General features: G+C 73.3%; 421 protein-coding genes, 6 tRNA genes, 3 rRNA genes, 1 other RNA gene, 8 pseudogenes and 2 riboswitches (2 of these 441 only partly in view). Of the genes and pseudogenes, 171 read left to right on the top strand and 268 right to left on the bottom strand.

Annotated features, from left to right (window positions below):
- Both GA0074696_RS10850 and panB read left to right on the top strand, forming a co-directional pair.
- Positions 1 to 53, top strand: partial view of an NAD+ synthase gene (locus tag GA0074696_RS10850; RefSeq protein WP_088960981.1) — the final stretch only. It extends 1,708 nt beyond the left edge of the window; the window shows 53 of its 1,761 coding nt (coding positions 1,709-1,761); its start codon lies off the left edge, out of view; the stop codon is at positions 51 to 53.
- Between the two features lie 162 nt (positions 54 to 215).
- Positions 216 to 1,061, top strand: coding sequence for a 3-methyl-2-oxobutanoate hydroxymethyltransferase (gene panB / locus GA0074696_RS10845; protein ID WP_088960980.1), 846 nt, complete (start codon positions 216 to 218; stop codon positions 1,059 to 1,061).
- Between the two features lie 280 nt (positions 1,062 to 1,341).
- Here panB and npdG read toward each other — a convergent pair whose 3' ends face one another.
- The 4 genes from npdG to GA0074696_RS10825 form a co-directional block, all read right to left on the bottom strand.
- Positions 1,342 to 2,040, bottom strand: coding sequence for an NADPH-dependent F420 reductase (gene npdG / locus GA0074696_RS10840; RefSeq protein WP_088960979.1), 699 nt, complete (start codon positions 2,038 to 2,040; stop codon positions 1,342 to 1,344).
- 190 nt (positions 2,041 to 2,230) lie between these two features.
- The gene (locus GA0074696_RS10835; protein WP_088960978.1) at positions 2,231 to 3,664 is read right to left on the bottom strand and encodes an RNB domain-containing ribonuclease; all 1,434 of its coding nucleotides are present in this window, start codon (positions 3,662 to 3,664) and stop codon (positions 2,231 to 2,233) included.
- A gap of 66 nt (positions 3,665 to 3,730) precedes the next feature.
- Entirely contained in the window at positions 3,731 to 4,657 is a 927-nt protein-coding gene (locus tag GA0074696_RS30715; RefSeq protein WP_157745868.1) for a histone, read from the bottom strand.
- An 84-nt stretch (positions 4,658 to 4,741) separates the two neighbouring features.
- Positions 4,742 to 4,945, bottom strand: coding sequence for a hypothetical protein (locus GA0074696_RS10825; protein ID WP_088964487.1), 204 nt, complete (start codon positions 4,943 to 4,945; stop codon positions 4,742 to 4,744).
- A 166-nt stretch (positions 4,946 to 5,111) separates the two neighbouring features.
- Between GA0074696_RS10825 and GA0074696_RS10820 the strand changes: the two genes are divergently transcribed.
- The 3 genes from GA0074696_RS10820 to GA0074696_RS10810 all read left to right on the top strand — a co-directional run bounded on the left by GA0074696_RS10820 (position 5,112) and on the right by GA0074696_RS10810 (position 7,262).
- Positions 5,112 to 5,555, top strand: a complete 444-nt coding sequence (locus GA0074696_RS10820) for a hypothetical protein (protein ID WP_088960976.1) — start codon at positions 5,112 to 5,114, stop codon at positions 5,553 to 5,555.
- A gap of 190 nt (positions 5,556 to 5,745) precedes the next feature.
- A complete protein-coding gene (locus GA0074696_RS10815; protein ID WP_231925330.1) occupies positions 5,746 to 6,840 on the top strand; it encodes a M48 family metallopeptidase in 1,095 nt (364 codons plus the stop codon).
- The gene (locus GA0074696_RS10810; RefSeq protein WP_088960975.1) at positions 6,759 to 7,262 is read left to right on the top strand and encodes an NUDIX hydrolase; all 504 of its coding nucleotides are present in this window, start codon (positions 6,759 to 6,761) and stop codon (positions 7,260 to 7,262) included. The genes GA0074696_RS10815 and GA0074696_RS10810 overlap by 82 nt, the downstream gene beginning before the upstream one ends.
- A 146-nt stretch (positions 7,263 to 7,408) precedes the next feature.
- On the opposite strand, the gene GA0074696_RS10805 is transcribed toward GA0074696_RS10810, so the two are convergent.
- The 4 genes from GA0074696_RS10805 to GA0074696_RS10790 all read right to left on the bottom strand — a co-directional run bounded on the left by GA0074696_RS10805 (position 7,409) and on the right by GA0074696_RS10790 (position 10,662).
- Positions 7,409 to 8,182: a PH domain-containing protein gene (locus GA0074696_RS10805; RefSeq protein ID WP_088960974.1), complete on the bottom strand. Its 774-nt coding sequence runs from the start codon at positions 8,180 to 8,182 to the stop codon at positions 7,409 to 7,411.
- A 43-nt stretch (positions 8,183 to 8,225) separates the two neighbouring features.
- Positions 8,226 to 8,798 (bottom strand): GNAT family N-acetyltransferase, encoded by a 573-nt coding sequence (locus tag GA0074696_RS10800; RefSeq protein WP_231925329.1) that lies wholly within the window; start codon positions 8,796 to 8,798, stop codon positions 8,226 to 8,228.
- Positions 8,799 to 9,092: 294 nt separating this feature from the next.
- Positions 9,093 to 9,458 (bottom strand): hypothetical protein, encoded by a 366-nt coding sequence (locus GA0074696_RS10795; RefSeq protein ID WP_088960973.1) that lies wholly within the window; start codon positions 9,456 to 9,458, stop codon positions 9,093 to 9,095.
- Positions 9,459 to 9,573: 115 nt separating this feature from the next.
- Complete coding sequence (locus GA0074696_RS10790) at positions 9,574 to 10,662, bottom strand: cation diffusion facilitator family transporter (protein WP_088960972.1); 1,089 nt, start codon at positions 10,660 to 10,662, stop codon at positions 9,574 to 9,576.
- A 66-nt stretch (positions 10,663 to 10,728) separates the two neighbouring features.
- Between GA0074696_RS10790 and GA0074696_RS10785 the strand changes: the two genes are divergently transcribed.
- The gene (locus GA0074696_RS10785; RefSeq protein WP_088964484.1) at positions 10,729 to 11,085 is read left to right on the top strand and encodes an ArsR/SmtB family transcription factor; all 357 of its coding nucleotides are present in this window, start codon (positions 10,729 to 10,731) and stop codon (positions 11,083 to 11,085) included.
- Positions 11,086 to 11,093: 8 nt separating this feature from the next.
- On the opposite strand, the gene GA0074696_RS10780 is transcribed toward GA0074696_RS10785, so the two are convergent.
- Positions 11,094 to 12,152, bottom strand: coding sequence for a HupE/UreJ family protein (locus GA0074696_RS10780; RefSeq protein ID WP_172894250.1), 1,059 nt, complete (start codon positions 12,150 to 12,152; stop codon positions 11,094 to 11,096).
- A 190-nt stretch (positions 12,153 to 12,342) separates the two neighbouring features.
- Positions 12,343 to 12,549, bottom strand: coding sequence for a chromate transporter (locus GA0074696_RS31735; protein WP_231925328.1), 207 nt, complete (start codon positions 12,547 to 12,549; stop codon positions 12,343 to 12,345).
- Between the two features lie 393 nt (positions 12,550 to 12,942).
- Between GA0074696_RS31735 and GA0074696_RS10770 the strand changes: the two genes are divergently transcribed.
- Positions 12,943 to 13,779 (top strand): IS5 family transposase, encoded by an 837-nt coding sequence (locus tag GA0074696_RS10770; protein ID WP_157745867.1) that lies wholly within the window; start codon positions 12,943 to 12,945, stop codon positions 13,777 to 13,779.
- A gap of 88 nt (positions 13,780 to 13,867) precedes the next feature.
- Here GA0074696_RS10770 and GA0074696_RS10765 read toward each other — a convergent pair whose 3' ends face one another.
- On the bottom strand, positions 13,868 to 15,049 hold the full coding sequence (locus tag GA0074696_RS10765) for a low temperature requirement protein A (RefSeq protein WP_088960970.1): 1,182 nt from the start codon (positions 15,047 to 15,049) through the stop codon (positions 13,868 to 13,870).
- 542 nt (positions 15,050 to 15,591) lie between these two features.
- Here GA0074696_RS10765 and GA0074696_RS10760 point away from each other — a divergent pair.
- Positions 15,592 to 16,731 (top strand): low temperature requirement protein A, encoded by a 1,140-nt coding sequence (locus GA0074696_RS10760; RefSeq protein ID WP_231925327.1) that lies wholly within the window; start codon positions 15,592 to 15,594, stop codon positions 16,729 to 16,731.
- Positions 16,732 to 16,984: 253 nt separating this feature from the next.
- Here GA0074696_RS10760 and GA0074696_RS10755 read toward each other — a convergent pair whose 3' ends face one another.
- Both GA0074696_RS10755 and rnpB read right to left on the bottom strand, forming a co-directional pair.
- Positions 16,985 to 17,365, bottom strand: a complete 381-nt coding sequence (locus GA0074696_RS10755; RefSeq protein WP_157745866.1) for a VOC family protein — start codon at positions 17,363 to 17,365, stop codon at positions 16,985 to 16,987.
- 314 nt (positions 17,366 to 17,679) lie between these two features.
- Positions 17,680 to 18,095: RNase P RNA component class A (rnpB, locus tag GA0074696_RS10750), an RNA gene on the bottom strand.
- A gap of 217 nt (positions 18,096 to 18,312) precedes the next feature.
- On the opposite strand from rnpB, the gene GA0074696_RS10745 reads away from it, so the two are divergent.
- Positions 18,313 to 19,074: a sulfite exporter TauE/SafE family protein gene (locus tag GA0074696_RS10745; protein ID WP_088960967.1), complete on the top strand. Its 762-nt coding sequence runs from the start codon at positions 18,313 to 18,315 to the stop codon at positions 19,072 to 19,074.
- Here GA0074696_RS10745 and GA0074696_RS10740 read toward each other — a convergent pair whose 3' ends face one another.
- The gene (locus tag GA0074696_RS10740; protein ID WP_088960966.1) at positions 19,075 to 20,307 is read right to left on the bottom strand and encodes an MFS transporter; all 1,233 of its coding nucleotides are present in this window, start codon (positions 20,305 to 20,307) and stop codon (positions 19,075 to 19,077) included.
- A gap of 55 nt (positions 20,308 to 20,362) precedes the next feature.
- Between GA0074696_RS10740 and GA0074696_RS10735 the strand changes: the two genes are divergently transcribed.
- Positions 20,363 to 20,839, top strand: a complete 477-nt coding sequence (locus GA0074696_RS10735) for a MarR family winged helix-turn-helix transcriptional regulator (protein ID WP_088960965.1) — start codon at positions 20,363 to 20,365, stop codon at positions 20,837 to 20,839.
- Positions 20,840 to 21,044: 205 nt separating this feature from the next.
- Here the strand turns inward: GA0074696_RS10735 and mctP are convergent, their stop codons facing one another.
- The 7 genes from mctP to GA0074696_RS10700 form a co-directional block, all read right to left on the bottom strand.
- Complete coding sequence (gene mctP / locus GA0074696_RS10730; RefSeq protein ID WP_088960964.1) at positions 21,045 to 22,700, bottom strand: monocarboxylate uptake permease MctP; 1,656 nt, start codon at positions 22,698 to 22,700, stop codon at positions 21,045 to 21,047.
- Complete coding sequence (locus tag GA0074696_RS10725) at positions 22,700 to 22,966, bottom strand: DUF3311 domain-containing protein (RefSeq protein ID WP_088960963.1); 267 nt, start codon at positions 22,964 to 22,966, stop codon at positions 22,700 to 22,702. The genes mctP and GA0074696_RS10725 overlap by 1 nt, the downstream gene beginning before the upstream one ends.
- A 284-nt stretch (positions 22,967 to 23,250) precedes the next feature.
- The gene (locus tag GA0074696_RS10720; protein ID WP_088960962.1) at positions 23,251 to 24,453 is read right to left on the bottom strand and encodes a bifunctional RNase H/acid phosphatase; all 1,203 of its coding nucleotides are present in this window, start codon (positions 24,451 to 24,453) and stop codon (positions 23,251 to 23,253) included.
- A 3-nt stretch (positions 24,454 to 24,456) separates the two neighbouring features.
- Positions 24,457 to 25,194, bottom strand: a complete 738-nt coding sequence (locus tag GA0074696_RS10715; protein WP_088960961.1) for a zinc ribbon domain-containing protein — start codon at positions 25,192 to 25,194, stop codon at positions 24,457 to 24,459.
- Entirely contained in the window at positions 25,191 to 26,057 is an 867-nt protein-coding gene (locus GA0074696_RS10710; RefSeq protein ID WP_088960960.1) for a Nif3-like dinuclear metal center hexameric protein, read from the bottom strand. Before GA0074696_RS10710 ends, GA0074696_RS10715 begins: the two co-directional genes overlap by 4 nt.
- Positions 26,058 to 26,180: 123 nt before the next feature.
- Positions 26,181 to 26,759 carry a flavoprotein gene (locus tag GA0074696_RS10705; protein ID WP_088960959.1) on the bottom strand — a complete coding sequence of 193 codons (579 nt, stop codon included), beginning with the start codon at positions 26,757 to 26,759 and terminating at the stop codon, positions 26,181 to 26,183.
- Positions 26,760 to 26,775: 16 nt separating this feature from the next.
- On the bottom strand, positions 26,776 to 28,002 hold the full coding sequence (locus GA0074696_RS10700; RefSeq protein ID WP_088960958.1) for a helix-turn-helix domain-containing protein: 1,227 nt from the start codon (positions 28,000 to 28,002) through the stop codon (positions 26,776 to 26,778).
- A gap of 250 nt (positions 28,003 to 28,252) precedes the next feature.
- Between GA0074696_RS10700 and GA0074696_RS10695 the strand changes: the two genes are divergently transcribed.
- Complete coding sequence (locus GA0074696_RS10695) at positions 28,253 to 28,924, top strand: bifunctional DNA primase/polymerase (protein ID WP_088960957.1); 672 nt, start codon at positions 28,253 to 28,255, stop codon at positions 28,922 to 28,924.
- A gap of 325 nt (positions 28,925 to 29,249) precedes the next feature.
- Here the strand turns inward: GA0074696_RS10695 and GA0074696_RS10685 are convergent, their stop codons facing one another.
- From GA0074696_RS10685 to GA0074696_RS10665, 5 genes are read right to left on the bottom strand one after another with little or no spacing between them, the layout of a single operon-like run.
- Entirely contained in the window at positions 29,250 to 29,972 is a 723-nt protein-coding gene (locus tag GA0074696_RS10685; protein ID WP_088964483.1) for an FAD:protein FMN transferase, read from the bottom strand.
- Between the two features lie 49 nt (positions 29,973 to 30,021).
- Complete coding sequence (locus GA0074696_RS10680; protein ID WP_088960955.1) at positions 30,022 to 30,603, bottom strand: FMN-binding protein; 582 nt, start codon at positions 30,601 to 30,603, stop codon at positions 30,022 to 30,024.
- A gap of 13 nt (positions 30,604 to 30,616) precedes the next feature.
- The gene (locus GA0074696_RS10675) at positions 30,617 to 32,032 is read right to left on the bottom strand and encodes a ferredoxin reductase family protein (RefSeq protein ID WP_088960954.1); all 1,416 of its coding nucleotides are present in this window, start codon (positions 32,030 to 32,032) and stop codon (positions 30,617 to 30,619) included.
- Entirely contained in the window at positions 32,029 to 33,405 is a 1,377-nt protein-coding gene (locus GA0074696_RS10670; RefSeq protein ID WP_088960953.1) for a DUF1501 domain-containing protein, read from the bottom strand. Before GA0074696_RS10670 ends, GA0074696_RS10675 begins: the two co-directional genes overlap by 4 nt.
- Positions 33,406 to 33,413: 8 nt before the next feature.
- The gene (locus GA0074696_RS10665) at positions 33,414 to 35,471 is read right to left on the bottom strand and encodes a DUF1800 domain-containing protein (protein ID WP_088960952.1); all 2,058 of its coding nucleotides are present in this window, start codon (positions 35,469 to 35,471) and stop codon (positions 33,414 to 33,416) included.
- 452 nt (positions 35,472 to 35,923) lie between these two features.
- Here GA0074696_RS10665 and GA0074696_RS10660 point away from each other — a divergent pair, with 452 nt between their 5' ends.
- Positions 35,924 to 36,181 (top strand): DUF3040 domain-containing protein, encoded by a 258-nt coding sequence (locus GA0074696_RS10660; protein ID WP_088960951.1) that lies wholly within the window; start codon positions 35,924 to 35,926, stop codon positions 36,179 to 36,181.
- A 112-nt stretch (positions 36,182 to 36,293) separates the two neighbouring features.
- Here the strand turns inward: GA0074696_RS10660 and GA0074696_RS10655 are convergent, their stop codons facing one another.
- The gene (locus tag GA0074696_RS10655) at positions 36,294 to 37,304 is read right to left on the bottom strand and encodes an SWIM zinc finger family protein (RefSeq protein WP_088960950.1); all 1,011 of its coding nucleotides are present in this window, start codon (positions 37,302 to 37,304) and stop codon (positions 36,294 to 36,296) included.
- Entirely contained in the window at positions 37,301 to 40,402 is a 3,102-nt protein-coding gene (locus GA0074696_RS10650) for a DEAD/DEAH box helicase (protein ID WP_088960949.1), read from the bottom strand. The genes GA0074696_RS10655 and GA0074696_RS10650 overlap by 4 nt, the downstream gene beginning before the upstream one ends.
- A gap of 62 nt (positions 40,403 to 40,464) precedes the next feature.
- On the opposite strand from GA0074696_RS10650, the gene GA0074696_RS10645 reads away from it, so the two are divergent.
- Positions 40,465 to 41,340 (top strand): carbohydrate kinase family protein, encoded by an 876-nt coding sequence (locus GA0074696_RS10645; RefSeq protein ID WP_088960948.1) that lies wholly within the window; start codon positions 40,465 to 40,467, stop codon positions 41,338 to 41,340.
- A gap of 1 nt (position 41,341) precedes the next feature.
- Here GA0074696_RS10645 and GA0074696_RS10640 read toward each other — a convergent pair whose 3' ends face one another.
- Complete coding sequence (locus tag GA0074696_RS10640) at positions 41,342 to 41,863, bottom strand: DinB family protein (RefSeq protein ID WP_088960947.1); 522 nt, start codon at positions 41,861 to 41,863, stop codon at positions 41,342 to 41,344.
- 82 nt (positions 41,864 to 41,945) lie between these two features.
- On the opposite strand from GA0074696_RS10640, the gene GA0074696_RS10635 reads away from it, so the two are divergent.
- Positions 41,946 to 42,143, top strand: coding sequence for a hypothetical protein (locus GA0074696_RS10635; protein WP_088960946.1), 198 nt, complete (start codon positions 41,946 to 41,948; stop codon positions 42,141 to 42,143).
- Between the two features lie 27 nt (positions 42,144 to 42,170).
- Here GA0074696_RS10635 and GA0074696_RS10630 read toward each other — a convergent pair whose 3' ends face one another.
- Both GA0074696_RS10630 and GA0074696_RS10625 read right to left on the bottom strand, forming a co-directional pair.
- Complete coding sequence (locus GA0074696_RS10630; protein WP_088960945.1) at positions 42,171 to 43,319, bottom strand: polysaccharide pyruvyl transferase family protein; 1,149 nt, start codon at positions 43,317 to 43,319, stop codon at positions 42,171 to 42,173.
- An 86-nt stretch (positions 43,320 to 43,405) separates the two neighbouring features.
- Positions 43,406 to 43,543 (bottom strand): hypothetical protein, encoded by a 138-nt coding sequence (locus GA0074696_RS10625; RefSeq protein ID WP_231925326.1) that lies wholly within the window; start codon positions 43,541 to 43,543, stop codon positions 43,406 to 43,408.
- 97 nt (positions 43,544 to 43,640) lie between these two features.
- Between GA0074696_RS10625 and GA0074696_RS32545 the strand changes: the two are divergent.
- The 3 genes and pseudogenes from GA0074696_RS32545 to GA0074696_RS10615 all read left to right on the top strand — a co-directional run.
- Positions 43,641 to 43,820 (top strand): annotated as a pseudogene (locus GA0074696_RS32545) (hypothetical protein); the annotation flags it as partial.
- Positions 43,821 to 43,850: 30 nt separating this feature from the next.
- Complete coding sequence (locus GA0074696_RS10620) at positions 43,851 to 44,060, top strand: helix-hairpin-helix domain-containing protein (RefSeq protein WP_407940571.1); 210 nt, start codon at positions 43,851 to 43,853, stop codon at positions 44,058 to 44,060.
- A 64-nt stretch (positions 44,061 to 44,124) separates the two neighbouring features.
- On the top strand, positions 44,125 to 44,871 hold the full coding sequence (locus tag GA0074696_RS10615) for an SDR family NAD(P)-dependent oxidoreductase (protein WP_231925325.1): 747 nt from the start codon (positions 44,125 to 44,127) through the stop codon (positions 44,869 to 44,871).
- Positions 44,872 to 45,093: 222 nt separating this feature from the next.
- Here the strand turns inward: GA0074696_RS10615 and GA0074696_RS10610 are convergent, their stop codons facing one another.
- The 3 genes from GA0074696_RS10610 to GA0074696_RS31730 form a co-directional block, all read right to left on the bottom strand.
- Positions 45,094 to 45,891: an alpha/beta fold hydrolase gene (locus tag GA0074696_RS10610; RefSeq protein ID WP_088964482.1), complete on the bottom strand. Its 798-nt coding sequence runs from the start codon at positions 45,889 to 45,891 to the stop codon at positions 45,094 to 45,096.
- A 114-nt stretch (positions 45,892 to 46,005) separates the two neighbouring features.
- Positions 46,006 to 46,260 (bottom strand): hypothetical protein, encoded by a 255-nt coding sequence (locus GA0074696_RS10605; protein WP_088960942.1) that lies wholly within the window; start codon positions 46,258 to 46,260, stop codon positions 46,006 to 46,008.
- On the bottom strand, positions 46,257 to 46,637 hold the full coding sequence (locus GA0074696_RS31730; protein WP_231925324.1) for a hypothetical protein: 381 nt from the start codon (positions 46,635 to 46,637) through the stop codon (positions 46,257 to 46,259). Before GA0074696_RS31730 ends, GA0074696_RS10605 begins: the two co-directional genes overlap by 4 nt.
- A gap of 6 nt (positions 46,638 to 46,643) precedes the next feature.
- Here GA0074696_RS31730 and GA0074696_RS10600 point away from each other — a divergent pair, with 6 nt between their 5' ends.
- The gene (locus GA0074696_RS10600) at positions 46,644 to 47,582 is read left to right on the top strand and encodes a DNA glycosylase AlkZ-like family protein (protein ID WP_231925323.1); all 939 of its coding nucleotides are present in this window, start codon (positions 46,644 to 46,646) and stop codon (positions 47,580 to 47,582) included.
- 1 nt (position 47,583) lies between these two features.
- Here GA0074696_RS10600 and GA0074696_RS10595 read toward each other — a convergent pair.
- The 5 genes from GA0074696_RS10595 to GA0074696_RS10575 all read right to left on the bottom strand — a co-directional run bounded on the left by GA0074696_RS10595 (position 47,584) and on the right by GA0074696_RS10575 (position 51,961).
- Positions 47,584 to 47,658: transfer RNA gene (locus tag GA0074696_RS10595), tRNA-Val, on the bottom strand.
- An 84-nt stretch (positions 47,659 to 47,742) separates the two neighbouring features.
- Entirely contained in the window at positions 47,743 to 48,210 is a 468-nt protein-coding gene (locus tag GA0074696_RS10590; protein ID WP_088960941.1) for a peroxiredoxin, read from the bottom strand.
- Positions 48,211 to 48,292: 82 nt separating this feature from the next.
- Complete coding sequence (locus tag GA0074696_RS10585; RefSeq protein ID WP_088960940.1) at positions 48,293 to 48,733, bottom strand: DUF3052 domain-containing protein; 441 nt, start codon at positions 48,731 to 48,733, stop codon at positions 48,293 to 48,295.
- A gap of 111 nt (positions 48,734 to 48,844) precedes the next feature.
- Positions 48,845 to 51,430, bottom strand: a complete 2,586-nt coding sequence (locus GA0074696_RS10580) for a transketolase C-terminal domain-containing protein (protein WP_088960939.1) — start codon at positions 51,428 to 51,430, stop codon at positions 48,845 to 48,847.
- 51 nt (positions 51,431 to 51,481) lie between these two features.
- Positions 51,482 to 51,961, bottom strand: a complete 480-nt coding sequence (locus tag GA0074696_RS10575; RefSeq protein ID WP_088960938.1) for a MarR family winged helix-turn-helix transcriptional regulator — start codon at positions 51,959 to 51,961, stop codon at positions 51,482 to 51,484.
- Between the two features lie 81 nt (positions 51,962 to 52,042).
- Between GA0074696_RS10575 and GA0074696_RS10570 the strand changes: the two genes are divergently transcribed.
- Positions 52,043 to 52,630, top strand: coding sequence for an NADPH-dependent FMN reductase (locus GA0074696_RS10570; protein WP_088960937.1), 588 nt, complete (start codon positions 52,043 to 52,045; stop codon positions 52,628 to 52,630).
- 102 nt (positions 52,631 to 52,732) lie between these two features.
- Here GA0074696_RS10570 and GA0074696_RS10565 read toward each other — a convergent pair whose 3' ends face one another.
- Positions 52,733 to 53,137, bottom strand: a complete 405-nt coding sequence (locus GA0074696_RS10565; protein ID WP_172894248.1) for a YjbQ family protein — start codon at positions 53,135 to 53,137, stop codon at positions 52,733 to 52,735.
- Positions 53,138 to 53,160: 23 nt separating this feature from the next.
- A complete protein-coding gene (locus tag GA0074696_RS10560; RefSeq protein WP_157745865.1) occupies positions 53,161 to 53,613 on the bottom strand; it encodes a hypothetical protein in 453 nt (150 codons plus the stop codon).
- Between the two features lie 182 nt (positions 53,614 to 53,795).
- Between GA0074696_RS10560 and aceE the strand changes: the two genes are divergently transcribed.
- A complete protein-coding gene (gene aceE, locus GA0074696_RS10555; protein ID WP_088960934.1) occupies positions 53,796 to 56,540 on the top strand; it encodes a pyruvate dehydrogenase (acetyl-transferring), homodimeric type in 2,745 nt (914 codons plus the stop codon).
- A gap of 264 nt (positions 56,541 to 56,804) precedes the next feature.
- Here the strand turns inward: aceE and GA0074696_RS10550 are convergent, their stop codons facing one another.
- The gene (locus GA0074696_RS10550) at positions 56,805 to 57,251 is read right to left on the bottom strand and encodes an SRPBCC family protein (RefSeq protein ID WP_088960933.1); all 447 of its coding nucleotides are present in this window, start codon (positions 57,249 to 57,251) and stop codon (positions 56,805 to 56,807) included.
- Between the two features lie 201 nt (positions 57,252 to 57,452).
- Here GA0074696_RS10550 and GA0074696_RS10545 point away from each other — a divergent pair, with 201 nt between their 5' ends.
- From GA0074696_RS10545 to gltX, 3 genes are all read left to right on the top strand, one after another.
- The gene (locus tag GA0074696_RS10545) at positions 57,453 to 58,763 is read left to right on the top strand and encodes a GH1 family beta-glucosidase (RefSeq protein WP_088960932.1); all 1,311 of its coding nucleotides are present in this window, start codon (positions 57,453 to 57,455) and stop codon (positions 58,761 to 58,763) included.
- Positions 58,760 to 60,037, top strand: coding sequence for an MFS transporter (locus tag GA0074696_RS10540; RefSeq protein ID WP_088960931.1), 1,278 nt, complete (start codon positions 58,760 to 58,762; stop codon positions 60,035 to 60,037). The genes GA0074696_RS10545 and GA0074696_RS10540 overlap by 4 nt, the downstream gene beginning before the upstream one ends.
- A 164-nt stretch (positions 60,038 to 60,201) precedes the next feature.
- Complete coding sequence (gene gltX, locus GA0074696_RS10535) at positions 60,202 to 61,611, top strand: glutamate--tRNA ligase (protein WP_088960930.1); 1,410 nt, start codon at positions 60,202 to 60,204, stop codon at positions 61,609 to 61,611.
- Positions 61,612 to 61,714: 103 nt separating this feature from the next.
- Here gltX and GA0074696_RS10530 read toward each other — a convergent pair whose 3' ends face one another.
- Positions 61,715 to 62,278, bottom strand: a complete 564-nt coding sequence (locus tag GA0074696_RS10530) for a copper resistance CopC family protein (protein WP_231925322.1) — start codon at positions 62,276 to 62,278, stop codon at positions 61,715 to 61,717.
- Positions 62,279 to 62,555: 277 nt separating this feature from the next.
- Between GA0074696_RS10530 and GA0074696_RS10525 the strand changes: the two genes are divergently transcribed.
- A complete protein-coding gene (locus GA0074696_RS10525; protein ID WP_088960928.1) occupies positions 62,556 to 63,224 on the top strand; it encodes a hypothetical protein in 669 nt (222 codons plus the stop codon).
- Between the two features lie 35 nt (positions 63,225 to 63,259).
- Here GA0074696_RS10525 and GA0074696_RS10520 read toward each other — a convergent pair whose 3' ends face one another.
- Complete coding sequence (locus GA0074696_RS10520; RefSeq protein ID WP_088960927.1) at positions 63,260 to 64,186, bottom strand: NADP-dependent oxidoreductase; 927 nt, start codon at positions 64,184 to 64,186, stop codon at positions 63,260 to 63,262.
- 36 nt (positions 64,187 to 64,222) lie between these two features.
- Positions 64,223 to 64,630, bottom strand: a complete 408-nt coding sequence (locus tag GA0074696_RS10515; protein ID WP_088960926.1) for a hypothetical protein — start codon at positions 64,628 to 64,630, stop codon at positions 64,223 to 64,225.
- A 298-nt stretch (positions 64,631 to 64,928) separates the two neighbouring features.
- On the opposite strand from GA0074696_RS10515, the gene GA0074696_RS10510 reads away from it, so the two are divergent.
- From GA0074696_RS10510 to GA0074696_RS10475, 8 genes are all read left to right on the top strand, one after another.
- On the top strand, positions 64,929 to 66,167 hold the full coding sequence (locus tag GA0074696_RS10510) for a PucR family transcriptional regulator (RefSeq protein WP_231925424.1): 1,239 nt from the start codon (positions 64,929 to 64,931) through the stop codon (positions 66,165 to 66,167).
- A gap of 87 nt (positions 66,168 to 66,254) precedes the next feature.
- The gene (locus GA0074696_RS10505; protein ID WP_088960924.1) at positions 66,255 to 67,424 is read left to right on the top strand and encodes an acyltransferase domain-containing protein; all 1,170 of its coding nucleotides are present in this window, start codon (positions 66,255 to 66,257) and stop codon (positions 67,422 to 67,424) included.
- Positions 67,421 to 68,365: a beta-ketoacyl-ACP synthase III gene (locus GA0074696_RS10500; RefSeq protein WP_088960923.1), complete on the top strand. Its 945-nt coding sequence runs from the start codon at positions 67,421 to 67,423 to the stop codon at positions 68,363 to 68,365. The genes GA0074696_RS10505 and GA0074696_RS10500 overlap by 4 nt, the downstream gene beginning before the upstream one ends.
- A gap of 87 nt (positions 68,366 to 68,452) precedes the next feature.
- The gene (locus GA0074696_RS10495; protein WP_088960922.1) at positions 68,453 to 68,692 is read left to right on the top strand and encodes an acyl carrier protein; all 240 of its coding nucleotides are present in this window, start codon (positions 68,453 to 68,455) and stop codon (positions 68,690 to 68,692) included.
- Between the two features lie 2 nt (positions 68,693 to 68,694).
- Positions 68,695 to 69,921: a beta-ketoacyl-ACP synthase II gene (fabF, locus tag GA0074696_RS10490; RefSeq protein ID WP_088960921.1), complete on the top strand. Its 1,227-nt coding sequence runs from the start codon at positions 68,695 to 68,697 to the stop codon at positions 69,919 to 69,921.
- A gap of 22 nt (positions 69,922 to 69,943) precedes the next feature.
- Positions 69,944 to 71,368, top strand: a complete 1,425-nt coding sequence (locus GA0074696_RS10485; protein WP_088960920.1) for an acyl-CoA carboxylase subunit beta — start codon at positions 69,944 to 69,946, stop codon at positions 71,366 to 71,368.
- 186 nt (positions 71,369 to 71,554) lie between these two features.
- Positions 71,555 to 72,265: a class I SAM-dependent methyltransferase gene (locus GA0074696_RS10480; RefSeq protein ID WP_088960919.1), complete on the top strand. Its 711-nt coding sequence runs from the start codon at positions 71,555 to 71,557 to the stop codon at positions 72,263 to 72,265.
- An 87-nt stretch (positions 72,266 to 72,352) separates the two neighbouring features.
- Complete coding sequence (locus GA0074696_RS10475; protein ID WP_157745864.1) at positions 72,353 to 72,982, top strand: lipoprotein; 630 nt, start codon at positions 72,353 to 72,355, stop codon at positions 72,980 to 72,982.
- A 37-nt stretch (positions 72,983 to 73,019) separates the two neighbouring features.
- Here the strand turns inward: GA0074696_RS10475 and GA0074696_RS10470 are convergent, their stop codons facing one another.
- The 4 genes from GA0074696_RS10470 to GA0074696_RS10455 all read right to left on the bottom strand — a co-directional run bounded on the left by GA0074696_RS10470 (position 73,020) and on the right by GA0074696_RS10455 (position 78,727).
- On the bottom strand, positions 73,020 to 75,299 hold the full coding sequence (locus tag GA0074696_RS10470; protein ID WP_088960917.1) for a hypothetical protein: 2,280 nt from the start codon (positions 75,297 to 75,299) through the stop codon (positions 73,020 to 73,022).
- Positions 75,296 to 76,321, bottom strand: a complete 1,026-nt coding sequence (locus GA0074696_RS10465; protein ID WP_269458717.1) for a glycosyltransferase family 2 protein — start codon at positions 76,319 to 76,321, stop codon at positions 75,296 to 75,298. The genes GA0074696_RS10470 and GA0074696_RS10465 overlap by 4 nt, the downstream gene beginning before the upstream one ends.
- Before the next feature lie 90 nt (positions 76,322 to 76,411).
- Positions 76,412 to 78,139, bottom strand: a complete 1,728-nt coding sequence (locus tag GA0074696_RS10460) for a glycoside hydrolase family 3 protein (RefSeq protein WP_088960916.1) — start codon at positions 78,137 to 78,139, stop codon at positions 76,412 to 76,414.
- A gap of 96 nt (positions 78,140 to 78,235) precedes the next feature.
- Complete coding sequence (locus GA0074696_RS10455; RefSeq protein WP_088960915.1) at positions 78,236 to 78,727, bottom strand: DUF3145 domain-containing protein; 492 nt, start codon at positions 78,725 to 78,727, stop codon at positions 78,236 to 78,238.
- 317 nt (positions 78,728 to 79,044) lie between these two features.
- On the opposite strand from GA0074696_RS10455, the gene GA0074696_RS10450 reads away from it, so the two are divergent.
- Positions 79,045 to 79,374: a hypothetical protein gene (locus GA0074696_RS10450; protein WP_088960914.1), complete on the top strand. Its 330-nt coding sequence runs from the start codon at positions 79,045 to 79,047 to the stop codon at positions 79,372 to 79,374.
- A 95-nt stretch (positions 79,375 to 79,469) separates the two neighbouring features.
- Here GA0074696_RS10450 and GA0074696_RS10445 read toward each other — a convergent pair whose 3' ends face one another.
- Entirely contained in the window at positions 79,470 to 80,084 is a 615-nt protein-coding gene (locus GA0074696_RS10445) for a carbonic anhydrase (RefSeq protein ID WP_088960913.1), read from the bottom strand.
- Between the two features lie 146 nt (positions 80,085 to 80,230).
- Here GA0074696_RS10445 and GA0074696_RS10440 point away from each other — a divergent pair, with 146 nt between their 5' ends.
- From GA0074696_RS10440 to GA0074696_RS10420, 5 genes are all read left to right on the top strand, one after another.
- Positions 80,231 to 81,223: an alpha/beta fold hydrolase gene (locus GA0074696_RS10440; RefSeq protein WP_088960912.1), complete on the top strand. Its 993-nt coding sequence runs from the start codon at positions 80,231 to 80,233 to the stop codon at positions 81,221 to 81,223.
- A 132-nt stretch (positions 81,224 to 81,355) separates the two neighbouring features.
- Positions 81,356 to 83,473, top strand: coding sequence for a HelD family protein (locus GA0074696_RS10435; RefSeq protein ID WP_088960911.1), 2,118 nt, complete (start codon positions 81,356 to 81,358; stop codon positions 83,471 to 83,473).
- A 190-nt stretch (positions 83,474 to 83,663) separates the two neighbouring features.
- Positions 83,664 to 84,578 carry a cation diffusion facilitator family transporter gene (locus tag GA0074696_RS10430; protein WP_088964479.1) on the top strand — a complete coding sequence of 305 codons (915 nt, stop codon included), beginning with the start codon at positions 83,664 to 83,666 and terminating at the stop codon, positions 84,576 to 84,578.
- Positions 84,579 to 84,719: 141 nt separating this feature from the next.
- Positions 84,720 to 84,851, top strand: a riboswitch (cyclic di-AMP (ydaO/yuaA leader).
- Between the two features lie 4 nt (positions 84,852 to 84,855).
- Complete coding sequence (locus GA0074696_RS10425; RefSeq protein WP_088960910.1) at positions 84,856 to 85,914, top strand: coiled-coil domain-containing protein; 1,059 nt, start codon at positions 84,856 to 84,858, stop codon at positions 85,912 to 85,914.
- Positions 85,915 to 86,031: 117 nt separating this feature from the next.
- Complete coding sequence (locus tag GA0074696_RS10420; protein ID WP_088960909.1) at positions 86,032 to 86,538, top strand: hypothetical protein; 507 nt, start codon at positions 86,032 to 86,034, stop codon at positions 86,536 to 86,538.
- Positions 86,539 to 86,550: 12 nt separating this feature from the next.
- Here GA0074696_RS10420 and GA0074696_RS10415 read toward each other — a convergent pair whose 3' ends face one another.
- Positions 86,551 to 87,030 carry an SRPBCC family protein gene (locus GA0074696_RS10415; protein ID WP_231925321.1) on the bottom strand — a complete coding sequence of 160 codons (480 nt, stop codon included), beginning with the start codon at positions 87,028 to 87,030 and terminating at the stop codon, positions 86,551 to 86,553.
- A gap of 127 nt (positions 87,031 to 87,157) precedes the next feature.
- Here GA0074696_RS10415 and GA0074696_RS10410 point away from each other — a divergent pair, with 127 nt between their 5' ends.
- Together GA0074696_RS10410 and surE are read left to right on the top strand one after the other, a co-directional pair.
- Positions 87,158 to 88,135 carry a PfkB family carbohydrate kinase gene (locus GA0074696_RS10410; protein ID WP_172894245.1) on the top strand — a complete coding sequence of 326 codons (978 nt, stop codon included), beginning with the start codon at positions 87,158 to 87,160 and terminating at the stop codon, positions 88,133 to 88,135.
- Positions 88,132 to 88,956 carry a 5'/3'-nucleotidase SurE gene (gene surE / locus GA0074696_RS10405; protein WP_088960907.1) on the top strand — a complete coding sequence of 275 codons (825 nt, stop codon included), beginning with the start codon at positions 88,132 to 88,134 and terminating at the stop codon, positions 88,954 to 88,956. Before GA0074696_RS10410 ends, surE begins: the two co-directional genes overlap by 4 nt.
- Positions 88,957 to 88,988: 32 nt before the next feature.
- Here the strand turns inward: surE and GA0074696_RS10400 are convergent, their stop codons facing one another.
- A complete protein-coding gene (locus GA0074696_RS10400) occupies positions 88,989 to 89,357 on the bottom strand; it encodes an STAS domain-containing protein (protein WP_088960906.1) in 369 nt (122 codons plus the stop codon).
- 336 nt (positions 89,358 to 89,693) lie between these two features.
- Here GA0074696_RS10400 and GA0074696_RS30710 point away from each other — a divergent pair, with 336 nt between their 5' ends.
- Together GA0074696_RS30710 and GA0074696_RS10395 are read left to right on the top strand one after the other, a co-directional pair.
- Positions 89,694 to 89,834 (top strand): hypothetical protein, encoded by a 141-nt coding sequence (locus GA0074696_RS30710; RefSeq protein ID WP_157745863.1) that lies wholly within the window; start codon positions 89,694 to 89,696, stop codon positions 89,832 to 89,834.
- A 120-nt stretch (positions 89,835 to 89,954) separates the two neighbouring features.
- Positions 89,955 to 90,356, top strand: coding sequence for a hypothetical protein (locus GA0074696_RS10395; RefSeq protein WP_088960905.1), 402 nt, complete (start codon positions 89,955 to 89,957; stop codon positions 90,354 to 90,356).
- A gap of 146 nt (positions 90,357 to 90,502) precedes the next feature.
- Here the strand turns inward: GA0074696_RS10395 and GA0074696_RS10390 are convergent, their stop codons facing one another.
- Positions 90,503 to 92,236, bottom strand: a complete 1,734-nt coding sequence (locus GA0074696_RS10390; protein ID WP_197700826.1) for a hypothetical protein — start codon at positions 92,234 to 92,236, stop codon at positions 90,503 to 90,505.
- Positions 92,237 to 92,409: 173 nt separating this feature from the next.
- On the opposite strand from GA0074696_RS10390, the gene GA0074696_RS10385 reads away from it, so the two are divergent.
- Genes GA0074696_RS10385 through GA0074696_RS10375 form a run of 3 tightly spaced genes read left to right on the top strand, consistent with a single transcriptional unit; the run spans position 92,410 to position 94,188 of the window.
- The gene (locus GA0074696_RS10385) at positions 92,410 to 93,090 is read left to right on the top strand and encodes a BON domain-containing protein (RefSeq protein WP_088960904.1); all 681 of its coding nucleotides are present in this window, start codon (positions 92,410 to 92,412) and stop codon (positions 93,088 to 93,090) included.
- Positions 93,091 to 93,145: 55 nt separating this feature from the next.
- Complete coding sequence (locus tag GA0074696_RS10380; RefSeq protein ID WP_088960903.1) at positions 93,146 to 93,643, top strand: redoxin domain-containing protein; 498 nt, start codon at positions 93,146 to 93,148, stop codon at positions 93,641 to 93,643.
- Complete coding sequence (locus GA0074696_RS10375) at positions 93,640 to 94,188, top strand: DsbA family protein (protein ID WP_088960902.1); 549 nt, start codon at positions 93,640 to 93,642, stop codon at positions 94,186 to 94,188. Before GA0074696_RS10380 ends, GA0074696_RS10375 begins: the two co-directional genes overlap by 4 nt.
- Before the next feature lie 56 nt (positions 94,189 to 94,244).
- Here the strand turns inward: GA0074696_RS10375 and GA0074696_RS10370 are convergent, their stop codons facing one another.
- Positions 94,245 to 97,016: a LuxR C-terminal-related transcriptional regulator gene (locus tag GA0074696_RS10370; protein WP_407940570.1), complete on the bottom strand. Its 2,772-nt coding sequence runs from the start codon at positions 97,014 to 97,016 to the stop codon at positions 94,245 to 94,247.
- Positions 97,017 to 97,140: 124 nt separating this feature from the next.
- On the opposite strand from GA0074696_RS10370, the gene GA0074696_RS10365 reads away from it, so the two are divergent.
- From GA0074696_RS10365 to serS, 5 genes are all read left to right on the top strand, one after another.
- On the top strand, positions 97,141 to 97,584 hold the full coding sequence (locus GA0074696_RS10365) for a hypothetical protein (protein WP_088960900.1): 444 nt from the start codon (positions 97,141 to 97,143) through the stop codon (positions 97,582 to 97,584).
- Positions 97,581 to 98,753, top strand: a complete 1,173-nt coding sequence (locus tag GA0074696_RS10360; protein ID WP_088960899.1) for a zinc-dependent alcohol dehydrogenase — start codon at positions 97,581 to 97,583, stop codon at positions 98,751 to 98,753. Before GA0074696_RS10365 ends, GA0074696_RS10360 begins: the two co-directional genes overlap by 4 nt.
- Before the next feature lie 30 nt (positions 98,754 to 98,783).
- A complete protein-coding gene (locus GA0074696_RS10355; protein WP_088960898.1) occupies positions 98,784 to 99,965 on the top strand; it encodes a saccharopine dehydrogenase family protein in 1,182 nt (393 codons plus the stop codon).
- A 69-nt stretch (positions 99,966 to 100,034) separates the two neighbouring features.
- On the top strand, positions 100,035 to 101,117 hold the full coding sequence (locus tag GA0074696_RS10350) for a DNA polymerase III subunit beta family protein (protein ID WP_088964477.1): 1,083 nt from the start codon (positions 100,035 to 100,037) through the stop codon (positions 101,115 to 101,117).
- Between the two features lie 544 nt (positions 101,118 to 101,661).
- Positions 101,662 to 102,948 carry a serine--tRNA ligase gene (serS, locus tag GA0074696_RS10345; RefSeq protein WP_088960897.1) on the top strand — a complete coding sequence of 429 codons (1,287 nt, stop codon included), beginning with the start codon at positions 101,662 to 101,664 and terminating at the stop codon, positions 102,946 to 102,948.
- On the opposite strand, the gene GA0074696_RS10340 is transcribed toward serS, so the two are convergent.
- From GA0074696_RS10340 to GA0074696_RS10325, 4 genes are read right to left on the bottom strand one after another with little or no spacing between them, the layout of a single operon-like run.
- Positions 102,932 to 103,873, bottom strand: coding sequence for a cytochrome c biogenesis CcdA family protein (locus tag GA0074696_RS10340; protein ID WP_088960896.1), 942 nt, complete (start codon positions 103,871 to 103,873; stop codon positions 102,932 to 102,934). The genes serS and GA0074696_RS10340 overlap by 17 nt on opposite strands.
- Positions 103,873 to 104,490 carry a redoxin domain-containing protein gene (locus GA0074696_RS10335; RefSeq protein ID WP_088960895.1) on the bottom strand — a complete coding sequence of 206 codons (618 nt, stop codon included), beginning with the start codon at positions 104,488 to 104,490 and terminating at the stop codon, positions 103,873 to 103,875. Before GA0074696_RS10335 ends, GA0074696_RS10340 begins: the two co-directional genes overlap by 1 nt.
- A gap of 25 nt (positions 104,491 to 104,515) precedes the next feature.
- A complete protein-coding gene (locus GA0074696_RS10330) occupies positions 104,516 to 105,982 on the bottom strand; it encodes an NADH-quinone oxidoreductase subunit NuoF family protein (protein ID WP_088960894.1) in 1,467 nt (488 codons plus the stop codon).
- Positions 105,979 to 107,574: a hypothetical protein gene (locus tag GA0074696_RS10325; protein ID WP_231925320.1), complete on the bottom strand. Its 1,596-nt coding sequence runs from the start codon at positions 107,572 to 107,574 to the stop codon at positions 105,979 to 105,981. Before GA0074696_RS10325 ends, GA0074696_RS10330 begins: the two co-directional genes overlap by 4 nt.
- A gap of 381 nt (positions 107,575 to 107,955) precedes the next feature.
- Between GA0074696_RS10325 and GA0074696_RS10320 the strand changes: the two genes are divergently transcribed.
- Together GA0074696_RS10320 and GA0074696_RS10315 are read left to right on the top strand one after the other, a co-directional pair.
- Complete coding sequence (locus GA0074696_RS10320; protein WP_088960892.1) at positions 107,956 to 109,401, top strand: alpha-amylase; 1,446 nt, start codon at positions 107,956 to 107,958, stop codon at positions 109,399 to 109,401.
- An 80-nt stretch (positions 109,402 to 109,481) separates the two neighbouring features.
- Positions 109,482 to 110,405, top strand: coding sequence for a L,D-transpeptidase (locus tag GA0074696_RS10315; protein WP_088960891.1), 924 nt, complete (start codon positions 109,482 to 109,484; stop codon positions 110,403 to 110,405).
- 22 nt (positions 110,406 to 110,427) lie between these two features.
- Here the strand turns inward: GA0074696_RS10315 and GA0074696_RS10310 are convergent, their stop codons facing one another.
- The 4 genes from GA0074696_RS10310 to GA0074696_RS10295 are packed head-to-tail and all read right to left on the bottom strand — an operon-like array spanning position 110,428 to position 113,898.
- Positions 110,428 to 111,051 (bottom strand): response regulator transcription factor, encoded by a 624-nt coding sequence (locus GA0074696_RS10310; RefSeq protein WP_088960890.1) that lies wholly within the window; start codon positions 111,049 to 111,051, stop codon positions 110,428 to 110,430.
- Entirely contained in the window at positions 111,048 to 112,163 is a 1,116-nt protein-coding gene (locus GA0074696_RS10305) for a sensor histidine kinase (protein WP_157745862.1), read from the bottom strand. The genes GA0074696_RS10310 and GA0074696_RS10305 overlap by 4 nt, the downstream gene beginning before the upstream one ends.
- 30 nt (positions 112,164 to 112,193) lie before the next feature.
- On the bottom strand, positions 112,194 to 112,994 hold the full coding sequence (locus GA0074696_RS10300; RefSeq protein WP_088960888.1) for an ABC transporter permease: 801 nt from the start codon (positions 112,992 to 112,994) through the stop codon (positions 112,194 to 112,196).
- 1 nt (position 112,995) lies between these two features.
- A complete protein-coding gene (locus GA0074696_RS10295) occupies positions 112,996 to 113,898 on the bottom strand; it encodes an ABC transporter ATP-binding protein (protein WP_088960887.1) in 903 nt (300 codons plus the stop codon).
- A gap of 141 nt (positions 113,899 to 114,039) precedes the next feature.
- On the opposite strand from GA0074696_RS10295, the gene GA0074696_RS10290 reads away from it, so the two are divergent.
- Together GA0074696_RS10290 and GA0074696_RS10285 are read left to right on the top strand one after the other, a co-directional pair.
- On the top strand, positions 114,040 to 114,891 hold the full coding sequence (locus GA0074696_RS10290) for an alpha/beta hydrolase (protein ID WP_088960886.1): 852 nt from the start codon (positions 114,040 to 114,042) through the stop codon (positions 114,889 to 114,891).
- 46 nt (positions 114,892 to 114,937) lie between these two features.
- Positions 114,938 to 116,080: a site-2 protease family protein gene (locus GA0074696_RS10285; RefSeq protein ID WP_088960885.1), complete on the top strand. Its 1,143-nt coding sequence runs from the start codon at positions 114,938 to 114,940 to the stop codon at positions 116,078 to 116,080.
- On the opposite strand, the gene GA0074696_RS10280 is transcribed toward GA0074696_RS10285, so the two are convergent.
- The 3 genes from GA0074696_RS10280 to GA0074696_RS10270 all read right to left on the bottom strand — a co-directional run bounded on the left by GA0074696_RS10280 (position 116,077) and on the right by GA0074696_RS10270 (position 119,087).
- Positions 116,077 to 116,943 carry an AraC family transcriptional regulator gene (locus tag GA0074696_RS10280; protein WP_088960884.1) on the bottom strand — a complete coding sequence of 289 codons (867 nt, stop codon included), beginning with the start codon at positions 116,941 to 116,943 and terminating at the stop codon, positions 116,077 to 116,079. The genes GA0074696_RS10285 and GA0074696_RS10280 overlap by 4 nt on opposite strands.
- 156 nt (positions 116,944 to 117,099) lie before the next feature.
- Positions 117,100 to 118,344, bottom strand: coding sequence for an FAD-binding protein (locus tag GA0074696_RS10275; RefSeq protein WP_088960883.1), 1,245 nt, complete (start codon positions 118,342 to 118,344; stop codon positions 117,100 to 117,102).
- Positions 118,341 to 119,087: a hypothetical protein gene (locus tag GA0074696_RS10270; protein WP_088960882.1), complete on the bottom strand. Its 747-nt coding sequence runs from the start codon at positions 119,085 to 119,087 to the stop codon at positions 118,341 to 118,343. The genes GA0074696_RS10275 and GA0074696_RS10270 overlap by 4 nt, the downstream gene beginning before the upstream one ends.
- Positions 119,088 to 119,166: 79 nt before the next feature.
- Here GA0074696_RS10270 and GA0074696_RS10265 point away from each other — a divergent pair, with 79 nt between their 5' ends.
- Entirely contained in the window at positions 119,167 to 119,565 is a 399-nt protein-coding gene (locus tag GA0074696_RS10265; protein WP_088960881.1) for a hypothetical protein, read from the top strand.
- Positions 119,566 to 119,568: 3 nt separating this feature from the next.
- On the opposite strand, the gene GA0074696_RS10260 is transcribed toward GA0074696_RS10265, so the two are convergent.
- On the bottom strand, positions 119,569 to 120,498 hold the full coding sequence (locus GA0074696_RS10260) for an LLM class F420-dependent oxidoreductase (RefSeq protein ID WP_088960880.1): 930 nt from the start codon (positions 120,496 to 120,498) through the stop codon (positions 119,569 to 119,571).
- 96 nt (positions 120,499 to 120,594) lie between these two features.
- Between GA0074696_RS10260 and GA0074696_RS10255 the strand changes: the two genes are divergently transcribed.
- Both GA0074696_RS10255 and GA0074696_RS10250 read left to right on the top strand, forming a co-directional pair.
- Positions 120,595 to 120,900: an ArsR/SmtB family transcription factor gene (locus tag GA0074696_RS10255; RefSeq protein WP_088964476.1), complete on the top strand. Its 306-nt coding sequence runs from the start codon at positions 120,595 to 120,597 to the stop codon at positions 120,898 to 120,900.
- Positions 120,901 to 120,902: 2 nt separating this feature from the next.
- Complete coding sequence (locus GA0074696_RS10250; RefSeq protein WP_088960879.1) at positions 120,903 to 121,445, top strand: SRPBCC family protein; 543 nt, start codon at positions 120,903 to 120,905, stop codon at positions 121,443 to 121,445.
- A gap of 18 nt (positions 121,446 to 121,463) precedes the next feature.
- On the opposite strand, the gene GA0074696_RS10245 is transcribed toward GA0074696_RS10250, so the two are convergent.
- Positions 121,464 to 122,678: an FAD-dependent monooxygenase gene (locus GA0074696_RS10245; protein WP_088960878.1), complete on the bottom strand. Its 1,215-nt coding sequence runs from the start codon at positions 122,676 to 122,678 to the stop codon at positions 121,464 to 121,466.
- 71 nt (positions 122,679 to 122,749) lie between these two features.
- Here GA0074696_RS10245 and GA0074696_RS10240 point away from each other — a divergent pair, with 71 nt between their 5' ends.
- On the top strand, positions 122,750 to 123,328 hold the full coding sequence (locus GA0074696_RS10240) for a TetR/AcrR family transcriptional regulator (RefSeq protein ID WP_088960877.1): 579 nt from the start codon (positions 122,750 to 122,752) through the stop codon (positions 123,326 to 123,328).
- A gap of 298 nt (positions 123,329 to 123,626) precedes the next feature.
- Here GA0074696_RS10240 and GA0074696_RS10235 read toward each other — a convergent pair whose 3' ends face one another.
- The 3 genes from GA0074696_RS10235 to GA0074696_RS10225 all read right to left on the bottom strand — a co-directional run bounded on the left by GA0074696_RS10235 (position 123,627) and on the right by GA0074696_RS10225 (position 125,927).
- Positions 123,627 to 124,664 (bottom strand): hypothetical protein, encoded by a 1,038-nt coding sequence (locus tag GA0074696_RS10235; RefSeq protein ID WP_088960876.1) that lies wholly within the window; start codon positions 124,662 to 124,664, stop codon positions 123,627 to 123,629.
- Positions 124,664 to 124,933, bottom strand: coding sequence for a hypothetical protein (locus GA0074696_RS10230; RefSeq protein WP_088960875.1), 270 nt, complete (start codon positions 124,931 to 124,933; stop codon positions 124,664 to 124,666). The genes GA0074696_RS10235 and GA0074696_RS10230 overlap by 1 nt, the downstream gene beginning before the upstream one ends.
- Positions 124,934 to 125,372: 439 nt before the next feature.
- Positions 125,373 to 125,927 (bottom strand): Uma2 family endonuclease, encoded by a 555-nt coding sequence (locus tag GA0074696_RS10225; RefSeq protein WP_088960874.1) that lies wholly within the window; start codon positions 125,925 to 125,927, stop codon positions 125,373 to 125,375.
- A 177-nt stretch (positions 125,928 to 126,104) separates the two neighbouring features.
- Between GA0074696_RS10225 and GA0074696_RS10220 the strand changes: the two genes are divergently transcribed.
- The 3 genes from GA0074696_RS10220 to GA0074696_RS10210 are packed head-to-tail and all read left to right on the top strand — an operon-like array spanning position 126,105 to position 129,972.
- The gene (locus GA0074696_RS10220) at positions 126,105 to 126,839 is read left to right on the top strand and encodes an NUDIX hydrolase (RefSeq protein ID WP_088960873.1); all 735 of its coding nucleotides are present in this window, start codon (positions 126,105 to 126,107) and stop codon (positions 126,837 to 126,839) included.
- On the top strand, positions 126,836 to 127,990 hold the full coding sequence (locus tag GA0074696_RS10215) for a 5'-methylthioadenosine/S-adenosylhomocysteine nucleosidase family protein (RefSeq protein WP_088960872.1): 1,155 nt from the start codon (positions 126,836 to 126,838) through the stop codon (positions 127,988 to 127,990). Before GA0074696_RS10220 ends, GA0074696_RS10215 begins: the two co-directional genes overlap by 4 nt.
- The gene (locus GA0074696_RS10210; RefSeq protein WP_088960871.1) at positions 127,987 to 129,972 is read left to right on the top strand and encodes a hypothetical protein; all 1,986 of its coding nucleotides are present in this window, start codon (positions 127,987 to 127,989) and stop codon (positions 129,970 to 129,972) included. Before GA0074696_RS10215 ends, GA0074696_RS10210 begins: the two co-directional genes overlap by 4 nt.
- Positions 129,973 to 130,074: 102 nt before the next feature.
- On the opposite strand, the gene GA0074696_RS31725 is transcribed toward GA0074696_RS10210, so the two are convergent.
- From GA0074696_RS31725 to GA0074696_RS10195, 4 genes are all read right to left on the bottom strand, one after another.
- Complete coding sequence (locus GA0074696_RS31725; RefSeq protein WP_231925319.1) at positions 130,075 to 130,302, bottom strand: hypothetical protein; 228 nt, start codon at positions 130,300 to 130,302, stop codon at positions 130,075 to 130,077.
- A 76-nt stretch (positions 130,303 to 130,378) separates the two neighbouring features.
- On the bottom strand, positions 130,379 to 130,513 hold the full coding sequence (locus GA0074696_RS32240) for a hypothetical protein (RefSeq protein WP_269458716.1): 135 nt from the start codon (positions 130,511 to 130,513) through the stop codon (positions 130,379 to 130,381).
- The gene (locus GA0074696_RS10200) at positions 130,510 to 131,313 is read right to left on the bottom strand and encodes a class I SAM-dependent methyltransferase (RefSeq protein ID WP_088960870.1); all 804 of its coding nucleotides are present in this window, start codon (positions 131,311 to 131,313) and stop codon (positions 130,510 to 130,512) included. The genes GA0074696_RS32240 and GA0074696_RS10200 overlap by 4 nt, the downstream gene beginning before the upstream one ends.
- Before the next feature lie 150 nt (positions 131,314 to 131,463).
- A complete protein-coding gene (locus GA0074696_RS10195) occupies positions 131,464 to 131,979 on the bottom strand; it encodes a hypothetical protein (RefSeq protein ID WP_157745861.1) in 516 nt (171 codons plus the stop codon).
- A gap of 546 nt (positions 131,980 to 132,525) precedes the next feature.
- Between GA0074696_RS10195 and GA0074696_RS10190 the strand changes: the two genes are divergently transcribed.
- Positions 132,526 to 132,735 carry a hypothetical protein gene (locus GA0074696_RS10190; RefSeq protein WP_088960868.1) on the top strand — a complete coding sequence of 70 codons (210 nt, stop codon included), beginning with the start codon at positions 132,526 to 132,528 and terminating at the stop codon, positions 132,733 to 132,735.
- Positions 132,736 to 132,854: 119 nt separating this feature from the next.
- Here GA0074696_RS10190 and GA0074696_RS10185 read toward each other — a convergent pair whose 3' ends face one another.
- On the bottom strand, positions 132,855 to 133,151 hold the full coding sequence (locus tag GA0074696_RS10185) for a hypothetical protein (RefSeq protein WP_157745860.1): 297 nt from the start codon (positions 133,149 to 133,151) through the stop codon (positions 132,855 to 132,857).
- The gene (locus tag GA0074696_RS30705) at positions 133,099 to 133,575 is read right to left on the bottom strand and encodes a hypothetical protein (protein ID WP_157745859.1); all 477 of its coding nucleotides are present in this window, start codon (positions 133,573 to 133,575) and stop codon (positions 133,099 to 133,101) included. Before GA0074696_RS30705 ends, GA0074696_RS10185 begins: the two co-directional genes overlap by 53 nt.
- A gap of 190 nt (positions 133,576 to 133,765) precedes the next feature.
- Here GA0074696_RS30705 and GA0074696_RS10180 point away from each other — a divergent pair, with 190 nt between their 5' ends.
- The 5 genes from GA0074696_RS10180 (at position 133,766) to GA0074696_RS10155 (ending at position 142,787) form a co-directional block, all read left to right on the top strand.
- Positions 133,766 to 134,341 carry a TetR/AcrR family transcriptional regulator gene (locus tag GA0074696_RS10180; protein ID WP_172894243.1) on the top strand — a complete coding sequence of 192 codons (576 nt, stop codon included), beginning with the start codon at positions 133,766 to 133,768 and terminating at the stop codon, positions 134,339 to 134,341.
- A gap of 744 nt (positions 134,342 to 135,085) precedes the next feature.
- Positions 135,086 to 136,729, top strand: a complete 1,644-nt coding sequence (locus GA0074696_RS30700; RefSeq protein ID WP_157745858.1) for a hypothetical protein — start codon at positions 135,086 to 135,088, stop codon at positions 136,727 to 136,729.
- Between the two features lie 1,121 nt (positions 136,730 to 137,850).
- Positions 137,851 to 138,033, top strand: a complete 183-nt coding sequence (locus GA0074696_RS10165; RefSeq protein WP_088960863.1) for a hypothetical protein — start codon at positions 137,851 to 137,853, stop codon at positions 138,031 to 138,033.
- Positions 138,034 to 138,295: 262 nt separating this feature from the next.
- A complete protein-coding gene (locus tag GA0074696_RS10160; protein WP_088960862.1) occupies positions 138,296 to 142,321 on the top strand; it encodes a CHAT domain-containing protein in 4,026 nt (1,341 codons plus the stop codon).
- On the top strand, positions 142,314 to 142,787 hold the full coding sequence (locus tag GA0074696_RS10155; protein WP_088960861.1) for a hypothetical protein: 474 nt from the start codon (positions 142,314 to 142,316) through the stop codon (positions 142,785 to 142,787). The genes GA0074696_RS10160 and GA0074696_RS10155 overlap by 8 nt, the downstream gene beginning before the upstream one ends.
- Positions 142,788 to 143,317: 530 nt before the next feature.
- Here the strand turns inward: GA0074696_RS10155 and GA0074696_RS10150 are convergent.
- The 4 genes from GA0074696_RS10150 to GA0074696_RS10135 all read right to left on the bottom strand — a co-directional run bounded on the left by GA0074696_RS10150 (position 143,318) and on the right by GA0074696_RS10135 (position 147,242).
- Positions 143,318 to 143,394 (bottom strand) — tRNA-Ile (locus tag GA0074696_RS10150).
- Between the two features lie 129 nt (positions 143,395 to 143,523).
- On the bottom strand, positions 143,524 to 144,765 hold the full coding sequence (locus GA0074696_RS10145; protein WP_088960860.1) for an NAD(P)/FAD-dependent oxidoreductase: 1,242 nt from the start codon (positions 144,763 to 144,765) through the stop codon (positions 143,524 to 143,526).
- Positions 144,755 to 146,878, bottom strand: coding sequence for an MMPL family transporter (locus tag GA0074696_RS10140; protein WP_088964475.1), 2,124 nt, complete (start codon positions 146,876 to 146,878; stop codon positions 144,755 to 144,757). Before GA0074696_RS10140 ends, GA0074696_RS10145 begins: the two co-directional genes overlap by 11 nt.
- A 291-nt stretch (positions 146,879 to 147,169) precedes the next feature.
- A tRNA-Asn gene (locus GA0074696_RS10135) sits at positions 147,170 to 147,242 on the bottom strand.
- Positions 147,243 to 147,527: 285 nt separating this feature from the next.
- Between GA0074696_RS10135 and GA0074696_RS10130 the strand changes: the two genes are divergently transcribed.
- The 4 genes from GA0074696_RS10130 to GA0074696_RS10115 all read left to right on the top strand — a co-directional run bounded on the left by GA0074696_RS10130 (position 147,528) and on the right by GA0074696_RS10115 (position 153,977).
- Positions 147,528 to 147,920 carry a hypothetical protein gene (locus GA0074696_RS10130; protein ID WP_088960859.1) on the top strand — a complete coding sequence of 131 codons (393 nt, stop codon included), beginning with the start codon at positions 147,528 to 147,530 and terminating at the stop codon, positions 147,918 to 147,920.
- Between the two features lie 281 nt (positions 147,921 to 148,201).
- Positions 148,202 to 151,522 (top strand): ThuA domain-containing protein, encoded by a 3,321-nt coding sequence (locus tag GA0074696_RS10125; RefSeq protein ID WP_088960858.1) that lies wholly within the window; start codon positions 148,202 to 148,204, stop codon positions 151,520 to 151,522.
- Positions 151,523 to 151,608: 86 nt separating this feature from the next.
- On the top strand, positions 151,609 to 152,682 hold the full coding sequence (locus tag GA0074696_RS10120; RefSeq protein ID WP_231925318.1) for a sugar phosphate isomerase/epimerase family protein: 1,074 nt from the start codon (positions 151,609 to 151,611) through the stop codon (positions 152,680 to 152,682).
- 110 nt (positions 152,683 to 152,792) lie between these two features.
- The gene (locus GA0074696_RS10115; protein ID WP_088960856.1) at positions 152,793 to 153,977 is read left to right on the top strand and encodes an ROK family transcriptional regulator; all 1,185 of its coding nucleotides are present in this window, start codon (positions 152,793 to 152,795) and stop codon (positions 153,975 to 153,977) included.
- Positions 153,978 to 154,082: 105 nt separating this feature from the next.
- Here the strand turns inward: GA0074696_RS10115 and GA0074696_RS10110 are convergent, their stop codons facing one another.
- From GA0074696_RS10110 to GA0074696_RS10005, 22 genes are all read right to left on the bottom strand, one after another.
- On the bottom strand, positions 154,083 to 155,090 hold the full coding sequence (locus GA0074696_RS10110) for a sugar phosphate isomerase/epimerase family protein (protein ID WP_088960855.1): 1,008 nt from the start codon (positions 155,088 to 155,090) through the stop codon (positions 154,083 to 154,085).
- A gap of 218 nt (positions 155,091 to 155,308) precedes the next feature.
- Positions 155,309 to 156,256 (bottom strand): sensor histidine kinase, encoded by a 948-nt coding sequence (locus tag GA0074696_RS10105; RefSeq protein ID WP_088960854.1) that lies wholly within the window; start codon positions 156,254 to 156,256, stop codon positions 155,309 to 155,311.
- Between the two features lie 113 nt (positions 156,257 to 156,369).
- Positions 156,370 to 158,478 (bottom strand): ThuA domain-containing protein, encoded by a 2,109-nt coding sequence (locus GA0074696_RS10100; protein WP_088960853.1) that lies wholly within the window; start codon positions 158,476 to 158,478, stop codon positions 156,370 to 156,372.
- 74 nt (positions 158,479 to 158,552) lie between these two features.
- The gene (locus GA0074696_RS10095) at positions 158,553 to 161,420 is read right to left on the bottom strand and encodes a PQQ-dependent sugar dehydrogenase (RefSeq protein ID WP_088960852.1); all 2,868 of its coding nucleotides are present in this window, start codon (positions 161,418 to 161,420) and stop codon (positions 158,553 to 158,555) included.
- A 339-nt stretch (positions 161,421 to 161,759) separates the two neighbouring features.
- Positions 161,760 to 162,827 carry a polyprenyl synthetase family protein gene (locus tag GA0074696_RS10090; RefSeq protein ID WP_088960851.1) on the bottom strand — a complete coding sequence of 356 codons (1,068 nt, stop codon included), beginning with the start codon at positions 162,825 to 162,827 and terminating at the stop codon, positions 161,760 to 161,762.
- On the bottom strand, positions 162,824 to 164,311 hold the full coding sequence (locus GA0074696_RS10085) for an alkaline phosphatase family protein (RefSeq protein WP_088960850.1): 1,488 nt from the start codon (positions 164,309 to 164,311) through the stop codon (positions 162,824 to 162,826). The genes GA0074696_RS10090 and GA0074696_RS10085 overlap by 4 nt, the downstream gene beginning before the upstream one ends.
- Positions 164,312 to 164,348: 37 nt before the next feature.
- The gene (gene eboE, locus GA0074696_RS10080; RefSeq protein ID WP_088960849.1) at positions 164,349 to 165,557 is read right to left on the bottom strand and encodes a metabolite traffic protein EboE; all 1,209 of its coding nucleotides are present in this window, start codon (positions 165,555 to 165,557) and stop codon (positions 164,349 to 164,351) included.
- The gene (locus GA0074696_RS10075; protein ID WP_088960848.1) at positions 165,557 to 166,411 is read right to left on the bottom strand and encodes a TatD family hydrolase; all 855 of its coding nucleotides are present in this window, start codon (positions 166,409 to 166,411) and stop codon (positions 165,557 to 165,559) included. The genes eboE and GA0074696_RS10075 overlap by 1 nt, the downstream gene beginning before the upstream one ends.
- Positions 166,412 to 167,011, bottom strand: coding sequence for an EboA domain-containing protein (locus GA0074696_RS10070; RefSeq protein WP_088960847.1), 600 nt, complete (start codon positions 167,009 to 167,011; stop codon positions 166,412 to 166,414).
- A gap of 61 nt (positions 167,012 to 167,072) precedes the next feature.
- Positions 167,073 to 168,089: a sugar phosphate isomerase/epimerase family protein gene (locus GA0074696_RS10065; protein WP_088960846.1), complete on the bottom strand. Its 1,017-nt coding sequence runs from the start codon at positions 168,087 to 168,089 to the stop codon at positions 167,073 to 167,075.
- The gene (locus tag GA0074696_RS10060) at positions 168,086 to 168,952 is read right to left on the bottom strand and encodes an SCO3242 family prenyltransferase (RefSeq protein WP_088960845.1); all 867 of its coding nucleotides are present in this window, start codon (positions 168,950 to 168,952) and stop codon (positions 168,086 to 168,088) included. Before GA0074696_RS10060 ends, GA0074696_RS10065 begins: the two co-directional genes overlap by 4 nt.
- Positions 168,953 to 169,028: 76 nt before the next feature.
- Positions 169,029 to 170,177 carry an inositol-3-phosphate synthase gene (locus GA0074696_RS10055; RefSeq protein WP_088960844.1) on the bottom strand — a complete coding sequence of 383 codons (1,149 nt, stop codon included), beginning with the start codon at positions 170,175 to 170,177 and terminating at the stop codon, positions 169,029 to 169,031.
- Between the two features lie 511 nt (positions 170,178 to 170,688).
- Positions 170,689 to 171,864, bottom strand: a complete 1,176-nt coding sequence (locus GA0074696_RS10050) for a Gfo/Idh/MocA family protein (protein WP_172894597.1) — start codon at positions 171,862 to 171,864, stop codon at positions 170,689 to 170,691.
- Between the two features lie 53 nt (positions 171,865 to 171,917).
- Entirely contained in the window at positions 171,918 to 172,970 is a 1,053-nt protein-coding gene (locus tag GA0074696_RS10045; RefSeq protein WP_088960842.1) for a substrate-binding domain-containing protein, read from the bottom strand.
- A gap of 123 nt (positions 172,971 to 173,093) precedes the next feature.
- A complete protein-coding gene (locus tag GA0074696_RS10040; protein ID WP_088960841.1) occupies positions 173,094 to 174,206 on the bottom strand; it encodes an ABC transporter permease in 1,113 nt (370 codons plus the stop codon).
- A gap of 31 nt (positions 174,207 to 174,237) precedes the next feature.
- Positions 174,238 to 175,749 carry a sugar ABC transporter ATP-binding protein gene (locus tag GA0074696_RS10035; RefSeq protein ID WP_172894595.1) on the bottom strand — a complete coding sequence of 504 codons (1,512 nt, stop codon included), beginning with the start codon at positions 175,747 to 175,749 and terminating at the stop codon, positions 174,238 to 174,240.
- A gap of 361 nt (positions 175,750 to 176,110) precedes the next feature.
- Complete coding sequence (locus tag GA0074696_RS10030) at positions 176,111 to 177,289, bottom strand: ROK family protein (RefSeq protein WP_088964474.1); 1,179 nt, start codon at positions 177,287 to 177,289, stop codon at positions 176,111 to 176,113.
- Positions 177,290 to 177,497: 208 nt separating this feature from the next.
- On the bottom strand, positions 177,498 to 178,586 hold the full coding sequence (locus tag GA0074696_RS10025; protein WP_088960839.1) for a YihY/virulence factor BrkB family protein: 1,089 nt from the start codon (positions 178,584 to 178,586) through the stop codon (positions 177,498 to 177,500).
- 64 nt (positions 178,587 to 178,650) lie between these two features.
- Positions 178,651 to 179,460: an ABC transporter permease gene (locus tag GA0074696_RS10020; RefSeq protein WP_088960838.1), complete on the bottom strand. Its 810-nt coding sequence runs from the start codon at positions 179,458 to 179,460 to the stop codon at positions 178,651 to 178,653.
- 9 nt (positions 179,461 to 179,469) lie between these two features.
- Positions 179,470 to 180,258 carry an ABC transporter permease gene (locus tag GA0074696_RS10015; protein WP_088960837.1) on the bottom strand — a complete coding sequence of 263 codons (789 nt, stop codon included), beginning with the start codon at positions 180,256 to 180,258 and terminating at the stop codon, positions 179,470 to 179,472.
- A gap of 144 nt (positions 180,259 to 180,402) precedes the next feature.
- Positions 180,403 to 180,939 (bottom strand): hypothetical protein, encoded by a 537-nt coding sequence (locus GA0074696_RS10010; protein ID WP_088960836.1) that lies wholly within the window; start codon positions 180,937 to 180,939, stop codon positions 180,403 to 180,405.
- A 65-nt stretch (positions 180,940 to 181,004) separates the two neighbouring features.
- Complete coding sequence (locus tag GA0074696_RS10005; protein WP_088960835.1) at positions 181,005 to 181,937, bottom strand: ABC transporter ATP-binding protein; 933 nt, start codon at positions 181,935 to 181,937, stop codon at positions 181,005 to 181,007.
- 361 nt (positions 181,938 to 182,298) lie between these two features.
- Here GA0074696_RS10005 and GA0074696_RS10000 point away from each other — a divergent pair, with 361 nt between their 5' ends.
- From GA0074696_RS10000 to GA0074696_RS09980, 5 genes are all read left to right on the top strand, one after another.
- Entirely contained in the window at positions 182,299 to 184,632 is a 2,334-nt protein-coding gene (locus tag GA0074696_RS10000) for a TRAP transporter permease (protein WP_407940569.1), read from the top strand.
- Positions 184,526 to 185,512, top strand: coding sequence for a TAXI family TRAP transporter solute-binding subunit (locus GA0074696_RS09995; RefSeq protein WP_231925422.1), 987 nt, complete (start codon positions 184,526 to 184,528; stop codon positions 185,510 to 185,512). The genes GA0074696_RS10000 and GA0074696_RS09995 overlap by 107 nt, the downstream gene beginning before the upstream one ends.
- A 65-nt stretch (positions 185,513 to 185,577) precedes the next feature.
- Positions 185,578 to 188,007: a sensor histidine kinase gene (locus GA0074696_RS09990; RefSeq protein WP_088960833.1), complete on the top strand. Its 2,430-nt coding sequence runs from the start codon at positions 185,578 to 185,580 to the stop codon at positions 188,005 to 188,007.
- Positions 188,004 to 188,396 (top strand): roadblock/LC7 domain-containing protein, encoded by a 393-nt coding sequence (locus GA0074696_RS09985; RefSeq protein WP_088960832.1) that lies wholly within the window; start codon positions 188,004 to 188,006, stop codon positions 188,394 to 188,396. Before GA0074696_RS09990 ends, GA0074696_RS09985 begins: the two co-directional genes overlap by 4 nt.
- The gene (locus GA0074696_RS09980; RefSeq protein WP_088960831.1) at positions 188,393 to 189,361 is read left to right on the top strand and encodes a TAXI family TRAP transporter solute-binding subunit; all 969 of its coding nucleotides are present in this window, start codon (positions 188,393 to 188,395) and stop codon (positions 189,359 to 189,361) included. Before GA0074696_RS09985 ends, GA0074696_RS09980 begins: the two co-directional genes overlap by 4 nt.
- A 7-nt stretch (positions 189,362 to 189,368) precedes the next feature.
- On the opposite strand, the gene GA0074696_RS09975 is transcribed toward GA0074696_RS09980, so the two are convergent.
- From GA0074696_RS09975 to GA0074696_RS09955, 5 genes and pseudogenes are all read right to left on the bottom strand, one after another.
- Positions 189,369 to 189,905 carry a hypothetical protein gene (locus tag GA0074696_RS09975; protein ID WP_088960830.1) on the bottom strand — a complete coding sequence of 179 codons (537 nt, stop codon included), beginning with the start codon at positions 189,903 to 189,905 and terminating at the stop codon, positions 189,369 to 189,371.
- A pseudogene (gene dnaG / locus GA0074696_RS09970) lies at positions 189,905 to 191,801 on the bottom strand (DNA primase). Before dnaG ends, GA0074696_RS09975 begins: the two are co-directional and overlap by 1 nt.
- A gap of 96 nt (positions 191,802 to 191,897) precedes the next feature.
- Positions 191,898 to 192,731 (bottom strand): siderophore-interacting protein, encoded by an 834-nt coding sequence (locus GA0074696_RS09965; protein ID WP_088960828.1) that lies wholly within the window; start codon positions 192,729 to 192,731, stop codon positions 191,898 to 191,900.
- Between the two features lie 10 nt (positions 192,732 to 192,741).
- Positions 192,742 to 194,064, bottom strand: coding sequence for a deoxyguanosinetriphosphate triphosphohydrolase (locus tag GA0074696_RS09960; protein WP_088960827.1), 1,323 nt, complete (start codon positions 194,062 to 194,064; stop codon positions 192,742 to 192,744).
- A 3-nt stretch (positions 194,065 to 194,067) separates the two neighbouring features.
- A complete protein-coding gene (locus GA0074696_RS09955) occupies positions 194,068 to 194,418 on the bottom strand; it encodes a VOC family protein (protein WP_088960826.1) in 351 nt (116 codons plus the stop codon).
- Positions 194,419 to 194,652: 234 nt separating this feature from the next.
- Here GA0074696_RS09955 and GA0074696_RS09950 point away from each other — a divergent pair, with 234 nt between their 5' ends.
- On the top strand, positions 194,653 to 195,141 hold the full coding sequence (locus tag GA0074696_RS09950) for a roadblock/LC7 domain-containing protein (protein WP_172894241.1): 489 nt from the start codon (positions 194,653 to 194,655) through the stop codon (positions 195,139 to 195,141).
- Positions 195,142 to 195,223: 82 nt separating this feature from the next.
- Here GA0074696_RS09950 and ppdK read toward each other — a convergent pair whose 3' ends face one another.
- Positions 195,224 to 197,932, bottom strand: a complete 2,709-nt coding sequence (gene ppdK / locus GA0074696_RS09945; RefSeq protein WP_088960824.1) for a pyruvate, phosphate dikinase — start codon at positions 197,930 to 197,932, stop codon at positions 195,224 to 195,226.
- A 374-nt stretch (positions 197,933 to 198,306) separates the two neighbouring features.
- Here ppdK and GA0074696_RS09940 point away from each other — a divergent pair, with 374 nt between their 5' ends.
- Positions 198,307 to 200,076, top strand: coding sequence for a beta-N-acetylhexosaminidase (locus GA0074696_RS09940; RefSeq protein WP_231925421.1), 1,770 nt, complete (start codon positions 198,307 to 198,309; stop codon positions 200,074 to 200,076).
- Positions 200,077 to 200,738: 662 nt separating this feature from the next.
- A complete protein-coding gene (locus GA0074696_RS09935; protein ID WP_088960822.1) occupies positions 200,739 to 201,401 on the top strand; it encodes a C39 family peptidase in 663 nt (220 codons plus the stop codon).
- Positions 201,402 to 201,518: 117 nt separating this feature from the next.
- Here the strand turns inward: GA0074696_RS09935 and dusB are convergent, their stop codons facing one another.
- The 7 genes from dusB to GA0074696_RS09900 form a co-directional block, all read right to left on the bottom strand.
- A complete protein-coding gene (dusB, locus tag GA0074696_RS09930; RefSeq protein ID WP_088960821.1) occupies positions 201,519 to 202,694 on the bottom strand; it encodes a tRNA dihydrouridine synthase DusB in 1,176 nt (391 codons plus the stop codon).
- 103 nt (positions 202,695 to 202,797) lie between these two features.
- A complete protein-coding gene (locus tag GA0074696_RS09925) occupies positions 202,798 to 203,622 on the bottom strand; it encodes a hypothetical protein (RefSeq protein ID WP_088960820.1) in 825 nt (274 codons plus the stop codon).
- Positions 203,615 to 204,523, bottom strand: a complete 909-nt coding sequence (locus tag GA0074696_RS09920; protein WP_088960819.1) for a hypothetical protein — start codon at positions 204,521 to 204,523, stop codon at positions 203,615 to 203,617. Before GA0074696_RS09920 ends, GA0074696_RS09925 begins: the two co-directional genes overlap by 8 nt.
- Positions 204,524 to 204,598: 75 nt before the next feature.
- Positions 204,599 to 205,420: a hypothetical protein gene (locus GA0074696_RS09915; RefSeq protein ID WP_088960818.1), complete on the bottom strand. Its 822-nt coding sequence runs from the start codon at positions 205,418 to 205,420 to the stop codon at positions 204,599 to 204,601.
- 149 nt (positions 205,421 to 205,569) lie between these two features.
- Positions 205,570 to 206,949 carry a glycine--tRNA ligase gene (locus GA0074696_RS09910; protein ID WP_088960817.1) on the bottom strand — a complete coding sequence of 460 codons (1,380 nt, stop codon included), beginning with the start codon at positions 206,947 to 206,949 and terminating at the stop codon, positions 205,570 to 205,572.
- A gap of 114 nt (positions 206,950 to 207,063) precedes the next feature.
- Positions 207,064 to 207,537 carry a hypothetical protein gene (locus GA0074696_RS09905; RefSeq protein ID WP_088964473.1) on the bottom strand — a complete coding sequence of 158 codons (474 nt, stop codon included), beginning with the start codon at positions 207,535 to 207,537 and terminating at the stop codon, positions 207,064 to 207,066.
- A 105-nt stretch (positions 207,538 to 207,642) separates the two neighbouring features.
- Positions 207,643 to 207,984 carry an antibiotic biosynthesis monooxygenase family protein gene (locus GA0074696_RS09900; protein ID WP_088960816.1) on the bottom strand — a complete coding sequence of 114 codons (342 nt, stop codon included), beginning with the start codon at positions 207,982 to 207,984 and terminating at the stop codon, positions 207,643 to 207,645.
- Positions 207,985 to 208,011: 27 nt separating this feature from the next.
- Between GA0074696_RS09900 and GA0074696_RS09895 the strand changes: the two genes are divergently transcribed.
- From GA0074696_RS09895 to GA0074696_RS31155, 8 genes are read left to right on the top strand one after another with little or no spacing between them, the layout of a single operon-like run.
- Positions 208,012 to 208,269, top strand: coding sequence for a DUF6703 family protein (locus tag GA0074696_RS09895; protein ID WP_088960815.1), 258 nt, complete (start codon positions 208,012 to 208,014; stop codon positions 208,267 to 208,269).
- Positions 208,270 to 208,323: 54 nt separating this feature from the next.
- The gene (locus GA0074696_RS09890) at positions 208,324 to 209,268 is read left to right on the top strand and encodes a metal ABC transporter substrate-binding protein (protein ID WP_088960814.1); all 945 of its coding nucleotides are present in this window, start codon (positions 208,324 to 208,326) and stop codon (positions 209,266 to 209,268) included.
- Positions 209,265 to 210,026, top strand: a complete 762-nt coding sequence (locus tag GA0074696_RS09885; RefSeq protein WP_088960813.1) for a metal ABC transporter ATP-binding protein — start codon at positions 209,265 to 209,267, stop codon at positions 210,024 to 210,026. The genes GA0074696_RS09890 and GA0074696_RS09885 overlap by 4 nt, the downstream gene beginning before the upstream one ends.
- A 2-nt stretch (positions 210,027 to 210,028) precedes the next feature.
- On the top strand, positions 210,029 to 210,895 hold the full coding sequence (locus GA0074696_RS09880; protein ID WP_088964472.1) for a metal ABC transporter permease: 867 nt from the start codon (positions 210,029 to 210,031) through the stop codon (positions 210,893 to 210,895).
- Between the two features lie 43 nt (positions 210,896 to 210,938).
- A complete protein-coding gene (locus GA0074696_RS09875) occupies positions 210,939 to 211,238 on the top strand; it encodes an ArsR/SmtB family transcription factor (protein WP_088960812.1) in 300 nt (99 codons plus the stop codon).
- Complete coding sequence (locus GA0074696_RS09870) at positions 211,235 to 211,627, top strand: Fur family transcriptional regulator (protein WP_088960811.1); 393 nt, start codon at positions 211,235 to 211,237, stop codon at positions 211,625 to 211,627. The genes GA0074696_RS09875 and GA0074696_RS09870 overlap by 4 nt, the downstream gene beginning before the upstream one ends.
- A gap of 50 nt (positions 211,628 to 211,677) precedes the next feature.
- The gene (locus tag GA0074696_RS09865; protein ID WP_088964471.1) at positions 211,678 to 212,283 is read left to right on the top strand and encodes a hypothetical protein; all 606 of its coding nucleotides are present in this window, start codon (positions 211,678 to 211,680) and stop codon (positions 212,281 to 212,283) included.
- Between the two features lie 9 nt (positions 212,284 to 212,292).
- Positions 212,293 to 212,460 (top strand): hypothetical protein, encoded by a 168-nt coding sequence (locus GA0074696_RS31155; protein ID WP_170285442.1) that lies wholly within the window; start codon positions 212,293 to 212,295, stop codon positions 212,458 to 212,460.
- A 24-nt stretch (positions 212,461 to 212,484) separates the two neighbouring features.
- Here GA0074696_RS31155 and GA0074696_RS09860 read toward each other — a convergent pair whose 3' ends face one another.
- The 4 genes from GA0074696_RS09860 to GA0074696_RS09845 all read right to left on the bottom strand — a co-directional run bounded on the left by GA0074696_RS09860 (position 212,485) and on the right by GA0074696_RS09845 (position 216,802).
- Complete coding sequence (locus GA0074696_RS09860) at positions 212,485 to 214,458, bottom strand: acyl-CoA dehydrogenase family protein (protein ID WP_088960810.1); 1,974 nt, start codon at positions 214,456 to 214,458, stop codon at positions 212,485 to 212,487.
- Positions 214,459 to 214,576: 118 nt separating this feature from the next.
- A complete protein-coding gene (locus tag GA0074696_RS09855; protein WP_088960809.1) occupies positions 214,577 to 215,077 on the bottom strand; it encodes a DUF6328 family protein in 501 nt (166 codons plus the stop codon).
- Between the two features lie 90 nt (positions 215,078 to 215,167).
- Positions 215,168 to 215,917, bottom strand: coding sequence for a sugar isomerase domain-containing protein (locus GA0074696_RS09850; protein WP_088960808.1), 750 nt, complete (start codon positions 215,915 to 215,917; stop codon positions 215,168 to 215,170).
- Between the two features lie 54 nt (positions 215,918 to 215,971).
- Positions 215,972 to 216,802 carry an alpha/beta fold hydrolase gene (locus GA0074696_RS09845; protein ID WP_088960807.1) on the bottom strand — a complete coding sequence of 277 codons (831 nt, stop codon included), beginning with the start codon at positions 216,800 to 216,802 and terminating at the stop codon, positions 215,972 to 215,974.
- Between the two features lie 84 nt (positions 216,803 to 216,886).
- A riboswitch (TPP riboswitch) is annotated at positions 216,887 to 216,993 on the top strand.
- 75 nt (positions 216,994 to 217,068) lie between these two features.
- Between GA0074696_RS09845 and GA0074696_RS09840 the strand changes: the two genes are divergently transcribed.
- The 3 genes from GA0074696_RS09840 (at position 217,069) to GA0074696_RS09830 (ending at position 220,013) form a co-directional block, all read left to right on the top strand.
- Positions 217,069 to 217,653 carry an ECF transporter S component gene (locus tag GA0074696_RS09840; protein WP_088960806.1) on the top strand — a complete coding sequence of 195 codons (585 nt, stop codon included), beginning with the start codon at positions 217,069 to 217,071 and terminating at the stop codon, positions 217,651 to 217,653.
- A 111-nt stretch (positions 217,654 to 217,764) separates the two neighbouring features.
- A complete protein-coding gene (locus tag GA0074696_RS09835) occupies positions 217,765 to 219,216 on the top strand; it encodes an ABC transporter ATP-binding protein (protein WP_088964470.1) in 1,452 nt (483 codons plus the stop codon).
- Complete coding sequence (locus tag GA0074696_RS09830; RefSeq protein WP_088960805.1) at positions 219,213 to 220,013, top strand: energy-coupling factor transporter transmembrane component T family protein; 801 nt, start codon at positions 219,213 to 219,215, stop codon at positions 220,011 to 220,013. Before GA0074696_RS09835 ends, GA0074696_RS09830 begins: the two co-directional genes overlap by 4 nt.
- Before the next feature lie 334 nt (positions 220,014 to 220,347).
- Here the strand turns inward: GA0074696_RS09830 and GA0074696_RS09825 are convergent, their stop codons facing one another.
- Positions 220,348 to 220,596 (bottom strand): hypothetical protein, encoded by a 249-nt coding sequence (locus GA0074696_RS09825; protein ID WP_088960804.1) that lies wholly within the window; start codon positions 220,594 to 220,596, stop codon positions 220,348 to 220,350.
- 252 nt (positions 220,597 to 220,848) lie between these two features.
- On the opposite strand from GA0074696_RS09825, the gene GA0074696_RS09820 reads away from it, so the two are divergent.
- Positions 220,849 to 221,145, top strand: a complete 297-nt coding sequence (locus tag GA0074696_RS09820; RefSeq protein ID WP_088960803.1) for an MTH1187 family thiamine-binding protein — start codon at positions 220,849 to 220,851, stop codon at positions 221,143 to 221,145.
- Between the two features lie 190 nt (positions 221,146 to 221,335).
- A complete protein-coding gene (gndA, locus tag GA0074696_RS09815; RefSeq protein ID WP_088960802.1) occupies positions 221,336 to 222,778 on the top strand; it encodes an NADP-dependent phosphogluconate dehydrogenase in 1,443 nt (480 codons plus the stop codon).
- A 13-nt stretch (positions 222,779 to 222,791) separates the two neighbouring features.
- Here gndA and GA0074696_RS09810 read toward each other — a convergent pair whose 3' ends face one another.
- The 5 genes from GA0074696_RS09810 to recO all read right to left on the bottom strand — a co-directional run bounded on the left by GA0074696_RS09810 (position 222,792) and on the right by recO (position 225,921).
- Positions 222,792 to 223,559 (bottom strand): pirin family protein, encoded by a 768-nt coding sequence (locus tag GA0074696_RS09810; protein WP_088960801.1) that lies wholly within the window; start codon positions 223,557 to 223,559, stop codon positions 222,792 to 222,794.
- Positions 223,556 to 223,750 carry a thioredoxin reductase gene (locus tag GA0074696_RS09805; RefSeq protein WP_231925317.1) on the bottom strand — a complete coding sequence of 65 codons (195 nt, stop codon included), beginning with the start codon at positions 223,748 to 223,750 and terminating at the stop codon, positions 223,556 to 223,558. Before GA0074696_RS09805 ends, GA0074696_RS09810 begins: the two co-directional genes overlap by 4 nt.
- Before the next feature lie 220 nt (positions 223,751 to 223,970).
- The gene (locus tag GA0074696_RS09800) at positions 223,971 to 224,156 is read right to left on the bottom strand and encodes a hypothetical protein (RefSeq protein ID WP_088960799.1); all 186 of its coding nucleotides are present in this window, start codon (positions 224,154 to 224,156) and stop codon (positions 223,971 to 223,973) included.
- Between the two features lie 80 nt (positions 224,157 to 224,236).
- Positions 224,237 to 225,013 carry an isoprenyl transferase gene (locus GA0074696_RS09795; protein ID WP_172894590.1) on the bottom strand — a complete coding sequence of 259 codons (777 nt, stop codon included), beginning with the start codon at positions 225,011 to 225,013 and terminating at the stop codon, positions 224,237 to 224,239.
- 32 nt (positions 225,014 to 225,045) lie between these two features.
- Positions 225,046 to 225,921 (bottom strand): DNA repair protein RecO, encoded by an 876-nt coding sequence (gene recO / locus GA0074696_RS09790; protein WP_088960797.1) that lies wholly within the window; start codon positions 225,919 to 225,921, stop codon positions 225,046 to 225,048.
- Between the two features lie 102 nt (positions 225,922 to 226,023).
- Between recO and GA0074696_RS09785 the strand changes: the two genes are divergently transcribed.
- Positions 226,024 to 226,800: a DUF4097 family beta strand repeat-containing protein gene (locus tag GA0074696_RS09785; protein ID WP_088960796.1), complete on the top strand. Its 777-nt coding sequence runs from the start codon at positions 226,024 to 226,026 to the stop codon at positions 226,798 to 226,800.
- Here the strand turns inward: GA0074696_RS09785 and GA0074696_RS09780 are convergent.
- The 8 genes from GA0074696_RS09780 to GA0074696_RS09745 all read right to left on the bottom strand — a co-directional run bounded on the left by GA0074696_RS09780 (position 226,787) and on the right by GA0074696_RS09745 (position 234,452).
- Positions 226,787 to 228,148: an acyltransferase family protein gene (locus GA0074696_RS09780; protein WP_088960795.1), complete on the bottom strand. Its 1,362-nt coding sequence runs from the start codon at positions 228,146 to 228,148 to the stop codon at positions 226,787 to 226,789. The genes GA0074696_RS09785 and GA0074696_RS09780 overlap by 14 nt on opposite strands.
- Before the next feature lie 160 nt (positions 228,149 to 228,308).
- On the bottom strand, positions 228,309 to 229,205 hold the full coding sequence (gene era / locus GA0074696_RS09775) for a GTPase Era (RefSeq protein ID WP_088960794.1): 897 nt from the start codon (positions 229,203 to 229,205) through the stop codon (positions 228,309 to 228,311).
- Positions 229,202 to 229,588, bottom strand: a complete 387-nt coding sequence (locus tag GA0074696_RS09770; protein ID WP_088960793.1) for a cytidine deaminase — start codon at positions 229,586 to 229,588, stop codon at positions 229,202 to 229,204. The genes era and GA0074696_RS09770 overlap by 4 nt, the downstream gene beginning before the upstream one ends.
- On the bottom strand, positions 229,581 to 230,987 hold the full coding sequence (locus GA0074696_RS09765) for a hemolysin family protein (protein WP_172894588.1): 1,407 nt from the start codon (positions 230,985 to 230,987) through the stop codon (positions 229,581 to 229,583). The genes GA0074696_RS09770 and GA0074696_RS09765 overlap by 8 nt, the downstream gene beginning before the upstream one ends.
- Positions 230,963 to 231,436, bottom strand: a complete 474-nt coding sequence (ybeY, locus tag GA0074696_RS09760; protein WP_088960791.1) for an rRNA maturation RNase YbeY — start codon at positions 231,434 to 231,436, stop codon at positions 230,963 to 230,965. The genes GA0074696_RS09765 and ybeY overlap by 25 nt, the downstream gene beginning before the upstream one ends.
- A gap of 15 nt (positions 231,437 to 231,451) precedes the next feature.
- A complete protein-coding gene (locus tag GA0074696_RS09755; RefSeq protein WP_088960790.1) occupies positions 231,452 to 232,510 on the bottom strand; it encodes a PhoH family protein in 1,059 nt (352 codons plus the stop codon).
- Positions 232,511 to 232,716: 206 nt separating this feature from the next.
- Entirely contained in the window at positions 232,717 to 234,096 is a 1,380-nt protein-coding gene (locus GA0074696_RS09750) for a serine hydrolase domain-containing protein (protein WP_088960789.1), read from the bottom strand.
- Complete coding sequence (locus GA0074696_RS09745) at positions 234,093 to 234,452, bottom strand: histidine triad nucleotide-binding protein (RefSeq protein ID WP_088960788.1); 360 nt, start codon at positions 234,450 to 234,452, stop codon at positions 234,093 to 234,095. The genes GA0074696_RS09750 and GA0074696_RS09745 overlap by 4 nt, the downstream gene beginning before the upstream one ends.
- Positions 234,453 to 234,498: 46 nt before the next feature.
- On the opposite strand from GA0074696_RS09745, the gene GA0074696_RS09740 reads away from it, so the two are divergent.
- Positions 234,499 to 235,260: an SDR family NAD(P)-dependent oxidoreductase gene (locus tag GA0074696_RS09740; RefSeq protein WP_088960787.1), complete on the top strand. Its 762-nt coding sequence runs from the start codon at positions 234,499 to 234,501 to the stop codon at positions 235,258 to 235,260.
- A gap of 60 nt (positions 235,261 to 235,320) precedes the next feature.
- Here the strand turns inward: GA0074696_RS09740 and GA0074696_RS09735 are convergent, their stop codons facing one another.
- From GA0074696_RS09735 to hrcA, 3 genes are all read right to left on the bottom strand, one after another.
- Positions 235,321 to 236,055 (bottom strand): 16S rRNA (uracil(1498)-N(3))-methyltransferase, encoded by a 735-nt coding sequence (locus GA0074696_RS09735; RefSeq protein WP_088960786.1) that lies wholly within the window; start codon positions 236,053 to 236,055, stop codon positions 235,321 to 235,323.
- Position 236,056: 1 nt separating this feature from the next.
- A complete protein-coding gene (dnaJ, locus tag GA0074696_RS09730; RefSeq protein ID WP_172894581.1) occupies positions 236,057 to 237,199 on the bottom strand; it encodes a molecular chaperone DnaJ in 1,143 nt (380 codons plus the stop codon).
- Positions 237,200 to 237,275: 76 nt separating this feature from the next.
- Positions 237,276 to 238,298, bottom strand: coding sequence for a heat-inducible transcriptional repressor HrcA (gene hrcA, locus GA0074696_RS09725; RefSeq protein WP_088960784.1), 1,023 nt, complete (start codon positions 238,296 to 238,298; stop codon positions 237,276 to 237,278).
- A 233-nt stretch (positions 238,299 to 238,531) separates the two neighbouring features.
- On the opposite strand from hrcA, the gene GA0074696_RS32235 reads away from it, so the two are divergent.
- On the top strand, positions 238,532 to 239,230 hold the full coding sequence (locus GA0074696_RS32235; protein WP_088960783.1) for a DUF4870 domain-containing protein: 699 nt from the start codon (positions 238,532 to 238,534) through the stop codon (positions 239,228 to 239,230).
- Between the two features lie 43 nt (positions 239,231 to 239,273).
- Here GA0074696_RS32235 and hemW read toward each other — a convergent pair whose 3' ends face one another.
- On the bottom strand, positions 239,274 to 240,497 hold the full coding sequence (gene hemW, locus GA0074696_RS09715; RefSeq protein ID WP_172894579.1) for a radical SAM family heme chaperone HemW: 1,224 nt from the start codon (positions 240,495 to 240,497) through the stop codon (positions 239,274 to 239,276).
- Positions 240,498 to 240,516: 19 nt separating this feature from the next.
- Here hemW and GA0074696_RS09710 point away from each other — a divergent pair, with 19 nt between their 5' ends.
- Complete coding sequence (locus GA0074696_RS09710) at positions 240,517 to 241,326, top strand: enoyl-CoA hydratase-related protein (RefSeq protein WP_088960782.1); 810 nt, start codon at positions 240,517 to 240,519, stop codon at positions 241,324 to 241,326.
- A gap of 107 nt (positions 241,327 to 241,433) precedes the next feature.
- Positions 241,434 to 242,297, top strand: coding sequence for a hypothetical protein (locus GA0074696_RS09705; RefSeq protein ID WP_172894577.1), 864 nt, complete (start codon positions 241,434 to 241,436; stop codon positions 242,295 to 242,297).
- A 75-nt stretch (positions 242,298 to 242,372) separates the two neighbouring features.
- Here the strand turns inward: GA0074696_RS09705 and GA0074696_RS09700 are convergent, their stop codons facing one another.
- The 9 genes from GA0074696_RS09700 to GA0074696_RS09660 form a co-directional block, all read right to left on the bottom strand.
- Positions 242,373 to 243,017, bottom strand: a complete 645-nt coding sequence (locus tag GA0074696_RS09700) for an MOSC domain-containing protein (RefSeq protein ID WP_088960781.1) — start codon at positions 243,015 to 243,017, stop codon at positions 242,373 to 242,375.
- A gap of 96 nt (positions 243,018 to 243,113) precedes the next feature.
- Positions 243,114 to 243,947, bottom strand: a complete 834-nt coding sequence (locus GA0074696_RS09695) for a carbohydrate ABC transporter permease (RefSeq protein WP_088960780.1) — start codon at positions 243,945 to 243,947, stop codon at positions 243,114 to 243,116.
- An 11-nt stretch (positions 243,948 to 243,958) separates the two neighbouring features.
- Positions 243,959 to 244,945, bottom strand: coding sequence for a carbohydrate ABC transporter permease (locus tag GA0074696_RS09690; RefSeq protein WP_088960779.1), 987 nt, complete (start codon positions 244,943 to 244,945; stop codon positions 243,959 to 243,961).
- Positions 244,942 to 246,231 (bottom strand): sugar ABC transporter substrate-binding protein, encoded by a 1,290-nt coding sequence (locus tag GA0074696_RS09685; RefSeq protein WP_088960778.1) that lies wholly within the window; start codon positions 246,229 to 246,231, stop codon positions 244,942 to 244,944. Before GA0074696_RS09685 ends, GA0074696_RS09690 begins: the two co-directional genes overlap by 4 nt.
- Before the next feature lie 196 nt (positions 246,232 to 246,427).
- Entirely contained in the window at positions 246,428 to 246,715 is a 288-nt protein-coding gene (locus GA0074696_RS09680) for a GlsB/YeaQ/YmgE family stress response membrane protein (protein WP_088960777.1), read from the bottom strand.
- Between the two features lie 254 nt (positions 246,716 to 246,969).
- Positions 246,970 to 247,257, bottom strand: coding sequence for a GlsB/YeaQ/YmgE family stress response membrane protein (locus GA0074696_RS09675; protein ID WP_088960776.1), 288 nt, complete (start codon positions 247,255 to 247,257; stop codon positions 246,970 to 246,972).
- A 295-nt stretch (positions 247,258 to 247,552) separates the two neighbouring features.
- Positions 247,553 to 249,430 (bottom strand): translation elongation factor 4, encoded by a 1,878-nt coding sequence (lepA, locus tag GA0074696_RS09670; RefSeq protein WP_088960775.1) that lies wholly within the window; start codon positions 249,428 to 249,430, stop codon positions 247,553 to 247,555.
- A 283-nt stretch (positions 249,431 to 249,713) separates the two neighbouring features.
- Positions 249,714 to 250,250: a DUF4240 domain-containing protein gene (locus GA0074696_RS09665; RefSeq protein ID WP_088960774.1), complete on the bottom strand. Its 537-nt coding sequence runs from the start codon at positions 250,248 to 250,250 to the stop codon at positions 249,714 to 249,716.
- The gene (locus GA0074696_RS09660) at positions 250,247 to 250,852 is read right to left on the bottom strand and encodes a DUF4240 domain-containing protein (RefSeq protein WP_088964467.1); all 606 of its coding nucleotides are present in this window, start codon (positions 250,850 to 250,852) and stop codon (positions 250,247 to 250,249) included. Before GA0074696_RS09660 ends, GA0074696_RS09665 begins: the two co-directional genes overlap by 4 nt.
- Before the next feature lie 85 nt (positions 250,853 to 250,937).
- On the opposite strand from GA0074696_RS09660, the gene GA0074696_RS09655 reads away from it, so the two are divergent.
- A complete protein-coding gene (locus GA0074696_RS09655; protein WP_088960773.1) occupies positions 250,938 to 251,963 on the top strand; it encodes an aminoglycoside phosphotransferase family protein in 1,026 nt (341 codons plus the stop codon).
- Positions 251,964 to 252,076: 113 nt separating this feature from the next.
- Positions 252,077 to 252,343, top strand: coding sequence for a 30S ribosomal protein S20 (gene rpsT / locus GA0074696_RS09650; RefSeq protein WP_088960772.1), 267 nt, complete (start codon positions 252,077 to 252,079; stop codon positions 252,341 to 252,343).
- Between the two features lie 166 nt (positions 252,344 to 252,509).
- On the opposite strand, the gene GA0074696_RS09645 is transcribed toward rpsT, so the two are convergent.
- The 4 genes from GA0074696_RS09645 to GA0074696_RS09630 form a co-directional block, all read right to left on the bottom strand.
- Positions 252,510 to 252,989 carry a hypothetical protein gene (locus GA0074696_RS09645; protein ID WP_231925315.1) on the bottom strand — a complete coding sequence of 160 codons (480 nt, stop codon included), beginning with the start codon at positions 252,987 to 252,989 and terminating at the stop codon, positions 252,510 to 252,512.
- Positions 252,986 to 253,966: a DNA polymerase III subunit delta gene (holA, locus tag GA0074696_RS09640; RefSeq protein ID WP_088964466.1), complete on the bottom strand. Its 981-nt coding sequence runs from the start codon at positions 253,964 to 253,966 to the stop codon at positions 252,986 to 252,988. Before holA ends, GA0074696_RS09645 begins: the two co-directional genes overlap by 4 nt.
- A gap of 142 nt (positions 253,967 to 254,108) precedes the next feature.
- Positions 254,109 to 256,472 (bottom strand): ComEC/Rec2 family competence protein, encoded by a 2,364-nt coding sequence (locus tag GA0074696_RS09635; protein ID WP_088960771.1) that lies wholly within the window; start codon positions 256,470 to 256,472, stop codon positions 254,109 to 254,111.
- Between the two features lie 143 nt (positions 256,473 to 256,615).
- A complete protein-coding gene (locus GA0074696_RS09630) occupies positions 256,616 to 257,572 on the bottom strand; it encodes a helix-hairpin-helix domain-containing protein (RefSeq protein WP_231925314.1) in 957 nt (318 codons plus the stop codon).
- 588 nt (positions 257,573 to 258,160) lie between these two features.
- On the opposite strand from GA0074696_RS09630, the gene GA0074696_RS09625 reads away from it, so the two are divergent.
- Entirely contained in the window at positions 258,161 to 258,385 is a 225-nt protein-coding gene (locus GA0074696_RS09625; RefSeq protein ID WP_088960769.1) for a GntR family transcriptional regulator, read from the top strand.
- A gap of 33 nt (positions 258,386 to 258,418) precedes the next feature.
- Here GA0074696_RS09625 and GA0074696_RS09620 read toward each other — a convergent pair whose 3' ends face one another.
- The 6 genes from GA0074696_RS09620 to pepN (GA0074696_RS09595) form a co-directional block, all read right to left on the bottom strand.
- Positions 258,419 to 259,180: an SDR family NAD(P)-dependent oxidoreductase gene (locus GA0074696_RS09620; protein WP_088960768.1), complete on the bottom strand. Its 762-nt coding sequence runs from the start codon at positions 259,178 to 259,180 to the stop codon at positions 258,419 to 258,421.
- Between the two features lie 17 nt (positions 259,181 to 259,197).
- Positions 259,198 to 260,046, bottom strand: a complete 849-nt coding sequence (locus GA0074696_RS09615) for a DegV family protein (protein ID WP_088960767.1) — start codon at positions 260,044 to 260,046, stop codon at positions 259,198 to 259,200.
- A 48-nt stretch (positions 260,047 to 260,094) separates the two neighbouring features.
- A complete protein-coding gene (locus GA0074696_RS09610; protein WP_088960766.1) occupies positions 260,095 to 260,742 on the bottom strand; it encodes a histidine phosphatase family protein in 648 nt (215 codons plus the stop codon).
- On the bottom strand, positions 260,739 to 261,149 hold the full coding sequence (gene rsfS / locus GA0074696_RS09605; protein WP_088960765.1) for a ribosome silencing factor: 411 nt from the start codon (positions 261,147 to 261,149) through the stop codon (positions 260,739 to 260,741). The genes GA0074696_RS09610 and rsfS overlap by 4 nt, the downstream gene beginning before the upstream one ends.
- Before the next feature lie 110 nt (positions 261,150 to 261,259).
- A complete protein-coding gene (gene nadD, locus GA0074696_RS09600) occupies positions 261,260 to 261,856 on the bottom strand; it encodes a nicotinate-nucleotide adenylyltransferase (protein ID WP_088960764.1) in 597 nt (198 codons plus the stop codon).
- A gap of 71 nt (positions 261,857 to 261,927) precedes the next feature.
- Positions 261,928 to 264,444: an aminopeptidase N gene (pepN, locus tag GA0074696_RS09595; protein ID WP_088960763.1), complete on the bottom strand. Its 2,517-nt coding sequence runs from the start codon at positions 264,442 to 264,444 to the stop codon at positions 261,928 to 261,930.
- Between the two features lie 66 nt (positions 264,445 to 264,510).
- Between pepN (GA0074696_RS09595) and GA0074696_RS09590 the strand changes: the two genes are divergently transcribed.
- A complete protein-coding gene (locus GA0074696_RS09590; RefSeq protein WP_088960762.1) occupies positions 264,511 to 264,729 on the top strand; it encodes a DUF397 domain-containing protein in 219 nt (72 codons plus the stop codon).
- A 93-nt stretch (positions 264,730 to 264,822) separates the two neighbouring features.
- Here GA0074696_RS09590 and GA0074696_RS09585 read toward each other — a convergent pair whose 3' ends face one another.
- A complete protein-coding gene (locus GA0074696_RS09585) occupies positions 264,823 to 265,224 on the bottom strand; it encodes a hypothetical protein (RefSeq protein WP_172894237.1) in 402 nt (133 codons plus the stop codon).
- A gap of 220 nt (positions 265,225 to 265,444) precedes the next feature.
- Between GA0074696_RS09585 and GA0074696_RS09580 the strand changes: the two genes are divergently transcribed.
- Positions 265,445 to 266,692, top strand: coding sequence for a cytochrome P450 (locus tag GA0074696_RS09580; RefSeq protein ID WP_088960761.1), 1,248 nt, complete (start codon positions 265,445 to 265,447; stop codon positions 266,690 to 266,692).
- Positions 266,693 to 266,701: 9 nt separating this feature from the next.
- Here GA0074696_RS09580 and GA0074696_RS09575 read toward each other — a convergent pair whose 3' ends face one another.
- The 5 genes from GA0074696_RS09575 to GA0074696_RS09555 all read right to left on the bottom strand — a co-directional run bounded on the left by GA0074696_RS09575 (position 266,702) and on the right by GA0074696_RS09555 (position 272,009).
- Positions 266,702 to 267,160, bottom strand: a complete 459-nt coding sequence (locus GA0074696_RS09575) for a hypothetical protein (protein WP_088960760.1) — start codon at positions 267,158 to 267,160, stop codon at positions 266,702 to 266,704.
- Between the two features lies 1 nt (position 267,161).
- Positions 267,162 to 269,594, bottom strand: a complete 2,433-nt coding sequence (locus GA0074696_RS09570; RefSeq protein WP_088960759.1) for a molybdopterin oxidoreductase family protein — start codon at positions 269,592 to 269,594, stop codon at positions 267,162 to 267,164.
- Positions 269,595 to 269,597: 3 nt separating this feature from the next.
- On the bottom strand, positions 269,598 to 270,128 hold the full coding sequence (locus GA0074696_RS09565; RefSeq protein ID WP_088960758.1) for an HPP family protein: 531 nt from the start codon (positions 270,126 to 270,128) through the stop codon (positions 269,598 to 269,600).
- A gap of 64 nt (positions 270,129 to 270,192) precedes the next feature.
- Positions 270,193 to 271,371, bottom strand: a complete 1,179-nt coding sequence (locus GA0074696_RS09560) for a zinc-dependent alcohol dehydrogenase (protein WP_088960757.1) — start codon at positions 271,369 to 271,371, stop codon at positions 270,193 to 270,195.
- Positions 271,368 to 272,009 (bottom strand): SRPBCC family protein, encoded by a 642-nt coding sequence (locus GA0074696_RS09555; RefSeq protein WP_088960756.1) that lies wholly within the window; start codon positions 272,007 to 272,009, stop codon positions 271,368 to 271,370. Before GA0074696_RS09555 ends, GA0074696_RS09560 begins: the two co-directional genes overlap by 4 nt.
- A 134-nt stretch (positions 272,010 to 272,143) precedes the next feature.
- Between GA0074696_RS09555 and GA0074696_RS09550 the strand changes: the two genes are divergently transcribed.
- Both GA0074696_RS09550 and GA0074696_RS09545 read left to right on the top strand, forming a co-directional pair.
- Positions 272,144 to 272,884: a class I SAM-dependent DNA methyltransferase gene (locus tag GA0074696_RS09550; RefSeq protein WP_088960755.1), complete on the top strand. Its 741-nt coding sequence runs from the start codon at positions 272,144 to 272,146 to the stop codon at positions 272,882 to 272,884.
- Entirely contained in the window at positions 272,881 to 273,990 is a 1,110-nt protein-coding gene (locus GA0074696_RS09545; protein ID WP_231925313.1) for a glycosyltransferase, read from the top strand. Before GA0074696_RS09550 ends, GA0074696_RS09545 begins: the two co-directional genes overlap by 4 nt.
- Positions 273,991 to 274,107: 117 nt before the next feature.
- On the opposite strand, the gene GA0074696_RS09540 is transcribed toward GA0074696_RS09545, so the two are convergent.
- From GA0074696_RS09540 to GA0074696_RS09530, 3 genes are read right to left on the bottom strand one after another with little or no spacing between them, the layout of a single operon-like run.
- Complete coding sequence (locus tag GA0074696_RS09540) at positions 274,108 to 274,791, bottom strand: DUF3618 domain-containing protein (RefSeq protein WP_088960754.1); 684 nt, start codon at positions 274,789 to 274,791, stop codon at positions 274,108 to 274,110.
- Positions 274,788 to 275,252 carry a phage holin family protein gene (locus GA0074696_RS09535; RefSeq protein WP_088960753.1) on the bottom strand — a complete coding sequence of 155 codons (465 nt, stop codon included), beginning with the start codon at positions 275,250 to 275,252 and terminating at the stop codon, positions 274,788 to 274,790. The genes GA0074696_RS09540 and GA0074696_RS09535 overlap by 4 nt, the downstream gene beginning before the upstream one ends.
- Before the next feature lie 31 nt (positions 275,253 to 275,283).
- Positions 275,284 to 276,063, bottom strand: coding sequence for a hypothetical protein (locus tag GA0074696_RS09530; RefSeq protein ID WP_088960752.1), 780 nt, complete (start codon positions 276,061 to 276,063; stop codon positions 275,284 to 275,286).
- Between the two features lie 196 nt (positions 276,064 to 276,259).
- Between GA0074696_RS09530 and GA0074696_RS09525 the strand changes: the two genes are divergently transcribed.
- Complete coding sequence (locus tag GA0074696_RS09525; RefSeq protein WP_088960751.1) at positions 276,260 to 276,742, top strand: DUF4383 domain-containing protein; 483 nt, start codon at positions 276,260 to 276,262, stop codon at positions 276,740 to 276,742.
- A gap of 90 nt (positions 276,743 to 276,832) precedes the next feature.
- Positions 276,833 to 277,492 (top strand): DUF6766 family protein, encoded by a 660-nt coding sequence (locus tag GA0074696_RS09520; protein ID WP_088960750.1) that lies wholly within the window; start codon positions 276,833 to 276,835, stop codon positions 277,490 to 277,492.
- A 7-nt stretch (positions 277,493 to 277,499) separates the two neighbouring features.
- On the opposite strand, the gene GA0074696_RS09515 is transcribed toward GA0074696_RS09520, so the two are convergent.
- From GA0074696_RS09515 to GA0074696_RS09480, 8 genes are all read right to left on the bottom strand, one after another.
- Complete coding sequence (locus GA0074696_RS09515; protein WP_088960749.1) at positions 277,500 to 277,949, bottom strand: GNAT family N-acetyltransferase; 450 nt, start codon at positions 277,947 to 277,949, stop codon at positions 277,500 to 277,502.
- A gap of 70 nt (positions 277,950 to 278,019) precedes the next feature.
- Positions 278,020 to 279,504: a GTPase ObgE gene (gene obgE / locus GA0074696_RS09510; protein WP_088960748.1), complete on the bottom strand. Its 1,485-nt coding sequence runs from the start codon at positions 279,502 to 279,504 to the stop codon at positions 278,020 to 278,022.
- A gap of 90 nt (positions 279,505 to 279,594) precedes the next feature.
- Positions 279,595 to 279,849 (bottom strand): 50S ribosomal protein L27, encoded by a 255-nt coding sequence (gene rpmA, locus GA0074696_RS09505; RefSeq protein ID WP_088960747.1) that lies wholly within the window; start codon positions 279,847 to 279,849, stop codon positions 279,595 to 279,597.
- Positions 279,850 to 279,860: 11 nt separating this feature from the next.
- Positions 279,861 to 280,175: a 50S ribosomal protein L21 gene (gene rplU, locus GA0074696_RS09500; RefSeq protein ID WP_088960746.1), complete on the bottom strand. Its 315-nt coding sequence runs from the start codon at positions 280,173 to 280,175 to the stop codon at positions 279,861 to 279,863.
- Positions 280,176 to 280,342: 167 nt separating this feature from the next.
- Positions 280,343 to 280,843 carry a hypothetical protein gene (locus GA0074696_RS09495; RefSeq protein WP_088960745.1) on the bottom strand — a complete coding sequence of 167 codons (501 nt, stop codon included), beginning with the start codon at positions 280,841 to 280,843 and terminating at the stop codon, positions 280,343 to 280,345.
- A gap of 120 nt (positions 280,844 to 280,963) precedes the next feature.
- Positions 280,964 to 284,008 carry an Rne/Rng family ribonuclease gene (locus tag GA0074696_RS09490; protein WP_088960744.1) on the bottom strand — a complete coding sequence of 1,015 codons (3,045 nt, stop codon included), beginning with the start codon at positions 284,006 to 284,008 and terminating at the stop codon, positions 280,964 to 280,966.
- Positions 284,009 to 284,140: 132 nt separating this feature from the next.
- The gene (locus GA0074696_RS09485; RefSeq protein WP_088960743.1) at positions 284,141 to 284,860 is read right to left on the bottom strand and encodes a TIGR03936 family radical SAM-associated protein; all 720 of its coding nucleotides are present in this window, start codon (positions 284,858 to 284,860) and stop codon (positions 284,141 to 284,143) included.
- Between the two features lie 184 nt (positions 284,861 to 285,044).
- The gene (locus tag GA0074696_RS09480; protein WP_088964463.1) at positions 285,045 to 287,030 is read right to left on the bottom strand and encodes a TIGR03960 family B12-binding radical SAM protein; all 1,986 of its coding nucleotides are present in this window, start codon (positions 287,028 to 287,030) and stop codon (positions 285,045 to 285,047) included.
- Between the two features lie 352 nt (positions 287,031 to 287,382).
- Between GA0074696_RS09480 and GA0074696_RS31710 the strand changes: the two genes are divergently transcribed.
- On the top strand, positions 287,383 to 289,032 hold the full coding sequence (locus GA0074696_RS31710) for a hypothetical protein (protein ID WP_088960742.1): 1,650 nt from the start codon (positions 287,383 to 287,385) through the stop codon (positions 289,030 to 289,032).
- Between the two features lie 54 nt (positions 289,033 to 289,086).
- Here GA0074696_RS31710 and GA0074696_RS09470 read toward each other — a convergent pair whose 3' ends face one another.
- Together GA0074696_RS09470 and ileS are read right to left on the bottom strand one after the other, a co-directional pair.
- Positions 289,087 to 289,785, bottom strand: a complete 699-nt coding sequence (locus GA0074696_RS09470) for a lysophospholipid acyltransferase family protein (protein WP_088960741.1) — start codon at positions 289,783 to 289,785, stop codon at positions 289,087 to 289,089.
- Between the two features lie 171 nt (positions 289,786 to 289,956).
- Positions 289,957 to 293,103 (bottom strand): isoleucine--tRNA ligase, encoded by a 3,147-nt coding sequence (ileS, locus tag GA0074696_RS09465; protein ID WP_088960740.1) that lies wholly within the window; start codon positions 293,101 to 293,103, stop codon positions 289,957 to 289,959.
- Between the two features lie 393 nt (positions 293,104 to 293,496).
- Between ileS and GA0074696_RS09460 the strand changes: the two genes are divergently transcribed.
- The gene (locus tag GA0074696_RS09460; RefSeq protein ID WP_088964462.1) at positions 293,497 to 293,937 is read left to right on the top strand and encodes a carboxymuconolactone decarboxylase family protein; all 441 of its coding nucleotides are present in this window, start codon (positions 293,497 to 293,499) and stop codon (positions 293,935 to 293,937) included.
- Complete coding sequence (gene sigJ / locus GA0074696_RS09455; protein WP_231925312.1) at positions 293,934 to 294,815, top strand: RNA polymerase sigma factor SigJ; 882 nt, start codon at positions 293,934 to 293,936, stop codon at positions 294,813 to 294,815. The genes GA0074696_RS09460 and sigJ overlap by 4 nt, the downstream gene beginning before the upstream one ends.
- A 46-nt stretch (positions 294,816 to 294,861) precedes the next feature.
- Here sigJ and ndk read toward each other — a convergent pair whose 3' ends face one another.
- Positions 294,862 to 295,287 (bottom strand): nucleoside-diphosphate kinase, encoded by a 426-nt coding sequence (ndk, locus tag GA0074696_RS09450; protein WP_088960739.1) that lies wholly within the window; start codon positions 295,285 to 295,287, stop codon positions 294,862 to 294,864.
- 142 nt (positions 295,288 to 295,429) lie between these two features.
- Between ndk and GA0074696_RS09445 the strand changes: the two genes are divergently transcribed.
- Positions 295,430 to 296,701: a VOC family protein gene (locus GA0074696_RS09445; protein ID WP_088960738.1), complete on the top strand. Its 1,272-nt coding sequence runs from the start codon at positions 295,430 to 295,432 to the stop codon at positions 296,699 to 296,701.
- A gap of 8 nt (positions 296,702 to 296,709) precedes the next feature.
- Here the strand turns inward: GA0074696_RS09445 and GA0074696_RS09440 are convergent, their stop codons facing one another.
- The 3 genes from GA0074696_RS09440 to GA0074696_RS09430 all read right to left on the bottom strand — a co-directional run bounded on the left by GA0074696_RS09440 (position 296,710) and on the right by GA0074696_RS09430 (position 301,072).
- Positions 296,710 to 297,108 carry a DUF4233 domain-containing protein gene (locus GA0074696_RS09440; RefSeq protein ID WP_088960737.1) on the bottom strand — a complete coding sequence of 133 codons (399 nt, stop codon included), beginning with the start codon at positions 297,106 to 297,108 and terminating at the stop codon, positions 296,710 to 296,712.
- Positions 297,105 to 298,376: a bifunctional folylpolyglutamate synthase/dihydrofolate synthase gene (locus GA0074696_RS09435; RefSeq protein ID WP_231925417.1), complete on the bottom strand. Its 1,272-nt coding sequence runs from the start codon at positions 298,374 to 298,376 to the stop codon at positions 297,105 to 297,107. Before GA0074696_RS09435 ends, GA0074696_RS09440 begins: the two co-directional genes overlap by 4 nt.
- A 77-nt stretch (positions 298,377 to 298,453) precedes the next feature.
- Entirely contained in the window at positions 298,454 to 301,072 is a 2,619-nt protein-coding gene (locus GA0074696_RS09430) for a valine--tRNA ligase (RefSeq protein WP_088960735.1), read from the bottom strand.
- 69 nt (positions 301,073 to 301,141) lie between these two features.
- Here GA0074696_RS09430 and GA0074696_RS09425 point away from each other — a divergent pair, with 69 nt between their 5' ends.
- Positions 301,142 to 301,825 (top strand): hypothetical protein, encoded by a 684-nt coding sequence (locus tag GA0074696_RS09425; protein WP_088960734.1) that lies wholly within the window; start codon positions 301,142 to 301,144, stop codon positions 301,823 to 301,825.
- Positions 301,826 to 301,960: 135 nt separating this feature from the next.
- Here the strand turns inward: GA0074696_RS09425 and rrf are convergent.
- From rrf to GA0074696_RS09410, 3 genes are all read right to left on the bottom strand, one after another.
- Positions 301,961 to 302,077 (bottom strand): 5S ribosomal RNA (gene rrf, locus GA0074696_RS09420).
- An 88-nt stretch (positions 302,078 to 302,165) separates the two neighbouring features.
- A 23S ribosomal RNA gene (locus GA0074696_RS09415) occupies positions 302,166 to 305,276 on the bottom strand.
- 377 nt (positions 305,277 to 305,653) lie between these two features.
- Positions 305,654 to 307,170, bottom strand: a 16S ribosomal RNA gene (locus tag GA0074696_RS09410).
- The 16S, 23S and 5S rRNA genes sit together here, the layout of an rRNA operon.
- Before the next feature lie 651 nt (positions 307,171 to 307,821).
- On the opposite strand from GA0074696_RS09410, the gene GA0074696_RS09405 reads away from it, so the two are divergent.
- Entirely contained in the window at positions 307,822 to 308,049 is a 228-nt protein-coding gene (locus tag GA0074696_RS09405) for a hypothetical protein (RefSeq protein ID WP_088960733.1), read from the top strand.
- Between the two features lie 7 nt (positions 308,050 to 308,056).
- On the opposite strand, the gene GA0074696_RS09400 is transcribed toward GA0074696_RS09405, so the two are convergent.
- From GA0074696_RS09400 to GA0074696_RS09370, 7 genes are all read right to left on the bottom strand, one after another.
- Complete coding sequence (locus tag GA0074696_RS09400) at positions 308,057 to 308,854, bottom strand: carbon-nitrogen hydrolase family protein (RefSeq protein WP_088960732.1); 798 nt, start codon at positions 308,852 to 308,854, stop codon at positions 308,057 to 308,059.
- A 39-nt stretch (positions 308,855 to 308,893) separates the two neighbouring features.
- A complete protein-coding gene (locus tag GA0074696_RS09395; protein WP_088960731.1) occupies positions 308,894 to 309,727 on the bottom strand; it encodes a DMT family transporter in 834 nt (277 codons plus the stop codon).
- A gap of 109 nt (positions 309,728 to 309,836) precedes the next feature.
- Positions 309,837 to 311,132: an ATP-dependent Clp protease ATP-binding subunit ClpX gene (clpX, locus tag GA0074696_RS09390; RefSeq protein WP_088960730.1), complete on the bottom strand. Its 1,296-nt coding sequence runs from the start codon at positions 311,130 to 311,132 to the stop codon at positions 309,837 to 309,839.
- 211 nt (positions 311,133 to 311,343) lie between these two features.
- Complete coding sequence (locus GA0074696_RS09385) at positions 311,344 to 312,006, bottom strand: ATP-dependent Clp protease proteolytic subunit (RefSeq protein WP_088960729.1); 663 nt, start codon at positions 312,004 to 312,006, stop codon at positions 311,344 to 311,346.
- A gap of 10 nt (positions 312,007 to 312,016) precedes the next feature.
- Positions 312,017 to 312,658 carry an ATP-dependent Clp protease proteolytic subunit gene (locus GA0074696_RS09380; protein ID WP_088960728.1) on the bottom strand — a complete coding sequence of 214 codons (642 nt, stop codon included), beginning with the start codon at positions 312,656 to 312,658 and terminating at the stop codon, positions 312,017 to 312,019.
- A 171-nt stretch (positions 312,659 to 312,829) separates the two neighbouring features.
- Complete coding sequence (gene tig / locus GA0074696_RS09375) at positions 312,830 to 314,182, bottom strand: trigger factor (protein ID WP_088960727.1); 1,353 nt, start codon at positions 314,180 to 314,182, stop codon at positions 312,830 to 312,832.
- 148 nt (positions 314,183 to 314,330) lie between these two features.
- Positions 314,331 to 314,404, bottom strand: a tRNA-Pro gene (locus tag GA0074696_RS09370).
- Between the two features lie 284 nt (positions 314,405 to 314,688).
- On the opposite strand from GA0074696_RS09370, the gene GA0074696_RS09365 reads away from it, so the two are divergent.
- Positions 314,689 to 314,762: transfer RNA gene (locus tag GA0074696_RS09365), tRNA-Gly, on the top strand.
- Between the two features lie 336 nt (positions 314,763 to 315,098).
- Here the strand turns inward: GA0074696_RS09365 and GA0074696_RS09360 are convergent.
- On the bottom strand, positions 315,099 to 315,938 hold the full coding sequence (locus GA0074696_RS09360) for an alpha/beta fold hydrolase (protein WP_088960726.1): 840 nt from the start codon (positions 315,936 to 315,938) through the stop codon (positions 315,099 to 315,101).
- Between the two features lie 855 nt (positions 315,939 to 316,793).
- On the opposite strand from GA0074696_RS09360, the gene GA0074696_RS09355 reads away from it, so the two are divergent.
- Positions 316,794 to 317,438: a dihydrofolate reductase family protein gene (locus GA0074696_RS09355; RefSeq protein ID WP_088960725.1), complete on the top strand. Its 645-nt coding sequence runs from the start codon at positions 316,794 to 316,796 to the stop codon at positions 317,436 to 317,438.
- Between the two features lie 234 nt (positions 317,439 to 317,672).
- Here the strand turns inward: GA0074696_RS09355 and GA0074696_RS09350 are convergent, their stop codons facing one another.
- The gene (locus GA0074696_RS09350; RefSeq protein WP_088964460.1) at positions 317,673 to 318,311 is read right to left on the bottom strand and encodes an SAM-dependent methyltransferase; all 639 of its coding nucleotides are present in this window, start codon (positions 318,309 to 318,311) and stop codon (positions 317,673 to 317,675) included.
- Between the two features lie 284 nt (positions 318,312 to 318,595).
- Here GA0074696_RS09350 and GA0074696_RS09345 point away from each other — a divergent pair, with 284 nt between their 5' ends.
- From GA0074696_RS09345 to GA0074696_RS09335, 4 genes and pseudogenes are all read left to right on the top strand, one after another.
- The gene (locus GA0074696_RS09345; RefSeq protein WP_088960724.1) at positions 318,596 to 319,018 is read left to right on the top strand and encodes a hypothetical protein; all 423 of its coding nucleotides are present in this window, start codon (positions 318,596 to 318,598) and stop codon (positions 319,016 to 319,018) included.
- Positions 319,019 to 319,716: 698 nt separating this feature from the next.
- Positions 319,717 to 320,514 (top strand): annotated as a pseudogene (locus tag GA0074696_RS32540) (Hsp70 family protein); the annotation flags it as partial.
- Positions 320,503 to 322,443, top strand: a complete 1,941-nt coding sequence (locus GA0074696_RS09340) for an outer membrane protein assembly factor BamB family protein (protein ID WP_407940605.1) — start codon at positions 320,503 to 320,505, stop codon at positions 322,441 to 322,443. The pseudogene GA0074696_RS32540 and the gene GA0074696_RS09340, both read left to right, overlap by 12 nt.
- 82 nt (positions 322,444 to 322,525) lie before the next feature.
- Complete coding sequence (locus GA0074696_RS09335; protein ID WP_088960723.1) at positions 322,526 to 322,789, top strand: hypothetical protein; 264 nt, start codon at positions 322,526 to 322,528, stop codon at positions 322,787 to 322,789.
- A 137-nt stretch (positions 322,790 to 322,926) separates the two neighbouring features.
- Here GA0074696_RS09335 and GA0074696_RS09330 read toward each other — a convergent pair whose 3' ends face one another.
- Complete coding sequence (locus GA0074696_RS09330; RefSeq protein ID WP_088960722.1) at positions 322,927 to 323,466, bottom strand: hypothetical protein; 540 nt, start codon at positions 323,464 to 323,466, stop codon at positions 322,927 to 322,929.
- Positions 323,467 to 323,575: 109 nt separating this feature from the next.
- On the opposite strand from GA0074696_RS09330, the gene GA0074696_RS09325 reads away from it, so the two are divergent.
- Together GA0074696_RS09325 and GA0074696_RS09320 are read left to right on the top strand one after the other, a co-directional pair.
- Positions 323,576 to 324,811, top strand: a complete 1,236-nt coding sequence (locus GA0074696_RS09325; RefSeq protein WP_088960721.1) for a GNAT family N-acetyltransferase — start codon at positions 323,576 to 323,578, stop codon at positions 324,809 to 324,811.
- A 46-nt stretch (positions 324,812 to 324,857) separates the two neighbouring features.
- Complete coding sequence (locus GA0074696_RS09320) at positions 324,858 to 325,202, top strand: hypothetical protein (RefSeq protein ID WP_088960720.1); 345 nt, start codon at positions 324,858 to 324,860, stop codon at positions 325,200 to 325,202.
- Positions 325,203 to 325,273: 71 nt separating this feature from the next.
- Here the strand turns inward: GA0074696_RS09320 and GA0074696_RS09315 are convergent, their stop codons facing one another.
- The 4 genes from GA0074696_RS09315 to GA0074696_RS09300 form a co-directional block, all read right to left on the bottom strand.
- Positions 325,274 to 325,741, bottom strand: coding sequence for a ribose-5-phosphate isomerase (locus GA0074696_RS09315; RefSeq protein WP_088960719.1), 468 nt, complete (start codon positions 325,739 to 325,741; stop codon positions 325,274 to 325,276).
- A 71-nt stretch (positions 325,742 to 325,812) separates the two neighbouring features.
- The gene (locus GA0074696_RS09310) at positions 325,813 to 327,015 is read right to left on the bottom strand and encodes a DUF1015 family protein (protein WP_088960718.1); all 1,203 of its coding nucleotides are present in this window, start codon (positions 327,013 to 327,015) and stop codon (positions 325,813 to 325,815) included.
- Between the two features lie 71 nt (positions 327,016 to 327,086).
- On the bottom strand, positions 327,087 to 327,407 hold the full coding sequence (locus GA0074696_RS09305; RefSeq protein ID WP_088960717.1) for a hypothetical protein: 321 nt from the start codon (positions 327,405 to 327,407) through the stop codon (positions 327,087 to 327,089).
- Positions 327,408 to 327,709: 302 nt separating this feature from the next.
- Complete coding sequence (locus GA0074696_RS09300) at positions 327,710 to 328,309, bottom strand: mycothiol-dependent nitroreductase Rv2466c family protein (protein WP_407940604.1); 600 nt, start codon at positions 328,307 to 328,309, stop codon at positions 327,710 to 327,712.
- A 249-nt stretch (positions 328,310 to 328,558) separates the two neighbouring features.
- Here GA0074696_RS09300 and pepN (GA0074696_RS09295) point away from each other — a divergent pair, with 249 nt between their 5' ends.
- The gene (gene pepN / locus GA0074696_RS09295) at positions 328,559 to 331,105 is read left to right on the top strand and encodes an aminopeptidase N (RefSeq protein WP_088960715.1); all 2,547 of its coding nucleotides are present in this window, start codon (positions 328,559 to 328,561) and stop codon (positions 331,103 to 331,105) included.
- 120 nt (positions 331,106 to 331,225) lie between these two features.
- Here the strand turns inward: pepN (GA0074696_RS09295) and GA0074696_RS09290 are convergent, their stop codons facing one another.
- The 3 genes from GA0074696_RS09290 to GA0074696_RS09280 are packed head-to-tail and all read right to left on the bottom strand — an operon-like array spanning position 331,226 to position 333,441.
- Positions 331,226 to 331,633 carry a DUF5130 family protein gene (locus tag GA0074696_RS09290; RefSeq protein ID WP_088960714.1) on the bottom strand — a complete coding sequence of 136 codons (408 nt, stop codon included), beginning with the start codon at positions 331,631 to 331,633 and terminating at the stop codon, positions 331,226 to 331,228.
- Entirely contained in the window at positions 331,620 to 332,009 is a 390-nt protein-coding gene (gene ctaJ, locus GA0074696_RS09285) for an aa3-type cytochrome oxidase subunit CtaJ (protein WP_444547260.1), read from the bottom strand. Before ctaJ ends, GA0074696_RS09290 begins: the two co-directional genes overlap by 14 nt.
- On the bottom strand, positions 331,978 to 333,441 hold the full coding sequence (locus GA0074696_RS09280; protein WP_088960712.1) for an amidase: 1,464 nt from the start codon (positions 333,439 to 333,441) through the stop codon (positions 331,978 to 331,980). The genes ctaJ and GA0074696_RS09280 overlap by 32 nt, the downstream gene beginning before the upstream one ends.
- Positions 333,442 to 333,594: 153 nt before the next feature.
- Between GA0074696_RS09280 and GA0074696_RS09275 the strand changes: the two genes are divergently transcribed.
- On the top strand, positions 333,595 to 334,764 hold the full coding sequence (locus GA0074696_RS09275; RefSeq protein ID WP_157745857.1) for a low temperature requirement protein A: 1,170 nt from the start codon (positions 333,595 to 333,597) through the stop codon (positions 334,762 to 334,764).
- Between the two features lie 35 nt (positions 334,765 to 334,799).
- Here GA0074696_RS09275 and GA0074696_RS09270 read toward each other — a convergent pair whose 3' ends face one another.
- The 11 genes from GA0074696_RS09270 to GA0074696_RS09220 all read right to left on the bottom strand — a co-directional run bounded on the left by GA0074696_RS09270 (position 334,800) and on the right by GA0074696_RS09220 (position 345,612).
- Positions 334,800 to 335,801: an amidohydrolase family protein gene (locus tag GA0074696_RS09270; protein ID WP_088960710.1), complete on the bottom strand. Its 1,002-nt coding sequence runs from the start codon at positions 335,799 to 335,801 to the stop codon at positions 334,800 to 334,802.
- Positions 335,801 to 336,325 carry a 3-hydroxyanthranilate 3,4-dioxygenase gene (locus tag GA0074696_RS09265; RefSeq protein WP_088960709.1) on the bottom strand — a complete coding sequence of 175 codons (525 nt, stop codon included), beginning with the start codon at positions 336,323 to 336,325 and terminating at the stop codon, positions 335,801 to 335,803. The genes GA0074696_RS09270 and GA0074696_RS09265 overlap by 1 nt, the downstream gene beginning before the upstream one ends.
- Positions 336,322 to 336,744 (bottom strand): RidA family protein, encoded by a 423-nt coding sequence (locus GA0074696_RS09260; protein ID WP_088960708.1) that lies wholly within the window; start codon positions 336,742 to 336,744, stop codon positions 336,322 to 336,324. The genes GA0074696_RS09265 and GA0074696_RS09260 overlap by 4 nt, the downstream gene beginning before the upstream one ends.
- Positions 336,741 to 337,514, bottom strand: coding sequence for a 2-keto-4-pentenoate hydratase (locus GA0074696_RS09255; protein WP_088960707.1), 774 nt, complete (start codon positions 337,512 to 337,514; stop codon positions 336,741 to 336,743). Before GA0074696_RS09255 ends, GA0074696_RS09260 begins: the two co-directional genes overlap by 4 nt.
- The gene (gene dmpG / locus GA0074696_RS09250) at positions 337,511 to 338,584 is read right to left on the bottom strand and encodes a 4-hydroxy-2-oxovalerate aldolase (RefSeq protein ID WP_088960706.1); all 1,074 of its coding nucleotides are present in this window, start codon (positions 338,582 to 338,584) and stop codon (positions 337,511 to 337,513) included. The genes GA0074696_RS09255 and dmpG overlap by 4 nt, the downstream gene beginning before the upstream one ends.
- On the bottom strand, positions 338,581 to 339,519 hold the full coding sequence (locus tag GA0074696_RS09245) for an acetaldehyde dehydrogenase (acetylating) (RefSeq protein WP_088960705.1): 939 nt from the start codon (positions 339,517 to 339,519) through the stop codon (positions 338,581 to 338,583). The genes dmpG and GA0074696_RS09245 overlap by 4 nt, the downstream gene beginning before the upstream one ends.
- Positions 339,516 to 340,313: a 2-keto-4-pentenoate hydratase gene (locus GA0074696_RS09240; protein WP_088960704.1), complete on the bottom strand. Its 798-nt coding sequence runs from the start codon at positions 340,311 to 340,313 to the stop codon at positions 339,516 to 339,518. Before GA0074696_RS09240 ends, GA0074696_RS09245 begins: the two co-directional genes overlap by 4 nt.
- Positions 340,314 to 340,330: 17 nt before the next feature.
- Positions 340,331 to 341,812, bottom strand: coding sequence for a 2-hydroxymuconic semialdehyde dehydrogenase (locus GA0074696_RS09235; protein ID WP_088964459.1), 1,482 nt, complete (start codon positions 341,810 to 341,812; stop codon positions 340,331 to 340,333).
- Between the two features lie 20 nt (positions 341,813 to 341,832).
- Entirely contained in the window at positions 341,833 to 343,170 is a 1,338-nt protein-coding gene (locus GA0074696_RS09230) for an FAD-dependent oxidoreductase (RefSeq protein WP_088960703.1), read from the bottom strand.
- Between the two features lie 244 nt (positions 343,171 to 343,414).
- Entirely contained in the window at positions 343,415 to 344,695 is a 1,281-nt protein-coding gene (gene kynU, locus GA0074696_RS09225) for a kynureninase (RefSeq protein ID WP_088964458.1), read from the bottom strand.
- Between the two features lie 14 nt (positions 344,696 to 344,709).
- Positions 344,710 to 345,612: a tryptophan 2,3-dioxygenase gene (locus GA0074696_RS09220; protein WP_088960702.1), complete on the bottom strand. Its 903-nt coding sequence runs from the start codon at positions 345,610 to 345,612 to the stop codon at positions 344,710 to 344,712.
- 146 nt (positions 345,613 to 345,758) lie between these two features.
- Here GA0074696_RS09220 and GA0074696_RS09215 point away from each other — a divergent pair, with 146 nt between their 5' ends.
- The 3 genes from GA0074696_RS09215 (at position 345,759) to GA0074696_RS09205 (ending at position 347,677) form a co-directional block, all read left to right on the top strand.
- Complete coding sequence (locus GA0074696_RS09215; protein ID WP_088960701.1) at positions 345,759 to 346,232, top strand: Lrp/AsnC family transcriptional regulator; 474 nt, start codon at positions 345,759 to 345,761, stop codon at positions 346,230 to 346,232.
- Positions 346,233 to 346,369: 137 nt separating this feature from the next.
- Positions 346,370 to 346,846, top strand: a complete 477-nt coding sequence (locus GA0074696_RS09210; protein ID WP_088964457.1) for a hypothetical protein — start codon at positions 346,370 to 346,372, stop codon at positions 346,844 to 346,846.
- 12 nt (positions 346,847 to 346,858) lie between these two features.
- Positions 346,859 to 347,677 (top strand): class F sortase, encoded by an 819-nt coding sequence (locus GA0074696_RS09205; protein WP_088960700.1) that lies wholly within the window; start codon positions 346,859 to 346,861, stop codon positions 347,675 to 347,677.
- Positions 347,678 to 347,699: 22 nt separating this feature from the next.
- On the opposite strand, the gene GA0074696_RS09200 is transcribed toward GA0074696_RS09205, so the two are convergent.
- Entirely contained in the window at positions 347,700 to 348,233 is a 534-nt protein-coding gene (locus GA0074696_RS09200; RefSeq protein WP_088964456.1) for an HNH endonuclease, read from the bottom strand.
- Positions 348,234 to 348,491: 258 nt separating this feature from the next.
- On the opposite strand from GA0074696_RS09200, the gene GA0074696_RS09195 reads away from it, so the two are divergent.
- The 3 genes from GA0074696_RS09195 to GA0074696_RS09185 all read left to right on the top strand — a co-directional run bounded on the left by GA0074696_RS09195 (position 348,492) and on the right by GA0074696_RS09185 (position 351,712).
- Entirely contained in the window at positions 348,492 to 349,583 is a 1,092-nt protein-coding gene (locus GA0074696_RS09195) for a mechanosensitive ion channel family protein (protein ID WP_407940603.1), read from the top strand.
- A 248-nt stretch (positions 349,584 to 349,831) separates the two neighbouring features.
- Positions 349,832 to 351,220, top strand: a complete 1,389-nt coding sequence (locus GA0074696_RS09190; protein WP_088960699.1) for an MFS transporter — start codon at positions 349,832 to 349,834, stop codon at positions 351,218 to 351,220.
- Between the two features lie 63 nt (positions 351,221 to 351,283).
- A complete protein-coding gene (locus tag GA0074696_RS09185) occupies positions 351,284 to 351,712 on the top strand; it encodes a globin (RefSeq protein WP_231925309.1) in 429 nt (142 codons plus the stop codon).
- 47 nt (positions 351,713 to 351,759) lie between these two features.
- On the opposite strand, the gene GA0074696_RS09180 is transcribed toward GA0074696_RS09185, so the two are convergent.
- The 4 genes from GA0074696_RS09180 to ettA form a co-directional block, all read right to left on the bottom strand.
- Positions 351,760 to 352,347, bottom strand: a complete 588-nt coding sequence (locus tag GA0074696_RS09180) for a type III secretion system chaperone family protein (protein WP_088960697.1) — start codon at positions 352,345 to 352,347, stop codon at positions 351,760 to 351,762.
- Positions 352,348 to 352,478: 131 nt separating this feature from the next.
- Positions 352,479 to 353,168, bottom strand: coding sequence for a hypothetical protein (locus GA0074696_RS09175; protein WP_172894235.1), 690 nt, complete (start codon positions 353,166 to 353,168; stop codon positions 352,479 to 352,481).
- On the bottom strand, positions 353,165 to 353,611 hold the full coding sequence (locus GA0074696_RS09170; RefSeq protein WP_088960695.1) for an acyl-CoA thioesterase: 447 nt from the start codon (positions 353,609 to 353,611) through the stop codon (positions 353,165 to 353,167). Before GA0074696_RS09170 ends, GA0074696_RS09175 begins: the two co-directional genes overlap by 4 nt.
- Positions 353,612 to 353,625: 14 nt before the next feature.
- A complete protein-coding gene (ettA, locus tag GA0074696_RS09165) occupies positions 353,626 to 355,302 on the bottom strand; it encodes an energy-dependent translational throttle protein EttA (protein WP_088960694.1) in 1,677 nt (558 codons plus the stop codon).
- A 363-nt stretch (positions 355,303 to 355,665) separates the two neighbouring features.
- Between ettA and GA0074696_RS09160 the strand changes: the two genes are divergently transcribed.
- Together GA0074696_RS09160 and otsB are read left to right on the top strand one after the other, a co-directional pair.
- On the top strand, positions 355,666 to 357,066 hold the full coding sequence (locus GA0074696_RS09160) for an alpha,alpha-trehalose-phosphate synthase (UDP-forming) (RefSeq protein WP_088960693.1): 1,401 nt from the start codon (positions 355,666 to 355,668) through the stop codon (positions 357,064 to 357,066).
- A 38-nt stretch (positions 357,067 to 357,104) separates the two neighbouring features.
- Positions 357,105 to 359,666 (top strand): trehalose-phosphatase, encoded by a 2,562-nt coding sequence (gene otsB, locus GA0074696_RS09155; protein WP_407940602.1) that lies wholly within the window; start codon positions 357,105 to 357,107, stop codon positions 359,664 to 359,666.
- A gap of 127 nt (positions 359,667 to 359,793) precedes the next feature.
- On the opposite strand, the gene cobA is transcribed toward otsB, so the two are convergent.
- From cobA to cobC, 3 genes are read right to left on the bottom strand one after another with little or no spacing between them, the layout of a single operon-like run.
- A complete protein-coding gene (gene cobA / locus GA0074696_RS09150) occupies positions 359,794 to 361,020 on the bottom strand; it encodes a uroporphyrinogen-III C-methyltransferase (RefSeq protein ID WP_088960691.1) in 1,227 nt (408 codons plus the stop codon).
- Positions 361,017 to 362,096, bottom strand: a complete 1,080-nt coding sequence (cobT, locus tag GA0074696_RS09145) for a nicotinate-nucleotide--dimethylbenzimidazole phosphoribosyltransferase (RefSeq protein WP_088960690.1) — start codon at positions 362,094 to 362,096, stop codon at positions 361,017 to 361,019. Before cobT ends, cobA begins: the two co-directional genes overlap by 4 nt.
- Complete coding sequence (gene cobC / locus GA0074696_RS09140) at positions 362,096 to 363,181, bottom strand: Rv2231c family pyridoxal phosphate-dependent protein CobC (RefSeq protein ID WP_088960689.1); 1,086 nt, start codon at positions 363,179 to 363,181, stop codon at positions 362,096 to 362,098. The genes cobT and cobC overlap by 1 nt, the downstream gene beginning before the upstream one ends.
- 133 nt (positions 363,182 to 363,314) lie before the next feature.
- Here cobC and GA0074696_RS09135 point away from each other — a divergent pair, with 133 nt between their 5' ends.
- On the top strand, positions 363,315 to 365,447 hold the full coding sequence (locus GA0074696_RS09135; protein ID WP_088960688.1) for a transglycosylase domain-containing protein: 2,133 nt from the start codon (positions 363,315 to 363,317) through the stop codon (positions 365,445 to 365,447).
- 215 nt (positions 365,448 to 365,662) lie between these two features.
- Here the strand turns inward: GA0074696_RS09135 and GA0074696_RS09130 are convergent, their stop codons facing one another.
- Together GA0074696_RS09130 and GA0074696_RS09125 are read right to left on the bottom strand one after the other, a co-directional pair.
- Positions 365,663 to 366,232, bottom strand: a complete 570-nt coding sequence (locus GA0074696_RS09130; protein ID WP_088960687.1) for a GNAT family N-acetyltransferase — start codon at positions 366,230 to 366,232, stop codon at positions 365,663 to 365,665.
- Complete coding sequence (locus GA0074696_RS09125; protein ID WP_088964455.1) at positions 366,229 to 367,596, bottom strand: cobyrinate a,c-diamide synthase; 1,368 nt, start codon at positions 367,594 to 367,596, stop codon at positions 366,229 to 366,231. The genes GA0074696_RS09130 and GA0074696_RS09125 overlap by 4 nt, the downstream gene beginning before the upstream one ends.
- A gap of 172 nt (positions 367,597 to 367,768) precedes the next feature.
- Between GA0074696_RS09125 and GA0074696_RS09120 the strand changes: the two genes are divergently transcribed.
- Both GA0074696_RS09120 and GA0074696_RS09115 read left to right on the top strand, forming a co-directional pair.
- Positions 367,769 to 368,584 (top strand): SURF1 family cytochrome oxidase biogenesis protein, encoded by an 816-nt coding sequence (locus GA0074696_RS09120; protein WP_088960686.1) that lies wholly within the window; start codon positions 367,769 to 367,771, stop codon positions 368,582 to 368,584.
- 86 nt (positions 368,585 to 368,670) lie between these two features.
- Complete coding sequence (locus GA0074696_RS09115) at positions 368,671 to 369,513, top strand: hypothetical protein (protein WP_231925308.1); 843 nt, start codon at positions 368,671 to 368,673, stop codon at positions 369,511 to 369,513.
- A gap of 18 nt (positions 369,514 to 369,531) precedes the next feature.
- On the opposite strand, the gene GA0074696_RS09110 is transcribed toward GA0074696_RS09115, so the two are convergent.
- The 4 genes and pseudogenes from GA0074696_RS09110 to GA0074696_RS09095 all read right to left on the bottom strand — a co-directional run bounded on the left by GA0074696_RS09110 (position 369,532) and on the right by GA0074696_RS09095 (position 373,523).
- Positions 369,532 to 371,115, bottom strand: a complete 1,584-nt coding sequence (locus GA0074696_RS09110) for an ATP-dependent DNA ligase (RefSeq protein WP_088960685.1) — start codon at positions 371,113 to 371,115, stop codon at positions 369,532 to 369,534.
- Positions 371,116 to 371,193: 78 nt separating this feature from the next.
- Complete coding sequence (locus tag GA0074696_RS09105) at positions 371,194 to 371,400, bottom strand: hypothetical protein (RefSeq protein WP_088960684.1); 207 nt, start codon at positions 371,398 to 371,400, stop codon at positions 371,194 to 371,196.
- Positions 371,401 to 371,477: 77 nt separating this feature from the next.
- Positions 371,478 to 372,830, bottom strand: coding sequence for a dipeptidase (locus GA0074696_RS09100; RefSeq protein ID WP_172894571.1), 1,353 nt, complete (start codon positions 372,828 to 372,830; stop codon positions 371,478 to 371,480).
- A pseudogene (locus GA0074696_RS09095) lies at positions 372,793 to 373,523 on the bottom strand (uridine kinase family protein). The gene GA0074696_RS09100 and the pseudogene GA0074696_RS09095 overlap by 38 nt, the downstream one beginning before the upstream one ends.
- Positions 373,524 to 373,835: 312 nt before the next feature.
- Here GA0074696_RS09095 and GA0074696_RS09090 point away from each other — a divergent pair.
- Positions 373,836 to 374,237 (top strand): rhodanese-like domain-containing protein, encoded by a 402-nt coding sequence (locus GA0074696_RS09090; protein WP_088964451.1) that lies wholly within the window; start codon positions 373,836 to 373,838, stop codon positions 374,235 to 374,237.
- 86 nt (positions 374,238 to 374,323) lie between these two features.
- Here GA0074696_RS09090 and GA0074696_RS09085 read toward each other — a convergent pair whose 3' ends face one another.
- The 3 genes from GA0074696_RS09085 to ssb all read right to left on the bottom strand — a co-directional run bounded on the left by GA0074696_RS09085 (position 374,324) and on the right by ssb (position 377,753).
- A complete protein-coding gene (locus GA0074696_RS09085) occupies positions 374,324 to 375,868 on the bottom strand; it encodes a cobyric acid synthase (RefSeq protein ID WP_088960683.1) in 1,545 nt (514 codons plus the stop codon).
- Entirely contained in the window at positions 375,865 to 376,878 is a 1,014-nt protein-coding gene (locus GA0074696_RS09080) for a cobalamin biosynthesis protein (RefSeq protein WP_088960682.1), read from the bottom strand. Before GA0074696_RS09080 ends, GA0074696_RS09085 begins: the two co-directional genes overlap by 4 nt.
- A 134-nt stretch (positions 376,879 to 377,012) precedes the next feature.
- On the bottom strand, positions 377,013 to 377,753 hold the full coding sequence (gene ssb / locus GA0074696_RS09075) for a single-stranded DNA-binding protein (RefSeq protein WP_088960681.1): 741 nt from the start codon (positions 377,751 to 377,753) through the stop codon (positions 377,013 to 377,015).
- 353 nt (positions 377,754 to 378,106) lie between these two features.
- On the opposite strand from ssb, the gene GA0074696_RS09070 reads away from it, so the two are divergent.
- Both GA0074696_RS09070 and GA0074696_RS09065 read left to right on the top strand, forming a co-directional pair.
- Complete coding sequence (locus tag GA0074696_RS09070) at positions 378,107 to 378,529, top strand: HPF/RaiA family ribosome-associated protein (RefSeq protein WP_088960680.1); 423 nt, start codon at positions 378,107 to 378,109, stop codon at positions 378,527 to 378,529.
- Between the two features lie 95 nt (positions 378,530 to 378,624).
- Complete coding sequence (locus GA0074696_RS09065; protein ID WP_197700825.1) at positions 378,625 to 379,680, top strand: alpha/beta hydrolase; 1,056 nt, start codon at positions 378,625 to 378,627, stop codon at positions 379,678 to 379,680.
- Positions 379,681 to 379,687: 7 nt separating this feature from the next.
- On the opposite strand, the gene GA0074696_RS09060 is transcribed toward GA0074696_RS09065, so the two are convergent.
- Entirely contained in the window at positions 379,688 to 380,380 is a 693-nt protein-coding gene (locus GA0074696_RS09060) for a hypothetical protein (protein ID WP_088960679.1), read from the bottom strand.
- Between the two features lie 148 nt (positions 380,381 to 380,528).
- Here GA0074696_RS09060 and GA0074696_RS09055 point away from each other — a divergent pair.
- Together GA0074696_RS09055 and GA0074696_RS31345 are read left to right on the top strand one after the other, a co-directional pair.
- Positions 380,529 to 380,604 (top strand) — tRNA-Arg (locus GA0074696_RS09055).
- A gap of 358 nt (positions 380,605 to 380,962) precedes the next feature.
- A complete protein-coding gene (locus tag GA0074696_RS31345; RefSeq protein WP_197700824.1) occupies positions 380,963 to 381,118 on the top strand; it encodes a hypothetical protein in 156 nt (51 codons plus the stop codon).
- 34 nt (positions 381,119 to 381,152) lie between these two features.
- On the opposite strand, the gene GA0074696_RS09050 is transcribed toward GA0074696_RS31345, so the two are convergent.
- Entirely contained in the window at positions 381,153 to 381,443 is a 291-nt protein-coding gene (locus tag GA0074696_RS09050) for a hypothetical protein (protein ID WP_088960678.1), read from the bottom strand.
- Positions 381,444 to 381,747: 304 nt separating this feature from the next.
- Here GA0074696_RS09050 and GA0074696_RS09045 point away from each other — a divergent pair, with 304 nt between their 5' ends.
- A complete protein-coding gene (locus GA0074696_RS09045; RefSeq protein ID WP_088960677.1) occupies positions 381,748 to 382,104 on the top strand; it encodes a hypothetical protein in 357 nt (118 codons plus the stop codon).
- A gap of 58 nt (positions 382,105 to 382,162) precedes the next feature.
- Here GA0074696_RS09045 and GA0074696_RS09040 read toward each other — a convergent pair whose 3' ends face one another.
- Both GA0074696_RS09040 and GA0074696_RS09035 read right to left on the bottom strand, forming a co-directional pair.
- Positions 382,163 to 382,441 (bottom strand): hypothetical protein, encoded by a 279-nt coding sequence (locus GA0074696_RS09040; RefSeq protein WP_088960676.1) that lies wholly within the window; start codon positions 382,439 to 382,441, stop codon positions 382,163 to 382,165.
- A 54-nt stretch (positions 382,442 to 382,495) separates the two neighbouring features.
- Positions 382,496 to 383,065, bottom strand: a complete 570-nt coding sequence (locus tag GA0074696_RS09035; RefSeq protein WP_088960675.1) for a GNAT family N-acetyltransferase — start codon at positions 383,063 to 383,065, stop codon at positions 382,496 to 382,498.
- Positions 383,066 to 383,408: 343 nt separating this feature from the next.
- Here GA0074696_RS09035 and GA0074696_RS09030 point away from each other — a divergent pair, with 343 nt between their 5' ends.
- On the top strand, positions 383,409 to 384,353 hold the full coding sequence (locus tag GA0074696_RS09030; RefSeq protein ID WP_088960674.1) for an RNA polymerase sigma-70 factor: 945 nt from the start codon (positions 383,409 to 383,411) through the stop codon (positions 384,351 to 384,353).
- 81 nt (positions 384,354 to 384,434) lie between these two features.
- A complete protein-coding gene (locus GA0074696_RS09025) occupies positions 384,435 to 385,622 on the top strand; it encodes an NAD(P)/FAD-dependent oxidoreductase (RefSeq protein ID WP_088960673.1) in 1,188 nt (395 codons plus the stop codon).
- Positions 385,623 to 385,669: 47 nt separating this feature from the next.
- Here GA0074696_RS09025 and GA0074696_RS09020 read toward each other — a convergent pair whose 3' ends face one another.
- The 4 genes from GA0074696_RS09020 to GA0074696_RS09005 all read right to left on the bottom strand — a co-directional run bounded on the left by GA0074696_RS09020 (position 385,670) and on the right by GA0074696_RS09005 (position 388,710).
- A complete protein-coding gene (locus GA0074696_RS09020) occupies positions 385,670 to 386,362 on the bottom strand; it encodes an SMI1/KNR4 family protein (protein WP_088960672.1) in 693 nt (230 codons plus the stop codon).
- 133 nt (positions 386,363 to 386,495) lie between these two features.
- Positions 386,496 to 387,392, bottom strand: a complete 897-nt coding sequence (locus tag GA0074696_RS09015) for an aminoglycoside phosphotransferase family protein (RefSeq protein ID WP_088960671.1) — start codon at positions 387,390 to 387,392, stop codon at positions 386,496 to 386,498.
- 78 nt (positions 387,393 to 387,470) lie between these two features.
- Positions 387,471 to 388,016 carry a VOC family protein gene (locus GA0074696_RS09010; RefSeq protein WP_088964450.1) on the bottom strand — a complete coding sequence of 182 codons (546 nt, stop codon included), beginning with the start codon at positions 388,014 to 388,016 and terminating at the stop codon, positions 387,471 to 387,473.
- Between the two features lie 184 nt (positions 388,017 to 388,200).
- Positions 388,201 to 388,710: a hypothetical protein gene (locus GA0074696_RS09005; protein WP_088960670.1), complete on the bottom strand. Its 510-nt coding sequence runs from the start codon at positions 388,708 to 388,710 to the stop codon at positions 388,201 to 388,203.
- 209 nt (positions 388,711 to 388,919) lie between these two features.
- Here GA0074696_RS09005 and GA0074696_RS09000 point away from each other — a divergent pair, with 209 nt between their 5' ends.
- The 5 genes from GA0074696_RS09000 to GA0074696_RS08980 all read left to right on the top strand — a co-directional run bounded on the left by GA0074696_RS09000 (position 388,920) and on the right by GA0074696_RS08980 (position 393,722).
- The gene (locus tag GA0074696_RS09000) at positions 388,920 to 389,729 is read left to right on the top strand and encodes a class I SAM-dependent methyltransferase (protein ID WP_088960669.1); all 810 of its coding nucleotides are present in this window, start codon (positions 388,920 to 388,922) and stop codon (positions 389,727 to 389,729) included.
- Between the two features lie 119 nt (positions 389,730 to 389,848).
- The gene (locus tag GA0074696_RS08995; RefSeq protein WP_088960668.1) at positions 389,849 to 391,027 is read left to right on the top strand and encodes a sensor histidine kinase; all 1,179 of its coding nucleotides are present in this window, start codon (positions 389,849 to 389,851) and stop codon (positions 391,025 to 391,027) included.
- Entirely contained in the window at positions 391,017 to 392,207 is a 1,191-nt protein-coding gene (locus GA0074696_RS08990) for a hypothetical protein (protein ID WP_231925306.1), read from the top strand. Before GA0074696_RS08995 ends, GA0074696_RS08990 begins: the two co-directional genes overlap by 11 nt.
- Positions 392,177 to 392,893, top strand: coding sequence for a response regulator transcription factor (locus GA0074696_RS08985; RefSeq protein ID WP_088960667.1), 717 nt, complete (start codon positions 392,177 to 392,179; stop codon positions 392,891 to 392,893). The genes GA0074696_RS08990 and GA0074696_RS08985 overlap by 31 nt, the downstream gene beginning before the upstream one ends.
- Before the next feature lie 73 nt (positions 392,894 to 392,966).
- Positions 392,967 to 393,722, top strand: a complete 756-nt coding sequence (locus GA0074696_RS08980; RefSeq protein ID WP_088960666.1) for a hypothetical protein — start codon at positions 392,967 to 392,969, stop codon at positions 393,720 to 393,722.
- On the opposite strand, the gene GA0074696_RS08975 is transcribed toward GA0074696_RS08980, so the two are convergent.
- The 3 genes from GA0074696_RS08975 to GA0074696_RS08965 form a co-directional block, all read right to left on the bottom strand.
- A complete protein-coding gene (locus tag GA0074696_RS08975) occupies positions 393,677 to 394,624 on the bottom strand; it encodes a GlxA family transcriptional regulator (RefSeq protein ID WP_088960665.1) in 948 nt (315 codons plus the stop codon). The two genes, GA0074696_RS08980 and GA0074696_RS08975, sit on opposite strands and share 46 nt — an antisense overlap.
- Positions 394,625 to 394,628: 4 nt before the next feature.
- Entirely contained in the window at positions 394,629 to 395,237 is a 609-nt protein-coding gene (locus GA0074696_RS08970; protein ID WP_088960664.1) for a cysteine hydrolase family protein, read from the bottom strand.
- 120 nt (positions 395,238 to 395,357) lie between these two features.
- Positions 395,358 to 396,107, bottom strand: coding sequence for a lysophospholipid acyltransferase family protein (locus GA0074696_RS08965; protein ID WP_088960663.1), 750 nt, complete (start codon positions 396,105 to 396,107; stop codon positions 395,358 to 395,360).
- Positions 396,108 to 396,244: 137 nt separating this feature from the next.
- On the opposite strand from GA0074696_RS08965, the gene GA0074696_RS08960 reads away from it, so the two are divergent.
- Together GA0074696_RS08960 and GA0074696_RS08955 are read left to right on the top strand one after the other, a co-directional pair.
- Positions 396,245 to 396,892 carry an alpha/beta hydrolase gene (locus GA0074696_RS08960; RefSeq protein WP_088960662.1) on the top strand — a complete coding sequence of 216 codons (648 nt, stop codon included), beginning with the start codon at positions 396,245 to 396,247 and terminating at the stop codon, positions 396,890 to 396,892.
- A gap of 52 nt (positions 396,893 to 396,944) precedes the next feature.
- Entirely contained in the window at positions 396,945 to 397,307 is a 363-nt protein-coding gene (locus GA0074696_RS08955) for a VOC family protein (RefSeq protein ID WP_088960661.1), read from the top strand.
- A 31-nt stretch (positions 397,308 to 397,338) separates the two neighbouring features.
- Here the strand turns inward: GA0074696_RS08955 and GA0074696_RS08950 are convergent, their stop codons facing one another.
- Together GA0074696_RS08950 and GA0074696_RS08945 are read right to left on the bottom strand one after the other, a co-directional pair.
- Positions 397,339 to 399,399 carry an amylo-alpha-1,6-glucosidase gene (locus GA0074696_RS08950; protein WP_088960660.1) on the bottom strand — a complete coding sequence of 687 codons (2,061 nt, stop codon included), beginning with the start codon at positions 399,397 to 399,399 and terminating at the stop codon, positions 397,339 to 397,341.
- Entirely contained in the window at positions 399,399 to 399,770 is a 372-nt protein-coding gene (locus GA0074696_RS08945) for an SCP2 sterol-binding domain-containing protein (protein ID WP_088960659.1), read from the bottom strand. Before GA0074696_RS08945 ends, GA0074696_RS08950 begins: the two co-directional genes overlap by 1 nt.
- Before the next feature lie 148 nt (positions 399,771 to 399,918).
- On the opposite strand from GA0074696_RS08945, the gene GA0074696_RS08940 reads away from it, so the two are divergent.
- Positions 399,919 to 401,028, top strand: a complete 1,110-nt coding sequence (locus GA0074696_RS08940; RefSeq protein WP_088960658.1) for a DNA glycosylase AlkZ-like family protein — start codon at positions 399,919 to 399,921, stop codon at positions 401,026 to 401,028.
- A 70-nt stretch (positions 401,029 to 401,098) separates the two neighbouring features.
- On the opposite strand, the gene GA0074696_RS08935 is transcribed toward GA0074696_RS08940, so the two are convergent.
- The 6 genes from GA0074696_RS08935 to GA0074696_RS08910 form a co-directional block, all read right to left on the bottom strand.
- Complete coding sequence (locus GA0074696_RS08935; protein WP_088960657.1) at positions 401,099 to 401,515, bottom strand: CBS domain-containing protein; 417 nt, start codon at positions 401,513 to 401,515, stop codon at positions 401,099 to 401,101.
- Between the two features lie 64 nt (positions 401,516 to 401,579).
- Positions 401,580 to 402,269 carry a TMEM175 family protein gene (locus GA0074696_RS08930; protein WP_088960656.1) on the bottom strand — a complete coding sequence of 230 codons (690 nt, stop codon included), beginning with the start codon at positions 402,267 to 402,269 and terminating at the stop codon, positions 401,580 to 401,582.
- A 98-nt stretch (positions 402,270 to 402,367) separates the two neighbouring features.
- Complete coding sequence (locus tag GA0074696_RS08925; protein WP_088960655.1) at positions 402,368 to 402,808, bottom strand: PPOX class F420-dependent oxidoreductase; 441 nt, start codon at positions 402,806 to 402,808, stop codon at positions 402,368 to 402,370.
- Positions 402,809 to 403,015: 207 nt separating this feature from the next.
- On the bottom strand, positions 403,016 to 404,041 hold the full coding sequence (locus tag GA0074696_RS08920) for an aspartate-semialdehyde dehydrogenase (protein ID WP_088960654.1): 1,026 nt from the start codon (positions 404,039 to 404,041) through the stop codon (positions 403,016 to 403,018).
- Between the two features lie 72 nt (positions 404,042 to 404,113).
- Positions 404,114 to 405,460 carry a M16 family metallopeptidase gene (locus GA0074696_RS08915; protein WP_088960653.1) on the bottom strand — a complete coding sequence of 449 codons (1,347 nt, stop codon included), beginning with the start codon at positions 405,458 to 405,460 and terminating at the stop codon, positions 404,114 to 404,116.
- Positions 405,457 to 406,749 (bottom strand): M16 family metallopeptidase, encoded by a 1,293-nt coding sequence (locus GA0074696_RS08910; protein ID WP_088960652.1) that lies wholly within the window; start codon positions 406,747 to 406,749, stop codon positions 405,457 to 405,459. Before GA0074696_RS08910 ends, GA0074696_RS08915 begins: the two co-directional genes overlap by 4 nt.
- 108 nt (positions 406,750 to 406,857) lie before the next feature.
- Between GA0074696_RS08910 and GA0074696_RS08905 the strand changes: the two genes are divergently transcribed.
- Positions 406,858 to 407,601 (top strand): phosphodiesterase, encoded by a 744-nt coding sequence (locus GA0074696_RS08905; RefSeq protein WP_088964449.1) that lies wholly within the window; start codon positions 406,858 to 406,860, stop codon positions 407,599 to 407,601.
- Here GA0074696_RS08905 and GA0074696_RS08900 read toward each other — a convergent pair.
- Both GA0074696_RS08900 and GA0074696_RS08895 read right to left on the bottom strand, forming a co-directional pair.
- On the bottom strand, positions 407,568 to 407,783 hold the full coding sequence (locus GA0074696_RS08900) for a hypothetical protein (protein ID WP_172894233.1): 216 nt from the start codon (positions 407,781 to 407,783) through the stop codon (positions 407,568 to 407,570). The genes GA0074696_RS08905 and GA0074696_RS08900 overlap by 34 nt on opposite strands.
- A gap of 98 nt (positions 407,784 to 407,881) precedes the next feature.
- The gene (locus GA0074696_RS08895) at positions 407,882 to 409,036 is read right to left on the bottom strand and encodes an alkaline phosphatase PhoX (RefSeq protein WP_088960650.1); all 1,155 of its coding nucleotides are present in this window, start codon (positions 409,034 to 409,036) and stop codon (positions 407,882 to 407,884) included.
- A gap of 305 nt (positions 409,037 to 409,341) precedes the next feature.
- Between GA0074696_RS08895 and GA0074696_RS08890 the strand changes: the two genes are divergently transcribed.
- The 3 genes from GA0074696_RS08890 to GA0074696_RS08880 are packed head-to-tail and all read left to right on the top strand — an operon-like array spanning position 409,342 to position 410,951.
- A complete protein-coding gene (locus GA0074696_RS08890; RefSeq protein WP_088960649.1) occupies positions 409,342 to 410,436 on the top strand; it encodes a 3-deoxy-7-phosphoheptulonate synthase in 1,095 nt (364 codons plus the stop codon).
- 37 nt (positions 410,437 to 410,473) lie between these two features.
- On the top strand, positions 410,474 to 410,698 hold the full coding sequence (locus GA0074696_RS08885; protein ID WP_088960648.1) for a hypothetical protein: 225 nt from the start codon (positions 410,474 to 410,476) through the stop codon (positions 410,696 to 410,698).
- Between the two features lie 46 nt (positions 410,699 to 410,744).
- Positions 410,745 to 410,951, top strand: coding sequence for a hypothetical protein (locus GA0074696_RS08880; protein WP_088960647.1), 207 nt, complete (start codon positions 410,745 to 410,747; stop codon positions 410,949 to 410,951).
- A gap of 81 nt (positions 410,952 to 411,032) precedes the next feature.
- Here GA0074696_RS08880 and GA0074696_RS08875 read toward each other — a convergent pair whose 3' ends face one another.
- The 3 genes from GA0074696_RS08875 to GA0074696_RS08865 are packed head-to-tail and all read right to left on the bottom strand — an operon-like array spanning position 411,033 to position 412,250.
- The gene (locus GA0074696_RS08875; protein WP_088960646.1) at positions 411,033 to 411,575 is read right to left on the bottom strand and encodes a DUF1360 domain-containing protein; all 543 of its coding nucleotides are present in this window, start codon (positions 411,573 to 411,575) and stop codon (positions 411,033 to 411,035) included.
- 31 nt (positions 411,576 to 411,606) lie between these two features.
- The gene (locus tag GA0074696_RS08870) at positions 411,607 to 411,933 is read right to left on the bottom strand and encodes a hypothetical protein (protein ID WP_088960645.1); all 327 of its coding nucleotides are present in this window, start codon (positions 411,931 to 411,933) and stop codon (positions 411,607 to 411,609) included.
- Complete coding sequence (locus GA0074696_RS08865; protein ID WP_088960644.1) at positions 411,933 to 412,250, bottom strand: DUF6158 family protein; 318 nt, start codon at positions 412,248 to 412,250, stop codon at positions 411,933 to 411,935. Before GA0074696_RS08865 ends, GA0074696_RS08870 begins: the two co-directional genes overlap by 1 nt.
- Positions 412,251 to 412,367: 117 nt before the next feature.
- Between GA0074696_RS08865 and GA0074696_RS08860 the strand changes: the two genes are divergently transcribed.
- Together GA0074696_RS08860 and GA0074696_RS08855 are read left to right on the top strand one after the other, a co-directional pair.
- Positions 412,368 to 412,772: a hypothetical protein gene (locus GA0074696_RS08860; RefSeq protein ID WP_088960643.1), complete on the top strand. Its 405-nt coding sequence runs from the start codon at positions 412,368 to 412,370 to the stop codon at positions 412,770 to 412,772.
- Between the two features lie 25 nt (positions 412,773 to 412,797).
- Positions 412,798 to 413,127 (top strand): DUF3817 domain-containing protein, encoded by a 330-nt coding sequence (locus tag GA0074696_RS08855; RefSeq protein ID WP_088960642.1) that lies wholly within the window; start codon positions 412,798 to 412,800, stop codon positions 413,125 to 413,127.
- 39 nt (positions 413,128 to 413,166) lie between these two features.
- On the opposite strand, the gene GA0074696_RS08850 is transcribed toward GA0074696_RS08855, so the two are convergent.
- A complete protein-coding gene (locus GA0074696_RS08850; RefSeq protein WP_088960641.1) occupies positions 413,167 to 413,694 on the bottom strand; it encodes a DUF6232 family protein in 528 nt (175 codons plus the stop codon).
- Between the two features lie 492 nt (positions 413,695 to 414,186).
- Between GA0074696_RS08850 and GA0074696_RS08845 the strand changes: the two genes are divergently transcribed.
- Positions 414,187 to 415,164, top strand: coding sequence for a C40 family peptidase (locus tag GA0074696_RS08845; protein WP_088960640.1), 978 nt, complete (start codon positions 414,187 to 414,189; stop codon positions 415,162 to 415,164).
- A gap of 72 nt (positions 415,165 to 415,236) precedes the next feature.
- Here the strand turns inward: GA0074696_RS08845 and GA0074696_RS08840 are convergent, their stop codons facing one another.
- From GA0074696_RS08840 to GA0074696_RS08830, 3 genes are all read right to left on the bottom strand, one after another.
- A complete protein-coding gene (locus tag GA0074696_RS08840) occupies positions 415,237 to 416,226 on the bottom strand; it encodes a sigma-70 family RNA polymerase sigma factor (RefSeq protein ID WP_172894569.1) in 990 nt (329 codons plus the stop codon).
- A gap of 451 nt (positions 416,227 to 416,677) precedes the next feature.
- Positions 416,678 to 417,628, bottom strand: a complete 951-nt coding sequence (gene murQ, locus GA0074696_RS08835) for an N-acetylmuramic acid 6-phosphate etherase (RefSeq protein ID WP_088960638.1) — start codon at positions 417,626 to 417,628, stop codon at positions 416,678 to 416,680.
- The gene (locus tag GA0074696_RS08830; RefSeq protein ID WP_088960637.1) at positions 417,625 to 418,539 is read right to left on the bottom strand and encodes a MurR/RpiR family transcriptional regulator; all 915 of its coding nucleotides are present in this window, start codon (positions 418,537 to 418,539) and stop codon (positions 417,625 to 417,627) included. Before GA0074696_RS08830 ends, murQ begins: the two co-directional genes overlap by 4 nt.
- Positions 418,540 to 418,697: 158 nt before the next feature.
- On the opposite strand from GA0074696_RS08830, the gene GA0074696_RS08825 reads away from it, so the two are divergent.
- The gene (locus GA0074696_RS08825) at positions 418,698 to 419,390 is read left to right on the top strand and encodes an SDR family NAD(P)-dependent oxidoreductase (RefSeq protein ID WP_088960636.1); all 693 of its coding nucleotides are present in this window, start codon (positions 418,698 to 418,700) and stop codon (positions 419,388 to 419,390) included.
- Here the strand turns inward: GA0074696_RS08825 and GA0074696_RS08820 are convergent.
- Positions 419,375 to 420,100, bottom strand: a complete 726-nt coding sequence (locus GA0074696_RS08820; RefSeq protein WP_088960635.1) for a dTMP kinase — start codon at positions 420,098 to 420,100, stop codon at positions 419,375 to 419,377. The genes GA0074696_RS08825 and GA0074696_RS08820 overlap by 16 nt on opposite strands.
- An 87-nt stretch (positions 420,101 to 420,187) precedes the next feature.
- Between GA0074696_RS08820 and GA0074696_RS08815 the strand changes: the two genes are divergently transcribed.
- The 5 genes and pseudogenes from GA0074696_RS08815 to GA0074696_RS08800 all read left to right on the top strand — a co-directional run.
- Positions 420,188 to 420,868, top strand: a complete 681-nt coding sequence (locus tag GA0074696_RS08815; RefSeq protein WP_331716534.1) for a nucleotidyltransferase — start codon at positions 420,188 to 420,190, stop codon at positions 420,866 to 420,868.
- Entirely contained in the window at positions 420,865 to 421,131 is a 267-nt protein-coding gene (locus GA0074696_RS08810) for a hypothetical protein (protein WP_088960633.1), read from the top strand. Before GA0074696_RS08815 ends, GA0074696_RS08810 begins: the two co-directional genes overlap by 4 nt.
- A gap of 13 nt (positions 421,132 to 421,144) precedes the next feature.
- Positions 421,145 to 421,920, top strand: a pseudogene (locus GA0074696_RS08805) (metallophosphoesterase family protein).
- Positions 421,911 to 422,054 carry a GPGG-motif small membrane protein gene (locus GA0074696_RS31145; protein ID WP_165947907.1) on the top strand — a complete coding sequence of 48 codons (144 nt, stop codon included), beginning with the start codon at positions 421,911 to 421,913 and terminating at the stop codon, positions 422,052 to 422,054. The pseudogene GA0074696_RS08805 and the gene GA0074696_RS31145 overlap by 10 nt, the downstream one beginning before the upstream one ends.
- Before the next feature lie 192 nt (positions 422,055 to 422,246).
- Positions 422,247 to 422,564 (top strand): annotated as a pseudogene (locus GA0074696_RS08800) (TspO/MBR family protein); the annotation flags it as partial.
- 54 nt (positions 422,565 to 422,618) lie between these two features.
- Here GA0074696_RS08800 and GA0074696_RS08795 read toward each other — a convergent pair.
- Positions 422,619 to 423,395, bottom strand: coding sequence for a M23 family metallopeptidase (locus GA0074696_RS08795; RefSeq protein WP_088960630.1), 777 nt, complete (start codon positions 423,393 to 423,395; stop codon positions 422,619 to 422,621).
- Between the two features lie 262 nt (positions 423,396 to 423,657).
- Here GA0074696_RS08795 and GA0074696_RS08790 point away from each other — a divergent pair.
- The 5 genes and pseudogenes from GA0074696_RS08790 to GA0074696_RS08770 all read left to right on the top strand — a co-directional run bounded on the left by GA0074696_RS08790 (position 423,658) and on the right by GA0074696_RS08770 (position 429,935).
- Positions 423,658 to 424,998, top strand: a pseudogene (locus GA0074696_RS08790) (ABC transporter substrate-binding protein).
- Between the two features lie 71 nt (positions 424,999 to 425,069).
- The gene (locus GA0074696_RS08785) at positions 425,070 to 426,119 is read left to right on the top strand and encodes a carbohydrate ABC transporter permease (RefSeq protein ID WP_088960629.1); all 1,050 of its coding nucleotides are present in this window, start codon (positions 425,070 to 425,072) and stop codon (positions 426,117 to 426,119) included.
- Position 426,120: 1 nt separating this feature from the next.
- Complete coding sequence (locus GA0074696_RS08780; protein WP_088960628.1) at positions 426,121 to 427,083, top strand: carbohydrate ABC transporter permease; 963 nt, start codon at positions 426,121 to 426,123, stop codon at positions 427,081 to 427,083.
- A gap of 66 nt (positions 427,084 to 427,149) precedes the next feature.
- Positions 427,150 to 428,223: a LacI family DNA-binding transcriptional regulator gene (locus GA0074696_RS08775; RefSeq protein WP_088960627.1), complete on the top strand. Its 1,074-nt coding sequence runs from the start codon at positions 427,150 to 427,152 to the stop codon at positions 428,221 to 428,223.
- Between the two features lie 41 nt (positions 428,224 to 428,264).
- The gene (locus GA0074696_RS08770; protein ID WP_088960626.1) at positions 428,265 to 429,935 is read left to right on the top strand and encodes a glycoside hydrolase family 13 protein; all 1,671 of its coding nucleotides are present in this window, start codon (positions 428,265 to 428,267) and stop codon (positions 429,933 to 429,935) included.
- A gap of 405 nt (positions 429,936 to 430,340) precedes the next feature.
- Here GA0074696_RS08770 and GA0074696_RS08765 read toward each other — a convergent pair whose 3' ends face one another.
- From GA0074696_RS08765 to xylA, 3 genes are read right to left on the bottom strand one after another with little or no spacing between them, the layout of a single operon-like run.
- Positions 430,341 to 431,765 (bottom strand): MFS transporter, encoded by a 1,425-nt coding sequence (locus GA0074696_RS08765; protein WP_088960625.1) that lies wholly within the window; start codon positions 431,763 to 431,765, stop codon positions 430,341 to 430,343.
- Between the two features lie 53 nt (positions 431,766 to 431,818).
- A complete protein-coding gene (gene xylB, locus GA0074696_RS08760; RefSeq protein WP_088960624.1) occupies positions 431,819 to 433,312 on the bottom strand; it encodes a xylulokinase in 1,494 nt (497 codons plus the stop codon).
- 11 nt (positions 433,313 to 433,323) lie between these two features.
- Positions 433,324 to 434,511 carry a xylose isomerase gene (xylA, locus tag GA0074696_RS08755; RefSeq protein WP_088960623.1) on the bottom strand — a complete coding sequence of 396 codons (1,188 nt, stop codon included), beginning with the start codon at positions 434,509 to 434,511 and terminating at the stop codon, positions 433,324 to 433,326.
- 48 nt (positions 434,512 to 434,559) lie between these two features.
- Here xylA and GA0074696_RS08750 point away from each other — a divergent pair, with 48 nt between their 5' ends.
- Together GA0074696_RS08750 and GA0074696_RS31705 are read left to right on the top strand one after the other, a co-directional pair.
- Positions 434,560 to 435,819 (top strand): ROK family protein, encoded by a 1,260-nt coding sequence (locus GA0074696_RS08750; RefSeq protein WP_088960622.1) that lies wholly within the window; start codon positions 434,560 to 434,562, stop codon positions 435,817 to 435,819.
- Between the two features lie 937 nt (positions 435,820 to 436,756).
- Positions 436,757 to 437,575 (top strand): annotated as a pseudogene (locus GA0074696_RS31705) (PP2C family protein-serine/threonine phosphatase); the annotation flags it as partial.
- A gap of 125 nt (positions 437,576 to 437,700) precedes the next feature.
- Here GA0074696_RS31705 and GA0074696_RS08740 read toward each other — a convergent pair.
- Entirely contained in the window at positions 437,701 to 438,102 is a 402-nt protein-coding gene (locus tag GA0074696_RS08740; protein ID WP_231925416.1) for a MarR family winged helix-turn-helix transcriptional regulator, read from the bottom strand.
- Between the two features lie 202 nt (positions 438,103 to 438,304).
- Between GA0074696_RS08740 and GA0074696_RS08735 the strand changes: the two genes are divergently transcribed.
- On the top strand, positions 438,305 to 439,435 hold the full coding sequence (locus GA0074696_RS08735) for a PP2C family protein-serine/threonine phosphatase (RefSeq protein WP_088960620.1): 1,131 nt from the start codon (positions 438,305 to 438,307) through the stop codon (positions 439,433 to 439,435).
- Positions 439,436 to 439,439: 4 nt separating this feature from the next.
- Here the strand turns inward: GA0074696_RS08735 and GA0074696_RS08730 are convergent, their stop codons facing one another.
- From GA0074696_RS08730 to GA0074696_RS08700, 7 genes are all read right to left on the bottom strand, one after another.
- Entirely contained in the window at positions 439,440 to 440,924 is a 1,485-nt protein-coding gene (locus GA0074696_RS08730; protein WP_231925305.1) for a sugar transferase, read from the bottom strand.
- Between the two features lie 213 nt (positions 440,925 to 441,137).
- The gene (locus tag GA0074696_RS08725) at positions 441,138 to 442,877 is read right to left on the bottom strand and encodes a substrate-binding domain-containing protein (RefSeq protein WP_088960618.1); all 1,740 of its coding nucleotides are present in this window, start codon (positions 442,875 to 442,877) and stop codon (positions 441,138 to 441,140) included.
- A 164-nt stretch (positions 442,878 to 443,041) separates the two neighbouring features.
- Positions 443,042 to 444,073 carry a lactonase family protein gene (locus tag GA0074696_RS08720; RefSeq protein WP_088960617.1) on the bottom strand — a complete coding sequence of 344 codons (1,032 nt, stop codon included), beginning with the start codon at positions 444,071 to 444,073 and terminating at the stop codon, positions 443,042 to 443,044.
- A gap of 142 nt (positions 444,074 to 444,215) precedes the next feature.
- Complete coding sequence (locus tag GA0074696_RS08715; protein WP_088960616.1) at positions 444,216 to 444,818, bottom strand: GTP-binding protein; 603 nt, start codon at positions 444,816 to 444,818, stop codon at positions 444,216 to 444,218.
- On the bottom strand, positions 444,799 to 445,185 hold the full coding sequence (locus GA0074696_RS08710; protein WP_088960615.1) for a DUF742 domain-containing protein: 387 nt from the start codon (positions 445,183 to 445,185) through the stop codon (positions 444,799 to 444,801). Before GA0074696_RS08710 ends, GA0074696_RS08715 begins: the two co-directional genes overlap by 20 nt.
- Positions 445,175 to 445,597: a roadblock/LC7 domain-containing protein gene (locus GA0074696_RS08705; RefSeq protein WP_088960614.1), complete on the bottom strand. Its 423-nt coding sequence runs from the start codon at positions 445,595 to 445,597 to the stop codon at positions 445,175 to 445,177. The genes GA0074696_RS08710 and GA0074696_RS08705 overlap by 11 nt, the downstream gene beginning before the upstream one ends.
- Positions 445,597 to 447,951 carry a sensor histidine kinase gene (locus GA0074696_RS08700; protein WP_088960613.1) on the bottom strand — a complete coding sequence of 785 codons (2,355 nt, stop codon included), beginning with the start codon at positions 447,949 to 447,951 and terminating at the stop codon, positions 445,597 to 445,599. The genes GA0074696_RS08705 and GA0074696_RS08700 overlap by 1 nt, the downstream gene beginning before the upstream one ends.
- A 455-nt stretch (positions 447,952 to 448,406) precedes the next feature.
- Here GA0074696_RS08700 and GA0074696_RS08695 point away from each other — a divergent pair, with 455 nt between their 5' ends.
- Positions 448,407 to 448,719: the 5' portion of a hypothetical protein gene (locus GA0074696_RS08695; RefSeq protein WP_088960612.1), read on the top strand. 281 nt of this gene lie beyond the right edge of the window; 313 of the gene's 594 nt are visible here — the first part of the coding sequence; the start codon lies at positions 448,407 to 448,409; the stop codon falls past the right edge of the window.

The raw sequence follows: 448,719 nt of genomic DNA, 5'->3' as shown, positions 1-448,719 counted from the left end.
TCGGCCGGGACCGCCGGCTGCCGATCACCAACCGCTGGCGCGAGCAGGGCTGAGCGGGACTGTTCGCGGTGCGGCGGCGACCGGTCCCGGTCCCGCCGCGCCGGTTGCGCCGAGTGAAATCCTGCACTGTGCCCTGCCGTGAGGCGGTCGTCCGGTGCGACGATCGCGGCGGAACCCGGGGACCGCGACGGCGGCCTCGAGGAAAGGAGACAGTCATGGTGGAGTCCACCCCGACCGAGGTGACCGCCCTCTACGGCGGCCCGGCCACCCGGCGGGTACGCACCCGCGACCTGATCGCCGCCAAGGAGCGCGGCGACCGCTGGGCGATGCTCACCTCGTACGACCAGTACACCGCCTCGATCTTCGACGCCGCCGGCATCCCCGTGCTGCTGGTCGGCGACTCGGCGGCGAACAACGTGTTCGGCTACGAGACCACCCTGCCGGTGACCGCCGAGGAGCTGCTGCCGCTGGTCCGGGCCGTGGTCCGGGCGACCCGGCACTCGCTGATCGTCGGGGACCTGCCCTTCGGCTCGTACGAGGAGGGCCCGACCCAGGCGCTGCGTACGGCGGTGCGGTTCATGAAGGAGGGCGGCTGCCACGCGGTGAAGCTGGAGGGCGGCCGGCGCTGCGCCGACCAGATCGCCGCGATCGTCGGCGCCGGCATCCCGGTGATGGCGCACATCGGCTTCACCCCGCAGAGCGAGCACACCCTGGGCGGCTACCGGGTCCAGGGGCGCGGCGACACCGCCGACGAGGTGCTCGCCGACGCCCGGGCGGTGGCCGAGGCGGGGGCGTTCGCGGTGGTGCTGGAGATGGTGTCGGGCGAGGTGGCCAAGCGGATCACCGCGGAGCTGCCGATCCCGACGGTGGGCATCGGCGCCGGCCCGGACACCGACGCCCAGGTGCTGGTCTGGCAGGACATGGCCGGCCTGCGTACCGGTAAGGCGCCACGGTTCGTCAAGCGCTACGCGGACCTGGCCGGGACGCTGTCCGAGGCGACCCGGCGCTTCGCCGACGAGGTACGCGGCGGCGAGTTCCCCGCCGCCGAGCACACCTTCTAGGACGACGGAGCGGTGGGGGTCGTCCGCACGATTCCCCACCGCCCCGCTCGACCGGTCCACAGTCACCCGATGCGGGTCATGTCCGAGCCGGTCGTGCCTGTCCGGTCGCACCGTTCCCGGGCATGACACCACCGCGAGCGTGATACCCCAGAGGCATCAATATGACTCTGGGGTATCACGCTCGTTGGGTGACGGCCGGGCCGGCAAGACACGCGCGTGGCGGCGCGGGGCAGCACGCGGGGCGAGCCCCGGCCAGGACCGGGTGCCGAACGGCGCCGGGTCAGAGATCGGTGACCCGGATGCCGGCGTGCGCCTTGTACCGCTTGTTGATGGCGATCAGGTTGGCGGTGAACGCCTCGATCTGGTGGGCGTTGCGCAGCCGACCCGCGTAGATGCCCCGCATGCCGGGGATCCGGGCGGCCAGCGCGCCGACGATGTCGACCAGTTCCCGGTCCTCGGTGCAGATCAGCACGTCGAGGTCGATCCGATCGACCTCCGGGTCGGCCAGCAGCGGCGCGCTGACGTGGTTGAACGCCGCGCAGACCCGGGAGTCCGGCAGCAGGCCGGCGGCCTGCTGCACCGCGCTGCCCTCGGGGACCGGGAGGGCGTACGGGCCCTGCTTGTCGAAGCCGAGCGGGTTGACGCAGTCGACCACGATCTTGCCGGCGAGCGGCTCGGCGAGGGCGGCGACGATGGCGGCGTGCCCGTCCCACGGCACCGCGATGATCACCACGTCGCTGCGGCGGGCCACCTCGTCGTTGTCGGCCCCGGTCACGTCCACTCCGGCCGGTACGCCGGGCAGCGCCGCGATCTCGGCGGCGGCCGCCGCGGCCCGCTCGGCGGAACGGGAACCGATCAGCACGGTCTGCCCGGCCCGGGCGAGCCGGTAGGCGAGGCCCCGCCCCTGGTCGCCGGTGCCACCGATGATGCCGACGGTCAGCCCGGAGACGTCGGGCAGCGTGGTCGCGTCGTAAGCCATGCGGTCATCCTCGCAAACCGTCCCCGCCCCCAGCACCGCCCGCCGCTGTGACAATCCCCGCTACCCGCTCGCCCCCCCACCATTCGATGCCGCCACTTTCAGAGAAAGCGTGGCTATTCGGCGCGCGAAGGCCACTCTTTCTCTGAAAGTGCGGGGGGTTCGCGACGTGGGCGGGGGCGGGGGCGGGGGGTCAGGGGCGGTCGAAGACGACCTTGCGCTGGGTGGGGTCGGCGGTGACCAGGCGGACCTGGATCCGCTCGCCGAGCGGCAGCTCGCCGGTGCAGCGGGCGCGGACCGGTGGTGCGTCCAGCGCCACCGTGCCGCCGGGCGGGCGGCCGGGCTTGGACTGGCCGTTCGGCGGGGCGTCCACGTCCAGCACGGCGGCCTCGAAGACCTCCCCCACCCGGTGCTCCAGCAGCACCGCCTCGGCCAGCTCGACGGCGCCCCGGGTGGCCGCGCCCGCCGTCCGGTCGGTCGCCGCCATCACCTCGGGCAGCTTCGGCAGCGCCGCGCGGGCCCAGTCCGGCACCGGCCGCTCCTCGTGCAGGGCCAGGCAGACCTCCGTCGCGTACCGGTCGGCCAGCCGGCGCAGCGGGGCCGTGACATGGGCGTACGCGGCCGCGACCCCGCCGTGCTCCGGCTGCTCGGGCAGCTCGCCGTCGAACGCCGTGTACGCGGCGCCCCGCATCAGCTCCGCCGCCTGGTCGACGAAGGCGGCGGCCCGGGGCTGCGAGGCGTCCAACCCGGCGAGCACCTCGCCCACGCCGACGCCGTCGGGCCACGGCACGCCCAGCGGGGCGGCGGCGGCGCGCAGCCGGGCCACCGCCTCGGGCTTCGGCGGCGGCATGGTGCGCAGCAGCCCGATCCGGCCGGCCAGCATGATGTCGGCCGCGGCCATCCCGGTCAGCAGGGAGATCTGCGCGTTGTGGTCCTCCATCGCGACCGGCCCACGCAGCACCAGCCGCCAGCCGTCACCGTCCGGCTCGACGTCCTGCTCGGGCAGGGGCAGGTTGACCGCGCCCCGGCGCAGGCCCCGGGCGGTGAGCAGGGCGCCGATCTCGGGCAGCAGGGCGACCGGTTCGGGCAGCCGCCCGGCGTCGGCGGCGGCCTGCACCCCCTCGTAGTCGAGCTTCGCCCGGCTGCGGACCCGGGCGCGTTCCAGCGCGACGCCGGTGGTCGCGCCGTCGGCGTCGAGGTCGATGGTCCACACCACCGCCGCCCGGTCGACGTCCGGCAGCAGGCTGGCCGCGCCCTCGCTGAGGGTGTGCGGGTGCAGCGGCACGTTGCCGTCGGGCAGGTAGACGGTCTGCCCGCGGCGCCAGGTCTCCTCCTCCAGCGCGCCGCCGGGGCGTACGTGGGCGGCGACGTCGGCGATCGCGTACCGCACGCGGTAGCCGCCACCGGGACGGCGGGCGAGGTGCATCGCCTGGTCGAGGTCGCGCGACGCCGCCGGGTCGATCGTGACGAACGGGACGTCGGTACGGTCGACCCCGGTGGCCGGCGGTGCGGCGGCGGCCTGGTCCGCCTCGCGCTGCGCCGCGTCCGGGAAGCCTTCGGGCAGTCCCAGCTCGCGGCGCAGCGCGCCGAAGTCGATACGGGGCGCCAGTACGCGTCGGATGACCACGGGGTCAATCCTGGCAGCCCGGCGGGCGATCCGCCCTCCGGCGATGCGACGGCGGTCGCCGTACGGTCAGCCGGTGGCCTTGCGGGCGCGGGACCGGGCACTGGTGGGCGCGGTGGCCCGGGCGGCGGCCGGGCGGGCCGGCGCCTTGCGGGCGGTGACCTTCTTGGCGGCCGTGGTCTTCGTCGCCGGCGTCCTCTTCGCGGTCACCTTACGGGTGGTGGTCGACGAGGTGGTGGTCGTCTTTCGGGCCGGCGCCTTTTTGGCGGTGGTCTTCGACGCCGGCGCCGTCCTGGCGGTGGTCTTCTTCGCCGGTGCCTTCTTCGCCGCCGTGGTCTTCCTGGCCGCCGCGCCGGTGGTCTTCTTCGCCGCGCCGGTGGTCTTCTTGACCGCGGCCGTGGCCTTCTTACCCGTGGAGGTGACCTTGCGGGCGGCGGTCGAGGCCTTCGCGGCCGTGGTCTTCTTCGCGGCGGTGCTGGTCTTCTTCGCCGCGGGCGCGGTCTTCTTCGCGGCGGTGGTGGTGGTCTTCTTCGCCGCGGGCGCGGTCTTCTTCGCGGCGGTGGTGGTGGTCTTCTTCGCCGCGGTCGTGGTCTTCGCGGCGGCCTTGCCGGCGGGGGCCTTCGTCGCCGTCGCCTTCGACGCGGCGGTCTTCTTCGCCGTGGTCTTGACGGCGGGCGCCTTCTTGGCGGTGGTCTTGACGGCGGGCGCCTTCTTGGCGGTGGTCTTGGTGGCGGGCGCCTTCTTGGCGGTGGTCTTCGAGGCGGGGGCCCTCTTGGCCGCCGTCTTCTTCGCGGCGGTCGCCGTGGTGGTCGGGGTCCGTCCCGAACCGGCGCCCGCCGCGCTCGTCGCCGCCCGGCCGGCCGGCGCCTTCCGGGCCGCCGCGGTGGTCGTGGTGGGCCGGCGTGCCGCGGTGCTGCGGGTGGCGCCCGCCGTCCGCGTGGCCGCGGCGGACTTCTTGGCGGCCGGGCGGGTGGTGGCCTGTTGTGCTTCGGCCATCTTGGTTCCCTCCTTGGGGACATGCGCTCGCGCGCCCCCGGTGCGGAGGCACGGAGTTCCTCGACACGGGCCGTCCCGCGCCGTTTAGCTGCCCTCCCCGGCCCAGCGAGCGTCCTCGGCCTCCCACGCCTCGTTGCGCTCCCGCACCGTCTGCAGGGCGTTCTCGGCGTCGGCGGACGAGTCGTACGGTCCGAGAACGTGCTTCGCAGGGCACACGTCGGCATCGGTCTCGACCCGGTGGTGTCGGGTGCACCAGTAGTAGTGCCCACCACTTCCGCTGTCGTTCATGAGATCACTGTGCACCGGGAGCAGCCCGGCCGCCACCGGATCGCGCAAATAGTCGCGACGTCCTCCACAGTAGACGTGCTGGTGGGGGCCGCGCGGTCGAATGCGGGAAGCCGTACCCGGACGGACGGGGCAGCCGGAAGGGCGGTCGGTGGCGGAGAATCCCCCGGTGCGTTTCGGGGGCAGAACATCGGCACGGGTACGCCGCGGCCTGCTCGCCGCGGCCGTGGTCACGGTCTTCGCCGTGACGGCGGTGGCGGTGGCGGCGCCGCTGCTGCGGGACCGGTCGCAGCAGCGGCTGGAGCGGCGGGCCGAGCGGGAGGTGACCGCCATCGCGCAGCGGGCGCGGGGCGAACTGCTGGCCGATCCGGCGGCCGAAGAGGCGGACCTGCGCCGCGCCGCGGAGCGGGTCGACGGCGTCGAGGTGTTGGCCGTGGAGAGTGGCGGGCAGCGCCGGGAGGCCGGGGTGCGCCTGCTCTTCCGGGTACGCGTGGCGAAGACCGCGGCCAGCGTCTTCGGCTGGCAGCGGGCCGCCACCGAGCGGTGCTTCGCGCAGCTGGTGCGCCCGGGCACCGGTCCGGCCGCGCTGGAGCGGGTGCCCTGCCCGGCGTGACCGGGGTGGTGGCGTGACCGGCGGAACCGGGCCGGAGGCGTGCGCGACATGACCGGCTCGGCTGAACGGGCGGTACCGCCGGGCGGCCGGCACCGGCAGGATCGGCGCCCATGATCACGACGACGGCCGAGGCGGGGTCGTGCCCGCGGTGTGGCACGGCGACGGTGTCGGTACGCGAGGCCATGCCCTGGTGCGCCGACTGCGAGTGAACCTGGACGGCTACGACCGGGCCCGGCAGGCGCCGGAGTTCGGCTGGTCGTGGGTCGACCGGCGGACCCACCGGCTCGCCGCCCGGCTCACCCGGCAGCAGTACGCCGCACTCGTCGAGCGTCCGTTGGCCGCGACCGGTCTCGGGGTGGCCGGGACGGTGACGGTGGTCGCCTCGTTGCTGCTCGTCGCAGCGGTGCTGGCGATGGCGGTGCTCGGCGTCCGGCTGATGTTCGCGTACCCGTTCCCGAGCCTCGCCGTCGTGGTCGGGCTGGCGCTGGTCGGTCTGGCGGTGGCGCTACGACCGCGGTTCGGTCGGGTGGACCCGGAGCTGGAGGTGCTCTCCCGCGAGCAGGCACCTGAGTTGCACGCCCTGGTCGAGGAGGTGGCGGCGGCGATCGGCGCGCCGGTGCCGCACGTGGTCGGCGTCGACGGCAGCATCAACGCGTACGCGACGTCGGTGGGGCTGCGCCGACGGCGGGTGCTCTGCCTGGGGTTGCCGCTGTGGGGCTCGCTCGACGGGCAGACGCGGGTCGCCCTGCTCGGCCACGAGCTGGGCCACTTCGTCAACGGCGACGTGCGGCGGCTGCTGGTGACCGACCCGGCGCTGACCATGCTCGGCTCCGCCGCCGACCTGTTCCGGCCCGCCCAGGCCAGCCAGGGCGGTGGGCTGCTGGAGATGATCGGCGAGGCGATCGGCCGGATGCTGTCGTGGCTGCTGTCCCGGCTGCTCTTCGCCGGCCACCTGCTGCTGGTGGTGACGGCGCTGCGGGACAGCCAGCGGGCCGAGTACCTGGCCGACGAGATGTCCGCCCGGGCCGCCGGCACCGCCGGGGCGACCCGGCTGCTCGACGTCCTGCTCAGCGACGAATCGGTGGCGCTGGTCGTCGGGCAGGGGTCGCGCGGCGGGCACGGACCGGCGACGTGGCGGGCGGGCGTGGCGAGGTGCGCCCATCGGGTCGGCGCGGGCGGGGCCGTGCCGGTTAGGGTCGCCGGATGGGCGTACCGGACTACATCCTGCGGATGCGCGAACACGTCGGCCACGAGCTGCTCTGGCTGCCGAGCGTCAGCGCGGTGATCCGCAACGACGCCGGCGAGCTGCTGTTGGGGCAGCGCTCCGACGACGGTCGCTGGTCGGTGGTGAGCGGCTTCGTCGAGCCGGGCGAGCAGCCGGCCACCGCCGTGGTGCGCGAGGTCGAGGAGGAGACCGGCCTGCGCGTCGAGCCGGTACGCCTCAGCAGCGTCGTGTCGCACCCGCACACCTACCCGAACGGTGACCGTTGCGAGTACCTCAACCTCGGCTTCCACTGCCGACTCGTCTCCGGTACGGCCCGGGTCAACGACGACGAGTCGGTGGCGGTCGAGTGGTTCCCGCCCGACCGGCTGCCCGAACTGGACGCGCACGCCCGGCTGGTGATCGCGCGGGCGCTCGCCGACGACCCGGCCTCCTGGTACCTGCCGGCGGGCGCGACCTGGGACGAGTTCTCGGGCGCGCGCTGACCCGGAAGGCCGGGCTGCCGGTCGAAGGCGGGGGCCGCCGCGAGTCGATCAGCCGGGCCGTCCGTCCCGCAGGTCGTCCTCAGTCGGGTCGGGCCGGCTCGGTGAGCACGTCGCCGGCCAACCGGGATGCCGGTCACCGCCGCCGGTCAGGCGTCCGGCGCACCGCTGACGGTGGCGCCCAGGCTCGCCAGCTCCGGTGCGGTGCCGATGGCGGACCGCCGCTCCGGGTGCGCGACGTAGTGGCGGACGCTGCCGGCGAGGAAGGCTCCGTCCACGTGCGCCCGCCCGACCGCCAGCGACCGTGACACCGGCCGGCCCGCCGGCGTGCTCGGCTGCTCGGAGAGGACGAGCGTCCCGGCGGCCTTTCCGGCCGGCGCGGGCGGTCCGCCGGGAAGCAGCCGGTCCCACCGGACCGTCCTGCGCCGCACCAGGCCCCGCACCGTGATTCCGGTTTCGTCGAGCGTCAGGCGGGGCCGGGCGTCCAGCAGCACCAGCACCACGAACACCAGGACGGCCAGCACCGCGAGCACGTTCCAGACCAGGGCGTCGCCGGATTCGAAGAACCGCACCCGGTCCTCGCCCGGCACCCGTTCGGTGAGCAGGAGCCCACCCGCCAGCCAGCTCACGATGATCGACCACGGGCCGGCCCAGGCCGGTGCGGCCGGTGCGGTGAAGTGCCGCCCGGCGGGGTCGACCCGGAACGTGGCCGGCCGACGGCGGACCGCGCGGGTGAGCAGCAGGTAGCCGGCGGCCGGTGCCAGGATGCTGCCGGCGGTGCCGGCCGCCCAGACGAGCGAGCTGACGGCGCCGGATTCCAGGCGCCAGGCGAACGGCTTCAGCCAGAACTCGACGCCGATCCGCAGCAGGGTCGCGGCCAGGGCGAAGGGCAGGGCGAGCAGGCGCGCCGTCCGGGGGGTCACCGGCGGGAGTCTAGGCCGGCCGATCAAGGACAGCGGGCCGGTGTCAGGCGTCGGTGCGCAGGCGGGCGTGCAGGTGCATGTCGTGCCAGCCGTCGGCGTGCAGCCCCTCGCCGCGCTTCGTACCCTCGGCGGTGAAGCCGGCGCGCCGCGCCACCCGGCAGGACACCTCGTTCGCCGTGGAGTGGCACAGCTCGACCCGGTGCAGCCGGAGGGTGTCGAAGCACCAGGCGGACACCGCGGCGAGCGCCCGCGGGGCGACCCGGCGGCCCCGCGCGGCCGGCAGCACCCAGTACGACACCTCGGCCAGCCCGTCGGCGAGGACGAGCCGGCGCAGGCTGAGCTGCCCGACCACCACCCCGGCGTCGCACACCGCCCACCCGGCGCCGCTCTCCGCCCGCCACCGCCCCGGCCAGGCGGCGATCCAGTCGGCGGCCTCGTCGTCGGTCATCGACCGGCAGTGCCAACGCCGGATCGCGGCGTCGGCGTACGCGGCCACCACCACCTCACGGTCCGCCGCCAGCCACGGACGCAGGTGTACGCCCTCGGCGCGCAGTCCCGGCTGCGCCAGCGCGGCCATCGATCCGGGCGGTACGGCGGGCGCGGCGAGCATCGGCACGAGTGGACTGTAGGCGGTGCTGCTGCCCGAGGTGGGGGCCGCGGCGGGCGCCGGCACGCCGTGGGCTGCGCCCGCAAGGAGCGGGCGGCGAATCCCTCAGCCCTGGCCGGCTTGCCGAGCGCGTGCAGGCAGTGACCGAACTTGGCCCTTGGCCCTGCCCGATCCGCCAACGGGAGTTGCGTGCGGAGTTCGACGGCGCGCCGGTGTCCCTGGCCCTCTACGGCGGGATTGCGGCTATCAGTGCCGCCTCAACTCAACGCCACAGTCCAGAAACCGATTGCCACTACTGGCGATTCAGTAGAGGTAGACATCAACAACGAATGCAGCCAGGCCGGCGAGGGTGGCCAGGGCGGCGATGCGGCGGCCAGTGCCGGCGGCCAGTGGGCCGATGCCGAGTGCGAGTGCGGTCATGGCGATGGCGAAAACCCCACTGCCGGTGTCCTGCCACGAGGCGGGAAGAACGGCGACGGGGGCGTCCGTGAAGAACTGTCTGCCGTGCGCGGCGTGCAGGATCGCGTTCCAAGCGAGGGGGCCGGCCAGTGCTGCGAACGCAGTGGTTGCGATCACCGCCGGTCGTCGAGGCCCGGCGGCGGCGGCCAGAAGCGCGGCGAGCAGAGCGGAGAGGACAGCGCCGTAGAAGATCGTCGACCAGTTGAGCATGAGCCCTCCGAAGGCAGCTTGACCGGTTTGGGTGGCTCATTCTCCTCCCGAAGAGCAGTGCGCCCTAGCTGTCGTGCAGGTGTCGGATGCGCCGATGGACGGAGTCGAGCCGACCTCAAGAGCGAGTTTGGCGGCGTTGGTGGGACAGGTCGGTGTGGTGGTGGCCGCCGGGGTGGCTGTCGGGGTCGGTGTGCACGGTGGCGGTGGTCAGCCGAGGTACGGCGTGGGTGAGCTGGTGTTCGGCGTCGGCGGCGATCTCGTGTGCGGCGACGAGCGTGAGGTTGGCGTCCACGACGAGTTCGGCTTCGGCGTGCAGGCGGTGACCGATCCAGCGGAGTCGCACCGCGGCTACGTCCTGGACGCCGTCGACGCCTCGCAACGTGGTCTCGGCCTGGTCGACGATGGCGGGGTCGACGGCGTCCATCAGGCGTCGGTAGACCTCTCGGGCGGCGTCTTTGAGGACAAGGGCGATGGCGACGGCGATGGCCAGGCCGACGGCGGGGTCGGCCCAACGCCAGCCGAGGGCCACGCCGCCGGCGGCGGCGAGGACCGCGAGCGAGGTGTAGCCGTCGGTGCGGGCGTGCAGGCCGTCGGCGATCAGGGCGGCGGAGCCGATGCGGCGGCCGACGTGGATGCGGTAGCGGGCGACCAGCTCGTTGCCGATGAACCCGACGAGGCCGGCGGCGGCGACCCAGGGGAGGTGGGTCACCTCGGCGGGGCGTAGGAGCCGGTCGACGGCGGTCCAGGCGGCGGCGACGGCGGAGCCGGCGATGACGAGGACGATGAGGATGCCGGCGAGGTCCTCAGCGCGGCCGTAGCCGTAGGTGTAGGCGCGGGTGGCGGCGCGTCGGCCGAGCAGGAAGGCGATGCCGAGAGGTACGGCGGTCAGGGCGTCGGCGACGTTGTGCAGGGTGTCGCCGAGCAGGGCAACGGAGCCGGACAGCACGACGATGACGGCCTGAGCTAGCGCGGTGATCCCGAGACCGATCAGGGAGATCCACAGGGCGCGTAGCCCGTCACGGCTGGACTCCAGGGCCGGGTCGATCTTGGCTCGGGAGTCGTGGGAGTGCGGGACGACGGCGTGTGTCAGCCGGTGCCACCAGGCGGCGAGCCGGCCGCCGTGGTGCTGGCCGTGGCTGTGCTCGTGGTCGTGCTCGTGGTCGTCGTCGTGGTCGTGCGAGTGGTCGTGATGGTGGTCGTTCACCGCTCCCCCAGGTTGCCCGGTCGCACAGTCGGTCCGTACCCGTGACGGTGGCGATAATATGTGCTCATGTACGCACGCGACAACGTTGCAAATGCCAGTGACCTGCAACAACGCCTTCCTGGCGGGCAGGTCGAGGCGGCGACGGAGATGCTGCGGATGCTGGCCGACCCGACACGGCTGCGGTTGATGTGGCTGCTCAGCGACGGCGAGCACGACGTGACGGCGCTGGTGGCGGCGGTGGGGATGGCGCGGCCGGCGGTGTCGCAGCACCTGGGCAAGCTGCGATTGGCGGGGTTGGTGAGTGTGCGGCGGGAGGGCCGGCGAGCTCTCTACCGGGCCCGGGGTGGGCATGTGCGTCGGCTGGTGACCGAGGTGCTGCACGCGGCGTCGCACCGGGTGACCGGTGCGCCGGAGCACGACTGAGCCGCGGCCTATTCGGCGGGCTTGGAGCGGGGGTCGGCGAACCAGTCGCGGGTGAACTGGCGAACCGCGTCGATGTCGACGGCGTTGCAGGTGGCGGTGCGGTAGGCGTGCACGGCCTTGACCGCCGCTGTCTGGTCGGGGGCGGGGCCGCCGACGATACGGCCGGCGGTGGGGTCGGTGACGAAGGCGCGTACCTGGGCGAGCTGCTCGGCGGTGAGATCGGGTCGGTAGTTGACGATGACGTAGCCGTCGCCGATGACGTGCCCGAACGAGGTTGCCGGCACTGTCTCGCCCGGCTCGGAGAAGTCCTTCGCGGGATGGCCGCCACCGGCCGGGAAGGTCTCCGTGCGGTCCCGGACGGTGCAGGCGCCCACGGCAGGCTCGGCCTGGACCGGGCGCAGCGCCTGACCGCCGGAGGTGAAGGCGAGGATCGACGCGGCGACGACTCCTGCGGCGATGAGAGCGCCGTGGGACAGGCGGGGGTTGCGTAGCTTCGGCAGGTAGTGGCTGAGCACGTCACCGAGCATGAACATGGCGACCACGGCGATGAGCTGCCCGATCTCCACGCCGACGTTGAAGGCCAGCACCCGGGGGATCATCCCGTCCGAGGGCAGGCCGAGGTCTTGCAACCGGGTCGACAGCCCCAGGCCGTGGACCAGGCCGAAGGCGAGGACGGCGGCGGCGAACCACGTCCAGTCCTTCGGTCGGCCGCGTAGCCCGACCACGCCGACGAAGACCAGGCTGAGCGCGACCACGATGTCGACCAGGACGGGGTTGACGTGCCAGTCGGCGACCGTCGCGGTGAACAGGGTGACGCTGTGCCCGAGCGCGAACAACGAGATCAGCTTCGCCGCTCGCCGGATCTCCCCCGCCAGGAGCAGGATGCCACCGACGAACGCCAGGTGATCCCAGCCGGCGAGCATGTGCTTGGTGCCCAGCCACACGAACCCCCCGACCGTGTCGCTTGATCCGCCGACACCGTGAGCCCATGCCGCACCCGGTACGGCCAGCACCGTGGCCGCCACCACACCAGCAACCACCGCGCCCTGTCGCACCCCAGCGAGCATCGCCCCGCCCTCCCTCGCAGACGCCCGCAAGCCCTGAGCCTGCACGTCCTCTACTAGTCGCTTCGCCGTCCCGTTCGGTTCCCGCAGTGACCCAGGCAACCACAACCGGGTCCTCATGCGGTCCGATGGCTGGACCGGGGGGGTCGCCAACTACTCAGGTCGGGCAGCTCCAGGTGCAGGGGGCCGGTGGTCACGAGGCGCCGTCGGGCGAAGAGGGTGTGCGCGGCGAGTACGGGCCGCGGTTGGCGACGACCCCGACCACGGCGGCGGTGATCACCGTCAGCGCGGCGGGCAGCGTGTGGTTGCCGCGCAGGCGCTCGACGTAGGGCGCGCCGAGCAGAACGAACAGGAAACACGGCACGAACGTCACCCAGGTCGTCAGCAGCGAGCCGACCACACCGGCAACGCACGGGTTGAGGGTGCCCGGGTGGCGGCGCCCGGAACGCGACGAACTGCACCACCATGATCAGCGGATCCGGTGTGGTCTCCGTCAACGCCAGATCGCGAACCATGTCCCCGGCGGCGACCGGACGGTTTGGCCGCCGGCTGCCGGCGATATCGGGTCTCAGTGGGCGTTTTAATCTTGTCTGCATGTGATTGACGGCATTCGGCCCGCCGATGCCGAGGTTAGCAGCGCGGTCGACTCATGGCTATGGACACCATTTGCCCCGGCTGATGCCGCATCGATATGCCAGCTTCGTTCCGCAGAACGTGTCTGGTTCAGGAAAGCTCTCGTATCGTCGGACTCCAGGTGCGATCCACCGCGCCTCGTCCACAGTAGACCTACGGCATGGCCGAGCGACCCGCCTACCCCTCTGACCTGTCCGACGCCCGCTGGGCGCTGATCGCGCCACGGCTGACCGCCTGGCGCCAGGCCCGCACCGACGCCGGCGTCGGCGGACGTATCGCCACCCACGACCTGCGGGAAATCTTCAACGCCATCCTCTACGTCAACCGCACCGGCATCGCCTGGCGCTACCTGCCGCATGACTTCCCGCCCTGGCAGACCGTCTACGGCTACTTCACCGCCTGGACCGGCGACGGCATCTTCACCCAGCTCAACTACGACCTCACCGCACTGGCCCGCGCCAGGGCCGGACGCACCACGCAACCGTCGGCCTGCGTCATCGACACCCAGAGCGTGAAGACCTCCACCAACGCATCTGCCGCCACGCAGGGCATCGACGCCGGCAAGAAGATCGTCGGACGCAAACGCGGCATCGTCACCGACACCCTCGGCCTGCTCCTCGCCGTCATCGTCACCGCCGCCAGCGCCAGCGACAACACCATCGGTATCGACCTGCTGGAACAGGCCAAAGCCACCCACCCAGCCCTCACCAAAACCTGGGTCGACGCCGGCTTCAAGAACAAGGTCATCGAACACGGCGCCACCCTCGGCATCGACGTCGAGGTCGTCGCCAAAGACCCACACGTCAAAGGGTTCTCCGTGGTCAAACGCCGTTGGGTCGTCGAACGAACCCTGGGCTGGATCATGCTCCACCGGCGCTTGGCCCGCGACTACGAAGCCCTGCCCGGGAACTCCGCCAACATGATCCGCATCGCCATGATCGACAACCTCGCCAGACGACTCACCAATGAAACCACCCCAACCTGGCGAGACACCTAAAAGCGCATCACTCACAAATTACGTGAATCAGACGCCCTCTCAGGACCTGCGTGACATATCGGTCTCAAGACATCGGTGACACTTCCGGCTAGCCGGGTGGTGACGGCGGCTCGAGCGGGCGTCTGCGGGCGCGGGCTGCGTCGGATATGGCGATCCCGGTCAGAACGAAGGCAGCAGCGGCGGCGACCACGACTGGCGGCAGGGGGAGCATCGCCGGTGTCAGGGTGGCCAGCGCAAGGACGCCGATCGGTCGGGACCGGGACACGCGGCCGAATACCGCGTGCTCGAAGCGGGCGCGCCCGGCCAGGTACAGCGCGGGTCCGCCGAGGATGACGGCGATCCAGGCCGGTGGGGTGTGCCCGAGTGGATGGGCGATGACGAGTTCGTCGCCGACGGCGGCGACGACCACGCCGGCCACCATCACCAGGTGGGCGTATGACGCCGCTCGGGCGAGGCGGACCGGGTCGGCGGACACGGCAATCGCTTCCGCCAGGACTTGTCCAGCGCGGTATATGTAGATCCGCCACAGCAGCACAGTGGTCGCGATCGACACTGCGAACGCGGCGGCCCTGTCCGGCGCGAAGCCGCTGCTGCTCAGCGCCAGTCCGGTAACGAGGATCAGCTCGCCGAGCGCGATGATGAAGAACTGCCGGTAGCGCTCGGACAGGTGCTCGCCCGAGACCACAAGGTCTTGGCTGGGCGTACGGCCCGCCCCCGGGGTGGGGAAGCCGATTCTGCCTGCCGTGTGGTCAAGGACCACCGCGAGTGCCCACAACGCGCCACGCGCCGAGCCGTGCACGAGCGCCCCCGCGATCCACGGCAGCGCCGACAGGCCGTACCAGAACAGCCCTCGCACGACGTGGCGCTGCAGCTTGTTGCCACGCAGAACGGCCACGAGGACGAGCCCGCGGCCGAGCTGGACGGCGACGTAGGCGCCCGCGAAGATCAGGCCCGTGTCGCCGAATGCCTCGGGCACCGCGGCCGCCATCACCAGGCTGCCGACCATGGTCGCGATGACCAGCGCCTGGATTACCGGTCGGTGCGGGTCCGTCCGGTCGGTTAGCCACGCGGTGCTGGACCAGACCCACCACATGGCCCCCAACAGCACCAGCGTCCGGAAGGCACCGCTCCACGCGAGATCCTCGGCCAGGCCGCGCGAGAGCTGCGCGAGCGCGAGGACAAACACCAGGTCGAAGAAGAGTTCCAGGAACGTGGCCCGCTGCGGATCCCCGGCTTTCCGCATCAGCTCGGCCGCACTGCTCGTCGTCATCGGCTCGCCCGTTCTGCCAGCTCTGCTCCAGGTTTGGGGGCATTCTGACATGCGGCAGCGGCGGTGACCGCGGACGTGCTGCCGTGGACTGGATCGAGCGACCCGCGTGACACGGACGGGCGACGGTCGAGGCCGGTGAGTTCCGTCCATCCGTCGCCGCTGGATCGGATCAGCTCGTCGACCTTGGCCAAGCGTCGGGCCGGTGCTACAGAGGGCGGAGTGTCACCCAGGTCCTGATACCGATCTGTCAACGCAGGTCCGCCGCTGCGCAAATGCAACCGCCTGGACAGCATGAACGTAGGACGTCCTGGGTTCCCCACGATCATGAATTGGTTCGGGTCGTTCGGGTTGCGCGGGTCATGCCGGCGCTCGGTGCGGGTCGTCACTCGTTGCGAGAACCCCTGGGCATCGTCTTGTCGGCACCGGGAGGCGCGGCAGCGTGGTACCACTGCTTCAACGCTGCCACGAAGCCGACAGAAACGGGCGAGCCGATGACGACGAGCAGGGCGGGCGACCTGCTGCGCATGCCTGGGGATCCGCAGATGGCAACGTACCTGGAACTGTTCTTCGACCTGGCGTTTGTCTTCGCGCTCACCCAACTCTCGCACGCGCTGATCCAGGATCTCACCTGGAGCGGCGCCTTCAAGACGCTGTTGCTGCTGCTGACAATATGGCGGGTCTGGTTCAACACGGCGTGGATAACCGACAGGTTCGACCCGCAACAACTGGCGATACAGCTGCTGGTCATCGCGACTTTGGTGGGCAGCCTGGTGATGGCGATCGCGCTGCCCGACGCGTTCGGCGGGCAAGGCCTGGTCTTCGCAGGGGTATTCGTCGCCCTATTCATCGGCACCAACATCTTCCTTGTGATCGCCCTGCGGGGCCACGCACCGCGGCGCACCTCCGGGCGGATACTGTTCTGGTACAGCGTGGCCGCGGTGCCGTGGATCGCCGGGGCGCTCTCGCATGGGACGGCGCGTGTGGCGCTGTGGACACTCGCGGTGGCCCTGGACTACGCCGCATACGCGTTTAACTACCCCACGCCGGGGATCGGCCGCACGCCCCCGTCGGATTTGCCGACCGTGGCCGAACACCTGTCCGAGCGCTACCGGCAGTTCTACATCATCGCGCTCGGCGAGTTGATCCTGGTCACCGGACTGGCGCTTCGCGGCACCGCCTTCCCGCCCGACCGGACCGCTGCGTTCCTCGTGGCGACTGCCACCACCGTGCTGCTGTGGCGGATCTACATCTACCGCGCCGGGGAACTGGCGGCCGCAGCCATCAAAGCGGCCCCCGACCCGGCCCGCCTTGCCGGATCGACGTCATACGCCCACCTGGTCATGGTGGCCGGCATCGTCGTCACCGCCGTCGGCGGCGAACTCGTCATCACCCACCCGTTCGGACATACGCAACCGGCCTGGATCGCCGTCATCCTCGGCGGACCCGCGCTCTTCCTCGCCGGGCGTGCCGGCTTCGAGTACGCGGTCTTCGCCCGCGTATCCCGGGATCGGCCGATCGGCGTGATCGTGCTGGCCGCCCTGACACCGGCGATGCTCCTCCTGCCGCCGCTGCTGGTCGCCCTCGCCGCCACCGCAGTCCTCGCCGGGGTCGCCATCTCCGACGCCACTCGCGCTCGAGCACATCCAGCCGAACCACCGTCGCCACCAGGCGCACCATCGTGACAGGTCGCGGGCAGCTAACCCCCGGTCCGATCCACACAGAATCCCGGCCGGCCGCCGGCTGTCCGCCGGCATGTCGCGCTCCACATGATGCGTGACACATTGGTTCCACTTGACGCGTTACGGGTTTCCGGGCGATGGGCTGCCGTTGTTACATCGTTACTACTGAGCCGGGCGCCGGGCGGACTCGACGGCCCGTCAGAGGCGCGCGGTCAGCGGCAGATCCGGATGCCGGGGTGCGACACTGATCATGGCATCAAGCGACGCAGAACTCGTTGCCCTCGGGGTCATGCATGACGACGTGCCCGAGGACGTCGCCGTACCACTCCTCGCGGACCACCGCCGCGCCGGCGGCAACCAGCTCGGGCACTTTCCGCCGGATCAGTCGGGCGCGCTCGGCCATGTCCCAGGGGCCTGGACCGGCCACCCGGATATCGATATGCATACGGTTCTTGGCGGACTTGCCCTCGGGCACCTTGATGAAACCAATGGCAGGGCCCCGGCCGTCCGGGTCGACGATGGACGCGTTGTCGGGCTCGTCGAAGCCGGATTCCTTGACATAGCCGCCAGCGCCCAGAAAGCAGCGATCCGCTGGGGGATCGTAGGCATCGCATCCCAAGGTCCAGAAAGTCGCCACGGCGCCAACGTACGCGAGCCACGACACGCTGTCATCGGCCAGAAGCGGCTGCGCCAGGCTCTCCGGCCGTCCCGCGACAGCGGGTAGCCAACCCGGTTTTCTACTCTCGACGACTCGCGACAAAGGGCAGTCCCCGCCCCTCTCGGCATCAGGTCTGGCACAGACGCACCAAGATCAGGGAACTACCAGGGCGTCAGGGCGTCAGGGCGTCTACAGGGCGTCAAACAGCACCCAACGACGACCAGCAACACCCATGGACGCCAGGACGTATGGCGAGGTCGCAGCCTTGATCGAGGCTGCGACCTGGTGGGCGACGGACGAGTCGACCTGTACGCCGGATTCTGTGCGCGGCGCGTACCCCTCGCGGGGTACGTGCCGGCGGCGGCCATCCATCTCGGCCTGCCGTCGCCGACAGGCTCATGCGGCCTACCCGCAGACATCGGGCGGGCAACCCTCAAGCGTCTGCGCCGGGTCGTCATCTTGCGGTGACGGCCCTTTCTTGGCCTTGCTCCGGGTGGGGTTTACCGAGCCACCCCGGTCACCCGGGGTGCTGGTGGGCTCTTACCCCACCGTTTCACCCTTACCGACCCGATGGGCCGGCGGTCTGTTTTCTGTGGCACTGTCCCGCGGGTCACCCCGGGTTGCCGTTAGCAACCACCCTGCCCTGTGGAGTCCGGACGTTCCTCGGCGGCGGGCCGGAGCCCGCCGACGCGACCGCCCGGTCGACTCGTCCGTCGCACCCTCATCCTAACGACGCGGCGTCCCCGCCCATTTCCGCCCCGGACGGCCCGCCAGGGAGTCCCCGGTGCGCCGGTTTGCGGCGGGGCGTGGTGTCCGGGGCCGCGACACCCCGACACGCCGCAAACGGCACCCGCCGCGCAGCGCGCGCGGACGGAGGGCGCGGTGGCCGCGCGGGGCGGAGCGGGGCGTACTAGCCTCGGGGCACCATGGATCTTTCCGACGCCGCGCTCCTGCTCGCCGCCGGTCTCGCCGCGGGCACGGTCAACGCGGTGGCCGGGGGCGGTTCGCTGATCACTTTTCCGGCGCTGATCGCGGTGGGCCTGCCGCCGGTGCCGGCCAACGTCACCAACTCGATCTCGGTCTGCCCTGGCTACCTGGCCAGCGTGGCGGGCAGCCGGGCGGACCTGCCGGCGAGGCGTGCGCTGGCGACGCTGGTGCCCACCACGGTCGTCGGCACGATCATCGGTTGCCTGCTGCTGCTGGCCACCCCGGCCCGGACGTTCGAGGTGGTCGTACCGTTCCTGGTGCTCGGCGCGACGGCGGTGCTCGCCTTCCAGGATCCGCTGCGCGCGCTGGTCGGGCATCCGCGCGACCTGTCGCCGCGCCGCCGTACCGTGACGGTGCAGGCCATGGTCGGGCTCGGCGCGGTGTACGGCGGCTATTTCGGCGCGGCCCTCGGGGTGATGCTGGTCGCCGGCCTGGCCCTGGTGCTGGACGTGACGCTGGCCCGGGTCACCGCGATCAAGAACCTGCTCTCGGCGGTGGTCGGGCTGACCACGGTGGTGGTCTTCTCGCTCTTCGGGCCGGTGAACTGGGCGGCGGTCGCGGTGGTCGCGCCGGCCACGCTGGTCGGCGGGTACGCCGGGGCCCGGCTGGTCCGCCGGCTGCCGCCGGTGCTCCTCAAGATGCTGATCGTGGCCTTCGGCACGGTGATCGGCCTCTACCTGCTCTGGCGGGCGCTGCGCTGATCAGTACGCCTCGCCGACCGGCTCCTCGGTGGCGTGCTCGGCGCGGCGGGCGGCCCGGTTCCAGCGGGACCAGAGCAGCCGCTCGCCGTAGCCGGCGGCCATCAGGTGCGCGAACGCCAGGTAGACCAGCACGCCGACGGCGAGGACACCGAAGCCGACCCAGAACGGCAGGGCCGGTCCGTGCTCGGCGAGCTTGCCGGAGATGATCGGGGCGGGCGCGGCCGCTCCCCAGCGGACCAGGTTGAACGCGCCGGTGGCGACCCGCCGGTCGGCGGAGCCGAGGCCGAGCGCGAGGTCGGTGAGGTTGGCGTTGGCCAGGCCCATGCAGAGGCCGGCGAGGACCAGCACCACCAGCGACTCGGCGGTGCTGCCGGAGGTGGCGAAGCCGACCATGCAGAGCAGCAGGCCGGCGAGGGCGACGCCGACGGTCTGCACGGCGCCGATCCGGTGCGCGAGGCGGTGGCCGATCACCAGGATGCCGGCGGCCAGGCCGAGGCCCCAGCCGGTGAAGGCCAGCCCCAGCGGGACGACGTCCAGGCCGAGGAAGAGCGGCGTGTAGCCGAGCACCACGAAGAAGACGAAGTTGTAGGCGGCGGTGACCACGCAGAGCGTGACGAACGCCGGCCGGCGGTAGGTGGCGAAGATCTGACCCACGCGTACGGGCGCCTGCCGGTTGGTCGGCTCCCGGAGCCGGCGCGACGCCACGGCCAGCGCGAGCACCATGAACACGCCGCAGACGAAGAACGGCAGCCGCCAGCTGACCTGGCCGAGCAGGCCGCCGAGCAGCGGGCCGACGGCGAAGCCCAGGCCGAGCGCGGCCTCGAAGAGGCCGACCACCCATTCCCGGTCGTTGGCGAGGTTGACCAGCACCACCATGGCGGTGGCGAAGAACATCGCGTTGCCGAGTCCCCAGACGCCGCGCAGCACCGACAGTTGGACGATGTCGTTGCTGAACGAGGCGAGGATGGCGGCCAGGCCGACGACGGAGACGCCGGTGACGAGCACCGGTTTGAAGCCGAACCTCCCGCTGGCCAGGGTGGCCGGGATCATGCCGACGGCCATCACCGCGATGTACGCGGTGAAGAGCAGTTCGACCTGCCAGGCGGTGACCCCGATGGCCTCGCCGATGGCGGGGAGGATCGGGTCGACGACGGCGATGCCGGCGATGGCGAGGAAGGCCACCAGCGTGGTGGCGTAGATGGCACTGCGGTGGGGCTCGGTACGCCGGTCCACTCCGCCTCCCCAGATAGCTGTATCGTACAGGTAGTTTTGTTTGTATCATACAGCTATGAGCGACGAGCAGCGCACGGGAGCGGACGACCAGGCCACCCTCGGCCGGATCGAGACCGAGGTGGCCCTGCTGATGCGCCTGGGCGAGGCGACCCGCCGGGCCACCGGCACCGCCGAGCACCGGGTGCTGGACCGGGCGGCGTACGTGATCCTGCGGCACCTGGACGCGGCCGGTCCGCAGAACGTCTCCGCGCTCGCGGCGCAGCTCAACCTGGACGGCTCGACGGTCACCCGGCAGGTCTCGGCCCTACAACGCGACGGGCTGATCACCCGCGGCCCCGACCCGGCGGACGGGCGCGGCACGGTGGTCTCCCCCACCGCGGCCGGCCTGCAACGGATGGCGGCGGTGCGGGCGGCGCGCACCCGGCTCTACGGCGACATCCTCGGCGACTGGGACGCCGAGGACCGGGACACCCTGGCGCGGTTGCTGCACCGGCTCAACGAGGCCCTCAGCGCCCGCAACCGCCGCCGCTGAGCGCAGCCGCGCGGCGTCCCACCCGTCGCCTCGCACCGGCGAGGACGGGCGGCGGACAGTACGGAGCTGATGACGTGAACGACTCAGTGACCGGGCGTCGCCACCGATCCGTTCACGTCATCAGCTCGACAGCGTCTCGACACAGCGGCCGGCCGCGGGACCCCGGGTGCCCACCGCAGCGGGCACCCGGGGGCGGGCCGACCTTTTACGCCACCGGCTCGCGGGCCGAGTCGGCGTCGCGCTCCGTGCCCGGGGTGACCCGGGGGTCGCCCTCGTCCGCGAAGTAGTCGTCCGGCGTGGTGTGGTCCACCCCGTCGGTGACCTTCGCGGCCCGCAGGACCAGGGTCAGCAGCGCGGCCACCACCAGGTTGACCAGCACCGCCACGATGCCCACGTAGATCGTCTTCTTGGTGTCGAAGCCGAACTCGGAGAGCGGGAAGGCCGAGCCGGCGAAGTGCTTCTTCCCGGTCGTCGGGTTCGCGATCTGGTAGAGCATCCACATGCCCATGCCCATGCCGGCCGCCCAGCCGGCGATCAGGGCGGTGCGGTGGAACCAGCGGGTGTACAGGCCCAGCGCCACCGCCGGCAGCGTCTGGAGGATGATCACGCCGCCGATGAGCTGGAGGTCGATGGAGAACTGCGGGTCGAGGAAGATGATGAACGCCAGTGCGCCCACCTTGACCAGCAGCGAGGTCACCTTCGAGACCTGCGCCTCCTGCGCCGCGGAGGCGTCCCGCTTCAGGTACTCCTTGTAGATGTTGCGGGTGAACAGGTTCGCCGCCGCGATCGACATGATCGCCGCCGGTACCAGCGCGCCGATGCCGATGGCCGCGTACGCGACCCCGGCGAACCAGTTGGGGAACTGCTGGTCGAAGAGGACCGGCACCACCGTGTTGCTGTCCACGCTGCCCGCCGTCGCCCCGGGCAGCGGCTTCACCCCGGCCGCGATGGCCATGAAGCCGAGCAGCGCGATCAGACCGAGCAGCAGGCTGTACGCCGGCAGCGCGGACATGTTCCGCTTGATCACGTCCCGGTTCCGGCTGGCCAGCACGCCGGTGATGCTGTGCGGGTAGAGGAACAGCGCCAGCGCCGAGCCGAACGCCAGGGTGATGTACTGGAGCTGGTTGTTGGCGTTGAGCAGGATGCCGTCGCCCGGCGCCGGTGACGCCTTGAACTTCGCGTCCGCCGCGTCGAAGATCTCGCCCCAGCCGCCGAGCTTGTAGGGCAGGTACAGCACCGCCACCAGGATCACGATGTAGATCAGCGTGTCCTTGACGAACGCGATCAGCGCCGGCGCCCGCAGCCCGGACTGGTAGGTGTACGCGGCCAGGATGGCGAACGCGATGATGATCGGCAGGTGCCGGGCGACGGTGCTCTCCCCGGTCACCCCCATCGTCTTCAGCACCGCCTCGATGCCGACCAGCTGCAGCGCGATGTAGGGCATCGTGGCGACGATGCCGGTGATCGCGACCAGCAGCGCCAGCACCGGCGAGTCGAACCGGTTCCGGACGAAGTCGGCCGGGGTGACGAAGCCGTGCCGGTGCGAGACCGACCAGAGCCGGCAGAGCACCAGGAACACCAGCGGGTAGATGACGATGGTGTACGGCACGGCGAAGAAGCCCATCGCGCCTGCGCCGAACACCAGCGCCGGTACCGCGACGAAGGTGTAGGCGGTGTAGAGGTCACCGCCGACCAGGAACCAGGTGATCCAGCCGCCGAAGTTGCGACCGCCCAGCCCCCACTCGTCGAGGTGGGCCATGTCCCGCGGCGCCCGCCAGCGGGCCGCGACGAAGCCCATCGCGCTGACCAGCAGGAAGAGCACCGTGAATACGATGATCTCGGTCAGGTGGTCACGCCACATCACCGACCACCCCGCTTCTTCGTCATCTGGTAAACCAGGGTCGTGGTGGCCACGCCGAGCAGGATGTAGGCCAGTTGCAGCCAGTAGAAGCGCGGGAAGCCGAAGAGCCGGGGCGAGTCCGCGTTGAAGAAGGCCGGGATCAGCGGCACCAGGATCGGGATGAAGAGCAGCCAGTTCCAGGGATTGTGGTCCTTCGCCCTGGACGACGCCGTGCCCGCCGCGGGATCCGGTCCCGGCTCGGCCGGCGGTGTTCCGGGATCACTCATCTGCGTCTCCGAAGGGTCGTGGGTCGGTGCGATCGCGCGGAGGCTAACCACCCTGTGACTGCCGTCACGCCACTGGTCGTCGCGCGCTGCGCCGAGCGGCAAGAACGCTGCGCCGAATGACGTGCCGGGCCCCGACGGGGCAGCCGGCGAGGCCGCGCCGCCCGCCTGCCGCCTCGCGCACTGACGGGGTGGTGCAGGAGGTGTTGCGCCCGTGGCTGCCGTGCCGCTACCTCATGCGCCGGCTGCTGCGCTCCGGTCGCGGCTGACCTGCCGGCCCGCGCCGGTCAGCGCGCGGCGAGGTGGGCGGTGTCGTTGACGCTGCGTACCGCCACGCCGCCGTCGGGCCACATGTCGAGCACCGAGATGCCGGCCGCGTCGAGGTAGAGCCGGTGCAGGAAGGCGTCGCCGGCCGCGAGGGCGTCGCGCAACGCCAGCTTGATCGGCGAGACGTGCGAGACCACCACCACGGTCTCCCCCGGGTACGCCTCGCGCAGCGCCGCCACCGCCCGGTCGACCCGCTCGGCGACGGCGGTGAACGACTCCCCGCCGGGCGGCGCGATCCGGGTCGAGGCGAGCCAGGCGTCCAGCTCCCCCGGCCACTGGTCGCGTACCTCGGCGAAGGTCCTGCCGTCCCAGTCGCCGAAGTCGCACTCGACCCAGTCGTCCTGCCGGCGTACCGGGATGCCGCCGAGCGCCCCGGCGATCGCCTCGGCGGTCGCCGTACACCGGGACAGCGGTGAGCTGAGCACCGCCGCGACGGACGGGGCCAGCTCGGCCACCCGCGCGGCCGTGGCCCGGGCCTGGGCCCGGCCCTGGTCGGAGAGCGGGACGTCGGCGCGGCCGGCATAGCGGTGCTGCACGGTCCACTCGGTCTCGCCGTGGCGGACCAGGATCAGCCGGGTGGCGGTGAAGCTGGGCCGCGGTTCCCAGGAGGCCCGGGTGGTCGCCGGGTCGGTGCCGGCGGTACGGGTGGCGGCGCGGGCGGCCACCTCGCGGGCCTGCGCGCGGGCCGCCGAGTCGGCGGCCGCCACCTCGCGCGGCGCCTCGGCGGCGGCGGGGCGCTTCGGCGGCTTGCCGGCGGCGGCGTCCATCGCCGCGTTGGCCAGCGCGTCGGCGTGCCGGTTTCGCTCCCGGGGGATCCAGCTGAACCGGACCGACTCGAAGCGGTCGACCAGCGCGGCGGCCTGTGCGGCGAGCGGGCGCAGCCCCGGGTGCTTGATCTGCCAGCGGCCGCACATCTGCTCGACCACCAGCTTGGAGTCCATCCGCGCCTCGACCTCGGCCGCGCCCAGCTCGGCGGCGGCCTCCAGCCCGGCGATCAGCCCCCGGTACTCGGCGACGTTGTTGGTGGAGACCCCGATCGCCTCGGAACGCTCCAGCAGCACCTCACCGGAGTCCGGGTCCCGGACCACCGCGCCGTAGCCGGCCGGGCCCGGATTGCCCCGGGACCCGCCGTCGGCCTCGACGACGACCGCGCGCACCGCCACCGGCTACAGACCCGACTCGTTGGTCCGGACCATGATCCGTCGGCACTCCTCGCAGCGGACCACCTCGTCCGGGGCCGCCTTGCGGATCCGGGACAGGTCGGCGCCGGAGAGCTCCAGCCGGCAGCCGCCGCAGCGCCCGGCGGTGAGCAGCGCCGCGCCCAGGCCGGTGTCCTCGCGGACCTTGTCGTAGAGGGTGACCAGATCGGCCGGGAGGTCGCCGGCGAGCGGCTTGCGGGCCGCCTTCTTGAACTCCTCCTCCTTGGCGATCTCGGCCAGCGTGTCGTCCCGACGCTGCTCGGTCGCCACCCGGCGCTCGCGCGCCTCGGCCATCCGGGCCTCGATGCCGTCGAGCACGCCCTGCGCGGTCTCCCGCTGCTCCATCAGCTCCAGCTCGGCGTCCTCCAGATCGCCCTGCCGCCGGTTGAGCGAGACCAGCTCGTGCTGGAGCGCCTCCAGCTCGCGGGCCGGGCCGGAGCCGGCGGCCAGCCGCGCCTCGTCCTTGCTCTTGCGGGCGCGGACCTGGTCGATGTCCTTCTCCAGCCGGGCGATGTCCCGGTCCAGGTCGTCCACGGCGACCTGGGCGCGGACCCGCTCGTCCTCCAGCGCGGACAGCTCACGGGCCAGCCCCTCCAGCTCGGCCCGCTCGGGCAGGGTGCGGCGGCGGTGCGCCAGCTGGGCGAGGGAGGTGTCGATGGCCTGCAGATCGAGCAGGCGGCGCTGGACCTGGGGTTCAGCCTTCACGGTCGGGGCTCCTTGTCGTCCAGTACGGGCGCGGCGGCGTGCACGGTCCAGGGGTCGGTGTCCAGGTCGGACACCACGGTCTCGACGCCGAGGTCGTCCCGCAGTTGGGCGGCCAGGTCGTCCAACCAGGGTCGTTCGGTCGCCCAGTGGGCGGCGTCGAGCAGGGCGGGCCCACCCGCGGCGAGGTGCTCGCCCGCCGGGTGGTGCCGCAGGTCGGCGGTGAGGAAGGCGTCCACCCCGGCGGCGGTCGCGTCGGCCAGGAAGACGTCGCCGGCGCCGCCGCTGACGGCGAGGGTACGCACGATACGCCCGGGATCGCCCGCGGCGCGAACTCCCCAGGCGGTGGCGGGCAGCACGGCGGCGGCGTGCCGGGTCAGCTCGGCCAGGGTCAGCGGGGCGGGCAGCTCCCCGATCCGGCCGGTGCCCCGGCCCGGGCCGTCGGCCGGGGAGCCGGGCGACGGGCGGTGCAGCGGGCGCAGCCCGGTCAGCCCGAACCGGGCGGCCAGCGCGTCGGAGACGCCCGGGGCCGCCACGTCGGCGTTGGTGTGCGCGACGTACAGGGCGACGCCGGCCCGGATCAGGTCGTGCACGATCCGCCCCTTGTACGTCGTCGGGGCGACCGAGGAGACGCCGCGCAGCAGCAACGGATGGTGGGCGACGATCATGTCGGCCCCGGCGGCGCGCGCCTCGGCGACCGTCTCGGGCACCACGTCGACCACGCAGGCGACCCGGCGTACGGCGGCGGTGGGCTCACCGAGCACCAGGCCGACCCGGTCCCACTCCTCGGCCCAGGAGGTCGGATACCGGCGCTCCAGGACCGCCACCACGTCGGCGACGGTCGGTGGGGCTGCGGTTGTGCTCACGGGCGGTCAGCTTACCGGCGCGGACGGGCCGCCACGCCTTCGCCCGCCGCCCGTGTCCCCCGGCACAGCGCAGCAAACGGGGGGCGACGGATGCAGGGGCGATCAAGGCGAGGGCGGGGCGGCTCAGGCGGCCGAGATGACGCGCGAGCGGTCGCGCAGGGCGACGAGCCCGACCTCCCACGGGAAGGCCTGGAGGTGCCGCTCCCCCGTGCCCGGGGCGTGCAGGGGGAAGACGTGGTCGCCGAAGAGCACCGTGGTGCCCCACTCGCGCAGCCGGGCCAGGCCGGCCCGGAAGGCCGGGTGGGCGGCCATCGCCGCGTTGGTGAACGGCACCGCCACCACGGGCAGCCCCATGCCCTGCCCCTCCACCAGCAGGCCGAGGGCGAGGGTGTCGGTGATCCCCGCCGCCCACTTGTTGACCGTGTTGACCGTGGCCGGGCAGACGATCATGGCGTCGGCCGGGGGCAGCAGGTCGGGGTCGCCGGCGTTCTTGTAGTGGGTGCGAACCGGGTGGCCGGTCTGCCGGGCCAGCGCGGCCCGGTCGACGAACTTCGCCCCGTCGGGCGTGGTCACCAGGCAGACCTCCCAGCCGTCCTGCTGGGCCAGGTCGACCAGGCGACCGACGTGCCGGGCCAGCGGCGAACCACAGGCGATGACGTAGAGCACCTCGCGGCGCTCGCTGCTCGGGTGCGGGCCGCTCATCCGGCCGGCACCATGTTCATACTCCGACTCCCATGTGCTCAGCCAACTCCGCTATCGGCGGAGGCGGCGCACCACGTGTGCGACGCAGCACGTCCGACATCACCTCGTGGGCGATCGGCCGGCAGCGGATCTCCGAGGGCGCGAGCCGGTCGCCGCGCAGCAGCATCTCGCCGGCGTTGGCCACGTCGCCGATCTGGGCGAAGCCCCGGGCGATGTCGAGCAGGTGGTGCGCCCGGCGTTCGGGCAGCAGCGCGTTGAACGCGGGCTCCGGAAGGCGCTGGTGGATCTCCACCGCCCGGCCGCCGTCGCCCAGTTCGACCGCGGCGGCGGCGCGGTGCAGCTCCAGGTTGGTCGGGCCGAACGAGGTCCAGTAGTGGTTCTGGTCGCTGCCGAGCAGGGTGGCCGCCTCGTGGGCGCCGTTGAGCAGGTCGTCGACGGTGGCGGAGTCGCCGATCCGGGCGGCCGCCATCGCGCCCTGGAGCAGCAGCATGCCGTAGACGGAGAGCCGGTCCGGGGAGGCGTCGTTGCTCCCGCCCGGGGCGAGCCGGTTGGCGATGGTGACGTTCAGCTCCAGCGCGGGCCGGGCCCGGCCCATGGCGACAAGGGCGTTGCAGACCCGGGTGGTGGCGACGCCGGCCAGCAGCTGGTCGTCGGCCCGCTGGGAGACCGCCATCGACCGGTCGGCGGCCAGCCAGGCCAGCTCGCACTCGCCCAGCTTGCGCAGCACCGAGGAGGCGATCTGGTAGACCTGCCCGAGCAGGTGGGCCGCTTCGCACGCCTGGTCACCGCGGTAGCCCGCGTCGGCCGCCTGGGCGTCGCGCAGCAGCTTCGGCAGCGCCCGGGTCAGCATCCCGTAGCGGCCGTACTGGTAGGTGAGCCAGGCGTGGTTGACGGCCTTGCGCATGTCGGTCAGCGGCGGCGGGTACGGCGCGGCGTCGAAGTAGGCGCTCATCGAGTCGTACCGCTCCAGGGCGGCCCGGATCTCCTGAACCTCGATCTGGTCGATGCAGTTGAGCGCGTCGGTACGCCGCTCCGGGTCCTTGCCGAGCAGCAGCTGCACGTCGACCTGGAGGATGTCGGCGATCTCGTAGAGGACGGAGAACTTGTCGAGCCGGCGTACCCCGCGTTCGACCTTGTCGACCCAGCTCTTGGACTTGCCCAGCCGGTCGGCGAAGACCTGTTGCGACATCTTGCGCCGGCCTCGCCAGTAGGCAACCCGCCGGCCTATGGGCAGCTCGTCCATCCTCTTGCTCCTCCCCCTCGTCGCCCGTCCGGCGGATCTCCGGACGGCCCCCCGCGGGTGCGGCGCTCCATCCGTCTCAGGTTTTCGCTGGTCGCACAGGTTGTACGTCGGCCATACGGCCAGTCCTCGTAGCTTTCGTGCAAGTTGCACGGGGCCGTTCGACAGCTCAACGATCGTGGGTTACGGCAGTGACGGTGCTCGACACGTTGCCTGACGGGGTGTCCGGTCGGGCGAGGGGAGATCACGGATTATGTGGGGGAACGTCGGACCTCGGGTCGCCCAGCTGTCGCCGATCGAGCGGGTCCGGCTGCGCCGGATCGCCGTCCGGTACGCCATGCACGGCTGGGAGGTCACCCCGGGCGCCTGCCTGGCGCGCAGCCGCTTCGTCTGCGGTCGGGCCGGCTGCCCCACCGTCGGCTGCCACCCCGCCCTGGAGGACTGGGAGCACGCGGCCAGCGCCGACCCGGCCCGGGTGGCCACCTGGTGGCACAGCCGGCCGCACGCGGTGCTGCTGCCCACCGGGCGGGCCTTCGACGTGCTGGAGGTGCCGGCCCACCTCGGTCGGCGGGTACTCGACAAGCTCCCGACCCACCCGGCCGGCCCCGCGGTCCGGGGCCCGGTGCTGGTGACTCCGACCGGGCGCTGGATGTTCCTGGTCCGCCCCGGCGATCCACTGCGGCCGGAGCTGGAGCACTGCTTCCACGTGGTGCGCCACGGGCCCGGCTCGTGGATCGCCGCGCCGCCGACCCGGCTGCCGGAGGGTCCGGTGCGCTGGGCGGTCGCCCCGGAGCAGGCGCGCTGGCAGCTACCCGACTCGTACCTGCTGCAGAACAGCGTGGTCGACGCGCTGCGGGCCACCGGGGTGACGCTCCCTCCGGAGCTGCTCCCCGGCCAGCTCCCGCTCCCCCGACGGGGTCACTGACCCGCGAATCGGTGAACGGCAGCGTCCCCGCCGGTGCCGGGGTCGTTGAACCGGTGACGGCGCGGACGCGCCGGGAGCAGGGGTACGTGATGGCCAGGGACGACGCGACGGGGCCCGCCGGCGGCGCCGAGCCGCCGCCGCACCACCGGCGGCCGTACCGCCGGTCGGGCACGCGCCCGGGCGGCTCCCGGCCGGAACGCGCCCGCCCCGCCGGCTCCCATCCGGCCGGCAGCCGCCGCCCGGCCCGCTGAGCCGGCCCGCTGAGCCGGCCCGCTGAGCCGGCCCGCTGAGCCGGCCCGCCGCCCGGCCCGCTGAGCCGGGCCGGTCAGTCGGCCAGCGGGAGGCGGGTGGAGTGCAGCAGGCGGCCGTCGTCGGTGACGGCCGCGTGCAGGTGGTCGGGGAGGCGGTCCAGCCAGCCGACGCCGGCCTCGCCCATGGCCACCGCCGCGGTGGCGTACGCGTCGGCGACGCCCAGGTCCCCGCCGACCACGGTGACCGAGCGCAGGCCCCGGGCCGGCTCGCCCCGGCGCGGGTCCCGCACGTGCTGGCCCCGGTGCTGCACGCCCGAGGTGGCGACGGCCAGGTCGCTGCCGGCGAGGACCAGACAGGTGGCCATCGGGTTCCACGGGTGGGCGACGCCGATCCGCCACGGCTCCCGGGTCGGCGACAGTCCCCGGACCACCACGTCACCCCCGGCGTTCAGGCAGTGGTTGACCGCCCCGGCGGCGACCAGCCGGTCCGAGGCGACCTGCGCCGACCAGCCCTTGACGTACCCGGACGGGTCGAGCCGGCCGGTGGCGTACGCGTCGAAGTAGCCGTCGGTGGCGGCCCACAGGTCCGCGCAGCGCTCCAGCACCGCCCGCAGGTCCGCCGACGCGTCGGCCAGCCGCAGCTCGCCCCGGTCCAGCCGGCACACCTCGCTGTCGTCCCGGTAGGTGCTGAACCGGGCGTCGACCTCGCGCAGCCAGCCGAACGCCTCCTCGGCGAGGTCGTGCAGGGTCGCGGCGGGTAGGTCGTCGGCCAGGTCGAGGCTGATCGCCGTACCCATGACGTGCTCGACCCGGCGCAGACCGGGACGGACCGGCGAGACCGGCACCTCAGCCGGCCCGGTCGATCGCCGCCTGGAGCGACAGCTGGTACGCGTTGCTGGTGGCGGTGGCGTCGCTGACCGTGTTCAGGTCGGCGCTCTGCTGCTGCACCACCTCGCCGCTGGTGCCGCTGTAGGTGCGCTGCACGTCGTCGCTGCGCTGGCCCGACTGCCCGCTCTGCGGCAGGCCGATCCCGGTGGCGTTGACGATCCTGCTGCCGGAGAGGGTGATCTGCACCGACAGGGAACCGTACTCGTAGGTGACGGTCGGGCCGCTCACCGTGCGCGGCGTCGGCTTCGGCGCGGCGGTGGTGGTCTGCGGCGCGGCGGGGGCACCGGTGCCGGTGGTGGACCGCGGGGTGCGGGACGCGCCGGAGGTGGGGCGCGCCGCCGGGGCGCGTCCGGAGGCGGAGGGGCGCGGCGTCGGGCGGACCCCGCCGGCCGCGCCCGGGTCACCGGCCGCGGGGGCGACGGACGCCTGGTCGGCGGGGAGGTCCTGGGCGACCTGGCTGGCGCCCGGGGAGCCCTTGAGCACCACCAGCGCGCTGGTGCTGGCGGCCAGGCCGGTGATCGCGAGGATCGCGCGACGCATGTCGGGTGCCTCTCTACAGCTCGAACGTGGCGAGGTGGATCTGCCGGCGCGGCACGCCGGCGGCGCGCAGCACCCGCACCGACTCCTCGACCAGTCCGGACGGGCCGCAGAGGTAGACGTCGCGGCGGGCCACGTCGGGCACCAGCCGGCGCAGCCCCTCCGGGTTCATCACCTGCCGGGGGCCGGCGTCGTCGCGGGAGCCGATGACGTACCAGACGGAGACCTGGCGGGCCTGGGCGAGCCAGTCCAGCTCGTGGTGCAGCAGCACGTCGGCCGGGGTGCGGGCGCGGTAGATCAGCGCGGTGCCGGGCGGCAACTCCTCCAGCATCGCCCGCAGCGGGGCGATGCCGCTGCCGCCGGCGATCAGCAGGGCCCGCTCGCGGGTGCGGTGCGCGGCGGTGAAGGTACCGGACGGTCCCTCCGCCCAGACCCGGGTGCCCGGGTCGAGGTCGCGCAGGTCGGCGGTGTGCGCGCCGACCACCTTGACGGTCAGCCGCAGCCAGCGGCCGTTGGCCGCGGCGGAGAGCGAGAACGGGTGCGACTGCCACCAGCAGCCGCGGGTGAGGAACCGCCAGCGGAAGTACTGTCCGCCGAGCATGTCGATCTGGTTGAGCCGCGCGCCGGTGAGGTAGATCGAGATGGTGTCCGGGGTCTCGGCGACCACGTCGGCCACCTGGAGCCGGTGGCGCAGGTTGAAGCGCAGCGGGGCGACCAGCCGTCCCCAGACCAGGGCGGCGACCACCAGCAGGTAGGCGGCGATCCAGCCGGTGCGCACCGGCCCGGGCTCGAAGAGCTGAGCGCCGTTGCTGAACTGGTGGCCGAAGCCGAGCAGCAGGGCCGCGTAGCTGGTCAGGTGCAGGTGGTACCAGAGCTCGTAGGGCAGCAGGGTGCGGATCGCCCGGACGCCGGTGAGGCCGACCAGCACCATGATGCCGGCGGCGGCGAACGCGGAGAGCATGTCCTCGTAGTCGCGCAGCAGCACGCCCACCTCGCCCACCACCGACTGCTCGTCGGCCTCGGCGTAGGCCACCAGCAGCAGCGACATGTGGGCGAGCACCGCGACCAGCAGGGTGGCGCCGACGTCCCGGTGCTGCCGGGAGATCCGCTCGCCGCCGAGCCAGCGTTCCAGCACGCCGAGGCGGCTCATCATCAGCACCTGCACCAGCAGCAGGTAGCCGGCGACCAGGCCGGTGATCCGCCCGGCGGCGGTGAGCACGTCGCCGGTGTCGGCCAGCGCGCCGGCCGGGGTGTCCAGCCACCAGGGCAGCACGCTGGCCACCAGGCCGAGCCAGAACAGCGCGGACACCGCCCGTCGGCCGCCGGGCCCGCGCCGCGGCGGCGCCGGAGGTACGGGGGCGGCCGAACGGCCGCCGTGCCGGGACGAGCTCCCGGTACGGCGGCCGCCGGCGTACGTGTCCTGGTACGTCACGCGTACAGCTTCATGGGGGTGTATTTCTGCCTCGGGAAGATCTTGTCCACCTCGGCGTTGGTCAGGCCGAACCGCCCCTGCGCCACGCTTCCGTAGACGTTGAACATGTTGTTGTACTCGGGTACGTCGCCGCTGTCCAGATCGTTCAACCCGTTCCAGGTGCCCAGCAGCGAGCCGGCGAGCTTGCGCCCGGAGAGCAGGGTGACCACCCCGCCGTGGCCGTGGTCGGTGCCGCCGCTGTTGGAGGCGACCCGGCGGCCGAACTCACTGGACACCATGACGGTGACGTCGGCGGCCCGGTCACCGAGGTCGGTGAAGAACGCGGCCATCGCCGTGGCCAGCTCGTTGAGCCGCCGGTGCAGCTGGCCACCGTCGCGGGTGCCCTGGTTCTCGTGGGTGTCGTAGCCACCCATGCCGACGGTGGCCACCCGGACGTTCGCCCCGCCCTTGATCAGCTGGGCGAGCTGCTGGAACGCGGACCCGACGCCCTCGTATTTCACCCCGACCGCCGGCTGGTACGGCTTGGCCGCCAGCCGCTGCGCCGTGGCCAGCGCGCCCATGCCGTCGAGCACCGCCTCCTGGACGGGGTGGTTGATCCCGGTGAACAAACCCCGGATCGCCTTCTCGGTGGCCGCCCGGTACTTCTCGTCGCCGTTGAGCCGCAGCGAGCCGACATTGTTGATCGACAGCGCGCCGTTGGTGCCCACCAGCGACCGGGGCAGCGTGCTGCCGATGCCGACGCTGCGGAACGCGGTGCCCTTGCCCAGGGCGTCGACCAGGCTGTCCAGCCAGCCCCGGCCGCCGGTCTCGTTGGGCAGGCCGCCCAGGTTGCAGGCGTCCGCGGCCTGGAAGTGGCTGCGGGACAGCCGCTCGTCGGAGACCGCCGGGATGAAGCCGAGCTGGCCGGCCTTGAGCCACTGCTCCAGCGGCTGGAACGCGCTGGTCAGCTTGAAGCCGCGGCCCAGGGCCAGCGAGTCGTTGCCGAGCAGCAGGTCGGGCCGGGCCCTGGCCAGCACCGGGTCGTTGTCCGGCGCGACCAGGCTGAGCCCGTCCAGCCCGCCGTAGAGGAAGACGTGGATCAGGGTGCCGGTCCTGGTGGCCGCGAACGACGCCGAGGTGGTGACGAACTGCGCGGTGGCCAGCGCGGTGGCGGCGGCGGCACCGGCGACGAAGGTCCGCCGGGTCACCCCCCGCCCGTCCTGCTGGGCCTCCTCCAGGTCCTCCAGCCGGCGGTAGCGGTCGGCCTCGGCGGCGCTCTCGGCGGCGACGATGTCCGCCTCGGCGCGCAGCAGCGCCTCGGCCGGGTGGTCGGCCAGCCGCCGCACGTCGGGGCATTCGGGGTGCAGGGGGAACGAGTGCACAGTCTTCTCCATCGGGTGCCTCACCGGAGGTGGTGCTGGGGGGAAGCGAGGATCGCCCGCGCGACGGCGGTGACGGCCCCGTTGAACGTCGCGTCGACCTTGGCGCCGGCCGGCACGCCGGCGACACCGAGGATCAGCGCCTTCTCCTTGGCGCTCAGCTTCTGGTGCACCAGCCGCTGGGCGAGCGCGTCCACGTACGCCCCGGCGGTCGCCGGCGGCTTCGCCACCAGGTTCTCCGCGCCGGTGTAGGTGAACTCGGTGCGGTAGCCGTTGAGCAGGTCGGCGGCCTCGTTCCAGCCGTTGACCATGGTGCCGGCCGAGGTCCAGGCGACGTAGACGTCCGGGTAGCCGTCCGGCGTGGGCTGGCCCATCGGGTACTGGCCGAGCTCGCGCAGCTTGTCGTGGACCTGGCGCAGCCCGCGGGCGAACGCCGGGCGCCCGCCGTCGGACTTGAAGCCCCGCGACGCCTCCGGCCGGACGTTGAGGGTCCGGTAGGTGGCGATCAGGTACTCCATCGGCCGACGCACCTTCTGCCCCACCGCCGCCCAGAACTCCGAGGAGCTGAAGAGCGTCATCAGCAGCGGCTTCACCATGCCCTTGTTGACCGTGTACGTCTTGGCCAACCGGTCCACCAGGGACTTCGGCGGGGTGTCCGAGACGAACCGGGTGGCGAGGCTGCGCGCCACGTACTGGGCGGTCGACGGGTGCAGCGCGAGGTAGCGGAGGTACGAGTCGATGACCGCGTCGGCCTTCTTCGGGTCCGCCGAGGCGTTGGCGTGGCTGAAGCCGAGGATCTTGACCTTGCCGAGGTAGTGCTGGTCGGCGCGGAAGACGTACCTGCCGTCCTGGACGCCGCGGCCGGTCTGGAGCATGGCCGCCTGCCGCACGTCCTTCTCGGTGTAGCCGCCGTCGACGCCGACCGAGTACAGCTCGAGGTTCTCCCGGGCCAGGTTCTCGTTGATGGCGTCCTTGCGGGAGTCGTTCTGGCTCAGGTAGAGCAGCAGGGCGGGGTGCTTGTTCGCGGCGACCAGCATGTCCGGGTAGCTGCCCAGCGCGTTGGCCCGCACGACGTCCCGGTCGAACGAGTTGCGGTAGACCTCGCCGCCGTCGAAGTCGGCGGCGACGTGCAGGAAGTCGTTCCAGAAGTCGACCATCACCTCGAAGAGCTGCCGCTCGGACCAGATCTGGCGGGCGATGGTGGCGTCCACCATCTCCTTCTCCGGCTGCACACCCTTGTCGTTCAGCTGGTCGCGCTGCTCGCGCAGCTGCACCGGGCTCAGCTTGAGGCTGGGCAGCTCGGCCAGCTTCAGCTCGGCCGGGCTCGGCGCGATCTTCTCCGGGTCGAGCTGCCAGCGGATCCAGCCGTCGACGCCCATCCGGCGGATGTCGGCGAGCGTCTTGGGCGAGGCGCCGAAGGTGGCCCGGCTGGCGAGGTGCCGTACCGGGTCCTTGGCCAGCACCGTCTTCACCGTCACCGGGGTCTCCGCCGCGGCGGCGGCCGGGCCGGAGAAGGTCCGCCCGCCGGTGGGGGAGTTCTTCTTCAGCGCGGCCCCGGCCCGGGAGCCCATGTAGCTCTCGTTCTGCTCGGTGTAGGTGCGCACCGTGCTCGCCTGCTGCCCGCTGGGACGGGCGGCGGTGCCGTCGGTGACCGTGGTGCCGGTGGCGTCGCCCGCCACCCGGTCGTCGCCGCCGAAGAAGCCGCGCACCGACGAGTTCATCGCGAGGGCGGCGCCGCCGGCGACCACGGCGGCGGTGCCGCCGATCGCGGCCAGGGCGCGCCGCCGGCCGACCCGGCGGCCGGGCTCGTCGCCGTCGTCCAGTTGGGGCAGTCCGGTGCCGGCCGGCTGGTGGAACGACTGCCGGCCCAGGCCCTCCGGGCCGACCCACTGCGGGCCGCTGGGCGCCGGCTGGGTGGCGTACCCGGCGTGCGGCTGGCCGGGGTCGACCTGGCCCTGGTACTGCACGGCGTACGGCGTCGAGCGGTGGACGTGGCGGTATCCGTCCGGGGTGGGGTGTAGTCCAGGGGTCCAGCCGCGGTCTTCCCACGGTCCGCGCGGTGGCACATTCTGGTCGGCCATGCACCAATCCCGATTTCTTCAAGGCGCCGACACGCTGCGACCGGAGCGGGGCGGAGGTGCGGCGACTGTTGCCTGAGGGGGTTGCTACGGAAGGTAACCAAGGGGTCGGGGGCCTTCAAGGCGCTCACCAGCGGCTCCGGACGGCACTTAAGACACCGCTCAGCGGGCCCTCCGGCGGCCCGGTTTCCGCCCTGCCGGGCACCGATGTCCGGAGCAGGGGCGACTCGGTCCCCCAGAGCCCGGACGTAACGTTTTCGGCCCACGCGACGCTTTTAGCGGCGTTCACGGGCACAGCGAAACTTAAGGGAGGGATAAGCCCGCGCTGAGCCGTTCCTGACCCGCGTCCCCGCCACCCCGGCCGCGGCGCAAAGTGGCAGCAGCGGAAGGGCGTGAGCCGCCGCAACAGCGGGTAAGCCGCCGGACCGCTGAAGCCGTGAGGGGAAGGCATCGCCATGCTCAGCAAAGAGGATCAGCGCAGATTCGAACAGATCACCCGGCAGCTCCGGGAGAGCGACCCGAAGTTCTTCGCGAGACTCGACCATCGGGCGCGAGCCCGACGCGGGCGCTGGCTGATGATCCTGACGATCGTGCTCTGGGCGTCACTGCCGGCGATGACCGTACTGGCCGGACGCATGGCCGGGGCGATCTGCGCCGTCGTACTGACGGCCAACGCCGCCCTGATGTGGCGCTTCCGCCGCCGCTGGCTATGACCCGCCGGCCACCACGGCCCGGCACCGGCGCCACGTCGCCCGGATCGAGATCGTGGACGGTCGGCGTCCACAGCGGACGGCGACTGTCCACGATCCGCCGCGGGCAACGGGGTCAGGACCGGCCGAAGGTCCGGTACGCCCGGCGCAGCCGCTCCAGCAGACCCGGGCCGCCGATGGCGGGTGCGGGCGCGCCGAGCTGCCGCAGCAGCAGCTCGGGGCCGGTCGCCAGGGTGGGCGGCCGGTCCGGCAGCGGCACCGGCGGCAGCCAGAACCGGTCCACCGCCTCGTCCAGCGGGATCGCGGGCAGCCCGGCGAGCACCCGGGCCGCCCCGGCGGCCGGGACCGGTTCCGCCCCGGGAGTCGAGCCGGCGACGGGCGCGTCGGGCGCGCCGGTGTCCGGACCGGACGGTCCCGGCGTACCGGCGGGGTCTGTCTCGCCGGCGGGATCGGTGGCGCCGGCGGGGTCGGTCGTGCCGGCGCGCAGGGCACGCAGCCGGTCCAGCAGCTCGACCCGGCCACGGCCGCGCCAGTGCAGCAGCTGGAACGGGTCCGCGTCGAACGCCTCGGCGAGCAGGTAGAAAGTCGCCGCCAGGTGCTTGCACGGCACCGCGAAGTCCGGGCAGCTGCACCGCTGGGTCAGCTCCGCCACCCCGCTCGGGAAGAGCGGGGCGCCGGCGTCGGCGAACACCTCCTCCAGCTCCGCCGGAAGGTCACCGGCGAGCAGCCGGGCGCTGAAGAAGGCCTGCGCGGCGAGGTCCCGCTCGACCCGCTCCCAGAGCGCCGCCGGGAACACCGGCAGCTCGATGCGGACCCGGTACGGCTCGGCCCGGGAGCCCTGCACGGTGGCCTCGACCCGGCCGGGCGTCACGTCGAGCCGCAGCACCTGGCCCCGGCGGGCGTACGACCGGCCGCGGGTCAGCCGGGTGCCGAGGGCGAACGACTCCAGCACCTCCAGGAAGCGCAGCGACCACCAGGAGACGCCGATCGCGCCCCGGGTGCTGCGCGCCTTCAGCCCGCCGTCGACCCGCCGGGGCGGGCCGAAGTCGGCGAACCGGCCGGCCGCACCCGGATCGCCGTCGGGCGCCGGGTCGCCGGTCGGTGGTGTGCGGTCAGGGCCGGTCACTCGACCACCGCCCCGGCCTCCAGCGTGAACAGCTCGCGCAGCTGGGCGGTGGACAGCTCGGTGACCCACTGCTCGCCGCTGCCCACCACCGAGGCGGCCAGGCTGCGCTTGTCGGCGATCATCGCGGCCACCTTCTCCTCCACCGTGCCGGCGCAGACGAACTTGCGTACCTGGACCCGGCGACGCTGACCGATCCGGAACGCCCGGTCGGTGGCCTGGTCCTCCACCGCCGGGTTCCACCACCGGTCGACGTGGACGACGTGGTTGGCGGCGGTCAGGGTCAGCCCGGTGCCGCCGGCCTTGAGCGACAGCACGAAGATCGCCGGGCCGTCCGGCGACTGGAACCGGGTCACCATCGTGTCCCGGTCCGCCTTGCCGACCCCGCCGTGCAGGAAGAGCACCTCGCGGCCGAACCGGGCCGACAGGTGCCCGCGCAGCATTCCGCCGAACTCGGCGTACTGGGTGAAGAGCAGGGCCTTCTCCCCCGCCGCGAGCACCTCGTCGAGGATCTCCTCCAGCCGTTCCAGCTTGCCGGAGCGACCGGGCAGGGCCGAGCCGTCGCGCAGCAGCTGCGCCGGGTGGTTGCAGACCTGCTTGAGTCGGGTCATGGTGGCCAGCACCAGGCCACGCCGCTCCATCCCGTCGCTGGACTCGATCTTCGCCAGCATGTCGTCCACGATGGCCCGGTAGAGCGACGCCTGCTCCGCGGTGAGGTTGCAGAGCACCTCCATCTCCAGCTTCTCCGGCAGGTCGGAGATGATCGAGGAGTCGGTCTTGAGCCGGCGCAGCACGAACGGGCCGGTCATCCGGCGCAGCCGGGCGGCGACCTCGGCGTCGGAGTGCCGCTCGATCGGCACCGCGTACGCCTTCCTGAAGCTGGCGGCCGGGCCGAGCAGCCCCGGGTTGGCGAACTGCATGATCGACCAGAGGTCGGCCAGCCGGTTCTCCACGGGCGTACCGGTGACCGCGACCCGGTGCCGCGCGGGCAGCGACCGGACCGCCTCGGCCTGCCGGGTCGAGGCGTTCTTGATCGCCTGCGCCTCGTCCACCACCACCCGGTGCCAGCCGATGGAGGCGAGCGCGACGGCGTCCCGGGCCGCCACCGAGTAGGTGGTCACCACCAGGTCGGCGGCGTGCACCGCCTCGGTGAACTCCGCGCCGCGCGCCCGGTCCGCGCCGTGGTGCACGTGCACGCGCAGCCCGGGGGTGAACTTCGCCGCTTCCCGCTGCCAGTTACCGACCAGCGACATCGGGCAGACCAGCAGGGTCGGCCCGGCCGCCGGCGGGTCCCCGGCGAGCAGGGCCAGCAGCTGCACCGTCTTGCCCAGCCCCATGTCGTCGGCGAGCACCCCGCCGAGCCCGAGCGACTGGAGGAAGGCCAGCCAGGCCAGCCCCCGCCGCTGGTACGGACGCAGGGTGCCCTTGAAGCCCGGCGGCGGGTCGAGCGGGGTGAGCCGCCGTTCGGCCTCCCCGGCGAGCAGGTCGCCCAGCGGCCCGTCGGCGGTCACCTCCAGCACCGGCAGCGCCTCGGGCCGGTCGGCCCCGGACAGGCCGAGCCGGAGCAGGTCGGCGACGGTCAGCTCGCCGGAGGACCGCAGCAGCCGCAGCCCCGCGGCGAGCCGCTTCGGGTCCAGCTCCACCCACCGGCCGCGCAGCCGCACCAGCGGGGTCTTCAGCGCGGCCAGCGCGGCCAGCTCGTCGGCGTCCAGCGTCTCGTCGCCGAGCGCCACCTCCCACCGGTAGTCGACCAGGGCGTCCAGCCCGAGCCCGCCGGCGGCGCCGGCGACGGTGCCCGGGGCGGTACGGCTCCGGGCCTGCAACCGGGCGCCGAGTCGGGTCGACGGCCGCTGCCACCAGGAGGGCAGCAGCACCCCGAAGCCGGCGGCGTGCAGCACCGGTGCGCCGTCGCGCAGGAACCGGTGCGCGCCCTCGGCGTCCAGCTCCAGTTCCTCCGGGGCCGGGGTGCGCAGCGCGGCGTCCAGCGCGGGCCAGAGCCGGCCGGCCCGGCCCAGCTCGGCCAGGAGGGTCTCCTGCGGGTCGTCGCGGCGGCCGGCGAGCGCGGGTACGGTCTCCGGCGCGCGCCAGACCTGGGCGGCGTCGACGTGCAGGCTCGGCTCGTCGGCGGCCTGGAGGCCGAACTCGACCCGCCAACGGCCGGCGGGCCGGACCACCGTGGCCGGGTCGGCCGGCACCACCACCAGCGGTTCGACGATCTCGTCGGCCGGCGGCTCGACCAGCCGGAAGCTGGCTCGTACCGCCCCGCCGGCGGCGTCGCGCTGCCAGTCGTCCAGCTCGGCGCGGAGGGTGGCCACCGCGGCGGGGTCGGCGGTGAACTCCCGGTCCGGCCCGGACAGCGCGGTCAGCCAGCCGGCGACCACCCCGTCGCGGCGCCCGCCCCGGGCCAGGTCGGTCTCGGCCAGCGCGACCCGGGCGGCGGCATCGGTCAGCGCGTCCAGCGCGTCGGCGACCAGCGCGCCCGGCCCCGGATCGGCCGGCCCCGCACCGCCCGACGCGGCGGACCGGGCGGCCGGGGGCAGGGCCAGCGCGAGCGAGCGGGCCCAGCCGGCGTCGGTGCCGGTGAGCAGTGGCCGCCAGAGCGCCCGGGCCACCGCCACCGCGCCGCCCTCGTCCGGGGCGGGCTCGGCCAGCCCGGGCAGCAGCCGCCCGCGGGACACCAGGTCGACCGCGAACTCGGCCAGCTGGGCGAGGTGGCGCAGGGTGGCGCCCGGCACCGCGCCGGCGGCGTCGAGTGCGCCCAGCAGGGTCAGCGCCTCGTCCGGGGCGTACGTCAGGACGGGCACCCGCCACCGGGCCAGGGTGACCGGGCCGCGGACCGGTTCGGCGACGGCGGTCCGCACCAGCTCGGGCGAGTCCAGCGGGGAACCGCCCCGGGTGGGCAGGGTTAGCGGCAGCGAGCCGGCCCCGGCCGGGACGTCGCCCAGCGCGGCGGCGAGCGTGGCGTGGCCGGTGGCGAACGGGTGGGCGCGCTCGCGCGGGGCCCGGCCGGGCCGGCGCGGCGCCCGGGCCGGCGCGGCGCTGTCCTCCGCCCAGACGGCGAGACCGACGCCGACCAGCCACAACCCGTGGATGACCAGCACAGCTCCCCCTCGTCGACGCCCGGCCCAAGGATAGGCGGCGGCCACCGGCTAGCGTCGGCGCCATGTTCGACCTGCTCGTGGTCGGCGGCCTGGGGGTGGATCTGCGGGTACGCGTGCCCGCGATCCCGCCCCCCGCCGCCGACTCGCTCATCGTCCCGCCGATCGAGGCCCGGATCGGCAACACCGGCGCCGGGGTGGCGCTGGCCGCGCACGCGCTCGGGCTGCGGGTCGCCCTGGTGGACGTGCTCGGCACCGATCCCGCCGGCCAGGTGGCGCGCGCGGCGCTCGCCCGGACCTCGGTGCACACGGTGCTGGTCGACAACCCGGGCGGCACCCGGCAGTCGGTGAACCTGGTCGACCCGGCCGGGCGGCGGATGTCGCTGTACGACCCGTCCCCGTGGACCGGCGCGGCGGCGCCGTTCACCGACGACGAGCTGGCGAAGCTGGTGCGCGACGCCGCCCACGTGCACGTCTCGATCATGGACTGGGCCCGGGACCGGCTGCCGGTGCTGCGCGCCGCGCTGCCCGACGGGGTGCCGCTCTCCACCGACCTGCACGACTGGGACGGGCAGAACCCCTACCACCGTCCGTTCGCCGAGGCCGCCGACCTGGTCCTCGTCAGCGGCGTCCGGCTGGACGACCGGGCCCCGGCGGTGGCCGCCGGGCTGGCGCCGCGCACGGTGGTGGTGACCCGGGGCGCGGACGGTGCCGACCTGCACCCGGGTGGCGGCGCGCCGGTGCGGGTGCCGGCCACCGTGCCGGCCGCGCCGGTGGTGGACACCAACGGGGCCGGGGACGCCTTCGCCGCCGGGCTGGTCGCCGGCCGGCTGCGCGGCGCGGCGCTGCCCGACGCGGCGGCCTACGCGGCGGCGGTGGCCGCCGCGGCCTGCACCCACGACGGGATGGAGTATCCGCCGGGGCTGCTGCCGCGCGGCTGACTCAGAGCACGCCGGTCTCGCCGTCGGTCAGCTCGCGGAGGATGTCGGCGTGGCCGGCGTGCCGGGCCGTTTCCTCGATCATGTGCACCAGGATCCAGCGCAGCGACACCTCGCCGAGCTGGGGGTGCGGCACGACGTGTTCCAGCGGGAACCGGGCCGCCACCTCCCGGGACCGGGCGCACGCCCGCTCGTACGCCGAGACGAGCGCGTCGAGGGTCTCCCCCTCGTCCACGGCGAAGCTGGCCGCCGCGTCCTCCTCTCCGGTCGGGAAGACCTCCCCCGGGGCCGGGTCGAGCAGGATCGGAAACCAGTTCCGCTCGATCAGCGTCAGGTGTCTGAGCAGGCCGGCCAGGGTGGTCGCGGAGGGCACCAGCCGGCGGCGGGCGTCGGCGTCGGCCAGGCCGCGCACCTTGCGCAGCACGATGCCCCGGTGGAAGTCGAGGAACGCGGTCAGCACGGCCCGTTCGTCGCCGGTGCGGGCGAGGACCGGCGCGAGCGTGGGGTCGATCTCGATGTCCGCCATCCCTGGACCGTAACCCCGGTCCACCCGGGCCGCTGCCCGGACAAATCCTGCGGCGCGGCGAGCGCCGGGGCAGGATGGGCCCATGGCATCAACGGTGCGGATCCCGCTGGCGGACGGTCCGGCGGACGGCGAGTCGGTCGTCGTCGAGCTGGACAGCAACAACCGTCCGCCGCTGACCCATCACCACCTCGGCCCCGAGGGGCTGGCCGACGCGCAGATCTACGAGCTGGAGTCCGTCGGCGACGAGTACTGCTACCGGTGGCGCGGCCCGGCGGTCTGAGCGGTCCGGGGTGGCACCGGCCGGCGGTCAGGCTTCCATCCGGGCCAGCGCCCGGGACCGCAGGCTCTCCAGCACCGCCCGGGTGACCTGCGAGGTGCCCCGGGCCTGGTCGCAGACCTCGGCGACCAGGCGGGCGGTGGCCTCCGCCCGGGACTCGCGTTCGTCCCAGAGCCGGTCGACCTCCGCGAGCAGCGGGCCCTCCACCTCCCGCTCCACGCCCCGCAGCGCCGGCACTCCGAGCCGCTGGGCCAGGTCGAAGACCTTTCCCGCGTACGGCAGGGGAAGGAACGGCGTACCCACCATCGCGGCGAAGATCAGGAAGTGCAGCCGCATGCCGACCGCCAGGTCGAAGTGCTTCATCAGGCCGAGCACCTGTCGGGGCGAGTAGTCGCCGTGCAGGACCCGGCCCCGGTCGGCGGCGATCATGTGGGACATCACGCCGTGCGAGTGCCGGATGTCGTCCCGCTCCATCGGGACGAAGAGGACGTAGGCGTCGATCCGCTGCACCAGGAAGTCGCCGATCTGGGCGATCAGCCGGTGGTACCCGTCGACGTCGAGCCGCTCGGCGGCCCGGCCGGGCTCGCGGACGCTCAGGCCGACCAGGCGCTTGCCGGCGGGCACGCCCTCCTCACGCAGCAGCCGGGCGGGGAAGTCCTCGGGTTCCAGCAGGAACGCCGGGTCGGCGGTGACGGTGATCGGATTGAGCAGGCCCGCCTCCTCCAGCACCATGCGGGACTCCTGGTCCCGCACGGTCACCTCGATGGCGTCGGCCAGGGTCTCCCGGACCATGCCGGTGTCGACCCCGTCGCTGAGCGGTCCCACCCCCACCGCGTACGTCAGCAGCGGCAGGCCCCGCTCCTGGGCGACCCGGACGACGCGCAGGTAGCGGCGGGCCTCCCGGTCGTACAGGATGCCGCCGCCGCCGAGGATCAGCAGGTCGAGCTGGGCGAGCACCTCTGCGGAGTCGACCCGGCTGACCCCCTCCCAGGGCACCGCCTCCACGTCCGGATGGGCGAGCGCCGTGTGCGACGGGTTGCGGGAGAAGACGATGATCCGGGCGTTGGGTTCCTGTTCCCGCAGGTCAGCCAGGAGACCGGTCAGGATCGCCTCGTCGCCGAGGTTGCGTCCGCCGTACGAGCCGAGCACACCGATGGTCAGGCCGGCGCCGTCCCTCATCCGCCACTCCTCCCGGGGTACGTCGCAGGCGGTTTCCCGTTGCGGCCGGTGGCATACCTCGGGCCGCAGCGGGCGGCGGGGTGTGCTCAGGCGCGGGCGACCAGCCGGGACACCAGGGCGGAGACCACCTCGTCCGGGTCGAAACCGGCGTCGATCGAGGTGGTGAGGAGGTCGAGCAGGAGCCCGTCCAGCGCGTAGTGCAGCACCGCGCTGCTGCTGGTCAACGTCGAGCTGCACGGCGGGCACGACACCGAAGCGCTGCTGCGCCGGCTGCCGCTGACCGCCGCCGTCGACCCGGCCGCGCTGACCGGCGTCTACGCCGGCCTGGCCGGCTTCTTCACCGACGGCGCCCGGCAGCCGCCCCCGCCCGGCATCCCCACCGTCCGGGCGTTCCAGCAGGCCCAGGCGGACGCCCTGCTGCCCTGGGTACGCCGCCGGCTGCGTGACGTCGGCCCGCGGATCGCCGGCCGCCGCTTCGGAAACGCCGCCGTGGCGCCATGACGTCGTGCACTACCCGGGAGGTGGCGTCAGGTGAGCGACATGGACATCCCGCCGGCGGTCAGCGCGCCGGCCCGGCGGGCGCTGATCGGAGCGGGCTGGACCCGGCTGGACCACCTGACCGCGGTCACCGAGCGGGAACTGCGGGCCCTGCACGGCATGGGACCGAAGGCGATCGGCGTACTGCGGGCGGCGCTGCGCGATCGCGGCCTGAGCCTCGCCGGCGAGCGGGCCGACACCTGACCACCTGAACGAGGCGTCCGATCACCGCCAGACCGCCCGCCCGTACGCGCCGATGCTGAGCTGCATGACGACGACACTTCTGGACGACAAGGTGGCCCTGGTGACCGGCGGTGGGCGGGGCATCGGGGCGGCGACGGCGCTGCGTCTCGCCGCAGACGGCGCCGACGTGGCGGTGACCTGGCAGCGCGACGCCGAGCGGGCGGCGACGGTGGTGAAGCAGATCGAGGCGCTCGGCCGGCGGGCGATCGCCGTGCGGGCGGACAGCGCCGACCCGGCCGCGCTGCGGGAGGCGGTGGACCGGACGGCGGACGAGCTGGGCCGGCTGGACATCCTGGTGAACAACGCCGGGGCCTTCCTGGTCGGCGCGATCGACGAGTTCACCGCCGACGACCTGGAGCGCACCATCGCGGTCAACATCCGGGCGCCGTTCGTCGCCGCCCAGGCGGCCGTGCGGCACATGACCGCCGGGGGCCGGATCATCTCGATCGGCAGCAACGTCGGCGAGCGGGCGGTCTTCCCCGGCCTGGCCGCGTACGCGATGAGCAAGACCGCGCTCACCGGGCTGACCCGGGGCCTCGCCCGCGAGCTGGGGCCACGGGGCATCACGGTGAACCTGGTCGTCCCCGGGCCGACCGACACCGACGCCAACCCCGCCGACGGACCGAACGCCGCCTCCATCCGGGCGTTCACCGCCCTGGGCCGGTACGCCTCCCCCGCCGAGATCGCGGCGATGGTCGCCCACCTGGCCGGCGACGACACCGGCTACGTCACCGGTGCGGTGATCGCCGTGGACGGCGGCTTCACCAGCTGAGCCCGGCGGGCGGGTGGCGCGGCGCCGGGCCGAGCCGGTGCCGCGGCATCCACCACAGTGCTGGAGGCGGACGGACCCACGAGCGTGATACCTCAGCGGCATATTGATACCTCTGAGGTATCACCCGCTCGGCGGGTCATCCGCGCCCATCAGCTCGGGCTCGGTGGCCCGGGGCGATGATCGGTATCGGAGACGGGACCGGGCCGGAGCGGGCCGGGTCGCTCACTGCGGTGCGCGGACCTCGTGGGTGAGGAACGGCAGGACGGCGGCGGGCAGGGCCGGTGCGGTGACGATGTCGTAGTGGGTGAGGCCGGGCAGCACGGCCAGCCGGGACGCCGGCCGGTCGGCGCCGTCCCAGCCGGCGTCCCGGTGGCCGCCGCCGAGCAGCCCGAAGAACTCCGCCATGTGGGTGACCGGGATCGAGTCGGCGTCGGCGTAGACCAGCATGGTCGGCACGGTGAGGGCGGCGACCTCGGCCGACCAGTCGTACTCGCGGCGCAGCAGCTCACCGCCCTTGGCCCAGAGCCCCGGCCAGTCCTCGGGCCGGGGCGCGATCCGCACGTACAGCTCGTGCGGGGGCGTGCCACGCATCTGCTCGCCGGTCCGCTCGTCCTGGGCGGCCATCGCGGCGAGCACCTCGGGATACCAGCCCTGCCGCCGGCACGGGGTGGAGACCAGCACCAGCCGCCGGACCAGCCCGGGATGCTGGATCGCGGTACGCAGCGCCACCCCGCCGCCGAGGGAGTAGCCGAGCACGTCGACTCCGGACAGGTCGAGGTGCCGCAGCAGGGCGGCGACGTCCTCGGCCATCGACTCGTACCGCAGTGGACGATCGACGTCGGCGGTGCGCCCGTGTCCCTGGAGGTCGACGGCGATCACCTGCCGCCGCTGCGCCAAGGCGGGCAGGATCGGAGCGAACATCTCCGCCGCGCCGTACCCGCCGTGCAGCAGCACCAGCGGCCGGCCGCGGCCGTGCGTCTCGTACCAGAGGTGCAGACCGTTGACGTCCGCGTAGCTCACCGGCGGTGCCTCCCGTTCGTCCCCGTCCCCGTGCCGCCCCATCCTGACAACGCGGTAGGACACCGCGCGGGCACCGGCACGGGATCACTGCCGGGTAGGCGGAAGACGTCGGGCTCAGCGGGCGAACGGGGAGTCGGGCAGCGGGGGCAGCGGTGGGGCGTCGCTTCCCGCGTCCACCCGATCGGTCTGCCAGCGGACCAGGGTGGGCGCGGCCCACCGACCGGCGTGCCAGGCGAGCACACCCACCGCGACGACCAGCGCACCGACGACCACGACGGCCAGCAGCCGGCGCAGGGCCGCCCGGCCGTCGACCGGGTGGCGGGGTGGCGGGTCGTGCTCCAGCTCGAACAACCACTGTGGCCAGGTCATAGCGACGCCCACACCTCCCGTGCGACGGTGGTGGCGGCGGCGACGATGGCCGGGGCGGTGACGCCGCGCGCCTCGTACCGCACGTAGACCCCGTACGTCCCCAGGCAGGACGACAGGTGGACGACGTGGCCGTCGGGCTGGTCGCCCCGATCGAAGAAGTACGTCCCGACGTCGCCGATCGGGACCGGATGGTTGGTCCGGTTGACCGGCAGGGTCAGCGCTCCGGGTCGGTCGGCGCAGCGGGGCCCCTCGCCCTCCTCGTTGCGCCCGTAGCGGGTCAGGGCGACGAACAGGCTGGCGCCCTGGGCGTTCGGGGGGCCCTCGGCCCGACAAGAGGTGCCGGACCAGCTCGGCTGAGCCTCCTCCTCGGCGGTCAACGCGCCGTGACCGGGGACGAGGATGTCGAGGACCGCCGGCCGGACGAGTCCGCAGACCGAGGGGGGGTGCGCTCGGGTCGACCGCGGCGCTGCCGTACCCGAGCTGGAATCCGGCGCTGGCCGCGATCAGCCCGCAGACGGCGGAGACCGTCAGCCAGACGACCCGGCGCGTGCTCACGACGCCAGTGTGACGCGGGCCGGCAAGGAGGAGCCGACCGTCGGGGCCGTCTTCCCGGCGCGGCAGCGGCAATCACCTGGCTCGGCAGGTCCCCGGGAGATGGCGGGGAGCTGCGCGACTGGCAGGAGGCCAACCGGGACTGGGTACGGGCCCAGTTGCTGGAGTTCATGGTGCGGCGGGGCGAGGTCGCGGTCGCCGGGCGGAAGGGCCGGGACCGGCTGTGGGACCTGGCGACGCGGGTCTACCCGGATGATCCGGTGGTGCCCGTGGACGAGGCGCGTCGCCGCCGCGACCGTCGACGGCTGCACGCGCTGGGCATCGCCCGCGCCCGCGGACCGGAGTGCCCGGTCGAGCCGCTGGACGTGGGCGATGCCGGGGAGCCCGCGGTGGTCGAGGGTGTCGCCGGCCGGTGGCGGGTCGACCCCGCCCACCTGGCCCAGCCGTTCTCGGGTCGTACGGCGTTGTTGTCGCCCTTCGACCGGCTGATCCACGACCGCAAGCGCACGAACGAGCTCTTCGAGTTCGACTACCAGTTGGAGATGTACAAGCCGGCGAGCAAGCGCCGCTGGGGATACTTCGCGCTGCCGATCCTGCACGGCGATCGGCTGGTGGGAAAGGTCGACGCCACCGTCGCCCGCACGGCCGGAGCGCTCCGGGTGGACGCGATCCACGAGGACGTCGCCTTCGACCGGGCCGTGACCGCCGCCGTCCAGGGTGAGATCAGGGATCTGGCCGACTGGCTCGAACTGGATCTCGTACTGCGGTGAGTGGTGGGCGCGGCAGGTTTCGAACCTGCGACCCCCCGCTTGTAAGGCGGGTGCTCTCCCACTGAGCTACGCGCCCGGAACGCCCCGTACGGCGGGCCGGAGGGTGGCAAGCTTACCTGCCGGCCTCCGACCCGGTCGAACGGTGTGCCCGGTTCGGGCGTCAGGCGGCGACGGCGTCCGCGAGGGCCTTGCGCCAGCCCTGCTGGTCGCGCGCCTCGCCCGGCATGTTCATCTCGGCGAACCGGACGACGCCGGCCTTGTCGATGACGAAGGTGCCCCGGTTGGCGATGCCGGCGACGTCGTTGAAGACGCCGTACGCCTGGGCGACCGCCCCGTGCGGCCAGAAGTCGGCCAGCAGCGGGAACTGGTAGCCCTCCCGCTCGGCCCAGATCTTGTGGCTGTAGACCGAGTCGACGCTGACGGTGAGCACCTGGACGTCGTCGTTGACGTACTCGTTGAGGTTGTCCCGCACCTCGCACAGCTCGCCCTGGCAGATGCCGGTGAAGGCGAGCGGGTAGAAGACCAGCAGCACGGTGCGCGTGCCCCGGAAGTCCGAGAGCCGGACCTCCTGGTTGTTCTGGTCCTTGAGCACGAAGTCCGGCGCCTCGGCGCCAACCTCGATGGGCATGCGAGCTCCTTGGGTTGAGTCTGGAGGTGGCAACAGCCTGCCACACCCGGCGGCGACCGCCGCCGGGTCACCGGTGGCCGGGCTACTTCTTGCCGCCCTTGGAACCCCGCCGCAGCACCAGGCGGGCGCCGCTCCAGTCCCGGCCGGCGTTGATCGCCGAGGTCTGCTGGAGCCCGGCGGTCTGCGCCGACTCGGCGACCTCGCTCGGCTCGACGTGCCCGTCCCGGCCGGCCTTCGGGGTCAGCAGCCACACGACTCCGGCGTCGGCCAGCGGGCCGAGGGCGTCGACGAGGAGTTCGAAGAGGTCACCGTCGCCGTCGCGGTACCAGACCAGCACCGCGTCGACCACCTCGTCGGTGTCCTCGTCGACCAGATCTCCACAGCGGTCGGTCAGGGCGTCGCGGAGGTCCTGGTCGACGTCATCGTCGTACCCCATCTCCATGACGACCATCCCCGGCTCGATCCCGAACCGGTCCGCCAGGCTGCGTACCCCGTCGGCGGCCTGACCTGCGGTCGCGCTCACTGTCGCGTGCCTCCTCATCTCATCCCTGCTCGCGGCGTCGTGCGACGCCGTCAGGCAAAGTCCACACAGTTGCGGGCCCACGCGCAAGTGGCGCACCGGGTGGAACGGAATTTACCGTGCCAGCAGCGTACGGGCACCCTGGGTAATGGCTTCCTCGGAGACCAGAACCTGACGGGCGGCCGGACCTAATGGTACAAACGAGTCGACCCCGGCAACTCGTCGCGCGGCGCCTACATATCCGGCGTCGACCAGCGCCGCGATGATCCCCTCACCGACGCCGCCGGACCGGCGCGTCTCATCCACCACCAGCACCCGGCCGGTCGCCGACGCCTCGCGGATGATGTCCGCCACGGGCAGCGGGGCCAGCCACCGCAGGTCCACCACCCGGGTGCCGATCCCCTCGTCGGCGAGGACGGCGGCGGCCCGCAGCGACATCCGCACCCCGTTACCGAAGGTGAGGATGGTGACATCCTGGGCCGAGCCGACGCCGTAGACCCGGGCGCGACCGATCGGCACGTGCCCGGCCGCCCACCCGCCGGGCTCAATGTACTGGCCCAGCCACTCGCCGTCGCCGGGTTCGTACAGGTCACGGGTGTGGTAGAGCGCGATGGGCTCCAGGAAGACGCAGACGCTGCCGTCCACCGCCGCGGCGGCCAGGCAGGTGCGCAGCAGCGGCGCGGCGTCGTCCGGCCGCGCCGGCACCGCGATCACCAGGCCGGGCACATCCCGGAGTACGGCCACCGAGTTGTCGTTGTGGAAGTGCCCGCCGAACCCCTCCTGGTACGCCAGCCCCGGCACCCGTACCACCATCGGGTTGCGGAACGCCCCCTGCGAGAAGAACTGCATGGTGGCCGCCTCGCCGCGCAGCTGGTCCTCGGCGTTGTGCAGGTACGCCAGGTACTGGATCTCCGGCACCGGCAGCAGCCCGGCCAGCCCGGCTCCCAGGCCCAGCCCCAGCACGGAGGTCTCGTCGAGCAGCGTGTCGAAGACCCGTGCCGGGCCGAACTTCTCGCGCAGCCCCTTGGTCACCCCGTACACCCCGCCCTTGGCGGCGACGTCCTCGCCGAAGACCGCCAGCTGCGGATGGGCGAGCAGCCCGTCGGCCAGGGCGGCGTTGATGCTCTGCGCGAGGGTGAGCGGGCCGGCCAGCTCCGGCGGCTTCCCGCCGAACGCCTCGACGCGGGCGCCGGCTCCCGACCCGCCGGCCCGCGCCGCCACCTCCGCCACCGCCGCGGCGACCCGTGCCGGCCTGCGGGGCGCGAGCGGGGCCACCACCTCGGCCGCCGTGGCGAGCTTGGGCTCGTCGAGCACCTCCTCGGCGATCCGGCGGATCTGCCAGCCGCGCTCGTCGTAACGGGACAGCAGTTCCCCGCCGGTGGCCAGCCCCGCGTCGACCAGCAGCCGGGCGGTGGCGAGCACCGGGTCGCGCGCCTCGTCCGCGGCGATCTCGGCGGCGCTGCGGTAGGCGCTCTCCGCGTCCGCGCCGGCGTGCCCCAGCAGCCGTACGGTGCGCAGGTGCAGCACCGCCGGCCGCCGGTGCCGGCGCACCCAGGCCGCCGCCTCGGCAGCCACCTGGTACGTCTCGACCGGGTCCGCGCCGTCGGCGGCGAACCAGCGCAGTCCGGGCCGGGCCCGCAGGGTCCGCTCGACCCAGCCCTGCGGCGAGCGGACGCTGATGCCCAGCCCGTTGTCCTCGCAGACGAAGAGCACCGGGATCCGCAGCCCGGTGTGGTCGTACCAGCCGGCGGTGTTCAGCGCGGCGGTGGCGCTGGCGTGGTTGACCGAGGCGTCGCCGAAGGAGCAGACCACGATGGCGTCCCGGGGCCAGGGCGAGCGCGGCGGGGCGTCGGCGCCGTCCCGGCGGCCGGCGGTCTCCACCCGGCGCAGCCGCTCCAGGGCCAGGCCCAGGCCGACCGCCCGGGGCAGGTGCGAGGCGATGGTGGAGGTGGTGGGCACCACCGCGAGGTCGGCCCGGCCGAAGACCTTGTGCCGGCCCCCGGCGAGCGGCTCCCGCGCCGAGGCGACCATCCCGCGCAGCACGTCCCGCGCGGCGGCCGCGTACGCGTCCGGCTGGACCGCGCCGAACGCCGGGTCGCCCGAGGTCGCGCCGCCACCCGCAGCACCGACGTCGATGGGGTCCGCACCCGGGTCGGCGAATGCGGGGACCGGCTCGACAGTGCCGTCCGTGCCGACCTGGTAGTCAGCCGGACCCGTGGGTGCGCCACCGACCGGGGACAGGTCCGGCCGAGTCGCCGCCTCGTCACCCGCCACCGGCGACGTGGCGTCATCGCCGGCGGCCTCGGGGACGTCGGAGGTGGGCGTGGCCTCGTCGTCGGCAGCCGGGAACTCGCCGGCCGCCCGGGCGGCGCGGGCGCAGTAGAAGGCGCCGGAGCGGTAGTGCAGCAGGGCCGGATCGGTGGGGCGCAGCGCGGCGGCGACGGCGGCGTTGGCCTCGTGCCCGGCCGAGCCGATGGTGTAGAAGCCCTCGCCGAAGCTGCGCAGCCAGCGGCCGGCCAGGTCGAGCTGGCGGCTGGTGACCTGGGCGTCGAAGAGGGCGAGCAGCTGGTGCCCGGTCAGCGTGGCGCCGTCGCGGACCGGCTGCGCGGGGTCACGCCGCCGCTCGGGCTCGGGCAGCGCGCCCAGGCTCTCCCGGAACCGGTCGTCGAGATGCTGCGGGGTGGTCACGTCGATCAGCATTACCGACGGAGGCCAGGGTCGCCCACTCGGACACGATCCGCCCGGCCGGGCTCACTCCGGGCCGCACTGCTCCGGGCAGCCGCCGTCGGAGACCTTCCAGACCAGCTCGCGCAGGGTGGCCAGCTCGGCGGTGCTCAGGCCGGCGAGCAGTCGCGAGTCGCTCATCACCTGGTGCACCCGCTCGCGCATCCGGCGGCCGGCGTCCGTCACGACCAGCGTCTTCTGCCGCCGGTCGGCCGGGTCGATCCGGCGCTCGACTAGCCCGGCCTGCTCCAGCTTGTCGACCAGCGCGGTCACGTTGGACCGGTCGCAGCGCAACTGCTCGGCGAGGTCGCGGGCGGGCAGCGGCCGGTCGGGGTCCAGCTCGTGCAGCGCGCGGGCCGCCGCCGGGGTCAGCCCCAGCTCGCCGACCTCGACGTCCTGGTAGTGCCGGATGGCGGAGGCGATGTGCATGATCCGGCGCACCGCGTCCCCGGCCAGCCCGGAGCGGTCGCCCAGGTCGGATCCGGCGGGGACGGTGCTCTGCGTCATGTCTCACATCCTACTTGCGGGCAGATAGTTGAGCAGCTCTACTATTGGCAAGCTCACGCATCTGCGATCGAAAGGATCCACATGTCCGACCTCACCGTCCTCGCCATCTCCGGCAGCCTCCGCGAGGCGTCGTTCAACACAGCGCTGATCCGGGCCGCGCAGCGGCTCGCTCCGGCCGGCCTGACCATCGAGCAGTACACCGACCTCGGCGCGATCCCGCCCTTCAGCGAGGACGTCGAGCCCGAGCCACCGGCGGCCGTGACGGACCTACGGGAGCGGATCGCCGCGGCGGACGCCCTGCTCATCGCCACGCCGGAGTACAACTACGGCGTCCCGGGCGTGCTGAAGAACGCCCTCGACTGGGCGTCGCGCCCCAGCTTCCCGATCACCTCGTGGGTCTCCCCACTGGCGCACAAGCCGATCGCCATCGTCGGTGCCGCGCCGACCGGAATGGGCACGGTCCGCGCCCAGCTCCAGCTGCGCCAACTCTTCCTCTGGACCGACTCCGCGGTGGTCACCAAGCCCGAGATCATCGTCACCAACGCCCACGAGAAGCTCGCCGCCGACGGCACCGTCAAGGACGAGACCACCGAGACCCTCCTGCGTGCCCTCCTCGACGCCCTCGCCACCAAGACCCGCGTAACCCAGCTCGCCACCGCCACCGCCTGACGCGCGCCCGCACCTCTCCTGGGCGCACTTTCACGGAAAGAGTGGCCATTCCGCGCGGGATGGCCACTTTTTCCGTGAAAGAGGGTCCCGAGCCGCGGAGGGTCAGGCGGGGAGGAAGGATAGGCGGACCTGGCGGGTGGGGTTGTCGCCGTTGGTGTCGACCAGGGTGAGGGACTGCCAGGCGCCCAGCGCCAGGCGGCCGTCGAGCACCGGCAGGGTCGCGTACGGGGGCACGAACGCCGGCAGTACGTGGTCGCGCCCGTGCCCCGGCGAGCCGTGCCGGTGCTGCCACCGGTCGTCGGTGGGGAGCAGGTCGTCCAGCGCCCGCAGCAGGTCGTCGTCGGAGCCGGAGCCGGTCTCGATGATCGCCAGGCCGGCGGTGGCGTGCGGCACGAAGACGTGCAGCAGCCCGTCGCCCTGGCCGGCGACGAACTGCTCGGCCTCGGCGGTGATGTCCTGGACGGTCGGCCGGGACCCGGTCCGGACGGTGATCACCTCACTGCGCATACGGCGCATTCTGCCGTACCGGCTCAGTAGCTGCCGCCGCCTCCGCCGTCCGAGCCACCCCAGCTCGATCCGCCACCGTCCGAGCCGCCCCAGCTCAATCCGCCACCGTCCGAGCCGCTGTGGGAACCCGAGCCGCCGTCGTGCCCGCCCCAGAAGCCCGAACGGCCTCCATCGGAGCCACCGGCCCGATCGGAGTCCGATCCATCATCGGGGCCGCCGCAGCCAGGGTCCACGCCGACTCCCCCGTACGGCCCCGGCGAGTACCAGCCGGCCGCCGCGTGGCGGGCACGGGACCGGCGACGGGGACGGCGGGCGTCCCCGGCCAGACCGATGACGAGCAGCAGCGCGAACCCGCCGAGGACCAGAAAGCCCACCATCTCCGGTTTGCCCTTCATGAGGCCGGCGAGCCCCACCGCCATGCCGGCCACGCCGGCGACGGTCGTCACGAGCCCCAGGAACACCGGATGCCTTCGCATGCCCGAAGGGTAGGGACGGCGGACAAGCGCCCGGTCGCCTAGCGCATCGGGCGGTTGCGCAAAGTTACCGGCGGGTACCTGTGTTGAGCGTCGCGTCTGGGGGAGCTAGACGTGACGACGGGTGCCACCAGGGGGCAGGATGGCGCTAGAGACCTATCCCACACACAACCGAGGGAACGCCTGTGGCTACGGAACGCAAGCGCCCGGTGATCACCGCTGGTCTGCCGAGCCAGCTTCCGGACATCGACCCTGAAGAGACCAGCGAATGGGTCGAGTCGCTCGACGGTGTCATCGACGAGCGCGGGACAAAGCGCGCCCGCTACGTCATGCTGCGCCTGCTGGAGCGGGCCCGTGAGCGCCAGGTCGGGGTGCCGTCGCTGACCACCACCGACTACATCAACACCATCGCCCCCGAGCGGGAGCCGTGGTTCCCGGGTGACGAGCACGTCGAGCGGCGGATCCGGGCGTACGTCCGGTGGAACGCGGCGATGCTGGTGCACCGGGCGCAGCGCCCGGAGATCAGCGTCGGCGGGCACATCTCCACCTTCGCCAGCTCGGCCTCGCTCTACGAGGTGGGCTTCAACCACTTCTTCAGGGGCAAGAACCACCCCGGCGGCGGCGACCACATCTACTACCAGGGTCACGCCTCCCCCGGCATGTACGCCCGGGCGTTCCTGGAGGGACGGCTGAGCGAGGACCAGCTCGACGGGTTCCGTCAGGAGCTGTCCCACCCGGGTGGCGGGCTGCCGTCGTACCCGCACCCGCGGCTGATGCCGGACTTCTGGGAGTTCCCCACCGTCTCGATGGGCCTCGGCGGCCTGAACGCCATCTACCAGGCCCGGTTCAACCGGTACCTGCACCACCGGGGCATCAAGGACACCTCCCAGCAGCACGTCTGGGCGTTCCTCGGCGACGGCGAGATGGACGAGCCGGAGACCCTCGGCGCGATCGGCGTGGCCGCCCGTGAGGAGCTGGACAACCTCACCTTCGTGATCAACTGCAACCTGCAGCGGCTGGACGGCCCGGTCCGGGGCAACGGCAAGGTCATGCAGGAGCTGGAGGCCTTCTTCCGGGGCGCCGGCTGGAACGTGATCAAGGTGGTCTGGGGCCGGGAGTGGGACCCGCTGCTCGCCGCGGACACCGACGGCGCGCTGGTGAACCTCATGAACACCACGCCCGACGGCGACTACCAGACCTACAAGGCAGAGTCCGGGGCGTACGTCCGGGAGCACTTCTTCGGCCGCGACCCGCGGACCCGCAAGATGGTCGAGCACCTCTCCGACGACGAGATCTGGAACCTCAAGCGGGGTGGCCACGACTACCGCAAGCTCTACGCGGCGTACAAGGCGGCGACCGAGCACACCGGGCAGCCGACGGTCATCCTGGCCAAGACGATCAAGGGCTGGACGCTCGGCTCGCACTTCGAGGCCCGCAACGCCACCCACCAGATGAAGAAGCTGACGCTGGAGGATCTGAAGACCTTCCGCGACCGCCTCTACCTGGACATCCCGGACAAGGCGCTGGAGGACAACCCCTACCTGCCGCCGTACTACACCCCGGGCGAGAAGTCCGACGAGATCGCGTACCTCAAGGAGCGGCGCCAGCAGCTCGGCGGCTACCTGCCGTCCCGGCGGACCAGCAGCAAGCGGCTGACCATCCCGGGTCCGGAGCGGTTCGCCGATGTCAAGCGCGGCTCGGGCAAGCAGAAGGTGGCCACCACGATGGCCTTCGTCCGCCTGCTCAAGGACGTGATGAAGGACAAGGAGTTCGGCAAGCGATGGGTGCCGATCATCCCGGACGAGGCCCGCACCTTCGGGCTGGACTCGATCTTCCCGACCGCGAAGATCTACTCGCCGCACGGCCAGCGGTACACCTCGGTCGACCGGGAGCTGTTCCTGTCGTACAAGGAGTCGACCACCGGGCAGATCCTGCACGAGGGGATCAACGAGGCCGGCTCGGTCGCCTCGTTCACCGCGGCCGGCACGTCGTACGCCACCCACGACGAGCCGATGATCCCGATGTACATCTTCTACTCCATGTTCGGGTTCCAGCGCACCGGCGACGGGCTCTGGGCGGCGGCCGACCAGATGGCGCGGGGCTTCCTGCTCGGCGCCACCGCCGGCCGGACCACGCTCAACGGTGAGGGCCTCCAGCACGAGGACGGGCAGTCGCTGCTGCTCGCCGCCACCAACCCGGCGGTCGTCGCCTACGACGCGGCGTTCGCGTTCGAGCTCGCGCACATCATGGAGAACGGCCTGCACCGGATGTACGGGGACGCGCAGGAGAACGTCTTCTACTACCTCACGGTCTACAACGAGCCGATCCACCAGCCGGCCGAGCCCGAGGGCGTGGACGTCGAGGGCCTGCTCAAGGGCATCTACCGCTACTCCCCGGCACCGCAGATGGGCGCGGACGCCCCGAAGGCCAACATCCTGGCCTCCGGCACCGGCATGCAGTGGGCCCTCAAGGCGCAGCAGGTGCTCGCCCAGGACTGGGGGGTGGCCGCCGACGTCTGGTCGGTGACCTCCTGGACCGAGCTGCGCCGCGACGCGGTCGAGTGCGAGGAGCACAACCTGCTCAACCCGGGCAGTGAGCCGCGGGTGCCGTACATCCAGCAGAAGCTGGCCGACGCCGAGGGGCCGAAGGTCGCGGTCAGCGACTGGATGCGCGCGGTGCCGGACCTGATCTCGCGCTGGGTCCCCGGCGACTACACCTCGCTCGGCACCGACGGCTTCGGCATGTCGGACACCCGGCACGCGCTGCGCCGGCACTTCCACGTCGACGCCGAGTCGGTGGCGGTCGCGACGCTGCGGCAGCTCGCGCTGCGCGGCACGGTGCCGGCGAACGTGCCGGCCGAGGCGGCCAAGAAGTACGCCCTCGAGGACGTCACCGCCGCCCCGGTCGGCGAGACCGGCGGCGACAGCTAGTCCCCGCGTACGACCGACGGGCCCGGCGCACCACGCGCCGGGCCCGCTGTCGTTCCCGGCCCGCCGCCTGCCGATCGACTCCACCTCGGCGACGTGGCGGTGTCCCGGTGCCGACGATGCCGCCACCTCGCCGACCTGGCGTCGAAGTCCACTCGCCAGGCGGCGCGGGAGCGGGGCCGGTCACGGAAGCGGCGGTGGTCCGGAGCCCCTGGCGGGGACGCCGGGCCACCGCCGTCGCGGGTGACGCCCTAGGACGCGCCCTGCTCAGCCGACGGCGGCCAGGTCGGTGAGGCGGGCCAGCGAGTCCTCCAGGTCGGCGCCGACCCGACGCAGCCCGAGCCGGAGCAGGGCCGCCTTGACCGGACCGGCCGGCCACCGTACGACGATGAGCCGCACGATCGTCCCGCCCTCCTCCTCGTCGGGAGTGAGCTGGACGTAGATCTCGGTGCGCGCCTCGGCCCGGGCGCCGGCGCCCCGGGCCCGCTCCCGCCACCCGATCAGGGTCGGCTCCTGGTAGGCGATCACCTCGGCCTCATGCGCCGCGCCGCGCCCGGCCTGGACCAGCTGTCGCCGGCCGAAGCCCTCCCCCGAGAGAACCTCGGCCGCGCGGACGCCCGCCAGCCAGGCCGGCAACTGCTCGGCCCGCTGCACGACGTCCCAGACCGCTTCCATCGGCGCCATCACGTGCGCACTGCGTTCCACGAGGATCATTTCTGTCTTCCCCCACTGAGGACATCCGCGATATTCCGCACTGTATGCGCAAATTCGGACGTACCAGGACGGGTTCGGAAAAGACACGCCGAAAACCCTTGCGCCGGCACCGCTGCGGGCCTATGGCGCTTCAAGGGTCCGCGCCCTAGAGTCCCGAACACGTCTCACGTTTCTGGGAGGGCGACTGTGACGACCGCGCCGATGCCCGCGTTCCCCGCCGGCTTCCGCTGGGGGGTCTCCACCTCCGCGTACCAGATCGAGGGTGGCGCCGACGCCGACGGACGCGGGCCGTCCATCTGGGACACCTTCGCGCACACCCCCGGGCGGATCGTCGACGGCAGCACCGGCGACGTGGCCTGCGACCACTACCACCGGCACGGCGAGGACGTCGCGCTGATGGCCGGGTTGGGCATCTCGGCGTACCGGTTCTCGATCGCCTGGCCCCGGGTGCAGCCCGGCGGGACTGGGGCGGCCAACCCGGCCGGCCTCGACTTCTACGACCGGCTCGTCGACGACCTGCTCGCCGCCGGCATCGACCCGGTGGCCACCCTCTTCCACTGGGACCTGCCGCAGCCGCTGGAGGACGCCGGCGGCTGGCTGAACCGGGACACCGCGCACCGCTTCGCCGAGTACGCCGACCTGGTCGCCGCGCGCCTCGGCGACCGGGTGAAGCTCTGGATCACGCTGAACGAGCCGTTCATCCACATGAGCCTCGGCCACGGCACGGGGGTGCACGCGCCGGGCCGGTTCCTGCTCTTCGACGCCCTGCCGGTCGCCCACCACCAGCTGCTCGGGCACGGCCTCGCGGTCGCCGCGCTGCGCGCCCGCAGCACCAGTGGAGTCGCCATCGCCAACAACTACTCGCCGGTGCGGCTGCTCGGCGGCACCGACGCCGACCGGGCCGCCGGGGCGGCGTACGACACGCTGCACAACCGGCTCTTCACCGACCCGCTGCTCGGCCGGGGCTACCCGCCCGGCTTCGAGGGCGCCCCGGTGCGCGACGGGGACCTGGACATCATCGCCGCGCCGATCGACGTGCTCGGGGTGAACTACTACAACCCGACCGGGATCCGCGCGCCGGAGGAGGGCGCGCCGCTGCCGTTCGAGATGGTGCCGCTGGAGGGCTACCCGAGGACCGGCTTCGACTGGCCGGTGGTCCCGGAAGGGCTGCGCGAACTGCTCACCTGGCTGCACGACACCTACGGCGAGGCGCTGCCCCCGATCCAGATCACCGAGAGCGGCTGCGCCTACGACGACGTACCCGGCGCCGACGGCCGGGTGCACGACCCGGAGCGGATCGCGTACCTCGACGGGCACCTGCGGGCGGTCCGGGCGGCGATCGACGACGGCGTCGACGTGACCGGGTACTTCGTCTGGTCGCTGCTCGACAACTGGGAGTGGGCGGAGGGCTTCACCAAGCGCTTCGGCCTGGTGCACGTCGACTTCGACACCCAGGTCCGTACGCCCAAGTCCTCGTACGCCTGGTACCGGGACCAGGTCGGCCGGCGATGACCACGATCGACCCGACGCCGACCTCGCTGCCGGCGGCGCTCGCCGAGCCGATGGTGCCGGTCCGGCGGAGCTGGATCGCGCTGATCTTCGCGGCCAACCTCGGCGTCTGGATGGCCTTCTTCACCCCGATCCAGGTGCTGCTGCCGCAGCAGGTCGAGCGGATCGCTCCGCTCGACAAGGAGGCCATGCTGGCCGTCGTCACCGGGATCGGCGCGCTCGCGGCGGTGCTCGCCAACCCGCTCGCCGGGGCGTTGTCGGACCGTACCTGCCTGCGGATCGGCGGACGGGAGTTCGGCCGCCGGCACGTCTGGACGGCGGGCGGGGCGGTGCTCGGCGCGCTCGCCCTGGTGCTGCTGGCCCGGCAGGACACCATCGCCGGGGTGACGCTGGGCTGGGTGGCCGCGCAGGTGTGCTTCAACGCGATGCTGGCCAGCCTGACCGCGGCCATCCCGGACCGGGTGCCGGTCGCCCAGCGCGGCGGCGTCTCCGGCTGGGTGGGCATCCCGCAGGCCCTCGGCCTGGTGGTCGGCGCGGTGCTGGTCACCGCCGTGGTCAGTGGCACCACCGCCGGGTACGCGGCCATCGCGGTGGCTGTGCTGCTGCTCTCGCTGCCGTTCGCGCTGCTCACCGCCGACGACCCGCTGCCCCGGGCGCACCGGCCGGCGCTGCGCTGGCGGGCGCTGGCCGCCTCGATGTGGATCAGCCCGCGCCGGCACCCGGACTTCGCCTGGGCCTGGATCACCCGTTTCCTGGTCCAGATCGGCAACGCGCTCGGCACCCTCTACCTGCTGTACTTCCTCACCGACGGGGTGCGCCACCCCGACCCCGAGGGCGCGCTGCTGGTGCTGATCCTGCTCTACACCGTCGGGATGATGCTGACCGCGGTGGTCGCCGGCCGGCTCTCCGACCGCTCCGGCCGGCGCAAGGTCTTCGTGATCACCTCCGGGGTGATCATGGCGGTGGCGGCGCTGCTGCTCGCCGTCGCGCCGGTCTGGTCGATGGCGGTGGCCGCCGCGCTGCTGCTCGGGGCCGGCTACGGCGTCTACCTGTCGGTGGACGCGGCGCTGATCACCGAGGTGCTGCCCCGCGCCACCGACCGGGCCAAGGACCTCGGGGTGATCAACATCGCCAACTCCGCCCCGCAGGTGCTCGGTCCGGCCATCTCCGCCCCGATCGTGGTCCACCTCGGCGGCTACCCCACCCTCTACGCCGCGACGGCCGCCGTCACCCTCCTCGGCAGCGCCCTCGTCCTCAAAATCCGCTCCGTCCGCTGACCCCCACCCCACCCCACCCCACCGCCCGCGCTTTCCCGGAAAGAGTGCTCATTCGGCGCCGAATGGCCACGCTTTCCGTGCAGGCGCGTGGATGTTGGGGGGTGTGGGGGGCGGCGTGGGACCCCTGGGGGAATGGGGTCGCGGGCGGCCGTAGGCTGGAGGACGTGACGGTACGTGTGCGCTTCGCCCCTTCCCCGACCGGTATGTTCCACGTCGGCGGCGCCCGCTCGGCGCTGCAGAACTGGATCTACGCCAAGCAGCAGGGCGGGGTCTTCGTGCTGCGCATCGAGGACACCGACGCGGCGCGCAACAAGCCCGAGTGGACCGAGGGCATCCTGTCCGCGCTGGAGTGGATCGGCATCGCCCGGGGCAGCTACGAGGGCCCGTACTTCCAGTCGCAGTACGCCGCGGAGCACCGCGCCGCCGCCCAGCGGCTGCACGAGGCCGGCCGGGCGTACTACTGCGACTGCACCCGCGAGGACGTGCAGGCCCGCACCGGCTCGCAGTACCAGGGCTACGACGGCTTCTGCCGGGACCGGGGCCTGGAGCCCGGGCCGGGGCGCGCGCTGCGCTTCCGCACCCCGGACGAGGGCGAGACCGTGGTGGTCGACCTGATCCGCGGCGAGCCGACCTTCGAGAACAAGCTGATCGAGGACTTCGTCATCGCCCGCGGCGACGGCTCCCCGGTCTTCCTGCTGGCCAACGTGGTCGACGACATGACCATGGGGATCACCCACGTGGTCCGGGCCGAGGAGCACCTGCCCAACACTCCCAAGCAGCAGCTGCTCTGGGACGCCCTCGGGGTGAAGCCGCCGGTCTGGGCCCACGTCCCGGTGGTGGTCAACGAGAAGCGGCAGAAGCTCTCCAAGCGCCGGGACAAGGTCGCCCTGGAGGCGTACCGGGACGAGGGCTACCTCGCCGACGCCATGCGCAACTACCTGATGCTGCTCGGCTGGGCGCCGTCGGGCGACCGGGAGATCGTGCCCTGGTCGGTCATCGAGGAGGAGTTCCGGCTGGAGGAGGTCAACCCCTCCCCCGCCTTCTTCGACGAGAAGAAGCTGCGGGCGTTCAACGGCGAGTACATCCGCGCCCTGCCGGTCGACGAGTTCGTGGCCGCCTGCCAGCCCTGGCTGACCGGCACCGACACGATCGCCCCGCCGCCGTGGCAGCCGGCCGAGTTCGACGCCGAGGCCTTCGCGGCGGTGGCGCCGCTGGCCCAGACCCGGATCGCGGTGCTCAGCGAGATCGTGCCGAACGTCGACTTCCTCTTCCTGGCCGACCCGCTGATCGACGAGGCCGCCTGGGCCAAGGCGATGAAGGAGGGCGCGGCCGAGCTGCTGGACGCGGCGATCGCCGCGTACGACGCGTTGGAGTCGTGGGACGCCGAGTCGCTGAAGGCGACCCTGGAGGCGGTGGGCGCCGAGCGCGGCCTGAAGCTGGGCAAGGCGCAGGCGCCGGTCCGGGTCGCGGTCACCGGCCGCACCGTCGGGCTGCCGCTGTTCGAGTCGCTGGAGGTGCTCGGCCGGGAGCGCACCCTGGTCCGGCTGCGCGCCGCCCGGGTCCGCCTGGTCTGAGACGTACCCGAGTAGGGCCCGCCGGGAATCGGCGGGCCCTACGTCGTAGCTGGGTCGGACCCGGTGACCGACCCGTCCCCGGCCGGGGACCGCCCGGGACCGGTCAGGAGCGGGTGGCGCGGCGGCGGAGCAGGGCGGCGCCGAGCCCGGCCACCACCAGCCCGGCGACGACCAGCCAGGGCCAGACCGGCGTGCCGTCGTCGTCGGAGCGGGCAGCGGGGACGGCCGGCCCGGCCGTCGCGGCGCCCGTCGACGGCAACGCCGTCCCCACGGACGGCGACGGGGGCGCCGAGGACGGCGACGGCGACGGGGAGGCCGGATCGGCCGGCGTGCCGGTGGTGAGGGTGAAGCGCACCTCCCCCTTCACCGGATGGCCGTCGCTGGAGGAGAGCTGGTAGCCGACGATGTAGAGGCCGGCCTTTCCGGGCTTGAACGGCACGGCGACCCGGCTGCCGGCGAACCGCGGCGCGGCGCCGGCGGCCGGCACGTTGTCCGGCCCGACCACTGTGATCTTCGTCGTAGCCGGGTCGACCCGGGACAGGAAACGCAGCTCGATCCGGGCGGGCGCCGCGGCGACCCGTGCGCCGTCGGCCGGGTCGCTGCCGGTCAGCGAGTTGTGCGCGGCCGCCGGCGTCGCCGGCAGCAGCAACGACACACCGAGCGCCACGCCCGTAACCGCTAGCGAGGTACGCGCCGTACGTGCGACCCTGCCCCCCATGAACCCCTCCACAAAGGTACGATCCGCCCGCTGATCAACGGCTGACCATTAGTCGGGCCCGGATCGCAGATAGTTCCAGATAATGGTCCAGCAGCTGCAACCTAGCGCCGTTCTGCGGAGTCTTTGAGGTGGGGGATCCCGGGCCTGCGGGCGCGGTCACCCCCATCGACGACCAACGCGTGACCCTGCAGCACAGCCATCCATCGAACGGGGCGAGGAGGCGGCTATGGTCGGAAGGGTGAGGCGGCTGCTCGGCGTGGTGGTCGCGATGGCGGCAGCCGTGGTGCTCAGCGCCGGAATGGCCGCGCCCGCGCAGGCCACCGGCCCGCAACGGGCCGCCCCGAAGCCGCCCCCCGCCGGGGTGGACATCACCGGCGACGGGCTGACCGAGCCGCTGCGGCTGCGTGCCGACAGCCAGCCCGCCGAGGTGCTCGCGGTGATCGACCAGGTCAACTGGTTCGGCCGCAGCGGCACCGCCGCCGGTCCCAAGCCCGCCGAGCTCGGTCCGAAGTACACGATCGTGGTGCTCGCGGGGGACGTGCCGAAGCAGACCTTCGACCTCTACCCGCTGGCCAAGGGCGGGCCCCGGGCCTACCGGCCGGCCAAGCAGCCGGACTCCCGCAGGACCAGCGCCGGCTGGTTCCTCGGCCGGCTCAACATGTCGGAGACGCTGCGTACCGCCGGGGTGCCGCTGGAGCGGCAGTTCGACACGGTCAGCGGCGGTGTCGGCGGCGGCGAGCGGGTCATCCCGGAGGACGCCCTCGACCCGGGCCGGGACATCGACGCCGCGATCAGCGAGTTGCAGCGCCTGCTGCTGCTCAACGCCGGCGTGATGCTGGTGATCACTTCCGGGCTGGCCGGGATCGCGCTGCTGGTCCGCCGCCGTACCCGCTGAGCCGCCCACCCGGGCGGCTCAGACCTCCAGCAGACTCAGACCTCCAGCACCACCTTGCCGCGGACGTGCCCCGCCGCCACCAGGCGCTGCGCGTCCGCGGCCTGCGCCAGGGGGAACGTCCGTTCGACGTGCACGGTCAGCCGGCCGGCGTCGACCAGCCCGGCCAGCACGGTGAGGTCCTGGGTGGACGGTTTGACGAAGACGTAGCTGCCACCGAGCCGGGTCACGTGCTCCGGGTCGGCGGTGGAGATCAGCCGGGCCGGGCGGGCGAGCAGCTCGGCGGAGGCGTCCAGCGCCGCCCCGCCGAACAGGTCCAGCGCCACGTCGATCCCGTCGGGCGCGACCGCGCAGAGCCGGTCGGCCAGGCCGTCGCCGTAGCCGACCGGTTCGGCGCCGAGCGCGCGGACGAAGTCGTGGTTGGCCTCGCTCGCCGTGCCGATCACCCGGTCGGCGCCGAGCGCCCGGGCCACCTGCACGGCCAGATGACCGACCCCGCCCGAGGCCCCGTGCACCAGCACGGTGTCCCCCGCGCCGGTGCGCGCCGCCTGCAACGCCTGGTACGCGGTGAGCCCGGCCAGCGGCAGGCCGGCGGCCTCCGCCCAGGACGACTGCGACGGCTTGTCGGCCAGGCAGCGCTCGGGGGCCGGAACCAGTTCCGCGTACGTGCCGTACTGGAGGTCGTCGCGGCGGACGTACCCGATCACCTCGTCGCCCACCGCGAACCCAGCCACCGCCGGCCCCACCGCGACCACCTCGCCCGCGGCGTCCCAGCCGGGCACCAGCGGGAAGTGACCGGGGATCGCGGCGGCCAGGTGGCCCTCGCGGACCTTCCAGTCGACCGGGTTCACGCCCGCCGCGCGCACCCGCACCAGCACCGTGTCGGGGCCGACCGGCGGGTCCGGCAGATCTCGCAGGGCGAGCTGGTCGGCCGGGCCGTACGCGTCGATCGCGATCGCCTTCACCCTGCCCACGCTAGCGGCCGGGCGGCCGCCGGGTGGTCAGCACCAGCGGTGCGGGGGCCGCTCCCGGCGGTCGGGGCGGCGGCTGGGGCGGACCGGGCCGTGCCGGTGCGCGCCGGCCCAGCCGGCCAGGTCGCTGCGGCAGGCCCGGGGGGTGGTCGGGTCGGGCTCGCCCGACGCGGCCGGCTCGCCGGCCGGCGGGCGCGGGCCCGGCTCGACGCCGCGCGGCCGGGACGTCGCCGCCTCCGGCGTGGCCGGTTCGGCGGGCCGCTGCCGGGGCACCGCCACCTCGTCCTCGGCCCGCTCGGGCGCCCAGCCGGCCTGCTCGGTCGGGCAGGGCACCGCCGCGAGCCGGCGGTGGGGCCGCAGCGGCCCCTGCTGCTCGTGGTTGCCGAGCCGGCAGGGCTCGCCCTGGGCGCAGCCGTGTTCGGCCTCCCCGTGCGCCATCCCGGTCTCCTCACGCTCGCGTCGCGCGCCGGGAGGTCGCCCCGGCGCCCACGTCACCGTACTGGCCGGCACCGACGCCGTGTGCAGCGCGTACCCGGGTTTCCGGGCTTCGGGCGGCGCGGAAAGATCGTCTCCTGGACCGGCGGAAAGCACCACCAGGACCCAGGTGAGCCGGATCCTGACCAAACCGGAGCTGCGCAGCCGGGTGCGGGCGGGGGCTGATCGCGCCCACTGACCGCCCGGCGTGGATCGCCAGGTCAGCACATGTCAGGCTGGACCGGTGAGCGAGCCGGGCGGGATGGAGCTGTCGGCCACGCTCCGCCGGATCGAACGGGCGGCGGGGGCGTTGGCCACCGCCAGCGTGGCCCGGATGGACGAGAGCCTGCCCTGGTTCCGCGAGCTCCCGGCCGACCAGCGCTCCTGGGTCATGCTGGTGGCCCAGGCCGGGGCCCGGTCCCTGGTGCAGTGGCTGCGCTCGGGCGGCGGCAGCGCGGACAGCACCCAGGAGGTCTCCGACGAGGTCTTCGCCACCGCGCCGGAGGCCCTCGCGCGCTCGATCAGCCTCCAGCAGACGGTGGCGCTGATCAAGGTGACCATCGACGTGGTCGAGGAGCAGGTGTCGCACCTGGCCGCCCCGGGCGAGGAGCAGCAGCTGCGCGAGGCGGTGCTGCGGTTCTCCCGGGAGATCGCCTTCGCCGCCGCCCGGGTGTACGCCCGGGCCGCCGAGTCCCGCGGGTCGTGGGACGCCCGGCTCCAGGCGCTGCTGGTCGACGCGCTGCTGCGCGGCGACTCCCCCGACGTGCTGGCCAGCCGGGCGGCGGCACTGGGCTGGACGGACGCGCCGCCGGTGGCGGTGGCGGTGGGCCGCTCCCCCGGCGGGGAGGTGGCCGCCGTGCTGCACACCGTCTACCGGCAGGCCCGCCGGATCGGCGTGGAGGTGATCGGCGGCGTGCACGGCGACCGGCTGGTCATCGTGCTCGGCGGGGCGGCGGACCCGGTGGCCGCCACCGAGAAGCTGCTGCCCGCGTTCGGCGACGGGCCGGTGGTGGTCGGGCCGGCCGTACCCAGCCTGGACGAGGCGACGGAGTCGGCGCGGGCGGCGCTCGCCGGGTTCCGCGCCGCGCCGGCCTGGCCGACCGCGCCGCGCCCGGTGCCGGCGGCGGAGCTGCTGCCCGAGCGGGCCCTCGCCGGCGACGCCGAGGCCCGCCGGCGGCTGCGGCACGACGTGTACGCGGCGCTGGTGCGCGCCGGCGGCGAGCTGCTGGAGACCCTGGACGCCTTCTTCACCGCGGGCGGGACGCTGGAGAGCGCGGCCCGGTCGCTGTTCGTGCACCCGAACACGGTCCGCTACCGGCTGCGCCGGATCGCCGAGGTCACCGGCTTCTCGCCGCTGTCGCCCCGGGACGCGTTCGCCCTCCAGGTGGCGCTGACCGTCGGACGGCTCGACCCGGTCGTCCCGGCGGTCACTGCCGTCCCGACCCAGACAATGACCCCAGGCGTCAGGAAAACGTCACAGGCGGGTGATGACCGCCGTTGATTTTTGTAGGATCCCTCCAAAGGTTCTAGTGCGGTTTGGTCGGTGACGGCACAGCGCTACCCAGAGGTATCCAGGAGAGTCATAGACGTGCTCGCCGTACTCTCTCCCGGCCAGGGTTCCCAGAAACCCGGCTTCCTGACCCCCTGGCTCGACCTGCCCGGCACCGAGTCCCGCCTGCGGTGGTGGTCCGCGCTCGCCGGGGTCGACCTGGTGCACCTCGGCACCGAGGCCGACGCCGACGAGATCAAGGACACCGCCCGGACGCAGCCGCTGCTGGTCGCGGCGGCCCTGCTCGCCGCCGAGCACCTGCCGATGTACGACGTCGCGGTCACCGCCGGCCACAGCGTCGGCGAACTCGGCGCCGCCGCCCTCGCCGGGGTGCTGCCGGCCGAGGCGGCGATCACCCTCGCCGGGGTACGCGGCCGGGAGATGGCCGCCGCCTGCGCCCTGGAGCCCACCGGGATGGCCGCCGTGCTCGGCGGCGACCCGGACGAGGTGCTCGCCGCGATCACGGCGCACGGGCTGCACCCGGCCAACCGCAACGGCGCCGGCCAGATCGTCGCCGCCGGGGCACTCGACGCGCTGGACAAGCTCGCCGCCGAGCCGCCCGCGAAGGCCCGGATCACCCGACTCAAGGTCGCCGGCGCCTTCCACACCCCGTACATGGCCCCGGCCGAGGCCGCGCTGGCCGGCGTGGCCGCCGGGATCACCCCGGCCGAGCCGGCCCGGATCCTGCTGTCCAACCTCGACGGCTCGGCGGTCAACCACGGCCGGGAGATGGTGCAGCGGCTGGTCCGCCAGGTCACCGCGCCGGTCCGCTGGGACCTGTGCATGCGCACCCTGGCCGACCTCGGGGTCACCGGCGTGGTCGAGCTGCCCCCGGCCGGCACCCTGGCCGGGCTGGTCAAGCGGGAGCTGAAGGCCACCGGCGGGCCCGAGATCGTCACCCTCAACACTCCCGACGACCTGCCGGCCGCGCGCGACCTGATCGCCCGGCACAGCGGGCTGCGCGGCCACGAGCCGGTGGTCCAGTTCCGGGTGGTGGTCTCCCCCGCCGCCGGCACCTTCGAACCGACCGCCGACCTCGCCGAGGGCGCCGACCTGCGCACCGGCCAGGTGATCGGCCACATCGCGACCCGGCAGGGGCCGGTCGAGGTGACCGCGCACGACAGCGGCCTGCTCACCGAGTGGCTCGCCCACCACGACGACCCGGTCGCGCCGGGCCAACCCCTCGCCCGCATCGGAGGCCACGTATGACCGGCAGTCGGATCCTCGCGATGGGCCACTACCAGCCCTCGCGTGTCGTCACCAACGACGACATCGCCCAGCTGGTCGACACCAACGACGAGTGGATCCGGGACCGGGTCGGCATCGTCACCCGGCGGATCGCCGACGGGGAGACGGTGGCCGACATGGCGACCGCCGCCGCCGGCAAGGCGCTGGCCAACTCCGGCCTCACCGCCGCCGACATCGACCTGGTCGTCGTGGCCACCTGCACGTCGGTCGACCGCAGCCCGAACGTGGCCTGCCGGGTCGCCGCCAAGCTGGGCATCGGCGCCCCGGGCGCGTACGACATCAACACCGCCTGCTCCGGCTTCGCGTACGCCCTCGGCACGGTGGACCACGCGATCCGGGCCGGGGCGGCGCGCAACGCGATCGTCGTCGGCGCGGAGAAGCTCTCCGACTTCACCGACTGGACCGACCGCTCCACCTGCATCATCTTCGGCGACGGCGCCGGGGCCGCGGTGGTCACCGCCGCCGCCGAGGGCGAGCCCGCCGGGGTCGGCCCGGTGGTCTGGGGCTCGGTGCCGGAGAAGAGCGACGCGGTACGCATCGAGGGCTGGCGCCCGTACATCGCGCAGGAGGGTCAGGCGGTCTTCCGCTGGGCCACCACCGCGCTGGCGCCGCTCGCCCTGCAGGCCTGCGAGCGGGCCGGGGTCGACCCGTCGGAGCTGGCCGCGTTCGTGCCGCACCAGGCCAACGCGCGGATCATCGACGGCATCGCGAAGCGGTTGAACATCCCGCAGGCGATCATCGCCAAGGACATCGTCGAGTCCGGCAACACCTCGGCGGCGAGCGTGCCGCTGGCCCTGTCCAAGCTGATCGAGCGGCGCGAGGTGCCCTCGGGCGCCCCGGTGCTGCTGTTCGGCTTCGGCGGCGGCCTGACCTACGCCGGTCAGGTCGTCCGCTGCCCCTGAGACCCCCTCCGGCGCGCCAGCGCCGAGGAGTGGCGGTCGGCAGGTCGCCGGCCGCCGAGTAACCCCCGATGAGAGGAACCAACCGAAATGACCCGTGACGAGATCACCACCGGCCTCGCCGAGATCCTCGAAGAGGTTGCCGGGGTGAACCCGGACGACGTGGCCGAGGGGAAGTCCTTCACCGACGACCTCGACGTCGACTCGCTCTCCATGGTGGAGGTCGTGGTGGCGGCCGAGGAGAAGTTCGGCGTCAAGATCCCGGACAACGAGGTGCAGAACCTCAAGACCGTCGGCGACGCCGTCACCTACATCGAGGCGCAGTCCTGATCATGAGTCGCATCGACGTCGTCGTCACCGGGCTCGGCGCGACCACCCCGCTGGGCGGGGACGTCGCGTCGACCTGGGACGCCATGCTCGCCGGCCGCTCCGGGGTGAGTGCGCTCACCCAGGAGTGGGCCGGGCAGCTGCCGGTCCGGATCGCGGCCCAGCTGGCCGTCGACCCGGCCGGCCTGCTGGACCGGGTCAAGCTCCGCCGGCTCGACCGTTCCGAGGCGATCGCGATCATCGCGGCGCAGCAGGCCTGGGCGGACGCCGGCCTGGCCGACTCCGGGCCCGACCCGGACCGGCTGGGCGTCAGCGTCGGCTCCGGCATCGGCGGCGCGCTGACCCTGCTCGCCCAGGACGACATCCTGGAGGCGTCCGGCCCGCGCCGGGTCTCCCCGCACACCATCCCGATGCTGATGCCCAACGGCCCCGCCGCCTGGGTGGGGCTGGAGCTGGGCGCCCGGGCGGGCGTCCACTCGGTGGCCAGCGCCTGCGCGACCGGCGCGGAGGCCATCGCGCTCGGCATGGACATGATTCGTGCCGGCCGGGCCGACGTGGTGGTGGCCGGCGGCACCGAGGCGGTCATCCACCAGCTGCCGATCGCCGGCTTCAGCTCGATGCGCGCCATGTCGACCCGCAACGACGAGCCGGAGCGCGCCTCCCGCCCCTGGGACAAGGGCCGCGACGGGTTCGTGCTCGGCGAGGGCGCCGGCATCCTGGTGCTGGAGCGGGCCGAGCACGCGGCCGCCCGGGGCGCCCGGGTGTACGCGCGGCTGGCCGGTTCGGGCATCACCTCCGACGGCTACGACATCGTCCAGCCGCACCCGGACGGTGCCGGCGCGATCCGGGCCATCGCCAAGGCGATCGCCGACGCGGACGTGGCGAAGTCGGACATCGTGCACGTCAACGCGCACGCCACCTCGACCCCGGTCGGCGACATCGCCGAGATCAAGGCGCTGCACGAGGCGCTCGGCGACCACCCGGTGCTGACCGCCACCAAGTCCATGACCGGTCACCTGCTGGGCGCGGCGGGCGCGCTGGAGTCCATCGCCACGATCCTGGCGATTCGCGACGGTGTCGTACCCCCGACGATCAACCTCGACGACCCGGACGACGGCCTCACTCTGGAGGTGGCCGCCAACAAGGCGCGCCACCTGGACATCCCCGCCGCGCTGAACAACTCGTTCGGCTTCGGCGGACACAACGTGGCTCTCGTCTTCACGCGGGCCTGAGACCACAGCCTTGGAGGCTCCCGTGACCACCACCGCCGTTGGTGCGGACACATCCATCGTGGACTACCGGGATCCGGAGCTGCGCCTCCGGGCCCTGTTCGACGCCGGTTCGCTGCGCCTGCTGGCGCCGCGGGACACCTCCGGCGTCCTCTGGGCGCGGGGTGAGATCGACGGCACGCCGGCGATCGCGTACGCCACGGACGCCACGAAGATGGGCGGCGCGATGGGCACCGAGGGGTGCCGGCACGTCGTCGACGCGATCGACACCGCCGTCCGGGAGCGGGTGCCGGTGCTCGGCCTCTGGCACTCCGGCGGCGCCCGGCTGGCCGAGGGCGTGGTCGCGCTCGACGCCGTCGGGCAGGTCTTCGCCGCCATGGTGCGCGCCTCCGGCCGGGTGCCGCAGATCTCGGTGGTGCTCGGTCCGGCGGCCGGTGGTGCGGCGTACGGGCCGGCGCTGACCGACATCGTGGTGATGAGCGGCGCCGGGCGGATCTTCGTCACCGGCCCCGAGGTGGTCCGCAGCGTCACCGGCGAGCAGGTCGACATGGAGCGGCTCGGCGGCCCCGAGCCGCACGGCCGGCGCTCCGGCGTGGTGCACGTGACCTGCGCCGACGACGAGGCGGCGATGGTCGAGTCGCGCAAGCTCGCCGCGCTGCTCGGCCGCCAGGGCCGGCTCTCCCCCGACGACGTGGCGACCGGCGTCGAGGACGGCCACGACCTGATGGCGAAGATGCCGGCCGAGACCAACCGGGCGTACGACGTCAAGCCGGTGGTCAAGGCGCTGCTGGACGCCCCCGGCGTGGAGCTGCACGCCAAGTGGGCGCCGAACGTGGTCACCACGCTCGGCCGGTTCGCCGGCCGGACGGTCGGCGTGATCGCCAACAACCCGTTGCGGCTGGGTGGCTGCCTCGACGCGTCCAGCGCCGAGAAGGCGGCCCGCTTCGTGCGGATGTGCGACTCGCTCGGGGTGCCGCTGATCGTGCTGGTCGACGTGCCCGGTTATCTTCCCGGCCTGGGCCAGGAGTGGGACGGCGTGGTCCGGCGCGGGGCGAAGCTGCTGCACGCCTTCGCCGAGGCGGTGGTGCCGCGGGTGACGCTGGTGACCCGCAAGGCGTACGGCGGCGCGTACATCGCGATGAACTCCCGCTCGCTCGGCGCGACCGCGGTCTTCGCCTGGCCGAACGCGGAGGTCGCGGTGATGGGCGCCAGCGCGGCGGTCAACATCCTGCACCGCAAGAAGCTCGCCGCCGCCCCGTCGGAGGAGCGCGAGACGCTGCGCGCGCAGCTGATCGAGGAGCAGACCCGGGTCGCCGGCGGGGTGAACCGGGCGCTGGAGATCGGCGTGGTGGACGACGTGATCAAGCCGGAGGAGACCCGGCGCCGGATCGCCGAGGCGCTCGCCGGGGCGCCCGCCGCCCGGGGCGCGCACGGCAACATCCCGCTGTAGACACCGGTCGTACCAGTCAGGGTCCGCGCCTTTCCGGGCGCGGGCCCTGACCGCGTCTCAGCCCCGGTTGCGCGTGCTGCCGGGCGGTCCGCTCGTTGCCCCGGCGGTAGGTGCCGGTCCACTCCTGCCTGCGGTCACAAACCGGGCGGTTAGGGTGAGGGCCGCCGAACCCGCGAGGAGCAGGCCGTGGAAGCGACGGAGATCCGCAAGCTCGCCGCGCTCGAGGACACCCACTGGTGGTACCGCGAGCGGCGGGCCCTGCTGGCCCGGTCGCTGCGCCGGCTGGCCGCCGCCGGGGCACGTCCCGGGCGGGCGCTGGACGTCGGCGCGGCCGGCGGCGGCAACACCCGGGTGCTGCGGGCGCACGGGTGGCGCCCGGTGGCCCTGGAGTACAGCGTCGACGGCGCCGGGGTGGCCCGGGAACGCGGGCTCGACGTGATCCGGGCCGACGCCCGGCACCTGCCCGTCGGATCGGCGAGCCTCGGCCTGGTGGTCGCCTTCGACATCCTCGAACACTTCGACGAGGACCACCTGGCCGCCGCCGAGATCCGCCGCACGCTGCGCCCCGGCGGGACCGCCCTGATCGCGGTGCCCTGCGACATGGCGCTCTGGTCGGCCCACGACGTGGCGGTCGGGCACGTCCGCCGCTACGACCGGGAGTCGCTGCGGGCGGTGGTGGAGAAGGCCGGCCTGGTGGTCGACGAGCTGTGGAGCTGGAACGTGCTGCTCCGGCCGGTTGCCGCCTGGCGACGCCGCACCTCCACCGGCAGCGACCTGGACGACCTGCACCCGCTGGTCAACCTGGGGCTGCGCACAGTCGTCACCGCCGAGCGGTACCTGCCGGTGCGGTCGCTGCCCGGGGTCTCGCTGATGCTGCGCGCCCACCGTCCGGCCTGAGCCGCGGGCCCCCGCGGAAGCGTCCCGTCGACTAGCATCGGCCGGCCGTCGCGTCGACGGCACGAGATCCGACGGGGGACGTGACAGATGATTCGACGGGTGGCCGTACTGGCCGCGCTCACCCTGACCGTGGCCGGCTGCACCGAGGACGCGAAGGAAACCGCCGTGGCGCCGTCGCCGTCGCCGTCGGCCAGCCCGACCGCCTCGCCGATCGCGGCCGGTCCACCCTGGCACGACGAGGTCGCCCCGGCCGCCGCCGGCAGCACGGTCGGCCCGAAGGGCAGCACCTGCCCGCTGCCGATCACCTTCTCGGTGCCGGCGAAGTGGAAGGTCAAGGCCGTCATGTCCCCCAAGGACTTCCAGATCGGACCGGCGGTGCCGCTCTGCGAGATCGACGCCAAGCCGGCCGGGCACATCGGCTTCCTGCGGGTCTGGCGGATCGAGGGGGCGACGCCCCGGACGCCCCAGATCACCCTGGACAAGTTCATCGACGACTACGGCCCGGCCAGGGAGCGGCAGTACCGGCGCACCAAGGCCGGCCCGCTGGACTCGTTCGAGGCGACCTGGACCGGTGACGACGGACGGAAGCGGGCGATCCTGGTGTCCAGCCTCTACGGCAAGATCCTGATCACCCTCGGCGGGGCGGACTACGAGGAGCTCACCCCGATACTCCCGGCGTACCAGCTGGCCAAGTCGAGCACCAACCTGCCGAAGTGAGCGCCGGGCGCGCGGCCCGCCGGTGGTGGGCCGGGCGTCACCGCAGGCGGTAGACGGCCATCCGCCCGTTCTCGTGGCGCAGGTCGGCCAGCTCAGCCAGGTCCGGGGACTCCGCGTCGACCGTGCGGTCGACCACCAGCCAGCGCACGCCGTACCGGTCGCGCAGTTCGGCCAGGCCGGCGGCGGTGGGCGCGGTGAACGCGGCGTCGTTGGCGCGCAGCCGCTCGGCGTCCCAGAACGGGGCGTACGGGCCTTCGGGCCGGCCCACCATCCGGGGCGCGAACGCCCAGCCCTCCACCAGCACCGGCCGCTCGGCGTAGCCGCTGAGCCAGAACGAACGGGCGTCGCACCAGCCGCTCACCACCACCCGGCAGTGCACGTTGGTCGCCAGCACGTCCTCCGGCGCGCTGTGCGCGCGCACCCAGCGGGCCGCCTGCACCCGGGAGGCCGGCATCCGCTCCACCGCGTACGCCCCGCCGTTGGTGAAGTACCGGGCGGCCGCCGCGTCGAGCACCAGGCCCGGCGCGCCGGCCACCAGCACGGCGGTGAGCAGCACCAGCGGACCCCGGCCGGCCAGCCCGGGCCAGCGGTCGACCAGCCCCGGCCAGAGCAGGGCCACCAGGACGACCGCCAGCAGCAGGGCCGCCGCCCAGCAGAGCAGCGGCAGCACCGCGGCGTACGGCCGGTCGGGCGGCACGGTCGCCGGGAAGCGCAGCTGGTACGCGGTCAGTGCCAGCGCGAGGCTGGCCGCGCCAGCGCCGAGCAGCACCCGTCCCCGGGTCGTGAGTGCGGCCCGGTCCAGCAGCTCGACGAAGCCCCAGCCGGACAGCAGCACCCCGAAGGCGAAGCCGGTCCGGGTGAAGTACTGGTTGCTGCTGCCCGGGTGGGCGACCAGCAGGTAGACCGCCGGACCGGCCAGCGCCCCGCCGAGCAGGAAGACCTGCGCCGGCTCCAGCCGCCACCGGCGCAGCCTCAGCAGCGCCACCACGCCGGCGAGGCGGAGCTGGAGGTTGAGCAGGAAGGCGACCAGGACCCCGGCCCAGAGCAGCGCGGTCACCGGACCGGAGTGCCCCTCGCCGACGTACGGGCGCAGCCCGGAGAAGGGTTGCACGGTCACGCCGTGGCTCTCGAAGGCGAAGAGGACGGCGGTGGCGAACACCTGCGCCGCCAGGGCCAGCGCCGCCGCGACGAGCACCGGCCGGGACGGTCGCCGCCGCCCCACCAGCATCACCGCGACGGTGAACACCAGCGCGGCCAGCACCACCGGCACCGAGCTGGCCTTGGCCCCGGTGGAGGCGGCGAGCAGCAGGACCGCCAGCACCCAGGCGCCCCGGCCCACCGGCGGGACGGTGCTGCCCCGGGCCCGACCGACGATCTCGGCCAGCACGGCGATCAGCGGCAGCAGCAGCACCCAGCTGTACGTCATCGACGGGCTGCCCCAGACGATGAAGGTGACCTGGCTGCCGAAGAGCTGCCGCAGCCCGTTCTCGAAGCCGAACTCCCCGACGGTGAACATCAGCCCGGCGGCGACCACCCCGGCGTACGGCCGGCCGGTGACCCGCCAGCCGACCACCGCGACCAGCATGGCGGCGAGCGCGCAGAGCGCCGGCACGGCGAGCCGGAAGAAGACCGTGGGCAGGTCGACGCCGCTGACCAGGCTGGCCGCCGCGAGGTGGGCGAAGCCGAACCAGTGGTAGTGCAGCGCCTCGCCGGCCACCTGGGGGACCTCCGGGGGCACCTGGTGGGTGGCCGCGCCGGCCAGCGAGAGCTGGAACGCCAGGTCGATGTACTGGGCCTGCCCCTCGTCGGTGGGCAGCACCGGGTTGACCCGCAGGAACGACTCGCTGAGGTAGAGGGTGAACCCGGCGACCACCCCGGCGAGCGACCAGGCCCAGCCGGTCGGCACCGGGGTCGTCCCGCCGGCCCGCCAGTGCCGGCGCAGCCGGGGCACGGCGGCGTACGGCAGCAGCACCGCCACCGGCCAGAGCCGCAGCCAGCCCGGCAGGCCGGCGGCGGTGCAGGCGGCCCAGGCGATCAGCTCCAGCACCAGTCCGAGGGCGCTGCCCATCGCCACGTCCTCGACCAGGGTGTGCGGCCGGCGGCGCAGCGTGCGCCAGAGCAGCGTGCCGGGCAGCGCCACGGCGAGCGTGGCGTAGAGCGTGTAGCGGATCAGGTCCGCCGCGGGGGTGCCGGCGGCGAGCAGGGTGACCGCGACGAAGGCGTACCCGGACAGGGCCGGCGCGAAGCGGGCCGGGGCCGGCCGGCGGCGCGGCGCGGCGGCGGCGCGGGCGGCGTCGCCGGTGGCGAGGGCGGTCACCGCAGGCTGTCGGCCAGCTCGCCCGCGCCCGCCGGGCCGGCGGCGGCGTCCACTCCGGCCGCAGGGCTGTCGGCGCTGTCGGGACTGTCGGCGCTGTCGGCGGCGACGAAGTACGCCGGCCGACCCTGCACGGCGGTGTAGATCCGGGCCACGTACTCGCCGAGCAGGCCGAGGCAGAGCAGTTGCACGGCGCCGAGGAAGAGCACCGCCACGTAGAGCGAGGGCCAGCCGGAGACGGTGGATCCGGCCAGCCAGGCGAGGACGGCCACCACCACCAGCACCCCGCAGACCGCCACCCCGGCCAGGCCGAGCCAGGTGGCGAAGCGCAGCGGCGCGGCGGAGAAGCTGGTGACGCTCTCGGCGGCCAGCCCGGCCATCCGGGACAGCGGGTACTTCGTCCGGCCGGCGGCCCGCTCGTCGCGCTGGTAACTGACCTCGCCGCTGGGGAAGCCGAGCCAGGGCACCACCAGCCGCAGCACCGGGCTGCGCTCGGGCAGCTCCCGCAGCGCCTCGACGGCGGCGCGGCTGAGCAGCCGGAAGTCGCCGGCCTGAGCGGGCACCTGCTTGCCGACCAGGCGGCGCATCAGCCGGTAGTAGCCGGCCGCGGTCCACCGCTTGAACGCGCTGTCGGTGCGGCGGTCGGCCCGGACGCCGTAGACGATGTCGAGGTCGTCGGCGCGGGCGAGGCGGAGCATCTCGACGATCGTCTCGGGCGGGTCCTGGAGGTCAGCGTCGATGCTGACCACGTACCGGCCGCGGGCCCGGAGCACCCCGGCGACCAGGGCCGCCTGGTGGCCGCTGTTGCGGCGCAGCCGCAGCACCCGCAACTGGGGCCAGCCGGCGCGCAGCGCGGCCAGCCCGGCCCCGGTGCCGTCGGTGCTGCCGTCGTCGACGGCCACCACCTCGTACGCCTCGCCGAGGCCGTCGAGGACCGCGCGCAGCCGCCGGGCGAGCAGCGGCAGGACGCTCATCTCGTCGAACATCGGCACCACCACCGAGAGGGCCGGCTCCGGTCGCGTCACGGCGCTCGCCCCTCCCGCGCGTCTTTCCCCTGGTGGACCACCGCACGCTATCAGCCGGACGGGCACCGCCCGGGCCGGTCGTGGGAGACCTCAGGCCGGGCAGGTGGTGGCCGGCAGCCCCGGCACCCGCACCGGCGACCGGCCGCCCGGCCGCTGCCGGCCGGCGAGCACGTCGGCGAGGGCGGTCATCGAGGTACGGCTGGAGGAGTAGGTGGCCAGCAGGGTCGGCGACTTCGCCTTCTCCAGCACGTACGGGGTGTCCATGGCCACCGTCACCGCCGCGTCGGCGCTCAGGTCGTCCGCGCCGTCGCCGTAGCCGACCAGGTGCACCTTGGTGCCGCCGCTCGGCGCCACCGGCACCCCGGCCGCGGTGAGCGCCTCGGTCAGCGCGGCCCGGGTGCGGTCCCGGCCGGCGGAGGAGGTGACGGTCACCGGGCCGCGGACCGGGGCGCCGCAGGAGCCGCGCAGCACGGTCACCGCCGCCGCCGCGAGGGCCTGCGCCGCCCTGCGGTGCTCCGCGCTGTTCAGCGTGGACATCGCCGGGGCGGGCCGGTCGGCGAGCTGGAACTTCATGGTCAGCACCCGGGTGACCGCCTCGACCAGCCGGGGCCGGGGCAGCGACCCGTCGCGCAGCGCGGCGAGCAGCCCGTCGTACGCCCGACCGACGTGCGGCGTCATCAGGATCAGGTCGTTGCCGGCCAGCAGCGCCCGGACCGCGGCCTCGCCCGGCGACCAGCGCTTGGCCGGCGCCATGTTCATCCCGTCGGTGATCACCACGCCCCGGAAGCCGAGCTGCCCGCGCAGCACGTCGGTGAGGAGCTTGCGGGAGAAGGTGGCCGGGGTGCCCGGGTCGACCGCCTTGACGTCGAGGTGGGCCGACATCACCGCCATCGCCCCGGCGTCGATGCCGGCGGTGAACGGCGGGAACGCGGTGGCGTCGAGTTCCTTGCGCGGCTGGCCGATCACCGGCAGGTCCTTGTGCGAGTCGGCGGCGCTGAGCCCGTGGCCGGGGAAGTGCTTGACGCTGGCCGCGACGCCGGCGCTCTGCAGGCCCTTCACCGCGCCGGCGACCTGGGCGGACGCCCGCTTCGGGTCGGCGCCGAAGGAGCGGGAGCCGATCACCGTGCTGCGGGTGGCCAGCACGTCGGCGACCGGGGCGAAGTCCAGGTTGATCCCCATCGCGGCCAGTTCGGCGCCGGCAGCCCGCCAGGCGGCCTCGGTCAGCGCCGGGTCGTCGGCCGCCCCGGCGGCCAGCGCGCTGGGCAGCGTGGTCACCCCGTCGGTGATCCGGGTCACCACGCCGTACTCCTGGTCGGTGCCGATCAGGAAGGGTGCCGCCCCGGCGGGCAGCTTCGCCGCGGCGGCGCGCAGCCCGGTGGTGAGGTCGCGCACCTGGGCCGGGTTGTCGACGTTGGTGGTGGCCTGGTTGCCGGAGGTCGGGTCGTCGGCGCTGAAGCCGACCAGGATCACCCCGCCCAGGCGGTACTTCGCGACCATCTCGGCGGGGGTGTCGACCCCGGCGAGGGCGCGGTTGCCGGCGGCCGAGGCGGCGGTGACGTCGGTGGCGGAACTGCCGTACGCGTAGGGCATCAGCACCTGGCCGACCAGGTCCTCGTCGGCGAGCGTGCCGACCAGCGCGGCGGCCCGGGCGGCCGGGTCGGCCGCCGGGGTGGCGGTCGGGCCGGGCGTGGCGGAGGCCGACGGGCTCGGCGCCAGGCCCGGTTGTTCCGGCTCCGTCGCGCACCCGGAGACGAGCAGCGCGGTCAGGGCGGCGAGGGCGACGCCGGCACGTCGCGGAGAGGTCGGCACGCGGCCCATCAAACCCGCTGCCGACTCGTCGCGGCAACCGGAGCCGGGCGCCGGCCGGTGGGGTGTGCCGGTCCCCCACCGGGTGTCCGGGCGCGAAGCCCGGGCCTAGCCGACCCGGGTGAGCAGCGTCACCGGGGCACCGTCCCCGGCGTACCGGTAGGGCTCCAGCTCGGCGTCCCAGGCGGTGCCGAGCGCCTTGTCCAGGGCGTGCGCCAGCGCCTCCGGGGCGCGGGCGGTCGCCATGATGCTGCGCAGCCGGTCCTCGCCGAGCTGGATGTCGCCGGCCGCGCCGACGGTGGCGCGGAACAGACCACGGCCGGGGACGTACATGAAGCGCTCACCGTCGGCGCCCGGGCTGGGCTCCTCGGTGACCTCGAAACGGATCATGGGCCACTGCCGGAGGGCAGCAGCCAGTTCGGCGCCCGTCCCGGGGCGACCGGTCCACCCGCACTCGGCCCGGCGGGCGCCGGGATCGACGGGCTGGCCCGTCCACTGCAGGTTGACCGGCGCGGCGAGGACGCGCGCGATCGCCCACTCGACGTGCGAGCACACGGCGAGCGGGGTCGAGTGGACGTATACGACGCCACGCGTTGGCACGGTGACCTCCCGGAGACCGAGGTGCGTCTTCCCCTACGACCTCGACCACCCGAGTGGTTCCTGCAACACATGATGACTCTGTGACAGATGGTTCGCCAGGGAATCGGAAAATTCGCCGGGGGAAATACCCGGACCGGTGACCCGGTTGTGCTCTCCGGACAGGCACGGTGGCCGACCAGGCATCGTGTTCGTGTACAGTTCTCTGGGCGGTTCTGCGCCGTCGTACATCTTCGCGGGCCGAGGCTCATCGGGCGTCTCCCGCATACAGCCCCCGGACGTTTTTCCGTCCTCCCGTACGTCTTGCAAGGAGTACCTCCGTGGCGAGCAACACCTCTAAGACCGCGCGCGCGTCAGTCCGGGCCGGCCAGGCTGGCCAGGGTGGCGCCCTCAGCGTGCTGGGCGAGTTCAAGTACCTCATCCCGCTCAACGGCGGCAAGCACGCCTACGTGCGGAACCTGACCAACGGCAAGACCGCGCACCTGCGCACCGACTCGGACGCCTTCGTCGAGGAGATCCGGGTGCTGGCCGCCGCCGGCCACGCCGCCAAGATCCGCGCCGAGATCAACAACCTCGCCGCCACCCACCCGGGCGACGGCTGGGACAAGACCGAGAAGCGCCTCGTCGAGGCCGGCGTCTTCGAGGGCTGAGCCCTCCCCCCAAGCGCCACCTGGAACCGCCCGTCGGGTCACCCCGGCGGGCGGTTCCGTCTGTCCCGGGTACGCGTGGCCGGGGCCGGGACCGGTCAGCGGTCGAGCAGGGTGACCTCGCCGGTGGCCAGGTCGTAGACCGCGCCGACCACGTCCACCCGGCCCTCGGCGACCGGCCCGGTGAGCAGGTCGTCGGCGCGCAGGGCGGCGACCGTGCGCAGCACGTGCCGGCGGACCGCCATCGGGTGCGCCCGCGGGTCGTCCGCCCCCACCTCGGTCACCGCCGGGGCGATCTGGTCCACCAGGTACGCCAGCGAGCCGCCCGGCCGCTCCCCGGTGCGCAGGGTGTCCACCGCCGAGGCGACCGCCCCGCACCGCTCGTGGCCGAGCACCATCACCAGCGGCACCCCGAGCTGGCCCACCACGTACTCGATGGAGCCGCAGACCGCCCGGTCCAGCACGTGCGCGCCGGTGCGGATCACGCAGATCGACCCGAAGGTCTGGTCGAAGATCGCCTCCAGCGGCACCCGCGAGTCGATGCAGCCCAGCAGCACCGCGTACGGCTGCTGGTCGCCGGAGGCGACGGCCGCGGCGGCGGTGACGTCGTGGCCGTGCACCGGCTGCCCGCTGACGAAGCGGCGGTTGCCGGTCAGCAGCTCGGCCAGCGCGGCCCGGGGCGTCCGCGCCGCTCCCGCGCTCGAACCGGTCATGCCTCCAGCCTGGTCACGGATCCGGCCTGGCGGGGCGGGATGCGAATCTTCTCACCACCACGGTTGGCGTGGTGTCATGACGGGTAGCCGGTGTTACCGCCGGGTTAACCCGGTACGAGGGGACCGGACGGCCCGGGGAGGTCACGATGTCGGAGCAGCAGCAGGTACGGCTTCCCGACGACGTGCGCCTGCACGTGGAGGTGACCGGGCCGGCGGACGCCGAGGTCACCGTGATCATGCTGCACGGCTGGACGCTGGACGGGCGGGCCTGGCACCGGCAGCTCGCCGACCTGACGGCCCGCTTCGGCCGGCGGGTCCGGGTGGTGACCTACGACGCCCGCGGGCACGGCCGGTCCAGCTGCATGGCCCTGCGCACGGCGACCGTGGCCCAGCTCGGCGACGACCTCGCCGCGGTGCTCGACGCGGTGGCCCCGACGGGCAGGGTCGTGCTGGTCGGGCACTCGATGGGCGGGATGACCGTGATGGAGTACGCCCACCGCCACCCCGAGCACTTCGCCGCCCGTACCGCCGGGCTGGTCTTCGTCTCGACCACCGCCGAGGGGCACACGCACACGGTCTACGGGCTGTCGCCGCGCATCGCCCGGCTGATCCGGATCGCCGAGACCACCGGCGCCGGGGTGCTGGCCCGCTGCGGCTCCTGGCGCCCGCCACGGGCGCTGCTGCGCGCGCTGCGGCCCAGCATCCGCTGGATGCTCTTCGGCGACCGCTGCGACCCGTCCGACATCCGCCTGGTCACCTCGGCGGTGGCCCGCGCCTCGCTGCGCTCGATCGGCGGGTTCCGCGCCTCGATCGGCGCCCAGCACCGGTTGGAGACCCTGGCCGAGCTGGCCCACCTGCCGGCGGCGGCGCTGGTCGGCGACCGGGACCGGCTCACCCCGCCGCCCTGCGCGGAGTCGATCGCCGCCGCGCTGCCGGTGACCGAGCTGACCGTCTGCCCGGGCGCCGGGCACATGCTGATGATGGAGCGGCCGGACGAGGTGAACGCCGCGCTGGCCGGGGTGCTGGACCGGGTGCTGGCCGGCGCGCCGGAGGTCGGCCCGACCGAGACCGCCGCCACGGAGATCAGCCCGACCGAGCCGACGACGACGGGCGCGACGGAGCCGATCCCGGCCGGCTGAGCGGCCCGTGGAGGGTGGCGGACGTCGCGGGACGCGGTACGGCCCGGAAGGGGGGTGGCGGGCTGCCCGTACCCTCATTCCGCCTGGCGTGCGCCCGCGCCCGGCCGCCGCCGTCGCACAGGAGCCGTCACGTTGACCGACCAGACCACCCTGGAGCAGGAGATCGCCGCCGAGCAGCGGCATCTCGACCGGGTGTACACCCGCCTGGCCGAACTGCGCCGCTCGGCGGCGCAGGCCGAGAAGGAGGGCTACCGGCTGGCCCGGGTGGGCAACTTCGGCGCGCTGGTCGAGCGGGACGCGATGGTGTTCCACGCCGCCCAGCGGCGGTACGTGCTGGACGCCGAGCACGAGGGGCTGGTCTTCGGCCGGCTCGACCTGCGGACCGGCCAGGTGCTGCACGTCGGGCGGCTCGGCGTGCGGGGCGAGAACGCCGAGACGCTGGTGGTCGACTGGCGCGCCCCGGCCGCCGCGGCCTTCTACCAGGCGACCCCGGCCGAGCCCTTGGGCGTGGTGCGGCGGCGCACCATCCAGTCGTCGGCCGAGAAGGTCACCCGGATCGAGGACGACCTGCTCGACCCGGAGTCGGCGCCGGCCGAGCTGGCCGTGGTCGGTGACGGGGCCCTGCTGGCGACCCTGTCCCGGGCCACCGGCCGGGGGATGCGCGACATCGTGGCCACCATCCAGCGGGAGCAGGACGAGGCGATCCGCTCCCCCGGCTCCGGGGTCACCATCGTCTCCGGCGGCCCGGGCACCGGCAAGACGGCGGTCGCCCTGCACCGGGCGGCGTACCTGCTCTATTCCGACCGCAGCCGGTACGCCGGCGGCGGCATCCTGGTGGTCGGCCCGTCCTCGGTCTTCGTCGAGTACATCGCCTCGGTGCTGCCCTCGCTCGGCGAGGAGACCGGCACCCTGCACTCGCTGGGCTCGCTCTTCCCGGGCATGTCGGCGACCCGGACGGACCCGCCGGAGGTGGCGGCGGTGAAGGGCTCGCTGCGGATGCGGAAGGTCCTGGAGCGGGCGGTACGCGACGCGGTGCCGGACGGGCCGGGCGAGCTGCGCCTGCTCTACCGGGGTGAGCTGCTCCGGCTGGAGCGCCGCGAGCTGGACGGCGTCCGGGACCGGGCGCTGTCCCGGGGCGCGCGCCGCAACGAGGTTCGGCGGGTCGCCTTCGACGCGGTGCTCGCGGCGCTGTACGCCCAGGCCCGCCGGCTGGCCGTCACCCGGCTGCCGGAGCAGCGCGCCTTCGAGGACGAGATCATCGACCGGCCGGAGTTCCGCGAGTTCCTCAAGGCGTGGTGGCCCCGGCTGCACCCGCGGCACGTGCTGGGCTGGCTGGCCCGGCCGGAGCGGCTGCGCCGGTACGTCGGCGGCATCCTGTCCCGGGCGGAGACCACGCTGCTGGTGGAGGCGTACCGGACGCTGGACGCGCAGGGGCTGACGGTGGCCGACATCGCCCTGCTCGACGAGCTGGACGCGCTGCTGGGCAAGCCGGTGCGGCCGGCCCGGGCCAAGCGCGACCCGTACCAGCTGGCCGGCGGCGTGCGCGAGCTGAGCACGTTCGCCGACCGGCAGCGGGCCGCCCGGGCGGCGGCCCGGGAACGGCCGGAGGACTACCGCGACTACGCGCACGTGGTGGTGGACGAGTCGCAGGACGTCTCGCCGATGCAGTGGCGGATGGTCGGCCGGCGCGGCCGGCTCGCCTCCTGGACGGTGGTGGGCGACCCGGCGCAGACCGCCTGGACCGGTGACCCGCAGGAGCTGGACCGGGCCCGGGACCAGGCGCTCGGCCGACGCCGGCGGAACCGCTTCGCGCTGACCACGAACTACCGCAACTCGGCGGAGATCTTCGCGGTGGCGGCGGCGGAGATCCGCCGGCTCTACCCCGAACTGGAGCTGCCGACGGCGGTCCGCTCCACCGGCGTGGAGCCGGTCACGCTGACCGTCGCCGCCGACGGGCTGCCGGCGGCGACCGTGCAGGCCGTGGACGCGCTGCTCACCGAGGTGGAGGGCACGGTCGGCGTGATCACGCCGGTGCCGCGCCGCGACGAGGTGGCCGGCTGGCTGGCCGGGCGCGGCGGCTCCCGGCTCCAGGTGGTGACCAGCCTCCAGGCCAAGGGCATGGAGTACGACGGCGTCGTGCTGATCGCCCCGAGCGAGATCCGGGCCGACCCCGGCTCCGGCGTGCGCACCCTCTACGTCGCCCTCTCCCGCGCCACCCAGCGCCTCACCACCATCGACCCCACCCCCTGACCCTCACCCCCGCCCCCGCGCGTCGCGCCCTCGAGCCCGCACTTTCAGAGAAAGAGGGGCCTTCGCGCGCGGAACAGCCACGCTTTCTCTGAAAGTGCGGCCCGTGAAGGGTGCGTGCGGAGTTAGTTGCATACATAGCGATGTGAGCATAGATTGGGTTCGGGCCGCCGGTGCGACGGAGGGTGTGGGCGTGGGCGCAGGTCATGACCACCACGGGTCGGTCGCGAACGCGGCGCACCGCCACCGGGGGCGGCTCTGGGCGGCCTTCGCGCTGCTCGCCGCGCTGATGGTGGTCGAGGCGGTCACCGCGTTCGGCACCGGCTCGCTCGCCCTGCTCTCCGACGCCGGGCACATGTTCACCGACGTGCTCGGCATCGGCATGGCGCTGGCCGCCATCACCGCCACCCGGCACGGCGACCGGGACCCGCAGCGCACCTTCGGGCTCTACCGGCTGGAGGTGCTGGCCGCGCTCGCCAACGCCGTCCTGCTCAGCGGGGTGGCGATCTACGTGCTGATCGAGGCGGTCCGCCGGTTCGGCGACCCGCCGGCGGTGCGGACCGGGCCGATGCTGGCGGTGGCGGTGCTCGGCCTGCTGGCCAACCTGGTCGCGTTCGCGCTGCTGCGCGCGGGGGCGCGGGAGAGCATCAACCTGCGCGGCGCGTACCTGGAGGTGCTCGGCGACCTGCTCGGCTCGCTGGGCGTGATCGGGGCCGCGCTGCTCATCGCCGGCACCGGCTGGTGGTGGGCCGACCCGGCGGTGGCGGTCGCGATCGGCCTGTTCATCCTCCCCCGCACCTGGCGGCTCGGCCGGGCGGCGGTGCGCATCCTGGTCCAGGCCGCCCCGGAGCACCTCCAGGTGACCGCCGTGCACGACCGGCTGACCGCCGTCCCCGGCGTCGCCGAGGTGCACGACCTGCACGTCTGGACGCTCACCTCCGGCATGGAGGTCGCCTCCGCCCACCTCACCATGGTCCCCGGCGCCGAGGTCGGCACGGTGCTCGCCGCCGCCCGCACCGCCCTGCACGAGGACTTCCACATCGAGCACGCCACCCTCCAGATCGAGCCGGGGGCCGCCCCCGGCGCCTGCGGGCAGGTCGAGTGGTAACGAAACCGGACACCTATTGTCCCGTTGTGTCACCTACACCATGGTTCACTCCAGTACCCTCAGTCACGAAACGGGCGGGTGTCACATCCGTACCGGTAGGCTCGGTTCCGGCCTCCGCCAGGCGGCACCCTCCGGTGCCGGCGGTGGCCGCCGCCTAATCGCCTGCCAGGGCGAGCCGGGGAACCATGTTCGTGGGGTGCATCCGCGTCAGCGGTAGGGATCTTCCGTCCCGAACCCGTCAGCTAACCCGGTCGGCGGCTGACGGAAGGACATGTGCATGCACGTACGACGTACCACCGCACGGCTGGCGGCCGCGGTCGTCGCGACGCTCGCCCTCGGGGTGTCGTCCGCGCCGGTCCCGGCGACCGCCACTCCCCCCGCCACCCGGCTCGCCGCCGCTCCCGGCGACGACGACGAGGGCGGCACCCCGGCGCTGCGCGCCCAGCTCGACGCGGCCAGCAAGGGCTGGATCGACGCCAAGGCCGCGCTGGAACGCTCCACCAAGCGGCAGCAGGAGCTCGGCAACCAGCTCAAGACCATCGAGTCGGAGCTGACCGTCCGGCAGGGCAAGGTCGGCGAGATCGCCGGCGTGGCGTACCGGACCGGGCGGCTCGGGCCGGTGTCGGCGCTGCTGAACAGCTCCAGCCCCGAAGGCTTCCTGGACCGGGCGGCGGCGCTGGAGACGGTCGCCTCCAACGAGGACCGGGAGCTGCGCAACCTGATGCAGACCCGCGACGAGGCCACCCGCACCCGGGCCGCGCTCGACCAGGAGATCGTCGAGCAGCGCAAGCAGATCGCGGTGATGGCCAAGCGCAAGCAGCAGGCCGAGCGGGCGCTGGCGGTGGCCGCCGCCGACAAGCCCGCCACCGGCGACAGCGGCTCCACCCGGGGCACCTCCACCGCCACCGCCAGGTCGGCGCCGCGCAACCCCGACGGCTCCTGGCCCGCGGAGTCGTGCAGCGTCAACGACCCCACCCCGGCCAACGGCTGCATCACCCCGCGCATGCTCAACGCGCTCCAGCAGGCCCAGGCGGCCGGCTTCACCCGGTACGTCTCCTGCTACCGGCCCAGCGGGTCGGGTGAGCACCCCAAGGGCCGGGCCTGCGACTTCGCCGCGCAGCAGAGCGGCTTCGGCGGCGACGCGACCGGCGGCGACAAGACGTACGGCAACAACCTGGCCGCGTACTTCATCCGCAACTCCGACCGGCTCGCCGTGCTCTACGTGATCTGGTACCGGCAGATCTGGCTGCCCAGCAGCGGGTGGAAGTCGTACAGCGGGGCCGGCGGGGACCCGTCCAGCGACCACACCAACCACGTGCACCTGTCGGTCTACTGACCGACCCGTGGCGGGGCCCGTCCGAGGCGGACGGGCCCCGCCGTACGCGCGTCGACGTACCCGGGATGTCGTCGACCGGCCCACGACGCAGCGCGCCGGCCGGGCGAGCATCGAGGCATGACCCGACTCTCCCCCGACGGCCGCAAGACCCTGCTCACCCTGCACCTGGTGACCGCGCTGGGCTGGCTCGGCGCGGACCTCGTGCTGCTCACCCTCGGCATCGCCGGGCTGCGCGGCGCCGACCCGGGGGTGGTCTACCCGGCGGCGGCGCTGGTGGCGACCTGGCTCTTCGCGCCGCTGAGCGTGCTGGTCTGGGTGGTCGGCGTGACCAGCGCGCTGCTGACCCCCTGGGGGCTGCTGCGCTGGCGCTGGGTGGTGGTCAAGCTGGTGCTCACCACGGTGATGATCGGCCTGGTGCTGTTCGCGCTGACGCCGAACCTGCGCGCCGCCGCCGGACCCGACGCCACCGCACACCAGCGCATCGACGTGGTGGTCGCGCCGGCGGTCTCCACCGGCCTGCTGGTCACCATGACCGTGATCTCCACCTGGAAGCCGTGGGGCCGCAACCGCCGGGCCGTCCCACCGCCCCGCCGGACGGCGGCGACGCCGGCCGGCCGCCGCTGAGTGGACGGGGCGTCAGTTCGGGACCGGGCCGCCGTCGGCCTTCCGGTCCAGCACCGCGCCGAGCCGGCTGGCCAGGCCCAGGTGCGCGGCGCGGGCCTGACGGAACGCGTACCCGAACAGCGGTGCCGGCGCGGAGAGGGTGATCTCCACGTCGATCCGCAGCACGTCGCCCTCCTCCTGCAGCCGGGTGTGGTTGCGCACCGTCGTGCCGGGCTGCTGCCGGGCCACCGTGACGATCTCGTCGTCGGAGATCACCAGGACGTCGGCCTGGTAGGTGACCGGGAACCGCAGCGGCCCCAGCTCCAGCCGGTCGGTGATGGCGTAGCTGGCCCGCGCGCCCGGGCGGGTCGGCAGTTGGCGCACCCGGACGATCAGCGGATGCAGCTCCCCCTGCCGGGCCGGATCGCTCAACAGCGCCACCGCGTCCGCCCGTGAGCAGCGCGCCTGCACCGTGTAGCTGAACGACTCGCGCCGGACCACTCCATCCTCCACCCCTCGTCGGTCGCCCGATCGTCCCGTACGACGGCCGGGCTGGCAATCGCAGGCGGCATGACGGTGCCCGGGCGGGGAACCCGGCCGGCGACGGCCACGGGAGGCGGGGCATGGACAGGTACGACGGATGAGCGGGCACGTGATGGTCTTCGCGCCGACGCCACGGCTGACCGTGACCGTCGACCAGCCCAGCGAGCAGCCGGAACTGCACCTGCACCCGGGCGGGCAGGGCGTCTGGCAGGCCCGGATGATCATGTCGCTGGGGGTGCCGGTGGTGCTCTGCACGACCCTCGGCGGCGAGATCGGGCAGGTGCTGGAGCCGCTGCTGGCCACCGAGGGGGTGGACCTGCGGGTGGTGTGGCGCGACTCGTGCAGCGGCGGCTACGTGCACGACCGGCGCGACGGCACCCGGCAGGAGATCGTCGACGTGGTCGGCGCGCCGCTGAGCCGGCACGAGCTGGACGAGCTCTACAACCTGTCGCTCGGTGAGGGGCTGCGGGCCCCGGTGAGCGTGCTCAGCGGCCCCAACGAACCCTCGCTCGTCCCGGCCGACCTCTACCGCCGGTTCGCCGCCGACCTGGGCGCCAACGGCGGCCGGGTGGTGGTGGACCTCGCCGGCGAGCATCTGACCGCCGTGCTGGCCAGCGGCGTGTTCTTCCTCAAGGTCAGTCACGAGGAGCTGATCGCCGACGGGCGGTCCACCGGCGCGGAGGAGGACGAACTCACCCGGGCCATGTACGACCTGCACGCCTCCGGCGCCGAGAACGTGGTGGTCAGCCGGGCCGACCGGCCGGCGCTCGCCCTGGTGGACGGGGAGGTGTTCGAGGTGGAGATGCCCCGGCTGGAGGCGGCCGACCCGCGCGGGGCCGGCGACTCGATGACCGCCGGGGTGGCCGCCGTGGTCGCCGGCGGCGGCGACGTGCGTACCGCGATCCGCACCGGCGCGGCCGCCGGGGCGCTGAACGTCACCCGGCACGGGCTGGGCACCGGCCGGCTGGACACCATCGCCGGCCTGGTCGACCGGGTCCGCCTGGTGCCGGCCGGCAGCCGACCGCAGGAGCGGACCACCCCGGACGAGCTGGCCGACCGGGCGGTGGACCGGTGACGCTGCGGGTCCTGGTCACCAACGACGACGGGATCGCCGCGCCGGGCATCCTGGCGCTGGCCCGGGCGGCGGCCGAGCGTGGCCTGGACGTGGTGGTGGCCGCTCCGCTGGAGGAGGCGAGCGGCACGAGCGCCTCGATGACCGCGGTGGAGCGGGAGGGGCACGTGGTGGTGCGCGACCATCCGCTGCCGGAGCTGCCCGGGGTGCCCGCGTACGGGGTCGGCGGCTCGCCCGGCTTCATCGCGCTGATCGCCGTGCACGGGGCCTTCGGGCCGCCGCCGACGGTGGTGCTCTCCGGGATCAACCGGGGCGCCAACGCCGGCCGGGCGGTGCTGCACTCCGGCACGGTCGGCGCGGCCTTCACCGCCGCCGCCAACGGCTGCCGCGCCATGGCCGTCTCGCTGGACGTGCTCTCGGTCGGCGAGGCCACCGCCGTCAGCGGCGGCGCGGCGGTCTCCGCCGCCGCCCGGGTACGCGACGCGGAGCGGCACTGGGACACCGCCGCCCGGGTGGCGCTGGACCTGCTGCCCCGGCTGACCGCCGGTCCGGTGGAGAGCGTGCTCAACGTCAACGCCCCGGACCTGCCGCACGGGCGGCTGCGCGGCGTGCGGCGGGCCACCCTGGCCAGCTTCGGCCAGGTGCAGATGACGGTGGCCGAGGCGGGGCACGGCTTCGTGCGGACCTCGCTGGAGGAGCCGGGGCAGGCCGTGCAGCCCGGCACCGACCTGGCCCTGCTGGCCGCCGGGTACGCCTCCGTAACCGCCGTCCGGGCGGTCACCGAGGTCGCCGACGTGGACCTCTCCGGCCTGGGCGGCGACTGACCGTCCGCCACGTGGGGCCGGCGGTGCCGGCGTCAGGCGCCCGGGAGGACCTCGGGCGTGGGGGCCGCGTGCCCGGCGAAGTAGGGCTCCGGCGCGCCGAAGAGGCCGAGCAGGCCGGTGACCCAGAGCTGCCGGTGGACGAACCGGCTCGGCTCGGTGACCACCAGCTTGACGCCGCTGACCTCGGCCGTCTGGAACCCGGCGACCATCGCGCTGATGCCGACGGAGTCGATGAAGGTGACGAGTCGCATGTTCAGCTCGATCCGGGACGGACGGCCCTTCGCGAGCACCTCGGCGATCGCCTCACGCACCTCGTACGCGGTGTCGACGTCAATCTCCCCTCGCGGAGCGATCTCCATGACACCACCCGGCAGAACCGACTTCACGATCGACAGGCTCACGCGAGCACCTCCACTCGCCCGTCCACGGGCGCCTCATCAGTACGCGGGCCGCGACCGAGAGTATTCCTCTGACGGCCTCGGTCGCCACCCCCCGGGATGAGCAATTCGCGGATCCGGACGGACCGGACCGTTCTTTCCCGAGTTGTTCCTGGTCCCGTTCATTCCAACGAGCGACCGGGTCCGGCCGCTCCAACCGATCCAGGGTAGCGACCCCGGTCCAGTCGTTTCCGTACCCGGCCCGCCCGGCGAGCCCCGGTGCGCGCCAGATCCCCCGGTGTTGCCCCACCCGCCTAGGGTCGGCGGGCGAGGGTTCCACCACGACGGAAGGAACGATCGATGCTCAAGAAACTGCTCGGCCTGGCCGGTGTCGGCGCGCTGCTCGCTCTCGTACTGGCCTGCGGCTTCGGCGGCGGGGACGACGACGACGATGACGACGACGATTTCGCCCGGGGTGTCGCGGTGGTCACGGTCCGCTGAGGGTCCGACCCGGGTTTGCGGCACGTCCCGGCTGGGCACTGGCGGGACAGGCGACCGTGACGCGCCGCAGACGTCGACGTCCGAAGTGGCCGCAGACTTCGGCACCCCGAGGAGGTACCCATGTTCGGCAGCAACCTGCTGGAGCGCCGCAGCAAGCCGGAGCGGATCGCCGACCAGGCCTGGCAGCAGCTGGTCTCGGCGGTCGGTTCCGCCGGTGACAGCGTGCGGGACACGGCGCGGTCGGTCCGCGGCGGCACCCACCTTTCCGACGCCGGTGACCTGGTGGGCTCGGCGGCGGACGAGGCCCGGCGTCGGGCCACGCTCGCCTTCGACGCGCTCGCCGGGCGCCGTCCGGCCCTGCCGTGGACGCTGCTGATCAGCGCGGCGCTGGTCGGGGCCGCGATCGGTTGGGCCGCCGGGACCGCCGCGCGGGCCGCCGGCAGCCGGGAGGGTCGGGCGGTCGACGACATCGAGTTCGTCGACGTGGACCGGCCGAACTCACCGGTCGGCCTCGACGGCTGACCGACGGCAACGCCGGGCATCGCCCGGGTGGATCAGAACGACGTGGCGGTGTCCGGGACTCGGACACCGCCACGTCGCGTGGAACGGTCGGTTGCGCCGGCCGGGTCAGCGGCTGGTGCAGGTGACCACTGCGGAAGCGCTCCCAGTCAGCTCGCCCGATCGAGGTGGTAGACCACCGCGTCGCCGACCCGCTCGCGGTGGATCCCCAACCCGTCGACCGGACGGGCCGCCGCGCCCTGCCACGGCGTGCCGGTCGCGTATCTGGGCAGCAGCACCACCGTGCGCACCCCCGCCGCCCGCAGGTACGCCACCGACCCGGCGTCCGGGAAACCCGTGCCGCCCGCCCGGATCCGCTGCTGACTGTCCGGAGTGAACGAGGCCAGCCCGTTGACCGTGGACGGGAAGCCGTCGGTCGACCAGAGCATCACGTGGTAGTCGCGGATGCCGCCCAGCGGCAGCACCAGCACCGGGCCCGCGACCCCGCGCAACGCCACCGGCTGCGCCGGCACCGGCACGTGCGGGGTCCGGTTCACCCCCTCGGCCAGCACCAGCAGTGCCGGGAGCGCCAGCGCCACCCGCGCCCACCGACGCCAGTCCCCGCGACCGGCCCCGGCCGGCGGCGGCTCCCGGACCGTCAGCGCCCCGGCGGCCAGCACGCCCAGCAGCAGCGTCGTCCAGAGCACCAGCCGGCCCGGGGTGCGCAGGGCGTCCCAGCCCGGCAGGTGCCGCATCAGGGTCAGGTAGCCCGGGTCGCCGTCGCCGCCGAAGCTGGTCCCCGCCGCGAGGGCGAGGCTGACCAGCACCCCGGCGGCCAGCGCGACCCGCTGCCACACCCGCCAGGCGGAGAAGACCAGCCCGGCCACCGCCAGCGCGAGCAGCACCACGCCGGGCAGCAGGGTCATCTCCCCCGGGAAGCCGAGCGCCGCCCGCGCCGCGCCGTGCCGCTCGCCCCACAGCCACGACTCCGGCGGCGCGGTCAGGAAACCACGGGCCGGCGGGGAGAACATCGCCACCTGCGCGGAAGTCCGCCGGCCGGCCGGGTGCCGGGCCACCACCTCCAGGTACGGCGCCGCCATCAGCAGGCTCACCCCGGCGAACCCGGTGACCCCGGCCAGGTCGGCCAGGAGCAGGCCGGACGACACCGCCGGCCGGGACCGGCGCCGCCACCAGGTGACGCCGTACGCCGCGGCGACGGCGAGGCCGAGCAGACCCAGGACGTACGCGAACGGCAGGCCGATGCCGAAGCCCAGGGTGACCTGCCAGGCGGCGACCGCCCAGCCGGCTCCCGCCCAGCCCGGACGGACCCGGTCGGGCCGGTACCCGTGGCGCAGCGACCAGCCGTGGCCCCGGGCCAGCATGGCCAGCGCGAGGGCCACCCCGCCGATGCTGAGCACGTGCAGGTGCCCGGCCTGGGCCAGCTTCCACGGCGCGTACGCGAACGACGCCGCGGCCACCGCCGCCCCCGCCCGCCCGGCCCCCAACTGCCGCGACAGCGCGTACGCCCCGACGAAGGCGAGCGCGTGCACCAGCACGTAGAGCAGGTTGTAGCGGACGACGGCGGCCACCGGCCCCTCGCCGATGAGGGCAAACGGGGCGAAGCCCAGCAGCGTGTCGGAGTAGGCGTAGGTGTACGGCTCGGGGAAGAACGTGTTCGAGTGCCAGAGGTGGGCCGGGTCGGTGCGCAGCGCGTGCCCGCCCCAGGCGACCTGCCACGCCTGCAGGGTCGGGTCGCCGGTGTCCTGCGGGAGGGTGCCGGCCGGATCGCGCAGTGTCGGCCAGGTCAGCGCGGCGGCCAGCGGCAGTGACGCGAGCACCACGAGGATCCACTCGTGCCGGGCCAGCCGCCACAGCGCCCGCCCCGCCCGGCGCACCCCGTCCATCGCCCCCGCCAATCGCCGACCGCCCGATCGTGCCCGAGCCCGCCCCGGGTTGTCGATGCCCGGCAGCCGGTCACCCGGTGCGGGTGAGGGGCACTCATCCGGTCTGCCGGCAGGATCGCGGTTCGGCGGGCTGTGTGCCCGCCCCGTGTCCCGATTCCGGGAGGAGTGAGCGCATGGCCAGCGCGAGCATCGTGACGCGTACCGACCAGGACATCCAGACCGACGTGCTCGACGAGCTGACCTGGGAGCCCCGGGTGAGCCCGGCCGAGGTGGGGGTCACCGTCGCCGAGGGGGTGGTGACGCTGACCGGACGGGTGGACAGCTACGCCGCGAAGTGGGCCGCCGAGCGGGCCGCGCACCGGGTGGCCCGGGTCCGGGCCGTCGCCAACGACCTGGCCGTGCGGATCACCCCGTCGGCCGAGCGCACCGACACGGAGATCGCCGGGGCGGCCGAGCGGGCCCTGGAGTGGGACGCCTTCGTGCCGGTGGAGGACCTGGAGGTGACCGTCGCCGAGGCGTGGGTGACGCTGCGCGGCCGGGTGGAGTGGGAGTACCAGCGCCGGGCCGCCGAGCGGGTGGTCGGCCGGCTCACCGGCGTACGCGGGGTCAGCAACGGCATCACCGTGCGGCCGTCCACCCCGCCGACCGGCGACGAGCTGCCCGACCGGATCGTCGACGCGCTCGCCCGCAGCGGCGCCACCGAGCCGGACCGGATCAGCGTCCGGGTGTACGGCGACACGGTGGTCATCGACGGCCTGGTGCACTCCGTGCCCGAGCGCGACGAGGTGGAGCGGATCGTCTGGTCCGCCCCCGGCATCCGCGAGGTGCACAACCACGTCACGGTGGCCCGCTGAGACCACCCCGGCCGGGTGAACCGCCTTCACCCGGCCGGCGGGCAACGTGGGAGTCATGACTGATTCCGACGGGCTGATCACACCGGGGAGCCCGGCGCCCGACTTCACCCTGCCGGCCACCCCGGACGGGCGACGTACGGGCCCCGGGCAGTTCCGCGGCCGGCCGGTGGTGCTCGCCTTCTACCCCGCCGACTGGACCCCGGTCTGCGGTGACCAGATGGCGCTGTACCAGGCCGCGATGCCGGAGTTCGAGCGGTACGACGCGGTGCTGCTCGGCCTCTCCGTCGACAGCATCTGGTCGCACCAGGCCTTCGCCGAGGCCAGGGGCATCACCTTCCCGTTGCTGGCCGACTTCGAGCCCAAGGGCGAGGTGTCCCGCCGGTACGGCGCGTACAGCCCGCAGGGGGAGTCGGCGCGGGCGCTGGTGGTGCTCGACCCGGATCAGACGGTGGCCTGGAGCCACCTGTCGCCGCCGGAGGTGAATCCGGGCGCCGACGGCATCCTCGACACGCTGGAGCAACTCGTCTCGGATCGGCGGGTGGTGACCCGATGACGACCCCGCTCCAGGTCACCGCCCGGCTGCGCATGCCGGTGGACGGCACCGACCACGTCCGCGGGCCGGTGGACGCACCGGTCACCATCGTGGAGTACGGGGACTTCCAGTGCCGCTTCTGCGGCGCGGCGTACCCGAACCTGGCCGAGGTGCTGCGCCAGCGCACCGCCACCGTCCGGCTGGTCTACCGGCACTTCCCGATCGCCAACGTCCACCCGTACGCGGAGAGCGCGGCCGAGGTCGCCGAGGCGGCCGCCCGGCGCGGCCGGTTCTGGGAGATGCACGACTGGCTCTACGAGCACCAGGACCAGTTGGACCCGGTGCACCTGTCCCTCGGCGTCGAACAGCTCGGCCTGCCACCCGAGGAGGTGGGCGCCGAGGTCGCGCGGCAGGCGTACTCCGACCGGGTACGGCGGGACTTCGTCGGCGGAATCCGCAGCGGGGTCAACGGCACCCCGACGCTGTTCATCAACGAGGTCCGGCACGAGGGCGGGCACGACCTGCCGGACCTGCTCGCCGCCGTGGACGCGGCCGCCGGCGCCTGACCGCGCCGCGGACCACCGCCGGGATCGCACCGCCCGGCGGCGGTCGGCCCGCGTGGTCAGATCAGCCGCAGCTCGCGGGCCCGCCGCACGGCCTCGCGCCGGCGGGTCGCGTCGAGCTTGCGGTAGATGTTGCGCACGTGCGTCTTGACGGTGTTGACCGACACCGACAGCTCGCTGGCGATCTCCACGTTGGACAGGATGCTCTGCAGGTAGCGCAGGATGGTCAGCTCCCGCTCGGTCAGCGGCTCGTCCAGCGCCCGGCCCACGCCGGCCGGTCCCCGTTCGGCGGGCTCGTCGGCGCCCCGGACGAGGTCGCTCACCGTCGGCCAGTGCGCCGTGCCGGAGTCGAGGTGGGCGGCGAGGAGGTCGCGCACCGCCGGCTCCGCACGGGTGAACACCCGCCGGTGGCCCTCCGGGCCGGCCAGGTCGAGCACCCGCTCCAGCAGCCGACCGGCGCGCCGGTCGTCGCCGCCCCGACGGGCGAGCACCGCCTCCAGCACGCCCGAGCCGAGGCGTACCGGCAGCGGCCAGTCCGCGGCGGCCGGGGCGTCCCAGTCGGGCAGGGCGTAGCCGGCCGCCCGCACGTCACCGGCGCGCAGCTCCACCCGGGCCAGGGCCAGGGCCAGCACCGGCGCCGGTTCGGGCGCCCGCGCCCGGTCGGCGAGCAGCCCGCGCGCGGTGTCCACGTCGCCCTGCTCGCTGCGCAGGTCCGCCTCCTCAGCGAGCAGCCGGTCGGCGAGGTCCCCGGCGGCGGACCGGGACGCCAGCTCCTCCCGGGCCCGGGCGACCAGCTGGGTCGCCGCCGCCGGCTCCGCCGCGTCGCGCAGCAACGCGCCCCGGCACAGCGCCGCCGCGGCGGAGACGGTCGCGTCGCCGCCGGCCGCGCCGGTGAGCGCCAGGTGCGCGGTGGCCTCCTCGGGCTGGTCGCGGTGCAGCGCCACCAGAGCCAGCGCCAGGTGGGCGTGGGCGCACTCGGCCCGGCTCGACCACCCCTGGCAGGACGGCATCTCCAGCGCCGCCCGGGCGGTCCGCTCCGCCGCGCGCAGCTCCCCGGCCAGCGCGTGCAGCAGCGCACACCGCGCCGCACAGACCAGCTCGGTGCGCGGCCGGCCGGCCCGCCGGGCGGCGTCCAGCGCCGCGCCGAAGGTCGCCGAGGCCGCCCGCAGGTCGCCCTCGGCGAGGTCGACCAGGCCGAGCGCGGTGCCGGCCACCGCCCGCACGTCGGCGTCCTCGCCGGTCCGCGGGTCGTCGGTGTCCGGGCTCTTGACCTGCGCCGGGTCGCGGGTGGCGAGCAGCCGGGCGGCGGCGTCGCGTACCTCCCGGTGATCGCCGGCGAGCCGGGTCAGGGTGAGCTCCAGCGCGGTGGCCAGCCGGCGGAACCGGTCCCGGCGCGGCGCGGGCAGTGACCGGGCCGCCGCCACGGCCTCGCGCAGCCGGGCGGCGGCGGTCGCGCCGTCCCCCGCGTACGCCCGTTCGGCCGCGCCGGCCAGGGCCAGCTCCGGGTCCCGGCGCACCGCCTCGGCCGGCGGCGCCGGGGGCGGCGGGCCGGCGGCGGCCTCCCGGTTGTACGGGACCAGCTCCGGCCAGCCGGTGAGCAGCAGCTCACTGGCCCGGTCCCACTCCCCCGCGGCCAGCGCGTGCCGCAGCGCCTCGGCGGGCCGGTCGTGGCCGGCGTACCAGCCCGCGGCGCGCAGGTGCAGGTCGCGCCGCTCGTCGTCGCCCAGCCCGTCGAGTTCCTCGCGGAGCAGGTCGGCCAGCAGCGGGTGGGCCCGGTACCAGGGCGGGTCGCTGTCGTCGCGGTGCAGGAAACCCCCGTCCCGGGCCAGCCCGGCCAGCACCTGCCCACCGTCGCCCCGGCCGGTCAGCGCGTCGGCGAGGTCGGCGCGGACCGCCGGCGCGACCGCCGCCCGCAGCAGCAGGTCCCGCGCCGCCGGCGTCAGGCCGGAGAGCACCTCCGCCCGCAGGTACGCGGCGACGTCCGGCTGGTCGCCGCCGAACCGCTCGGCCCACCGTTGCGGGTCGGGACGGTCCCGGGCCGCCAGTGCGGCGAACCGCAGCCCGGCCGGCCAGCCGCCGGTCCGCTCCCGGAGCCGGGCGACCGCCGTCGCGGGCAGCGGCGCGCCGTGCGCGACCAGCAGGTCGGCGACCTCGTCGTCGGTGAAGGCCAGGTCCTCCGGGCCGAGCTCGGTCAGCTCGCCGGCCAGCCGCAGCCGGTGCAGGGCCAGCGGCAGCTCGGTGCGGGCCCCGGCGACCAGGCGCAGCCGCCCGTCGGTGTGCCGCAGCAGGAACTCCAACCCGGTCAGCGCGGCCGGGTCGGTGACCCGGTGCAGGTCGTCCAGGACCAGCAGCACCGGCCGGTCCCGGGCGGCCAGGGCGGCGGCGAGCAGCTCCAACTGGTCGGGGCGGGGCGGGGCCACCGGTACGGCCGGTTCCTCCTCCGCCTCCGCCACCCCGCGCAGCGCCGCCGCGAGGTACGCCCAGAGCCGCTCCCCGGTGTCCCCCTCCTCGACCTGGACCCACGCCGGCCCGGGCTCGGGCGCGCCGCGCGCCCAGGCGGCGAGCAGGGTGGTCTTGCCCCAGCCGGCCGGGGCGCGGACCAGGGTGACCGGTCCGGCGGTCCCGGCGTCCAGCCGGGCGGTCAGCCGGGGCCGCAGCAGCAGCGGCTCGGGCAGCGCGGGCGGGGTCAGCCGGGAGGCGAGCAGTGGCGGCGGGCCGGCGGACGCCTCGGCGATCGCGTTGCTGCTGACCTGCGGCTGCGGCATGCACCCACCCCCGTCGACGCGTTCCTCCCCCGGTCGGCGGCGCTTACCCGGCCGGGACGGGTTCACCCCTTCGGGGGGAGCACAGCTCACCCGGGCCGCGCCGACCATGGGCCTACGCGGGCGGCCGGCCGCGCGTGGCCGGTCGCCCGTACCGCAACCGGCCCGGAGACCGGAGGGACAGGTGGTACGGATGGGACGGCGGTTCCTCGGCGGGCTCACCCTCGCGGCGGTCGCCGGCGGGGCGCTGGCGCTGCGTGCGCTGGTCGTACCCCGGTGGGGGCACTGGCCCCGCGCGGCCGGCGCCGACCCGCGACCCGGCCGCTGGCAGGTGGTGACGGTGGACCGCCCGCCCGCGGCGGTGCTGCCGGACGGACGGTGGCCGGAGCCGCTGCGCCCGCTGGACGGCGCGGTGGAGCTGCGCCTGCGCCCGGCCCCCGGCGGGCGCGGCAGCGAGCTGGCCGCCCGGCCGCTCGGCGGGGTGGCCACCCTGCCCGGGATGGCGGCGCACCTGGTCGGAGACGACCCGGGCCTGTTCCTGCGGGACGTGCTGCGCCGGGTCAAGCAGCTCACCGAGACCGGCGAGGTGCTGCGCGCGGACCGCTCGGCGGTGGACCGGCCGGCGGTGCCGGGGTGAGGGCACTCTGCTGGGAGGGCGTCGACTCGCTGGCGGTACGCCAGGTGCCGGACCCGGAGCTGCGCAACGCGCACGACATGATCGTCCGGGTCCGGCGCAGCGCCACCTGCGGGGCGGACCTGCCGCTGCTCGGCGGCCGGCTGCCCTTCGTCGCCGCCGGGGACGTGCTGGGACACGAGTTCGTCGGCGAGGTGGCCGAGGTCGGCCCGGAGGTGCGCCGGCACCGGGTCGGCGACCGGGTGGTGGTCAGCGCGGCGGTGGCCTGCGGCAGCTGCTGGTACTGCCGGCAGGGGTCGCACTCCTGCTGCGACAACTCCGGCACCGCCCCGGCCGTCACCGAGTCGGCGTGGGGTCAGCCCACCGCCGGCTGCTACGGCCAGCCCGCAGCGATGGGCGGCTTCGCCGGCAGCCACGCCGAGTACGTCCGGGTGCCGTACGCCGACGTCGGCGCGTTCACCGTGCCCGACCCGGTCAGCGACGACCGGGCCGTCTTCGCCTCGGACGCGGCCCCGGCCGGCTGGATGGGCGCGGAGCTCGGCGAGGTGGGCCCCGGCGACGTCGTCGCGGTCTGGGGCGCGGGCGCGGTGGGCCAGTTGACCGCGCAGGCGGCGACGCTGCTCGGCGCGGACCGGGTGATCGTGATCGACCGGCATCCGGAGCGGCTGGCGATGGCCGAGCGGCACACCGGCGCGGAGACGCTCAACTACGAGCTGACCGACATCCCCGCGGAGCTGCGCGAACGCAGCGGCGGGCGCGGCCCGGACGTCTGCGTGGAGGCGGTCGGCGCGGCCGACGGCGGCGGGACGCCGGCGTCGCTGGCCGCCCGGCTCACCGGTCACCGGGGCGACGGCGAGGACCCGCTCGCGGTACGGGAGGCGGTGCACGCCTGCCGCAAGGGCGGCACCGTCTTCGTCTCCGGCACCTTCACCGGCTTCGTCCACACCTTCCCGCTCGGTGCGGTGATGAACAAGGGCCTCACCCTGCGCAGCGCCCGTCAGCACGGGCAGCGGTGGATTCCCATGCTGCTGGACCGGATGGCCCGCGACGAGCTGCGCACGGAACACCTGGCCACCCACCGGTTCCCGCTGGAGCAGGGCCCGGCCGGGTACGCGCTGTTCCGGGACCGGGCCGACGGCTGCGTCCGGACCGTCTTCGATCCGGAGGGGTGAAAAAGCGCTCATGGATGGCAGACTCGGCGGATGCGTGACGACCGCCCGTACGACCTCGTCCTGTTCGGTGCGACCGGCTTCACCGGTGGCCTGACCGCCGAGTACCTGGCCCGGCACGCCCCCGCCGGGCTGCGCTGGGCCCTCGCCGGCCGCAACCCGGCCAAGCTGGCGGCGGTCCGCGACCGGCTGGCCGACATCGACGCGGCGCTGGCGGAGCTGCCGCTGCTCACCGCCGACGTCACCGACGCCGCCTCGCTGCGGGCGGTCGCCGAGAACGCCCGGGTGGTGGCCAGCACCGTCGGGCCGTACATCCACCACGGGGAGCCGCTGGTGGCCGCCTGTGCCGCCGCCGGCACCGACTACCTGGACATCACCGGCGAGCCGGAGTTCGTCGACCTGATGTACGTGCGACACCATGCCGAGGCGGTGCGCACCGGGGCGCGGCTGGTGCACGCCTGCGGCTTCGACTCGATCCCGCACGACCTGGGCGCCTGGTACACCGTGAAGCAGCTCCCGTCGGACGCGCCGATCACGGTGGACGGCTTCGTCCGGGCGGGCGGGCGGTTCTCCGCCGGCACGTACCACTCGGCGCTGACCGCGTTCTCCCGCACCGGCGAGATGAGCCGGGCGGCGAAGGAGCGCAAGGCCGTCGAGCCCCGGCCCGAGGGTCGCCGGGTCCGCGCGGTGCCGGGCCGGGTGGGCCGGTCGAAGGAGATCGGCATGTGGGCGGTGCCGCTGCCCACCATCGACCCGCAGGTGGTCCGCCGGTCCGCGGCGGCCCGCCCGGAGTACGGCCCGGACTTCCGCTACCGGCACTTCGCCGCGGTGAAGCGACTGCCCACGGTGCTGGTCAGTGGGGTCGGGTTCGCCGGCCTGATCGGTCTGGTGAAGCTGCCGCCGACCCGGCGCTGGCTGCTCGGCCGGCTCGCCGCCGGGCAGGGGCCGACCGCCGAGCAGCGGGCGAAGTCCTGGTTCCGGGTGCGCTTCCTCGGCTCCGGCGGGGGCCGACGGGTGCTGACCGAGGTCTCCGGCGGCGATCCCGGGTACGACGAGACGGCGAAGATGCTCGCCGAGTCGGCGCTCTGCCTGGCCTGCGACGACCTGCCGGCCACCGCCGGGCAGGTCACCCCGGTGACCGCGATGGGCGACGCCCTGCTGGACCGGCTGGTCAAGGCCGGCATCACGTTCCGGGTGCTGGACGCGCCGCGGTGAGCGCCGGCCGCCCCGCCGCTTGACCCTCGACCTGGTTGAGGCGACAGGATCACCGTCGTGGAGAGCGAGCTGCGCAGCATCGGCGAGCTGGCCCGGGCCAGCGGCCTGACGGTCAGCGCCCTGCGGTTCTACGACCGCAGCGGGGTGCTGGCCCCGGCCCGGGTGGACCCGGTGACCGGCTACCGGTGGTACACCGACGAGCAGGTGGCCCCGGCCCGGCTGGTCGCCGGCCTGCGCCGGGTCGGCATGCCGTTGGCGGGCATCGCCGAGGCGCTGCGCCACCGGGCCGAGCCGGCGGTGGTCGGGCGGCTGCTCGACGCGCACCTGCGCCGGCTGGAGGACGGCCTCGCCGACGCCCGCAGGGAACTCTCCCGGATCCGCGTCCTGCTCGACCCCGAGGAGACCCCGATGACCACCCGTATCGTGCTGTCCCGCGTCGACCTGGCCGCCGCCGTCGACGCCGTCCGCTTCGCCGTCGGCGCCGACCCGGAGCTGCCGGTGCTCTCCGGCGTGCTGCTCGACGTGACGGCCGACGGCGTACGGCTGGTCGCCACCGACCGGCACCGCCTGGCGCTGGCGCGTACCTCGGGCAGGGTGGACGGCCCCGCCGTGCGCGCCCTGCTCCCGGTCGACGCGGTGGACGAGGTCCGCGCCCTGCTGGACACCGGCACCGGGGTGACCCCCGAGGCGCACCTGACCCTGGCCGGCCCCGACGTGACGGTCTCGGTGGCGGGCCGGGCGGTCACCGCGACCGCCCTGCCGTACGACTTCCCCGACTACCGCCGGCTGCTGCACCGGGCGGCCGGCGACGCCCCGGCCCGACGGATCCCGGTGGACGGGCCCGCCCTGCGCGCGGCGCTGCGCGACGGCGGCGCGCCCACCGTCACCCGCGACCACGACGGCGTGCCGCTGGCGGTGACCGTGCTCGGCCTCGACGATTCCGACGGGCTGCGCCTGCTCGGCCCGGACGACCTCACCGCGGACTCGGGGGAGCTGCGGGTCGGCGTGAACGGCGACTACCTGCTCGACGCGCTGGACGCCGCGGGCGGCCCGCAACTGGTGCTGGAGCTGGACGGCCCGATCGCCCCGCTGGCCGTCCGCCGCCTCGACGACGAGGACGCCTTCTCGATCCTGATGCCGATCCGACTCTGACGCCGACTCGACCCTGACCGGACTCCGGCCGCACCACCCGTCGGCGCGGTTGCGCCCGCCGACGCCGGCACGGCTGCGGCGACCTGGCGCTCACGCACGGTAGCCGCCGCCCTGGCCCCCACCCACCCTGCTCGCACGCTTTGCTCTGCTGCCCCGACGGCAACAGTCACACATCGTTTCTGTCGCCTCGGCGGCAGCAGAGCAAAGCGTCGGAAGGGGGTGCCCGGCCGGACGACCGTCGTGAAGGGTCGGCGCTGGTCAGACGGGTGCGGGCGAATCCCGGGGCGGGCAGTGCGTGCGCAGCGCCTCTACGGGCATCACGCACGGTCACGCCAGCGCCCCCGCCGGGTTGCCGTGACGGTGGGTGAGAAGGCACCCGGCCACCGTGCGGGGCGAGACGGGGCGCGGTGCAGACCGCGCCGGAAAGAGCGACGCCGGACAGGACGGCAGCGGCGGCTCGTCGGGCCGTACCGGGGGCGGGAAGGCGCGACGGTAGCATCTGGTGGTCTCACCTGACATCCCGGACGGAGGCGTACGGAGCAGCATGCTCGACATGGAGTTGATCCGGAAGGATCGCGAGGCGGTGGCGACCGCGCTGGCGAAGCGACTGGATCCCGCCGAGGTCAACCGGGTCCTGGACGAGATCCAGCGGCTCGACCAGGAACGCCGCGCGCTGATCAGCGAGATCGACGGCGACCGGCAGCGCCGCAAGGCGGAGGCGCGGGCGTACGCGGCGGCGAAGCGTGCCGGCGCCGAGCCCGAGGTCTCCGCGCCGGAGTCCGGCCGCAAGCAGCTCGCGGAGCTGGAGTCCGAGCTGGACGAGGTGCAGGCCCGGCTGCGCGGCACGATGAGCGAGCTGCCCAACCTGCCCGCCGACGACGTGCTGCCCGGCGGCAAGGAAGCCAACCGGGTGGTGAAGACCTACGGCGCGCCGCCAGCCATCGAGAAGGTCCGCGACCACGTCGAGCTGAGCCGGATGCTGGGCCTGGTCGACCACGAGCGCGGGGTCAAGCTCGGCGGTTCCGGCTTCTGGATGTACACCGGCATCGGCGCCCGGCTGGAGTGGGCGCTGATCAGCTGGTTCATCGACGAGCACGTCAAGGCCGGCTACGAGTTCCTGCTCCCGCCGCACCTGCTGCTGGACACCGCCGGCTTCGCCGCCGGCCAGTTCCCCAAGTTCTACGACGACGTCTACCACCTGGACCGGGAGTCGGCCCCGCGCGGGCAGTTCCTGCTGCCCACCTCGGAGACGGCGATCCTCGGGGCGTACCAGGACGAGATCCTGGACACCGGGAAGCTGCCGTTGAAGGCGTTCGCCTACACCCCGTGCTACCGGCGCGAGGCCGCCGGCTCGCACTCCGACGAGCGCGGCACGGTGCGGGGCCACCAGTTCAACAAGGTGGAGATCTTCCAGTTCTGCCTGCCGGAGCAGGCCGACACGGCGCTGGAGGAGATGCTCACCCACGCCGAGAGCCTGGTCGAGAAGCTCGGCCTGCACTACCAGCGCAGCCTGCTCTCGGCCGGCGACGCCAGCGCCGCGATGAAGAAGACCCTCGACATCGAGGTCTGGATGCCGAGCACCGGCAGGTACAAGGAGGTGTCGTCGGTCTCCTGGGCCGGCGACTACCAGGCCCGCCGGGCGGCCATCCGCTACCGCGAGCCGGGCGGCAAGCAGACCCGCTTCGTGCACACCCTGAACGGGTCGGCGCTGGCCACCAGCCGGCTCTTCCCGGCCATCCTGGAGCAGTTCCAGCAGCCCGACGGCTCGGTGCTGCTGCCCGAGGTGCTCCGCGACCGGCTCGGCACCGACCGGCTCACGCCGGTCCGCTGACCACCTGAGCGTCGGCGGGGATCGGGTCTCCCGGTCCCCGCCGTCCGTCTTCCGGCACCGGCGCGGCGGCGGGCACCGAGGACGCCACCTGCGGGCGGGCGCGGCGGCGGGCCAGCACCGCCGCCGCCAGCAGGCCCACCAGCAGCGCCGCGAGCACCGCCGGGCCGACCGCGTCCAGCGCGCTGACCAGCGCCCGCTGGACCCGCGCCGCGGCCACCACCACCGGGTCACCGAACGCGTCGCGCCGGCCCTGCGCCAGCCGGACCTCGTACCAGCCGTACCAGGCGACGTAGCTTCCGGCGAGGAGCAGCACCAGCCCGCTGAGCCGGGGCACCCAGGCGCCGGCGGCGCGCAGCCGGGCCACCACCGCGCCGCGCAGCAGCGCAACGCCGAGCGCGGCCACCGTGGCCACCAGCCCCATCCCGATCGCGTACGCGACGAAGAGCGCCAGCCCGTGCAGCGTGGAGCCGGCCTGGAGGCTGGTCACCACGATCGCCAGGAACGGGGCGATGGTGCAGGTCAGCGAGGCCAGCGCGTACGCCATCCCGAACAGCGCCATGGACGCCCAGGAACGGGTGAGCCGGGGCGCCCGGCCGACGCCCGCGCCCGGGGCGGGCAGCCGGCGGCCGGCGAGCAGCCAGCAGCCGAGGGCCAGCAGTCCCAGCCCGAGGGTCACCGTGAGCCAGGGCAGCCGGGGGCGCAGCCAGCCGGCCAACGGCGCCACGGCCAGCCCGAAGGCGCCGAACACCACGACGTACCCGCAGGTCAGGCCGGTGGCGGCGGTGAGCGCCCGGCGGACCGGACCGCGCCCGTCGCCCGCGCCGGCGACCAGCAGCGACAGGTACGCCGGCAGGATCGCGAAGCCGCACGGGTTGACCGCCCCGAGCATGCCGGCGGTCAGCGCGAGCAGCAGCGGCGTCTCCATCAGCCGGCCAGCGCGGCGACCCGGCGGCTCAGGTCCGCACCATCCAGGAAGCCCTGGTGCACGATCTTCCCGTCCCGGTCGATCACCAGGAAGGTGCTCTGCTCGACCACCTCGAAGCGGCGCCACAGCTCCCCGGCCCGGTCGTCGAGCTGGGGCGTGCCGGCCAGGTCGAACTCGCTGACGAAGTCCTTCATGGCCCGCTGCTCGCCCAGGCCGGCCACCCCGACGATCGGCACGGTGTCCCGGTACTTCGGGGCGATCTCGGCGACCGTCCACGCCTGGCTGGCGCAGGTGGCGCACCAGGGCGCCCAGAACCAGAGCACCACCGGCCGGCCGGCCAGCTCGGCCGCCGAGAACGCCGTACCGTCGAGGGTCTTCGCGGTGAAGCGCAGCGTGTCGGGCACGCGGGCCGGGGCCGACGGGCTCGCCGGGCCGGCGGGCAGCGGAGACGCGGTGGCCGCCGGCACGGCGACCTCGGCGGGCGGTCCCGCCGGGTCCGGGCCGACCGCGCAGCCGCCGGCGGCGAGCAGCGCGCCGACCAGCACGACGCCGACGGCGGCGAGCCGGCCCGCGGCGGGCGGTCGTCCACCCGGTCCGCTCCTGGGGTACGACCGCATGGCGCGTCTCCTCTCGGTGGTGCTGCTATTCGGCCCTGGCCAGTCGCAGCGCGAGCTGGGGGCAGACCTTGACCGCCTTCAGCGCGCCCTCCCGGAGCCAGGTAGGCACGGGGGTGGACGGGAAGGCGGGGTATCCGTTGGCGTCCAGCCGGATGAAGTCGGGCACGACGTGCGCGCAGAGCCCGTGCCCGTCGCAGCGGGACCAGTCGAGGGTGAGCTTCTGCGGGTTGGCGTCGGGCGCGCCGGGCAGCCCCAGCACGCCCTTGACCCGCCGGCCGCAGCCGTCCCCCGTGGTGTGCAGGCGCAGGTCCTCGGCGAAGACCTCCATCGCCGAGAGCGCGAACCGGGCCGTACCGTCGGGGTGGCTGCACGCGCCGCGGCCCTTGACGTCGCCGGCGGCGGCCCGGACGACCTCCACCGGCGCGCTGCCGGACACCGCCAGGTCGACGGCGCGGGCCAGGTCGGGCAGCCCCATCTTGCACGGTCCGCACTGGCCGGCGGACTCGCCGGCGAGGTAGCGGACCACCTGAGCGGCCTCGCCGAGCGGGCAGGTGTCGGTGCCCAGCGGCACGACGATGCCGGCGCCGAGGGTGCCGCCGACCTTGGTGAGCCCCCGGCGGGACACCTCCGCCCGGTCCGCGGCCTCCTGGGTGATCCACTTGCCGTGGTAGCCGCCCATCAGGACGCCCGGCGAGTCCGGCGCCTCGCACAGGTCGAGGATCTCCCGCAGCGGGGTGCCGGCGGCGCACTCCACCACGGCCGGGCGCTTCGCCGCGCCGGTCACGGTGAGCAGCACCGTGCCCGGCTCGTCGTCGGTGCCCAGCGCCGCGTACTCGTACGGGCCGAGCCGGGCGGCGACCGCGAGCTGCGCATACGTCTCGGCGTTGGAGAGCAGGGTGGGCAGGTTGTTCACCCCGGAGTCGCTGGCGCGCTTCTTGGTGCCGGGCGGGATGTGTGGCAGCCCGTTGATCCCGTTGACCAGCGCGCCGCCCTCGCCGGAGATGAACCGGTGCGGCACGGTGACGATGCTGGTCGGCACCGGCATCCGGCGCTCCTGGAGGGCCTGGGTGATCGAGTCCCGACCCACCCCGTCGTCGGCCACCCCGATCACGATCTCCTCGGCGTCCAGCGCGTACGCGGCCAGCGCGGCCCCGTCGAGGATCAGGTGCGGCGCCCGGGTGAGCAGGACCTTGTCCTTCCAGCTCGCCGGCTCGCCCTCGGTGGCGTTGACCACCACCACGGCGGGCAGGTCCTGCCGCTCACAGGACTCCAGCACCGCCGTGAGCTTGCGGGCGAACGGGAAGCCCGCGCCACCCTTGCCCTTGAGCTGCATGCTCTCGGCCAGCCGGAGCAGGTTCGCCGGCTCCATCGGGCCGATCGGGCCGTGCACCTCCTCGTGGGCGACCAGGTCGAGCCGGCCGAACTCGGCGAACCCGGCGGTGAGCCGCGGCTCGCCGACGCACGCCACCGGCGGCACCTTGGTCCGCATCACTTCGCCTCACCCCGCAGCCCGGCCCAGTACGCCCCGTCCACCGCGTCCGCGTCGGCCCGCCGGCGGCGCCGGCGGCTCTCGCCGGTGGCCTTCAGGGCGCGCCGGGAGGCCAGGTCGACCAGGGTGGGGGTGTCGTCGACGGGCACCTCGTCGGGGACGTACCGGGCCGGCGGCCGCCAGTAGTCCGGCTCCTCCGGCACCTCGTCGTCGACGCTGTGCCGGCCGGCGCCGCTGCGTGGCATGGCGGAGACGGGCTCGGCCGACACCGGCAGCGAGTTCTCCCAGCGGCGCGGGCTGTCCCACGGCTCCTCGGGCTGCTCGCGGCGCCGGGGCGGGGCGGAGTAGCTGGCGGCCAGGTCCTCGTCGTCGCGGCGGGCCCGCCGGCCGGTGGAGACCGGCGCGACGTCCTCGTCGTCCCGGCGGGCCCGCCGCCCGGCCGAGACCGGGGCGACGTCCTCGTCCCGTCGCGCCCGCCGGCCGCCGGAAACCGGCGCGACGTCCTCGTCGTAGCGGGCGCGGCGACCGCCCGAGACCGGGGCGGTCTCCTCGTCGTACCGGGCGCGGCGGCCCCCGGAGACCGGGGCGACGTCCTCGTCGCGGCGGCGCGGGCGGTCGGCGTCCCGGCGGCGGGCGGCGGGCTCGGCGTCCCGGCGGCGGGCGGGCGGCTCCAGGTCACGCTCCCGGCGCGGGGTCGGCACGTCCTCGACGTCGCGGCGGGACCGGCCGCCCCGCACGGGCTCGCGCAGCGTGCCGGGCTCGGGCACCACCGGCACGGTGAACCGCTCGGGATCCCGGCGCCGGGCGGTGCCGGTGGGCGCGGTCCACGACGCGGCGACGGTGGTCTCGGCCCAGCCGCCCCGGACGTCCCTCTCCTCGGCCCCGGCCTTGCGGCGGGCGAGCCCGGCGAGCAGCGTCCGGCCCTTGCCCTCGTCGGTCGCCCGGCCGGCCATCGCCTTGTTGATCGCGGCGGCCTGGGACTGCTCCCGGCTGCGCTTGCCGAGGTGGACGGAGAGCCGCACCAGCAGCGCCACCACCACCAGCAGCACGCAGGCGAGGTAGCTCAGCGTCACCCAGGACTTCGCCGCGCGGCCGGCGTTGAGGCCGTGCAGCAGCGCGAACGGCCAGGCGACGTAGGCCATGGAGTGCAGCGCGCGCCAGAACCACTTCGGACCGACGCCGGCGAAGCGGACCCGGATGATGCCGGTCCAGAGCACGCTCACCATCAGGAACGCGGCGACCGTGCCGAGCCCGACGTAGAGGCCCCGCCCGCCCACGAACGGCACCACGGCGTCGGTCGGCCCGGCCCGGCCGATGGCGACCTTGGTGATGACGTGGAAGACCAGTCCGGCCACGCCGAGCACGCCGGTGGCCCGGTGCGCGGACTGCAGCAGCACCCGGTGCGGGATCTTCAGCACCAGCCGGTCCGTGGCGAGCAGCCCCATCATCACGGTGAGGCTCAGCGCGACCAGGGCGACCACCCCGGCGAAGAACTCGGTGAAGAAGAAGCCGTACGAGTACATCGGCCCGCCGGCGCCGCTGAGCTCCACACCGGCCCACATCAGGGCGAGCGCGGATCCGATCAGCAGTGCCATCGCGGGTTTCGACGTGGTCCGGACACCACGGCTGCTGGTGGTGGTCCGGACGGTCGTCACCTTCTGGTTCTGCTTTGCCCGGCCCATCTGCTCCTCGATCGCGACTCACGGCGGCACCACCACCGGCCGACCTGCTCCGTCATCCAGTACGGACGTCCGGCCCGTACGGATCAGTGCGGGTGGCGAATTTCTCGGGCGATCCGTCGAACCGTCCCGGCCCGGGGCGCGTGTAGCGCCCAGCGCAACGACGCATGTGCATCCATTGACAGCTGTTGCAACACGCTTGTAACCTTTCCGAAAATTTTCAGCCTGGCTGCAAGAAGCCGTCAGGCGAACCCCCTCCCCCGCGTCGCCACCACCCCCGACCCCCAGGGAGTACCGATGCATCGACGTCGATGCCGCTCGGCGATCCTCGCCCTCGGCGTGCTCGCCAGCCTGCTCGTCCCCACCACCGTGGCGGCTCCCCCGGCCGCCGCCGCGCCCGCCGGCGCCAGGAACGTCATCGTCCAGCTCTTCGAGTGGAACTGGCCGTCGGTGGCCAGCGAGTGCACGAACGTGCTGGGCCCCAAGGGCTACGGGTACGTCCAGGTCTCACCGCCCCAGGAACACGTCCGGGGCAACCAGTGGTGGCTTGCGTACCAGCCGGTCAGCTACCGGATCGAGTCGCGCAAGGGCACCCGGGCGCAGTTCCAGTCGATGGTGAACACCTGCCACGCCGCGGGCGTGAAGGTCATCGTCGACGCGGTGATCAACCACATGTCCGGCCAGGACACCCCCGGCACCGGCTGGGCCGGCTCGTCCTACAGCCACTACGACTACCCGGGCAGCTACCAGACGCAGGACTTCCACCACTGCGGCCGCAACGGCGGCGACGACATCGTCAACTACAACGACCGGTACGAGGTGCAGAACTGCGAGCTGGTCAACCTCTCCGACCTGAAGACCGAGTCCGACTACGTCCGGTCGAAGATCGCGGGGTACCTGAACGACCTGCTCGCCCTCGGGGTGGACGGCTTCCGGCTGGACGCCAGCAAGCACATGCCGGCCGCCGACATCGCCGCCATCAAGGGCAGGCTGTCCCGCTCGGCGTACGTCGTGCAGGAGGTCATCTACGGCGCCGGCGAGCCGATCGGCCCGGGTGAGTACACCGGCAACGGCGACGTGCACGAGTTCCGGTACGGCAAGGACCTGGCCCGGATGTTCAACAGCGAGCGGCTGGCGTACCTGCGCAACTTCGGCGAGGCGTGGGGCTACCTGCCCAGCGGCTCGGCCGAGGTGTTCGTCGACAACCACGACACCCAACGCGACGGCAACGTGCTGACCTACCGCAACGGGGCCGCCTACGCCCTGGCCAACGCGTTCATGCTGGCCTGGCCGTACGGGGCGCCGACCGTGATGTCCAGCTACACCTTCAGCTCCCGCGACCAGGACCCACCCTCGGACGCCAACAACAAGACCTTGAACACCACCTGCTACTCCGGCTGGGAGTGCGAGCACCGCTGGCGGGTCGTCGCCAACATGGTCGGCTTCCACAACGCCACCCAGGGCGCCGCGGTCGCCAACTGGTACGACAACGGCTACCAGCACATCGCCTTCAGCCGGGCCGGCAAGGGCTACCTGACCATCAACGACGAGGGCTCGGCGATCACCGGCCGGTCCTACTACGCCGGGCTGCCCGCCGGCCGGTACTGCGACGTGATCCACGGTGACTACGCCAACGGCTCCTGCTCCGGGCCGTTGATCACGGTGGACGCCAACGGCTGGTTCGCCGCGACCATCCCGGCCCACGACGGGGTCGCCATCCACGTCGGCGCCCGGCTGTCCTGAGCCGTTCCGGCAGGGCTCCCGTCCGGCACAGTTCCGCCGGGCGGGGGCCCTGTGCGCTTTCTGTCGCTTAGAGTGGTTTGGTGTTCTTTGAGCGATTGACGTCCCGCTTCGGCCTCGCTTGGCTGACCGCCGCGTTCGGCGTACCGGTGGTGCTCGCACTCGCGCTGCTGGTCAGCTCGGCGCTGCGCCACGACCAGACGTCCGCGCCGCCGGCCCGGGTCGCACCGGCCACCCCGACCGCCGAGCCGACCGCCGAACCGACGGTCGAGCCGACCCCCGAGGAGTCGGTGCCGGCCGCGGCGCCCGCCCCGGACGGTCTGCCGGTGGTCGACTACGACCCGGCGCCCACCGGCTTCCCCGCCGACCCGCGCCCGCAGGACACCACCCCGCTGACCGAGGGGCTGACGCCGACCCGGCGGATCGCCGCGTACGACGCCCCGGGGGGACGCCCGCTGGCCCTGCTCGCCCCGACCATCAGCGGGGTCGAGGTCACGATGCCGGTGGTGGAGCACCGTACGGGCTGGACGGCGGTGCTGCTGCCGTCGGCGAACCGGCGGATCGCCTGGCTGCCCGCCGGCGGCTGGAGCACCGTCGGGCTGCGCGACCAGCTCGTGGTGGAGCGTCAGTCGCACCGGCTGACCTGGTACCGGGACGGCCGGGCCACCCACTCCTGGCCGGTCAGCCTCGGGATGCCGGGCCAGTCCACCCCGCTCGGTCGGACCTTCGTCCTCGGCCGCACCCCACCGCCCCAGGAGGTCTACGGCGGCGTCGACATCTTCGCCCTCGGCGCGATACCCGACGACCCGGAGGCGGTGCCGACCGGCCTGCGGGGCGCGCACATCGGCCTGCACAGCTGGCACAACGACGACACGCTCGGCAAGAACTCCACCAACGGCTGCATCCGGCTGACCCGCAGCGCCCAGCGGCAACTGCTCGCCGAGCTGCCCCCCGGGACACCGCTGGTGGTGATCGAGCGACTGGCCACCCCACCGCCCACCGGCTGACCCCGTCCGTAGCAGGCCCAGGTCATCCGCCGAGCAGCCAGCCGTTCTGTTCGGCGATGCGCACCGCGTCGGCGCGGTTGCGGGCGCCGGTCTTGCCGATCGCCGCGGAGAGGTGGTTGCGCACCGTCCCCTCCGACAGGTGCAGCGCCGCCGCCAGCTCGGCGACCGTGCCGCCGTCCCGGGCCGCGCGCAGCAGCTCGGTCTCCCGCCCGGTCAACGGGCTGGCGCCGGTGGCCAGGGTCTCCGCCGCCAGGGTGGGGTCGACCACCCGCAGGCCGGCGTGCACCCGCCGGACGGCGTCGGCGAGCTGCCGGGCCGGGGTGTCCTTGACCACGAAGCCGTTCGCCCCGGCCTCCATCGCCCGACGCAGGTAGCCGGGCCGGCCGAAGGTGGTCACCACCAGCACCCGGCAGCCGGGCACCGCCGCCCGCAGCGCGGCGGTGGCGGAGATGCCGTCCAGCCCGGGCATCTCCACGTCCAGCAGGGCCACGTCCGGGCCGGTGCGGCGGGCCTCGTCGACCACCTCGTCGCCCCGGCCCACCTCGGCCACCACGGTCAGATCCGGCTCCAGCGAGAGCAGCGCGGCCAGCGCACCCCGGACCAGCGCCTGGTCGTCGGCGAGCAGCAGCCGGATCGGCGCGCTCACGCGCCGACCCGCAACAGGAAGCCGGGGCCGTCGGCCGGCCGGCCGACGGTGACCGTGGCATCCAGCCGGCGCGCCCGCTCCCGCAGCCCGGTCAGGCCGTGCCCCGGGCCGTCCGGGTCGGCCGGCCCGCGCCCGTCGTCGGCGATCTCCACCCGGTCCGGCCGGACCTGGATGACGCACCGCCGCGCCCCGCTGTGCCGCACCACGTTGGTCACTCCCTCCCGCACCGCCCACCCGAACAGCTCGTCCCGCTCCGCCGGCAGCTCCGGCACGTCGTCCGGCAGCTCCGCGACGATGCCCGCGGCGGCCAGCGCCGTCCGGGCGCCGGCCAGTTCGCCGGCCAGACTGATCTCCCGGTACGCCCCGACGGTGCGCCGCACGTCGGCGAGCGCCTGCCGGGCCAGCCGCTCGACGTCGGCGATCTCGGTGGCCGCCCGGGCCGTGTCCAGCTCCAGCAGCCGACCGGCCAGTTCCGCCTTGACCGCCACCACGGTCAGCGAGTGGCCGAGGATGTCGTGCAGGTCCCGGGCGGTGCGGGCCCGCTCCTCGGCGACCGCGAGCCGGCGGATCTCGGCCTGGGCCGCCTGGAGTTCGGCGTTGCGCTGGGCCAGCCGGCTCACCCCGAACATGGCGAACGAGGCGAGCAGCACCGCGAAGACGACGCTGCTCTCCGCCGTCCAGCCGGGCACCAGCCGGGCGACCACCGGCGGGGTGAACGCGGCGAGCGCCACCACCACCAGCGCCTCGACGCCGGGCAGCAGGAACACCGCCGCCGTGGCGACGAAGACCAGGGTGGTCAGCCAGTCCCCGCCGGTGCCGGGGATGCCGGCCAGCCCGAGCCCCAGCAGCAGCGCGACGAGGGCCCGGGCCCGGCCGACCGGCACCGGCCGGTGCGCCTGCCGGCGGGCCCGCGCCCACTGGAACACCACCACGTAGACCAGGCCGAAGGCGACCAGTGTGGTCACTCCCACCGCCCGCCGCCACAGCTGCGCCTGGTGCAGGGCGGTGGCCAGCGGGATGTTGAGGAAGAAGAGCCAGACCACGGCGAGCAGCCAGCCGGTGAACCGCCAGTGGCGGCTCACCGGCGCGGGCCGGCCCGGTGCACGCTCCATCGGGTACACGCTAGCCACCGCCGTCGCGGCTCAGACCCGGGCGGTGTCCCGGCGGAACAGCCGGGACGCGCCGTAGCCGAACAGTGCCGTCCAGCCGAGCACGTTGGCCAGCTCCGCCGGCCCCACCCCGGTGTCGGTCAGCGGTGCCCGGGCCAGCTGGCCGACCCCGTAGACCGGGGTGAAGCGGGCGAGCTCCTGCAGCGCGTGCGGCAGCACGTCGAGCGGGACGAACAGGCCGCCGAGCATGGCCAGCACCGCCAGCACCGGGCCCAGGTACTGCATGACGTTCTCGGCCGGGGCGAGGTAGCCGACGAGGAGCCCGAGGGCGGCGAAGACCAGCGAGCCGAGCCAGGCGGCCAGGCCGGCGAGCAGCCAGACGGACACCGGCAGGCGTACCCCGGCGGCCGCGCCGACGCCGAACTCGACGACGACCGCGGCGAGGCCGAGCGCCATCGCGGTGACCACCTTGGTCGCCACGTACGCGGCCGGCCGCAGCGGGGTGAGCCGCAGTTGCCGGGTCCAGCCGAGCGCCCGTTCGGTGGCGACCGCCGCGCCGGCGCTGGTGGTGGCGACCATCGCGGCGTACACGGCGAGGCTGATCATGATCCAGGCGGTGACCGGCCGGCCGTTGGGCAGCTCCTGCCCGCGCTGCGGCAGGCCGAACAGCAGGAAGAAGACCGCCGGCATGACCAGGGTGAAGCCCAGCGTGCGGCGGTTGCGCAGCAGCCGGCGCAGCTCGATGGCGAGCACCGCCGGGGAGAAGCCGCCGAGCGCCGGCGGGCGCCGGGCCGGGCGGGCGGCGGCGACGGGTGCGGGCGAGGTCAGCGTCATCTCAGGCTCCGGGGTTCTCGGCGGCGGTCAGGGCGAGGAAGGCGTCTTCCAGGTTGCGCGAGGTGATCTCGACGTCCCGCGCGGCGGTGCGGGTCAACAGGTGCCGGGCGACGGCGTCCGAGTCGTCGCAGCGCACCAGCACGCCGTCGCCGCGTACCTCGACCGTCACCACCCCGGGCAGGGCGGCGAGGGCGGCCTGGTCGGCGCCGGGGAGGGTGGCCCGGACCAGCCGCCCGGCGGCCAGGTTCTTGATCTCGGCGGTGGTGCCGTCGGCGACCACCCGCCCCTGCCGGACCAGCACGATCCGGTCCGCGTACGCGTCGGCCTCGTCCAGGTAGTGGGTGGCGAAGACCACGGTCCGGCCGGCGCGGGCGTCGGCCCGGATGGCCCGCCAGAAGTCCCGCCGCCCCTCGACGTCCATCCCGGTGGTCGGCTCGTCGAGGATCATCAGGTCCGGGTCGGGCAGCAGCGCCAGGGCGAAGCGCAGCCGCTGCTGCTGACCACCCGAGCACTTGCCGACCGGGCGGTCCGCCGCCTCGGTGAGCCCGGCCCGCGCCAGCACCTCGGCCACCGGGCGGGTACGGCCGTGAAAGTGCGCGGTCATCCGTACCGTCTCGGCGACGGTGAGGTCCTTGAGCAGGCCGCCGGTCTGCATGACGGCGCTGACCCGGCCGTGCCGGACGGCGTCGCCCGGGTCGCCGCCGAAGAGCCGGACGGTGCCGGCGTCCGGGCGGGCCAGGCCGAGCAGCATGTCGATCGTGGTGGTCTTGCCGGCGCCGTTGGGGCCGAGGAAGGCGACCACCTCGCCGGGGGCGATGCGCAGGTCGAGTGAGTCGACGGCGGTCACCGGTCCGAAGCTCTTGCGGAGGCCGGCCAGCTCGACGGCCGGATGCGTACTGGTCATGACATCGATCCTGGGCCGCACCGGGGCCGCGTCCCCGGCCCCGGCGTCACGACCCGACCATGACAAATGTCAGCCCCCGCCGGTTCCGGTGCCGTCCGGTGGGTATGCCGCCGGGTCCGCGCACACCGGGGAGGTACGCCAATGGGCACCGCGCCGACCGGACGGGTCGACACGATCGTGCTGATCCACGGCCTGTGGATGACGTCACGCAGTTGGGAGCACTGGGCGCGGCGCTACCGGGCCCTCGGCTTCCAGGTGCACACCCCCGCCTGGCCAGGGATGGAGGCGGAGGTCCAGGCGCTGCGCGACGATCCCGCCCCGATCGCCGGGCTGACCCTGGGGCAGATCGTCGACCACTACGCGGCGCTCGTCCGGGAACTGCCGAACCCACCGCTGATCATGGGCCACTCCTTCGGCGGACTGGTCGCCCAGGTGCTGCTCGACCGGGGGCTCGGCGCGGCCACGGTGGCCATCGCCCCGGCGGCGCCCCGGGGCGTGGTCCGGCTGCCGGTGAGCACCCTGCGGTCGGTGTACCCGGTGCTGCGCAGCCCCGGCAACCGGCACCGGGCCGTACCGATCACGCACGACGAGTTCCGGTACGCCTTCGGCAACACCCTCCCCCGCGAGGAGTCCGACCGGGCCTGGCAGCGGTACGCCGTGCCGGCGGCCGGGCACGTGGTCTTCGAGGGGGCGTTCGCCAACCTCGACGCCCGCTCGGCGGCGACGGTGGACAACGGGCGCGACGACCGCGCGCCGCTGCTGCTGATCGCCGGGGGCGAAGACCACGTGTCGCCGCCGGCCCTGGTCAAGTCCAACGCCAACCTGTACCGCAAGTCCCGGGCGGTCACCGACTACCAGGAGTTCCCCGGGCGCTCGCACTTCACGGTGGGCGAGCGGGGCTGGGAGAAGGTGGCCGACCGCGCGCTGGACTGGGCGGTGGAGATGGCGTGCACCCGTTCGCCGGCGATCGTCGGCGAGGCGCCCCGGTGGTGACGCCCGCCGCTGGCATGGGACGGCGTCGGCCGGGTATGACCGACTCATGAGGGCGAGCTTCCGGCTTGGCCGGATCGCGGGGGTACCCGTCGGGGTCAACTGGAGCGTCCTGGTCATCTTCCTGCTGATCGCCTGGGGGCTGGCGGCCAACCAGTTCCCCCGGGCGTACCCGGGCCGCTCCACGGCCGCGTACGTGCTGGCCGGCCTGGCCGCCGCGGTCGTCTTCTTCCTCGGCCTGCTCGCCCACGAGATCTCGCACGCGGTCGTCGCCAAGCGCAACGGCCTGCAGGTCGAGGGGATCACGCTGTGGCTCTTCGGCGGCGTGGCGGAGCTGCGCGGCGAGGCGAAGAACCCGGGCGCGGAGCTGCGCATCGCCGGGGTCGGGCCGCTGGTGAGCCTGCTGCTCGGGCTCTTCTTCGGCGGCATCGCCGTGGTGCTCGCGCTGGCTGGGCAGCGCGGCCTGCTGCTCGGCTCGCTGGCCTGGCTGGCCGGCATCAACGTGCTGCTGGCGATCTTCAACGTGCTGCCGGCCGCGCCGCTGGACGGCGGCCGGCTGCTGCGTGCGGCGGTGTGGAAGGCCACCGGCGACCGGACGAAGGCCTCCGTGGTGGCCGCCCGGGCCGGCTGGGTCCTCGGCGCGCTGCTGATCGGTCTGGGGCTGGTGCAGTTCCTGACCGGCTTCGGCGTGGGCGGGCTCTGGCTGGCGCTGATCGGCTGGTTCCTGATCGGCGCGGCCGGCGCGGAGGAACGCCAGGCCCGGATGGGCAGCGCCCTGCAGGGGGTACGGGTCAGCGACGTGATGACCCCGCAGCCGCAGACCGCGTCGGCGGAGATGACGGTGGCCGACTTCGTCGACCACTACCTGTTCGCGTACCGGCACTCGGCGCTGCCGCTGACCGAGGAAGGCCGGCCGGTCGGCCTGGTCACCCTCGACCGGGTACGCGGCATCCCCGCCGATCGCCGGGGCAGCACCACCCTGGCCGAGGTCTCCTGCCGGGCCGAGGACCTGGTGCTCGCCCGGCCGGAGGAGCAGCTCAACGACCTGCTCCCCCGGCTCAGCGAGTGCGCCGACGGCCGGGCGCTGGTGGTCACCGACCAGCGGCTGGTCGGCATCGTCTCGCCCAGCGACATCAGCCGGGCGGTGCAGCGCGGCAGCCTGCGCGACCAGTTGGCCGGCAGCCGGCACTAGGCCGCGGCCCGCTCCACCGGGATCCACAGCTCGGCGTCCACGTGCGTGCCGTCCGCCGAGAGCCGGTTGCGGGAGATCTCCGGCCCGGGGCGGCTGCGGTAGGCGTTCGACGGGAACCACTGGGTGAACACGTCCCGCCACAACTCCTGCACGGCGGCCGGGAACTCGCCGGAGGTCTCGAAGACCGCCCACGTCCCCGCCGGCACGGTCGCCGCGTCCAGGTCGGCCGGGGCCTCTGCGGCGGTGACCACCCCGTGCCAGTAGTCCAGCTCGCTGCCCTCGGCCCGATCTTCGGCCACCTTGTCGCTGACATTGACGATCCCGGCCGGCTCCAGGTCCGACAGGGCCGCGATCCGCGCGACGGTCTCCTTCGGGATGCCCCGGATGAACTCCACGATCGCCGGGTTCATCCCCTGCTGCACCAGGGGCACCCGGGCCCGCCGGCCCACCAGCCGGAACTCCGGCTTCTCCACCACGCGATAGCGCATGCTGCCACTCCCTTCGACGACGAGGCGGAAGGACAACCGCTGCTGGGAGCGGAGCGCCGCACCGGTCCGCCGGGCCTCGCCGGGCCCGACCCCGTGCAGCGCGCGGAACGCCCGGGTGAACGCCTCGGTCGAGCCGTACCCGTGGCGGACCGCGATGTCGAGCAGCGTCCGCTCGCCGGCCGTCACCTCGGCCGCCGCCACCGTGAGCCGGCGGCGGCGGACGTACTCGGACAGCGGCATCCCGGCCAGCGCGGAGAACATCCGCCGGAAGTGGTACTCCGACGTCAGCGCGATCCGCGCCAGGTCGGCGACCTCGATCCGCTGGTCGAGGTGCCGCTCGATGTGGGCCATCGCCTCGTTCAGCCGCTCCAGCACCTGGTCTCCTTCCCGTGTGCCTCGACGCTAGGCCGACCGGTGAGCGCCCGACCCGACATCCGGTGCCCGCTCCGGTCGGGTCCGCTCGACCTCGGGCGTCCCGGCGGGGCAGCGCGGCACCCTGCGCACCGGCTCGGCGCCGGTCGCCTCGCCAGGTCAGCGCGGGAAGTAGCGGTCGAGCAGGTCGGTGCGGAACTTCCCGGTCGGGTCCAGCTCGGCCAGCAGGGCGGCGAAGTCGGCGTACCGGCCGAAGGCGGCGGCCACCGACGGCTGGTCGAGCGTGAAGACCTTGCCCCAGTGCGGGCGGGGCGCGAAGGGGGCCAGCCGCTGTTCCACCTCGGCCAGCACCGGCAGCACCGCCACCGGGTCGTCGATCCAGGTGAAGTGGATTGCCAGGCTGTCGCGCCCCTGGTTGGGGCTGAGCCAGAGATCGTCGGCGGCGATCGTGCGCAGTTCGGAGACCTGGAGCACGGCGGCGATCCGGTCCCGCATGCCGCCCAGCGCGGCAAGTGCGCCGGCCGCCGCCGCGCGGGGCAGGTGGTACTCGGACTGGAGTTCGTCGCCGCTGCTCGGGGTGAAGCCGAGCCGGAAGTGCGGCAGCCGCTCGTGCCACGGGCCGGGCTCGCCCAGTTGGGCCGTGCAGTGCACCGGGTCCAGGCCGGGCACCGGGTGCAGCGGGGCCTCGGCGGCGGTGGTGCCGAGCCAGTCCGCCGGGGGCGGCGGCTGGTCGGCGAGCTGCTTGCGCCAGACCTGGTCGATGGTCGACGACCGCCAGGTGGTGAACCCGCTGACGCTGTACGTCGAGGCGAACGCCGCGTCGAGCCGTTCGGCGGGCAGGTCGCGGCGGACGTACTGGCGGACCGCGAAGGTCGGCACCACGTCCAGGGTGACCCGGGTGACGACGCCGAGCGCGCCGAGCGACACCACCATGCCGGCGAACCGGTCGTCGTCGGCCCGGCTCACGGTGAGCAGGTCACCGTCGGCGGTGACCAGTTCCAGCGCGGTCACGGCGGCGGCCAGGTTGCGGTTCCCGTCACCGGAGCCGTGGGTGCCGGTCGCCACCGACCCGGCCACCGAGATGTGCGGCAGGGAGGCGAGATTCGCCACGGCCAGCCCCTCGGCGTGCAGCCGGCTCGCCAGGTCCCCGTACCGCAGGGCGGCGGCGACGGTGACCGTGCCGCGTTCCCGGTCCACCTCGACGGTGGGCGGCAGCCCGGCGAGGGAGACCAGGTCGCCGGTGGTGTCACCCAGGCGGTTGAAGGAGTGCCCGGTGCCGACCGCGCGGATCCGGTCGCTGCCGGCCACCAGCCGACGCAGTTCGTCCAAGCTGGACGGCCGGTGGAAGCTACGGGCGGCGTACGCGACGTTGCCGGCCCAGTTGTGGCGGGCGACGTCGGTCACGAGGGCTCCCGTTCGGCGGGCTCGTCGGCCAGCGCCGCGCCGAGGGCGTCCAGCGCCTCGTCCACCTGCAGGGTGCTGTAGCCGCGCAGGTCGACCGGCAGGCCGGCCCGCCGGGCCCGGTCGATCTCGGTCCGCGCCGCGCGGCGCCGGGTCGGGTCGCCCGAGGCGAGCGCCTCCTGGCCACCGCGGATCAGCGCGTCGACCATGTCGACCCGGTAGCCGCGCAGGCCGACGGCGAAGTCGGGGTCGGCGAAGGCGGCCCGGCGCAGCGCGCGGGCGTCGAGGAAGCGCTCGCCGGCGTACCGGGCCAGCCCCGCCGCGATCTCCGCCGGCGACTCCCGGATCCCGGCGAGGTCGAGCAGCTCGACCGCCGGACGCTCGTCGAGCGGGTGCCGGGCGTCCAGCGGGCCGATTCCGGTGCCGGTGGCCGGCACGGCGAGCAGGCGCGGCGCGGCCGGTACGCCGGAGCGGGGCGCCGGCTGGTCGAGCACCACCGCGGCCAGCTCCGGCCAGCGGATCGTCCGGCGCAGGCCCGGCCGCCGGACGGTCAGGCCGTCGGCGTCGACGACGAACCGGAACGGCCGCAGCGCGCCGACGAGCACCACCACGCCGAGCGCGATCCCGCCGAGGGCCACCAGGGTCCGCAGCAGCCCGCCGCCGTCACCGAGCGTCAGCAGGACGATCCCGGCCAGGATGCAGATCGCCGGCAGCAGCAGCCGGCCCGGCCTGCGGTGCAGTTCCACGTCGTACCCCCGTCCGCGATCGTGTCGGAGTGCATCATCCGGCACGCTTGTCGACGGCGTCCATGGGAACAATGGGTGGATGAGCAGCTACCGCGACCCCACCCTGCACGGCGACGTCTACCCGTCCGAGGAGGAGATCGACCCGACCGGCATGGGCCTGGAGCCGACGAGCGCGCCGCCGGCGGCGTACCCGGATCGGACCGAACCGGCGCCGCCGCCCACGCCCGAACCGGAGCCCACCCCGCCGACCCCCGGCCCGCCGCCGCGCGCGGCCGGGCCGGGTTCGGTCTCGATCGTCACCCACCACGTTGACGGGTCGACCCAGGTGGTCACCGACCTGGACGGCGACGGGATCGCCGACGTGGTCCAGTTCGATCTGGACGGCGACGGCGTCCCGGACATCACCTATCTGGACAGCGACCGGGACGGCCGGCTGGACACCGTGCTGCGCGAGCCGGGCGGCCTGCGGGCGCGCTGACCCTCAGAGCTGCGGCATCACCTCGGCGGCGACCAGCTCCAGGTGGTCCAGGTCGGTGAGGTCCAGCAGCTGGAGATAGATCCGCTCGCTGCCGGCCTCGGCGTACCGGCCGATCTTGTCGACCAGTTCGGCCGGGGTGCCGGCGAGGCCGTTCTCGCGCAGCTCGGCGGGCTCCCGGCCGATCGCCTCGGCCCGGCGGGCGACCTCGGCCTCGTCGCGTCCGCAGCAGAGCACCAGGGCGTTGGACCAGCGCATGGTGGCCGGGTCACGGCCGATCTCGGCGCACGCCGCGCGGACCCGGGCGATCTGCGCGACGGTGTCCTCGATCGAGGCGAAGGGCAGGTTGAACTCGTCGGCGTAGCGGGCGGCGAGGCGCGGGGTGCGCTTCGGACCCATCCCGCCGAGCAGGATCGGCGGGCGCGGCTGCTGCACCGGCTTGGGCAGCGCCGGCGAGTCGGTGACCGGGTAGTACGTCCCGGGGTGGTCGAAGGTCTTGCCGACCGGTGTCTCCCAGAGCCCGGTGATCACCGCCAGCTGCTCCTCCAGCCGCGCGAACCGCTCCCCGAGCGTCGGGAACGGGATGCCGTACGCGGTGTGCTCCTCGGCGTACCAGCCGGTGCCGATGCCCAGCTCGACCCGGCCGCCGCTCATCTGGTCGACCTGCGCCACGGTGATGGCGAGCGGGCCGGGCAGCCGGAAGGTGGCCGCGGTCATCAGCGTGCCGAGCCGGATGCGGGAGGTGTCGCGGGCCAGGCCGGCCAGGGTGGTCCAGGCGTCGGTCGGCCCGGGTTCCCCGCTCACCGAGCCCATCCTCAGGTAGTGGTCCGAGCGGAAGAAGGCGCCGTAACCGGCGTCCTCGACGGCGCGGGCCACGGCGAGCAGCTGGTCGTAGCTGGCGCCCTGCTGGGGTTCGGTGAAGATCCGGAGTTCCATGTGCCGAGCATATGGAGGCGGCGGCGCCGTCGCCTCCGGTCCTGGACAAGGCTTCATTCCTTGACAGGCATATGAGCGGTGCGGCATATTGTGGCGGTGCCCGTCGACGCCTTCGCCGTGCTGGCCGAGCCCACCCGACGCCGGATCCTCGACGCGCTGCGCCGCTCGGAGTGCAGCGTCGGCGAGCTGGTCGACGTGCTGGGCATGAGCCAGCCGGCCGTCTCCAAGCACCTCAAGGTGCTGCGCGAGGCCGGCTTCGTCTCCTGCCGCACGGCGGCACAGCAGCGCATCTACCGCATCGACGTACGCCCGTTCCGCGCCGTGGACGGCTGGCTCGCGCCGTACCGCGAGATGTGGACCGCACACCTGGACGCCCTGGAGCGCCACCTCGACAAGGAGTGACCATGGACCGCGACTCGTTCCGCCCCGGCCCGCCGGCCGAGATCGACGCCGAGCCCGCCGGCGACCGGTGGACGCTGCTGTTCGTCCGCGAGCTGCGGCACGCGCCGGAGAAGGTGTGGGCGGCGCTGACCGACCCGGCCCGGCTGCGCGAGTGGGCGCCGTTCCTGGCCGACCGCGACCTCGGCGCCCCGGGCGCCGCGACGCTCACCCTGGTCGACGGCGACACGGCCGTGCCGCAACCCGCGACGGTACGCCGGGCCGAGCCGCCCCACCTGCTCGAATACACCTGGGGCGACGACCTGCTCCGCTGGGAGCTGACCCCGTCCGGCACCGGCACCCGGTTGCTGCTGCGGCACACCCTCGCCGAGCGGGGGATGCTGCCGATGGTGGCCGCCGGCTGGCACCTCTGCCTCGACGTCGCCGACCACCTGCTGGCCGGCGACCCGGTCGGCCCGATCCGGGGCGCGGAGGCGAAGGACTTCGGCTGGGCGGAGCTGCGCGACACCTACGCCGACCGGCTCGGCGGGCAACCGCCTCGCCCCTGATCCGCCGTACCCCCGGCCTCAGGCGCCGGGCGGCGCCGGCGCGGGATCGGGCAGGGTGATCGCGTTCGCGGCCCGGCGGATCGGCTCGGCGACCCGCGCGATCATGCGGTCCCGCCCGGGCAGGTGCGGCATCAGCCGGAGCATCAGCAGCTGGAACCGGATCTGCGCCGTCGAGCCGAGCACCATCCCCCGCAGGTTGCGGTCGGCGAGACGCTGGTTCGCCTCGACGAAGGGACGCATCCGCCGCTCGTAGTCGGCGAAGCCGACGGCCGGGTCGCCGCCCGCGTCGGCCAGGGCGGTGGCCAGCACGTACGCCCCGACCAGGCCGAGGCTGGTGCCCTGTCCGGAAGCGGGCGACGGCGCGTACGCCGCGTCGCCGACCAGCGCGACCCGACCGGCGGACCAGCGCCGCATCCGTACCTGGCTGATCGAGTCGAGGTAGAAGTCCGGTGCGCCGCGCATCGCCTCCAGCAGCCCGGGCACCTGCCAGCCCTGGCCCGCGAACGCCTCGGCCAGCAGCGACTGCTGCGCGGCGACGTCGCGGTCCCCGTCGCCGCCGGTCGGGGACCGGAACAGGAACAGCGCCCGGGCGTCGGGCGCGCCGGCCGTGCGGTAGACGCCGACGCTGCACCCCGGCGTGACGTGCATCAGCTCGGTGCGGTCGAGGCCGAACCGCCCCGGCACCGAGAAGATCGCGATGTGGTGCCCGAGCGAACGCATCTGGGGCTCCTCCGGCCCGAAGGCCAGCCGGCGGACCGTCGAGTGCAGCCCGTCGGCGCCGATCACCAGGTCGAACCTGCGGCGCGGGGAGCGGGCGAAGTCGACCTCCACCCCGCTGTCGGTGGGGGTCAGCCCGGCGACGGAGTCGTCGAAGACGTACTCGACGCCGTCGGCGGTGGCCGAGGCCAGGACGCGGGCCAGGTCGCCGCGCATGATCTCGACGTCGTCGCCCACGCGTCCGCCGAAGAGCTGGGCGTCCATGGTGGCGAGCCGGTTGCCGTCGGCGTCGACGAAGTGGGCCAGCCGCATGCCGGTGTCGTGCCGCCGGACCTGCTCGCGCAGCCCCATCCGGTCGATCACCGCCAGCGCCGCGCCCCGGATGTCCACCTTGTAGCCGCCGTCGCGTGGCGCGCGAGCCCGCTCGACCACGGTCGGACGGAAGCCGTAGCGGCGGAGCCACCAGGCCAGTGCGGGGCCGGCGACGCCGGCGCCGGAGATGAGAACGTCGGTCATGGCGGCGACTGTACAAACGTTTTAGACAGTTGTGCAAGACGTTTGTTCTGCAGATCCGCTAGGCTGGCGCCATGGGAAACCGGGAAGACCTCCTCGCCGGCGCCAAGCGCTGCCTGATCGAGAAGGGGTACGCCGCCACCACCGCCCGCGACGTCGCCGCCGCCGCCGGCACCAGCCTCGCCGCCATCGGCTACCACTTCCGGACCACCCGAGCGCTGCTCGACCAGGCCCTGTTCGAGGCGATGGCGGAGTGGGGCGAGGAGCTGCAACGCACCCTCGCGGTGGAGGTCGGGCCGGACGCCGGCCCCGAGGAGCGGTTCGAGGCCGCCTGGACCCGGATCATCGAGTCCTTCGCCCGGCTCCGGCCGCTGTGGGCCGTCCAGTTCGAGCTGATCGGCCAGATGGACCGGTCGCCGGAGCTGCGGGAGGCGTTCGCCACCGCCAACCACCAGGCCCGGCTCGGGCTGGCCGAGGTCTTCCACCGCCTCGACCCGGTCGCCGACGAGTCGCAGGCCCTCGCCCTCGGCGCCTTCTACCAGGCGCTGCTCGGCGGGCTGGCGGCCCAGTGGCTGGTCGACCCCGACCGGGCCCCCTCCGCCGCCGACCTGACCCGGGCGCTGCGCACCGTCACCGCGGAGTTCGCCAGCTGAGCCGGCGCCGAGTTCAGGGCTGGCCCGGTCCCGCCTCCAGTTCCTGGGCGACGAGGTCCGGCGCCTTCCGCTCCCCGTCGGTCAGCTCCGGGAACGGCGCCGCCGCTGCCCGGTCCCGCCGGTGGGCCGACGGAGACCGCCCTCGGGCCAGGGCGCCGGCTCCGGCCCGAGGCCACGGTCAGCGCAACCGCGGCAGCACCTCGCGGGCAGGCCAGGAGCCCGCCCGGCACGGCCGCCTGCGCCCGCCGGACGAGCGGGTCACACCGGCGGCGCCGGGTGCCGGCGACGCCGGCTTCCCTCAGACGTACGGCCTGGTCGCGTACGCCGCCCGCAGCGCCGCGAGCCCGTCGGTGCGGGGCGCCAGGGTGCCCCAGCTGGAGTTGAAGTAGTTCGTCCGGACGATGCGCGGGCCGCGCTCGCTGTTGAGCCGGGCGATGGCCGCGGGCACGGTGGCGATCCAGGCCGCCTGGTCGGGGATCTCGGCGGCCCGCACCCCCCACTCGGCGATGATCACGGGACGGGAGAGCGCCACCGGCCCGAGGTCGGCAACCGCCCAGTCCTTCGCCCGGCGGAACCGGGCGAGCGCGGTGTGGCTCGGGTCGGTGGCGTAGGCGTTCCACTGGAGGAAGTCCAGCTTGCCCATCAGCGACTCCGGGTGGGTGCGCTGGAAGCAGGCCCGGTCGAAGCCGCCCGAGCCGATGGAGAAGGTGGTGCCGGCCGGCAGCGCGCGGGCCCGGAACCAGTTCACGATGTAGGTCATCGCCTGCACCGCGCGGGCGTCCGACTCCGCCCAGCCGTACGACACCCCGGACTCGGTGGTGCCGAACTCGTGGTCGGTGTCCAGCTCGGAGGCGAGCTGGATGTTCACCCCGAAGCCCATCGTCCGGTACTGCGACAGCGCCCGGGCGAAGAGGCCGTCGCAGAGCCCGGCGAGCACCTGGCCGTACCCGTACGCCTTCGGCCAGGTCGTCCCGGGACGCTGCTGGATGGTCATCGCCGGCGCCGGGACGGTGTAGCTGACGCCGTCCACGGCGAAGGTCTGCGCCGCCGCGGTGGCCACGCCGTAGTGCTTCAGCTCCAGCACCATGTTGATAGCGAACCCGCTGCGACCCAGGCTGAGCAGCCAGGGCTTGTTGTAGCCCGGGAACGTGTAGCCGTCGGCGAAGCTGCGGTACTGGGTCAGCGAGCGGAAGTTGCCGCCGGCCATGTCGGCCGTCGGGTCGGCGTTGCCCGCCAGGTAGTAGCCGCCGAGGACCGGTGGGGCGAGGGTGTAGTCGGCGGTCGCGGTGGCGGTGCGCCCGCCGTTGTCGCGGACGGTCACGGTGACCCGGGGCATCACGCCACCGCCCGGTAGACGGCCACCGACCCGTTGTCCGACGCCCGGGTCCAGGTACGCCCGGAGTCGTCGGTGACGGTGAGGGTGAGCGGGTCGATGACGGCGGTGACCTTGACCGGGGCGCTGCTGTTGCCCTGGGCGTCGGTCACCACGACGGTGACGGTGAGGGGCCTGGTGTCCGGGTCGCCGTAGGTGACCGTGAGGGTCATCTGGTCGCCGGGGGAATAGGTCGCGGCGTTCAGGCTCGCGGAGACGGTGGGAGCGGCCATGTCCGCCCCCTCCTTTCCTTGCTCGTACGCCCGGCTTGCGCCGGTGCGCCCGGTCGAGGCGCGGGACTGCCGCCGGTCAGGGCGGAGCGCACGCGCGACGGCGTCGACCGGAGGTGATGACGTCCTTGTCCTGGTGGAAGCTGACCCCGGCCCTGGCGCCCGGGACGGGGTCCACCGGGACGCGACGTGGCCGTGGGCGCGGTCGGACCGGCGTGGCCGTGTCCGCCGGGACGGCCGGGCCGGGCCCGGCGATGGCGGCGTCCGACGGCGACCGTGCTGTCGCCGTCGGGGTGAGGGATGGGATGTGGCCCGCCATCCGCAGCCTCTCCACCTGCATAAACAATGCGTCGGAAGGGGGTACGGCGTCCTGTCGGCTATCCGTCGCCGGGGTTGTCCGGGTGGCCGATTGCGACCCCGGCGACGGCGTGCGGGTACCGGCTCAGTCGAGGTGGTCGGCGGGCGACGTCTGCAGCAGCCAGGCCAGCGGCATTCTCGCCCGCTCCTCGTACCCGCCCTGCCCGGTGAGCCGGTGCAGCGTGACGGTCTGTCCGCCGTCCCGGTCCACCACCCAGTACTGGGGGATGCCCGCCGTGGCGTACTCCCGGACCTTCGTCACGGAATCCATGGCCTCCGAACCGGGCGAGACGATCTCGATCACCAGGGCGACGTCGGCCACCGCAGACCAGACTCCGCGAGGTGGGGGCTTCCGCCACACGGTCAGGTCGGGGATCCGGCCGCCGTCGCCGTCCGGCCCGGGTATGCGCACGCCGGCCGCCTGGAGCACCTGCTCGGCGGGCCACCCAGTCATGATCAGCCAGGCGAAGAGGCGACTGGCGATCATCGCGTGTTCCGAGTCGGGCGGCGGCATGACCGACAGGACCCCCTCGGGGCTCGTCTCGTAGCGATGACCGTTGGGGTCGGCGGCGTTCATCGCCGCGACGTCGTCGAGCGTGACGACAGCGGGCATGTGCATCCCGACGGCCTCAGCGCTCATGAGTCCCATCCTAGGCGACGAGCGACGCCGACCCGGTCAGCGCGACACCGGCCGGGCGAACCGTGGTGCGGCGCGCCTCCGCCGACCGGGCATCGCCCCGCCGAGCGCTCGGTCCTGCCGAAAGCCGACAGCCGGGACGACTTCCTGTCGGGCTGACAATAAGCCTAGTGTGCATCCATGTCCGGCGATCGTTGGGTTCCTCCCACCGCGCTGCTCGCGGTGGACCTGGTCATCCTCACCCTGCGCCAATCCCGCCTCCAGGTGCTGCTCGTAAAGCGTGGAATCGAGCCGCACCGGGGCGCGCTGGCCCTTCCCGGCGGCTTCCTCAACCACGCCGAGGAGGACCTGCTCGCGGCGGCTCACCGGGAGTTGTCCGAGGAGGCCGGTCTCGACGCCGACCACCTGCACCTCGAACAGCTTGGCGTTTACGGCACGCCGGGGCGCGACCCTCGGGGACGGGTCGTCTCGGTGGCCTACCTGGCGATCGCGCCCCGGCTGCCCGAGCCGGTCGCCGGCACGGACGCCTCCGACGCGTGCTGGACGCCTACCGACCGCGCGCTCTCCGCTGACGTCCGACTCGCCTTCGACCACCGACGGATCATCGCGGACGGCGTGGAGCGGGCCCGCACCAAGTTGGAGCACTCGGCGCTGGCGACCGCGTTCTGCGGCCCGACATTCACAATCTCCGAGTTGCAGGAGGTCTACGAGGCGGTCTGGGGCGTCCGCCTCGATCCCCGCAACTTCTACCGCAAGGTCCAGAGCGTCAACGGCTTCATCGTCCCCGCCGGTCCTACCAGGAAGACGGACACCGGTCGTCCCGCACGGCTGTTCCGCCCCGGCCCGCGCACGGCACTTCACCCCCCGATGACCCGACCTACCGGTTCGACAGACAAGGAGGCGGCAGAAGCATGAACAGCACTCTCGTCGTGATCCTCACGGCCCTGAACCTCGAGTACGAGGCGGTCCGGGAGAAGTTGACCGACCTTCGAGTCCACCGGCATCCGGCCGGGACCCGGTTCGAGGTCGGCCGGCTCGGCAGAACCGGATGTCGAGTGGCGCTGGGCCTGGTGGGCAAGGGCAACCACCCGGCGGCGGTGCTGGCCGAACGCGCCATCGCCGAGTTCACCCCCGCGGCCGTGCTCTTCGTCGGCGTGGCCGGCGGCCTGTGGCCCAGCATTCGCCTCGGCGACGTGGTGGTGGCGACCAAGATCTACGCCTATCACGGCGGCACGAGCGAGGACGACGGCCTGAAGGCCCGGCCGAAGGCGTGGGAGATCCCGCATGGCCCGAGCCAGATCGCCCACCACCTGGCGCGGCGCGGTGACTGGGCGGTTGGCCTTTCCGCCGGCACCCCGCCGGCCGTTCACTTCGGACCGATCGCCGCCGGCGAGATCGTGCAGGACTCCGCGGTCTCCGAGCAGGCCCGGTGGGTGCGCGAGCACTACAACGACGCGGTGGCGATCGAGATGGAGGCCGCTGGTGTCGCCCAGGCCGGCCACCTCAACCATGCCCTGCCCGTGGTCGTGGTCCGCGGCATCAGCGACCGCGCCGACGGGAGCAAGACGGTCACCGACGGCGAGAACTGGCAGCCACGGGCGGTGGCGCACGCCGCCGCGTTCGCGACGGCACTGGCACAGGAGCTGATCGCCGAAGGCGCGGCCGACCGGCCGTCGTCGATCGGCAAGGGCGGGAGTGAGCCGATGAGCATTACCAACCGGAACATCGCGACGGGCAACGCCCGGGTAGGAGTTCAGGCCGGGCAGATCTACGGCAACGTCACGGTCGGCCCCGACCGGGATCGGCCAGTCGACCTGACGGCCGGCATCGCCGAGCTGCGGGACCGGATGAGGAAGGCACACCGGGACGGTCAGCTCGACGAGGAGACGTACGCGGCAGCGGAGTCGGAGCTGGACGTCGCGAGTGACTGCCTCAAGGAGAACACCGTCCGCAGCCGAGGCACCCTGGTGGTGACGCTCAAGAGACTGCGCGGCCTGGTGGTCGATGTGGCCGAGCTGGCCGCGAAGCTGGCCGCACTGATAGTCGTGGCAAAGGGGTTGTCATGACTGCCCCGATCACGACCAACATCGCCCAGGACGGCGCGCAGGTCGGGGTGCAGGCCCAGGCGATCCACGGCGACGTCTACTACCAGCTGCCCCCGAATGCCTCTCCGGAACACAAGTTCCGGGTAGGGGTCAGGTATCTCGACGCCCGGGTGCGGGACCGTGCGCGGCAGCTCATCGAGGAGGCCGCTGCCGAGGGGTACGTGACCGACGAGGTCCAGTTCCACCGCCTGCTCGCCCTGCTGAGCGGCCGCACCCTGCGCCAGTTGGGCGAGGACTTCGACCATCTGTCCGCCATCTGCGACAGCTTCCCGCACCTAGACGGGGGCGACGAGTGGAGGGCGGGCCTACGGGCCGTCCTGCGGCTGCTCAATTCCCTGAACACCGCGGAGACCGAGCTGGTGATCAAGGAACTCGACGAGCTGGAGCGCACTCAGCGCGACAAAATCGTTGATCACCTCGGGGTGCTGCTCGACGGTCCGATGGAGGACCAGATGTGGCAACGCTCGGCCAAGCGGGCCAGCGCCGGTCGTCTGGCGGGTGACAGGGCGGGACGAATCTGGAAGTTCTTCCACCCCTCACCCGTGCCGCCCCGGGTCCTGCCCGTCGAGCCGGCGTCGACTCCCCTGGGCGTGTGGGTGCGTGCCGTCGTGGGAGCAGCCGCGTTCGTGCTCGCCGCCGGCAAGATCGCCGCGTTGCTGCTGCACCGCGGTGAGCTGCCCTCGATCCTCGGCTACCTCGCCTGTGTGGCCGGTCTCGCCGCGTTCGCAGTGGGCGGTGTCGACCGGCACTTCCGGCAGGCACGCCGCAGAGCCATGGAATCGACGTTCACGCCACCCCGCCAGCGGCGGGCTGAGGCGCCGGCGGGCGGTTTCGCCCGCAAGGTGGACCGGTACTTCGATGACTACTTCAGGCGGTACGTGCCCAGGGACACCGACCGCTCCCACTGGCTGACCCAGACCGCCGGCATCCGCAGGCACCTTCGCGACGAGGTCGTCGAGCTCTATCGCGAAGATCGGGTCGGCGCCGAGCGGATCGCCTGGCTGATCCGTCATCTGGTCAGTGACGTGCGACAGCGGTGGGAGCAGGACACGCTGATGGCGCACCGGGTCGAACTCCGTGTCCCGTTCACCACGACAGTCCTGCACCTGGGCGGGCTGGCGGTCCTTGCCGCAGGAGCTTTCTGGATGGTGCCGGCCGCCGTGCTGACGGCGCCGTTGGCCGGAACGGCGTGGGTGCTGCTCGCCGCGGCTGCCGCAGTGATAGAGGCACGGGCCTGCTTCCGCATTGTCGCGGAGCGGCGGCGGGTGGCGGCGGACGAGGTGGAACGTGCCCGCCAGTTGGCGGCACGGCGGGGGGCGTTCGACCGCTGGCAGCAGAGGCTGTCGGACAAGCCGTCGGACGCGGAGATGGCGTCCTGGCTGGAGTGTGACCGCAAGATTCTGGTGAATGCGGCCATGCGGCACTACCGGCTCCGGCCGAGCCAGGTGATCGCGCAAGCCTTCATCGAGGCGCCCGCTCGGTCGTACCAGCGGGCCCGGGTCCCCCACGGTCCGTGGCGCTACTCGCGGTACCGGCTCCTGCTGTTCCTTTTGACTGACGACGGCGTCCGCCAGGTGAACATCGACCTCGACTTCAAGGATGGCGGTTACCGGACGATGCAGCGGCTGAACTACCGCTTCGACGCCGTCGCCGCCGTTCGGATCGACGGCCCGGAGACCCAGCAGCAGACGTTTGAGCTGACCCTGTTCAACGGCGAACCAATCTCGGTCCGGGTGACCGAATCCATCACCGACGGCGTCCAGCCGGACGAGGACGCCTTGATGCTGGCCAAGGTCTCGCTGGACGCATCCGGGCTCGTCCACACCCTCAACGTCCTCGAGGGGATCGCCGCCGAGGGGAAGGAGTGGGTAAGGCACCAGCGCCAGCGCGCTGACGATCGGCTGGCCGGCCTCACGGCGACCATTAAAGACTTGATCGATTGAGCCGGGATGCACACCGGCGATCACGAGGTGCTGGTGGACTGTTGGAGCACCCGCACCTCGTGGTCCAGCCGTCGCCCCCGGGTAGCTGACGGTTGCCGGTCCTCAGCCCCGCCGGCGCCGCAGCAGGTGGGCGACGCCGCTCACCACCGTCGTCCCGAGCGCCGTGCCGACCAGCACCAGCGCCGCCCCCACCGCCCAGAGTCCGCTGTCGTCGGTCGAGGCGGCGTGCACCGTCCAGGCGGCGGTGAAGGCGACCGTCAGCACCGGGGCGACCAGCCACGGCCGGAGCCGCCAGCCGGCGACGGCCGCGACCAGGGCGAGGGTGAGCATGCAGCCGGCCACCTGCCACGGCTGGTAGGGCCCGCTGACGGCGCCCGTCTCGGGGTCGATGGTGTAGCCGGTGTCCTCACCCCAGCCAGGCCCACCAGGTGGCGACCGCCGCCACGGCGAGGACGAGAGCGGCGAGGAGGGCGCGCGTCATGCTGTTCACGCCCCGATCCTCGCGGTACGGACCGCGTCGCGGATGAGGATTCGTACTCACGATCGGGGTGTCGGTGCGGTCCCCCGGACCGCCCAGGCGCGGGCGGTGAGTCGGATGGCGCCGTCCGGTCCGGTCGGCACCCGGGCGCGCAGCAGCTCCCGCAGCTCGGCCCGGTCCGGCTCGGCGAGCGAGCTGACGTAGCCGGGCGCAGATCCCTGCCCACCGAGGAACGGCGTCCAGTAGTCGGCGAAGTCGACGAAGACGGTGGGCACCTCGACGGGCCGAACGGTCACGTCGCGCAGCCCCGCGCCGGTCCAGAGCGCGCGGAGCGGCTCCGGTCGGCACATCGAGTAGCGGCGACCCTCGTCCAGCTCCGCCGCCGCCGGGTCGCGCGCCGCCGCGGCGTCCCAGAAGTGGCGCATCATCACCATGCCCTCGGCGTAATCCCAGACGTAGGCGGCGGCCACGCCGCCCGAGGCGAGGACGCGGGCGAACTCCGCCACGGCGCGCGCCGGGTCGGGCACGAAGTTCAGCGCCAGGCCGCTGACGACGACGTCGACGGCGGCATCGGGCAGCGGCAGCGAGCGGGCGTCGCCGACGTGGAAGACCACGCGCGGGTCGTCGACCCGGGTACGGGCGTGCGCCACGAAGCCTTCGGAGGGGTCTACGCCGTCCACCCGGGCCGGCTCGGTGCGGGCCAGCACCGTCGAGGTCAGGGCGCCGGTGCCGCAGCCCACGTCCAGCCAGCGCAGGCCGGGCGGCAGCTCCAGCCCGGCCAGGAAGTCCGCCGCCACGAGGCGACTCCACCGGCCCACGTACGCCTCGTACGCCGCACCGTCGGCCCATACCTCGCGCGCCATGCGGACACCATACGGGCGGTACGCCCCGGCCGGCAGGCTCCCAACGGCGCCCCCGGATGTCCACCCTAGACCTTCGTCCACAAGCGGAGGTGAGCCGCGAACTTCCGCAGGGTGTATTCGCCGGGTCAGCGCTCGTCGCCCGCGTCGTACTCAGACCCAGTGGATCAGGTCGTACACCGCCGCGCAGTAGTCGTCCTCGTCGTTGATCTGCGGTTGGCGGAACAGGTCCTTCTCACGGATGAGCGGCGTCAGCTCCTGGGGCAGGCTGGTGTAACTGGAGAGCGGCCATCCATCGGTGTCGCGCAGTGGGATGTCCAGCCCGTAGACGGCTCCGGTCCCGGTGACCCGGACGTAGCAGCGGCAGGAGACATCGCCGGTCAGCATCAACCCGGCGAACGTGTAGACGTCCTCGAACCAGGGGAACCCGCCGCCGTGCACCAACAGGCTGAACAGGGCGAACAGGTTCAGGTCCGTCGCCGACTCCCGGCGTAGGGCACGGAAGCCGACGGACTCGGCGTCGACGACGGCATTGCGGTGGTTGTCGTACCGGGGCTGGTGTCCGACGGCTCGGCCCAGATCCTCCACGTGCACGGTGCGGAGGAAGTCGACGACCGCCTCCGCGGGCAGCGGCTCCTCGCCCTCGGTGAGAGGGAATTCGATCGCCACACCGGAAGTGGTCGAGGGATCGACGGTGAGGGCCACCCGGACACGGTCGTCACCGACCCGGACCAGACCACGCAATCGAGGGCGGTTGCGCGGCAACGGACCCGGCGGTATGACCACCAGCGGGATCAGGTTTCGGGCCAGATAGCTGAAAGCCGCGTCCGTCGCCACCGTCGACTCCACGGCTGACCAGGGTATCCGCAGTCGGTCCTGACGATCAGTCCGCTTCGATGCCGCCGGCCCGCAGGATCTGCCGAACCCGTTCGCGGGAGTAGCCCGTTCGCTTGACCAGATCCACCTGCCGCATGCCGGCTCGATACTCCGCCACCATCGCGCGGTGCAGCTCGGCCCGGGCCTGTTCAACCCGGGCGCGGGCGTCGGCCTTGATCTGCCGGGCGGCCTGCGCGGCGCGTTCCTCCGCCTGCGTAGCGCCTTTTCGGCGACCCTCAGTGCTCGCATAGCTCGGTCGAGATCCACTTGGCCACCTCTGCTGGCATCGAGATAGGCCAACGTATCGGGGTTGCCGATTGGCCAATAGCCCGGTCGCGGGTGACTGATGTCGACACCAACCGGCCCGAGGCGTCGATCCTCACCGTGGGGCTGGTGCAGACGACCCACCCGGCGGCCGAACCGGTCGTGGCGTTGACGGCGACAGTGCCCACCACCGCTCACCGGGTGGTGTTGTCGATCGGGCAAGCCCGGGTGCTGCGCTACCGGTTGAGCGCGTTGACCGACGCCACCAGGTACCGGCGGCGCTGATCTCCTAGCCGAATGCGACGAGCGCTCGGCCTCGCACTGCCCTCCGACGGGCGCGTCGAACCCGGTGTCCCCCCTGACCGAGAACGCGCGCAGGGGGGGACATCAGCGGCTGTCTGGCGTCAGGCGAACACGACATCATCGATGTCGATGGTGACCAGCTCGATGTCGCGCACCACTGTTCCGTCTTCAGCCAGTGGGTAGACGCGCCGCCGGGTCGGGACCATGATGCCGCCGAACTCCTTGTGGTCAGAGCAGTAGTGCGCGGCCGGTCCGGCATTCAGGACCTCGGCCGTGTAGTCGTGCCTGCGCAGCAGCCCGTCCTGGCCGAAGTAGAACGTCTGCTGCCGGGAGTGGGTGGCGATGTCATCGGGGAACGTGACCTTGAGACGGTTCCAGGTCTCCCCCTCCTCCGTCACCGGAGACAGCTCGTCGGTACGGAAGTCGGGCCTCGCGAAGGTGAACGGGGACGTCAGGTACGTCCACATGGCGTAGCCGGCGAAAGTAGGCGACGTCCAGGTCGTCCCAGGGGGTTTCGAGGACGTGGCCGGCGAAGGAGGCGCGGGGGTTGAGGCGCTCGGCCTTCACCTCGCCGGTGTCGCTCTCCACGGCCACTCGCTGAGCAGTGAACGAGGTGTGCAGATCAGGCGCCTTGAAGGGGTAGTGACTGGCGTGCTCTCGGCGCAGGTCGACCCGTACGGCAGCCGGGTTGAAAATCCCCTCGTGGCCCTTGATGGCCCACAGCGCGCCGCCCGAGCGGAAGTGGGCCGTGGCCGAGCTGAACTGCTGATAGCGGTCGAGGCCGCCGTGGGCCTCGATGATGGCGTTCACAAGGTCGCGCACGATCAACTTCTCCTCGGTGAGGTGGATGCGTCGTCCCGGGGTAGACACCGGTTGACCAGGGGCTGCTTACCCGGCTACCGGTTGAATATGACCGGTCGTCTTAGAAGTGGCAACGAGCGCTGGATCACAGCAACGTGCACTTGATCCCGCCAAGACGACCGGTCATATTTGCACCGGGAGGTGGTCCGACTTGGCCAGGAAGAGCACGCGCGAAGAGATCGTCACGGCCGCGCTCGACCGGTTCCACGCCCGCGGGTACAACGCCGCCGGCGTCAACGACATCACTCAGGCGGCCGGCGTACCGAAGGGGTCGTTCTACAACCACTTCGACAGCAAGGAAGCACTCGCCATCGTCGCGCTCGATCGGTACGGCGACGGACGCCGGCTTGAGGACCTCACCGACAGCTCGGTCCCGCCGGTGCAGCGGCTCCGGTCACACTTCGAGTTCCTGCGCGACGAGGTCGTCCGGTACGAGTACCACCGCGGCTGCCTGTACGGGAACTTCGGCACCGAGATCGTCGATCACCGGGACGCCATCCGGGACGCCGTCCGGCACAGCCTCGACAAGTGGGCCGGCCTCATCGCGACAACCCTGGTCGAGGCGCAGCGTGCCGGTACGGTCCGCACCGACGTCGACCCCGAGGTCACCGCCGGCTTCCTCGTCAACGCCTGGGAAGGCACGCTCATCCGGGCGCGCACCGACCGCTCCCCCGCCGCCTTCGACGCCTTCTTCTCGGTATTCGACACCTTGCTCGCGCCGGTGTGAACGCGTGCCGGTGTGGTGGCCGCTGAAGGCATGCACGCGGCCGCAGCGGGCGCACCAGGCCCGCCAGTTGCACCGCGCCTGTGAGAAACAGGCCGGAAACGAATCAACGGCCCAGCTGATGATCACTCGGGCCGCTTACTGCTGACCAGTATGGAGCGCATGTGGCACAACCCGAACCCCATACCCGCAGCTCAGGGGCCCTCGTAGTGGTTCCCGCCGTCCGCAGACGGATGACCTGACACCGCCGCACGCACGGGTGTCGACGCCATCCCCGTGACAACACTCACCGGTGGAACGGCCCGGCCTTCCCGCCGAGGCTGGGCCCGGAGACCCGGTAGCCCACATCACAGCGGCCGAACACGCATGGCTTAATGCACCCGATCCAACGCCCGCAAGCTGATGCGATATGCACCTGATTGACAGGTGCTGTCCCCGCGCTGGTGGCAAACGTGTCGCTTGCCTGGCGCGCCCTTCGTCAGGGCGGACCGTCGGCGAACGTGTGCCGCGAGAGGCACTTCGAGTTGGAGATACGGGCTCTGTCGCATACCGGACACACCCAAGCCGTAACCGATTCGCGCCGGGGCTCTCAGCAGCACGGACCGGGCTTGGAGGGGGGGTAGGGGGCGATTGCGTGCCCGAGATTGCACGCTCTTCCGGCTTAGAATCTCTGGTCTGGGCAGATTCGTAAATGTCGGCCCATCAACGTCTTGTCGGCTGGATGCCGCACGGTGCTAGGTGGGACGAGTGCAACTTCTGTTCAGTGAACGTGAAGGGCGCGAGCGTGCACCGATCGGCGGCCTACCCGACGGAGTCATCGCGGTCACGGTGCCTGTTCGCCGCGAGGGGCAGGGACGTGTCCCCCGCAACCGACGCGGTCAGCTCAACATCGAGGTCGTCGATCTCATTGCGGAAGGCCCCACAAACGCTTACAAGCCACCAGCCACGCTAGACTCGCGGGAGTTGATATTCGCGCTCGAAGCTGGACCACGATCGTCGACTACTTCGGCCTATCCAGGGCGCGGGAGGCAGCGATCGCCCTGGTTCGCAGCGGTGGCGAACGCGACACGCGCGCAGGCTGCCGAAAAATGCGCATCGCTGACGCGACAGCAGGAAGAACTCCAACAGCACCTGACCACCCACCGGCAAAAAATCATGCCACCGCTGTCTAAGGCCGTTGACGACGCAGACGCCGACCAGCGCGCGGTCGAGACGGCATTGGCACAACGAACTCAACTGCTCAACGAGGCCAACGCAAAACTGGTGGCCGTGGAGGCAGAGCTTCGCTCGCTGACGGCGGAGATTGACAGACACAAAGCCGCCAGCCGGCCGGAGGACGCCATTCTTTCCGCATGGGCACGCGGCGTTGGCGCCGCGCTGCGGCAACTGGGGTGGCCAGCGCTCAACATCGACGACGACTACGACCAACTCGTCGACGAGGCCAACGCTCCGATGGCGAGCCACGAAAACCCGAACGTCGAGCGCCGCACCTACGCAGCGCTCCAACAAGGCGCTCACGATAAACTCGTCGAAGCCATCGCAAACTTTAAAGTCTATCCAGACAGCAGCGCGCCTCCACCGTCCGATGTTGCTGAAGCCGCGAGCAATTACGCCGCAAGCCGCGAGAGTTTAGGCTCCGCCTCCGCCGAGCAGTTCGCGTCCACACTTGCCAGCATCATGGAGTGGCTCGACGACTCAGCAGAGCGCGACTCTTCTGCCCACGAAGAGGTAAACCACGCCCGCAAAACACGGCGGGAGACCACCGAGTTCGTCAGCGAAAAATGCCGCGAACTCGAACAAGCACTCATTATGACGCAAGAGGCGATTAAACAGCGCGCCTCCTCCGCCCTGGATCGGATCAGCAACGCGCTCAATGATCTCAATCGCAACTCCGGCGGTCTCGGCGCAAAGCTCGATTACACGCTCCTCCCGCCCGACACGCCCGATAAGAAATGGGTGTGCCAGGTCGTACCGCGATGGCGACGGAACCCAGAGGGCCCTATGCTGGCCTACGACAACGTCACCAATACAGCGCAGGAGAAACTCTTTTCGATCCACCTCGTTCTGGCTGCGCTGCTCGCGGCACCAAGTCCCGAGGGTCGGGTACTGATACTCGACGAGCTTGCTGACTCGCTGGGCGCCGAACATCGTCGTGAAGTGCTCGATGCCATCGCCGAGGTGGCTCGTGAGCACCGGATAACGATCCTGGCCACCTGCCAGGATGCGATCATGTCCGAGGCAAGCCCGCACTGCGGACAAGTCCTCTACTTCCACTACCCGTCCAAGTCCGAGGCACTGAACCGCCCCACAAGAATGTTCGGAGTGGATCGGCTGGGCAGCCGGGTAGAGCTGACCGCAGAAGCTCTACTGGAGGGCAGAGAGCTGATGTAGAGATCGCGAATCCGACCGAGAGGCCGGACTTCGCCGCCCTCGCCTACATGCAGATCCTCACCCAGCTCGCGGACCTGGCCCGTGCCGCCGCCCACCCTGCCATGTCGCGCAGTCCGCCACCGTCCGTGCACGCCGCCGGCGATGTGCTGCTGACCGTCACCCTCTCATGGTCCGTGATCAAGCCGCGTGGGCTCACCGCCGGGGGACGACCAGACCGTACCGACGCTCATCAAGACCAGCGGCACCACGGCGCGGGACCTGCCGACGCGGGCAGCCCGGCGGGCCCTGTCATGGTTAAGCCGGTATGAGACTCAGGGTGCACCGATCCTGTCGGCAAGGCATCCCCTCGTGCGTCCGAATCGGACGCCCGTTCTCCGCCGGCACAGGCACCAGCCGACCGGCGACCGCCGACCGCCGACCGCCGACCGCAAGATTCCACGCGTCCAGCTCGGGGCCATGCGGTTCGCGCACTGCCAACTCTTGACTACCGCGGACCGCTTACCCGAACCGCAATTTTGCAGGTCAGACGCTAGATCAAATCTCGTGTTGGGGCAGGCGGGACTCGAACCCGCGACCGAGGGATCAGCCTCGTGACACAGGGCTGCCGCTCACAGCATCCAGCACCTGCCGGTCGCCGAGCGGCTCGTAAAGCCTCACCCGCACCCAGCGCACCTCCGCGTAATCGCCACCCGACCAGGACAATGTCGGCTGCCGCGCGACTACGTGCAAGATCACACGATCAGCCTGGTGATCAGCGTCCGTGCGCACGATCTCAAAGTCGGGATGCATCTCGACGCGAGCCACGAACGACCAGCGGTCGTCGTCCTCGATCCCGCACAGCAGCTTCGCGGCCAGGCGGGCCGACTCCGGCAGAAGGTCGAGGGTGGTGGCGGTCCACTGCGCCAGGATGGCGAAGAACCCATCCGGGTCCCTTGGAGGCTAGAAAGATCGTGTGCGATGGAGCTGCGGGGATTGTCGCCGTCGTAGTGCTCGTCTGGGTACTCAACAGCAACGACCTGAGTCAGGAGACCGCCCAGCGGGAAATGCCACACTGCCCTTGAACGGGAAGCAAACCTGCGCTCGGATACCGCGGGCAGCACCAGGGACACGTCCTAATGCCAGTGGCCGGGGTCGAGCTGCAGGAGACGTGGGAGATCGAGAACCGTTACGCGGTGAACGGCACCGTCAACTACACGATGACGACGCCGCTGCTGGGCCAAACGCCCTATGCATTGAGCCTGACGTGCGAGGCGACCGCGACGGACGCCGGCACCGCGAAGACCACGGTGAAGAACCGCCTGTAACCGCATCCAGCCGGACAGGGAGCGCCGCGCCCGCCCCTAAGGGTGGGCGGGGCCGCTTCATACTCCCCGTATCGAAACCGCCCCGATATCAAGGACCACGCCCCTTGTGGGATCGCTCGGTAGAAGTCGCCGGGTGGTCGTCATTGATCGGCGCCTGTGAGGTCCATCCCGCGGCGCTGATGTTGGACTGTCGGATTTCCTACCCCTCGCGGCCTGCCCAGGCTTGATCGGCCATCCTCTACTGACGGTGGGGAGGTTCACGATGGGTCTGCTGCTTGAGGCCGTGGATGTGCTGGATCGGTGGCGGTGGCGGTGGCTGCTCACCGATGAGGCCACAGGGGCAGTACTGGCCGACCATACGGTGGTGTTGCGGCCGGATTCGGTGGAGGTCGAGGCGTTTGACGACCTGTACCGGCATTTGCGGTGGAACGCCGAGCTGGATCGGCGGGTGGCCTCGGAGGCGGAGCTGGTCGAGCAGCTCGGGGCGTGGATTGGCCGGGTGGTGCTGGGCGAGGCCATCGGCCGGGCCATCGTGGACGCCTCACCAGTGACGGTGCGGGTCGTGGTGCCGGATCGGTTGGGGTTCTTGGCGGTGCGGCCGTTGGAACTGGCGCATGTCGACGGGGTCGCGTTGGCCCGGCGGGGGGATGTGAGCCTTGTCTTCGACATCGGCCCCGGCAGCGCGGGCAAGGCTCCGGTGGGTGGTCGGTTACGGATGTTGGCGGTGTTTAGCCTGCCATCGCAGACAACGGCGTTGGCGTTGCGGCGGGAACGCTACGGGTTGACCCGGTTGGTGCGGACGCTCGCTGCCCGGCGGGGCCGGGCGGTGGAGTTGGAGGTGTTGCAGTACGGGGTGACCCGACAGGTGCTGGCGCAGCGGATGACCGCCGCGGGTGGTCCCGACGTGCTGCACCTGTCCGGCCACGGCGGCGCTGGAGTCATCGCCTTGGAGCACCGGGACGGATCGGAGGACCAGGTCAACACCGAGGAGCTCTTGGGTTTGCTGCGCCCGGGACGGGGTCGGGTGAAGCTGGCGGTGATGTCGGCGTGCCAGTCAGCCGCAGCGACGACCGCGGAGACGCTGCGGTGGCTGCGCTTGGACGAGGCCGCCGAGGCGGCGCAGGAGCAGGCCGACGCCGAGTCGACAGCGATCGCGGGGCTGCGCCCGGTGATGGGGGTGGCGCGGCAGGTGGCCCAGCAACTGGGGTGCGCGGTGATCGCGATGCGCTATCCGGTGGTCGACGACTTCGCAGTGGCGTTGGCCGACGAGCTGTACCGGGGCCTGTTCGAATGGGACCTGCCGGTCGACGCCGCGGTGCGCCGAGCAGTGCCCGCCGCCGCTGGTGAACAGGCTTCGCTGGCGCGGCCGGCGGTGTCGATCGCCACCCCGGTGCTGCTGGGGGCGTCCGCCGCGGGGATGTTGCTGACTCCGCCGGCCGGGCCGGTCGTGGCCGACCCCGCCCGCACCCTGATGGCCGGATTTCCGAGCGAGCCGGTCCGGTTCGTGGGGCGGGTCGGGGCGATGGCCCGGGGCAGCGGGGCACTGGCCCCCGACGGCGGGCGCAGCGCAGTGTTGTTCCACGGCATGGCCGGGGCGGGCAAGACCGCCTGCGCGTTGGAGTTGGCCTACCGGCATCAGAACGCGTTCAGCGGGTTGGCGTTCTGGAAGGCCCCGGAACGCTCCGATGAGTTCCCGACCGCGCTAACCAGCCTGGCGTGGTCCCTGGAGGCCCAGCTGGAGCACCTCGACTTCACGATGCTGGACGCGGTCGCAGCGCCGGAGGCGTTCGACCGGTTCCTGCCCCGGCTCACCGAGGTGCTGGAACAGACCGGTCTGTTGCTGGTGTTCGACAACCTGGAGACCCTGCTGACCGAGGCCGGGGGCTGGCGCGACCCGCGGTGGGGACGGCTGGTCGCTGCGATGAGCGCTCATGACGGTCTATCCAGGGTGGTGCTGACCAGCCGCATCGTCCCGAACGGCCTGGACACCCGAGTGCTTGTCGAACCCGTGCACGCCCTGTCCCGCGACGAGACGGTGCTGCTGGCCCGGGAACTGCCCCACCTGCGGGCACTCCTGCACGCCGACCCCAGCCCGACCCGGCAACCCGACACCGTCATCGCCGCTGACCGGGACCAAGTCCGGGCCGTGCTCAACCTGGTCCAGGGCCACCCGAAACTGCTGGAGCTCGCCGATGCCGCCGCCGCCGACCCGCAAGCGTTGGCCCGGCACCTGCACACCACGGGCACGAGCGACGCCGGGCTGACCGCCTTCTTCACCGCCGGGTACAGCAGCCTGGACCCGGATGGATTCCTCGCCACCCTGGCGCAGTGGACCGCCACCACCCTCGACCTTCTGCCGGAGCCGGCCCGGCTGGCCGCGCAACTGCTGTGCGGGGTAGAGGACGACGACCGATGGTCGTTCGTGGCCGAGGGCAATTGGGCCGACCTGTGGCGAGCCCTGAACCGTCCCGACCCCGCCCCCGAATGGCATGCCGCTCTGACCCCATTGGTCGACGCCGCCCTAATGGAGGTCGACCGAGACCGCGTCGGCCAAGGCAGCGACGAGGACACGCCATCCCGAAGCCGCGACCGGACGGTCCGCTACCGCATCCATCCCGGCGTCGCCGAAACCATCCGCATCGCCACCCCCGCCGACATCCGCACCGCCATCGACACAGAACTCGCCGCATTCTGGAACACCCTGGCAGGCCAGGCACTGCATGCCGACCGCGGAGAAAACAGCGCCTTAGTGATACGGGCCGGGCTGTCCGCCACCCCGTACCTGATCCGTCTAAAGGAATGGGACCTGGCCGCTTCCCTCCTCGAGCAGGCCATCTACAGGGACGAGTCGCCGGGTACAAGGTTGGCGGCGATCGCCCACCTACGGCGCATCACCGAGGCCGTCGCCGACCCTAGTCACATTGCGATCCTAGCCGGCGCGGTGGCAGAGATCGACCGAGGCGAGGGCGAACGTCTACTCCGCGCCGCCCTCAACGAAGCGGAGACCAGCGGCGACCACGCACTCGCCTCGTCGGTTGCGGGGGACCTGGTGAACCTGCTCAAAGGCACCGGCCGCTCGTCGGAGGCCCTCGCCGCCATCGACGATATGGCGGAGCACACCCGTCGGGCTGGGCTCGGCCGTTGGACTCAGCTCGCCGACGAAGGCTGGCGGGCTCAAATTACGTACAAAATGGGCAAGCTTGAGCAAGCCTTGGGGGACGTGCAACGGCTGCGGACCGCGATGCAGCACCTCCCCGACGAGCGAGCCTCTAACGACACCGTCGAACCGTTTAACGTACGCGAAACGATCCTCAACCTTGGTGTCGTCGCTGCAGGTGAGCTGGGTCGGCATCAGGACGCTCTCGACCTAAACGCTGAGGTAGTCGCCAGCCAACGGGGACGCGGCGCCGGCCTCTACGAGATCACCAATAGTCGGTTCAACGACTACGCCTCGCTGATCGGGCTGGGTCGCCTCGACCAGGCCGAGGACCTGCTGCTGTCATGCCAACAGATATTCGAGGGCCACAACGACGTCGGCGGACTCCAGAAGGTGCTGGCCGCGCGGGGCAACCTGGCCTACCGCCAGCGTCTTTACGAGCGGTCGGTTGTCCTCCAACAGGCCGCGCTTCGTTACGGCTACCTGCGACCCGACCCACACGAGATCGCTGCCGGGCACCACAACCTCGCTGTCGCGCTAGCCGCAACCGACGGTGAGCCGGCGCAGCAGCTCGCCCATTTTCTCGCCAGCGCCGTCCTCTCGCACGTGATCGGTGAAACCCACCGCCTAGCCAACGCGGTGGTCGAGCTGGCCAAATACATGCACCATCCGGGCAACCCCACCCTGCCAACCACCGTCGCGCAGCTAGCCCACCGAATCGACCAAACCAAGGGCGCTCGATTCAGTGAGCTGATCGCCGCTCTGGCGCCCGACCCTCACGCCGCCGACCATGCCCTGACCGCCGTCCTCGAGGCTGCCCGCGCCGTGTCCGCCGACCAGGTGTTTGACATCATCGAGTACCACCTTGACAGGTGGGAACCCGTCCTGGCCACTCTGGTCGCCGCCGTCACGGGTGACCAGAAGGCCGCCGCCGCCCTCACCCGGCACCTCGACCAGGCCGCCGGCATTACCGATTGGGCCGACGTCGCGGCGGCCCTGCGTCGGATCCTGGCCGGCGAACGCGACCCCGATCAACTCCTGACCGATCTCGACCCGGTCGACACCGCCATCACCCAACGAGCCCTCGACGCCCTCACCGCCGCCGTACAAGAAAGCCCCACCCATGACTGAACGCACCCGCACACAAATCAAGGCCCTCACCGACAAGGACGCGATCCGCATCCTGGCCCTCCTTGTGGACAGCACCGGCCACCTGCCCGATCCCACCCACCTGCGCCACACCGAAACCCAGCTCGACCACGCTGCCGCCAACCCCGACCCCACCGACGGCATCGACCCCAACGCGGCTCCTGCCACCCCCGGTGACCTCGCCCGCGCCACCCTCACCTACCTCGCACCCACCCACTCCGACACCATCAGCCGCGCTATCGCACTGCCAACCGACACCACCCGCTTTGACCCCACCACCCTCGCCGTCGGCGCCCTGATCCTCATCGCGCTCCAAACCGAAGTCGACATCACCCGCACCGACAACGGCCACTGGAAACTTCGCATCCACAAACACCGCATGCGCGACTCCACCCTCGGCAACCTCCTGGGCAAACTCATCGCCACATACCGTCCGCCCGGGCAGTAGGACCGGTGGCAACGAGACCACACGGGCGCACGCGTTGACCTTGCTCTACGTAACAGATGGCAATAGGCAATTCCATCGACTACGAGCGCCTCGGGCAGCCTGTACGCCACGTTGCCAGGTAGAAAGGTAGGACCTGCGTGAAGAGCCCCGCTCACCTTCGGATCGGCGGGGCTCTTCGTTGTGTCCGGGGCCAGCTCCCTACGCGGTTACAGGCGGTTCTTCACGGTGGTCTTCACCGAGCCGTCGTCTGTCGCGGTCGCTTCGCAGGTAAGGCTTAATGCGTAGGGAGTCCGGCCCAGCAGCGGCGTCGACATCGTGTAGTTGACGGTGCCATTCACCGCACCGCAGGTGGCTGTCGATGGTGGCCTCGGTGCGGTTCTTGGCCCGCAGGTGCCGCCGCCAGTGCGGCAGAAGGGTGCGAATGTCATCGATGGCGGTGGCGGTGGCGGTCTCCAATAAGGTCGCACAATACCTCGCTCGACGAGCGTTGTGCAGTGTTGCGAAACCGGGTCGATCTCCGTTTTCGCAGGTGGTGGGGCGGGCGGGACTCGAACCCGCGACCGAGGGATTATGAGTCCCCTGCTCTAACCGGCTGAGCTACCGCCCCGATACCGCGCCGGATCGTAACCCGCTCGGCGGATCACCGGCCACCACCGAACCGGCACAACCGACACCCGTGCCAGCACGATGGGCTACGCGAGGATAACAGTCAGCAGCCGCCGGAGCGGGCCCGGAATCACCCCACCGCGCGCAGCTCCGTCAGCACCGCCCCGGCCGTCCGCCAGCCGCTGGCCAGCGCCCCCTGGATCGATGGGCTGTCCCGGTGGTCGCCGGCCACGAACAGCCCGTCGCCGAGCGCCACCGGCTTGCGCAGTCGCCCCTGCGGCGGCGGCGCGGCGGGCAGCGCGGCGGGGACCTCGACGGTCGTCAGGTGGGTCCAGTCCGCGGTGGAGCGTCCGTAGAGCCGGTCCAGCTCGCGCCGGATCGCCGGCTCGGGCGGGGCGCTCGGGCCGACCACCGAGGTGGCCACCAGGTGCCGCCCGGCCGGCGCGTACGTCGGGGCGGCGTTGCTGACCACGACGGTGTTGGCGACCATTTCCCGCCGGTCCCCGTCGACCAGCAGGATCGGCTCGTCGAGCGGCGCCTCCGGCGTGCTGTGGTAGTAGGTCGTGTAGCTGTGCATGCGTACCCGGGCCAGGGTGGGCAGCAGCATTCCCGCCGCGGGCGGGTCCACGGCGACCACGACGGCGCGGCAGCCGATGTCGCCGGCCTGGGTGCGGACCCGGCCGGGCGCGACCTCGGCGACCGGGGTGTCCAGCTCGATCAGGTCGGCGGGCAGCGGTTCGGCGACGGCCCGGGGCAGCGCGGCCATCCCCCGGGCGGGGAGGCCGATCCGGCCGCGCGCGAAGGAGCGCAGGATCATCGCCAGCACGTGGCTGGAGGTCTCCAGCTCCCGGTCGATGAGGACGCCGGAGAGGAACGGCCGCAGCAGTTCCTCGATGATCGTGTCGGAGAGCCCGGCCCGGCGCAGCGCGGCTTCGGTGGTGGTCTCCGGAGCGGTGAGCAGCCGGCTCTTCGGCAGGGTGGCGCAGCCGGTGGCGAGGGCGGCGAACCGGATCCGGTCGAGCAGCGAGCCGATGCCGGCCAGGGCCGTGCCGGGCGCGCCGCCGGGCTCGCGCAGCGGGTTGACCAGCCGATCGAGCCGGTCGCCGCGGCGCACCAGCACCCCGGAGGTGAACCAGCCCAGCTCCAGGCTGTCGACGTCGAGCAGGGTGCCCAGCCTCGGGTAGGCGGTGTTCAACACCTGGAAGCCGCGGTCCAGCAGGTAGCCGTCGACCGTGTCGGTGGCGACTCGGCCGCCGAGCCGGCCACCGGCCTCCAGCAGCCGCCAGGGCACGCCGGCGCGGTGCAGCCGCCGGGCGGCGGCCAGCCCGGCGAGGCCGCCGCCGACGATGACGACGTCCGTCTCAGCCAGCATGCCCGGCCTCCGTCCCGGTCCGGGCCGTCCGGGCCAGCCGGCTCGGCCACCAGATTTTCGGCCCGATGTCGTACGACAGCGCGGGCACCAGCAGCGAGCGGACCACGATGGTGTCCAGCAGTACGCCCACCGCCACCGCCACGCCGAGTTCCACCAGCACCACCAGCGGCAGGACGGCCAGGGCGGAGAAGGTCGCGGCGAGCACGACGCCGGCGGAGGTGATCACCCCGCCGGTCACGGCGAGGCCGGCCAGCACCCCGGCCCGGGTGCCCCGCTTGACCGACTCCTCGCGGACCCGGCTCATCAGGAAGATGTTGTAGTCGATGCCGAGGGCGACCAGGAAGACGAACGCGAAGAGCGGGAAGGACGCGTCGACCCCGGGGAAGTCGAAGACGTACCGGAAGATCAGCGCGCAGAGGCCGAGGGTGGCCAGGAACGACAGCACCACGGTGGCGATCAGCAGCACCGGGGCGAGCAGGGCGCGCAGCAGCAGGGCCAGGATCACCGCGATGACCAGCAGCACCACCGGGATGATCACGTTGCGGTCCCGGGTGGAGGCGGCGGAGGTGTCCACGTTGATCGCGGTGAACCCGCCGACCACGGCGTCGGCGCCGGCGACCCGGTGCACCGCCACCCGCAGGTCGCGGATGGCCCGTTCCGCCCCGTCGCTGTCCGGCGGGTCGGACAGCGTCGCCTCCAGCTGCACCTTGCCGTCGACCACCTTGGGGGGCGCGTTCTCCTGGGGTGGGCCGGCCCGCTCACCGGTCACCGGCCGTACGGCGGCGACGCCGGGGACGCCCTGGGCCACCCGGGCGACCTCCTGGGCGGCCTGCTGGTTGGTGAAGATGGTCGCCGGGCTGCCGGTGCCGGCCGGGTAGTGCCGGGCGATGACCTCCTGGCCGGCGACCGAGTCGGTCCGGTTGGTGAACAGGTCGGACTGGCCGAGTGTGGTGACGCCGAGCTGGGTCAGGCCGAGGGTGAGCAGGGCCAGCGCCGCGGCGGTCACCAACCAGACCGGGCGGGCGCGCCGGGCGACGAAGCCGGCGATCCGGCTCCAGATGCCGTTTTCGGTCCGCGGGTCGGCCTGGTCGGCGCGGGGGCGGCGGGGCCAGAACGCCCACCGGCCGCCGAGCACCAGCAGCGCCGGCAGGAAGGTGAGCATCACGACCAGCGTGGCGGCGATGCCGACGGCGGCGACCGGACCCAGCGCCCGGTTGGAGTTGAGGCTGGACAGCAGCAGGCAGAGCAGGCTGACGATCACGGTGGCTCCGGAGGCGATGATCGCCGGGGCGGCGCCCCGCCAGGCGGTCTTCATCGCGTCCCAGGGCCGCTCGTGCCGGTGCAGTTCCTCCCGGTAGCGGCCGATCAGCAGCAACGCGTAGTCGGTGCCGGCGCCGAAGACCAGCACGGTCAGGATGCCCTGCGCCTGCCCGTTCAGTTTGATCACGTCGTTCTTCGCCAGGTAGTAGACGAACACCGACGCCAGCGCGTACGACATCCCCGCCGCGAGCAACGGAAAGAGCCAGAGCACCGGGCTGCGGTAGACGATCAGCAGGATCACCAGCACCACGACCAGGGTGACCAGCAGCAGCGGCCCGTCGATGGCGCCGAACACCTCGATCAGGTCGGCCAGCAGCCCGGCCGGTCCGGCGACGTCGACGGTGAGCCCGTCCCGGTCGCCGCCGACGATCCCGCGCAGCTCCTCGACCACCCGGCCGATCGCCTCGCCCTCAGCCTCGTCGATCGGCACGACGACCTGGAGCGCCTGACCGTCCTGGCTGGGGATCGGCGGCGGCAGCGGCCCGAGCACGCCGGGAACCTGGCCGAACCGCGCGGTGTCGGCGGCAGCCCGCTGCTTGTCGGCGTCGGTGATGCCGGAGCCGCGCTCGTAGACCACCAGCGCCGGGGTGCTCTCCCGCTCCACGAAGCCGCCGGCGAGTTCCTGGGCCCGGGTCGCCTCGGCTTCGGCGGGCAGGAACGAGGCGTTGTCGTTGGTGGCGACCTCGCCCAGCTTCCCGGAGTACGGTCCGGCGATCCCGCCGACCACCAGCCAGCCGAGCACCACCAGCACCGCGATCAGCATCGCCGCGCCAGGTCCCCGTCTTCCGGCCATCTCCACCCGTCCCTTGAATCGACGCACCAATCGACGCAGCGGGAGTCTAAGTCGACATCGCCCATCCTGCCGCCCGAGCACGCCCCAGCGGGCCGAAACCGGACGCCCGCCCGCCACGGTCCGCCTCCGTCGATGACCAAGAGGTTTGCGTCTACGGACGGCCCGTCGGTGACGCGAACTTCTTGATCACCGGGAGGGTCTCGGCCGGACGGGTAGCCGAGGTGGTGGGCGGCGGGGGGGTGGGAAACGAGAAACGCCCGTCGGCGGGGCCGACGGGCGCGGGTGCGTGAGCTCCCCCGTTTGGACTCGAACCAAAAACCTGCCGGTTAACAGCCGGCTGCTCTGCCAATTGAGCTACGGGGGACTGCTTGTCACCGCGCTCCGGATCTCCCCGGCGCTCGGCGACGGCACAAGAGTACAGGATTCCCGGGGGGTCTGGTCCAGGGGGTTATCGCCACGAGCCCTCGCAGTGGAGGGGTGCGACACGGCAGGAATAAAACCGGACAAATCGTCATCACGGCACAACCAGGCATGAGCGCGGAGCAGGATGGGTAGTTAGCTGCCGACAGAGGACTAGGGCGCGACATGGTCGGTCCCGACCGGATCTCCGGGCGGGAACGGCGGAGCGTCAGGTACGAAAGGAGCCGCCATGCGCGGAAAGATCATGTTCCTTGGCGGGCTGGCTGCGGGCTTCGTCCTGGGCGCCCGTGCCGGCCGGGAGAAGTACGAGGAGCTGGTCGTCCGGGGCCGTAAGGTGCTCGACCACCCGACCGTCCAGGAGGCGGCGGGTGTCGCACAGGCCCAGGCGACCCGGCTCTACAGCGAGGGCAAGGACAAGCTCGGCCAGTCCAAGCTCGGCGAGAAGCTGGGCACCGGCAACGGCAACAAGCAGGAGCTGACCGCGGCGGACGACGCGTTCGCGGGCACGCCGGCCACCATCGGCGCGAAGTCGGGCAGCTCGTCGAGCTCCCCCAGCTCGTCGTCGTCCACCACCTCGCGGCCCAAGCCGTCGGGCCCGGGCACCAACGCCAGCACCCTCTAACCGCACCTTCCAGCGGGCCGGTCGTCATCGACGACCGGCCCGCTGGCGTGTGGGCGGAAACAGCGGCAGCTCAGGCGCTGTCCACTCCCGCCGGTGCCACTTTCGCCGGTTTGAAGCAAAAGTTCGCACGAAACATCGAAAACTTCTGCCGTCAACCCCTTCTCTTTGGTCCGCTGCGCAAATATCGTCCTGCGTAGAACCTGGCCAGGCTCTTGGTACTCGTAGCGACCCTCCTCAGCGACGGCGCTGAGGCGGACCCGCCCCGACCAGAGCGAGGTTCGATGCGCAGACCCACCGGCCGAAGGGCCACCGCCTACCTCAGCCTTCTCACCCTCGTCGGCGCGACACTCGTCGCGACCGCGCCACCGCAGCCCACGCCGGCGCTCGCCGCGCCGGTGCCCGCCAGCAACGGCATGGATTACAAGGTCCTCGTGTTCACCCGGTCCGCCGGAGGCAGCCACGCCGCCACCACCGCCGGAGTGGACGCGATCCGGCAGCTCGGCACCGACCGGCGGTTCACCGTCGAGGTGACCGACGACGCCCGCAAGTTCGACGAGCCGCATCTCAAGCAGTTCCGCGCCGTGGTGTTCCTGAACACCTCCGGCGACATCCTCACCGACGGCCAGCAGGCCGCGTTCGAGCAGTACTACCGCGACGGCGGCGGCTTCGTCGGCGTCCACTCGGCCATCGAGGCCGAACCCGGCTGGTCCTTCCTGGACAAGGTCCTTGGCACCCGGGCGACCGGCGCCGCCACGTCGGCGAGCCCGGCCACCGTCACCGTGGCCGACCGGGTGCACCCGGCCTCGGAGCGGCTGCCGGAACGGTGGGCGCACACCGACCGCTGGTACAACTTCGCCGACAACGTCCGGGGCGTGTCGCACGTGCTGGCCACCGTGGACGAGAAGACGTACGCCGGCGGGTCGATGGGCTTCGACCACCCGGTCACCTGGTGCAAGGACTACCAGGGCGGCCGCTCCTTCTACACCGGACTCGGCGCGACGCCGGAGAGCTACGGCAGCACCGATCTGCGCGCCCACCTCGGGGGGGCGATCCAGTGGGCGGCCGGCGTGACCGACGGCGACTGCGGCGCGACCGTGCTGGCCAACTACCAGATGACGGTGATCGGGGCCCAGCCGAACGTCAACGAGCCGATCGGCTTCGACACGCTCCCCGACGGGCGGGTGATCCAGACCGACCGCCGCGGCGGCGTACGCCTGCACGACCCGGAGAGCAACGAGAGCACGGTGCTGGCCCAGATCCCGGTCTACACCCACAGCGAGGACGGGATGTACGGCCCGGCGATCGACCGGGACTTCGCCACCAACAAGTGGGTCTACCTGTACTACGCGCCCCCGCTGGACACTCCGACCGGGAGCGCGCCGACCACCAGCACCGACCCCACGACCTGGGACCGGTGGAAGGGCTACTTCCAGCTCTCCCGCTACAAGTTCGTCGACGGCGAGACCCCGTCGCTGGACCTGAGCACGGAGCAGAAGATCCTCCAGGTGCCGGTGGACCGGGGCGCCTGCTGCCACGTGGCCGGCGACATCGCGTTCGACTCCAAGAACAACCTCTGGCTGGTCACCGGGGACGACACCCCGGCCGGTGGCGGCGGCTCCGGCGGCTTCTCGCCGCACAACGACTCGGTCAGCGCCACCGGCGTCTACCAGGCGCCCTTCGTGGACGCCCGGCGCAGCTCCGCCAACACCAACGATCTGCGGGGCAAGGTGCTGCGCGTCGCGGTGGGGGCGGACGGCTCGTACACCGTCCCGGCGGGCAACCTCTTCCCGGCCGGCACCGAGAAGGCCCGGCCGGAGATCTACGCGATGGGGCTGCGCAACCCGTTCCGGATCACCCTGGACAAGAACGACGTCGCGTACGTCACCGACTACTCCCCCGACTCCTCGACGGCCGCGGTCGGCCGGGGGCCGGCGGGCACCGGCCGGATGATGGTGATCGACAAGCCGGCGAACTACGGCTGGCCGATGTGCGTGCAGCCGAACCTGCCGTACATCGAGATGAACTGGACCACCAGCCCGATCTCCCCGGTCGCGCCCTTCGACTGCGCGACGCCGAAGAACACCTCGCGGCACAACACCGGCCTGACCGACCTGCCGACGGTCGAGAAGTCCGAACTCTGGTACTCCTTCCAGGCGCCCACCCCGTGCCCGGAGTCCTACCTGTCGACGCCGACGCAGACCTGCCCGGTGCTCTTCCCGGAACTCGGCACCGGCGGCGTCGGGCCGCACGGCGCCGCCCGCTACGACTTCGACCCGGAGCTGAGGTCGGAGACGAAGTTCCCCGAGTACTACGACGGCGCGGTCTTCTTCGGCGAGTTCACCCGGGACACCCTCAAGGAGGTCCGGCTCGACGCCAAGGGCGACATCCTGAAGATCAACAATGTGCTGAACTGCGGCCAGGCGCCCACCACAGCAACCAAGCCGTTCCTCTGCGACAACCCGATGGACATGAAGTGGGGCGCGGACGGCAACTTCTACCTGCTGACGTACGGCGACGGGTTCTTCAACGTCAACCCGGACGCGGCGATGCTGAAGTTCAGCTACGTCAAGGGGCTGCGGGCGCCGAGCGCCGTGCTCACCGCGACGCCCACCAACGGCATCGCGCCGCTGACCGTCGCCTTCTCAAGCGAGGGCTCCAAGGACCCCGACCCGGCGGACTCGATCTCGTTCGCCTGGGACTTCGACGGCAACGGCACCACCGACTCGGTCGACCCGAACCCGTCGCACACCTACACCGCCAACGGGGTCTACACCGCTCGGCTGACGGTGACCGACTCCAGCGGCAAGAGCGCGTCGGCGAACACCACCATCACCGTCGGCAACACCGCGCCGACCGTCACGGTCAACACCCCGCTCGAAGGCGGCTTCTTCAGCTGGGGCGACGACATCCCCTGGTCGGTGACGGTCGCCGACCCGGAGGACGGGCCGGTCGACTGCGCCAAGGTGGAGGTGACCTTCGTCCTGGGCCACGACCAGCACGGCCACGGCGAGGCCAACCAGTTCGGCTGCTCCGGGGTGCTGCCCACCGACCCGGACGACGCGTCCCACGGCGGCTACATCCACGGCGTGGTCAGCGCGTCCTACACCGACGGCGGCGCGAACGGCCAACCGGCGCTGACCACCGTCGACCAGCAGATCGTCCAGGCGAAGCGGCAGGAGGTCGAGTTCGCCACCGACGAGTCGGGGACCACCGTCGGGACCAGCGCCGACACCGGCGGCGGGCAGCAGCGCGGCAGCCTCGACCCGGGCGACTGGATCGCGGTCAACAACACCGTCAACCTGCACGACATGCAGTCGGTGACGCTGCGTACCTCGGGCGGCAGCGCGGCCACCGCCGGGCAGCCCCGGTTCGGCGTCGAGTTCCGGCTCGACTCCCCCACCGGGCCCCTGCTGGCCGCCGCCACGGTCGCCGCGACCACCGGAAACAACGCCTTCACCAGCACAGGCGTGCCGATCACCGACCCGGGCGGCACGCACCGGCTCTACCTCGTGTTCCGCACCGTTCCCGGCGGCCCGACCAGCGGCCTCGGCAACCTCAACTGGGTCGAGTTCACCGGCCAGGGCATCGGCGTCGCTCCGTAGCGCCGCCGTGGTCGCGGGCCGCCGCCCGGGCGGTCCGCGGCCCTGGGCACCATCACCCGTCATCGCAGCGAGAGAGGCAGCAGCAGATGAACGACAGACAGCACGGAATGAGCCGTCGCCGGATCCTCGGCGCCTTCGCCGGCGTCGCCGGCGCGGCCGCCGTCGGGGCCGCCGGCTGGGCGCCCGCCGCCGGAGCCGACGGCAACGGACTGCTCGTGCCGACCGGCAAGCGCGGCATCATCCTCTACAGCGTCCGGGACCGGATCGGCGCCGCACCGGACGCCACCGGAGTGCCGTACGGCTTCGAGCGGGTGCTCGCCCGGCTCGCCGAGATCGGCTACAAGGAGGTCGAGTTCGCCGGCTACAACCAGCACGTCTCCATCCTGGGCCGGCAGATCACCGCCGCCGAGATCCGCAAGATCCTCGACGACAACGGGCTGCGCGCCAACGGCTCGCACGCCTCCATCCCGAGCACCATCAACCCCACCACCCTCGCCGCGTTCGAGCAGCAGCTCGACATCGCCGAGACGCTGGGGATGACCCACATCGGCACCGGCAACGACCCGACCGGCAGCAACTACAAGGCCGACTGGGACGCGGCGGCCGACCGGTGGAACACCCTCGGCCAGTTGGCCGCCGCCCGTGGGCTCAAGCTCTACACGCACAACCACGACGCGGCGTACAACTTCCTGCTCGACAGCGGGCCGCTGGACGAGCTGGGCCGGCCCACCCGGTCCTCCGGCGTCCGGAAGCTGGAGTACTTCATCGGGCTCACCGACCCGGAGTACGTCTGGTTCGAGATGGACATCTACTGGGCGCACGTGGCCCAGCACCGGTTCCGCAGCTACACCGACCCGGACGGGGTGACGCAGACCGACGTCTTCGACCCGCTGGCCACGGTGGCGGCCCAGCCGATCCGGTTCCCGCTGTTCCACGCCAAGGACGGCGCGTTCAACCCGGACACCACCAGCGGGTACGAGATGGTGCCGCTCGGCCAGGGCGACATCGACTACGGCACCTTCTTCGGCAACATGGGTGCGAAGGGCTACCACAACCCGATGTGGGAGCAGGACAACGCGCCGGGCGGCAGCGCCGACCCGGGCCGCTCGCTGCGCTACGCCGAGGTGAGCTACCAGCACATGTCGGGTCTGCGGGGCTGACGGACCCGACCGTCGATCGAGTGGCCGCACCCGGGCGGCGTACCGGGTGCGGCCACTCGCGCCATCAGACGTAACACCGCCGTGGAAGACTCCGGCCGGAGGTGGTGGCGATGGTTCCCGTCCGACCGGAGAACGCGTACCAGGCACGACTGCTGCGAATGCTGCGCGACGACGGCCCGCGGTCGCGGGTGGAGCTGGGCGACGCGGTGGGCCTGTCCCGGTCGAGGCTGATCGCGGAGGTGGACCGCCTCGTGGAGCTGGGCCTGGTCGAGACCGCCGGGCCGGCGGCCTCCCGCGGCGGCCGGCGGTCGTCGCTGCTCCGCCTCGCCGGTACGGTCCGCTTCGCCGGCGTCGTGATCGGCACGCACCGACTCACCGTCGCCGTCACCGACGGCGAGCTGAACGTGCTGGCCGAGCTCCGCGAGCCGGCAGACGTCCGGTCCGGTCCGGGGCCGGTGGTCGCCCGGGCCGCGGAACTCGTCGGCAAGCTCCGGGCCGAACTGGGCCTGGCCCAGCTCACCGGCGTCGGCGTCGGCCTGCCGGGGCCGGTCGCCTTCCGGGAGGGCACCCCGATCGCACCCGGTGCCCTGCCCGGCTGGCACGGGTTTCCGGTGCGCGACACCCTCGGTGCCGAGCTGGGCTGTCCGACGCTGGTCGACAACGACGCCAACGTGATGGCGCTCGGCGAGCAGCACGCCGGGATCGGCCGTACCTTCGACGACTTCCTGTACGTCAAGCTCGGCACCGCGATCGGCTGCGGCCTGGTGCTGCGGGGCGCGCCGCACCGGGGCGCGACGAGCGGCGCCGGCGACATCGCCCACCTGCGACTCGCTGACGACGGCCCGGGCTGCGCCTGCGGCGAGGCGGGGTGCCTGGAGGCGTACTGCGGCGAGGCCGGGCTGGTCGCCGCGGCGCTCGACGCGGCGCGGTCGGGCCGCTCCCCCGCCCTGGCCGACCGGCTGGCCACCACCGGCACCCTGACCATGGCGGACGTCGCCGGGGCGGCGGCCGGAGGCGACCCGGTGGTGCAGGCCGTCGTGCGCGACGCCGCCCGCCGGCTGGGCCGGGTGCTGGTCGGGCTGGTGAGCTTCGTCAACCCGGGCATCGTGATCATCGGCGGCGCCCCGGACGGCCTCGGGCACACCCTGCTGGCCGAGATCCGGGCCGTGGTCTACCGCCGGTCGGCGCCGCTGACCACCGGCACGATGCCGATCGTCCTGTCCGACCTCGGCGAGCGGGCCGGCGTGGTGGGCGCGGCCCGGCTGATCAGCGAGCGGGCCTTCGCCGCCGAGTGACCGGCCCGGCCCCGGCGCCACGAACGCGGCCCGGCGGCCTGACCGACCCCAGGGACTTCCCGCCTCACGGGGAGGTCGGGCAGGGGTCGGTCGGGCCGAGGCGCGTCAGTCCTTGCTGCTGAACGCGGCGTCGAACGCCGCCGCGGGGGCGTCGAAGGCGAGCCGGCGGACGAACTGCAACGCCTCCGGCGCGCCGACCAGCCGGTCCATTCCGGCGTCCTCCCACTCGATGGAGATCGGCCCGTCGTAGCCGATCGCGTTGAGCGCCCGGAAGCAGTCCTCCCACGGCACGTCGCCGTGGCCGGTGGAGACGAAGTCCCAGCCCCGGCGCAGGTCGGCCCAGGGCAGGTGGGACGAGAGCCGGCCACGCCGCCCGTCGCCGGTGCGTACCTTCGCGTCCTTGCAGTCCACGTGGTAGATCCGGTCGGCGAACTCGAGGATGAAGTTCACCGGGTCCAGCTCCTGCCAGACGAAGTGCGACGGGTCCCAGTTGAGCCCGAACGCCGGCCGGTGGCCGATCGCCGCGAGCGCCCGCCGGGTCGTCCAGTAGTCGTAGGCGATCTCGCTGGGGTGCACCTCGTGGGCGAAACGGACCCCGACGGAGTCGAAGACGTCGAGGATGGGGTTCCACCGGTCGGCGAAGTCCCGGTAGCCGCGCTCGATCATCTCCGGCGGCACCGGCGGGAACATCGCCAGGGTGTGCCAGATGGACGAGCCGGTGAACCCGACCACCGTCTTCACCCCGAGCTTCGCCGCCGCGCGGGCGGTGTCCTTCATCTCCTCGGCGGCGCGCCGGCGTACCCCCTCGGGTTCGCCGTCGCCCCAGATCCGGGCCGGCAGGATGCCCTGGTGCCGCTCGTCGATCGGGTGGTCGCAGACCGCCTGCCCGACGAGGTGGTTGGAGATGGCGTGGACGCTGAGGTGGTGCTTGGCGAGGGTCTCCCGCTTGCGCTCGACGTACGAGTCGTCGGCGAGGGCCTTGTCGACCTCGAAGTGGTCGCCCCAGCAGGCGATCTCCAGCCCGTCGTAGCCCCACTCGGCGGCGAGCCGGCAGACCTCGTCGAACGGAAGATCGGCCCACTGGCCGGTGAAGAGCGTGATCGGTCGCGCCATCGTCGTTGTCTCCCCTGTCGTGAGGGGGATTCCTGAGCGTGGGCGGGGCGAGGGGCCACCGGTACGGAAGCGGTCACGGGTCGCCGGTGGGTGCGGCACGCACCTGGGCCCCGACGGGTTGCGCCTCCCGCCGGGTCACCGGCCACCTCGCGGTCGCCGCCCTCACTCTAGGACCGCCGGGACCGACTGGGAAGGGCCCGCCACGGACCGGGGGAAGGTCACTCGGCCTGCTCCTCGGCGGCGGGCAGCTCGGCGCGCACCGACCAGCCGCCGTCCGGGCGGGGGCCGGCGGTGAAGGTGCCGCCGACCGCCTCGACCCGCTCGCGCATGCCGAGCAGGCCGAGCCCGGCGCTCGGTCCGGGCGACGGTGACGTCTCGGCGCCGACGTCGCGTACCTCGATGGCGACGCCGTCGGGGTCGTAGCGCAGCCGGACCGCCACCGCCGCGCCCGGCGCGTGCCGGTGCGCGTTGGTCAGCGACTCCTGGATGATCCGGTACGCCGCGACGTCCACCTCGGTGGGCAGCGGGCGGGGCTGGCCGGCCACCGTCCAGCGCACCGGCTGGCCGGTGCTGAACCCCTCGACCAGCGCGTCCAGCCGGTTCAGGCTGGGCGCCGGGTCGGTGGGTGCGCCGGTCTCCTCCGGCCGCACGGTCTGCTCGGCGCGCCGGGCCCGCTCCGCCAGCACCGCCACGTACGCCCGCCGGCTGCGCACCGCGTCGCCGAAGGCCACCGCGACGCCGAACCAGAGCAGCAGCACCACCACCGCCGGGTCCAGCCCGGACACGCCGAGCGTGGCGATCGCCGCCGCGCCGACGGCGAGGGCGCCGACCAGACCGGCCACGGCGGCGGTCCGCCTTTCGGCGCGGCTGGCGACGGTGTACGCGGCGATCGCCACGGTGAGCACCATGGGCCCCCGGGCGACCCCGGCGAGCTGCGCGAGCACCACGCTGACGGTGGTCAGGGCGAGCACCGGCAGCGGATGGCGGCGGCGCACCGCGAGCGCCCCGGAGCCGATGGCGGCGAGCAGCACGGCGGCGAGGCTGAGCGGCGCCCCGGGCGGGTTCACCGGCAGCAGGCTGGCCACGAAGAGCCCGGCGGCCAGCAGCGCGTCGGTGACCGCCGGGTGCGCCCGCGCGATCCGGCGCCACTCCGCGAGCCGTCCCATGCGGTCAAGGTACGGCAGCCGCCCGGCCCCGGACGCGGCACCGCCGGGGTGCGTGGCACCCCGGCGGTGTCGGTGTCGAACGGGCCGGCGCGGTGGCCGGCGCGGTCAGTGGGTCAGGGCAGGGTCCACTTCTGGTTGGCGGCGCCGTTGCAGGTCCAGAGCTGGACCGGGGTGCTGTCGGCGGAGTTGTTGCCCGAGACGTCCAGGCACTTGCCGGACTGCGGGTTGCGCAGCGACCCGTCGGCCTGGGCCGACCAGTTCTGGGCGCCGCTGCCGTTGCAGGTCCAGAGCTGGATCTTGGTCCCGTCGGCGGAGCCGCCACCGGAGACGTCCAGGCACTTGCCCAGCGCCCTGATCGTCGAGTTCGGCGCCACCGTCCAGGTCTGCGCCGCGGTGCCGTTGCAGGTGTAGAGCTGGATCTGCGTGCCGTCGGCGGTGCCGCTGCTGCGGACGTCCAGGCACTTGCCGGCGAGGCCCTTGATCGGTCCGGTGCCGCCGGTGGCGCCGCCCCGGACCAGGGTGAAGTCGTCGACGTCGAAGAGCCCGGTGCCGGTGCCGGTGTAGGTCAGGTACAGGTTCTGGGTGCCGGACGGCACCCCGGTCAGGGCGGTGGTGACGTCGGCGTACGTCGTCCAGCTCCCGGTGTTGGGCACCGCGACCGAGCCGAGGACGGTACCGGTGGTGGAGCCGGTACGCACTCCGATGGTGCCGCCGGGACCGCCGGAGACGACCCGCGCCTTGAAGGACGTCACCCCGGTCAGGTCCACCCCGTTGTACGCCGACCAGTCACCCGGGTCGATGTAGCCGAGGGTCTGCCCGCCGTTCGCGCCGGCCTTGGTGAACGGGGTGACCCCGCTGGCCGAGCTGAACGCCTCGGCCTGGATGGTGGTGTTGCCGCCCGGTGGGGTGGAGCCGAGTTCCTTGATCCGGACGTTGCGGAACGACGCGTCGTCGCCGGTGCCGTGGTTCTGCAGGCCGATGTGCCCGGCGAGCGAACGGACCGGGTTGGTGTTGGTGAAGTCGTTGATCTTCACGCCGTTGAGGAAGACCTGGAGCCGCTCGCCCTCGACCAGCAGCTCGTAGGTGTTCCACTCGCCCGGCGGGTTCAGCGCCGCGTCCCGGGCGGCGATGTCGGCGGACTTGAAGGTGTAGACCGCGCCGGTGGTGCGGTCGACCGCGTCGGTGGCGTCGATCTGGATCTCGTAGCCGTTGTTGACCGCGGACCAGGGGTCGGTCGACGGCGGGAAGCCGATGAAGACCCCGGAGTTGTCGTCGCCGGCGAGCCGCCAGTCCAGCTTGAGCGAGTAGTTGGTGAACTGCTTCGCGCTGTACCAGTAGAGGCCCATCCCGCCGACCGAGGTGAGCGTGGCGTCGGCATTGGTGAAGCTGCCCGGTCCGGCCTGCGACCAGCCGGTGGTGGAACCGTTGTAGAGGGTGGTGTAGCCGGTCTCCGGCCGGCAGTCGGCCTTGGCGCGGCCGGCCGCGTAGCGGATGCCGCCGAGCAGGTGGGCCCGGAACGCCGGTTCGGCGTACGACGCCTGGGTGTGCCCACCGCCGGTGTAGAAGGACCGGCCGCCGCTGTAGGTCTTGCACCAGGAGTGCGGATGATCCGCGCCCATCCCGCCACCGGAGTACGACGACTCGTCCAGGGTGGCCAGCACCCGGGCGGTGGAGCGGGCGTTGGTCTGGTAGTTGTACCACTCGTCGGTGCGGGTCCAGGTCTGCGGCAGGTGCGCGCTGGCCGGGTGCGCCCGGTTCTCCACCTTGACGTTGGCCTGCTGGATGGCCGGGTGCGAGGCGAAGTACGCCCCGACCAGGTTGCCGTAGAACGACCAGCCGTACTCGGTGTCGGCGGCGGCGTGCACGCCGACGTACCCGCCGCCGGAGCCGATGTACGACTCGAAGGCGGTCTGCTGGCTGGCGTTGAGCACGTCGCCGGTGGTGTTGAGGAAGACCACCGCCTCGTACTGGGCCAGGTTGCCGGTGGTGAACGCGGCGGCGTCCTCGGTGGCGGTGACGGTGAAGCTGTTGGCCGCGCCCAGGTCGCGGATGGCCTGGGTGCCGACGGCGATGGAGTCGTGCCGGAACCCGGCGGTCTTGGAGAAGACCAGCACGTCGTACGGGGCGTCGGCGGCGGACGCCGGGGTGGCGGGGGCGGTGCAGGCGATGACGGCGAGGACGGCGGTGGCCGCGCCGAGGACGGGACGCAGGAGTCTGCGCATGTCGCTCTCCTATCGGTGGGCGGGGACCCCGGGCGGGCCGGCGGGCCGGGCGGGGCCCCCGCGCGTTCACTCGGTTACGGCAGGGTCCACTTCTGGTTGGCGGCGCCGGTGCAGGTCCACAGGTGCACCGGGGTGCTGTCGGCGGAGTTGTTGCCCGAGACGTCGAGGCACTTGCCGGACTGCGGGTTGCGCACCGTGCCGTCGGCCTGGGCGGACCAGTTCTGCGCGCCGCTGCCGTTGCAGGTCCAGAGCTGGATCTTGGTCCCGTCGGCGGAGCCGCCACCGGAGACGTCCAGGCACTTGCCCAGCGCCTTGATCGTCGAGTTCGGCGTCACCGTCCAGGTCTGCGCCGCGGTGCCGTTGCAGGTGTAGAGCTGGATCTGGGTGCCGTCGGCGGTGGCGGCGTTGCGGACGTCCAGGCACTTGCCGGCGAGCCCGACCACCGGCCCGGTGCGCACCGTCGCGCCCGTGGTGAAGGTGAACGAGTCGACGTCGTAGAGCGCCCCGGTGCCCGACCCGGCAAAGGTCAGGTAGAGCGTCGTGGTGCCCGCCGGCGCCCCGGAGATCGCGCCGGTGACCGTGGTGAAGGAGTCCCAGGCGCCGGTGACCGGCACCGTGGCGGAGCCGAGCACCGTGCCGGTGGCCGACCCGGCCCGGACCTGGAGGGTGCCGCCCGTCCCGGCCGAGGAGACCCGGGCGCTGAACGAGGTGACGTCGCCAAGCTGGTACGGCTGGAAGGCGATCCAGTCCCCGTTGTTGATGTCGCCGACGGTCTTGCCGCCCTCGGCGGTCGCCTTGTCGAAGGTGTTGATGCCGGACGAGGTCTTGAAGTGCTCGGCCTGCCGGTGGCGGGGCTGGAGGGTGTGCTGGGTGTGCGTGGTCAGCCCGCCCGCGTCGGTGTACTCGGCGTCGAAGATGGCGAAGATGTTCGCCGCGTCGTCGTGCTCACCGTCGACCGGGATGGCGATCGAGCCGGAGCAGCCGGTCTTCGAGGTGATCTGGTGGCCGTGCTGGTCGTGGCCGAGCACGTAGGTCATCTTGACCTTGGTGCAGTCGATCGTGCCGTCCTCGGGGTCGGTGACGGTGATGCTGAAGGGCACGGTGTCGCCGTAGGAGAAGAGCTTGCCGTTGCCGGGGCTGTTGATCGTCACGGTCGGGGCGGTGTTGCCGACGCTGATCACCACGCTGGCGCTGCCGGTGGCGTTCTGCGGGTCCTTCACCGTCAGCGTGGCGGTGTACGTCCCGTTGGCGGTGTAGGTCTTCGCCGGGTTGGCGGCGGTGGAGGTGGTGCCGTCGCCGAAGTTCCACGCGTACGCCAGCGCCCCGCCCTCCGGGTCCGACGACCCGGCCGAGGAGAAGTTGACGGCCAACGGGGCGGCGCCGGAGGTCTTGTCCGCGGTCGCCCTCGCCGTCGGCGCCCGGTTGCCGCCGCCGATGTGGTCGAAGCGGTAGAGCGCCGAGTTGGCGTCGCCGTTGAAGTAGCCGGTGCCGTAGTCGAGCACGTAGTACGCGCCGTCCGGGCCGAAGGCGGAGTCCATCACCTGCTTGCCGGTCCACGGGAAGCTGTCGATGGTGCCGCGCGAGCCGTCGGCGTTGACGTGGATCGGCTTGATCCAGCCGCGGCCGAACTCGGTGGCGAAGAACTGCCCGTCGAAGGACTGCGGGAACTTGGTGGTCGAGGTCGACGACGCGTTGTAGCGGTAGACCGGGCCGCCCATCGGGGACTCGGAGCCGCCGCCGAACTCGGGCGGGCTGCCGGCGTCGCCGCCGTACCGGATCCAGGCCGGCCTGGCCGCGGGCAGCGTGCTCTGGCCGGTGTTGCGGAACGAGTTGTTGGTGGGGCCGCCGGTGCAGTTGTACTTGGCGCCGCCGGTGCCGGTGGCGAAGTCCCACTCGTTGTAGGTCTCGGTGCTGGTGTTGGTGCCGGTGCAGTACGGCCAGCCGTAGTTGCCGGGCGAGGTGACCCGGTTGAACTCGACCTGGCCGGAGGGGCCCCGGGTGGCCGAGGTGGTGCCGGCGTCGGGGCCGTAGTCGCCGACGTAGACGATGCCGGTGGCCTTGTCGACGCTCATCCGGAACGGGTTGCGGAAGCCCATCGCGTAGATCTCGGGCCGGGTCCTCGCGGTGCCGACCGGGAAGAGGTTGCCGGACGGGATCGAGTACGTCCCGTTGGCGTTCACCTTGATCCGCAGGATCTTGCCGCGCAGGTCGTTGGTGTTGCCGGCGCTGCGCTGCGCGTCGTACCCGGGGTTGCGGTTGGTCCGCTCGTCGAGCGGGGCGTAGCCGGCGGAGTCGAACGGGTTGGTGTCGTCGCCGGTGGACAGGTAGAGGTTGCCGGCGGCGTCGAAGTCGATGTCGCCGCCGACGTGGCAGCACAGCCCCCGGTCGGCGGGTACGTCCAGCACGTCGACCTTGCTGGCCTGGTTGACGGTGAAGTCGGCGTTGAGGGTGAACCGGGACAGCCGGTTGACGCCCTGCCAGGCGGAGAAGTCGCTGCCGGTGGCCGGCGCGTCGCCGGCGGGGGTGGACAGCGGCGGGGCGTAGTAGAGGTAGATGTGCCGGTTGGTGGCGAAGTTCGGGTCGACGCCGACGCCCTGCAACCCCTCCTCGTCGTGGGTGTAGACCGACAGCGTGCCGATCACCGAGGTGGTGCCGTTGGCGTCGGTGCGCCGCAGGGTGCCGTTACGGGCGGTGTGCAGGACCGAGCGGTCCGGCAGCACGGCCAGGGACATCGGCTCGCCCGTCTCGGCGACGCCGCGGGCCAGCTCGACCTGCTGGAAGTCGGTGGCGATGATGACGTGGGCGGCGGCCGGGGCGGGGCCGCCGAGGGCGGTCGGGCCGGCCGTGATGCCGACGGTGCCGACGGCCGCCACCAGGAGCAGGGCGGACGCGGCGGAGGACCATCGTGGGGAGCGGTGGGTGGGTGCGTCCTTCATGGACATTCTGTGCTGTCCCTTCCTGACGAGTGACTGCCAGGGTGGGGCGCGCGCCGTCGCGCCGGTGCCGGGTACGGGGATGCGGCAGGGCGGTCCGGGCGGCGCCGGACCGGCCGTGACCACCGGTCGGGGCGGGGGACCGCGCGCCCGGAGGCCACCAGTCGATGGGTTACCGCGCCGCCGGTTCACCTCGACGAAACATGTTCGTGATGCCACGAACATTAAGGGTTGTGAATTTGTCTGTCCATACCTTCTGCCCCGTGGAAGCGAACTTTCGTCCGATTGGCTGAAAGCTCGCGGGCATGGCGAGGAAAGGCCCCGGCGGGCCGTGGCGGCGCACCGGTGTCAGCGCCGGCGGTGCACCGCCTGGTCGGCCAGCGCGGCCAGCGCCGCCAAGGCCGGCTCCGCCAGCGGCAGCCGGTCCAGCGCCGCCCGGGCGGCGTCCGCGCGCAGCAGGATCAGCCGCTCGATCTGCTCCCGGGCCCCGGTCGCCTCGATGATCGCGCGCAGCTCGGCCGCGCCGTCGGCGTCCAGGTCGGGATTGCCGAACAGGTCCCGCAGCCGGGCGCTCTGCGCCCGGTCGGCGGCGTCGCGGGCCAGCGCCATCATCACCGTCGGCTTGCCCTCACGCAGGTCGTCCAGGACGGACTTGCCGGTCACCGCCGGGTCACCGAAGACGCCGAGCACGTCGTCGCGGAGCTGGAACGCGTCACCGAGCGGGTCGCCGAAGTCGGTGAGCGCGGTGACCAGCTCCGGCTCGGCGCCGGCCAGCGCCGCGCCGATCTGCAACGGGCGGGTGACCGTGTACCGGGCGGCCTTCATCCGGATCACGGTGAGCGCGCTGGCCACCGAGCCGTCCCCGACACCGGAGACCAGGTCCAGGTACTCCCCCGCGATCACCTCGGTCCGCATCCGGGCGAAGACCGCGTACCCCCGGCAGACCTGCGCGGTGCTCAACCCGCACTCGTGGAACATCTGGTCCGACCAGGCCGCGCAGAGGTCCCCGCAGAGCAGCGCGGTGTTGCGCCCGTACGCCTCCGGGTCGCCGCGCCAGGCGGACCGGGTGTGCAGGTCGGCGAAGAGCCGGTGCACCGACGGCGCGCCCCGGCGGCGGTCGCTGCCGTCGAGGATGTCGTCGTGGATCAGGGCGAACGCGTGGAACAGCTCCAGCGCCGCCGCGGCGACCACGATCGGTCGGTCGTCACCGCCGCCGGCGCCGCGCCAGCCCCAGTAGCAGAACAGCGGGCGCAACCGCTTGCCGCCGGCCAGCACGAAGCGGTGCAGGGCGGCGAAGATGCCGCGCGGCGCCCCGTCCGGCCAGTCCGGCCCCTGCCGGTCCAGGAAGGCCACCAGTTCGGCGTCGAAGCGCGCCCGCAGCCCGCTGGTGTCGGTCGGGGGCGCGGTGACGGTCACCGCCGCTCCCCCGGTCCCGGAGTCGGTCCGGCAGGACCGGGCGGTCGCCCGCCCGACGACGCCACGGCGGCCGGGGACGGCACCGCACCGGCGGGGGACGCCGGCGGGGCCAGCCCGGCCAGCTCCAGCAGCAGCGCCTTCACCTCGGTGGCCGCGAGCCGGTCCCGGGCGGCGGCCGGGTCGGAGCAGAGCAGCACCGGGGCGTCCGCCGGGTCGGCGGGCAGCCGGCCGTGCGAGCCCCGGACCGCCCGCGCCCCGGCGTCGAGGCCGACCACGCTCATCAGGTACCGCATGCCCAGCTTCTTGCGGGCCAGCGCGACCGCCGCCCGGCGCTTCGCCGCCCCCGGCGCGGCCGGGTCGAAGAAGAGTTCCGCCGGGTCGTACCCGGGTTTGCGGTGGATCTCGACGAGCCGGGCGAAGTCCGGGGCGCGGGCGTCGTCGAGCCAGTAGTAGTACGTGAACCAGGCGTCCGGCTCGGCCACCAGCACCAGCTCACCGGCGCGCGGATGGTCCAGCCCGGCCGCCGCCTTGCCGTCGGCGTCGAGCACCTCCGCCACCCCGGGCAGGCCGGCGCAGAGCTTCGCCACCGCCGCCACGTCGGCCGGGTCGCGGACGTAGACGTGGGCCACCTGGTGGTCGGCCACGGCGAAGGCCCGCGACGTCCACGGGTCCAGGTACTCCATCCCGGCCTGGGTGTAGACCCGCAGCAGCCCCTCGGCGCGCAGCAGCCGGTTGACGTCCACCGGGCGGGAGACGTCGGTGATGCCGTACTCCGACAGCGCCACCACGGTCGCGTCCCGCGCGCGGGCGGCGTCCAGCAGCGGGCCCAGCACCGCGTCCAGCTCCGCCGCCGCCGCGGCGGCCCGGGGCGAGGACGGGCCGAAGCGTTGCAGGTCGTAATCGAGGTGCGGGACGTAGACCAGGGTGAGGTCCGGGGCGTGGTCGGCGAGGATCCGCTCGGCGGCCCGGCAGATCCACGCCGAGGAGGGCAGCCCGGCGCCGGGCCCCCAGTAGGTGAAGAGCGGGAAGGTGCCCAGGTCGGTGAGCGTGTCGTGCAACTCCGGCGGGTCCGTCCAGCAGTCCGGCTCCTTGCGCCCGTCGGCGTGGTAGACCGGGCGGGGGGTGACCGTCCAGTTCACGTCCGCGCCCATCGCGTACCACCAGCAGACGTTGGCCACCGTGTAACCCGGTTCGGCCCGGCGGGCGGCCTGCCAGAGCTTCTCCCCACCGACCAGCGCGTGGTGCTGCCGCCACAGCAGCACCTCGCCGAGGTCGCGGAAGTACCAGCCGTTGCCCACGATCCCGTGCCCGGCCGGCAGCTCCCCGGTGAGCAGGGTCGCCTGCGCCGAGCAGGTCACCGCGGGCAGCACCGTGCCCAGGCCGGCAACGAACCCCTCGTCGGCGACCGCGCGCAGCCGGGGCATGTGCGCCAGCAGCCGAGGGGTCAATCCGACCACGTCCAGCACCACCAGTCGACGGCTCATGCCGGCACCTCGCCGTGTCGATGGTCCACTCGCTCGCTCATCGTCGTACCCCTCCGGTCGTCGGGACGGGACTCCCCGCCGGTGTCAGGCCGAGCGCGACCAGCTCGTCGCGGGCGAAGGCCAGCTCGGCGGCGATGCCGGCGGCCAGCTCCGCGTCGGTGCGCGGCCGGCGCGCCGCCGGCAGCACCCCCCACGTGTACGTCTCGACGTCGAGGTGGTCGCAGCCGGCGGCGGGACCGGCGAACAGCTCGGCCAGCGCGGTACGCAGCACCGGCACGGTCGAGGTCAGCGGTGGTTCGGGCGGGGCGTGCAACGGCACGTGGTAGTGCACCCGCCACGGCCCCGGCGGCCGCCCGGCCAGCGCGCCGTCCAGGTCGTCGGCGGCGTACGCCGGGTCGGCCGGGTCGGCGGCGTGGGCGGTGCCGGCGGCCCGGGTCTGGTGCAGGAAGCGAGGCTCCACCCAGCGGGCCAGCGCGTCGGCGGCGGTCGGCGGGTGCGCGGCCTCCAGGGCGGCGGAGACCTGCACCTTGACCACCGGGATCCCGGCGGCGCGCAGCCGGGCCAGCGCCTCGGCCGGCTCCTCCCAGGCGCAGGCGAGGTGTGCCAGGTCCAGGCAGACGCCGAGCCGGTCGGTGTCCACGCCGGCCAGTGCGGTGACCGCCTGGCCGGTGCGCTCGACCACGCAGCCCGGCTCCGGCTCGAAGCCGACCCGCACCGGGCGCCCGGTGTCCCGTTCGATCGCGGCGAGCCCGGCCGCGAGGTCGTCCAGCCGGCGGCGGGCGGCGTCGGCGCGGGCGGTGTCCCAGGGCTGCCGCCAGGCCAGCGGCAGGGTGGAGACCGAGCCCCGGGCGGCGTCGTCGGGGAGCAGGTCGGCCAGGATCAGGGCCAGGTCGAGGGTGTAGCGCAGCCGGGCGTCGGTGGTCCAGTCCGGCCGGTAGACCGCGCCCTTGACCACGGGCGCCTGGAAGGCCGCGTACGGGAAGCCGTTGAGGGTGACCACCTCCAGCCCCCGACGGGTCAGCTCGGCGCGCAGCCGGCGCCGGGCGGCCGGGTCGGCGGCCAGCTCGGCGGCGACCGGCGCGGCCAGCCAGAGGCCGAGCCCGAGCAGGTCGGCGCCGAGCGCCTCGCGCACCGGCTCGGCGTGGGTCTGCAGTTGGGCGAGGATGCCGACGGCGTCCTCGGCGGGGTGCACATTGGTGCAGTAGCCGAGGTGGACGGTGCTGCCGTCGGCGTGCCGCAGCCGCATCAGTCGCCGCCGCGCAGGATCGAGTTGCCGGCGAAGGTTCCGGCCGAGACGGCGTCCAGGTCGGTCAGGTCGAGCCGGCCGGACTGCCCGTAGAACTCCACCGGGTTGCGCCAGAGCACCCGGTCGACGTCGTCGTCGGTGAACCCGGCCAGCAGCATCGCCTCGCCGGTGGCCCGGGTCAGCAGCGGGTCCGAGCGCCCCCAGTCGGCGGCGGAGTTGACCAGCACCCGGTCCGGGCCGTACGCCCGCAGCAGCTCCACCATCCGGGGCGGGGACATCTTGGTGTCCGGGTAGATGGAGAAGCCCAGCCAGCAGCCGGTGTCCCGGACCAGCTTGACGGTGACCTCGTTGAGGTGGTCCAGCACCACCCGGCCGGGGTCGATGCCGGACTCGGCGACCACCGCGAGGCTGCGCTCGACGCCCCGGGCCTTGTCCCGGTGCGGGGTGTGCACCAGCGCCGGCAGGTCGTGCGCCACGGCCAGGGCCAGCTGGGCGGCGAACGCCTCGTCCTCCTGCGGGGTCATCGAGTCGTAGCCGATCTCGCCGACCGCCACCACGGTGTCCTTCTCCAGGTAGCGCGGAAGCAGGTCGAGCACCGGCCGGCAGCGCGAGTCGTTGGCCTCCTTCGGGTTGAGCGCGACGGTGGCGTGGTGCCGGACGCCGAACTGCCCGGCCCGGAACGGCTCCCAGCCGATCAGCGAGTCGAAGTAGTCGGCGAAGGAGGCGGGGCTGGTGCGGGGCTGCCCCAGCCAGAACGCCGGCTCCACCACCGCGCGGACCCCGGCGGCGGCCATCCGCTCGTAGTCGTCGGTGGTCCGCGACGTCATGTGGATGTGCGGGTCGAAGATGCGCATTCACGCCTCCCTGATGGTGAGCCGGTCGAGCAGGTCGGTGGCGTCGGCGGGCAGCTCCCGGCCGGCGGCGTGGCGCTCCGCGGCGAGTGCGGCGAGCATCGCGGCCAGCTCGCCGTCGGCGCGGCGCTCCAGGTCTGCCACGCCGGCCAGCGGCACGCCGGCGAAGACACACTTGAGCACCGCCTGCCGCCAGGACGCCGGGTCCAGGTGCCGGGCGTACGGGCCGAGGGCGGCGGCCACCAGCCGGGTGTCGTTGGTGCGGATCGCGTCGTGCAGCAGCGGCACCCCGGCCGCGCCGACGGGCAGCAGCGGCAGGGCCTTGAGCACGGCCCGCTTCTCGGCGGCGTCGCCGTGCCGGTACAGCGCCTCGGCGTGCGTGGCGTGGTCGGCGGGCAGCGCGGTGAGCAGCAGCGCGCGGGCCGCCTCGTCGGCGGTCCAGCCGGGCGCGCCGGCCAGGTCACTCCGGCCGCAGTGCCGGCCGGCGGCCGGGAAGAACCGCGCGATCGTCGCGGGTTCGGCCGCGACGCGGCGCAGCGCCGCCGCCAGCCAGTCGGGATCGGGTACGCCCTCGAGCGCGGCCCGCAGTCGATCCGGTGTCATCCGTCTCTCCTCCCTCGTGCTGCTGCTCTCTGGCCGCCCGTCGTGCCACCGGGCGGGTGCCTCACCCCGTCCTTTGCTCTGCTTCACCCCCGGCAACGGCCGGTGTCCGGATATCGGACGTCCGGCGTTGCGTCCGCGGCAGCAGAGCAAAGGGCGCGTCCGGGTGGTCCGTGCTCGGTCCGGCGGCGCGTAGAAAGTCCAGCGACCGGGCTGCGACGGTGGGTGCGGCGTGCGAGTGCCGGGGCAGCTCCACCGCCACCAGCCCCCGGTAGCCGGCATCGGCGAGGGCGCGCAGCACCGGCGGGAAGTCGATCTCACCGGCGCCGAACTCCAGGTGTTCGTGCACGCCCCGACGCATGTCGTCGATCTGCACGTTGACCAGGTGCGCGGCCACCTCGTGGACGCACTCGGGCACCGGGCGCGGCTCCAGGCAGCGGCAGTGTCCGATGTCGAGGGTGATGCCGAAGCGGGCCGGGTCGCCGAGGGCCTGCCGGAGCCGCCGCCAGCCGGCGATGTCCTCGACGAGCATCCCGGGTTCCGGCTCGAAGCCGAGGGCCACCCCGGCGCGGTCCGCGGCGTCGAGCACGGCCGCGCAGCCCGCGACCAGCCGGTCCCAGGCGACGGCCGGCGGTACGGCGTCCGGGCGTACGCCGGCCCAGCAGGAGACCGCCTCCGCGCCGAGGTCGGCGCCGATCCGGACCGCCCGCGTCAGGAAGTCGATCCGGCGGGCCGGTTCGTCGTGCAGCAGCGTCGGCGCGTGCTTGTGCCAGGGGTCGAGCAGGTAGCGGGCCCCGGTCTCGACGACCACGGCGAGGCCGAGCGAGTCCAGTCGGCGGGCCACCTCGTCGACCCGGCGGGCCAGCCCGGGCGCGAACGGGTCCAGGTGGCCGTGGTCGAGGGTGAGCGCGACGCCCTGGTAGCCCAGCTCGGCGATGACCGCGAGGGCGTCCTCCAACCGGTGGTTGGCGAAGCCGTTGGTCCCGTAGCCGAACCGCGGCCCCGCCCCGGCCGGGTGCTCCCGGCCGACCGGGTCAGGGGTCGGCCGCGGGGCCGGCGGGTGGGGTCGCGGGGTGGTCATGTCGGCGAGACCTTGCGGGCCAGCCGGCGGCCCAGCGGCGCGGCGGCCGCCACCGCCAGGCCGAGCAGGCCGGCACCGGCCCGGGCGGTGAGCGCGCCCTGCAACGCCGGCAGCCCGGTGATCCCGGCGCCGACCGCGGCGCGCACCCGGCCGGCGGACGGGTCGGCCGCCACCCGGGCCTGCGCCCCGCCGTACCGGGCGGCGTACCAGCCGGCCAGCGCGACGGGCAGCGCGGCGGCAGGGCGGGCGGCGGGGGCCGTGGACGGGCGGGCGGCGACGATCGCGACCAGGGCGGTGCCGGCGAGGGTACGCAGCGGCAGCGAGGTGTCCGCGCCGGCCACCTCGCGCCGGGAGAGCACGGTGACGGTGACGGTGTGCGCGGCGACGGTGAGCGCCGCCGGCAGCGCCCGGACCGGCCGCCCACCCGTCGCGCCGAGCAGCACGTCCAACCCCCGGCAGGCGGCCATCACGGCCGGGCCGGCGGCGGTGTTCTTCGCCGCCAGGTCGTACCCCCAGATCGTCGCGGCGAGCGGGATCGCGACGGCGGCGGCCCGGCGGCCGCCCGTGACGGCGGCCAGGCCTAAACCGGCGGCGGTGAGGCCGGCGGCGAGACCGAACGCGGTCGCGGGCGAGACCCGGCCGCTGGGGATCGGCCGCTCGGGGCGTTCGACGGCGTCCAGCCGGCGGTCGGCCCAGTCGTTGGCGGCCATCCCGGCCCAGTACAGCAGCACCGACGCGCCGGCCAGCCCGGCGGTACGCGGACCGAGCGCCCCGGCCGCGGCGGCGCCGGCGACCACGTCGCCCGGTACGGAGAGCGCGGCCGGCGCCCGGACCAGCTCGGCCAGGTCGCCCAGCGCGCTCACGCCGTCGCCTCCCTTCGGTCGGCGACGCCATGAGGCTCCACCGCGCTGCGCTGAATGATTCGCTCGCTGCGCTCGCTCATGCCGCGGCCCCGGCGTGCAGCCGCCCGGTGAACTCGACCAGCCGCTGCCACTGCTCGCCCAGCGAATGGGTGGGTGAGCCGAGCGGGTCCTTGAAGAAGAACGCCAGGTCGGTCAGCGGGCCGACCCGGCCGGCGGCGTGCGCGGCGGCGGTGAGCCGGGCCAGGTCGAGCACGAGCGGGGCGGCGAGCGCGGAGTCACAGCCGTGCCAGCTGAACTCCATCCGCATGCCGGTGCCGAGGAAGCCGGTGAAGGTGATCAGGTCCCAGGCGGTCTTGAAGTCGCCCAGCTCCTCGACGTACTCGATGCGGGTGCCGCCCTGTGGCAGGTAGCCGAGGGTCTCGCCGAGGACGCGCTGCTTGCTGCTCACCTTGGCGGCGTTGGCGGCCGGGTCGGCGAGGGTGGCGCCGTCGCCACCGCCGAGCAGGTTGACCCCGGACCAGGAGCGCACGGCCAGGTGCCGCATCGCGAACATCGGCGCGAGCACCGACTTGACCAGGGTCTCCCCGGTCTTGCCGTCGTGCCCGGCGTACGGCAGGCCGCGCGCGACGGCCAACTCGGCCAGCGCCGGCAGCCGCAGCCCGGTGGACGGGGTGAAGGACACGTACGGGCAGCCGGCCTCGACGGCGGCGTACGCGTAGAGCGAGCTGGGCGGCAGCACCTCGTCGGGGCCGGCGAGCGCGGCCCGCAGGGCGGCCGGGTCGGCGTGCCCGGGGTGCGGCCGGGCGGCCGGTTCGGTGGCGGAGACGTCGACCACCACCACCCGGTCCAGTCGGTGCCGCCGGCGGAACGCGGTGAGGTCGGCGACGACGGCGGCGGCCCGGTCGGCCTGGGTGCCGCCGGTGGGGGCCGGTCGCAGGTCCTCCTCGACGGCGGTCAGCTCGGCGGCGAGGGTGGCCGCCAGCCGGCCGGGCAGCACGCCCGCGTCGGCCAGCGTCTCGGCCCGCTTGGTCAGCGGGGTGGTGGCCAGGTCGTGGCCGCCGAAGAACAGGTCGGCGAAGGTGGGCAGGGCCGGCCCGCGCAGCGCGGGCAGTTCGGTGACGCAACCGGTCGGCGCGGTGAGTCCGGCCCGCAGGGCGAGACCGCCGACGATGCTGGTGGTCGCGACCGAGCCGCGCGCCCCCACCAGCCAGACACCCGTACGCATGGTGCTCCTTCCGTCCGGAGGAACCGCCCCTTGCATCTAGCTACATCAATATCAAATGGTTCGCGGGAAAGATACCGGTCCGCCGGGGCCCCGTCCGCCCGGACGTCCGGGGCGGGACCGGGCTGCGGCGGCGACGTCGGCGGCGCGACGCCGGACCCGGTACCCCGCACGGCGTGCGGACGGGGCTGGCAGGCAGGGTCGGTCGGCGTCTCGGCCCTGCCTCCCCGGATCCGGTCGACGGGCGACGGCGCGCCCCGCGACCGGACGTGTGGTGGTGGCGGCCCGGGCCCGGCCGGTGGTGGCCGGGCGTGCTGCGGGTCGCCGGGACGATGGTGGCGGTCCTCCGGTGCGGCCGGGGAATCCCGGTCCGGCCGCACCGGACGACCGTCGTACGCGTGCGCCACCGGCCGTGGTGGCCGGGGCGGCACGCCCTCCGGTGCCGATCCCCTCTCCCGTCCGCGGGGCGCAACCGCGGTCGGGTCCTCGCCGGTCGGCGCCGGAGGTGGCCTGGTCAGACGGCGAGCGCGGCGAGCGCGGGCTCCACCTCCGTCCACCGGGAGCCCAGCTCCGCCGACCGGGTCACCGCGTCCAGCACCAGCTGGACCTGCAACGCGTCGGCGAAGGAGGGCGTCGGGTCGACGCCGGTCGCGACCGCCTCGACGAAGTCGCGCATCTGGTGGGTGAAGGAGTGCTCGTAGCCGATGATGTGCCCCGGCGGCCACCAGGCCGACAGGTACGGATGCTCCGCCTCGGTCACCAGGATGCGGGTGAAGCCCTGCTCGGCCGTGGGCCGGGTGGCGTCGTAGAACTCCAGCTCGTTGAGGCGTTCCAGGTCGAAGGCGACGGTCCCGAGCGACCCGTTGATCTCCACCCGGAGGGCGTTCTTGCGACCGGTGGCGAACCGGCTCGCCTCGTACGTGGCCAGCGCCCCGTCGTCCAGCCGGGCGACGAAGACCGCCGCGTCGTCGACGGTGACCGCGCCGGTGGCCCGGCCGTTGCCGTCGGCCTGCGCGGCCAGGCCGCTCGACCCGCCCGGCAACGGCCGTTCCTTGACGAACGTCTCGGTCACCGCGCTGACCCCGGTGATCCGCTGGCCCGTGACGTACTGGGTCAGGTCGATGATGTGCGCGCCGATGTCACCGAGCGCGCCGGAGCCCGCCCTGTCCTTCTGCAACCGCCACACCAGCGGGAACTGCGGGTCGACGATCCAGTCCTGCAGGTACGCCGCCCGGACGTGCCGCAGCACCCCGAGCCGGCCCTCGGCGACGAGCTGCCGCATCAGGGCGACCGCGGGCACCCGGCGGTAGTTGAACCCGCACATCGACCGTACCCCCGCGGCCCGGGCGGTGGCCGCCGCGGCGGTCATCTCCCGGGCCTCGGCCACCGTGTTGGCCAGCGGCTTCTCGCAGATGACGTGCTTGCCGGCGGCGAGCGCGGCGAGCGCGATCTCGGCGTGGCTGTCCCCGGGCGTGCAGATGTCGACCACGTCGATGTCGTCCGAGGCGACCAGCTCACGCCAGTCGGTGCTGTACGCGTCCCAGCCGAGCCGGTCGGCCGCGGCGGCGACCTTCCCCGCGTCCCGGCCGCAGATCCTCGCCATCCGGACCCGCGCCGGCAGCTCGAACACCCGGTTCACGGTGCGCCACGCCTGCGAGTGCGCGGCGCCCATGAACTCGTAGCCGACCATGCCGACCCGCAGTTCACTGTGCTGTGTGGACAAGGTGGGTCTCCCCCCGTGTGTCAGAACCCGAGCTTGAGGTAGTTGCTCGCGTTCTCCTTGGTGATCGTCTCGGAGGCGAGCACGATCTCCTTGGGCACCTGGAGTTCCACCAGGTCGGACATGCCCTTGCCCTGGCCGATCAGGCGGGCCAGGGAGATGGCCGAGGAGGCCATCGAGGGGCTGTAGGTGACGGTGGCCTTGAGCACCGTGTTGTCGGCCTGGATGTCCTCCATCGCCTTCTTCGAGCCGGCGCCGCCGACCATGAAGAACTCCTTGCGGTTGGCCTGGTTGACCGCCGCGAGAACGCCGATGCCCTGGTCGTCGTCGTGGTTCCAGAGCGCGTCGAGCTTCGGCAGCGCCTGGAACAGGCCGGTGGCGGCCTGCTGACCGGAGTCGGCGGTGAACTCCGCCGGACGCCGGTTGGCCACCCTCAGCCCGTTCGCGGCGAGCGTGTCGGCGAAGCCCTTCGAGCGCTCCTGGGTCAGCTCCAGCGAGTCGATGCCGGGGATCTCGCCGATGACCGGGTTGCTCACGCCCTTGGCCTTGAGCTGCTCGACGATGTAGGTGGCCGCGGCCACCCCCATGCCGTAGTTGTCGCCCTTGATCTGCAGCCGGTAGGCGCGCGCGTCGGGGAAGGCCCGGTCCAGGTTGACCACCGGGATGCCGGCCTTCATCGCCTCCAGGCCGAAGGCGTTGAGTTCCTTGCCGTCGTGCGGCAGCAGCACGATGACGTCGGGCTTCTGCGAGATCAGGGTGGACAGCGCCGCCCGCTGCGCCGCCGCGTCCGCGCCGGCCTCGACGGACTTGAACTCGACGTCCGAGTACGCCTGGGCCTGCGCCTTGGCGTTGTTGGTGATGGCGGCGATCCAGCCGTGGTCGGCGGCCGGGGCGGAGAAGCCGACGACCACCTTCTTGCCCGGGTCGGCGTTGCCGCCGGCCGCGGCGGCCTTGGTCTGCGCGGCGGTGGGCTCGGACTCGTTGCTGGTGCAACCGGCCAGGAGCACGCCGGCGCCGACGGCGGCCCCGCCGAACAGCAACCGGCGGCGGGACAGGTCACGACTGTGCTGGGTCATGACGACCTCCAAAGTGACGTGGTGGAGCGAAAGAGGGTGTGCGGATCCCGGCCACCGTCGTCAGGTGGCCGCCGAGATGCGGTGTGTCGTGGACAGGGCGGCGCGTCACCGCGCCGCGGACGGTCAGGAGGTGGTGGCCCGGTTGCGGCCGAGGAACTGCGTCAGACTGCGGAACTGCACCTGCTGGACCAGGACGGCGCCGACGATGATGCCGCCCTTGACCATGTTCTGGGCCTCGGTGGAGAGGCCGTTGATGGCGAAGAGGTTGGTGATGGTGGAAAAGATCAGCACCCCGAGCAGGGAGCCGACGATGGTGCCCCGGCCACCGCTGAGCAGCGTCCCGCCGATGATGGCGGCGGCGATCGCGTCCAGCTCGTACAGGTTGGCCATGGCGGCCTGGGCGGAGTTGGCCTGCGCGGTCAGCATGATCGCGGCGATGCCGCAGCAGAGGCCGGAGAGCGCGTAGAGCAGCACGGTGTGCCGGCGGACGTTGATGCCGGCCAGTCGGGCCGCCTCCGGGTTGCCGCCGACGGCGACCGTGCGCCGGCCGAAGGTGGTGCGGTTGAGCAGCACCCAGCCCGCCGCGACCACGGCGGCCAGGATGTAGACCAGCAACGGGATGCCGAGCAGTTTGGTGCTGGCGATGTCGTTGATGAAGGTGTTGTTGGAGACCTGGGTCTGCTTGTCGGAGATCTCCGCGGCCAGGCCGCGGGCGGCGACCATCATGGCCAGCGTGGCGATGAACGGCACCAGCCGCCCGTACGAGATCAGCAGGCCGTTGACCAGCCCGACCGCCACGCCCACGGTGAGCGCGCTGAAGATCATGCCGCCGGCGCCGTAGCTCTGGGTGGCGACCGTGGTGGACCAGACCCCGGCCAGCGCGACGATCGCGCCGACGGAGAGGTCGATGCCCCCGCCGATGATGACGAAGGTCATCCCGACGGTCACCACGCCGACCACCGAGGCCAGCTTGAGGATGGTCAGGGTGTTGTTCCACACCCAGTCCGGGTCGGAGTAGAGGTCCGAGCGGGTGGCGGCGCCGATGACGACCAGCACCACCAGCACCGCGATCAGGCCGAGGTTGCGCTTCGCGCCCTCGCCGCCGTCGCCGTGCCACCAGGACAGCCGGCCCGGCCCGGCGGACTTCCCGCCGGCCGCCGCCGTCTCGGCCGGATCGACGGGCGGGGACTGCGCCGGCAGCTCGGCCCGGCTCTCCGGCGTCGCGGTCTCGCTCATGCCGCCACCTCGCTCCGCTGTGTGCGCTCGTTCACGCTGGCGCGCCTTCCATCAGAGACCCCGCCATGACGAGGTCGAGCACGGTGTTCTCGTCCAGTTCGCCGGCCAGCGCCTCGCGCACCATCCGGCCCTCGCGCATGACCAGCACCCGGTCGGCCAGGCCGAGCACCTCGGGCACCTCGCTGGAGACCAGCAGCACCCCGACGCCCTGCGCGGCCAGGTCGCGGATCACCCGGTAGAGCTCGGCCCGGGCGCCCACGTCCACCCCGCGGGTGGGTTCGTCCAGCAGCAGCAGCCGGGTGTCGCCGAGCAGCCAGCGCCCGACCACCACCTTCTGCTGGTTGCCGCCGGAGAGCGTGCGCACCGGGCGGCGCACGTCCCGGGGCCGCAGCTGGAGGCTGTCCGCGATCCGTTCCGCCTCGTCGCGCTCGCGGCCGGCGTCGGTGAACCCGAGTCGGGCGTACCGGCTGAAGGTGGCGAGGGTGACGTTGCGGTGGATCGGCTCGCCGAGCAGCAGCGCCTGGCTCTTGCGCTCCTCGGGCGCCATTCCCAGGCCGGCCCGCACGGCCGCGCCGACGCTGCCCGGGCGCAGCGCCCGACCGTCCACCCGGACCGTGCCGGTGTCGGCGCGGCGGGCGCCGAAGATGGTCTCCAGCAGCTCGGACCGGCCGGAGCCGACCAGGCCGGCGATGCCGACGATCTCGCCGGCCCGCACGGTGAGGGAGACGTCGGCGAACTCCCCGGCCCGGCCGAGCCCGTCGACCCGCAGCAGCTCCGCGCCGGCCTTCGTCGCGACCGGACGGTCCGGGAAGACGTACTCGATGGTGCGGCCGGTCATCTTCGCGACCAGGTCGCGGGTCGGAGTCTCGCGGGCGGGCAGGTTCGCCGCCGTGGTCCGGCCGTCCTTGAGTACGGTGACCCGGTCGCCGATCTCGCGGATCTCCTCCAACCGGTGCGAGATGTAGATGACCGCGATGCCCTGCGCGGTGAGTTCCCGGATGATCCGGAACAGGTTGCCCACCTCGTCGTGGGCCAGCACCGCGCTCGGCTCGTCCATGATGATCAGCCGCGCCTCGTGGGAGAGCGCCCGGGCCATGCTGACCACCTGCTTGCCGGCGGCCGGCAGGGCGCGGACCATCCGGCCCGGCGGGATCTCGCCGTGGCCGAGCCGGCCCAGGATCTCCCGGGTCCGGCGGGCCATCTGCCCGCGCCGGACGAAGCCGAGCCGGCGCGGCTCGTGGCCGAGGAAGGCGTTCTCCGCCACCGAGAGGTCCTCGACCAGGTCGAGTTCCTGGTAGATGGTGGCGATCCCGGCGCGCATGGCGGCCTGCGGGTCGGCGAAGGCGGCGGGCTGGCCGCGCCACTCGACATGTCCCGAGTCCGGCCGGTGCACCCCGGCGAGCACCTTGATCAGGGTGGACTTGCCGGCGCCGTTCTGCCCCAGCAGGCAGTGCACCTCGCCGGCCCGCACCTCCAGCTGCACCCCGTCCAGCGCCCGTACGCCGGGGAAGGTCTTCACCACGTCGGTGAGGCGCAGGACCACCTCGCCCGCGACCGTGTCGGCGGGCGGAGTCACCAGCGGAGCGGTCCCGCCCTCGGGCGCGCTCACCGGGCCACCTCCGTTCGCGACTGCGGGGCTCGCAGACCCGGCTCACTCCTCGCGCTCACCGGAGCGCCTTCCGTTCGCGACTGCGGGGCTCGCAGACCCGGCTCACTCCTCGCGCTCACCGGAGCGCCTTCCGTTCGCGACTGCGGGGCTCGCAGACCCGGCTCACTCCTCGCGCTCACCGGAGCGCCTTCCGTTCGCGACTGCGGGGCTCGCAGACCCGGCTCACTCCTCGCGCTCACCGGAGCGCCTTCCGTTCGCGACTGCGGGGCTCGCAGGCCCGGCTCACTCCTCGCGCTCACGATGCCTCCCCGAAGGCGACGTCGCTCGCCAGCACCGCGGCGCCGGCGACGCCGGCGCGGGGGCCCAGCTCGGACAGGACGACCGGCAGGTTGCCGGTGGCCAGCGGCAGCGACCGGCGGTAGACGACGCTGCGGATCTCGGCGAGCAGGATGTGGCCGAGCTGGGCCAGTCCGCCGCCGATCACGATCATCGAGGGATTGGTGAAGCTGACCAGGCCGGCCAGCACCTGGCCGACCCGTCGGCCGCCGTCGCGGATGAGCTGGATGCAGGTGACGTCGCCCTCGACCGCACCTTCGGCGACGTCCCGGGCGGTGACCACGCCCCGGGCGGCGAGCCGTTCGGCGAGCGCCGGGGAGGTGCCGGCCCGGGCGGCGACGACCGCCTCGCGGGCTAGGGCGGCCCCGCTGAAGACCGCCTCCAGGCAGCCGACGTTGCCGCAGGAGCAGACCGCGCCGTGCGCGTCGACCTGGATGTGGCCGATGTCGCCGGCACAGCCGTCGGTGCCCCGGTAGACCTCGCCGCTGAGGTAGATCCCGCACCCTATGCCGGTGCCGATCTTGACGAACAGGAAGTCGTCGATCGAGTGGGCGACCCCGCCGTGGCGTTCCCCGATCGCCATGATGTTCACGTCGTTGTCCACCACCGCCGGACAGCCGTGTTCGCGGGTGAGCAGCTCACGCACGGGGAACCGGTCCCAGCCGGGCATGATGGGCGGCGAGACGGGCACCCCGTCGCGGAAGCTCACCGGCCCGGGAACGCCCACGCCGACGCCGTCCAGCTTCTCGTACGCGCCGTCCGCCCGGGCCTTGTGCAGCAGCTCATTGACCCGGTGCAGGATCACCTTCGGGCCGGAGCGGATGTCGGCCGGCTCGGCGTACGCGGCAACCGGCTCCAGCCGGCCGTTGACCACCTCGACGTCGATCGAGCTGGCGCCGAGGTCGACGGCGGCGAAGCGCAACCGGGGGTCCAGCTCGACCAGGGTCGAGCGGCGCCCGCCCCGGGAGGCGGCCAGTCCCGCCTCGGCCACCAGCCCGAGCCCGACCAGCCGCTCCAGCTCGGCCAGCAGCCGGGGCCGGGGCATCTGGAGGCGGTCGCCCAGCTCGGCCCGGGAGGCCGGCCCCGCGTCGCGGAGCAGCCGCAACAGCCGTAGGTGCAGGGGTTCTACCGTCCGCACGGGATCCACCTCCGCGTCGGGGTTCACACCGATGTGACGTCGATGTGTTGTGTCCGACACAGTAGGAGCCTTCCGTGCCTCCTGTCCATAGCTTCGGTCAATCCGCCGCCAACTTTTGTCCGTTAGGACAAAAGCTATAAGTGGATCAAGAAAAGGTCGACCCCGTCGCGGGACGCGACGGGGTCGGCCTCGGGCCTCTCGGAGAGGGCTAGCGCTCCCCGGCGGCGTTGCGCTTCTTCTTGAGCTTGCGGTCGTCGCGCAGCTGGACGTAGGGCTCCTCCTCCGGCGAGTGACCGGCCGAGATGGCCCGGCCGCGCTCCAGCTCGGCGTCGAACTCGGCGCCGAGCAGGATGGCGATGTTGCTCAGCCACAGCCAGACCAGGAAGATGATCACGCTGGCCAGCGCGCCGTAGGTCTTGTTGTAGGACGCGAAGTTGCTGACGTACAGGGCGAAGAGGCCGGAGATCACCAGCCAGATCACCACGGCCAGCACGCCGCCCGGGCTGACCCAGCGGAAGCCGCCGTGCCGGGCGTTCGGCGAGGCCCAGTAGAGGATCGCGAACATCAGGCTGACCAGGAGCAGCAGCACCGGCCACTTGGCGATGTTCCACACCGTCACCGCGGTGGAGCCCAACCCGATCGCGCTGCCGACCTGCTCGGCGAGGCCGCCGGTGAAGACCACGATCACCGCGCAGGCCAGCAGCATCACGCCGATCACCGCGGTCACCCCGAGCCGGATCGGCAGGGTCTTCCAGATCGGCCGCCCCTCGGGCACGTCGTAGATGGTGTTCGAGGCGCGCATGAAGGCGGCGATGTAGCCGGAGGCGGACCAGAAGGCCGCGAGCAAACCGACGATCGCGGCGATGCTGGCCAGCCCGCCCGAGGCCCCCGCCTGGTCGATGGCGCCCTCGATGATCTTCCGGATGTTCTCCTCCGGCACCGCCTGGTTGACGGTGTCCTTGACCCCCTCGGTGGCCCGGTCGCCGAGCAGGCCGAGCAGCGAGATCAGCACCAGCAGCCCGGGGAAGATGGAGAGCACCCCGTAGTAGGTCAGCGCGGCCGCCCAGTCGGTGAGGCTGTCGTCCTGGAACTCCTTGACGGTGCGTTTCAACGCCGCCTTCCAGCCGGCGCCGGGCAGCTCCGTCGGGCTCTCCGGCCCAGCGTCGGGACCGACCGGGCGGCTGCTGCGGGTGTCGCGGTCCCCCCGGTCGCCCGGCCGGGCACGGCCGGCCCGGGCGGCGGTGCCCTGGTCGTCGCGGGCGCGCCCGCTGCGGGCGGACGTCTCGTCGGAGGCCATCGGCCCCTCCTCATGGTCGGCGTGTGCCCCCTGACATGCCCCGGGGAAGCCGCCCCTTAACCCGTCACTTGTACAGCAGACCCACCATCCGCCGGGACGCCACGGCCAGCCCGAGCGCGGTCAGCGCCAGCAGGTAGAGCAGGTCCAGCAGCCACAGCCAACCGGACCCGCCGACACAAATGTCCCGGATCAGGTGCACCGAGCGGTAGAGCGGGGTCACCTCCACCAGCCAGCGCAGCACCGCCGGGTAGTCCTCGGCCGGCACGAAGGTGCCCGAGAAGAGGAAGAGGGTGAACTGCGCCGAGCCCATCAGGTCGAAGTCCTGCCAGCTGCGCATGAAGGTGGCCAGCGCCATGCCGATCGCGCCGAAGGCGAAGCCGACCAGCACCGCCGCCGGGAACGCCAGCAGCGCCCGCCCCACGGAGGTCAGCTCCATCGCCACCATCACCGCGAGGAAGGCCGCCGAGTAGGCCGAGCCGCGTACCATAGCCCACCCCAGCTCCCCGAGCGCGATCTCGAAGGGCCGCACCGGGGTGGCGATGATGCCGTCGTAGAGCTTGAGGTACTTCATCTTGCCGAAGAAGTTGAAGGTGGTCTCGGCCAGCGCCCCGGTCATCGCCGAGGAGGCGAGCATGGCCGGGGCGACGAACGCGGCGTACTCGACCACCCGGCCGTCGGCCAGGGTGAGCCCGTCGATCAGCTGGCCCACCCCGACCCCGATGGAGAACAGGTAGAGCACCGGCTCGACGAACCCGGAGAGCAGCAGCAGCCAGTAGACCGACTTGAGCGCCGCCACGTTGCGCTCGACCACCGAGGCCGACCGGCGCGACGTGCCGGAGACGTCGAGCAGCCGGGGCAGAACGAGAGTGACCACGCGAGCCTCCTAGACCACGAGCCGGCGACGGAAGAGCCGGGCGGCCAGCAGCCAGCCGCCCAGCGCCCAGGCCGCGAGGTAGAGCAGGTGGCCGGCGACCGACCACTGCGGGGCCACGCCGAGCGTCGCCGCCCGGCACAGGTCGACGGCGTGCCAGAGCGGCGTCGCGTAGGCCAGCCAGCGCAGCACGCCGGGCAGCGACTCGACCGGGAAGAAGATCCCGGCGAAGAGCGTCATCGGGATCACCGCGAACCGGAACAGCATGGCCAGCCAGCTGTCGCTGTCCACCACCGCCGCGTACGCGAAGGTCGGCGCGGCGACCGCCAGGCAGAGCAGCGCCACCACCGGCAGGGTGGCCACCGCCCAGCCCGAATGCAGCGCCCCGAACAGCGCCGTCACCAGTAGGAACGCGACGCTGGCGGTGAGCGCCCGGAACAGCACGAAGGCCAGGTGGCCGGCGAGGATGTCGGGGATCCGCAGCGGCGCCGCGGTCTGCGCGGAGTAGGTCTTGATCCACTGGAAGTTGCTGAACACCGGCCAGGTCGATTCGCCGATGGTCACCTGGAGCGCGGTCGAGGCGAGCAGCCCGGGCACGATCCAGTCGAGGTACCGCACCCCGTCGACGCCCTGGTCGACGTACGCGCCCACGCCCAGGCCGAAGCCGACCACGGTCAGCGTCGGCAGCAGGAAGGACGAGAAGACCCCGGCCCGCCAGGTGCGGCGGTAGCCGGTCAGGTAGTGCGCCAGCACCGCCAACGCCGGCACCCTCGGCAACGGGGGCCGTTGCGCCACGCTCACCCGGACCTCCTCTCACCCGCCGTCCACCACAGCCTTCCTACCTCGGGGGTACGACAGGCCGCGGCAACCCTATGGCCGGCCGCCCCGCCTGTCGCGCCCTTTACCCGGCCCGCTCGCGGAACCCGGGCCGCCGTGGGGGGCCGGTCAGGCGGTGCGGGTCGTGGTGAACAACGCGCGCGCGGCGTAGCCCCAGAGCAGCAGCCCGGCGCCGGTGCCGACGACCAGGCCGGCCCGGACCGACGAGGTGACCGCGACGGCCAGCCCGGCCAGCGCCACCAGGCACAGCGCGACGCCGAGCGGCACCAGCAGCCGGTCGCGCAGCACCGGGGACAGCGGCACGAAGTGCAGCCCGACCACCGCGCAGACCAGGACCGGAACGAACTCCGCCCAGCCGAGCCCGGCCAGGACGAGGGCGCCGAGCACGGCCATGGCGAACTCGACGGCGACGATGACGCCGTACCGCCGGTCGGCGGCCCGGTCCCGGGGCAGGGCGGCGGCCGCGCGCCCGGTGCGGACCACGACGACCGCGCCGAGCAGCGCGGTGAGCAGGGCCAGGCCGCTGGCCACCACGAGCGCGGCGCGCAGCGGCGGGTCGGCCGCCGGCAGGCTGAACCAGATCGTGGCGAACACGCCCAGGTAGAGCGCGGTCAGCCCGGCCTGGCGTCTCGCTCCAGCATCCATCGTGGACTCCTCCCCCGTCGACGGCCGATGCTACCCAGCGGCCGGGAGTGCCCCGGCCACGGCCGTCAGTCGACCAGGGTGCGGCCGGTGAGGTGCAGGAAGACGTCCTCCAGGCTGCTGCGCCGGACCAGGACGCTGGCCGGCGTCAGGCCGCGCGCCTCCACCTGGCCGACCGCGGCGTCCCCGTCGGTGACGTAGAGCAGGATCCGGTCGGGCAGCACCTCGACCCGCTCCCCCAGCCCGTCGAGCTTGCCGGCGAACGCCTCCTGCGACTCGGCCGCGAAGCGCAGCTCCACCACCTCGCGGGTGGAGTGCCGCTCGATCAGCGCCCGGGGCGAGCCCTCGGCGACGATCCGCCCGCCGTCCATCACCACGAGGCGGTCGCAGAGCTGCTCGGCCTCGTCCATGTAGTGGGTGGTCAGCACCAGCGTCACCCCCTGCTGCTTGAGCCGGAACAGCCGCTCCCAGACCAGGTGCCGGGCCTGCGGGTCGAGCCCGGTGGTCGGCTCGTCGAGCAGCACGATCTCGGGCTCGTTGACCAGCGCGCGGGCGATGGTCAGCCGGCGCTTCATGCCGCCGGAGAGCGGCTCGACCTTGCTGTCGGCCCGCTCGGTGAGCTGCACGAAGTCGAGCAGCTCGGCGGCGCGCGCCCGGGCCACCGCGCGGGGCACGCCGAAGTAGCGGGCGTAGGTGGTGAGGTTCTCCCGAACGGTCAGCTCGGGGTCGAGATTGTCGAGCTGCGGGCAGACGCCGAGCCGCGCCCGGATGGCGGGGCCGTCGCGCACCGGGTCCATGCCGAGGATGCGCAGCTCGCCCCCGCTGGGCGGGGAGATGCAGCCGATCATCCGCATGGTGGAGGACTTGCCGGCGCCGTTCGGCCCGAGGAAGCCGAACGCCTCGCCGGGGCGCACCTCGACGTCGATGCCGTCGACGGCGGTGAAGTCGCCGAACCGCTTCACCAGCCCCCGAGCCTGGATGAGTGGTTGAGCAGTGGTCACCGGCCGACCCTACCGGCGACGTCCGACACCCTCGACGGGTTTCCGGCCCCACCACAGCGGGCTCAGAGCCGGCAACGCAGAGTAGTTGACACTACGGACAGTTATCGATCGGTACGCTCTCGTGCACCTGACCGTCGGGCTGTCGATCCGGCGCATCAACGGGGCGATGCGGGCCAAACTGGACAGGTCCCTTTCGGACGCACCCCGACCACCGGCACCTGTCAACAGTTCAGCCCCCTCAATTTGTTAAATCCTTCTTTATTCAGATTCCTCTGCGTGATGGAAATAGATCGCCATTACCGACCGCAATGATAATCGGCAATGTTCCATGCCGTAGATAATTGGCGTATCGTGCCCCCTCGTGTCGTCCGTACGCTTCACCGACGGTCCCGCCCCGCAAGCGCCGCACACCGGCTCCAGGGGGGCGGGAGCCGCCCTCAAGGACCCTCCGGCGCCCCTGGAGCCGCAGGTCACGGCGGGCGCACCACCCCGCGCCGCCGTGCCGGACACCCGCGAACTCGCCGCGCAATTCGAGGACGAGAAACCGGGGCGCTCGCTGACCGGCCCGGTCCGTCATCTGGTCACCGGCACGACGGTGGGGATCGCGCTGCTGGCACTTGTCCAGGTCTTTCAACCACTTCCGCAGGGCAGCAAGTACTACCTGATCGTTTTCCTGGCCGGCGTGCTGCCGACAGTGTTCCTGGCGTACCCGGCGGGCCTTTCGATCCCCTGGCGGCCGGGCCGCACACCCGCCGACGGGCCGGACCGGGCCGGGCCGACCCGGTCGGACTGGCTGCTGGCCGCCGCGGCCCTGGTCGCCTGCCTCTACCCGGTGCTGCCGTTCACCGTCGGCGGCGGGGGCGGCGGATACGACGCCTTCCTCGACCGGCAGGGCCTGCTCGTCGGGCTGGACGTCGCGATGGGCACCGTGCTGCTGCTCCTGCTGCTGGAGGCCTGCCGGCGCACCACCGGCTGGATCCTGCCCGCCGTCTGCCTGCTGTTCCTGACCTACGGCTACTACGGCGGGCTGCTGCCGCAGTCCTGGCCGGTGGCGCACGCCGGGCTCGACTTCGGCCAGCTCGTCGACGCGTTCTACAACTCCGACAGCGGGTTCTACGGCACCCCGCTCGACGTGGCGGCCTCGTACATCGTGCTGTTCACCATCTACGGCGCGGTGCTGGACCTCTCCGGGGCCGGGCGGTTCTTCGTGGAACTCTCCGCCGCCGCCTTCCGGCGCTCCCGGACGGCCGCCGGGCGCACGGCGGTCGCCTCCGGCTTCCTGCTCGGCACGGTCTCCGGATCGGGCGCGGCGACGACGGTCAGCATCGGCGCGGTGACCTGGCCGGTGCTGCGCCGGGCCGGCTACCCGGCCGAACGCGCCGGCGGGATGCTCGCCGCCGCCGGCGTCGGGGCGATCCTGTCCCCGCCCACCCTCGGCGCGGCCGCCTTCATCATCGCCGAGTACCTGGACGTGTCGTACCTGCAGGTGCTGGGCTGGGCGACCATCCCGACGGTGCTGTACTACCTCGGCATCCTGCTCGCGGTCGAGATCGACGCCCGGCGCTCGGGCGTGCGACCGGTGGTCGTCCAGGCCGACTCGCCCTGGCGGCTGCTGGGCCGCTTCGGCTACCACTTCCTGTCCCTGCTGGTGATCACCGGCCTGCTCGCCCTGGGCGCCTCGGCGACGAAGGCGGTGGTGGGGGCGACGGTGCTGGCCGCCGCGCTGTCCTTCCTGGACCGCCGGCACCGGCTCACCCCGGCCCGGCTGGTCGAGGCGCTGGGCACCGGCGCGCGCGGGGTGCTCGCGGTGAGCGCGGTCTGCGCCGCGGCCGGCATCATCACGGCGACCACCACGAAGACCGGCCTCGGCCCGCAGGCGGCGGCACTGCTGGTCTCCGGCGCGCAGGCGGTCGCCTCCGACCCGGCCGTGGTGCTGGCGCTCACCGCCGTGCTGGCCGCCGTCGCGCTCAGCCTGCTGGGGCTCGCCGTGCCGGTCACCGCCTCGTTCGTGATCGGCTGGGTGATCATCGGCCCGGCCCTGCTGGACCTGGGCGTCGCCGCGCCCGCCGCGGCGATGTTCGTCTTCTACTTCGCGGTCCTGTCCGAGGTCTCCCCGCCGACCGCGCTCGCCGCGGTGGCCGCCGCCGCGGTCACCGGCGGCCGGCTGGTGCCGACCATGTGGCAGACCCTGCGGTACGCCCTGCCGGCCTACCTGATCCCGATCGCCTTCGTGATCACTCCGGCCGGTCTGGGGCTGCTCGGGATCGGCGGGCCGCAGCGGGTGGCCGTGGCCGCGGTGGTCTCCGCGCTCAGCGTCGCCGTGCTGGCCGTGGCGGCGGGCGGCTGGCTGCCCGGCGTCGGCCCGGCCGGCGTACCGGAGCGGATCCTCGGCGCGCTCGCCGGGCTGACGCTGCTCTGGCTCGAACCCGTACCCGTCACGGTCGGCGCGGTCCTGGCCGCCGCCGTGGTGGCGGGTGTCCTCGTACGACGCGGCTCCGCCAACCGGACCGGCGAGCCGTCGGCAACACCACCGGTGAACCATGGGGAGGAAAACAGTGAGACGGATCAACGTGCGGCTGGCCGCGGGAGTGGGGGCGCTCGCCCTCGTCGCGAGCGGCGCCGCCGGCTGCGGGGGCAAACAGGACGGCGCGACGAAGGACGACGCCGCCAGCGAGATCACCTGCAAGGTCACTGACAGCACCCGCGTCGGCATCGCCACCGGCAACGCCACCGGCGTCTACTACGTGGTCGGCAACGCCCTCGCCGGCCAGCTCTCCACGACGACCGACGGCAAACTGACCGGCACCGCCGCCGAGACCGGCGCCTCGGTACAGAACATCGAGCAGCTCGTCGGCGGCCAGTACGACGTCGCCTTCTCGCTCTTCGACACCGCCGTCAACGCGGTGCAGGGCAAGGGCAGCTTCACCTCGCCGCAGCCGGTGCAGGCGCTGGGCCGGATCTATGACAACTACACCCAGGTGGTCGTGCGGGCCGACGCCGGCATCGGCTCGGTCGCCGACATGAAGGGCAAGAAGATCTCCACCGGCTCCCCCAAGTCCGGCACCGAGGTCATCGCCAACCGCCTGCTCACCGCCGCCGGTCTCGACCCGGCCAAGGACGTCCAGGCGCAGCGGCTCGACCTGGCCAAGACCGTCGAGGGGGTCAAGGACGGCAGCATCGACGGCTTCTTCTGGTCCGGCGGGGTGCCGACCGGCGGGGTCACCGACCTGTTCACCACGGCCGGCGACAAGGTGAAGTTCCTCGACATCGCCCCGCTGCTGCCCAAGATGACCGAGCTGAACCCCGCGTACCAGGCCGGGACGATCCGCGCGGACGTCTACAAGACGGCGACGGACACCCCGACCATCGTGGTGCCCAACGTGCTGCTGGTCCGCAAGGACCTCAACGCCAACGTCGCCTGCGCCGTCGCGCGGACCGTCTTCGAGAAGAGGGACGCGCTGGCCCAGGCCAACCCGGCCGCCAAGGGCATCAACCTGGACAACGCCCGCAAGACCGACCCCGTACCGCTGCACCGCGGGGCGGCCAAGGCCCTGCAGGACCTCGGCGCGAGCTGACCGACGGCGCCGGGTCCGGGCCGCCGCCCGGACCCGGCGTCCCCGACCATTCCCGGGAGACCCGCGTGCCGCTCCCCCGCCCCGCCCGCGTACGCCGGCACAACCGGCCGGCGGACCACACCGACCGGCTCTGGTCGGTCCGCACCCAACTGCTCGCACCGATCCTGGTCGCCACCGTCGGCCTGGTCGTGCTGGGCGCCACCCAGACCAGCACCGCGCTGGACGCCTCCGCCGACGCCGACCGGGCCCGGGTCCTCGCCGGCACCGCCACCGCCACCGTGCGCCTGGTGCACGAGCTGGAGCGGGAACTCGCGGAGACGGCCGCCCTGCGCCAGCGGGGCGGCTCCACCGGCCGGCCGCTGGTGGACGCCCAGCGGCGGCGGGTGGACACCGCCGTCGACCGGTTCCGCACCGCCAGCCGGGACGCCCGCCGGGCCGCACCGGACCTCGGGCGGGTCCTCGACACCGCCGACGACCAGCTCTACCAGCTCGATCCCGCCCGCCGGTCGGCGCCCACCTCGGAGGGGGCCGACCCCACCTACGTGGCACTGGTCGAGTCGCTGCTCACCGTCGCCGACGCGCTGCCCGCGCAGCTGCGCGACACCGAGCTGGCCAACGCCGCCCGGGAGGTGGCGGCGGTCGCCAGCCAGGAACACCTGGCCGCGCTGGAACGCGACCTGCTCCGGACGGTCTTCGTCCGCGGCGAGCTGGCCCAGGGCGAACTGGTCCGGCTCGGCCAGCTGCGGGGCGCGCGGGAGCAGCGTCAGGCCGAGTTCTCCCGGATCGCCGACTCCGACGCCGAGGCCGCGTACGCCCGGCTGGTCGCCGGCAGCGACGTGGCGACCGCCCAGCGGATGCGGGACACCGCCGTCAGGGGCGAGACCCTGGCCGCCGCGCTGAAGGTCGACGGCGACGCCTGGTACGTGGCCCAGAGCGGCACGATCCGGCGCTACAACCTCCTCGGCCGGGAGCTCTCCGAGGACCTGGACCAGCAGGCCGCCAGCCTGGCCCGGGACGCCCGCCGGCGGGCCCTGGTCACCGGTGGGGCCACCACCGCCGTCGCGGCGGCCTCGCTGCTGGCCGCCGCGCTGCTGGCCGTACGCACCAGCCGCCGGCTGCGCCGGCTGCGGGTGGCGGCGCTCACCGTGGCCAACTCGGAGCTGCCCGAGCGGATCACCGCGATCGCGGCCGGCGAGGGCGCGCCGGCCGAGGGCGAGGCGACCCGGCTGACCGAGGACATCCGGCAGGGGCGGGACGAGGTCGCGCAGGTGGCCGAGGCGTTCGACACGGTCAACCGGGCGGCGCTGCGGCTCGCCGGCGAGCAGGCCGAGCTGCGGCTGGACGTGACCCGGATGGCCGAGGCGCTGGCCCGCCGGATCCGGACCCTGATCACCCGGCAGCTGCGCCTGCTCGACGACTTCGAACGCGACGAGACCGATCCGGACGCGCTGGCCCGGCTCTTCGCGCTGGACCATCTCGCCGCCCGGATGCGCCGCAACGGGGAGAACCTGCTGGTCCTCGCCGGCGGCGAGCCGGGGCGGGCGTACGAGGGGGACCACCTGCTTGCCGACGTGGTGCGCGCGGCCTCCTCGGAGATCGAGGACTACACCCGGGTGGAGATCGACGTGCCGGCGGCCGCGGTGCACGGGTCGGCGGTGGGGTACCTGGTCCACCTCCTCGCCGAGCTGCTGGAGAACGCCACCAACTACTCGCCGCCGCACACCCCGGTGCAGGTCGACGGCCGGCGGACGATCGACGGGCTCACGCTGCGCGTGCACGACCAGGGCATCGGCATCAGCGAGGGGCGGCTCGCCGCGATCAACAAACGGCTGCTCGCCCCGGCGGTGCTCTCCAGCGCCGCGGCCGGCAGCATGGGCCTGCACGTGGTGGCCCACCTGGCCGCCCGGTACGGGATCCGGGTCCAGCTGCACAACACCGGCACCGGCACGGTGGCCCACGTCGAGGTGCCCGAGTCGGCGCTCGTCCGGGTGGAGACGGTGTCCCGGCGTCCCGTTCCGGTCCGCCAGCCCGCCTCGACGGCGGCCTGGTTCCGGGCCGGGGCCGGTGCGCCGGCCCTGGCGACGACCGTGCCGAACCCGACGCCCGCGCCCCGGCTGACGCCGGCGTACGGCGGCAGCCTGTTCCGGCCGGACCCGACCGACCCCCACCACGCGCCGACGGTGACCTTGCCGGTGGTCACCCCCGGTACCCGGGTCGCGGCCCCGCCCCGGCCGCCGTTGCTCCGGGCCGCGGTGGCGCCCCCGCCCGGCCCCGCTGACCCGTCGACCGGGCCGGCGGCGGCCTCCGGCACCGGCCTGCCCCGCCGGACCCGCGGCGGTCAGCTCCCGACGCTGCCGGACACCCCGCCCGCCCGGCCCGGGGAGGACCTGCTCGACCCGGAGGTGGTGCGGGCCCGACTGTCGGCCCTCGCCGAGGGGGTGGCCAGCGCGATGCGACGTAACCAGCAGACGAGACCAAACGGGAGACACCGATGACCACACCCGTGAGCGCCGGCCTGGACTGGCTCCTGACGAACTTCGCCGAGCAGGTGCCGGACGTGTCGCACGCCGTAGCCGTCTCCGAGGACGGACTGCGCCTGGCCTCCTCACCGCACCTCTCCCCGGACCAGGTGGACCAGCTCGCCGCCGTGATCAGCGGCCTGGCCAGCCTGACCGTCGGCGCCGCGCGGCTGATGTCCGCCGGCCACGTACGCCAGCAGATCGTCGACATGGACGGCGGGGTGATGCTGGTGATGGCGGTCGGCCGGCGGGCCCTGCTCGGGGTGCTCGCCGCGCCGGGCTGCGACCTGGGTCAGATCGGCTTCGAGACCGCGACCCTGGTGCAGCGGGTGGCGGAGGCGCTGGAACCGGCGGTCCGGGCGTGACCCGCCGGCCACCGCCCTGGCTGGCCGCCCTGCTGGTGACGCTGCTCGTGGCGGGCTGCGGGCAGTCGGCGGCGCCGTCGCAGGCCTGGCACGGCGGCCGGATCTTCCTCGCCACCGGCAACACCACCGGCGTGTACTACCAGCTCGGCGGCGGCTACGCCGACGTGATCAGCCGCCACCTGCCCGGGTACGAGGCGCGGGCCGAGCCGACCGGCGCCTCGGTGGAGAACGTCAGCCGGCTGGCCAGCGGCGACATGGAGATCGCCTTCAGCCTCGCCGACACCGCGGCCGACGCGGTCAACGGCCAGGGCGCCTTCGTCGGGCAGCCGCAGCCGGTCCGGGCGCTGGCCCGGGTCTACAGCAACTACACCCACGTGATCGTGCGGGCCGACGCCAAGGTGAAGGACTTCGCCGGGCTGCGCGGGAAGCGGGTCTCCACGGGTTCGCCGAAGTCCGGCACGGACATCATCGCCGGGCGGCTGCTGACCGCCGCCGGGATGGACCCGGACCGGGACGTGGACCGGTTCACCCTGTCCCTGCCGGAGACGGTCAAGCGGATGCGGGCCGGCACGCTGGACGCGATGTTCTTCTCCGGCGGCCTGCCCACCCCGGGCATCGCCGACCTGCTCTCCAGCGCGCCGGGCAGGTTCACGCTGCTACCGATCGCCGACCTGATCGAGCCGCTCAACGCCCGGTACGGCTCGGTGTACACCACCGCCGAGCTGCCGAAGGAGGCCTACCGCACGCCGGCGGGCACGCCGACGATCACCGTGTCGAACATGATCCTGGTCAACGCCGACATGCCGGACGAGCTGGCGTACGACCTGACCCGGCTGCTCTTCGCCTACCAGGGCGACCTGATCGGGGTGCACCCGGAGGCGGGCAACTTCACCCGGCAGAGCGCGTCCGGCACCGACCCGATCCCGCTGCATCCGGGCGCGGCGCGGTTCTACCAGGGCGGGTGAGCGGAGTTCAGGCGTCGGCGGGGGCGGTCGCGGCACGGGCGGCCGCCACCAGCCGGTCGGCCTCCGCCAGCACGGCCTCGTCGTCTGCGGGGGTGCCCGGCTCGAAGCGCACCGTCCAGCTCAGCCCGTCCACCCCCGCCACCCGCCGGGCCGCGACCCGCCCGGCGCCGCCGGGCACCGGGTGGTGCTCCGTGTACGCCACCGACCGGGTGACCCGGGCCCGCACCTGGTGCGGCAGCTCGCCCGGGTCGACCAGCAGGTAGGTCTCGGCCGGGCAGTCCGCCACCACCTGGTAGCCGTCGCGCTCGGTGACCCGCTCGGCCGGGGTGACGGTCAGCTCGCGGCCGGACCACACCGCCTTGAGGATCTCGTGCCAGCCCAGCCGGTGCGGGCGGCCGGGCAGCCAGAGCCCGAGGTTGCTGGCCACCACCACGCCGTCGCCCTCGCCGTTGCCGGCGGCCGCCCAGGCGAGCACCCGTTCGTCGTCGGCGAGCGGGGGCCGGGCGGCGGGCGGCAGCTTCGGCTTGCGGCTGAACAGTCCCATCACAGTCCTCCCGCGGCCTGCTCGCGCAGCGCCCGCGCGTGCTGCTCCAGCGAGAGCAGTTCCCCGAAGAGGGCGAAGTACTCGTCCTTGTTGTTCACCGGGTTGACCCGTTGGATCTTGGATTTGAGGTCCCGGATCCGGGCGGTGACCGAGCCCCACTGCAACCGGGCCACGGTTATCGAGACGTACCGGGGGTCGGGTTCGCCGTCGATGCGCAGCGGCTCGACGGCCAGTTCGCCGACGAGCGCCCGGGCGGCCAGGTCCTCGCAGGCGTCGCGGACCGACTCGATCCAGACCGCGCCGGCGGTGGCCGCCGCGGCCCCGCCCGCCGCGGCGATCGCCGCGCGGACCGCCGCGTGCACCGGGTGCCGGTACTCCGGGGCGTCGACCGCGTCGAACATCGGCCCGGCCAGCACCGGCTCCTGGAGGGCCAGCTTCAACGCCTCTCGCTCGACCATCGACTGCGGGCTGTCCACCGCCGGCACGGGCGCCGCCGTCGACCGGTTCGAGGCGGGCGAGCGCCGCTCGGCGGTCGGGGTGGCGTCGGCGGCGAGCACCGCGCGCTGCACCGGCTCGATCTCCATGCCGAGGTCGCCGGCGAGCTTGCGGACGTACTCGGGGCGCTTCTCCCGGTCCTTGATCTTGGCGACCAGCGGCGCGGCCCGGCGCATCGCCTCCACCCGGCCGTCGACGGTGTCCAGGTCGTACCGGTTGATCACGTGGCGCAGCGCGAAGTCGACCAGCGGCTCGCGGCGGGCGACCAGGTCCCGCACGGCCAGGTCGCCCTTGGCCAGGCGCAGCTCGCACGGGTCCATGTTGTCCGGGCTGACCGCGATGAAGGTACGCCCGACGAAGCGCTGGTCGTCCTCGAAGGCGCGCAGCGCGGCCTTCTGGCCGGCGGCGTCCCCGTCGAAGGTGAAGATGATCTCGCCGGCCACCGCGTCGGTGTCCAGCAGGAGCCGGCGCAGCACCGCGATGTGGTCGCCGCCGAACGCCGTGCCGCAGGTCGCCACGGCCGTCGGTACGTCGGCGAGGTGACAGGCCATCACGTCGGTGTAGCCCTCGACGACGACCACCTTGCCCTGCTTGGCGATCTCCCGCTTGGCCTGGTCGATGCCGTAGAGGACGTGCGACTTCTTGTAGATCGGCGTCTCAGGGGTGTTGAGGTATTTCGGGCCGTCGTCGTCGTCGAAGAGCTTGCGGGCGCCGAAGCCGATCACGTCGCCGGTGATGTCCCGGATCGGCCACATCAGCCGGCGGCGGAACCGGTCGATCAGCGTCCCGGAGCGCGACGGCCGGGACAGCCCGCCGGTGACCAGCTCGTCGTGGCTGAAGCCCTGCTGGCGCAGGTGCTTGGTGAGCAGGTCCCAGGCGTCCGGGGCGAAGCCGCAGCCGTACCGCTGGGCGGCGGCCCGGTCGAAGCCCCGCTGCGCCAGGAACTCCCGGGCCGGCCGGGCGGCGGCCGTGGTGAGCCGGGCCTGGTAGAACTCGACGGCGGCGGCGTGCGCGGCCACCAGCCGCTGCTTCTGCCCCTGCTGGGGACGGGGGCGCGGGGCGGCGTTGTCGCCCTCGACGTAGCGCAGCTGGATGCCGGCGCGGGCGGCGAGCCGCTCGACGGACTCGATGAAGCTGAGGTGCTCGGCGTCCATCAGGAACTTGATGGCGTCGCCGCCGGCCCCGCAGCCGAAGCAGTACCAGACATTGCGGGCGGGCGAGACGTTGAACGACGGGCTCTTCTCGTCGTGGAACGGGCAGAGGCCCTTGAGGTTGCCGCCGCCGGCGGACTTGAGGGTCACCGTGTCGGAGATGACCTCGGCGATCGAGGTGCGTTCCCGGACCAGCGCGATGTCCTCGTCCCGGATCCGCCCAGCCATTCGCCACCCCCTCGGCGTACATCCTGCCCTGCCGGACCGACGATCCGCCGCCGGGGGCACGGGCGTGTGGCGAACGACGCCGGCGCCCGGAACCCGACCCGGGAGCCCGGGCGGCGGGTCAGCCGACCGGGGCGACCTCGTCGGCCTCGACCTGGCGGTTCCAGTCCGCCTTGGTGGACCGCCAGCCCTCGTCGTCCATGCCCCGACGCCAGTAGCCGGAGATGGAGAGCGCCTCGCGGGGCACCCCGCGCTCGACGCGCAGCAGGCGGCGCAGCTCCTTGACGAAGGTGGCCTCGCCGTGGACGAACGCCTGCACCCGGCCGGGCGGGAACTCCAGCGCCCGGACCGCCTCGACCAGCGCCTCGCCGACCGGCCGGTCGCCGCGGTGCAGCCAGGTCAGCGCCACCGCGCCGGGGCTGAGCAGCCGCTGCTCGTCGGCCGGCCCGTCGACCTCGACGAAGACGGCGGCCGGGGCGCCGAGCGGCAGCCGCTCCAGCGCCGCGCCGATCGCCGGCAGCGCGCTCTCGTCGCCGACCAGCAGGTGCCAGTCCGCCGCCGGGTCCGGCGCGTACGCCCCACCGGGGCCGACGAAGAGCACCTCGTCGCCGGGGCGCAGCCGGGCCGCCCAGGGCCCGGCCAGCCCCTCGTCGCCATGGTGCACCACGTCCACGGTGAGTTCACCGGCCAGCGGGTCCCAGGCGCGCACGGTGTAGGCGCGCAGCCGGGGCCACTGCTCGCGGGGCAGGTCACGACGGATCGCGGCCAGGTCCAGCGGCCGGGGGTGGTCGACCCCCGGCGCCGGGAAGACGATCTTGATGTAGTGGTCGGTGTACTCCCCGACCGGCAGCCCGGCCAGCTCCTGGCCACCCAGGACCAGGCGGATCAGGTGCGGGGTGGGCCGCTCGGTCCGCAGGACCCGGGCGGACGTGACCTTCTTGGGGCGCTCCGTCATGTCACTTAGGCTAGCCTAAGTCGTCGCGGGGCCGCGGGTCGGGAGCACGACCCGCACCCCGGACGAGCCGGTCGTGCCAGGCCACCGCCGCCGGGTCGGTGAGCGACGCCACCTGGTCGACCACCACCCGCAGCCGGGCGGTGTCGTCCGGAGCGGCCCGCCACAGCGGGGCGAAGACCGGGTCCAGCGCGTCCGGCGCCCGGTCGCCCAGCACGCCGACCAGCTCGGCCAGGACCTCCCGCTGCCGGTCGTACCGGGCGCCGGCGCCCGGGCGGTTCATCACGTAGCGCCAGGCGATCCCCTTCAGCAGCGCGCACTGGGCCCGGACCCGGCGCGGCACCACCAGGTCGGCGGCGTACCGGCGGTGCGGGCCCGGGCCGAACCGCTCCCGGGTGGCGGTCACCACGGCGGAGACGAACCGGCCGGTCAGCACGCTGGCGGTGGCCTTCAGCGCGACCTGCGCGCGGTGGCTGCCGTCGTACCCGGCGAGCGCGGCGAGCTCCGGCTCGTCGAGCAGGTCGACCAGCACCTCGCCGAGGTCGGCCGGGGACTCGCCGGAGTAGACGGCGGCCACGTCGACGCAGAGGGCGGCCCGCTCGTCCGGGTCGTCGAGCAGGGGCCGCAGCGAGAGGTACCCGCCGTGGATGCCGTCCTCCACGTCGTGCACCGAGTAGGCGACGTCGTCGGCCCAGTCCATCACCTGGGCCTCCAGGCAGCGCCGCGCGCCGCCGGGCGGGCCGCCGCCGTCCCCCGCGGGTACGCCCTCGCGCAGCCAGTCGAAGACCGGCCGGTCGTCGTCGTACACCCCGAACTTGCGCAGTCCCGGCTGCCGGGGCCACGGGTACTTGCCGACCGCGTCGAGCGAGGCCCGGGTGAGGTTGAGCCCGGCGGGTACGCCGTCCGGGCCGACCACCTTGGCCTCCAGCCGGGTCAGCACGCGCAGCGTCTGGGCGTTGCCCTCGAACCCGCCGCAGGGCGCGGCGAGCCGGTCGAGGGCGTCCTCGCCGTTGTGCCCGAAGGGCGGGTGGCCGAGGTCGTGCGCGAGCCCGGCGGTGTCCACCACGTCCGGGTCGCAGCCCAGCCGGGCGCCCATCTCGCGGGCGATCTGGGCCACCTCCAGCGAGTGCGTCAGCCGGGTACGCAGGAAGTCGTCGGTGCCGGCGACGTGCACCTGGGTCTTGGCGGCCAGCCGCCGGAAGGCCGCCGAGTGCAGCACCCGGGCCCGGTCCCGCTCGTACGGCGACCGGCCGTAGCCGGTGTCCTTCGGCGCCTCGTCGACCCGACGCCGCGCGTCGGCCGCGTCCCACGGCCCGGCCGGGTCGGCGTCACGCACTCCTCAGCCCTGCTGTCGCAGCACGCAGAACTCGTTGCCCTCCGGGTCGGCGAGCACCGTCCAGGAGGCGTCGCCCTGGCCGACGTCGACGTGCCGGGCCCCCATGTCGACCAGCCGCTCGACCTCGGCCTCCTGGTCGGCCGGGCGCAGGTCGAGGTGGAGCCGGTTCTTGGTCTCCTTGCCGTCGGCGACCGGGACGAAGACGATGCCGGGCAGCCGGTCGCGCGACTGGCGGATCTCCACCTCGTCCGGCTTCTCCGCGACCACCTGGTAGCCCAACGCCTCGGCCCACCAGTGGGCCAGCCGGGACGGGTCCCGGGCGTCGACGGTCAAGCTCTCCCAGACGCTGGTCATGCGGCCACCCTTCGCCGGTCGTACGCAACTGCTCGCGGGAGCCCAGGTTACGCCCGGGTGGCCCGCGCGGCGCGCCGGTGAGCGTCGCTTGGCGGGTCCGCAACCGCCGATCAGACGACAGTTGTCGACCGATTGCCGACCGTCACGGGATCGCGGGCGCGGCGTGGCCTTCGGTAACGTGCCGGGAGCGGTACGTGACACCGACGACCGGAACGCGACGAACGGGGGACGCTCGTGCACGTTGACACGGTGATGGACGCGGAGCTGCGGAGGTTGCGCCGACGCCGCCCCGAGGTGGCCGGCACGGTGCTGGGCGGGCGGGACGGGATGCTCATCGCCAGCGACCTGCCGACCACCGACGCGACCCACCTGGCCGCCCTCGCCGCGGTGAGTTTCGGGGTGGGGCACCAGGTCGCCCACACGGTGCGCGGCGGCGGCTTCCGGGAGTCGGTGGTGCACACCGCCACCGGCTCCGTGGTCACCTATCCGGCCGGGCGGCACGCGCTGCTCACCCTGGTCACCGGCGCGGGTGCCGACCTGGAGGCGCTGCACGCCGAGGCGCGGGCGGTGGCCGAGCGGGCCGGCTCGGCGTTCGACTCGCAGCGGGTGGCGGTGGGCGCGACGCCCGTGCCGCAGGTGCACGGCGCGCTCGCCGTGCGTACCCCGCTGCCGGCGCTGGCGCGGCGGCGGCCCGGATCGACCTGGCGGCGCCCGCCGCTGTAGGGCCGGGCCCGCCGCGACGCACCACACCCACCGACGACGACGGCGGCTCCGGGAGCACCCGGAGCCGCCGTCGGTCGTGCGGTCAGCGGCTGTCGGAACCGCCGGTCTCGACGGCCGCGCGGCCGGCCTCCAGGCGGGCCACCGGCACCCGGAACGGGGAGCAGGAGACGTAGTCCAGGCCCACCTCGTGGAAGAAGTGCACCGAGTCCGGGTCGCCGCCGTGCTCGCCGCAGACGCCGAGCTTCAGCCCCGGCCGGGCCGCCCGGCCCTCCTTCGCGGCGATCCGGACCAGCCGGCCCACCCCGTCCCGGTCGATGGACTCGAACGGGGAGATGCCGAAGATGCCCAGCTCCAGGTAGCGCCAGAAGAACGCGCCCTCGACGTCGTCGCGGGAGAAGCCCCAGGCCATCTGGGTCAGGTCGTTGGTCCCGAAGGAGAAGAACTGCGCCGCCTCGGCGATCTGCCCGGCGGTCAGCGCCGCCCGGGGTACCTCGATCATGGTGCCGATCAGCACCTCGACGCCGCTGTCCCCGACCACCTCGGCGATGATCTTCTCGGCCTCGGCCCGTACCGTCTCCAGCTCCTGCACCGCGCCGACCAGCGGCACCATGATCTCGGGCTTGGCGACCGCGCCGGCGCGGGTGACCGCGACGGCGGCCTCCGCGATGGCCCGGACCTGCATCGCGAACAGGCCCGGGATGACCAGGCCGAGGCGCACGCCGCGCAGGCCCAGCATCGGGTTCTCCTCGTGCATCCGCCGGACGGCGGCGAGCAGCGCCTCCTCCTTGGCGACGTCCTCGCCGCGCTCCTGGGCGACGGCGACGTTGACCGCGAGCTGCTCCAGCGGGGGCAGGAACTCGTGCAGCGGCGGGTCGATCAGCCGCACGGTGACCGGCAGGCCGTCCATCTCGCGGAAGATCTCCACGAAGTCGTCGCGCTGCAACGGCAGCAGCGCGGCGAGCGCCGACTCCCGCTCGTCGTCGGTGCGGGCCAGGATCAGCCGCTCGACCAGCTCCCGCCGGTCGCCGAGGAACATGTGCTCGGTGCGGCACAGGCCGATGCCCTGGGCGCCGAAGCGCCGCGCCCGGGCCGCGTCCGCCCCGGTGTCGGCGTTCGTCCGGACCGCCAGCCGCCGCTTGGCGTCGGCGTGGCTCATGATCCGGTGTACGGCCCGGACCAGCGGGTTGTCGACGTGCTCCGGTTCGAGGCTGCCCTCGAAGTACTGCACCACCTCGGACGGCATGACCGGCACCTCGCCGAGGTAGACCTTGCCGGTGGTGCCGTCGATGGAGACGATGTCGCCCTCGGTGACGGTCTGCCCGGCCACGGTGAAGCGCTTGGCCGGTACGTTCACGTCGATCTCGTCGGCGCCGGAGACGCAGGTCTTGCCCATGCCCCGGGCCACCACGGCGGCGTGGCTGGTCTTGCCGCCCCGCGAGGTGAGGATGCCCTGGGCGGCGATCATGCCGTTCAGGTCGTCCGGGTTGGTCTCCCGGCGGACCAGGATCACCGCCTCCCCCTCGGCGGCCAGCTCGACCGCCCGCGCCGAGGTGAAGACCACCTTGCCGGAGGCGGCGCCCGGTGAGGCGCCGATGCCCTTGGCGACCGGCTGGAACTCGTGGTCGAGGCGGAACCGGGGGAACATCAGCTGCGCCAGCTGCGCGCCGTTGACCCGGTGCAGCGCCTCGTCCAGGTCGATCAGGCCCTCGTCGACGAGCTGCCCGGCGATGACGAACGCGGCGGCGGCGGTGCGCTTGCCGACCCGGGTCTGGAGCATCCAGAGCTTGCCGCGCTCGATGGTGAACTCGATGTCGCAGAGGTCCTTGTAGTGCCCCTCCAGCCGGGCCATGAACGCGAGCAGCTCGTCGTAGGACTTCTTGTCGAGCTGCTCCAGCTCCTGCAGGGGCACGGTGTTACGGATGCCGGCGACGACGTCCTCGCCCTGGGCGTTGGCCAGGTAGTCGCCGTAGATGCCCTGCGCGCCGCTGCCCGGGTCGCGGGTGAAGGCGACGCCGGTGCCGGAGTCGGGGCCGAGGTTGCCGAAGACCATGGAGACCACGTTGACCGCGGTGCCGAGGTCGGCCGGGATGCGCTCCTGGCGGCGGTAGACCACGGCCCGCTCGGCGTTCCACGACTCGAAGACCGCACGGATGGCCAGGTCGAGCTGCTCGCGCGGCTCCTGCGGGAACTCCCGGCCGGTGTGCTTGACGAAGATCTTCTTGTACGCGTCGACCAGCCCGCGCAGGTCGTCGGCGTCGAGGTCGAGGTCGTTGGTGGTGCCCTTGGCGCGCTTGGCCTCGTCCAGGGCGTGCTCGAACTCCTCGCCCGGCACCTCGCAGACGGTCTTGCCGAACATCTGGATCAGCCGGCGGTACGAGTCCCAGGCGAACCGGTCGTTGCCGCCGGCCTGGGCGGAAAGCCCGACCACGCTGCGGTCGTTGAGGCCCACGTTGAGGACGGTCTCCATCATGCCGGGCATGGAGAACTTCGCGCCGGAGCGTACGGACACCAGCAGCGGGTCGTCCGGGTCGCCGAGGCGGCGGCCCATCTCGCGTTCCAGGGCCTCCAGGTGGGTGGCGATCTGACCGGCCAGCCCGGCGGGTTCCTCGCCGGTGGCCAGGTACGCCTTGCACGCCTCGGTGGTGATGATGAACCCGGGCGGGACCGGCAGCCCGAGATTGGTCATCTCGGCGAGGTTGGCCCCCTTGCCACCGAGCAGGTCCTTGAGGTCCTTGTTGCCCTCGGCGAAGTCGTAGACGTACTTGTGATCGACCGTCTCTTGCGCTGCCACCAGAGCCTCCCACGCGCGCCGGATTGACACTTAACGAAGGTTCAGCTGCCTCATACCCCGGAGCGGGCCACCGGTAATCCCGGTGCCAGCGCCGCTCGGTGGGCGAAGGTTAAGCGAACATCGGGTGGCCTGGGACCGTTCGGTGACAATAGGCACAGCCATCACGACTATCCGCGTTCGCGGGGGTTTCTGGGAACGCTTCCACGCGCACGATCACGCAATTTCGGGTCTCCTCGTATTCTTGACGGCACCGGTTCTGCTGAACCTGACCTTTGCCATATCCGCCGCAAATACACCCCGGAGCCGCCGCCGTGCCGCCCATTTCCTCGACCAGCCCGGAGAACGGCTCCACCGCCGGGGCCGACCGGGAACCGCTGGGTCAGGTCGACCTGTCCACCCACCGGCCGGCCGCCGCCGAACTGGCCCGGGCCGCCGAGCTGACCGCCGGGGAGCTGCTGGCCCCGCCCGCGCCGGTCCGGCTGGGCGACGTGGTGCCGGCCCCGGAGCAGGTCCGGCCCGACCCGACGGCCGACTTCACCCTCCCCGCCGACGCGGCCGTCCGGGTGGGCCCCGATCCGGACGCCCGGGACGTGGCCGAACAGCTCGCCGAGCTGCTGCGACCGGCCACCGGATACCCGCTGCCGGTGGTCGTCGAGGCCGCCGCGACCGACGGCCCGCTGGTGCTCACCCTGGCCACCGCGATGCCGCCCGCCGGCGTACCCCGCCCCCGGGCCGCGGCCGAGGACGCGGTGAGCGCCGCCGGCGTGGGCGACCTCGGCGGCACCGCCGGCGTGGGCGACCTCGGCGGCACCGCCGGCGCGGCCGAGCTGGGCGCCGAGGGTTACCGCCTGGCCGTCACCCCCACCGGAGTGCGGATCAGCGCCGACACGGCCACGGGCCTGTTCCACGGGGTGCAGACGCTGCGGCAGCTCCTGCCCGCGGCGGTCGAGAGCCCGTCCCCGGTCGCTGCCCGCTGGGTGGTGCCGGGTGGCGTGATCGTCGACCGGCCACGCTTTCCGTACCGGGGCGCGATGCTCGACGTCTCCCGGCACTTCTTCGGCGTCGCCGACGTGCTGCGGGTGATCGACCACCTGGCCCGGTACAAGCTCAACCACCTGCACCTGCACCTCACCGACGACCAGGGCTGGCGGATCGCCGTCGACTCGTGGCCCGCGCTGACCACCGTCGGCGGGGCCACCGAGGTCGGCGGCGGCCCGGGCGGTTTCTACACCGGCGCGGACTACCGGCGGATCGTCCGGTACGCCGCCCGCCGCCACGTCACCGTCGTCCCCGAGATCGACCTGCCCGGCCACACCAGCGCGGCGCTGACCGCGTACCCGGAGCTGGCGCCGGACCGGGTCGCGCCGCCGCCGTACACCGGCACCGAGGTCGGCTTCAGCTACGTCGACCCGGCCAGCGAGCGGACGTACGACTTCGTCGCCGACGTGCTCGGCGAGGTGGCCGCCCGCACCCCCGGCCCGTGGCTGCACATCGGCGGCGACGAGGCGTTCAAGGTCAAGGGCGCGGCGTACACCGGCTTCGTCGAGCGCACCCAGCGGATCGTCGCCGGCACCGGCAAGACGGTCATCGGATGGCACCAGATCGCCCCGGCCGGGCACACCGAGGGGCGGGTGCTCCAGTGGTGGGGCACCGACGGCATGGATCCGGTGGTCGCCGAGGCGGTACGCCGGGGCGCCCGGCTGATCCTCTCCCCCGGCAACCACGCCTACCTGGACATGAAGTACGCCCCGGACACCCCGATCGGGCACGACTGGGCCGGGCTGATCGACGTGCGGCGCGCGTACGACTGGGATCCGGGCACGCACGTGGCCGGCGTACCGGCCGACGCGGTGCTCGGCGTGGAGGCGCCGCTCTGGACCGAGTCGGTGACCACGCTGGCGGAGGTCGAGTTCATGTTCCTTCCCCGGCTGCCCGCCATCGCGGAGCTGGGCTGGTCGCCCCGCTCGGCGCACGACTGGGCCCGGTTCCGCGAGCGCCTCGCCGGCCACGGCCCGCGCTGGGCGACCGCCGGCATCGCCTTCCACCGCGCCCCGGAGATCCCCTGGCCGGCCGAGCGGGACGTGGCCGCCACCCCGACCACCGCGATCCCCGTCCCACCCGCCACGCCGACCCCCACGGGCTGAGCCGCCCGCCCCCGCCCCGGATCTGGCGCCGGCACCCACCCGACCCGCCGGCGATACGCCACCTCCAGGCACGCCGCCATCGCCAGCGGGCCGGAGCGATTCGCCGCCCCAGCAACACCGACGCTCAGCCCCATTCCGGACAAACCGGCCCATCCCCCACCCCACACCCCGCGAATCTTGGACAGTTTCCGGTCGGCGGAACGGAAACTGTCCAAGATCTCCGCGTCGACCTCCAACCAACGCCCGCCCGCGCCGTTGATCAAGAGGTTTGCGTCCGTCGGGCGGCGTGTCTCCGACGCGAACTTCTTGATCAACGCGGCGTAGGGGGTCGGGCCGCCGACTCGGTGCCGGATGTCCGGTTCGGGTGGGCGGTACCCGCCCGGCGCATGCCGTCTGACCTGCGGTGTCTTGTGGGCGGGGCCGCCCCGGGGCGGAATGGCCGATGGGGCGAGGCCGTTGTACATGGCGTACCTCCGGCGCTCCCCCGGCCGGACGGATCCCAGGGATCGGCCCGATGGAATGCGCGGCCGCCCGGGCCGGTTGCATCCCCCGGACACCCGAGCAGGTCCCGCCGATCGCCCGGGTCGATCCCCTTCTGACTTCTCCCGCGGCACCGCGCCCCTGTTGCGTGTGCCGCGCACCCCCGAACAGAGAGGCCGATCATGCGTACCGATCTGATCCGCAAGACCGCCCTGACCGCTGCCGGCCTCGCCTTCACCGGCGCCGTCGCCGGCCCGCTCACCACCGCCAGCACGGACTCGCCCGCCACCAGCAAGGGCGCCGCGTCGGTGCAGAACGACCGCAAGTCGCACGGCGAGCGTGAGCTGACCATGTCCTACGAGGCCCAGCCGAACTTCTACTACTGCGGCCCCGCCGCCACCCGCAACGCCCTGTCGGTGCAGGGCAAGAACATCGACGTGGACGCCATGGCCAAGGAGATGGGCACCACCGAGGCGGGCACCAACAGCATCAACGACATCACCCCGGTGCTGAACAAGGAGACCGGCAAGAAGGTCTACCGCAGCGTCGAGATCCGCGACAACAGTGCCGACCGCAAGCAGACCGAGAAGCTGCGCGCCGACGTCGTCCGCACCATCGACGACGGCCGGGCGGTGGTCGCGAACATCGCCGGCACCGCCACCGACACCGACGGCACCACCCACTCCTTCGAAGGCGGGCACTACATCAGCGTCATCGGCTACCGCGACGGCGGCAACGTCGTCACGATCGCCGACTCGGCGAACGCCGACCAGATGTCCTACCGGATGAGCGTGGACAACCTGGCCGACTGGATCGCCACCCGCGGCTACTCCGCCGCCGCCTGATCCACCGCAACACCGACAAGGGCCGGCCCCCACCCGGGGGCCGGCCCATCGTCGTGTGCGCATCCGGGCGGCTTTCGTCGCGTGCGCCTCCGGGCGGCTCGGCCGGACCAGCGACGCTCAGCCGCCGGAGTCGGCCAGTTCGGCGCCCTCGGGCACGGTGTCGTCGTCCCGGCTGGCCAGCCAGCCGTCGGGCAGGAAGACCTTGCCCGGGGAGTTGGTGCGACCGCGCGGCTGACCGAGGGTGGCCACCGGGAAGGGCTCCGTCGGGTCCAGCTTGCCGAGCAGGTCGTCGAGCTGCGCCAGGCTCTCGATCATCGCCAGCTCGCGGCGCAGCTCGCTGCCGACGGGGAAGCCCTTGAGGTACCAGGCGACGTGCTTGCGGAAGTCGGTGCAGCCGTCCCGCTCGCCCCGGGCCGGGCTACGGCTGCCGGCAGTGAACTGGTCGACCAGCAGCTCGGCGTGGCGGCGCATGGTCTGCGCGACCTCGCCGAGGGTGGGCAGCCGCCGCTCGGGGCGGCCGTCGAACGCGGCCTCCAGGTCGGCGAAGAGCCACGGCCGGCCCAGGCAGCCCCGGCCGATCACCACCCCGTCCACGCCGGTGTGCGCCACCATCCGCAGCGCGTCGTCGGCCTCCCAGATGTCGCCGTTGCCGAGCACCGGCACGTCGAGGGCCTGCTTCAAGGTGGCGATGGCGTCCCAGTCGGCGGTGCCCGAGTAGCGCTGCGCGGCCGTGCGCCCGTGCAGGGCCACCGCCGCCACCCCGGCGTCCTGCGCGGCCAGCCCGGCCTCCACGTACGTCAGGTGGTCGTCGTCGATGCCCTTGCGCATCTTCACGGTGACCGGCACCCCGGCGGGTGCGGCGGCGTCCACCGCGGCCCGGACCAGGCGGGCGAAGAGCCGCCGCCGCCACGGCAGCGCGGAGCCGCCGCCCTTGCGGGTCACCTTGGGCACCGGGCAGCCGAAGTTGAGGTCGATGTGGTCGGCGAGGTCCTTCTCCACCACGATCCGCACCGCGGCGGCGGTGATCTCCGGATCGGTGCCGTAGAGCTGGAGGCTGCGCGGCCGCTCGTCGGCGCCGAAGGCGATCATGCGCAGCGTCTTCGGGTTCCGCTCGACCAGCGCGATCGTGGTGATCATCTCGCAGACGTAGATGCCGCCGCCCTGCTCCCGGCAGAGCTGCCGGAAGCCGACATTGGTGATGCCGGCCATCGGGGCGAGCACCACCGGCGGCCACACCTGGTGCGGCCCGAGGGTGAGCGGGCGGAGCGCTACGGAGGAGGCGGGACTGGTCACGTACCCAAGAATCCCACGCCGGCCGCGGCCCGCCGGGGCCCGGTGGCCGGTCGCCGCCGCGATGGTGAGCGAACTCGCACCGCGACGGCGACCGGCGTACGGGTCAGTAGGACCTGCCGGGCGCGGACAGGATCAGGCCCGAGACGTCCACGATGACGGACGTGGCCGCGTTGACGTGGAGCGCGAACGACAGGCCGTTGCCGTTGTAGCTGCCGAGCTGCACCTCCACCAGGTTGGAGAGGATCTGGTTCGGTCCCCACCAGTTCAGCGACGAGGTCCCCGGCTTGGCGATCGACGAGCTGTACGCGGTCAGCACCCCGGCGGAGACGGTGCCCGCCACGGTGATGTTGACGTACGCGGCCGTCGCCTTCTCCGCCACCGCCGGTGGAACGTTCTTCACCGTCAGGTGGATGACCTTGCCGGCGTTGAGCTTGCCCGAGGTCACGCCGGCGCTCCCGGCCAGGATGTTCGCGCTGTAGGTGGAGATCGCGCGGGTGTCCAGGATCCGCTGCGGCGGGACGGCCATCGTCCGGTTCGCCCACCGCGAGGTGTTGACGTACGCCTTGGCGCCACCCTTGCCACCGATCACCAGGTCGGCAGCCTCGTTGACCGCGAGCGAGCCGGTCGGCAGCTCCTGCGGGATGTTCGCGTCCGGAGTGGGCACCAGGCGGAACGCCGGGTCGTCCCCGCCCAGCAGCAGGGTCGGGTTCGCCGAGGAGCCGCCGACCAGCACCGTCTCCGCCGTGCCGGCGTCGTTGGTGGCCCCGACGAGCACCGGCTGCCCCGGGTCGGCCGCGGCCGGGGTGGCGACGACCGCCGCCGCGCCGACGCCGGCGCCCGCGGCGACACCGGCCTTGATGATCCGGCGGCGGGTGGTCGACGACGTCTCGTCGGTGGTCATGCTGGTGGTCTCCTCGGTCTCACGCACTGGGCTGCACCTCCCGGTCAGCGCGCTCGGCGCTGGCCTTGATCACGTCGGCGCGGACGCCGCTCGTGCCGGAGCCGGCGGTCAGGCCCTTCGGGTTGTTGATGACGGCGGACTCCGGGTGGAACACCAGCAGGCCGGTCACGTCGAGGATGACGGCGGTGGCGCTCTTCTGCACCCAGATGGCCACGGTGTCCGGGTAGTATTCGCCGTCGGCGGTCGACCAGGCGCTCACCTGGGTGATCACGCCGTTGGAGAGCAGCTGGCCGGCGCCCCACCAGTTGATGGTGGACGCGCCCGGGGCGTCGCCCCGACCGTAGACGGTGGCGAAGCCGCCCTTCTCGGTCTTGGCCACGGTCACGTTGCCGATCAGGCCGTCGCCGTACTCGACGATGCCGGCCAGGTGGACCAGCAGCCAGGCGCCCGCGACCGCACGGCCCTGCGAGTCGATCTGCCCGGCGCCCTCCAGCAACCGGGCCCGGCCGGCGGCGGTGCGGGTGTCGAGCACCCGGGTCGGCGGGATCGGCACCAGCATGGTGGCGTTCGCCGTGGTGAACGAGGTGTAGCCGCCGTTGCCGTTGGAGACGTTCAGCCCGTTCGCGTACGCGGTGAGGGAGCCAGCGGGCGGGGTCAACGAGTGGGAGTCGGCCATCTTCAGCTCGAGCGTCACGCCGGTGGCGTTCTTTAGGGCGAGGGTGGCCGCTCCACCCGGGGCGGCGCTGGTCACCGTGGTCGTCCCGCCCGCGTTGGGCTGGCCGATCAGGACCGGGTCGCCGACAGCGGCGGAGGCGGGAGCGGCGTTCACGGCGGTCGCCGCGGTGGCCGCGACCGCGGCGCCGCCGGTGACGGCGGCCCGCCGCAGCAGGGTGCGCCGTGAGGCGGCGCGGTCGGACTCGGACGTCATGCTGATTCCCCCGTGGGCTGGATCGACGGGCGGCGGCCGGCGGCGGCCGCCGCGGAGCGGGCGGGACCGGGCCGGCTACGCACGGCCGACGAGCACCTGGCTCGGGTGGCCGACCAGCAGGCTGGTCAGGTCCACGATCACGTGGGTCGGTGACGCGGTGGCCTGGAGCGTCAGCACGCTCCGGTACGCCCCGACGGCGCCGAGCTCGGTGAAGAGGAAATTGGACAGGATCTGCCCCTGGGTCCACCAGTTCACCGTGGACGCGGTCGGCTTGGTGCCGCTGCCCCAGACGGTGAGCACACCCGAGCCGGTCATCCCGACCACCGTCACGTTGCCCTTGATCGCGTAGCCGTCCCGGACGTACCCGTCCAGGCTGAGCACGATCGGCACGCCGGGCTGGAGCCGGCCCAGCGAGTCCAGGGTGCCGGAGACGATGTTGCGGCGCAGGTCGACGGAACGGGTGTCCAGCACCCGGGTCGGCTGCACCGCGACGGAGGTGGTGGCCCACTCGGTGGTCCAGGCCCAGCCGTTGGTCGGGCTGGTCGGCACGCCGGCGCGGACGAACAGGTCGCCCTGGTCGTCGACCGCCATGCTGCCGACGGGCGCTTCGAGCACCTGCGGATAGATCGAGTCGCCGGGCACCAGCCGCAGCGGCGCGCCGGCGGTGTTCTTCAGCGTCAGGGCCGGTGCGCCGTTCAGCGTGGTGGTGGCTGGGCCGGCGTCGTTCGTCGTAGCCATGATCAGGTTGTCACCCGGGGCGGCCTGGGCTGTGCCGGGCATCGCCACGGCCGCGGCGACACCGGCGCCGGCCGTGGTGGCGGCGACCGTGGCGGCGCGGCGCAGCAGGCGCCGCCGCTTCGGGTCGTGGTCGTTGTCCTGTTGCGACGCGCGCGTCATGCACACACCCCCGTGATGAGATTCAACGCCGGGAATGCTCGCACGAGATCAGGCCCGGCTCAACCACCGGGTGGGCGCAACCGCCGGCCGATGGGCCACCGACGACGACGGCCCCGCCCCTGCTGGGGGCGGGGCCGTGGGGTGCCGGTTCAGCAGCCGGGCAGGCGCTCGATCAGGTAGCGCTCGACCTGGTCCAGGGCGATCCGCTCCTGGGCCATGGTGTCCCGGTTCCGCACGGTCACCGCGTCGTCGTCGAGGGTGTCGAAGTCGACGGTCACGCAGAACGGGGTGCCGATCTCGTCCTGACGGCGGTAGCGGCGGCCGATGGCCTGCGAGTCGTCGAACTCCACCACCCAGCGCTTGCGCAGCTGCGCGGCGAGGCCCTTGGCCTTCGGGGAGAGCGCCTCGTTGCGAGACAGCGGCAGCACCGCCACCTTGACCGGGGCCAGCCGCGGGTCGAAGCGCATCACGGTGCGCTTGTCCACGCCGCCCTTGGTGTTCGGGGCCTCGTCCTCGTCGTACGCCTCGAGCAGGAACGCCAGCACCGCGCGGGTGAGACCGGCGGCCGGCTCGATGACGTACGGCATCCACCGCTCCTGCTTCGTCTGGTCGAAGTAGGACAGGTCGACGCCGGAGTGCTTGCTGTGCGTGGAGAGGTCGAAGTCGGTCCGGTTGGCGATGCCCTCCAGCTCGGCGAACTCGCTGCCGCCGAACTGGAACCGGTACTCGATGTCGACGGTGCGCTTCGAGTAGTGGGAGAGCTTCTCCTTGGGGTGCTCGTAGAAGCGCAGGTTCTCCGCCGACAGACCCAGGTCGAGGTACCAGTTCCAGCGCTCCTGGAGCCAGTACTCGTGCCACTCCTCGTCCGTGCCCGGCTCGACGAAGAACTCCATCTCCATCTGCTCGAACTCCCGGGTACGGAAGATGAAATTGCCCGGGGTGATCTCGTTGCGGAACGACTTGCCGGTCTGCGCGATGCCGAACGGCGGCTTCTTGCGGGCGACCGTCTCCACGTTCTTGTAGTTGACGAAGATGCCCTGGGCGGTCTCCGGGCGCAGGTAGTGCATGCCCTCGTCGCTCTCCACCGGGCCGAGGTAGGTCTTCATCAGGCCGTTGAACATCTTCGGCTCGGTGAAGGTGCCCTTGTTGCCACAGTTCGGGCAGTTCAGCTCGGACAGCGAGGTCAGCGGCTTGCCGTGCTTCTCGGCGTACGCCTCCTCCAGGTGGTCGGCGCGGAACCGCTTGTGGCAGGACTGGCACTCGGTGAGCGGGTCGACGAACTCGGCGATGTGGCCGGAGGCCTCCCACACCTTGCGCGCCAGGATGACCGCGGAGTCCAGGCCGACGACGTCGTCGCGCTGCTGGACCATGGTCTTCCACCACTGCCGGCGGACGTTCTCCTTGAGCTCCACGCCGAGCGGACCGTAGTCCCACGCCGACCGGGTGCCTCCGTAGATCTCGCTGGAGGGGAAGACGAAGCCTCGGCGCTTGGCGAGGCTGACGACGGCGTCGATACGGTCGGCTGGCATGTTTCCTCCTACGCCGGCTGGCGGTCGGCGGGGACGTGATGTGGACGGAACGAACAGTTCGGGACAACGGTACGACCAGCGGCGTCCCGAGCCCAGCAGAATACTCCGGCCGGCTCAGTTGACCCCGCAGACCTCCATGCCGGCGGTCTGCTGGTCCGGCGCGAGGGTGACCTGCTGGGTGTCCTGGAAGCCGCCGCTGAAGGTGACGTCCACCGGCACGGTGAGCGCGTTCGGGTCGACCTCGCCCACCCGGTAGGCGGCGACCGCCGGCTCGTCGGCCACCCGCTGGGCGAACTCCGCCCGGGACTCGCGCCGCTGCTCTTCGTCGCAGAGCTTGTCGTAGGCCGCGCCGTACTCCTTGCGCACCAGCGCGCGGTAGTAGGCGTCGGTGACCGCGTGCCCCTGCTCCTCGATCGCCTGGGCGTTGCTGATGGTCAGGCCGATCAGGGCCGCCCCGCCCCCGCCGCAGCAGATCAGCAGGGCGAGCGCCCCGACGCCGAGGCCCAGCCAGAGCCGCTTGCGGCCGCCCTCGGTGGGCGGCGCGGCGAACGGTGGGGCCACTCCCGGGCCGGGCGGCGGGGCCGGCACCCCCGGGTCGGCCGGCGGGGCGCCGTCCCCGCCGGGCGTCGCGGGGTACGGCGGTGGGGCTGCCGGGCCGGGTGCGGTCATGAGTGCAGGGTAGTGCCCGCCGGCTCAGCGGTGCGGACTCGCGGCCCGATCACTGGTGGCCACCACGACCCCGCCGTCCGGGGCGGCGCTGGCCAGCGTCTCGTACGCGGACGGCTCGTCGAGCGACTCGGCGAGCAGCGGCACCGCGGCGATCTTGACGTCGAACCCGCCCAGCGCCCGCCGGTACGCCCCGACCGACTCCCACTCGCTGAGCAGGCACCAGTGGGCCGGGTCGTCGAGCGCCCGCAGCAGTTCGCCGCGCAGGTAGCCGGGGCGGGCGGCGAGCGCGGCGAGGGCGGCGTGCGCCCGGGCGACGAAGTCGTCGGCGACATCGACCTCGACCACGAACCGGTTGGTGACCAGCACCGGCGTCCTCCTCGTAGAGTCTGTGGGATGCAGCGTACGCAGAGCCCCCTGCTGGTCCGGCTCTCCCGGGCCAACCCGACGTCGGTGTTCCTCGCCACCCTGGTGGTGGTGCTGGTGGCGTTCTTCGCACCCGGTGCGGTGGGCGGCGTGCTGCTGCTCGCGCTCGCCGCCGGGCTGATCTGGCTGCTGGCGACCACCTGGCCGGTGCAGGCGCCGCAGACCCGGATGATCCGGCTGGTGATGCTGACCCTGCTGGTCGTGGTCGCGCTGGCCAAGCTGCTGTGACATGCACTCATGCGTTTTTGACAATCATTTCCGTTGTCACGGACAGTTGATGTCATGAACATCCGCTCCGCTCCGCGCGCCCTGGCCGCCGCCACCGCCCTGCTCGCCCTGGGCGGCGTCGCCTCCTGCTCGCCCGACGGGGCGGGCGCCGATCCGCAGCGGGTCGACGTGGTGGCCGCGTTCTACCCGTTGCAGTTCCTCGCCGAGCGGATCGGCGGCGACGCGGTCGCCGTCAGCAACCTGGCCAAGCCGGGGGCCGAGCCGCACGACCTGGAGCTCAACCCGCGCCAGGTCGGGCAGGTCAGCGAGGCGGAGCTGGTCGTCTACCTCAAGGGCTTCCAGCCGAACGTGGACGAGGCGGTGGACCAGAACGCCGCCGACCGCGCCTTCGACGTGGCGACCGTGCAGCCCCTGCTGACCGCCGCGGCCGGCGGCCACGAGCACGAGGGTGAGGCCGGTCACGCCGAGGAGCCCGGCGGCAACCTCGACCCGCACCTCTGGCTGGACCCGACCCGGCTGGCCACCGTCGGCGACCAGCTCGCCGAGCGGCTCGGCCGGGCCGACCCGGAGCGGGCCGCCGACTACACCGCCCGGGCCAGGACCCTCCGCGGCGAGCTGGAGAAGCTCGACGCCGAGTTCGCCGCCGGGCTGAAGAGCTGCCAGCGCCGGGAGATCGTGGTCAGCCACACCGCCTTCGGCTACCTGACCGAGCGCTACCAGCTGGAACAGGTCGGCATCACCGGCCTCACCCCCGACACCGAGCCCTCCCCGCAGCGCCTCGCCGAGGTCGCCGCGGAGGCCCGCGAGCACCGGGCCACCACGATCTTCTTCGAGACCCTGGTCAGCCCGAAGGTCGCCGAGACCATCGCGGCGGAGGTCGGCGCGAAGACCGCGGTGCTGGACCCGATCGAAGGGCTGTCGACCGACTCCGGCGGGGACTACCTTTCGGTGATGCGCACCAACCTGCAGACCCTGCGGACGGCGTTGAGCTGCTCGTGACCGCACCCGTCATCACCGTCACGCACGGGGCGGTCGGCTACGACGGCCGGCCCGTGCTGCGGGACGTCTCGCTCACCGTCACCGCCGGCGAGGTGGTCGCCGTCCTGGGGGCCAACGGCTCCGGCAAGTCCACCCTGATCCGCGCCGTGCTCGGGCTGGTCCCGCTGGCCGCCGGCTCCGTCGAGCTCTTCGGCACCCCGCTGCGCCGGTTCCGGCAGTGGCGGCGCATCGGGTACGTCCCGCAGCGGCTCGAGGCCGGCGGCGGCGTACCGGCGACGGTGCGCGAGGTGGTCGCCTCCGGCCGGCTGGCCCGCCGGGGCGTGCTCCGCCCGCCGGGGCGGGCCGACCGGGAGGCGGTCGACGCGGCGCTGCGCGCCGTCGGGCTCGCCGACCGGGCCGCCGATCCGGTCGCCACCCTCTCCGGCGGCCAGCAGCAGCGCACCCTGATCGCCCGGGCTCTCGCCGGCCGGCCGGAGCTGCTGGTGCTCGACGAGCCGACGGCCGGGGTCGACGCGGCCAGCCAGGAGGCGTTCGCCACCGCGCTGCGGGACTTCGTCGCCGACGGCGGCACCGTGCTGCTCGTCGCCCACGAGCTGGGCCCGCTGCGACCGCTGATCAGCCGGGCGGTGGTGGTGCACCAGGGTGGGATCTGCCACGACGGCGTGGTGCCCGAGCCCGCCGGCCACCACGCGGAGCCCGACCACGACCACGTGCACCCGCACGGTCCCGACGAGCCCGCCGGGCTGTGGAGCAGCTGACCATGGAACTCTTCCAGTACCCCTACATGCAGCGCGCGCTGATCGGCGCCCTGGTCATCGGCCTGGCCGCCCCGACGCTCGGCATCTACCTGGTGCAGCGGCGGCTGACCCTGATCGGTGACGGCATCGGCCACGTGGCGCTGACCGGTGTCGGCGCCGGGCTGCTGCTCAACCGCTCCCCGGTGCTGGTGGCGGTGGTCGTGGCGACCCTCGGCGCGATCACCATCGAGCTGGTCCGGGCGCGCGGACGCACCTCCGGCGACCTCGCGCTGGCACTGCTCTTCTACGGCGGCATCGCCGGCGGGGTGATGCTCGTCGGGCTCTCCGACGCCACCAGCGCGAACCTCAACGCGTACCTGTTCGGCTCGCTGACCACCATCTCGCCGCAGGATCTGATCACCATCGCGGTGCTCGGCGCGGCCATCCTGGTCACCATGCTGGCGCTGCGCCCAGCGCTCTTCGCGGTCTGCCACGACGAGGAGTACGCCCGGGTCGCCGGGCTGCCGGTCCGAACGTTGAACCTGCTGCTGGCGGTGGCCACCGCGGTCACCGTCACCATCGCCATGCGGGCGGTGGGGGTGCTGCTGATCAGCGCCCTGATGGTGGTGCCGGTGGCCACCGCGCAGCAGGTCACCCGGGGCTTCCGCAGCACCATGACGGCGGCCATGGCGCTCGGCCTCTTCGCGGCCGGGGCCGGGGTCTGGGTGGCGGCCACCGCCGACACCGCCCCGGGCGCCTCGGTGGTGCTGCTGGCGATCGCCTCGTTCCTGATGGTCGCGCTCGCCGCCGCCGGCTGGCGGGCGCTGCGCCGGCGGTCCACCCCGGCCGGTACGCCGGCGCCCGAGCCGCACGAGGTCGTGCTCCGGTGACGCCGCCCCGGCACCTGTCGGTGGTATTGGTTACCGTTGCAGGGTGACCGGCACGAACGGCTACGAGGCCTACGAGGGCGCGGGTGAGCTGCTCCGCGCCCTGTCCGCCCCGATCCGGCTGGCGATCGTCAGCGAGCTGGCGCAGGGTGAACGGTGTGTGCACGAGCTGGTGGAGAAGCTCGGCGCCCCCCAGCCGCTGGTCTCCCAGCACCTGCGGGTGCTGCGCGGGGCGGGGGTGGTCCGCGGCTCGCGGCGCGGCCGCGAGATCGCGTACGCGCTGGTCGACGAGCACGTGGCGCACATCGTGGCGGACGCGGTGAGCCACGCCGGGGAGGGATCATGAGCGAGGGGGCGCTGCGGAACACGCGGCAGCGCACGGCGGTGAGCTCCCTGCTCGCCGAGGTGGAGGGCTTCCACAGCGCGCAGGAGCTGCACGCGATGCTCCGTGACCGGGGCGAGCGGGTCGGGCTGACCACCGTCTACCGCACCTTGCAGGGCCTCGCCGACGCCGGCGAGATCGACGTGATGCGCCCGCCCGGTGGGGAGCACCTCTACCGCCGGTGCAGCGAGGGGCACCACCACCACCTGGTCTGCCGGGCCTGCGGCCGCACCGTCGAGGTGGCCGGGCCGGCGGTGGAGACCTGGGCCGAGCGGGTCGCCGCCCAACACGGGTACGCCGACGTCAGCCACACCCTGGAGATCTTCGGCACCTGCCCGAAGTGCGCCGCCTGACGGCGATTCAGGGGGTGCCGGCCGCGCCGCGTCGTGGCACGCTGTCCGGCGTGAAGATCTACGCCGATCGCTTCCCCGTCGCCCTCCGCCAGCTCCTCACCGACCTGCTCGTCGTCGTCTGGGTGTACGCGGCGATCCGCTTCGCCCTGTGGGTGCACGACCTGGTGCAGAAACTCGCCGTACCTGGACAGAAGCTGGAGGGGGCCGGCGGCGGTCTCGCCGACAACCTCGCCGAGGCCGGCGGCAAGGTCGGCCGGGTGCCGCTGGTCGGCGACGAGCTGACCGCCCCCTTCGAGCGGGCGGCCGAGGCGGCCCGCGCGGTCGCCGACGCCGGCCGGGACCAGCAGGAGCTGGTCGGCCAGCTCGCCCTGGCGCTCGCCATCGCCGTGCTGGTCTTCCCGCTCGCCCTGGTGCTCTTCGGCTGGCTGCCGCTGCGGGTGCGCTGGATGCGCCGGGCCGCCTCGGCGAAGGCGCTCGCCGGCGCCCCGGCCGGGCGGGACCTGCTGGCGCTGCGTGCCCTCGCCGGGCAGCCGCTGCGCAAGCTGACCAGGATCGATCCGGATGTGGCGGAGGCATGGCGGCGCGGCGACGACGCCACCGTCGACGCGCTCGCCGCACTGGAGCTGCGCCGACTCGGCCTGCGGGGCGGCCGCTAGGGTGTGGCGGTGCTGTACTTCCTGATCGTCGTCGCCGTGCTGCTGCTCGGGTACGCCGCCGTCCTGGTGAGCTTCGTCCGCAAGGGTCGCAAGATCCCGCCGCAGGCGTACCTGGTGCTCGCTGTGCTCAACGGGCTGATCCTCGCGGCGGTGCTGGCCTGGGCCGTCGCCCGCTGACTTCAGCGACGGCCCAGCCCCTGCTCAGCCGCCCTGGCGGGGGATCCGGCGGCGGACGTCCGGCGTGGTCGACGGGCCGGGTGACCAGCGCGCCACCCACGGGGTGTCGGCCGGCGGGGTGAGCACGCCGGATTCCAGGGCGGCGTACCGGCCGGCGAGGATCCGCTTCGCCGCCGCGACGTCGACGGAGTCGGTGTTCTCCCACAGCGCGGTGAACAGCTGCTCCACCCGGACCCGCGCCTGCCGGCAGAACAGGTCGGCCAGCTCGACGTTCTCCGGGCGGGTGTCCCGCTCCGCGTACGCCCGCACGCAGACCGCGGACATCGCGAACAGCTCCGCGCCGATGTCCACCACCCGGCCGAGGAACGCCTGCTTGCGTTCCATCTTTCCCTGCCAGCGGGACATCGCGTAGAAGGTCGAGCGGGCCAGCTTGCGGGAGTGCCGCTCGACCTGCCGCAGGTGCCCGGCGAGCGGGCCGAACTCGCCGTACGCGGTGGGGGTCTGTCCCCTGCCGACGGCGAGGGTGGGCAGCCACCTGGCGTAGAAGGCCCCGGCCCGCGCCCCCGCCCTGGCCTTGCGGCCGAGCCCGGCGTCCGGGTCGATGATGTCGCCGGCGACCGAGAGGTGCGCGTCGACCGCCTCCCGGGCGATGAGCAGGTGCATGATCTCGGTGGAGCCCTCGAAGATCCGGTTGATCCGCAGGTCCCGCAGCATCTGCTCGACCGCGGCCGGGCGTTCGCCCCGGGCGGCGAGCGAGTCGGCCGTCTCGTAGCCGCGCCCGCCCCGGATCTGGATCAGCTCGTCGGCGATCTTCCAGGCCATCTCGCTGGCATAGAGCTTGACCAGGGCCGCCTCGATCCGGATGTCGTTGCGGTCGTCGTCGGCGAGCAGGCAGCAGAGGTCGAGCATGGTCTCCATGCCGTACGTGGTGGCGGCGATGAAGGAGAGCTTCTGGGCGACCGCCTCGTGCTCGCCGACCGGCCGGCCCCACTGCACCCGGTCGGCGGCCCACTCCCGGGCCACGTTCAGCGACCACTTGCCCGCGCCGACGCACATCGCCGGCAGCGACAGCCGCCCGGTGTTCAGCGTGGTCAGGGCGATCTTCAGCCCCTTGCCCTCGCCGCCGATGACGTTCTCCCGGGGCACGAAGACGTCGTGGAACCGGGTGAGGCTGTTCTCCAGGCCGCGCAGGCCGACGAAGGCGTTGCGCCGCTCGACGGTGATGCCCTCGCTGTCGCCGTCGACCACGAACGCGGTGATGCCGCCGCGCCGCCCCTCGCCGGCCGGCACCCGGGCCATCACCACCAGCAGGGTGGCCACGGTGCCGTTGGTGGCCCAGAGCTTCACCCCGTTGAGCCGGTAGCCCGTGCCGTCGGCGGTCGGCTCGGCGGTGGTGGCCAGGCGGGCCGGGTCGGAGCCGACGTCCGGCTCGGTGAGCAGGAACGCGGAGACCTCCCCGGCGGCCAGCCGGGGCAGGAAGAGCTGCTTCTGCTCGTCGGTGCCGAACATCTTCAGCGGCTGCGGCACGCCGATCGACTGGTGGGCGGAGAGCAGCGCGCCGATCGCCGGGCTGACCGAGCCGGCCAGCATCAGCGCGCGGCAGTAGTGCAGGTTGCTCAGGCCGAGGCCGCCGTACTTCCGGTCGATCTTCATGCCGAACGCGCCGAGCCGGGCCAGCGCCTGGAACACCTCGTCCGGGATGGACGCGTCGCGCTCGATGGCCGCGCCGTCCACCTCGGAGCGCAGGTACGCGCCGAACTCGGTGAGGAACCGCTCGGCCCGCGCGTCGTCCTCCGGGTCGGAGCGAGGCCAGGGGTGGATCAGATCGAGCCGGAACCGGCCGAGGAAGAGCTCCTTGCCGAAGCTGGGCCGGTCCCAGGCGGTTTCCCGGGCCGCCTCGGCGACCTGTCGGGCCTCCTTCTCGGAGACCTGGCCCGCCTCGGCCGGCAGCGGCCCGGCGCCGTCCTCGGTGGGTCGGCTGTTGTGCGTCGTGGTCACGGCTGCCCCCTCGAACCTCGGTCCGGATGCGTCAACGTGCTCGACAAGAGCAACGCTACCCCCGGGTGTTACTCAGGGGTAGCGTCGCGCACGTCGGATTTTCCGGCCGGCGTCCGGGTCAGTCGCCGGTCAGCACCTGCGGCTCGTCATCGTCGTCGTCGACGTCCTCACCCCAGTTGCGCCGGGCCATCGGCAGGAAGACCCAGAAGGTCAGGAACCACAGCGCGGTGAGCGCGCTGAGCACCAGGGCCACGCCGCGGTGCAGCACGAAGTCGGTGATCAGCAGCACCGCGCTGACCATCGAGATCAGCATGAAGCCGAGGCCGCCGCTGGCCATCCGGTGGGCGAAGCGCACCAGCTCCGGCTTGCGGCCCTGACGGAACAGCGCGCGATGGAAGGCGACCGGCGAGATGATCATCGCGGTGGCGGCCGCCGCCGACAGCAGCGAGACGATGTAGACGTCCTTCTGGAAGCCGCTGGTCCGGGTGAAGCCGTTGCTGAACGGCAGGGTCAGCAGGAAGGCGAAGAGGATCTGCACGCCGGTCTGGGCGACGCGCAACTCCTGGAGCAGATCGGCGAAGTTGCGCTGCCAGCGCTGCTTCTCGGATTCCTTCGACACGCGCTACCTCCGGAAGAGACGGTACTGCCGACGGGGCTCACCCCGCCGGCAGCAACGCCAATGCCCCACCCGGAGTGGCGCGAAACCGGCTCAGGAACCTCGGCGGATGCGGCCGGCGTACCGGGCCTCCAGCGCGGCGTTGTGCTCGTCGCCGCCGGTGATGTTCGCCGACAGGTAGACCGGGGGCCGCTCCCCCGCCGCGATCAACCGGGTCACCGTCTCGGCCACGATCTGCTGGGCCAGCAGGGCCGCGGTGATCGAGGAGACCGCGCCGACCGCGCCGCCGTCGGGCAGCGGCAGGGTCGCGTCACCGTACGGGGCGCCGTTGTCCAGCACCACGTCGGCGAAGTCGGCGAGCTTGCGCCCGGACGGGTGGCGCGAGGCCATCCGGCCCGAGTGCTGTGCCGAGGTGATCGCCACCAGCCGGTGCCCGCGCTCGACGACCAGCGACGCGAACTCCACCATCGCGCCGTTGACGCCGGAGTTGGAGGCCAGCACGAAGATGTCCGACGGGCGGACCGGGGCCAGCTCGTAGAGCCGGTGCGCCACGGCCGGATCGCGCTCCAGGTGCGGCCCGAGGATGCTCGCCGGCTGGCCGCCCAGCAGCACCAGGTCGCGCAGCGCGATCCGGTTGGTCGGCACCAGCCCACCGGCCCGGCCGGCGATCTCCATCGCCAGCGCCTCGGAGTGGCCGGTGCCGAAGGCGTGCACCACCCCGTCGGCGCGCAGCGCCGCGGCGATCAGGTCGGCCGCCCGACCCACCGCCTCCCGCTGGCTCGCGGCCACCCGGCCGATCGTCTCGGTCACCACCGCCAGGTATGCCTCGGCGCTCACCGTCATGGCGTTCCTCCGTCCGCTCGTCGGTCCTGCTCGTCCGGTCGGCCCACGGCGGGCTCAGGCCAGGTTGCGTACCCGAGCCAGGATCGCCTCGGCCAGCGGGGCCGGCGCCTCGTCAGGAATCCAGTGGGTGACGCCGGGGAGCGCGACGAACCGGTACGGCCCGGTCACCTGGGCGGCGCAGGCCTCGGCGGCGGTCCGGCCGATCGCGACGTCCCGGTCGCTCCAGACGAAGGTGGTGGGCACCGCGACCGGCCCGGTCCGCGCCAGGTCGGCCCTGGACATGGCCCGATACCAGTTCAGCGCCCCGGTCAGCGCTCCCGGCTCCCGCATCGGCTCGGCGTACCGGGCCACCCGCCCGGCGTCGCCCACCGCGGAGAGCAGCCGGCGCAGGGCGGCCGCCCGCACGGCCAGCAGCACCTTCTCGGCCTTGCCCGGCTGGCGGAACAGCAGCACGTACGACGAGCGCGCCTTCTGCCGCGGATCGTTCGCCAGCGCGTGCTCCATCGCGGCGGGATGCGGCACGGAGACGGCGGTCAGGGTGCGGACCCGCTCGGGGTGCCCCGCGGCGAGGCCCCAGGCCACGACCGCGCCCCAGTCGTGCCCCACCACGTGGGCCGCCTCGACGCCCAGCGCGTCGAGCAGCGCCACCGCGTCCTCGACCAGCTCCGGCAGCCGGTAGGCGGCCACCTCGGCCGGGCGGGCGCCCGGCGAGTAGCCCCGCTGGTCCGGCGCGTACGTGCGCAGGCCGGCGGCGTGCAGCGCCGGCACCACGTCGTCCCACTCGCCGCCGTGCTGCGGGAAGCCGTGCAGCAGGAGGACGGGTTCGCCGCCCTCCGGGCCGCCGGTGCGTACCTCGAACGTCAGCCCTCGCGCCTCGACCCGCATGATCGGCAGCCTACCCAGCCCAACGGTCGTCCACCCGGGCCGACCGTGGCGGGGTCGGAGCTGTTAGCGTCGACGAGACAACTTCACATCCGACAGGGGAGCGCACAGCGCTGAGAGTGCGGGCATTCGCCCGCAGACCCTCGAACCTGATCTGGGTAATGCCAGCGCAGGGAGTTCGGTCGACCTCCAGCCGCGCCGCCGTCCGGTCCCATACCGGGCGCGGCGTGCGTCTTCTCCTGGTTCGATCATTTGGACTGGGAGCACACATGACCAACACCGACAGCAACCGGTGGCGCACCATCGACATCGTCATCGCGGCGGTGCTCGGGGTGGCCTTCGGCATCATCTTCTGGGCCTGGGGCCTGCTCTGGAACGGCCCCGCCGACGCGATCCCGCTGCCCGGGCGGGCGGCCATCTACGGCGTCTGGCTGGTCCCCGCCGTCCTGGGCGGTCTGATCATCCGCAAGCCGGGCGCCGCCTTCTTCACGCTCACCGTCGCCGCGCTGGTCTCGGTGGCGCTGGGCAGCAGCTGGGGCTGGACGCTGGTCATCCAGGGTCCGCTGGAGGCCGCCGCGGCGGAACTCGCCTTCGCGGCCTTCGGCTACCGCGTCTTCCGGCTGCCCGTCGCCCTGCTGGCCGCCACGCTGGCCGGCCTGGCGGCGTCGCTCTACGACGTCTTCGTCTGGTACCCGGACACCGCCTGGGGCAGCTTCCGCCTGCCCTACATCCTGATCACCGCGGTGAGCTCCCTGGTGATCGCCGGCCTGGGCAGTGTCGCGCTCACCCGGGCCCTCGCCCGCACCGGCGTCCTCGACCGGTTCCCCGCCGGCCGCGAACGCGCCGCAATCTGACCCCCCCGCTTCGTTGATCAAGAGGTTTGCGTCAACGGGAGCCACCGTCGTGACGCAAACCTCTTGATCACCGGCCGGGAGCCGGACGGGCCTGGGTAGGGAGGGGTGCCGGTGGGCGCGGTGTTGATGCGCGGGTTCGGGTGGCGGCACGCCGGGCGGAAGGCGTGGGCCGTGCGCGGGGTGGACCTGCGGATCGAGGCCGGGGAACGGGTCCTGCTGCTCGGGCCCTCCGGGGCGGGCAAGAGCACCCTGCTGGCGGCGCTGGCCGGGCTGCTGCCCGAGGACTCCGGCGATCAGGAGGGCACCGTCGAGATCGACGGGCTGGACCCGCGCAAGGACCGGGAACGGGTCGGCATCGTCTTCCAGGACCCGGAGACCCAGCTGGTGATGGCCCGCAGCGGCGACGACGTCGCGTTCGGGCTGGAGAACCGGGGGGTGCCGGCCGGGGAGATCTGGCCGCGGGTGGACGAGGCGTTGCGCCGGGTCGGCTTCCCGTACCACCGGGACCGGCCCACCGCGGCGCTCTCCGGCGGCGAGCAGCAGCGCCTGGCCCTGGCCGGCGCGCTCGCCCTGCGCCCCGGCCTGCTGCTGCTCGACGAGCCGACCGCCAACCTGGACCCGGCCGGCGCCGACCTGGTCCGCCGGGCGGTCGCCGGCGCGCTGTCCGCCGACACCACCCTGATCCTGGTCGAACACCGGGTTGCCGAGGCGCTGCCGCTGGTCGACCGGGTGGTGGTGCTGGAGCCGGGCGGCGGGGTCCGCGCGGACGGCCCGCCGGAGGCGGTCTTCGCCGCGCACGGCGAGGCACTGGCCGCCGAGGGCGTCTGGGTGCCCGGCCGGACCATCCCGCCCCGGCACGCCACCACACCGCCCGGCGAGGAGTTGCTCACCGCCGACCGGCTCGGCCTGCCGCCCCGGCTGGCCCCCACCGACCTGCGGGTACACGCCGGCGAAGCGCTCGCCGTGCTCGGGCCCAACGGCGTCGGCAAGTCCACCCTGGCCCTGCTCCTCGGCGGGCTGCTCCGCCCCGGCGTCGGCCGGGTCACCGCCACGGCCGCACTGGCCGGGGCGGACGACCGCACTCCCCCGCACCGCTGGCGGGCGCCCGCGCTGGCCCGCCGGATCGGCTCGGTCTTCCAGGACCCGGAGCACCAGTTCGTCACCGCCACCGTCTTCGACGAGCTGGCGCTCGGCCCCCGCCGGACCGGCCAGTCCGAGCCGGCGGTACGCGCCACCGTGGACGCCCTGCTGGACCGGCTGCGGCTGACCCGGCTGGCCGGGGCGAACCCGTACACCCTCTCCGGCGGGGAGGCGCGACGGCTGAGTGTGGCGACCGCGCTGGCCACCGCGCCCCGCCTGCTGATCTGCGACGAGCCGACCTTCGGCCAGGACCGGCGCACCTGGCGGGAGCTGGTCGACCTCTTCGCCGACCTGCGCGACGCCGGGCACGCCGTCGTCACCGTCACCCACGACGCGGACTTCGTCGCCGCGCTCGCCGACCGCACCGTCACCCTGCACCGGCGGCCCGACCCGGCCGGCGGCGACTCGGGGCGGCGCCCGTGATCAGCCTGGAACCGGTCGCGGCGCCCGGTGCGCCGCTGGCCCGGCGTAACCCGGTGGCGAAGCTGGCCGCCGCGTTGGTCTTCTCGGCCGTCCTGGTGGCCACCCTGGACCCGGTCGCCCCGGCCATCGCGATCGCCGTGGAGCTGGCCGTGCTGCCGCTGTTCGGGATCCGGTACCGGGTACTGGCCCGGCGGGCCCTGCCGCTGCTGGCCGGCGCGGCCGGCATCGTGGTCACGCTGGTGCTCTTCGCCGCCGACCGGTCCGGCCGGGTGCTGCTGGACGCCGGGCCGCTGCTGGTCACCTCCGGGGTGCTGCTGACGGCGCTCGGGCTGGCGCTGCGGATGTTCGCGGTGGCGCTGCCGGGCGTGATCGTCTTCGCCACCACCGACCCGACCGACCTGGCCGACGCGCTGGTGCAGAACGCGAAGGCGCCGGCCCGCTTCGCCATCGGGACGCTGGCCGCGTTCCGGCTGGTCCCGCTGCTCGGGCAGGAGTGGCAGATGATCGAGATGGCCCGCCGGGCACGCGGCGTGGACGCCGGGCGCAACCCGGTGGCGAAGCTACGGCTGTTCGTGTCGACCGCGTTCGCCCTGCTGGTCGGGGCGATCCGGCGCGGCACCCGGCTGGCGGTGGCGATGGACGCCCGGGGCTTCGACGCCGGCACCCCGCGCACCGTCGCCCGCCGGCAGCGGTTCGGCGTGGCCGACGGGCTGCTCGTGGCCGGGGCGGCGGTGCTGGGCGCTGCGGCGATCGCGGTCAGCGTCGCGCTCGGCACCTTCCGCCCGTTGATCGGCTGACCAGGGGCGACCGGGTCCGCACCGGCGGCCCAGTGGTCGGGTGCGGCCGTGGTGACGAGCGGCGCCGGCGCCCCTCCGGCCGGCCATTCTGGAGGGAAGGTGTCCAGTGAGCGTGATACCTCTGAGGCATCAAAATGCCTCAGAGGTATCAGGCTCGTCGCGGTCATACTTCCGCGCCGCGACACGCCGAACCGGCTCGTCGGGCCGCTCGGGACACAGTCCCGGTGCGGCTGCCGACGGGTCGCCGCACCGGGAGCCGCTCCCGGCGCTCACCGACGTCATCGGCCGCCGGATCAGGTGCGCGGCCGACCGGCATCCGTACCAGCAGCGCGGATCAGCTGCGGCGGAACGCGTATCGGCGGGTCTGGCCACGGGCGGCGGTGGAGCCGCCGCGCACCGACGGGCCGGTCCACGGCGGCGTCGCCGGGGCGGGTCGGGTGGCGGCGGGCGCGGAGCCCGTCTCCTCCGGCAGGGTGACCGGGGCGGCGGGCGCCACGGTGAGCGCGTCGAGATCCGGCGGGCTCACCGCCACCTCGGCCGGCGCCGGCGGGCGGGACTTCTTCGGACTGCGCTTGGCGGGCATACGCTGCCTCCTTCGGATGCGGGGACCGCGCCGCGAGGCGGGCGGTCGGCGGGCAGGGAACGGCCCGGGCGACCCGACCACGGAGACACCACCCGTACGGGAAAGGTGGGGAATGCGGACGCCCGGCGCGGCCGGACCCCCGACGACGGCGGCGGGCCCGGCTGGCTGAAGGTGCGGCGTCAGATACGCATGCCGACAGGCTAACCCGCCTATTGCGGCGGCCGCAGCCGATTTGCTGGCACCATCGGCGGCATGCTGATCGCGTTCTCGATTACCCCGCTGGGCGTCGGCGAGTCCGTCGGCGACCTGGTCTCCGAGGCGGTCCGGGTGGTCCGCGCCTCCGGCCTGCCGAACCGCACCGACGCCATGTTCACCACCGTCGAGGGTGAGTGGGACGAGGTGATGGCGGTGGTCAAGCGGGCGGTCGACGTGGTGGCCGAAAAGGCGCCCCGGGTCAGCGTGGTGCTCAAGGCCGACGTGCGACCCGGCGTCACCGACGCGCTCACCGGCAAGGTGGCCCACGTCGAGGCCCGCCTGGCCGAGGGCTGACACCGGCCGGTGCCGTCACTGGAGGGCCCGGGTGAGCACCTGGTCGCCGCCGGCCAACCCGGCTGGTCCCGCAGCCCGGTGCCGCGACGGCCCGCACCGTGCCGCTCACCGGGCGTCGATGTCCGGACCCCGGCGGCCGGTGGCCGCGATACGGTCGCAGGACGGCAGGCCGACGAGAGGTGGCGGACGGATGGCTCAGCAGGCGACGGCGCAGATCGGGGTCACGGGGCTGGCGGTGATGGGCCGCAACCTGGCCCGGAACCTGGCCCGCAACGGCTTCACGGTGGCCGTGCACAACCGCTCCCCCGAGCGCACCCGCAGCCTCGTCGCCGAGCACGGCGGCGAGGGCAGCTTCGTCGCGTCCGACTCCCTCGCGGACTTCGTCGCCACTCTGGAGCGGCCCCGCGCCGTGATCGTCATGGTGAAGGCCGGCGGCCCCACCGACGCGGTGATCGACGAGCTGGTCCCGCTGCTGGAGGAGGGCGACATCGTCGTCGACTGCGGCAACGCGCACTTCGCGGACACCCGCCGCCGGGAGGAGGCGCTGCGCGGGCACGGGCTGCACTTCGTCGGCACCGGCGTCTCCGGCGGGGAGGAGGGCGCGCTGCGCGGCCCGAGCATCATGCCCGGCGGCTCCGCCGAGTCGTACGCGAAGCTCGGGCCGATCTTCGAGAAGATCGCCGCGCAGGTGGACGGCACCCCGTGCTGCCGGCACATCGGCCCGGACGGCGCCGGCCACTTCGTCAAGATGGTGCACAACGGCATCGAGTACGCCGACATGCAGCTCATCGCCGAGGCGTACGACCTGCTGCGGGCGGGGCTGTCGGCGAGCCCGGCGGAGATCGCCGACATCTTCCGGGAGTGGAACACCGGCGAGCTGGAGTCCTTCCTGATCGAGATCACCGCCGACGTGCTGGCACACACCGACGCGGCGACCGGCCGGGCGTTCGTCGACGTGGTGCTCGACCAGGCCGAGCAGAAGGGCACCGGCCGGTGGACCGTGCAGAGCGCGCTCGACCTGGGCATCCCGATCACCGGCATCGCCGAGGCGACCTTCGCCCGGTCGCTCTCCGGCCACGCCGACCAGCGCGCCGCCGCCCGCCGCGCATTCGCCGACGCCGGCGAGAAGTGGCAGGTCGAGGAGCGGGAGACCTTCGTCGAGGACGTCCGGCGCGCGCTGCTGGCCAGCAAGATCGTCGCGTACGCGCAGGGCTTCGACCACATCCGCGCCGGCAGCCGCGAGTACGACTGGGACATCGACCTCGGCGGCACCGCCACCATCTGGCGCGGCGGCTGCATCATCCGGGCCCGCTTCCTCGACCGCATCCGCGAGGCGTACGACGCCCAGCCGGACCTGCCGACGCTGCTGGTGGCGCCCTACTTCGCCGAGGCGGTCGGCGCCGGGGTGCCGAGCTGGCGGCGGGTGGTCGCCGACGCCGCCCGGGCCGGCGTGCCCACCCCGGCGTTCTCCTCGTCGCTGGCCTACTTCGACGCGCTGCGCGCGGAGCGGCTGCCGGCGGCGCTGATCCAGGGGCTGCGGGACAACTTCGGCGCGCACACCTACCACCGGGTCGACCGGGAGGGCTCGTTCCACACCGTCTGGGCCGGCGACCGCTCCGAGCTGGCGGGCTGAGGCGCGGATGGGCTCAGGCGAGGGTGGCGTGCATCTCCCAGACCAGGATCTCGGCGGCCTCGGTGGCGCTGACCCGGTGGCCGCCGGTCATCGTGATCCGGGCGGCGTCGCCCGCGCCGAGCCGGCCGGCGCCCTCCAGCGTCACCGCGCCGCTGGGCACATAGAGGTGCAGGTAGGGCGCGTCGGGCAGGGTCACCTCGTCGCCGGCGGCGAGCCGGGCGGCGTGCAGGGTGGCGTACCGGTTGCGGATCCGGATGGCGGAGGCGCCGTCGTACCGGTCCATACCGGAGGCGACCGGCACCAGGCCGCCGCGCAGCAGCTCGTCGCCGATCTCCAGCTGCTCGTAGCCGGGGTCGACGCCGTCGGTGTCGGGCACCACCCACATCTGCACGAAGTGGACCGGGTCGCCGTGCGGCTCCCGGCCGTCCAGCCGCCAGGAGTCGTTCTTCTCCGAGTGCAGGATGCCGGTGCCGGCACTCATCCGCTGGGCCAGCCCGGGATAGATGACGCCGGAGTGCCCGGTGGAGTCCTGGTGCACCAGCGAGCCGCGCAGCACCCAGGTCACGATCTCCATGTCCTCGTGCGGGTGGGTCTCGAACCCGGTGCCCGGGTGGACGATGTCGTCGTTGTTGACCAGCAGCAGCCCGTGGTGGGTGTTGGCCGGGTCGTAGTGCCGGGAGAACGAGAAGGAGTGCTTCGAGTCGAGCCAGGACAGTCGGGTCTTGAACCGGTCCTCGGCCCGGCGGACGTCCACCGCCGGGCTCGGCGCCAGCGCGGTCACCAGGCCCGCTGCCCGGTCTCGTTCGGCGCCCAGGTCAGCGCCGGTTCACCGGTGGCCAGCTCGGCGATCTCCCCGGAGCGCACGCTGGGGGCGTGCCCCAGTTCGGCGCAGTGCTGCTCGGCGATCTCCGCGCAGATCCCGGCCACCTGTTCGCAGATCGGGCTGCCCAGGTCCGCGGCGTTCAGTGCCATGATCATCTTGTACCGGAGATCCGGCATCCCCACCCCCGTGGCGGACGCGCCCGGGCGGCGCGCCCTGCGCCGATCGTACGCGCGCGGGCCGCGCCGACCGGCCGGAACGCGTCAGCGCCGCCCCCGAGGGAGCGGCGCCGACGGCGTGGTGCGGGTCGCTGGTGAGCGCGAGGAACGCAGCGCAGCGGAGTCCCGCAGTCGTGAACGAAAGGCAGGCCGGTCACCAGAACCGGCGACGCTTGGCCTTCTGCGGACGCAGCATGTCCGCGCCCTTGCTGAGCAGTCGGCTCACGCCGGTCGGGCCCCGGCGGGCCTCCAGCGTGTGGCTGAGCCGGCGCGCACCGGCCGCGGCCAGCGGCACGGCGACCGCCATGACCGCCCACTGGGCAATCCGCTTCTGAATCATGTGGGTTCACCTCCGCGTCTTGGCTGCTACCCCAAGAGGTACCCCACCCGACGCTCGGATAAGCGCGAGCGCCTCGACGTCTACACCTTGGGGGCGACCGGGTTGGGCAGCGCGCCCCCGAACCGACGGTCCCGCTGCGCGTACAGCTCGCAGGCGTACCAGAGGTGCCGGCGGTCGAATTCGGGCCAGAGGGTGTCGAGGAACACCAGCTCCGCGTAGGCCGTCTGCCAGAGCAGGAAGTTGGAGATCCGCTCCTCACCGGAGGGACGCAGGAACAGGTCCACCTCCGGGATCTCCGGGTGGTAGAGGTACTTCGCCACGGTCTTCTCGTTGACCTTCGCCGGGTCGAGCCGACCGGCAGCCACGTCGCGGGCGATCGCGGCGGCGGCGTCGGCGATCTCCGCCTGGCCGCCGTAGTTCACGCAGAACTGCAGGGTCAGCGTCGAGTTGGCCCGGGACATCTCCTCGGCGGTCTGCAACTCCGAGATGACGCTCTTCCACAGCCGCCCCGCCCGGCCCGACCAGACCACCCGCACGCCGAGGTCGACGAGCTGGTCGCGGCGGCGGCGGATGACGTCCCGGTTGAAGCCCATCAGGAACCGGACCTCGTCCGGCGAGCGCCGCCAGTTCTCGGTGGAGAACGCGTACGCCGACAGGTAGGGAATGCCCAGCTCGATCGCGCCCTCGATGGTGTCGAAGAGGCTGAACTCCCCCGCCTCGTGACCCTTGGTGCGGGGCAGCCCGCGCTCCTTGGCCCACCGGCCGTTGCCGTCCATCACCACCGCGACGTGCTTCGGCACCGCCTCGGCGGGCAGCGCCGGCGGCCGGGCACCCGACGGGTGCGGTGTCGGCGGCACCGGCGCGCGCCGGCCGGCCCTCAACGATCGGATCACTCGGTCATCTCCCTGTCCACGCCGTCCACGCCGGCCCCGACGCCGGGCGGCGGCGGAACCGGACCGGCCACGCCACCGCCGGGTGACGGGACCGCGCCGGCCGCCGGGGCACCCCGGTCGACCAGCGGCAGCGAGCGTAGCGCGCGCTCCAGGTGCCACTGCAGGTGCGCCGCGACCAGGCCGCTGCACTCCCGGCGTACGCCGGTCTCGGTGGCGTCGGCGACCCGCCAGTCGCCACTGGTCAGCGCGGACATCAGGTCGATGGTGGCCGGCGCGGGGTGGGCCGCGCCGGGCGGCCGGCAGTCCGGGCAGACCGCGCCGCCGGCCGGTACGGAGAAGGCCCGGTGCCGCCCCGGCGTGCCGCAGACCGCGCAGGCGATCAGCGCCGGCGCCCAGCCCGCCAGGGCCATCCCGCGCAGCAGGTACGCGTCGAGGACCAGCGTGGTGGCGTGCTCCCCCAGGGCCAGCGCCTTCAGCGCGCCGAGGGTGAGCTGGAACAGCCGCAGCGAGGGTTCCCGCTCGACCGGGGTGAGCCGCTCCGCGGTCTCGGCGATCGCGCTGGCCGCGGTGTAGCGGGGATAGTCGCCGAGGAACCGCTTGCCGTAGAGGTCGATCCCCTCGACCTGGCTGACCGTGTGCAGCGAGCTGCCGTGATTGCCCTTCGGGTCGCCGGCGAGCTGCACGTCGACGTGGCCGAACGGCTCCAGCCGGGCGCCGAACTTGCTGGTGGTGCGCCGGATGCCCCGGGCCACGGCGCGCAGCCGGCCGTGCCGGCGGGTCAGCAGGGTGATGATCCGGTCGGACTCGCCCAGCTTCTGCACACGCAGGACCACCGCGTCGTCGCGGTAGAGCTGGCGGCGGTACCCGGGCATCGGACCATTCTCCCTCGGGGTGGGAAATCAGGGTCGGTTCGGGGTGGCCCGGCGTCGCGTCCCCGATGTGCCGCGGGCGGGACCGGTCGTAGGTTGCTGACCATGGCTCTTCCCCGCACCGCCGTCGCCCTGGGCGCGGCCGCCACCGTCATCCTCGCCGCCGGGTGCGACACGCTCTCCTTCCGGCGGCTGGACTTCGACCACACCGAGGCGGTGCGGATCACCACTGTCACCGTACGGCCGGGCGCGGGCGACGTGGTGGTCCGGGCCACCGGGCCGGCCACCGAGGTACGCATCAAGCGGGTGCTGCGCTACCAGGGCGACCAGCCGCGCACCACGTACGAGGTGCGGGGCGACGAGCTGGTGCTGGACGCGGAGTGCGGCCCGCGCTGCTCGGTGTCGTACGAGGTGACCGCCCCGGAGGGGGTCCGGGTGCGGGGCGAGACCGGCTCCGGCGACGTCGAGCTGAGCCGGGTCGGCGCGGTGGAGCTGGCCCTCGGCTCGGGCAACATCCGGGTGGCCGGCGCCACCGGCCCGGTACGCGCCGCGACCGGCTCCGGAAACATCGAGGTGGAGGACGTGGCCGCCCCGGTCGAGCTGCGCGCCTCGTCGGGCGACATCACCGGGCTGCGGCTGCGGGGCCAGGTGAACGCCGAGGCCGAGTCCGGCAACGTGACGATCGAGCTGGACGAGCCGGCCTCGGCGCGGGCCCACGCCTCCAGCGGCGACGTCGAGCTGCTGGTGCCCGCCGGCCGGTACCGGGTGCGGTCCAGCACCGGGTCGGGCGACAGCGACCTGGGTGTGCCGAACGATCCGGGGGCGTCGCTGGTGCTCGACCTGAGCACCGGCAGCGGGAACGTGCGGGTCAGCCAGCGTTGATCTCGACGGTGGCCAGCTCGGCCACCCGGGGGGCGGGGACCACGGCCCGGCCGGCGGCGCCGACGCTCGACCGCTCGCGTCGCTTGCCGCCGGGCCCGGCCGCCGGCCGCCCGGCCGTACCCGCCGGGCCGGCCGGCACGCCGAGCGTCCGGACCGGGCGGGCCGACGTCCGGGGGCCTGCGGGCGCGGGGCTCACCGGCACGGCGGGTACGCCCCGGCGGGTGGCCACCGGCACGGGTGCAACTGGGTCGGCGGCCACCGGCGCGGGGCGCACCGGCCCGGCCGGCTCCTGGCGCGGTGGTAGGGCACGGGCTGTCGGCTCGACGGTGTGGGCCGGCCGGGGCGCGCGCCGCCCGCCCGGCACCAGCTCGGGCCGCCGCCGGGCGGCCACGTCCTCCACCCAGCCGACCAGCAGGGTCACCACCCCGACCAGGGCGAAGACCAGCACCACCCGGATGGCCAGGCCGACCGGGTCCTGGTGCGACCAGCCGACCACGTCGACCAGCGGGGTGAGCAGCACCACGAACGACATGTGCCAGAGGTAGACGGTCAGCGCCCGGCGGTTGAGTACGGTGACCGCGCGGCTGAACAGCGGGCTGCGCTCGATCCAGCGCGCCGTGGCCGGGGCCCGGCCCAGCAGGACCAGGATGAACGCGGCGGACCAGAGCGCGTTGCCCAGGTCGATGTCGTTGAGGTCGAAGCCGCGCGGCCCGGGATGGGTGACGATCCAGGCGGCCCCGGCGCCCGCCAGGGCCAGCGCGGTCGGCAGCAGCACCCGGTTGGCGAGCCGGCGCAGCAGGCCGTCGTGGTGGGCGAAGCCCAGCAGCCAGGCGCCGAAGTAGACGCCGAACTCGCGCAGCGGGACCGGCGCGGCGGGCAGCAGGCCCAGCTCGATCACCAGCAGCAGCGCGTACGGCAGGGCCAGGGTGGCGACCGGCGCCCGGCGGAACAGCCACAGGGCGACCGGTGAGGCGAGCAGGAACCAGAGGTAGTCGCGCAGGTACCAGATGGGGCTCAACGCCAGCGCGCCCCAGTAGTTGGCCGGCGGGTCGGCGATCGGGAAGAGCCAGAGCAGCACCTTCGGGCCCGGCGGCAGGCCGGTCATCAGCATGGCGGGCACGAGGACGACCGCGACCACCCAGAGCGAGGGCAGCAGGCGGCGCAGCCGGCGCAGCAACGCGGCCGGGCCGGAGCGGTCCAGCGAGGCCGCCATCAGCGACCCGGCCAGGGCGAACATCACCGCCATCGCCGGGAAGACGAGGGTCAGCGACGCCCAGCCGGTGACGTGGTAGACCACGACCCGGATGACGGCCAGGAAGCGGAGCAGGTCCAGGTATCGGTTGCGCATCAGCCTGCATCTATGTCGGGGGCGGCGGAGCAGAATCGCTCCCTACCCTCCGACTTCACCCCGCCAAACGGCCCGCACCCCCGGCCGGACGTGAACCTTCCCATACCGCCGCCGGGCCGGTGACCGACCGGACATCGCCGGTCACCGCCCCGCTTTGCGGTCAGAAACCGAGCTTGCGCAGCTGCTTCGGGTCCCGCTGCCAGTCCTTCGCCACCCGTACGTGCAGGTCCAGGTAGACCCGGCTGCCCAGCAGCTCCTCGATCTGCTTGCGGGCGGCGGTGCCGACCGCCTTCAGCCGGCTGCCCCGGTGACCGATCACGATCGCCTTCTGGCTGGGCCGCTCGACGTAGAGGTCGGCGAAGATCTTCATGACCTGGCCCTCGGGCATCATCTCCTCGACGACGACCGCGATGGAGTGCGGCAGCTCGTCGCGGACCCCCTCCAGGGCCGCCTCCCGGATCAGCTCGGCGACCATCACCTGCTCCGGGTCCTCGGTGAGCATGTCGTCCGGGTAGAGCTGCGGCGACGGCGGCAGGTACTTGGTCATCACGTCGACCAGGGTGTCCACCTGGTGCCCGGAGACCGCGCTGACCGGCACCACCTCGGCGAACTCGCCCAGCTGGCTGACCGCCAGCAACTGCTCGGCCAGGCGCTTCTTGTCGACCAGGTCGGTCTTGGTCACCACGGCCAGCACGGTGGCCTTCAGCTCGGCCAGCTCACCGGTGATGAACCGGTCGCCCCGGCCGACCGGCTCGTCCGCCGGGATGCAGAGGCCGATCACGTCGACCTCGCTCCAGGTCGAGCGGACCAGGTCGTTGAGGCGCTCGCCGAGCAGCGTCCGGGGGCGGTGCAGGCCGGGGGTGTCGACCAGCACGAGCTGCGAGTCCGGGCGGTGCAGCACGGCCCGGATGATGTGCCGGGTGGTCTGCGGCTTGTTGGAGGTGATCGCGATCTTCTGGCCGACGATCGCGTTGGTCAGCGTCGACTTGCCCGCGTTGGGTCGCCCGACGAAACAGGCGAACCCGGCGCGGTAGGGACGCTCCTCGGTGCCGGTCACTCGACCACCGTGCCGAGGACCGTGCCGTCCGGCGCCGCGACGTGGATCGGCGCGTCGGCGGAGAGGTCGCGCACGGCGGCGTGCCCCGCCCCGTCCAGCGTCGACGCCTCGGTCACCACCACCGCCGCCTCCAGCCGGCTCGCGCCCGCCGCCACGGCGGAGGCCACAGCGAGCTGGAGCGCGGTGATGGTCAGCGAGGGCAGCGACACGCTCGCCGCGGCGTACGTCCGACCGTCCTGGTCACGCACCGCCGCGCCCTCCACGGCCGCGACCCGGCCACGGGCGCCCCGCGCCAGGACGACCAGCTTGCCGTCCTCGGCGCTCAGTTCGGCCGGGTCGGACGGGGTGGGCCGGGCGGCCGGTACGGCGGGTGACTCAGGCATCGGCGGGTTGCCTCTCCTCGGTTCTGGTCTGGTTGTTGCGGGTCTCGGCCTGCTCGCCGCGCCCCGCCCCGTCCGGCGCGTCACTCGGCTCGACCCGGCTGACCAGCACGGTGTCTATCCGGTTGCGCCGCCCGGTGGTGCCCTCGGCGATCAGCCGCAGGCCGGCCACCTCGGCGCGGGCGCCGGGGATCGGCACCCGGCCCAGGGACTGGGCCAGCAGGCCGCCGACGGTCTCCACCTCGTCGGTGGGGAGTTCGGTGTCGAACAGCTCGCCCAGGTTCTCCACCGGGAGCCGGGCGGTGACCCGCACCGCACCGTCCTCCAGGTGTTCCACCGGCGGGCGTTCGACATCGTACTCGTCGGTGATCTCGCCGACGATCTCCTCCAGGATGTCCTCGATCGTCACCAGGCCGCCGGTGCCGCCGTACTCGTCCACGACGATGACCAGGTGGTTGCGGGCGGCCTGCATCTCCGAGAGCAGGTCGTCGACCGGCTTGGACTCGGGCACGAAGGTCGCCGGGCGCATCAGCTCGGAGACCGGGCTCTGGTGGGCCCGCAGGTCGCCGCCCCGGGTGCGCCGGATGAGGTCCTTGAGGTAGAGCACGCCGAGCACGTCGTCGACGCTCTCGCCGATGACCGGGATGCGGGAGAAGCCGGAGCGCAGGAAGAGCGCCAGCGCCTGGGAGAGCGTCTTGCCCTCCTCTATCCAGACCATCTCCGTGCGGGGCACCATCACCTCGCGGGCGATGGTGTCGCCGAGCGCGAAGACCGAGTGGATCATCTGCCGCTCGCCGTGCTCCACGACGCCACGCTGCTCGGCCAGGTCGACCAGCTCGCGCAGCTCCACCTGGCTGGCGAACGGCCCCTCCCGGAAGCCGCGCCCCGGGGTGACCGCGTTGCCGATCAGGATCAGCAGCGAGGCGAGCGGGTTCAGCGCCCGCCCCAGCCAGCGGACCAGCGGCGCCACCGCCCGGCCCACCGCGTACGCGTGCTGCCGGCCGATGGTGCGCGGGGCCACCCCGACCACGACGAAGCTGACCACGGTCATCGCGCCGGCGGTGACCAGCGCCGCCCGCCAGCCCGCGCCGAAGGTGTCCACCGCGACGAGGGCCACCAGCGTGGTGGCGGTCAGCTCGGCCAGCAGCCGGAGCAGCAGCAGCAGGTTGAGGTGGCGGACCACGTCGCCGGCGACGGCCTGGAGGGTACGCGCGCCGCGCGCCCCGTCCCGGGCCAGCTCGGCGGCCCGGGCCGGGGAGACGGCGGCGAGCGCCGCCTCGGTCATCGCGATCAGACCGGCGAGCACCACCAGCCCCGCCGCGAAGAAGATCAGCTGGAGGTCGGGTAGGCCGGCGGCGGCCGCCGCCTGGGTGGTCATCACCGGGTCCGGGTCGACCGCCAGCTGGCCAGCAGTCGGGCCTGGAGCGTGAACATCTCCCGCTCCTCCTCCGGCTCGGCGTGGTCGTAGCCGAGCAGGTGCAGCACGCCGTGCACGGTGAGCAGGTGCAGCTCGTCGGCGGTGGTGTGGTCGGCGGTGACGGCCTGCTTGGCCGCCACCTCCGGGCAGAGCACGATGTCGCCGAGCAGGGCCGGCTCACCGCCGGCCGGGGCGCTCTCCCCCGGACCGTGGTCGACGCTGCCCTCGTCCATCGGGAAGGCGAGCACGTCGGTCGGCCCGTCCCCACCCATCCAGCGGTGGTTCAGCTCGGTCATGTACTCGATGTCGACCAGCAGCACGGAGAGCTCGGCGAGGGGGTTGACCCCCATCTCGTCGAGGGCGTGCCGCGCGACGGCGAGCACGGCGTCGGTGTCGACGTCGACACCGGACTCGTTGGCGATCTCGATGGACAACTGTCTTCCTCTGGGTTAGCGGCGCCGGCCGGCCCGGCCGCCCTGGGCGGTCCGCCCCGGCACGGCGTGCACGCTCTGCGTCTGCTGGTTCTCCCGCTCGGCGTCCCAGCGGGCGTACGCGTCGACGATCTCGCCGACCAGCTTGTGCCGGACCACGTCCGAGCTGGAGAGCTGGGCGAAGTGCACGTCCTCGACGTTTTCCAGGATCTCCCGGACCACCCGCAGTCCGCTGGTCGTACCGCCGGGAAGGTCGACCTGGGTGACGTCACCGGTCACGACGATCTTGGAGTTGAAGCCGAGTCGGGTGAGGAACATCTTCATCTGCTCGGGCGTGGTGTTCTGCGCCTCGTCCAGGATGATGAACGCGTCGTTGAGGGTCCGGCCGCGCATGTACGCCAGCGGCGCGACCTCGATCGTGCCGGCGGCCATCAGCTTGGGGATGGTCTCCGGGTCGAGCATGTCGTGCAGCGCGTCGTAGAGCGGCCGCAGGTACGGGTCGATCTTCTCGTTGAGGGTGCCGGGCAGGAAGCCCAGCCGCTCCCCCGCCTCGACCGCCGGCCGGGTCAGGATGATCCGGTTGACCTGCTTGGCCTGCAGCGCCTGGACGGCCTTCGCCATGGCGAGGTAGGTCTTTCCGGTGCCGGCGGGACCGATGCCGAAGACGATGGTGTGCGAGTCGATCGCGTCGACGTAGCGCTTCTGCCCGAGCGTCTTGGGGCGGATGGTGCGCCCGCGCCGGGAGAGGATGTTGAGGGTGAGGACCTCGGCGGGCCGCTCCGCGCTGCCCTGCTCGAGCATGCCGACGGTACGCCGGACGGCATCAGTGGTCAGGGTCTCGCCTTTCTCGATCAGTTCGAGCAGCTCGCTGAAGAGGCGCTCGGCGAGGGCGTTGTCGGCGGGGGCACCGGTGATGGTGATCTCGTTGCCGCGCACGTGCACGTCACTGTCGACCGAGCGTTCGACGAGGCGCAGGATCTCGTCGCCCGCGCCGAGGAGGTTGACCATGATCTTGGAATCGGGAACCGTGATCCTGGTCTGCACCCGGGGCGGGCCGGGAGGTGGGGTGCCGGTCATAAATCGGGCCGTCGGGCCCTGCGCCACCTGCTTCCGATCTCGGGCGCCGGCCCTGCTGGCGCGGCGTGCGGACGTTACACCCATCGTATCCGCTCAACAGCCGCGGCACCGCGTCCATTTCCGCCGCCCCCGGGGGCGGGCGCAGGGTGGGCAATACCTCTCGGCGACACCCACACCACGCACCCGCGCCCAGGGCGGGGGTCGGGTCAGCCGGCGCGGAAGTCGTACCGGTCGAAGGCCTCCTGACGGCGGGTGAAGCGGTAGGTCGCCCAGTGCATCCGGACCACCGTGCCGTGCTCGTCCCGGGTCAGCCGCAGCAGCTCGCCGACCTCCCGACCGGTGACCGTCCGGAAGACGTCCGGAGCGTCCGGCACCGGCGCGAAGACCGCCGGGGGCTTCCCCGCCGGGTCGTCGGCGCCCCGGGCGCGCAGCGCGCCGTCGTGCCAGCTGAAGACGTACTCGAAGCCCTCGCCCCACCAGCGGCCCAGCATGCCGCGCAGCGACCCGGGGGCGGGCTCGCCCGGCCGCCACGGCGGGACGTCGGCCGGGTCGTGCTCGGCGGACGCGGCGAGCAGCCGGTGCGGCAGGTCGAAGACCTCCGCCGCGGTGCCGGAGGAGCCGAGCACCGCGCAGCCCATCGCGCCGGCCGTGCCGTCGCCGCCGCGCCGGCCGTAGACCGCGGCGAGGAAGCCCGGCATGGCGCCGTCGTGCCCCACGTGCACCACCCGGTCCGGGTACGGCACCAGGATCAGGCCGAGCCCGAAACCGGCCGCCCAGAGCGTCTCGTCGGTGGTGGTCAGCGGCCAACGCATCTCGTCCAACGAGGCCGGGGCGAGCACCGCCCCGGCCGGGTCCAACGCCACCGGGTCGGCCAGGAAGGCCGCCCACCGGGCCATGTCGGTCGCGGTGCTCCAGAGCTGGGCGGCCGGGGCGATCGCGCCGAAGTCGGTCGGCGGCTCCGGGTGCGCCTCGTCGGAGTAGGCGTCGACCAGGAACCCGGTGGCCGCCCCCGGCCCCGGCGTGACCGAGGTGGCGGCCAGGCCCAGCGGGGTCAGCACCCGCTCGGTGAGCACCTCGGCCCAGGAGCCGCCGCGCAGCTCGCCGACCAGCCGGCCGAGCAGCGCCATGCCCAGGTTGGAGTAGTGGTAACGGCGACCGGACGGCAGCACCCGCTCGGCCCGGGCCAGCTCGGCGACCAGCTCGTCCGCGCCGGGGGCGCGCAGCGTGTCCCAGACGTCGCCGTACGGCTCGCGTTGCAGGCCGGCGGTGTGCGACAGCAGTCGGCGTACGGTCAGCTCGCCGTGCGCGGGCAGCGCCAGGTGGCGGCCGATCGGGTCGTCCAGGCCGAGCAGGCCGTCGTCGCGGCACTGCATCACCAGCACCGAGGTGAAGGTCTTGGTCACCGAGCCGATCCGGAACCGGGTGCCCGCGCCGAGGTCGACGTCGGTGCCGGTGCCGGTGCCGCCGACCTCGCAGGTCCACAGCGGCCGGTCGGCGCGGTGCAGGGCCGCCGCCAGGGCCGGCACCCGGGCCTGCGCCTGCACCCGGCGCACCATCCGGGCCAGCCGGTCGTGCTCAGCCGTCACGCGACGTTCCGGGCCAGCATCGGGCCGAGCGGCGCGCCGCCGAGCAGGTGCGCGTGCACGTGGAAGACCTCCTGGCCGCCGTACGCGCCGGTGTTGAACATCAGCCGGAAGCCGTCCCCGAGCAGCCCCTCGTCCTCGGCCACCGCCGCCGCCGTGGCGAGCAGCTCCCCGGCGAGCTTCGGGTCGCCCTGCCCCAGCGTGGCCACGTCGGCGTAGTGCTCCTTCGGGATGACCAGCACGCGCACCGGCGCCTTCGGGTCGAGGTCGCGGAAGGCGAGGGTGGTGTCGGTTTCCCGGACGATGGTGGCCGGGATCTCCCCGGCGGCGATGCGGCAGAACAGGCAGTCGGATCCCATCGGGGCATGGTAAGGCGTGCCGAGCGCCTCGGGCATGATGTGCCGCGTGACTTCACGAGCGGTACTGGTGACGGGGGCCTCGCGCGGCATCGGCCGCGCGGTGGCGCAGGCGTTCGCGGCGGACGGGGACCGGGTGGCGATCCACCATCGGGACTCGGCCGAGCTGGCCGAGGCGCTCCGCGCCGAACTGCCCGGGGACGGCCACGTGGTGGTCCGCGCGGACCTCACCGACCCGGCGGCGGTACGGGCCATGGTGGACGACGCCGCCGCCCGGCTCGGCGGGCTCGACGTGCTGGTCAACAACGCCGGCGTGTACGGCGACCGGGACGCCCCGCACCCGGTCTTCGGCGCCTCGTACGAGCAGTGGCAGCGGCAGTGGCGGCGGGTGCTGGAGACCAACCTGACCGGGGCGGGCAACGTCACCTGGTGCGCCGCCCAGCACATGCGGGAACGCGGTGGCCGGGTGGTGAACGTGTCGTCGCGGGGCGCGTTCCGGGGTGAGCCGGACCAGCCCGCGTACGGCGCCAGCAAGGCCGGCCTGAACGCGCTGGGGCAGTCCCTCGCCGTCGCGCTCGCCCCGTACGGCATCGCGGTCGCCACGGTCGCCCCGGGCTTCGTGGCGACCGACATGACCACGGAGCACCTGACCGGCGAGCAGGGCGACGCGATCCGGGCGCAGAGCCCGTTCGGCCGGGTGGCCCGGCCCGAGGAGATCGCCGCCGCCGTGCACTGGCTGGCCAGCCCCGAGGCGCAGTGGGCCTCCGGCACCATCGTCGACCTCAACGGCGCCTCCTACCTGCGTACCTGACGCCGGCCCGGGCGACGCCCGACGATCAGCGGAGGAGGAGCCGGTCTTCCCCCGCCCCGGCTACCAGCGACCGAGGCGGGTGGCCAGCACGCTCAGCGCGGCCACCCCGGCCGTGGAGGTGCGCAGCACCGACGGACCGAGCCGCACCGGGCGGGCGCCGGCGTCGGCGAAGGCGGTCAGCTCGACCGGGGCGATGCCACCCTCCGGGCCGACCACCAGCACGATCTCGCCGGTGCGGGGCAGCTCGGCGGTGGTCAGCCGCTCGTCGGCCTCCTCGTGCAGCACGAAGGCGGCACCGGCTCCGGCGATCCGCCGGACCACGGTCCCGGTGGACTCGTCCGGGGCGCCGGCCACCACCGGCAGCCAGGGCCGGCGGGCCTGCTTGGCCGCCTCCCGGGCGGTCGCCACCCACTTGTCCCGGGCCCGTACGCCCCGGTCGCCGCGCCACTGGGTCACCGAGCGGGACGCCGCCCAGGGCACGATCTCGTCCACCCCGACCTCGGTCATCGCCTGCACGGCCAGCTCGCCCCGGTCCCCCTTGGCGATGCCCTGCACCACCACGATCCGGGGGACCGGCGCGTCGGCGTACCCCCGGGAGGTGACCCGCACGTCGAGGGTGCCCCGGCCGACGGTGGTGACCACGGCGGCGGCCGTGCCGCCCCGGCCGTCGGCCAGCAGCAGTTCCTCGCCGACGCGCAGCCGCTGCACGGTGGCCGCGTGGTGGCCCTCCGGCCCGTCCAGGGTCAGCGTGTCGCCGGTGGGCAGCGCCTCGACCAGGAACAGCGGCGCGGACACCTCAGGCGTGCCCGTTGAAGGCGTCGCGCATCCGGGAGAAGAAGCCGCCCTGCTTGGTCAGCTCGGCGACCTCCTCGCCCCGGGTCTTGGCGAAGTCGCGCAGCATCTTCTCCTGGTCGGCGTCGAGCTTCGTCGGGGTCCGCACGTCGAGGTGGACGTAGAGGTCGCCCCGGCCGGTGCCGCGCAGGTGCGGTACGCCCCGGGCGCGCAGCCGCAGCGTGCTGCCCGGCTGGGTGCCGGCCTTGACGTCGACCGTCTCCTCGCTGTCCAGCGTCTTGATGGTCAGCCGGGTGCCGAGCGCGGCGGCGGTCATCGGCACGGTGACCCGGCAGTGCAGGTCGTCGCCCTTGCGGGAGTACACGTCGTGGGGCCGCTCGTGGATCTCCACGTAGAGGTCGCCGGCGGTGCCGCCACCCGGGCCCACCTCGCCCTGCTGGGCGAGCCGGATCCGCATGCCGTCCTCGACCCCGGCGGGGATCTTGACGGTCAGCGAGCGGCGGGTGCGCACCCGGCCGTCGCCGGCGCAGGTCGGGCAGGGGTGCGGGATGGTGGTGCCGTACCCCTGGCAGACGGTGCAGGGGCGGGCGGAGACCACCTGGCCGAGGAAGGTGCGCTGCACCGACTGCACCTCGCCCCGGCCGCCGCACGCCTCGCAGGTGGCCAGGTGGGTGCCGGCGGCGGTGCCGGCGCCGGAGCAGGTGGTGCAGAGCACCGCGGTGTCGACCGTGATCGGCGCCTCGACGCCGAACGCGGTCTCGTGCAGGTCCAGCTCCAGCCGCAGGATCGCGTCGGCGCCCGGCCGGGTACGCGGCCGCGGCCCCCGGGCGCCGCCCGCGGCGCCGCCGAAGAACGCGTCCATGATGTCCTGGAAACCGACGAACGGGCCCGCGCCGCCGGGACCGCCCGGCCCCGCGCCGCCGCCACCCGGGGCGAGCGGGTCGCCACCCAGGTCGACGATCTGCCGTTTGCGGTCGTCCGAGAGGACCTCGTACGCGGCGTTGATGTCCTTGAACTTCTCCTGAGCCTCCGGGTCCGGATTGACGTCCGGGTGGAACTGCCGCGCCAGCTTGCGGTAGGCGCGCTTGATCTCGTCGTCGGAGGCTTCCCGGCTCACGCCGAGAATGCCGTAGTAGTCCCTGGCCACTGCGTTCGGTGTCCTCATGTTCGTCTCGCGTTGCGCCGGTCGTCGGCCGGAGCCGGGTGCCGGCCCCTGCCCTGGATCAGTTCTGGGCCAGCAGCTCGCCCACGTAGCGTGCCACGGCCCTCACCGTGGCGATGGTGCCGGGGTAGTCCATCCGGGTGGGGCCCAACACGCCCAGCCCGCCGAGCGCGGTCGCCCCCGGCCCGTAGCCGGTGCTGACCACGGAGGCGGCCCGGAGGTTGTCGATCTCGTTCTCGTCGCCGATCAGCACCCGGGTGGTGGTCGACTCGGCCTCGCCGATCAGCTTGAGCATCACCACCTCCTCCTCCAGCGCCTCCAGGATGGGCCGCAGCGAGCCCTGGAAGTCGAGCAGGCCACCCCGGGTGAGGTTCGCGGTGCCGGCGAGCGCGATGCGCTCCTCGTGCCGTTCGACCAGCGTCTCCAGCAGCACGGTGGAGAGCGTGGTCATCGCCCCGCGCAGGTACGGGGCGGACTCGTCGACCAGCGCCTGGACCAGCGGCGGGGTCTCCGACAGCCGGCTGCCGACCAGCTTCTCGTTGACCAGCCGGCGCAGGTCGGTGACGTGGTCGGCGGGGATCGGCGCGGGCAGCTCCACCAGTCGCTGTTCGACCCGGCCGGTGTCGGCGATCATGACCAGCATCAGCCGGGTGGTGGAGATCGGCACCAGCTCCAGGTGGCGCACCGAGGAGCGGGCCAGCGACGGGTACTGCACCACGGCGACCTGCCGGGTCAGCTGGGCCAGCAGCCGTACGGTGCGGTGCACCACGTCGTCCAGGTCGACCGCGCCGACCAGGAAGCGCTCGATCGCCCGGCGCTCGGCCGGGCTGAGCGGCTTGACCCGGGACAGCCGGTCGACGAAGAGGCGGTAGCCACGGTCGGTGGGCACCCGGCCGGCACTGGTGTGCGGCTGCCGGATGTAGCCCTCCTCCTCCAGCACGGCCATGTCGTTGCGCACCGTGGCCGGCGAGACGCCGAGCTGGTGCCGCTCCACCAGGGCCTTGCTGCCGACCGGCTCCTGCGTGGCGACGTAGTCCTCGACGATCGCGCGCAGCACGGCGAGCTTGCGGTCGTCGAGACCCATCTCCCCACCTCCTGACGCACGTCGGCCCGGAGCGACTGAGGCGCCCGGGCGAGCGCACTGGCACTCGACTGTAGCGAGTGCCAGTCTACGTCGGCGTCCCCGCTGACGCGATGATCAGCGACGGACCACGGGTGCGCCCCGCCACCCGGACGGCGCGCCAGGGCCGATCATCCGGACATCCGGGGCGGTGTCGCTCTGGTGAGGGCTTGCCGGCAACCCCTACCGTGACGTCCATGACTGAACCACCTCGCCCTCCCGGAGCGGGGGACCCCGGCGACCGCCCGGACCCGACCGCCCCCTCCGGCTCGTCGTACGAGCCGCCCACCGCACCACTGTCCGGGGCACCCGGGGCGGGCGGCTATCCCCCGCCCGGTGGCTATCCACCACCCACCGGTGACCAACCGCCGTCGGGCGGCTACCCACCGCCGGGCGGCTACTCCGCGCCGGGCGTCGGCTATCCGACCGCCGGCGGGTACGGCGCTCCCGGCGGCGGGTACGGCGCTCCCGGCGGCGGGTACGGCGCTCCCGGCGGCGGGTACGGCGCTCCCGGCGGCGGGTACGGCGCCCCGGGCGCCGGCTACGCCACCGACGACGACAAGACCTGGTCGCTGGTCGCGCACTTCGGCGGCCCGGTCGGCGTGATCGTCGGCGGCAGCCTGCTCGGCTGGGTGGCGCCGCTGATCGCGCTCTCCGCCAAGGGCCAGCAGTCGCCCACCGTGCGGGCGCACGCCACGGCCTCGCTGAACTTCCAGATCACCTGGGCGATCGCCAACGTCATCGGCTTCGTCCTGGCCATCGTCACCTGTGGGGTGCTCTTCTTCATCCCGATCCTGACCGCCCTGGTGCCGATCATCTTCGGCATCATCGGCGGGGTGAAGGCCACCGAGGGTGTGGTCTACCGCTACCCGGCGAGCTACGCCTTCAAGAAGTGACCGGTCCCGGCCGGCCCAGCCGGGCCGGCCGGGCCGCGCGGGATCAGGGCAGCAGGTCGCGGACCACGGCGTCGGCCAGCAGCCGCCCGCGCAGGGTGAGCACCGCCCGCCCCGCCGCGTGCCCCGCCGGGTCCAGCAGGCCGTCGGCCAGCGCCCGCTCGGCACCCGCCCGACCCGCCGGGTCGAGGGCATCCAGCGGCAGGCCGGAGGCGAGCCGCAGCCGGAGCATGACGTCCTCCATGTGCGCCTCGCCGGCGGTCAGCACCTCCCGGGCCAGGCCGGGCGACTCCCCGGCGGCCAGGCGCTTCGCGTACGCCGTGGGGTGCTTGACGTTCCACCAGCGCACCCCGCCGACGTGGCTGTGCGCCCCCGGGCCGAGGCCCCACCAGTCCGCGCCGGTCCAGTAGAGCAGGTTGTGCCGGCACCGGGCCGCCTCGGAGCGGGCCCAGTTGGAGACCTCGTACCAGGAGAAGCCGGCCGCGTCGAGGACGGCCTCCGCGGCCAGGTACCGGTCCGCCGCCACGTCGTCCGACGGGTACGGCAGCTCGCCGCGCCGCATCCGGGCGGCGAGTCGGGTGCCGTCCTCCACGATCAGGGCGTACGCGCTGACGTGGTCCACCCCGGCGGCGACCACCTGGTCGAGGCTGGCGGCGAAGTCCGCCGTGCTCTCCCCCGGCGTGCCGTAGATCAGGTCCAGGTTGACGTGGTCGAACCCGGCGTCGCGGGCCTCCAGCGCGGCGGCGACCGCCCGGCCGGCGCTGTGCCGGCGATCGAGGATCGCCAGCACCCCGGGCGCGGCGGACTGCATGCCCAGGGAGATCCGGGTGTAGCCGGCCGCGCGCAGGGTGCGCAGCGACTGCGGGGTGACCGACTCGGGGTTGGCCTCGGTGGTCACCTCGGCGTCGGCGGCCAGCCCCCAGGTGCGGTCGATGCCGTCCAGGATGCGGGCCAGGTCGTCGGCGGGGAGCAGGGTCGGCGTGCCACCGCCGACGAAGACGGTGTCCACCCGGGGCGGCGGGGTGTCGCCGAGGACCCGGGCCGCCAGCGCCAGCTCGGCCAGCACGGTGTCGGCGTACGACTCCCGGTCGGCGCCGCCGCCGAGTTCGGCGGCCGTGTAGGTGTTGAAGTCGCAGTAGCCACAGCGGCTGGCACAGAACGGCACGTGGACGTACACGCCGAAGCCGCGCGCGCCGACCGCGCTCAGGGCGGTGGCGGGCAGCGACCCATCGACGGGGACGGTCTCGCCTTCTGGAAGGACGCCGGGCATGGCCACTAGTGTGCCCGGCATGACCTCTCCCGACCGCCTCGTGCGGGTCGCCACGGCCCGCGGGGTGACCACCCTCACCCTGGACAGCCCGCACAACCGCAACGCGCTCTCCACGCCCCTGATGACGGAGCTGCTGGCCGGGATCGCCGCGGCGGTCGCCGACGACGCCGTACGGGTGATCGTGCTGGACCACACCGGGCCGGTCTTCTGCTCCGGCGCGGACCTGAAGGAGACGGCCGCCGCGTACGCCAGCGGGAGCGTGCCGGCCGGGATGCTCGGCGACGTGCTGGCGGCGGTCTGGGAGTGCCCGAAGCCGGTGCTGGCGAAGGTGGCCGGGCCGGCGCGGGCCGGCGGGTTGGGCCTGATCGCGGCGGCCGACCTGGCGGTCTGCGCCGAGGAGGCGACGTTCGCCTTCACCGAGGTGCGGATCGGGGTGATCCCGGCGGTCATCTCCGCCACGGTGCTGCCCCGGCTGCACCCGCGCGCGGCGGCCGAGCTGTACCTGACCGGGGACACCTTCGACGGCCGGCGGGCCGCCGAGATCGGCCTGGTGACCGCGGCGGTGCCGGCGGACGGGCTGGACGCGGCGGTGGAGCGCTACTGCGCCTCGCTGGTGCGCGGCGCGCCGGGGGCACTGGCCGGGGCGAAGGGGCTGCTGCGCCGCCCGGCCCCCACCGACCTGCGCGGCGAGATCGCCGAGCTGTCCGCCCTCTCCACCGGCTACTTCCTCTCCGACGAGGGCCGCGAGGGCGTGCTCGCCTTCCGCGAGAAGCGATCGGCTCGATGGGTGGCCGCTCTGGACGGTGGTCCGGCAGACGGGGCGCGGTAGCACCGGTTCGAGGTGCTTCGTTCCTTTGCTCCCGAAAATGTGAACCGGTCGGCCGACCCGGCTCGCCTTTTCGGGCACGTACGCTGGGGATGACCGTGAAACAGGAGGTGCGGGTGCGAACTCGGGCAATTGCCGCAGTCGGTGTCGTGTTCGCGGTCGTCGCTCTTCTCGGGGTCTGGGTCGTCGTCCGTCAGCTCGGCGGCGAGCTCCGGCTCCCCGTCGCCAGCCGCACCTGCACCGTCCAGGCCGACGGCACGGTGCTCCTCGACGCCGACCAGATGGCGAACGCGGCGACGATCGCGGCGATCGGTATCCAGCGGCAGATGCCCGAGCGGGCGGTGGTGGTCGCGCTGGCCACCGCGTACCAGGAGTCGGGCCTGCGCAACCTCTCCGGCGGCGACCGGGACTCGATCGGCCTGTTCCAGCAGCGGCCGAGCCAGGGCTGGGGCACCCCGCAGCAGATCCGCGACCAGCGGTACGCGGCCAACCGCTTCTACGCCGCGCTGAAGAAGGTGCGCGGCTGGGAGGAGATGCGGGTCACCGACGCGGCCCAGGCGGTCCAGCGGTCGGCCTTCCCGACGGCGTACCAGAAGTGGGCGGACGAGTCCGAGGTGCTGACCCGCGCCCTGCTCGGCGAGGCGACCGGCGCGGTGGCCTGCACGGTGAGCCGGACGCCGGTCATGCGGGGTGAGGCGGCCGCGGCGGCGCTGACCCGCGGCCTGACCCTGGACTGGGGGCTGCCGGGCACCGGCACGGTGGCCGCGCTGACCGGGCTCACCGTGCCCGCGGCCGACGGTCGCGACGGCTGGCGGTACGCCCACTGGCTGGTGTCCCACGCACCCGACCACGGGGTGAAGCGGGTCCGCTTCGCCGGCCTGGAGTGGACCGCCGAGGCCGGCACCTGGGCCAAGGTCTCCGACGGCCGCCCGGCCGACGGCCAGGTGCTGGCGGAGGTCTTCGCCGAGGGGTGACCCCGGTCGCCGGCACCCTGCGGCCCGACGCGGGCGCCGGCCTACCGGCGTCGCGCGACCCGAAGTCCCGCCGGGTCAGGCGCGGCTGCCGGCCACCCGGCGACGGACCTTCTCCATGACCGGCGCCGGCAGCTCGGCGGCGTCCAGCAGCCGGGGCAGCAGCTCCGGTTCGAGGTTCATCGCCCGGAACACCTCACCGATGGTGACCCCGTGCGCCGGCCGGTCCACCACCTCGACCGGGTCGCCCGCGCCGACCTCGCCCTCGCGCAGCACCCGCAGGTACGCCCCGGGCGCCGCCCGCACCGTGAACCGCTTGATCAGGTCGGGTACGTCCCAGAACCCGGCGAAGGTGGTGCAGGGGGTACGCGGCTTGGTCACCTGGAGCACCGCCGAGCCGATCGCCCACAGCTCGCCGATGACCGCCCCGGTCACGTCCACCGCCGAGGTGGTCAGGTTCTCGCCGAACCCGCCGGGCGGGAGGGTGCGCCCCAGCTCAGCCGACCACCACTCGGCGTCCTCCCCCGCGTACGCGTAGACCGCCTGGTCGGGGCCGCCGTGGTGGGCCCGCTCGCCGATGAAGTCCCCGGCCACCCCGTCGGCGCGCAGCAGCACCGGACCGTCGACCGGTCGTTTGTCGATGCCGGTGCGGCCGCTCGCGTCGCCCGCCCACTCCGCCTCGGTCACCATGCCGAGGTTCACCGCCGCCAGCCTGCCCGTCATGGCGCAGAGCCTAGCCGTGGGCGCCGGGTCCGGGGCACCCGCCGATCCGCCGTCGGCTCAGCCCTCGACGGCGCGGCTCAGCCCTCGACGGGCGGCTCAGCCCTTGACGGCGCCGGCGACCAGTCCGGAGACCATCCGGCGCTGCACCAGCAGGAAGAAGACGACCACCGGCAGGGTGAACAGCGTCGAGGCGGCCATCACCGACCCCCACGCGGTGTCGTCCCGGCCGAAGAAGAAGGTCATCGCCACCGGCAGGGTGTACCGGTCCTGGTCGTTGACGAAGGTCAACGCGAAGATCAGCTCGTTCCAGGCGGTGATGAAGGAGAAGATGCTGGTGGCGACCAGGCCCGGCGCCACCAGCGGGAAGAGGATCCGACGGAAGATCTGGGCTCGGCTGGCCCCGTCGATCGCCGCGGCCTCCTCCAGTTCCTTGGGCACCGCGGCAACGAAGCCGCGCAGCATCCAGACCGCGAACGGCAGCGAGAAGCCGAGGTAGGTCAGGATCAGGCTGGGCAGGGTGTTGTAGAGCCCGAGCCGCTGGATCATCAGGAACAGCGGGATGACCAGCGCCTCCAGCGGGATCATCTGCACCACCAGCAGCATGATCAGGAAGCTGGTCCGGAGGGTGAACCGGAACCGGGCCACCGCGGTGGCCGCGAGCAGCGCGACCAGGCCGCTGAGCAGCACCGTGCTCACCGCCACCAGGGCGCTGTTGAGGAAGAAGTCGGCGAACGTCACGCCCGGGATCAGGTTGCCGGTGAGGATCTCCCGGTAGTGGTCCAGGGTCGGTTCGGCCGGCACCGGCCGGGGCGTCGACGAGAAGATCTCCCGGTTCGGCTTCAGTGACGTGGCGACCATCCAGTAGACGGGGAAGGCCGCGAAGAGCGCCACCAGCAGGCCCGCGCCGTTGAGGGCGACCCGCTTCACCACCGCGCCGCGCCTCACGCGTCCTCCCCCTGCTTGAGCACCATGCGGACGTAGAGACCGGTCACCACCAGCAGGATCAGGGTGAGGATGACCGCGATCGCGGAGCCCACGCCGTACTTGGGCGGCGGCGAGAAGGCCTCGGCGTACGAGTAGATGGAGAGCATGAACGTCGGCCGGTCCTGGGTGCCGCCGGCCAGCACGAACTGCTGGGTGAAGACCTTGAAGTCCCAGATGGTGCTGAGCACGATCAGGATCCCGAAGACCGGCCGCAGCAACGGGAAGGTGATCTTCCAGAACACCTTCCACGGCCCGGCCCCGTCGACCCGGGCCGCCTCGTGCAGCTCGCTCGGCACGCTCTTGAGCCCGGCGAGCACGCTCACCGCGATGAACGGGAAGGAGTGCCAGACCACCACCAGGGTGAGGATGGCGAAGAAGAGCAGCGGGGAGTTGAACCAGCCGTACCCGGTCCAGTCGCTGCGGCCGAAGAGCGTGGTCGACAGCCCGTCGGGCAGCTTGTTGAACAGCCAGGTGACCAGCCCGCTGGTGTCGTCGAAGATCCACTTCCAGACGATCGTGCCGGTCAGCGCCGGGGTGGCCCAGGCGAGCATGACGCAGCTCGCCACGAAGGTGGCCATCCGCCGGCCGAGCCGGTTGAGCAGCAGCCCGACCAGGGTGCCGAGGATCATCGTCAGCACCACGTTCGCGGCGGCGAAGAGCACCGTGTTGCGCAGCACCGTACGGAAGAACGGGTCGCCGAGGATCTGGGTGTAGTTGCCCAGCCCCACCCACGGCCACTCGCGGTCGCCGCGCAGCTGCCGGACGCTGTCCAGCTTGTAGAACGACATCGCCACCACCTGGCCGAGCGGCCAGAGCAGCAGCACCCCGATGACCACCAGGCAGGGCAGCAGGAGCAGGTACGGCAGGTGGTCCACGCGGGGCCGCCGTCGTGCGGAGGTCTTCCGCACGGTGGCAGTCCCGGTGGACTTGGTCAGGGTGCTCACTTCGCGTTGAGAATGCTTTCCATTTCGGCGGCGGCGTCGGCGGTGGCCTGCTCGACCGTCTTCTGACCCTTCATCACCGAGCTGTTCATCGCCTGGGTCACCGTCTTGGTGCGGCTGACCTCCACCCACTTCGGGGTCAGCGGGGTGACCTTGGTGTTCTGCATGGTGGTGGCGAACGCGGCCATGATCTTGTCGTTGGCGTACTCACCGCCGCTGACCTGGTCGGAGTAGACCGGGAAGAAGTTCAGGCTGCTGGCGAAGGCCTTCGCGTTCTTCTTGTTCAACAGGACGGTGAGGTAGTCCCACGCCAGGTCCTGCTTCTTGCTGTCCTTCCAGAGGGCGATGTCGGAGCCGCCGGCGAACGCCGGGGCCGGCTTGCCGTCCGGGCCGGGGATCGGGAAGGTGCCCCAGACCTTCTCGATGTCGGGGTTGTCCTTCTTGATGGCGCCGCCCTGCCAGCTACCGCCGAAGGCCATCGCCGCCTTGCCGGTGGCGAACTGGGTGCGGGCGTCGATCTCGTTCCAGCCGGCGGCGGCCGGCGGGGCGACCTTGTGCACGGTGACCAGGTCGGTCCAGAACTTGACCGCCTTCTGCGCCTCCGGCGTGGTGTAGCCGGACTTCCAGCTGCCGCCCTGGTTGGTGGCGATCTCGCCGCCGGCGCCCCAGAGGAACGAGTAGAAGGGCAGCTCGGAGTTGCCCGGCAGCGCGATGCCGTAGGTGCCCGGCTTCTTGGCCTGCACGGCCTTGGCGGCGGCGACCAGCTCGTCCCAGTTCGTCGGCGTCTTCACGCCGGCCTCGGCGAACCAGTCGGTGCGGTAGTAGATGGCGCGGACGCCGGCGTACCACGGGACGCCGTACTGCTTGCCGTCGAGCTGGGCGTTCTTCACCAGGTCCGGCAGGATGTCCTTGCTCTCCGCCCAGCCGGACATCTTCCCGGTGACGTCGGCGAGCGCCTCCTGGGCCGCCCAGCCCTGGGTCTCGGTGTTGCCCAGCTCGGTGACGTCCGGCCCCTCACCGCCGGCGAGCGCCGCCTGGAACTTCTTCGGCGCCTCCAGCCAGGGGATGTACTGGACGACCACGTCGGTGTCGGGGTGCTTCTGCCGGAACTCGGTCTCGACGCCGTCGAGGAACTTCGTCTGGGCGTCGCTGCCCTCGCCCATCATCCAGACCGTGAGCTTGCTCTTGTCGGCCGCTTCGTCGTCGCCGGAGCCCCCGCAACCGGCGAGCACCATCGCGGCCGAGGCCACGACGGCGGTGACCGGAGCCAGCCGCTTCCACCTGTTCACGCCACTTCTCCCTCGCGCCGTCTGGCAGTAACCTTCTCTGCCGCACCCTAGTAGGAAAAATTCCTTTACGACAGGGGCGGGTTCCGGGCGAGGCGACGGTACCGCAGCCGGCGGGTCGGGGAGCAGACCCGTTCCGGGTACGCGGACGGGCGCCCGACCTCTCGGTCGGGCGCCCGTCGACGAGCGTTGTCGCTGCTTACCGGTGGGTGACGCTGCGGCGACGACCCACGCCGGCCACCAGGGCCACGGCGATGGCGGCCAGCACGACCTGAACCAGCAGTTCCATCCAGTCGATGCCGGAGGTCTCGGTCGCGATGCCCATGGCACGCGCCAGCACGGTGCCCAGCAGGGCCGCGCCGATACCGATCAGCATGTGCAGCCAGATCGGCATGTTCTGCCGGCCCGGCACGACCAGGCGGCCCAGCGCGCCGACGATGAGACCGACGACGATGGCGGTGATGATGCCCCAGACGGTGAGCTCCACGACCGTCCTCCTTCTGTAGGTATGACACACGAGTGTGTGGTTCTTGGCGTGATCGATAAGGTTCCCGATCCCGCAATTTTCCAAACCGACTCCGGGAACGATCTGGTCGAGATTCGCCGTGACCTGTACTTTCGTCGCAGCCGTCGCAGCCGTCGCACGGAGGTCAGCGGGTGGGCCGGGGTTCCGGGGGCAGACGCGAGCGGGCGCCCGCCCCCGAGGGGAACGGGCGCCCGCTGAGCGTGCGGTGCGCTGGATTACCGGTGGGTGATGCTGCGGCGACGACCCACGCCGGCCACCAGGGCCACGGCGATGGCGGCCAGCACGACCTGCACCAGCAGTTCCATCCAGTCGATGCCGGAGGTCTCGGTCGCGATGCCGATGGCCCGCGCCAGCACGGTGCCCAGCAGGGCCGCGCCGATACCGATCAGCATGTGCAGCCAGATCGGCATGTTCTGACGGCCCGGCACGACCAGGCGGCCAAGAGCGCCGACGATGAGACCAACAACGATCGCGGTGATGATGCCCCAAACGGTGAGCTCCACGGTCGCCCTCCTTCTGAAGATTGGGTCACACGGGGTGTGTGGTTCCTGTCGTGACCGCTAGATTCCCGACCGTCCGAAAATCCAAACCGACTCAGCGAAACGGCTGACGCCCCCTGTCGATACGCGACCCCCGCGTCGATTGCCGCGCAGCACGGCAAACCCGCAGCTCAGGCCGCATGGGCCGACACCGGGCAGGGCCGCGGCGGCCACCGGAAAATTCCCGGGTACGGCCCGGCGGCGGGCACGCGAAACGGCCGGCACCCCCGCGGGAGGATGCCGGCCGTCAGCCGTCGCGCTACTTTTTGCCGGGCGCCTTGGCGTCGCCGGAGTCGGAGGAGAGGGCGGCGATGAAGGCCTCCTGGGGGACCTCCACCCGGCCGACCATCTTCATCCGCTTCTTGCCTTCCTTCTGCTTCTCCAGCAGCTTGCGCTTACGGCTGATGTCACCGCCGTAGCACTTGGCGAGCACGTCCTTGCGGATCGCCCGGATGGTCTCCCGCGCGATCACCCGGCTGCCGATGGCCGCCTGGATCGGCACCTCGAACTGCTGGCGCGGGATCAGGCTGCGCAGCTTGGCCGCGATGCTGACCCCGTAGTTGTACGCCTTGTCCTTGTGCACGATCGCGCTGAACGCGTCCACCGGCTCGCCGTGCAGCAGGATGTCGACCTTGACCAGGTCGGACGCCTGCTCGCCGGAGGGCTCGTAGTCCAACGAGGCGTAGCCCTTGGTGCGGCTCTTCAACTGGTCGAAGAAGTCGAAGATGATCTCCGCGAGGGGCAGCGTGTAGCGCAGCTCCACCCGGTCGGCGGAGAGGTAGTCCATGCCGAGCAGGCTGCCCCGGCGGCCCTGGCACAGCTCCATCACCGCGCCCACGTAGTCGTTCGGGGTCAGCACGGTGGCGCGCACGACCGGCTCGTACACCTCGGCGATCTTGCCGGTGGGGTACTCGCTCGGGTTGGTCACCACGATCTCCTCGCCGTCCTCGGTGAGGGCCCGGTAGACCACGTTCGGCGCGGTGGAGATCAGGTCGAGGTTGTACTCCCGCTCCAGCCGCTCCCGGATGATCTCCAGGTGCAGCAGGCCGAGGAAGCCACAGCGGAAGCCGAAGCCGAGCGCGCCGGAGGTCTCCGGCTCGTAGTCCAGCGCGGCGTCGTTGAGCTTGAGCTTGTCCAGCGCCTCGCGCAGGTTGGGGTAGTCCGAGCCGTCGATCGGGTAGAGGCCGGAGTAGACCATCGGCTTCGGGTCCTTGTAGCCGCCGAGGGCCTGGCTCGCCGGGCGGGAGTTGATGGTGACCGTGTCACCGACCCGGGACTGGCGGACGTCCTTCACGCCGGTGATCAGGTAGCCGACCTCGCCGACGCCGAGCGCCTCGGCCTTCACCATCTCGGGCGAGATGACGCCGATCTCCAGCAGCTCGTGCACGGCACCCGTGGACATCATCTTGATCCGGTCGCGGGCGCTGATCCGCCCGTCGATCACCCGGACGTAGGTGACCACGCCCCGGTAGACGTCGTAGACCGAGTCGAAGATCATCGCCCGGGCGGGCGCGTCGGCGTCGCCGACGGGCGGCCGGAACTGCCGGACGATCTCGTCGAGCAGGTACGGCACCCCCTCGCCGGTCTTGCCGGAGACCTTGATGCAGTCTGCCGGGTCGCCGCCGATCAGGTGCGCCAGCTCCTCGGCGTACTTCTCCGGCTGGGCGGCCGGCAGGTCGATCTTGTTGAGCACCGGGATGATGCGCAGGTCGTTCTCGAGCGCGAGGTAGAGGTTCGCCAGCGTCTGCGCCTCGATGCCCTGAGCGGCGTCGACCAGCAGCACGGCACCCTCGCAGGCGGCCAGCGAGCGGGACACCTCGTAGGTGAAGTCGACGTGGCCCGGGGTGTCGATCATGTTGAGCACGGCCTGCTCGCCGGCCCGGTCGCCCTCCCGGATGGTCCACGGCATCCGGACGGCCTGGCTCTTGATGGTGATGCCGCGCTCGCGCTCGATGTCCATCCGGTCGAGGTACTGCGCCCGCATCTGCCGGGGGTCGACCACGCCGGTGAGCTGCAACATCCGGTCGGCCAGGGTCGACTTCCCGTGGTCGATGTGGGCGATGATGCCGAAGTTCCGGATGCGGCCGGGGTCGGTGGCACCAGGAGCGTTCGCGCCGGGATCGAGCTTCGGTGGCACAGCTGTCCGTTCTGGTCGGCTGACGTGAGCGGGCCGGCGCGCCGCCGGCCCCCTCTATGCTCCCACGTCGCTCCGGACGCGGTCCGATCACACCTGGGTGCCGCGGCTCACCGCCGGGCGGCCCACCCCCGGCCTTCCCCGGCCGAGCCGGGTCACTCCTCCGACGGCCCGCCCGGCCCGTGCCGGCACTCGGCCCGGCCGCCTCCTCCAGCCCAGCCGGGTCACTCCTCCGGCGGCCGCCCACCGGTCGCTGGGCCCGGCGGCCTCCCCCGGCCCGGTCGGGTCACTCCTCCGGCGGCTCCACGAAGAGCGCCGCCAGCCGGGGCAGCCGGCGCCGGGCCTCGTCCTCGTCGTCGAAGTCCCAGAAGTCGTTGAGGTCGGGCACCGCGACCGGGTCCCGCTCCGCCGGCAGTTCGGTCGCGGTCGCCTTCCGGTACGCCTCCCACGGCACTGCGAGCATGTCCTCGCACTCGAACTCCTCGCCGCTGAGCGCGGCGGCCCGCACCCGGGGCAGCTCCGCCAGGGAGTCCGGGTCGGCCACCGCCCGGGCGAACACCGCCCTGCCCTGGGTCATCAGCCAGCCCCGGAAGTACTCGAAACCGTCGTCCGAGGCGCCCCCGTTGATCAGGTAGGCCGCGCCCCAGAGGTCGACCCGGTAGGAGGCGGACAGGACCCGCTGCTGGTGGCGCGCGTACCCGACGATGTCCTCCGGGTCCCGCTCGGCCAGCAGGGCGACCGCGCGGGCGGCGACCGCGTCGCCCTCTCCCCCGGCGCCGGCCCGCGCCTCGTCGATCAGCTGCCAGAAGTCGTCGGTCCTCATGGCCTGGCAGTCTCCCAGACCCGCTCCCGGGCGCGATCCGGCAGCGGGAACATGGCGGCGAGTCGCGGGTACCGGCGGGCCAGTTCGGCCGGGTCGCCGAGATCCCACCGCTCGTCGGCGGGGTCGGGTGAGGAACTCAGCTCCCGCCTCCGGGCCTCGACGGCCTCGTCCAGGCCCTCCTCCTCGCCGGTGACCCGCTCGTACGCCTCGTCCGCGACGTAGTCCAGGCCCTCCCACTCCGGCCACTCGTCCTCCGCCCACTCGCGCGGATGCCGCCCGGCCAGGCAACGCACCTGCGGCACGTCGGCGAGCGCGTCCGGGTCGTCGGCGACCCGTTCGAAGGCCGCCCGGCCGAGCCCGACCAGCCAGGCCTGGAAGTAGTGGAAGCCGTCGTCGGAGCAGAGGCCGCCACAGATCAGCAGCGCCGCGCCCCAGTGCCGCCAGGTGTCGACCCGGCCCCGCAGCTCGTCGAGGCGGACGGCGAAGTCCACCGCCACGGCGGCGGGCCGCTCGGCCAGGCGGTCGGTGAGCCAGGCCAGCCGCTCGTCGGGGCGGGCGGTGACGGCGGCGGACCGCTCGATCAACGCCCAGAACTCGTCCATGCGCACGGGGCGGATGCTGCCAGCGCGGTACGACAGGAAGCCGGGACGGCCGCGCGGCTGGGCGGGGGCGCACCGGCAGGGCAGCATGGTGGGCGTGCCCGCGCTCCCGCCGCCCCCGGTGCCGTACCACGCCACCGCCGTCCGGCCGGACTGGTCGACGCTGCCGGCCGGGCTGCGCGCCGCGGTGGCCGCCCGGCTCGGCGCGCCGGTGGTGTCGGCGCGGACCGCGACAGCGGGCTTCACCGGCGGGTTCGCCGCCCTGCTGACCGGCGCGGACGGCGGCCGGATCTTCGTCAAGGCCGCCGACCTGACCCACCAGCGGCACCTGGCCGACTGGTACGGCCGGGAGGCGGCGGTCCTCGCCCGGCTCCCGGCCGGCCTGCCGGTCCCCCGCCCACGCTGGGCGTTGACCGCGTCCGGCTGGTACGCGCTCGCCTTGGACGCCGTCGACGGCCGCACGCCCCGGCTGCCCTGGGACCGGACCGAGCTGGACGCCGTCCTCGCCGGGTACGCCGAGCTGGCCGCCGCGTTGGCCGACCCGCCCGCCGAGCTGGTCGCCCTCGGCCTGCCCCACCTGGCGGACCTGGCCCGCGACGACATCCTGTGGTGGGGCGAGGTGGCCGCCGGGCGCGAACCGGTGCCACCGATGCCGGCCGCCGCGCACGGCCGCCTGACCGAACTGGTCGCGCTGGAGTCCCGGCTGCCCGGGTACGCCGCCGCCGGCCGCGGCCTGGTCCACGGCGACCTACGGGTGGACAACGTGCTGCTCGACGCCGGCGGCCGGGCCTGGTTCTGCGACTGGAACTGGATCTGCCACGGCCCCGCCTGGTTCGACCTGGCCGGCCTGCTGATCACCGGGTACGCCGACGGGCTGCCCGTGGATGCGATCTTCGCCGGCCATCCGGCCGCGGCCGGCGCCCCGCCGGACGCCCTCGACGTGACGCTGGCCGCACTGGCCGGCTACTACCTCACCTCCGCCGCCGCCGGCCCACCACCGGCCCCACCCGCCCCGCGCCCCGCGCCGGCGGTCTCGCCCCACCTGGGGGCGCACCAGCGGTTCAGCGGGGAACAGGCGCTGCACTGGCTGGCCGTTCGGCAGGGCTGGAGCTGAGTCGTTTTGGCTCGTCCCGGCCGACCTGGTAACCTGGCTCTTCGCGCAGCGATGACGCCTGCTTGTCGCGCGCAGAAGCAGACCAAACCGAGCTATCAAGACGAGGCTGTCGCGTGGCGAACATCAAGTCCCAGATCAAGCGCAACCGGCAGAACGAGAAGCGCCGGCTGCGTAACAAGTCGGTCAAGTCGTCGCTGAAGACCGCCATCCGGAAGTTCAACGAGGCTGCGGAGGCCGGTGACGCCGAGAAGGCCACCGTTCTCATGCGTGACGCGGCCCGCAAGCTGGACCAGGCCGCCAGCAAGGGCGTCATCCACGCCAACCAGGCGGCTAACCGGAAGTCGGCGATCGCGAAGCGCGTCGGCTCGCTCTCGGTCTGACCGAGCGACCCCAGACCTGACCTGAAGCCCCGGGCGTAGCCCGGGGCTTCAGGCTGTCCGCGTTCCTGAGCCCCGTCGGCCCATGATCGACCCCATTTGCGGTGTGTTGGGCGGTCCCCGACATAACAAACGGGGATTGATCACGGTCTCGAACGACCGGGGCGGGTCAGGACCGGGCGGCGGAATCCCCGTCCGGGCCGGTGGACCAGCGCGCCCCCGGCCGCCACTCCGGCGTGCCCTGCTGCCGCTCCCATGGCGGCGCGGGCGCCGGCTCGGTGGCGACCACCATGCCGGGCAGGGTGCGGGGCACCCGCGCCCGCCCGACGACCGGCTCCATCTGCCGCCGGAACCGGTCCCGTTCCTGCTCCGGCACGAGCGCCGCCGAGCGGACGACCCGCTCGGCCACCATGTCGTTGAGCTTGACCATCAGCGCCACGGCGGCGGGCAGCACCACCACCGCCCACCAACTCACCAGCTCGGCCAGGGCCAGCAGCACGGCGAGCGCCACCGCGCCTTCGAAGAAGAGGAAGCAGAGCACCCCACCCGGGTTGACGACGCGCAGCCCGAGCGCCCTGGCGTAGAGCGGGCGGTACCGCTCGTCCGCGCCGGGCACGGTGCTCCACGCCGTCCGGGTGGGGCCGGTCACCGGGCGCCGCCCCGCCGGGCGGCCGCGACGGAGAAGACCGCCTTCTCCAACGCGTACGCCCGGTCGTCCGCGCCGCCCTTGACCGCCGCGTTGCACTCGGCGGCCGCCCGCATCGCCTCGACCAGGCCTTCGGGGGTCCAGCCCCGGGCCCGTTGCTGCGCGTTCTTGATCTTCCAGGCGGGCATGCCGAGGGTGCTGGCGAGCTGGTACGGGTCGCCCCGGCCGGCGGCGGCGACCCGGGCCACGGTGCGCACTCCGTCGGCGAGGGCGTCGGCGATCGGCACCGGGTCGACCCCGACGTGCAGGGCCCAGCGCAGCGCCTCCAGCGCCCCCGGGACGTCGCCGATCATGGTCGCGTCGGCGACCGTGAAGCCGGTCACCTCGACCCGGCCCCGGTAGTACCGGGCCACGGTGTCGGCGCCGATCCGCCCGTCGGTGTCGGCGATCAGCTGCGAGCAGGCGGCGGCCAGGTCCCGCAGGTCCCCGCCGACGGCGGCGATCAGCGCCTCGGCGGCGTCCTCGGTGCACTTCCCGCCGCTCCGGCGGATCTCTTCCCGGACGAACGCCACCCGCTCCCGGTGGCCCTTGAGTTTCATCGCGGGCACCACGGTGGCGCCGGCCGCCTTCAGCCCGTCGGCGAACGCCTTGCCCTTCGCCCCGCCCACGTGCAGCACCACCAGCTGGACGTCCGGGTCGGGGTTCTTCGCGTACGCGAGCAGCGCGGTCGCGAGATCCTTCCGGGCGTCCTGGCCGGCCCGGAGCACCAGCACCCGCCGCCCGCCGAAGAGCGAGGGGCTGAGCATCTCGGCGATCTCACCGACCGTCAGCGCCCCGGCCTGGTACTCCCGGACGTCCACGTCTGGGTCGACGCTGCGGACTTTCGCCACCGCTTCCGTCACCGCGCGCGTGGCGAGCAGCTCCTCGTCGCCGAGGACGAGCAGAATGGGAGGAAGGCTGGCGGCGGTCACGCCGCCCATCTTGGCACGCTCCACCGGGGGATCGTGCCTGGTCAGCGGCGGCTGTGACGGCGGACCCCGCACTCAGCGCGAATCCAGACATTTACGTTAATGCGGGCCCACCCCCACAATGCGGCTCGCCCTGGCGACCCTCTCGACCAGATCACCGGCGTCCCGGCGCAACGCCCCGCGTCACCACCGCCAAGCCGTGCCGGCCGGTCACCACCGCCACGTCCCCGTCGGTGTCGGTACGCAGCACCCGCACGCCGCCCCGGACCAGCCGGGCCAGCACCGACGCGCTGGGATGTCCGTAGTCGTTGTCGACGCCAACCTCAACCAGCGCCACGGCAGGCCGGACCGCGTCGAGGAACGCCGGATCCTGGTACGCGCTGCCGTGGTGGGCGACCTTGAGCACCTCGGCCCGCAGCCCGTCAGGCGGCACCCGGTCCAGCAGGGCGCGCTGCTCCTCGGTCTCGGCGTCCCCGGCGAGCAGGATGCGCACCCCGGCCACGGTGGCGCGCAGCACCAGGGAGTTGTTGTTCGGATCGGACCGGGTGCCGTGCAGCGGGTACGGCGGACCGAGCGCCACCAGCTCCACCCCGCCCACCCGGTACGACCAGCCGGCCCCGGCGGCCCGGAGGACGACGGCGCCGGCCGCCGCGCCGGCGACGTGGGCACGCCCGGCCGCCGGCTCGGCCAGCCCCGGGGTGCGCACCTCGACCACCCGCCGCCCCCGGAAGACCCCGGCGACCCCGCCCACATGGTCGGCGTGGAAGTGGCTCACCACCAGCAGCGACACCTCCCGTACGCCGAGCCGGCGCAGGCAGCCGTCCACGGCGGACGGTTCCGGGCCGGCGTCGACCACCACGGCCCGACCGGCCGCGACCGGCAGCACCAGGGCGTCGCCCTGGCCCACCGCGCAGCCGACGATCACCCAGCCGGCCGGCGGCCACCCGCTGGCGAGGATCCGGACGGGCAGGGTCCCGAGCACCACTGCGGCGGTGCCGACCGCCACCAGCCGGCGCACCACCGGCCGCCGGATGGTGAGCAGCAGCGCCACGGTCAGCCCGGCCAGCAGCAGCGCACCCGGCACCCCGCCGGGCCAGGGCAGCGTGCCCGCCGGCAGCCGCGCGCCGACCCGGGCGACCGTCACCAGCCACCAGGCCGGCCAGCTCGCCAGCCAGGCGGCAAACTCCGCGCCGGCCGGCCAGACCGGTGAGACGGCGGCGGCCAGCACCCCGAGCACCGTGGCGGGCGCGATGGCGGGCACCACCAGCAGGTTCGCCGGCACCGCGACCAGGCTGACCGTGCCGGAGATGCCGGCCACCACCGGCCCGCAGGCGAGCTGCGCCGCCGCCGGGACGGCCAGCGCCTCGGCCAGCCCCGCCGGTACGCCCCGCCGCCGCAGCGCGTCCCGCCACCTCGGCGCCAGCAGCAGCAGTCCTCCGGTGGCCAGCACGGAGAGCGCGAAGCCGGCGTCCCCGGCCAGGTCCGGGTCCATCAGCACCAGCACAGCCACCGCGGCGCTCAGCGCGGGCAGCGCCGCCCGGGGCCGCCCGGCGGCCAGCGCCGCCAGCCCGATCGCCCCCATGGTCGCGGCCCGTACCACGCTCGGCGAGGGGCGGACCAGGATCACGAAGCCGACCAGGGCCAGCCCGCAGAGCACCGCCGCCACGCCCGGGCCGGCCCGCGCCCAGCGGACCAGGAGCAGTACCGCGCCCACCACGATCGCCACGTTGGAGCCGGAGACGGCGTTGAGGTGCGTCATCCCGGCGGCCCGGAAGTCCTCCTCCACCGTGGCCGGCAGCCGGCTGGTGTCCCCCACCACCAGCCCCGGAAGCAGCCCGCCCCGGTCGTCCGGGAGCGGGGCGCAGGCCCGTTGCAGGCCGGCGCGGAGCGTCCCGGCGGCCCGCTGGAGCCACGGCGGTGGACCGTGCGACATCGGCGGCCCCGGCACGATCAGCACGGCGGCGGTCAGGTCTCCACCGCGCGGCGCGGTCAGCCGCCCCTCGGCGGTGAGCCGCTGCCCCGGCAGCCGCCCGCGCCAGGCCGGGTCGGTGGCCAGCACCAGCACCCGCACCGGGGCGCTCACCCGCCGGCCGTCGGACTCGGTGAGGCGGGTCAGCTCGGCGGCCACCAGCAGCGTCGCCGGCCGGCCGGGAGCGCCGCGGATCGGACGGGGATCGTCGCGGAGCACCAGCTCGGCGGTGACCCGGGCCCGCTCGTCGACCAGCGTGCGCAGCGGGGCGGCGTCGCGGACGTGCAGGCGGGCGGCAGTGGCGCTGGCGCCGCAGACCACCCCGATCAGCACCGCGACGGCGATCCAGCCGTACCGGCGGACGGGCCCGGCCGGACGGCCGAGCGCGCCGAGCAGGTGGGCAGCGCCGAGGGCGGCGAGAACGGCGGCGGTGGCGGCGAGCAGCGCCGCCGACGGCGCGGCGAGGTGCAGGCAGGCCAAGGCGGCCAGCCACGCCGCCACCGCCAGGCCGGCGAGCCGCAGGTCGGGCGGCTCACCGCTTGGTTCCATCCCGAGGGCCGACCCACTGGCACGATCCGATCGGCCGCCGGCCGCGGCGGACACCGCCCCACCGGCACGGACCGGCCCAGCCGCAGGCACCTTCCCGTGCGCAGGTCCACGAACCCGCTTCGGCCCGCCTTCCGCCGCCGGCCTCACACCGTCACCAGGTCCTTGAGCTGCTCGTAGCGCGCGTCGCCGATGCCCTCTACCTGGCGGAGGTCGCCGACCGAGCGGAACCCGCCGTGTTGGTCGCGGTGGGTCAGGATGCGCTGGGCGAGCACCGGACCGACCCCGGGCAGCCCGTCGAGCTGGGCCAGCGTCGCGGTGTTGAGGTTGACCAGGCCGCCCGGTGCGGACGGGTCACCGGCGGCCGGGGGCGCGGCGGCGCCGGGCTGGCCGGGCGGCGCGGCGACTCCGACCAGGATCAGCTCCCCGTCGGCCACCTTGCGGGCCGGGTTGAGCAGGGTCACGTCCACGCCGGGGAGGGCACCGCCGGCCGCCTGCACCGCATCGGCGACCCGCGCGCCTGCCGGCACCCGCACCAGGCCCGGGCGACGTACCTTGCCGGCGACCGCGACGACCAGCTCGCCGGAGCCGGTCGCGGTCGCCTCGGAGGCGGTGGACACCTCGGGTGCGGACACGGACGCCACCGGGCGGACCGGTTCGGCCTGCGGCCGGGACCGCCAGGCCCAGAAGCCGGCCCCGAGCACTACAACCAGCGCGGCGGCGGCCAGCGCCCGCACGCCGCGTCGACCCGGATCGAAGGCGCCGGGGCCGGGCAGCCGGGAGGCCGAGGCGACGGACGCGTTGGCCTCGTCGGGTACCGGCATCCCGTCGTCGGCCTCCACGTCCGACGCCCGAGCGGTGGATGCCAGCGGAGCGGAATGTCGCGGGGGCCCGGGCTGGGACGGCGGCGCGGCCGAATCGGCGAAGCGCCCGGGCCGGGATGCATGAGGCGGCTCATTGAATGGCCCCGACCGAGGCGCTGGCGCCGGCTCGGTGTCTCCTGGCGTGGTACGCCGGGGGCGCGAGCTTTCCCCCTCCGACGACGTTGCCCCGACCAGGCGGAACAGCCGCTGCCGCACCATTGTCTCCTCGTCGTGTGACACGAGGCGAGGCTAGGCAGGGAAGGGCAGGTGCCAGCGGCCGACGATCGGTGCCTGTGGACGAGGCGTTGCTATGTGGACAATCACCTGATCATGCGACCGTTGTGCTACGTCACCCGGCGGCAGGGGTGAACTCCTACTTCTGGAACATGACGGAAGCAACATCGCCATAACGCCTAAAGCCCAATCAAGCTGACGACAATTGTCCCGATCCCGGCACTCGAGGCATCCCCCTGCTCGCCAAGGCTGGTCAAGTGCCCGGCTCCAGTGAGCGTCGATGATCCTCATCATCGCGAACAGCTCATCCGCGGAAGTGATCTCGCCGTCATCCATCGGCACGCCGGGCACCTTCCGTCACGTCGCGATGAAGGCCCGCCCTGGGGGCAGAGCCCGTCCGTCGTGCTCCCCAGGGCGGGATGGTCCGGATACCTCGGATTGCTGAAGCCCAGGAGCATCCGGACGCTGTCTCACTGTATCCACTGTCTCACTGTAGTCAAGTTTTCACTGTGCTCACTCTGCCGGGTTGTCCGCTTGTCCTGATCATCTTCAGGCTGGAAACATGATCTCCGCTGAAGCCCGGGAGAGCCGATCATGCCAACCAGACCACCGCACTATCGGCGGGTCGCCGATGACATCGAGGCCAAGATTCGCTCTGGCGAGTACGGGCCTGGGCAACAACTACCGTCGGTTTCCGAGATCGGCGAGATCTACAACGTCGCACGGTCGACCGCGTACCGGGCCGTCAAGGAACTACACGAGCGGAACCTGATTTACGGGCAACAGGGTCAAGGCGTCTTCGTCGCCGAACCTGACTAGGTTGACGCGCTCAGCTGTAACCCGACCCGGCGGTCAGTGGGCCTCCGGGTCCAGCCCCAGGACCGCCCGTCCCCCGTCGACCGGCAGGGTCACCCCGTTCACAAAGGTCGCCGAGAGCAGGTACGCCACGGCTTCCGCCACCTCGTCCACCCGACCGGCCCGGCCGACCGGGTGCAGCCGGGCCAGCTCCGCCTCGATCCACTCCGCCTCAGCGGGCTCCCGCTCAGCCAGGAACGCCGCATGCCGCTCGGTGTGGATCGAGCCGAGCGCGACCGCATTGGTGCGTACTCCCCGGGGCCCGTACTCCACGGCCAGCGCCCGGGTCAGCCCCTCGACGGCCGCCTTGGCGGTGGCGTACGGCAGGCAGCCCGGCACCGGCCGGCGGGCCTGGTGGGACGAGACGTTGACGATCGCGCCGCCGGTGCCGGCGGCGAGGAACCGGCGTACCGCCGTCGTCGCGCCGACCAGGGCCGGGCGCACGTTGAGTCCAATGAGGTCCCACACCTGCGCCGGCGGCGCGGAGTGCACCGAGGCGTCCCGGAACACCGCCGCGTTGTTGACCCAGCCGGCCAGCGGCGCGGCCCCCTCGGCCAGGTCGGCGGCGTGCCCGGCGACTGCTTCGTCCGCCGCGTCGCCGACCACCGGCACCAGCCGGTCAGCGGCGGGGTGCGCAGGCAGCCACGCCAGCGCGTCCGGGTCCCGCTCGACGACCACCACCGTGCCACCAGTGTCGAGCAGCCGTTCGGTCACGGCGCGGCCGACACCGCGGCCACCGCCGGTCACCACGTACGACATCGTCCACACCTTCGAGATCAGGGCCGGCGGTGCACGACCACGCTGGCCAGGCCCGGCCCGGCGTGGGCGGCGACCACCGCGCCGGCCTCGGAGACGTACGTGTCGTGTAGCCGGTCGCCGAGCCGCTCGGTGAGCGCATCGAGGAGCTGTTCGGCTCGCTGCGGCGCGGCGAGGTGGTGCACACCGAGGTCCACGTCGGCGTCGCCGGCCGCCTCGACGGCCAGGTCGACCAGGCGGGCCACGCCTCGGCTGGCGGTGCGCACCTTGTCCCGGACCACGATCGCGCCGTCCGGCATGTGCATGATCGGCTTGACCGAGAGGGCGGTGCCGAGCAGCGCCTCGGCCGCGTTGATCCGACCGCCGCGGCGGAGGAACTCCAGCGTGTCGACGTAGAAGTAGATGGTGGTGCGGTCGACGGTGTCCAGGGCGGCCTGCCGTACCCCGGGAAGGTCGGCACCGGCCGCGGCGGCCGTGGCGGCGGCGAGCACCGGGAAGCCCAGGCCCATGCCGGTGGAGCGGCTGTCGACCACCTCGACCCGGTCGCCCAGCTCAGCGGCGGCCAGCCGGGCCGCCTCGACGGTGCCGGAGAGTTCCGCCGACAGGTGCACCGACAGCACGGCGTCCGCGCCGCCGTCGAGCAGTTCCCGGTACGTCCGCGCGAACTGCTCCGGGGCCGGGCGGGAAGTGCTGACCGAGACCCGCCGGCCGCCGAGCACCCGGGTGGCGTCGGCGGGGAAGGTCTCGATCCCCTCCAGCCCCTCCGCGCCGTTGAGCACGACGGTCAGGGGCACCACGGTGAGCCGGTGCGCCCGCACCAGCTCGGGCGGGAGGTAGGCGGTGGAGTCGGTGACGACCGCGACGGGCATGCCCGGCACGCTAGCCGATGTCGCGGCCGCGTGCCCGGGCCGGAGGACTCAGACCGGCTCGCCGGGCGCCGGCCGGGTGATCAGACCGACATTGTGGGCCCGCAGGTGCCAGCCCGGGACCGTACGCCGCTTCACGCCGTCGTCGTACCGCAGCTCGGTCCAGTGGCAGTTCTGCAGGGAGCCCACGGTCCGCAGGACCGCGTGGTCCCAGCCGAGCAGGTAGCCACAGCCCTGCCGGGCCCCGCCCCCGTGGGTGGCGACCACGACGGTGCCACCGGGGACGAGATCGGCGGCGTCCTGGAAGGCTGCACCGACCCGCTTGCCCAGGTCGTCGAGGGTCTCGATCTCCGCGCCCGGGTCCGGGTCGCCGGCCCGCCAGCGGGCGTACTCGTCGGGGAACCGCTCGGCGACCTCGGTCAGCGCCAGCCCCTGCCAGCGGCCGAAGTACCGCTCGCGCAGCCGGACGTCGGTGCGTACCGGAAGGCCGGTGACCGCCGCGAGGGCGGCGGCGGTGTCCGCGGCCCGGCTGAGGTCGGAGGCGACGATGGCGTCCGGACGCAGGGCCGCGAGCAGCGGCGCCGCCGTGCGGGCCTGCTCGCGGCCCAGGTCGTTCAGCGCCACGTCGGTCTGCCCCTGGACCCGGCTGGCGGCGTTCCAGTCGGTGTTGCCGTGCCGCCAGATGATCAGGCGGGTCATTCCGCGGTGGAGGTGCCGGCGGAGGCGTCCGCCTCGACCAGGTCCCGATCCACGAACGGGATCTGGGGGCAGTCCTTCCAGAGCCGGTCGAGGGCGTAGAACTCGCGCTCCTCGGTGTGCTGCACGTGCACGACGATGTCGACGTAGTCGAGCAGCACCCAGCGGCCGCCCCGCTCGCCCTCGCGGCGCACCGGCTTGGCCTTCTCCGGCAGCTCGAGCAGCCGCTCCTCGATGGCGTCGACGATGGCCAGCACCTGACGCTCGTTGGGGGCCGCGGCGAGGACGAACGCGTCGGTGATGGCGAGTTGGTCGCCCACGTCGATGATGACGATGTCCTGCGCCTTCTTGTCGGCCGCGGCCTGGGCGGCGGCCATCGCCAGCTCGTGAGCGCGTTCGGAAACTGTCACCGTTCTCCTTCGATCAACCGTACGACCCTCCAAGCGTCTCATACCCGGGGGCACGACGACTTGTCAGTTCTGGTCGATTATCCGGACAGAACCTCACATACCAGATGCAGTCACCGCTGGTAGAGCCGGCGTTTCGCGATGTACTGCACCACACCGTCGGGCAGCAGGTACCAGACCGGCTCCCCCCGGGCCACCCGCTCGCGGCAGTCGGTGGAGGAGATCGCCATCGCCGGGACCTGCACCAGGCTCACCGTGTCGGCGGGCAGGTGCTTGTCGGTGAGCTCGAACCCGGGGCGGGTCACACCGATGAAGTGGGCCAGCTCGAAGATCTCGTCCAGGTCCTTCCAGGAGAGGATCTTGTCCAGCGCGTCCGCGCCGGTGATGAAGTAGAGCTGCACCTTCGGGCCGTACTCGGCGTGCAGGTCGCGCAGGGTGTCGACGGTGTAGGTGGGGCCACTGCGGTCGATGTCCACCCGGCTGACCTGGAAGCGGGGGTTGGAGGCGGTGGCGATCACCGTCATCAGGTAGCGGTCCTCGGCGGGGCTGACCGGCTCGTCCGCCTTCTGCCACGGCTGACCGGTCGGGACGAAGACCACCTCGTCCAGGCCGAACCGGTCGGCCACCTCGCTCGCCGCCACCAGGTGCCCGTGGTGGATCGGGTCGAAGGTGCCGCCCATGATCCCGATCCGCCGGATGTCTTCCTCCACCCGACGATCGTAGGCCGGGGACGTCCGGCGGCCCGTCGGGGCCGCCGGACCGTCCCAACGTCCGGCCCGCCTCAGGCCGACGCGGCGGCCACCGCCGTCCGCGCCACCAGCGCGCGGCGCAGGTCGTCGTCCAGGTCGGTGACCCAGCGGCGCAGGCCCGGCGTCAGGTCGTCGCGGGCCAGCAGCGCCGCGGCCAGCTCCCGGGTGGGCTGCGCCACGGCGTACCGGGGGAACGCCAGGGTGGTCACCCGGTCGGCCGTCCAGGCGGTACGCAGCCGCGCGGCCGCCGGCATGTCGGCGAAGTACCGCTCGACGTACGGCGCGGTCAGCTCAACCTGCTCGGGCTGCCAGAAGCCCTCGGCGGTCGCCTCGACCAGCCGGTTGGACAGTTCGGTGCTGCTGATCACGATCTCCCAGGCGACCCGCTTGGCCTCGGCGTCCGGCAGCGCCGCCCGGCAGCACGCGGCCCGTTCCGCCCCGGTGGCGCTGCGGTCGGCGGCCGCCTGCGCGGCGATCTCCGGCTCGCCCGCCGCACCCAGCACCACCAGCCGCAGCAGCAGCGCCCAGCGCAGGTCGGTGTCCACCGCCAACCCTTCCGGCACCCCGTCCCCGGCCAGCCAGCCGGCGAGCAGCCCGGCGTCGGTGCTGGCGGCGATCAGGCCCCGCGCGGCGGCGAGCTGCAACGAGCCGCCGGCCGGCGCCCCGGCGAGCAGCGCGGCGCACGCCCCGGCGACCCGCAGCAGCGCGGCGTCCCGGGCCAGCGGGTCGAGGTAGCGGTCGATCAGGCCACGGCTCAGCGTGAGCACGTCCTCGGCGATGATCACCTCGGTCTCGGCGGGCAGCGCCGCCGCGATCAGCGCGACCACGGCGGCGACCGGGCGCTCGCCGTCCCGGGCGGCGTCCAGCGCCTCACCCCAGAGCAGCGCCCGGGCCAGCGGGTCGGCCAGCCCCGGCAGCACCATCGGCACCGCGTCGGCGGAGGCGGCGTCGAGGCGGATCTTGGCGAAGGTCAGGTCGCCGTCGTTGGGCAGCAGCAGGCCGGTGGCCGGCTCGCCGATCAGCGCGGTCAGCTCGGTGCGGCCCTTGTCGGTGTCCGGGTCGAGGTCCACCTCGAGGCGGCGCACCGTGCCGTCGGGGGCGTACCGGCCCACGCCGACCCGGTGCGGGCGCAGCACGGGGTGGGCGTCCGGGGCGGTCTGCACCAGGGCGGCGTCGACCCAGCGGCCGTCGGCGTCCACCGCCGTGTCCATCCGCAGCGTGTTGACCTGGGGGCGGCGCAGCCAGCGCTCCGCCCAGTCGGTGAGGTCCCGGCCGCTGGCCGAGCTGAGGCTGGCCAGCAGGTCGGCCAGGGTGGCGTTGCCGAACCGGTGCGCGGCGAAGTGGGCGTTCAGGCCGGCCAGGAAGGCCTCGTCGCCCAGCCAGGCGACCAGCTGCCGCAGCACGCTGGCGCCCTTGGCGTACGAGATGCCGTCGAAGTTGAGCAGGCCCTGGGCGGCGTCGCGGACCTCCTCCGGAGCCACCGGGTGGGTGGAGGGACGCTGGTCGGCGGTGTATCCCCAGGCCTTGCGGCGCATCGCGAAGGTCGTCCAGGCCTGGTCGAAGCGGGTCGCCTCGGCGGTCACCCGGGTGCCCAGGTACTCCGCGAACGACTCGTTCAGCCACAGGTCGTCCCACCACCGCATGGTCACCAGGTCGCCGAACCACATGTGCGCCATCTCGTGCGCGATGGTGGTGGCCCGCAGCTCGCGCTGGGTGTCGGTGACCGCCGACCGGAAGACGTAGTCGTCCCGGAGGGTGACCAGACCCGGGTTCTCCATCGCGCCGGCGTTGAACTCCGGCACGAACGCCTGGTCGTACTTGGCGAACGGGTAGCGCTCGGCGAAGAGCTGGTGGAAGCGGTCGAAGCACTGCCGGGTGACGGTCAGGATCTCGTCGATGTCGGCGTCCAGGTGCTCGGCCAGGGAGCGCCGGCAGTAGACACCGAGGGGGATGCCGTCGTGCTCGGCCCGGCGCACGTGCCAGGGGCCGGCGATCAGCGAGACGAAGTACGTGGCCAGCGGCGCGGTCGGCGCGAACTCCCAACGCCCCGGCCGGGGGTTGGCGGCGAGCTGCCCGTTGGCGGCGACCGTCCACTCCGGCGGCGCGGTGACCGACAGGGTCACCGGCGCCTTCAGGTCGGGCTGGTCGAAGGCGGCGAAGAGCCGCTGCACGTCGTCCAGGAAGGACATCGCGTAGAGGTAGGTCTCGCCGTCGGCCGGGTCGACGAAGCGGTGCATCCCCTCGCCGGTGTTCGAGTACGCCATCTCGGCGGTGACCGTCAGCGTGTTCTCCCCGGTCAGCCCGGTCAGCGGCAGCCGGTTGTCGGCCAGCGCGTCCGGGTCGAGGTCGCGGTCGTTGAGGCGCGCCCCGAGCAGTCGGGCGGGTTTGACCTCGACGAAGGTGTCGGCCCCGGGGGTGGCCCGGAACCGGATGGTGGCGGTGGAGCGGAACCGCTCGCCGCCGCCGGTCAGGTCGAGGTCCACCTCGTAGGACTCGACGGTGATCAGCGCGCGACGCGCGGTGGCCTCTACACGGGTCAGGCTCGGCATCCGCTTATCCTGCCCGACGGGGAACCGGACGGGCTCCCCATGACGTGTGGTGATGGAGGACGAACAATGGGTCAGCACCCCAAGGGCGATTTCGACCTGTCCCGGGCGGTCTGGCAGCGAGCCGAGGCCGACACCTCCGACAGCGCGGTCGAGGTGGCCTTCGTCGACGACCTGATCGGCATGCGCAACTCCGCCGAGCCGGACGGACCGGTGCTGGTCTTCACCCAGGCCGAGTGGGACGCCTTCGTCGCGGGCGCGCAGGACGGCGAGTTCGACCTGGACTGAGCGGCGCACACCGCGGGACCGGGACGCGCCTGGTCGGCGGCCCGGCGGTGTCGTCCGCCAGCGGGACACCGCCGGTCGCCGGGCCGCCGCGCCTCATCCGTCGCCCTCGCCCCAGCCGAGGCCACCGGGGCCGGCGGCGTGGTGGAAGCCGGGATGGCCGGCCACGTCGGCGCAGCGCTCGCCGTCGGGCCCCGGCGCGCCGCAGAAGAGCCGCTCGGCCCGGTGCCAGGCGTCGGCCGGTGAGAGGGCCGCCGCGCCGAGCACCAGCTCCGGGCGGAGCAGGCTCAACGCCTCGGCGTACGCGACGGCGAGGTCGCGGGCCTGCTCCGGCCCGTCCGCCTCGAAGCCGAGGTGGGCGGTGAAGCGCCGGGGCGGCCGGGGCGCCCGCCGGGCGGCGGTGATCAGCGGTGAACCGTCGGCTCCGCCGGACCGGCCGCTCCCGAACGCCTCGACCACCCGCCGCTGCCGCCAGTACGGCGGCCTGTTGTCCCGCATCGGCCCTCCCCGTCGTCACGCCGGCCGTACGCCCGTTGGCCGGCCCGGTGACGAGGAAACCAGGTTTCCGGCGCCCTGGGAGGGGCCAGCGGACGGCTCGTCAACTGGCCCACACCCCGGAGGTGCCCCGGTCCGGGTGGGATTCAGTGGCCCCGACCTGGGTAACGCCATTCGGTCGACCAGTGCGGCCGGCCGCCGTCACCCGCGTCAGGAGAGTCCGATGGTCACCACTCCCGTCGACCGCAGCCCGGAGGGCACCCTGGCGTTCCTGCGCGAGGGATACCGGTACATCGGCTCCCGCTGCGACCGCTACGGCAGCGACATCTTCCAGACCCGACTGCTGCTGGAACCGACGATCTGCCTGCGCGGCCGGCCGGCGGCGGTGCTCTTCTACGACTCGGAGCGGTTCCAGCGCCAGGGCGCGATGCCCCTGCGGGGCCAGCGGACGCTGACCGGCCGGGGTGGCGTGCAGGGGCTGGACGGGCCAACGCACACCGACCGCAAGGGCATGTTTCTGTCGATCATGACACCGAACGCGGTGCGGCAGCTCGGGCAGCTCTTCGCCGACGAGTGGACCACCCGCATCCCGGTCTGGGAGCGGTCCGGCCCGGTGGTCCTCTACGACGAGGTCGGCCGGATGCTGACCCGGGCGATCTGCGCCTGGGCGGGTGTCCCGCTGGCCAGCAGCGAGGTGGTCCGGCGCACCGACCAGCTGCACGCGATGATCGACGGGCCGGCGGCGCTCGGCCCCCGGCACTGGCGCGGGCTGCTCGGCCGCCGCCGGGGCGAACGGTGGGCCGGCGACGTGGTGGATCGGGCCCGGGTCGGCACGCTGCCCGCGCCCGAGGGCAGCGCGCTGCGGGCGATCGCCGAGCACCGGGACGCCCAGGGCCGGCTGCTGCCCCGCCGGATCGCCGCGGTGGAGCTGCTCAACGTGCTGCGCCCCACCGTCGCCATCGACCGCTACGTGGTCTTCGCCGCCCTGGCCCTGCACGACCACCCGGCCTGGCGGGAGCGGGTCCGGGCCGGCGACGAGGCCACCGAGTGCTTCGTGCAGGAGGTCCGCCGCTACTACCCGTTCTTCCCAATTGCCGCCGCCCGGGTCCGGCGCTCCTTCGACTGGCAGGGGCACCACTTCCCGCGCGGCCGGCGGGTGCTGCTCGACCTGTACGGCACCAACCACCACCCCGACCTCTGGCCGGAGCCGGAACGGTTCCGGCCAGAGCGCTTCGCCGGCTGGCGTGACGACCCGTACGGCTTCGTGCCGCAGGGCGGCGGCGAGCACCTGGGCGGGCACCGCTGCGCCGGCGAGTGGGTCACCATCGAGCTGATGAAGCGCGCGGTCACCCAGCTGACCACCGCCATGCGGTACGAGGTGCCACCGCAGAACCTGGCGCTGAACCTGGGCCGGATGCCGACCCTGCCGCCCAGCGGCTTCGTCATCGACGACGTGCGCCGCACCGACTGAGCCGGGCGGTCAGTCGGCGACCACCAGGGCCTGCGGAGCGGCCTGCTTCATCCGGGTCCGCAGCCACTTGAGCTGGTTCGCGGTTTCCCCCTCGCAGGCGCGCACCACCGCCAGCAGCTCCTCGTCCCGGGCCCCGTACGCGGCCTGGCCGACCACGGTCCAGCTGATGTCGCACTCCGCGGCCATCAGGTAGAGGTCCTGGAGGTCGCGCAGCAGCCCGATGCCGCCGGTGCGGGTGCCGGTGAAGAGCTCGGAGTGCAGTCGGTCCGGTTCGGCGGGGGCGTCCTCGGCGTACCGGCGGGCGAACGGCACCAGCCGCTCCGCGTGCCCGCGGCACTGGGTGGCCAGCTTCTGACAGCTGTGGAAGACGTCCGGCTCATCGCGGTGTGCCGCGCCGACCTCCTCGAAGGCGTCGCCGAGCCGGCACTGGGCCTTGTGCAGCAGGCCGAGATAGTGCGCCAGATGCATCTCACGCCACCTCCGAGTGTGCTTCGGCCGCCGGTCCGCCGACCGTGGCCGGGACGTCGGCGCCCGCCACCGGGGCCGGGCCACCGACCGTGGGCGCGGGTGAGGGCCGGCCGCCGGAGTCCGCCTCGCGGACCACCCGCACGGCGGCCACCTTGAAGATCGGCTGCTTGGAGACCGGATCCCAGGCGGTGATCGTCAGCTCGTTCGCCGCCCGGGTGTGGCCGTCGGCGTCCGGCGCGTCCCAGTAGCCGTAGTGGAAGGGGACGAAGACCACGCCGGGGCGTACCCCGCAGATCCGGGCCCGGCCCCGGACGGCCCCGCGCGGCGACTCGACCCGGACCAGGTCGCCCTCGGCCACGCCGAGCCGGTCCGCGTCGGCCGCGCTCAGCTCGACCCAGGTCTCCGGCGCGGCGTGCACCAGCTGCGGCGCCCGGCCGGTCTTGGTACGGGTGTGGAACTGGTAGACGGTCCGGCCGGTGGTGAGCAGCAGCGGGTACTCGTCGCTGGGCACCTCGGGCGACGGCTGGTACGGCACCGCGTGCAGGAACGCCCGCCCGCCGGGCTGCTTGGCGCGGTACTCGTCCGGCAGCAGCTCCGCCCCGGTGACCAGGTCGTGGCCGTACGTCTCGCAGTAGTCCGGGTCGGTGTTGAACACCCCGTCGGTGTAGAGCCGTTCGGTGCCGTCCGGGTGCTCGTCCGTGCACGGCCACTGGATGCCGCCGGCGCGCAGCCGCTCGTAGGTGATCGCGGTGTAGTCGCAGGGCCGGCCGCGCGAGCACTCCTTCCACGCCTCGAACACCTCCTCCGGCCCGGTCCAGGGGATCAGCGGGTCGCCAGCCGAGTTCCGGAAATCCATCCGCCGGGCGTAGTCGAGGAAGATGTCCAGGTCGGCGCGGGCCTCGCCGGGCGGTTCGACCGCCTTCTCGGAGATGTGCACGGTCCGGTCCACGCTGGTGAAGGTGCCGGTCTTCTCACCCCAGGTGGCGGCGGGAAGCACCACGTCGGCCAGCTCGGCGGTCTCGGTGCGGAAGAGGTCCTGGACCACCAGGAACAGCTCCGGCTTCGCCAGGATCCGGCGGATCCGGGCCAGGTCGGGCAGGCTGACCGCCGGGTTGGTGGCCGAGACCCAGAGCAGCTTGATCGAGCCCTGCTCGGCGTACCGGAAGATCTGCATGGCGTGCGTCGGCGGCGCCCAGTGCGGGATGGTGTCGACCTCGACGTTCCACAGCCGGGCCAGCTCGGCCACGTGCTCCTCGTTCGCCCAGTTGCGCAGGCCGGGCAGGTCGCCGTCGGCGCCGCACTCCCGGTTGTTCTGCGCGGTCGGCTGGCCGTTCATCTGGTAGAGCCCCGCCCCCGGCCGGCCGATCATGCCCCGGATCAGGTGCAGGTTGTTCACCTGACAGGCCGCCGCGGTGGCCTGGTTGGACTGGTAGAAACCCTGGAGCACGGTGGAGAGCAGCCGGGACGAGTGCCCGAGCAGCTCGGCGGCCCGCTCGATGTCGCGCGCCGGCAGGTCGCAGATCTCGGCGACCGTCGGCACCGGGTAGTCCTCGACCACCCGGCACAGCTCCTCGAAGCCGATCGTGTGCGCCCGGACGTACTCCTCGTCGTACCAGCCCCGATGGATCAGCTCGCGGAGCAGGCCGTTGAGCAGCGCCATGTTGGTGCCGTTGCGCAACGCCAGGTGCACGTCGGCCTCCCGGGCCACCGGGGTGGCGCGCGGGTCGACCGCGAGCATCGCCGGCGGGTTCGGCCCGCGCCGGCGGTCCAGCATCCGCATCCACAGCACCGTCTGGGTCTCCGCGACGTTGTGCCCCCAGAGCGCGATCGCGTCACAGTGGTCCACGTCCGTGTACGAGCCGGGCTGCCCGTCGGTGCCGAAGCTCGCCTTCATCGCGGCGGCGGCGGTGGCGGTGCAGAGCCGGGTGTTGCCGTCCATGTGCGGGGTGCCGATGCCGGCCTTCCCGATCACCCCGAGCGTGTAGTACTCCTCCAGGAAGAGCTGCCCGCTGGTGTAGAAGCCGAAGTGGCCCCAGCCGCCCGGCCCGTCCAGCAGCTCCTTCGAGCGGGCCACGATCCGCCCCATCGCCGTGTCCCAGTCGGTTTCGACCAGCCGGTCACCCTCGCGGACCAGGGGACGGCGCAGCCGGTCCGGACTGTGGTTGGCCTGCCAGCCGTACAGGTCCTTGGGATCGAGCCGGCCGTGGTTGATCCGGTCCCCGGCCCGGCCCCGGACCCCGACGATCCGGCCATCATGCACGGCGATGTCCATCGCGTCGCCGTTGGAGTGCAGGATGGACGCCGTCGGCACCCAGCGCTGCACGTCCGCCTCGGTGTGCCCGTCGCTCAGGAAGCTGTCGACCCGCACCGGCCACGGCTGTCCCGGCCCGTACGGCGTGCGCGGCCCCCACGGGTCGGCGATCCGGTCCACCATCGCTCATCCCTCCTTCGGTGCGGACCACAGCGGCATCTGCCGGCCGGTGGACCGGTTGAACAGCAGGTCCACCACGGTGACCAGGACCACGGCGGCGAATGCGATGACCAGCTGGGTCGGGGTGCGCAGCAGGCCCAGGCTCACGATCAGGGTGGTGGCGCCCGCCGGCGGATGCGCCGCCCGCAACAGCACCAGCACCCCGGCGGTGAGGGCGAGCGAGCCGGCGGCGGCGACGATCCGCGCCCCGGACACCCCCTCCTGCAGCGCCGGCGGGTGGTCGGTCAGGCCGGTGACCACGAGCATGACGTACCCGGCGAGCAGGGCCACGAGGTGCCCGATCAGGGTGTTGCGGGGCGACGACTCGGGCTTGCGGGGCTGCTCGACGTGCAGCATGATCGCCGGCCAGAGGCTCGGGAAGAGCCACGGCTGCCGGGTCAGCAGCGCGACCGTACCGGCCACCACCAGGGCGACCGCGCTACCGACGAAGGCTCGCGCGGCGGGCCGGGACGGCGTCTCATCGATCTCGGCAGGCATGTGGGCACCTGTACCCTGCCGCGGACATTCGAATCGATGCACGCCCCGGTGAACCGAAACCGACTCAGACCGCCGCCGGGTGCAGGACGCTGCGCAGGCAGGCGTCCTGCTTCTTCTGGAAGATCTCGTAGCCGCGCACGCCCTCCTCCAGCGACATCGGGTGGGTGGCCAGGTAGCCGGGGTCGATCTCGCCGGCGGCGAGGCGGTCCAGCAGCATCGGGATGTAGCGCTGGGCGTGCATCTGCCCCATCCGCAGCACGAGGGCCTTGTTCATCGCCGCGCCGAGGGGGAACTTGTCGACCAGCCCGCCGTAGACGCCGACGATGCTCACCGTGCCGCCCTTGCGGCAGGCCATGATCGCCTGGCGGACGGAGGTGGGCCGGTCGGTGCTCAGCCGGGCGCTCTGCTTGGCCTTGTCGTAGGCGTACGCCGGGCCGACGTCGTGCGCCTCCATGCCGACCGCCTCGATGCAGGCGTCCGGGCCCCGGCCGGCGGTCATCTCCCGCAGCGCCTCCAGCACGTCGGTCTCGGCGTAGTTGATCGTCTCCACCCCGAGCCGGTCGGCGGCCGTGGCGAGCCGCTCCGGCAGCCGGTCGATGACGATGACCCGCCCGGCGCCGAGCAACTGGGCGGCGCGGGCGGCCATCTGGCCCACCCCGCCGGCGCCCCAGACCGCCACCACCTCGCCGCCGGCGAGATTGCAGAAGTCGGCCGCCATCCAGCCGGTGGGCAGGGCGTCGGAGGCGAAGACCACGGCGTCGTCGGGCACCCCGTCGGGGACCTTGAACGCGCCGATGTCACCGAACGGCACCCGGATGTACTCGGCGTGGCTGCCGGCGTAGCCGCCGGCGGCGTGCGAGTAGCCGAGGATGCCGGCCGGCGAGTGGCCCCACAGCTTCTCCGGCACCACCGGCTGCGGGTTGGAGTTGTCGCAGAGCGAGAACTGCTCGGTGCGGCAGTACCAGCAGCCGCCGCAGGCCACCACCGAGCCGACCACCACCCGGTCGCCGACGCGCAGCCGGCGCACGCCCGGCCCGGTCTCCACCACCTCGCCCATGAACTCGTGGCCGAGGATGTCGCCCTCCCGCATGGCCGGCAGGAAGCCGTTGATCAGGTGCAGGTCGGAGCCGCAGACGCTGCTGGCCCGGACCTTGACGATGATGTCCCCCTCGGCGCGGACGCGTGGCTCGGGCACGTCCCGGACCGCCAGCTTGCCGACCCCTTCCCAGCACAGCGCCCTCACGCCCGTCCTCCCGTCGTCAGCCGCTCGCGGACCTGGTCGGTCGCCGCCTCCTGCGCGGCGCTGCGCCCGGAGGGGTCGTGCCGGGTGTCGATCACCTGGCCGGCCTCGATCAGCGACTTGATCCGCCGCAGCGCGTCGCGCAGCGCCAGGTCGGGTTCGTCGCCCCGGGCCAGGCCCAGCAGCCGGCCCAGCGGGCCGCCGGCGCGGTAGCGCAGCTCGGCCCGAATCTCGGTGCCCCGGTCCTGCGGCGCGGGGGTCAGGTCCACGTGACCCTGCTGCGGCACCGGGCCGTCGGTGACCCGCCAGCTGAGCCGGCCCGGACCGTCGACGGCGATCTCGGCCCGCCACTCGGTGCCACCACCGGCGGGGTCGCGGGCGACGCAGTGCCACCGGTTCTCGTCGAGCTGTTCGAGGGTGGCCCACTCGGCCAGGGCCCGGTCCAGCCGTTCCCGGTCGGTCCAGAAGCCGATGACGGCGTCCATCGGCCGGTCCACGGTGATCCCCCGGCGCACCACGTACCAGCCGCCCTGCCGGTCCGGCTGGTGCCGGCGGCGCCGCCGGGCCACCAGCCGGCCGACCCCGACGGCGGTCGCCGTGGTGGCCCCGAGCAGCGCCCACCTCGTTCCGTTGCTGGTCATCACGTCTCCTCCGCCCGAGCGCCCGGTGGCGCCCGCATCCCGGTGCGCTACCCGACCTGAACGCGTCGAAACGCCCCGTTTGATCCGTCGGGTTCCGGGCATGCCGTCCGGAACACCTTTTCCGGGAGGCAGCGTTGCCCTTCGACGCGAGCGAGTACGGCCGGCACATTCCCGCGGACGTCTACGACCTGGCGTTCGCCCACCTCTGTCCCGACGCGGCCGTGGACCGCCTGGCGGCGCTCGCCGACGGCGGCCCGGTCTGCGAGTTCGGCATCGGCACCGGCCGGCTGGCCCTGCCGCTGCGCGACCGGGGGCTCACCGTCGCCGGCATCGAGGGGTCGGCGGAGATGGCGGCCCGGCTGCGGGCCAAGCCGGGCGGCGAGCGGATCGAGGTGTCCATCGGCGACTTCACCCGTACCCGGGTTCCCGGCCAGTTCGCCCTGGTGCTGCTCGCGTTCAACACGATCTTCGCGCTGCCCGACCAGGACGCCCAGGTCGCCTGCTTCCGCAACGCCGCCGCGCACCTGCGGCCCGGCGGCCGGTTCGTGGTGGAGGCGTGGGTGCCCGACCCGGGCGCGTTCCGGGGCGGCACGGCGCTGCGCCCGGTGCACGTCGCGCAGGACGCGGTGCTGCTGGAGGCGGCCCGGTTGCACCCGGCCGAGCAGCGGATGATCACCACCAAGATCCGACTCGGCAACGACGGGGTGCGGCTGTTGCCCGCCAACCACCGCTACGCCTGGCCGGCCGAGCTCGACCTGATGGCCCGACTGGCGGGGATGAGCCGGGAACACCGGTGGGTCGACTGGTCCGGCGGCCCGTTCACCGACGACAGCCGGGAGCACGTGTCCGTGTACCGGTGCCCGGAGTCGGCGTGAGGGCCCCGGTCCGGCGCCGGCCGGTCCCCAGCGCGACGGTGGCCGCCGCCGAGCCGTCGGCCGGTGCCGCCGGTCCGGTCCCGCCCCACCCGGCGGACCCGCCGGCGGTCCGCGCGCCGCAGCGCGGCGTCCGCCCCGATCGGCTCCCCGTCGAGTACGTCCTGCCGCTGCGCTGGTCCGACGACGCCGGCCTGGCCGAGCTGACCGGGTACCTGCGGTCGATCGCCGCACTGGTCGACGTGACCGTGGTGGACGGCTCCCCGCCGGAGGTCTTCGCCCGGCACGCCGCCGCGTGGCGCGGCATCCTCCGGCACGTCACCCCCGACCCGGCGGTACGCGGAGTCAACGGCAAGGTCCGCGGCGTGCTCACCGGCGTCGCGATGGCCCGGCACGAGCACGTGGTGATCGCCGACGACGACGTCCGGTACGACGAGCCGGGGCTGCGCGCCGTGCACCGGCTGCTCGACACCGCCGACCTGGTCCGGCCGCAGAACTACTTCGACCCGCTGCCCTGGCACGCCTGGTGGGACTCCGGTCGGACCCTGCTCAACCGGGCGCTCGGCGCCGACTACCCGGGCACCCTGGCGGTGCGCCGGAGCACCTTCCACGCCATGGGGGGCTACGACCCGGACGTGCTCTTCGAGAACCTGGAGCTGATCCGCACGGTGCGGGCGTACGGCGGGACCGAGGCGGCGCCGGCCGGGCTCTACGTACGCCGGCTGCCACCGACCGCGGCGCACTTCCGGGGCCAGCGGGTCCGCCAGGCGTACGACGACCTGGCCCAGCCGGTGCGGCTGCTGACCTCGCTGGCGGTGCTGCCCGGCGTGCTGGTCGCGCTGGCCGCTCGACGGCCCGGTGCGCTGCTCGTGGCGGGCGCCGCGACGGTCGCCCTGGCCGAGCGGGGCCGACGGCGGGCCGGTGGCGCCGCGGTCTTCCCGCCGAGCACCGCGCTGGCCGCCCCGCTGTGGCTGCTGGAACGCGGCACCTGTGCCTGGCTCGCCCTGGCCCGGCGGGTCCTGCGCGGCGGCGTCCGCTACGCCGATGGCCGGGTACGCCGCGCCGCCCACTTCGAACACACCCTCCGCCGCCGCCTCACCGCGCGCTGATCCCCGGCGCCCGCGCGGACACGCGGAGCGGGTTCGGACGTCACAAAGCTCGCGGCCACGCCCCGGCGGAAGCCGGGAGTGGCCGCGAGCTGCGGTGTACGACGTAGGTGCCCCGGGTCAGTACCGCACCTGTTCGCGGGACTGCTGCGCCTGGTCCTTGACGTCCTGGGCGGCCGACCTGCTGTCGTCCTTGACGGCGTGGACGGCGTCCTGGGCGGTGGACTTCACCGACTCGGTGGCCCGCTGCGCGGGCTCGCGCAGTTCCTCCTTGACCTCGCTGGCGACCTCGCCCAGCTTCTCCTTCACCACCCCGCTGTGCTCGGTGGCCTTCTCCTTGACCTGGGCGGCCAGCTCCTGCTCCCGGCGGGTGGCCGGGATCAGCGAGGACACCAGCATGCCGACGCCGAAGGCGATCAGGCCGGCGGCCACCGGGTTGCCCTCGGACTTCTGCCGGATCACCTGCGGCGCCCGCTGCGCGGCGTCACCGACCGTCGAGGCGGCCGAGTGGGCCTTGTCGCCGACGGTCGAGGCGGCGGAGTGGGCCTTGTCGCTGACGGTGGAGGCCGCCGAGGAGGTACGGTCGCCGACCGAGTGGGCGGCGTGGCCGGTGCTGTGGCCGAGGTCGGATGCGCTACCCATAACCTTTTCCCTCACATTCTGCAGCGCGCTGCGTACCCGCTGCTTACGGTCGTCGACGATGCGGCCCGGGCTGACCTTGTACGCCAGCGCGTCCACGTCGGAGCTCAGGCTGCTGCGGGTCGCCTCGATCTCCCGGCGGATCTGGTCGGGATCGGTGCTCATCGGGTGACTCCCTCCGGGTGGGGCTTCAGCGCGTCGGGGATGCGCTGCACGCTGTCGTTGGTCTGCTTGAGGCCGCGAACACGCTCGGCGTTCTTCTTTGCCATGGAGTAGAGGACGGCGGCGATGACCGCCCAGATCGCGGCGACGATCAGCGCGGCCAGGCCCGAATCCATCACGTTGTCCAGGGCCTGCCACAGCGCGATGGAGAGGAACAGCGCCACCATGTAGCCGCCGAAGCCGGCGCCGCCGAAGAGACCGGCGGCCTTGCCCGCCTTCTTCCCCTCCTGGCGGATCTCGGCCTTGGCCAGCTCCACCTCCTGCCGCATCAGGGTGGACAGGTCGGTGGTGACCTGACGCATCAGCTCACCGAGGGAGCTGCCCCTGACCTCGTCCGCGGTGTGCGGCGCACCCGCGGGGTGGTAATCGGAGTCCAGTCCGGACCCCTGCGTCGGCATGCTCATGCCGCCGCCTCCCTTCGGATGACTCGTACGCTCACGGACGCGGGGTGCCGGTGCCGCTGGACGGCACGCCCGGCAGCGGGTCGGTCTGGGTCACCGGGGGCAGCGGCTGACCGGTGCCGCCCGCCGGGTCGGCGTAGCTGGTGGTGCCGCCGTTGTCCGGGTAGGCCGTGCCGGAGTAGCCCGGGGTCGGGTCGAGGTAGCCGCCGTTCGGCACCGCGCGCTGCACGGGCGGCGTCGGGATGACCGCGGTACGGTCCGGGTCGGCGTAGCCGCCGCCGTACAGGCCGTGGCTGCCGGTCTGGTCGTCGCCGGCGGAGGTGATGCCCTTGGTCAGCCGGCCGGCGAGCACGCCCAGCAGGGCCGCCCCGACCAGGAAGGTGCCCGGGTTGCGGCGGGCGTAGGTCTTGACCTCGTTGAGCAGGTCGCCGGGCTCGCGCTCCTCCAGCCAGCCGGCCACGCCGTGCACCCGGTCGGCCGCCTGGTGGGCCAGCTCGGTCACCGGGCCGCCCGCGCCGCCGTTCTGCGCCATCGAGCGCATCTCGTCGGCCAGCGAACGGAGCCCGCCGGCCGCCAGGCGCTGCTGCGCGCCGGTCTGGCTGGCGAGCTGGTTGCGGGCCTCGCCGTAGAGGTTGCGGGCCTGCCGCCTGGTCTCGTCGACCACCTCGCGACCCTGCTCCTTGGCGGTCTGCGCGACCGCGCCACCCGCGTTGGCGGCCTCGGCGCCGACCTGGCGGGCCTGGTCGCGGACGCCACCGCCGTTGCTCTGCTCGCTCTGGTAGGTGGAGGACGAGGATGAGAGATCGTAAGTCATGGTTTTCCTTCCGCTCGGCACTCGTGCGGCTCTGCGCTCGGGGGATCGCCGACCGTCACATCGGCGCAAACTTTGACTACCCCCGGTCGTCGGGTCCATGCCTGATTCGCCATTTCTCTACGGTCCGTGTCCTGGTGGTCACAGAATGGAGGATCGTCCGGCTGCGACCGGCAGCTGCTGCGTGGAGGTGACATCGATGGCACGAGACGTGCGCGGGCGTGGCACGGCCGGGCCGAAACCCCGGGTCCAGCTGGTCGCGCTCGTGGTGGCCGTGGTCTTCCTGCTGCTCGGGGTGCTGGGCTTCGTCCCGGGCGTCACCACCGGGTACGACGACCTGACCTTCGCCGGGCATCACTCGCTCGCGAAGCTGCTCGGTCTGTTCCAGGTGTCGATCCTGCACAACCTGCTGCACCTGCTCTTCGGGCTGGCCGGGCTGGTGCTGGCCCGCCGGGTCGGCGGCGCCCGGCTGTTCCTGGTCGGCGGGGGTGCCGCCTACCTGGGCCTCTGGATGTACGGCTTCCTGCTCGACCGGGACGCCGCCGCCAACTTCCTCCCGCTCAACGGCGCCGACAACTGGCTGCACCTGGGGCTCGGCTTCGGCATGCTCGTCCTCGGGCTGCTGCTCTCCAACGACGCGGGCACGGGCGGGCGGCTGGACAAGCCGATCGACCGCCCCTGAGGCACGCCGCCCGGAGCGCCCGGCGTGTCCGAGTTTGATCCTTGCCGGAACCGGGCACCGAAGCGTCAGGCACAGGACGAGGAGGTCACGATGCCGCGGTGGATCAGGAACAACGCGCTGAGCATCACCATGCTGGGCGCCTTCTTCGTCTTCCTGTCGCTGCAGAGCGTCTTCGGGTGGCAGACCCACAACGAGGAGCTGGCCGAGTACGGGGCCCAGCCGATCAGCTGGCTGGCGTACCTGGGCACGGGGCACTTCGCCGAGTCCGTTTTCGAGAACTGGGAGTCGGAGTTCCTCCAGATGGGCGGCTACGTGCTGCTCACCGCGTACCTGGTGCAGCGGGGGTCGGCCGAGTCGAAGCCGGAGGGCCAGACCGACCGCCCGGAGGACGACGAGCGCCGGGCCGGGCCGGACTCACCCTGGCCCGCCCGGGTCGGCGGCCTGCCGCTGTTGATCTACCGCAACAGCCTCTCGCTGGCCCTGCTGCTGATCTTCGCCGGCTCGTTCGTCGGCCACCTGCTCGGCGGCGTGGCCCAGTACAACGAGGAGCAGGCACTGCAGAGCGGTGCCGCCCCGATCAGCGCCTGGCAGTTCCTCGGCACCAGCGACTTCTGGTTCCAGTCCATGCAGAACTGGCAGAGCGAGTTCCTGGCCGTCGGCGCGCTGATCCTGCTCAGCATCGTCCTGCGCCAGCACGCGTCGCCGGAGTCGAAGCCGGTCACCGTGGAGCACGCCCAGACCGGCGCCTGACCCACCCTCAGGCGGCGACCGGCAGGCGCTTGGCGAAGCAGACGCTGTACGGGTTGTCGACGTACTCGCCGTAGACCGGGATCGGCTCGTACTCGCACGAGGTGTAGAGCCCGATCGCGGCCGGCAGGTACACCCCGGTCTCCAGGCAGACCACCGAGTGACCGCGCTGGAAGGCCAACTCCTCCAGCGCGGTCAGCAGCTGCCGGGCGATACCCCCGCCCCGGTACGCGGGACGGACGTACATCCGCTTGAGTTCCCCGGTGGTGGCGTCCAGCGACTGGATCCCGCCGCAGGCCACCGCCCGGCCGTCGACGACCACCGCGAGGTAGCGGATGTCGTCGTGCGTGACGGTGGCCTGCCCGTCCAGTCCGCCGTCGGCCTCGCGCAGCTCACGCTGCTGGGCGACGACGAGGGCGTCGATCTCCGGGTCGGTGGAAGGACGGGACTCGATCAGCATCCGACCACGCTATGCCGGGTCGATTTCACCGAGGTTTCCGGCGAACGACCCGGACCCGGACATGACCGAGCTAGTCGAGGTCGTCGTCGTCCAGGTCGTCCAGGTCGTCGGAGAGGTCCGCGTCCAGTCCGCCGGCCGCCAGCTCGTCGGCGGGGCGCTGCCGGCGCGCCTTACGGGCGGCCAGCCGCTCCGCGGCCGAGGCCCGGGTCGACTTCTCCTCCAGCCGCACGTCCGTGCCCCGGTTGCCGGGCACGAAGTCGACGCCGGCGTAGAGGGTGGGCTGCCAGTCGAACTCCCGCTCGCCGATGCGCACCAGGTCGCCCGGCTTGGCGCCGACCTTGGCGAGCTTCTCCTCGACGCCGAGGCGGGCGAGCCGGTCGGCGAGGAAGCCGATCGCCTCGTCGTTGTCGAAGTTCGTCTGCCGGACCCAGCGTTCGGGCCGGACACCGCGCACCGTGAAGGAGCCGTCCTCCTCCACGTCGATGGTGAAGCCGGCGTCGTCGACCGCCTTCGGGCGGATGACGATGCGGGTCGGCTCGGCCGGCGGAGCCGCCTGGCGGCTCTGCTCGACCACCTCGGCCATCGCGAACATCAGCTCCTTGAGCCCCTCGCGGGTGGCCGTGGAGACCTCGAACACCCGGAAGCCGCGCGCCTCCAGGTCCGGCCGGACGATCTCGGCGAGATCCCGCCCGTCCGGTACGTCGATCTTGTTGAGGGCGACCAGCCGCGGCCGGTCGGTGAGGCCGCCGTACTGGGTGAGCTCGGCCTCGATGGCGTCGATGTCGGCCAGCGGGTCGCGGCCCGGCTCCAGCGTCGCGGTGTCGACCACGTGCACCAGCACGGCGCAGCGCTCGACGTGGCGGAGGAACTCCAGCCCCAGCCCCCGGCCGGTGGCCGCGCCCGGGATCAGGCCCGGCACGTCGGCGACGGTGAAGGTGTGGTTGTCGACCCGGACCACGCCCAGGTTGGGCACCAGCGTGGTGAACGGGTAGTCGGCGATCTTCGGCTTGGCGGCGGAGATCACCGCGATCAGCGACGACTTGCCGGCGGACGGGAAGCCCACCAGGCCGACGTCGGCGACGCTCTTGAGCTCCAGCACCACGTCGAGCCGGTCGCCCGGCTCGCCCAGCTCGGCGAAGCCGGGAGCCTTGCGCCGGGCGTTGGCCAGCGACGCGTTGCCGCGACCGCCGCGACCGCCCCGCGCCGCCTCGAAGGTGGTGCCCACGCCGACCAGGTCGGCCAGCACCTCGCCGTCGAGGGTCTGCACCACGGTGCCGTTCGGCACCTTGATCACCAGGTCGTGGCCGTTGGCGCCGTCGCGGTTCGATCCGGCCCCGCCCTTGCCGTTCTCGGCCTTCAGGTGCGGGCGGAAGTGGAAGTCGAGCAGCGTGGTCACCTGCGGGTCGACCACCAGCGACACGCTGCCGCCGTGCCCGCCGTTGCCCCCGTCCGGGCCGCCGAACGGCTTGAACTTCTCCCGGTGGATCGAGGCACAGCCGTGCCCGCCGTCGCCGGCCTGCATGTGCAGGACGACCCGGTCAACGAACGTCGTCACGACGCCAATCCTTCCAGCGGGGTACGCCCCCGCGTGCGAAAAGACGAAGCGGGCCGGGACCCGAGGTCCACGGCCCGCAACGCCTGCGTATTACTGCTGCGGCACGATGCTGACGGTCTTGCGACCACGCTTGGTGCCGAACTGGACCGCACCGGCGGACAGCGCGAAGAGCGTGTCGTCTCCGCCGCGGCCGACCAGGTCACCGGGGTGGAACTTGGTGCCACGCTGACGGATGAGGATCTCACCCGCGCTGACAACCTGACCACCGAAGCGCTTCACGCCGAGTCGCTGGGCCGCGGAGTCACGACCGTTACGCGAGCTGGACGCACCCTTTTTGTGAGCCATTGGAGGACGACCTACTTCCCGCTGGAGATGCCGGTCACCTTGACCTGGGTCAGCGGCTGGCGGTGACCCTGGCGCTTGTGGTAGCCGGTCTTGTTCTTGAACTTGTGGATCCGGATCTTCGGGCCCTTGGTGTGCGCGGCGATCTCGCCGGACACTGCGACCGAGGCAAGCTTCGCCGCGTCGGTCACCAGGTCGTCACCGTCGACGAGGAGCACCGCGGTGAGCTTCACCGCGTCGCCGGGGGCACCGGCGAGCTTCTCGACCTCGATCACGTCGCCCTCGGCGACCTTGTACTGCTTGCCGCCGGTCTTGACGATCGCGTACATCGGAGGCGGACTCCCTGTCGTTGAGGCTGCTGGCTGGTCGTTCCCACGGCGACTCGCCGGGTAGCAGTGACACCGGCGGCGCGGGCACGCGGGAACTCGGCACACCAAAGTGCGCCGCAGGCAAGCGTACGCCATGGACCGGGTGACACCCAAACCGGGCCCGCCGGTCAGCGCCCGCAGAGCTGGTCGAGGCGCTGCTGGAGGCGGTCGAGCTCGGTCTCGTCGATCGACTCGACGTCGGCGCCGAGCGTGCCGATCTCGGTGGCCAGGTCGGTGAGCAGGGTCTTCAACTGCGGGTCGGTGGCCCGGGCGGACTGCTCCTGCAGCGCCGACCGCCAGCTGGTCAGCGCCGACTCCGCCCGCTTCCGGGCGGTCTCCGCCCCGGTGCTGTCGTTCGCGCCGACCGCGGCGATCATCTTGCCCAGTTCCTCGACGTACGTCCGCACGGCCGCGGAGGAGGCCTGCTCGGCGGCGGCGCAGACCTGGGGCCCGTTGCCTCCCGCCGGGGCGACGCTGACCGGGGCGGACGGCAGCACGGTCGAGCTGGTCGAGGGGCCGGCGGACGGGCCGGTGGTGGCCGGGGCGGCCTCGTCGGACCGGTCGCCGGAGCAGCCGGAGCCGGTCAGCAGGACGGCGGTCACCAGGGTGGCGGCGAGCAGGCGGCGCATTGTCTTCTCCTAGCCGGGGGTGACCGATCGTAGCCGGGGCCGGAGTACGCGACAGGGCCCCTCCCGCCGGCACTGTCGCCGCCGAGAGGGGCCCCGCGAAACGTCGGGCTGGTCAGCCCGTCACGGCCGGGTCCGCCGACGGGGACCGCCGCGGCGGGACCGGCGCCGGCCGGTGCCGCCCTCGCCGCTCTCCTCCTCGGTGTCGCCCAGCGCGTCCGGGTCGTCCGCCCCGGCCAGCCGGGCCGACACGCCCTCCAGGCTGTCGGCGACCGCCGGCGCGGCCGCCGTCTCCGCCTCGTACCGGGACAGGTCGTAGCCCATCGTGTCGTGGTACTCGGCCTCCGCCTCGGCCACCCGGTCCACGTCGGCGGCCTCGGTGGTCTCCACCACGGTGCGCTCCGGCGCGGCGGCGGCCTTGCGCGAGCGCCGCCGCGACGACCCGCCGGTCGGCTCCGTGTCCGGGGCGGCGGCCACCGAGGAGGCGACCGCCTTGACCTTCTCCCCCGCGCCGGCGCCGGCACGCGGCTTCTCCGGCACCGGCTCGGTGTGGATGATCAGGCCGCGGCCCTTGCAGCACTCGCAGGTCTCGCTGAACGCCTCCAGCAGGCCCGCGCCGATCCGCTTGCGGGTCATCTGCACCAGGCCGAGCGAGGTGATCTCGGTGACCTGGTGCTTGGTCCGGTCCCGGCCCAGGCACTCGGTCAGCCGGCGCAGCACCAGCTCGCGGTTCGACTCCAGCACCATGTCGATGAAGTCGATCACCACGATGCCGCCGATGTCGCGCAGCCGGAGCTGGCGCACGATCTCCTCGGCCGCCTCCAGGTTGTTGCGGGTGACCGTCTCCTCCAGGTTGCCCCCGGAGCCGGTGTACTTGCCGGTGTTGACGTCGATGACGGTCATCGCCTCGGTGCGGTCGATGACCAGCGACCCGCCGGAGGGGAGGAAGACCTTCCGGTCCAGCCCCTTGATGATCTGCTCGTCGATCCGGTACTCGGCGAAGATGTCGGTGGTGCCGACGTGCCGGCGCAGCCGGGCGACCAGGTCGGGCGAGACGTGCGACAGGTACGACTCGACCATCTCGTACGACTGCTCGCCCTCGATGACCAGGTCGCGGAAGTCCTCGTTGAACAGGTCCCGGACGACCCGGATGACCAGGTCCGGCTCCTCGTAGAGCAGCACCGGGGCGCCACCCTCGGCAGCCTTGGCCTGGATGTCCTCCCACTGGGCCTGGAGCCGCTTGACGTCGCGGGCCAGCTCGTCCTCGCTCGCCCCCTCGGCGGCGGTCCGGACGATCACGCCGGCGCCGTCCGGCACCAGCTTCTTGAGCACGTCCCGCAGCCGCTTGCGCTCGGTGTCCGGCAGCTTGCGGCTGATGCCGGAGGCGTTGCCGTTCGGCACGTAGACCAGGTGCCGGCCGGAGAGCGCGATGTGGCTGGTCAGCCGGGCGCCCTTGTGCCCCATCGGATCCTTGGTCACCTGCACCAGCACCGAGTCGCCGGAGCGCAGCGCCTGCTCGATCGAGCGGGCCCGCCCCTCCAGGCCGGTGGTGTCCCAGTTGACCTCGCCGGCGTACAGCACGGCGTTGCGGCCGCGCCCGATGTCGACGAACGCCGCCTCCATGCTGGGCAGGACGTTCTGCACCTTGCCGAGGTAGACGTTGCCGGCCATGGTGCCGGAGGAGTTGCGGGTGACGTAGTGCTCGACCAGCACGCCGTCCTCCAGGACCGCGATCTGGGTGCGGTCGCCGCGCTGGCGTACCGCCATCACCCGGTCGACCGCCTCCCGGCGGGCCAGGAACTCCGACTCGCTGAGGATCGGCGGCCGGGTCCGGCGCTGCTCGCGGCCGTCCCGACGGCGCTGGCGCTTGGCCTCCAGCCGGGTCGAGCCGGAGACGCCCTGCACCTCGTCGACGGCCTTGCGCGGCTCACGGATCTTGACCACGGTGGGCACGCCGTCCTCGGCGACCCCCTCGACGTCCCCGGCGCCCCGGCGGCGACGACGGCGCCGGCGGCGGGTCAGCCCGTCGCCCTCGCCTTCCTCTTCCTCGGGCTCCTCGGCCTCGCCGCCCTCGGCCTCGGCCTCGGCCTCGGCGGCCTCCTCGGCCTCCTCCTCGTCGCTGTCCTCGGCGCCGCCCTTGCCGCGACCGCGGCCCCGGCGACCACGACGACGGCGCCGGCGGGCCGCCGCGCTCTCGTCCTCGTCCTCGTCCTCGGTCTCGACGGCCTCCTCGGCCTCGCCGGTGGGCTCCTCCTCGACCTCGAGCACCTCGACCGGCTCGACCTCGCGGCGACCGCGGCGACGCCGGCGACCGGTCTCGGCCGGCTCCTCGACGGCCTCCTCGGCCGCCGCCGGGCCGGGCTCGACCACGCGGACGGCCGGCAGCTCCTCGGGCAGCGGGGCCATGAACAGCACGGTGGGCGCGGATAGCGCGGCCCGCCGACGACGGGTACGCGGCTCCCGCGCGGCCTCCGCCGGCTCGCCGCCGGGCACCGCGACACCGGGCGGGACCTCGCCGGCCCGACTCTCGGCGCCGGAGACGGCGACGGCCGGCTCGGGGGCACCCGGCCGGGCCTCCTCGGTGGCGGCCTCGGCGGCCTCGGCCTCGTCGACCGCGGTGGGCTCGGTGGGCGCCGCCGCCTCGACGGCGGGCTCCTCCTCCTCGACCGGCTCGACCACCGGCGCGGCGGCCTCCACGGCCGGCGCGGCGGGGATCTCGGCGGCCGGCTCGGCGGCCGCCGGGGCGGCGGCCTTCTTGCGCCGGGTACGGGTGACCTTCACCGGCGGGACGACCTCCGCCGCGTGCTCTTCGGCGCCGGTGGCCACCTCCGGCTCCTCGGCGGCCTTGGCGGGCGTCGCCTTGCGCCGGCGACGGGTGGTCTTGGGCGGGGTGTCCAGTTCACCGGCGATCGGGGCCAGCACCTCGCCCTGGTGCGCCTCGTCGGTGGCGGAGGCGGCGGCCGCCGACGCCTCGGCGGGCGCCTCGACCTGCTCCGGCTGGTTCAGCGGGGCCGCCTTGCGCCGGGTGGTGCGCCGGCGCTTCGGCGCGCCCTCGGCGGCGCTGTCGGTGGCGGCACCCTCGGCGCTGGTGCTGTCGGTGGCGTCGGCGGTCTGCCCGGCCGGCTGTGCGCCGGTCCGTTCGCCGCCCTCGGGCTCGTTCTCGAGCATGGACGTTCTCCAGTTCTGGCCGCCCCGGGCGCGGGTGAGCGCTGCCACGCAGGGTTGCCGCAAAAGTGTTTCCGCCGGGCGCGCGAGGTGCGCGACCGCCGAAGTCTGCCTGCCTAGAGCACCGACCGTCGGTCAGTGCTCACCGATGGTTGCCCCGTCGCGGTCCGCGTCCAACGGATCCACGATCGCACCCTGCGCGGTCAGCGTGCCCTGCGCCAGCCGGATCACCCTCGGCGATACCGGCGGCACCAGGTCGGCCACCACGCGGAGGCCGGAAAGGACGTCATCGGGCCGTACGGACGGGGTGACCTGCCGCACGACCAGTTCGAGTATCGCACACGAGGAGTCCGGTACCCCGGAAGGCGTCTCCGCGGGCGGCACCACATCGATACGCATGACGGCGGCCCGGGCGTCGAAGGTGCGCCGGCCCTGCTTGGTCATCCGCTCGACCTGGATCTCGTCGGCGGCGGTGAAGGCGGCGACGGCCGCCTCCAGTACGGCCGGCTCGACCTCGGGCAGCTCGATGCGCCAGTGCGAGGCCTCGATCCGGTCGGCCAGGCTGCCGCTCGCGGCGATCACCGCGTCGAGCACGTCCAGCCCCGGCGAGAGCGCGGCGTCCAGCGCGGCGCGCAGCTGCTCCGGGTCGACCGGCTCACGCAGGCCGATCTCGAGGTACTCCGCCTCGCTGGCGACACCGGTGGGGGCCGCGCTGGCGTAGGAGATCTTGGGGTGCGGGGTGAAGCCCTGGGAGAAGGCGATCGGGACGCCGGCCCGGCGCAGTGCGCGCTCGAAGGCCCGGGCGAAGTCCCGGTGCGAGGTGAACCGGAGCGGGCCGCGCTTGGCGTACCGGATCCGGATGCGCTGGACGACCGGCGCCTGCCCGCCCTCCGGCTGTGGTTTCCTACTGATCGTCGTGCTCCTCGTGTCAGGACCGGCCGGTCATGAAGGTGCCACGGATGCCGGTGACAATAACTTCATGATCGCCGGGGCGGGGCGGGTGGCGCGCCCACGCGCCGCGCACCCGCCCCGAGAACGGTCACTGCTGGGCGCCGGTGGGGACCTTCAGGCCGTTGACCGGGGTGAGCGGGAGCAGCTTGCGGCCGGTGGGGCCGATCTGGATCTCGGTGTCCATCGACGGGCAGACGCCGCAGTCGAAGCACGGGGTCCAGCGGCAGTCGTCCTGCTCGTACTCGGACAGCGAGTCCTGCCAGTCCTGCCAGAGCCAGTCCTTGTCCAGGCCCGAGTCGAGGTGGTCCCAGGGCAGGACCTCCAGCTCGTCGCGCTCCCGGGTGGTGTACCAGTCGAGATCCACGCCGAAGGCCGGCAGCGCCTCGGCGGCGGCGTCCACCCAACGCTGGTACGAGAAGTGCTCGCTCCAGCCGTCGAACCGGCCGCCGTTCTCCCAGACCTTGCGGATCACCGCGCCGACCCGGCGGTCACCGCGGCTGAGCAGGCCCTCGATCAGCGACGGCTCGCCGTCGTGGTAGCGGTAGCCGATCGCCCGGCCCAGCGAGCGATCCGAGTTGATCGCCTGCTTGAGGATCTTGAGTCGGTGGTCGATGACCTCCGGGCGCTCCATCGGGGCCCACTGGAACGGGGTGTGCGGCTTCGGCACGAAGCCGCCGATGGAGACGGTGCAGCGGATGTCCTTGGAACCGGTGGCGGCCCGGCCGGCCTTGATGACCTCGTGCGCCATGTCGGCGATCTCAAGGACGTCGTCGTCGGTCTCGGTGGGCAGGCCGCACATGAAGTACAGCTTCACCTGCCGCCAGCCGTTGGTGTACGCGGTGACGACGGTGCGGATCAGGTCTTCCTTCGACACCATCTTGTTGATGACCTTGCGGATCCGCTCCGACCCGCCCTCCGGGGCGAAGGTCAGGCCCGTACGCCGGCCGTTGCGGGACAGCTCCTGGGCCAGGTCGATGTTGAACGCGTCCACCCGGGTCGACGGCAGCGACAGGGACACGTTGGTGCCCTCGTACTGCTGGGCGAGGCCGGAGCACATGTCGCCGATCTCGGAGTGGTCGGCGGAGGAGAGCGACAGCAGGCCCACCTCGTGGAAGCCGGAGAACTCCAGGCCGTCGCGGACCATCTGGCCGACGGTGGTGATCGAGCGCTCCCGCACCGGGCGGGTGATCATGCCGGCCTGGCAGAACCGGCAGCCCCGGGTGCAACCCCGGAAGATCTCCACCGCGTACCGCTCGTGCACGGTCTCGGCGAGCGGCACGAGGGGCTTCTTCGGGTACGGCCAGGCGTCCAGGTCCATCGTCGTACGCTTGTGCACCCGGAACGGCACGTCCGCCCGGTTCGGCACGACCCGCTGGATCCGGCCGTCGGGCAGGTAGTCCACGTCGTAGAAGCGCGGCACGTAGACGCTCTCGGTGCGGGCCAGCCGCAGCAGCAGCTCGTCGCGGCCGCCCGGGGAGCCCTCGGCCTTCCACTGCCGGACGATCGTGGTGATCTCCAGGACCGCTTCCTCGCCGTCGCCCAGCACGGCGGCGTCGACGAAGTCGGCGATCGGCTCCGGGTTGAACGCGGCGTGCCCGCCGGCCAGGATCACCGGGTCGGCGTCGGTGCGGTCGGCGGCGAGCAGCGGGATGCCGGCCAGGTCGATCGCGGTGAGCAGGTTGGTGTAGCCCAGCTCGGTGGAGAACGAGACGCCGAACACGTCGAAGTCGCGCACCGAGCGGTGCGCGTCGACCGTGAACTGCGGCACGCCGTGGGCGCGCATCAGCTTCTCCAGGTCCGGCCAGACCGCGTAGGTGCGCTCGGCGAGCACGTCGGGCAGCTCGTTGAGCACCTCGTAGAGGATCTGCACGCCCTGGTTGGGCAGGCCGACCTCGTACGCGTCGGGATACATCAGCGCCCAGCGCACGGTGGCCGCGTCCCAGTCCTTGACCACCGCGCCCAACTCGCCACCGACGTACTGGATGGGCTTGGTCACCTGGGGCAGCAGCGGCTCCAGCTGGGGCCAGACGGAATTGGCCGCGGCGGGGCGCGGCGTCGTGGACGGGGCACTCATGATGCCCAAGGGTACGCGCCCGTCGGCCGCCCACCGCGCCGCACCGTCCACCACCCCCACAAAAGCGCACTCCCCACCCCGCCCACTCGAACACCCCCCGCCATCCCGTCCGCCACCACGGCCCGATCCCCATGATCCAGTCGCATTCTCCGAGATGACACGCCGCCCCGAGACTCGGAAAATGCGACCCGATCTTGAAGCCCGCCGCTACCCCGCCGGAGCGCCCGGCTCGATTTGACCCGTTACGGCACCCTCACCCGGCGTCGCCCGAGGGCGACCGACGGTGGACGAGTTCGTCGCTGGTGGCATGCCGGTACTAACCTCGCAACCGGCGCGAGAGGAGATTGCCGCGATGCCGCAGCCGCAGCCGGGGGCGGACCGGCCGGCCGACGGGAGCCCCCCGGTCACCGACGTCGGCCGGGAGCCGGCCGTCGCCGAGGAGCCGACCCCCTCGCCCGTACCCGCCGACGCCGGGCCCCGCACGGGCCCGGAGGGCACCCGCGAGCTGCCCGCCGACCCGGCCACCGCCCCGGGCGACCCGGAGCGGACGGCGGCCGAGCCGGCCACCACGTCCCCGGACGACCCGGAGCGGACGGCGGCCGAGCCGGCCACCACGTCCCCGGACGAGCCCACCGCGCCGACCTCACCCGCCCCACCCGCCGAGGGCCGGGCGACCGACGGGGCGGACTCGGCCCCGGTCGAGGCCGCCCCGACAGACGATGCACCTCCATCCACCCGGATCGACACCGCAGCGCCCGCCGGGGTCGACGCCCGCGCGCCCGGCGCAGCGGAGCCCACCCGGGTCGACACCGGCGCGCCCGAGGCCCCGCACCCCACCCGAGCCGACGCCGGTCAGCCGACCGCCACCCCGCACCCCACCCGGGTCGACACTCGCGCTCCCGCCACCCCGGAGCCCACCCGGGTCGACACCACTGCGCCCGCCACCCCCGAGCCGACCCGGGTCGAGCCGGAGCCGCCCGCGCCGCGCTGGACCGGTTCCGCGGCGGTCCCGCCCCCGCCGCCGCGCCGCCGCGGCTGGGGCGAGTCGGCGGAGCCCACGCCCGTCCCGCCCACCCCGGTCGAGCTGCCCGAACACCGCACCCCGGTGGACCCGTGGGCGGGCGCGGACACCGGCTCCTGGGAGCTGGAGCACCACCACCTCCCCGTGCTCCCGCCGACCCTGCCCTACCCCGCGCCGCCGGTCACCCGGCCCTACGAGGCAGCGCCCCCGGCCACCCGGCCCTACGAGGCCGCGCCGCCGCCGTCCCACCCGTATCCGCCGCCCGCCGCGCACCCGGTGTCGCCGCCGCCGGTCGCCCCGCCCCGGCCGGCACCGCCGCCCCCTCCCGCGCCGCCGAAGCAGCGCCGGGGTCGCCGGCCGAAGGCGGTCACCCCGCCACCGGGGTGGGAGGCGCCCCGCGGGTACGTCCCGGTGCCGGTCCGGCGTCGCCGGCGCTGGCCCTGGGTGCTGCTGCTGAGCCTGGTCTGCTGCTGCGGCTGCCCGGCCTGGTTCGGCAAGCCGATGTGGGAGCAGTACCCGGCCGACGCCGCGCTCCCCGGCCAGGTGGCCGACCTGACGCTGCGGCAGGACGCCGGCAGCCAGGCCACCGCCAAGCGGCTCAAGGCCGAGGTACGCGCGGCGAACCTGCTCTCCGAGGATGTCTTCGCCGGGGTCTACGGCACCGGCGACGGCAAGCGGATCACCGTGTTCGGCGGCACCGGCTTCCGGTTCAACCCGGAGTCCGACGCGGACGACGAGATGACCCGGCTCGCCGAGACCTACCGGCTCGACGCCCCGCAGGCGGTCGAGACCGGTGTGCGCGGCCGGTACGAGCGGTGCGCCACCGGCCGGTCGGACGGCACCGACGTGGTGGTCTGCACCTCGGCCGACTACGGCAGCATCACCACCGCGGTCTTCACCCGGCTCTCCGTCGACGACAGCGCCCGCCTGCTGGACACCCTGCGGGAACAGATCGTCACGCCGGCGCCGGCGCAGCCCTGAGATTCGCCGAGGAACTGGCACCAGCCGAGCAGCGCCCGCGCAGGCGCCTCGGCGTCAGACGGCGCCGGGCTCCCCCGCCAGCGGCGGGTGGGCGCGCGGCGGGGCGTAGCGCGGCACGTACTCCTGGCCGGTGAGCTTCTGGATCTCGGCCATCAGCTCGTCGGTCATCGCCCGCAGCGAGGTCCGGTCGTCGGACCGGCCGGTGAAGTCCAGCGGCTTGCCGAACCGTACGGTGATCTTCGCGCGGCCGGGCCGGGGCACCCGGGCGCCGATCGGCTGGGCCTTGTCCGTGCCGATCATGCCGACCGGGATGATCGGCACGCCGGCCGCCACCGCCAGCCGGACCGTGCCGGTACGCCCCCGGTAGAGCCGCCCGTCGGGGGAGCGGGTCCCCTCCGGATAGACCGCGACCAGGTCGCCACCCTGCAAGGCGGGGATGGCGGCGTCGAACGCCGTCAGCGCCGCCCGGCCGCCGGCCCGCTCGACCGGGATGGCGCCCAGGCCGGTGAGCACGAACTTGGAGAAGGCGCCCTTGGGCCCGGTGCCCTTGAAGTACTCCGACTTGGCCCAGAAGGCCAGGTGCCGCGGGACCACGGTGCCGAGGAAGAGCTCGTCGGCGACCGAGAGGTGGTTGCCCGCGAAGATCGCACCACCGGTTTCCGGGATGTGCTCCAACCCCTCCACGGTCGGACGGAAGGCCAGCCGGAGCGCGGGCGCCACGGTGAGCTTGCCGATGGTGTAGAGCAGGGGCACTGGTCCTCCGGCGGTCGTACGTGAACAGGCGGTGTCACGGTAGCGGACGGGTCCACGGGATCCCACCCGGGTGGCGGGCCGGCCGGCTGGTGAGCGGGCGTGTCGGGGCTCGGACGGAGCCGGTGGCGGCGGCCCGGCGGAACACCGCCGGACCGCCGCCGCCGCACTACCTCATACCCGGCGGACGGCCACCGTCACCCGCTCGCCCTCGCCGACCTCGCCGGCGAAGCCGTCGACGCCCTCGGCGAAGTCGACCGTGTCGGCCAGCACCTCCCGGGCCACGAAGTCGGTGTACGCCGACACCGCCGCGCGCACCTCCTCGGAGGCCGACACCGACACCACGATCCGGTCCGAGACGTCCAGGTCGGCGTCCCGGCGGGCCTGCTGCACGACCCGGACCACGTCCCGGGCCAGGCCCTCGGCGGCCAACTCCGGGGTGACCTCGGTGTCCAGCACGACCACGCCCTCGCCGCCGGGCAGCGGCGCGGAATGCTCGGCGTCGGCGGCGACCAGCCGCAGCTCGTACTCGCCCTCGGCCAGGGTGACGCCGGCGGCGACCGGGGAGCCGTCGACCAGCTCCCACTCCCCCGCCTTGACCGCCTTGATCACCTGCTGCACCGCCTTGCCGACCCGGGGGCCGAGCGCGCGCGGCACCACCGTCAGCACCTGCTGGCAGTATGCGGACACCTCGTCGGAGAAGACGACCTCCTTCACGTTGACCTCGTCGGCGACCAGGTCGGCGAAGGGCCGCAGCTGCTCCGCGACCGGGGAGGCCACGGTCAGCTTCGACAGCGGCAGCCGCACCCGCAGGCCCTTGGCCTTGCGCAGCGACAGCGCCGCCGAGGCGACCGCGCGCACGTTGTCCATCGCGGACACCAGCTCGTGGTCGGTCGGGAACTCCTGCGCCGACGGCCAGTCGGTCAGGTGCACCGACCGCTCGCCGGTGAGGCCGCGCCAGATCTCCTCGGCGGTCAGCGGCGCCAGCGGCGCCACCACCCGGCAGAGCGTCTCCAGCACCGTCCACAGGGTGTCGAACGCGTCGGCGTCGCCCGACCAGAACCGGTCCCGGGAACGACGCACGTACCAGTTGGTCAGCGCGTCGAGGTAGGACCGGACGGTGGCGCAGGCGCCGGAGATGTCGTACGCCTCCATCTGTCCCTGGACCGTCTCGACCAGCTCGTTCGTCTTCGCCAGCACGTACCGGTCGAGCAGGTGGGTGGAATCCACCCGCCGCTTCGCCGTGTAGCCGTCGGCGTTGGCGTAGAGCGAGAAGAAGTACCAGACGTTCCACAGCGGCAGCAGCACCTGCCGGACGGCGTCCCGGATGCCCGCCTCGGTGACCGCCATGTCACCGCCGCGCAGCACCGGCGAGGACATCAGCATCCAGCGCATCGCGTCCGAGCCGTACGCGTCGAAGACGTGGTAGACGTCCGGGTAGTTGCGCAGGCTCTTGGACATCTTGCGCCCGTCCGAGCCGAGCAGGATGCCGTGGCTGAGGCAGTTGCGGAACGCCGGCCGGTCGAACAGCGCGGTGGCCAGCACGTGCATGGTGTAGAACCAGCCGCGGGTCTGCCCGATGTACTCGACGATGAAGTCGCCCGGGTAGTGGTGCTCGAACCAGTCCGCGTTCTCGAACGGGTAGTGCACCTGGGCGAACGGCATCGAGCCGGACTCGAACCAGCAGTCCAGCACCTCCGGCACCCGGCGCATCATGGACTTGCCGGTCGGGTCGTCCGGGTTCGGGCGGACCAGCTCGTCCACCGCCGGCCGGTGCAGGTCGGTCAGGCGTACGCCGAAGTCCCGCTCGATGTCGGCCAGCGAGCCGTACACGTCCAACCGCGGGTAGTTCGGGTCGTCGGACTTCCACGCCGGGATCGGCGAGCCCCAGAACCGGTTCCGGCTGATCGACCAGTCGCGGGCGTTGGCCAGCCATTTGCCGAACGAGCCGTCCTTGATGTGCCCCGGCGTCCAGTTGATCTGCTGGTTGAGCTCGACCATCCGGTCCTTGAACGTGGTCACCGCGACGAACCACGACGACACCGCCTTGTAGACCAGCGGGGTGTCGCAGCGCCAGCAGTGCGGGTACGAGTGGGTGTAGGTGTCCTGCTTGAGCACCACCCCCCGCTCCTTGAGTTCGCGGATCACCGGCTTGTTGACGTCGAAGACCTGCTCACCCTGGTACGGCGGCACCAGCGCGGTGAACCGGGTGTGGTCGTCCACGGTGACGACGGTCGGGATGCCGGCGGCGTTGCAGACGTTCTGGTCGTCCTCACCGAAGGCGGGGGCCAGGTGGACGATCCCGGTGCCGTCCTCGGTGGTGACGAAGTCCGCCCCGAGCACCTGGTACGCGTTCTCCCCGGCCTGCTCGACCAGGAAGTCGTAGAGCGGGACGTACCGGCGCCCGACCAGGTCCCGGCCGTGGACCGTGCCGACCTGCTGGTAGCCCTCCAGCTCCTTGGCGTACGCGGCCAGCCGCGCGGCGCCCACGACGTAGCGGTCCCCGTCGCGCTCCAGCACCGCGTACTCGATGTCCGGGCCGACGGCGAGCGCCAGGTTGGACGGCAGGGTCCACGGCGTGGTTGTCCAGACACCGAGCCGGACCGGCCCACGCACCAGCTCGGGGGCCGACTCGTCCGGGGTCAGCCCGAACCAGACCGAGAGGGTCGGGTCGTGCCGGTCCCGGTAGACGTCGTCCATCCGGGTCTCGGTGTTCGACAGCGGCGTCTCGCAGCGCCAGCAGTACGCCAGCACCCGGAAACCCTCGTAGACCAGACCCTTGTCGTGCAGGGTCTTGAAGGCCCACATGACGCTTTCCATGTAGTCCAGGTCGAGGGTCTTGTAGTCGTTGGCGAAGTCGACCCAGCGGGCCTGCCGGGTGACGTACCGCTCCCAGTCCTGGGTGAACTCCAGCACCGAGGTACGGCAGGCCTCGTTGAACCGGGCCACGCCGAGGTCGAGGATCTCCGCCTTGCTGGTGATGCCGAGCTGCTTCTCGGCCACCACCTCGGCGGGCAGGCCGTGGCAGTCCCAGCCGAAGCGCCGCTCGACGTGCCGGCCGCGCATGGTCTGGTAGCGCGGCACCACGTCCTTGACGTACCCGGTGAACAGGTGGCCGTAGTGCGGCAGGCCGTTGGCGAACGGCGGGCCGTCGTAGAAGACGTACTCGTTCTTGCCGTCGGTACCGGCCGGGCGGGCCTCGACGGACGCCTCGAAGGTCTTGTCGGCCGTCCAGTGCTCCAGGACCCGGCGCTCGACCGCGGGCAGGTCCGGGCTCGCCGGGACACCGGCGGCGGTCGGGTCGTGCATCGGATAGGCCATCGGGGGTCGCTCTCCTCGCGCAGCTCACTCATCTGTGGTCTGCGAGGACGAGCCTTCCGGGTACGCCTCGACGGCGTGCCCGAGCAGCCCGCGGTACCACCCCGCTTGGCGGTCGAGGTGCGACCGCCCGCTCGTTGGCCGGCTGTGACGGGCCGGACCCGTCCGGTTCTACTGGGCCGGTCACCCGGCTGTTCTTCCGGAGGCTCGCCGGTGATGGCCGGGTCATCGCCTTACGGTCGCCAAGCCTACTCGATCGGCGTCGAAGATCGCCCCCGAGTAATCCCACCCGTCCCGGCCCGCGGCGACATGACCACGGTCACAGCGCAGGCCGTCACATCGCCGCCGCCGGGTTCCGTCGTACGGGTGAATTCGTACCTGCTGAGGGAGGCCGAGATGACTCGGATCGACATGGCAAAGGTGGCGCCGGAGGCGTACCGGGCGGTGTTCGCGATGGAGAAGTACGCCCAGGCGAACGTCGACCACACCGTGCTGGAGCTGGTGAAGCTGCGGGCGTCGATGCTCAACGGCTGCTCGTTCTGCGTGGACATGCACAGCCGGGACGCGCTCGCCGCGGGCGAGGACAGCCGCCGGCTCTTCGCCGTCGCCGCCTGGCGGGAGGCGCCGTTCTTCGACGAGCGGGAGCGGACCGCGCTGGCGCTGACCGACGCGGTCACCCAGCTCGGCCAGCACGGCGTGCCGGACGAGGTGTGGGACGCCGCCGCCAAGGTGTGGTCGGAGAAGGAGCTGGCCGACCTGATCATCGCGATTGCGACAATCAACGTGTGGAACCGGATCAGCGTGACCAGCCGGACCCAGCCGCCGCTCGAGGTGTGACCACCAGCGGAGCGGCGCAGGCGGCCGGTGCGCTCACCGCGCACCGGCCGATGCTGCTCGGGCTGGCGTACCGGCTGCTGGGCAGCCTGCACGACGCGGAGGACGTGCTCCAGGAGGCGTACCTGCGCTGGCTCGACGTGGACCGGGAGTCGGTGGCCGAGCCGCGCCGGTACCTGTCCCGGGTGGTGACCCGGCTGGCCCTGGACCGGCTGCGCGCCCGCCAGGCCGCCCGGGAGACGTACGTCGGGCCGTGGCTGCCCGAGCCGGTGCCGACCGAGCCGTCCCCGTTCGGCCCGCTGGACAGCGCCGAGCTGCGGGACTCCGTGTCGATGGCGCTGCTGCACCTGCTGGAACGGCTCACCCCGCCGGAGCGCGCGGTCTACGTGCTGCACACCGCGTTCGCCGTGCCGTACGCCGAGATCGGCGACATCCTGGACCGGTCGGCGGCCGACTGCCGGCAGTTGCACCATCGGGCGGTCGCCCGGCTGGCCGAGGGCCGTCGGCGGTTCAACGCCGACCGGGCCGAGCAGCGGCGGCTGCTGGAGGCCTTCCTGGCCGCCGCCCGCGACGGCGACCTGCGCCGGCTCACTGAGCTGGTGGCGACCGACGCGGTGGCCTGGACCGACGGCGGCGGCGCGGCTCGGGCGGCGCGCAACCCGGTGCGCGGCGCGGACCGCATCGCCCGATTCTTCGCCGGCATCTACGCCCGGCCGCGCGCCGTGACGGCGACGCCCGCCGAGCTGAACGGCCAGCCGGCGCTGCTGATCCGCTGGTCCGACGGGGCCCGCTACACGCTGACCGTGGCCACGGCCGACGGGCGGATCACCGGGTTCTACCTGGTTGGCAACCCGACGAAGCTGTCCCGGCTCCCGGCCTGAGACAGCGGACGGCCCCGACCCGGTCCGGGTTCGGAGCCGGCGGCGTTCAGCCCAGCTCGGGGAACCAGAGGCCGATCTCGCGCTTGGCGCTGTCGGTGGAGTCCGAGGCGTGCACCAGGTTCTCCCGGTTGGACAGGGAGAGGTCGCCGCGGATGGTGCCGGCGGCGGCCCTGCGGCCGTCGGTGGCGCCGACCAGCCCGCGCACCACGTCGATCACCTGGTCGCCGGCGAGGATCAGGGCGACCAGCGGACCGCTGGTCATGAAGTCCTTCAGCGGCGGGTAGAACGGCTTGTCGACGTGCTCGGCGTAGTGCTGGTCGGCCAGCGCGGCGTCCATCGTCCGGGTCACCATGGCGTCGATCCGCAGGCCCTTGCGCTCGAAGCGGGAGATGATCTCGCCGACCAGGCCGCGGCGGACCGCGTCGGGCTTGATCAGTACGAGCGTGCGCTCATCCGGGCTGCTGCTGGACACGCTGAGTTCCTCCTGTGCGCGGAAGACGGCCGGGCTGGGTACGGTCAGCCTAGCGACCCGGTACCGGCGTCGGCGCGGCGGCTGCTCCTTCCAGCGGCCGCCGATCCCGCCTAGCCTGGTCCTGACCCCTGGGAGGTCCACTGTGGCGAATGGCGGGAACCGCACCATCGCGCCGGTACGCAAGCTGATCGCCGCGGTCCTCGGCACCGTGGCGACGTTCGTGGTCCTGTTCGGGCTGGGCATGACCAGCTGGGCGATCGTGGCCCTCGGCGCGGCCCTGCTGGTGCTGGCGATCGCCCTGGCCACGGTCCGCGGCGGCGGGCGCACCTGGGTGATCGGCGTCGGGCACGTGCACAGCGCCTCCGAGCCACCCACCCAGTACGCCTTCGGCCGCTGCGAGCTGCAGCTGGTGATCGACGCGCCGGGCCTGCCGCCCCGCTCCAAGAAGATCATCGAGCCGCGGGTGCCGGTGTCCAAGTGGCCCTCGCTGGGGCAGACGCTGCCGATCCGGGTGGCCCTGGATGACCAGCGGCACGTCCGGGTGCTCTGGGACGAGGTGCCCACCCACGCGGAGAGCGCCGCCGCCGGCGACCTGCCGCCCGAGTACGCCGACGCCGAGCCGGTCGACGAGGTGCTCATCGTCCAGGAGGCCCCGCCGTGGGCCGGCCGGACGCCCGACGACGACTTCCACGACGACCTGCGCGACGAGTTCCGCGACCCGCCCCCGGCCGACCCGCTGCGCCCCGAGCCGGTGGTGCTGCCCGACGAGCGTGAACCGGTGGTGGTGCACCAGCGCCCCGGCGGCCCGGTGGTGCTCGAGGGCACCCTGGTCGAGCCGTCGCCGGGCGGCGGGCTGCCGCGCCGGGCGGCCACCACCCCGTCCCCCCGCCCGCCGGTGGACGAGCGCTTCGACGCCCCGGTGGTCGACCCGGTGGACGTGCCGCTGGACGACCCGGAGCCCCGGGACCGGCTCGACCCCGACGAGCTGGACGAGGCGATCTTCGGGTACGACCCGGCGGCGGACCCGGTCGACGAGGCCGCCCCGATCAGCGGGGTCGGGCTGACCCTGCTGGTCACCGACCTGTCCCGGTCGCTGGACTTCTACCGGTCGCTGGGCTTCGACGAGATCGACCGGGGCGCCGGCAACGCGGTGCTCGCCTCCGGCGCCACCCGCCTGGTGCTGCGGGAGGTCACCGGCGCCGCCCCGATCAGCCGCCGGCTGGTGCACGTCAACCTGGAGGTGGACGACATCGACGCGGCCTACCGGCGGCTGAAGGACTCCGGGGTGAAGTTCACCTACGCGCCCCGGGTGGTGAACCGGGGCACCAAGCTGGAGGTCTGGGCGGCTGCCTTCCGCGACCCGGACGGGCACGGCATCGCGCTCACCCAGTGGCGGGAGCGCGCCGACGCCTGACGCCCGGCTCAGCCGAGGATGACCCGGCGGACGTGCAGGGCGTACGCCCAGACCAGCCCGAAGATGATCCCCAGCGCCAGCAGCGACCAGTGCAGCAGCCCGGAGAGCAGCAGCAGGCCCTGCACCGCCGTGCCGGCCTGCCAGGCCCAGGGCCGCCCCATCCGGCCGGCCAGCAGCACGCAGACGACGGCCAGCGCCACGATCGCCGCGATGGCCGCCCCGCTCAGGTCGCCGCCGACCACCCGGATGGGCTGGATGGCGAGCAGCAGCACCAGCGCCTCCAGGGCCAGCGTCCCCGCGCCCAGGCCGCGTACCGCCTTGTCGGGGTTGCGCAGCCCGGACCGCCGCTCCCCCGGCGCGCCCGGGTCGGCGACCGGTTCGCGGCGGTCCTCGTCGGGGGCGCTCATCGCTTGAGCAGCCGTCGGGCGTCGGCGACGGTCACCACCGAGCCGGTGACCAGCACCCCGACCCCGGCCAGCTCACCGGGCACGTCGGACTCGGCCTCGGCGACGGCCGCCTCGATGGCGTCCGGCATCTCGTCGGCGACCTCCACCCGATCCGGCCCGAACACCTCGCGGGCCAGCGCGGCCAGCTCGTCGGCCGGCATCGCCCGGGGCGAGCTGTTGCGGGTCACCACCACCGAGTCGAGCACCGGCTCCAGCAGCTCCAGCAGGCTGCCCGCGTCCTTGTCGGCCAGCACGGCGAGCACGCCGACCAGCTTGCTGAACGCGAACTCCTCCTGCAACGCGGTGACCGTGGCGGTCATCCCGTGCGGGTTGTGCGCCCCGTCCAGCAGGATCGTCGGGGCGGTACGCACCTTCTCCAGCCGGCCCGGTGAGCTGGCCGTGGCGAAGCCCTCCCGGACGGCCTCCACGTCGAGCTGCCGCTTCGTCCCGGCCCCCAGGAACGCCTCGACGGCGGCGAGCGCCACCGCCGCGTTCTGCGCCTGGTGCGCGCCGTGCAGCGGGATGAACACCTCCTCGTACACGCCGCCGAGGCCCTGGATGGTGAGCACCTGCCCGCCGACGGCGACGGCCCGGCGCAGCACCCCGAACTCGGTGCCCTCCCGGGCGACGGTCGCGCCGACCTCGAGGCAGCGCTCCAGGATCGGGCGGGCCGCCTCGTCGTCCTGCGCGGCGCAGATCACCGTGGCGCCGGGATGGATGATCCCGGCCTTGTGCAGGGCGATGTCCTCCAGGGTGTCGCCCAGCCACTCGGTGTGGTCCAGCCCGATCGGGGTCAGCACGGCCACCCCGGCCTGGAGCACGTTGGTGGCGTCCTCGGCCCCGCCGAGCCCCACCTCGACCACCGCGACGTCGACGGGCGCGTCGGCGAAGGTGGCGAAGGCCAGCGCGGTGGTCATGTCGAAGTAGGTCAGCGGCTCCGACGAGCGCTGGTCGACCAGCTCGGCCAGCGGCTTCACCTCGCGGTACATGGCGACGAAGCGGTCCTCGCTGACCGGCTCCCCGTCCAGGGCGATCCGCTCCCGCACCGTCTCCAGGTGCGGGCTGGTGTAGCGGCCGGTGTGCAGGCCGAAGGCGCGCAGCAGCGAGTCGATCATCCGGGCCGTGGAGGTCTTGCCGTTGGTCCCGGTCAGGTGGATCGACGGGTACGCCCGCTGCGGGCTGCCGAGCAGGTCGAGCAGGGACTCGATGCGGTCCAGCTCGAAGACCATGCGGGTGAAGCCCCGCCCGGCCAGCTCGGCGTCGACGTCGGCGAACTCGGTGCGATCGGTGCGATCGGTGCGGTCGGTCACGAGGAAAGCGCCTCCAGGGCGGCGTCGATACGGATCAGGTCAGCCTCGGCCACCGCCAGCCGGTCGCGGATCTTGGCGACCACCGGTTCGGGGGCCTTGCCGACGAAGGCGGGGTTGTCGAGCTTCGCCCGGGCCTGCGCGACCTCCTTCTCGGCCGCCGCGCGGTCCTTGGTGAACCGGGCCCGCTCGGCCGCCACGTCGATCGAGCCGCGGGTGTCCAGCTCGACGCTGACCTCGCCGGGCATGGCGAGGGTGGCGCTGGCCTGGAAGTCGCCGGCCGGGGCATCGAGCCGGACCAGAGAGCGGATCAGCGGCTCGTGCGCCGCGATCCCGGCCACGGCCAGGCCGTCGAGCCGGGCCGCGACCCGCTGGGTCGGGCGCAGCCCCTGGTCCGAGCGGAACCGCCGGATCTCGGTCACCACCCGCTGAACGGTGCCGACCTCGCCCTCCGCGGCGTCGTCGACCCGGGTACGGTCGGCCACCGGCCAGGCGGCCGTCATCACCGTCTCGCCGCCGGTGAGCGCGATCCACAGCTCCTCGGTGACGAACGGGATGACCGGGTGCAGCAGCCGCAGCAGCTGGTCCAGCACGTGCCCGAGGACCCGTCGGGTGGCCTCGGCCGCCGGCCCGCCCTCGGCGAGCACCGGCTTGCTCAGCTCGACGTACCAGTCGCAGACGTCGTCCCAGGCGAAGTGGTACAGCAGGTCGCAGACCTTCGCGAACTCGTACGCCTCGAACTGCTCGTCCACCTCGGCGGTGACGTGCGCCAGCCGGGACAGGATCCACCGGTCGACCGTCGACAGCTCGCTGGCGGGCGGCAGCTCCCCCTCGGTGTGCGCGCCGTTCATCAGCGCGAACCGGGTGGCGTTCCAGAGCTTGTTGCAGAAGTTCCGCGAGCCCTGGCACCACTCCTCGCTCACCGGCACGTCCTGGCCGGGGTTGGCGCCCCGGGCCAGGGTGAACCGGGTGGCGTCGGCGCCGAACCGGTCGATCCAGTCCAGCGGGTCGACCACGTTGCCGAACGACTTGGACATCTTCTTGCCGTGCTCGTCGCGGACCATGCCGTGCAGGGCGACCACGTCGAACGGCTGCCGGCCGTCCATCGCGTACAGGCCGAACATCATCATCCGGGCGACCCAGAAGAAGAGGATGTCGTAGCCGGTCACCAGGACGCTGGTCGGGTAGAACTTCGCCAGGTCCGGGGTCTGCGCCGGCCAGCCGAGGGTGGAGAACGGCCACAGGCCGCTGGAGAACCAGGTGTCCAGGACGTCCTCGTCCTGGTGCCAGCCCTCGCCGGTGGGCGGCTGCTCGTCGGGGCCGACGCAGACGATCTCGCCGGCCGGGCCGTACCAGACCGGGATGCGGTGACCCCACCAGAGCTGCCGCGAGATGCACCAGTCGTGCATGTTGTCGACCCAGGCGAAGTAGCGCTTGGCCAGCTCGGCGGGCTCGATCTTCACCCGGCCGTCGCGCACCGCGTCCCCGGCAGCCTTCGCCAGCGGGGCGGTGTTGACGAACCACTGCAGCGACAGCCGGGGCTCGACGGTGGTCTTGCAGCGGGAACAGTGCCCGACCGCGTGCACGTAGGGCCGCTTCTCGGCGACGATCCGCCCCTGCTCGCGCAGCGCGGCGACGATCGCCGGACGGGCCTCGTACCGGTCCAGGCCCTGGAACGGGCCGTGGGCGGTGATGACACCACGCTCGTCCATGATCGTCAGCGCGGGCAGGTCGTGGCGCTGGCCGATCTCGAAGTCGTTGGGGTCGTGCGCCGGGGTCACCTTCACCATGCCGGTGCCGAAGCTCGGGTCGACGTGCTCGTCGGCCACGATCGGGATCCGCCGGTCGGTCAGCGGCACGGCCACCTCGGTGCCGATGAGGTGCTGGTAGCGGGCGTCGTCGGGGTGCACGGCCACCGCGGTGTCACCGAGCATCGTCTCGGCCCGGGTGGTGGCCACCACCACCTCGTCGCTGTACCGGATCGAGATGAGCTCGCCCTCGTCGTCGGTGTGCTCCACCTCGATGTCGGAAAGCGCGGTCAGGCAGCGCGGGCACCAGTTGATGATCCGGTTGGCCCGGTAGATGAGCCCGTCGTCGAAGAGCTTCTTGAACATGGTCTGCACGGCCCGGGACAGGCCCTCGTCCATGGTGAAGCGCTCGCGGTCCCAGTCGACCGCGTCACCGAGGCGGCGCATCTGGCCGAGGATGGCCCCGCCGGACTCCGCCTTCCACTGCCAGACCCGCTCGACGAACTTCTCCCGGCCCAGGTCGTGCCGGGACAGCCCCTCGCCGGCGAGCTGCCGCTCGACCAGGTTCTGGGTGGCGATGCCGGCGTGGTCCATGCCGGGCAGCCACAGCGCCTCGTACCCCTGCATCCGCTTACGCCGGTTCAGGGCGTCCATCAACGTGTGCTCGAACGCGTGGCCCATGTGCAGGGAGCCGGTGACGTTGGGTGGCGGGATGACGATGGTGAACGGGGGCTTGTCGCTCTGCGCCGACGCCCGGAAGTGGCCGGCGGCTACCCACTGCTCGTACCGTCGCTGCTCTACCTCGCCGGGCTGGTACTGGCCGGCAAGGGTCGGGGCGTCGGGGCGTCGGGCATCCAGTCTCTCGGTCACCCTGAAAGTCTACGGAGCGCTTCCGCGGACCCGACGTGCGCCACCTGTCATTCGCGTACGGTGGCGGACATGTCCGACGCACATCTCACGGAGCGTCAGCTCGACGAGGGGCCCGACCCGGTCGATCTGACCGACGAGCCGATCCAGCTGAGCCACCGGGACCCGGCGAGCGACCCGGTCCGCCGGGCGCCGGCTTCCCGCCGTCGACGGATCGTCCTGGCCGCGGCGCTCGCCGTGGGCCTGGCCGGCGCCGCAGCCCTGGGCACCGCCGGCTGGCGGGTGGCGCAGCAGAAGGACACCCGGCTGAGTTCCCCGGAGCGGGTCGCCGGGCTGACCCGGGACGACTCGGAGCGGGCCCGCAGCACGGCGGACTACCTGCGCAGCGGGTTCGCCGCGGACATCGACCTGGACGCCACCTTCGGCACCGTGTACCGGGACCCGGCGGACGAGACCCGCGCGGTGCTGCTCTTCGGTGGCACGACGCTGCTGTGGCAGCCGGAACGCGACCTGGACAGCCTCTTCGACCTGATGGCCGACGAGACCGGCCGGGTGGCCGGGCTGCACGAGGTGCCCGCCGGCAAGCTGGGCGGGGTGATGAAGTGCGGCACCACCAGCGGGGACGGCGGTGACTTCGCGATCTGCGGTTGGGCGGACCACGGCAGCGCCGCGATGGCGATGTTCCCCAGCCGCTCCGTCGACGACGCCGCCGGCCTGTTCCGTCAGATCCGCGAGGGCGTCCAGACGCGCGACTGACCCCGTCGCGAAAGGGCCGTGGCGTCGCTTCACGCCGCGGCCCTTCTTCGTGTACGGCTCGCGCCGGCGCGATTCCGGGGCTGGATATACCAATCAGGGCCACCCCGGAAAAAGGGTGGCCCTGATTGAATGGTTGTCCGGCGGTGTCCTACTCTCCCACACCCTCCCGAGTGCAGTACCATCGGCGCTGGAGGGCTTAGCTTCCGGGTTCGGAATGTTACCGGGCGTTTCCCCTCCGCCATGACCGCCGTAACTCTATCGACATGTCAAACAACTCGACCAGCTTCTGCTGGGTGTTGTTCGTTTGTCGGGAGTTGCACAGTGGACGCGTAGCAGCTTTGTAGTCAAGTCCTCGGCCTATTAGTACCGGTCAACTGAACCCGTTACCGGGCTTACATTTCCGGCCTATCAACCCAGTCGTCTAGCTGGGGGCCTTACCCCACCAAAGGTGGGTGGGATACCTCATCTTGAAGCGAGCTTCCCGCTTAGATGCTTTCAGCGGTTATCCCTTCCGAACGTAGCTAACCAGCCGTGCCCCTGGCGGGACAACTGGCACACCAGAGGTTCGTCCGTCCCGGTCCTCTCGTACTAGGGACAGCCCTTCTCAAGTATCCTACGCGCACGGCGGATAGGGACCGAACTGTCTCACGACGTTCTAAACCCAGCTCGCGTACCGCTTTAATGGGCGAACAGCCCAACCCTTGGGACCTGCTACAGCCCCAGGATGCGACGAGCCGACATCGAGGTGCCAAACCATCCCGTCGATATGGACTCTTGGGGAAGATCAGCCTGTTATCCCCGGGGTACCTTTTATCCGTTGAGCGACACCGCTTCCACTCGCAAGTGCCGGATCACTAGTCCCGACTTTCGTCCCTGCTCGACCTGTCAGTCTCACAGTCAAGCTCCCTTGTGTACTTGCACTCAACACCTGATTGCCAACCAGGCTGAGGGAACCTTTGGGCGCCTCCGTTACCCTTTAGGAGGCAACCGCCCCAGTTAAACTACCCACCAGACACTGTCCCTGAACCGGATAACGGTCCGAAGTTAGATACCCAAATCAACCAGAGTGGTATTTCAAGATTGCCTCCACCCATACTGGCGTATGGACTTCACCGGCTCCCACCTATCCTACACAAGCTAATTCGGATACCAATGTCAAGCTATAGTAAAGGTCCCGGGGTCTTTCCGTCCTGCCGCGCGTAACGAGCATCTTTACTCGTAATGCAATTTCGCCGGGCCTGTGGTTGAGACAGTGGGGAAGTCGTTACGCCATTCGTGCAGGTCGGAACTTACCCGACAAGGAATTTCGCTACCTTAGGATGGTTATAGTTACCACCGCCGTTTACTGGCGCTTAAGTTCTCCGCTTCGCCCCGAAGAGCTAACAGGTCCCCTTAACGTTCCAGCACCGGGCAGGCGTCAGTCCATATACATCGAATTACTTCTTCGCATGGACCTGTGTTTTTAGTAAACAGTCGCTTCCCCCTGCTCTCTGCGGCCATACAACGCTCCACCCGCGTGGGGCTTCACGTCTCCGGCCCCCCTTCTCCCTAAGTTACGGGGGCAATTTGCCGAGTTCCTTAACCACAGTTCGCCCGATCGCCTCGGTATTCTCTACCTGACCACCTGTGTCGGTTTGGGGTACGGGCCGCTAAGAACTCGCTAGAGGCTTTTCTCGGCAGCATAGGATCACTGACTTCACCTGAATCGGCTCGGCATCACGTCTCAGCCTTCATGCACCACGGATTTGCCTATGGTGCGGCCTACACGCTTACCCCGGCACAACCACCGGCCGGGCTCAGCTACCTTCCTGCGTCACCCCATCGCTTGACTACTACCCACCAGGTTCCCACGCTCCCTCGGATCAGTCCGAAGACCTCACCAAGTTCGGGTGGTTAGCACAGCGAGGTTCGTCAGGGTCGCTCTTTCGCGGGTACGGGAATATCAACCCGTTGTCCATCGACTACGCCTCTCGGCCTCGCCTTAGGTCCCGACTCACCCAGGGCGGATTAGCCTGGCCCTGGAACCCTTGGTCATCCGGCGGAAGGGTTTCTCACCCTTCTTTCGCTACTCATGCCTGCATTCTCACTCGTGCCGCGTCCACAACTGGGTCACCCCGCTGCTTCACCCGCGGCACGACGCTCCCCTACCCATCCACACACCTGCACAAGGAATCAAGTCCAAGCGAGGTTGAAATGTGAATGCCACAGCTTCGGCGGTGTGCTTGAGCCCCGCTACATTGTCGGCGCGGAACCACTTGACCAGTGAGCTATTACGCACTCTTTAAAGGGTGGCTGCTTCTAAGCCAACCTCCTGGTTGTCTATGCGACCCCACATCCTTTTCCACTTAGCACACGCTTAGGGGCCTTAGCTGGTGATCTGGGCTGTTTCCCTCTCGACTACGAAGCTTATCCCCCGCAGTCTCACTGCCGCGCTCTCACTTACCGGCATTCGGAGTTTGGCTGATTTCGGTAAGCTTGTGGGCCCCCTAGACCATCCAGTGCTCTACCTCCGGCAAGAAACACGCGACGCTGCACCTAAATGCATTTCGGGGAGAACCAGCTATCACGGAGTTTGATTGGCCTTTCACCCCTAACCACAGGTCATCCCCCAACTTTTCAACGTTGGTGGGTTCGGCCCTCCACGCGGTCTTACCCGCGCTTCAGCCTGCCCATGGCTAGATCACTCCGCTTCGGGTCTAGAGCATGCGACTGAATCGCCCTATTCAGACTCGCTTTCGCTACGGCTCCCCCACACGGGTTAACCTCGCCACATGCCACTAACTCGCAGGCTCATTCTTCAAAAGGCACGCCGTCACCCCGTAAGGCTCCGACGGATTGTAGGCGAACGGTTTCAGGTACTATTTCACTCCCCTCCCGGGGTACTTTTCACCATTCCCTCACGGTACTTGTCCGCTATCGGTCACCAGGAAGTATTTAGGCTTACCAGGTGGTCCTGGCAGATTCACGGCAGATTTCAGGGGTCCGCCGCTACTCGGGAACACCCACAGAAGGTCAGCAACTTTCACCTACCGGACTTTCACCGTCTACGGTCAGCCATTCCAGACTGTTCGACTAGCCACTGACTTTGTAACTCCTCGAACAAGTGTCAGCTTGTTCAGCAGGGTCCCACAACCCCGACCACGCAACCCCTGACAGGTATCACACGCAGCCGGTTTAGCCTCAATCCGCTTTCGCTCGCCACTACTCACGGAATCACTAATTTGTTTTCTCTTCCTACGGGTACTGAGATGTTTCACTTCCCCGCGTTCCCTCCATACACCCTATGTGTTCAGGTGCAGGTGACACCACATGACTGGTGCCGGGTTTCCCCATTCGGACACCCTGGGATCACAGCTTGGTTGACAGCTCCCCCAGGCCTATCGCGGCCTCCCACGTCCTTCATCGGCTCCTGGTGCCAAGGCATTCACCGTTCGCCCTTGACAACTTGACCACAAAGATGCTCGCGTCCACTGTGCAATTCTCAACAAACGACCAACCCACAACCAGATCCGCCCCACACCAAACCCGACGATCCGCCGGCGGTATGCGAGGCCAGGTCATGCCTGGCAACCATCCCCACCACTCACGGCGGGGGTCATGGTTCTGAAAGACAACCATCGGTTGTTCTTTCAGGACCCAACAGGGTGCTCTGCGTTCCTCCCCAGCCGCACCAGGACACCGTTCCCACCACCCCGAGGGGCAGCTGTACTAGATGATCCCGGCCGTTGCCGAGCACGAACTCGCCAGTGTCTCCGCCATTGAGCACCCCGCCACCACATTCGGATGGCGCGGGCTCCTCACACCCTTTCGGGTGAAGGTGCTCCTTAGAAAGGAGGTGATCCAGCCGCACCTTCCGGTACGGCTACCTTGTTACGACTTCGTCCCAATCGCCAGCCCCACCTTCGACGGCTCCCTCCCACAAGGGGTTGGGCCACCGGCTTCGGGTGTTGCCGACTTTCGTGACGTGACGGGCGGTGTGTACAAGGCCCGGGAACGTATTCACCGCAGCGTTGCTGATCTGCGATTACTAGCGACTCCGACTTCACGGGGTCGAGTTGCAGACCCCGATCCGAACTGAGACCGGCTTTTTGGGATTCGCTCCACCTCACGGTATCGCAGCCCATTGTACCGGCCATTGTAGCATGCGTGAAGCCCTGGACATAAGGGGCATGATGACTTGACGTCATCCCCACCTTCCTCCGAGTTGACCCCGGCAGTCTTCGATGAGTCCCCGCCATAACGCGCTGGCAACATCGAACGAGGGTTGCGCTCGTTGCGGGACTTAACCCAACATCTCACGACACGAGCTGACGACAGCCATGCACCACCTGTGACCGCCCCCGAAGGACCTCACATCTCTGTGAGTTTTGCGGCCATGTCAAACCCAGGTAAGGTTCTTCGCGTTGCATCGAATTAATCCGCATGCTCCGCCGCTTGTGCGGGCCCCCGTCAATTCCTTTGAGTTTTAGCCTTGCGGCCGTACTCCCCAGGCGGGGCGCTTAATGCGTTAGCTGCGGCACAGGGAACCGGAGAGGCCCCCCACACCTAGCGCCCAACGTTTACAGCGTGGACTACCAGGGTATCTAATCCTGTTCGCTCCCCACGCTTTCGCTCCTCAGCGTCAGTATCGGCCCAGAGACCCGCCTTCGCCACCGGTGTTCCTCCTGATATCTGCGCATTTCACCGCTACACCAGGAATTCCAGTCTCCCCTACCGAACTCTAGCCTGCCCGTATCGACCGCAGGCTTGGGGTTGAGCCCCAAGTTTTCACGGTCGACGCGACAAGCCGCCTACGAGCTCTTTACGCCCAATAAATCCGGACAACGCTCGCGCCCTACGTCTTACCGCGGCTGCTGGCACGTAGTTGGCCGGCGCTTCTTCTGCAGGTACCGTCACTTACGCTTCGTCCCTGCTGAAAGAGGTTTACAACCCGAAGGCCGTCATCCCTCACGCGGCGTCGCTGCATCAGGCTTCCGCCCATTGTGCAATATTCCCCACTGCTGCCTCCCGTAGGAGTCTGGGCCGTGTCTCAGTCCCAGTGTGGCCGGTCGCCCTCTCAGGCCGGCTACCCGTCGTCGCCTTGGTAGGCCATCACCCCACCAACAAGCTGATAGGCCGCGAGCCCATCCCAGGCCGAAAAACTTTCCACCAAACCTCATGCGAGGCCAGGTCATATTCGGTATTAGCCCCGGTTTCCCGGGGTTATCCCAAAGCCTAGGGCAGGTTGCTCACGTGTTACTCACCCGTTCGCCGCTCGAGTACCCCGAAGGGCCTTTCCGCTCGACTTGCATGTGTTAAGCACGCCGCCAGCGTTCGTCCTGAGCCAGGATCAAACTCTCCAACAAAAACTTGTCGAAAAACTGTCCTGACAACAAAAGTGTTGCCAAAGGAATCCCAACCAACAGCACTCCCGAAGAAGAACTGCCAGTCCGGGGTATAAATCATAATTGGCACTGGCTTTTCAAGCACCCTGTTGAGTTCTCAAAGAACAACCACACACCGTCCGAGCGCTCCACACCGTGGAACCCCCGTCCGGGGCAACCTCTCTAACTTACCCGGTCCTACTTTCGCTGTCAACCTCGTGTTTGAGGTGATCAACTGGGTCGGCCCGATCCACGCTGACGCTCACCGTACCCGGTGGTCGTTTCTGGCGTGGGAAGTCGGCAAGACCGGCCGATCGCCGCTTCGCGGCCACCCGCCCGGCTCCCTGCCGGCTTTCGCACTCTACTCGGTCGGTCTCGCGATCGCAACCCCGTCTCGGAGTGTCCCGCACCGCCGCGCCTCAGCCTCGCTCGGCGTCTCCGCCACGAGCCTGGTGCCCGCTCTCGGCCGGTTTGTCCGGCCTCCCGCGTGCAGAGAGAAAGTTACGCGGACTGGCCCGGAGAAGGCAAATCAATGATCGTCATTGGCGCATCGCGGCTGCCGTCCGGCGCCGCGCCGGCGTACCCGATCGGATCGGCGCGCCGGCCGGCCGGCGGCGTGCCAGAGTGGCTGCCATGGATCCCGTGTCCCGGTCCCCGGCGGTCACCCTCGCCGACGAAGCGCTGCTGGGACTCCTGGCGCCCTTCTGGCAGCTGGTGATCGCCGCGGTCGTGCTCGCCGCGGTCGTGCTGTCCACCGCCCGGCTGGCCCGGCGCGGCCGATCCCGGATGACCACCGCGTTGCTCGTCACCGCCGCGGCGATCGTCGGCCTGACCGTGATCGGCGTGCTCGTCCAGGGATGACCGGCGCTCAGAGCCGCCGGTTGGCGAGGCTGGGCAGCTCGGTACGGATGGTGTGCAGGCGGTCGAGGTCCAGGTCGACCACGGTCAGGCCGGGGCCGTCGGGCACCTGACCGAGCACCGTCCCCCACGGGTCGACCACCATGCTGCGCCCGAAGCAGGTGCGCTCCGGCTCGTGGTCACCGATCTGACCGGCGGCGGCCACGAAGCACTGGTTCTCGATGGCCCGCGCCCGCAGCAGCACCTCCCAGTGGTCCCGGCCGGTGTGCATCATGAACGCGGCCGGCACGACCAGGAGCTGCGCTCCGCCGTCGACGGCCAGCAGCCGGTACAGCTCGGGGAAGCGCAGGTCGTAGCAGATCGACAGACCGACCCGCAGACCCTCGACGTCGACCACCACCGGCTGGTCGCCCGGCGCGACCGTCGCCGACTCGAGGTACGACACCCGCCCCGGTATCTCCACGTCGTACAGGTGGATCTTGCGGTAGCTGGCGGCGAGCGCACCGGAGCGGTCGAACACCAGCGAGGTGTTCCAGGTGTGCGCCGGATCCGGGCCGGCCTCGTGGAACGAGCCCGCCACCACCCAGATGCCGAGCCGCTCGGCGACGCCGGCGAAGAAGGTGCCCACCGTGCCGTCCACCGGCTCCGGCTCCGGCATCGCCTTGCCGGGGCCGAGGTAGTCGACGTACTCCGGGAGGACCGCGAGATCCGCGCCGGCCGCGGCGGCCCGGACCAGCAGGGCCTCGGCGGCGACCAGGTTGGCCGCCCGGTCGTCGCGGGCGTTGAGCTGGCAGACGGCGACGCGCATGGAGATCAGGGTACGGGCGGACGACGGCCGGCGACAGCGTCAGACGCTGGCGAGCACCAGGGCGCCGGCGGCGAACCCGAGACCGGCCAGCTGCACCGGCCGGAGCCGCTCCCGGTCCACCGCGAGCGCGAGCAGCACGGTGCTGGCCGGGTAGAGCGCCGCGATCGCGGCGACCACGCTCAGGTGGCCACGGGCCGCGGCGGCCAGGTAGAGCGCGTTCGCCGCGCTGTCGAGCAGGCCGGCGGCGGCCGCCCAGCCGAGTACCCGCGGACCGATCCGCAGGCGCACGCCGGTGCCGACCGCGAGTGCGACACCGAAGGCGATGGAGCTGAGCCGCAGCGCCAGGACCGGCCACATGCCGGCGGCCGAACCGGCCTGGCCGAGCAGGGCGAAGAACACGCCGAAGAGCGCGCCGGCGGTGAGGGCCAGCCCGATCACCCGGGTGGACACCGCGCCGCGCGCGCCACCCTCGCCGAGACTCACCAGGGCGATGGCGAGTACGGCCAGCCCTGCCCCGCAGAGCGCGAGGGTGCCCGGCCAGCGGGCGGTCAGCAGCCCGGCGATGATCGGCACCACCGCGGCGGTGATCGCCGTGACCGGTGCCACCACGGCCATCATCCCGGCGGCGAGCGCCCGGTAGAGCAGCATCACCCCGGCGGCGCCGGCAACGCCCGCACCGAGCCCCCACGCCAGGTCGGCGGCGGTGGGGGTGCCGGGTACCACCAGCACCAGCAGGAGCAGCAGCGGCACGCTCAACACCTGGGAGACCACGGTGACGGCGACCGGGTCGGCGCGGCGGGACGCCTTGCCGCCGGAGAAGTCGGCCGTACCGAACGCGACCGCGGACACCGCCGCGAGCATGATGGGGAACATCGGACGGTCCTACCAGACGACGGGCGGACCCGGCCAGTGCGATCCCGTACCGAACGACGGCACGGCCACCAGTGGTGGCCGTGCCGTCGTCGTCAGTGTGGTGCGCCGGTCACGCGGACTTCTCCTCGCGCTCCCGACGGGCCCGGCGGCCGGTGAACTCCCGCGGGACGATGGTCGGGTTGACGTTCTCCAGGACCACCTCGCGGGTGATCAGCACGCGGGCGGCGTCCGGGTTGCTCGGCACCTCGTACATCGCGGAGAGCAGGACCTCCTCGATGATGGCCCGCAGGCCACGGGCACCGGTGCCGCGCAGCATCGCCTGGTCGGCGATCGCCTCCAGCGCCGGCTCGTCGAACTCCAGCTCGACCCCGTCCAGCTCGAAGAGCCGCTGGTACTGCTTGACCAGCGCGTTACGCGGCTCGGTGAGGATCCGGACCAGGGCGGTGCGGTCCAGGCTGCGCACGTTGGTGATCACCGGAAGCCGGCCGACGAACTCGGGGATCAGCCCGAACTTGAGCATGTCCTCCGGCATCACCTGGCTGAAGATGTCGTCGGTCGACCGCTCGGAGACCGACCGGAGCCGGGCGCCGAAGCCGGTGCCGCCCTGGCCGGTGCGGGCCTCGATGATCTGGTCGAGACCGGCGAAGGCGCCACCGCAGATGAACAGCACGTTCGTGGTGTCGATCTGGATGAACTCCTGGTGCGGGTGCTTGCGCCCGCCCTGCGGCGGCACGTTGGCCACCGTGCCTTCCAGCATCTTCAGCAGCGCCTGCTGGACGCCCTCGCCGGAGACGTCCCGGGTGATCGACGGGTTCTCCGACTTACGGGCGATCTTGTCGACCTCGTCGATGTAGATGATGCCGGTCTCGGCGCGCTTGATGTCGTAATCCGCGGCCTGGATCAGCTTGAGGAGGATGTTCTCCACGTCCTCGCCGACGTACCCGGCCTCGGTCAGCGCGGTGGCGTCGGCGATGGCGAACGGCACGTTCAGCATCCGGGCCAGCGTCTGCGCCAGGTGGGTCTTGCCGCAACCCGTCGGGCCGAGCAGCAGGATGTTGGACTTGGCCAGCTCGACGGCGTCGCTGCCGGAACCCGGCGCGCCGGCCGACTCGGCCTGGATCCGCTTGTAGTGGTTGTAGACCGCGACGGCGAGCGCCTTCTTGGCCTGGTCCTGACCGACGACGTAGTTGTCGAGGAACTGGCAGATCTCCATCGGCTTGGGAAGCTCTTCCCACTTCACCTCGCCGGACTCGGCCAGCTCCTCCTCGATGATCTCGTTGCAGAGATCGATGCACTCGTCGCAGATGTAGACCCCGGGGCCCGCGATGAGTTTCTTGACCTGCTTCTGCGACTTGCCACAGAAGGAGCACTTCAGTAGGTCGCCGCCGTCACCGATCCGTGCCACCTACGTTCTCCCTGCACTCGTCGGCCGGAACGCCGGCCCTGACCTGCGGGCGCCGCGCGCCCGTCCGTCTCGATCCCTGCCGCCGGCCCGACCCGGCCCAGCGGTACGGAACCGACGTTACCCGCTGACGGAGGTTTCTCCGACCCCCAAAACGGGTGTGTCAGAGGTCGGCCAGGAACGACTTCCCGACCGACCTCCGACCGGTGCTGCTTCAGCTGGCGGCGTTGGCCGCCAGGAGACCCTTCTTGCGGCTGGTCAGGATCGTGTCGACCAGCCCGTACTCCTTGGCCTCCTCGGCCGTCATGATCTTGTCCCGGTCGATGTCCTTGCGGACCTGCTCGATCGGGCGGTTGCAGTGCCGGGAGAGCATGTCCTCCAGCTGGGTCCGCATCCGCAGGATCTCCCGGGCCTGGATCTCGATGTCCGAGCCCTGCCCGTAGCCGCCCTCGGTGGCCGGCTGGTGGATGATGATCCGCGAGTTCGGCAGCGCCATCCGCTTGCCCGGCGTGCCGGCCGACAGCAGGACCGCCGCCGCGCTGGCCGCCTGACCCAGGCAGACGGTGGAGATGTCCGGACGGACGTACTGCATGGTGTCGTAGATCGCCGTCATCGCGGTGAACGAGCCACCCGGCGAGTTGATGTACATGATGATGTCGCGGTCCGGGTCGGTGCCCTCGAGCGTCAGCAGCTGCGCCATCACGTCGTTGGCGGACGCGTCGTCCACCTGGACGCCGAGGAAGATGATCCGGTCCTCGAAGAGCTTGTTGTACGGGTTGGACTCCTTGACCCCGTACGACGTGCGCTCGACGAACGACGGCAGCACGTAGCGGTTGTGCACGGCCGCGAACTGGGGCGGCAGGCTCAGATCGGTCATCGTCAGCTCCTCAGCTCAGGGTCCCGGCGCCATCCGGAACCTGAGCGGCCCCGATGATCACCTTGTCGATGAAGCCGTAGTCCATGGCCTCCTGGGCGGTGAACCAACGGTCCCGGTCCGAATCCGCCTCGATCTGCGCCTGGCTCTGGCCGGTGTGGTGCGCGACCCGCTCCTGGAACATCCGCTTGGTGTAGAGCATCTGCTCGGCCTGGATCGCGATGTCGGAGGCCGTGCCGCCGAGACCACCGGACGGCTGGTGCATCATGATCCGCGCGTGCGGGAGGGCGTACCGCTTGCCCTTCGTGCCGGCGCAGAGCAGCAGCTGGCCCATGGAGGCCGCCATGCCCATCGCCACGGTCGACACGTCGTTGTCGATGAACTGCATGGTGTCGTAGATCGCCATGCCGGAGTAGACCGAGCCACCCGGCGAGTTGATCCAGAGGTTGATGTCGCGGTCCGGGTCCTCCGCCGCGAGCAGCAGCAGCTGCGCGCAGATGCGGTTGGCGACCTGGTCGGTCACCTCGCTGCCCAGGAAGATGATCCGCTCCTTGAGCAACCGGTTGTAGACCGAGTCGTCGAGGTTGCCAATGGAGTCGCCACCACGGGCCTCGATCGCCCGGAGCGACTTCTTGGGGATGTGCATGTCGGTCATGGCAGCCCTTCGCTCTCCGTACCGTCCTCACCGACACTAACCGCTCAGCCGGGTGATCGACTCCCGGTCGGGGCACTGTTCGCTCTCAGCGCAGCTGTCCTCCGACGTACCCGGAAAACGGTTTCGGCCGCCGTCCACCGCAACGGGCGGACGGCGGCCTACCGGGGAAGATCAGTGCTCGTGGTCGTGCTCGTGCGCCTGCTCGCTCTCGGCCCGCAGCGCCTCGAGGGTGACCTCGTTGCCGGCGGTGTCCTTGATCTTGATCTTCTCCATGACCGCGGCGAGAGCCTTGCCGCGACGCACGTCACCGAAGACGGCGGCGGCCGCGCCGGAGCGCACCAGCTGGTCGTAGTACTGCTGCGGCGCCATGCCGGCCCGCTGCGCGCGGTGCACGATCTCGTGGCCGAACTCGTCGTCCGAGACCTGGATGTCCTCGGCGTCGGCCAGCGTGTCCAGCAGGAGCTGGATCTTGACGCCCTCGGTCGCCGCCTCGTTCAGCTCGGCGTCGATCTGCTCCTCGGTCTTCTCCTCGGCGGCGAGGTACTCCTCCAGCGAGGCGCCGATCCGCTCCAGCTGGTCGATCATCGCCGCCTTGCGGCTCTCGACCTCCTCGCGGACGACACCCTCCGGCGCCGGCACCTCGGCGGCCGCGACCAGCTGCTCCAGGGCCTTGTCCCGGGCGGCGTAGATCTGCTCGACCCGCTTGCCCCGGGCGACCCGCTCGCGCAGGTCGTCACGGAGCTCGGCGATGGTGTCGAACTCGCTGGCCATCTGGGCGAAGTCGTCGTCCAGCTCCGGCAGCTCCTTCTCCTTGACCGTGCGGACGGTCACCGCCACCTCGGCGTCCCGGCCGGCGAAGTCGCCGCCCACCAGCTGGGTGGTGAAGGTGGTGCTCTCGCCGGCGGCGAGGCCGACCACGGCCTCGTCCAGCCCCGGCAGGAGCTGCTTGCTGCCGACCTCGTGCGAGATGTTGCTGGCCGAGCCGCCCGGCACCTCCTCGCCGTCGACGGTGGCGTTCAGGTCGATCTGGACGTAGTCGCCTTCCTGGGCGGCCCGCTCGACCGTCTTGAGGGTGGCGAACCGCTCGCGCAGGCTCTTGACCTGCTCGTCGATCTCGCTGTCGTCGATCTGCAGCTCGTCCACGGTCACCTCGACGGTGGCCGGGTCCGGCAGGGTGATCTCGGGGCGGACGTCGACCTCGGCGGTGAAGTTGAGCGAGTCACCGTCGTTGAACTCGGTGATCTCGACCTCCGGGCGGCCGAGGGTCTTCAGGTCGTGCTCACGGACCGCCGCGAGGATGTTCTGCGGAATGGCCTCCTGCACCGCCTCGTTGAGGACGGTGCCCCGGCCCACCCGCTGGTCGATGACGGCGGCCGGCACCTTGCCCCGGCGGAAGCCGGGAACCTGCACCTGCGAACCGATCTCCCGGTACGCCTTCCTGAGGCTCGGCTCGAGCTCGACGAACGGCACCTCGATGGCGAGCCGCACGCGCGTCGGGCTCAGAGTCTCGACGGTGCTCTTCACAGGCGTACTCCTTGACGGATCTCAGTTTGAGTCTGGGCGTGTTTGCGCGCATCGAGTGTAGGCGAGCCGGGCTGCTGCTCCGGCAGCGCCCGGGTACCGCGCGACAAAAATCGGCGACGGCCCGGGCGACCCGGCCGGCGGACGACAGTCGGGGTGGCGGGATTTGAACCCACGGCCCCTCGCTCCCAAAGCGAGTGCGCTACCAAGCTGCGCCACACCCCGTGGCGACGAGAAGTGTATGCCGTCGGCACCCGGCGGAGGTGCCGGGGCGGCCCCCAACCCGCCGAACCCCCACCAACCGGACCCCCCTGCCACCCCGCCGGCCGCCGCCGGGCGGCGGCCCGCCCTGGGTGCACTTTCCGAGAAAGGGTGGCCTCCGGGCGCTGCGAGGCCACACTTTCTCGGAAAGTGCGCGGGGCACGGGAGGGGACGCGTGGATATGCCTGTGCGCGGTGGGTGGGGGGACCGGGTAGGCTGTCGGCGCGTCCCGTCGTGGCGGGGCGACTGCGGGCGTAGCTCAATGGCAGAGCTTCAGTCTTCCAAACTGACGGTGCGGGTTCGATTCCCGTCGCCCGCTCCACTTCCGAAGGCCCAAGTAGACCGCATGATCGCGGCACCTGGGCCGTTCGCTTCTCCCCCCGTGTTGGATCTTGCGTGCCATCCGCGTGCCATTCACGGTCGGCGTCGGCCATTTCCGGCGATGCGGCGGTCCATCGCCTGGGCGATTTCGCGTCACGCTCGCTGGTGGCGTGCTGGTACGCCGGGAGCGGATCACCTCGCCGAGCACCGCAAGGGCTACCAGCCTCCCTGGACGGTCTACGACTGCCCGACGAGGAGATCCGCCAGCGAGCCAGGTCCGCAAGAGGTCCACGGACGGCGAGGAAGTGGTGAGAGATACCGAGAGGCGTTTCCGCTGCTAGAGCGCGAGCATCTCCGCCGCGACCTCACCGGCGGCCGCATCGGGGATCGCCGTCGCGGCCCGTTCGAGCACGAGCAGCCGCGCACCGGGGATCTCGCGCGCGAGCGCTTCGCCGTTGCCGACAGGGAAGAACGGGTCGCGGCGACCGTGCACCACCAGCGACGGGATCGCGAGCTCGGACAGGCGCTCGCGCCAGCGCGGCTTGCAGTCGAGCTTGGCGAACACCATGCCCAGGTGGTTGGCCATCTGCACCGCGGGCTCGGTGCCCGGCGTGCGGTCCCATCTGCGCTCGGCGGTCGCGCGCGCGGCGACGGGGTCGTCACCGAGGATCTCTGCGCCTGCGGCGGCAAACTCGGCCACCGCGGCGCGATCGGACCAGTCGGGCATCGAACGCGAGAACAGCCGGTCCATCGTCGCCGCGTCATGGCCAGGCAGGTCGTCGTCGACCGGGCCTGGAGCGACGGGCCGCGTTCCGGCGAGGGTGAGCGCCGAGAACGCGTCCGGGTGGTCGAGCGCGGCGACCTGGGCGACCATCCCGCCAACGCCGATGCCTGCCAGGTGCGCCGGCCGGTCGTCGAGTTCGCGGGCGAGCGCCGCGGCGTCGGCTGCGAGATCGCGCAGCGTATACGCCGGAGCCTCGGGATCGACGGTGGTCGACGCGCCGGAATCGCGCAGGTCGTACCGCACAACGTGGCGCCCGCCGCGCGCGAGCGCCTCGCAGAGTGCGTCGGGCCAGGAGAGCAGGGTCGTGCCACCCGCGAGCACAACGAGCGGCGCCGCCGTGTCGCCGAAGTGCTCGACCCCGAGCGTGACGCCGTCCGCCTCGACCGTCGTCATCACGCCTCCGCCGTCGCGATGACGCCGCCGGACGTGCGGAACGAGTGGACCGTCGGATACATCATGAACCTCCAGGGCGGCGTAGTGGACCGGTGGCGCGGGGACGGCGGCACAAGCTACGCGTCCCCGCCGGTGGTATGCGTCGCGTTGAACGTATGCGACTGGGGTTGGCTCTCAGAGATGGACAACTGGCGGGGCGGAAACTCATCGGGACCCTGTCCGCAGCTCGCCGGGTCGCTCAACTTGATCTCATAATTCTCCGGTCTCCGTGCCATCCACGTGCCAGTAGCCGGTACCCCGGACGGTCACCAGGGGGCACGAACGCTCACGCGCTTCCTGCCTTGACCTGGCCCACCAGGTCCTTGTCGGCCGTGTTCTTCGTCCTTCCAAACTGACGGTGCGGGTTCGATTCCCGTCGCCCGCTCCACTTCCGAAGGCCCAGGTCGACCGCATGATCGCGGCACCTGGGCCGTTCGCTTCTCCCCAATCTCCATGGACGCTGGACGCAGGGCAGCCAACCAGTTTGGAGGCGGCGTGTGATCTATCGTGAGCGGGGAGTGCCGGTGCGGCGTCCCGGCCTGGTGGCATAAGCAGGGCACCGTGCTGCGCGCTTCAAGATCGATCGGCATGGCCTGTTCGAGGAATCGGACGTGCGGGCCCGGATCAAGGCGCACGGCATACCTGCCGAGCCCTGCTGCCGGGCGTCGCACGGACGCTGACGGCGGGACGGGGTGGTGACCGATGCACCGGGCGAGGCGGTGGACAAGTACGGAGCTGGGTGCCATCGCAGCGATGAGTCTGCCGGCGCCCACAGGTCTACCTCCCGACCGAGACAACCAATCATCGGGAGTAAGCATGGGCCTCATCCACATCGAGCTGTTCGCAACCCTCGACCTCGTCGGGCAGGCGCCCGGCGGCCCCGACGAGGACCCGGTGGGGTTCCCGTTCGGCGGCTGGCAGGCGCCCCTGCTGGACGAGGTCGCCGGGGCGCAGGTCGGTGCCGCGTACGAGGGCACGGACGCCCTCCTGCTCGGCCGGCGGACGTATGACATCTTCGCCGCCTACTGGCCGCACCAGGAGGGCGGCGAGGACAACGAGATCGCCAGGCTCTTCAACAGCATCCCGAAGTACGTGGCCTCCCGCGGCCGGCCCGACCTCTCGTGGGCCGGGTCCACGCAGCTCGGCCCGGATCTGGCCGGCGCGGTGCGCGAGATCCGTGACCGGCACGAGCACGTGAAGGTCGTCGGGAGCCTGAACCTGGTGCAGACCCTCCTGCGCGAGAAGCTCTTCGACCGCCTCGACCTCTGGGTGCACCCGATCGTGCTCGGCGTCGGGAAGAAGGTGTTCGACGGTGGCGCGGTGCCCACGAACGTCACACTCCTCGAACCGCCGGTAGCCAACCCGAAGGGCACCGTGTACCTGCGCTACGGGCTCGCCGATGGCACGCCCGGGACGGGGGACATGAGCGCACCCGATCGCGGTGCCGGACGCGACGACTGAAGCCGCCCCGTGCCAGGTGGGTCCGTGTCGTCGGCGGTGAATCCGCCAGGTCGGTATTCCGTCACGGCGTCGGCAGTTGGAGGTGCCGACGCCGTGACGAAGTACCTCGCCAGAGGGTCGCCGCCGTCACCCAATCATCACGGCTCACTGTTCCGATCCGTCGGTCACGGAGGCTGGCGGGTCTACGACTGCCTGACGAGAGACCCGTTGCGATCGGCGGCGATCACCACTCCATCAGTGGAGGAACTTGAAGACCGCTCCCGTGGCGTCCAGGGGACGCGGTGCGCCTTCAAGCCGATGAACGCCCACGGAGAATCGCGCATCGTCCGGAGCGTGGAATGCCTCCTCCACGAAGCCGGCATCGCGAAGCCACGCCCGTACGGCCGGCGTCAGGTCCGGTGCTCGCCGCGCCCTGGTCCAGATCACGGTGGCGCCCTCCGCACACAACTGGGGCAGGGCGGCAACCGTTTGCTGCACGTCGGCGTCGGAGATGTTGCCGAAGACCCCAGCCATGAGCACCAGATCGGCCGGAACCGCCCCGACGTACGACGAGAGCTGCCCAGCGTCTGCCTGCCTGACCACGAGGTTCGAGAGCCCAGCCTGGCCCGCTGCGGCTTGGGCGGCGGCCACGTTGCCCGCGTCGTACTCAAGCAGGGTCCCGTGGACCCGACGGGCATCCGGCTGTGCGGCGAGGACACCGATGAGGTCATGGCCCTGCCCCGCGCATGCGCTCACCACGGTCAACCGCTCGTCGGGACGCTGGTCGAGCCACGAGGCGATGTGCTGCTGCACCAGCCGCAGTCGACGCGACAGCGGGGAGTTCTCATCAGCGTAGGGTTCATGCCACGCCTGCCAGTGAGTCTGGTTGGTCATCCGGCTCACCATGTCAGAGCAAGGTCGGCACCGACGCCCCGTCGTGGACCAGCGGGACTGGGGGCCGCGCCCCCAGCAATCCCCGAAAGCCTCAGCCGCCGTTCGGCGCTCCATCGTGCTGCGTCTGTTTTTCCCCGGCCCGGTCGACGGGCGGTGAGGACAAACCCGCCGGCGTCTGGCGGCCCGGGCAGCATCGCTCCCGCCAGTGGCGGAGCACGGCAAGAAGCTCGGCCGGTGCTTCGGCGGGGCATCGGAGTCGACCGTCACTGGCTAGCATCCCGTCCATGACGAGCGTCGATCTGGCGGCGACCGCCGCGCCGCGCCCACCCGGCCGCGCCCTGGCCCGTACGCAGTTCCTGCTGGTCGGCGCGTACGTCGTCGCCGTCTGCGTCGCGCTGGGCCGGGCCGCCGCCTTCTCCGGGCACCTCTACCTGCCCCACCAGGGTGACGACGCCACCGGCAACGCCGACCTCTGGCCCGGACTGTGGGGCGGGATATGGCTGGTGCTGGTCGTCGTGATCGGCATGGTGCCCCTGGCCGCGGCGGGCACCGTGCTCGTCGCCGTCGCCCGGCTCGCCAGTCCCCGGCTGCGTGCCGAATCCGCCCGGTGGCGCAGCCTGCTGGCGAGTACGGTCCTCGCCACCCTCGTCGTCGCCGCGTGGGTGAGCCCACCCATGACCACTCTGTACACCTGGCTCCTCGACTAACCCCCTGAGCCGACCGTCGAGCCACCGGCTTCGACACGTCCAGCCCGGACGATCAGGCGAGCCGCGGCCGTCCGCCGTTTCGCTGCCGTCGGGCCGGCTGATCTCGTCCCGGACCATCGGCGCGAGGGCGGCTCAGCCACCGTCGTCCACCGCCGCCGCGATCCGCACCCGCCCGCCGCCGTCGTCCAGGCCGGAGCTGACATGTACCGCCGGCCGTCCGCGCCGGTGACGGCGCGGCGTTCCCGCTGATCGGCGACGCCGGGCGGGCCGTCCGCCAGGACATGCTGATGTCGAGCCGGACGGTCGCCCGTTCGTCCGGCCAGGGTGGTCCGTCGCGCACTTTCGTTTCGGCCGGCGGACGGAGCCGGGCGGTCGATCGGGTCTGCTGCATCGGCTGCGTACGATGCGGGGCCGGGCAACTCGTGGGCGTGGAGGTATCGACCGATGGCAGGCCAGCAGGACGGGTTCGCCCTCGGCGTCGACCTCGGCACGTCCAACACCGTGGCCGTGCTGCGCTGGCCGGACGGGCGGACCCGGCCGCTGCTCGTCGACGGCCAGCCGATCCTCCCCTCCGGCGTGTACGCCGACGCCGACGGGCTGCTGCACGTCGGCCGGGACGCGCAGCGGCTGGCGCAGGCCGACCCGGCCGGGTACGAGCCGAACCCGAAGCGGCGGGTGGACGAGCCGACCGTGTCGCTGGGCGGGCGTACCCCCCGGCGGAGCTGCTGGCGGCGACCCTGCGGGCGGTGGCGGAGTCCGCGGTCGCGGCGGCCGGTTTCCTGCCCCCGGCGGTGGTCACCTACCCGGCGGCCTGGGAGGCGCCCCGACGGCAGGTACTGCACGAGGCGCTGGCACTCGCCGGCTGGCCCACGGCCGCCGAGCACACCATGTCCGGGCCGATCCCGCCCGGGACCCGCCTGCTGCGGGAGCCGGTGGCCGCCGCCCGGTACTACACCGACGTGCTGCGCCGGCCGGTGCCGGTCGGCGGCGCGGTCGCGGTCTTCGACTTCGGCGGCGGCACGCTGGACGTCGCCGTGGTCCGCAACGAGGGCGCCGACCCGTGGGGGGACTCCGGGTTCACGGTGATCTCCACGGGTGGGGTGGCCGACCTGGGCGGTCTGGACCTGGACGCCGCCCTGGTGGGCCGGCTCGGGGAGCTGGTGGCCGACGCCGACCCGGCGCGGTGGGCCCGGCTGACCACGCCTGAGACGGCCACCCAGTGGCGGGACCGGCAGCAGCTCTGGGACAACGTGCGCGGGGCGAAGGAGATGCTGTCGCGGACCACGGTCGCACCGGTCGCCGTACCGGGGGTGGAGACGGCGGCGCGGCTGGACCGGGCCGACCTGGAACGGCTCGCCGCTCCCCTGCTGACCCGGGCGGTGGCGGAGACCCGCGAGGTGATCGCCGCCGCGGGGCTCACCCCGGAGCGCCTGGCCGGGCTCTTCCTGGTCGGCGGCTCGTCCCGGATACCGCTGGTGGCCCGGATGCTGCACGCCGAGCTGGGCATCGCGCCGACGGCGCTGGAACAGCCCGAGCTGCCGGTCGCCGAGGGGGCGCTGACCGACCTGCCGATGCCCCGCCCGCAGTCCCGGCCGGCGCCGGTCGCCGCCGGAGCACCCGGGCACGCCGCGCCGCGCGGGACGCCGGGTCGGGCGGCGGCGCCGCATCAGACGCCGTGGCACGCGCCGGCGGCGCCCGGGTCACCGGCCGACCAGGCGGCGCACGGTACGCCGGGCCAACCGGCGACACCGCAGCAGACGCCGGGGCACCCGCCGACGCCGCCCGGATCACCCGCCGACGCGGCGGCGCACGGGACGCCACACCAGTCACTGGGGCACACGCCGGCGACGCACGGGTCGGCCGGCGACGCGGCGGGGGTGGCCGACCCGGCGGCGAAGACGGCGACGGCGGCGACGCTGCCCCGGCCGGCGCCGACCCGGCCCGACCCGTACCTGCCCGGGCAGGCGGTGTCGCCGGCAGCCGGGACGGTGGCGGGCTGGTCGGGCGTACCTCACTCGGCTCCGCCGGTGTCGCCGGCGCCCGGCGGCGGTCCGACCGGGCCGGGACGCTCCCGGCGGGGGCTCTGGATCGCGCTCGGCGCGGGCCTCGCGGTGGTCGGGGTGCTGGCCGCGACCGTGCTCTGGCTGACCCGCGACCGCTACCCGGCGCTGGAGTTCCGGACCCTCGACGTGGTGGCCACGCCGAAGGCCGGCGCGGAGCGCGCGACAGCCTTGTTCACCTCGGTCCTGGGCGACCGTGCCTATCTCGCCCACCAGTTGGCCGACGACCGGTTGGAGGTGGTGGCGGTCGACGCCGACAGCGGGGACGAGCTGTGGCGGAAGCCCACCCCGGTGAGCGCGCAGCGGTGGGCCGGGATCCGCGCGCTGCCCGGCGGGTTGGCGGTCCTCGCGGACGCCTCCGGCGACAGCACGCCGCGCGGCCTGCTGGTGCTCGACGCCGGCTCCGGCGACCAACGCTGGCGGCTCTCCGTGCACGGCGACGACGACCTGCACTACACCCGGGACACGGTGGTCTGGGTCGACCGGACCGGCGACCGCCTGGTCGGCCTGCGGATGCGCGACGGCCACGAGGAGTGGCGCCGGGACAGTCCGCGCGACGAGTACGGCAACAGCCGGACCCGGGTGGTGCGGGTGGGCACCCCGGAGGCGTGGGGCGGTGCCGGGTCGGTCACCGGTGCGCCGACCGCGCCCTGGCTCGGTACCGGCGGCCGGCTGGTGCAGGTGGACGCCGACCGGTCGGTCCGGCTGATCGACATGGACAGCGGTGAGGTGCTGCGCAGCCGGCCCAACGTGGCCGACGTCGACGACCTGGTGGTGGCGCACGCCGACCGGCTGTACGTCACCGAGGACGAGCGCGGTTACCGGCTGCTCGGGTACGACCTGGCCAGCCTCGGCGAGCCGGACGTGCTCTACACCGCCCCGGACGACGGGCGACGGCCGCAGTCGCTGGTCGCCTGCGGCGAGCACCGGGCCTGCCTGCTGGAGGTGCCGGACGCCGAGACCGCGCGCACCGAGGTGGTGGCGGCGACCGAGGGCAAGGGCAGCCGGCACTGGCCGGCCCCGGAGGCCGACGGGTTGGTGCCGGTCGGCGAGCACCTGCTGGCCCGGCGGGACTCCCCGCAGTACGCCGTCACCCTCTTCGACACCGACGGCCGGACGGTGCTGGCCGACCGGGACGGTGTGGCGGTCCGATTGGACGCGGGCAACGTGCTGCTCTTCGCGGAGCCGCCGAGCACCGCCGAGGACGACCGCAGCCTCGCCGGCATGGCGGTGGGCGGAGAGTCGCCGTTCGAGATGGGTGAGCTCAAGGACGTCCGCAGCGAGTCCTGCTCGTGGAACGCCTCGGTGATCGCCTGCGGTCGGGAGAAGGACTTCGTGCTGTACCGCTTCGCCGGGGACGAGTGAGCCGCACGGCCGGGGCCCACTGCGGCGGACGGCCGGCGGAGGGGTCGTTTTCCCCCGGTTCGCCCTGGGTAGGGCAGTCGGCATGGAGACGAACACGAACGCGTACCTGGTCGGTGGCCCCCGTGACGGCAGCACCCAGCAGGCGGAGAGCGCCCTGCTGGAGATCGAGCTGGACGGCATGATCCACCGCTACGTGCGCACCACGAAGCAGCACGGCGAGGACGGCACGGTCTACAACTACGACGGCATGGTCGCGCCGGATGGCGGGCAGCCCGGCGTCGAGGACCCGGCGGCCCGGGTGGCCTCCCCGAAGGCGGACGCGGAGGGGCACGGCGGCACGGCGTGACGCGCGGCCGGGGCGCGGATGAACCGCGGCCGGCGGGGTAAGCACCGCCGGCCTGGTGGAGAACGACCCGTTGTCGCGGCCTCCCGCGACCGGACGCGCGGGCGGGTCGGCCCCGGCCGATCCGCCCGCGACGTACGTCAGTTGCCGGTGACGAAGTTCCAGACCGACACGACCCACTCGGTCTGCTGGAGGTAGGCGACCCCGACGCCGACCAGGAAGATCGCGGTCACCAGGTGCGCGCCGCGCGCGCCGCGCCGGATCCGGCCCAGCTGGCGCTCCCAGATCACCCGACCGATCAGGCGGGACAGCGCGAACAGGCCGACCGCCACCAGCAGGCTCAGCACGAAGGTGAGCAGCGGCGCGCCCAGGTCGCCCCGGCCGGAGATGGCCCAGATCCCCCAGCAGACGAAGGCGAAGAGCGCCCCCGCCATGCTCCACTCGCGGCCCTGGCGCAGCTGCGCCAGGTGCCAGCTCATCGGCCGGCGCGGCGCGGCCGGCTCGGACCAGTTGTGCTCGTCGGCTCCCACGGTGGGGAACTGCTCGGTGCGTGGGGTGCGCGGCCGCCCGACGGAGGCGACGCCGGGGCGGAACGCGTCCCGCTGCGGCGGCACCCCGACACCGGGCTGCGGCGGCACCTCGACTGTCCGCTCCGCCCACGGTTGTGTCTGGTCTGCCATCTCGTGTCCTCCCCTGACCGGTGCCGGCCTCCGGCCGACCCGCCGCCTTCGAGGGTAGCCAGCCGGCAAATAGGTCGCCGCCCCGCCGACGATGGGCTAGACAGGGCCGATGACCCACCCCGTCCCCGACGTGCAGGTTCCCGTCGCGACCGACTTCGACGAGATCGCCGACCTGATGGGTGACGCGTTCCACAGCGCGTTCGACACCGAGGCCCGCGAGGTCGAGCGGGGCATCTTCGAGCCGGACCGGTCGCTGCTGGTCCGCGACGGTGGCCGACCGGTGGCGCACGCCTCCGCCTTCACCCGCACGCTCACCGTCCCCGGCGCGACGGTGGCGGCGGCGCACGTCACCATGGTGGCGGTGGCCGTCACCCACCGCCGCCGGGGCCTGCTCAGCGCGCTGATGGGCCGCCAGCTACGGGAGATCTACGACACCGGCCGGGAGCCGGTCGCGGTGCTGTGGGCCAGCGAGGGGCGGATCTATCCCCGGTTCGGCTACGGCCTGGCCGCGCAGCGCCTCGCCGTCGACTGCCCGGCCACCGCCGAGCTGCGGCTGCCGGAGCCGGCGTCCGCGGCGGGCAGCCTCCGCCTGGCCGACCCGGTCGCGTCGCAACCCGAGCTGGCCCGGGTGTACGACCGGGTGCGCCCGGACCGCCCCGGCTGGTCGGACCGGGACGAGCGCTGGTGGCGGTACGTGCTGGCCGACCCGACCGCCTGGCGGGGCGGGGCGACCCCGCGCCGGGCGTTGCTGCACGAGGGGCCGGACGGCGTGGACGGGTACGCGCTCTGGCGGACCCGGGAGGAATGGGACCAGCGCGGGCCGCGCGGCCAGGTACGGGTGGACGAGGTGGTCGCCACCGACCCCGAGGCGTACCTGGCGCTGTGGCGGACGCTCTTCTCGATCGACCTGACCCGGCAGCTCTCCTGCGGCCGGGTCGCCGTGGACGAGCCGCTGCTGCGCCTGGTGGACGAGCCCCGCCGGCTCGGCGCCCAGCTGGTCGACGCGCTGTGGGTACGGGTGGTGGACGTCCCGGCCGCGCTGGCCGCCCGCCGGTACCCGACCCCCGTCGACGTGGTGGTCGAGGTCACCGACGAGCTGCTGCCGGAGAACACCGGGCGGTGGCGACTCACCGGCGGCCCCACCGGCGCGGTGTGCGTCCGCACCGACGACCCGGGGGAGCTGGCCTGCGACGTACGCGGGCTCGGCGAGCTGTACCTCGGCGGCGTGGCACCGGCCGCGCTGGCCGCCACGGGTCGGCTCCGCGAGCTGCGTCCCGGCGCGCTCACCGCCACCGGCCCCGCCTTCGGCTGGCACCGCGCCCCGGGGGCGATGGAGGTCTTCTGAGCGCCGGCGGGGCCACCGGGGCCGGTGCGGGCGGTACGGTCGGCTGATGGCGGATGCGGAGCGACGGCGACGCCGGCTGCGGCACCAGCCGGACGGGGTGGCCGGGGTGGCCGGGGACGGCAACGGCGACGGCCCGACGGCGGCCACGGCCGAGGTGCACGACGGCACGCCCGCCCCACGGGCGCGGCGCGGCGGCGGGGCCGAGGAGAGCGAGCGGGGCCTGCGGGGGCTGGTCGGTTCCGGTTCCTCGCAGGTGGGGGTCGGCGCGGCGCTGCGGGCCCGGGACGCCGCCCGGCCGACCGACGAGGACCTGGCCGAGGCGGAGGCCCGGCTGGTGATCGTCCGCCGCAACTGGGTGCCCCGCGAGGACCTGCCCCGCTCCGGCCGGTGACGGCCGAGGCCGGCCCGCACGGGCCGGCCTCGAACGGGGACCGGCCCGGTGGGGCCGGGGTCAACCGACGGTCAGGGCAGCTGGGGGAGCTGGCGGGTGCGCTCGTACTCGGCCATCTGGGCGATCCGGCGGGAGTGCCGCGGGTTGCCCGAGAAGGGCGTGGTGAGGAACGCCTCCACGATGGCGGTCGCCTCGTCCAGGGTGTGCTGGCGGGCGCCGACGGCCACCACGTTGGCGTCGTTGTGCTCCCGGCCGAGCTGGGCGGTCTCGATGTTCCAGGCCAGCGCCGCCCGGACGCCGGCGATCTTGTTGGCGGCGATCTGCTCGCCGTTGCCGGAGCCGCCGATGACCACCCCGAGGCTGCCCGGGTCGTTGACCACCCGGTCGCCGGTGTGCAGGCAGAAGGCCGGGTAGTCGTCATCCGGGTCGAAGGCGTGCGGCCCGACGTCGACCAGCTCGTAGCCCTGCTTGGCCAGGTGGTTGGCCAGGTGCACCTTCAACTCGAAACCGGCGTGGTCGGATCCCAGGTAGACGCGCATACCGCGCAGTCTGTCAGGCCCCGCCCCGGCACGTCGCGCGGGCGGCGAACCGGGGCGGATTCGTCACAGCGTCACCGGGGCAGCTCGGCGACGACCAGGCCGCCGCGCGCCTTCGGGGTGAACCAGGTGCTCTTGCGGGGCATCTTCTCCCGGGCCAGGTTCACCGCGACGAAGTCGTCCACGGTCACCGGGGCGATGAGGATCGCCAGCTCGGCCCGGCCGGCGTCGACCTCGCCGGTGAGCCAGCTCGCCGGGTAGTCGCCGCCGACGTAGGTGATCCGCTTGTCGCCGGGGTCGAGGCCGAGCGCGTCGCGCAGCAGCAGCCGCTCGACCAGCGCGTGGTCCAGGTTCTCCAGCCGGGCGGCGCCCTCGTCCTGCGGCAGCGTGACCGCGTACCCCTGGCCGGGCAGCCGGAGGTGGACGGTGCCGCCGGCCGGCGGGACCTCGACCGGGCCGTCGATCGGGGTGATCGTCGCGCCGGCGGCGCGCAGCCGGTCGAGCAGTTCGTCTCCGGTCGTGGTCAGCTCGCTGACCAGCCGGTTGTAGGGCTGGATGGCGACCGACGCCGGGGTGGTGACCACCGACAGGAAGCGGGGCAGGCCGCCGGTCTGCGCGGCCAGGCTGCGGTGGTTGCCGTCGGCGACCACCAGCTCGCCGCCGCCGGCCAGCGCGGTCAGCTCGTCCTGCTGCGGGCCGGGGCCGAGCAGCCAGATGGCGTGCGTCCGGCCGGCCTGGTCGGTGTCGGTCGCGGCGGGCGCGCCGGCGGACTCGGTCGCCGCCGCGAGCGCCGCGTGCAGCTCGTCGCCGCGCCCGGTCTGGAGCAGGAGTACGGGTGAGAGCAGGTGCCCCAGCGCCTCGGCGAGGGCCACCCGCTCCCGCACCTTGGCGATGAAGACGTCCTCGTTGCGGATCACCAGGCCGGGCTCGTCGGCGCTGGTGGAGATCTGGTCGGTGTCCACCATGGCAAAGAGCCCGTACGCCGAATCCTCGCCCGGCGCGCTGATCCGGTAGAGCACCACGACCTGCTCGGCCGGGGTGTAGCTGCCGTCGGCCTTGGCCTCGGCGAGGCGGGCCACCGCGTCGCCGAGCGCGTCGAGGAAGGACTTGCCGAGGCTCTCCGGCGCCCGGTGGGGCATCTCGATGCCGAGGGCACTGTGCGGGTTCGCCTCGATGATCGCGGTGATCTCCGCGTCGTCGGCGAACTCGTCGTAGTTCTGCGCGCCGGTGCCGCCAGTGGTGATCCAGGCCCGGGCGATCGGATGCACGACCGTCATGCCCGTTGACGCTACCGGCGTCGGCCGCCCGGGCGACGCGGACCCCGCGCCGGGTCCACCAGATGAACCGGTCATCCCCGCTCGGCCGGCTCCTTGACGCGGCGGTGCCGTCCGGTCTGGTTGGGGACGAGCGCGCCACCGCGGGCGGGCGCGGAGCCGCCCAAGCCGCCCGGGCCGTCCGGTCGGGCGGCGGGCGGGGTGGCCCGGGAGGTGACCGGGACGCGGGCGACGCCGACCACGATCGGCGGGGCGAGCAGGTCGACCATCTCGACGGGGAGCTCGGGGCTGACCGTCGGCCAGTGACAGTCGTCGACCGACCAGTACGTGGTGGGGTCGGCCACCTCCTGCCCCGTCGACAGGTCGTCAGCGGACGAACGGCGGTGCTTGGCCATCGGGAAAGCCTCCGGGTCGGCCGGGTGCGGCCGCTGCCGGCCGCTGCGCTGGACACCGGGAAAAACGACACCGTGCCCGCGAGGGTGACGCGGCGTCGGCGTCGGCCCGGTGCGGTCAGCGGGTCCGCTCGAGGGGCGGACCCGGTGCGCGGACGCTGTGGAGCTGATGTCGTGAACGAATCACCAACCAGCGACGCGGTGAATCGTTCACGACATCAGCTCGACAGGAGCGCCACACCGTCCTCGCCCCCCGGCCGGGTCGCCCCGGCCCGGACGAGCGGCTCCGGGGCGACGGCCGCGGTTCAGTCGAAGATCGGGCCCAGCTCGCGGGAGCGCTTGAGCTCGTAGAAGCCCGGGGTGCCGGCGACCAGCAGGACGCCGTCCCAGAGCCGTCCGGCGGCCTCGCCCTTCGGGGCCGGCGTGATCACCGGGCCGAAGAAGGCCACCTGGCGGCCGTCCGGGCCGGGCGCGTGGATGACCGGGGTGCCGACGTCGGTGCCGACGGGGCGCATCCCGGCCTCGTGGCTGGCCCGCAGCGCCTCGTCGTACTCGGTGGTGCCGGCGACGCCGGCCAGCGCCGGGTCCAGGCCGACGTCGGTGAGCGCGGCCTTGAACAGCTCCGGGCCGAGCTGCTCCTTACCCAGGTGGATCCGGGTGCCCATGGCGGTGTAGAGCTTCGCCACCGCCTCCTGTCCGTGCTGCTGCTCGACGGCCACGCAGACGCGTACCGGGCCCCAGCCCTTCCTCATCAGCTCCTGGTACTCCTCGGGCAGGTCCCGACCCTCGTTGAGCACCGAGAGGCTCATCACGTGGAAGCGGATGTCCACGTCCCGGACCTTCTCGACCTCCAGCAGCCAGCGGGAGGTGATCCACGCCCAGGGGCACAGGGGGTCGAACCACATGTCGACGGTGACACGATCGGTCACAGTGAGGTCCCTTCGCGACGGGTGATGCGCCGGGCAGCCCCGGCGCCGCTGCCTCGATCCTCACCCCGCAGGGCAGCGACTGGTAGCGGAATGAGAGCGTGACCTCGACCACCGCGGGGCGTCGGTGCATGGAAGACTCGGCTCGGGCCGGCCGTCACGAGCGGCCGACTGGGCTGGCGCAGCCGCGAGGCGGCGAGAGTGGGATGGAGACGAACAGTGCCGGGAGTGCGCAACCTGACGCAGGTGGAGGCCACCGAGCGGGCCCGCCTGCTGGAGGTGACCGGGTACGACATCAGCCTGGACCTGTCGACCGCCGTGCAGGCCGAGGGCCGTACGTTCCGGTCGGTGACCGAGGTCCGGTTCCGCTGCACCGAGCCGGGTGCCGGCACCTTCATCGAGACCGCCGCCGAGTCGGTGCGGTCGGCGACGCTCAACGGCGCGCCGGTCGACCTCTCCGGCTGGTCGGCCGAGAAGGGCCTGGCGCTGTCCGGGCTGGCCGCGGAGAACACGCTCGTCGTGGACGCCGACTTCGCGTACTCCAACAGTGGGCAGGGCCTGCACCGCACGGTGGACCCGGTCGACGGCGAGACCTACCTCTACAGCCAGTTCGAGACGGCCGACGCGCAGCGGGTCTTCGCCTGCTTCGACCAGCCCGACCTGAAGAGCGTCTACACCTGGCACGCCACCGTCCCCGACCACTGGCGCGTGGTGTCCAACATGCCGGTGGAGCGCGAGGAGCCGGCCGGCGAGGCGCTCAAGACCGTCCACTTCGTGGAGTCGGCCCGGATGAGCACCTACATCACCGCGCTCTGCGCCGGGCCGTACCACGAGGTGCGGGACAGCCACGACGGCATCGACCTGGGGGTCTTCTGCCGGGCCTCGATGGCGCCGCACCTCGACTCCGACGACCTGTTCCTGATCACCAAGCAGGGCTTCGACTTCTTCCACGAGCAGTTCGGGGTGCGCTACCCGCTGCCCAAGTACGACCAGCTCTGGGTGCCGGACTTCAACGCCGGCGCGATGGAGAACTTCGGCTGCGTCACGCACGCCGAGTCGCACTACCTGTTCCGCTCCCAGGTCACCGACTTCGAGTACGAGCAGCGGGCCAACACGATCCTGCACGAGCTGGCGCACATGTGGTTCGGTGACCTGGTCACCATGCGCTGGTGGAACGACCTGTGGCTCAACGAGTCGTTCGCCGAGTGGGCCAGCCACTGGTGCAACACCCACGCCACCCGGTTCTCCGAGGCCTGGACGACCTTCCTGTCGATCCGGAAGAACTGGGGCTACCGGCAGGACCAGCTCTCCTCCACCCACCCGGTGTACTGCGAGATGCCGGACCTGGAGGCGGTCGAGGTCAACTTCGACGGCATCACCTACGCCAAGGGCGCCAGCGTGCTCAAGCAGCTCGTCGCGTACGTCGGCGAGGAGCCGTTCGTGGCCGGCCTGCGGGCGTACTTCGGCAAGCACGCCTGGGGCAACGCCACCTTCGACGACCTGCTCTCCGAGCTGGAGACCGCCTCCGGTCGGGAGCTGCGCAAGTTCGCCGCGCAGTGGCTGGAGACCGCCCAGGTCAACACGCTGCGCCCCGAGGTGACCATCGGCGACGACGGGACGTACCAGCGGGTGCTGGTCCGCCAGGAGGCGCCGGCGGGGCACCCGACGCTGCGTACCCACCGGATCGGCGTGGGCCTCTACGACCGCACCGACGGCCGGCTGGTCCGCCGGGAGCGGATCGAGGTCGACGTGACCGGCGAGCAGACCGAGGTGGCCGCGCTGCACGGCACGCGGGCCGCCGACGTGCTGCTGCTCAACGACGACGACCTGACGTACACCAAGCTGCGGCTGGACGAGCGGTCGATGGCCACCGTGGTGCAGCACATCGCCGGACTGGAGTCCTCGCTGGCCCGGGCCCTGTGCTGGACGGCCGCCTGGGACATGACCCGGGACGCGGAGCTCGCCGCCCGCGACTACGTGGCGCTGGCGCTGGCCGGGCTGCCCGCCGAGACCGACATCAACCTGGTCACCGCGACACTGCGGCAGGCGAGCACCACGCTCACCGTCTACGCCGACCCGGCCTGGGCGCCGACCGGCTGGGCGGAGCTGTCCCGTACCGCGAAGACGGCGCTGTCCGCCGCCGAGCCGGGCAGCGGCTTCCAGCTCGCCTGGGCCCGCGCGTACGCCTCGGCGGCCCGGTCCGCCGAGGACCTGGCGACCCTGCGCGGCTGGCTGGACGGCAACGGCGTGCCGGCCGGGCTGACCATCGACACCGAGCTGCGCTGGACGATCCTGCAGTCGCTGGTGGCCAACGGGGCGGCCGGCGCCGCCGAGGTCGAGGCCGAGCTGGCCGCCGACCGGACGGCCAGTGGCGAGCGGGAGGCCGCGTACGCGCACGCGCTGGTGCCGACCGCCGAGAACAAGGCGGCGGTCTGGGCGGAGCTGACCGGCCCGCAGTCGCTGCCGAACTGGCGCAACCGGGCGCTGCTGCAGGGCTTCACCCACCCGGCGCAGGTGGAGCTCACCGCGCCGTACCGGGAGAAGTACTTCGCCAGCGTGGCGCAGGTCTGGGCGCAGCGGGACAGCGAGCCGGCGCAGGAGTTCGTCCAGCTCGCCTACCCGGCGTACCTGGTCGAGGAGGAGACGGTGGCGGCCACCGACGCGTGGCTGGCGCAGGACGGGCACCCGGCGCCGCTGCGCCGGCTGGTCGCCGAGGGCCGCGACGGGGTGGTCCGCTCGCTGAGGGCCCGCGCCAAGGACGCCCAGAGCGCCTGACCAGGAGTACCGGTCCCGGGCCGGCGTGGGCGGGAGCCCGTGCCGGCCCCGCGCCGTCCTCGGAAACACGAAGCCCGGCCCGCGTGACGCGGGCCGGGCTTCGTCGTACGTGCGGAGGGCTCAGGCCCTGCCGGCGTGGCTGGCGAGCTGGTCGAGGCCGTTGATGATGCCACCGGCCAGGTCGCCGCCGCCGAACGCCGCCACCATCGACAGCGCGGCGAGCCGGGCGTACGTGTCGGGGATGCGCTTGCGCGCGTGCCGGCCGGTGACCACCTCCAGCTGACGCTGGTTGGGCGACACCGCGATCAGGACGGACCGGTCGGGCTCGGCGAGCTGGCGGTGCAGCCGCTCGGCGTGCTCGCGGACCGGCTCGTCGAGGCCACCCACGTAGACCGAGAAGACCAGGCCGGTGCCCTGGTCGGCCAGGCGGAGCGCCTCGTCGATGCGCAGCAGCTGGCGGGTCGAGAACGGCCCGTCCAGCACGTCGGGCGGGTTACCCGTCCCGGTCTGCTTCTCACCAACGGTCACTTGCGCCTCCGGTTCCACCGGCCGGCGCCTCGATGCCGGCCTGCTCGAGCTTGTGGCTGGTCAGCGCCGGCGCCTGCGCGCCCGCGGACAGGGCGGTGCCGGCCGAGTCGGCCAACTGCTCCGGGCGACCCAGGAACCAGACCGGCGTGAAGTCGAAGCGGCGGCCCGGCCGGTAGCGCTTGGATCCGCCGCCACCACGGCGGTTGCTGGCGAACACCAGACCGACGATCACCAGCATCACCGCCGCCGGGATGCCGACGAAGATCAGCAACGTCTCAGTGACAGACAATCCCAACGCCCCCAGGCGGAAGATAGCGACCAGAGCATCCGGGTCGGGTGGACGATCATGGCGCCGACCGCCCGACTCCGCTGCCATTCACGTTAGCGGAGTCGACGCCCCGCCAGATTGCGGGGTGCCGATCCCATCCGTCACTGCAGTGTTCCAGTTGCGCTGCGGTGGCGATCAGTCGGGCGTCGTCGCCGTAGCGACCGGTCAGCAGCACCCCGACGGGCAGGTCGGACGCGGTGCGCCCGAGCGGTAGCGAGACGGACGGATCCCCCGTCACGTTGAACACCGCGCAGTACGGCGAGAACCGGCGCTGCCGGTCGAAATCGGCGGCCGGGTCGGCGTCGGCGGTGAACCAGCCGACCGGCGCCTGGGGTGCGGCCAGGGTGGGGCAGAGCAGCAGGTCGCAGTCGGCGGTGCGGCGGGCGCCGAGGCGTACCTGGGCCTGGATCTCGCCGAGGGTGGCCATCAGCGCGCCGGCACCGACGGCCGCGCCCCGGGCGCGGAGGAACCGGGTCAGCGGCAGCAGTTCGGACTCCCGCTCCACCGGCACCGGGGCCAGCGCCAGCACGTACCAGAGGGTCTCGAAGAGCGGCCACACCGCGGGGCCGAGCGGCCGGTCGACCTCGACCACCTCGTGGCCGGCCGCGGTGAGCAGCGCGGCGGCCCGGTCCACCGCGGCGACGCAGTCGGGGTGGACCGGCTCTTCGGCGAGCATCGGGGCGTCGAAGCGGCCGATCCGCAGGCGGCCCGGTGCGGCCCGGCGGGCGACGCCGAGGTAGCCGCCGTCGGGTCGCGGCGGCGGCAGGTACGGCTCGCCGGGCACCGGCACCGCCATCGCGTCGAGCAGCGCGGCGACGTCGGCGACCGTACGCCCGAGCGGGCCGTTGGTGGGCAGGCCGAACGCGCCGGAGCCGAGCGGGCCGCCGGAGACCAGGCCGCGGCTCGGCTTGTAGCCGACCAGGCCGCAGAGGGCGGCCGGGATGCGCACCGACCCGCCGCCGTCGGAGCCCTGGGCGACCGGCACCAGGCCGGTGGCCACCGCGGCCGCCGCGCCGCCGCTGGAGCCACCGGCGGTGTACGCCAGGTCCCACGGGTTGCGGGCCGGCGGCGCGACGAGCCCCTCGGAGTAGAGCGAGCAGCCCAGCTCGGAGGTGGTGGTCTTGCCGAGGCTGACCAGCCCGGCGGCGGCCATCAGCCGGACCACGTCGGCGTCGACCGGCGGGACGAAGTCGGCGAACGCCGCGGAGCCGAAGGTGGTGCGCACCCCGGCGGTGAGGGTCAGGTCCTTGATCGCGGTCGGTACGCCGTGCAGCGGCCCGCGCCCCGCGACCGGCACCGCGTCGGCGGCCCGGGCGGCGGCGAGGGCGCGCTCGGGCGTGACGGTGACGAAGGCGCCGACGGTGTCGCCGAGCGCGTCCACCCGGTGCAGGTGGTGCTCGACCAGATCGACGCTGGAGAGCTCGCCGCGGGCGACGGCGGCGGCCTGCTCCAGCGCGGTCAGGTCGTGCGGCTCGGCCATGCCGCCATCCTGCCCCGGCAACCGGCCCGACGCACTCCTCACGCGCCGGCCCACCGAGCCCCGACCTGATGTGGAGAATTGGGCAGGTAGCAGCAGGCCGGGCTGGGAGAGTATGGCCGTGCTGTCCGTATCGCGAAGAATGGTATCGGGCCGGTGACCGCCGGCCGCGCGACGGAGCTCCTGCGCAATCCTGACCGCCCGCGCCGCTCCACGTACGTCGAACTCTTCTTCGACGTGGTCTTCGTCTTCGCGGTCACCCGGCTGTCGAACAACCTGTTCGAGGACCTGACGTGGGTCGGGTTGTGGCGCACCATGCTGCTGCTGGCCGCGTTCTGGTGGGTGTGGGTGCTGACCACCTGGATGTCCGGTCGACTGGACCCCGACCGCCCCAGCGTCCAGTTCCTGATCGTGGCGGTCATGCTGGCCAGTCTGCTGATGTCCGTCGCGGTGCCCAGCGCGTTCGGGGACCAGGGGCTGCTCTTCGCCGGGCTCTACGTCGTGAGTCAGGTCGGTCGGAGCGTCGTCGTGTTCCGGGCCCTGCGGAAGCACGGGATCACGGTCGGCGGCGGGAGGAAGGTGGCCTGGTGGACGGTGTCGGTGGGGCTCTGGCTGGCGGGCGGCGTGGCCGACGAGAGTCTGCGGGGCCTGCTCTGGTCCGCCGCCGTGATCATCGACTACTCGACCGCCGAACTCCGCCTGCCGGAGTACGACCTGCGCGGCACCGGGCTGTCGTCCTCGGCGGACCACCTGGCCGAGCGGTTCCAGCAGTTCATCATCATCGCCCTCGGCGACAAGATCCTCGCTCCCGCACTGAAGCTGGCCCAGTACGACTTCGAGTTCGAGCGCATCCTCGCGCTGATGGTGTCGTTCTGGACCACCGTCCTGCTCTGGCGGATCTACTTCTACCGGGCCGGCCTGCTGCTGCCCGCCGGCATCGTCGCCAGCCGTGACCGGGGCCGGTACGACCGGGACCTGGCGTACCTGCACGTCGTCCTCGTCGCCGGCCTGGTGGTCAGCGCCGCCAGCGAGGACGTCATCGTCTCCCATCCCACCGGAGCGAACCGGATCGCCTGGGTCGCGGCGATCGCCGGGGGCCCGGGCATCTTCCTCGTCGGCCGGATGCTGCTCGACAAGCTGACGTTCAACCGGGTGGCCCGGTCCCGGGTCATCGGACTGCTGCTCCTGCTGGCCGCCGCTCCCGCGACGGTCGTCCTACCCCCGATGCTCACCACCACGACCGTCAACGTGATCCTGACCATCGTCGTGGTGTCCGACACGATCTCCTGGCGGAGACACCCGCGAAGGCCGTCGCCGGCACGCTGAGCAGCGCTGCCGGCGGCGCGGCGGCGGACTTCCGGTCAGCCGTGCAGGAAGCGCAGCGCGTTGCCGCCGAGCAGCTTGTCGCGCTGCTCGCCGGTGAGGAAGTCCGCCTCGTGGACCACCCGCCCGACCGGCCGCTCCCCCAGCGGGTACGGATAGTCGCTGCCCACCAGCACCCGGTCGGCGCCCATGGTGTCCACCAGCAGCCGCAGCGCGGCCGGGGCGAAGACCACCGAGTCGACGCTGAACCGGTCGGTGTACGAGCTGGGCGGCGCGGTCGAGGCGCCGCGTACCAGATCGCCGCGGCGGTGCCAGGCGTTGTCGGCGCGGCCCAGCCAGAACGGGAAGCTGCCGCCGCCGTGCGCGAAGCAGATCCGCAGCGTCTCCGGCACCCGGTCGAAGACCCCGCCGAGGATGAGCGCCAGCACCGACAGGTGCGTCTCGGCGGGCATGCCGGTGAGCCAGCGGGCCATCCACCGGTCCAGCCGGGGCCCGCCCGGCATGTCCCACGGGTGCACGAAGACCGGCGCGCCCACCTCCGCGCAGTGGGTCAGGAACTGCACGATGCCGGCGTCGTCGAGGTCGCGGTCGCCGACGTGGTTGCCGATCTCCACGCCGACGTGCCCGGCCGCCAGGCAGCGGTCCAGCTCGGCGCAGGCCGCGTCCGGGTCCTGCAGCGGCACCTGGCAGAACGGCACCAGCCGGTCCCCACCGGCGGCGGTGACCTCCAGGGTGAGGTCGTTGAAGATCCGGGCGACCCTCACCGCCTGGTCGGCGGGGCGGTCGTAGGAGAAGAAGACCGGCGTCGGGGAGACCACCTGCACGTCGACGCCGTCGGCGGCCATGTCGGCCAGCCGGGTCGGCGCGTCCCAGCACTCCGCGCCGACCGGACGGAACTCCGTCTCGCCCACCATGATCATGGCGGCGCGCTCGGAGTCCACCCGCAACCAGGGCCAGCCGGACCCGCCGCACGCCCCGGCGAGGTCCGGCCACCCTTTGGGTACGACGTGCGTGTGCACGTCGACGACCGGTGGAGGCATCAGCCCTTGCCCGGGTGCAGGATGCCGCACCTGTCGCAGGTGCGCGCGGCCTCGTCGGCGTAGAACGCCTGGAAGACCGGGGGCAGGTCGGCGGCGATGTCGCGCACCTGCAACTCCACCTCGTGCACCTTGTGCCCGCACTCCGGGCAGTACCACTGGAACTTCTCCAGCGTGCCCTCCTCCCGGACCCGCTCCACCACCACGCCGATCGAGCCGGCCTCGGGACGCTGCGGCGAGTGCGGGGTGTTGCGCGGCAGCATCCACATCTGACCCTCGCGCACGTGCACCGTACGCGGCCCCTCGGGCGTCATCAGGTTGATGTGCATGTTGCCCTTGACCTGGTAGAAGAACTCCTCGTACGGGTCGACGTGGAAGTCGGTGCGCTGGTTGGGCCCGCCCACCACCATCACGATGAAGTCGTCCCCGCCCGGGAACATCTCCTTGTTGCCCACCGGCGGCTTCAGCAGGTGCTGATTCTCCGCGATCCAGCCCGGGAAGCTGAACGGCTCGGCGATCTCACTCACGACTGACCTCCTTGGGGAAGCAGGGCGACGGCCTGGATCTCGATCAGCAGGTGCGGGTGCGGCAACTGGTGCACGGCAACCGTCGTCCGGGTCGGCCCGGACGCGTCGAAGAACTCCGCCCACACCTCGTTGTAACCACCGAAGTCGTTCATGTTGACCAGGTACGAGGTCACCTGGACCAGGTCGGACAGCTCCGCACCGACCGACCGCAGCAGATCCCGGATGTTCTCGATGACCGCCCGGGTCTGCACCCGGATGTCGAGGTCCGTGGTGCCGAACTCGTCCACCGACACGCCCGCGAAGGTGTTGTCCGGCCGCCGCGACGACGTACCCGAGACGAAGACGAACCCGCCGGCCACCTTGACGTGCGGAAACGCCCCCCGCGGCACGGCCTTGCCGGCGACCACCCGGGCGGTCACGACGAGGCCCGGAGCGAGGCGGTGCCGAGCTTCTCCACCACGGCACGCACATGGGCACCGGGACGCAGTGGCACCGCAGCGGTGGCGGCACCGGCGAGGAAGACCCACCCGGAGTGCATCCGCACCCCGTGCCGGCCGGCCAGCCGGATGCCCTCGTCCAGCGCCCGGCGCGGGTCGCCGAGGATCGCCGCCGTCGAGCCGACCTGCGCCACCCGCCCGTCGATCTCCAGCAGCACGCCCAGGTTGTCCAGCCCGTCGGGCGCCGGCGACCACGGCCCGACCACGAACGCCGCCGCCGAGGTGTTGTCGGCGACCACGTCCGGCAGGGAGAAGCTGAAGTTCGCGTAGCGGGAGTCGATCAGCTCGATCGCCGGGGCGACCGCGCGGACCGCGTCGGCGAAGGCGCCGACCGGCTCGCCCGGGTCGGGGAGCCGGTCCAGCAGGAACGCGACCTCCGGCTCGACCCGTGGGTGGATGAAGTCGGCCACGTCGACCGCGCCGCCGTCGGGGACCCGCATCACGTCGGTGAGCCGGCCCCAGATCACCTCGTCCACCGCCATCTGGGCCATCTTCGCCTTGCTGGTCAGCCCCATCTTGAGCCCGACCAGCCGCTCGCCCCGGTCCAGCCGGCGCTGCAGCAGCGCGGTCTGCACCGCGTACGCGGCGTCGACGTCCAGGCCGGTCTCGGCGGCCAGCTGCGGAATCGCGGTGGCCGAGTCCGCCGCCACGCCCAGCCGCTCGGCGATCCCCGCGACGTCCACCCCGATCATGCGGCCTCCCCCTGCTCCTCGCGGCCGGCCAGGTCCAGCGCCACGTCCACGATCATGTCCTCCTGGCCGCCGACCATCCGCCGCCGGCCCAGCTCGACCAGGATCGAGCGGACGTCGACGCCGTACTTCGCCGAGGCGCGCTCGGCGTGCCGCAGGAAGCTGGAGTAGACCCCGGCGTACCCGAGGGAGAGCGTCTCCCGGTCGACCTGGACCGGGCGGTCCTGCAGTGGCCGGACGATGTCGTCGGCCGCGTCCATCAGCGCGAAGACGTCGCAGCCGTGCTTCCAGCCGTGCAGCTCGGCAACCGCCACGAAGACCTCCAGCGGGGCGTTGCCGGCCCCGGCGCCCATCCCGGCCAGCGACGCGTCCACCCGGACGGTACGGCCGTGCGGGGCGTCCGGGGCGGCCGGCCCGTCGCCGGCGATCCGGCCGTGCTCGACGGCGAGCACGCTGTTGGCCACCCCGAGCGACAGGTTGTGGTGGGCGTGGATGCCGATCTGCGTCTCCGGCCGGAGCACCTGCCGGTACGCGTCGACCCGCTGCGCCACGTCGGACATCAGCAGCCGGCCACCGGAGTCGGTGACGTAGACGCAGTGCGCCCCGTACGACTCCATCAGCTTGGCCTGGGCGGCCAGCCCGGCCGGGTCGTTCATGTGCGACATCATCAGGAACCCGGAGACGTCCATGCCGTTCTCCCGGGCCCAGGAGATGTGCTGGGCGGAGATGTCCGCCTCGGTGCAGTGGGTGGCGATCCGCACGCTGGTCACCCCGAGCGCCTTCGCCGCCTTCAGATCGGCGATGGTGCCGATCCCGGGCAGCAGCAGGGTGGTCAGCTTCGCGGTGGTCAGCACCTCGGCGGCGGCGGAGATCCAGTCGGCGTCGCTGGCCGCGCCGTGGCCGTAGTTGACGCTGGAGCCGGCCAGCCCGTCGCCGTGCGCCACCTCGATCGCGGCCACCCCGGCGGCGTCCAGCGCGGCGGCGATGGTGCGCACCTGGTCGACGGTGTAGCGGTGGGCGATGGCGTGCATGCCGTCGCGGAGCGTCACGTCCTGGATGTACAGGTCGGTCACGCCGCCACCTCCGCGCTGCTCGCGCGCCGGGCCACAAGTCGCTCCGCGGTACGCAGCGCGGCGGAGGTCATGATGTCCAGGTTCCCGGCGTACGCCGGCAGGTAGTGCCCGGCCCCGGAGACCTCCAGGAAGACCGAGACCTGCCAGCCGGTCAGGTGCCGCCCGAGGGACGGCACGTAGGTGTCGACCCGGTCGAACTGCACGTCCTGCTTGAGCCGGTAGCCGGGGACGTACTCCTGGACCGTGGCCACCATGTCGGTCACCGAGGCGGCGATGGCGGCCCGGTCGGCGTCGGTGTCCGGGCAGAGGCAGTAGACGGTGTCGCGCATCAGCAGCGGCGGGTCGGCCGGGTTGAGCACGATGATCGCCTTGCCCCGCTCCGCGCCGCCGACCACCTCGATCGCCCGGGCGGTGGTCTCGGTGAACTCGTCGATGTTGGCCCGGGTGCCCGGACCGGCCGACTTCGAGGCGATCGAGGCGACGATCTCCGCGTACGCGACCGGGGTGACCCGGCCGACGGCGGCGACGATCGGCACGGTGGCCTGCCCGCCGCAGGTGACCATGTTGACGTTGCTCTCGTGCAGGTGCTCGTCCAGGTTGACCGGCGGCACCACGTACGGGCCGATGGCCGCCGGGGTCAGGTCGACCACCGTGCGGCCGTGCGCCCGCAGCACGGCGTCGTTGTGCCGGTGCGCGCCGGCCGAGGTGGCGTCGAAGACCAGCTCCACGTCGGCGAACTCGGGCATGGCGACGAGCCCGTCCACGCCGCCGGCGGTGGTGGCCACGCCGAGCCGCCGGGCCCGGGCCAGACCGTCGGACTCCGGGTCGATGCCGGCCATCGCCACCATCCGGAGGCTGTCGCTGAGCCGCAATACCTTGATCATCAGATCGGTGCCGATGTTGCCGGACCCGATCACCGCCACCCCCGTGGTCATGCCCGGGCCTCCTTCGGGAAACAGGTCCGCACCGAACCGAGCCCGGAGATCCGGGCCTCGTACGCGGCGCCCGGGGTGACCGGCACCATCGGGCCGAGCGCCCCGGAGAGCACCACGTCGCCCGCGCGCAGCGGGTCCCCGGCCCGGGCCATCGTCCGCACCAGCCACTCCAGCGCGTGCAACGGATTACCGAGGCAGGCCGCCCCGGCGCCGACCGACACCGGCTCTCCGGCGTGCTCCAGCACCATGCCGCACAACCGCAGGTCCACGTCGGCGAGCCGGCGAGGCGTGGTGCCGAGCACGAACAGCCCGCTGGAGGCGTTGTCGGCGACGGTGTCCACGATGGAGATGTCCCAGCCGGCGATCCGCGAGTCGACGATCTCGATGGCCGGGAGCACGTGGTCGACCGCCCGGAGCAGGTCCACGGTGGTGATCCGCTCGTCGGTCAGGTCCGCGCCGAGCACGAAGGCGATCTCCGCCTCCACCCGGGGCTGGAGCAGGCGCTCGATCGGCACCTCGACGCCGTCGCCGACCGCCATCGCGTCGGTCAGCACCCCGAAGTCCGGCTGGAAGACGCCGAAGCTCTCCTGCACCGCCCGGGAGGTCAGCCCGATCTTCGCGCCCACCCGGCGCTCGCCCCGGCCCTGCCACGCCCGCGCCTGCAACTGCTGCACCCGGTACGCCGACTCGACGTCGCCCTCCGGCAGCAGCCGCCCGCGCAGCGGTGGACAGGGCTTCCCGCTGGTGCGGGCCTCGGCCAGCTCCCGGTTCGCCGCCTCGATGTCAGCTCTCACGCCGGCTCCTCGCCCCCTCACGACAGGTCCACGCAGACGTTGGTCAGTTCGGAGTAGAAGTCCAGCGAGTGCACGCCGCCCTCCCGGCCGATGCCGGAGGCCTTCACGCCGCCGAACGGGGTGCGCAGGTCGCGCAGGAACCAGGTGTTCACCCAGACGATGCCGGCGTCCAGCCGGGCGCCGGCCCGGTGCGCCCGGCCGACGTCCCGGGTCCAGACCGTCGCCGCCAGGCCGTACTCGGTGCCGTTGGCCAGCGCGTACGCCTCGTCCTCGTCGTCGAACGGGGCCACGTGCACGACCGGGCCGAAGATCTCCTCGGTGTTGGTCCGCGCTTGCGGGCCGAGCCCGGTCAGCACGGTCGGCTGCACGTACGCCCCACCGTCGCGGCCGTCGCCGAAGCGCGGCACGCCGCCCCCGGTGAGCACCTCCGCGCCCTCGGTCCGGGCCAGCGCGTAGTGGCCGAGCACCTTGTCCCGGTGGCCGTGCGAGATCAGCGGCATGTTCGCGGTGGCCTCGTCGGCCGGCCACCCGTACGCCAGTTCCCCCGCCCGCTTGGCCAGCCGGGCGGTGAACTCCTCGAAGACCGGGCGCTGCACGTAGATGCGCTCGGTGCAGAGGCAGACCTGCCCGCCGTTGGTGAAGCTGGAACGCACCGAGCCGGCCACCGCCGCGTCCAGGTCGGCGTCGGCGAAGACCAGCCCGGCGTTCTTGCCGCCCAGCTCGAACGAGACGGCCTTCACCCCGTCCGCGGCGGCCCGCATGATGGCGCCGCCGGTGGCCGACTCGCCGGTGAAGGTGATCGCGTCGACCCCCGGGTGCCGGGTGAGGAACTCACCGGCCGAGTCCGGGCCGAAGCCGTGCACCAGGTTGAACACTCCGTCCGGCACGCCGGCGGCGGCCATCACCTCGGCCAGCAGCGTCGCCGAGGCGGGCGTCTCCTCGCTGGGCTTGACCACCACGGCGTTGCCACAGGCCAGAGCCGGGGCCACCTTCCAGGTGAGCAGCAGCAGCGGCAGGTTCCACGGCACGATCACGGCGACCACGCCGACCGGCTTGCGGACGGCGTAGTTCAGCGCCCGGCCGCCGGCCGGGGTGACCGTGGTGAACGACTCGGTCGGCGCGGTCGCCACGATCTCGGCGAAGGCCCGGAAGTTCGCCGCGCCGCGCGGGATGTCCAGGGTGCGGGCCTGCGAGATGGCCTTGCCGGTGTCGGCGACCTCGGCGGTGACCAGGTCGTCGAAGCGGCGTTCCAGCTCGTCGGCGACCCGGCGCAGCACCTCGGCGCGCTCCCGCTCCCCCATCCGGCCCCACGGCCCGCGCAGCGCCGCCCGGGCGGCGGCCACCGCGTCGTCCACCGTGGACTTGGACGCCTCGACCACCTCGAAGACCGGCTCGCCGGTCACCGGGCTGCGCTTGGTGAAGCGCGGCCCCGCGTCGACGAACTCGCCGCCGACGAAGTGGCGCAGCAACCCCGGCCCGTCCGGCGCGCTCCCGGCCATCAGCCGCGCGTCCCAGAGCGTCATCCGCGCCTCCCCCGGCCGATCGCCGCACCCACCGCGCCGACCAGCAACGCCAGCCCGCCCGCGGCCACCGCCCCCACCACCGCGTACTGGCGGCGCACCCGGCGGCGCACCTGCGCGTACGGGGTGGTGGAGAAGGAGACCAGTTCGTACTGCGAAACGTACCGGCCGGGCAGCGCCCGTTCCAGGGCGTGCTCGACCCGCTTGCGGGTCTGGAACACCGGCGAGGCGACCTTGTCCCGCATCTCCACGAAGTTGGCCAGCGCCATCCGGGCGATCGCCTCGGCGTTGTCCTGCCGGCGCCGCTGGTAGAGCGGCAGCGCGGCGGACCAGTCGTCGTCGCACTCGTCCAGGCAGCGGTCCAGTTCGACGACGTCCTCCATGGCGCAGTTGGCGCCCTGGCCGTAGAACGGCACGATGGCGTGCGCCGCGTCGCCGAGCAGCGCCACCTTCCCGTCGACCTGCCAGGGCGCGCAGCGGACCGTGCCCAGCACGCCGACCGGGTTGTGCTGGTAGTCGTCGACCAGGTTGGGCGCGAGCGGGATCAGGTCCGGGTAGTGGGTGGCGAAGTGCCGCTCGATCGCCGCCGGGCTGCCCAGCGAGGCGAAGCTGGCGGTGCCGTGGGTGGGCCAGAAGAGCGTGCAGGTGAACGAGCGGTCCGGGTTGGGCAGCGCGATCATCATGGAGGTGCCGCGCGGCCAGATGTGCAGCGCCGACGGATCGAGGGCGAAGTCGCCGCCGAGCGGCGGGATGGTGAGTTCCTTGTAGCCGTAGTCGAGGAAGTCCAGGCTCTCGGTCAGCACCCCGTACCCGAGCAGTTGCCCGCGCACGGCGGAACCGGCGCCGTCGGCGCCGAGGACGACCGACGCGGTGGCGGTGACCTTGCCCTGCGGGGTCTCGAAGGTCATCTCGCCGCTGGTCGGGTCGAGGCCGACCAGCCGGTGGTCGAAGGCGAGCCGCACCCCGGGCAGCGCGGCGGCGGCGTTGAGCAGGGCGTTGTTCAGCGCGCCCCGGCTGATCGAGTTGATCGCCCGGTCCCCGGAACCGCTGTACGACTGGAACTGCGGCTCGCCGGCGACCGGGTGGATCATCCGGCCGCGCATCGGCAGGGCGTCCGCCATCACCTGCTCGGCCAGGCCGATGCGGCGCAGCGCGTCCAGGCCGCGCTCGGAGAGCGCCAGGTTGATCGACCGGCCGCGCTCCACCCGCCCGGTCCTCGGGTCCGGCCGCCGCTCGTAGAGGGCCACCGGGTAGCCCCGGCGGGCCAGGTAGCAGGCGAGCAGGCAGCCGGCCAGGCCGGCCCCGACCACCGCGATCTCGTCGCGTTCCGCGCTCACCGGTGCCTGCCTTTCGTTCGCGACTGCGGGGCTCGCAAACCCGGCTCACTCCTCGCGCTCACCGGTGCCTGCCTTTCGTTCGCGACTGCGGGGCTCGCAAACCCGGCTCACTCCTCGCGCTCACCGGTGCCTGCCTTTCGTTCGCGACTGCGGGGCTCGCAAACCCGGCTCACTCCTCGCGCTCACCGGTGCCTGCCTTTCGTTCGCGACTGCGGGGCTCGCAAAACCGGCTCACTCCTCGCGCTCACCGGTGCACCTCGGAGACGGTCGCCGCCAGCGCGTCGGCGACCCGCCAGCAGTCGTGGTACGTGGAGTAGAGCGGCACCGGGGCGAACCGGACGATGTCCGGCTCCCGGGCGTCGGCGACCACGCCGTGCTCGTGCCGCAGTCGCTTGGTCAGCTCGGCGGCGCTGCCGGCGCCGATGCGCACCGAGAGCTGGCAGCCCCGCCGCGCGGGATCGCGCGGGGTGACCACGGTCAGCGGCCGGCCGGGGGTCACCTCGTCGAGCAGCCGTTCCAGGTAGCCGGTGAGCCGGACGCTGCGCTCCCGCAGGGCCGGCATGCCGACGCTGTCGAAGAGCTCCAGCGAGGTGCGCACCGGGCCCATCGCGAAGATCGGCGGGTTGGAGATCTGCCAGGCCTCCACGGTGGCCGGCGGCCGGGACACCGGGGTCATCTCGAACCGGGTGGTCGCCTCGGTGCTCCACCAGCCCTCGAAGCGGGGCAGCCGGGGGTCGCCCAGGTGCCGCTCGTGGACGAAGACCCCGCCCAGCGCGCCGGGCCCGGAGTTGAGGTACTTGTAGGAGCACCAGGCGGCGAAGTCGACATCCCAGTCGTGCAGCGCCAGCGGCACGTTGCCGGCGGCGTGGGCCAGGTCCCAACCGACGATCGCGCCGGCCGCCCGGCCGGCGGCGGTGATCGCCGGGATGTCCATCAGCTCGCCGGTGAGGTAGTTGACCCCGCCGAGCAGCACCAGCGCCACCCGGTCGCCCTCGGCGGCCAGGTAGTCGGTCACGTCCTCGGTGCGCAGGGTGTCCTCGCCGGCGCGCGGCGTCAGCCGGACCACGGCGGCGTCCGGGTCCAGGCCGTGGAAGCGGGCCTGGCTGCGCACGGCGTAGCTGTCCGAGGGGAAGGCGCTGTCCTCGATGACGATCCGGGTCCGCTCGCCGGCTGGCCGGTAGAAGCTCACCATCAGCAGGTGCAGGTTGACGGTGAGGGAGTTCATCACCACGGTCTCCGCGGGCCGGGCGCCGACCAGTCGCGCGGCGGGCGCCGTCAACAGCTCGTGGTACGGCAGCCACGGCCGCTCCGCCTCCAGGTGCCCCTCGACGCCGAGCCGGCGCCAGGCGTCCAGGTCGGCGAGGAGTTCCGCGCGGGTGGCCCGGGGTTGCAGCCCGAGGGAGTTGCCGGCCAGGTAGGCGGTCTCCGGGTAACGTCCGCCGTCGGCGGCCGGCACGTGGAAGAGGTGCCGGTGCCCGGGGTCGGCGGCGTCGAGGCGGTGCGCCTCCCGCTCCGAGGTGGTCATGTCCCGCTCCCCGCTCACATCGCCGTCCGGGCCGACCACAGCTCCGGGAAGACCACCCGGGCCATGCTGCGTTGCAGCCAGGCCAGTCCGGCCGAGCCGCCGCTGCCGACCTTCGCGCCCATGGTGCGCTGCACGGCCTTGACGTGGTTCCACCGCCAGTCGCCGAACTGTTCGGCCACCTCGGTCAGCGCCTCGCCGAGCAGGCGGAGGTGGTTCTGCGGCCCGCCGTCGTCGTAGATCTCGACCCAGGCCGCCTCGACCGACGGGTGCGGCCGGTGCTCGACGGTGACGTCCCGCTCCAGCAGGTCGGCGGGGAGGTCGTGGCCGTGCCGGGCGAGCAGGGCGATCACGTCGTCCCAGAGGCTCGGCACGTCGAGAGCGGCGCGCAACTCGTCGTAGACCTGCTCCTGGCGGCGGAACGGCCGGATCAACGCCGGGTCGCGCAGGCCGAGCAGGAACTCCAGGTGCCGGTACATGGCGGACTGGAAGCCGGAGCCCTCGCCGAGCAGGTTGCGGAACCGGTTGAAGTCCGCCGGGGTCATCCAGCGCAGCCCGCGCCAGGCGGCGTTGAGCCCCTCCAGGTGCAGCGCGGCCCGGCGCAGCGGCGCCAGCGCCTCCCACACCCGGTCGGCGCGCAGGTCCCGCTGGGCCTGGCGCAGCTCGTGGCAGGTCAGCCCGAAGTACAGCTCCATGATCTGGCTGACCATCAGGAAGGACATCTCGCCGGGGTCCGTGCTGAGCGGCTGCTGCAGGGTGTGCAGCGTGCTGGCGTGCACGTACGCGTCGTACGGCACCCGGTCGGCGAACTCCAGCGTGGGCTCGCCGCCGTTGCGGGCCGCCCGCGCGGTGCGCTGCTGCGGCGTGACCGGGCGCACCGCGGCGGTCCGGGTGGGCGCCCGCAGATCCGTCTGATCCACCTTGTCGTCTCCTCCGTGAGCCGGGTGACGACATGATGCCCTGGTCACAAGGGCGTACGGAATGCCGATTCGACGGCGATCCAGGGTTTGACCTTTGGTGCGGAAGGCTCTTCTGCCGTTCGACCTGCGGAAGGTAAGGTCCACGCGTGGACGAGATGGACTGGGCCCTGCTGCGTGAGCTGCAGACCGACGCGCGGCTGTCGTACAGCGAGCTGTCCCGGCGGGTGCACCTGTCGCCGCCGGCGGTGGCCGAGCGGGTCCGCCGGCTGGAGGAGTCCGGCGTGATCACCGGCTACCACGCCCACGTGGACCTGACCCGGGCCGGTCGCGGCGTGGTCGCGATGATCCGGATGTCCTGTTACGGCTCGCGCTGCATCCTGCACGACCCGGACGTCGCCGGCTGGCCGGAGATCCGGGAGATCCACCGGATCACCGGGGACGCGTGCAGCATGCTCAAGGTCGCCGCCGGCTCGATCACCGAGTTCGAGGCGGTCATCGACCGGCTCGCCCCGTACGGCCAGCCGTCCAGCACGATGGTGCTCTCCACCCCGCTGGACTGGCACCCGGTCGCCCCGCTGCCGACCCCGCCGGCCGGGGCGCCGGGCACCCGCCGTCGCTGACCCGTGCGGGTTTGCCCCACGGCGAGCGGGAATGCAGGCCCGAACACCCGTCGCAGGATTCCGGCGCACCTGGCCGGGAGGGGAGAATCATGCGGGGGCTCAGCGCGTACCATCGTGCCTTTTCCGCCGTCCTGGCGATGTTCGCCCTGGTCGCGACGTTCGTCCTGGCAACGGCCACACCGGCCCGGGCCGGGGAGAACACCTTCGTCGAGGTCACGCCGAACACCGCGCAGGCCGGCACCCGGGTCAACATCCGGGCCAGTTGCGACAACGCCAACAACCAGCAGGCCACCGTGCAGTCGGACGCCTTCGGCCGGGTGGTGCTGCGGCCGGACAACGGCTTCCTGACCGGGGCGGTGACCATCCCGGGCAACAAGCAACCGGGCGACTACCCGGTCGACCTGCGGTGCGCCAACGGCAACACCGCGTCGACCATGCTGACCGTGCTGAACATGGCCCAGCCGAGCAAGGGCCCGGCGACCGGGGGCGGCGGCACCGCCGGCGGCCGGGGCGCGGGTTCGCTGCTCCTGGTCGGCGGCCTGGCCGTGGTGACCGTGGTGGCGGGGCTCGGGATGTTCAGCGGGGGCCGCCGACGGGCCGGGACGAGCTCCTGACCCCACGTCGCCATGACCCGCACACGCAGACGCACCCCGCGGTCGGGTCGGGACCGGGTCCGCGCCGCGGCCCGGCTGGCGGCCCGTGCGGCCGGCCGCTTCCGCCGGGTGGCCGGCCAGGCCTTCACCGCCAGCGTGACCACGACCGACCCGGTCGCCCACGCCCGCCCGGTACGGCCGGCGGCGCGGCCGGCCCGCTACGGCGGCTACCGGAGCCGGGGACCGGGCGCCGCGTTCATGGTGATCGCCACCCTGATGGCGCTGATCGTCGCGATGCTCGGCATCGAGCAGGTGACCGGCCTCAGCGTCCTGCCGGACCGGTTCATCGCCGGGCTGCGCCCGCCGCCGAAGAAGTTCCCGGTGCTGCCGGGCAGCCCACCCACCCTGATCTCGATCTCCCGGATCGACGTGCAGGCCCCGGTGCACCACGTCGGGATCGCCCCGGACGGCAGCATCGGGGTGCCCGACGCCGCCCGCGCCCAGGAGGCCGGCTGGTACGACCAGGGCCCCACCCCCGGCCAGTACGGCCCGGCGGTGATCGTCGGGCACGTCGACACCACCACCGGCCCGGCGGTCTTCCACGGGCTGCGGGACCTGCGCGACGGCGACACGGTCGAGGTGACCCGCGAGGACCGGAAGGTGGCGGTCTTCGAGGTGAACCAGGTGCAGCGCTACGGCAAGGAGGACCTGCCGGTGGACGAGGTGTTCGGCGACTTCAGCCGCCCGAACCTGCGACTGATCACGTGCGGCGGCCGGTGGGTGGGCGGCGAGACCGGCTACGCCGACAACGTGGTGGTGTACGCCTCGCTGGTGAAGGCGCGCGACCGGTGACCCGGCGGCGCCGGCGCCCCGCTCAGGCGGCCTCGGACTCGCGCAGGTCGAGCCAGTCCGCCCAGCGCGGGTCGGGCGCGCGGTGACCCAGCACCCGCCAGGCGGTGCCCTTGGGGGCGGCGGGCAGGCAGTGCAGCCGCCAGCCCAGCTCGGCCGGGGTCTTGTCGCCCTTGGTGTGGTTGCACCGGGCACACGCGGCGACCACGTTCTCCCAGGCGTGCCGGCCACCCCGGCTGCGCGGGAAGACGTGGTCGATGGTCTCCGCGGGCCCCCGGCAGTAGGCGCAGCGCCAGCCGTCCCGGGCGAAGATCGCCCGCCGGGACAGCCCGATGTGAGTGCGGTACGGCACCCGGACGAAGCGGGTCAGCCGGACCACGGAGGGCACCGGGAGGGCGTCGCGGGCGCTGTGCAGGATGCCGTCGCCGTCGGCGACGCAGACCGCCTTGGCGGAGAGCACGAGGATGGCGGCGCGACGCACCGACACGACACACAGCGGCTCGTAGGTGGCGTTGAGAACCAGCGCGCCGGAGCCCACCGTGGGTCGTATGTCAGGCATCGTGCTCACCCTCCCGGTCCAGCTGCCCACCGCTGGCCACGTCGGCCGCGCCCCGCGCAGCGGGGAACCACGACCGACGCCGGCGGGATCACCGACGTCCGTTGCGCCAATCGTCCCTGATAAGACCCGGGATTGCACGTACTAATCCGGGCTCCCTCGTGAAGCTTTCTCGGCGCGCGGGAAGATGTCCGGTTCGCGGGCCGCCGTCGGGCGGCAGAGGTCGCCCGACGGTGGGCCGCCGGTGGGCCGTCGACGGTGTTGCGGTACGAAGACAGGGTGAGTGCCACCAGCCCGACCTTCCCCGTCGCCGCCCCGCCCGACCCGTCACCCTCGTGCCTCCAGGACACCTGGTGCAAGGGGGTCCTCGACGTGACCGACTCGGTCTGGTTCGCCGAGGGCAGCTACTGGATCCTGCTCAAGCCGCTGCGGGTCGCGCTGATCCTGCTGCTGGCGTTCGCCGGCCGCTGGGCGCTGCACCGGACGATCAACCGGCTGGTCCGAACCACCACCCACGGCGCGGTGCCGACCATGCTCCGGCCGCTGCGCGAGCGCATCCCGTCGGCCGCGCTCGATCCCACCGAGTTCATCCCCGAGCGGCGCCGCCAGCGCGCCGAGGCGATCGGCTCGGTGCTGCGCAGCCTGGTCACCGCGTTCGTCTTCGGCATCGCACTGCTGATGGTGCTCAAGGAGTTCAGCTTCGACCTGGCTCCGCTGCTGGCCAGCGCGGGCATCGCCGGCGTCGCGCTCGGCTTCGGCGCGCAGAGCCTGGTGAAGGACCTGATCGCGGGTCTGTTCATGCTGATCGAGGATCAGTACGGCGTCGGCGACACGGTGGACCTGGGTGAGGCGACCGGCGTGGTGGAGTCGGTGGGGTTGCGGGTGACCACCGTCCGCGACGGTCGCGGGGTGCTCTGGTACATCCGCAACGGCGAGATCGTCCGGGTGGGCAACAAGAGCCAGGGCTGGGCCCTGGTGGTGGTGGACCTGCCGATCGGCTTCGCCGGCACCGAGGAGGCGAACGCCGTGCTGCGTACGGCGGCGGCCTCGGTCGCGGTGGACCCGGAGCTGGCCCCGGAGATCGTCGAGCCGCCCGAGGTACTGGGCGTCGAGCAGATGACCGTGGACGGCGCGGTGATCCGGACGGTGGTCAAGACGACCGCGGAGGGGCAGTTCGCGGTGGGCCGGGAGCTGCGCCGCCGGCTGGCCGAGGCGCTGGAGAACTCCGGCATCACCGCGAAGATCGCGGCCGGGCGGCTCTACCCGGGGCTGCCGCAGACCGGCGGGATCGGTCCGGCCGGGGTGCCCGGGACGGTGGGCACCCCGGGCACCGGTCAGGGCGGGGCCACCTGACCTGCCGGGCAGGACCGAATCGGGGAGTCCGAAATCTGGGGGTCGCGGACCGCGCGGCCCCTCGGGTATCGTCCGTTCGTTCAGTCGGAGATGCGACGACCAATCCGTTCGCCCTAGCCAGTTGTCAGACGATCGGGCAGAATCCGGTGCACGCGCTCCCGCCGGAGCGTGAGCATGTCCTCGCTGATCCGTAGATCTGACGACGGGGTCCCCGTCAGGCCGTCACGAGTGGCCGTTCGCGGGGCACGATGGAGGCGACGGTGTCCGACGAGCGACCCTCTCCGGACGGGCCGGCCACATTCCGAGAGGTGTTCGGCCAGTCCGAATACCGGGCGATCTTCCTGGCCACCGTGTTCTCCTGGGTGGGCGACTACGTCGCCAAGGCCGCGGTCACCGTGCTGGTCTACCGGCAGAGCCAGTCGATCGCCCTGTCCGCCGCCGCGTTCGCGGTCAGCTACCTGCCCTGGCTGGTCGGCGGTCCGCTGCTCGCGGCGCTCGCCGAGCGCTACCGCTACCGGCAGGTCATGGTCGTCTGCGACCTGATCCGAATGGCGCTGATGGCGCTGATCGCCGTGCCGGGCGTGCCGGTGTGGGTGATCCTCGCCCTGCTCTTCGCCACCACGCTGGCCAACCCGCCCAGCCAGGCCGCCCGGTCCGCGCTCATGCCGGCCATCCTCACCGGCGACCGGCTGGTCCTCGGCCTGTCGCTGAACGCCAGCTCGGCCCAGGCCGCCCAGGTGGTCGGATACCTCGTCGGTGCCGCGTTGGCCGCGGTGAACCCGACCGTCGCGCTGCTGATCAACGCGGCCACCTTCGCCGGGTCCGCCGCGCTGACCCGCTTCGGCGTCCGCGACCGGGAGCCGGCGATGACGGCCGCGCACCGCAGCCACCTGTTGCGCGAGACGGGGCAGGGCTTCCAGATCGTCTTCGGCACCCCGGTCCTGCGGGCCATCGCCGTGCTGGTCTTCAGCGCCATGCTCTTCTCGATCGTCCCCGAGGGGCTGGCCGCCGCCTGGGCCGGCGAGCGCTCCGGCGACGGGCTGGACAGCGGCGTCGCGCAGGCCGTCATCATGGCCGCCAACCCGGTCGGGTTCATCCTGGGCGGGCTGGTGGTGGGGCGGGCGGTCGCGCCGGCCCGCCGGCTCGCCCTGATGCGGCCGCTCGCGGTGATCGCCCCGCTGGTCCTGGTGCCCACGCTCCTCGACCCGCCACCGGTGGTGGTGGCCCTGCTCGCGGCCGCCTGCGGCTTCGCCGCCGCCGGTCTGCTGCCGACCGCCAACGGGCTCTTCGTCCGCGCCCTGCCCAACGGCTACCGGGCCCGCGCCTTCGGCGTGATGGCCACCGGCATGCAGGTGATCCAGGGCGCCTCGGTGCTGGTCACCGGGCTGCTCGCCGACCGCTTCTCCATCCCGCTGGTGGTCGGCCTGTGGAGCACCGCCGGCGTGGTGCTGATGCTGGTGACGGCGCTGCGCTGGCCCGACGGCGAGACCATCGACGCGGCCGTCGCGGCGGCCGACCGGGCCAACCGGGACGACGCCGCGGCCCGGGACAGCGCGCACGGGCCCGGTGGCCGGCCGCGCGCGGGCCGGGCGACGGACGGCCGCTCCGGGGGCCGGCGCAGCCACGCTGTGACGTGATCGGCAGCCCGCCCGGCCGGTACGCGGCGGCCGGTGCACCGGGGCACCTGGCAGGATGGAACGGTGAATTCCGCAGCTGAGTCCGACCGGCCCGGTGCGCCGACGACCCTCTTCGAAGCGGTCGGCGGCGAGCCCACCTTCCGCAAGCTGGTCGACGAGTTCTACGTCGGCGTCGCCACCGACCCGCTGCTGCGCCCGATGTACCCGGAGGAGGACCTCGGGCCGGCCGCCGACCGGCTGACGCTGTTCCTCATGCAGTACTGGGGTGGCCCCAACACCTACTCCGCCCAGCGGGGGCACCCGCGGCTGCGGATGCGGCACGCGTCGTTCCGGATCGGCGTGGCCGAGCGGGACGCCTGGCTGCACCACATGCGGCGGGCGGTCGACCGGCTGGACCTGCCGCCGGAGGTCGCCAAGGCGCTCTGGGACTACCTGGAGCGCGCCGCGTACTTCATGGTCAACGTGATGGAGGAGCCGGCCGGGGACGCCTGACGGCCCGACGGTCGAGACCGGCCCGCGCCGGCCCCGGCCCGTCGGGCTCAGAGCAGGGCGCCCTCGTCGTGCAGCCAGTCCACGAAGGTGGTCGCCACGGCCGCCCCGCAGTCGAGCATCTCGACCAGGAGCGCGTCGTGGGTGCCCGCGCCCAGCGGCACCTGCAGCTCGGCGTAGATCGGCAGCTGGCCCCGCTCGGTGGGGTCGCCGATGTACGCCTTGCAGAACCGCCGGGTGTGGTTCCACTCGTTGACCACCCGGTAGGCCCGGTCCGCCCAGTCCGGCGGGACCGTCGCGTGCGGACGGGCCCGCATCACCAGGATCTCGTCCTCCGGGCCCTCCAGCGTGACCAGCACCGCGTGCCGCTCCCACATGGCCAGCAGGTTCCCGTCGCCGTCGGCCAGGTACCGCACGTCGAGCAGGTCGAGGGCCGCACAGACCCGGCGGAGGGTGACCCGCTCCACACTGACCGGCATGTCCGCGATCACCGGCCGGTCGGCGGCCTTGCAGTCGTCCCCCGGCTGCCGGGGGGACGGTGGTCCAACCCGGACGGTGCTGTCCACTGTGATCCCGGTTCGAGTTTCCGGGTCGCCGCCGCCAGCGGCGGGACCAGGGCGCCATGACCACCACGGCATCGCTCGCGCACCTCACTCCCCAGCGGATCCGGACGCCTACGTTGCGTTGGATCCGAGGATGGACGGTACCCGGACAGCCGGGTTGAAGCACCCCCCCAACGACAGCCCCAGGCCAGAAGAATGACCACGGGTCATCCGTTCGGTTGATCCTTCACCGGCCGGATCGCCAACTCCGAGACCTTGCGCGACCATGCCGCTCCGTACGGTCCCACCAGGCCGATCCAGCGACCCGCAACGCGTACCTGGACCTCGCCCGGGGCGTCGGCGGGCCCGAGGAACCCCATCCGGACCACGCCCTGGACCAGGCGCTGGGTCACCTCGACCGGCTCGCCCGGCGGCTCGTCCGGGGTGATGACCACCGCCACGTGGTCGAGCAGCGCGTCGCGCAGCACCCGCTGACCCACCGCCCGGCCGCCCACGCCCTCGGTAGCCGCGGTCCGCAGGGTGCCCGCCGCCGCCTCGGCGATCCGCCGCAGCTCGCCGGCGGGCAACGCCTCCACCCGGCGGCTCGCCGCGGGCGGCAGTGGCCAGCGCCACCGGTCGTCCCGCCGGCCCGGCAGCGCCCCGCCGGCGGACTCCAGCTCGGCCAGCAGGTCGGCGGCGGCGACCGTGACGTCACCCGGGGCGGTGCCGGCCACCGTGCGGACCACCAGCACGTCCCAGGGCAGCCGGGCCCAGAGCGCCGTACGCCCGGCCCCGTCGACCGGGCGGAGCCGCACGACGGTGGCCGGGTCGAGGCGGACCAGCCGGGCCAGGAAGGCCCCCGCGTCGGCAACCCCGGCCAGCCCGTGCCCCGGCGTCACGACGGGCGCGCCATTCACGCCGCCCCGCCCGCGGGCGCGTACGCCAGCAGGAAGGTCCGCTCGTCCTCGGTGATCCGGCGGGGCCGCTTGGCCACCAGGTCGAACGGCACCAGCACCGACCGGGCGGTGCTGGCCAGCACGTCGCCGTCGTACAGCTCGTAGGCGACGGTGAACCGGGAGGCCCGGATCTCCTCCACCCATAGTTCGATCCGGACGGTCGGGGCGGCCTCCGCGGTGGCCCGACCCAGCGCGTAGTCGACCGGGCGCAGGTAGTCGACCTCGTGCCGGCGGATGACGACTCCGTCGGCGAACGAGCCCACCCCCCACGCCCGGCCGCCCGCGAACATCAACGCCACCCGCGCCTCCTCGTAGAGGGTGAGGAAACGCGAGTTGTTGACGTGCCCGTACGCGTCCAGGTCGGACCAGCGCAGCGTGCAGTGGTAGACGAACCGGTCAGCCAACGGTCAGCACCCGCTCAGTCACGGGTGAGCTTGCGGTAGGTCACCCGGTGCGGGCGGGCCGCCTCGGCGCCGAGCCGGTCGACCTTGTTCTTCTCGTACGCGTCGAAGTTGCCCTCGAACCAGAACCACTTGGACGGGTTCTCGTCGTCGCCCTCCCAGGCGAGGATGTGCGTGGCGACCCGGTCCAGGAACATCCGGTCGTGGGAGATGACCACGGCGCAGCCGGGGAACTCCAGCAGCGCGTTCTCCAGGCTGGAGAGCGTCTCCACGTCCAGGTCGTTGGTCGGCTCGTCGAGCAGGATGACGTTGCCGCCGATCTTCAGGGTCAGCGCCAGGTTGAGCCGGTTGCGCTCGCCGCCGGAGAGCACCTTGGTGGGCTTCTGCTGGTCCGGCCCCTTGAAGCCGAACGCGGCGATGTACGCCCGCGACGGCATCTCGACCTTGCCCACCATCAGGTGGTCCAGCCCGTCGGAGACGACCTCCCAGACGGTCTTGTCGCCGTCGAGGCCCTGCCGGGCCTGGTCGACGTAGGACAGCGAGACGGTGGGGCCGACCCTGACCTCGCCGCCGGTCGGCTGCTCCAGCCCGACGATGGTCTTGAACAGGGTGGTCTTGCCGACACCGTTCGGGCCGATGATGCCGACGATGCCGTTGCGCGGCAGCGAGAACGACAGGTGATCGATCAGCAGCCGGTCGCCGAAGCCCTTGCTGAGGCTGTTGGTCTCGATGACGGTGCTGCCCAGGCGCGGGCCCGGCGGAATCTGGATCTCCTCGAAGTCCAGCTTCCGGGTCTTCTCCGCCTCGGCGGCCATCTCGTCGTACCGGTCGAGCCGGGCCTTGGACTTGGTCTGCCGCGCCTTGGCGTTGGAGCGGACCCACTCCAGCTCATCGGAGAGGCGCTTCTTCATCTTGGCGTCGCGGCGGCCCTCGACGGCCAGCCGGGCGGCCTTCTTCTCCAGGTAGGTGGAGTAGTTGCCCTCGTACGGGTAGGCCCGGCCGCGGTCCAGCTCCAGGATCCAGTTGGCCACGTTGTCCAGGAAGTACCGGTCGTGGGTGATGGCGATGACGGTGCCGGCGTACTTGGCCAGGTGCTGCTCCAGCCACTGCACGCTCTCCGCGTCCAGGTGGTTGGTGGGCTCGTCGAGCAGCAGCAGGTCGGGGGCCTCCAGCAGCAGCTTGCAGAGCGCGACCCGGCGGCGCTCACCACCGGAGAGCTGGGTGACGTCGGCGTCCGGCGGCGGGCAGCGCAGCGCGTCCATGGCCAGTTCGAGCTTGGAGTCGATGTCCCAGGCGTCGGCGTGGTCCAGCTCCTCCTGGAGCTTGCCCATCTCCTCCATCAGCTCGTCGGAGTAGTCCGTGGCCATCTGCTCGGCGATGGAGTTGAACCGCTCCAGCTTGGCCTTGGTCTCGGCGACCGCCTCCTCGACGTTGCCGAGGACGGTCTTGCTGTCGTTGAGCGGGGGCTCCTGGGCGAGCATGCCGACGGTGTTGCCGGGCATCAGCCGGGCCTCGCCGTTGCTCGGCCGGTCCCAGCCTGCCATGATCTTGAGGAGGCTGGACTTACCGGCGCCGTTCGGGCCGACCACACCGATCTTGGCCCCCGGCAGGAAGTTCAGCGTCACGTTGTCGAGCACGACCTTGTCGCCGTGCGCCTTGCGCGCCTTTTCCAGGACGTAGATGAACTGGGCCACGGTGCGGGCTACCTCCGTCGGTTGCTGTCGCCGATTGGCGGGCACGGCACGGGCTGCGTCCGCCGCCCGCCGCCGCCGGCCGGGAGCCGGCCGCGCGCACGCCGTCGTCAATCCTGACAGGTACGGCGCGCCGCGCCCACATCACCCCGCCCGAGCAGTACGCCGCGGCCCGCCTCCCGGGGCTTCCCGACGTGCCGGAGGACCGCGGGGTCGCCGACCTCCGCCCGAGGCTGTCGCCATGATCACGGGTACGGTTCAGCGACCGTGGGACGGGTAGGTGACTCCGGCACGGGGCGCAAGACGCCGCAGCTAGGCTCAGACTCTCATCGCGGTGGACCCGTCAGCACCCGGAGGTGGCCGATCGTGACCGTCCGTAGCTCCTTTGTCGTAGTGGCGAACCGATTGCCGGTCGACGAGGTGAGCACACCCGAGGGACGGCAGTGGCGACGCAGCCCGGGCGGGCTGGTGACGGCCCTGCACCCGGTCCTCGCCGAGCACCAGGGCACCTGGGTCGGCTGGGCCGGCGGGACCGGCGCCGCTCCGGAGCCGTTCGACCTGGAGGGCATCCGCCTGCACCCGGTGCCGCTGAGCGCCGAGGAGCTGGAGCGCTACTACGAGGGCCAGTCCAACGCCACCATCTGGCCGCTCTATCACGACGCGGTCGAGACCCCGGCGTACAAGCGCCGGTGGCGCGAGGCGTACCGCCTGGTCAACGCCCGGTTCGCGGAGGCCGCGGCGGAGGTGGCGGCCGAGGGCGCCACGGTCTGGATCCAGGACTACCAGCTCCAGCTGGTCCCGGCGATGCTCCGCGAGCTGCGGCCGGATCTGAAGATCGGCTTCTTCCTGCACATCCCGTTCCCGCCGATCGAGCTGTTCATGCAGATGCCGTTCCGCACCGAGATCCTGCGCGGACTGCTCGGCGCCGACCTGGTCGGGTTCCAGCAGCGGCTGGCCGCGCAGAACTTCGTCCGGCTGGCCCGGCACCTGCTCGGCCTGCGCTACGAGGGCCAGATGATCCAGGTGGACGGCCGGCAGGTGAAGGCCGGCGCCTTCCCCATCTCGATCGACACCCAGGAGATGGAGCGGATGGCCGCCGACCCGGCGATCCAGGCCCGGGCCAAGCAGATCCGCGAGGAGCTGGGCAACCCGAAGACGATCATCCTGGGCGTCGACCGGCTCGACTACACCAAGGGCATCGAACTTCGACTGAAAGCCTTCCGGGAACTCCTCGCTGACGGAAAGCTGACAGTGCCGGACGCGGTTATGGTGCAGGTCGCGACGCCCAGCCGCGAGCGGGTGGAGCACTACCAGGCACTTCGCGTCAAGGTGGAGCGCGAGGTTGGTCGGATTAATGGCGAATTCGGACGGGTGGGTGTGCCGGCGGTGCATTATCTGCATCAGTCGTACAGTCGCTCCGAACTGGCCGCGATGTACGTCGCGGCCGACGTGATGATGGTGACCCCCCTGCGAGACGGAATGAATCTGGTGGCCAAGGAGTACGTGGCATCGCGCGCCGACCAGGGCGGCGCGCTCGTGCTCAGCGAGTTCGCCGGCGCGGCCACCGAGCTGCGCCAGGCATTCCTGTGCAACCCGCACGACCCGGACGCGGTCAAGGACGCCCTGCTGCGGGCCGTACACGTGGAGAAGCCGGAGGCCCGTCGACGCATGCGGATAATGCAACGTCATCTGCGCACCCACGACGTGGGGCACTGGGCGAAATCGTTCCTCACCGAGCTCGGCACGTCCGGGGTGGAGGCCGCGTGAACGTCCCCACCGACATCGTCACCCCGCCCGCGGGGACGATGGACCCGGAGCTGCGCGCGGCCATCGGGCGGATCGCCCGGGTCCCCCAGCTCCTGGTCGCCTGCGACTACGACGGCACGCTCGCGCCGATCGTCGAGGACCCGAGCAAGGCCGTGCCGCTGCCGGAGTCGGTCGCCGCGATCCGGGCGCTCGCCGCGCTGCCGCAGACCACCGTCGCGGTGGTCTCCGGGCGGGCGCTGCGCGACCTGGCCGCGCTCTCCCGGCTGCCCAGCGAGGTCCACCTGGTCGGCAGCCACGGCTCCGAGTTCGACATCGGCTTCGTCGAGCGGCTCTCCCCCGAGCTGATCGCCGTCCGCACCCGGCTGCGCGACGCGCTGCGCGAGATCGCCGCGGCCCACCCGGGGGTCCGGCTGGAGCGCAAGCCGGCCAGCGTCGCCGTGCACACCCGCGGGGTCGACCCGCAGGTCGCGGCGGCCACCATCGAGGCGGTCCGCAACGGCCCCGCGAAGTGGGACGGCGTCACGGTCACCCAGGGCAAGGAGGTCATCGAGCTGTCGGTGGTCGCCACCCACAAGGGCACCGCCGTCGACCAGCTGCGCACCCAACTCTCGGCCAGCGCCGTGCTCTTCATCGGTGACGACGTCACCGACGAGAACGCCTTCGGCAACCTGCACGGCCCGGACGTCGGCATCAAGATCGGCCCCGGCGACACCCAGGCCGGCTACCGGGTGGCCGAGCCGATCGAGGCGGCCCGGGCCCTGGGCCTGCTGCTGGAGACCCGCCGGCACTGGCTCTTCGGCGAGCGGGCCGTCCCGATCGAGCGGCACTCGATGCTCTCCAACGGCCGGACCGTCGCCCTGCTCACCCCCGATGCCAAGGTCAGCTGGCTCTGTCACCCCAAGCCGGACTCGGCGGCGATCTTCGCCGACCTGGTCGGCGGCAGCCCGGCCGGTCACTTCAGCATCGTCCCGGAGCGCGGCGGCATCCCGCTGGGGCAGCGTTACCGCAGCGGCACCATGACGGTCGAGACCCGCTGGTCCGGCCTCACGGTCACCGACTGGCTCGACCTGCCGGCCCGGGAGACCACCCCCGACGGCCCGGCGATCATCACCGGCGACTCGACCCTGGTCCGGGTGCTCACCGGCTCCGGCAAGGCCCGCATCGACTTCGCCCCGCGCCCGGAGTTCGGCCAGGTCGCCGTACAGCTCCAACCGCTCGACGACGGCCTGCTGGTGCTCGGCTCCAACGAGCCGGCCGCGCTCTACGCCCCGGGCGTGACCTGGAAGGTCAGAAGCGACGGAGTGAACGAGAGCGCGGAGGCGATGGTCGACCTCTCCGCCGCCGGCGGCCAGGTCGTGCTGGAGCTGCGCTTCGGCACACACAGCCTGGAGCACCACGCCGTCCCGATCCACGAGCGGCAGGGCAGGGCCGAGCAGCCGTGGAAGGACTGGGTGGCCTCGCTGCGGCTGCCCACCACCGCCCGCGACCTGGTCGCCCGCAGCGCGCTCACGCTGCGCGGCCTCTGCCACGAGGCGACCGGCTCGATCCTGGCCGCGGCGACCACCTCGCTGCCGGAGGAGCTGGGCGGGGTCCGCAACTGGGACTACCGCTACTGCTGGCTGCGTGACGCGGCACTGACCGCTCGCGCGCTGGTCGACCTGGGTTCCCTCGAGGAGGCCGAGGCGCTGCTGCGCTGGGTGGACGGCTGCATCGAGCGCACCGGCGGCCACCCGGAGCGGCTGCACCCGCTCTACACCATCGACGGCTACGAGCTGGGCGCCGAGGCGGTCATCGACACCCTCCCCGGGTATGCCGGCTCCCGGCCGGTCCGGGTGGGCAACCTCGCCAACCACCAGCTCCAGCTCGACGTCTTCGGCCCGATCGCGGACCTGATCGCCGCCGTGGCCGACGCCCGAGGCTCGGTCCGCGAGGACGAGTGGCGGGTGCTGGAGAACATGGTGGAGGCGGTCCGCCGCCGCTGGCACGAGCCCGACCACGGCATCTGGGAGGCCCGGCTCCCCCCACGGCACCACATCTTCTCCAAGGTGATGTGCTGGATGACCGTCGACCGCGCGCTGCACATCATGCGCCAGCACGGCGGCGAGGACCGGCCGGAGTGGGTGGAGCTGCGCGACCGGATCGGCGCCAACGTGCTGGAGAACGGCTGGCACGAGCACGTCGAGGCGTACAGCGTCGCGTACGGCGACGAGGAGATGGACGCCTCCTCGCTCTGGATCGGCCTGTCCGGGCTGCTGCCGGGTGACGACCCGCGCTTCCTCTCCACCGTGCTCCGGATCGAGGCGGACCTGCGCAGCGGGCCGGTCGTCTACCGGTACCACTGGGACGACGGCCTGCCCGGCCGGGAGGGCGGCTTCCACATCTGCACGGCGTGGCTGATCGAGGCGTACCTGCGCACCGGCCGCCGCACCGACGCGGAGGAGCTGTTCATGCAGATGATCGACACGGCGGGCCCGACCGGGCTGCTCCCCGAGCAGTACGACCCGCTCGCCGAGCGCGGCCTGGGCAACCACCCGCAGGCCTACAGCCACCTGGGCCTGATCCGCTGCGCGCTGCTGCTGGACAACATGCTCAAGCAGTGACCTGACCAGCGACGACGGCGGCCGGAGAGACACCTCTCCGGCCGCCGTCGCGGCTGGCGCCCCCGGAGCCGCCGGCCGGCCGGGGACCACGGGCGGGGTCGGTCAGGGGCCGGCGCCGGGGTGCCGGTCAGACGTCGAGCGCGCCCACCACGTCGCCGATCACCACGATGGCGGGCGGGCGCAGGCCCGCCGCCACCACGTCGGCCGCCACCGCGCCGAGCGTCGAGCGCAGTGTCTTCTGGGCGCCGGTGGTGCCCTCCTGGATCACGGCGACCGGGGTGGCCGGGTCCCTGCCGTGCGCGGTGAGCGTCGCGGTGATCGCGGCGAGGTTCTTCAGTCCCATCAGGACCACCAGGGTGCCGCGCAGCCCGGCCAGGGCCGGCCAGCGCACCAGCGAGTCCGGCGAGTCCGGCGCGACGTGCCCGGAGACGACGGTGAACTCGTGCGCCACCGCCCGGTGGGTGACCGGGACGCCGGCCACCGCCGGCACGGCGATGGCGCTGGTCACGCCCGGCACCACGGTCACCGGTACGCCCGCCTCGGCGCAGGCCAGCAGCTCCTCGCCGCCCCGACCGAAGACGTACGGGTCGCCGCCCTTGAGCCGGACCACGACCTTCCCGGCCAGGGCCCGGTCCACCAGGATCCGGTTGATCTCCTCCTGGGCGCGGGACGGGCCGTACGGGATCTTGGAGGCGTCCACCAGCTCGACGTCGGGACGCAGCTCGTCCAGGAGCAGCCCGGGCACCAGCCGGTCGGCGACCACCACGTCCGCCTCGGTGAGCAGCCGCCAGCCCTTGACGGTGATCAGCTCCGGATCGCCCGGCCCGGCACCCACCAGCGCCACCCGGCCGGGTGCGGCCCCGCCCGGCGTCGTGCCCCGCCCGGCGGCGGCCAGACCGGTGCGCACGTTCAGCAGGTCCCGCACGGCGTCCCGGACGCCCATCGCGCGACGCGGGTCGCCACCGCCGAACACCGCCACGGTGACCGGGCCGTGCCGGGTCACCGCCGGCGTCCACGCGGTGGCGGCGGCGCGGTCGTCGGCGCGTACGCAGAAGATCCGCCGCTCGGCGGCGACGGCGCTGACCGACGCGGCGGCGAGCGGGTCGTCGACGGCGACCTGGACCAGCCAGGCGCCGTCCAGGTCGGCCGGGACGAACCGGCGCGGCGCCCAGTGCAGCCGCCCGGCGTCGACGTGGGCGTGCAGCGCGGGGGTCAGCTCCGGCGAGACGAGGAAGACGTCCGCCCCGGCGTCCAGCAGCGCGGGCACCCGCCGGGTGGCCACCGCTCCCCCGCCCACCACGACCACCCGCCGGCCGGCGAGCCGCAGGCCGAGGGGGTAGGGGTTCCCGATCACTTCTCGGAGACCCCCGCCGAGTCGAAGGTGGCGACCTCGTGCAGCACCCGGACCGCGCCGGTGACCACCGGCAGCGCCAGCAGCGCGCCGGTGCCCTCGCCGAGGCGCAGGCCGAGGTCGATCAGCGGGTCCAGGCCGAGGTGGCGCAGCGCCACGGTGGCCCCCGGCTCGCTGGAGCGGTGCCCGGCGACCATCGCGCCGACCGCGTCCGGAGCCAGGGCGGCCGCGACCAGCGCGGCGCTGGCCGCGATCACGCCGTCCAGCAGCACCGGAACGCGGCGGGCGGCGGCGCCGAGGATCAGGCCGGCCAGCGCCGCGTGCTCCAGGCCACCGACGGCGGCCAGCACGCCGAGCGGGTCGGCCGGGTCGGGCCGGTGCCGGTCCAGCGCGGTCCGCACCACACCGACCTTGCGCCGGTACGTCTCGTCGTCCACCCCGGTGCCGCGCCCGGTGGCCTCGGCCGGGTCGCTGCCGGTGAGCGCGGCGATCAGCGCCGCCGACGGGGTGGTGTTGCCGATGCCCATGTCGCCGGTGAGCAGGATGCCCGCTCCGGCGTCGACCAGGTCGCCGGCGATCCGGATGCCGGTCTCCAGCGCCGCGCGTGCCTCGTCGCGGGTGAGCGCCGCGGTGACGGTCATGTCCCGGGTGCCCCGGCGGACGTTCGCGGCGACCAGGCGGGGTCCGACCGCCGGGTCGTCGGTGGCGTCCGGGTCGACCGGGAGCGGGGTGGCCACGCCGACGTCGACCACGGTGACCGAGGCGCCGGCCTGGCGGGCGAACGCGTTGACCACCGCCCCACCGGCCAGGAAGTTGGCGATCATCTGGGCGGTGACCTCCTGCGGCCAGGGGGTCACCCCCTGGGCGTGCACGCCGTGGTCACCGGCGAAGATGGCCACCGCCGCCGGCTCGGGCAACGGCGGCGGGCAGGCGCCGGCCAGCCCGGCGAGGCGTACGGAGAGTTCCTCCAGGGCGCCGAGGGAACCGGCGGGCTTGGTCAGCCGAGCCTGGAGGTCGCGCGCGGCAGCCATCGCCGGCTCGTCGAGCGGCCCGATCGCCGCGATGGTGGTCTCCAGCATCATGCCTCCAGGATTTCGGCGAGTACCTCGGTGAACGCGTCGGTGGTCGCCGGGTCGCGTACCGCCACCCGCAGCCAGTCCGGCCCCAGACCGGGGAAGGTGTCCCCGCGTCGCACGGCCCACCCGCGCTCGCGCAGGGTCTCCCGCACCCGGTCGGCGCCGGCCAGGTGCAGCAGGACGAAGGCGCTGGCCGGGCGGCCCGCGACGCGTACCCCGGGCAGGGCCGACAGGCGGGCGACCAGGTGGTCGCGGTCGGCGGCGAGCCGCGCGGCGATCGCGCGCTCGGCCGCGACGGCGGTGGGCGACGCGCAGGCGGTGGCGGCGGCCAGCGCCGGGGTGGAGACGGCCCAGAGCGGTTGGACGGCGGCCAGCCGGTCCAGCAGGGCGGCCTCGCCGAGCAGGTAGCCGATCCGCAGGCCGGCCAGCCCCCACGTCTTGGTGAGGCTGCGCACCACCACCAGGCCGGGCAGGTCACGCCGGCCGGCCAGCGACTCGGGCTCGCCGGCCACGCCGGGGGCTCCGGTGGTGTCGGCGAACGCCTCGTCGACCACCAGCACCCGGCCCGGTCGGGCCAGGGCGGCCAGGTCGGCGGCGGGATGCAGCACCGAGGTGGGGTTGGTCGGATTGCCGATCATGACCAAATCGGCGTCGGCGGGCACCCGCGCCGGGTCGAGCCGGAAGCCGTCGGCCGGGTCGAGCAGCACCCGTTCCACCTGGTGCCCGGCGGCGCGCAGGGCGGCCTCCGGCTCGGTGAACTGCGGGTGCACCACCACCGGGCGGTGCACCCCGGCCAGCGCGCGGGCCAGCAGCACGAAGCCCTCGGCGGCACCGGCGGTGAGCAGCACCTCCGCCGGGGGACGATCGTGCCGGGCGGCGACGGCCGCCCGGGCCGGCCCCGGGTCCGGGTACGCGGCCAGCTCCGCCAGCGAGGCGGTCAGCGGGTCGGCCAGCCACTCCGGCATGGTGTCCCGGCGGACGTTGACGGCCAGGTCGACCAGGCCCGGGGTCGCCTCGGCGTCCCCGTGGTGCCCCAGGTCCGGTTCTTCCCTGGTGCCCGGCGGCACCCCGATCAGCTGACCACGCATGTCCGTGATCCTGCCGGGAAGCCGCCGTACGGGACAGCGGATCCCGACGTGGGTCGCGTCACCGCTCGGCGACAGTCTCGCCCGTTTATGAATTCTTCTCATTTCCGAATCGGAAATGTCATAACTTGACCCTGTGAGCAACCGACCCCTTGCTGCCGCTGGTCGTACCGTTCCGCTCCTCCGCGCCGGGCTCATCGCCGGCATCGTCGTCGCCGCCGTGGCCTACCCGTTGGCCGCGTTCACCGGCCTCGGCGCCAAGGCCACCGCCCACGCGGTCGAGCAGAAGACGAGCATCCTGCGCACCGCGCTGCCCGCCGAGACGTCGTACCTCTACGCCCCCGACGGCAAGACGATCCTGACCATGTTCTACGAGGAGTACCGGCAGTACACGAAGCTGTCGGACATGTCGCCGAACATCCAGCAGGCGATCGTCGCCGCCGAGGACAACCGCTTCTACCAGCACCACGGCGTCGACCCGAAGGGCGTCGCCCGCGCCTTCGTGGCCAACGCCCGCTCCAGCGGCGTCTCCCAGGGCGCCTCCACCCTGACCATGCAGTACGTCCGGATGGCGCTGCGGGACAGCGCCAAGACCCCGAAGGAGGTCCAGGAGGCCACCCAGCAGACCAGCCTGCGCAAGGTCAAGGAGATGCGGATGGCCCTGGACGTCGAGAAGGAGCTGAGCAAGGAGGAGATCCTGGAGCGCTACCTCAACTCGGCGTACTTCGGCCACCGGGCGTACGGCATCTACGCCGCCGCGCAGATCTTCTTCTCCAAGACCCCGGCCACCCTCACCCCGGTCGAGGCGGCCACCCTCGCCGGGCTGGTCAAGTCCCCCTCTGAGTACGACCCGATCAGCTCGGACCAGAAGGACGCCACCGACCGGCGCAACTACGTGCTCGACCGGATGGCCCAGCTCGGCTACCTCTCCCCGGACGCCGCCGCGGCGGCCAGGTCGCAGCCCATCCGGACCCGGGTCACGACCCCGGCCAACGACTGCATCTCAATGCCCAGCCAGTACCAGACCTGGGGCTTCGCCTGCGACTACGTCAAGAACTGGTGGAGCGCGCAGTCCGCGTTCGGCGAGAACCGGCTGGAGCGGATGGACAAGCTGCGCCGGGGCGGCTACCGGATCGTGCTCAGTCTCGACCCGAAGATCCAGTCGGCGGCGGAGAAGAACGTCGGCGCGAAGGACGGCGTCGGCAGCCCCTTCGCCAACGGCATCGTGGTGGCCGAACCGGGCACCGGCCGGGTGAAGGCGATGGCGGTGAACCGCAACTACTCGCTGGACCTCGGCGAGAACCCGTCCAGCTCCAACCCGGAGGCCGGCCCGAACGTCAAGGCCAACTACCCGAACACGGTCGCGCCCCTGCTCGGCGGCGGCAGCCTCCCCGGCTACCAGGCCGGATCGACGTTCAAGATGTTCCCGATGCTCGCCGCGCTGGACGCCGGGATGCCGCTGTCCACCGAGTACAACTCGCCGTACCGATACCAGTCGAGGGTCTACGACGGCTGGGCCCCGTCCAACGCCAGCGGGGCGATGACCGGCCGGCAGACCATGTGGTCCGGCTTCGGCAAGTCGGTGAACACCTACTTCGTCCAACTGGAGGAGCAGATCGGCGCGGACAAGGGGGTTCGGCTCGCCGAGCAGCTCGGGCTGCGCTGGCGTACCGACGTGGACCGGGACCACGCCTCCCCGGCCAAGGCCAACAAGTGGGGCGCGTTCACCCTGGGCGTTTCCGACGCCACCCCGCTGGAGCTGGCCAACGCGTACGCCGCGATCGCCGCCGACGGCCGGTACTGCGAGGCGATGCCGGTCCTGTCGATCACCAACCGGGACGGCACGCCGGCGACGTACCGGACGGCGTCCGGCATCCAGCGGGAGGTGGCCAAGCCGCGCTGCCGGCAGGTGGTGAGCGCGGACGCGGCCCGGGCCGCCACCGACGCCGCCCGCTGCCCGACCGGGGACACCCCGGCGAAGGGCAGCTGCGGGGGCTGGTCGACGGCGGACAGCGTCCGGGGCACGGTGGGCCGCCCGGTGGCCGGCAAGACCGGTACCACGGACAGCACCCGGTCGGCCTGGTTCGTCGGCTACACGCCCGAACTGGCGGCGGCGAGCTTCATCGCCGACCCCGACAACCCGTTCAACGCGGTGGGTGACGGCCAGTCCCAGGTCCCCGTCGCCGCGGTCGCCGAGACGCTGCGCGACGGCCTCAAGGGCACGGCGCCCCGCCAGTTCACCCCACCGTCGGACCGCATCGTGGGGTGAGACCGGCCCGCCCGTCCGGATGACCGGGAGCGCTGCGTCAGGAACGGTGCGGTTCCTGGCGCAGCGCTTCTGTCCGCCCCGGTGGGCCCGGTCGCGGGCCCGCGGAGGTCATGGGCGCCGGGCCCGCTCGCGGGCCGGCGGGTCGCCGGGCGGCTGCCGCCCCGCTCGCGGGCGGTCGGCCGGGCGCGGGGCGGCTGCGGTGACGGGTGGGGCGTTCAGTGCAGGTCGGCGGCGACCAGGGACCAGAGTTCCAGGTCGACCCGGGCGCCCCGGACGAAGCCGGCGTTGCGCAGCAGGCCCTCGTAGCTGAAGCCGGCCTTCTCCGCGACCCGGCGGGAGGCCAGGTTGCCCGGCGCCACCCGCAGCTCGACCCGCTGGAAGCCGTGCTCCAGGATCAGCGCGATGGCCAGCGCGTCCACCGCCTCGGCGGCCAGCCCGAACCCACGGGCGTGCGGGGCGAGGGCGTACGACACCTCGGTGAGCCGGGCCCCCCAGTCCGTGCGCCGGGTCCACAGGCAGCCGACCAACCGGGCGTCCTCCCGGCGCACCACCGCGTAGTGGTCGCCGTCGCCGCTGTCGCGCCGCTGCCGGGCCAGGTCCGTGCACCAGGCCAGCCCTTCGATCTGCCCGTTGGCGTCGGCCAGCGGCAGCCAGCGCTGGGTCTGCCGGTCGGCGAAGACCTCGTCGACCGCGTCGGCGTCCGCCGCCCGCAGCCGGCGCACCTCCGTACGCGGGGTGGAGACGGTCAGCGCCGGGAAGCGGCGGACGGCCACCTGCCCGATCACGCCGGCGCTCCGACGCCCTCGGCAATCCCGGCCGCCGACACCAGTCGGGTCGCGATGGCCGGGTCGGCGGCCCAGTGCAGGCCCAGCTGCGAGGCGTGCACGCCCCGCCAGACGAAGCCCTCGGGAGCGCCGCCCTCCCAACTCCACGCCGGGCGCTCACCGGCCCGGGGCGTGAGCACCCCGCTGTGCTGCTTGTAGCCGACCACGGCCGCCCCGGCCTCGGCGACCACGCTGGCGGTGCGGGCGGTCGCCTCGCGGTAGCCGGCGACCAGGCCGTCGCGGCTGACGCCGATCGCGTCCAGCACCCCGCACATCGGCCGGCCGTCCAGCTCACGGGCCAGCCAGAGCAGGCCCGCCCCCTCGGCGAGCACCGGGCGGCCGGTGCGGGCCAGCTCGGCCACGGCGATGCAGAGCCGGCGGTTGGCGGCGAGCTCGGCGGCGTACGACTCGGGCAGGCCGGCGCCGACGACCAGCGCCCGGGTGCCGGCGGGCAGCGCCTCGTCGCGCAGCGGGTCGACGGTGACCACCTCGGCGCCCGCCGCGCGCAGCAGCTCGGCCGTCTCGGCGTAGCTGTAGCTGCCGCCCGGGCCACCGGCCAGCGCGACCAGCGGGCGGCCCTCGACCGGGGTGGCCGGCGACGGCGACCACGGCTCGACCGGCAGCGCGGGCGCGGAGCGGGCCAGCGCGAGCAGCCGGTCCAGTTCGACGGTGCCGGCCACCGCCTCGCCGAGGCGCCGCACCGCGCGGGCCGCCTCGGCGTCGCCGCCGACGACCGGCAGCACGCCGTGCCGCCGGGCGGGCAGCACCGGGGGCAGCTCGTGCCGGCGCAGCGCGCCGTAGACGGGAACGTCGACGTCGTCGAGCGCCTGCCGCAGCATCGCCTCGTGGCGTGGGGACGCGACCTGGGTGAGGATCACCCCGCCGAGCCAGAGCTGATCGTCGTAGGAGCGGAAGCCGTGCACCAGGGCGGCCACCGACTGCCCCATCGCCGCCACGTCCACCACCAGCACGACCGGGCTGCGCAGGGCGGTGGCCACGGCCGCCGTGGACTCCGCCTCGGGGCGCCCGGCTACCGAGTCGTACAGCCCCATGGTGCCCTGCACCACGCCCAGCTCCGCGCCGGCCGCGCCGTGCGCGAAGAGCGGGCCGAGCCGGTCCGCGCCGACCAGCCTCGCGTCGAGGTTGCGCCCGGGTCGACCGGCGGCGAGGCCGAGGTACGCGGCGTCGACGTGGTCCGGGCCGACCTTGAAGCCAGCGACGTCCAGCCCCCGTTCGGCGAGGGCGGCGAGCAGCCCGATGGCCAGCGCGTTGGTGCCGTGTCCGGAGGACGGCGCGCTGAGCACGAGGCGCGGCACGGCGGTCATCATCGACTCCTCGCGGGCGACGGGTGGTGGCAAGCGGACGACCGGGAAGATCTCCGACCGGAGATCCGCTCGCGTGACCATACCCGTCCAGACCGACAGGTGGCGGCCGCCGACCGGTCGGCACACGGGCCGTCGCGGTCAGTGGTCCCGCTCATACGGGTAGCCTCGTGGCGTGTACCGGTTCCTCCTGACCCCACGCTGGCTGGGCATCCTCGCGCTGACCCTGGTCGCCGCCGCGGTGATGGTGCTGCTCGGCAACTGGCAGCTGGACCGCTACGAGCAGCGCACGGCGGTCAACGAGCGCATCGACGCCGGTAGCCGGGGCACCCCCGCACCGCTGCGCGACGCGCTGGCCGCGCCCACCGGCGGAGCGGGCTCGGTCGGCCCGGCCCCCGCCGAGCGGGTCGAGTGGAGCCGGGTCACCGCCACCGGCCGGTACGACCCCGCGAACGTGGTCCTGATCCGTGGCCGGACGGTCGAGAGCAAGGTCGGATTCGAGGTGCTCGCCCCGCTGGTGCTGACCGACGGCACGGCCGTGCTGGTCGACCGGGGCTGGGTCCCGCCCGCACCGGGCGGCGCGATGGCCATGCCGCAGGTGCCCGCCCTCCCCACCGGCGAGGTGACGGTGGTCGGCCGGGTGCACCCCACCGAGGCCGGCGGGGCCGGCGTGGACCGGCGCGACGGTCGGCTGGAGACCCGCCGGGTCACCGTCGACAAGATCGCCCGCGAGCTGCCGTACCCGGTGCACGGGGCGTACCTGCTGCTGGACGAGCAGACCCCGGCGAACGACGCGGCGTTCCGCGCGGTAGCGATCGGGCACGCCAACAACTGGCAGAACTTCGGGTACGTGATCCAGTGGTGGCTCTTCGCCGCGATGTCGCTCTTCGGCTACGGCTGGGTCGCCCGCCGGGAGGCCCGGCGGGCGGCGGGGCTGGACGCGCCGAAGGGGCCGGTCGACCGGGCACCGGAAACCGCCACTCCGGCCTGACGACGCGATCGGCGGTCTCCTCGGCCGGATGAAATCGGACAGTCGGGCGGGCCACGGGACAGCGAAGGACCTTGTAGTGTCCGCCCGTGATCAACGAGCCGGCGACCCCTGATCCCACCACCGCCCCGTCGGAGCCGGCGTATCCGGCCTACGACCCGTGGAGCGCCATGCCGCCCTCGGACACCGCGCCGGTCACCGCGCAGTTCTCCGCCCCGCCGGCACCGCACACCGCACCCACCGCCCAGCTCCCCGCGCCGCACCCTGCCGGCCCGACCGCGCCGTACCCCGCCGCCCCGACCGCGCCGTACCCCGCCGCCCCGACCGCGCCGTACGCCATGCCGCCGGCGGGGCCGGTCGGACACGTACCCCCGCAGTCGCCGCCGACGGCGCACCTGCCCGTGGCGCATTCCGCGCCGCCCGCGACGGCGCAGTTCTCCGCGCCGCCGGCCCACTTCTCGGCGCCGCCGGCGCCGTTCCCGGTACCGGCCCAGTTCTCCGCGCCGCCGGCCCGGCCGGGGCCGCATCCGCCGGTGCCCGCGCCGGCGCTGCTGCCCGCCGGCTACCCGCCGGCCCGGCCGGACGTGGTGGCGGTGCAGATCGGCGAGATCGTGGTCACCCCGCCGGTGATCCGGACGCCGGCCGGTGTGCTGCCGCTGGCCGGCGCCTCCTGGCAGGTGACGGACTTCTGGCAGAAGGAGGAGAAGATCGCCACCTGGGCGCTGGTCTGCGCCATCGTGGGCTTCTTCTGCCTGACCTTCTTCAGCCTGCTTTTCCTGCTGGTCAAGGAGACCCGGCACCACGGCACGGTCCAGGTGACGGTCGTCAACGGCGCCCACCAGTACGTGGCCCGGATCCCGGTGGTGGACCAGGGCCAGGTGCAGCACATCAACAACCAGGTGAACTACGCCCGGTCGCTGTCGACGTTCTGATCCCGGCGGCGGCGCGGGTCAGCCGCCGGCCCGCCCGGCGTGGATCGCCCGGACCATGTCGATGGTGTCCGCCTCGGCGGCGGACTTGTCCTCGCGGTAGCGCACCACCCGGGCGAAGCGCAGCGCCATCCCGCCCGGGTAGCGGGAGCTGCTTTGCACCCCGTCGAAGGCGATCTCGACCACCTGCTCGGGGCGGACCCGGACGACCCAGTCGCCGCGCTCGACCGCCAGCGACAGGAACCGCTCGGTCTGCCAGCGCAGCAGCTCGTCGGTGAGGCCCTTGAACGTCTTGCCGAGCATCACGAAGTCGCCGGTGCGCGGATCCCTCGCGCCGAGGTGCAGGTTGGAGAGCCAGCCCTGCCGCCGGCCGCTGCCCCACTCCACCGCCAGCACCACCAGGTCGAGGGTGTGCCGGGGCTTGACCTTCACCCAGGCCGCGCCGCGCCGGCCCGCGTCGTAGGGCGCGTCCGGCGCCTTCACCACGACGCCCTCCTGGCCGGCGTCGATGGCAGCGGCGAAGGCCACGCCGGCCCGCTCGGCGTCCGCCACCTCCATCCGCCCGACCAGCAGCGACTCGTCGACGGCGCCGGCCAGCGCAGCCCAGCGCTCCCGGCCGGGCCGGTCGATCAGGTCATCGCCGTCGATGTGCAGCAGGTCGAAGAAGTACGGCGTCAGCACCGTCTCGCCGGTCGTCCGGGCGGCGGCGAGCACCGCCGGGGCGACCGGAGCACCGCCGGTGGTGCTCGGCGTGGTGCGGCGGGCGGCCCGGCTTGAGGTCTGCTGGAACGGCAGCGGGCGGCCGGTGGCGTCCAGCCCGATGGCCTCGCCGTCGAGCACCAGCTCGCGGGCGGGGAGCGCGCGGACGGCGGCGACCACCTCGGGGACCCGGGCGGTGCACTCGTCGAGGCTGCGGGTGAAGACGGCGATGTCGTCACCGGAGCGGTGCACCTGGATCCGGATGCCGTCGAGCTTGACGTCCACCACCGCCGGTACGCCGGTGGCGTCGAGCGCCGCGTCGACCGACGGGGCGCTCTGCGCCAGCATCGGGGCGAGCGGTCGGCCGACCTGGAGCCCGAAGTCGGCCAGCGCGGCGGCGCCCCCGGCGAGCGCGGCGACCGCCACCGCGCGCAGGTCACCCGCGAGCAGCAGGGCCCGGCGGACGGCGGCGACCGGCACCTCGGCGGCCCGGGCGATGGCGTCGGCGAGCAGCCCCGCCTGGGCACCCTGACGCAGCTCCCCGCTGAACAGCCCGACCAGCAGCCGCTGCTCGTCGGCGGTCGCGGCGGCGAAGAGCGCGCCCAGCAGATCGCGCCGGCGGGCCTGCGAGCCGGGGCCGCTGACCGCCGCGATCCGGTCGACCGCCGCGTCCACGGCAGCCACGGTCAGGGACGGCTCGGCGGCCGGTGCCGGCAGGTCGCGCAGGGCGGCCCAGCCGACGCCAGTCTGCCGCTGGCGCAGTTCGCCGGCGAGGTAGCCGGAGCCGGCCGGCACCTCGGCCGGGTCGAGCGCCCGCAGCGCGGCGGCGAGCAGCTCCACCTTGGCCCGCCGGCCGCTGGTGGCGCCGACCGCCGCGGAGGTGGCTGCCAGGTCGAGGAACCGCACGGCCCCATCCTGCCAGCCACCCCCGACACCACCCGGGCATTGCCGTGCCCGGGCCGTCCTGCTGGGTGGCGCGGGGCCTCAGGCGGAGACGGGCTCCTCGATGCGCAGGCCCCGGGCCCGCACCTCCTCGGCGACCCGGGAGAGGACGCCGTCGAGGGCGACCAGCGCGGCCGAGAGCTCGCCGAGCTGTTCCTTGAGCGTGTCCTCGGGCCACGCGGAGACGTCGACGTCCCCCAGAGCACTCACGGCGGCTTCGAGCCGCGCCATCACGTCGTTCGTACGCATGTTCGAAAGGCTATAACAGCCCTGCGCCCGACACACCGCAAACTCCGACATCGGCCCCGAAGTTACGGTTCCGTCACCTAACCCACCTGGCGCCCCGCCTCGGCGACCCGGGCCAGCAGCAGCGCCTCGGCCAGGCAGACCCGGGCGAACTCGCCCAGGTGCAGGCTCTCGTTCGGGCCGTGCGCCCGCGCGTGCGGGTCCTCGACGCCGGTGACCAGGATCGCCGCCCGCGGGAACATCTCCTGGAAGGTGGCGATGAACGGGATGGAGCCGCCGACGCCGATGTCCACCGGGTCGGTGCCGTCCCAGGCGGTACGGAAGGCGCCCCGGGCGGCGTCGAACATCGGCCCGGAGGCGTCGATGACGCACGGGTCGCCGTCGTGCTCGAAGGTGACCGTCACCCGGGCGCCCCACGGGGCGTGCTTCTCCAGGTGGGCGCGGAGCGTGTCGTACGCCCGCTTCGGGTCGTCGCCCGGCGCCAGTCGTACGCTCAGCTTGGCCTTGGCCGACGGGACCAGCGCGTTCGGCGCCTCGCCGGTGGCCGGGGCGTCGATGCCGAGCACCGCCAGCGCGGGCTTGGTCCAGAGCCGGTCGGTGATCCGGCCGGTGCCGAAGAGCGCGGCCCCCTCGACCAGCCCCGCCTCGGCGCGGAACCGGTCCTCCGGGTAGTCGACGACGGCGCCCTCCCGCCCGACGAGGCCCTCGACGGCCACGTCGCCGGCGTCGTCGTGCAGGGTGGCGAGCAGCCGGACCAGCGCGGTCAGCGCGTCCGGCACCGCGCCGCCGAACATGCCGCTGTGCACCGCGTGGTCGAGGGTGCGCACCTCGACGAAGCAGTTGACGATGCCGCGCAGCGAGGTGGTCAGCGCCGGCACGCCGACGTCCCAGTTGGTGGAGTCGGCGATCACGATCACGTCGGAGGCGATCTCGTCGCGGTGCTCGGCGAGCAGCCGCTCCAGGGAGTCCGAGCCGTACTCCTCCTCGCCCTCGATGAACAGGACCACGCCGACCGGGAGCTGGTCGCCGAAGGCGCGCAGCGCCGCGACGTGCGCCATGATGCCGGCCTTGTCGTCGGCGGCGCCCCGGCCGTAGAGGCGGCCGTCCCGCTCGACCGGCTCGAACGGGTCGGACTCCCAGAGCGACAGGTCGCCGACCGGCTGCACGTCGTGGTGGGCGTACAGCATGACGGTGGGCGCCCCGGGCGGCGCCGGCTTCGTCCCGATCACCGCCGGCTGGCCGCCGGAGCGGACGATCCGGGTGTCGAGGCCGCAGCCGCGCAGCAGCTCCGCGACGGCCTCGGCGGAACGCTCCACGTGCGAGTGGTCGAAACCCTCGAAGGCGATGCCGGGGATGCGGACGAGTCGTTCCAGATCGGCACGGACACCGGGCAGTTCACGCTCGACGGCGGCCCGCACCTCGGACTCGGACATGATCGGTGTGGTCATGACCGGCATCGTATGCCGGGCTTACCTCGGCGCACCTCGCGAGGCCACGTCGCCGCAGCTCGCGGGGTGCCGCACGAGGTAGCGCGCCGCATCGTGCGGCAGCGCCGGCGCGCCGTCGACCACCAGGTCCGCGTGCGCGGCGGTGCGGTCGGCGGCGAAGTGCGCGCGTTCCCCGGCGTGCCAGCGGCGCAGCTCCGGCAGGATCTGCGGGCCGTCGCGGTCCAGCGCCCGGGCCCGCCGCAGCGGCACCGGGGCGGTGACGAACACCGCGAGGCTCAGCTCGGGGCGGATGGCCGCCCGCGCCGCGCTCACCCCCTCCACCACCAGCACCGGCGCGACCGGCACCGGCACCGCCCGCGGCAGGAAGCCGCGCCGCATCCAGCTGTAGCGCTGGTACGCCCCGGGTTGCCCGGCCCGCAGCGGCGCCAGCACCCGTTCCTCCAGCCGGGGCCAGAAGGTGAACTGGTCGTCCCACCCGTCGAGCAGGTCGTCGGTGTGCACCACCGGTGGCCGCTCGCCGCCGGGCAGCGCGGCGAGGGCGTCCGCGAGCCGCGCGGCGAACACGCTCTTGCCCGCGCCGCTCGGCCCGTCGACCGCCACCAGTCGGGTACGCCCCAACCGCGCCGGCCGGGCCAGCACCCGGCGGGCCAGCGCCGCGTACGCCTCGACCACCGCCACCCGCGGCCGGCCGGGCTCCTCGCCGGCGCCCTCCCGGTCTCCCGTCACCCGGCCCGGCTCCCCGCCGGCCCCCTCCCGGCCTCCCGTCACCCGGCCCGGCTCCTCGCCAGCGCGCTCCCGGTCTCCTGTCACCCGGCCGACGCTAGCGCCGCCGGGAGCCGCGCGGACCCCCGGCCCGGTGGCCGTCTGCCCTGGTCGCGCCGGGTAATCGCGGTGTTGTCCCCCGTGAGCCTGGTTCCGTCTTCCGCCCGGCCGTTTCGCCCGGCGGTCGCTCCGGGTGACCGGCATGATCTGGATGTGCTGCATGACGTGATGAGTCCGGGCGTGGACGCCCTGCTGGAACAGGCCCGTGCCGGGCTGCGCCGGCTGAGTCCGCAGGAGACGGTCGAGGCGGTGCGGGCCGGCGCCCTGCTGGTCGACACCCGTACCGAGTCGCAGCGCCGCGAGCAGGGCGAGCTGCCCGGCGCGGTCGTCATCGACCGGACGGTGCTGGAGTGGCGGCTGGACCCGGCGAGCGAGTGGCGCATCCCCGAGGCGACCGGGTACGACCGGGAGATCGTCGTGGTGTGCCGGCAGGGCTACGCCTCCAGCCTCGCCGCGGCGAGCCTGCAGGCGCTGGGGCTGCGCAACGCGACCGACATGACCGGCGGGGTGCAGGCGTGGCGGGAGGCGGGGCTGCCGTTCTCCGACGAGCCCGCCGACGTCCGCCCGTGAGCCCCGTACCGGTCCGACCGCCCCGCGCTTGACCGCGCCCGCCTCACCGGGTCACGTATGACCGGGCGACCCGTTGGCGGGGCCGATCAGGTCGCCGGCGGGGCCCCGGGCGGGATGAACGGCAGGTCGGCCGGCGCGCCGGTCTCGACCAGCCGCCACAGCGCGTCGGTGTCGAGGTGTTCCTCGACCAGGTCCCCGAGCAGGTCGAGCGAGCGCTCGCGGGCGGCGGCGAAGGCGGTGTCCGGCGCCACCCGGAAACCGTGCCGCCCGGCCGTCCGGGCCACCTCGGTGAGGAACCGGCGGCGGAACTCGTCGGACTCGAACGCGCCGTGCCAGTGGGTGCCGTACACCGCGCCGAGCCGCGCGCCCTCGCCGTCGCCGTCGGCGTACGTCAGGAGCGGGGGCAGGCCGGGGTCGGCGGTCGAGACGTACCCGTGGTGGATCTCGTAGCCGCGCACCGGGACGCCACCGGCGGCGGTGCCCACCGCCTGCCGGACGGTCTTGCGCGGGTCGAAGGTGATCTCGACGGGGAGCAGGCCCAGCCCGGGGACGCTGCCCCGGCGGCTCTCCACCGGGTCGTGGATGGCCCGGCCGAGCATCTGGAAGCCGCCGCAGATGCCGAGCAGCGGCCGACCGGCGGCGGCGTGCGCGGTGACGGCGTCGGCGAGGCCGGTCTCGCGCAGCCAGGCCAGGTCGGCGACGGTGGACTTGGAGCCGGGCAGGACGATCAGGTCGGCGGCGGCCAGTTCGGCGGGCTCGACGGTCAGCCGGACCCGCACGCCCGGCTCGGTGGCGAGCGCCTCGACGTCGGTGGCGTTGCTGATCCGGGGCAGCCGGACCACGGCGACGTCCAGCCAGTCGGTGCCGCGTGGCGCGGCCGGCCGGCCGAGCACCCGCCCGTACGCGAGCGAGTCCTCGGCGTCCAGCCAGAGGTCGAGGTGCCAGGGCAGCACCCCGTACGTCGGGCGACCGGTGACCGAGCGGAGCATGTCCAGCCCCGGCTGGAGCAGCCCCAGGTCGCCCCGGAACTTGTTGATCACGAAGCCGGCGACCAGCGCCTGGTCGGCCGGGTCGAGCAGGGCGACGGTGCCGAACATCGAGGCGAACACCCCGCCCCGGTCGATGTCGCCGACCACGATGGTGGGCAGGCCGGCGTGCCGGGCCAGCCCCATGTTGACGTAGTCGCCGGCCCGCAGGTTGATCTCGGCCGGGCTGCCGGCGCCCTCGCAGATCACCACGTCGTACGCCTCGCGCAGCTCGGCCAGGGCCGCGTACGCGGTCTCGGCGAGTTTCGGCCGAAGCTCCCGGAAGTTGCCGGCGGTGACGGTGTCGACGGCCTCGCCGAGCAGCACCACCTGACTCGCCAGGTCGCTGCCGGGCTTGAGCAGCACCGGATTGAACCGCAGGTCGGGGGCGAGCCCGCAGGCGGCGGCCTGCATCGCCTGGGCGCGGCCGATCTCGCCGCCCCGGCCGTCGGGGCCGACGACCACCGCGGAGTTGTTGGACATGTTCTGCGCCTTGAACGGGGCCACGGCGACCCCCCGGCGGTGCAGCCAGCGACAGATGCCGGCGGTGAGCACGCTCTTGCCGGCGTCGGAGGTGGTGCCGGCGACCAGCAGCCCGCCGCTCACCGTCCACTCCCCCGGCCGACGGCGCCCAGGCCGCGTAGCCCGCGCCGGCCCACCGTCGCCACCAGCCGCCCGCCGGTCAGGGGCCAGGCGGCCGCGATCCCGAGCGCGGCCAGCCCGACGGCGCCGGAGATCCGGGCGGCCCGCCGGAGGTGCCGCGCCTCGGGGCGGGGGCCGTCGCCGAGGAACGGCCGCACCTCGGAGCGGCCGAAGTACACGTTGCGCCCGCCGAGCCGGACGCCGAGGGCACCGGCCATCGCCGCCTCGCACTGGCCGGCGTTGGGGCTGGGGTGGTCGTCGCGGTCGCGGCGCCAGACGTGCCAGGCGCGCGCCCGGTCGCCGTGCGCGGTCGGGGCGAGGGCGACGGTGAGCAGGCCGGTCAGCCGCGCCGGCACCAGGTTGAGCGCGTCGTCGAGGCGGGCGGACGGGGTGCCGAAGCGGGCGTAGCGCGACGAGCGGTGGCCGACCATGGCGTCGAGCGTGTTGGCCGCGCGGTAGCCGAGCAGGCCGGGCAGGCCGGCGACGGCTCCCCAGAGCAGCGGGGCGACCACCGCGTCGGAGGTGTTCTCGGCGACCGACTCGACGGTGGCCCGGGCCAGCTCGGACTCGTCGAGCGTGGACGGGTCCCGCCCGCAGAGGTGGCCCAGGCGGCGGCGGGCCGCCGGCAGGTCGCCGCCGCGCAGGGCGGACCCCATCACGTCGGCCTCGTGCCGCAGCGTGCGCCCGCCCAGCACCGTCCAGGTGCCGGCGGCGACGAGCAGACCCCGAAGCACCGGGTGCCGCCGGGTCGCCACGGTGGCGGCGGCGCCGAGCAGCACCGGCGCGCCGACGGCGAGTGTGGTGAAAACCGCGCCGGCGGTCCGGTCGGGGCGGTAGACCCGCCGTTCCAGGGCTACGGCCGCGCGGCCGTAGCCGGCCACCGGGTGCCAGCGACGCGGGTCGCCGAGCAGGGAGTCCAGGGCGTACCCCGCCACCAACCCTGCCGCGTTCGCCACGGCGGTCGCCTGACGCACCTCGCACCACCTCCGGCCGGCCAGCCTAGCCGTACGGCGGGGTGACCGACGCCGCCGTCGCCACCCCGCCCCCGTCCGTCCCGTCGGGCCGCAGCGGCGCCACCTGCGCGGCTCACCGGCTCCGGCCCGCCGGGTCAGGCCGGCACCGGCACCCGGCCGCGCCCGCGCCGACCCCGCCCGGCCGGCGCGACGGCGGTCTCCTCCGGTGCGGCGTCCAGCTCGCCCTCCCCGGCGCTCTGCTCGCCGTCCCCCGGCACCGGGGCCAGCTCGTCGCCGGACGCCGGGCCGTCGTCGCCCTCCTCGTCGAACGGGTCGGTCAGCTCCGCCAGGCCGGTGCCGGGCACTTCGTGGCCGGCGCGGGACACGGCGAAGCCGGAGAACTCGAAGTCCTCGTCGAACGGCCGGTCGTCCGGCGCGGCCGGCGCCTGCTCGTGCGGCACCGGCTCGGTCGGCTCGCCCTGCACCCGGCCGGCCGCCTCGGCGTCCTCCGCCGTGCTGGTGGCCATGGTCGGCTTGTTGCGCAGGAACCGGGCCCGCCCGCGGGACAGGTCGTGCCCGACGGCGACCGCCTCCAACTCGTAGAGGGTGCGGTGGTTGCCCGCGTCGTCGGTCCAGTCGCGGGTGTAGAGGCGGCCGGCCACCACCACCGGGTCGCCGACCATCACCGAGGCCGCCACCCCCTCGGCCAGCTTGCGCCAACAGTTGACCCGGACGCGGAGGCTGTTGCCGTCCACCCACCGGCCGCTGTCCCGGTCGAGCCGGCGAGCGGTCGAGGCCACCTTGAAGTTGGCGACCAGGGTCTTGCTCTGCGTGGTGCGGCGCCACTCGGGGGCCGTCAGCACATTGCCGACGATCGTGACGTAGGTATCGAACATCGTCCCCTCCCAGGGGTTCAGGGCCTGCCGTGGCGAGTCGACTCGGTGCCGAGCCTGGCCGGGTCGGCGCCGCGCGGCGAGCGGACCCGACCGGCCTGTGGACGAGGGGACCGCCTGTGGACAAGAACCTGATCAAGGGCCCGGTCTGCTAGGGCCGAGCGGCCCTGGGTGGCCGTACCGGGTGTGACCAGGATCGGAAGGCGGGGTCACCCGGCGTGGGATCGACTCCGGCTGGGTATGGATTTGATCAACCGAGAGCCAGCACGGCACGAGGTTCGATGAGAAAGGTCAGTGACGATGATTCTCAGCTCGCGTACCACCGGCCCCGTCCGCACCGAGCGGGAGGTGCGGCGATGAGCGCGGTGACCAACCCGGCGACCGTTGCCGAGTGCCTGCGCGTCGGCGCCGGCTTCTCCCAGGGCGACCGGAACTGGATCGCGGAACAGTTCGCGACCCTGGACGCGCGGCTGGCCGCGTTCCACGCCGACGCCACCGAGCTGGAGGTGTCGGTGAAGGACCGCGAGGCGCGCGGGCAGAAGGTCACGCTGGAGTGCTGGATCGCCGGTCGGCAGAAGATCGTCACCACCTCCGGCGAGGAGGACCTGCGCGCGGCGCTCCACGACGTCCGCGACGACCTGCGCCGGCGGCTCAACGACGCCAAGACGAAGCAGGAGCCCCGGCACAACAAGCACATCCGGGAGATCGGCCAGCCGGGCCCCGACCAGGTGGCCGACGCCGACGCCGACCTCGAACGGGTCGACGCCGAGACGGCCTGAGTCAGGCCTCGACCGTCCCCGGCCGACCGGTGCGGTCGGACGGGGACGGCACGGGGGGCTACCGCCCGGTAGCTTCCGGGCGTACCGTCGCCTTCGTGGAACCGGACGTGCTGGGGCCGCCGTACGAGCGGCAGACGATCGACCTGGGCGCCGACGACGAGGGACCGGTGGTCGCCACCCTGGTCCGGCGGCGTGCCGAGCGCCCCACCGGGCGGGCCGTGCTCTACGTGCACGGCTTCGTCGACTACTTCTTCCAGACCCACGTCGCCGACTTCTTCGCCGAGCGCGGCTGGGACTTCTACGCGCTCGACCTGCGAAAGTACGGTCGCAGCCTGCTGTCGCACCAGACCCCGAACTTCTGCCGCGACCTCGGCGACTACTTCCCCGAGCTGGACGCCGCCGTGAAGATCATCCGCGAGGACGACGGGCACGACACCCTGCTCGCCATGGGCCACTCCACCGGCGGCCTGATCCTCTCGCTCTGGGCGCACGCCCGACGCGACGCCGGCCTGGTCGACGGGCTCTTCCTGAACAGTCCGTTCTTCGACATCAACGCCCCCTGGCTGGTCCGTCGACCCCTCGCGGCCGCCGCCTCCCGGCTGGGCCGCAGCGCGCCGCAGCGCATCCTCCCGTTCGGCCTGGGCACCGTGTACGGCGAGAGCCTGCACGCCGAGCACCGCGGCGAGTGGACGTACGACCTGGCCTGGAAGCCGCTGGCCGGGTTCCCCGTCCGGGCCGGCTGGATCAACGCCATCCGCACCGCCCAGCGGGAGCTGCGCGCCGGGCTGGAGATCCCGGTGCCCGTGCTGCTGGCCTGCTCGACCCGCAGCTTCAAGGGCACCAAGTGGCACGACTCGGCGGCCCTGGCCGACGCCGTGCTGGACGTCGAGCACATGGTGCGCTGGGCACCCCGGCTCGGCCACCACGTCACCCTGACCCGCTTCGACGGCGGCATGCACGACCTGACGCTCTCCGGCCCCGCCGTACGCGAGAAGGTCTTCGCCGAGGTCGGGCGGTGGGCCGAGGCGTTCCTCGGCGCGGGCCCGACGAACGCCGGCCCCGACGCGGCGGGCCCGGCCGGCGCCGCGGTCCCGGGCAGCCGGGAGCCGGCCGCGGACACCGCACCGGCGGGGGTGCCGCAGGCCGGCTGACCGGCGCTCAGCCGCCGGTCGGCAGCTCGGCGGTGATCCGGTCGAAGCTGGCCACCGGGTGGCCGCCCTCGCCGGGCAGCACCAGGCCCAGGCAGCGCAGCCCGACCTCCCCCGCCGGGTCGGCCTGCACGCCGAAGACGGGCGCGCCGACGTACCCGGCGGGCAGTTCGCCGGTGATCCGTAGGCCGTCGCCCGCGCGGACGGCGCGCTCGACCGCGACCTCCAGCGGCCGCGACCCGTCATCCCGGACGCCCAGCGCCAGCACGATCGCGGTGACCGGCTCCGCGCCGATCCGGGCCACGTCGTCCGCGCCGGCCGCGACCGCGTCCGGCACCGGTTGGGTACGCCAGCGCCAGCCCTGCCCGGCCGCCCGCTCGTGCAGCCCGGCGGTCGGCAGCACCGCCACCCCGAGTTCGGGCAGGTGCCCCCACCGATCGGTGAAGTGCGGCAGGACCAGCGCGTCGGGGGCCACCCCGGCGGGCTCGGCGACACTCGGCCGCAGCCCGACCTCGCCGGCCTCGACCCGGGTCAGCACGTCGGCGGTGAGCAGGTACTCCCCCGTGGGATGCGCGAAGAAGAACGCGGTGCCGGCGGGCCCGTCGTCGGCCGGCCCGGCCGGGCGGACCGGCAGGATCGCCCGCCCCAGGAGCTGGCACAGCTCGTAGGCGACCTCGTTCTCGGCATCCGGTTCCAGCAGCACGAAACCGAGGGTACGGGGCGCGCCCGGCCGGAACCCGGATGACCGGACGCCGGCGGCGTGCGACGCTGATCACCGCGCCGCAGCGGGCCCCCGTTCCCCCGCGGCCCGGGGGTGCGGCGGTACCCTCTTGGCGCGACACGCACGCCGCGCGCCCGTAGCTCAGCGGATAGAGCAGGGGACTTCTAATCCCAAGGCCGCAGGTTCGAATCCTGCCGGGCGCACCACGGCCGTCCCAGGTCAACGGCCTGTCGCCCCCCGGTCCAGTCGATCACCACGGCTCCCGTACAGCCATTCGTACCGCCACGTCAGCCGAGGAGCTGCTTCGCGGCCTCGTCCACGGCCGCCCGCTCGATCTTCGGCAGGACGTGGGCGTAGGTGTTCATGGTCAGGCCGATCTGGCTGTGACCAGCACCTTCATCACCGTCCGAGGCGACGCACCGGACACGAGCAGGAACGTGGCGCAGGAGTGCCCCAGATCATGCAGCCGCAGCCGGTCCAGGCCAGCCGCAGCCCGCATCTTGTCCCAGGTCCGGTCGACGGACCACTGCGCCGCTGAACGCCTCCAGCCGTACTCCTGAGCAGATGGCCGGCTACGGTGACCAGACCGACGGCGTACCCCTGGGCCGGCCCGCGCAGCCCGAGGAAATCGCCCCCGCCTTCCTGTTCTTCGCCAGCATCGAATCCTGCCGGACGCACCATGCTTCACCAGCGGAAACGCTGATTGGCGTTGACCTTTGACACCGGCTGGCCCCACCCCGGCCCCTGCGCGGGGTTAGTCCGGGGTGATGCCGTGGGCGCGGAGGATCTGGCGCACCCGCTCGCGCGTGTAGCCGGTAACCCGCACGATGTCGATCTGGCGCATGCCGTCGCGGCCAGCCTCCACAATGGCAGCGGCGAGCTGATCCCGCGCCTCGGTGACCTTCTCCCGATCTTCCGCTGCACGCTGTGCGGAGGCAGCGGCGGTCGCCTGCGCCATGTGAAACGCGCGCACAGCGTCCGCTAGTCGGTTGGCCACATGGCAGATGATCTCACCCGCCAAATGGGGCGTCATAATCGCGATCATTATTTGGCCTAGTAGCTAGGCGTGACCTCTTGCGTACGTAGGCCAACTGCGGTTTGCTGATTTGGCCACCAATCAGGCGGCCCTCGGCAAGCGATTGCGCCGCTGACCGAGGGCCTTGATCGCCCCAGGGAGGCGACCCATGAGCACCCTACCCACCCTGCCCGCCTGCGGAGAACCAGCGACAGTCCGTATCGAGCTGTACACAGCCGACTCCCTCGACGCCTGCGCTTACACCTGCACAGCGCACACGATCCACGCGACGGCCGCGAGCGCTAGGACCGGGCTGCACGCCCACCCGGTCGGCATGGCACCCGGAGTCGACCGGCTCTGCGGCTACGTGCACGTCTTTCCTACCGGCACCCTTGCCGACCGCACCGCCTGCCCCCGCTGGTGCGACCGAGACGACTGCCAGCGTCGGGGCCAGCACCGCTCCCGCGCCCGGCACGTGGACACCAACCGGCCGGAGGCCTTCATCGGTGGCGTGGCCCTCGTCCAGGCTCTGCACCCGGCCGCCGAGCCGATGGTGAACCTGACCAGCGTGGAAGGCAGCGCCGCGGCCAGCCTCGTCCTGTCGATCGGGCAGGCGCGCGTACTGCGGTACCGGCTGGCCCACCTGCTCGGCATGGCCAAGGCAGGCCCCAACGGCGGGTGTTGGGTGTAGTCCACAACAGAACGGGCCGCCTACCTTGCTCGTGGGCGGCCCGTTGCCTGTACATCAACTACTCCTTCAGGTATCCGGTGGTGGGGTCGATCTCAGCGAGGAAGTTCCGGATGGCCTCCTCCATCTCAGGCAGGGCCATTGCGCAGCCGTCAGCTCTGGTGATCCCGAAGCCGTAGCCGTGCGGCCCGCTGAGCCAGTCGAAGTCGTACCCGCCGGGCGTCTCAGCACGCTGACGGATGCGAAAGTTCTGCCCGTCGACCGTCATCACGATCGGATCCTCGGCGTAACGGGGTCTCGTGTGCTCGGGCGCGAGGCCGGGCTCCGGTTCGGTTGACATGCCTGCTCCTTCCTCCGCCACCCGCCGGGGGGCGACAAGCCGGCGGGTTGACACCTACACCGGATGCCGCATGATCCAGGTGGGCAGCGGCTCCGTGAAGGCGCGGACCACCTCCCAGCCGGCGCGGCCGTACACCTCGACGTTGTCGGGGTTGCTGGTCTCCAGGATCGCCGGCAGTTCGTCTGCGGCGGCGCGGAGCAGTCCGGCTCTCATGACGGCGTGGCCCCACCGGCGGCCGGCGTTCTGCGGGTGGGTACCCAGGACACCGAGGTACCAGTAGGGAGCGGCCGGCAGTGCCGCGTGCACGGCCTCGTCGTAGGCGTGGACGCGGGCCAGCGCGGCGGCGGGCAGTTGGGCGACGAGGTCGTCGTCCGGCCACTCGCTCTGCATCGCGGGGGGCTCCCAGATTGCGACCGACGCGCCGCGCTCGATCGTCCAGATCGTTTCCTTGCGGACCCGCTTGTCGAAGAGGCGCCCGAAGAAGGCGGCGGCGTACTGCGAGTAGGTCGCCTCGTCGGGAAACAGGTACCGGAGGACGGGGTCCTTGGTGAATGCGGCGACCAGCGAGGCGATGACGCGTCCACGGTCTTCCGGGGTGGCGACGGTGATCTCAGGCGCGGTCACAGCGTCCGACGGTATCGCAGACGGTTCGGTCGCACACCCGAGGCGGTGCCATCTGCTCCGCCCGTCGTCACCGGTACGCCAAGGTGCTGGTCGACGGCAACGCGGCTACGTGCATGTCTTTCCTACCGGCACCCTTGCCGACCCCACCGCCTGCCCGCGCTGGTGCGACCGAGACGACTGCCAGCGCCGGGCCAGCACTTTCTCGCGCCCGGCACGTGGACACCAACCGGCGGACAGCGGTACTTGGCCGGGAAGACGGTCAGGCCAGGATTGACCCCGGTCAGGAAGTGGGTCCGGCTGCCGTCGGCCGCGGCGCGCGCCGCGCGTGGTTGACTATTGAGCCATGCCGCTCAGTCCGCACGAGGTCGATCTGTTCGAGGACTCCAGGGCCCGCCTGGAGGCGATCGCCTATCGCCTGCTGGGCTCGACGAGCGACGCCGAGGACGCGGTCCAGGACACGTTCCTGCGCTGGCAGGCCGCCGACCGGGAGCGCGTCGAGACGCCCGAGGCGTGGTTGACGAAGGTGCTCACCAACCTGTGCCTCAACCAGCTCACCTCCGCGCGGGCCAGGCGTGAGAGCTATGTGGGCATGTGGTTGCCGGAGCCGGTGCTCGCCGGGGACCGGATGCTCGGCCCGGCCCACACCGCCGAGCAGCGCGAATCGGTCTCGATGGCGGTGCTCACTCTCATGGAGCGGCTCTCGGCCAGGGAACGCGTCGTGTACGTGCTGCGCGAGGCCTTCGGCTATTCACATGGGGAGATCGCCGAAATCCTCGAGATCACCGAGTCGAACTGCCAGCAGATCTACCGGCGGGCCAAGCAGCACGTCGCCGGCGATCGGGCCCGCGCGGAGGTCGACGGGGCCGCTGCGCGCAAGGTCGTCGAGGAGTTCCTCGCTGCGGCCGTCAGCGGCGAGACCGAGCGGCTGGTCAAGCTGCTCACCGACGACGCGATGAGCGCCGGCGACGGCGGCGGCAGGATCCCGGCCCGTGCCACGCCGATCGTCGGCGCACTGGCGGTGGCGAGGTTCCTGCGCGGCCTGTTCAAGCCCACCCAGGCCAAGTGGGACATGGTAGGCGGCAGTCCCGCCCTCTACGTCGACGTCGTCAACGGCGCGCCTGCGGTGGTGGTCGTGGTCGGTGACCGGGTCGTCGGTGTCATGTCCTTGGAGGTGACCTCCCAGGGCGTCGCGGCCGTTCGCACCCAGGTCAACCCCGACAAGCTCGAACGCGCCACGCGCCAATGGGCCGTATCCGAGCACGGGGAACCGTTCCTCGAAGCCTTGTGACCCACGACACGGACGGCTCCTGTCAGGAATCGCGTCGCTGCCCGGTTCAGGAAGCGAGCACATCGAGACAGGAGTGAGGCCATGAAGCACCGCATCGTCGTCCTCGGGGCCGGATACGCCGGAGCCATCGCGGCCGGGCGCCTCGCCAGGCGGCTGCACCACGACGACACCGAGATCACCGTCGTCAACGCCGACCCCGATTTCGTCGAGCGGGTCCGCATGCACCAGCTCGCGACCGGACAGGACCTCAAGCACCGCAAGCTGAGCGACATCTACGCGGGCACGGGCGTGAAGGTACGACTGGCACGGGTCACCGCCGTCGACGCCGACCGCAAGACCGTCGCGCTCGTCGACGAGCACGGTGCCGGCGAGATCGCCTACGACACCCTCGTCTACGCCCTCGGCAGCGCGGCCGCCGACCACGGCGTCCCCGGCGTCGCCGAGCACGCCTACGACGTCGCGGGCAAGCAGTCCGCGCTGCGGCTGCGCGAGCGCCTGAACGACCTCGCCGCCGGCGGCACCGTGCTGGTCGTCGGCGGAGGCCTCACCGGCATCGAAGCGGCCACCGAGATCGCCGAGGCCCGGCCGGACCTCGACGTCGCGATCGCCGCCCGCGGCGGCCTCGGCGACTGGCTCAACGACACGGCCCAGCGGCACCTGCGCGGAGTCTTCGACCGGCTCGGCGTCGCCGTCCACGAGCACGCCGACATCGCACGGGTCGAGGCGACCGGCGCGGTCACCGGCGACGCACGGGTGATCCCGGCCCAGGTGACCGTGTGGACGGCGGGTTTCGCCGTCCACCCCATTGCCGCCGCCACCACCCTGGAGGTCGCCGAGACCGGACAGATCGTCGTCGACGCCACGATGCGCTCGGTCTCGCACCCCGACGTGTACGCCGTCGGCGACGCCGGACTCGCCGAAGGGCCCGGCGGCAAGCCGCTGCGGATGTCCTGCGCCTCGGGGACCCCGATGGCCTGGCAGGCCGCCGACGCCATCGCTGCCCGCCTGACCGGTCGGAAGATCCCCCATACCCCGATTCGTTACTTCAACCAGTGCATCAGCCTCGGCCGCCGCGACGGCATCATCCAGTTCGTGACCGCCGACGACCAGGCCAAGCCGTCCCTCATCAAGGGGAAGCTGGCAGCCCGCTACAAGGAGGTCATCTGCAAGGGCGCGGCCTGGGGCGTCGCCCACCCGACGCTGCTGCTTCCGACCCGCCGCCGCCGCATCGCCGCGATCCCAACGGAGATCCTCGCGGCCACTTCGTGACGGGGCGGGCGCCGCTCGTCGCGACAGCACCCGCAAGCTGAGCCGTCTCAGAGACCTGAGCCATGGTCCGAAGAAGAGGAAGCATTCGTCTCTGCCGCGTCCAACCAGCGCCGGTACCACCGGGCGAACCCGAGCGGCGTGCCGTCGTCGTCGCACAGCGGCCGGAAACCACCGTCCTCGGCGGTGTCGTCGGCCCACATCCGGCCCCGTGCCGGGCCGCTGACGACAAGGGCCTCCCGCAGCGCGCAGCCGAGGTGACACAGGTACAGCAGACCGATCGAGTGCTCGGGCTTGAAGACGATGCTGTCGTGCTGCTCCCAGTACGCGTCCTCAGCCGCGTTGAACTGCTCCTCCGAGTCGTAGTCCGCCTCGTCGGGCGGATCGGGTAGACCGTCGGCCGGGTTGAACGCCTCGACGTGCGGAAAGGGCTGCGCGAGCGCGTCCAGGTCGGTGAGATCGGCGCCGTCGCCCTCCCACCGCCACCGCCCGTCCAGCCGACGCAGGGGAAAGAGCCCGTAGGTCGGCCCTGCACCGCCCCGCCCCGCCGCCAACAGGAACGACCGGTACTCACCCGGCAGCTCCACCTGGAGCTGTGTCTCCACCTCGGCCAGCTCCTCCGCGCTCAGCGGCGGCTCAAGCTCCCACCGATGGCTCGAAGAACCGAAGACCTCAACCGCGCCGGGCGCGGAGGACAGCCGGGCGAGCCGTTCGCGGACATCTGACCAGTCGGAGCGCGCCACGGGCGGCACGATACAAGCCCGAGGCCATCCGTACCGTCCGGACCGCTCACGCGAGGGGCCGCCCTCCCGGCCAGACGGAAGGACGGCCCGTCGCAGCGGATCAGGCGTCAGGCCACCGAGGCCGGGATCCCTCTCAGTAGTGGTGGGCGAGGACCTGCGTCAAGGCATGCGAGGCCTGGCGGATCATGCCGGGGTTGGTCTCCCAGTAGTAGGGCAGGGCCACCACGGCCTGGAACAGCGCCCAGCCCCGCCCCCGCAGCCACGACGCGTCGTCGACGTCGAGTTCGGCGCGGAACCGCTCGCGGCTGGCGCCGGCGAACACGTTCCACGCCGGTTGCAGGTCACAGGCGGGATCACCGACGTTGAGGCCGCCGAAGTCGATGACCGCGGACAGCCGGCCGTCGACGACGAGCAGGTTGCCCGGCAGCAGATCGCCGTGCACCCAGACCTCCGGGGCGTCCCACGCCGGGGCGTCGAGCGACTCCTGCCAGGAACGCAGCGTCGCCGCACCGTCGATCCGGTCGCCGAGCCGCGCGACCGCCCGCCGGACGCCCTCGTCGAGCTCCACGAGCGCTGCGCCCCGCTTGCCGGGAAGGCGCGGGAAGGCCCCGGTGGTGTCGATCCGGCGCAGCGCGGCCACGAATGCCGCGAGATCGACCGCGGCCCGGTCCAGGTCGTCGATCGTGCCGTTCGCGTTCTCCCCCGGCAGCCACTCGCACACCGACCAGTCGAAGGGGTAGCCCTCGGCGGCACGCCCCATCGCCACCGGCACGGGCAGGGCGAGCGGCAGGTGCGGTGCGAGCTTCGGCAGCCACTCGGCCTCCTGGGCCGCCTGCTTGGTGGCCCAGCCGATCCGCGGCAGCCGGACGACGAGGTGCGCACCGAGCCGGTAGATGTCGTGGTCGGTGCCGTACGACGGGACCGGACGGATCGGCAGCCCGGCCCAGTGCGGGAACTGTCCGGCCAGGAGGCGACGGACCAGGTCGACGTCGGTCTCGATCTCGTCGGCGTGCATCTTTAGAGCGCTCATCGCGGCCATCCTCAGCGAACCGAGGTGAGCGCGGCAACCGAGTTGCCGGCGGGCCCCGTCGAGACGGCTCGCCGACGTTCAGTCGCGGCCCAGCCAGGTGGCCACGCGCGCTTCCTTGCCCTCGGCGTCGGCCAGCGCCCACCACGTCGGGGCGTTCTGGTCGGTGACCAGGCGACCCCCGGCGGCGAGCGCCGCCGCGATGCGCGCCTCGGCCTGGTCGTGCGGCACGGAGACGTCGACGTGCAGCCGGTTACGCCCGGTGCGCCGGGCGTCCGTCTGCTGGAACCACAACGAGGGCCCGTGGCCGTGCGGGTCGATGAGGTCCTCGGGCCCCTTGTCCCGGTCGCCGAGCAGGGCGCGCCAGAACGGCAGCACCTCGGGGATGACGAGGGCGTCGACGGCGACGTTGAGGTGCTGGAGGGCGGCCGGGTCGGCGGGCACGTCGAGCTCGCGCGCCGCCTGGGAGATCTGCCGGGCCAGCGTGACGTCGCATTCGCTGGGCCAGTCCACCTCGGGCGTCGGCAGCCGTACGGTCACGCCGTCGGGCCGCAGGTCGACATGGGGATGGTGGTCCGCAGCGTCGGAGGAACGCTTCGGCCAGTGGCCCGACACCGGTTCCGGCATCTCGCGGGAGTCCACCAGCAACGCCACCGGCTGGGCGGCGAACTGACCGACGGTACCGGGGGGGTGCGGCGCCGCGTCGCACCGACCACCTGGGGGGTGAGTGGTCGGTGCGACGCGGCCTGACCGACGCCGGGGCGGGGCGGAGGGGGGAATGGGAGTGAGGTGCCCCGCCCAGCGTCGGAGCTCAGCCGGCGGTGGGGGTGGCCGGCTTGTTTCCGCCGCCCGGGCCCCCGGTACGGGCGGTCTCCTGCGGGGTCGGTCGCGCGTCCGGCTTGCTGGTCGGGTGGCTGGGCGTTACCGAGGGGCGGGGGGTCTGCTTGCCCTTCTCGGCGGCGAGCAGCGTGGTGCAGTAGCCGGCCACCTGCTCCCGGCCACCGGCGGTGGTGATCAGCACGGTGAAGGCGGGATTCTCCAGCGCCTTGCCCGGGTTGTCGGCGGCCTTGGCGGTGTAGGCGTGGCAGAGGCCGACCATGGACGGCGAGGGGGTGCCCTTCGCGCCCGGCGACTTCTCGCCCTTCGCCTTGTCGGTGGGGGCGCCGGTGGCGTGCGCCGAGGGCTTGGCGCTCGCCCCGGTCAGCGGGTTCGGCAGGGTGCCGTTCGCGGCGGCGAGCGCCACTCCACCGGTGGCGGTCACGGCGAGCGCCGTGGCCCCGACCTTCAGGGTGAGCAGTTTCGCCAGTGCGGTGTGCAGCATGAGGGCTCCGGTCTTGAGGGGATGACGGAGTGGCGGTGTCCCCGGGGCGCCTTCCGGATCACACCTTCCGTGCCCCTCAGCGCCGGCCTCCCCCGATACGTCACACCGGCCCTTCACGATCGCGAGGACGGCACACCCGGTCACACCCCGTGAGGGGCCGGCGCGGAAACCCGGGTGACGTGGGCGCGTCCACGCTCGACCATCGACGGATGCCGTCGACCCGAGCGCCCGAGCCGGACATCCGCCGCTACTACACCGACGTCTACGACGAGGCCGGCCGGCTGGACCGCACGCCGCAGGGGCGGCTGGAGCGGGCCCGTACCCGGGAGTTGCTCGCCCGGCTGCTGCCGCCGCCGCCCGCGACGGTGCTGGACCTGGGCGGCGGCCCGGGGGCGTACGCGAGCTGGCTGGCCGCCGCCGGCCACCCGGTGCACCTGGTCGACCTGGTGCCGGCGCACGCGGCGGCGGCCCGGCGCGACCACCCGGTGGCGGGCGCCGGCGTGGGCGACGCGCGGCACCTGCCGTACGCCGACGAAAGTGTGGACGCCAGTCTGCTGCTCGGGCCGCTCTACCACCTGACCGAGCGGGGCGACCGGGTCATCGCGCTGCGGGAGGCCGCCCGGGTCACCCGTCCGGGCGGGCCGGTGCTGGCCGCCGCGATCAGCCGCAACACGCCGATGATCGACCTGGTCCGGCAGGGCCGGGTGGACGACGGCAGCCGGCCGGCGATCCTGGCTGCGTACGCCACGGGAGTCAACGACCCGGCCACCGGCTTCACCACCGCCTACTTCCACCGCCCGGAGCAGTTGGTGGACGAGTTCACCGCCGCCGGGCTGCCGGCGGTCACCGTGTACGGCATCGAGGGCCCGCTCTGGCCGGTGCTGGAGACGCTCGGCGCGGCCGAGGAGTCCCCGCTGTTCCGCGAGGCGGTGGCGTGCGCGCGGGCGTTCGAGTGCGATGCGGCGGTGATCGGGGTCAGCTGCCACCTGCTCGCCGTCGCGACGGTGGGAGCCGGTTGACCCGTCAGCGACACGGCGCGTACCGAGGGTGATCGGAACGGACGTTCCGTGCTATTCTCCGTCGTCGATCTACCGCTGCGCGGACCCGGACGGGTCGCTGCTCGAAGGACGCCTCCCCGATGTCGGCCGTACCCGCTCCGACCTTGCCGCCGTCGCTGTTGGACCGGCCGGCCGGTGGCGCGTTCACGCTCATCTTCACCACCCTGCCGGCCCTGCTGCGGCTCACCTGCGGGCTGGTCGGGGCGGTCACCGCGCTGGCGGTGCGCACCCCGCCGGTGCGGACCGGGGCGCTGCTCGTGGCGGTCGCGGTGCTGACGGCGTGGTCGGTGCTCTACGCCGTCCGGGCGCTGCGCGCCGGGATCGGCGCCGCGCTGGTCACCGGGGACGTGGCGCTCACCACGGCGGCGTGCCTGCTCATCCCCCACCTGGTCGCGCCGGAGGTGCTGCCGGGTGAGGGCAGCTGGATCGCCGTGCTGGCCAGCACCACGGTGATCAACACGCAGGCCACCGCCGCCGCCCGCTGGTCGCTCCCGGCGGGGCTGCTGCTCACCGCCGCCTACGCCGCCGGCGCCACCGCCGCCGGCAACCCGACCGAGGCCACCGCCCACGCGGCGACCCTGCTCGGGCAGACCGGGCTGGCGGCGATGATGACCGCGGTCATGCGCCGACGGATCGGCCGGGCCGACCGGGCCTTCGCCGACTACCAGGGGTTGCGCCGGGACGCGCTGATCGCCCGTACCGCCCGGGAGGCGGAGCGACGGCAGAACCGGGACCTGCACGACACCGTCCTCGGCACGCTCACCATGGTCGGCCTCGGTGCGGTGCCCGACGGGTCGCCGGCGCTGCGCCGGCGGGCCGCGGCGGACCTGCGTACCCTCGTCGGGCTCGCCGACGCGCGGTCCGCGCCGGTCGGCGGCCGGGTCGCGGTGGACGAGCGGTTGCGGGCGGTGCGCGACGCCCACCCGGAGCTGGCGGTGACCGCCGAGCTGGCGCCCTGCGCCGCCCCGGCCCCGGCCGCCACCGCGCTCGCGGACGCCACCGCCGCCGCGCTGGCCAACGTGGCGCGACACGCGCCCGGCGCGACCGTGACGCTGCGGCTGACCACCGAGGCGGAGACCGTCGTGGTCGAGGTGGTCGACGACGGTCCCGGCTTCGACCCGGCCGCCGTCCCGGCCCACCGGTACGGGTTGCGCGAGTCGGTACGCGGGCACCTCGCCGAGGTCGGCGGGCACGCGGAGGTGGCCTCCGCCCCCGGCGAGGGCACCCGGATCCGGTTGGAATGGCCCCATGTCGGCTGACCTCGACGCCGGCCCGGTCGCCGTACCCCGGGTCGATCCGTCCCCGGGGAGCCTCTCGCCGCCGGACGACGTCCCGGCGGTCGACGTGGCCCGCGCCTCGGACCGCGGCGCGCGGATCGCGGCCGTCGCCATCGCGCTGGTGTGGCACGCGGTGATCGGGTTGCCGGCGCTGCTCGGGTCGTGGTCCGAGCTGGCCGCGCCGGCGGTGGTCGCGGCCGGCTGGCTGGTCGTCGCCGCGACCGGCGGGTACGCCGGGGCCCGGCTGCTGGGCGGGGCCCGGCCGCCGGCGCCGCCTCTGGTCGCGGTGCTGCTGGCGGTGGACGTGGCGGTCTTCGCGGCCAGCGGGCGGGAGCTGTTGTTCACCGCCGCCAACTGGGTCTGGGGCACCCTCGGCTGGTTCTTCGTGGTGGTGCTCTGGGGGCGGCGGATCCCCTGGCTGGTCGCCCTGCTCGCCGCCCACTCGCTGATCGCGCTGGCCGCGCTGCTCGGGCACGGCGCGACCGCCCCCGCCGACCTGACCCGGTACGCGATGTACGTCTACGGCACGTCCTCGCTGCCCATCGCGGTCTTCACCGGCGCGGCGGTGATCGCCGGCCTGGCCCGGCAACGCGCCGCGACGGCGGCGGCCACCCTCGCGGTCGCCGCCGAGCGGGACGCGGCCGAGTGGGCCCGGCGGGAGCGGCAGGCCCGGCTCGCCCTGGTCAGCGGCGCCGCCGAGGAGGTGCTGGCCGAGCTGGCCGACGGGCGCGGCGATCCGGCCGACGCGCTGGTGCAGCGCCGGTGCGTGCTCGCCGCGGCCCGGCTGCGCCGACTGATCGCCGAGTCGGACGACGTGCCGGACCCGCTGCTGCACGAGCTGCGCGCCGCCGCCGACCTGGCCGAGCGGAACGGCCTGCCGATCGACCTGGTCGCCATCGGCACGCCCCCGCCGCTGCCGGTGGAGGTCCGCCGCCGGCTGGTGGACCCGCCCACCGCCGCGCTGACCGAGGCGCAGCGCTGGGCCCGGCTGACGGTGGTCGCCGGCCCGGACGAGGTGGTGGTCAGCCTGGTCGCCCCCGAGGTGGACGATTCCGCCGGGACCGGTCCGCCGAGCCACGTCGAGGACGACGGCCAGGTGGAGCACGTGCAGGAGCGGGACGGGGAGATCAGGTGGACGCAGACCCGGTGGCGCAGGACGTGAGCGGGGACCGGCCCGTCGGGGTGGCCATCGTGGACGACCACCCGGTGGTGATCGACGGGGTCCGGGCCTGGCTGGCCTCCGAGCCGCGGCTGCGCGTCCTGGCCACCGGGGACGATCCGGACCAGGTGCTGCGGGACGCGCCGGACGCCGACGTGGTCCTGCTGGACCTGCGCCTGCACGGACGGATGGTGATCGACAAGCTGGCCGAGCTGAGCGCCGCCGGTCGGCGGGTGGTGGTCTACTCCGAGCACACCGACCCGGCGACGATGCTCGCCGCGCTGGACGCCGGGGCGGCGGCGTTCCTGGCCAAGCACGAGGGGCGGGAACACTGCGTGGCGACCGTCCTGGCCGCCGCCAGCGACCGCCCGTACGTGCCACCGGCGCTGGCCGGGGCGATGGTGGGCGACCCCCGTCCGGACCGCCCGGCCCTGTCCGACAAGGAACGGGAGGCGCTGCTGCTCTGGTTCCAGTCGATGTCGAAGGCGTCGGTGGCCCGTCGGATGCGGATCAGCGAGCACACCGTCAAGCAGTACGTGGACCGGGCGCGGATCAAGTACACCCGGGCGGGCCGGCCGGCGGCGACCAAGGCGGCGCTGCTGGCCCGGGCGATCGAGGACGGCCTCGTCCGACCGGAGGAGATCGGCATCTACCGGTCGCAGGCGGCGGCCGACCGGCCGACCCCCTAACGGCTGTCATGACAGGCCCGGCGGGCTGGGCGAGGCTTACCGGCAGGAGGTCAACCGCCGGGAGGTCGTGACGATGCGCGAGGACGCGTCCCCGTTCTTCATCGCACCGCACCGCTTCGATGCGCCGCACGACGAGCTCCGGCCGGTGCTGGACCGGCGCTACGAGCTGGTCCCCGAGCCGGGCGAGCGGGTGTTGCGGCGGCTGCGTACGCCGGTGGCCGGTTGCCTGCTCAGCCCCACCGGCACCCGGCGGCAGTGGGTGCTGCCCGCGCCGGCCACCGTCACCGTCACCGACCGGCGGCTGGCGTACGTGTGCGCCGGCGCCGAGCTGGCCGTGGTCGCCGGGCGGGACGGCCGTGGCGACGCCCGGCACCGGCGCGCTCTTCGGCTGTCCCGCCTGGTCAGCGGGCAGATCCGCTGGCAGTGGCCGTCCCGCCTGGAACTGCCGCCAGCCGCCGGCCCGGCACCTGCCGGCCCGCTGGCGGACGGGCCCGCCCCCGACCCGAGGGCCGACCGGGAACTGCTGGTGGTCTGCGACGCGCTGCGGACCATCCAGCAGCCGGCGCTCGCCCTCGGCGGTCCGGCCGACACGGTGACGGAGCTGGCCCGGCTGATCCGCCGGTCGGTGGCCACGTTCCGGCTGAGCCACCCGGACCTGGTCGAACTCTCCCCGCCGGAGCGCGACGAGCTGGCCCGCCGGGCGGCGCCCGGCCCGCTGGACGGGGTGGCCCGGGTGACACTGCCCGGTTCGCTGCCGGTGGAGTTCCTGTCCCGGGACGACTACTACCGCACGCCGGCGCCGTCGGCGCGGGACGCCGTCGGCGAGTGAGCCCGGGCCCGTAGCCGGCGCAGCATCCGGGCGTCGGTGAACCCGACGGCCCGGGCGGCGGACTCGACGGTGGCGCCGTGCCCGATCAGGTGCTCGGCCCGCTCGACCCTCAGCAGCTGCTGGTAGCCGAGCGGCGTGAGCCCGGTGGCCTGGCGGAACAGCCGGGTCAGGGTGCGTTCCGCGACCCCGCCGGCGGCGGCCAGGTCGGCCAGCGGCAGCGGCTCGGAAAACCTGCTGTCGATGAGGTCCTGCACCCGGTGGGCCGCGTCGGACAGGTGCGAGCGGTGCCGCATCATCGCGCTGGCCTGCTGCTCGTGCCCGTTGCGCCGGGTGTGGACCACCAGGGTGCGGGCGATCCGGGCGGCGGCGGCCGGGCCGTGCCGGGTGGCCACCAGGTGCAGCGCCACGTCGATGCCGCTGGCGATGCCGGCGGAGGTCACCACCCGGTCGTCCACCACGTAGAGCACGTCCCGGACCACCCGGGCGGCCGGGAAGACCCGGGCCAGGTCGTCCTGCACGTCGTGGTGGGTGGTGCAGCGCCGGCCGTCGAGCAGGCCGGCCCGGCCGAGCGCGAACGCGCCGGCGCAGATGCTGGCCACCGTGCCGCCGCCCGCGTGGTGGTCGGCCAGGCGCCGCAGGTCGTCCCGGCCGACCGGCCCCGCCGGGCCGTGCGCCCGCGGCCGCCAGCCGGGTACGACCACCAGGTCGTCCGCGTCGAGCTCCGGCCACCCGGTGGCGGCCCCCAGCGGTACGCCCTGCACGGTCGGCACGGTGTCCCGCTCGGCGACGTAGTGCAGCCGGTAGTCGTACCCGTTGTCGGCGGCGGTGGAGAAGACCTGGGCTGGGCCGGCCAGGTCCAGCAGGTGCAGCTGCGGGACCAGCAGGAAGACGACCCGGGCCATCGAATCAGCCCCGCGCGCCGACCGGGGTCGCCCCGGTCACCTCGTCGACGGTGCGGACGGTGGCGAAGCGGCCGGCGAGGGCGTACTCCGTCCGGGCGGTCATCTCCTCGCCGGACAGGGTGCGCGGGTCGGCGAGGATCTCCGCGACGGTGGCGGTCGGCGGCAGGTCCCGGTGCGGGGTCGGGAAGGTCATCGTCGCGTCGGTCACGAACGTCATCTCGTAGCCCAGGTCGCAGCCGACCCGGGTGGTGGTCTCCACGCACTGCTCGGTGCGGATGCCGCAGACGGTCAGCTCGCGGATGCCGGCCATGGTGAGGATCTGCTGGAGGTTGGTGGTGGTGAAGGCGTTGTGGGACGTCTTGACCAGGGTGGGCTCGCCGGCCACCGGGGTCAGCCCCGCGATCAGCCGGACGTGGCCGAGCGCCGGGTCGAAGACGGTCCCGCTGCCCGGCTCGGCGTGCAGGACCCAGACCACCAGGTCGCCCCGGCGACGCGCGGCGTCGACCAGCCGGTCGACCTGGCGCACGATGTCGGGCTGCGACGCGTGGGCCCAGATCGGGCGCTGACGGAAGGACTCCTGGACGTCGATGACGACGAGTGCTGCTCTGCTCATGGCTGTAGATCCTGGCCGGGTCGCTGCCGGGGCGGCAGACACCATCATGCCCGGATGCGGAACGATCCGGTCACCGCCCCGGCCCACCGGAGCCGGGGCGTCGTCCGGGCCTGGGCAGCCTCAGGAGGCGGCGGTGCGGCGGCCGCGCCGGTCCAGCTCGGCGGCCTCCTCCAGGGTGGGGGCGGTGCCGCCCAGGTGGGCCGGCTGCCACCAGGCGTCCTCCGGGCCGGCCGGCTGGTCCGGGTACTCCCGCTGGGCCCGGTCGACCAGGGCCGACAGCCGGCTCTTCAGCTCGACGGTCATCGCGTTGGTGTCCGGCCACTCCGCCGGGTCAATCGGCTCGCCGAGCAGGATGGTGATCGGGGTGTGCCGGCGGGTCAGGTTCTTGGGCCGGCCCTTGGTCCAGAGTCGCTGGGTGCCCCAGACCGCCACCGGCAGCAGCGGCACGCCGGCCTGCTGCGCCATCCGGGCGGCCCCGCTCTTGAGCTCCTTGACGGTGAACGAGCGGCTGATCGTCGCCTCGGGGAAGACGCCGACCACCTCGCCGCGCCGCAGCGCGCTCACCGCCGCGTTGTACGACCCGGCGCCGGCGCGGCGGTCCACCGGGATGTGCTTCATGCCGCGCATCAGCGGGCCGGAGACCTTGTGCGCGAAGACCTCGTGCTTCGCCATGAACCGGACCAGCCGGCGGGATTCGTGCGCCCCGTAGCCGCAGAAGATGAAGTCGAGGTAGCTGACGTGGTTGCTGGCCAGCACGGCCCCGCCGGTATGCGGGACGTGGTGGCTGCCCTCGACGGTCAGGCGCAGGTCGAGGACCCGGAACATCGTCTTGGCGGCGGCGATCACAGGGGGGTACACGAGTTCCGACATTCGCCAACTTTACCCCGCGTAGGTTACGGACCCGTAGGGCCCGAAACCGGCGCTCGGTGGCTCGGCCCCGGGTCCAGTCGCTCTGCCGCTGGCAGAAGGGCTCGCCCCGGCCGGCGCCCGCGGCTCAGGATGGCGGGATGACGGAACGCGCGGTGCTGCTCTGGGTCCACGGCGGCGGGTGGCGTGGCCGGTCGCACGAGGACGGCGCGGCCCTGGCCCGGCTCGGGCTGCGGGTGGTGGCGGCGACCTACCGCTTCTCCCACCAGGCGCACTGGCCGGCGCAGCTCGACGACGTACGCCGGGCGGCGCGGGCCGCCCGCGAGGAGGCCGGCGGGCTGCCGCTGCTCGTCGCCGGAGACTCGGCCGGCGGCACCCTGGCCCTGCACCTGGCGCTGCGCGGGGTCGACCGGCCGCACGACGTCGCGGCGGGGCTGGCGTACTGGCCGGTGAGCGACCCGCTGGACGACGAGTGGCGCCGGTCGCGGGCGTCCGACGACCCGTGGGCCGACCTGCTGGGCCATCCGCCGGCCGCCGGCGACCCGGCCACCGTCGACTCGACCGTCGCCAGCCACCTCGGCAACCGGGTGCCGGTGCTGCTCGTGCACGGCACCGGCGACGCGGCCGTCCCGGTGGGCCAGTCGGTCGCCCTCACCGGGGCGCTCGTCGCCGCCGGCCATCCCACCCACAGCTGGATCACCCACGGCGGCCACGCCCTGGCCCTGGACCGGCCGGACATCCGGGCGGTCACCGCCGCGTTCCTCGACACCGTCCTGCCGGCCCGCTGACCGGCGGAGAAATCCTGGGCCCACGGGAAGTCGGCGGGGCTACCGTCGACGCATGCCGGAGCTGCACTCCATCGTGATCCACTGTCGCGACCCGTACCTGCTGGCGCCCTTCTGGAGCGTGGTCACCGGGCTGCCGGTGGTGCCGGAGGACGAGGCGAAGCTCGCCGACCGATCGCTGACCCCGGGCGAGTCGGTCCTGCTGCGCGACCCGCACGGGCACCGCCCCGACGTCTGGATCTCCCCCGTGCCCGACCTGCCCGCCCCCGGTCGGATCCACCTCGACCTGGTGGGCGACGCCGAGGAGCGGGCCGACGTGCTGGCGGCCGGCGCCACCGTGGTCCGGGAGCTGCCGGGCTGGACGGTCCTCGCCGACCCCGAGGGCAACGAGTTCTGCCTGCTCCCCCACCGGCCCTGAACGGGCGGCGGGAGAGCAGGCGGAACCTGCCTCACTCGGCGAGTTTCTCCAGGTCCAACCGGCCCCGGGCGAAGGCGTCCACCCGACCCCACCGGCCCGGGATGTCCAGCACCTCGATCCGCCCCATGCCCACCGGCAGCATCGGCTCGACCGCCAGGTGCCCCTCGTGCGGCTCCAGCCCGAGCATCGTGCGCAGCAGCAGCAGCGGGGTGCCGGTGGACCACGCCTGCGGGCTGCACGCCGTCGGGTACTCCACCGGGAACTTGGTCTGCTCCCGGGGATAGCCGCCGAACGCCTCCGGCAGCCGCCCGTTGAAGTACCGGGCGGCGTCGAGGATCCCGCTGGCGATGGTGGCGGCCTCCTCGTTGAAGCCGTACCGCCGCAGGCCCCAGGCGATGAACGAGTTGTCGAAGGGCCAGATCGTGCCGTTGTGGTAGCCGATCGGGTTGTACCGGACCTCACCCTCGGCGAGGGTGCGCACCCCCCAGCCGGAGAAGAGCCGGGGACCGACCAGGTGGTGGGCGATCTTCTCGGCCCGGTCCTGGTCGACGATCCCGCTCCACAGCAGGTGGCCGATGTTGGAGCTCAGCGTGGCGCACTGGCGCCCCTCCGGGTCCAGGGCGAGGGCGTAGTACTCGCCGTCCGCCACCCACCAGTCCCGGTTGAACCGCTCCTTGAGCTGCGCCGCCTCCCGCTCCAACTGGTCGGCGTACGCCGGGTCGTCCCAGAACTCGCGGGCCAGCCGGGCGGCACGCAGCTTCGCGTCGTACGCGTAGCCCTGCACCTCACAGGTGGCCCGGGGGAACGGCGGCAGCGTGCCGTCGCGGTACTGGATCGAGTCCCAGGAGTCCTTCCAGCACTGGTTCTCCAGGCCGGTCTCGCTGTTGCGCCGCTCGTACCAGATGTAGCCGCTGCCGACCAGGTCGGCGTAGTCGTCGATCCACTTGAGCGCGGCCCGGCACTCCCGTTCCAGCTCGCGGACCAGCGTGACGTCCCCGCTCCACTTCTCGTACTCGTCGAGCAGGATCACGAAGAGCGGCGTGGCGTCGACCGAGCCGTAGTACGGCGAGTGCGGCTGCTCCTCGAAGCCGGCGGTCTCGCCGTAGCGCATCTCGTGCAGGATCCGGCCCGGGTCCTCGTCCCGGAAGTCGTCGAACCGGGTGCCCTGCAGGGCGCCCAGGATGCGCAGCGTCGTCCTGGACAGGTCGGGGGCGAACGGCAGCACCTGGAGGCAGGTCAGGATGCTGTCCCGCCCGAACATCGTCATGAACCAGGGGAGGCCGGCCGCGGGCAGGGCCTGGCCACCGAGCGACAACGGCGAGAAGCGCAGCGCCGCCAGGTCGATCAGACTGCGCCGGTAGGTGGACGCCAGCTCCGGGTGCTCACTGTTGACCTTCGGAGCCTTGGCCACCCACTCCTGGAGGTCGTGCTCAAGGGCCAGCCGCTCGGTGCCGTGCGCCCGCAGACCCATCCGCAGGTCCCGACCGCCCGGGCCGAGCGCGAAGGTGCCCACGTTGATGCTGGTGTCCCACTGCTCGTTCGGCTCCAGGTGGACGCTGAACGCGAACCCGTTCTTGTCGTAGCGGGCCGGGCGGGACGCCGAGATGACCGTCTCCCGCTTGAAGTTGCCCCGCCGGTAGCCCAGGCGCAGCCGGTCCGCCTCCACCTCCGTGTAGATCTCGCCCTTCTTGTTCAGGATCTCGTCCTTGACCTGGAACAGGTCGGCGAAGTCGGAGCCGGCGTCCATCCGGATCTCCAGGTCCACCGGCTTCTCGTCGTGGTTGAGGATGGTCACCTGCTCTTGGAAGCTGCCGCCCACGGTGCGCTCCCGGATGATCGACAGCTTGGCGTCGATGTAGTGGGTGGCCATGCCGGGCACCAGGAAGAACCGCGCCTCGTAGTACTGCAGGTCGTCGAAGGAGAGCGCGTTGAGCCGCTCGCCGTTGACCGTGAGCACCCACTTCGACAGGAAGCGGGTGTCGAGGGAGAACAGGCCGGTCGGCTCGCTCGGCGTCGCCTCGATGTCGCCGGTGTCCTCGGAGACGACGAAGGTGTTGCCGTCCAGGATGCGGATCATGTTGCTCTGCGCCATCAGCGGGCCTCCCTGCGGTATTCGTGACGGGGGCCGGTGGAGGTGACGGGACCCGGGAAGATCCGTTCCACCTGGAGCAACAGTCGCGGGTTACCCGAGACGGTCATGTCGCCCCGCAGCAGCGCGGCGATCGCGTTCTCGCGGCCGGCGACCATGTCTCCGAAGAAAACCGGATCGGTGCCGATCACCGTGTCCGCCTCCCGGTCCTCCTGGCTCACCCCGAGCCTGCCCCGGTCGATCTGGAGCAGCCAGTGCGTCGTCTGCGCCCCCTCGTGCAGGTCGAAGCGCAACGTCCCCGAGGTCTTGTCCAGCAGGGGCTCGTAACCCCGCCGGTCGAGATCGTCGAAGAACCTCGTGGTCGGGTCCACCATCCACTCCCCCCGTCGATCCACGGCATCACGACGTACGCCGACCGGGTCCCCGTCCGGCGCGCCGTCAACCTCGCCCGGATCGGGTGAGTCCGGCCGAGCGTCGTACCGGAGCAGTAGCCTGCTCGACGGACGACGACGGGAGGGGCCGATGGCGGCGGTGCCGACGGTCGACCGCGGCCGGGTGCTCGCTCACCGGGCCGCAGCGCGGCAGCTCGACCGGCCCGGGCTGCGCCCGGCCGACCTGGCGGTGCTCGACCTGGGCGTGCAGGACACCCCCTACGGCTCGGCCCGGCTGGCGCTGGCCGCGCGCGGCGCCGCCGGCCTCGACGACGACCGCCTGGAGCTGGTCTGGGCCGCCCGCGGAGCGCCGCACCTGCACCGCCGCGCCGAGCTGACCGGGCTGGCCGCCGCGCTCTGGCCGCTCAGCGACGCCGACGCCGCGCGCCGGGTGGCCGAGCAGATCCGTGCCGGGGCGGCGAAGCTCGGCAGGGTCGCCTTCCACCGCACCGCGCAGGCCTTCCGGGAGGTGGTCACCACCGTCATGGACAAGAGCGCGGTGAGCCGGGCGGTCACCGACCGCATTCCCGCCGAGCTGAGCTACGACTGCGGGCCGTGCGCGGCGCGGCACGTCGCCGGGTCCCTCTTCCAGCAGGCCGGGCTGGCCGGCGGCGTCCGGCTGGAGGTTTCCGGGCGGGCCGCCCGGCTGGCGCCGCTGGCCGACCGGCCGGCCCTGCCCACGCGGGCGGCGGGCACGGCGGGCCTGGTGCTGGCGTATCTCCGCCTGCTCGGGCCGGCCACCGTGACGGACGTGGCCGGCTTCCTGGGCACCACCGCCACCGAGCTGCGGGCGGTGTGGCCGGCGGCCGAGCTGACCGAGGTCCGGGTGGACGGCCGGCGGGCCTGGCTGCCCACCGACCGGCTGGCCGCGCTGCGCGGCGCCGAGCCGCTGGACGGCGTCCGCCTGCTGCCGGCGGGCGATCCGTTCCTCCAGGCGCGGGACCGGGACGTACTGGTCCCCGATCCGGCGCACCAGCGAGAGCTGTGGCGGATGCTCGGCAACCCGGGCGCGCTGCTGGTCGACGGCGAGATCGGCGGCACCTGGCGGGCCAGGCAGTCCGGTCGAGGTCGGCTCGACCTGACCGTCACCCCGTTCACCCGGCTGTCGCATCGGGCCGGCGAGCGGATCGAGGCGGAGGCCGAGACGGTACGACTGGCCCGTGGGGCGTCCGCCGTGACGGTCCGGGTGGAGTCCGCCTGAAGGCGCCCCGGGCAGGACGGACGCCGGCCCCCACGAGGGGAGCCGGCGTCACGGCCCGCGGCGGGACAGGTCAGTTGTTGGGCTCGTCGGCGCTGATGTCGGCCAGCACCGACTGTGGCTCCCGTTCGACCGCCAGGTCACCCATCGACACCAGGCCGACCAGCTTGCCGTCGTCGATCACCGGCAGCCGGCGTACGGCGTAGGTGCGCATCAGGTCGGCCGCGGCGACGGCGTCGTCGTACTGGCTGACCGTCACCACGTCCTTGCTGGTGACCTGGTTGAGCCTGGTGGTGTTCGGATCCATGTTCTCGGCCACCGCACGGACCGTGATGTCCCGATCCGTGACGATGCCGACCACGTCGTCTCCCGCGGTCACCACCACGTCGCCGATCGCGCTGTCCCGCATCTCCTGGGCCGCCGCGGTGAGCGTGTCGTTGCCGTCCATCGTCACCAACCGGGTCGTCATGAACTCTCCGACCGTTGTCATGGTGCTCCCCTCTCGGTGTCGGCAGGCCCCGTCTACCCGCCACGCCGCAGCAGGTAACGCGTGCTCACCGGCGCCGCCGCAGCCGCCGGCGCAGGTCGTAGAAGCCGTTGCTGGACAGCGCGTACAACAGCGGCAGGAGCAGGAAGATCACCAGCGCCACCGGCACCGCTCCCAGCCAGCCGACCAGCGCGGCCACCGCGTACGCGCCGATGCCGAGCACCGCCCGACCGCGTTCGACGGCGAAGAACCGGGCCGGGACGCGCTCCTGCAACAGGTCCTCGTGTCGGCTGAGGTGGTGGTAGAGCCCGAGCCAGGCGGCGGAGAGCACCACCCCGACCGCCGCGTACAGCACCACCGCCACCATCTCGTCGGCCCGGTCGCCGGCCTGCACCGAGCGGGAGACGACGACCGTGGCGAACGGCAGCAGCGCGGTGCTGAAGAGCACCCCGAGGTTCCACCACTGCAGGCCCCGATCGGTGCTGCGGATGCGGTGGTAGGTCCCCTTGTGGTTGAGCCAGCCCACCGCGACCCAGAGGTAGGAGGTCACGTACGCCAGGTAGGTCGGCCACTGTTCGAGCAGGATGTGCCCCATCCCGCCGGGAGGCACCTCGGGCGGGTTCAGCTCCAGGACCAGCACCGTGATGATGATCGCGAAGACGGCGTCGCTGAACCCGACGGCCCGTGCGGTGTCCGACCGCAGCGCCGCCTCCTCCTGCGCCCCGGCCGGTCCGGGTCGTGCCCGCTCGGCGCCCATCGGCTCCCCCGTTCCCGCCGGGCCGTGCGGTCGCCGGCGTTACGCAGGAGCCCGGTATACCCGGCGGGCCGCCGCCACACCGCCGCCGCGACAGCCGCTCAGTCGGGCGGGGGCATGCCGTAGACCCGCTCGACGTGCAGCCGTAGCACGAGGCGCCGCTCGGCGACCATGGCGGCGCGGAAGTCGTCCCAGTCGGGGTGTTCGCCCTGCACCGCCCGGTAGAGCCCGATCAGTTCCTCGACGGTGGGGTCGTCCGGTCCGGCCGCCACCGAGGTCAGCTCGGCGCGCGCCTCCGCCACCGCGTACGCCCAGCCGTCGTCGCTGCTGACGTGGAAGCTGGCCCGGGGGTCGCGGCGCAGGTTGGCGGTCTTGGCCCGGCCGTCGGTGACGGAGACCCGGATCAGCGCACGCTCGCGGTCGAAGGCGTAGAGCACGTTGGACAGCTGCGGCCGGCCGTCCCGTTTGATGGTGGCGAGCACGCCGACCCGGCGGCCCGCGATGAGATCGGTCAGGGCCGCCCGGGTCCGTTCGTCCGCCATGGGATCCTCCGCGTCGACGTCGGCAGCGTGGTACGCCGCGCGGGCGACACACCTGAGAGGCACCAATATGCCCGTCCGGCAGGTCGCCCGCACCCGGATCGCCCGGTCTCGCCGCGCCCGCCCGGCCCGGCCCCGCTCACCCGACCGCCGCACCGGCCGGCGGTGGGCCGGACCGGCACGGCGGGCGCGCGGACAAGGCGGGGCCGCTCAGCGGAGTTCGGCGGCGACCAGCTCGGCGATCTGCACCGCGTTCAGCGCGGCGCCCTTGCGCAGGTTGTCGTTGGAGCAGAACAGCGCCAGGCCGTGCTCGACGGTCTCGTCGGCGCGGATCCGGCCCACGTACGTCGGGTCCTGGCCGGCGGCCTCCAGCGGGGTCGGCACCTCGGACAGGGCCACGCCGGGCGCGCCGTCGAGCAGCTCGCGGGCCCGCTGCGGGGTGAGCGGCCGGGCGAACCGGGCGTTGATCTGGAGCGAGTGACCGGTGAAGACCGGCACCCGGACGCAGGTGCCGGAGACCTTCAGCCCCGGGATGTCCAGGATCTTGCGGCTCTCGTTGCGCAGCTTCTGCTCCTCGTCGGTCTCGAAGGAGCCGTCGTCGACGATCGAGCCGGCGAGCGGGAGCACGTTGAAGGCGATCGGCCGGGCGAAGGAGCGCGGGGTGGGGAACTGCACGGCGGCACCGTCGAAGGCGAGCGCGCTGGCGTCCTCGGCGACCTTGCGGACCTGCTCGTCCAGCTCGGCGACCCCGGCCAGGCCGGCCCCGGAGACCGCCTGGTACGTCGAGACGACCAGGCCGACCAGCTCCGCCTCGGCGTGCAGCGGGCGCAGCACCGGCATGGCGGCCATCGTGGTGCAGTTCGGGTTGGCGATGATGCCCTTCGGGCGGACGGCGGCGGCGTGCGGGTTGACCTCGGCCACCACCAGCGGCACCTCCGGGTCCATCCGGAACGCCGAGGAGTTGTCGATGACCACGGCACCGGCGGCGGCGACCCGGGGGGCGAGCTCCTTCGCGGTGCCCTTGCCCGCCGAGAAGAGCACGATGTCCAGCCCGGAGTAGTCGGCGGTCGCCGCGTCCTCGACCGTCACCTCACCGTCGCGCCAGGGCAGCGTGCGCCCGGCCGACCGGGCGGAGGCGAACAGCCGCACCTGCTCCGCCGGGAAGTCGCGCTCCGCCAGCACCTGCCGCATCACGCCACCGACCTGGCCGGTGGCCCCCACAATGCCGATCCTCATGCCCGCGAGGCTACCCAGGCAGCCGGTCCGGGCGGGAATGCTTTCCCACCGCCCGGACCGGATTCGCCCCGATCAGAGCGTGGCGTCCGTCACCTCGCCGAGCCCGGTCGCGATGAGTTCGTCGCGGATCACCGCTGCGTCGCCCTCCACCACCAGGGTCAGCGACTCCGGGTGCAGGTGGGCGGCGGCCGCGGCGGAGACCTCCGCCACGTCGGCGGCGAGCAGCGCCTCGCGCAGCCGGGCGTGGTAGTCGTCCGGCAGGTCGTGCACCACCAGGGTGGTCAGCGCCGATGCGATCGCCCGCGGGCTCTGCAACTCGACCGACAGCTGGCCGGCCCGCCACGAGCTGGCCACCGCCAGCTCGTCGGCGGTCACCCCGCCGGCCTGGGTACGGGTGATCTCCCCGACCGCCTCCACCAGGGCCGGCGCGGTGACCGCGTTCTGCACGCCGGAGCTGACCGCGAACCGGCCGAAGCGGCGGGACGAGGCGAAGTCGCCCCGGATGCCGTACGTGTAGCCGCGCACCTCCCGGATCAGGTGGTTGAGGCGGGAGGTGAACGCCCCGCCGAGCACCGTGCCGGCGAGCGTGATCGGCACGTGGTCCGGGTGGGCACGGTGCGGCGACGGGTGCCCGAGCCGCAGCGTGGACTGCACCGAACCGGGCCGGTCCACCAGCAGGATCCGCCGCCCGGTGTGCAGCGGCACCTCGATCGGGCCGCCGCGTTCGGCCGGGCCGCCGCCGGTGCCGGCGAACGCCGCCGCGGCGAGCGCGTCCAGGTCGAGGCGGTCCAGGTCGCCGGCGACGATCAGCGTGCCGGGCCGCAGGAACCACTCCGAGTGGAAGACGGTGACGTCCTCGACGTCCAGCGCGGCCACCGAGTCCGGGTCGCCGTACATCGGGCGGCCCCACCGGTTGTCGGCGCCGAAGAGGTCGGCGCGCAGCGCCGCGTCGGCGCGCGGGCCGGGGTTGGCCCAGTCCATCCGCAGCGCGGTCGCCTCGTCGTCGCGGACCCGGCGCACGTCGTCGGGGTCGAGCCTGGGCGTCCGGACCGCCTCGGCGAGCAGCTCCACCGCGGCGCTCAACCGGTCCACCGGGACCTGCACGCTGACCTGGAACGAGTCCCAGTCCAGCCCGGTCACCAGCTCGGTGCCGAGCCCCTCGACGGCGAGCGCGAAACCCGTGGCGTCCCGCTGGGCGGTGCCCTCCTCCAACGCCTTGGCCAGCACCCCGCCGAGCCCCTCCTTGCCGACCGGCTCGCGGCCGGCCCCGGCGTCGAGCAGCAGCACCGCCACGGCGAGGTTCTGCCCGGGCAGGTGCGCGGCGACCACCCGGCCGCCGGCGACCTCCCGGCGGACCACGGCGGGGAACCGGTACGGGCGGGGCACGCCCGCGCCGGGACGGGCGGCGATCAGCGTCATGGGGTCTCCTCCGGCAGGTAGGTCAGGGTCACCCGGTCGTCGGCGCCGAGCAGCTCGGCGGCCTGCTCGGCGATCTGGTCGGCGGTCACCGCCAGCCAGGCCGGCAACCGCTCGGCGGCCTTGGCCGGGTCGCCGAACTGGGTGGCGTACCGGCCGAGGGTGTCCGCCCGGCCGTCCACTGTGGACATCTGTCGCCACCAGGCGGTGCTCAGCAGCGCCTTGGCGCGGTCCAGCTCGGCGTGGGTCACCGGCACGGTGGCCAGCTCGTCGACCACCTCGGCGACCCCGGCGGCCAGCCGCTCGGCGCCCACCCCGGGGCGGGCGGTGGCGGTGGCGATCAGCGGCGCCGGGGCGTGTGCCAGGTCCACCCCGTACGCCCCGACCAGGTCCGGCTGGGCGATCCGTTCCCCGTCCGCCAGGCGCTGGTAGAGGCGGCTGCCCCGGCCGCTGCCGAGCACCGCGGCGAGCACGGTCGCCACGTCGTACCCGGGGGTGCCGAAGGGGTGGGTGCGGTGCGCGACGTACACCCGGGGCGCGGGGACGTCGCCGGTGACGGTCTCGACGGCGGCCCGGCCGGTGGCCGTGACGGTCCGGCCGTCCGGCGCGGCCAGGATCTCCTCGCGCGCGGGGATCGCGCCGAAGTACTTGTCGGCGAGCGCGAAGACCTCGGCGGCGGAGGCGTCGCCGGCGACGGTGAGCACCGCGTTGTTGGGCGCGTAGTAGGTGGTGTGGAACGTCTGGAAGGTGACCAGGTCGGCGGCGTTCAGGTCGGCCATCGAGCCGATCGTCGCGTGGTGGTACGGGTGGCCGGGCGGATACAGCAGCGGCAGCAGCCGCAGCCAGGCGTCGCCGTACGGCACGTTCTCGTAGCGCTGGCGGCGCTCGTTCTTCACCACGTCGCGCTGGTTGTCCAGCGTCTCCTGGGTGAGCGCCGGGACCAGGCCGCCCATCCGGTCGGCCTCCAGCCAGAGCGCCAGCTCCAGGTGCTCGGCCGGGACGGTCTCGAAGTAGTTCGTCCGGTCCGGGTTGGTGGTGGCGTTGAGGGAGCCGCCGGAGCCCTGGATCAGCTTCATGTGCTCGGTCTTGGCGACGTTGAGCGAGCCCTCGAACATCAGGTGCTCGAAGAGGTGGGCGAAACCGGTCTGCCCCGTCGGCTCGTGCCGGGAGCCCACGTCGTACCAGAGGTTGACCGCCACCGCCGGAGCGGTGCGGTCCTCGCTCACCACCACGCGCAGGCCGTTGTCCAGTCGGGTCGTCTCGATGGGCCAGGGGTAACCGCTGTCGGGCATGACCCGACGCTATCCGATCTCCGGGGCGGAAAGGGGACGGCTCATCCGTTGGCGAGCCCACCCGGCGCGGCGGGCATCTACCGGGCGGCGCGGGGTACCGCAGTGGGCATGCCGACCCCCTCGGAGTCCGTCGCCGCCGGCGCCGCCGTCGCCGTCGCCGGGGCCGCCGCCGTCCTGACCCGCCGGCGCGGGGCCCGCCTGCTGCACCCGACCGGCCGCTCGTTCACCGCCGAGGTGATGATCTGGGGTACGCCCGGACCGCCGACCGGTGTCGCGCTGCTCGACGAGCCGGGCCGGCACCGGGCCACCGTCCGGTTCTCCCGCGGCGTGCCCACCCCGGACGGCTGGCCGGACGTGCTGGGGCTGGCGGTGCGGCTGCACCTGGCCGACGCGCGGGCGTTCGACCTGCTGGTCAGCTCCAGCGGGGCCGCCCCGGTGCTGCGCAACGTGCCGCTGCCCCGGCGACGCTTCGCCGGGACGTACAGCACGATCATGCCGTTCCGGGTCGGGACGCGGCGGCTGTGGCTGGCGGCGCTGGCCGACCCGGACTCCCCCGACCTGGGCCGGAGTCTGGCCGAGGTGGCCGCGGCGACCCGGGCGGACGCGCCGCGGCTGGTGCTCGCGGTCGCCTCCGCTGTCGGGCCGTGGCGGCCGTTCGGCCAGGTCACCCTCGGCGGGCAACTGGACGCGCGGACGGACGCCGCGCTGGCCTTCGACCCGGTACGGAACCTGCCGGCGGGCCTGCGGGTGGTGGGTCCGCTCGCCTGGTTGCGCGAGCAGACCTACCGGGGTTCCCGTCGGGCCCGGGGGGCGGTCGATCAGTCGGGAGGCTCGATCGGGGTCGCGGTCTGATCGGAGGTGCGGTGCTCCAGCACCGTGTCGGGGGCGGCGTTGCGGTCCTCCTCCCGGATGTCGGACTCGGTGAGGATCGCGTCGGCCTGCACCTGCGGGTCGTCGCTGCCGACCGCCGCCTCCTCGGGCAGCAGGTGGGCCCGGGACTCCACCCGTTCCTGGTCGCTCTGCTCGTGGCTCATGCCGAGCCTCATACCCCGCCGGCCCGCCCGACACGCCACAAGATCGCCCGCAGGCCCGGTCCGGCGCCATCCGGGGCCGGACCGGCCGCGTCGGAGGCTCAGCGGAACGGGCCGCGCACCTCGTAGGTGATCCCGCCGGAGGAGGAGCCGGAGGTGCCGCGCTGGGACGAGAAGTAGAGCCGGCTGCCGTCCGGGGAGAACGCCGGTCCGGTGATCTCCGACGAGGACTGCCCGGTGATCCGGACGAACGGCGTGACCACCTCGTCCGGGGTGATCAAATTGATTTCCATGTTGCCGCCGTCCTCGGCGACGTAGAGGTCGCCGGAGCGGGAGCCGGTGATGTTGTCCACCCCGGTCAGCGGCGCGGCGCCGCCGGTCACCAGCGAGTCGTCGTACGCCAGGTCGATCCGCTGATTGACCGCGTCGTACGCCCAGACCCGGTTGTCGCCCTTGGTGGTGAACCAGCAGGTGCCGTCGGCGTACCAGCAGCCCTCGCCGCCGTTGAACTTCTTCGCGCCGGAGACCTGCTGGCGGGTGTAGGTCGGCGAGCCGTCCGGGTCGGGCACCCGCGTCCAGCTCACCGGACCGCTGGTGGCGGTGCCGGCGACCAGCACCTCCAGGGTGCCGGCGGAGAGGTCGCCCCAGACCGTGGGGCGGAACCGGTAGAAGCAGCCGCTGGTCTCGTCCTCGGTCAGGTAGATCACCTGGCGGACCGGGTCGGCCGCCGCCGCCTCGTGGTTGAAGCGGCCCAGCGCCGGCCGGCGCACCGCGGCCAGGCCGCCCTGCGGGTACGTCTCGTAGACGTAGCCCCGGCTGACCTCCTCGCAGGAGAGCCAGGTCCCCCACGGGGTCGCCCCACCGGCGCAGTTGCGGTTGGTGTTGGACAGGATCCGGTATGCCGAGGCGATCGTGCCGTCGGCGTTGAATCGGATCGCCGAGGCGCCGCCGGTGGTGGCGATCTCCGAGTTCGAGACGTAGATCCAGCCGGTGCCGGCGGCGAAGCAGGCGCCGCCGTCCGGGGCGTCGTGCCAGGTGTACGACGTGCCGGCCACGACCTGCCGGGACCGGGCGACGATCCGGCTGGTGAAGCCGGCCGGCAGCTGGAGGCCGCGGGCGTCGGCGGTGCCGAGCGGCCCGTACGGGCCGACGCCGGGCTGGGCCGGGGCGGCGAGCGCGGCGCCGGACCAGAGGCTTCCGGCGAAGGCGGCGGCCCCGCCGGCAGCGGTGGCGCGCAGGACGGTACGACGGTCCATCGGTTACCTCCGGAGAGTGCGAGCGGTGTCGATGAAATTACCCGCAGTTGCATCGACGGGGGTAAACATCGGGCGAGAGTTTCCGGACGCCCCGGTGAGCCTTGCCCGTCCGGTCGGGTACGCTGACCGACGTGACGCGCTCGTATCGATGGTTTAGGCAGCCGGCTCCGACGCCGGTGACCTCGCCATGAGCTGACGTCACCGTCGTTTTCGAGCCGGCCGGGCAGGAGCTTCCGCTCCTGCCTTTTTGCGTACGAGCAGCCGGCTCCACCCGGGCACCGGCCCCGGGCACGGTCGGCGAGAGGATGCCCACCGTGACCACCCCGGAGACCGACGCCGTCATCGACCAACGGATCGACCGCGTCGTGCCATTGACCACGCCCGCCCTGCTCCTGCACGACCTCCCCCTGCGCGCCCCGCTCGCCTCTGCGGTGCTGGCCGGCCGACGCGCGGTCGGCCGGGTGCTGGACCGCGCCGACGACCGCCTGCTGGTGGTGGTCGGCCCCTGCTCGGTGCACGACCCGGCCGCCGCCCTGGAGTACGCCCACCTGCTGTGCGAGGCCGCCGACCGGCACGCCGACGACCTGCTGGTGGTGATGCGGGTCTACTTCGAGAAGCCGCGTTCCACGGTGGGCTGGAAGGGCCTGATCAACGACCCGGCGCTGGACGGCTCCGGCGACGTCAACCTCGGCCTGCGGACCGCCCGGGCGCTGCTGCTGGACGTGCTCCGCCTCGGCCTGCCGGTGGGCTGCGAGTTCCTGGACCCGATCACCCCGCAGTACATCGCCGACACGGTGGCCTGGGGCGCGATCGGCGCCCGGACGGTGGAGAGCCAGGTGCACCGGCAGCTCGCCTCCGGGCTGTCCATGCCGATCGGCATGAAGAACCGCCCGGACGGCAGCATCGGCACGGCGGTGGACGCGATCCGGGCGGCCGGTGTGCCGCACGTCTTCCCCGGCATCGACGTCTCCGGCACCCCGGCGATCATGCACACCCGGGGCAACGCCGACGGGCACCTGGTGCTGCGCGGCGGCGGCGGCCGGCCGAACTACGACGCGGAGTCGGTGGCGGGCGCGCTGGACCTGCTGCGGGCCGCCGGCCTGCCCGAGCGGTTGGTGGTCGACGCCAGCCACGCCAACAGCGGCAAGGACCACCGCAACCAGCCGAAGGTCGCCGCCGACGTGGCCGCCCAGCTCGCCGCCGGCCAGCGCGGGATCGTCGGCATCATGCTGGAGAGCTTCCTGCTCGAGGGCCGCCAGGACCTGGACCCGACCCGGGAGCTGACCTACGGACGCTCGGTCACCGACGCCTGCATCGGCTGGGACACCACCGCCGAGGTGCTGGACCACCTGGCCGCCGCGGTCCGAGGCCGCCGGGCCGCCCTGCCCACCCCCGCCTGACGGGTTTGGGCGATTCGGGTGGGGGTAGCTGGGCGGAGTGACCGATGACGCACCGGTGACCGACGAGGTCGACACCCGGCAGCTCGACGAGCTGCTCGACGACATCTACCACGGCCAGGAGCGGATCAGCCAGGCGGACATCTACCGCCGGGCGGTCGCCGCGGAGCTGCCGCCGACGCTGCTCTCCCGGATCGCCGCGCTCCCCCAGGGCGAGTACGCGGTGGACGAGGCGGCCGACCTGCTGGGCGGTTCGGTGGCCTGAGGGCGCGGCGCACGGGGGTGGACCAGGACGACGAGAGGACGACGGCATGACGCACCACGAGGGGCACGAGACCGTGCCGGCGCTCGGCCAGCCGCCGGAGGGCCGGGACACCACCCCCGAGCCGGACTTCGCCAACGAGCACGACCGCACCGCGGTCGACCGCGACGTGATCACCGACGAAGACTCGGACGAGCGTGAGCCGGAGGCCTCGCGCGGCTGGGCCGGCGAGGACGGCGGCACCACCCCGACCTGAGCGGGACGACGTGAACCCGACCTGAGCGGGACGACGCGAAAGGGGGCCGGCGCCGCGCCGGCCCCCTTCGCGCGTACGGGGTCACCTCTCGTCCGGGTCTCCGCCCTCGGCGGCCCGCTGGGCCACGGCGTATCCCATCTGCAGGAAGTCCGAGGCGGCGACCGCGGTCAGCGCGGTGGCCACCAGCCGGGTCAGCCGGGGCGCGAGCACCAGGCCGCCGGTGAGGCCGGTGGCGACCCAGACGGCCAGGCAGAACGGGCAGCTCAGCAGCTCGCCGATGGCGTGCCGGGTCGAGCTGCCCTGGTCGCGGACCTCCTCCATCACCTCGCCGCTGCCGATCGGGTGGTCGTAGCGGGTGAACGGGGCCCGCAGCGGGCTGGTGATCGCGTCCTTGGAGAGCAGCCGGCTGAGCTTGTGCGTGGCGATGGAGAGCAGCACCACGTCGGCCGGGGCGGGACGCTCCGGCACCGGCCGTCCGGTCGCCCGCACCAGGCCGGCCAGCGACGCGGTGACCGTGGCGTACGTCCCCATCGCCGCCAGGTAGCTGCCCAGCGGCCGATACTCGTGCGGGGCGTACGCCTGGCGCAGCCGCGCCACCCTCTGCTTCAGGCCACCCTGGGTCACCGGCGCCTCCTCGTTTCTGGTCACGGTCCGCTCAACCGGCGGTCAGATTGTCGGCCACCTCACCCGCGAGGTTGGCCAGAGCCTCGTCGGCCAGGCCGTCGTCCCCGCCGGTCAGGTCGAGCCGGACCCGGGACCCGCCGGCGTCGCCCGGCTCCACCCGCAGCTCTGCCGACCAACCGGGGGCGGAGTCGTTGCTCCACCGGGCCCGCAGCTCCTCCGCGCTGGCCTCCTGGGGACGCTCGCCGCCGTCGGACCGCAGCGGCTCCGGCAGCCAGGCCGAGACCCGGTCCGGGTCGGTCGCGGTGCCGAACACCACCTCGGGCGGCGCGGACATCCCCCGCTCGGCGCGCGTACCCATCAGGCGTCCCGCAGCCGGCTCGGGTCCACCTCGCGCCCGGGGTGCCGGGCCAGGTACTCGGTCTCCAGCTCGGCGGTGCGACGCAGGTGGTGGGCGAGCGCGGAGTCGGCCGCGTGGCGCAGCGTGTCCAGCCGGGTGCGGTGCAGGCTCTGCAGCTCCCGGATCAGGTCCTCCTCGTCCAGCTCCGCCGGGTCCACCCCCAGCTCTCCGTCGACGTGCGCGCCGGAGGCCGACGTGTCGCGGGCGTGGTCGCCGTCCCACTCCGTCATCCGCTGCTCCGGGCTGACGTCACCGGACTGGCGTACTGATTCGGTCATGTCGCCCCCTCGGGCTCGTTCGGGCTGGCACCTAGACGGATGCCCAGCCGGGGTGTCACCAAACCCTCCTACGACACCGCGTCGGAGACGCCCGACCGTCCCGGTACGCTCGATGCCATGAAACGGCTCTGGACACCGGCGTGGATCGCCCGCCACGTGGCCATGGTCGTGCTGGTCGTCGGGTTCCTGGGGCTGGGCTGGTGGCAGATCAGCCGGGCGGCCTCGGGCAATACGCTGAGCTGGGCGTATGCCGTGGAGTGGCCGATCTTCGCCGGCTTCGTGGTCTTCGTCTGGTCGCGTGAGGTCCGGCACACGCTGCGCGGCCCCGCCGCCGCCGCGCCGGAGCCGGCCGGTGACGCCGGGCCGGAGCCGGGCGTCCCGGCGGTACGCCGCCCGGTGCGGGTGGCCCGGGTGCCGGCCGCGGTCGACGCCCCGGACGACGCGGACCTGACCGAGTACAACCGCTACCTGACCTGGTTGAACGCCAATCCGGGCGCGAGGCCCGGCGACTATCCCGGCTGAGGCCGGTACGGAAGGACGGACGACGGTGGGCGGAGCCCTTACCCGGTACCGCGTGATCGCCTGGATCGTGGGCGTGGCGCTGGCCGTGCTGGTGCTGATCGGCATGCCGCTGAAGTACGCGTTCGACGAGCCGATCGTGGTGGCGGTCGTCGGCACCGCGCACGGCTGGCTCTACATGCTGTACCTGGCCGCCACCTTCGACCTGGGCCGCCGGGTGAACTGGCCGCTCAAGCGGATGCTGCTGGTGATGCTCGCCGGCACGGTGCCGTTCGTGTCGTTCGTCGCCGAGCGCAAGGTGACCCGGGAGCTCGCCGCCCGGCAGCCGCAGGCTCCGGAGCCGGTCGCCGCGCGCTAGGCCCGTCGAGCTCAGGTCCGGGCCGGTCGGGGCTGTCCGTCAGGCCCGTCGGGGCTGCGGTCGCCAGTAGCCGGCCGCGGTGGCCGGGTCCTCCGCGTCGGGATACCGGTGCAGCTCCCGGGCCCGGTTCAGCGCCTGGCTGACCTGGTCGAACTGCCGCTCGTCGTCGCTGCTGAACAGCAGCACCTCGACGCCGCCGCAGTGCCCCCACAACTCGTACGCCGGCGGCCGCCAGCGGTCCCCGGCCAGCGCCAGCACCACCGGCAGCAGGAACACCACCCCGAGGGTCAGGTACGCCCCGGCGGTGAGCCGTTGCAGCCCGCCGTGAAAGCCGAGCAGCACGCCGACGCCGGTGATCAGGGTGGCGGTCACCGCGACGGCGCGCACGGCCAGCCGGTCGTGCGGCCCGCGCCCCACCCGTAGGTGGGTGAGGTCGGCGACGGCGAAGGTGTTCCGACCGACGGTGAACCGTTCGGTGGTCACCACGATCCCCGGGCGCGCGTAGAGCAGGGTCGTCCCGCGCGACGAGCGCGGCGGGCGGGTGGCGGAGCGGTCTGCCTGCTGCACGGCGTCCTCCCAGGGGCCGGCGGCGTCGGCTCTCCCACCGCCCCGTGCCTGCTCACGGCGGGATTCCCGGCGCCGGGTTCCATTCTGTTGCCCGCCCGCCAGCCGTGCCGGTCGGATTCCCGCCTCCGCCGCGCCCGATGGATCAGGGCCGCCCGCATCCGACCCCCATTTCGGGTTTGTCCGGCGACCGTCCCTCACGTGCCACGACATCCGCCCAGAACGACGAATCCGGCGCAAGCGGTTAAGAGCGACGAAGTACCTGCGACACGCCGCACGCCATGCCACAACAGCGTCAGGGGATGTCACGCTGCGCAGCGGCCTTTCCTGCCCCTTTGCCAACTTTCGCCCCGGCTTCCCCTGCGCGTCACTCCCGTCCCGGGTTACGTTGGGCGGGCCGGCGCGGTCGGCCGCCATCCGTCCGGATGGCCCCGAGCCGGTGCCGTCGGGGGCGTCAGCATCCCCCGAGGGCCCGTGGAGAGGAGCCTTCCGCTCTTGTCGTCCTTACGGATGCTGGTGCGAACGCTCACGGTCGCCGGCCTCACGGCCGCGTTGATCGCCCCGTCGTCGGTGGCTCGGGCCGAGCCGTCGGTGGCCGAGCTGACCGCACGGATCGAGAAGTCCTCGACCGAGCTGGAACGGGTCGTCGAGTCCTACAACAAGCTCAACGAGGAGATCAAGGCCAACAAGGAGACCGCCGCCGCGCTGCACGCGCGGATCGGCCCGCTGGAGGAGCAGACCGCGCGGAGCCGGGCGGACGTCGGGCAGCTGGCCGTCACCGCGTACAAGACCGGCGGCCTGCGGACCGCGCAGGCGTTGCTGGAACCGGGCGGGTCCGTCTCCCTGCTGGACCGGCTCAGCACCATCGACCGGCTCACCCGGGAACGTCAGGACCGCATCGCCGGCTTCACCACCAGCCAACGCAAGCTGGTCGACGAGAAGAACCGGCTGGACGCGACGCTGGCCCGGGAGGCCGCACAGGCGCGCAGCATCGCGAACACCAGGAAGAAGATCGAACGCGACCTGGCCCGCCTCTACGAGCTGCGCCGGGAGGCGTACGGCCGGGCCACCGAGTCGCCGAGCCCGCGGCCGGCCGCCCGCTCCGCCCCCGACGCGCCCGCCGTGGCGGGCAGCGCGGGGGTCGCCGTGCGCTACGCGTACGGGGCGATCGGCAAGCCGTACGTCTGGGGCGCCGACGGGCCCAACGGTTACGACTGTTCCGGCCTCACCTCGGCCGCCTGGCGAGCGGCGGGCAAATCGCTGCCGCACAACACCCGGATGCAGTGGGGCGTGGTGACCCACATCGGCCGCGGTGATCTGCGCCCGGGAGACCTGGTCTTCTACAGCGGCCTGGGCCACATGGCCCTGTACGTCGGTGGCGGCCAGATCATCGACGCGCCCAGCGCCGGGCGCAACGTGCTCAAGCGGGACATGGACATCATGCCGATCCAGGGCTACGGCCGGGTCCGCTGACGTCGCCCGAACACGGCGAACGGCCGGCGTCCCCCTATCGGACGCCGGCCGTTCGCCGTCATTACTACCAGGTCAGGCTGCCTGCAGCCCCTCGGCGCGGGCCAGCTCACGAAGCCGGCCGAGGGCCTGGATCTCCAGCTGGCGGATCCGCTCCCGGGAGAGCGAGAAGCGCGACGCGACCTCGGTGAGCGAGTGCTCCCGACCGTCCTCGAGCCCGTACCGGGCCCGCATGATGCCGGCCGACCGGTCGTCGAGGTGGTTGAGCAGACCCTCGATCCGCTGCCGCTCCAGGCCGGTGAGGACGATCTCCTCCGGCGACGGGGCGTCGCTGTCGGCGACCAGGTCGCCGAGCTTGGTGTCGCCGTCGTCGCCGACCGGGGTGTCCAGCGACACCGTGTCCTGCGACCAGCGGACCAGCTCGTTGACCCGCTCGACGGTGACGCCGAGGGCCGCCGCGATCTGCTCCGGCTCCGGGTCGCTGCCCAGCTCACGGGTGAGCTGCCGGGCCACGTTGCGCATCCGGTTGACGTCCTCGACCAGGTGCACCGGCAGTCGCACGGTCCGCTCCTGCTGGGCGATCGCCCGGCTGATGGCCTGACGGATCCACCAGGTCGCGTACGTCGAGAACTTGTAGCCACGCTCGTAGTCGAACTTCTCCACCGCGCGGACCAGGCCGGTGTTGCCCTCCTGGATCAGATCCAGCATGGGCATCCCGGACCGGACGTAGCGGCGGGCGATCGAGACCACCAGTCGCAGGTTGGCCCGGATGAAGAGATCCTTGGCGCGCTCGCCCTCGACGACCAGGCGCTCCAGGTCGTCCCGGTCGACGCCCTCGGGGAGGCGGTCCTCGCCGAGCAGGTGCTCGGCGTACAGGCCGGCCTCGATGGCCTTGGAGAGATCGACCTCCTTGGCGGCGTCCAGCAGCGGCGTCCGGGAGATCTCGTGAAGGTAGACGCCGACCAGGTCGCGCTCCTCGGCGACCTCGTCGGTCCGCATGCCGATGTTCTTGTCCACGTTTCCCACGGTCCCCTCGCTCGCGCCGGTTGCCCGGTTCCTTGCCATGCCCACGTCCATCGGCCCTCCCCCGTAACCTCCGCTGTGCCCGTCGGTGCTGACACCTACACAACAGATGAGACGTGCCGGGGATTCCATGTCGTGAGTCGAAAGTGTCACGAATGCCTGAGTATCAGCTGAACGCCACGTCCACGTTTGCTGTCAGCGCCCATTCGGGGCTCGCCGACTCCGCACCACGAACAGGCTGGCGGATCAGGGGAAATCGACCTCCGCCCCTGGCAATCGCACCATTGCGACCCCAACGACGCAGCGACCCTCGTCACCGCCCGGCTGCGATCCTGGTCACTGCCTGATACGCGCCGGTGTACCGGTCGGTTCATCCGCTCCGGGATTGATTACCCCACGCCCTGGACAACAATCCGGGGCGTGCGGGACGTCCCGTCCGCGACGTGTTCCGCGTCTCACCCGGCCGTGGGCGGGCCGGGTCGCGCGCGGGGGGTCAGGAGGCGAGCAGGGCGAGCGCGCCGCGCACCTGGTGCGCGCTGCGGGCCAGGGCGGCCCGGGCGGCGGAAATTTCGGCCCCGGAGACCAGCGAGACCAGGGCGGTCTTGAGATCGCCGGCGGCCTCGTGCAGGGCCCTGCGGCAGATCTCCTCCGAGCAGTTGGTGGCCTCCATCAGGATCGAGATCATCCGCCCGCGGAGCTTCGCGTTGGTGGCCACCATGTCGATCATGAGATTCGAGTAGACCCGGCCGAGGCGCACCATCACGGCCGTGGAGAAACTGTTCAGCACCAGCTTCTGCGCGGTGCCCGCCTTCATCCGGGTCGACCCGGTGACCACCTCCGGTCCCGTGTCCACCCCGATGAACACGTCGACCGAGGAGGCGGCCTCCGCCTCCGGGTTCGCACAGAGCAGCACCGTGGCGGCGCCCTGCGCCCGAGCTGCGGCGAGCGCCCCGAGGACGTACGGTGTGCGCCCGCTGGCCGCCAGGCCGACGACCAGGTCGCCCGGCCGTACGCACTCGGCCGCCTCGGCGGCGCCACCCCGCTCGTCGTCCTCGGCGTCCTCGACGGCACGCCACATCGCGTCCGGGCCGCCGGCCAGGTGGGCGCAGAACCAGTCCCGCGGGGAGTTGAAGGTGGGGGCCAGTTCGGCGGCGTCGAGCACCCCGAGCCGGCCGGAGGTGCCCGCGCCGAAGTAGTGCACCCGGTGCCCGCTGTGCAGGGCCGCCACGGCCAGGTCGACGGCCGCGGCGATCTCGTCGAGGACGGCCGCGACGGCGGCCGGCACCCGGCGGTCGGCGTCGTTGATGACGGTGAGCACTTCCCGGGTCGACATCAGGTCGAGGTCGGCGCTGTCCGGGTTGCGACGCTCGGTCGGGGCGCCCACCCGGACCACCGGTCGGGCCACGGTCGCCGCCTCGTCCGGCTCCACCCGACCGGCGGTCACCCGCGCCTCCGGCCCGGGCCGACCCGGTGCGACTTGACCGCCTCGGCGGTCGCCTCCAGGGCCTTGCGGGCCCGTGCCCGGTTCCGCGCGGCCACCCCGACGAAGAGCACGTCGACGACGGTGAGCTGGGCGAGCCGGCTGGCCATCGCGCCGGAGCGGTAGGTCGTCTCGCGGGCCGCGGTGGTGAGCACGAAGTCGGCCACCTCGGTGATCGGCGAGCGGGGGAAGTTGGTCAGCGCGACGGTCGCGGCGCCCCGTGCGCGGGCCTGCTCCAGCACCTCGATGACGTCGGAGGTGGTGCCGGTGTGCGAGATGCCGATGGCGACGTCGCCCTTGCCGAGCAGCGCGGCGGAGGTCAGCGCGGTGTGTATGTCGGGGAAGTAGAAGGCGGTGCGGCCGATGCGGTGCAGCTTCTGCTGGAAGTCCGAGGCGACGAAGCCGCTGGCGGCGGCGCCGTAGACGTCGATGCGGCCGGCGGCGGCGATGGTGTCGACCACCCGCTCGCAGACCGCCGGGTCGAGCTGCTCGGCGGTCTCCTCGACGGCCCGGGCGTCGTTGAACGCGATGGTGGCGATGATCTGCGCCAGGTCCGCGCCGGGCGGGATGTCACCACCGACGACCCGGGCGTCCGGCGGCTCGACCCGGCGGGCGGCCTCGGCGGCGAGCCGGATCCGCAACTGCGGGTAACCGTCCATGCCGACCGACCGGCAGAACCGGATGACGGTGGCCTCGGATGTCTCTGCGGCGGTGGCGAGATCGGTGATGGTCCGCCGCGCGGCGTCGGCCGGGTCGGAGACGACCAGCCGGGCCACCCGCTGCTCGGCGGGCGACAGCGAGGGGAGCAGGCCGCTGATATGGACGATCAGCCCACCCGGCTCGTGACTCGCAGAAATCTTCGTACTCTTCGCCACGGATGAAACTTACTTTCATAAGCGGTGGCCCGTCAACCATCACCGCGCGTATCCGACACAAGTATCCCCCGCGCGCGTCACGTCCCGGCAGCGAGTGCGGTCACCCCAGCATGACGCTCCCGTCCGCCGCGGTCGAACACCACGCTACGGTGTCCCGCATGGCGGATCGCAGCGTGCTGGTCACCGGAGGAACGGGCGGACTCGGCGGGGCGGTCACCGCCGCCTTCGTCCAGGCGGGCTGGCGCGTGGTCGTACCCCAGCGGGAGAGCGCCACCGGGGCGCGGCCGGCGGCGTCCGGCCCGGTCCGGGTGACCGCGGACCTGATGGACCCGGCGGGTGTCGAGCGGGCCGTGCGGGCCGCCGCCGACGACGATGCCGCGCCGCTGCGGGCGGTGGTCAACCTGGTCGGCGGGTACGCCAGCGGCGGCCGGGTGCACGAGACGCCGGTCGAGGAGTTCGAGCGGATGCTCTCGATCAACCTGCGGCCCACCTACCTGGTCACCCAGGCGGCACTGCCGCACCTGATCGCGGCCGGCGGCGGCGCGGTGGTCTGCGTCTCGTCCCGGGCCGCGCTCGCGCCGTTCCCCGGGGCGGCCGGGTACGCCACCGCCAAGGCGGCCGTGCTCGCCTTCGCCAACGCGGTGGCGGTCGAGTACCGGGCCTCCGGCGTCCGCTGCAACACGGTGCTGCCCAGCGTGATCGACACCCCGGCGAACCGGGCCGCCCAGCCGGGCGCCGACCACCGCCGCTGGGTGACCCCGGCCGAGATCGCCCCGGTGGTCCGCTTCCTCGCCTCGGACGATTCCGCGCCGACCAGCGGAGCGGCCGTACCGGTCTACGGGCGGGCCTGAACGGGCAACCGCCCCCGGATCGCCGCGGCGACCGGCACGTCGGCAGCCGACGCGTCGAGGGCCGGCGGGCCGGCCTCGGCCGGCAGCCAGGCCGCCAGGTGGGCCCGGATGCGCCGCTCGACGTCCTCCGGCGCGCCGGAGGCGTCGACCAGCACGAAGCTCGGGTACTCGGGCAGGGTGCGGTACGCCGTGTCGGCGGCCGTCAGCCAGCCCATCGTCTCGTGGTCGTCGCCGCGCCGCTCGATCCGCCGGTACGCCTCCGCCGGGTCCACGGTCAGCAGGAAAGTGACCTGCGGGGGCGGGAAGACCCGGTAACCGACCCGGGCCAGCCGCTCCCAGCGCTGCCCGCCGTGCGCCCGGATGCTGGCGTACTGGCAGGCGGAATAGCGGTCCATCACCGCCGTGCGGCCGGTCACCAGGCAGCTCAGCAGGGCGGCGGCGATCGCCAGCCAGCGCAGCACCGACTCCACGGCCAACACTCCGTTGCGCCCCACCAGGCGCTGCGCGTCGGGGCGGCCGAGCCGGTTGGCGAGCCGGCCGAGCCAGCGCCGGCCGCCGGCGTTGCGGTGGTAGGTGGCGGGCCGGCCGGCCGCGGTGAGCGCGTCGGCGAGCCGGTGCGCCTGGGTCGTCTTGCCCGAACCGTCGATGCCGATCAGGGCGACGCGGCGAAGTCGGGCCGTGCCGCCGGTCGCCCGCAGTGATCTGGCCACCCTGCACAGGTTATCCGACCGGCGCTCGCCTCCCGGCGGTTTGCCCGGTTGATGGCTCGCTGACCAGTCTCTGATCGCCGCCCAGGTGTGGGTGGCGGGCGGGCCGGGTACGCAACGTCATTTCCGACCGCCTGTCCACCTTCACGACGACGGGAGAACCAGATGGCCGAGCGCGGGGACGAGAGCCTGTTGCACACCCTCAAGCGGGTCGCCGCCGTGCTCAAGCAGAACGACATCCCCTTCGCCCTCGGCGGCAGCTTCGCCGTCTACGCGCACGGCGGCCACTCCAGTGAGCACGACGTGGACTTCCTGCTCTGCGAGGAGGACGTCGAACGGGCGCTGGAGGCGCTGGTCGCCGAGGGCTTCACCGCCGAGCGCCCGCCGGAGGACTGGCTGGTCAAGGTCTACGACGAGGGGCGGATGGTGGACCTGATCCACCGACCGATCGAGACCCCGGTGACCGAGGAGACCTTCGCCGACACCGTGGTGCGCCCGGTGGACGCCATCCACATGCCGGTGCTGTCCGCGACCCGGCTGATGGTGCACAAGCTGCTCAGCTTCTCGCAGCACTACTGCGACTTCGCCCGCGGCCTGCCGCTGGCCCGCTCGCTGCGGGAACAGATCGACTGGGAACGGGTACGGAAGGAGACGCGGCACTCGCCGTACGCCGAGGCGTTCCTGGTGCTGCTGGACCGGCTCGACGTGGTGCCGTACGGCGGCACGCCCGTGCCGTACGCCCGCACCCCCGAGGGAGAGGAGACACCGTGACCGAGCATGGCGCCGGCCCGCCCGACGAGTACGTCGAGGCGGAGATCCACCGGCTGCTCGCCGAGGATCCGGACGTCGCCGAGCAGGGGATCACCGTGGTCCACCGGGAACGCGGCCTGGTCCTCTACGGCGAGGTGGAGACCCCGCACCGGCGGGAGGAGATCCTCCGGCGGGTCTCGGAGCGCTTCCCGGACCTGCCGATCACCAGCGACATCGGGGTGATCCGCGCACAGGCGCCGACCCAGGTCGAGGAGCTGCCGTGAGGGGGGTCCGACGATGATCCGGATCGCCGCCGTCGGCGACGTGCACGTGGACGAGGACGTGGTCGGCCGGTTCCGCCCGGCCCTGGAGGAGCTGCCGGACTGCGCCGACGTGCTGCTGCTCGCCGGGGACCTGACCCGGCACGGCACGGAGTCCGAGGCGCGCTGCGTGGCTCGGGAGTTCGGCGGCCTCGGGGTGCCGGTGATCACCGTGCTCGGCAACCACGACCACCAGTGCGACCAGGTGCCGCAGGTGGTCAAGGTGCTGGAGGACGCCGGGATCACCGTGCTGGAGGGGACGGGCATGGTGCTGGAGTGCACCGGCGGCCGGCTCGGCGTGGCCGGGGTCAAGGGCTTCGGCGGTGGCTTCGCCGGCCGGTGCGCCAGCGACTTCGGGGAGCCGGAGATGAAGGCCTTCGTCCGGACGACCAACGAGAGCGCCGAGGCGCTGGGGAAGGCGCTGCGCGAGCTGGAGTGCGACCTGCTGGTCGCGCTCACCCACTACTCCCCCGTGCCGGACACGCTCGCCGGCGAACCGCTGGAGATCTATCCGTTCCTAGGGTCGTACCAGCTGGGTCAGGCGATCGACTCGGCGCCGACCGCGCTGGCCCTGCACGGGCACGCCCACGCGGGCACCGAGCGGGGCACCACCCCCGGCGGGGTCCGCGTCCGCAACGTCGCGCACCCCGTGATCAAGCAGGCGTACAGCATCTTCCACCTGGGCGATCACCTCGAATGATCTCCCAGGTTTCCGCAATCGGCGAGCCGGGTATTCAGCCGCCATGGAGCTGATTCTCTGGATTCTCGCAGTCGTACTCGTGGTCGCCGGCATCCTCGCGCTGTTCCGCCGGCAGATCCTGTGGGGCGTCGTCCTCATCGTGGTGGGCCTGCTGGTCGGCCCGGGTGGTGTCAGCATCTTCAATTGACGCTGATTTCGCGTCACCGGACCCGCCGGGGTCGTCGCTTCCGGAATCTCCGTCCTCCCAGACCTGGAGATCCGGCAGCGACGACCCCGGCGCCGTGCGTCCGGGGTCCGTCGCGCCCGCTGGTGCGGGTTTGTGCCGTCGGCCGGACGAAAATATCTCGACCATGGAGATAACGCAGAGCACTCCGCGGACGGCCGGGTCTGGACGCTGCTCTACGCGCTGATCGCGATCGCCGGCTGGCTGGTCTGGCGCCGGGTCGGCTTCGGCCCGGCCCTCTGGGCGTGGACCGCCCAGCTCGTGCTGAACGCGATCTGCACGCCGCTCTTCTTCGGTGCCGGGCGGTACGGCCTGGCCTTCGCCGAGATCGTGCTGATGTGGCTCGCCATCGGGGTGACCGTCGTGCTGTTCCGGCGGGTCTCCCGCCCGGCGGCGGCGCTGCTGCTGCCGTACTGGGCCTGGGTCACCTTCGCCGCCGCGCTGAACTTCTCCATCTGGCAGCTCAACAGCTGACTCCGACGTCGCGGGGCCCCGGCCCGGCCGGGGCCCCGCCACGCGTCCGCGCCCTCAGCAGCGCGGCACGTTCGGGATCCACCCGTCGTAGCCGGTGTAGACGTACGCGTCGGAGATGTACCGGCCGGAGCCGATCCGGTCCCAGATCGAGCTGGTGCCGTACGTGCCGGTGACGGTGGTGCCGGTGGTCTGGCAGTAGATGGTCACCGTGGCGCCGTCGGCGACCGAGCCGACCGCGCTGTAGCCGGTGCCGGGGCCGGAGCGCACCGTCAGGTCCGCGCCGGCGGTGTTGACCGTGCCGGAGGCGGTGCCGCCGGAGCAGGCGTTGTCGCTGGTGTAGCTCTTGGTGCCCCAGTAGAGCGCCAGCGTGCCGTTGAACCGCACCTGGATGTCGTTGCCGCTGAGCCGCTGCTCGTAGTGCAGGTGCGGCCCGGTGGAGCCGCCGGTGCTGCCCACCCAGCCGATCACCTTGCCGTAGCCGACGGTCTGGCCGACCGAGACGTTGAAGCCGTTGAGGTGGGCGTAGTAGGTGGTGTAGCCGCCGCCGTGGTCGATCCGGACGTACTTGCCGTAGCTGGTGCCGCCGAGGTCGGTGACCCGGTCGACGGTGCCGGGGGCGCTGGCCACCACCGGGTCGCCGAGGTCGTCGGTGCGGTTGAAGTCGATCGCGTACGCCGGGCTGTGGTCGGACCGGGTCTGCCCGGACCAGGACTGGCCGCAGGGGAACGGCACCTTGAACGTCGGCGCGGCCAGCGCGGGGCTCGCCGGGGCCACCAGGGCCACCGCGGCGAGCAGTGTGGCCGCGGCCAGGCTCCACCACCGTCTACGCATCCAGCACCTCCAATGTTGAGATTCTTCAATCTGCTGGGCACAGCGTGGCAGAAACCTCCATCGATGGGAAGTGGCGCGCAGTGCAGGTGGCGACTACTGCGCGGGAGCGCGCCCACGGCCGGTGGGCCGGGTTTCGGGATTGTTACCGGGCCGTGTCCGGCCAGGGCTGGACCGGAGGTGATGCAAGCGCTTACATGTGGAGACGACCATCGGACCGGCGCGGCTTCGACTCCTCCACGCGCCGGCAAGGAAGGAGAACGGCATGGCGTTTGCCAGATCACGCCAGGCTCTCGCGATCGCCGGCGTACTGGGGCTGGCGCTCGGCGCCACCGCCTGCGGCACCGGCAATGACAAGAAGAGCGACAAGGCGAGCTCCCCCGAGTGCGCCGCATACGAGAAGTACCAGGGCCACGACGGCAAGAAGGTCACGATCTACTCGTCGATCCGGGACATCGAGGCCGACCGCCTGGAGCAGTCCTGGAAGCAGTTCGAGGACTGCACCGGCATCACGATCGACCACGAGGGCAGCGGCGAGTTCGAGGCCCAGCTGGGCGTCCGCGTCGACGGTGGCAACGCCCCCGACCTGGCCTTCATCCCCCAGCCGGGTCTGCTGAAGCGGTTCGTCGACGCGGGCAAGGTCAAGACGGTCGGCGCCGACACCAAGGCGCTGGCCGAGCAGAACTTCACCCCCGACTGGCTGAAGTACAGCACCATCGACGGCAAGCTCTACGGCGTTCCGCTCGGCTCCAACGTCAAGTCGTACGTGTGGTACTCGCCGAAGACCTTCAAGGAGAAGGGCTGGCAGGTCCCGACCACCTGGGACGACCTGATCAAGCTCAGCGACACCATCGCGGCCAGCGGCACCAAGCCGTGGTGCGCCGGCATCGAGTCCGGTGACGCCACCGGCTGGCCGGCCACCGACTGGATCGAGGACGTCATGCTCCGGACCCAGGGTCCGGAGGTCTACGACCAGTGGACCACCCACGGCATCCCGTTCAACGACCCGAAGGTCGCCGACGCGGTGAACAAGGCCGGCACCATCCTCAAGAACGAGAAGTACGTCAACGGCGGCTTCGGCGGGGTGAAGAGCATCGCCACCACCTCCTTCCAGGAGGCGGGCGTCCCGATCACCACCGGCAAGTGCGCGCTGCACCGCCAGGCGTCCTTCTACGCCAACCAGTGGCCGCAGGGCACCAAGGTGGCCGAGGACGGCGACGTCTTCGCCTTCTACTTCCCGGCCATCGACCCGGCCAAGGGCAAGCCGGTGCTGGGTGCCGGTGAGTTCGTCGCGGGCTTCGCCGACCGTCCCGAGGTCCAGGCGGTGCAGACCTACCTGGCCTCCGGCGAGTACGTCAACAGCCGCGCCAAGATCGGCGACTGACTGTCGGCGAACAAGAAGCTCGACCTGGCCAACGTGCCGAACCCGGTGGACAAGCTCTCCGTCGGCATCCTCCAGGACCCGAAGACCGTGTTCCGCTTCGACGGCTCGGACCTGATGCCGGCCGCGGTCGGCGCGGGCACCTTCTGGAAGGGCATGGTCGACTGGGTGAACGGCAAGGACACCGCGACCGTCCTCAACGGCATCGAGGGCAGCTGGAAGTGATCTGAGTTGGTGGCCCGGTCCGCGTCGCGGACCGGGCCACCACCGCAAACCGAGCCCTTGAAGGAGGGTCGATGGAGTTCGACTTCGCGGCGGAACAGCCGAAGTTCCTCATGCTGATGTACGGGCTGATCGCTTTCGTCGCGGTGGTGGGCGGTCTGCTCCTGCTCCTCGACGTGGTGCCGGCCTGGTTCGCCCGCCGTCGGGAGGAGAAGCTGGTCGCCGCCGTGGCGAGCGGCGGTCCACTCCCGCGCCGGGTCAAGCCGCGGGAGGGGCTGTTCGCCCTGTTCTTCCTGCTGCCGACGCTGCTGCTGCTCGCCATCGGCCTGGTGGTGCCGGCGATCCGGACCACGCTGCTCTCCTTCATGGACGCCGGCAGCAACGACTGGGTGGGCCTGGGCAACTACGGCTGGATGTTCTCCGAGGACTCGATCGTCCGGGTCCTGCTCAACACCCTGGTCTGGGTGCTGCTGGTCCCGCTGGTGGCCACCTCGTTCGGCCTGCTCTACGCGGTGATGGTGGACAAGGCCAGGCTCGAGGCGGTCGCCAAGTCACTGATCTTCCTGCCGATGGCGATCTCGTTCGTCGGCGCCAGCATCATCTGGAAGTTCGTCTACGCCTACCGCGGCGACGGCCAGGAGCAGATCGGCCTGCTGAACCAGATCGTGGTCAGCCTCGGCGGCGAGCCGAAGAATCTGCTGCTGGAGTCGCCGCTGAACACCCTGCTGCTGATCGTGATCATGGTGTGGATCCAGGCCGGCTTCGCCATGGTGGTGCTCTCCGCCGCGATCAAGGCGATCCCGGCGGACATCGTGGAGGCCGCCCGCCTCGACGGGGTCACCCCCTGGCAGATGTTCTGGCAGATCACCATGCCGAGCATCCGGCCCGCGCTGATCGTGGTGGTGGTGACGCTGTCGATCGCCACGCTCAAGGTCTTCGACATCGTCCGGACCGCGACCAACGGCAACTACGACACCAGCGTGATCGCCAACGAGATGTACAACCAGGCGTTCCGGTACGGCCAGAACGGGCAGGGCTCGGCGCTGGCCGTCTTCCTGTTCATCCTGGTGGTCCCGATCGTGATCTACCAGATCCGCAACCTGCGTCAGCAGCGGGAGGGCTGAGATGAGCACCGCCACGCCCACGGTCCCGGCCGGCACCCAGGCCACCGGGAAGACCACCACCGCCGGACGCGTCCGCAAGCGGCTGAACAGCCGTACGGCCACGCTGATCTCGATCGTCATCGCGCTGCTCTGGACGATCCCGACCTTCGGCCTCCTCGTGTCCTCATTCCGGCCGGAGAACGAGATCAAGAGCACGGGCTGGTGGACGTTCTTCACCAACCCGCAGTTCACCCTGGAGAACTACCAGGAGGTGCTCTTCGGCGGCTCGTCCTCCTCGGGTCAGCTCGCCAGCTACTTCATCAACTCGCTGGCCATCACCATCCCCTCGGTGCTGTTCCCGCTCGCCTTCGCCTCGCTCGCCGCGTACGCGCTGGCCTGGATCAACTTCAAGGGCCGGGACTGGCTCTACATCGCGATCTTCGCGTTGCAGATCGTCCCGCTGCAGATGGCGCTGGTGCCGCTGCTGAAGTTCTTCTCCACCGGCGTCACCGTCGCCGGCGTCACCCTGATGCCGGCCTGGGACCTGGTGGACGAGCAGAAGTTCGCCCAGGTGTGGTTCGCGCACACCTGCTTCGCGCTCCCCTTCGCGGTGTTCCTGCTGCACAACTTCATCTCGCAGCTGCCCAGGGACCTGATGGAGGCGGCCCGGGTCGACGGGGCCACCCACCCCAAGATCTTCCGCACCATCGTCCTGCCGCTGATCACCCCGGCCCTGGCGGCCTTCGGCATCTTCCAGTTCCTCTGGGTCTGGAACGACCTGCTGGTCGCGCTGATCTTCGCCGGGGGCGGCAACGAGACCGCCCCGCTGACCGTCCGGCTGGCCGAGATGGCCGGCACCCGGGGCAACGAGTGGCAGCGGTTGACGGCGGGCGCGTTCGTCTCGATCGTCGTACCGCTGACCGTGTTCCTGTCCCTGCAGCGCTACTTCGTCCGCGGCCTGCTCGCCGGCAGCGTCAAGGGCTGAGGCCTCGTACCGCCGCCGCCCGGGAAACGGGCGGCGGCGGTCACGGCCACGGAGCGGGGGAACATCGTGACGAGGATTGATGACGTCGCCCGACTCGCCGGGGTCTCGACCGCCACCGTCTCCCGCGCGCTGCGCGGCCTGCCGACGGTGTCGGCCGCGACGCGTCGCCGGGTGCTCGCCGCCGCCGAGCAGCTCCAGTACGCCGTCTCGCCGAGCGCCTCGCGGCTGGCCGGCGGCCGGACCGGGACGGTGGCCGTGGTGGTCCCCCGGATCACCCGCTGGTTCTTCGGCACGGTCGTGGAGGCGGTCGAGGAGTTCCTCCACCAGGCCGGGTACGACCTGCTCCTGTACAACCTGGGCGGCCGGGAGCAGATCCGGCAGCGGGTGCTGCGCAACGCCAACCTGCACAAGCGCGTCGACGCCATCATGCTGGTCGCCACGCCCCTGCGGCCGGCCGACCTGACCGCGCTGGGCGCGCTGGACCTGCCCGGCATCACCATCAGCTCCGGCACCGTGGTGCCCGGCTGGCCCTGCGTCCGGATCGACGACGTGGCCGCCGCCCGCACCGCCACCCGGCACCTGCTCGACCTGGGGCACCGCCGGATCGCCCACATCTCCGGCGACCCGGACGACGAACTGGCCTTCACCACTCACCTGGACCGACGCCGGGGCTACCGGGAGGCGCTGCGGGCGGCCGGGATCCGCCCCGACCCCAGCCTCGACGTCGAGTCGCAGTTCACCATCGACGGCGGCAACCGGGCCACCGCCGAGCTGCTCGCCCGGGGCGAGCCGCCGACCGCGATCTTCGCCGCCTGCGACGAGATGGCGATGGGCGCGATCACCGCGCTGCGCGACGCCGGGCTGCGGGTGCCGCAGGACGTCAGCGTGATCGGCGTCGACGACCACGACCTGGCCAGCGTCCTCGGGCTCAGCACCATCGCCCAGCCCGCCGCCGAGCAGGGCCGGCTCGCCGCCCGGCTGCTGCTCGACCCGCTCGGCACCCGCACCACCGGCCCGTACGCCGGCCGGGTCCCGGACCAGCGGGTCGGGGGCGGCCGGGACGACCCGCCGACCCCCCCGGTGATCCTGCCCACTCGGCTGGTGGTGCGTGAATCGACCGCGCCACCGCGGGCACACTGAACGGATTCGACCGCACCACGGCTCGACACAGGGAGAAGGCTCTGAACACCGACGCGAGGCACCAGGAACAGTCCGGTGGCCCGGCCACCGGGTGGTGGACCGAGGCCGTCATCTACCAGATCTACCCGCGCTCGTTCGCCGACTCCGACGGCGACGGCGTCGGTGACCTGCCGGGCATCACCGCCCGGCTCGGCCACCTCGCCGAGCTGGGTGTGGACGCCGTCTGGCTGTCGCCGTTCTACCCGTCGCCGCAGGCCGACGCCGGGTACGACGTGGCCGACTACCGGGACGTCGACCCGCTCTTCGGGCGGTTGGAGGACGCCGACAAGCTGATCGCCGAGGCCCGCGCCAAGGGCCTGCGGGTGATCGTCGACCTGGTGCCCAACCACACCTCCTCGGCGCACCGGTGGTTCACCGCCGCCCTGGCCGCCGCCCCGGGCAGCCCGGAGCGGGCCCGTTACATCTTCCGCAACGGCCTCGGCCCGGCCGGCGACCAGCCCCCGAACGACTGGCAGAGCGTCTTCGGCGGCCCCGCCTGGACCCGGGTCACCGACCCCGACGGCCGGCCCGGCCAGTGGTACCTGCACCTGTTCGACACCGGCCAGCCCGACCTGAACTGGGACAACCCGGAGGTCCGCGCGGAGTTCCTGGACGTGCTGCGGTTCTGGCTGGACCGCGGCGTCGACGGCTTCCGGGTCGACGTGGCGCACGGCCTGATCAAGCAGGCCGAACTGGCCAACTGGGAGGAGCCGCAGGAGATCCTCTCCGGCAACGAGGTGGCGAAGCCGCGGCCCCCGATGTGGGACCAGGACGGCGTGCACGAGATCTACCGGGAATGGCGGCGGCTGCTCGACTCCTACCCGGGCGAGCGGGTCCTGGTCGCCGAGGCGTGGGTGGAGCCGGCCGAGCGGCTGGCCCGCTACGTACGTCCCGACGAGATGCACCAGGCGTTCAACTTCGAGTACCTGCTCGCCTCGTGGACCGCGCCCGCCCAGTACGCGGTGATCACCCGCTCGCTGGAGGCCACCGACAGCGTCGGCGCGCCGACCACCTGGGTGCTCTCCAACCACGACGTGGTGCGGCACGCCTCCCGGCTCGGCCTGACCGTCGGCGGCGGCCGGCCGAACGGCATCGGCATCGGCGACCCGCAGCCGGACGCCGCGCTCGGCCTGCGCCGGGCCCGCGCCGCCAGCCTGCTGATGCTGGCCCTGCCCGGCAGCGCCTACCTCTACCAGGGTGAGGAGCTGGGCCTGCCCGAGCACACCACGCTGCCGGACGAGGTCCGGCAGGACCCGACCTGGGAGCGCAGCGGCCACACCCAGCGCGGGCGGGACGGCTGCCGGGTGCCGATCCCGTGGGAGGCCGACGCCCCGTCGTACGGCTTCGGGCCGACCGACGCCAGCTGGCTGCCCCAGCCGCCGCTGTGGGCCGAGTACGCCCTCGACCGGCAGCGCGGGGTGCCCGGCTCGACGTACGAGATGTACCGGACTGCGCTGCGGCTGCGGCGCGAGCACGGGCTGGCCCGGGGGCCGCTGAAGTGGCTCTCCTCCGGCGACGAGGTGCTGGCCTTCCGCAACCGCGGGCTCACCGTGCTGACCAACTTCGGCGCGGCGGCCGTCCCGGCGCCGACCGGGGAGGTGCTGCACAGCAGCGCCCCGCTGGACGCCGACGGCCGGGTCCCCACCGACGTGACGGTCTGGGTCCGCACCTGACCCCGGCCGCTCCAGCCGGCCCCGCGCTCGTCCGCGGGGCCGGCTGGCCGGCCGACCGGCCACGGGCACTCCCGTGCCCGGCACTCTTCACCCGGTCCACCCCCAGCACCCGGTGTGGATCGCTATAGAGCTGATGTCGTGGACGACTCAGCCCTGCTCCCCGCCCGGCAGCGCGAAGGGCCCCGCGTTCCTCCACGGTCGACGGGTCAGGAGCCCTTGTGCTACCCCGTCCTCGACGGGGACAGGTGTGCGCGCCGGGATGGCGGACAGCAGGCCGGGCTGTGAATCGTTTACGACATCAGGTCTGTAGCGTCCAGACGACACCAGCCCGGTAGATCCGCCGGCCCGGCCCCAGCACTGGGCAGCCCGACCTCGAACGGCCCGGCACAACCCGGCGGCGGGCGGTCAGAGGCGGTCGGCGCGGGCGTGCAGCAGGTCGTGCACCGCCTCGATGTCCTCCGGCGAGGAACGGGAGGCGCGCCAGTACATCAGGCCGGTGGGGATGAAGAAGAGCTGGAAGACGGCCAGCCCGACGGCGTAGTTCAGCGGTGGCGGGAAGGCCGCCCGCAGGCCGTGGAAGGCCACCCCGACCAGGCCGTTGCCGGCCGCCCGGCCCACCCCGTTGACCAGGTTGCCCAGGCTGTAGACGGTGCCCCTGTGCTCGGGCGGGTTGACGTCGGCGATCAGGGCGAACCAGTTCGGCGAGTTCGCCGAGGTCAGCGCCAACGCGACCACGGCGGCGAGCAGGCTCAGCCCGACCGTCGGCTCGGTCAGCACGCTGGCCAGCACCGCCCGGACCACCGCTCCGCCGCCCGCCCCGTCGGGCACCACGATGCGGATCGGCACGAAGAAGAGGACCAGGTAGAACGGCACGGCCGCGAGGATGCCCACCGCCGCGACCAACGCCCGCCCCCTCGGGGTACGCCGTTGCAGCGCGTCGCCGGCCAGCCCGCCGACGATGGAGAACACCCCGCCAAGCTGGAACAGCGTGGCGAAGACGCTGCCCACCACCACCGCGGTCGCCGAGGAGTAGCCCTGGGCCTCGGCCCGTTGCGCGAAGAGCACCGGCAGCCAGACCAGCGAGCCGAACGCCGCCTGCGCGGTCAGGCCCTGCAGGATCAGCCATCGGTTGGTCCGCCGGTCCAGGATCCGGGGCAGGTCGGCGCGGGTGATCCGGTAGTCGTACTCGGCCCCGGCGTTCAGCGCACCGGCCAGCTCGGGCTCGCTCTGCCCGCGCCGGATGTCGTAGGTGAAGAGATAGGCCAGGGTGGCGGCCAGCCCGACCATGGTGAGCGCCAGGAACGGACGCCGCCAGTCGGTGGCCCCCAGCAGGCCGCCGGTGAGCGTGCCGGCCAGCGTCCCCACCCCCTGCGACAGCCCCCAGAAGCTCATCACCAGCCCTCGGCGGCGGGGCGAGATCAGGTCGGTGACCACGGAGAACCCGACCGAGCCGACCGCGCCGAGCCCGACCGCGGCCACCAGCTGCGCGGCGAGGAAGGTCGGGTAGTCCTGGGCGAGCGCGCTGCCGCCGGTGCCGGCCGCCCAGATCAGGGTGCCGACCATGAGCAGCGGCTTGCGGTTCGTCCGGTCGCCCACGTACGCCCAGGCCACCGCGGCCACCGCACTGACCAGGAAGCTCACCGCGGTGACCAGCCCGAGCAGCCGCTGCGACACGCCCAGCGCCCCGGAGATCGGCCCGTACAGCGGCGGGACCAGGCCGATCGCCACGTTGTCCAGCGAGGCGAGCACCACGAAGACCACGACGCTGTAGAACCGGTGCGCCGTGCCGCCGCCCCAGGTCCGCGCCGCCCCACCCCTGGCCAAGGTCATGTGCGGCAGCCAATCAGGGCGAGGTCACGATCGCGTCACCGGGCCCCACCCGCTCAGCCCGACGTCCGGTCGACGGTCCGGTCCCGGGCCTGGGCGTACCGCTCGCGGACGGCGGGGACGGGCTCGGCGTCGTACTCCCGGATGCCGGCGTCGGCCCACCGCGGTGGCGCCGCGCCGCCCAGGGCGACCCAGGCGGCCTGGCGAGCGGCCCCGTCGGCCACGTACTCGCCGGGCGGCGGCACCACCACCGGCCGGCCGAAGACCTGCGGGGCGATCCGGCGAACCGCCGCCGAGCGGGCCCCGCCACCGACCAGGACCACCCGCCGGGCGTCGGCGCCCTGGGCGGTCAGCGCGTCCAGCCCGTCGGCGAGCGCGCAGAGCATCCCCTCGACAGCGGCCCGGGCCAGGTGCGCCGGGGTGGCGGTACGCAGGGTGAGCCCGTGCAGCGCGCCGGTGGACAGCGGCCGGTCGGGCGTCCGCTCCCCTTCCAGGTAGGGGACCATGACCAGCCCGTCCGCGCCGGGTGGGGCGGAGAGCGCCAGCTCACTCAGCTCGTCGAGGCCGACTCCGAGCAGCGCGGCGGCGGCGTCCAGCACCCGGGCGGCGTTGAGGGTGCAGACCAGCGGCAGGTACCGGCCGGTGGCGTCGGCGAACCCGGCGACGGCGCCGCCCGGGTCGGCGGCCGGCACGTCGGCCACGCTGAACACGGTGCCGGAGGTGCCGATCGAGACGACCACGTCGCCGGGGCCGGCACCGACGCCGAGGGCGGCGGCCGCGTTGTCCCCGGTGCCCGGGCCGAGCACGATCCCGCCGGGCGCGGCACCCGACGGGCCGACCCCGGAGCCCGTGCCGGGCCCGGCTGCCGACGCCGCGCCGCCCAGCGTGGCGGGGTCCAGGACGCCGGCGGCCTCGGCCGGGCCGAGCACGGTCGGCACCGCGACCACCCGCCCGAAGGCCTGTTCCAGCAGGTCGACGCGGTACTCGCCGGTGCTGGGCGACCAGTAGCCGGTGCCGCTGGCGTCGCCCCGGTCGGTGCGCAGCGCGGCCAGGCCGGGCGCGCCTGCCAGCCGCCAGGTGAGCCAGTCGTGGGGCAGGCAGACGGCCGCGACCCGGGCCGCGCGCTCCGGCTCGTGCCGGGCCAGCCAGCGCAGCTTGGCGCCGGTGAAGCTGGCCACCGGCACGCTGCCCACCGCCTCGGCCCAGAACCGGCGGCCGGCCACCCCGCCGCCGACCTCGTCGATGAGGTCCCGGGCCGCGTCGGCGGAGCGGGTGTCGTTCCAGAGCAGGGCGGGCCGGACCACCTCGCCCGCCTCGTCCAGGCAGACCATGCCGTGCTGCTGGCCGGCGATCGAGACCGCCGCGACGTCGGCCAGCCCGCCGGCGGCGTCCACGGCGGTGCGCAGCGCCTCCCACCAGGCCCGCGGGTCGACCTCGGTGCCGTCCGGGTGCGGCGCCCGGCCCTGCCGGACCAGGGCACCGGTGGCCGCGTCCCGGACCACGACCTTGCAGGACTGGGTGGACGAGTCGACACCGGCGACGAGCGGCACGGCGGCCCGCCTCAGCGCGCGCCGAGCAGGTGCTCGACGGCGAGTTGGTTGAGCCGGACGAAGCCGAAGCCCCGCGCCGCGACCGCGTCCACGTCGACGTCCTCGAACGCGGACCGGTCGGCGAGCAGTTCGGCGTACCCCTCCCCCGGGTTCAGCGTCGGGGTGGACAGCTCGGCGACCTTGCTGGCAGCCAGCGCCTCGGCCACCTCCGGGTCGGCCCGGAACGCCGCGGCCCGCTCCTTGAGCAGCAGGTACGTGCGCATGTTCGCCTCCGCGGAGGCCCACACGCCGGCGAAGTCCTCGGTGCGGGACGGCTTGTAGTCGAAGTGCCGGGGCCCGTCGTACGCGGGGCCACCGTCCGGGCCGCCGTGCTCCAGCAGGTCGACCAGGGCGAAGGCGTTGAGCAGGTCACCGTGGCCGAAGACCAGGTCCTGGTCGTACTTGATGCTCCGCTGGCCGTTGAGGTCGATGTGGAACAGTTTGCCCTGCCAGAGCGCCTGCGCGATGCCGTGCGCGAAGTTCAGCCCGGCCATCTGCTCGTGCCCGACCTCCGGGTTGAGGCCGACCCGGTCCGGGTGGGCCAGGGTGGAGATGAACGCCAGCGCGTGCCCGATGGTGGGCAGCAGGATGTCGCCGCGCGGCTCGTTGGGCTTGGGCTCGATGGCGAAGCGCAGGTCGTAGCCGGAGTCCACGACGTACTGGCAGAGCAGGTCGACCGCCTCGCGGTAGCGGTCCAGCGCGGCCCGGACGTCCTTGGCCAGGTCGTACTCGGCGCCCTCCCGGCCGCCCCACATCACGAAGGTGCGGGCGCCCAGCTCGGCGGCGAGGTCGATGTTGCGCAGCACCTTGCGCAGGGCGTACCGGCGCACGTCCCGGTCGTTGCTGGTGAATCCGCCGTCCTTGAAGACGGGGTGGGTGAAGAGGTTGGTGGTGACCATCGGGACGACCAGGCCGGTCTCGTCGAGCGCCTTGCGGAACCGGGCCAGGTGGGCCTCACGGGCGGCGGCGTCCGCGCCGAAGGGGACCAGGTCGTCGTCGTGGAAGGTGATCCCGTACGCGCCCAGCTCGGCGAGGCGGTGCACCGCCTCCACCGGGTCCAGCTCAGCGCGGGTGGCGTCGCCGAACGGGTCGCGGGCCTGCCAGCCCACCGTCCAGAGCCCGAAGGAGAACTTGTCGGCGGGGGTGGGACGGGGTGCCATGGCAGACCTCCGGTGGTGTCGCCGCAATTTGTTCAATGGATGGATTAAATGACCGTGCTGTGGCACTGTCAAGGGGTGACCAGCACCAGCACCGCGGGCGCGGTCCGGCAGGGCAGCCTGCGCGAGCTCAACCTCGCCGTGGTGCTCGGGCGGATCGCCGCCGCCGACCAGCCGCCGTCGCGGGCCGGCATCGCCGGCCAGACCGGCCTCACCCGGGCCACCGTCTCGGCCGTGGTGGACGACCTGATCACCGGCCGCCTGGTCACCGAGGCCGACCCCGCACCGCGCGGCGGAGCGGGCCGCCCGGCCCGGGGGCTGCGGCTCGCCACGGACGGCCCGGCCGGGCTGGGGCTGGAGGTCAACGTCGACTACCTGGCCGTCTGCGTCGTCGACCTCGCCGGCACCGTCCGGCACCACGAGGTACACCGGGCCGACCTGCGCCCGGTGACCCCCGCCGATGCGCTCGCCCGGCTGGTCGAGCTGGCCGGGCGGGCCCGGGCCGCCGCCGACCGGGAGGAGCTGACCCTGGCCGGGGCCACACTTGCCGTCCCGGGGCTGGTCGACGGCCACGGCCTGGTCCGGCTCGCGCCCAACCTCGGCTGGCGCGATGTCGACGTCCCCGCCCTGCTCGCCGCGCATCCCCCGCTGACCGGTCCCGTCGACGGGGTGCCGGCGCTGGTGGTCGACAACGAGGCCAACCTGGCCGCCCTCGGCGAGCTGCACGCCGGCCCGGCGACGGCCAGCTTCCTACACGTCTCCGGCGAGATCGGCATCGGCGCCGGGATCGTGCTCGACGGCGCGCTGTTCCGGGGCGCCCGGGGCTGGAGCGGCGAGCTGGGCCACGTACCGGTCGACCCGGCCGGGCCCCGGTGCCGCTGCGGCGCGCGGGGCTGCCTGGAGACGTACGCCGGTCAGGAGGCCGTCCTCGGTGCGGCCGGACTCTCGGGCGCGGACCTGCCCGCGGACACGGCGGCGCGCCGGCTGGCCGACCTCGCCGGGGCGGGCGACCCGGCCACCCTCGACGCGCTGCGCGCGGCCGGCACCGCCCTCGGGGTGGCGGTGGCCGGCGTGGTCAACCTGCTGGACCTGGACACCGTGGTCCTCGGGGGCGGATACGCCACCCTGGCGCCTTGGCTGCGCCCCCCGGTCCTCGCCGAGCTGACCGACCGGGTGCTCACCGCCGCCTGGTCGCCGGTCACGGTCCGCGCGGCGGCACTCGGCCCGGCGTCGGCCGCGGTCGGTGGGGCCGGTTCGGTGGTCCGCCAGATCATCGCCCGGCCGTCCGGTTGGCTGGCCGGCCGGCCCTGAGCCGACCTTGCTGGATGGGCGGCCGTCGGTCCACCTCGGTATGCCCTGAGGCAACGTTCCCGTCCGAGGAGTCCGCTACCAGCATGCGCACAGGTCGACAGGCCGAGGCGACCGGCGACCGGCGGTGACAACCACCCGCCCCGGTGGGCCCGCCGGACCGGCCGGCAGCGGGGACCGGGTGTCCCCCGCGCCGCGCCCACCGTCCTCCGACGCGCCGCTGCCCGCCGACCCTCGGCTCGCCCGCGAGCTGCTGGACGGCCTCGCCGAAGCGGTGGTCACCACCGACCACGCCGGGATCGTCACGCTGGTCAACGCGACGGCGGGCGGACTCCTGCCCGAGCTGACCCCCGGGACCGACCTGGCGCGCTGCACGGTGGCGGCGCTGGCGAGCGCCGTCCGGCGGGGAGCCGAGACCTTCGACACCGAGCACCGTGGCCGCCGGCTGCGGGGCGTCTGCCGCCGGCTGGCCGCCGGTCGATGTGCCTGGTACGTCCGGGACGTCACCGAGGAGCAGGCCCGCGCCGACGCCCTCCTCGCCGAACGCTCCCGCACCGCCTTCCTCGCCCAGGCCGGCAGTCGGCTCGGCCTCTCCCTGCACCGGGACCAGGCGCTGCGGGCCACGGCCACGCTGCCGGTGCCGTGCCTGGCCGATGCCGCGCTGGTCGTCCATCACCCGCCGCCCGCCACCGACCGGCCGCACTGGATCCGGTACGCCGAGGGCGACCCCGCCCCGGTCACCGGCATCGGCTCCACGGAGCTGACCGGCTCCGTCCCCGGCCTCGCCGAGGCGCTCGACGGCGGGACCACCGAGCCCAGCCCCTGCCTCGACGCCGAGCCGGCCGAGCCGGCCGAGCCGGCAGAGCTGGCAGACCTGGCAGAGCTGGCCGAGCTGCTGCCCGACTCGTTCGGCCGCCCCGGCGCCGTGCTGATCAGCCCGATGGCGGGCGCCGGCGGACCCGGTGGCGCCCTGATCCTCGTCCGCCGGGCCGAGCGTCCGGGCTTCGACCAGCGCGACGTCGAGCTGGCCCGGGAGTTCGCCGCCCGGGCCGGCGCCTCGCTGGCCGCCGCCCAGCTCTACGGCGAGCAGGCCCACCTGGCCCGGGTGCTCCAGCACAGCCTGCTGCCGCCGGAGCTGCCGCCACTGCCCGGCCTCGCCCTGGCCGGCGGCTACCGGGCCGCCGGGGACAGCCTGCGCATCGGCGGCGACTTCTACGACGTGTTCCGCACCGAGCGGGGCGGGATGTTCGCCCTCGGCGACGTCTGTGGCAGGGGCGTCGGGGCCGCCGTGCTCACCGGCCGGGTGCGCCAGTCGTTGCAGACGCTCCGCCTGGTCGAACGGCGCCCCGTGGAGCTGATGCGGCTGCTCAACCGGGCCCTCTTCGACGCGCCGGACGCCGCCCGGCGCGCCCAGTTCACCGCCCTGCTGCTCGGTACCGCCGAGCCGGACGCCGACGGCGGGGCGCGGGTACGCGTCGCCGGCGGCGGGCACCCCGCCCCGCTGCTGGTACGCGCCGACGGCACCACCACCCCGGTGCGCGTCGGTGGCATGCCGATCGGCGCCTTCACCACCGCGACCTTCGCCGAGGCGGAGGTGCGGCTGGCCCCGGGCGAGCTGCTGCTGGCGTACACCGACGGGGTGACCGAGGCGCGCGGCGGCCCGACGGCGATGGAGATGTTCGGCGAGCGACGGCTGCGCGAGGTGCTCGCCTCGGCGGCGGGACTGCCGCCGAGCGCCGTGGTCGATCGCCTGCTCCAGGTGGTGGACGACTGGCTGGACGGGCAGAGCCACGACGACATCGCCATGCTCGCCGTCGACGCCGCGCCCGGGCATGACCGGCCGGGAGCCCACGGCCGGCGGTGCCGGCGCCCCGGCGGCCAGGATCAGGCGGAGCGGGCCGCCGACGGATCGCCGACCGCGCCGTCCTGGGGCGGGACGCCACTGCCCTGCCACGGCACCACCGGCGGCGCCGACTCCTCCTGGTCGCGAGCGACCCGGTCGAACTCCCGGACGCCCCGCAGCAGGGCCTGGCGGCCCTCGTCGCTCATCCCGGCCAGCACGTCGGCCAGCCGCCGCCGCCGGTCCCGACGCAGCTCGGCCAGCAGTCCCCGGGCCTCCGGGGTCAGGTGCAGGGAGATCTCCCGCCGGTCGACGCGGCCCGGCTCCCGCTCCAGCATGCCGGCCGCCACCAGCCGGTCGCAGAGCCGGCTGGCCGAGGAGAGCAGCATGTCGAGCAGGGTGGCGAGTCGGCGGAGGTTGATCCCGTCGTGCCGCTCCACCACCATGACCGCGCGCAGCTGAGCGGCGGAGAGGCGGCTGGTGGTGCCCTCCCGCGCCGCCTCCCACACCGACAGCAGGGCACCCGCCGCGCCGTCGAGCTCGGCGGCCATACTCAGTTCCGGTCCGGCAGGACCATGTTCGTGGGCCATGGTGGGCCCGAGACTACCCGGAGTACCGGGTGGTCGGCCCCTGTCAGGAGGAGTGATGATGAGCGGACCGGACGATCACGCCCGGCGGGTGCTGGTCGAGGCACCGGTCGACCTCCTGCTCGACCGGCTCACCGCAGAGCTGGAGCGGACGTTCAGGATCACGGAGAGCGAACTCTTCCAGGTCGACTACCGCCTCTCGGTGCTGCTGCCGCTGGGTGACGGGGATCCCATCACCGAGCCCGGCCACCCGGCCTGGCGCTGCTTCGACCACCAGGAGCCGATCGTGGCCGGCGGCGTCGGCTGGTTCCCGGTCGGCATGCGCGGCGAACGGCGCGGGGTGCTGCGCCTGGCCCCGGTCGCCGACGACCCCGCCCAGGTCGAGGAAATCGCCGCCATCGCCACCGCCCTCGGGCACGAACTCGCCGCCGTCTCCGCCGGCACCGACATCTACCGGGCGTCCCGCCGGGCCCGCCGGCTCACCCTCGCCGCCGAGATGCAGTGGGAGCTGCTGCCCGGCCGCAGCCGGATCCGCCCGTCGTTCAGCCTGGCCGGTCAGCTGGAGCCGGCGTACGCGGTGCGCGGCGACAGCTTCGACTGGTCCGACGACGGGCACCGGGTCTGGCTCGCCACGATCAACGGGTCGGGCGAGGGGGTGGCCGCCGCGTTGCTCACCTCGCTGGCCACCTACGCGCTGCGCAACGCCCGCCGGGGCGGGCTCGGGCTGGCCGACCAGGCCGCCCTGGCTGACCAGGCGATCTACGACCTGCACCGGGGCGAGCAGCACCTTTCCGCGCTGCTGATGGAGCTGGACCTCGCCTCCGGGAAGCTGACGGTGGTGGACGCCGGGTCGCCCCGCCTGGTGCGGCTGCGCGACGGGGAGATCAGCGAGCAGGTGCTCGAGAAGCAGTTCCCGCTCGGCATGTTCGAGGGCACCGACTACCAGGAGCAGTGTTTCGAGCTGCGCCGCGGCGACCGGCTCTTCGTGCTCAGCGACGGCGTGATCGACGCCACCGGCCAGAACGTCCGGTACGGGGAGACCGCGCTGGACCGGTTCCTGCGCCGTACCGGGCCGATGGAGCCGCTGGACGCCGTCCGGTCGCTCCTGGGCGACCTGCGGGCGTTCGTCGCCGGCGACCTGATCGACGACGCGGTGGTGGTCTGCCTGGACTGGACCGGCCCGCAGCCCTGACGCGTCAGTACGCCCCGCGCCCCCGCAGCACCGCGCCGAAGGTCTTCCAGAGGATGGTCAGGTCGGCGGCGAGCGACCAGTTCTCGACGTAGTACAGGTCGAGCCGGATGCCGTCCTCCCAGCTCAGGTCGGAGCGGCCGCTGACCTGCCAGAGCCCGGTCATCCCCGGCTTGACCAGCAGCCGCCGGGCCACGTCGCCGTCGTAGCGGGCCACCTCGGAGGGCAGCGGCGGCCGGGGGCCGACCAGGCTCATCTGCCCCAGCAGCACGTTGACCAGCTGCGGCAGCTCGTCCAGGGACCACTTGCGCAGCAGCCGCCCGACCCGGGTCACCCGCGGGTCGTCGCGCATCTTGAACATCAGCCCGTCGGTCTCGTTGCGCACGGCCAGCTCGTCCAGGAGGGCGTCGGCGTTGACCACCATGGTGCGGAACTTCAGCACGCCGAACTCCCGGCCGCCCCGCCCGACCCGGGTCTGCCGGAACAGCACCGGGCCCCGGCTGTCCAGCCGGATGGCCAGCGCGACCGCCGCCCCCAGGGGCAGCAGGAGCAGCAGGGCCAGCGCGGCGGCGGCCCGGTCGACGAACTCCTTGACCAGCTTGCGGGCGCCCCGGAACTCGGGCGCCTCGACGTGGATCAGCGGCAGCCCGGCGACCGGCCGGGTGTGGATGCGGGGGCCGGCCACGTCGGTGAGCGCCGGCGCGACGACCAGGTCGACGCCGGTCCCCTCCAGCTGCCAGCCCAGCCGGCGCAGCCGGGCCGCGGTCAGCTCGCCGGAGGCGGTGACGGCGACCGTGTCCGCGCCGATCGCGGCGACCGCCTCGGGGATGCCGCGCAGCGAACCGACCACCGGCACGTCGCTGAGCCGTTGCGGCACCGGCGCGAGCAGCGCGTCCGGGATGCAGGCGCCGACCACCTGATAGCCGGCGTACGGCTCGCGGCGCAGGGTGTGCACGAGTTCCAGCACGTGGGCGGTGTCGCCGACCACCAGCACCCGGCGGGACCAGCCGGCACCGGAGTACCGGGCCCGGTGCAGTCGCTTGCGCGCGGCGAACCGGTTCACCTCCAGCGCCACGGTGCCGACGGCGAACGAGATGCCCAGGAACCCCCGGGACACGTCGGCTTCGGCGATGTAGCCGACGATGGCGACGCCACCGGCGAGCCGCAGGCTGGCCGCGCTCACCCGCCGGTACTCGTCGGCGCCGTAGCCGAGCACCCGGTCGTCGTAGCAGCGCAGCATCCGCAGCGAGAGCAGCCAGGCGAGCACCAGGGCGGGGGCCACCAGCACGTACGGGATCTCGGAGCCGACCGGCGCCCGGTCACCGAAGCGGGCGGCGTACCCGACCAGGACGGCGAGGGAGAGCACGGCGGTGTCGAGCACCACCAGGATCCGCACGTACGCCCGCTGGTCGGCCCGGGCGACCGGGCCGGTGGGCGGGCCGGCCGGGGCACGCGGGATCCGTGCCGGCGTGGACAGCGTCGCAGTGGTCACCCAGCCTCCCCACATCGCGCGCACCGGCTCCGGCCGACGACCGCCCCGAGCGGGACCTCGACGCCGGAGCGTACCGGACATCCTGCCTGACAATGATGCTCGCCGATTGATTCGGACGTATTGCCGTCACTTTGCCTTCCGGCCTGACACCGGAAATGCGAACCGCCGCACCGGAAACCTCCGGCGCGGCGGTTTTCCGCACTGTCCGAAGACTCAGCGCGGCGCGTTCGGGCGCAGCGCGATCGCCTTCAGGAAGATGTCGCCGATCTTGGCCGGGTCCTCGGTGACGAAGGTGCCGCCGCCGGTGACGTTGGTGATCGACTGGAGCTCGGTCTTGGAGACCTCGTTGCCGATGCCGATGATGACCACCTGCACCGGACGCTCCGCATCGTTGAGCTGCTTGAGCTGGCTGATCAGCGAGGCCTGCGAGATGCCGCTCTTGTCGTCGTTCTTGCCGTCGGTGAAGAGCACGATCGAGTTCACCCGGCCCGGCTCCCAGTCCTGCTGCACCGTCTTGTACGCCTCCAGCACCGTGTCGTACAGACCGGTGTTGCCGCTGGACGGGCGGATTGCGGCGAGCTTCTGCTCCAGCCGGCCCCGGTTGGTGGAGAGCGGGTTGATGGGCAGTTCCTCGCGCCAGTCCCGCGAGCCCACCAGCTCGGTGGAGAAGCTCCAGAGGCCGATCGACCAGGAGTCGTCGAACAGGTTCAGGCCTCGGCTCGCCGCCGACACGGTGACCTGTTCCCGGGTCGCACCGCCCGCGGAGGGCACCTTCGTCTTCATCGAGCCGGAGACGTCGACGACGGCGAGCATCCGACCGGACTGGGTGGCGATGGACCAGCCGGAGACCGCACGGTCTATCGCGAAGGGGTCCAGGCCACCCACCGCGCCGACCCCCGCCGGTGCGGCGGTCGCCGGACCACCGGCCGGGCTGGGCGCCCCCTGCGGGGCCTTGAAACCGTCACCCCAGTTGCCGTCCGGCGCCCGCAGCGACTGGGCGGCCAGCAGCTTCTTGAAACCCTGCGTGGTGAGCAGCTCGAAGAGCACCCGGGCGGCCGACTGCTTGGCCGGCTCGATGCCCGGCAGCACCGCGAACGGGTAGTCCAGCGGCATCGGCGCCGGCTCCAGGTAGAGCGCGGCCAGCGGGATCGGCGGCTTGGTGCTGTTGTACGCCATGACGTCTTCCTCGGAGAGCGCGGCGGCGCCGAGCCCGCTGGCGATGGACGTCGGGTCGTTGGAGCGCGGGAAGCGGGCGAGCAGGTCCTGGCGCAGCGCGGAACGGCCGGTGGCCAGCGCCCGCAGCGCCCCGGTGGTCGCCTTCGCGGTATCGCCGCCGGAGGCGCTCGCCGCGGCGGTGAGGGAGAGCAGGCCGGAGAGGCCGGCGGCGTCCTGCGTCGGCTCGACGATCCCGGCGCGCAGGCCCTTGCCGGCGCTGACCGCGTTGAGCAGGTCGGTCCAGCCGAGCTTCTTGTCCGGCCAGCCGAAGCGGGAGGCCACCGGCTCCGGCATCGCCACCACCACCGGGCTGCGGGCGACGGAGTTGCCGTTGCCCGGCGCGAAGGCGGTGGCGCCGTTGTTCTTCAGCCGCAGCAGCCAGGTGGAGGAGTCCGGGATCCAGACGTCGGGCGTGCTCACCGTGCCGCTGGCCTGGCCGACACCCGCGAGGGTGGCGCCGTGCTTGCTGGCGACCGCGGCCGCCACGTCCACCGGCTCGGAGGCACTCACGTTCACCGCGATGCAGGTGCCGCTCACGGCCGCGCCGTCCTTGACCCACTGCGCCGAGGCCTTCTGCACCGCCGGGGCGAGTTCGGGAGCGGCGGCCACCGACAGCTGGATCTCACCGGAGCAGGACGGTCCGGCCAGCTGCTGGTAACCGAACCAGGTACCCCCGACCACGACGACAAGCGCAGTCGCCGCCGCGGCGGCTCCTGCTCCACGGATACTTGAACGCATGCGATGGCGGCCAGACACGCTGACCATCTTGCGTATCTCGTTCGGATAGTGCCATAACCGTTCGGTTGAAAGTTACGCAGGAGATACAGTTGATCGCTCTTTCGGCACAGTGAGTAATCAGTCAGTGTCGCGCCGTTGCCACGATCCACACCGGACGGAGCTGCTCAGGGCAGCACACAGGTCGGGCTCGGCACCGGGACCGGCTCGCCGACCGGGTCGGGAACACCCGAGCCGGGGTCGACCCGGAACACCCGGACCATGTCGGCCCGCTCGTCGGCCAGGTAGAGGTGGGGCCCGGTCAGCACGAAGTGCCGGGGCCACTCGCCCCCGGTGTCGACCTCGGCGACCAGCCGGGGCAGCTCGGCGTCCAACGCGAAGACCGAGACCGTGCCGATCCCCCGGTTGCCGACGTAGAGGAACCGGCCGTCCGGCCCCACCGCGATCTCGGAGGGCTGGACGTGCCCGGTCCGCCCGCTGGCGTCCACCCGTCCCTGCTGGTGCCACGCCCCGTCCGGGGTCGACTCGTACCCGGTGACCGTCGCGTCCAGCTCGCCGGCCACCCAGCAGCGCCGCCCGTCCGGGTGGCGGCCGAGGTGACGGGGCCCGGTGCCGGCCGCGGTACGGATCCGGGGCGCGCGGGGCACCAGTCGGCCCGAGTCGGCGTCCAGGTCGTACCGGTAGATCGAGTCGGTGCCCAGGTCGACGGCGAGCAGCGGCCCTCCGGCCGGGTCCGGGGAGACCATGTGGCAGTGGGCCTGCTCCTGGCGCTCCGGGTCGAGGCCCTGCCCCTGGTGCACGACCAGGTCGCTGCGTTCGGCGGGCGCGCCGTCGGCGGCCAGCGGGAAGACCGCCACGCTGCCGCCGCCGTAGTTGGCGACGAAGAGGTGCCGCCCGTCGGGCGCGACCGCCAGGTGGCAGGGGTCGGCCCCGCCGGTCGGCCGGACGCCCAGCGGGGTCAGCTCGCCGTCGCCGCCCACCCGGAAGGCGCTGACCCGCCCCTGCGGCAGCTCGTTCACCGCGTAGAGGACGGGCAGGGCGGGATGCCGGACGAGGAAGGAGGGCGAATCGGTCACCGCGACGGTGCCGAGCGGGGTGAGTTCCCCCGAGTCGCGATCCCGGCGGGCGGCGACGATGCCGTCCCCCCGCCCGCCGCTCGCCGCCGTGTAGCCGCCGATGTGGACGATCGTGTTCGTCACCGGTGCACCCTCCGCCGATCCTGCCGTCGATCCAACCAGAGGCTTCCCGGTCGACCCGGGCGTTAGCCCTGTTTTCCGGAATTTCCTCCGAACGCCGGCGGCGGGGCTGCGGGTGCCACCGCCCGGCCCCGCCGCCCGCCGGTCAGGAGACCGGGACCGGTTCGCCCCGCTGCCGGGCCACGTGCTCCACCAGCGAGATCAGCACCAGCTTGGCGGACTGCCGGTCCCGGGCGTCGCAGAGCACCATCGGCACGTCCGGGTCGATGTCCAGCGCCTGGCGTACCGCCTCGATGCCGAACCGGCGGGACCCGTCGGAGCAGTTCACCCCGACCACGAACGGGATGCCCCGCTGCTCGAAGTAGTCGATCGACGGGAAGCAGTCGGCCAGGCGCCGGGTGTCGGCCAGCACCACCGCGCCGAGCGCGCCGAAGGCCAGTTCGTCCCAGAGGAACCAGAAGCGGTCCTGCCCGGGCGTGCCGAAGAGATAGACCTGGAGGTCCTCGTTGATCGTGATCCGGCCGAAGTCCATCGCCACGGTGGTGGTCGACTTCGCCTCCACCCCGGAGACGTCGTCGGTGCCGATGCCGGCCCCGGTCAGCACCTCCTCGGTCTGCAACGGGCGGACCTCGCTCAGCGCGCTGACCAACGTCGTCTTGCCCGCGCCGAACCCCCCGGCGATCAGGATCTTGAGAGCCAGCGGCAACCGGGGCCCGGAGGAGTCCCGGTCAGAGCGCACGTAGTCCACTGACCACCGCCTTGAGGATGTCGTTGTCGGGAAGACCGGCGGCCGGCGGCTCGTGCACCGAGACCAGGCCCCGGGCGAGCAGGTCACCGAGGAGGACCCGGACCACGCCCACCGCGAGGTCCAGGTCGGCGGCGAGGTCCGCCACCGCGACGGGACGCCGGGCCAGCTCGACCAGGCGCCGGTGCTCCGGCTGGAGGCCCGGCTGGCCGGCCGGGTCCGCGGCCGCGCCGGCCAGCACGAACGCGACCAGGTCGAAGCCGTCGACGGCCGGGCGCACCCGGCCGCCGGTGAGGGTGTACGGACGAACCACCGGGCCGGCCGCCGCGTCCAGCCACTCGTGCTGGGCGCCCGGCGGCTCAGCCCGCATCGACGGCCCCCACCGTCGGGCGGGCGGGGGCGGTCAGGTTCTCGCCGACCCGGATGACCAGCATCGCCATCTCGTACGCCACCAGGCCGATGTCCGCGTCGGCCGCGCAGACCACGGCCAGGCAGGCGCCCCGCCCGGCGGCCGTCACGAACAGGTACGCGGACTCCATCTCCACCACGGTCTGCCGCACCCCGCCGCCGGTGAGGTGCCGGCTGGCGCCCTTGGCCAGGCTGGAGAAGCCGGAGGCCAGGGCGCAGAGGTGCTCGGCGTCGGCGCGGTCCAGCTCGGCGGAGGCGCCGAGCATCAGCCCGTCGGCGGAGAGCACCACGGCCTCCCGGGCGGCCGGCACCCGGTCGACCAGCTCGTCGAGCAACCAGCCGAGGTCGACGTTCTGCCTCGTCGTGTCCACCACTAGGCGTCCCTCTCAGTAGCGGTCGGGGAATCGGGGGTCGCCGCCGTCGCACCCGGCGGCGGGGACGGCGCGGGATCCCCGCCCCGCCCCTCGGTACGGCCGCCGGTCGGGGCGGGTACGGCGCCGTCGGGTCGCCCCGGCGGCACGGAGCGGATCACACTGTCGCGCCGGCCCCGGGCGGTGCCGGCCTGGAGCGCCGACATCTGCCGGCGTACCTCCTCCGGGGAGCGGGCGGCCGGCGCCTCGGCGACCTGCGGGCGGGGGCGGGCGGCCGGCCCGCGCCGGCGGACCCGGCGGGGCAGGCCGTCGCCGTCGGGGGCGGCCTCCACCGAGGAGATGCGGGCCGGGGCGAACGGCAGCACGGTCTGCTCGGTCCGGTCCCGCCCGGCGCGGCCGTTGCGGGGCCGGGGCAGGGTGGCCAGCCGGGTGACCACCGAGGCCGGCCGTCCGGTGTTGACCGGCGTGGCCGGCGGCTCCTCGGTGACCAGGTCGGACGGGACGAGGACCACGGCGGTCACCCCGCCGGGAGCCTCGGAGCGCAGGGTGACCCGGACGCCGTGCCGGGCGGCGAGCCGGGACACCACGAACAGGCCGAGCCGGGCGCTGTCGGCCGGGTCGAACTCGGGCGGCCGGGCGAGTCGGCGGTTGGCGTTCTCCACCGCCTGCGGGGTCATGCCCAGGCCGTGGTCGGTGATCTCCACGACGTAGCCCCGGGGCACCTGCTGGCCGGAGACCTCGACCCGGGTCTCCGGCGGGGAGTAGGCGGTCGCGTTCTCGATCAGCTCGGCGAGCAGGTGGATGACGTCCGCGACGGCCCGGCCGACCACCCCGGCCGGCTGCACCGCCCCGATGTCCACCCGGTCGTACGCCTCGACCTCGGAGACCGCGCCGCGCACCACGTCCAGCACGGCCACCGGCTGGCGCCAGCCCCGCCCCGGGGCCGCGCCGGCCAGGATGACCAGGTCCTCGGCGTGCCGGCGCAGCCGGGTGGCCAGGTGGTCGACCCGGAACAGCTCGGCCAGCTCGTCCGGGTCCTCGGTACGCCGTTCCATCCGGTCGAGCAGCGCCAGCTGGCGGTGCACCAGGCCCTGGCTGCGCCGGGCGATGTTCAGGAACACCTCGTTGAGGCCGCGGCGCAGGGTGACCTCGTCGACCGCCGCCCGGACGGCGGTCCGCCGGACCTCGTTGAAGGCGCGCCCGACCTCGCCGATCTCGTCGGCGCCGTACTCCAGTGGCGGCGCCTCCCGGGCCACGTCCACCTGCTCGCCCCGGCGCAGCCGGGCCACCACGTCGGGCAGCCGCCGCTCGGCCATCTCCAGCGCGGCGCTGCGCACGCCGGTCAGCCGGCGGGCCAGCGTGCGCCCGACCCGGACCGCGACCAGCAGCGACACCACGATCGCGGCCAGGCCGAGCAGCCCGGCGACGGCGAGCCGGACCAGGATGCCGACGGCCACCGGCACGGACCGCTCGGCCAGCCCGTCGGCCTGGCTCAGCTCGAAGTCGCGCAGCGCCTGCTGGACGGCGTCGTGGCTGGTCTGCCAGCTGCGGGCGTCGACCGGCGGACGAGCGGCCGGGTCGGCCCGGAGCAGCCCCTCCTGGAGGGTGCGCAGCTGGACGAAGGCCGGGTCCTCGGTCAGCCGCTGGTAGGCGCTGCGGGCCTCCGGCGGCAGGTCGGCCACGGCCGTGTCGACCAGGAACCGCTCGTTGCCGATGGTCTGGGTCAGGAGCAGGTGCTCGCCGTCGGAGAACCGCCCAGCGGCGAGCGCGCCGGCCACCAGCGCGTCGGTCTGGCCGAGCAGGTCGCGGGAGCGGCCGAGCGCGGTGAGCGCCAGCGCCTCCCGGTTGAGCTCCGGGTCGGGTAGGGCGGCCATCGCCGAGAAGGTCTGGAAGGCGGAGGAGATCATGCCGCTGTAGAGCCCGACGGCGCCGGCCCGGTCCACCTGCCGGCGGTCGATGAAGCCCCGCCCGGCCGGCAGGGCGTCGAGGGCGGCGACCAGCTTGTCGAGCCGGACGTCGAGCAGGTCGCCGGCCGCGTCGCGCAGCTTGTCCCCGCCGACCCGGTCCCGCAGCGCGGCGATCGCCGCGTCGGTGCGTCGGCGCTGGTCGGCCAGGGCCGGCAGGGCCGCCGGGCCGGCGAGCTGCACCACCGAGAGCCGGCGTTCGCGTTGCAGCTCGGTGACCACCACCTCGCCGGGGCGGCCCAGGTCGTAGAGGAGGGTCCGCGCGGAGAGCAGATCCAGCGCCGGGCCGAAGGTCAGCGTGGTGGCGAAGATCCAGAGCGCGAGCAGGGCGGCCACCGGGGTGACGAGCAGGGCGGTCAGCTTGGCGCGGATCGGCCAGTCGCGGGTGTCCATTGAGTCCTCGCCCGAAGGGATGGCAGCGGTGGCGCCGGCACCGGCCGGGCAGCGTCCCGGTCGCGCCGGGCACCGGCTCGGGCGCCTTGGGCAGGATACGTAATCCCGCGCCGTAGCACTACCGTCCGTCTCGCCCGTCACTACGAATCCGGTGTGGACCGTCGCGGGAGGACACCCGGCCCTGGACGACGGCCGCCCCGCGGCGAACCGGCGCGGCGTCGCGTGCCGAGCGGAACGGTCAGTCGTTGACCGAGATGTCGAGGCCGGGGCGTTCGGCGTCGGAGTGGACCGACATCACCCCACCCCAGGCGCGTTTTCTGAATGAATCAAGTTGTCGGGACGGCTCACCCCGTGGGCCTGGCCATGCTCGGGTGGGGAAATCGGCCAGGAAAGTGCGCGGGATCGGGATTGGCGGCCAGCGCGCGGAGGGAATACCAGGTGGCGAAGGAGGAGCCATGTCGCCCACGCAGGTAATCGTTGTGGTTCTCGTCGTGCTGGTGGTCGTGGCGCTGGTCGCCGCGGCCGTCGTGGCCGGCCGGCGGCGCGCGCTCAGGCGCCGCTTCGGCCCCGAGTACGACCGGGTCGTCGCGGAACAGGACAGCCGCGGCGCCGCCGAACGGGAGCTGCGCGACCGGGAACGCCGGCACGCGGAGCTCGAACTCACCCCGCTGGACCCCGAGTCCCGGGCCCGGTACGCCGCCGCCTGGGAGGAGCTCCAGGTCCGCTTCGTCGACTCCCCCGGCGAGACCGTCGGCGACGCCGACGAGC

It is taken from the genome of Micromonospora purpureochromogenes (assembly GCF_900091515.1).
GTDB classification, from domain to species: domain Bacteria; phylum Actinomycetota; class Actinomycetes; order Mycobacteriales; family Micromonosporaceae; genus Micromonospora; species Micromonospora purpureochromogenes.
Note: the sequence above shows the minus strand (reverse complement) of the source record. Positions and strands in the feature narration are given on the sequence as shown.

Excerpts from the sequence above, each read along its gene's own strand:
- GA0074696_RS09255 (WP_088960707.1), bottom strand. The coding sequence starts at position 337,514 with ATGATCGGGGTGGACGTCGCGGGGATCGCCGAGCGGCTGGGCGTGGCG.
- GA0074696_RS10495 (WP_088960922.1), top strand. The coding sequence starts at position 68,453 with ATGACCCGTGACGAGATCACCACCGGCCTCGCCGAGATCCTCGAAGAG.
- GA0074696_RS08915 (WP_088960653.1), bottom strand. The coding sequence starts at position 405,460 with ATGACGCTGATCGCCGCCCGTCCCGGCGCGGGCGTGCCCCGCCCGTAC.
- GA0074696_RS08960 (WP_088960662.1), top strand. The coding sequence starts at position 396,245 with ATGACGGAACGCGCGGTGCTGCTCTGGGTCCACGGCGGCGGGTGGCGT.
- GA0074696_RS08795 (WP_088960630.1), bottom strand. The coding sequence starts at position 423,395 with ATGCGTAGACGGTGGTGGAGCCTGGCCGCGGCCACACTGCTCGCCGCG.
- GA0074696_RS10705 (WP_088960959.1), bottom strand. The coding sequence starts at position 26,759 with ATGAGCGGCCCGCACCCGAGCAGCGAGCGCCGCGAGGTGCTCTACGTC.
- GA0074696_RS32235 (WP_088960783.1), top strand. The coding sequence starts at position 238,532 with ATGACTGAACCACCTCGCCCTCCCGGAGCGGGGGACCCCGGCGACCGC.
- GA0074696_RS10155 (WP_088960861.1), top strand. The coding sequence starts at position 142,314 with ATGACTGAACGCACCCGCACACAAATCAAGGCCCTCACCGACAAGGAC.
- GA0074696_RS09090 (WP_088964451.1), top strand. The coding sequence starts at position 373,836 with ATGAGTCCGGGCGTGGACGCCCTGCTGGAACAGGCCCGTGCCGGGCTG.
- GA0074696_RS08740 (WP_231925416.1), bottom strand. The coding sequence starts at position 438,102 with ATGGTGGTGGAGCGGCACGACGGGATCAACCTCCGCCGACTCGCCACC.
- GA0074696_RS09050 (WP_088960678.1), bottom strand. The coding sequence starts at position 381,443 with ATGATCGCGATTATGACGCCCCATTTGGCGGGTGAGATCATCTGCCAT.
- fabF (WP_088960921.1), top strand. The coding sequence starts at position 68,695 with ATGAGTCGCATCGACGTCGTCGTCACCGGGCTCGGCGCGACCACCCCG.
- GA0074696_RS10140 (WP_088964475.1), bottom strand. The coding sequence starts at position 146,878 with ATGGCCGGAAGACGGGGACCTGGCGCGGCGATGCTGATCGCGGTGCTG.
- otsB (WP_407940602.1), top strand. The coding sequence starts at position 357,105 with ATGGACCCGGAGCTGCGCGCGGCCATCGGGCGGATCGCCCGGGTCCCC.
- GA0074696_RS10220 (WP_088960873.1), top strand. The coding sequence starts at position 126,105 with ATGTCCGGCGATCGTTGGGTTCCTCCCACCGCGCTGCTCGCGGTGGAC.
- GA0074696_RS10735 (WP_088960965.1), top strand. The coding sequence starts at position 20,363 with ATGAGCGACGAGCAGCGCACGGGAGCGGACGACCAGGCCACCCTCGGC.
- GA0074696_RS08870 (WP_088960645.1), bottom strand. The coding sequence starts at position 411,933 with ATGGGTACGCGCGCCGAGCGGGGGATGTCCGCGCCGCCCGAGGTGGTG.
- GA0074696_RS10285 (WP_088960885.1), top strand. The coding sequence starts at position 114,938 with ATGAGGGCGAGCTTCCGGCTTGGCCGGATCGCGGGGGTACCCGTCGGG.
- GA0074696_RS10780 (WP_172894250.1), bottom strand. The coding sequence starts at position 12,152 with ATGCTCGCTGGGGTGCGACAGGGCGCGGTGGTTGCTGGTGTGGTGGCG.
- GA0074696_RS10575 (WP_088960938.1), bottom strand. The coding sequence starts at position 51,961 with ATGACGCAGAGCACCGTCCCCGCCGGATCCGACCTGGGCGACCGCTCC.
- GA0074696_RS10250 (WP_088960879.1), top strand. The coding sequence starts at position 120,903 with ATGGACCGCGACTCGTTCCGCCCCGGCCCGCCGGCCGAGATCGACGCC.
- GA0074696_RS09495 (WP_088960745.1), bottom strand. The coding sequence starts at position 280,843 with ATGCGCCGCCTGCTCGCCGCCACCCTGGTGACCGCCGTCCTGCTGACC.
- GA0074696_RS10630 (WP_088960945.1), bottom strand. The coding sequence starts at position 43,319 with ATGAGGGACGGCGCCGGCCTGACCATCGGTGTGCTCGGCTCGTACGGC.
- GA0074696_RS09780 (WP_088960795.1), bottom strand. The coding sequence starts at position 228,148 with ATGCGCAACCGATACCTGGACCTGCTCCGCTTCCTGGCCGTCATCCGG.
- GA0074696_RS08890 (WP_088960649.1), top strand. The coding sequence starts at position 409,342 with ATGCCCACCGTGACCACCCCGGAGACCGACGCCGTCATCGACCAACGG.
- GA0074696_RS10340 (WP_088960896.1), bottom strand. The coding sequence starts at position 103,873 with ATGGAGACGCCGCTGCTGCTCGCGCTGACCGCCGGCATGCTCGGGGCG.
- GA0074696_RS10460 (WP_088960916.1), bottom strand. The coding sequence starts at position 78,139 with ATGGGCCGCGTGCCGACCTCTCCGCGACGTGCCGGCGTCGCCCTCGCC.
- GA0074696_RS08765 (WP_088960625.1), bottom strand. The coding sequence starts at position 431,765 with ATGACCTTGGCCAGGGGTGGGGCGGCGCGGACCTGGGGCGGCGGCACG.
- GA0074696_RS09010 (WP_088964450.1), bottom strand. The coding sequence starts at position 388,016 with ATGCCGGAACCGGTGTCGGGCCACTGGCCGAAGCGTTCCTCCGACGCT.
- GA0074696_RS09405 (WP_088960733.1), top strand. The coding sequence starts at position 307,822 with ATGGATCCCGTGTCCCGGTCCCCGGCGGTCACCCTCGCCGACGAAGCG.
- recO (WP_088960797.1), bottom strand. The coding sequence starts at position 225,921 with ATGCCCGGGTACCGCCGCCAGCTCTACCGCGACGACGCGGTGGTCCTG.
- GA0074696_RS08925 (WP_088960655.1), bottom strand. The coding sequence starts at position 402,808 with ATGGCGGACGAACGGACCCGGGCGGCCCTGACCGATCTCATCGCGGGC.
- GA0074696_RS08945 (WP_088960659.1), bottom strand. The coding sequence starts at position 399,770 with ATGGTGGACCCGACCACGAGGTTCTTCGACGATCTCGACCGGCGGGGT.
- GA0074696_RS09955 (WP_088960826.1), bottom strand. The coding sequence starts at position 194,418 with ATGACCAGCGTCTGGGAGAGCTTGACCGTCGACGCCCGGGACCCGTCC.
- GA0074696_RS30715 (WP_157745868.1), bottom strand. The coding sequence starts at position 4,657 with ATGGCCGAAGCACAACAGGCCACCACCCGCCCGGCCGCCAAGAAGTCC.
- GA0074696_RS10380 (WP_088960903.1), top strand. The coding sequence starts at position 93,146 with ATGACTGATTCCGACGGGCTGATCACACCGGGGAGCCCGGCGCCCGAC.
- GA0074696_RS09005 (WP_088960670.1), bottom strand. The coding sequence starts at position 388,710 with ATGCTGCACACCGCACTGGCGAAACTGCTCACCCTGAAGGTCGGGGCC.
- GA0074696_RS10335 (WP_088960895.1), bottom strand. The coding sequence starts at position 104,490 with ATGCGGTCGTACCCCAGGAGCGGACCGGGTGGACGACCGCCCGCCGCG.
- GA0074696_RS08980 (WP_088960666.1), top strand. The coding sequence starts at position 392,967 with ATGCGCGAGGACGCGTCCCCGTTCTTCATCGCACCGCACCGCTTCGAT.
- GA0074696_RS10215 (WP_088960872.1), top strand. The coding sequence starts at position 126,836 with ATGAACAGCACTCTCGTCGTGATCCTCACGGCCCTGAACCTCGAGTAC.
- GA0074696_RS09380 (WP_088960728.1), bottom strand. The coding sequence starts at position 312,658 with ATGACCGACATGCACATCCCCAAGAAGTCGCTCCGGGCGATCGAGGCC.
- GA0074696_RS09825 (WP_088960804.1), bottom strand. The coding sequence starts at position 220,596 with ATGCCCGCCAAGCGCAGTCCGAAGAAGTCCCGCCCGCCGGCGCCGGCC.
- GA0074696_RS08935 (WP_088960657.1), bottom strand. The coding sequence starts at position 401,515 with ATGACAACGGTCGGAGAGTTCATGACGACCCGGTTGGTGACGATGGAC.
- GA0074696_RS10660 (WP_088960951.1), top strand. The coding sequence starts at position 35,924 with ATGCTCAGCAAAGAGGATCAGCGCAGATTCGAACAGATCACCCGGCAG.
- GA0074696_RS10695 (WP_088960957.1), top strand. The coding sequence starts at position 28,253 with ATGTGGGGGAACGTCGGACCTCGGGTCGCCCAGCTGTCGCCGATCGAG.
- GA0074696_RS08900 (WP_172894233.1), bottom strand. The coding sequence starts at position 407,783 with ATGAGCCACGAGCAGAGCGACCAGGAACGGGTGGAGTCCCGGGCCCAC.
- GA0074696_RS10070 (WP_088960847.1), bottom strand. The coding sequence starts at position 167,011 with ATGACACCGGATCGACTGCGGGCCGCGCTCGAGGGCGTACCCGATCCC.
- GA0074696_RS09910 (WP_088960817.1), bottom strand. The coding sequence starts at position 206,949 with ATGCCAGCCGACCGTATCGACGCCGTCGTCAGCCTCGCCAAGCGCCGA.
- GA0074696_RS09015 (WP_088960671.1), bottom strand. The coding sequence starts at position 387,392 with ATGAGCGCTCTAAAGATGCACGCCGACGAGATCGAGACCGACGTCGAC.
- GA0074696_RS08700 (WP_088960613.1), bottom strand. The coding sequence starts at position 447,951 with ATGGACACCCGCGACTGGCCGATCCGCGCCAAGCTGACCGCCCTGCTC.
- GA0074696_RS10125 (WP_088960858.1), top strand. The coding sequence starts at position 148,202 with ATGCGCAGACCCACCGGCCGAAGGGCCACCGCCTACCTCAGCCTTCTC.
- panB (WP_088960980.1), top strand. The coding sequence starts at position 216 with ATGGTGGAGTCCACCCCGACCGAGGTGACCGCCCTCTACGGCGGCCCG.
- GA0074696_RS09330 (WP_088960722.1), bottom strand. The coding sequence starts at position 323,466 with ATGGCAGACCAGACACAACCGTGGGCGGAGCGGACAGTCGAGGTGCCG.
- GA0074696_RS08990 (WP_231925306.1), top strand. The coding sequence starts at position 391,017 with ATGTCGGCTGACCTCGACGCCGGCCCGGTCGCCGTACCCCGGGTCGAT.
- GA0074696_RS08865 (WP_088960644.1), bottom strand. The coding sequence starts at position 412,250 with ATGACCGAATCAGTACGCCAGTCCGGTGACGTCAGCCCGGAGCAGCGG.
- GA0074696_RS09305 (WP_088960717.1), bottom strand. The coding sequence starts at position 327,407 with ATGGCCAAGCACCGCCGTTCGTCCGCTGACGACCTGTCGACGGGGCAG.
- GA0074696_RS09615 (WP_088960767.1), bottom strand. The coding sequence starts at position 260,046 with ATGCCCGTCGCGGTCGTCACCGACTCCACCGCCTACCTCCCGCCCGAG.
- GA0074696_RS08750 (WP_088960622.1), top strand. The coding sequence starts at position 434,560 with ATGACCGTGCTGTGGCACTGTCAAGGGGTGACCAGCACCAGCACCGCG.
- ctaJ (WP_444547260.1), bottom strand. The coding sequence starts at position 332,009 with ATGGCAGCGGAGTCGGGCGGTCGGCGCCATGATCGTCCACCCGACCCG.
- GA0074696_RS10785 (WP_088964484.1), top strand. The coding sequence starts at position 10,729 with ATGTACGCACGCGACAACGTTGCAAATGCCAGTGACCTGCAACAACGC.
- GA0074696_RS30710 (WP_157745863.1), top strand. The coding sequence starts at position 89,694 with ATGCTCAAGAAACTGCTCGGCCTGGCCGGTGTCGGCGCGCTGCTCGCT.
- GA0074696_RS10100 (WP_088960853.1), bottom strand. The coding sequence starts at position 158,478 with ATGCGCAGACTCCTGCGTCCCGTCCTCGGCGCGGCCACCGCCGTCCTC.
- cobC (WP_088960689.1), bottom strand. The coding sequence starts at position 363,181 with ATGCGTGGTCAGCTGATCGGGGTGCCGCCGGGCACCAGGGAAGAACCG.
- GA0074696_RS09985 (WP_088960832.1), top strand. The coding sequence starts at position 188,004 with ATGACCACACCCGTGAGCGCCGGCCTGGACTGGCTCCTGACGAACTTC.
- GA0074696_RS10665 (WP_088960952.1), bottom strand. The coding sequence starts at position 35,471 with ATGGCCGACCAGAATGTGCCACCGCGCGGACCGTGGGAAGACCGCGGC.
- GA0074696_RS10795 (WP_088960973.1), bottom strand. The coding sequence starts at position 9,458 with ATGCTCAACTGGTCGACGATCTTCTACGGCGCTGTCCTCTCCGCTCTG.
- GA0074696_RS09915 (WP_088960818.1), bottom strand. The coding sequence starts at position 205,420 with ATGACGCGCGCGTCGCAACAGGACAACGACCACGACCCGAAGCGGCGG.
- GA0074696_RS09975 (WP_088960830.1), bottom strand. The coding sequence starts at position 189,905 with ATGGGACTGTTCAGCCGCAAGCCGAAGCTGCCGCCCGCCGCCCGGCCC.
- GA0074696_RS09360 (WP_088960726.1), bottom strand. The coding sequence starts at position 315,938 with ATGACGACGGTCGAGGCGGACGGCGTCACGCTCGGGGTCGAGCACTTC.
- GA0074696_RS08785 (WP_088960629.1), top strand. The coding sequence starts at position 425,070 with ATGGAGTTCGACTTCGCGGCGGAACAGCCGAAGTTCCTCATGCTGATG.
- GA0074696_RS10510 (WP_231925424.1), top strand. The coding sequence starts at position 64,929 with ATGGAGCTGTCGGCCACGCTCCGCCGGATCGAACGGGCGGCGGGGGCG.
- hrcA (WP_088960784.1), bottom strand. The coding sequence starts at position 238,298 with ATGGGTCTCGACGACCGCAAGCTCGCCGTGCTGCGCGCGATCGTCGAG.
- GA0074696_RS09480 (WP_088964463.1), bottom strand. The coding sequence starts at position 287,030 with ATGAGTGCCCCGTCCACGACGCCGCGCCCCGCCGCGGCCAATTCCGTC.
- GA0074696_RS08920 (WP_088960654.1), bottom strand. The coding sequence starts at position 404,041 with ATGAGGATCGGCATTGTGGGGGCCACCGGCCAGGTCGGTGGCGTGATG.
- GA0074696_RS09540 (WP_088960754.1), bottom strand. The coding sequence starts at position 274,791 with ATGAGCACCGATCCCGACCAGATCCGCCGGGAGATCGAGGCGACCCGC.
- GA0074696_RS09895 (WP_088960815.1), top strand. The coding sequence starts at position 208,012 with ATGCAGCGTACGCAGAGCCCCCTGCTGGTCCGGCTCTCCCGGGCCAAC.
- serS (WP_088960897.1), top strand. The coding sequence starts at position 101,662 with ATGCTCGACATGGAGTTGATCCGGAAGGATCGCGAGGCGGTGGCGACC.
- GA0074696_RS09425 (WP_088960734.1), top strand. The coding sequence starts at position 301,142 with ATGTCCGACGCACATCTCACGGAGCGTCAGCTCGACGAGGGGCCCGAC.
- GA0074696_RS09385 (WP_088960729.1), bottom strand. The coding sequence starts at position 312,006 with ATGACCGATCTGAGCCTGCCGCCCCAGTTCGCGGCCGTGCACAACCGC.
- GA0074696_RS09805 (WP_231925317.1), bottom strand. The coding sequence starts at position 223,750 with ATGGCACTGAACGCCGCGGACCTGGGCAGCCCGATCTGCGAACAGGTG.
- GA0074696_RS10075 (WP_088960848.1), bottom strand. The coding sequence starts at position 166,411 with ATGCGCATCTTCGACCCGCACATCCACATGACGTCGCGGACCACCGAC.
- GA0074696_RS08975 (WP_088960665.1), bottom strand. The coding sequence starts at position 394,624 with ATGGCCCGGGTCGTCTTCCTGCTGGTCCCGCAGCTGCACCTGCTGGAC.
- GA0074696_RS10225 (WP_088960874.1), bottom strand. The coding sequence starts at position 125,927 with ATGAGCGCTGAGGCCGTCGGGATGCACATGCCCGCTGTCGTCACGCTC.
- GA0074696_RS10230 (WP_088960875.1), bottom strand. The coding sequence starts at position 124,933 with ATGGCCGCTCCCACCGTCTCCGCGAGCCTGAACGCCGCGACCTATTCC.
- GA0074696_RS10545 (WP_088960932.1), top strand. The coding sequence starts at position 57,453 with ATGCCCGCGTTCCCCGCCGGCTTCCGCTGGGGGGTCTCCACCTCCGCG.
- GA0074696_RS09845 (WP_088960807.1), bottom strand. The coding sequence starts at position 216,802 with ATGCGGGTCGAGGCGCGAGGGCTGACGTTCGAGGTACGCACCGGCGGC.
- GA0074696_RS10085 (WP_088960850.1), bottom strand. The coding sequence starts at position 164,311 with ATGAGCCGTCGACTGGTGGTGCTGGACGTGGTCGGATTGACCCCTCGG.
- GA0074696_RS08710 (WP_088960615.1), bottom strand. The coding sequence starts at position 445,185 with ATGCGGGCTGAGCCGCCGGGCGCCCAGCACGAGTGGCTGGACGCGGCG.
- GA0074696_RS09590 (WP_088960762.1), top strand. The coding sequence starts at position 264,511 with ATGGGTCAGCACCCCAAGGGCGATTTCGACCTGTCCCGGGCGGTCTGG.
- GA0074696_RS09000 (WP_088960669.1), top strand. The coding sequence starts at position 388,920 with ATGCCGTCGACCCGAGCGCCCGAGCCGGACATCCGCCGCTACTACACC.
- eboE (WP_088960849.1), bottom strand. The coding sequence starts at position 165,557 with ATGCGGCTGCGGCACGCCGACGGCAGCACCGTCCACCTCGGCTACTGC.
- GA0074696_RS10440 (WP_088960912.1), top strand. The coding sequence starts at position 80,231 with ATGTCGGAGCAGCAGCAGGTACGGCTTCCCGACGACGTGCGCCTGCAC.
- GA0074696_RS09200 (WP_088964456.1), bottom strand. The coding sequence starts at position 348,233 with ATGCCTGACATACGACCCACGGTGGGCTCCGGCGCGCTGGTTCTCAAC.
- GA0074696_RS09310 (WP_088960718.1), bottom strand. The coding sequence starts at position 327,015 with ATGACGGTCGTGCATCCGATCGCCCGGGCCTGGATCACCACTGGCGGC.
- GA0074696_RS10605 (WP_088960942.1), bottom strand. The coding sequence starts at position 46,260 with ATGACCTGGCCACAGTGGTTGTTCGAGCTGGAGCACGACCCGCCACCC.
- GA0074696_RS09655 (WP_088960773.1), top strand. The coding sequence starts at position 250,938 with ATGGTGGGCGTGCCCGCGCTCCCGCCGCCCCCGGTGCCGTACCACGCC.
- GA0074696_RS08725 (WP_088960618.1), bottom strand. The coding sequence starts at position 442,877 with ATGCGTTCAAGTATCCGTGGAGCAGGAGCCGCCGCGGCGGCGACTGCG.
- GA0074696_RS10265 (WP_088960881.1), top strand. The coding sequence starts at position 119,167 with ATGAGCAGCTACCGCGACCCCACCCTGCACGGCGACGTCTACCCGTCC.
- GA0074696_RS10115 (WP_088960856.1), top strand. The coding sequence starts at position 152,793 with ATGGTTCCCGTCCGACCGGAGAACGCGTACCAGGCACGACTGCTGCGA.
- GA0074696_RS09340 (WP_407940605.1), top strand. The coding sequence starts at position 320,503 with ATGCTGCACGCCGAGCTGGGCATCGCGCCGACGGCGCTGGAACAGCCC.
- GA0074696_RS09570 (WP_088960759.1), bottom strand. The coding sequence starts at position 269,594 with ATGGTGGACCGGATCGCCGACCCGTGGGGGCCGCGCACGCCGTACGGG.
- GA0074696_RS09350 (WP_088964460.1), bottom strand. The coding sequence starts at position 318,311 with ATGACCAACCAGACTCACTGGCAGGCGTGGCATGAACCCTACGCTGAT.
- GA0074696_RS08735 (WP_088960620.1), top strand. The coding sequence starts at position 438,305 with ATGAGCGGACCGGACGATCACGCCCGGCGGGTGCTGGTCGAGGCACCG.
- GA0074696_RS10580 (WP_088960939.1), bottom strand. The coding sequence starts at position 51,430 with ATGCTGATCGACGTGACCACCCCGCAGCATCTCGACGACCGGTTCCGG.
- rplU (WP_088960746.1), bottom strand. The coding sequence starts at position 280,175 with ATGTACGCGATCGTCAAGACCGGCGGCAAGCAGTACAAGGTCGCCGAG.
- gndA (WP_088960802.1), top strand. The coding sequence starts at position 221,336 with ATGGCTCAGCAGGCGACGGCGCAGATCGGGGTCACGGGGCTGGCGGTG.
- GA0074696_RS09345 (WP_088960724.1), top strand. The coding sequence starts at position 318,596 with ATGACGAGCGTCGATCTGGCGGCGACCGCCGCGCCGCGCCCACCCGGC.
- GA0074696_RS10240 (WP_088960877.1), top strand. The coding sequence starts at position 122,750 with ATGGGAAACCGGGAAGACCTCCTCGCCGGCGCCAAGCGCTGCCTGATC.
- rpmA (WP_088960747.1), bottom strand. The coding sequence starts at position 279,849 with ATGGCTCACAAAAAGGGTGCGTCCAGCTCGCGTAACGGTCGTGACTCC.
- GA0074696_RS10120 (WP_231925318.1), top strand. The coding sequence starts at position 151,609 with ATGAACGACAGACAGCACGGAATGAGCCGTCGCCGGATCCTCGGCGCC.
- GA0074696_RS09440 (WP_088960737.1), bottom strand. The coding sequence starts at position 297,108 with ATGAGCGCCCCCGACGAGGACCGCCGCGAACCGGTCGCCGACCCGGGC.
- GA0074696_RS10210 (WP_088960871.1), top strand. The coding sequence starts at position 127,987 with ATGACTGCCCCGATCACGACCAACATCGCCCAGGACGGCGCGCAGGTC.
- GA0074696_RS09525 (WP_088960751.1), top strand. The coding sequence starts at position 276,260 with ATGGCACGAGACGTGCGCGGGCGTGGCACGGCCGGGCCGAAACCCCGG.
- GA0074696_RS09530 (WP_088960752.1), bottom strand. The coding sequence starts at position 276,063 with ATGACTTACGATCTCTCATCCTCGTCCTCCACCTACCAGAGCGAGCAG.
- GA0074696_RS09270 (WP_088960710.1), bottom strand. The coding sequence starts at position 335,801 with ATGCCTCCACCGGTCGTCGACGTGCACACGCACGTCGTACCCAAAGGG.
- GA0074696_RS09045 (WP_088960677.1), top strand. The coding sequence starts at position 381,748 with ATGGCACCCGGAGTCGACCGGCTCTGCGGCTACGTGCACGTCTTTCCT.
- GA0074696_RS09870 (WP_088960811.1), top strand. The coding sequence starts at position 211,235 with ATGAGCGAGGGGGCGCTGCGGAACACGCGGCAGCGCACGGCGGTGAGC.
- GA0074696_RS09335 (WP_088960723.1), top strand. The coding sequence starts at position 322,526 with ATGGAGACGAACACGAACGCGTACCTGGTCGGTGGCCCCCGTGACGGC.
- GA0074696_RS09030 (WP_088960674.1), top strand. The coding sequence starts at position 383,409 with ATGCCGCTCAGTCCGCACGAGGTCGATCTGTTCGAGGACTCCAGGGCC.
- ileS (WP_088960740.1), bottom strand. The coding sequence starts at position 293,103 with ATGGCCTATCCGATGCACGACCCGACCGCCGCCGGTGTCCCGGCGAGC.
- GA0074696_RS09040 (WP_088960676.1), bottom strand. The coding sequence starts at position 382,441 with ATGTCAACCGAACCGGAGCCCGGCCTCGCGCCCGAGCACACGAGACCC.
- GA0074696_RS10445 (WP_088960913.1), bottom strand. The coding sequence starts at position 80,084 with ATGACCGGTTCGAGCGCGGGAGCGGCGCGGACGCCCCGGGCCGCGCTG.
- kynU (WP_088964458.1), bottom strand. The coding sequence starts at position 344,695 with ATGACCACCTCGGAGCGGGAGGCGCACCGCCTCGACGCCGCCGACCCC.
- GA0074696_RS10685 (WP_088964483.1), bottom strand. The coding sequence starts at position 29,972 with ATGGGTACGGCGATCAGCCTCGACCTGGCCGACGACCTACCCGCCGCG.
- GA0074696_RS09820 (WP_088960803.1), top strand. The coding sequence starts at position 220,849 with ATGCTGATCGCGTTCTCGATTACCCCGCTGGGCGTCGGCGAGTCCGTC.
- GA0074696_RS10305 (WP_157745862.1), bottom strand. The coding sequence starts at position 112,163 with ATGGAGCGTGCACCGGGCCGGCCCGCGCCGGTGAGCCGCCACTGGCGG.
- GA0074696_RS31345 (WP_197700824.1), top strand. The coding sequence starts at position 380,963 with ATGGCCGGCTACGGTGACCAGACCGACGGCGTACCCCTGGGCCGGCCC.
- GA0074696_RS08940 (WP_088960658.1), top strand. The coding sequence starts at position 399,919 with ATGGCGGCGGTGCCGACGGTCGACCGCGGCCGGGTGCTCGCTCACCGG.
- GA0074696_RS09320 (WP_088960720.1), top strand. The coding sequence starts at position 324,858 with ATGGCGGATGCGGAGCGACGGCGACGCCGGCTGCGGCACCAGCCGGAC.
- GA0074696_RS10825 (WP_088964487.1), bottom strand. The coding sequence starts at position 4,945 with ATGAACGACAGCGGAAGTGGTGGGCACTACTACTGGTGCACCCGACAC.
- GA0074696_RS10425 (WP_088960910.1), top strand. The coding sequence starts at position 84,856 with ATGCACGTACGACGTACCACCGCACGGCTGGCGGCCGCGGTCGTCGCG.
- GA0074696_RS10390 (WP_197700826.1), bottom strand. The coding sequence starts at position 92,236 with ATGGACGGGGTGCGCCGGGCGGGGCGGGCGCTGTGGCGGCTGGCCCGG.
- GA0074696_RS09625 (WP_088960769.1), top strand. The coding sequence starts at position 258,161 with ATGCCAACCAGACCACCGCACTATCGGCGGGTCGCCGATGACATCGAG.
- GA0074696_RS09660 (WP_088964467.1), bottom strand. The coding sequence starts at position 250,852 with ATGGACGAGTTCTGGGCGTTGATCGAGCGGTCCGCCGCCGTCACCGCC.
- GA0074696_RS10325 (WP_231925320.1), bottom strand. The coding sequence starts at position 107,574 with ATGGCACTGCTGATCGGATCCGCGCTCGCCCTGATGTGGGCCGGTGTG.
- GA0074696_RS09880 (WP_088964472.1), top strand. The coding sequence starts at position 210,029 with ATGGAACTCTTCCAGTACCCCTACATGCAGCGCGCGCTGATCGGCGCC.
- GA0074696_RS10375 (WP_088960902.1), top strand. The coding sequence starts at position 93,640 with ATGACGACCCCGCTCCAGGTCACCGCCCGGCTGCGCATGCCGGTGGAC.
- GA0074696_RS08860 (WP_088960643.1), top strand. The coding sequence starts at position 412,368 with ATGAAACGGCTCTGGACACCGGCGTGGATCGCCCGCCACGTGGCCATG.
- GA0074696_RS10770 (WP_157745867.1), top strand. The coding sequence starts at position 12,943 with ATGGCCGAGCGACCCGCCTACCCCTCTGACCTGTCCGACGCCCGCTGG.
- GA0074696_RS10560 (WP_157745865.1), bottom strand. The coding sequence starts at position 53,613 with ATGCGAAGGCATCCGGTGTTCCTGGGGCTCGTGACGACCGTCGCCGGC.
- GA0074696_RS08825 (WP_088960636.1), top strand. The coding sequence starts at position 418,698 with ATGGCGGATCGCAGCGTGCTGGTCACCGGAGGAACGGGCGGACTCGGC.
- GA0074696_RS09125 (WP_088964455.1), bottom strand. The coding sequence starts at position 367,596 with ATGACCGCCGTGCCGCGCCTCGTGCTCAGCGCGCCGTCCTCCGGACAC.
- GA0074696_RS09585 (WP_172894237.1), bottom strand. The coding sequence starts at position 265,224 with ATGCGGGACAACAGGCCGCCGTACTGGCGGCAGCGGCGGGTGGTCGAG.
- GA0074696_RS10645 (WP_088960948.1), top strand. The coding sequence starts at position 40,465 with ATGTTCGACCTGCTCGTGGTCGGCGGCCTGGGGGTGGATCTGCGGGTA.
- GA0074696_RS31145 (WP_165947907.1), top strand. The coding sequence starts at position 421,911 with ATGGAGCTGATTCTCTGGATTCTCGCAGTCGTACTCGTGGTCGCCGGC.
- GA0074696_RS10550 (WP_088960933.1), bottom strand. The coding sequence starts at position 57,251 with ATGATCCTCGTGGAACGCAGTGCGCACGTGATGGCGCCGATGGAAGCG.
- GA0074696_RS10095 (WP_088960852.1), bottom strand. The coding sequence starts at position 161,420 with ATGTCCATGAAGGACGCACCCACCCACCGCTCCCCACGATGGTCCTCC.
- GA0074696_RS09235 (WP_088964459.1), bottom strand. The coding sequence starts at position 341,812 with ATGGCCGGGAGCGCGCCGGACGGGCCGGGGTTGCTGCGCCACTTCGTC.
- GA0074696_RS08930 (WP_088960656.1), bottom strand. The coding sequence starts at position 402,269 with ATGGGCGCCGAGCGGGCACGACCCGGACCGGCCGGGGCGCAGGAGGAG.
- GA0074696_RS10385 (WP_088960904.1), top strand. The coding sequence starts at position 92,410 with ATGGCCAGCGCGAGCATCGTGACGCGTACCGACCAGGACATCCAGACC.
- GA0074696_RS09745 (WP_088960788.1), bottom strand. The coding sequence starts at position 234,452 with ATGGGATCCGACTGCCTGTTCTGCCGCATCGCCGCCGGGGAGATCCCG.
- GA0074696_RS09400 (WP_088960732.1), bottom strand. The coding sequence starts at position 308,854 with ATGCGCGTCGCCGTCTGCCAGCTCAACGCCCGCGACGACCGGGCGGCC.
- GA0074696_RS09965 (WP_088960828.1), bottom strand. The coding sequence starts at position 192,731 with ATGACGGAGCGCCCCAAGAAGGTCACGTCCGCCCGGGTCCTGCGGACC.
- GA0074696_RS10105 (WP_088960854.1), bottom strand. The coding sequence starts at position 156,256 with ATGGGACGGCTCGCGGAGTGGCGCCGGATCGCGCGGGCGCACCCGGCG.
- GA0074696_RS10670 (WP_088960953.1), bottom strand. The coding sequence starts at position 33,405 with ATGGAGAAGACTGTGCACTCGTTCCCCCTGCACCCCGAATGCCCCGAC.
- GA0074696_RS10420 (WP_088960909.1), top strand. The coding sequence starts at position 86,032 with ATGACCCGACTCTCCCCCGACGGCCGCAAGACCCTGCTCACCCTGCAC.
- mctP (WP_088960964.1), bottom strand. The coding sequence starts at position 22,700 with ATGTGGCGTGACCACCTGACCGAGATCATCGTATTCACGGTGCTCTTC.
- GA0074696_RS08905 (WP_088964449.1), top strand. The coding sequence starts at position 406,858 with ATGCCGACCCCCTCGGAGTCCGTCGCCGCCGGCGCCGCCGTCGCCGTC.
- GA0074696_RS10110 (WP_088960855.1), bottom strand. The coding sequence starts at position 155,090 with ATGGCGCGACCGATCACGCTCTTCACCGGCCAGTGGGCCGATCTTCCG.
- GA0074696_RS31710 (WP_088960742.1), top strand. The coding sequence starts at position 287,383 with ATGCCGCAGCCGCAGCCGGGGGCGGACCGGCCGGCCGACGGGAGCCCC.
- GA0074696_RS10245 (WP_088960878.1), bottom strand. The coding sequence starts at position 122,678 with ATGACCGACGTTCTCATCTCCGGCGCCGGCGTCGCCGGCCCCGCACTG.
- GA0074696_RS09555 (WP_088960756.1), bottom strand. The coding sequence starts at position 272,009 with ATGACCAGCAACGGAACGAGGTGGGCGCTGCTCGGGGCCACCACGGCG.
- GA0074696_RS09575 (WP_088960760.1), bottom strand. The coding sequence starts at position 267,160 with ATGCATCTGGCGCACTATCTCGGCCTGCTGCACAAGGCCCAGTGCCGG.
- GA0074696_RS10745 (WP_088960967.1), top strand. The coding sequence starts at position 18,313 with ATGGATCTTTCCGACGCCGCGCTCCTGCTCGCCGCCGGTCTCGCCGCG.
- cobT (WP_088960690.1), bottom strand. The coding sequence starts at position 362,096 with ATGCTGGAGACCACCATCGCGGCGATCGGGCCGCTCGACGAGCCGGCG.
- GA0074696_RS09515 (WP_088960749.1), bottom strand. The coding sequence starts at position 277,949 with ATGCTGATCGAGTCCCGTCCTTCCACCGACCCGGAGATCGACGCCCTC.
- GA0074696_RS10500 (WP_088960923.1), top strand. The coding sequence starts at position 67,421 with ATGACCGGCAGTCGGATCCTCGCGATGGGCCACTACCAGCCCTCGCGT.
- GA0074696_RS08950 (WP_088960660.1), bottom strand. The coding sequence starts at position 399,399 with ATGGCGCAGAGCAACATGATCCGCATCCTGGACGGCAACACCTTCGTC.
- GA0074696_RS09710 (WP_088960782.1), top strand. The coding sequence starts at position 240,517 with ATGACCTCTCCCGACCGCCTCGTGCGGGTCGCCACGGCCCGCGGGGTG.
- GA0074696_RS10475 (WP_157745864.1), top strand. The coding sequence starts at position 72,353 with ATGATTCGACGGGTGGCCGTACTGGCCGCGCTCACCCTGACCGTGGCC.
- GA0074696_RS09395 (WP_088960731.1), bottom strand. The coding sequence starts at position 309,727 with ATGTTCCCCATCATGCTCGCGGCGGTGTCCGCGGTCGCGTTCGGTACG.
- GA0074696_RS10055 (WP_088960844.1), bottom strand. The coding sequence starts at position 170,177 with ATGCGTACGGGTGTCTGGCTGGTGGGGGCGCGCGGCTCGGTCGCGACC.
- GA0074696_RS09190 (WP_088960699.1), top strand. The coding sequence starts at position 349,832 with ATGGAGGCGACGGTGTCCGACGAGCGACCCTCTCCGGACGGGCCGGCC.
- GA0074696_RS09580 (WP_088960761.1), top strand. The coding sequence starts at position 265,445 with ATGGTCACCACTCCCGTCGACCGCAGCCCGGAGGGCACCCTGGCGTTC.
- GA0074696_RS10635 (WP_088960946.1), top strand. The coding sequence starts at position 41,946 with ATGGCATCAACGGTGCGGATCCCGCTGGCGGACGGTCCGGCGGACGGC.
- GA0074696_RS09435 (WP_231925417.1), bottom strand. The coding sequence starts at position 298,376 with ATGGTCTTCGAGCTGGACCGCATCGAGTCCCTGCTCGACCTGCTCGGC.
- GA0074696_RS10355 (WP_088960898.1), top strand. The coding sequence starts at position 98,784 with ATGCGTGACGACCGCCCGTACGACCTCGTCCTGTTCGGTGCGACCGGC.
- GA0074696_RS09840 (WP_088960806.1), top strand. The coding sequence starts at position 217,069 with ATGACCAACACCGACAGCAACCGGTGGCGCACCATCGACATCGTCATC.
- GA0074696_RS10725 (WP_088960963.1), bottom strand. The coding sequence starts at position 22,966 with ATGAGTGATCCCGGAACACCGCCGGCCGAGCCGGGACCGGATCCCGCG.
- GA0074696_RS10045 (WP_088960842.1), bottom strand. The coding sequence starts at position 172,970 with ATGACCCAGCACAGTCGTGACCTGTCCCGCCGCCGGTTGCTGTTCGGC.
- GA0074696_RS10590 (WP_088960941.1), bottom strand. The coding sequence starts at position 48,210 with ATGCCCATCGAGGTTGGCGCCGAGGCGCCGGACTTCGTGCTCAAGGAC.
- GA0074696_RS09315 (WP_088960719.1), bottom strand. The coding sequence starts at position 325,741 with ATGCGCGTCTACCTGGGATCCGACCACGCCGGTTTCGAGTTGAAGGTG.
- GA0074696_RS09890 (WP_088960814.1), top strand. The coding sequence starts at position 208,324 with ATGAACATCCGCTCCGCTCCGCGCGCCCTGGCCGCCGCCACCGCCCTG.
- GA0074696_RS09105 (WP_088960684.1), bottom strand. The coding sequence starts at position 371,400 with ATGCGTACGAACGACGTGATGGCGCGGCTCGAAGCCGCCGTGAGTGCT.
- GA0074696_RS10260 (WP_088960880.1), bottom strand. The coding sequence starts at position 120,498 with ATGGAACTCCGGATCTTCACCGAACCCCAGCAGGGCGCCAGCTACGAC.
- GA0074696_RS10765 (WP_088960970.1), bottom strand. The coding sequence starts at position 15,049 with ATGACGACGAGCAGTGCGGCCGAGCTGATGCGGAAAGCCGGGGATCCG.
- GA0074696_RS10295 (WP_088960887.1), bottom strand. The coding sequence starts at position 113,898 with ATGACCAGTACGCATCCGGCCGTCGAGCTGGCCGGCCTCCGCAAGAGC.
- GA0074696_RS09280 (WP_088960712.1), bottom strand. The coding sequence starts at position 333,441 with ATGGCCGAGCCGCACGACCTGACCGCGCTGGAGCAGGCCGCCGCCGTC.
- GA0074696_RS09800 (WP_088960799.1), bottom strand. The coding sequence starts at position 224,156 with ATGATTCAGAAGCGGATTGCCCAGTGGGCGGTCATGGCGGTCGCCGTG.
- GA0074696_RS08955 (WP_088960661.1), top strand. The coding sequence starts at position 396,945 with ATGCCGGAGCTGCACTCCATCGTGATCCACTGTCGCGACCCGTACCTG.
- GA0074696_RS31725 (WP_231925319.1), bottom strand. The coding sequence starts at position 130,302 with ATGCTCACCCTCGCCCTGGTCGCGGCCGTCGCCGGCTGGCGGCTCCGG.
- holA (WP_088964466.1), bottom strand. The coding sequence starts at position 253,966 with ATGGGCGGCGTGACCGCCGCCAGCCTTCCTCCCATTCTGCTCGTCCTC.
- GA0074696_RS10540 (WP_088960931.1), top strand. The coding sequence starts at position 58,760 with ATGACCACGATCGACCCGACGCCGACCTCGCTGCCGGCGGCGCTCGCC.
- GA0074696_RS08995 (WP_088960668.1), top strand. The coding sequence starts at position 389,849 with ATGTCGGCCGTACCCGCTCCGACCTTGCCGCCGTCGCTGTTGGACCGG.
- GA0074696_RS08880 (WP_088960647.1), top strand. The coding sequence starts at position 410,745 with ATGACGCACCACGAGGGGCACGAGACCGTGCCGGCGCTCGGCCAGCCG.
- GA0074696_RS09300 (WP_407940604.1), bottom strand. The coding sequence starts at position 328,309 with ATGTGGTTCGACCCCCTGTGCCCCTGGGCGTGGATCACCTCCCGCTGG.
- GA0074696_RS09620 (WP_088960768.1), bottom strand. The coding sequence starts at position 259,180 with ATGTCGTACGTGGTGACCGGCGGTGGCCGCGGTGTCGGCCGCGCCGTG.
- GA0074696_RS10010 (WP_088960836.1), bottom strand. The coding sequence starts at position 180,939 with ATGGATGCTGGAGCGAGACGCCAGGCCGGGCTGACCGCGCTCTACCTG.
- GA0074696_RS09700 (WP_088960781.1), bottom strand. The coding sequence starts at position 243,017 with ATGACGGGCAGGCTGGCGGCGGTGAACCTCGGCATGGTGACCGAGGCG.
- ssb (WP_088960681.1), bottom strand. The coding sequence starts at position 377,753 with ATGTTCGATACCTACGTCACGATCGTCGGCAATGTGCTGACGGCCCCC.
- GA0074696_RS09665 (WP_088960774.1), bottom strand. The coding sequence starts at position 250,250 with ATGAGGACCGACGACTTCTGGCAGCTGATCGACGAGGCGCGGGCCGGC.
- GA0074696_RS08965 (WP_088960663.1), bottom strand. The coding sequence starts at position 396,107 with ATGTCGGAACTCGTGTACCCCCCTGTGATCGCCGCCGCCAAGACGATG.
- GA0074696_RS10320 (WP_088960892.1), top strand. The coding sequence starts at position 107,956 with ATGCATCGACGTCGATGCCGCTCGGCGATCCTCGCCCTCGGCGTGCTC.
- GA0074696_RS09635 (WP_088960771.1), bottom strand. The coding sequence starts at position 256,472 with ATGGAACCAAGCGGTGAGCCGCCCGACCTGCGGCTCGCCGGCCTGGCG.
- GA0074696_RS10025 (WP_088960839.1), bottom strand. The coding sequence starts at position 178,586 with ATGGCCTCCGACGAGACGTCCGCCCGCAGCGGGCGCGCCCGCGACGAC.
- GA0074696_RS10200 (WP_088960870.1), bottom strand. The coding sequence starts at position 131,313 with ATGGCGCGCGAGGTATGGGCCGACGGTGCGGCGTACGAGGCGTACGTG.
- GA0074696_RS10525 (WP_088960928.1), top strand. The coding sequence starts at position 62,556 with ATGGTCGGAAGGGTGAGGCGGCTGCTCGGCGTGGTGGTCGCGATGGCG.
- GA0074696_RS09850 (WP_088960808.1), bottom strand. The coding sequence starts at position 215,917 with ATGACGGTGAGCGCCGAGGCATACCTGGCGGTGGTGACCGAGACGATC.
- GA0074696_RS08840 (WP_172894569.1), bottom strand. The coding sequence starts at position 416,226 with ATGGCAAGGAACCGGGCAACCGGCGCGAGCGAGGGGACCGTGGGAAAC.
- GA0074696_RS10065 (WP_088960846.1), bottom strand. The coding sequence starts at position 168,089 with ATGACCACCCCGCGACCCCACCCGCCGGCCCCGCGGCCGACCCCTGAC.
- GA0074696_RS09100 (WP_172894571.1), bottom strand. The coding sequence starts at position 372,830 with ATGTCCGAGTCCGAGGTGCGGGCCGCCGTCGAGCGTGAACTGCCCGGT.
- GA0074696_RS08780 (WP_088960628.1), top strand. The coding sequence starts at position 426,121 with ATGAGCACCGCCACGCCCACGGTCCCGGCCGGCACCCAGGCCACCGGG.
- GA0074696_RS10515 (WP_088960926.1), bottom strand. The coding sequence starts at position 64,630 with ATGGCGCACGGGGAGGCCGAACACGGCTGCGCCCAGGGCGAGCCCTGC.
- GA0074696_RS10410 (WP_172894245.1), top strand. The coding sequence starts at position 87,158 with ATGAGCGGGCACGTGATGGTCTTCGCGCCGACGCCACGGCTGACCGTG.
- GA0074696_RS10615 (WP_231925325.1), top strand. The coding sequence starts at position 44,125 with ATGACGACGACACTTCTGGACGACAAGGTGGCCCTGGTGACCGGCGGT.
- GA0074696_RS10700 (WP_088960958.1), bottom strand. The coding sequence starts at position 28,002 with ATGGACGAGCTGCCCATAGGCCGGCGGGTTGCCTACTGGCGAGGCCGG.
- GA0074696_RS09025 (WP_088960673.1), top strand. The coding sequence starts at position 384,435 with ATGAAGCACCGCATCGTCGTCCTCGGGGCCGGATACGCCGGAGCCATC.
- xylA (WP_088960623.1), bottom strand. The coding sequence starts at position 434,511 with ATGGCACCCCGTCCCACCCCCGCCGACAAGTTCTCCTTCGGGCTCTGG.
- GA0074696_RS10050 (WP_172894597.1), bottom strand. The coding sequence starts at position 171,864 with ATGGTCGGCTACGAGTTCATGGGCGCCGCGCACTCGCAGGCGTGGCGC.
- GA0074696_RS09565 (WP_088960758.1), bottom strand. The coding sequence starts at position 270,128 with ATGCCTGCCGAGATCGATGAGACGCCGTCCCGGCCCGCCGCGCGAGCC.
- GA0074696_RS09180 (WP_088960697.1), bottom strand. The coding sequence starts at position 352,347 with ATGCCGTGGTGGTCATGGCGCCCTGGTCCCGCCGCTGGCGGCGGCGAC.
- GA0074696_RS09755 (WP_088960790.1), bottom strand. The coding sequence starts at position 232,510 with ATGACCGGCACCCCACCTCCCGGCCCGCCCCGGGTGCAGACCAGGATC.
- GA0074696_RS08895 (WP_088960650.1), bottom strand. The coding sequence starts at position 409,036 with ATGGACCGTCGTACCGTCCTGCGCGCCACCGCTGCCGGCGGGGCCGCC.
- GA0074696_RS09460 (WP_088964462.1), top strand. The coding sequence starts at position 293,497 with ATGACTCGGATCGACATGGCAAAGGTGGCGCCGGAGGCGTACCGGGCG.
- GA0074696_RS09610 (WP_088960766.1), bottom strand. The coding sequence starts at position 260,742 with ATGACCCGCCTGATCATCTGGCGGCACGGCAACACCGACTGGAACGCC.
- GA0074696_RS10290 (WP_088960886.1), top strand. The coding sequence starts at position 114,040 with ATGGGCACCGCGCCGACCGGACGGGTCGACACGATCGTGCTGATCCAC.
- GA0074696_RS10365 (WP_088960900.1), top strand. The coding sequence starts at position 97,141 with ATGGGACGGCGGTTCCTCGGCGGGCTCACCCTCGCGGCGGTCGCCGGC.
- GA0074696_RS08910 (WP_088960652.1), bottom strand. The coding sequence starts at position 406,749 with ATGCCCGACAGCGGTTACCCCTGGCCCATCGAGACGACCCGACTGGAC.
- GA0074696_RS09935 (WP_088960822.1), top strand. The coding sequence starts at position 200,739 with ATGCGTACCGATCTGATCCGCAAGACCGCCCTGACCGCTGCCGGCCTC.
- GA0074696_RS10395 (WP_088960905.1), top strand. The coding sequence starts at position 89,955 with ATGTTCGGCAGCAACCTGCTGGAGCGCCGCAGCAAGCCGGAGCGGATC.
- hemW (WP_172894579.1), bottom strand. The coding sequence starts at position 240,497 with ATGCCCGGCGTCCTTCCAGAAGGCGAGACCGTCCCCGTCGATGGGTCG.
- GA0074696_RS09325 (WP_088960721.1), top strand. The coding sequence starts at position 323,576 with ATGACCCACCCCGTCCCCGACGTGCAGGTTCCCGTCGCGACCGACTTC.
- GA0074696_RS10565 (WP_172894248.1), bottom strand. The coding sequence starts at position 53,137 with ATGCGCAGTGAGGTGATCACCGTCCGGACCGGGTCCCGGCCGACCGTC.
- GA0074696_RS09520 (WP_088960750.1), top strand. The coding sequence starts at position 276,833 with ATGCCGCGGTGGATCAGGAACAACGCGCTGAGCATCACCATGCTGGGC.
- GA0074696_RS09070 (WP_088960680.1), top strand. The coding sequence starts at position 378,107 with ATGAGCGCGGTGACCAACCCGGCGACCGTTGCCGAGTGCCTGCGCGTC.
- GA0074696_RS10570 (WP_088960937.1), top strand. The coding sequence starts at position 52,043 with ATGTCCGACCTCACCGTCCTCGCCATCTCCGGCAGCCTCCGCGAGGCG.
- GA0074696_RS10145 (WP_088960860.1), bottom strand. The coding sequence starts at position 144,765 with ATGCTGGCTGAGACGGACGTCGTCATCGTCGGCGGCGGCCTCGCCGGG.
- GA0074696_RS10130 (WP_088960859.1), top strand. The coding sequence starts at position 147,528 with ATGCGCGGAAAGATCATGTTCCTTGGCGGGCTGGCTGCGGGCTTCGTC.
- GA0074696_RS09205 (WP_088960700.1), top strand. The coding sequence starts at position 346,859 with ATGACCCGCACACGCAGACGCACCCCGCGGTCGGGTCGGGACCGGGTC.
- GA0074696_RS10680 (WP_088960955.1), bottom strand. The coding sequence starts at position 30,603 with ATGCGTCGCGCGATCCTCGCGATCACCGGCCTGGCCGCCAGCACCAGC.
- GA0074696_RS09355 (WP_088960725.1), top strand. The coding sequence starts at position 316,794 with ATGGGCCTCATCCACATCGAGCTGTTCGCAACCCTCGACCTCGTCGGG.
- GA0074696_RS09535 (WP_088960753.1), bottom strand. The coding sequence starts at position 275,252 with ATGAGCATGCCGACGCAGGGGTCCGGACTGGACTCCGATTACCACCCC.
- GA0074696_RS09770 (WP_088960793.1), bottom strand. The coding sequence starts at position 229,588 with ATGCCTGAGTCACCCGCCGTACCGGCCGCCCGGCCCACCCCGTCCGAC.
- GA0074696_RS10300 (WP_088960888.1), bottom strand. The coding sequence starts at position 112,994 with ATGACGCTGACCTCGCCCGCACCCGTCGCCGCCGCCCGCCCGGCCCGG.
- GA0074696_RS10760 (WP_231925327.1), top strand. The coding sequence starts at position 15,592 with ATGGCAACGTACCTGGAACTGTTCTTCGACCTGGCGTTTGTCTTCGCG.
- pepN (WP_088960763.1), bottom strand. The coding sequence starts at position 264,444 with ATGCCGAGCCTGACCCGTGTAGAGGCCACCGCGCGTCGCGCGCTGATC.
- GA0074696_RS09490 (WP_088960744.1), bottom strand. The coding sequence starts at position 284,008 with ATGCTCGAGAACGAGCCCGAGGGCGGCGAACGGACCGGCGCACAGCCG.
- GA0074696_RS10160 (WP_088960862.1), top strand. The coding sequence starts at position 138,296 with ATGGGTCTGCTGCTTGAGGCCGTGGATGTGCTGGATCGGTGGCGGTGG.
- GA0074696_RS09245 (WP_088960705.1), bottom strand. The coding sequence starts at position 339,519 with ATGACCACGGGGGTGGCGGTGATCGGGTCCGGCAACATCGGCACCGAT.
- npdG (WP_088960979.1), bottom strand. The coding sequence starts at position 2,040 with ATGGCTTACGACGCGACCACGCTGCCCGACGTCTCCGGGCTGACCGTC.
- GA0074696_RS10640 (WP_088960947.1), bottom strand. The coding sequence starts at position 41,863 with ATGGCGGACATCGAGATCGACCCCACGCTCGCGCCGGTCCTCGCCCGC.
- GA0074696_RS09920 (WP_088960819.1), bottom strand. The coding sequence starts at position 204,523 with ATGACGTCCGAGTCCGACCGCGCCGCCTCACGGCGCACCCTGCTGCGG.
- GA0074696_RS08970 (WP_088960664.1), bottom strand. The coding sequence starts at position 395,237 with ATGAGCAGAGCAGCACTCGTCGTCATCGACGTCCAGGAGTCCTTCCGT.
- GA0074696_RS10235 (WP_088960876.1), bottom strand. The coding sequence starts at position 124,664 with ATGCCCCGGGTCACCGTGACCGTCCGCGACAACGGCGGGCGCACCGCC.
- GA0074696_RS10810 (WP_088960975.1), top strand. The coding sequence starts at position 6,759 with ATGGGCGTACCGGACTACATCCTGCGGATGCGCGAACACGTCGGCCAC.
- GA0074696_RS09210 (WP_088964457.1), top strand. The coding sequence starts at position 346,370 with ATGTTCGCCCTGGTCGCGACGTTCGTCCTGGCAACGGCCACACCGGCC.
- GA0074696_RS10040 (WP_088960841.1), bottom strand. The coding sequence starts at position 174,206 with ATGAGCGAGACCGCGACGCCGGAGAGCCGGGCCGAGCTGCCGGCGCAG.
- GA0074696_RS09785 (WP_088960796.1), top strand. The coding sequence starts at position 226,024 with ATGGCTCTTCCCCGCACCGCCGTCGCCCTGGGCGCGGCCGCCACCGTC.